The sequence below is a fragment of the Pseudomonas sp. JDS28PS106 genome (genome assembly GCF_036706555.1).
Lineage (GTDB): Bacteria > Pseudomonadota > Gammaproteobacteria > Pseudomonadales > Pseudomonadaceae > Aquipseudomonas.
In genome coordinates, this window is the sequence record NZ_JBAJGT010000003.1 from 1 (window position 1) to 440,073 (window position 440,073).

The following is a 440,073-nucleotide window of genomic DNA, read 5'->3' on the forward strand; positions in this document are numbered from 1 at the left end:
GGTACAATTTCGAACACAGGCGATGAATTTTTAACGTTTCTCGTCCAACTTTTGGGGGTCAGTCCAGCCATTGCTCCTGGCTTGGCCCTTCGGGTTCCCTCACTCCGGCGACGCTCCACCGGGCCGCGCCCTGATGTGGATTGAGGGTGGCGTCCATGCCCCATCGGCGCTGGCTCGGCGTCCTGCCTCGCTCCCCGGCTCCGCGTCGCCTGCGTTCGGCCTGCGCCCAAGTCGCGTTCGGCGGCGTCTGTGAGTCGTGCGTAAAAAGATCAAGATCAAGATCAAGATCAAGAGCTTTGCCTTGCGTGCTTTGCTTGATTTGCTTTTTTCCACGATGGTGCAGACGCCGCCGAACGCGACGTTGGCGCAGGCCGAGTGGAGGCGTTGCGCAGGGGGGAACGAGGCAGGAGCCGAGTTAGCGCCGCAGGCCATGGATGGCCGTTCGGCGCGACCCCCGGAGCAACGCCGGAGGGAGGGAACCCCGCAGGGGCCAAGCCCGGAGCAATGCCTTTGCCTACTTTGGGCGAAACCAAAGTAGGCCGGCCGTAAGGGCCGGAACCAGAAGGTCCAGCGCATGCGGTAACGGATATGCCCCCAGAGCCACGTCTCGCCACCTTAACGATATCTGCATTGCCGCCATTGCGGGCAAATGCGATCCCCATGTTTGCTGCGGGACAGCGCGGCGCCAGAGCGGCGGGTGGTCTCCTACAGGGGCGGGACACAGGAGACAAAAAAGGCCGCTCGAAGAGCGGCCTTTTTCGTAGCGGAATCGAGACTCAGAACTTCTCGATCTTCGCCTTGCTTTCCAGCTCTGCGCGGTAGGCAGCGAAGTCCTGCTGACCGGCACGCGACGCGAGGAAGCGGCGGTACTGGGTCTTCTCGGCATCGGTCGGCGCAGAGGCCTCGTTGACACCGTTCAGGCGCACGATCACGTAGCTGCCGTCGGCTGCGGTCACGCTGGCGAACTCCGGCTTGTCCTTGCCATCAGGCTTGGGCATGCGGAACAGCGTCTGCAGCACGGTCGGCTCGACGCCATCCTGGTTACGGGTGACCGCCTCCAGCGTTTTCCATGCCTGACCTTCCTGGCTGGCGGCCAACGGAATCTTGCCGTCACGCAGACCGGCCAGCAGCGCTTCGCCCTTGGCCTTCACCGCGGCACTGGCGTGTTCTTTGACCAGCTGCGTACGGATCGCCCCGGCAACCTGCTCCAGCGGCAGCTGCTGCGGTTGCAGATGCTCCTTGGAACGCACGACCACAACGGTTTCCGGGTCCAGTTCCAAGGTGTTGCTGTTAGAACCTTCTTCGAGGACTTCCGGGCTGAACGCCGCCTGGATGATCGCGCGGTTGGCAGTCAGGCCTTCGCCGCCTTCACGACCGAACGGCGCGGTGGTCTGGACTTTCAGGCCCAGGTCCTGTGCCGGCTGGGCCAGGTCGGACGATTCGAAAGCCGAGTCTTCCAGTTGCTTGGTCGCTTCCACGAACTTCTGCTCGACCTGCTGCGACTTGAGGTCGTTGGTCAGCTTGTCCTTCAGGCTGGCGAAAGTCGGCACCGACGGTGCCTCGACACCCAGCAGCTTGATCAGGTGGAAGCCGAAGCTGGTACGCACCGGTTGCGACACCTGATCCTTGTCCAGCGCATACAGCGCATCTTCGAACGCCGGGTCATAGACGCCCTTGCCCGCATAGCCCAGATCGCCGCCCTTGTTCGCCGAACCCGGGTCCTGCGAGAACTGTTTGGCCAATGCCGCGAAGTCTTCACCCTTGGCCAGACGCGCCTCGATTTCCTGAGCCTTGGCCTGAGCCTGGGCTTCATTCATCTTGTCGTTGACTTCGATCAGGATGTGGGCAGCGCGACGCTGCTCGGAAAGGTTGGCGATCTCCTGCTGGTAAGCAGCCTGCAGATCTTCATCCTTGACCTGAACCTTGTCGAAGAACGACGACTTCTTGAGCTCGACGTACTCCAGCACGACCTGCTCGGGGCTCATGAACTCCTTGGCATGCTCCTCATAGTGCGCCTTGATTTCATCGTCGGTCACTTTGACCGCGGCCGGATTGGCCGGCAGCGTCAGCGTAGCGAAGTCGCGGGTCTGCTTTTCCAGGCGGGCGAATGCGTCGACCTGCGCGTCGGTCACGAAGGCACTGCCCGCGACGCCCGCGCGAACCTGACCGATCAGCATTTCCTGGCCCAGCATCTGGCGGAACTGCATGCGACTGTAGCCCAGCTGACGGATCACCTGATCGAAGCGGTCGGCATTGAATTTGCCGTCGACCTGGAATTCAGGCGTCTGCAACAGTTGCTGGTCCAGCGCAGCATCGGAGAAACCGAACTTCGCATCGGCCGCGCCTTGCAGCAGCAGCTTGCGATCGATCAGCCCCTTCAGGGCCGATTCACGCAGCAGCTTCTCGTCGAGCATGGCGGGATCGAAGTCCTTGCCCAGCTGCTGGGACAACTGCTGCGCGAGCTGACGGCGCTGCATGTCCACGGCCTGGCTCAGCTCGTTCTGAGAGATGTCTTCACCGTTGACCTCGGCCGCGTTCTGCTTGTTGCTGCTCGCGGTGAACAGCGCTTCGATGCCGGTGAAGGCCATCAGCGCGATGATGATCCCGATGATTGTCTTGGCAATCCAGCCTTGTGAATTGTCCCTGATGTTCTGCAGCATTGCGTCCCCCAAAACGGTTGAACTGACTAACCAACCGCGGAGCGTGGGTAGAAAGCGGATAGAAGAAAGGCGCATCCGAGGATGCGCCTTCTCGTAACTGACGGAGCGGAAGGGCTCGATCCCTTCGACAACACGATATGCGTCGCTGCTCCGCGACCGGCCCGAACCTCGTCCGGCCCGGCGGGCAAAGGCTTGCGGAAGCTTAGTTTACGGCTTCTTTCAGAGCTTTACCGGCCTTGAAACCTGGTTTCTTGGCAGCAGCGATTTCCAGAGTCTTGCCGGTCTGCGGGTTGCGACCAACGCGAGCAGGACGATCGGTAACAGAGAACGTACCAAAGCCAACCAATACAACAGAGTCGCCAGCCTTCAGAGCGCCAGTGACGGATTCGATCACTGCGTCCAGCGCGCGGCCAGCAGCAGCTTTCGGGATATCAGCAGATGCAGCGATAGCATCAATCAGTTCCGACTTGTTCACTCTAAGTCCCCTTATCTCTATATTGAGTATGTTTCTAAGTTTTAGGTGTTAAGCAAAACGAGCGCTGGGAGGCTTGCAGGTGCTTGCTTGAAAGAGCCGCTTTATATCAAGGGCTCTAAAAAGCTGTCAAGGAAGCCTCACACAGACTTAATGCGTGCTAATTCTTTCCTTAGAGTCAGACTCGCGTTTTTCGTCCTTTGCAACCATATCGGGAGCTGCATCAGGCAAGGGCTCCGGGGCGTATTGCAGCGCAATTTGCAGGACTTCGTCAATCCATTTGACCGGTTTGATTTCAAGATCCTGCTTGATATTGTCCGGAATTTCTTTCAAATCACGAACGTTTTCATCCGGGATGATCACCGTCTTGATTCCGCCCCGATGCGCGGCGAGAAGTTTTTCCTTCAGACCGCCAATCGCCAATACCTGACCACGCAGGGTAATTTCCCCGGTCATCGCGACATCCGCGCGCACCGGAATCTGCGTCAAGGCCGATACCAGTGCCGTGCACATGCCGACACCTGCGCTCGGACCATCCTTGGGCGTCGCCCCTTCCGGCATGTGGATATGAGTGTCGCGCTTCTCGTGGAAATCCGGGCCGATGCCCAGGCTCTTGGCGCGGCTGCGCACCACTGTCTGCGCGGCGGTGATCGACTCAACCATCACGTCGCCTAGCGAGCCGGTCTTGATCAGGTTGCCTTTGCCCGGAACAACGGCCGCTTCGATGGTCAGCAACTCGCCGCCTACCTGGGTCCATGCGAGGCCGGTGACCTGACCGATCTGGTCCTGCTGCTCCGCCAGACCATAGCGGAATTTGCGCACGCCGAGGAAGTGTTCGAGCATGTCGGCCGTGACACGAATTGCAAAACGTTTTTCCAGCGCATGCTCTTTGACCGCCTTGCGGCAGACCTTGGCAATCTGCCGTTCCAGACCACGCACGCCCGCTTCTCGGGTGTAGTAGCGGATGATGTCGCGGATCGCCTCTTCGTCGAACTCGATCTCGCCCTTCTTCATGCCGTTGGCCTGAATCTGCTTGGGCGACAGGTACTTGACCGCGATGTTGATCTTTTCGGCTTCGGTATAGCCCGGCAGACGAATGACTTCCATACGATCGAGCAGCGCTGGCGGAATGTTCATCGAGTTGGACGTGCACAGGAACATGACGTCCGACAGGTCGTAGTCGACCTCCAGATAATGGTCGTTGAAATTGTGGTTCTGCTCGGGATCGAGCACCTCCAGCAACGCCGACGCCGGGTCGCCGCGCATGTCGCTGCCCATTTTGTCGATTTCATCGAGCAGGAACAGCGGGTTGCGGACGCCCACCTTGGTCATTTTCTGTATCAATCTTCCCGGCATCGAACCGATGTAGGTCCGACGGTGGCCGCGAATTTCCGCTTCGTCGCGAACGCCGCCGAGCGCCATGCGCACGAATTTGCGGTTGGTCGCGTTGGCGATCGACTCGGCCAGCGAGGTCTTGCCCACGCCTGGTGGTCCGACCAGGCACAGCACCGGGCCTCGAATCTTCTTCACACGCTTCTGCACGGCGAGATATTCAAGGATACGTTCCTTGACCTCGTCGAGCCCGTAATGGTCGGCATCCAGGATCGCTTCAGCGCGCGCCAGATCCAGACGCACCTTGCTTTGCGCCTTCCACGGCACCAGAACCAGCCAGTCGATGTAGGAGCGCACCACGGTCGCTTCGGCGGACATGGGCGACATCTGCTTGAGCTTGTTCAGCTCGGCGGTGGCCTTGGCCAGCGCGTCCTTCGGCAGGCCAGCGGCATCGATGCGCTTCTTCAGCTCTTCGATTTCGTTGTGGCCTTCGTCGCCGTCGCCCAGTTCTTTCTGAATGGCCTTCATCTGCTCATTCAGGTAGTACTCGCGCTGGCTGCGCTCCATCTGCTTCTTGACCCGGCCACGGATACGCTTCTCAACCTGTAGCAGGTCGATTTCCGCATCCAGCAGGGCCAGGACGTGTTCGACCCGCGACGGCAGATCGACGATTTCCAGGATGTCCTGCTTCTGCTCGATTTTCAGCGCCATGTGCGCCGCCATGGTGTCCACCAGACGACCAGGCTCATCGATGCTGTTCAGCGAGGACAGGACTTCAGCCGGGACCTTCTTGCCCAGCTGGACGTACTGCTCGAACTGCGCGAGCAGGCTACGCACGAAGACTTCGGATTCACGATCCGGAGCATCGACTTCATCGATCAGGGCAACTTCGGCACGGTAATGACCGTCGACTTCGATGAACCGCTCGACGGAGCCGCGCTGCTCGCCTTCGACCAGCACCTTGACAGTGCCATCGGGCAGCTTGAGCAGTTGCAGGACAGTGGCGACAGTGCCAACGCTGTACAGGGCCTTTTCGCCTGGATCATCGTCGGCGGGATTTCTCTGCGCGAGCAACAGGATCTGTTTGTCTCCCGTCATCGCCGCCTCAAGGGCTTCGATAGACTTCTCGCGCCCCACGAACAGCGGGATAACCATGTGCGGATAAACCACAACATCACGCAATGGCAAAAGAGGCAATTCGATGGTGGTCTTCATGATTTCGCCTCTACGGCGGCCAATCGGCCGTGGACAAATGGAAAATAGCTTGAAGCCAAGATGGGGGCAGTATTCGAAAAAAACAAGCCTTGACGTCCGGTCTCTTGAATAACTGTGCTGCAAAGCGATTCAGGTATCGTTTGCGAAATGCAAAAAGGGGCCCGTGGGCCCCCTTCTGTTTGTCCTGCACGGTAACACGGCGAACCGGTTACGCGTCGGGAGCGACTTTGGCAGGCGGCTCGCTGTTTTCATAGATCAACAGCGGCTTGGACGATCCATCGATCACGCTCTCGTCGATCACCACCTTGCTCACGTCGGTCTGCGACGGGATCTCGTACATGGTGTCGAGCAATACGCCTTCGAGGATGGAACGCAGGCCACGGGCACCGGTCTTGCGCTCCAGCGCGCGACGGGCAACCGACTTCAGCGCGTCAGTGCGGAACTCCAGGTCCACGCCTTCCATTTCGAACAGCTTGGCGTACTGCTTGGTCAGCGCGTTCTTCGGCTCGGTCAGAATCTGCATCAGGGCAGCTTCATCCAGCTCGTCCAGCGTTGCCAGTACCGGCAAGCGACCGACGAATTCAGGGATCAGACCGAACTTGACCAGATCGTCAGGCTCGACTTCACGCAGGGATTCGCCCACCTTCTTGCCCTCTTCCTTGCTGCGGACCTCGGCGTTGAAGCCGATGCCGCCGCGGGTCGAACGGTTCTGGATGACTTTTTCCAGCCCCGAGAACGCACCGCCGCAGATGAAGAGAATGTTACGTGTGTCCACCTGCAGGAATTCCTGCTGGGGATGCTTGCGACCACCTTGCGGCGGCACGGAAGCCACGGTTCCTTCGATGAGTTTCAGCAGCGCCTGCTGGACCCCTTCTCCGGACACGTCACGGGTGATCGAAGGGTTGTCGGATTTGCGCGAGATCTTGTCGATCTCATCAATGTAGACGATACCCATCTGGGCCTTGTCGACATCGTAATCACATTTCTGCAACAGCTTCTGAATAATGTTTTCCACGTCCTCACCCACGTAACCGGCTTCGGTCAGGGTGGTGGCGTCGGCGATGGTGAACGGCACATTGAGCAGGCGCGCCAGGGTTTCGGCGAGCAGGGTCTTGCCGGAGCCCGTAGGGCCTATCAGCAGGATGTTGCTCTTGCCGAGCTCAACTTCGTCGTTCTTCTTGTCGCGCTGATTCAAACGCTTGTAGTGGTTGTACACCGCTACTGCGAGAACCTTCTTGGCACGCTCCTGACCAATGACGTACTGATCAAGGATGCCGCTGATTTCTTTGGGCGAAGGCAATTTATGCGCACTGCTTTCGGCCTGGGCTTCCTGCACCTCCTCGCGGATGATGTCATTGCACAGGTCGACGCACTCGTCGCAGATAAAGACCGAGGGGCCGGCAATCAATTTGCGCACTTCATGCTGGCTTTTGCCACAGAAGGAGCAATAGAGCAGTTTGCCGTTGTCCTCGCCGTTGCGGGTGTCAGTCATTCGATCGATCCAAATCCGATAGGCTTGCGACACAAGATGAAGGCTATCGCGGGCTTTTTCAAGTCCGCGGGCGGCAGCTTATGCCGTCGCCCACATTTTTGTGCCGCTTAAGCAGGCATCTGACGCTTGTTGATCACCGAGTCGATGAGGCCGTATTCCGCCGCACGCTCAGCGCTCATGAAATTGTCACGCTCGGTATCGCGCTCGATGGTTTCGAGGCTCTGACCGGTGTGATGCGCCAGCAAAGAGTTGAGGCGGTGACGAATATGCAGGATTTCCTTGGCATGGATGTCGATATCCGACGCCTGCCCCTGGAAACCGCCCAACGGCTGGTGAATCATCATCCGCGAGTTCGGCAGGCAGTGACGCTTGCCTTCCGCGCCGCCAGCCAGCAGGAACGCGCCCATGCTGCAGGCCTGGCCGATACAGATGGTGGACACGTCCGGCTTGATGAACTGCATGGTGTCGTAGATCGACATGCCGGCAGTGACCGAGCCGCCTGGGGAGTTGATGTAGAGATGGATATCCTTGTCCGGGTTTTCCGCTTCCAGGAACAGCAATTGCGCCGCAATGAGGTTGGCCATGTAGTCTTCGACCGGCCCGACCATGAAGATCACACGCTCCTTGAGCAGGCGCGAGTAGATGTCATAGGCGCGCTCGCCACGGGCGGACTGCTCGATAACCATCGGGACCAGGCCGCCGGCGGCCTGGATGTCAGAGTTCTGCTGAATATAAGAATTGCGGGACATGTCCTGCATTCACTCCCAAATAGTCGAGTCTTGAATACGCACAAGCCAGCGCGAACGCTGGCTTGTGGGTGTTTTCGAACGAAAGGAGAAATCAGTCGGCTTTTGGAGCTTCCACCGGCTTGACCGCTTCTTCGTAGGAGACCGATTTGTCGGTCACGCTAGCTTTCTGCAAAACAGTATCTACAACTTGCTCTTCGAGCACAACCGAACGCACTTCGTTCATTTGCTGCTCGTTCTTGTAGTACCAGGCCACGACCTGCTCTGGCTCCTGGTAGGCCGAAGCCATTTCCTGGATCAGATCGCGAACGCGAGCGTCATCCGGCTTGAGTTCGAACTGCTTGACCACTTCGGCAACGATCAGGCCCAGCTCGACGCGGCGCTTGGCCTGTTCTTCGAACAGCTCGGCCGGCAGCTGGTCAGGCTTGATGTTGCCGCCGAACTGCTGAACAGCCTGGACGCGCAGACGGTTGACTTCGTTTTCCAGCAGCGCCTTCGGCACTTCGATCGGGTTGGCAGCCAGCAGACCGTCCATGACCTGGTTCTTGGTCTTGGTCTTGATGGCCTGACGCAGCTCGCGCTCCATGTTCTTGCGAACTTCGGCGCGGAAGCCGTCTACGCCGGATTCGTTGATGCCGAACTGCTTGAAGAATTCTTCGTTCAGCTCAGGCAGCTTGGGCTCGGCAACGGTGTTGACGGTGACGGTGAACTCGGCGGCCTTGCCGGCCAGCTCCAGGTTCTGGTAGTCCTCGGGGAAGGTCACGTTCAGAACGCGCTCTTCACCGGCCTTGGCGCCGACCAGACCCGATTCGAAACCAGGGATCATGCGGCCCGAACCCAGAACCAGCTGGGTGCCGGTGGCGGAACCGCCGGCGAAGGCTTCGCCGTCGACCTTGCCCACGAAGTCGATGTTGACCTGATCGTCGTTCTGCGCGGCACGGTCGGTTTCTTCGAAACGAACGTTCTGCTTGCGCAGTACTTCGAGCATGTTGTCCACGTCGCTTTCGGCGACTTCAGCGGACAGACGCTCAACGGAGATGGATTCGAAACCTGCAACGGTGAACTCAGGGAACACTTCGAAGGTGGCGACGTATTCCAGATCCTTGCCCTTCTCGAAGGACTTTGGCTCTACGGAGGGTGCGCCAGCCGGGTTCAGCTTCTGCTCGACGACGGCCTCGTAGAAAGTCGCCTGGATCAGATCGCCCAGCGCTTCCTGACGCGCGCCGTCTTCATAACGCTGGCGGATCACGCTCATAGGCACCTTGCCTGGGCGGAAGCCCGGGATCTTGGCTTTACGCGCGGTCTGCTGCAGACGCTTGTTGACTTCAGTCTCGATGCGTTCGGCGGGCACGCCAATGGTCATGCGGCGCTCAAGAGCGGAAGTGTTTTCAACAGAAACTTGCATGGATATTCCTCGTTGCACAGACGTTAGCCGGCCGTTTTCCGACCCCAGAATCAAGGGCATGCATTCTAGTGGGTCGAACTCAAGAAGTCACCCTACTGAAAAAGGGCACGTTAAGAGGATGGAACCGGGACGCGAGCCCCGATGAGCCAAGTGCGGTTCGAGGTGTCTGGCACGGCTGTATATAAGGAAGCATCCGCGCCGGACCACGACCAGCTCCATCCACGTAGCACGCCCCGCTCGACTGCCGACCGAAGGCCGACCAGCCTGGCGGGACGATGAAAAACCAATACCGTGAAACAAAAAAAGCCGCACTAGGCGGCTTTTCTGCATAGCGGAAGTATTCTTTCGCTACTTGTATCTTGGTGCGGAAGGAGAGACTCGAACTCTCACGCCTTGCGGCGCTGGAACCTAAATCCAGTGTGTCTACCAATTCCACCACTTCCGCGTCACAAGCTTTTTAAAGCAAAGGCGCCAGATCATGAACCTGGCGCCTTTCTGAATATGGGGTGGACGATGGGGATCGAACCCACGACAACAGGAGTCACAATCCTGTGCTCTACCAACTGAGCTACGCCCACCATATTGCATTGCAACGTTTACATCTACTTGCTGTGCCAAAGCTGCCTTGAGTGGCGCACCCGGCAGGACTCGAACCTGCGACCATCCGCTTAGAAGGCGGATGCTCTATCCAGCTGAGCTACGGGCACTTATATAATCTGCTTTCAAACGATCACAAATTAAAAGGCTTTCAATCACACCGAGCCGATTTGCAACTCTGCCTGACCTAATCAACCAGTGCTAGCTTAACCAGTGCTGGGCTCTGCCCGGCAAGTGCGACGAATCTTATAGACGACCCCGAAGGTCGTCAACTCTTTTTTGAAAAAAATTCAGGCAGATAAAGGAGTTAGCTGTTTATGCGGGCCAAGCGCCTTTGCCCTCGCCTCAGGTCATGCGAGAATGCGCGCTCACTTTATTTCCTCTCGATGGTTAATTACGCGTCATGACTGCACAACTTATCGACGGCAAAGCGATCGCCGCCAGCCTGCGCCAGCAGATCGCCCGACGTGTCGCCGAACGTCGCGAGCAAGGCCTGCGCACGCCGGGCCTCGCGGTGATTCTGGTGGGCAGCGACCCCGCCTCTCAGGTCTACGTTTCTCACAAGCGCAAGGACTGCGAGGAAGTCGGCTTCATTTCCGAAGCCCATGACCTGCCGGCCGAGACCAGCCAGGCCGAGCTGACCGCCCTGATCGACCGCCTGAACGACGACGCCGGGATCGATGGCATCCTGCTGCAGTTGCCGTTGCCGGCACACCTGGACGCGTCGCTGCTGCTGGAGCGCATTCGCCCCGACAAGGACGTGGACGGTTTCCACCCTTATAACGTCGGTCGTCTGGCACAGCGCATTCCTCTGCTGCGGCCGTGCACGCCCAAGGGCATCATGACCCTGCTGGAAAGTACCGGCGCCGACCTGTACGGCATGGACGCAGTGGTGGTAGGCGCGTCCAACATCGTAGGCCGCCCCATGGCGATGGAGCTGCTGCTGGCTGGCTGCACCGTCACAGTGACCCATCGTTTCACCAAAGACCTGGCCGGTCACGTCGGTCGCGCGGACCTGGTCGTGGTCGCGGCCGGCAAACCCGGTCTGGTCAAGGGCGAGTGGATCAAACCAGGCGCCATCGTCATCGACGTAGGCATCAACCGCCAGGACGACGGCAAGCTGGTCGGTGACGTGGTGTACGAAACCGCACTGCCGCGCGCCGGCTGGATCACGCCGGTACCCGGTGGCGTCGGCCCAATGACCCGCGCCTGCCTGCTGGAGAACACGCTGTACGCGGCGGAAACCCTGCACGGCTGATCCCTGCTGCTGCGCACATGAAAACGGCACCCTCGGGTGCCGTTTTGCGTCATGGCCTTGCGTTATTTGCGTGCCGCCTCCCAGCTTTTGAGCAGTTCGGCATAGCCCACGGTTTCGCCCTTGGGTTTTTCGTTGGCCAGTTTGCGCTGCGGCGCGGCCCAGCCATCGGCGGTGGCTTCGCCCTTCTTGTACCACTCCTCCGCCGTGGTTTCAGGATTGAGCTTGGGCGCGCAACCGCTCTTCTCCTGCGCCTTGGAGCGCTCCAGCCGCATCAGGATCGCATCCTGATCCTTCGCCAGCCCGTCCAGCGCCTGCTGCGCGGTCTTCTCGCCGGTTACCGCTTCCGCGACGTGACTCCACCAGAGCTGAGCCAGCTTCGGATAGTCAGGCACGTTGGTGCCGGTCGGCGACCATTGCACCCGCGCCGGACTGCGGTAGAACTCCACCAGACCGCCCAGCTTGGGCGCCAGCTCGGTCATTTCCTTGGAATTGATATCCGACTCGCGAATCGGCGTCAGGCCGACGATGGTCTTTTTCAGCGACACGGTCTTGGATGTCACGAACTGCGCGTACAGCCAGGCCGCCAGGCGCTGTTTCTCCGGCGTTGAGTAGAGGAAGGTCCACGACCCCACATCCTGATAGCCGAGTTTCATGCCGTCTTTCCAGTACGGGCCCTTGGGCGACGGTGCCATCCGCCATTTCGGTGTGCCGTCGCCGTTCATGACCGGCAGGCCCGGCTTGGTCATGTCGGCAGTAAACGCGGTGTACCAGAAAATCTGCTGCGCCACGTTGCCTTGGGATGGCACCGGACCAGACTCGGAGAAGGTCATGCCCGCCGCTTCCGGTGGCGCGTAGGCCTTGAGCCAGTCGATGTATTTCTGGGTCGCGAACACGGCCGCAGGACCGTTGGTGTCGCCGCCACGGGTGATGCTCGAACCCACCGGATGACAATTCTCGGCGCGGATGCCCCACTCGTCCACCGGCAACCCATTGGGCAGCCCCTTGTCGCCACCGCCCGCCATGGAGAACCAGGCATCGGTGAAGCGCCAGCCCAGCGACGGGTCTTTCTTGCCGTAGTCCATGTGACCATAAACACGCTTGCCGTCGATTTCCTTGACGTCCTCACTGAAGAACTTCGCTATGTCTTCGTAGGCCGACCAGTTCACCGGCACGCCCAGCTCGTAACCGTACTTCGCCTTGAATTTCTCCTTGAGATCGGCACGCTCGAACCAGTCGGCGCGGAACCAGTAGAGGTTGGCGAACTGCTGGTCAGGCAGTTGATAGACCTTGCCATCGGGCGCCGTGGTGAAGGACAGGCCGATGAAGTCCTTGAGGTCAAGCGTCGGCGACGTGACCTTCTTGCCGCTCTCGCTTTCCATCAGTTCGGTCAGCGATTGCGCCTTGCCGTAGCGGAAGTGAGTACCGATAAGGTCGGAATCGTTCACCCAGCCGTCGTAGATATTCTTGTCCGACTGCATCTGGGTCTGGATCTTCTCGATCACATCGCCCTCCTGCACCAGGTCATGGGTAAGCTTGATCCCGGTGATTTCGGAGAATGCCTTCGCCAGCGTCTTGGACTCGTACTCGTGGGTGGTCAGCGTTTCGGACACCACCTTGATGTTCATGCCCCGGAACGGCTCGGCGGCCTTGATGAACCATTGCAGTTCGGCCATCTGCTGCTCGGGGCTCAGAGTCGAAGGCTTGAACTCCGCGTCGATCCATTTTTTCGCGGCGTCCTGATAGGCATCCGCCCACGCCGTCACGCTCAACCCACTGCATGCCAGCATCGATGCCAGCGCCACGCTATGTCTCAGCTTGTTGTTTTTGTAGAACATAGACACCTCCAGATGATTGTTACGTCGCCCTTTCCTATCCTTTCGTATCCCGTCCGGCAGGCCTTGCATGCCGCCGGCTACCCCCAACGCATCACCACCAGCAGCCAGACCAGCGACACCAGCGAGGCGATCCAGAGATTCCAGTCGGTCAGGCCGATGACCAGCAAATGCAGGTAAGCGCTGACCAACAGCCCGATGAACAGACGATCGCCGCGGGTCGTGGCGATCGGCAGAAAGCCGCGCCGCTCGACACACGCAGCGCTCAGTTCCCAGATCGTCATGCCGGCCAGCAACAGCGCCACCGCACCGAAGAAGCCCGCCGTGATCGGCGTCCACGCCATCCATTCCATCTTGCGCCCTCCTCAGACACGACCAAGAGCGAAGCCCTTGACCACATGGTTGCGAACGAACCAGATCACCAGCATCCCGGGCAGGATGGTCAGCACGCCCGCAGCCGCCAGTACGCCCCAGTCGATGCCCGACGCCGACACCGTCCGGGTCATCACCGCCGCGATGGGCTTGGCGTTGACCGACGTCAGAGTGCGCGCCAGCAGCAACTCGACCCAGGAGAACATGAAGCAGAAAAAAGCCGTGACGCCGATGCCCGAACCAATCAGCGGCACGAAAATCTTCACGAAAAACCGTGGAAAGCTATACCCGTCGATATAGGCCGTCTCGTCGATCTCTTTCGGCACACCGGACATGAAGCCTTCCAGAATCCACACCGCCAGGGGCACGTTGAACAGGCAGTGCGCCAGCGCCACGGCGATGTGGGTGTCGAACAGCCCGATGGACGAATACAGCTGGAAAAACGGCAGCAGGAACACCGCCGGCGGCGCCATTCGGTTGGTCAGCAGCCAGAAGAACAGGTGCTTGTCGCCCAGGAAACGATAGCGGGAGAACGCATAGGCTGCAGGCAGCGCCACGGCCAGCGAAATCACCGTATTGAGACACACGTAGTACAGCGAGTTGATGTAGCCGCTGTACCAGCTCGGGTCGGTGAAGATCACCCGGTAGTTGGCCAGGGTGAAGTTTTCCGGCCACAGGGTCAGACTGCCGAGAATCTCGGTGTTGCTCTTGAACGACATGTTCAGCAGCCAGTAGATCGGCACCAGCAGAAACAGAATGTAGAGCAGCAGCGGGATCGCCTTGCGTGCGTTCATGGTCGATCCTCACTTGTTTTCGTTATGGGTCATGGCGGTGTAGAACAGCCATGACACCAGCAGGATGATCAGGAAGTAGACCAGCGAGAAAGCTGCCGCCGGCCCCAGGTCGAATTGCCCGACCGCCATCTGGGTCAGTGTCTGGCTGAGGAACGTGGTCGCGTTGCCCGGCCCGCCCCCGGTCAGGACGAAAGGCTCGGTGTAGATCATGAAGCTGTCCATGAAGCGCAGCATCACGGCGATCAGCAACACGCTTTTCATCTTCGGCAACTGGATATGCCGGAACACGGCCCAGGCCGAAGCCCGGTCGATGCGCGCCGCCTGGTAATAGACGTCGGGGATCGCCCGCAGCCCGGAATAGCACAGCAGCGCCACCAGCGATGTCCAGTGCCACACGTCCATCACCAATACGGTCACCCAGGCATCCATGGTGTTGGCCGCGTAGTTGTAGCTGATGCCCAGACTGTTGAGCGCCCAGCCCAAGAGCCCAATGTCGGCCCGCCCGAAGATCTGCCAGATGGTGCCCACCACGTTCCAGGGAATCAGCAAGGGCAAGGTCATGATGATCAGGCACAGCGACGACCAGCGACCTTTGGTCGGCATGGTCAGGGCAATCGCAATCCCCAGCGGAATCTCGATCAGCAGCACGCAGCCGGAGTAGATGAACTGGCGCAGCAGCGAGTCATGCAGGCGCGGGTCCTGCAGCACCTGGCGGTACCAGTCGGCACCGACGAAATAACGGTTGGACTGGTCGAAGATGTCCTGCACCGAATAATTGACCACCGTCATCATCGGCACAATGGCGCTGAACGCCACCAGCAGGAACACCGGCAGCACCAGCCACCAGGCCTTGTTGTTCTGGACCTTGTTCATGCTTCACCTCCTTCATGTCCCGGTTCGAGCAGGAAGTCGTCGGCATAGACCATCAGCCACTGGCCGGGGAAGCTGATCCAGGCCTGATCCTTCGGCACCGGCTTGTCTTCGGGCAGCCGTACCTTGAGCGGCTGTCCGGCCAGTGAAAGCGTCAGGATCTTGTAGGTGCCAAGATCTTCGACGTGGGTGACATCGGCGCGCATGGCCTCTTCGTAAGGGCCGTCCCAGACGTGCACGAACTCCGGACGAATGCCGATCTTGAGGCTCTGGCATGGCGTGCGGGCAATAAGCTGGCGCATCACGCTGGACAGCGGCACCTGCACCTCGCCAAACCCGACGCCATCGCCCTGCGGCTTGACCTCGATCAGGTTCATGCCGGGGCTGCCGATGAAATAGCCGACAAAGGTGTGCCGGGGCTTTTCGAACAGCTCGCGCGGTGTGCCGAACTGCACGATCTGCCCGCCATACATAACCGCGATCTTGTCGGCGAAGGTCGAGGCCTCCAGCTGGTCGTGGGTGACGTAGACCATGGTGATATTGAACTGCTCATGGATCTGCTTGAGCTTGCGGCGCAGCTTCCACTTCAGATGCGGGTCGATCACCGTCAACGGCTCGTCGAACAGGATGGCCGACACGTCATCGCGAACCAGCCCCCGGCCCATGGACACTTTCTGCTTTTCGTCCGCAGTCAGATTGCGGGCTTTTTTAGTCAGCAGATGCTGCAGATCCAGCACCTCGGCGATTTCCTGAACCTTGGCGCGAATCCGCCCTTCGTCCATGCCCTGGTTGCGCAGGGGAAAGGCCAGGTTGTCGAAAACCGTCATGGTGTCGTAGACCACCGGGAACTGAAAAACCTGCGCAATGTTGCGCCGCTCCGGGCTCAGCTCGTTGACCACTCGGGCATCGAACAGCACCTGGCCTTGAGAAGGGTTCAACAGGCCGGAAATGATATTGAGCAGGGTCGACTTGCCGCACCCCGAAGGCCCCAGCAATGCATAGGCGCCGCCCTGCTCCCAGACGTGGCTCATCTCCCGGATGGCGTAATCGTCCGGTCCGGGATTGGCGCTGTAACTGTGGGCCAGGTTCTGTAAACGGATCTCGGCCATCAGGCGACCCTCGCGATGCGTACGCCGGGCGCCTGGATCAGCCTTCCCGACAAGTCGAAGACAAACAGTTTGTGGGTCGGGATATACACCCGGATCGCCGCATCGACGTCGTAGCCGTGAACACCGGGCAAGTGCAGCACCAGCGAAAACAATTCGTTGCGCACGTGCAGAAAGGTTTCCGAGCCGCTGATCTCCGCCAGCTCGACCGTAACCGCCAGTTCCAGGTCATCGTCGTTGGAGGGCAGCAGACTGATATGGCTGGGCCGCACGCCGAAACGGTAATCCCCATCGCCGACGGCACGCAGATCGGCATTGAGGCGAAAGTGCACGAAGTTGGCGAAGCTGACTTCATTGCCGTCGATACGCCCCGGTATCAAGTTGATCGGCGGCTCGGAAAACAGCTCGGCCGCCAGCACAGTGGCCGGACGGTGATAGACCTCCGCGGTCTTGCCGCTCTGAACCACCCGGCCTTCATGCAGGACGGTGGTCGTGCCGCCCAGCGCCAGCGCTTCGTTGGGCTCGGTGGTGGCATAGACGGCGATGGTATGCCGTGCCGCGAACAGCGTGCGCATCTCCTGGCGCAGTTCTTCGCGCAGCTTGTAATCCAGGTTGACCAGCGGCTCGTCGAACAAAATCAGCTCGGCATCCTTGACCAGCGCGCGCGCCATCGCCGTGCGCTGTTGCTGGCCCCCGGAAAGCTCCAGCGGATACCGCTGCAGGAATTTTTCGATCCGCAGCATCCTGGCCGTTTCCTGCACACGGCTGTGGATCTGTTCCTTGTCCATGCCGGCCTGACGCAGCGGCGAGGCGATATTCTCGAAGACCGTCATGCTCGGATAGTTGATGAACTGCTGGTAGACCATCGAGACGTTGCGCAGCCGGACCGGGCGCTGAGTGACGTCCACGCCGTTCATCAGCACCCGACCGCTGTCGGGCTTGTCGAGTCCCGCCATCAGCCGCATCAGGCTGGTCTTGCCGGACAGCGTCCGGCCCAGCAGAACATTGAAAGAGCCGGGTTCGAAGCTCAGGGAGGCGTCGTCGATCCAGGTTTGGCCGTCGACCGTACGGCTGACGTGTTCCAGCGTTAGAGACATGGCGTGCCCTTTGTCATTTTTATTCGGGTTGCTCGCCATGGCTGTTAGCGACAAACGTGCCAATTCATTGCGCCTTTCCACAACCCTTGGGCCAGAGCGGCGCGCGCGGCTCAGGCAGAGGGCGCACCTTCACAGCTGAACAAAAATGAACAACAAACGCTGCACACTTGAACACTCTGAACATTGACTTTGAACAATTGTGAACGACACTCAATGGGCGTTTGCGGGCAGGGATGGCTACGCATTCGAGACTTAAAACAATAACAACATGTCACTCCGGGCATCCTTATGGCACCTTCCAGCGCTTCGCTCGCTCACGACCTTCTCATTCGGGACTCCTGGACTCGCTGCCGCGATTTCGGCCTGAATCATCAGAGTCCGCCCTCCTTCGGCCACCTGCCAGGCGCGGAGGTGTCGCAACTGCTGGAGCGCCATCAGGCGCTGGTGCAGACCACCCACCAGCAAGTCCTGCCGTATTACGAAAACATACTCAGCAATTCCAACTGCCTGATCCTGCTGGCCGACCAGCAGGGCCAACTGCTCAAATCCTGGGGCGCTCAGCGCTTTGTCGACCCCGCGCAGACCGCGGGTTTCACGGCCGGCGCCAACTGGAACGAACGGGGAACCGGGACCAACGCCATCGGCACCGCGCTTGCCTGCGAGCAGGCGATCCATATCGAGCCCGACGAGCATTTCCTCAAGGCCAACCGGTTCATGACCGGCTCGGCCTCGCCTATCTTCGACGCCGGGCGCAGGCTGATCGCGGTGCTGGACGTGTCCAGCGACAGCTTCCTGCCGCCCTCCCATACCCTGGGCATGGTCAAGATGATGAGCCAGTCGGTGGAGAACCGGCTGATCCTCGATCAGTTCGGCGACAGTCATTTCCAGCTGGTTTTCAACACCGGGCTGAACAATCTCGACAGCCAGTGGGCGGGGCTGCTGCTTTTCGATGAAAGCGGCCACATCCACTGCGCCAATCGGCGGGCGGACAATCTGCTGGGCGTCAGTCCCTGCGCAAGCAATATCGAACTGCTGTTTCGCTGCCCGCTCCCGCACTTGCTCAACGAAGCGGAAGGCAGGCCCTTCGCGCTTCATGCCCAAGGCAACAACCGGTTCCAGTGCCTGCTCAAACGCCCGCGCCGCAAAGCGCCGACCGGACCCGCGCTACAGCGGACGGCCCGGCCTTCGAACGATGCATTCGCGGACATCGACCTGGGCGATCCGCAGGTCGCCAAGGCCGTGCTTCAGGCGCGTCGCCTGGTGGAAAAGGACATTCCATTGCTGATTCACGGGGAAACCGGGGTCGGCAAGGATGTCTTCGTCAAGGCACTGCATCGATCCAGCTCACGCGCCGGCCAGCCGCTGATCGCGGTCAACTGCGCCGCCATTCCGGGAGAGCTGGTTGAATCGGAGCTGTTCGGCTATGCCCGAGGCGCCTTCACCGGCGCCCATCAGAAAGGCAGTATCGGGCTGATCCGCAAAGCCGATGGCGGTACGCTGTTTCTCGACGAGATCGGCGACATGCCCCTGCCAGTGCAGGCCCGGCTGCTCCGGGTACTTCAGGAGCGCTGCGTGCAACCGCTAGGCAGCAGCGAGCAGTATCCGGTCGATATCCGGGTGGTTTCCGCGACCAATCGCTGCCTGCGCGAAGAGGTTCGCGCCGGGCGCTTTCGTCAGGATCTTTACTACCGCGTCAGCGGCCTGAACGTCGAGCTACCACCGCTGCGGGATCGTACCGACAAGGTTGCGCTGATTCGACGTCTGCATGAGCGCCACAAGGATGCTCAGCAGCGTGGCGGCTTTCTGCCGGAGGTGATGGCGTTGTTCACCCGGCACCCGTGGCCGGGTAATCTGCGCCAGCTCAACAGCGTGATCCAGGTAGCCCTGGCGCTGGCGGACGACCAGCCGGTTGGTATTGAACATATGCCGGAGGATTTTCTGCTGGATTTACCAGAGCGTGATATTCATCTCGCGTCGGTGACTGCGATTCATCCGGAAAGCGAGGATCTGAGTAGATTGCTACAGGCGGCAGGCGGGAATATCTCGCAACTGGCAAAGCGGCTCGGGGTGAGCCGCAATACCTTGTACAAGCGGTTGCGGGAGCAGCAGAGACCCTGAGTATCGCCAGCAAGCTGGCTCCTACGACCAGTAACCTGTAGGAGCCAGCTTGCTGGCGATAGGCAGGAAATCAATCCGCCAACCGCCAGGTCGTGCCGCCCTTGCCGTCTTCCAGCACGACACCCATGGCCGTTATCCGGTCACGGATGCGGTCCGACTCCGCCCAGTCTTTGGCGGCGCGGGCCGCGAGACGGGCCTGAATCAAGGCTTCGACCTCGGCGGCGTCCACACGCCCATCGGCGCCGGCGCGCAGGAACTCGTCGGCTTGGAGCTGCAACACGCCCAGCACGCTTGCCAACTGCTTCAAGCGCGCCGCGAGACCCGCTGCAGCCAGCGGATCAGACTCGCGCAGCCGGTTGATTTCCCGCACCATCTCGAACAGCACTGCGCAGGCTTCCGGCGTGCCGAAGTCGTCGTCCATCGCGGCTGTGAAACGCTCGACGAACGCCTCGCCACCCGCCGGCTCGACGTCCGGCAGGCCTTTGAGCGCATGATAGAAACGCTCCAGCGCCGCCTTAGATTCGCGCAGGCTGTCCTCGGAGTAATTGATCGCGCTGCGATAGTGGCTGGACACCAGCAGATAACGCACCACTTCCGGATGATATTTTTCCAGCACGTCGCGGATGGTGAAGAAGTTGTTCAAGGACTTGGACATCTTCTCGCCATTGATGCGGATCATGCCGCAATGCATCCAGGCGTTGGCGTAGGTCTTGCCGGTGGCCGCCTCGCTCTGGGCGATCTCGTTCTCGTGATGCGGGAACTCCAGGTCGCTGCCGCCGCCATGGATGTCGAAGGTTTCGCCCAGGCAGCAGGTGGACATCACCGAGCATTCGATATGCCAGCCCGGACGGCCCGGACCCCACGGCGATTCCCAGCTCGGCTCGCCCGGCTTGACGCCTTTCCAGAGTACGAAATCCAGCGGGTCGTCCTTGGACTCGTCCACTTCGATCCGCGCGCCGATGCGCAGGTCTTCGATCTTCTTGCGCGACAGCTTGCCGTAGCCCATGAACTTGCCGACGCGGTAATACACGTCGCCGTTGCCCGGCGCGTAGGCGTAGCCCTTGTCGATCAGGGTCTGGATCATCGCGTGCATGCCGGCGATATGGTCGGTCGCGCGCGGTTCCATGTCCGGCTTGAGGATATTCAGCCGGGCCTCGTCTTCGTGCATGGCATCGATCATGCGCGCGGTCAGGGCGTCGAACGACTCGCCGTTGTCGCGGGCACGATTGATGATCTTGTCGTCGATGTCAGTGATGTTGCGCACGTACGTCAGGTCATACCCGCTGAAACGCAGCCAGCGAGTCACCAGGTCGAACGCCACCATGCTGCGGCCGTGGCCCAGGTGGCAGTAGTCGTACACGGTCATGCCGCAGACATACATGCGCACCTTGTTGCCATCCAGCGGCTTGAAGACTTCTTTGCTCTTGGTGAGCGTGTTGTAGATCGAAAGCACGTGCGCCCCTTAAGTCCACGAATCGCGCAATGTCACGGTGCGGTTGAACACCGGACGACCGGGTTTGCTGTCCTTGATGTCCGCGCAGAAATAACCTTCGCGCTCGAACTGGAAACGGTCTTCCGGCTGCGCCTGGGCCAGCGACGGCTCGGCGCGGCAACCGGTCAGCACTTGCAGCGAGTCCGGGTTGATGTTTTCCAGGAAGCTGGCGCCGTCAGCGGCCTTGTCCGGCGTCGCGGAACGGAACAGACGATCGTACAGACGCACTTCGCACTCGACGCTGGCTTCAGCCGGTACCCAGTGGATCACGCCCTTGACCTTGCGGCCTTCCGGGTTCTTGCCCAGGGTGTCCGGGTCGTAGGAGCAGCGCAGTTCGACGATATTGCCATCGGCGTCTTTGATCGCCTCGTCGGCACGGATCACATAGCTGCCGCGCAGACGCACTTCGCCGTTCGGCTCCAGACGCTTGTAGCCCTTGGGCGGCTCTTCCATGTAATCGTCGCGGTCGATGTACAGCTCGCGAGCGAACGGCAGTTCGCGCACGCCCAGGTCTTCCTTCGGATGACGGGGCAGCTCCAGTTTCTCGACCTGGCCTTCCGGATAGTTGGTGATCACCACCTTGAGCGGACGCAGCACGCACATGGCACGCGGCGCGTTGCGGTCCAGATCGTCACGGATGCTGAACTCGAGCATGCCGAAGTCGACCACGCCGTCGGAACGGTTGGTGCCGACCATTTCGCAGAAGTTGCGGATTGATGCCGGGGTGTAGCCACGACGGCGGAAACCGGACAGGGTCGACATGCGCGGATCGTCCCAACCGCTGACGTGCTTCTCGTCGACCAGTTGTTTCAGCTTGCGCTTGCTGGTCACGGTATAGCTCAGGTTCAGTCGCGAGAACTCGTACTGACGCGGCTTGCACGGCACCGGCAGGTTGTCCAGGAACCAGTCATAGAGCGGACGATGGCCTTCGAATTCCAGGGTGCAGATCGAATGGGTAATGCCTTCGATGGCGTCCGACTGACCGTGGGTGAAGTCATAGTTGGGGTAGATGCACCACTTGTCGCTGGTCTGGTGGTGATGCGCGTGGCGGATGCGGTACAGGATCGGATCGCGCATGTTCATGTTCGGCGAGGCCATGTCGATCTTCGCGCGCAGCACGCGAGCGCCGTCCTCGAACTCACCGGCCTTCATGCGGGCGAACAGGTCCAGGTTTTCCTCGACGCCCCGGTCGCGGAACGGGCTGTTCTTGCCCGGCTCGGTGAGCGTGCCGCGGTATTCGCGAGCCTGCTCGGGCGTCAGGTCGTCGACATACGCCTTGCCGGCCTTGATCAGCTCCACCGCCCAGTCGTGCAACTGGTCGAAATACTGCGAGGCGTAGCGCACTTCGCCGGCCCACTCGAAGCCCAGCCACTTGACATCGCTCATGATGGCGTCGATGTATTCCTGGTCTTCCTTGGCCGGGTTGGTGTCGTCGAAGCGCAGGTGCGTGGCGCCGCCGAACTCCTTGGCCAGCCCGAAGTTCACGCAGATCGATTTGGCATGACCGATGTGCAGGTAGCCGTTGGGCTCCGGCGGAAAGCGGGTCACGATCCTGGCATGCTTGCCCGAATCCAGGTCAGCCTGCACGATCGGGCGCAGGAAGTTGGTAGGGACGACAGGGCCTGCCTTTGAATTCGCAGCGGGTTCTGGAGTGGGCTTGCTCATAGGATCCTTGGACATACAAGTGCGCGGCCAGGGTAGGCCGACTAAATCAAAGCGCTTATCATAGCCGAAGCTGTCAAGCCCCTGACAACAGAGTGCGCGTTCGAGGCTATAAAAGCCGCAAAAACCATGAAAAATGTAACTTGCCCTGTAGACTGCGCGTCAGGGTGATACCGCGCCCCTTCATGTATGCCATAAGAGCGACTTCGATATGTCCAAAGTAAAACTGACCACCAACCACGGCGACATCGTTCTGCAACTGAACGCTGAAAAGGCGCCGCTGACCGTAGCCAACTTCATCGAATACGTTAACGCCGGCCACTACGAAAACACCGTTTTCCACCGCGTCATCGGCAACTTCATGATCCAGGGCGGCGGTTTCGAGCCGGGCATGAAGGAAAAGAAAGACAAGCGCCCGAGCATCCAGAACGAAGCCGACAACGGCCTGCCAAACAAGAAGTACAGCATCGCGATGGCACGCACCATGGAGCCGCATTCGGCTTCCGCGCAGTTCTTCATCAACGTGGCCGACAACAGCTTCCTGAACCACACCGGCAAGACCACTCAGGGCTGGGGCTATGCCGTGTTCGGTGAAGTCATTGAAGGCACCGACGTGGTCGACAAGATCAAGGGCGTTTCCACCGGCAGCAAGGCCGGCCACCAGGACGTGCCGACCGAAGACGTGATCATCGAGAAAGCCGAGATCGTTGAGTGATATTGCTGATCTCCGACCTGCATCTTGAGGAGGGACGCCCGGACATTACCCGGGCGTTCCTGGATCTACTCCGCAGCCGTGCCCGCTCGGCCGAAGCGCTGTATATCCTCGGGGACTTCTTCGAAGTCTGGATCGGCGACGACGCCATGTCGCCGTTCCAGGCCTCGATCTGCCAAGCCCTGCGCGAATTGAGCGACAGCGGCACACGAATTTTCCTGATGCACGGCAACCGTGACTTCATGATCGGCAAGCGGTTCTGCAAGGCCGCGGGCTGCACCCTGCTGGCTGATCCCAGCGTCGTGGAACTCAATGGCGAGCCGGTGCTGCTGATGCACGGCGACAGTCTGTGCACCCGCGACGAGGGTTATATCCGGATGCGTCGCTATCTTCGCAACCCGGTCACCCTCTGGGTGCTGCGTCACCTGCCCCTGAGCACCCGCCACAAGCTGGCCCGTAAACTGCGCAATGAAAGTCGCGCGCAAACCCGCATGAAGGCCAACGACATCGTCGACGTGACTCCCGACGAGGTGCCGCGCATCATGCAGGCATTCGGCGTTCGTACGCTGGTGCACGGGCACACCCACCGCCCGGCGATCCACAAACTGCAACTGGGCGATCACGCCGGCCGACGCATCGTCCTCGGCGACTGGGATCGCCAGGGTTGGGCGTTGCAGGTGGACGAGCATGGTTTTTCGCTGGGTGCTTTCGATCTGGCGGCGGAGCCGGTCAGGCTTTTGAGCTGACATTTATCGCCAGCAAGCTGGCTCCTACGGGGGGTATGTAGGAGCCAGCTTGCTGGCGATCCGTATTGCGGCGATCCGCCGATCAATGCCCACCCCCGCCCGGCGGCGCGGCCTTGGCGACGAACGGCGGCCTGGCGAGCCAGACCAGCAGAATCAACCCCATGAACACCCACCCCAGCATGTGGAAATAATCCACCGTGGACATCATGTACGCCTGGCCGTTGAGGATTTGCTCCAGCTGGGCATAGGCCTGCGGGCCGGCGCCGCCCAGCGTGTCCAGCGCATCGCGGGTCGCGGGTTCAAAGGTGCTGATGTTTTCGCTCAGATAGGCGTGATGCTGGTCTGCTCGACGAATCCAGATCCAGGTCGTCAGCGAAGCCGCGAAGCTGCCGCCCAGGGTGCGCAGGAAGGTCGCCAGTCCCGAGCCGTCGGCGATCTGGTCCGGCGGCAGGTCTGACAGCAGAATGCTTAAAGTCGGCATGAAGAACAGCGCCACGCCGATCCCCATGAACAGCTGCACCATGGCCACATGCTGGAAATCCACCGCGTTGGTGAATTCGGCGCGCATGAAACAACTCAGGCCCATGGCCAGGAACGCCAGCCCGGCGAGAATGCGCAGGTCGAACTTGTGGGCGTACTTGCCGACGAAGGGCGACATCAACACCGGTAGGATGCCGATGGGCGCGACTGCCAGCCCGGCCCAGGTCGCGGTATAGCCCATCTGGGTCTGCAACCATTGCGGCAACAGGAGGTTAATGCCGAAGAACCCCGAATAACCGCCAATCAGCACCAGGGTGCCGACCCGGAAGTTGCGAAAGGCGAACAGGCGCAGGTTGACGATGGGATGGCGGTCGGTCAGCTCCCAGATCACGAAGAACACCAAGGCCACCAGTGAGATCACCGAGCCGATCACGATAAACTGCGACTCGAACCAGTCCATGTCGTTGCCCTTGTCGAGCACGACCTGCAAGGCACCGACCCCGACGATCAGCGCCAGCAGTCCGATGTAGTCCATCGGCTGACGGCTGGTCTTCACCGGGCGCTTGGCCAGTTGCGTACGCACCACCAAGGCCGCGAACAGACCGATCGGAATATTGATGAAAAAGATCCACGGCCAGCTGTAGCTGTCGGTGATCCAGCCACCGAGGATCGGCCCGGCGATTGGCGCCACTACCGTGACCATCGCCAGCAAGGCCAGCGCCATCCCCCGTTTCGCGGGAGGATAGATGGCGATCAGCAGCGTCTGGGTCATCGGATACAGCGGCCCGGCGACCACTCCTTGCAGAACGCGGAAGCCCACCAGCTCCGGCATCGACTGCGAGATGCCGCAGAGAAACGACGCCAGCACGAAAAGCAGCGTGGCCCAGAGGAACAGCTTGACCTCGCCAAAGCGCCGGCTGAGCCAGCCGGTCAGCGGCAAGGCAATGGCGTTGCTGACGGCGAAGGAGGTGATGACCCAGGTGCCCTGCTCCGAACTGACCCCCAGATTGCCGGAGATCGTCGGCAACGCAACGTTGGCGATGGTGGTGTCGAGCACCTGCATGAAGGTCGCCAGCGACAGCCCGATGGTGCTGAGCAGCAGGCTCGGCGGCGTGAAGGAAGCGGGGGCGTTGTTGCTCATCGCGAATCATGACCCTTGAGTGAGTGCCGGGCATTGCCGGCACCTGACGATGCCCCGGCGCAGGGCCCGGGGCATGCGGATAACTGTCAGCGCCTGGCCGTGGCCTTGGCCCCGAGCGCGCTGTTGTCATGAATCAGGCGCGCGATGAGCGCGTCGGCTTCGGCCAGTTGATTGGCATAGATGTCGGTGCTGAACGGTGGCTGACGCGGCGGCTGCTGGGCGAGCACCGGACCGCTCTGGTCGTGCAGGTCGACATCGACCGTGGTCGACAGGCCAATGCGCAGCGGATGATCGGCCAGTTCCTGGGCATTGATGTGCACCCGCACCGGTACCCGCTGGACGATCTTGATCCAGTTGCCGGTGGCGTTCTGCGCCGGCAACAGTGCAAAGGCGCTGCCGGTGCCGGCGCCCAGGCTGTCCACGGTGCCGCTGTACTTCACATCGCCACCGTACAGGTCGGCGACAATTTCCACCGGCTGGCCGATGCGCATCTTGCCCAGCTGGGTTTCCTTGAAGTTGGCATCGATCCACAGCTGGTCCAGCGGAATCACCGCCATGGTGGCGGTTCCAGGCTGCACGCGCTGGCCCAGTTGCACGGTGCGCTTGGCGACATAACCGGTTACCGGCGCGCGCAGGGTGGTGCGAGCATTGGCAAGATACGCCTGACGCAACTGAGCCGCGGCAGCTTTCACATCCGGATGCGACGCCACTTCGGTGTCGTCCACCAGCGCGACGCTGGTCGCCAGTTGCTGCTGGATATGTGCCAGCGCACTCTGTGCGCTGGTCAAATCGTCCTTCGCGTGGGACAGCTCTTCCTGGGAAATGGCCCCGCCCGCAGCGAGATTGCGACGGCGGTTGTAGTTGTCCTGGGCTTTCTGAAGTTCGGCGCGCTGGGCGGCCAACTGCGCCTTGATGCCGTCGACATTGCTGTACAGACCGCGCACCTGACGCACCACCTTGCCCAGATTGGCCTCGGCGCTCTGCAAGCCGACCTCGGCGTCGCTGGGGTCGAACCTGAGCAGTTCCTGGCCCTCACGGACCAGGTCGCCATCATCCGCCGCAATACTGATCACCGTGCCTGTAGTCAGCGGCGTGATTTCCACCACATTGCCGTTGACGTAGGCATCGTCCGTGCTCTCGCTCCAGCGACCATAGAGTTCATGCCAGGCCCACGCGGCCAGGCCACAGACAATCACGATCAGGGCCAGCCCGATCAGCAGGGTCTTGCGTTTGCCCGAGCGCGGATTGTTCTGATCCTGATCGGGAGGGGTTTGCGCAGCGGCAGTGGCCATGGACGTTTACCTTGGGGTCAGCGATCGAATCGCATTCATTTCGTATTTTTGGGCGTGAAGCTCAAGCGCGTCAGGGTGATGTGGTCATCGGCGGCCACCAGCACCTTGGTGAGGATGCGCTGCAGGGTCTGCACTTCCTCCGGTTCCAGTGCCGCGAAGGTATCGTTCATGGCGTCCGCGCCGATCTGCGGCAACAGACCGGCGAGCGTGCGCCCCTGCTCGGTCAACGCCAGTTGCACCTGACGCCGGTCAGTCTCCGAACGGGTGCGCACCACCAGCCCCTTCTGCTCAAGCCGGTCGAGCATGCGGGTCATCGAACCGCTGTCCAGCGACAGGTGCCTGCACAATTCCACCGGCGTATCGGCGCAGAACTGGGCAACGATGATCAGCACCTTGAACTGCGCCGCGGTGACGTCGTACGGCTCCAGATACTTGTCGAGCATCCGGTCCTTGAGGCCGTTGGTGCGACCGACCAACAGCCCGATGAGACTGGAGTCGTAGTTGTCAGGACTGAAATGTTTCAAAGACTCACCTGTAAAGCTGCCTAGGCAGTGATTTCAAAATATTACTGCTTAGGCAGCGAAAGTCAAAGCCTTTGTATACCGCAGCGCTGGCTTAGCAACCGTAGGAGCCAGCTCGCTGGCGATGCGGAGCCTCCGTACAACTTGGCGCGCAAAAAAAACGACCGTCATGCGGTCGTTTTTAGTACGGCTGCAGCCCCCTGTTTACGCGGCGGCCGGCACACCACTATGAAACCGGAAATCCTCATCCGGGCTTTCGATCAGCTCGCGCTCGGCCTGGCGGATCTCTTCGATCTTGGTGTCTACATCGACCTTGTCGCCATAGGTGTAGGCCAGTTTCAGATAGTCCTGGAAATGGCGCGACTCGGACTTGAGCAACCCGCCATAGAATTTGGCGAGTTCTTCGTCCAGATGAGGCACCAACGCGGCGAAACGCTCGCAGGAACGAGCCTCGACGATGGCGCCGACGATCAGCGCGTCGGTCAGCCGGTAAGGATTGTGATTGCGCACCAGTTTGCGCAGCGAGCCGGCGTAGCGCGCCGAACTGATATTGGCCATGGGAATCTGGCGCTTCTTGATGATGCACAGCACCTGTTCGAAATGACGCAGTTCTTCACGCGCCAGACGCGACATCTTGCTGATCAGGTCGAACTTGTCGTTGTACTGGAACATGAACTGAAACGCCGCGCCGGCCGCTTTCTTTTCGTTGTTCGCATGGTCGATCAGCAGAATGTCCAGATTGCGCAGCGCGGCCTGCACCCAACTGTCGGGCGTGCGGCAAAGCAGGAAAGCTTCGATTTCGGGGATCGGGTACATAGGCTCACACGGGATCGGGGCAAAGCGCGGCATTATACGAGCGCATGCGGGCGGCCGCGACCCTAACGCTCATCTGGAAACCCGGCATCCTCACGGACCGCGACTATAGTGAAGGCAGGCCCTTATTTAGCGAAGCGCAGCCATGCAGTCGATTCGCAGCATTCTGGTCGTCATCGAGCCCGATCGTCCCGACAATCTGGCGCTCAAGCGTGCGCACCTGATCGCCAGCGCGACCGGCGCGCAACTTCATCTGCTGATCTGCACCGCCGATCCGATTCCCGAACTGCTGATCGACGACCTGCGCTCCGAGCTGGCGCAGGACGGTATCGACGCGACCGTCGAGCAGGACTGGTTCCAGTCGGTGCATCAGACCGTCATCAAGGCGCAGCAGACCCGCAATTGCGATCTGGTCATCAAACAGCATCTGCCCGACAACCCGCTGAAAAAGGCACTGCTCACCCCGGATGACTGGAAACTGCTGCGTTACTGCCCAAGTCCGGTGTTGATGGTCAAGACGGCCCGCCCGTGGGCGGGCGGTGTGATCCTGGCGGCGGTGGATGCGGGCAATTCCGACGGCGAGCACAAGGCGCTGCATTACGAACTGGTGCAGCATGGCTACGGCATTGCGTCCCTGGCCCGGGGACATTTGCATGTCATTACCGCCTACCCTTCGCCCATGCTTTCGGCGGCCAACCCGGTGTACCAGCTTCGAGAGAGCATCCAGGCCCGCTATCGGGAACAGTGCCAGGCGTTTCAGGACGAATTCGGCGTCGACGATCACCATTTGCATATCGCTGAAGGTCCGGCCGATGTGCTGATTCCGCATACGGCGCATCATCTGGACGCGGTGGTCACCATCATTGGCACGGTGGCCCGTACCGGACTGTCAGGCGCCTTGATCGGCAATACCGCCGAAGCCGTGCTGGATGCGCTGGAAAGCGATGTGCTGGTGCTCAAGACCGAAGAGATCATCGCGCATCTGCGCGCTACCGGTTGATCCCATCGCCAGCAAGCTCGCTCCCACGACGGGGCGCAATTCCTGCGATCTGGACGACGTTCTCCACGTAGGAGCCACCTTGGTGGCGATTGGAGGCGACGCCGTTAGACAGAATCGCCAGCAAGACGGATCGCCGCCCGCTGGCTCCTACAACGAGATTCCGGGCGTAGGAGCCACCTTGGTGGCGATTTGGGGTGTTACGGGCTGTCGAGCGCGTCTTTCAGGAATCCCGGCGCGATGTAGCGCTGGTAATGGGCCTCGGACAGCAGGAAAAACTCTCGATCAATGGCGTCGCGCAATTCAGGCAGGGTCCAGTCGCGAAATTCCGGCAGCAGCGCGAAGCCATACGCCTCGACCTGGGTAATCATCCGGGCGCCGCGGGCGATCAGCTGGTACGCCCAGCAATATTCAGACTGATGAGGCACGAAGCGGATCTGCCGCTGGGTCAGTTGCAGGCGCAGCTTGTCGGCGTCAAAGACTTCCAGCTTGGCGGTCATTACCTGAACCAGCAGTTTTTCCAGTCGCAGCCAGACGGCGCGCTTCTCTGCTTCGTTGTAACCGTTCCAGTGGATCACTTCGTGGTGGAAACGCTTGCAGCCACGGCACACCAGGTCCCCGTAAACAGTGGAACAGAGGCCGACGCAGGGGGTTTTGATGAGTTGATCAGGCATGGCTGGGCGGACAACGGCAGGCGAAACGAGCCGCCATGTTAGCCCTTTGTCTAACGAGGGTCACCCCCGAAGGTCGCTGCTTCAACTTACCTTTGGCCGAGAATTGCCGTAGAATCAGCGAGCCTTTTAAGGCGCCAATGTCCGTTAGAAGCTGTTTTCAAAGCGTCACGAGCACAGTCAGGTTAATCCCGCAGTACGGCGCCGACAGGCCATTCCCTCATCACGAATGGCAGTGTCGGCCGGCCCTCCCCCCGTCCTGCAGGCGTAAAACTTTGAAAACAGCTTCGTAAGGAATGGCCGATACCCAATCGACAACGCCTCATAAGCCTTGCGCGGGTACGAGCGATTCCTGGATGAGCGTCCCGGACACCCATTTGGGACCACTGATGAGGGTAATACTGTGCTTGAAGCCTACCGTAAACACATCGAAGAGCGTGCCGCCCAGGGCATCGTGCCCCAGCCGCTTAACGCCGAACAAACCGCTGGCCTGATCGAGCTGCTGAAGAATCCTCCAGCCGGCGAAGAAGCTTTCCTGGTCGACCTGATCACCAACCGCGTTCCGCCAGGGGTCGATGAAGCCGCCTACGTCAAGGCCGGTTTCCTGTCCGCCGTCGCCAAGGGCGAAGTCGCCTCCCCGCTGATCGACAAGAAGCGCGCCACCGAACTGCTGGGCACCATGCAGGGCGGCTACAACATCGTGACCCTGGTCGAGTTGCTCGACGATGCCGAGCTGGCGCCGGTTGCCGCCGAGCAGCTCAAGCACACCCTGCTGATGTTCGACGCCTTCCATGACGTGTCGGAAAAGGTCAAGAACGGCAACGCTCATGCCAAAGCCGTGATGCAGTCCTGGGCTGACGGCGAGTGGTTCAAGAAGCGTCCGATGCTGGCCGAGAAGATCAGCCTGCGCGTTTTCAAGGTTACCGGCGAAACCAACACCGACGACCTCTCCCCGGCGCCCGACGCCTGGTCGCGTCCCGACATCCCGCTGCACGCCCTGGCCATGCTGAAAATGGCTCGCGAAGGCATCGTTCCGGATGTACAGGGCTCCATCGGTCCGATGAAGCAGATCGAAGAAATGCGCGGCCAGGGCTTCCCGATCGCCTACGTCGGTGACGTGGTCGGTACCGGTTCCTCGCGTAAATCGGCCACCAACTCGGTGCTGTGGTTCTTCGGCGACGACATTCCCAACGTGCCGAACAAGCGCGCTGGCGGCTTCTGTTTCGGCAGCAAGATCGCGCCGATTTTCTACAACACCATGGAAGACGCCGGCGCACTGCCGATCGAGTTCGACGTGTCGAACATCAACATGGGCGACGTGATCGACGTTTATCCGTATGCCGGCAAGGTCTGCAAGCACGACAGCGATGAAGTCATCACCACCTTCGAACTCAAGACTCCGGTCCTGCTGGACGAAGTACGTGCCGGTGGCCGTATTCCCCTGATCGTCGGCCGTGGTCTGACCGGCAAGGCACGCGCCGAGCTGGGCCTGCCGCCGTCGGACCTGTTCAAGACTCCCGAGCAGCCGGCTGAAAGCGACAAGGGCTACACCCTGGCGCAGAAGATGGTCGGCAAGGCTTGCGGCGTCGAAGGTATTCGTCCGGGCACTTACTGCGAGCCGAAGATGACCACCGTCGGTTCCCAGGACACCACCGGCCCGATGACTCGCGACGAGCTGAAAGACCTGGCCTGCCTGGGCTTCTCCGCCGATCTGGTCATGCAGTCGTTCTGCCACACCGCGGCTTATCCGAAGCCGATCGACGTCAAGACCCACCACACGCTGCCTGACTTCATCATGACCCGTGGCGGCGTCTCCCTGCGTCCGGGCGACGGCATCATCCACAGCTGGCTGAACCGCATGCTGCTGCCTGACACCGTCGGCACCGGCGGCGACTCGCACACCCGCTTCCCGATCGGCATCTCCTTCCCGGCCGGCTCCGGTCTGGTTGCGTTCGCCGCGGCCACCGGCGTCATGCCGCTGGACATGCCCGAGTCGATCCTGGTTCGCTTCAAGGGCAAGCTGCAGCCTGGCATCACCCTGCGCGACCTGGTTCATGCGATTCCGTACGTCGCCATCCAGAAAGGTCTGCTGACCGTCGAGAAGAAAGGCAAGAAGAACGCCTTCTCCGGCCGTATCCTGGAAATCGAAGGTCTGGAAACCCTGACCGTCGAGCAGGCTTTCGAACTGTCCGACGCCTCGGCGGAACGTTCGGCCGCGGGTTGCACCATCAAGCTGTCCAAAGAGTCGATCGCCGAATACCTGACCTCGAACATCACCCTGCTGCGCTGGATGATCGAACAGGGCTATGGCGATCCACGCACCCTGGAGCGTCGTGCTCAGGCGATGGAAGCCTGGATCGCCAATCCGGAGCTGATGGAAGCCGACAAGGACGCCGAGTACGCCGAAATCATCGAAATCGATCTGGCCGATATCAACGAGCCGGTGCTGTGCGCGCCTAACGACCCGGACGACGCGCGTCTGCTGTCGTCTGTTCAGGGCGAGAAGATCGACGAAGTGTTCATCGGTTCGTGCATGACCAACATCGGCCACTTCCGCGCCGCGGGCAAGCTGCTCGATCAGGTCAAAGGCCAGCTGCCGACCCGTCTGTGGCTGTCGCCGCCGACCAAGATGGACGCTCACCAGCTCACCGAGGAAGGCTACTACGGCATCTACGGCAAGGCCGGCGCGCGTATGGAAATGCCGGGCTGCTCGCTGTGCATGGGTAACCAGGCACGCGTCGAGCCGAACGCCACCGTGGTTTCGACCTCGACCCGTAACTTCCCGAACCGTCTGGGCGACGGCGCGAACGTCTACCTGGCCTCGGCCGAGCTGGCGTCCGTCGCTTCGATCCTGGGTCGCCTGCCGACCGTCGAGGAGTACATGGGCTACGCGAACCAGATCGACACCATGGCGGCGGACGTGTACCGCTACCTGAGCTTCGATCAGATCGCCGAGTTCCGTGAAGCCGCCGCGAATGCCAACATTCCGGTGGTTCAAGCGTAACTGCGAGCCTTCGCAACAAAAGAACCCCGCCTTGTGCGGGGTTTTTTATTGCGAGGATTTACCTGCTTGACACGAACTTGCGCACCCTGTCACTTCCATCAGTAGACAGGCCATGGACGGCAACCTTCAATTGCAACGCAGGCTGCCTGCGCCGCAACCGGTGGGCCACGACGCTCATCCATTACCGCAAGGAGCGAAAGATCATGAAGAAAATGACGCTGACGGCAGCGCTGGGCGTTCTGTTGCTGATGACGTCCTTATCCGGGCATGCCTTGAACGGATCCAGGCTGGCCGAACAGTTAAATAATCGATATCGACACATTACCGCCCAATGCGCCGACCAGGCACCCGCTTACCAGTGCAGCGGCCTGTTGATTCGCGGATTCGAACAGGAGCGATCCCTTCCATTCTGGTTGCATGATGCAACCGCCATGAGACTTGGCGCCGAGTCCTTCCTATTCTTGCGCGCGGACATCGGCACTCGAAAACTGCCATTCTCGAACGGCGTGGTTTTCATTCAGCCAGACATCACAAACACGCAACAGCCGGAACTCGGTCTACTCTGCGTTTATCCATTCGATGTCGATCCCGGCATCGACTGGCTTGGATATGGCTGCAGCGCGCCCGTTCATGCTCAGCCTGATGAAACGGAACCCGGTTCCTGTCCGTCAACGATTGTCGATGTCGCAGGCTGGATCGAACACTTCAGGCGCCAGCAAAATGATAGAACGCGACAGTGTTCGCTTAATGCGAAGAGCACGCACCTGTTCAACGTCAGCCTCCAGGCACACGAAGGGGTCGACGCCGAATGGGCGAAGCTATCCAACCGAATCATGGTAAAGAACTGGACCTATGCCGCTCCTGACGCTTTGCCGTTGCTGGCTATCGTTTATGAAAAGAACGTAAAGCAGGCCTTGTCCGGCGCGCATAGGGATCAGCAGGACTACTACAAAGCGACCGGTAAGTGGCTACCCATCGTGCAGATGGATCTTGCCGACCCGAGACGGGCCCCGTTTTCATTCCGCGAAGAGGACCAGCTCAGCGTTGGATATCAAGTGGCGTCGAAACTCAATGCCCGCTACATGGACACTCAGCCTGTGTGCAAGGACGGGCGAGCGGCGTATTACTGCAACGGAATACTGCTAAGAGGTGTCTGGGCCTCTCCGAATTACGAGTCGTGGGATCCGAGTCCAGGTTCGATCATCAATAACGGCGTGTCATTTTCATTTCTGCGAAGAGACCTGCACATCGGCGTGATGTTCGGATATGTGGGATTGATCTTCAAAGAATCAGGCGCACCGGCGGATGTTCCGATCACCCTGCGTTGCGCCTATCCGTTCGAGGCTGGCACCAGTGAATCGCCGGACCCCTGCACGTTTCAAGGCGTATGCGAGCTGATGGGGATCGATAGCGTACAGGCTTGGCGACGAAGCGATCGCCAGTGCGCATTCACCAACAGTGCCGTGCAGTTCAAAGTGTCGACCGATATTCGCCATTCGCCTGTGGTCCGCGGCTATAACGAGATCATGATTGCTGCCTGGCAACCCGGCATGCCGAGTCTGATCCCTATGGAAGCGTTGGTGCACAGAGCGGATCTGCCCGACTCCGCCAGCCTTCGACAAGCGCAATACATCCAGCGTCGATTTCTTCTGCACACAGGACGCTTTCTGCCGCTCCTGAGCATGGACCAGACAGATCCTGGGCAACCGATATTTTCGTATGACCCGGCGTTGCAAAATCAACCGGGCAGTCCTGACATGCGAACCATGAGAGATGGCATTCCCATTCAGTTGAATAGGCAGGAAAAAGCCGACCGCGAGCGCATGAACGATCAGAGCGTGTCGACACGGTAAGCGGGAAACCACAAGAAAGAATCCGCGATTCAAGAACCCGCCGCTTGCAGGGCAGATCTTCAAGCACAGTGGATGATCGCCAGCAAGCTGGCTCCTACAGGAACGCGATCGGTGTAGGAGCCAGCTTGTACTGGCGGTGCAGGCGACGGCGTGTAGCTGACGCATCGCGTAACGCCCGTCGCGACCAAGGTCCCTCCCACGGTCCATTCGTTCAAACATTGTGATCATCGCCAGCAAGCTGGCTCCTACAGGTACGCAGTCGGTGTAGGAGCCAGCTCGCTGGCGATGCAGGCACCGCGGTGTGGCTGAACCACCGCGTAACGGCTGTCGCGACCAAGGCCCCTCCCACAGCCCTGAGCACGATCCGGAAAAACAAAAAACCCCGCCTCTTTCCAGGCGGGGTTTCTGTTTTCAGCTCAACACGTCAGACGGTAATGGCCTGCCCGCTCATCGCCAGGTCGAGCAGTTCGCGGTTGGCTACAGCGTACATCGCGTAGTCGGTGCCGCTTGCCGCCCGCAGCTCGACCAGCATGGCGCGCCAGCGTTCGACCATCAGCGCGTGCTGTTCCAGCCACACCGCCAGACGCGCTTCGACGTCGGACGGGCCGTCCGGCATCTGCAAGACCGAGACGGTGATAGCCCGCTGCTGCCAGTCGATGTCGTCGCGGAAGGCTTCGCGAGCCAGCGCCTGCCAGTTGTTTTCCACCGGCAGAGCGCTGATCTGTTGCAGATACCAGGTCAGGTCCAGCGCACTGCCCACCGCGAAATACACCTTGGCCACGTCGGCGGCGTTCTGGCCGGTGACGTCGGAGGCCTCGATGATTGGCAGCAGGGTGTAGAGATGACTGGTCCCGGCGACCATGCGTGCCAGCAGCTCCGGCACACCCGCTTCCACGTACGCCTGGTAACGCGCTTGCCAGACTTCACGAGTCTGCCCTTCCAACAGCTCGTCGAGCTTGAGCCCCAGCGCCGCGATATGCGGACCGAAGTGCGCGACGTCGCGACCGGCGTCCAGCTCGTTGCGGCGACTGCGCAGGAACCAGCGGGTCGCGCGGCGTCCAAGGCGCATCAGCTCATCCATCAGTGACAACTGGATTTCGGCCGGAACCTTGTAATCCAGTGCCTCGATCTGGCGGAACCAGTGCGGCAGGTGGAAGATATCGCGCACGATCACGTAGGCACCGGCGACACTGGCCGCGCTCATGCCGGTCGACTCCTTGAGCCGCTGCACGAAGGTGATGCCCATGTGGTTTACCAGATCGTTGGCGATCTGGGTGCTGACGATTTCGCGCTTGAGGCGATGGTCGCGCATGGTCCTGGAGAACTTGGCCCCCAGCGACGGCGGGAAGGCGGTTTCCATGTCCCGAGCCAGATAATCGTCATCCGGCACGCGCGACTCCAGCAGCGCTTCGTTGAGGTCGATCTTGCTGTAAGAGATCAGCACCGACAGCTCGGCGCGACTCAAACCACGCCCGTCGGCCGTGCGCTCGGCCAGTTGCTCTTCTGTCGGCAGGAACTCGATCGCCCGGTCCAGCTTGCCCCGTGCTTCCAGATCGTTCATCAGCCGCTTGTACTCGGCGATCCGCTCGTAGGCCCGGCGCGCCGCCAGCGACAACGCCTGAGTCTGTTTGTAGTTGTTGCCCAGCACCAGATTGCCCACTTCGTCGGTCATGCTTTCCAGCAACTGGTTACGTTGCTTTTCAGTCATGTCGCCGGCCTGTACCACGCCGTTGAGCAGAATCTTGATGTTGACCTCATGGTCGGAGCAGTCAACGCCCGCCGCGTTATCGATGAAGTCGGTGTTGGTCGCGCCGCCCAGCAGGCCGAATTCCACGCGACCCAGCTGGGTCATGCCCAGGTTGCCGCCCTCGCCCACCACTTTGCAGCGCAATTCGTTGCCGTTGACCCGATGCGCGTCGTTGGCCTTGTCGCCGACGTCGGCGTGGCTTTCACGGCTGGACTTGACGTAGGTGCCGATGCCGCCGTTCCACAGCAGGTCCACCGGCGCCTTGAGCAACGCGTTGAGCAGCTCGGTCGGCGTCAGCTTGTCGGCCTTGATGTCGAAACGCTCTTTCATCGCCGGACTGATGGCAATGCTTTTGGCACTGCGCGGGAAGATCCCGCCGCCAGCCGACATGATGCTGGTGTCGTAATCGGTCCAGGCCGAACGCGGCAGGTTGAACAGCCGCTGGCGCTCGGCGAAGCTGGTGGCCGGGTCCGGATTGGGGTCGATAAAGATGTGCAGGTGGTTGAAGGCCGCCACCAGTTGCAGCTTGTCGGACATCAGCATGCCGTTGCCGAACACGTCGCCCGCCATGTCGCCGATGCCGACTACGGTAATGCTGTCCTGCTGGACGTTGATTTCGCGCTCGCGGAAGTGCCGCTGCACGCCGACCCAGGCGCCCTTGGCGGTGATGCCCATCTTCTTGTGGTCATAGCCGGCCGAACCGCCCGAAGCGAACGCATCTCCCAGCCAGAAGCCATAATCGATGGCGATGCTGTTGGCGATGTCGGAGAAGGTCGCGGTGCCCTTGTCGGCCGCTACCACCAGATAGGGATCGTCGTCATCGTGACGCACCACATTGGTCGGCGGCACGAGCACGCCTTCCTTGAGATTGTCAGTGATGTCCAGCAGCCCGGAAATGAAGATGCGGTAGCAGGCAACGCCCTCGGCATGGATATCGTCGCGGCTGCCGCCCAGCGGCAGGCGACGCGGCAGGAATCCGCCTTTGGCGCCCACCGGCACGATCACCGAGTTCTTCACATGCTGCGCCTTCACCAGGCCCAGCACTTCGGTGCGATAGTCTTCCTCGCGGTCCGACCAGCGCAGGCCGCCGCGAGCGACGTTGCCGAAGCGCAGGTGCACGCCTTCGACGCGCGGCGAGTAGACGAAGATTTCGAACTTGGGCACCGGCTTCGGCAGCTCGGGGATCAAGCGTGGATTGAACTTGAAGCTGAAGTAGCTCTTGTTCTGGCCGTTGGCGTCGAGCTGGTAGAAGTTGGTGCGCAGGGTCGCCTTGATCAGGTCCAGGTAGCGACGCAGGATGCGGTCTTCGTTCAGCACCTGAACGTCGTCCAGCGCGGTCAGGATCGCCTGTTCCAGACGCAGTTGCTTGTCGTCCAGATCGTCCGAACCCAGCTTGCGCGCCAGATAGAACCGGGTCTTGAAGAGGCGCGTCAGTTCGCGGGCGATATCGGTGTGGTTGTTCAGCGTGCTGGCGATGTAACCCAGGTCGAAGCCCAGACGGATCTGCTTGAGGTAACGCGCATAGGCACGCAGCAGCGCCACATCGCGCCACGGCAGGCCCGCGGTCAGCACCAGACGGTTGAACGCATCGTTTTCGGCATCGCCGCTGACGATGTGCACGAACGCATCCTGCAAAGTGTCGTTGAGCTGCTGGATGTCGAGATTCAGGCCCTCGCCATAGGAAAAGGCGAAATCGTGAATCCAGAACTCGCGCCCGCTGGCATGGTGCAGACGATAAGGGAACTCGCCCAGCACGCGCAGGCCGAGGTTTTCCAGAATCGGCAAGACATCGGACAGCGCCAGCGGTGTGTCGGCGTGGTAAAGCTTGCAATGCAACTGCTGGCGATCGCCGGTCAGGGGCTGGTAGAAGCTCATGACCAGCGGATTACTGTCGCTCAGGCTCAGCAGGTGCTGAAGATCGACCACGGCCGAGTGCGCCGCGAAGCGTTCGCGATAGCCGGCGGGAAAGCCTTTCGGGAAATCCGCCAGCACATTGGTGCCGTGGGCTTCGCCGAAGCTTTCGACCACCAGGCTGGAGTAGTCGTCCTTCCAGGAGCGGCAGGCCTGCACCACTTCCTTTTCCAGCTGCTGTGGGTCGATTTCCAGGTTGACCTTGGGGTCGACGCGCAGAATCAATTGCACCCGCGCCAGTACCGACTCCGAGAAGAAGGTCCAGAATTCGCAGTCGCTTGCCCTGAGGCGCTCCATCAGCACCTGCTGGATCTTCTGGCGGACTTCGGTGGAATAGACGTCACGCGGCACGTAGGCCAGGCAGTAGCAAAAGCGGCCGTACGGGTCCTTGCGCAGGAACACGCGAATCTTGTTGCGCTCCTGGATCTGCACGATCGACATCACGGTGCTGAACAGCTCGTCCACCGGAGTCTGGAACAGATCGTCGCGGGGCAAGACTTCCAGGACCTGGGCCAGCTCCTTGCCCAGGTGCGCCTTGGCGTCGAAGCCCGAGCGACGCTCGATTTCCTCAACCTTGCGGCGGATGTACGGAATCTGACGCACGCTTTCGCCGTACACCGACGAGGTGTACAGACCCATGAAACGGCATTCCTTGACGACATTGCCGGAAGCGTCGAGCTGGCGGATCGAGACGAAGTCCGGATAGGCCGGACGATGCACGCGGCTGGGTTGCGCCGCCTTGGCGAACGACAGCAGCTTGGGTTCCTTGAGGTAATTGACCGCGTAATCTTCGATGTGCAGTTCTTCGCGGGTCAGCCCCGGACGCAGCAACTTGGCAAGACCGAGCAGCGAAGCCGGGTCGTAGACCATCTGGCCGCCATCGGCGTCGCTCTGGACCTGAAATTCCTCGTAACCGAGGAAGGTGAAATGGTTGTCCACCAGCCACTGCAAAAAGGTCTGGATCTCGGCCTTTTCCTCGGCATTCCCTGCGAATTCGCTGGCATCGATGCTCGCCAGCAGCTCACGCAGCCGCGCTTTCATCGGCTCGAAATCCTCGACCGCGGCGCGTACCTCGCCCAGCACCTGTTGCAGCTCGCGGGCCAACACACTCATCTCGGTCGCATTGGCGCAACGGTCGATCTCCAGGTACATCAGAGATTCCTGCAGGATACCTTCGCCGACCGTCCCCTTGGGCAGCAGTTCTTCGAGCTGGCCGCCGGCGCCACGGCGTACGCTCAGTACTGTGGTCTGCAGGGTGTGGATGCTGTAGCCGCGACGGTTCAGCTCGGTGCGGACGGAGTCCACCAGAAACGGCAAATCATGATGCAGCACTTCGACGGCGGTATGAGTCGATTGCCATCCATGACGCTCGTAGTCGGGGTTGTAGACGCGAACCTGGGGGCTTGCGTGCTCGAAGCGCTCCAGCAGACGCCAGGCCGACAGGGTGCAGCCTGCCAGGTCCGAGAGCCTGCGCTGGGTCAGTTCGTCCATAGAGATGATGCCGAAGAATTGCTCGGCGAACAGCGCCACTTGTGGCAGTGCCTGTTCGCTGATGTGCTGAGCCAGGGCCGCTTGCAGTTGGTGCTGGAAGTCGGATTTGCTGGCTGCGGTGAAGAACGCCATCTGTGGTACTCCGCTTTGGCTTTTATTGGAGAGGCTTGGAGCAGGTGCCTCGACCGGAACGCGCCGTAGATTCTCTGGCGCTGTGTGCTGGCCGATCGAGTGTATAACTGAAAAACCGGTGACCGTTGTGTCCAGGTCGTCAGAATCGGATTCCGGTATGACCGCGGGAAGGCGCAAGACGCTCCAGACCCTCGACGAATGACCGTTCATCCGCTGCCCAGCTTAACGACAGCGGGGCCGTCACGCCTTACGAGGCTGCGACATATTCGGTCATCGGCTTGCGGCACGGCGCGGCGACAAGCGTCGAAATCTCCGACAACGGGCTCCGGGAGTGGCAGAATCCCTGTCTGCCCACTGCCCTGGACCTTCACCATGCAAATCAAGACCGCCCTGCTGCTCGCCAATCCCTGCGACGACGAAAACGACGACATGGCGTTGCTTTGCTGCCATGACCAGAACAACGAACTGTTTTCCCTGGCGCGTTTTCCGGATGAGGACGAGGTGGAGATCACGGTGTGCGACGACACGGTGTACCTGTCCAGCCTGAACGTCAGCTTGAGCGAGGGAAAGCTGGTGGTGGACATCCCGGCCGAAGATGCGAAAGCGCTGGGCGGCGACACTCGGTATGAGATCCTGCACAGCACCTCGGGCGAAGATCTGGCTGAAGTTCGGGAAACCCTGCGCATCCTTCTCGATAACGTGGGTACGTTCACGTCCCAGGTCAACTGACCAGCCGACCGAGGCCATCCCGACCCGGAGCTTGCCATGCTTCCCATCTTCGATGCCCATTGCCACATCATCGACCCCGGCTTCCCGCTGATACCCAATGACGGTTACCTGCCCGAGCCCTTCACGGTCACGGATTACCTGGCGCAGGCCACGCCCCTGGGCGTCGTCGGCGGCGCCGTGGTGTCGGGTTCGTTTCAGGGGTTCGATCAGAGCTATCTGCTCGATGCGCTGCATCGATTGGGGCCTGCATTCGTCGGCGTGACCCAGCTGCCGGCCAGCGTGACCGACCTGGAACTCCAGGCGCTCGACGCCGCCGGTGTCCGGGGGCTGCGCTTCAACCTGCGGCGGGGAGGCTCTGAACAGCTGGATCAACTGGAATTTCTTGCCAAACGAGTGCATGAGCAGGTCGGCTGGCATGCCGAGTTCTACATTGACTCGAGGGCATTGCCGCAGATCGAGAGCCGACTGCTGCAACTGCCCGCCATCAGCATCGATCATCTGGGGCTGAGCGCGGAGGGTCTGCCGGCGGTGCTGCGTCTGGCGGAGCGCGGCGTGCGCATCAAAGCCTGCGGCTTTGGACGAGTCGACTTTCCCGTGGCACAAGCGCTGCGCAGTATCGATGCCGCCAATCCGGCGGCGCTGATGTTCGGCACCGACTTGCCTTCGACCCGAGCACCACGCCCGTTCGACGCGCAGGATATCGTGCTGCTGACCGATGCTCTGGGGGAAGCCGGCGCCCGGCGCGCGTTATGGGACAACGCCGCTCGCTTTTATCGACTCGCCTGAGCGGACGGCTGGAAGCGCCGGATCATTCTTCCTACAAAGAATCTACAAAACTTGTCGGACAATTCCCAAAATTCCGCGATACAGGTCCTGAAAATCCACAAAATCACCCGGAGTCATTAGTGGATCGTACGCGGATGGATTAAAGTATCGCCCCCAGCCGAGCAGTCGTCCGACTCGCCTGATTACCTGCCAGGAACCGTTATCGATGGAACATCGTGAAGCGTTGATCGCGCTGCGAACATTTCTCTCAACGCAAATCCTCGGCCAGGAAAAGCTGATCGAACGTCTTCTGATCGCACTGCTTGCCGACGGCCACATGCTGGTGGAAGGCGCGCCCGGCCTGGCCAAGACCAAGGCCATCAAGGAACTGGCCGAAGGCATCGAGGCCCAGTTCCACCGTATCCAGTTCACCCCCGACCTGCTGCCGGCTGACATCACCGGTACCGAGATCTACCGTCCGGAAACCGGTAGTTTCGTATTCCAGCAGGGCCCGATTTTCCACAACCTGGTACTGGCGGACGAAATCAACCGCGCGCCGGCCAAGGTGCAGTCCGCTCTGCTGGAGGCCATGGCCGAGCGTCAGGTCAGCGTCGGGCGCAGTACCTATGACCTCTCGCCGCTGTTCCTGGTGATGGCGACCCAGAACCCGATCGAGCAGGAAGGCACCTATCCGCTGCCCGAAGCGCAGTTGGACCGCTTCCTGATGCACGTCAAGATCGGTTTTCCGGATGCCGCCGTCGAGCGCAAGATTCTCCAGCAGGCTCGCGGCGAGGCGCTGAACGGCGAGGCCAAGCCGGAGCGCCGCGTCAGTCAGCAGGCGATCTTCGCCGCGCGCAAGGAAATCCTCGGTCTGTACATGGCCGACGCAGTAGAGGAATACCTGGTGCAACTGGTCATGGCGACCCGCACTCCGGCCAAGTTCGATCCCGAGCTGGCGGAATGGATCGGGTACGGCGCAAGTCCTCGCGGTTCCATCTCCCTGGACCGCTGCGCCCGCGCCCATGCCTGGCTGGCCGGACGCGACTTCGTCAGCCCCGAGGACATTCAGGCCGTGCTGTTCGATGTACTGCGGCACCGGATCATCCTGTCGTTCGAAGCCGAGGCGGCCGGGATCGACCAGGACCGCGTGGTCCAGCGTATTCTCGACGTCGTCGCCGTCGCCTGACACCATGCAGCCCTACCTGATTTCCCAGCCTGGCATCCGCGTCAGCCTCGCCGAGCTGATCGAAATGCGCCATCGCGTGCGCGAGGTGCAGCTGTTTTCGTCGCCCGGCAGGCGCAGCCCGCTGATCGGCCTGCATCATTCCAAACTGCGCGGCCGGGGTGTGGATTTCGATCAGGTGCGGGTCTATCAGGCTGGCGACGATGTGCGCAACATCGACTGGCGGGTGACCGCGCGGACTCAGGAGCCGCATACCAAACTCTTTCATGAAGAGCGCGAGCGACCGATCTTCATCCTCGTGGAGCAGAGCCGACGCCTGTTCTTCGGTTCGGGCGAGCTGTTCAAGTCGGTGCTCGCCGCGCACGCGGCCGCGCTGATCGGCTGGGCCGCGCTGGAGCATAACGACCGGGTCGGCGGGCTGGTCTTCGGCGACAACGAGCACTACGAAATCAAGCCACGGCGCAGCAAGCAGAGCCTGTTGCAACTGCTCAACCGTCTGGTGCGGGTCAACCAGTCTCTGCACGCCGACACGCCCGCCGACAGTGAAGCCTTCGGCACTGCGTTGCGGCGGGCACGCGAGGTCCTGCGTCCCGGCAGTCTGGTCATAGTATTGTGTGACGAGCGAGCGCTCAGCGATGCGGCCGAACAGCAACTCAGCCTGTTGTCCAAGCATTGCGATCTGCTGTTGCTGCCACTGTCCGATCCGCTGGATCGCGCGCTGCCCGCCGCGGGCCTGCTGCGGTTCGCTGAACAGGGCGCGCAGCTGGAGCTCGACACACTGGATCCGGAACTGCGCCGACAATACCGCGCCCTGGGCGAAGCACGCAGCGCGCGCTGGGAGCTGCTGGCCCAGAAGCTGCGGGTGCTGCTGATGCCACTCGATACCCGCTCAGGTCTGGTGGACCAGCTGCGCGACTATCTCAACGCCCAGCGTCCGGTGCGAGCGCGATGAACCCGCTCGACCAGCTGCAACCGCTGATCCAGCCTGCTCCCGTCGATTGGTGGCCGCTGGCGCCAGGCTGGTGGCTGTTGCTGGCGCTGCTGCCGCTGCTTGGATATGGCGTATGCCGCCTGCGCCGTTTGCTGCCGACCCGAACCCGCCAGCCCCGCGCCGAACAGCCGCTCGACGGCGTCCGGATCGCGGCGCTGGCGGAACTGGCCAGCCTGCCCAAGCCCTACGACGGCGCTCCGGCCGGTGCCTGGTTGCAGCAGATCAATGCCCTGCTCAAGCGCCTGTGTCGCAATCACTACCCCTATAGCCAGAGCCATACCCTCAACGGCCGCAAATGGCTGGCGTTTCTTGACAACCGTTGCCCCGCAGCCGGCCTGACCCGCTGGATGGTGCTAGTCGAAGGCGCCTACAAGCCCGAATGCAAGCTCGATGACAAGGCGATCACCGGCCTCACCCAGGCGGTGGAAACCTGGATTCGCAAACATGTTTGAGTTCGTCTGGCCTTGGGTATTCGCCCTGCTGCCGCTGCCGTGGCTGATGCGTCTCATACTGCCGCCGGCGGACAGCGGCGAAGCGGCGCTCAAGGTCAGTTTCCTTGGCGAGCTGGAAGGTCTGAGCGGGCGCCGCGCCCGGGCGCACTTGCCGGTGTGGCGCCAGCGCGCGCCGTTGTTGCTGCTCTGGCTGCTGCTGTTGATGGCCGCCGCGCGTCCGCAATGGCTGGGCGAACCCCTGCCCGTCGCCGCCAGCGGTCGCGACCTGCTGGTCGCGGTGGACGTCTCCGGGTCGATGGACTATCCGGACATGCAATGGAACAACGATGAAGTCAGCCGCCTGTCGCTGGTCCAGCACCTGCTGGGGGACTTTCTGGAATCCCGCGAAGGTGACCGGGTCGGACTGATCCTGTTCGGCAGCCAGGCCTTCGTCCAGGCGCCGTTGACCTTTGACCGGCGCACCGTGCGTGTCTGGCTGGACGAAGCGAAAATCGGCATCGCCGGGAAGAACACCGCCATCGGCGACGCCATAGGGCTTGCGCTCAAACGGCTGCGACTGCGTCCGGCCCAGAGCCGCGTGCTGGTGCTGATCACCGACGGCGCCAACAACGGCGGCCAGATCGACCCTATCACCGCCGCCCGACTGGCGGCCGAGGAAGGCGTGCGCATCTACACAGTCGGCATCGGCTCGGACCCTCAAGACAACGGCCTGCAAACCTTGCTGGGACTCAACCCCAGCCTGGATCTGGATGAACCGACCCTCAGGCAGATTGCCGAACTGAGCGGCGGACGCTACTTCCGCGCCCGCAACGGTGACCAGCTGGAGCAGATTCGGACCACGCTCGATGCCCTGGAGCCGGTCGCCCAGCAACCGACCCAGGCCCGTCCGGCCATCGCGCTCTACCACGCGCCGCTGACGGCTGCCCTGTTGCTGAGCGTGCTGCTGGTGCTGCGCGAGCTGTGGCCTGGGCATGTCCTGCAGCGCATGACCAGCCGCCTGCGCGGTTTGAGGTGGCAAGCGGCGCTGCAACGCTGGTGGAGGCGCAAATGATCGCGTTATGGCCTCATTGGTTTCGCCCCTGGTGGTTACTGGCAGTGCCCTTGCTGGCGATTCTGCTCTGGCGTCTGTGGCACCGGCGCAAACGCACCGGGCGCTGGCAGTTGATCCTGCCTGCGGCTTTCCATTCGGTGCTGCTCGATGGCGGCCGTGGCGGGTCGAGCAAATTGCCCTGGGTAGTGCTGGGCCTCGGCTGGACCCTGGCCGTGCTGGCCTTGCTCGGGCCGGGCTGGCAGCGCGTGGAGCAGATCAGCCAGAAGCCGGTCGACCCGCTGGTGGTGATTCTGGAATTGACTCCGCAAATGCTGGCCGCCGATACACCCCCTACCCGGCTGGAACAGGCGCGGCGCAAACTGATGGATCTGCTGCGCGTGCGCAGCGATTCCCAGACGGCGATCATCGTCTACGCCGGCAGCGCCCATACGCTAGTGCCGCTGTCGGACGACCTGGTCACCAGCAGCAACCTGCTGGAGGCCGTCAAACCCTCGATCATGCCGCTCGCTGGGCAGCGCGCCGATCTGGCCGTGGGCAAGGCGCTGACGCTGCTCGAACAGGCGGACCTGGGTCGCGGTCGCATCCTGCTGATCGCGTCAGCGCTCAGCGAGCAGGAACGCATCGGGATCCGCCAGCAGTTGCGGGGCGACTCGCCGCCCCTGTCGATACTGGGTATTGGCACTGCCGAAGGCGCGCCAGTGACCGAAGAGAACGGCAGTCTGCTCAAGGACGGACAAGGCGCGATTCTGGTGCCGCGCCTGGACAGCGCCAGCCTCGAGGGTTTCGCCGGGCAGATCGGCGGCCGTTATCAACAGGCGGGCGGCGACGATGACGACCTGCGGCGTCTGGGCCTGCTGGCGGGGCCGCAACAGGTGCGCAACGATGGTCAACGGGTGCGCCTGGATACCTGGGCCGATCAAGGCCACTGGTTACTGCTGCCGCTGCTGCTGGTCGCAGCCTGTGCCGGGCGGCGCGGCTGGCTGCTGTGCCTGCCGCTGCTGATGCTGGCTGGGATACCGCAGCGCAGCGAGGCGTTCGAGTTTCGGGATCTGTGGCTGCGTCCTGATCAGCAAGGCCAGCGCCTGCTGGAGCAGCGGCGCCCGGCCGAAGCGGCGCTGCGCTTCGAAGACCCGCATTGGAAAGGTGTCGCGCTTTACGAAGCCGGTGACTATGCTGGCGCTGCGCAGCAATTCGCCGCGGGCGACAGCGCTGCCGATCACTACAACCGCGCCACCGCGCTGGCACGGGCCGGCGAGCTGGCAGCAGCCCTGGATGCTTACGATCAGGCGCTGGAGCGTCAGCCTGATTTTCCCGCCGCGCAGTACAACCGCGAACTGATCCAGGCAGTGCTGGAAGAGCAGACGGACCCCGATGGCGACGAACCCGAGCCGCCTCCGCCGGAGGACGACGACGAGTCGGATCAGCCCCCGGCCAGCCAGACCCAGTCCTCGCCCGACGGCGATCCGCAGGAATCCGAAACCGGCGAGCAGGCGTCCAGCGATGCCCCGCCCACCGAGACCTCCGGGCAGACCGCGATCGATACCGGGGAGGATGACGAGCAGACCACCCGGCCGCCGATCCGCCCCGCCGACACGCAATTGACCGGCGAGCGGCGCCAGGAACTGGAGCAGTGGCTGAGAAAGATCCCTGACGATCCGGGCGAGTTGTTGCGGCGCAAGTTTCGTTACGAACAGCAATACCAGGAAAACACTCCATGACTCGCGTCTACCTCTTGATAATCGGCCTGCTGGCGAGCCTGCTCGCCGTGTCGAGCCACGCGGCGGATCTGACCGCCAGCGTGGATCGCACGCGCCTGCTGGTCGGCGAGACCGTGGAGCTGACACTGGAAACCACTGATTTCACCCAATTCGGCAAACCCGATCTGAGCGTTCTGGACGCCGACTTCGAGGTCCGCGACTCCAGGCAACTCAACCGCCTGACCACACTGGACGGCACGACCGAAGCCACTACCCGCTGGATCATCACACTCTTGCCACGACGCACTGGCAGCGTAGTCATCCCGGTGCTGCAACTGGGCGAACTCAAGAGCCAGCCGGTCACGCTGCAAGTCGTCCAGGGCGACAGCCAGGAGCCCGCCACGGAGCTGGCGCCGGTGTTCATCGAAGCGACGCTGGACCAGGATTCCACCTACGTGCAGGCGCAAGCGGTGCTGACGCTGCGCATTTACCATTCGGTCTCGCTGTTCGATGACAGCAGCATGACGCCGCTGCAGATACCCGAGGCCCGGATCGAAAAACTGGGCGACTCGCGCACCTATGAAAAGCTGATCAACGGCGTGCGACACGGCGTGATCGAAATGCGCTACGCCATCTATCCGCAGCAGAGCGGCGTGCTGATCATCCCGCCCCAGGTGTTCACCGCCACGCTGGTCCAGACCCCGGGCGAGAATCCCCAGCAGAATGCCAACCCCTTCGGGCCGCAACCCGGCCGGCTGGTGCGGGTCAGTTCGGCGCAGGTCCCGTTGACCGTCAAGCCCAAGCCCGCGGACTATCCCGCCAATGTGCCCTGGCTGCCCGCGCGCAGCCTGACCCTGGAGGAGCGCTGGAGCCCGGAACCCGGCAACAGTCAGGTGGGCGACTCCTTGACCCGCACGCTGGTGCTCAAGGCCGAAGGTCAGGCCGGCTCGCAATTGCCGCCGCTGCCAGCCACCGACGTCGCGGGTCTGCGTCGCTACCCTGACCAGCCGCAGCTGAACAATCTGGCGAGCGAGCGCGGCCTGATCGGTACCCGCGAGGAACGCGAGGCGCTGGTGCCCGGCCGCGCCGGCGCGATCGAACTGCCCGCGGTGGACATTACCTGGTGGAACACCCATGAGGACCATCTGGAACACACCAGCCTGCCGGCCCGCACCTTGCAGGTCGCGGCCAATCCCGGTCTTGCGGTGGATGCACCGGTCGACGGCGACGCGACCCAGGCTCTTAATGGCGCGCCGGTCTGGCCCTGGCAAATGAGCACGCTGTTCTTCGCCTTCCTGGCACTGGTATTTTCGATCCTCTGGTGGCGTGCCCGTGGCCTGCCCGCCGTGGCGCGCACCGCACAGGCCGGTCCCAGCCCGCGCACCGTGCTGGACGACCTCAAGCGGGCGTGCCTGGCCAACGACCCGCAGGCCACCCGGCAGGCGCTGGACGCCTGGGCCCGCCAGCAACCCGAAACCCTGGCCGACATGGCCGCCCGCTTCGTCCCGCTGTCCGATGCACTGGACGGCCTGAACGGCGCGCTGTACAGCGAGACCGGCCAGCTGTGGCTGGGCGAGGACCTCTGGCGCGCCATTCGCACGCTGCCGGCGGCCGAACATATTCAGGATCAGACCGGCGACAGCAGTCTACCGCCCCTGTATCCAAAGTGAGGCCGCTGCGTCGCATCAGCGCCGCCCCGGCTCATCCATGACAAGGTATCTCAATGCGTTTGTTTCACACCTCTGACTGGCATCTGGGTCAGAACCTTCACGGCCAGGAGCGGGATTTCGAGCACGCGTGCTTCCTGACCTGGCTGCTCGCCCGCCTCGCCACTCGGCAACCGGACGTGCTGCTGATCGCCGGCGATATCTTCGACACGGTCAATCCCCCGGTCAAAGCCCAGGAGCGGCTGTACGACTTCATCGTTCAGGCCCACGAACAACAACCCGCGCTGACCATCGTGATGATCGCCGGCAACCACGATTCCGGCTCGCGCATCGAGCTGCCGGCTCCGCTGATGCGTCGACTGCGCACGCATGCCCTGGGCCGGGTCCTGTGGCTGGACGACGGTACGCTGGATGCCGAGCGTCTGTTGCTGCCGCTGCCCGACGCCAAGGGTGACGTGCGCGCCTGGTGCCTGGCGCTGCCGTTCCTGCGCCCGGCCGAAGTCACCGGCATGACCCAGGGCGACGATTACTTGCGCGGCATTGGCAAGGTCCACGAACTGCTGATCGAAGCGGCCAACCGCAAGCGTCAGCCAGGACAGGCGCTGATCGCGGTCAGCCATGCCCACATGGCCGGCGGTTCGGTGTCCGAGGACTCCGAGCGCAGCCTGATCATCGGCAATGCCGAGGCGCTGCCCGCCAGTCTGTTCGGCCCCGATATCACCTATGTCGCGCTGGGCCATCTGCACAAACCGCAAAAAGTGAACGGCGAAGAACGCATCCGTTACAGCGGCTCGCCGATTCCGCTGTCGTTCTCGGAAATCGGCTATCAGCACCAGATTCTGGAAATCAACTGCGACGGCGAACAACTGGTCAGCGTCGAACCCTGCCTGATCCCGCGCGCAGTGAACTTGCAGCGCCTGGGGCCGGCTCCCTTGGCCGAACTCTTGGTGCAGCTCAAGGAGCTGCCAGATATCGATCTCCTGGCGGACCCGGATCGCCAGCCTTGGCTCGAAGTGCGGGTGCGGCTGGACGAGCCACAACCGGACTTGCGCAACCAGATCGAAACCGCCCTGCAGGGCAAGGCGGTACGGCTGGTGCGCATCGGCGCCGAATACGCCGGCCGGGGCGCAAGCGGCGATGCCGACGCGGAACAGGCGCTGATCGAACTGGACCAGCTCACTCCGCAGGAGCTGTTCAGCCGCGCCTGGCTGGACAGCTTCGGCAGCGAAGTGGACGAACAGACGCTCAACGATTTCGCAACGCTGTTGCGTGATGTCCAGCAGGAGCAGGAACAGCCATGAAAATCCTGGCCATTCGCCTCAAGAACCTGGCCTCGCTGGCCGGCCCGTTCGAGCTGGATTTCACCGCCGAGCCGCTGGCCAGCGCCGGCCTGTTCGCCATCACCGGACCGACCGGCGCGGGCAAGAGCACCTTGCTGGACGCCTTGTGCCTGGCGTTGTTCGGCGCCATTCCACGCCTGAGCAATATCGGCCAATCGAAAGTCCCGGACGTTGACGGCGAGATCACCACCAGCGACCCGCGTACCCTGTTGCGCCGGGGCACCGGCAGCGGTTACGCCGAAGTGGACTTCGTCGGCGTCGATCAGCGTCGCTATCGAGCGCGTTGGGAAACCAATCGTGCGCGCGACAATGCCGCCAAGAAACTCCAGGCCAGCCGCCAGACGCTGACCGACCTGGACAGCGAACAGATTCTCAGCAATCAGAGCAAGCGCGAGTTCGAGCACCTGATCGAAGCGCGGCTGGGTCTGAATTTCGAACAGTTCACTCGGGCGGTGATGCTGGCGCAAAGCGAATTCAGCGCGTTCCTCAAAGCCGACGACAAAGAACGCAGCGAACTGCTGGAAAAGCTTACCAACACCGCGATTTACAGCCAGCTCGGGCGTCGCGCCTACAGCAAGAGCAAGGAAGCGGAGGAAGCGTTGCGTGCGCTGACGGATCAGGCCGGCAATTTCGTGCCCCTCGACCCCGAACAGCGCACCGCGCTGGAAGCCTCGCTGGACGCCGCCGCGCAGCAGCTCAAAGTGCAGCAGGCCGGGCAGCGCCAGCTGGAGCAGCGCCGGCAGTGGCTGGTCGAACTGCAACGCTTGCAGGATGAACGACAGAGTGCCGAAGAGAGCCTCGACCGGGCCCGACAGGACTGGGAACAACGGGCCGGGGACCGTCAGACTCAGGCGTTGCTCGACAGACTGGGCACGCATCGCCACCGCTTCGAACGCCGTCTGGTGCTGCGCGCCCAACTGACTCCGCTGGCCGAGCAGATCCTGCTCCATCAGCGCCAGCAGGCAGAGCTGGCGGCCGAACGACAGCGCCTGGAGACAGCGCGGGCCGATGCCGCGACCGCCCTGCTCGATGCCCAGCGCCATCACACCGATGCCAGACCCGCGTTGCAGCAGGCGTTCGATATCCAGGCCAACGTGATTCGTCTCGAACAGGAACTGGCCAAGCACAGCGCCCTGCACTGTGAAGCCGGGCAACAGGCCGAACAAGGCCACCAACGCGTGCAGACGTTGCTCGACCAGCAACAGCACGTGGAGCGGCGCCTGGAAGGTATTGCGCAACAGCTAACGCGCAGCGATGACCTGGTGGATCTCGCGCAAAGCTGGAACGCCTGGCGGGATCGCCTGAAGTCCTTGAACCTGACGGCCAGCCGCCTCAAGACCGGCGAAAGCGAACTGCCGGGTCTGGAGCGTCGGGCGGCCGAGGCGAGTCTTGAGCTGGATCGCGAGCGCGAGGCGCTGGAGCTGCTCTATCGCGAGGCGGACTGCGAAGTCGAAGCCGTGACCGAACAGTTGCAGATCCTCGGCAGCCTGTTGCAGGACAATCGTAAACAGCAGCGCGCTGTCGAGGAGCTGGCGCGGCTGTGGACCGGCGTGCGGGATGTCGATCGGCAACTCGAAGAACTCGCCCGGCAGCAGGATAGCGCTCGACAAGAGCGCGAGACGCTGAATGCCGAAGGGATCCGGGTCAGCCACGAACTCAAGGTCGCCGAACAGACCCTGACCGTCACCCGCGAACTGCTCGAACGCCAGCGACTGGCACGCAACGTCAGCGCCGAGCAACTGCGTGCCCAGCTGCAGAACGATCAGCCCTGCCCGGTCTGCGGCAGCGTCGAACACCCTTGGCACAAACCCGAGGCACTCCTCGAGAGCCTGAGCCGCCACGATGAAGACGAGCAGGCCCGCGCGCTACAAGCCGTGCAAACATTGCAGGAACAGCGGACTCAGTTGCGCGAACAGGTCGGCGGCGTTATCGCGCGTCAGAAAGAGCTGCTGCGTCAGCAGGAACAACTCACCCATCAGCGTCAGATGCTGACTCCCGAACTGGACGCCAACCCGCACGCCGCGCAGTTGCTGGACCGCGAGCCCACCAAACGCGACGCCTGGCTGCAACATCGGCTGGCGCAGCTGGCGGACGTCATCGGTGCTGACGAGCAGCGCCAGGAAGCCTTGCTGCGCTTGCAGAAAGACGCCGCGCGTCTGCAACAACAGGTACAGATCGCGGCGCAGGCCAGCCAGACGGCTGCCGCGCAGGTAACCGAGCAGCTCAAGCAGATCGCCGGCGATCGCGAGCGCGTAGACGAAGAACTGGCCGCCTTCGCGCCGCTGGTCTCGCCCGGAACGCTGGACAGTTTGCGCAACGAAGGTTCATCGGCGCTCATGCAACTCGAACAGCGGGTGACCGAACGTCTGGATCTCCTGACCCAGCAGACCGAAGAACAGCTCGAACAGCGTGAACGACAGCCGAAGATCGAACGCGAGCAACTCGAACAGCAAGTGCGGCTCAAGCTCCAGGCCGATCTCCAACAGCAGGTGTCGGCGCTGGACGAGCAACAGCAGGCCAGCCGTCGCACGTTGACCGAACTGTTGGGGGCCCATGTCGATGCCGGGCACTGGCAACAAGCGCTGGAGCAGGCCATCGAGCAGGCGCGGAATAACGAAGCTGCGGCGGGCGCAGCGTTGCAGGACGTGCAGACCCAGTCGATCCAGCTCGCGGCTGAACTGAAGTCCGCCGAACAGCAACAGCAGGCGTTGCAACGGGAACAGAACGATCTGGAACGCCAGATCAGCGAATGGCGCAGCGGCCATCCGGAACTGGACGACACTACGCTGGAAACCTTGCTGGGCTACGACGACGCCAGCGCCGGGCAGCTCCGCGAGCAGTTGCAGGCCTGCGAAAAGGCGCTGGAACAGGCCAAGGTGCGGGTTCACGAGCGCCAGCAGCGGTTGCAGCAACATCAAGCGCAGCACACCGACGAGATCGACCTGGTCGGGCTCGAGGCCGCGCTCGCCGAAGCCGAGCAGCAGCTGGTCGCCAGCGAACAGCAGTGCGCCGACCTGCGCGCGCAATTGAGCGAAGACCAACGCCGACGCGATGCCAGCAGTCAATTGCAGGCCAGGATCAGCCAGGCGCAAGCCGACTACCAGCGCTGGGCACGGCTGGCGGCCCTGATCGGTTCGGCCGAAGGCGACAAATTCCGCAAGATCGCCCAGGCCTACAACCTCGACCTGCTGGTGCATCACGCCAACGCCCAGCTCAGGCAACTGGTGCGCCGTTACCGGCTCAAGCGCGGCGGCAGCATGCTGGGCCTGCTGGTGCTGGACACCGAAATGGGCGACGAACTGCGTTCGGTGCATTCGCTGTCCGGCGGTGAAACCTTTCTCGTGTCGCTGGCCCTTGCGCTGGGGCTGGCGTCCATGGCATCGAGCACCTTGCGCATCGAGTCGCTGTTCATCGACGAAGGTTTCGGCAGCCTCGACCCCGAGTCGCTGCAACTGGCGATGGACGCGCTGGACGGCCTGCAGGCGCAAGGGCGAAAAGTGGGCGTCATCTCCCATGTCCAGGAAATGCACGAGCGGATACCGGTGCAGATCAAGGTTCGCCGACAAGGCAACGGGTTGAGCGTGATCGAAGTCCAGTAGGAGCCAGCGGGCGGCGATCCGTCTTGCTGGCGATCCGTCTTGCTGGCGATGCGTCACGTCAGACGGATCACATCGCCAGCAAGCTGGCTCCTACGGGGGGGTGCGATTGGGCCGAATCAGGTTCTATGCCGCTTCGATCAGCTTCCCGCACGGCGGGCTGACGACGGCCATCCGCTCCGAGCGGGCGCGTTCGATGGCGTGGGCGATGCCATGGAGGCACTCGATGCTGCGGGCCACGGCACCGGCCGAGTTCTGGCCGATGCCCAGCAGTGAACTGCCGTTGATCATCATTGCCAGGCCGGCGGTGACCCAGATTCCCGCGCCGCTCATGACGCACGCTCTGGCGCGACGTTTGCCGGCGCTGGAAGCTCGACCAGCGTCGCGCCTGTCATGCGAAAGGCAGGATCCTTGAATTGTGGATTCATGCTGGTGATAGTGACCACTGCGATGAAAACGACATAGAGGGCAATTGCGATATACGCGCCCTGTTTGATGGAATGAAGAATGGCAGCGGCCATGATGTTGACTCCGCAACAATGTATCGTGGCGGCAATGATGCGCGAAGTCGAAACATCAGGGAAAACATCAATCCATATAGCAACTATCAGTTTATTTAATAGACTGCGCGACCTGAGTGATCTGAAAGTTCATATGGAACACAAAAAAAACTCCGCCACGCGCAAGCGGCAGAGTTTCGGCAGTCAGCACTTTCGCGAACAGGCTCGCTGACAGAAGATGCCTGGTCTGCCACGCATTGGGCAGTGGTCGCATCGACCTGAGCGGGCGAACATGTTCGCGAAAGCATTGACCCAGAGCCGTTCCTGAATCCATTCCCCGGAAGCGTAGGGTTCGATGACGGGGAATGGATTCAGTGTCGGTCAATGCTGTACTTTGTGGTCCAGAGCGGCATAAAAGTTGGCGCTTTGCTGAAGGTACTTGGAAGTGTAACTTTGCGCCCTGCTGGCCCGACGCCCCGAAAGTTCGACGCTGGCGGCAGTAGGCAAAGCGACGCTGGCGGAAATGGCTGAAGCGGCGATGGTAGAGAATACATTCAGGTTCATGGCGGTCACCTCTCGGTAGTTGCTGTAGCGGGTGAAAGTCGGGGGCCGTTGTGGCCGTGACTCAAACTTACGCCCGGTGACCGATTCGCAGAAATCTTTTGTAGCACTAACTCATATCGACTGCATTGATAGTACCCGCAGCCCGCGTATGACGCGGGCTGTGGGTACTGCGCTCAGTCTTCGGCGAAGAAGTACAGGTGAGATGGAGACTCCAGATCGAACTTCTGAACAGTGTCGCCCAGCAGGCCGCTTTGCGGATCGCGGCGGACCGTGACGATCTGATGGCTCTTCTGATTGGCGAACAACATGAAGTTGCCACTCGGGTCGAAGCTGAATTCCCGAGGTTCCTTGCCTTCGACGGAGCGACGCTGGATTTCTTCCAGCATCCCGGTGGTGGGGTCTATGCGAAAGACCAGTATCTGGTTGGCATCGCCACGGTTGGCGACATAGAGGAAACGACCATCCGGCGAGACGTGCAGACCTCCCCCGCCGTTCTTCTGTTGAACGCCGGCGTTCTTGAGGTCAACCTTCTGAGTCTGCTTGAACTCGCCATCCTGGTATTCGAATGCCACCACTTCGGCAGACATCTCCAACACCAGCCAGGCATGTTTGCCGGCGCGGCTGAACAACAGATGCCGCGGCCCGCTGCCGCCGGGCAGTTGCACAGTCGGGACTTTGGCCGGCTGCAGCGGCTTGGCGCGATCCTGGTCGTAATCGAACACGAACAGCTTGTCGGCACCCAGGTCGGCCGCGACCAGGTATTTGCCGTCCGGCGTCGGAACCGCCGAGTGGACATGCGACGAGACCTGACGCTCGGCATTGACCTTGCTGCCTGGCCCTAGCGGCAGCGTCTGCACGGGCTCGGACAGCTTGCCGTCCCTAGCGACAGGAACGACCGCCAGCACACCGCCCGGGTCCGGGTTGACCGCATAGTTGGCGACGAACAGATAGCGGCCGTCCGGGCTCAGGTTCGAGTGGGTCGGTTCGTCGCCGTGGCTCTTCACCTGATTGATCGGAGTGAATTCGCGGGTCTTGGGGTCGATGCTGAAACTGCTCGCCTTGCCGACCGGATCGCTCTGGCCCGGTCCGTTCTCGTTCACAGCGAACACGAAACGTTCGTCTTCGGAATAAGTCAGCCAGGACGGGTTTTCCGACTTGATCAGTTGACGAGGCGTCGCGTCGATACGGCCCGTTTCGCGATTGAAGGCGAAGCGATAAATGCCCTCGCTCTTGCCCTGGGTATACGTACCTACCACTAAATCGATATCGGTCATGGGTTCAGCCTGGAGTGGGGCTGCACTGATGACGGCGGCCAGCGCCAGCCATCGCAGCGATACAGGGGACATAGGAGGCTTTCCTTTTGTTCAAATTGTGGGCGCCGACTATTCGACAGTCAGGCCTTGGACACTTTGCGGGCTCGGGTAGTTTTGCCGCATTCCGCAGAGCAGGCGCCGTCTATCCCTCGGTTTCGGGCAGCGGAGCCTGGACAGCGATCTGCTGGCTATCAGCCTCGGGGCCAGGCGAAAGGTCTAGACTGGGTATGAGCCTGGACAGAAAAGCCTGGTAGTGCGGCACTATTTGCCTGATCTGGTTCACCGGATCGACCGAGATACCCGCCAGCAGCACCGCGATCATCAGTCCGGTAATGGACAGATGGCGACGCAACGGCCTGAGCCCTCGTCGCGCCATTGGCAGCAACAGCACCACTCCGATCAGGAACCAGACGAACAGACGCGGCATCAGTTCCTGCCGGTCGAGTCCTACTTCCCAGAGCGCCCACACCGTACAGATCAGCAACAGCAGGGTGAACAGCCACACCGCGAAGCGCAATCCCATGACCAGCAGAACCCCGATGGCCGCGAATCCGAAACCGCAGAGCATGTAATAGAACGAGCCGCCCAGGCTTGCCAGCTTGGAGCCGCCGATCAACATGACGACGCCCAGTACCAGCAACAGGACACCTATGAAGGTCGGCAACAGGCGTGCACGACTCAACGCACCTTGAGTAGACATTGGATCTCCCTATCTTTCTTGTTTTGCTCGAATCCGTGAGCAGAGAACTGGCTCGGCCAGTAAAAAAATGACACGTCGTTATGCCCGACCTCCAAGGGTCAGGCACAAGAAAAGGCAAGCACGTCCGAGCAAGCGCAGTCACAGGGAGGCCCCTGCAACCCGCGCGCGAACACCCTACCACCCGATGCCGGCGGCTACGTGAACGCGACCGACAGGTAAAAACGAATCTAGCGCGTTGCGCGCTCGAAAACCTTGATCTGGATCAATCCTGGTCCGATTCGTCGTCTTCGGAAGGCTTGAAGGCATCCAGACAGACGATGCGGTGGTCCGCCGCACCGTCGTTGATGACCCAGCTTTGCAGCGACGAGTCGAACACCGCCGCATCGAGCTGGGCCGCGCTGAAACGCCAGACCTTGCGCTCGCGGCCGTCCATGCATTCGATGTACAAGCCCTCGTCCAGGGAAAACTCCCAGGCATGCAGGCCGTCGATTTCCAGCATGGTCGTCGACTGCAGGGCCGCAAGAAGAGTATCGGAAGTAGTGGTCATGAGCTTTTTGCCGTCTGGAGAAAAAGCCGCATGATACATCACAGCCGCCCGATCCCTCCCGGCTGGAACACCGCCTCGCCTGGCTTCAGGCCGTTGACCAGCGCTCGCCCGAATTCGGGCTGGCTGACTTCGAACCGGTCACCCGGCTGGGTGCGGATCCCGTCGGCGAACGACAGGGTCGCCGTGCCGAAGAAGTGCACGTGCGCATCGCCCGGCCGCAGGAACTGCGCGTACTTGAAGTGGTGATACTCGAGATTTTCCAGGCTGTGGCACATATTGGCCTCGCCGCTGAGGAATTCTTTCTCCCACAGCAGCTGTCCATCGCGCCAGATACGGCTGGTGCCCGCCAGGTTCTGCGGCAGATCGCCGACGCGCAGCTCGGGACCGAACGAGCAGGCGCGCAGCTTGGAATGCGCCAGGTACAGGTAGTTGCGCCGCTCCATGATGTGGTCGGAATACTCATTGCCCACCGCAAAGCCCAGGCGGTAAGGCTTGCGATCCGGCCCGATGACGTACAGGCCGCTCATCTCCGGCTCCTCGCCACCGTCCTCAGCGAATGGCGGTAATTCGAAGGCTGCGCCGGGACGGACCACGATGCTGCCGTCCCCTTTGTAAAACCATTCAGGCTGCACGCCGGTTTGTCCCGCGCCCGGCTTGCCACCCTCCACACCCCATTTGAAGATGCGCATGGTGTCGGTCATGGCCGCCTCGTCGCCGGCCTGCTGGTGCATTTTGTCCCGCGCCGAAGCGCTGCCCAGGTGAGTCAGGCCAGTGCCACTGACCAGCAGGTGCGCGGGGTCCGGGTGATCCAGCGGCGGCAGCACGCGCAGCTCTTCGAGCAACTGCGAGTAATCATGGCTGGCACCCTCGCCCTGCCCTTCCACCTGCCGGACCAGCCCGATGCCCGCCTCCACGGCGGCCAGCGCCAGTTCGCGAACGCTTTGGGCGCCCTGCACTTCCCTGATCCGGTCACCATCGACCACGCCCACGCGGCGCTCGCCATTGTTCAGTTCGAATTGTATGAGTCGCATGATCAGCTCCTGTGTATGTGTGCGGCTTTTTCAGCGAGCCTTGGCGCTGGCGGAGAAATCAGCCGGTGCCAGGGCATGTCGGCGTTCGAGCCGGTGATAGACGATGCCGGTAAGCAACAGGCCGAACACCATCACCCCGGACAGGAAGTACAGCCCCGACGCCAGGCTGCCGGTGGACTCTTTCAGAGCGCCGATGACGAACGGGCCCAGGTAGCCGCCGAGGTTGCCGACCGAGTTGATCAGAGCGATGCCGGCCGCCGCGCTGGCACCGGCGAAGAACCGTCCCGGCAGGGTCCAGAAGACCGCGGTACAGGAAAACAGCGCGAAGGCCACCAGGCACAACGCCGCCAGTTGCGCGACCGGAAGGCTCAGCCAGGCGCTGCCGAACAGGCCAATGGCGCCCAGTACATAGAGAACGGCCAGATGCCCGTAGCGATCGTTGAGACGGTCGGAGCTGCGCGGGATGATCAGCAGGCCGATGATGCCGAAGATATAAGGCACCGACGACACGAAACCGGTGGTCAGATCGCTTCCGCCAAACTGTTTGATCAGCGTCGGCAACCACAGCCCCAGGCCATAGATGCTCAGGGTCACCGGCAGGTAATACAACGCCAGCAACAACACGCGCTTGTCCTTCAAGGCATGCAGAGGATTGCCATGCCGGGTCTGGCCATATTCCTGCAGATCTTTCTGAAGCTCGCCGCTCAGCCAGTCCTTCTCTTGCTGGCTCATCCAGGTCACTTGCCGCGGGCCGTCCGGCAGCCAGCGCAGAACCGGCCAGGTCAGCAGGATCGCCGGAGTGCCGATGACGATGAACAACCATTGCCAGCCGTGCAGCCCCAGCACGCCGTCCATGCCCAGCAGACCGCCGGAGACGGGGCCGGTGATCATCATGGCGATGGGTTGCGAAAGGATGAAGAAACCGAGGATCTTGCCGCGATGGCGGACCGGGAACCACTGGGTGATGTAGTACAGCACGCCAGGAAAGAATCCGGCCTCCGCCGCGCCCAGCAAAAAGCGCATCACGTAGAAGCTGTAAGGCCCCTGGACGAACGCCATGCCGATGGTGATCGCGCCCCAGGTGATCATGATCCGGGCGAACCAGCGACGGGCGCCGAAACGTTCGAGCATCAGGTTACTGGGGATTTCCAGGAGGAAATAGCCGATGAAGAACAGTCCCGCGCCCAGACCATAGGCAGCGTCGCCAATGCCGATGTCCGCGCCCATGTGCAGCTTGGCGAAGCCCACGGCGGAACGATCCACATAGGCGATCAGGTACAGCAGGATCAGGAAGGGAATGAGTTTCAGGGTGATGCGACGTATAAGCCGCAATTCGTGGCTCATGAAGGCGGTCTCCAATTGTTTTTGTTATGGAACCTTGAGTGATCGCCGCAGGACTGCTCACCTCGGTCGCCGCTCAGTGAACACGACTATATAGTAATACTATTCGAGATCACAACTCTTCCAATCTTGAATTTTTAGGCTTACCTTAGCCGTCAGATGCGCGATTAAGTCTTACAATAAGAGAGCCGATCATGTCTGATAACGATAAGAAACCGACCCTGCGTTCCGCTCAATGGTTTGGCACCGCCGACAAGAACGGCTTTATGTATCGCAGCTGGATGAAAAATCAGGGCATTGCCGATCATCAGTTTCACGGCAAGCCGATCATCGGCATCTGCAATACCTGGTCGGAGCTGACGCCCTGCAACGCCCATTTCCGACAAATCGCCGAGCACGTCAAACGCGGTGTTATCGAAGCCGGCGGCTGGCCTGTGGAATTTCCGGTGTTCTCCAACGGCGAGTCCAACCTGCGCCCCACCGCCATGTTCACCCGCAATCTGGCGAGCATGGATGTCGAAGAGGCGATTCGCGGCAACCCGATCGACGGCGTGGTGCTGCTGACCGGCTGCGACAAGACCACGCCGGCGCTGTTGATGGGCGCGGCCAGCTGCGACATACCCGCCATCGTGGTCACCGGCGGGCCGATGCTCAACGGCAAGCACGCCGGCAAGGATATTGGTGCCGGCACCATCGTCTGGCAGATGCACGAATCCTATAAAGCCGGGCTGATCAGCCTCGACGAATTCCTCTCCGCCGAAGCTGGCATGTCCCGCTCGGCGGGCACCTGCAACACCATGGGCACGGCTTCGACCATGGCGTGTATGGCCGAAGCGCTGGGCACCTCGCTGCCGCACAACGCGGCGATTCCGGCGGTGGATTCGCGCCGCTACGTGCTGGCGCACATGTCGGGAATGCGCGCGGTGGACATGGTGCGTGAAGATTTGCGCCTGTCGAAGATCCTCACCAAGGCGGCGTTCGAGAACGCGATCCGCGTCAACGCGGCCATCGGCGGCTCCACCAACGCGGTCATCCACCTGAAAGCGATCGCCGGCCGGATCGGCGTGGACCTGGAGCTGGACGACTGGACGCGCGTCGGTCGCGGCATGCCCACCATCGTCGACCTGCAACCTTCGGGACGCTTTCTGATGGAAGAGTTCTACTACGCCGGTGGTCTGCCGGCAGTACTGCGGCGCATGAACGAGGCGGGCCTGCTGCCCAACCCGGATGCACTGACCGCCAACGGCAAAAGCCTGGGCGAAAACGTCTCCGCCGCCCCGATCTACGGTGAAGATCAGGTCATACGCGCGCTGGACAACCCGATTCGCGCCGACGGCGGGATCTGCGTATTGCGCGGCAACCTGGCGCCGCTGGGCGCGGTGCTCAAGCCATCGGCGGCCACCCCCGCGCTGATGCAACACCGAGGCCGGGCGGTGGTCTTCGAGAACTTCGAAATGTACAAGGCGCGGATCAACGATCCGGATCTGGACGTCGACGCAAATTCGATCATGGTCATGAAGAACTGCGGCCCCAAGGGTTACCCCGGCATGGCTGAAGTCGGCAACATGGGCCTGCCCGCCAAATTGCTGGCCCAGGGCGTGACCGACATGGTGCGGATTTCCGATGCGCGCATGAGCGGTACCGCCTACGGCACCGTGGTTCTGCACGTCGCGCCGGAAGCGGCGGCGGGCGGCCCGCTGGCGGTGGTGCGCGAGGGCGACTGGATCGAACTGGATTGCATCGAGGGACGTCTGCATCTGGACATTCCCGAAGCCGAACTGGCCGCCCGCCTCGCCGACTGGCAGCCGCCCCAGCCGCAGTTCATCGCCGGCGGTTACCGCCAGATGTACATTGACCACGTCATGCAGGCCGATCAAGGCTGCGATTTCGATTTTCTGGTCGGCTGCCGCGGCGCCGAGGTGCCCCGCCACTCGCACTGATCGATTCGGGCGGGCGTCGGTATCCCGGCGCCCGCCGCACGAGCCGCGCGATGGTATGATGCGCGGCATTCATCGCCAGGATCGACTCGCGACCCCATGGATTATCGAAAGCCTTCCGACCGAAAGAGCATGCATGCGCGGATTGTCCAGGAACTGGGCATGCAGATCGTTTCCGGCCGCTTCAAACCCGACGAAAAACTCCCCGCCGAGGCCCTGTTGTGCGAAGAGTACGCGGTCAGCCGGCCGGTCCTGCGCGAGGCCACCCGCGTGCTGGTCGCCAAGGGGCTGGTGTATTCCAGGCCGCGGGTCGGCACCGTGGTCAAGGCGCGGCGCGAATGGCACCTGCTGGACCCGGACGTCCTGCACTGGGTCATGCAGAGTTCGCCGCAGAACGAATTCTTCAACCTGCTGACCAGCGTACGCGCGGTGATCGAACCGGCGGTGGCGGCACTGGCTGCGCAGCATGCGACCGACGAAGAAATCGAATCCATTGACGAGGCTTACCAGCGCATGGAGGCGGCGCAGACGGCCGAAGCCTGGCTGCAGCCGGACCTGGATTTCCATAGCCGCATCGCCGACGCGACCCATAACGACCTGCTGGCGCACCTGTGCAACATGCTGTCGCTGGCGCTGCGTGAAGCACTCAAGCATTCCAACCAGCGGCCCAATCTGCACGAACTGGCGTTGCCGCGTCATAAAGCGATCCTGACCGCCATCCAGAACCGCGACGCACTGGGCGCGCGGCACGCGACCCTGGTGCAGCTGGACGACGCGCGTAATGCCCTGACCGTGGTGCTGGGCGGCGGGTGATTGCATCCCCCGTATCCGTAGGAGCCAGCTCGCTGGCGATAACAGGCAAACCGTGTTGTTTGCATCGCCAGCAAGCTGGCTCCTACAGTAGATTGCTTTACTCAATGGGAAAACAGCGAATGGCCGACCTTGCCGGCCATTTTTTCCGGTTTGATCAGGAACCGCGCCAGCGCCGGCAGCAGCCAGAGGGCGCCGAACATGTTCCAGAGCAGCATGAATGTCAGCATCAGCCCCATGTCGGCCTGGAACTTGATGGCTGAAAAGATCCAGGTGCAGACGCCGATCGCCAGGCACAACCCGGTGAACAACACGGCCTTGCCAGTGGATTTCAGCGTTTCGTAGTACGCCTCCTGTAACGGCAATCCGGCGCGAAGGAAGCTTTCCAGACGGCTGTAGATGTAGATCCCGTAATCCACGCCAATCCCGACGCCAAGCGCCACCACTGGCAGTGTCGCGACCTTGACGCCGATGCCCAGGAACGCCATCAGTGCGTTACCCAGCACCGACGTCAGCACTAGCGGCAATACGATGCACAGTGTCGCGGCCCAGGAGCGGAAGGTGATCATGCACATCGCCGCCACGCAGATATACACCAGCACCAGGATGGTCAGCTCCGAACGTTTGATGACCTCGTTGGTGGCCGCCTCGATCCCGGCGTTGCCCGCCGCCAGCAGAAATTGCAGCTCGGGCGTGCTGTTCTCGGCGGCGAAGTCCTGCACCACCTTGACGGCCCGATCGAGCGTCTCGGCCTTGTGATCGTTGAGAAACACCAGCAGCGGGGCCAGCGAGCAGTCATTGTTGTAAAGCCCGTCGGCCCGGGCGATGGAGCTGTTGAGCACGTCCTTGTTGCGCGACAGGGTTTCCCACTTCAGGCTGCCCTCGTTCATGCCCTTGATCACTTGCTTGGAAACCGTCACCAGGGAGATGGCCGACTGCACGCCGGACGTGTTATCCAGCTTCCAGGCCAGCTCGTTGATGGCCGACATGGTCGGCCACGCCGAACAGCCTTCTCGCGGGGTCTTGACCATCACTACCAGCACATCCGAGCTGGTGGAGTAATGCTCGATGATGAAGGCGTTATCCTGGTTGTATCGCGAATCAGGACGCAGTTCCGGGGCACCCTGATCCAGATCGCCGATTTTCAGGTTCTGGCTGTACCAGAGCCCGCCGGCGAAGGCCAGCAGTGCAAGAACCACCGACACCGGTGCGACCCGAGGGCTGGCGAAGTTCGACAGCAAACGCCAGAAAGGATGATCCGACACCGCGTCCTGCTTGCTGCGCACCACTGCCCGCTTGCTGATCCCGGCGTAGGAAATAGCCACCGGGAGCAGGATCAGGTTGGTGAACACGATCACCGCGACACCGATGGACGCGCCGATGGCCAGTTCGCGAATCACCCCGATGTCGATGATCAGCAAGGTGATGAACCCCACGGCATCGGCAAGGATGGCGATCATCCCCGGCAGGAACAGCTGGCGGAACGTGCGGCGCGCAGCCGTCAGTGCATTCTCGGCGTCGCTGGATTGCAGCGCGATGCCGTTGATTTTCTGCACCCCGTGGGAAATTCCGATGGCAAAGATCAGAAACGGGACCAGCATCGAGTAAGGATCGATGCCGAAACCCACTACGTGCATCAGCCCCAGCTGCCAGATCACGGCGATCAGCGTGGTGCTCAGCACGGCGATGGTGCTGCGGATGCAACGGGTGAACCACAGCAGCAGGACCAGCGTGATGACGAAGGCGACCCCGAAAAACATCACGACCATCAGCAGGCCGTCGATCAGATCGCCGACCTTTTTCGCAAAGCCGATGATGTGCACCCTGACATTGGGGTTCTGCGCCTGATACTTGTCGCGGATCTTTTCTTCGAGCTGGTGGGAAAATTGCTGGTAGTCCAGCTTGATCAATTTGCCCTGGTCCGCCGGGTCGGGGTAGGACTCGAGCAGCGGCACGTCGAGGATGCTCGAACGGAAATCGTTGGCGACCAGCCGGCCGATCTGCCCGGACTTGAGCACATTGTTGCGCAGCTGTTCCAGGCTCTGCTCCGAGCCGTCGTAGCTTTGCGGGATGACCTCGCCGCCGGCGAAACCTTCTTCGGTCACTTCCGTCCAGCGCACGCTGGGGCTCCATAGTGACTTGAGACCCGACCGGTCCACGCCCGGGATGTAGAACACCTCGTCGTGAACTTCTCGCAAGGTATCCATATAGGCCTTGGAGAAGATATCGCCATCAAGCGCTTCTACCGAAATCCTTACCGTATTGCCGAGGTTCGCCAGATCATGACGGTGGTCCATCATGTTCTGGATGAACGGATGATCCAGCGGGATCATTTTTTCGAAACTGGTGGAGGGCCTGACCTGAGTCGCCTGCCAGAACAGGAAAACGCTGGTCAGCAGGCAGAGCAGGATAACCGCGGGCCTGTTGTTGAAGATCAGGCGTTCCAGCAGACTGGCCTTGTCGCCGTGATGCCGGGTGTGTCGAAGGTTGGTCATGGCAGAGTCCGTCCTGGAATGCTATCGGGATGTCAGCTCGGCGCCGGTCGGCGTACTCAGATGGACGCCCCCCTGCCCGACCAGCACCAGATTGCCTTGATCGTTGACAGTGACGCCGGCCAGCGAGATACGGTCTGGACGGTTGAACACCATGAAGCTGCGACCATCATCGCTGCTGCGCAGCACGCTGCCGCCGTTACCGACCAGCACCAGTGAACCGTCGCCCATCAACGCGGCATTGGCAAGGCTGAAGTCCAGCGGTCCGCGTGCCGCGACCAGATCTATCTGTGTCCAGCTGTCACCGAAATCCGTGGAGCGAAACAGGTTGCCGCGCAGCCCGTAGACCAGCAGCGTGGAGGCTTGCGCCGTGCCGGTCACGCCGAACAACGACCCCTGATAGGGACCTTCAAGCTTCTCCCAGTTGAGGCCATCGTCCGTGGAACGAAACATGCTGCCGGCCTCGCCCACGATGAACAGACCCGCATCCTTCACCCAGGCGATGCCGTTGAGGTGGTATTGATCTTCGTTATCGAGGCGTTCGCCGATGTCCTGCCAAGTGCGCCCGCCGTCCTGGGTGGCTAGCAGCATACCGTAGGCACCCACGGCGAAACCGTTACGGGCGTCCTTGAACCAGACATCGAGCAGCGGCGCCTCGCGTTGCGGATCTTCGAACTGCGTCTGCCAGGTCTGTCCGCCGTCTTCGCTCGCCAGAATCAAGGCGTCGTGCCCGACCGCCCAGCCATGCCGGGCGTCTACAAAATGCACGGCGGTCAGCAACTGGCGGGCAGGCACCTGCGCCTGCACCCAGTTTTTTCCTTGATCGTCGGAATACAGGATATGCCCGCGATCGCCGACGACCACCAGCCGGGAACCGGCGTGGGCGATCTCCAGCAGCAGGCTGCGCGCGGCCTTGTCCGATTGCACGGCCTGCACCGCTGCCGCCTGGGCAGGTGCGGCCAGGTCGGCGGCGTCCAGCGTGCTCGCCGCCGTCAGGCTCAGCGCCATGGCCAGAATCCGGCTTGCGTAGCCGGCGCCGCGTGATCCGGTCGCCGGGCAAATGCGCCACATGGAAGGCTCACTCATGAACTTCTCCCTTTCTTATTGTTATCGAGCCGATTGCCGCCCGCCGGAAGCCGGACCATCCTAGGCAATTTTGCAAATGCCTGACAATCGACAGGCCTTCAACTTTGCCCCATCGGCCTTGCCGTGATTGACGAGCCATCATTGCGCCTGATGATCCTGCCATTCGCTCTGCTCCGCTCCGGCCCTCGGACCAACGCGGGAGCGAAGTGCTTCAGCGGGTTCCCCTGCGCCGCAACGCCGCCGGAGTGAACTCGCTGATGTCCGGAACCGGTTGAGAAAAGTCCAGGGTATTGGGTTCCTCGTTATCCAGGTTCTGCACGTTGTATCGGCGAGCCTGCAGATCATGGAACACATCCAGCGCCGACCAGATCGCGGGCAATTCGTAAAAGTTCTTCAGGTAAGCCAGGGAAGCCCGCCACAACTCCCCTCGCACGTCATAAAGATCGGCCGCCGCGATCTGCCAGCTGTCCTCGTCCAGGTAAAGCGTGCGTCGTGAATACACATGGCGCGCGGAGGGCTTGAGCGTCCCTTCCACCACCCAGACCCTGTGCAGTTCATACCGCGTGTAGGCCGGGTTGAGATGGCCGGGTTGCAGCAGTTGACGGTAGCTGACATCGGGACTCGACAGCCGGTAATTGTTATACGGAATGTAGATTTCCCGCTTGCCGACCAGCTTCCAGTCATAGCGATCGGGTGAGCCGTTGAACATGTCCGTATCGTCGGCGGTGCGCAATCCATCGGCGTTGGGGATCGGCGTGTCATACGCCAGGCTCGGCGCGCGGCGCACCCGGCGCTGGCCCGCGCTGTAGGCCCAGGCCTGACGCGGCTCCTGAAGCTGGTCGAGGGTTTCATGCACCAGGACCGCCGAGCCGGCCAGACGGGCGGGACTGCGGGTGAAGGACAAGTAATAGAACAGGATGTTGTCCAGACCCGCGTAACTGCCTTTGGGATCGTAGAACCTGAACAGGGCTTCCTGTTGGGACGTGATAGGGCTGTAGCTGCCGTTGCGTTGCACCGCCACTTCCGAGGCACGCCGGATCACGTAGGTCCCACGATATCGGGCAATATGGTTCCACACCGCCTCGATCCCGCTCTTGGGTATCGGAAACGGAATGCCTCCGTAGGCATCGACGAATCCGCTGCCATCCGCGACCAGTCTGGCCTTGCCGGCATTGGCGCGGGTGTTGTCGTATACCCATTGCGGAGCGGCGGCGGACCGGCGCGTCACGTAGACCGGTATCGAATAAGTGTCGGGGTAGGTCTGCAGCAAAGCAATCTGGCCAGCGGTGAGGTGCTCCCGAAACGGTCTCATATTGGCCTTGGTGATGGTGAACAGCGGCTTGTCGCCGGCGTAAGGGTCGACATGTCGCGAACCGGGTCCGGCATAGTCGGCGGGCGGTCGAGTGATGCCGCCACTCCAGGCGGGGATGGTTCCGGCCGCGTTGCCCGCGCGCTCGCCGCCCAGCGGTGTGAGACGTGCGCCCAGCTGCGTGGCATCCGTGGCGCCGGCCGTATTAATTGCCAGCACCAGCGCGGTGATTCCTTTCAGGTACTTCATCAGCATGATGGGTCTCCTTGCATCAGGCGGGCTAGAACGAGTACTTGACGTTCAGGCCGACATTGTCCCGGTCGCGAACTGCGTTGTTCCTGCCGCCGCCGTAGAACGCCGTGTACTGCAACTCGGTCTCCAGGCGATTCTGATAGCCGGTTTTCAGCCCGAGCGTATGCGCCTTGCGGCCCTCCACGAAGTTGCCGGTCTGGTGGGAGTTGCCTGCGAAGTCGTGCTTGAAGACCGCAAACGGAGACAGGTTGACGCCGGCGTAGATATCGTTCCAGACGCCCTGCAGCATCAGGGTGTAGCCATAAGCGTTGCGGTTGACCATATCGTCGCGGCCGAAGCCGGAGAGGTAGGAGTTATTGCCTCGTCCCGCGTAATAGCGGGTCGTGCCGTCCCAGGCGGTGTACTTGAGGCTGCTGCCGCGCAGATGTTCGGAAGACAGTTCGGCAACCATCGTCAGGCCGTCGAATGACACCCGCGGTCCGAAGTTGTAGAGCGTGCCCAGGGAAGCGTTGAACATCTCCACCCGCTCGGCGTTGCGGATTTTCTCCCCGGTCGTGACCTGATACCCGCCGATATTGACCGGCCTGCCTGCGGCAAGCTGGGGCGCCTGGCTCAACAGATCGCCCAGCAGATCGCTGGTCGACGCCTGCCCAATGGGCATGTTGGGGCGGTAGGCCAGCTCGCCAAACACCGACGCTTGCCCTACGTGGGTGTTGAAACTCATGCCTAGCATGCGAATGTCTTCGGCATATTCCCGGCGACCACGTACCTGACCGGCAACGTCCAGCGTCGCGACCCCATCGGTCGCCGAACCCAAAGCACTGCGGTAGGCCTGGGCCAGCGGCCCGTTCGGACTGGCAGCCATGAGTTGCTGCAATTGCTGGACGCTCAGCCCTGCTTGCGCCGCGATCCGCCGCTGTATCTCGGGAGCGAGCGCGGCGCTGATCTCGGCCAGATTCAGACCTGCAAAGCTGCCCAGATCCGCATGGATCGTCGGCTCCTTGGCATGGTAGTTGACGAAGTAGAAGCCGAACTCGGTGGCATTAAGCTGTTCGGCCATGTACCGCAAGGCAACGCCATACTGACCGTCATCACGGGCGTTGATATCGGGGCCGATACTCGCCACCTTGAGATTGCCGGCGGGGTCGATGCGTCCGCCGCCCTGCAGGCCACCCGCGCCCGCTGAACTCAGCCCCTGATACAGGCCGGCCAAGGGCGTCAGCGCCGGCACGGGTGCGTACGCGGTATTGCCGCCTTCGGCAAACAGATCGGTTTCCGAAAAATAGGTGCCCACCGGATCGACCTGGGTTTCCTTCCAGTTGAACTGGTAGAAGGATTCGAGCGAAAGGTCGTCGCCCAGCCCCAGATTGAAGCTCAGCGCCTCGACCGGAACGAGCACTTCCTTGAGTTCCGAGCCCGGCAGGCGAAAGCTCGCCGCGTCGATGGGGTTGGTGGTGTTGATGCCTCCCCGGTAGAACACCCCTTCGCCCCAGTTGAATACCTGCCGACCCAGCCGCGCGTCCAGAGGCGCCCCGGCAATATCCCAGTTGCCGCGTACGTAGGCGTCGAGAATATCGATGTCATGCCCAGCGTTGCGGCGCGTATCACGGGTGAACGCGGTATTGTTCGGCGCGTTCTGGCTGGCCTGGAAAGGTAGAGGGCGATCCTGGAAGTTATTTCGCTTATCCATGATCTGAGTGTCATAAAAGGCTGAACCACGCACGAATAATCCGTAGTTCATGTAGGAAAGTTCTAATTCACTTGTAAGCTTGAATACTTCAGAAACCAGTCCCGTATCGAAGTTACGATTGCCGTCATTCGTATTGACATCATCATTGCGTTTGTCCTGCCCCTGAACTCGCCACAACTGGCCATAAGACAGCGTAGTATCCAGCGACCCACTGATCTGCTGGTCGTCCAGAGCGAACTCGATACCATACGCGGGCCCCGCCACGCAAGGCAGCACCCCTGCCATCACCAGCCCCGCAGCCATGGGACGCCAGCGCAACGAAGCACTCTTCGATGCTGTTTTCATGTTGTCAGCTCCTTGCTATTGTTATTGTTTCCCCGGCCCTTACTTGAAGTAAGAATAATCTGTAGGACCTGAAGCGTAACGCTGTAGGAATCCCAGAAGTTGACCCTCCAATCAAATTCCGGACACAGCATTACAGCCAGCAGGCAGACTATATAACCGAGGAAGGCTCAGTATAACGACAAGTTCCTCGCCAACAAGTATCAATATCGAATATCGAATTCCAGGTCTGAACAGCCTGCAAAGGTCACTTACATGTGAAGCATGGAATCAGGTCGGATCAGGGTCGCAGGAGCGAAACAGGATACATCCGGCAAACGACTCGCAGCCATTGCCGCTCGCCGAGGGCACGTCGCAGGACTGTCAGTCAGCGGCCCTGGCATCGAAGATGCGACTGGCCGCGCTTATCTGACTTCGTCAGTCCAGAACGACATGCGGCAGGAAACGGCTGCTGTCCTTGGTGATCAGGCTGTCGTCTTCCCGAATGCCTATTCCCGACGCCACATCGCCGATCACCCAGGAACCGATCAGGGTGTAGCTGTCGCCAAAACGCGGCAAGGGAGAGTACTCCTGAAGGATATAGGGCGCGTCGGTATAGGGCCCGTCCACGGCGATCAACTGGTCGCCCGGCGTGCGCAGTTCGATGTTGGCGCCCTCGCGGGAGAAGTACGGCTTGCGCACCCAGCCCCGGGGCAGCGGCATGCGCGGGTCCGGGTCGACGCGGGCGGGCAGCAGATTCGGATGGCCTTCGTTGAACTGCCACAACAGGGGCAGGATCCCCTTGTTGCTGAGAATCGCCTTCCAGGCAGGCTCCATGAACCGGGTCCCGCTGGCCGCGACATGCCTGCCGAAATCCTCATGGAAGATATGCTCCCAGGCGTGCAATTTGAACAGACGCTCGATCCCCCGACCTTCCAGATCGACGAAGCGCCCTTCGGCGTCCAGGCCGATATCCTCGATGTCGATATGCCGGGCGTCGATGCCCACATGCGCAGCCATGCGCCGCATGAAATCGGTCGTTCCCCGGTCCTCGGCGGAGCCTGACATTGCCGAAAAGTAGAAGGGGCCGGTGCCGGGCAAGGCCGCGAAAGCGCGCACCAGATCCTCGGCGATGGAGTTGAACTGAGTGGCGTGCCCGGGCAGCACGCCTCGCTCGATCTGCTCTTCGAGCCACAACAACTGGAATGCCCCGGCTTCCATCAGGCTGGTCGGCGTATCCGCGTTGATCTCGTACATCTTGGCCGGCCCGCTGCCGTCGTAGGCAAAGTCGAATCGTGCATACAGATGGGGCTCGCCCTGTTTCCAGGACGCGCGAACCAGATCGAAGAACGCTTCGGGAATCGCCAGCCGAGCCAGCAGTTCCTCGCTTTCCACGACCCGGGCGACCATATCCAGGCACATCTGGTGCAGTTCCTGGGTCGGCGCTTCGAGGTCGCGGGCTACCTGCTCTTCGGTGAACAGGTAGTAACCGCGCTCGTCCCAGTAGCGCTCGCCGTCAATGGTGTGGAAATTGAAGCCTTCCCGTTCCGCGGTTGCCCGCCAGTCCGGGCGTTCTTCGACAAGGATCTTCTTCATGGCTGGCTCCGCTGGCGTCTCAACCGCCGAAGCTCGAACTGCTGCTCTTGCCACCCCAGCCGCTGCGCGCCGCAGCCTGACTGCCGAAGCCTCCGCGCGAAATAGTGGAGGACACTGACGAGCGCGACCCTGAAGCGCCCAGATTACGGCCCAGCGTACTCTGGGTATAACGGCTGTCCGAACTGGAGCGGGCCTGAGTGGAGCGGCTGAAGGTCTTGCCCCGGCTCATCTGACCCGGCAGCGACGAGCTGTAGTAGCCGCCACGGTCGTCGCGGGTCTGATAGATCGGCTGGGAATAATAGCGATTGCCGCCAAAACCATTGCTCATCAGATTGCCGATCAGCAGGCCGGTGAGCAGCCCCTGCGTCCCGGTGAAACCGCTTTGCTGGACCTCCGCGCGTGCCTTGTCCAGTGCTTCCTTAGGTACGTTGCCCTCAAAACCCAGCTCGAAGCCGCCGAGTCGAGGCATGTACTTGCCCTCCGAGGTGACTTGGCAATAGTCGGGCACGAAGTCGGCTTCACAAGACGCCTTGTCGTCATATGTGGGCGCGATGCGACGGTGATCGGACATCGCCTGCATGTAGGCGTCGGAACAGGTGTCGACCGGCACCTTGGCTTCAACGCATTCCTGAACCGATTTGAAATTGGCCTGGGCGGTGAAATTCGGTGTCTCTTCGGACGGACCGCACGCCGACAGCGCGAGCGGCAAGGTGCTGGCGAGCACGAGTTTTGCGGGACTGCGTCTCATGGTGATCTCCTTGATCGGGCAGGCTCAGACCGTCGGGGTCATGCAGGCGGCATTGAGCAGGCCGACGCTGACCGCGACGCTGGCGGCGTAGATCGCTGCCGCCATCTCGCCCTTGGCGATACGCGCCGACAGTCCTTTGAGCACCAGACTGGTCACGCTGAACGCGAGCAATTGAACGGCGGCGGCGATCAGCGCCCAGACGATCACGTCCAGTATCCCGATGCTGTAGGCGATGATATTGCTGGCCGGCAGCGCGAAGCCGATCAGTGAGCCACCCAGCGCCAGCGCCGCTGCACTGTTGTTGTCGCGAATCAGCGCGAATTCCTTGTGCGGCGTGATCCGGCTGTAGATGAACTGAAACAGCGCGAACAGCAGCGCCGCGACCAGAATGTACAGCACGAAGCCGAAGACGGCAGTGGCATTGAGCGACATACGCAGCGCGTCGATCATGGAGAATTCCTTGTCAGATTACGTTGATATCGGTGGATTGCAGGGTCACGCCGACAGCTGTGGTCAGAGTGATGGCGCCCTCTTCGTCTTGCTCGACTGAAAACAGCAGGAACTCCCTACGGTTGATCAGACCGGTCTCGCGCGCGTACAGCATGCTGAGATGGTTCACGCGATAGCTGCTTTCCGGGCTCAGGACGTCCTCGTCCAGCGGAGTCAGCTCGGTCTGCCCGTCCTCGGTGCCCCACTGGCGAACGTACTCCTCGCCTTCATGCTCGTAGGTCGGCAGGCCGATGGGTGATTGCGGGCCGGTCAGACGCAGCAGTTCGTCCCGGCTGGTGATGGGTACGGCGCTGTGGTAACCGAACAGGATGATGTCCTGCACGTCTTCCGCAGCGGGGCCGTTGCTGAGCACCTGGACGAAATAGTCTTCGTTGTCGAGGTAGAAGCGATGCAGACTCATGGACTGCCCCAGCTCGATCCGCCCCACGGCCCAGACCTTCTCGTCGCCCGGCACCACCACGTGGGAATGCCCCTCCAGCAGCAGCTTCAGGGATGAGTCCAGGCACAGCATGCGCCCCGAACCCAGCCCCAGCGGACTGCCGGAGACGACCGACCCGGTGCCGCGACCCGACGGCTTGGGCGCTTCCAGTCCCAATGCTCGTTTGAACCAACTCATGACGCCTCTCCTTGCAAATGGCTGGACGCTCTGTCGCTGAATCTCCACCCTGCGAGGGAGTGGTTGTTGAAGGATGAACTGACCGTTCAATGGCCCAGCAGTTTATCCGAATGCATCAGGCAAGCGACGCAAATACCCGACAACGCTCCGGCCAGATGCGATTCGAACGAAATGCCCGGCGCCGGAATGAACCCATAGATCAGGCCGCCGTACCCGGCCAGCGCGATCAGCGCCAGCAGCAGGCTGGAAAAACTGCGCTTGTACCAGGCGCGCGCCAACAGGTACGTCCACAGGCCGAAGATCAGCCCGCTGGCGCCTACATGCACGCGGGCACGTCCGAGCAGCCAGACCAGCAATCCGCTTTGCAGCATGATCAACCCGCACACCCAGAGATAGCGTTTGACCCCTTCGGTCACGACCATCCAGCTCAGCATCGCGAACGGCAACAGATTGCTCATCAAGTGCGCGGACGAACCATGGATAAAAGGTGCCAGCGCGATGCCGCGCAGCCCCTGCAGCGTACGCGGGACGATGCCGAATGATACCAGTCCCGATCCCGTCATCGTGTTGACCAGCTGAACCGCGACCAGCGATGCCGCCAGTCCTGACACGACTTTCAGCCGTCTTGAAAAACCCATGAACCATCCTTGAAGCGTTCGCGGACAGACGACGCCGGTCGCCTGTCCGCCCTGCGTTTACTGAGCGGGCGTCTGGCGGGCCTTGAGCCGCGCCAGCACATCGTCGGCGCCGCCGGTTTTGGCGCCGATGCCCGCTTCTTGCAAGCGACGCTCAAGGTCGTTGCCGCTGGACTGGTTGGCAAGCTCTTCGGCTGCCTCCAGCTTGGCGTCCTGTTCATCCTGACGCTGCTTGAGACGCGCCAGCGAACCCACCGCGGTTTCCACGGCACCACTGGCTCCGCCGGTGGCATTGGCGGTCGCGACGCGGGCACGCTGCACGGTTTCACGAGCGCGGGCCATTTCCACCTGCTGCTTGAGACCCTTGATCCGGGATTCGGCCTTGACCACTTGCTCCTGAAGCAGGCTGACCTGCTTGGCGAACTGATCGGCCAACGCTTGCTCCTGATCGCGCTGGGCTTCGATCTCGGCGATCTTGCCGGCGCATTCCGCCGCCAGCGCCTCTTCGCCCTTGTTCAGGGCCTGCATGGCGCGGCCTTCCCAGTTGGCGATGCTGGTGGCGTGCTCTTCCAGACGCTGCGCCGACAACTTGTGCTTGGCCTTGATGGTGATCAGACCATCACGCGCCTTGACCAGCGCGCTGTCCGCGTCACGGATTTCCTGATCCAGGATTCGCAAGGCGTTGGCGTCGACGATCGACTCGCCGACTTCGGAAGCGCCGCCACGTACGGCGGTTACCAGCTTTTTCCAGATACTTGTCATGGTTCTATCCTTTTTTGGACGGCAATGCTCTGACGAGACGAAAAGTGATCAGCGAACGAAATGGTCGTCGAAGGCTTCGGCGGCGCGGATCACGTTGTCGGCCAGCGTGAGGATTTCCTGCACGATCACCGTCAGGCTGGACGCGGCGCTCAGGGAACCGAACAGGCAGTACACGTCCTGACCGTCGGCCAGGCGTTCGATGCCGACCGAGGACAGCGGGAAAAGGTCGCGGCTGCGCAGAACGGCCTCGTTGAAAGCCACGGTATCCTTGATGCGGCTCACCTCGATGAGCGTGGTGTCGGCCAGGATCTGGTCGCCCGCCACCGCGATGTAGACCGGCAGATCGCCGAACTCCTTCAGGGTCAGGCGGATGCCCGCTTCGGTGCCGTCGGTCACAGCCAGTTCGATGTCGCCGTTGACCACTGCATCCAGTCCAGCGAGGGATTTGTGCAGGGTGCTGACGGTCCAGTTGGTGTTCTCGGTCATGAAATCCTCCAGTTTGATTCTCTGGCCCAGAAAGGGCTGGCGCAGGGCTTTTTCGATGCCTCGCAAGGCGTCGACGTTCTCAGGGCGGATCCAGAACTCTCGTTTGACCAGCCCGGCTTCCTTGAGTCGCAACCGCATTTCACGCATGTAATCGGTGGAGCTTTTCGACGGCTTGGCCATTGCAACATTCTCATCTCACCGCGATACCAGAGGCACGCTAACAGATGAATCGAGCAATTGAAATATCTCACATGTGAGATTTTCTTCCGTAGGAGCCAGCGGGCGGCGATCCGTCTTGCTGGCGATGCGGCCAAAAGAGATTGCGAGATACCGAGCATTTCGTATCACCGTTCATCGCCAGCAAGCTGGCTCCCACGAAAATCGTTTGGACGCATTTCTGTGTGTTCATCAAACCCAACAAAAAAAGCGCTGCCCGCTCGCACGGATAGCGCCTTTCAGTACACGACCGATTTACTCGGCCAAGCTCTTGCTCACGACTTCGAACACGTCGGCCGAGAGATTGCCTGAGGCCAGGATGCGTTCCAGCTCGGCTTTCATCAGCGCCTGACGAGCGCTGTCGTATTTTCTCCAGCGGGTCAGCGGTGCCAGTTGCCGCGAGGCGATCTGCGGGTTGAAGCCGTTCAGTTCGATCACCAGATCCGCCAGGAAGCGATAACCCGAACCATCCGCCGCATGGAAGTTGATCAGGTTCTGTCCGGCGAAGGCACCGATCAGCGCTCGCACCTTGTTCGGGTTCTTGATGTTGAACGCCGGATGCTGCATCAGCGCCTTGACCCGATCCAGGCCACCCGGCAGCGGGCTGCCGGCCTGGACGCTGAACCACTGATCCATGACCAGCGCGTTGTCCTTGAAGTTCTCGGCGAACACCGCCAGCGCCTTGTCCCGCGCTTCGGTGAATGGCGAATTGACCAGTACAGCGAGGGCGGTCAGGCGCTCGGTCATGTTGTCGCTGGTGTCGAACTGTTCGATGGTCGCTTCCAGCACCTGCGGCCGCGCGGTGAGCATCAGGTAGGACAGCGCGATGTTCTGCAAGGCCCGACGGGCGAAGTGTTCGGCTTCGGCGACGTAAGGCGTATCACGGGATACGCCGCGGTTGGCCTGGTAACGCTCCCATAGCGCATCGAACAATTGCTCGGCGATCTGCCGGCGAGCGAATTCACGCGCGTTGTGAATGGCCTCGACGTCAGCCACTTCGCTGATTTCGGTCAGGTAGGCTTCGCTAGGCAGTGAGAGCATTTCCGCGACCATGGCCTGATCGAGGCTCTCGTCGGCCAGAACCGTACCCAGCGCGGTGACCAGTCGCTGATCCATGACCAGCGCCTGCCCTTGCTGATGCTGGCCGATCATTTCCTGCAGCACCTGCACCGACAGTTGCTGACCTGCGTCCCAGCGATTGAATCCGTCGGTGTCGTGCTGCATGAGGAACATCAGCTGGTCACGGTCATACGGGAAGCTCAGTTTGACCGGCGCCGAGAAGCCGCGCAGCAGCGAAGGCAAAGGCCGTTCGGTGATGTCGACGAAAGTGAACGTCTGCTCAGCTTCGGTCACCGACAGTACGCGGCTGGTGCCCATGGCCTGTTCTTCGCCAGCCAGACGCAGCGGAATTTCGCCGCCCTGTCTGTCCAGCAAGCCCAGCTCCACGGGAATCACGAACGGCAGTTTTTCCTGCTTGTCCGGGGTGATCGGGCAGCTCTGGCGGAAGGTCAGGCTGTAAGTGCCGGCCGCGCGGTCGTAGGCCTCGCTCACCGCCAGTCGAGGGGTGCCCGCCTGGCTGTACCAGCGCTTGAACTGGGTCAGGTCGACGCCGTTGGCGTCTTCCATCGCCTTGACGAAATCGTCACAGGTCACGGCCTGGCCGTCGTGGCGCTCGAAGTACAGGTCGCTACCCTTGCGGAAGCCTTGGGCACCGAGCAGCGTGTGCAGCATGCCGACCACTTCCGAACCCTTTTCGTACACGGTCAGGGTGTAGAAGTTGGAGATCTCGATAAAGCTGTCGGGGCGCACGGCGTGGGCCATCGGGCCTGCGTCTTCGGCGAACTGGTGGGTGCGCAGGTAGGCGACGTCCTGAATGCGCTTGACCGTGGCCGAGTTCATGTCGGCTGAGAAGCCGGCGTCGCGGAATACGGTAAAGCCTTCCTTGAGCGACAGCTGGAACCAGTCGCGGCAAGTCACGCGATTGCCCGACCAGTTGTGGAAATACTCGTGGGCGACGATGGCCTCGACCCGCTGGTGAGCGGCATCGGTGGCGGTTTCAGCGCGGGCCAGCACGGCGCTGGAGTTGAAGATATTGAGCCCCTTGTTCTCCATCGCGCCCATATTGAAGTCGTTGACCGCCACGATCATGAAGATATCCAGGTCGTACTCGCGACCATAGACTTCTTCGTCCCAGCGCATGGACTTCTTGAGGCTGGTCATAGCGTGCTGGCACTTGTCGATGTTCTCCGGCTCAACATAGATGCGCAGGGTCACTTCCCGCTCGCTCATGGTGGTGAAGGTGTCTTCGATGCACCACAGATCACCCGCAACCAGCGCGAACAGATAGGCAGGCTTCTTGAACGGATCTTCCCAAGTGGCCCAGTGGCGACCGTCGTCTTCCTGGCCGCTGGCGACCGGGTTGCCGTTGGACAGCAGGATCGGGAACTGCTGTTTGTCGGCGCTCACGGTCGTGGTGAAGCTGCTCATCACGTCAGGACGATCGAGATACCAGGTGATCTTGCGAAAGCCTTCGGCCTCGCACTGAGTGCAGAACATGCCGCCGGACTTGTACAGGCCTTCCAGTGCAGTGTTGGTTTCCGGGTGGATGCGGACCGTGCTGTCCACGGTAAAGCACTCTGCCACGGGTTGCAGGGTCAGGCTGTCGGCAGTCAGCTGATAGTCGCCAGCGCCCAGTTCGGTGTCGTCCAGTTGCAGCGAGACCAGCTCCAGCTGCTGACCGTCCAGCACCAGCGGCGGCAGGCCCGCGCCCCGCTCGGGGTTGCGGCGCATGACCAGCTGCGCGTGCACCAGCGAATGGTCGTCGAACAGTTCGAAGGTCAGGTGCGTTTCGTCGATGAGGTACTCGGGCGCCTGGTAGTCCTTGAGGTAGATCATTTTCGGTTGTTCAGTGCGCATGCTCGAATCCTTACTGATGCACGGCCAGTTGATAGGCCGTGTACTTGCGAATGTTGATCACGCCGGTGTCGAAAATCAGGTACTGGCCCTTGATGCCCAGCAGCGTGCCTTCGGCGATCGGGTTCTTGTCCAGGTTGAAGCTGACGATCTTGGTCGGATACGCCTCGACCGGATAACGGAATTCCAGCGGCTCGGCGTCGTGCAAGAGCTGGATGGCCTGCAGGCCGAACCGCTCCTGCAACCCGAGCAGGCCCGCGCCGCAACTGTCGAACAGTTCCTGGCGGATGGCCTTGAGATCCACCGGCTGCGCGTCGCCCTTGAGCAGCGCGCGCCAGTTGGTGCGGTCGGCGACCTGGCTGCGCAACAGGTCTTCGACGAAGCCCGATTGCTGTCGGGTCGCGACCCGCAGGATCGGTAACGCCTGGCTGGCACCCTGGTCCAGCCAGCGGGTGGGCAACTGCGTGGCGCGGGTGATGCCGACCTTCACGCCCGAAGAGTTGGCCAGGTACACGATGTGGTCGGTCATGCAGAACTGCTCGCCCCAGCCCGGGTCACGGCAGGTTCCGTGCTCGTGGTGGCATTTCTCCGGGCTCATGATGCACACATCGCATTGCGCCAGCTTGAGCATGCAAGGGTAGCAGTAACCCTGACTGTAGCTGGACTTGGTCTTGCGACCGCAGTGGGAACAGTGGATCGCCCCCAGAAACTCCAGGCGCACGGTCTTGCCGATCAGCGGGTTGACCGGGATTTCCGTATCGCCGAGGCGAAACGCGTATTGCACGAAGGACGCGTCGTCATGACGCGCCAACATTTTGTTGACTGATCCGCGACCGAGTTCGATCAATGAATGGCATCCGATTTGAACAGAATATTAGGCACCGGCTCCGACTTGGACGCGCATTCCTGCGGGCCCATATAGCCGATACGCTGGTCTTCGGGCAGGTTCTGCGCTTCCCAGGCGATCAGCGCCTGCAGCGACAGCTCACGCTGCTCCTGGGTCAACTTGCGACCGTCGGCCCATTTGCCGATTTCCACGGCCAGCTTGAGGCTTTCGTAGATATCGGGGGTGATGTTTTCAATCATTTCGACAAAAGACGACATGGCGCACTCCAGAAAATGGCGGGCAGAATTCTAGCGTCTTCCGCGAGCCAGAACACCGCCCGCAAGACCCGTGACACAACCAATGATCAGCCCGCCGACGTGAGCGCCGTTGGCGATGTCGCCGAAGCCGAGCATGCTGACCACGCCGAACAGGCACAGCAGCAACCAGACCAGCATCATCACCAGCACGCCGCGCGGCAGGTGGTAGACCGGATTGGGCGCCAGCAGCTGGTAGATCCAGCAATGCCCGAGCAGCCCGTACAGCACGCCGGACAGCCCGCCGAACAGGCTCGGGCCGCCGAACGCGTATTGAATGTAATTGGACACGGCGGCGAACAGCAGGGTCAGCGCCAGCAATTGCCAACTGCCCTGACGGGATTCGATGCGCCGCCCCAGCTCCCAGTACCACATGCCGTTCATGGCCAGATGCAGCACGCCGAAGTGGATCAGCATGGGCGAAACGATACGCCACCACTGGCCTGACGCGAGGGTTGCTTCCAGCGGAACGAACGTGGCGTAGTCGCCATGCACGCGAAAATCCAGGAACGTCAGCCAGCGCACCGCATCGAGATTGTCGCCCAGCAGCGTCAACCCGGCGACGATCAGGCTCGCCAGCAGTACCAGCGCCGTTATCGGGCTGGCGCGAAGCTGCTGTACGAAGCCCGGACGGCTGGTCGCGGCCGCCTTGCCACCAGGCAACTGATAAGTGTCGTCGCCCTCGGGATAGCGCTGGTACAACTCGCGTACTTCATCAGGCAACTGGCCGGCATCCGGCACCCAGAGCACTTGCTCGCCTACTTCCTCGCTGACGCGGTGAGGCACCTGCAAACGGTGCAAAAGGCTGACGAATCCGCTCAGGTCAGTGCTAAGCGGCAAACGCAGTACAGCAACAGGGGTCATTGCGAAACCTCGGGGCGCTGAACGTCGACCCATACGAATTTGTCCGGATCTATCCGGGTTTCCTGATCCAGCCGGTACGCGACCAGCTTGCCGAACAGCACAGCGCTGTAGTCCAGGCAGGCCAGGTTCGGGCGGATCGGCGCGGGATTGCCGCTGCGCCAGTAGTGGCCGACGAACAGCAGGGGCTCATCGACGCCATAGCGCAACAGCGCATTCTTTTCACTGGTGGACAGCGGCGTCTTCGCCACGCCCTCGGGCAGCGGGTCCGGCTGGAAAACGATATCGCCATAGGTCTGCGGGTCGTCTTCCCAGAATTTGGTCCGGAAGTATGCGCGGGTCAGACCGTCGCCACCGGTCAGGGTCAGCCCATGGGGCAGACGCATATCGGTGCCGCGCAGCAGACGATTGAACACATTGCTGGCGAAACTGCCCGGCACCGCCGAGGCCTGGACGAAATGCCGGTCGATACGGCCATCGCCATGCAGACCGCGCAGAGGCTCGATCAGGGTCGGGTCCCAGCAGGCGTGGACAGCGCGAAAACGCCCGGCATCGAGGAACAACGGCAACTCGTAGAACCAGTCGACGAACGCCTGCCACTCATCCGGATAGCGCTCGAACTGCGCCAGCGTCTCGCTGATCAGGCCCGCATGACGCTTGCTGTGCTCACGCACGAATTGCTGGCCGCTTTCGGGCAGTGCCGGCGTCATCCAGCCCAGAGCGTTGAACTCATGATTGCCCATGAGGCACCAGGCCTGCCCGGCCTCGACCATGTCCCGCACGATATGCAGCGCTTCACGGATCTTCGGCCCGCGGTCGATGATATCGCCCAGGAAAATCGCCAGGCGCTGGGGGTGACGCCAGACACCTCGCTGCAGACGGTAGCCGAGCCTTTCCAACAGGTGCTCCAGGGTATGGGCGCACCCGTGCACGTCACCGATCAGATCGAAGCCACGCGCCGGATCCAGCATCAGTCGCTCCCGGCGCCGAGCCTGCTGCCCCAGCCGAGCTTGGTACGGCAGACTTCGTAGTAGTTGTGGTCCAGCGGGTGAATCAGTCGCAATTTCTGCGGCTTCTTGCTCACCGTGACGGTATCGCCGGGCGCGCAGGTGAAGTGATTCTGGCCGTCGCAGGAGACTTGCGGATAAATCGTCATGTCCTTGGAGACAACGATCTTCAGCTCACTGTTCCCGTCGACCACGATCGGCCTGCCGGACAGCGTATGCGGATACATCGGGACGATAACGATGGCATCGAGCTTGGGATGCATGATCGGCCCGCCCGCGGACAGCGCGTAGGCGGTCGAACCCGTGGGGGTGGATACGATCAGGCCATCGGCCTTCTGGCTGCACACGAACTGGCCGTCGATATGAATTTCGAACTCGATCATCCGCGTGGATTTGCCCGGATGCAGCACCACGTCGTTGAGCGCATCGCCCTGGCCGATGGCCTCGCCATGACGACGAACCTCGGCCTGGAGCAGGAAACGGTTTTCCACCAGGTAGTGTCCGTCGAGCACCTCGGCGCACTTGACCTCCAGCTCGTCGGGCCGGATATCGGTCAGAAAGCCCAGGCTGCCACGGTTGATCCCCAGCACCGGCACGTTATGGCGCGCCAGCGCGCGAGCGGCGCCCAGCAGGCTGCCGTCCCCACCGACCACGATCACCAGGTCGCAGACCTCGCCGAGCATCTTGCGCGAAGACGTCTGCAGACCATGACCGGGCAATACCTCGGCGATGGTTTCTTCGAGAATCACGTGCAGGTGGCGATCCAACAGAAATCGCTTGAGTCGGCGAACGGTATCGAGCACCTGGACACTGCCCAGGCGGCCAATGATGCCGATATTGCGAAATTGCTCCATGGGACTCCTGCTGCGGGTGCGATACGGCTTAAAGAGGGAGATTATGGGCGAAACAGCGGGGTAGCGGCAAACCGGGGCGGCGTCTGCACTACCACTTTACTCCTCGTAGGAGCCACCTTGGTGGCGATCTGCCGGAGACGTCAGGCACATCGCGTGATCGTTCATCGTCGGATTGCCGCCCACAGCAAGCTGGCTCTCATCAAACAACATCTATCTTATTGATTTTGCACGGCGGAAAAAACGCACGCACTGTGGGAGGGAGCTTGCTCGCGACGGCTTTTACGGCACTGGCACTGTGGGCTTTGGACATATCCATTATCGCGATGGCTGGTCTGTCTAGTTTCGGCCTTTACGGCCGACCCCCTTTTGTTTCGGCAAAAGGGGGAAAAACCATTGCTCCTGGCTTGGCCCTTCGGGTTCCCTCACTCCGGCGACGCTCCACCGGGCCGCGCCCTGATGTGGATTGAGGGTGGCGTCCATGAGCCATTGGCGCCAGCCGGCGTCCTGCCTCGCTCCCCGGCTCCGCGTCGCCTGCGTTCGGCCTGCGCCCAAGTCGCGTTCGGCGGCGTCTGTGAGTTTTGCGTAGAAGATCAAGAGCAAATCAAGAGCTTTGTCTTTGGTATTGCTTTTACCGCGATGGTGCCGACGCCGCCAATCGCGACGTTGGTGCAGGCCGAGTGGAGGCGTTGCGCAGGGGGGAACGAGGCAGGAGCCGAGTTAGCGCCGCAGGCCATGGATGGCCGTTCGGCGCGACCCCCGGAGCAACGCCGGAGGGAGGGAACCCCGCAGGGGCCCAGCCCGGAGCAATGGCTTTGGTTACTTTCCCCGAAAGGAAAGTGACCCGGCCGTAAGGGCCGGAACCAGAAGGTCCAGCATACGCGGTAATGGATATGCTCAAAGCCGACAGTGCCACCGCGGTAAAAGCCGTCGCGAGCAAGCTCCCTCCCACAACGAGCGCATCCTATCGGCCATAGAAATCAACAAGATAGATTTTGTTTGATGAGAGCCAGCTTGCCATGGCCGGCAACCGACGATGAATGATGACGCGATGTGCCCGATGTCGCGGCAGATCGCCAGCAAGCTGGCTCCTACGGGGCCGGGTGTGATCGGGCATCTGCGTGGTTGTGGCACAACGCCCGCCAACTCGGGCTATCCTGCGAACATGAGCCTATTCCCGAGCCTGACCGACCTCCCCCGCCGCCTGCGCCATCCCGAAGTGCGGGACCTGGCGTGGGTGATCCTCGCTCCGCCGATGATGGCCCACACGCCCTGGCCACAGCGCCATCCGCTGACCGGCAGCGACTGGGTTCGGCACCCCGACCAGCTCAAGGACTTTCTCACACGACTCGACCACGACAACCGAGAACTCGAACACTGGCTCGCCCAGGCCACGACCCGGCGTCTCGGGCTGTATTACGAGCGCCTCTGGCAATTTGCGCTGCATCACGCGCCCGGTGTGGAGATCGTCGCCGCCAATCTGCCGATTCGCCAGGGTGGCCACACACTCGGTGAGCTGGACGTGCTGCTGCGCGACCGTGACGGCGTGCATCATGTGGAACTGGCGATCAAGCTCTATCTCGGACCACAGGACGGTGACGGCAACGACGCAGCGCAATGGCTGGGGCCGGGTAGTCACGACCGGCTGGATCGCAAGCTGACCCATCTGAGTCATCACCAGCTGCCGATGTCCGCCCGGCCTGAAAGCCGCCTGATCCTCAACGCCCTGGGCATCGACACCTTCAGCGCTGAACTGTGGCTCGGCGGTTATCTGTTATATCCCTGGCCCGGCCAGGCGCAACCGCCACAGGGCGCGCATGCCGGTCATCTGAGAGGTCGCTGGCTGCATCAGCGCGACTGGCCGGCATTTATCGCGCAAAGCGATCCGGGCCGCTGGCAGCCGCTGCCGCGTCATGCCTGGCTGGCACCCGCCAGTTACGAAGACGCCTGGTCCGAAGCGCAAATGGCGCAGTGGCTCGACGAACTCGATCCGCTGGCCCCGGCGCAGTTGCTGGTGCGCCTGTGCCCGGACGGCAGCGGCAGATGGGTAGAGGCCGAAAGGCTGTTTCTGGTGTCGGACATGTGGCCGAACCTCGCCGATACCAGCTCGCGCCTCAACGCAGTCGAAGTGCCAGCGCCGCCAGCGTGATCAGCAGCACCGGCACGGTCAGCACTATCCCGACTCTGAAGTAGTAGCCCCAGCCGATGCGAATGCCCTTGCGTTGCAGCACATGCAGCCAGAGCAGCGTCGCGAGGCTGCCGATGGGCGTGATCTTGGGACCCAGGTCGCTACCGATGACGTTGGCGTACACCATCGCCTCCTGCACCGGGCCGGTAGCCTGGCTGGCATCGATAGAGAGCAGGCCGATCAGCACGGTCGGCAGGTTGTTCATCACCGACGCCAACAGGGCAGTCAGCACGCCAGTACCAAGTGCCGCGCCCCAGATACCGCCGCTGGCGAAGACATCAAGCAGCCGCGCGAGATAATCCGTCAATCCGGCGTTGCGCAAGCCGTAGACCACCAGATACATGCCCAGCGAAAACACGACGATCTGCCAAGGTGCTTCCTTCAGCACTTTGCGGGTGGAAATCCGGTGCCCTCTTCCGGCCACGGCGAGCAGCAAAACGGCGCATGCCGTCATGATGGCGCTGATCGGTATCCCCAACGGTTCGAGCGCGAAGCAACCCAGCAGCAGAATGCCCAAGACCCACCAGCCGGCGATGAAAGTGGCCCGGTCGTGAATCGCACGGCGTGGATCGTCCAGTTGCCCGGGGTCGAAGCGCGCCGGAATGTCTTGGCGGAAATACCACAGCAACACGCCGAGCGTGGCCGCGACGCTGACCAGATTGACGGGCACCATGACAGCCGCGTAACGGCTGAAACCGATCTCGAAATAGTCCGCCGAGACGATATTGACCAGATTGGATACCACCAACGGCAGACTCGCAGTGTCGGAAATGAACCCCGCCGCCATGACGAAAGCCAGGGTCGACGCGGCAGAAAAGCGCAGCGCCAGCATCATGGCGATGACGATAGGGGTCAGGATCAGCACCGCGCCGTCGTTGGCGAACAGCGCCGATACCAGCGCCCCGAAAAACACGAACGATACGAACAGCCAGCGCCCTCTGCCACGGCCCCAGCGCGCTACATGTAACGCCGCCCAGGCGAAAAACCCCGCTTCGTCGAGCAGCAGGGTAATCACCACCAGCCCGATGAAGGTCGCGGTCGCATTCCAGATGATCCCCCAGACCACCAGCACGTCCGCTGGCTGAACGACGCCGGCGATCAGCGCCAGCCCGGCGCCAATCGTGGCGCTCCAGCCGACGCCTAGCCCCTTGGGCTGCCAGATCACCAGCGTCAGGGTGACCAGGAAAATCAGCCCGGCCGCCAGGATCATTTGGTGCGCGGCAACAGGATCGCCAGGATGCCCAGCAGCGGCAGGTACGAGCACAGGTTGTAGACGAACAGGATGCCGTGGCTGTCGGCCAGATAGCCGAGCAATGCCGCGCCGATGCCGCCGAAGCCGAACATCAGGCCGAAGAAGATCCCGGCGATCATGCCGACGTTGCCCGGCACCAGTTCCTGGGCGTAGACAACGATGGCCGAGAAGGCCGACGCCAGCACGAAGCCAATGATGACGCTCAGCACGCTGGTCCAGAACAGATCCGCATAGGGCAACGCCAGGGTGAAAGGCGCGGCGCCCAGAATCGAGAACCATATCACCGCCTTGCGGCCGATCTTGTCGCCAATCGGACCACCAAAGAAGGTCCCCGCCGCCACCGCGCCCAGGAACAAGAACAGGTGCAGCTGCGAACTCGCTACCGACAGGTCGAACTTCTCGATCAGGTAGAACGTGAAGTAGCTGGTCAGGCTGGTCATGTAAAAGAACTTGGAGAACACCAGGAACGCCAGCACCGCCAGAGACAGAATCACCCGCTGGCGCGACAGACCGTGGGTCGCGGCCTGCCCGGCCTTGAGCTTGAACAGGTTCAGGTGGGCGCTGTACCAGCGGCTGATGGCCCACAGCAGCACCAGCGCACAGGCCGCGATCAGGCCGATCCAGGCCACGTTACCCTGGCCGAACGGGATGATGATGGCCGCCGCCAGCAAGGGGCCGATGGCCGAACCGGTGTTACCGCCAACCTGGAACGTGGACTGGGCCAGACCGAAGCGCCCGCCCGAAGCCAGACGCGCAATTCGCGAAGCCTCGGGGTGGAAGGTCGAGGAGCCGATTCCAATCAGCGCGGATGCCAGCAGAATCATCGGAAAGCTGCCCACCATCGACATCATCACGATGCCGACCAGCGTGCAGACCGAGCCAAGCGGCAGCACCAGCGGATTGGGATGTCGATCCGTGTAGTAACCGACCCATGGCTGCAACAGCGATGCGGTGATCTGGAATGTCAGGGTGATCAGGCCGATCTGCGTGAAACTCAGGTCGTAGCTGGCCTTGAGCATGGGGTAGATCGACGGCAGGATTGCCTGGATCAGGTCGTTGATCAGATGCGCCAGCGCCACTGCGCCAATGATGCGCATGACCAGCGGGCTGGATGAGGGAGTCGTCGAGGCCGCTGCCGCAGCGGGCGGAGCACTGGTCGCCATGAATGTTTATCCGTCAGAAGGTTTGCAGAGGCTTCCTGGACGAATGATTTACAAGATGTGTCATGCGTACCAGGGCGCGCCAATGTGCCATTTTTTGGGGCGCCCTTGCTACGTTTTGTTGCCTTGCTTGAGACTTGAAGCGCTCAACCCAGCGTCGCAGGCCGCGACGCGCCTGTCGCCTTTGCCGATTTGGCGCCTCTTCTGTCAGGAACGTCGTGCAGGGAAATCCGCGAGGTTTCCGGCAGCGCCAACCCGCCGACCAGCGCCATGACCGAGATGCCAATCAGATACCAGGCAGGCGACAGATTGCTGCCCGTGGTGCTGATGAGCCAGGTTGCCACCAGCGGCGCAGTCCCGCCGAACAAGGTGTAGGCCATGTTGTAGGTAATGGCCGAGGCGGTATAACGGGTGCGGGTCGGGAAGGTTTCCGACAACAGCGCCGCCGTCACGACCCCGCACAGCACCGCACCCACCGCCAGTAACATCACGCCGAGAATCGAGGCCGCGAAGGAGCCTGAGCTGGCCATCAGGAATGACGGGAACACCACGACGATCAGCAGCACGCCGGCTGTCGCAACCGTCATCCGCCGTCCGACCCGATCGGAAAACGCGCCGGCCAGCGGGCAGATGGCGGCGGCGAACAACAGCGCGATCAGCGACACCAATAGCGCCGCCGCCCGGCTCAGGCCTCCCGCCACTTGCAGATAGGTCGCGAAATAGGTGGTGAACATGTAGAAGGACAAGGCCGTCAGCGACACGAACGCGCCCAGGCAGCAGATCGCGCCACCCTGGTGGCGCAGGGTTTCCTTGAGCGGCGAGTGCGCCACGGCGTGCTCTTCGGCGACCGCCTGGAACGCCGGGGTTTCGTCCAGCTTCCAGCGCAGATAGAGGCCGACCAGCCCCAGTGGCGCGGCAATCAGGAACGGCAGACGCCAGCCCCAGCTCGCCATTGCCTCGGTCGACAATGAAGCCTCAAGCGCATACGCCACCACTGCTGCCGCCGCGAACGCGGAAAAGGTCGACACCGGAATGAAGCTGCCGTACCAGGCGCGCTTGTCGTTGGGCGCGTGCTCCATCAGGTAAGCGCACGCGCCGGCGTATTCGCCGCCCGCCGAAAAACCTTGGGCGCAGCGGATGATCGTCAGCAGGATCGGCGCCGCGACGCCGATGGCCGCGTAAGTGGGCAACAGACCGATCAGCGTCGTGGCAGCGGCCATCAGCAGAATGGTCATTGCCAGGGTGCGTTTGCGACCGATGCGATCGCCAAGCATGCCGAACACGATGCCGCCCAGCGGCCGAAACGCAAAGGCCACGGCGAACACGGCAAAGGTCTTGAGCAGGGCCGCGCTCGCGTCGCCACTGGGGAAGAACTGCAAGGCGATGGTGGTGGCAAGAAATCCATAGACGGCGAAGTCGAACCATTCGACGAAATTGCCGATGGCGGCTGCGACAATGACTTTTCTCAGCGTGGCGGGATCGACTGGCGCTGCGGCGGGGTTTGTCATGCTGACCTCGGCATCCGGTTCGGGAAAGCACCGATTATCGAGACAGCGGCAGGCAGGCCTTGATCCAGAACAGTCATCCACGTAGTCAGGGCCGACATCGACGTTCCCCACAGCGCACGACTTGTGCGAGAGCGTCTATGTAGCGGGTCAGAGCCCCATCGCCCGCCTACCTTGCAGCCCGCCGGTATGGATGAAGATCAGTCGCGTACCCTTCGCGATCTGCCCGGCGACAACCTGATCGTGCAGCGCAAGCAACGCCTTGCCGGTATATATCGGTTCGAGAGGCAGATCGGAATCAGTTTCAGCTCTGGCGGTAAACTCCAGCAAGTCAGCATCGGTTCTGGCAAAACCGCCACGGCTGGCTGGATGGAGCCGGAAAGCGGAGGCTTCCCGGCCGACCTGCCCGAAGATAGCCGCAACGTTCTGCGCCACCCCATGATCGTCCGGCACCGCCAGCGCCCCGTGTACCGGATGCGCGCCCTGCTCCGCCAGCACCAGTCCCGCCAGCGTGGTACCGGTGCCCGCCGCCAGCCACCAGCCGTCATGGCGGTCCCAGCCGATGTCGCTCAACTGGCAACGGACCATGTCCGGTATCGCGCCACAACCCAGCGCACCCGCCAGGCCACCGCCGCCCTCGGGGACGCAGTGCAGGTGCGGATAGCGGGTTCGCCACGGCGTCCAGAAATCGGGCTGATGTCGAGCGCGATAGCCGCCATATCCCAGCCAGTGCAGCTCCATGCCCAGTGCTTGCAGATCCCGCGTGGTCGGCGTCTGCTGCTCATGGCCGCGCAGCAGGCCGACCGTGGCGAAGCCAAAACGCTGCCCTGCCGCCGCCAGTGCATGCAGATGATTGGAATGCGCACCCCCGAGGCTGATCACGCCCTGCCCGCCCGCCTCGATCGCCAACCGCAGATGCCCGGTGAGCTTGAACCACTTGTTGCCGCTGATCAGCGGATCGATGAGATCCAGCCGCAACACCGCGACCTCGACCCCGGCCAGTCGCAACCAGGGGAGGTTCAGCGGTTCGAGAGGCGCGGTGGGCTGCCAGGTCAGGGTGTGCGAAAGCATCGGTGTCGCCGGGAAACAGGTCGGGGCGGCAGTCTACCACCCCGCATCCATCCCGCTGTGCACACCTCAGAGCTGCGCCGCCAGCCGCGAGCCCTGGTTGATCGCACGCTTGGCATCCAGCTCGGCCGCCACATCCGCGCCGCCGATCAGGTGAACGCTCTGGCCTGCCTGGACCAGTTCGTCATACAGCTCGCGCTGCGGATCCTGGCCGGCGCAGATGACGACGTTGTCCACCGGCAACAGCTTTTCCTCGCCTTCGCCGATACGGATATGCAGGCCTTCATCGTCGATCTTCAGGTACTGGACGCTGTTGAGCATCTGCACCTGTTTGTTCTTGAGACCAGTACGGTGGATCCAGCCGGTGGTCTTGCCCAGTCCATCACCCACCTTGCTGTCCTTGCGTTGCAGCAGGAACACCTGACGCGCCGGCGCATGCACCTGCGGGGCGATGCCCGCAACACCGCCCCGGGCCTGCAAGGCGGTATCGATGCCCCACTCCCTCCAGAACGCGTCGCGATCCAGGCTGGTGGCGACGCCTTGATGAACCAGAAACTCCGAGACGTCGAAGCCGATGCCGCCGGCGCCGATGACGGCGACGCTGCGCCCGACCGGCTTGTGCTGTTGGATCACTTCCAGATAAGTGAGCACCTTGGGATGCTCGATACCGGGGATGGCCGGAATACGCGGAGCGATACCGGTCGCCAGGATGACCTCGTCGTAGCGGTCGGCCAGCAGATCGCTGGCGGCCACGCGGGTTTGCAGGTGGACTTCGACACCGGTGCGCTTAAGATGATGTTCGAAATAGCGCAGTGTTTCGAAAAACTCTTCCTTGCCGGGGATTCGCTTGGCGATGTTGAACTGGCCGCCGATTTCGCCTGCGGCGTCGAACAGCGTCACCTGATGACCGCGCTGGGCCGCGACCGTGGCGGCTGCGAGGCCGGCGGGTCCGGCGCCGACCACCGCAATTTTCTTGATGTGGGTGGCCGGCAGATAATTGAGCTCGGTCTCATGGCAAGCACGCGGGTTGACCAGGCAACTGGTCAGCTTGCCGCTGAAGGTATGGTCGAGACAGGCCTGATTGCAGCCGATGCAGGTGTTTATCTCCTGCGCGCGTCCTTCGGACGCCTTGTTGACGAACTCTGGATCGGCGAGAAACGGTCGCGCCATCGACACCATGTCGGCGTCCCCTTCGGCGAGAATCTGTTCGGCGACTTCAGGGGTGTTGATGCGGTTGGTGGTGATCAGCGGAATGCTCACCGATCCACGCAGTTTGGCGGTCACTCGGCTGAACGCGCCGCGCGGCACTTTGGTGGCGATGGTCGGAATACGCGCTTCGTGCCAGCCGATGCCGGTGTTGATCAGCGTCGCGCCGGCGCCCTCGACGGCCTGGGCCAATTGCACGATTTCTTCCCAACTGCTGCCGCCCTCCACCAGGTCCAGCATCGATAACCGGAAAATGATGATGAAGCGCGGGCCCACCGCCTCGCGCACACGGCTGACGATTTCGATTGCCAGGCGCATGCGGTTTTCGTAACTGCCGCCCCAGCGGTCGGTGCGATGGTTGGTGTGGGCGACCAGGAACTGATTGATGAAGTAGCCTTCCGACCCCATGATTTCGACGCCGTCGTACCCGGCGGTCTGCGCCAGGCGAGCGCAGTTGACGAAATCGTGGATCTGCTTCTGGATCCCGTCCTCGTCCAGCTCGTGGGGCGTGAACGGGTTGATCGGTGCGCGTATCGCGCTGGGCGCCACCTGTTGCTTGCTGTAAGCGTAGCGGCCCGCGTGCAGGATTTGCAGGCAGATCTTGCCGCCAGCGTCATGCACGGCCTGGGTCACGATTCGATGCGCCTGCGCCTCTTCATCGCAGGTCAGTTTGGCGGCGCCGTCATAGACGCCGCCCTCCACGTTCGGCGCGATGCCGCCGGTAACCATCAGGCCGACGCCCCCGCGAGCGCGCTCGGCGAAATACGCCGCCATGCGCTCGAAACCGCCGGGCCGTTCTTCCAGACCGGTGTGCATCGACCCCATCAGGGTGCGATTGCGCAGGGTCGTGAAACCCAGGTCCAGCGGGGCCAGCAAGTGCGGATAAGGGGCAGCGGTCATGGCGAAGCTCCATCGGTTCTCATCGGTCGGTCATGATTACGGGCGATTGCCCGAGAGCCTCTGCGGACCCTCTTGAAACGCGGTCGGATGGCACGGCGGCCTGGCATCACAGTAAAGAGCGCAAAGACCTCGCTCAATGATCGAAAGTGACAAGTTATTGATCCAAATGCGCAGCCACCCTTGGCAAGCGCTTCGCCGGCCCCTAACCTGAGGGGCATTCATCAAAGGTTGTTGCTGCCCTTTATGCGCAAAGTTCTGATTGCCTGTCTGCTGCTGATCAGCGTAGCGGTCCTGGTCATTTATGGCCTGTGGACCGGACAACGGCCAATGGGCCATTACCTTTCCGACCTGCGCGCTCAGGTCGTCATCGACGAGGGCCGGCCGGGTGCTCGGGGCAACCTGCTGGGCATCGAGCCGGATCTGTTTCCCAGCGACTATCAGGATCTGGGCCGCTTGCATCGCAAGCTGGCAGCCTATCTGCAACAGGCACGGGACAAGGGTCTGATCAGCAGCAAGACCGTGGCCGTGCTGCCCGAGCATGTCGGCACCTGGCTGTTCGCGACCCACGAGAAGAATCAGTTCTACCGCGCCGAAAGCCAGGACGAAGCCATGGACTGGCTGGCCTGGAGCAATCCTCTGAAATTCATCATGGCGTTGCCACGCACCCAGGGTGATAACCGGCTGGACGACGCCCGCATGCGCCTCAAGGCCCGGTCCATGGCCGAGGACTACCAGAGGTTGTTCGGCGGCCTCGCCCGTGAGTTCGGTATCACGCTGGTAGCGGGCTCCATCATCCTGCCCGACCCGCAACTGGTGGACGGTCAACTTAATCCCGGAAACGGCGCGCTGTATAACGTCAGCCTGACATTTGGCAGCGACGGCCGGCCGCTGGCCCCGCCACAGCGGCAGATCTATCCCAGTCATCACCGGCGCCGCTATGTCAGCGCCGCGAGCGATGCGCCGCTGCAAGTCGTCGATACACCTGCCGGACGCCTTGCAGTCCTGATCGGCAGCGACAGCTGGTATCCGGCCGCCTATGCACGGCTCAGCGAAAGCGGCGCCGAGTTGATCGCCATACCGGCGTCCGTGAACGGCAACTCGGGCTGGTCCGACCGCTGGCGCGGACATCGCGACCAGAGCGCACGCGCCAACATCGATGTGCAAGGCGCGCAGCTGACCGAAGAACAGGCCTGGCACCGCCTGACCTTGACCGGCCGCGCCGGACACAGCACCGCGCACGCCAGCGTGAGCGTGTTCATGCATGGCCAGTTCTGGGACCAGCGCAGCGTCGGACAGAGCTTCGTCAGCCATGACGGTGGCATCGTCCCCCAGCCCCCCGCGCAACAGCCGTCGACAAGCGGCGCGCGGCTGATCAACGTCTGGTTGTGAACGTGTCGGGTTCAAGCCTGAGGCTTGGCGATCTGTCGGTCGGTTTCGTGCAGAACCTGGCCGATGCGGTACGCAGTCATGGGCACGATCCCGACCCGCTGCTGACGCAGTACGGACTTGACACGCCGCGTCTGGCCGAAGCCGGCGGGCGCCTGTCCATTCCTCGTTACATGCGACTGGGCCACGCAGCCATCCAACTGACCGGTCAGCCAGGCCTGGGACTGCGCATGGGACAACTGAGCCGACTGGCCCAGGCAGGATTGGCGGGCGTCACGGCCGCCCAGGCGCCGAACGTACGCGAGGCGGCGCGTGCCCTGACCCGTTTCGAACCCTTGTATGGCACGAATTATCGCGGGCAATCGAGCCTGCATGAAGACGCCGGCGGGGCATGGCTGCGGTTTTACTCGATCAGCCCTTATAACGCTTACAACCGGTTCGTGGTGGACTCGATCCTGTCAGGCTGGGTCGTACAGTTGAGCAGTCTGGCGCAACGTCCACTACAGGCGCAGCGGATCGAAATCGAGTTCGCCCCGCCTGAGTACGTCGCCGATTACACAGGCCTCAGCGAGCAGCCGCCCGCATTCGGCACCGGCACCAATCAGCTCAGGCTGGATCAGGCCACCTTGGCACTGCGCAACCCCGAACATTGCCCGAGCACCTGGAAGCATCTGCAGGAACTGTGCGAAGCAGAACTGGAGCGACTGACCCGTACCCGCAGCTTGCGCGAACGCGTGATCCGGCTGCTGGGACCGCTGTTGAGCGGCGGCGCGGAGCCGGAACTCGAAGACATAGCGACCCGGCTCAAACTGCCGACCTGGACACTGCGTCGCAAGCTGGCCGAGGAAGGTACACAATACCGCGCCGTCCTCAACGACACCCGCCGCGACCTGGCGATGACCTACATCCGCGACACCGAGCTTGCGTTCGGAGAAATCGCCTACCTGCTGGGGTTCGCATCGGCCGAAGCCTTCCAGCGTGCGTTCAAGCGCTGGAGCGGGCAGACGCCGGGAGAGTTCAGGCGTGTTCAGCGCCGCGGGCTGTGATCCTCAAAGCTCGGTGGCGTCGTCGGCCGGCTCCAGCGGGTCTTGTTCGAGCGCGCGGTATTCGAGCCATTCTTCCTGATAATCGTCCATGCATATGCCCTCTTGGCGTGGTGTGAAGTCGATGAAAGATACAAAACTACATTAAAGCGCAGACGTGAAGGAAATAAGTCGCGGCTTGACTTCGCGCCCTCCCTCGCCATACGCTCCAGCCCATGCACACCTCCAAGCGTTATTTCGGCCAGATTATTATTACCGTCATTCCAGTCATGGCGGGTTAGCCGACGCTTGCAGAAAACCCGCCCAGGAGGCGGGTTTTTTACTGTCTCCGGGGCCATGAAAACCAGGAGACAGCCATGATCGCCAGCCTTTACTTCATCGTCCGTTCCGTTGCCCGTCAGACCGCCTCGCCAACCGAGCACGGGGCGACGGGACGATGAGCGACCTGCTGAACCACTACGCACGCAAGATCCTCACCTCCCGCGTCTACGACGTCGCCGTGGAAACCCCGCTGCATGGCGCCCGCCAGCTGTCCGAGCGGCTTGGCAACCAAGTGCTGCTCAAGCGCGAGGATTTGCAGCCGGTGTTTTCCTTCAAGATCCGCGGCGCCTACAACAAGCTGGCCCAGCTCTCGGCCGAAGAACTGGCGCGCGGCGTGGTCACCGCCTCGGCCGGTAACCATGCCCAGGGCCTGGCACTGGCCGCCCGCCAATTGGGCATCGCCGCCACCATCGTGATGCCCAAGACCACGCCCGAGATCAAGGTCGAAGGCGTGCGCTCGCGCGGGGCGCAGGTGCTGTTGCATGGCGATTCCTTTCCCGAGGCGCTGGCCCACTCGCTGAAACTGGTCGACGAGCAGGGCATGGTCTACATCCACCCCTATGACGATCCCGACACCATCGCCGGTCAAGGCACCGTCGCCATGGAAATCCTGCGCCAGCAACCCGGCGCGCTGGACGCGATCTTCGTGCCGGTGGGCGGCGGCGGGCTGATCGCCGGCATTGCCGCCTACGTGAAGTACCTGCGCCCGGAGATCAAGGTCATCGGCGTCGAGCCGGATGACTCCAACTGCCTGCAGGCGGCGATGGCGGCCGGCGAGCGCGTGGTGCTCAACCAGGTCGGACTGTTCGCCGACGGCGTGGCGGTGGCGCAGATCGGCCAGCATACCTTCGAAGTCTGCCGTCAGTACGTGGACGAAGTGATCACCGTCAGCACCGACGAGATCTGCGCGGCGATCAAGGACATCTACGACGACACCCGCTCGATCACCGAGCCGGCCGGCGCGCTGGCAGTGGCCGGAATCAAGAAGTACGTCGAACAGACGGGTGTCAGCGGCCAGACCCTGGTGGCCATCGAGTCGGGCGCCAACGTCAACTTCGACCGCCTGCGCCACGTCGCCGAGCGCGCCGAACTGGGCGAAGGCCGCGAAGCCATCATCGCCGTGACCATTCCCGAACAGCCGGGCAGTTTCAAGGCATTCTGCCAGGCCATCGGCAAGCGGCAGATCACCGAATTCAACTACCGCTACCATACCGACCGCGAGGCGCACATCTTTGTCGGCGTGCAGACCCATCCGGTCAACGACCCGCGCCACGCGCTGATCGCCAGCCTGACCGGGCAGGGTTTCCCGGTGCTGGACCTGACCGACAACGAACTGGCCAAGCTGCACATCCGCCACATGGTCGGCGGGCATGCCGAGCGGGTGAACGACGAAGTGGTGCTGCGTTTCGAGTTCCCCGAGCGGCCCGGCGCGCTGTTCAACTTCCTCGACAAGCTGGGCGGGCGCTGGACCATTACGATGTTCCACTACCGCAATCACGGCGCGGCCGACGGCCGGGTGGTAGCGGCGCTGGTGGTGCCCGAGGAAGAACGCCATCTGCTGGGCCAGGCGCTGGACGAGATCGGCTATCCATACTGGGACGAAAGCCAGAACCCGGCGTATCGTTTGTTCTTGGGGTGATGCGATTCTGTAGGAGCCAGCTTGCTGGCGATAAAACCGACACCGGCTGCCTGATACACCGCATGCTGCCGCTTCGCGCCAGATCGCCAGCAAGCTGGCTCCTGCCAGAAAATCCAGGCATGCCGCGAAGTCACGCGTTCATGCTTATTCATCACTCTGGGGCCTGGACGCTTTCAGGCTCTGCGGCCGTTGGCTCGGCTGGCGCTTCCTGGGTCTGCACGTCGAACGAACCGGCCTCCGCAGGCGCCGCCAGAGGTTCGCTGGCTCCGATAGGCGCAGCGGGCTGAGGTACGGGTTCGGCCACTGGAGCCGGCTCGGCAGGCGCAGGCGCGACAGGTTCAACGGGTTTTGGCTCCGGCGCCTTGGGTGCAAGAGCAGCAGGCGCGGCTTCAGGCTCACCCAGTTCCGCCTTGGGCTTCTCGACGATATGCGCAGCCTTCTTCACCTCCGGGGGCAGGAAGTTCTCCACCAGCGCGAAAAACCGGTCATAGAATTTTGCCGACGCCACAGTCTCGCTCGCCACTTTGACCATGGAGTCGTCGGTAGAGCCGATGGGCATCGACAACGAACCTAGCACCCCTACCCCGAGGCTTGCCGAGGTATTGGTCTTCTTGAGCGCGTAACGGTCTTGCAGAGCGTTGGCGAACATGGTCGAGGTGCCGCCCGTGGCGTCGGCCGCGCATACCAGGTTGAAGCTGATTTCGATGTGGGTGTCGCCGGTCTGCTGAAAGCTCTTGCGCCCGCTGATCATCTTCGGGTCGCTGCTGGTGATGATGTAGCCCTGACTGAGCAATGCCCGACGTCCAGCCTCGCAGGACGCCAGGTCCGCTGCCGGGTAACTGCGGGAGAAGGTGCCCGCGTCATCGAAATGCTCATGATCGTAGACGGCCTGCTTGGAAGACGAACAGCCCGCGGCGAGCATCATCGCGGAGATCAGGCAGGCAGTGCTAACGCTCATTGACTTAAACATCGAAAACCCTGGCTAGGAAGAGACTGCGAGGAGAACGCAGCGGGCCGAAAAAACGGCTTCAAGTCTGCAACATGGCTGGCAATGGATCAACGCACAATTGGCAAAGTTCGTGACACAAACCGCCCTGCGCGGCATCAAACGGCGGGCAACAAAAAAGCGACCCTGAGGTCGCTTTCCTGTTCGTTCCAGGGAGTTCAAGGGCCCTGGAACTTGATATGGCGCAGCGGACGGGACTCGAACCCGCGACCCCCGGCGTGACAGGCCGGTATTCTAACCGACTGAACTACCGCTGCGTATCGCTTGTACAACTCTGCATCGGATCGAACTGCTTGTGCATTTCGATCCAGGACCCGGCGAACCCGATCCTTGAAATATGGCGCAGCGGACGGGACTCGAACCCGCGACCCCCGGCGTGACAGGCCGGTATTCTAACCGACTGAACTACCGCTGCGCATGGTGGACTTCCGTCCTGGTGTTACATTTGAAAGCCCTCGTGTATCAGCCTTCAAACTCAACGATGGTGGGTGATGACGGGATCGAACCGCCGACCCGCTGCTTGTAAGGCAGCTGCTCTCCCAGCTGAGCTAATCACCCTTTGCTTCGTTGAGGCCGCGAAATTTACGCACCTGATGAACCTAAGTCAATACCCTGATTGAAGTTTTTTTCAAAACGCTTCAATCCGTCCTGATCGCGCTGCCCGCCGAAGCGGCGGTTGCACCCTGCGCGACTCAGGCGCAAGCGCATGACCCGCAGCCTTTCTTACTCGGCGTAGACCATCTTTTTGGTCATTCCGCCATCGACCACGAACTCCTGCCCTGTAACGAAGCTGGCGTTCCGGGACAGCAACCAGGCAACCATGGCCGCTACGTCTTCCACAGTCCCTACCCTGCCCGCCGGATGCTGGGCATGGTCGCTTTCCGACAGCGGTTCGGCGCGGCGAACGGAGGGGTCGCGCGCGTCGATCCAGCCAGGACTCACCGCGTTGACGCGAATCTCCGGCCCCAGACTGATAGCCAGTGCATGCGTCAGCGCCAGCAACCCGCCCTTGCTCGCGGCGTAGGCTTCGGTATCAGGCTCCGATTGCCGCGCTCGCGTGGAAGTCAGATTAACGATGCTGCCGCAATGGGCGCGCAGGTAAGGCGCACAATGTTTGGCCAGCAGCATGGGGCCGGCGAGATTGACGGCCAGAACCTTGTTCCAGTGAGCCAGCGGCAGACTTTCCAGCGTGCCGTTGTGCGGATCCGCCACCGCGGCATTGCACACCAGCGCATCTAGCCGGCCGAAGCGCCGGAGCACCTCGGCCACCGCGCCGACGACCTGATCTTCCACGGACACGTCCATGGTGATGAACAACGCATTGTCGCCCAGCGCCTGCGCCACCTTGTGGCCCCGATCACGGTCCAGATCGGTCAGCACCACCTGCCAGCCCTCCGTGATCAGCCAGGCAGAGATGCCCAGGCCGATCCCGCGCGCTGCGCCAGTCACCAGCGCGACACGCCCGTTGTTGGCGCTGGAGAACTGCATCGACCAGTCGCTCACAAGGCCGCCAGACCGCGCGCCAGGTCAGCCTGCAGGTCGGCGACGTCTTCCAGCCCCACGGCGATCCGGATCAGGCTGTCGCGAATGCCGGCCGCTTCACGCTCCTGTGGCGCCAGACGCCCGTGGGACGTGGTGCTCGGATGAGTGATGGTGGTCTTGCTGTCGCCCAGGTTGGCGGTGATCGAAATCAGCCGGGTAGCGTCGATGAAGCGCCAGGCGCCCTCCTTGCCACCCTTGACCTCGAAACTGACCACCGCGCCGAAGCCCTTCTGCTGGCGCTGCGCCAGCTCATGCTGCGGATGACTCTTGAGACCGGCGTAATGAACCTTCTCGATGCCGTCCTGCTGCTCCAGCCACTCGGCGAGTGCCTGAGCATTGGCGCAGTGAGCACGCATGCGCAGGTTCAGGGTTTCCAGACCCTTGAGGAATACCCAGGCATTGAACGGGCTGAGCGTCGGCCCTGCGGTGCGCAGGAAGCCGACCACTTCCTTCATCTGCTCGCTGCGTCCGGCGACGACACCGCCCATGCAACGACCCTGGCCGTCGATGAACTTGGTCGCCGAATGCACGACGATGTCCGCACCCAGCAGCAATGGCTGTTGCAGTGCCGGGGTGCAGAAGCAGTTGTCGACGATCAGCATGGCGCCCTTGGCATGGGCGATTTCGGCCAGTGCGGCGATATCGACCAGCTCGGCCAGAGGATTGGAAGGCGACTCGACGAACAGCATCCGGGTATTGGGCTTGATCGCCGCGTCCCAGCCGCCCAGCTCCGCCAGCGGCACGTAGTCCACTTCGATGCCGAAACGCTTGAAGTACTTGTCGAACAGGCTGATGGTGGAACCGAACACGCTGCGCGACACCAGCACGTGGTCGCCGGCGCTGCACAGGCTCATGACCACAGCAAGCGTGGCGGCCATGCCGGTCGAGGTCGCTACCGCCTGTTCCGCGCCTTCGAGCGCAGCAATGCGCTCTTCGAACGAGCGCACGGTCGGGTTCGTGTAGCGGGAATAGACGTTGCCAGGCACTTCGCCGGCGAACCGCGCGGCCGCGTCGGCGGCCGTGCGGAAGACATAGCTGGAAGTGAAGAACATGGGATCGCCATGCTCTCCTTCAGGTGTGCGGTGCTGCCCGGCACGTACGGCGAGGGTATCGAAACCCACGCCTTCGAGGTCGCTGTCCAGCCGACCGGCATCCCATTCCTGAGTCATGCCGCCCTCTCCTTGTCCAAATCAGTTGTTGTACAGATCGATGATCGCGCTCACTGCCTGGCTCTTGACCTTGGAAGCATCGTTGCGCGCCTGCTCGATCCTGTTCAGATAATGCTCGTCGATATCGCCGGTCACGTACTTGCCGTCGAATACCGAGCAATCGAAGTTGTCGATCTTGATTTTCTTGCTCCCGCTGACCGCCTCGATCAGGTCGTTAAGATCCTGGTAGACCAGCCAGTCGGCACCGATGAGGTCGGCCACGTCCTGGGTGGAACGGTTGTGAGCGATCAGCTCGTGAGCACTCGGCATGTCGATGCCGTAGACGTTGGGGTAACGCACCGCCGGCGCCGCCGAACAGAAATAGACGTTCTTGGCGCCGGCTTCGCGGGCCATCTGGATGATCTGCTTGCAGGTGGTGCCGCGCACGATGGAGTCATCCACCAGCATGACGTTCTTGCCGCGGAATTCCAGCTCGATGGCGTTGAGCTTCTGGCGCACCGACTTCTTGCGCGCGGCCTGGCCGGGCATGATGAAGGTACGACCGATGTAACGGTTCTTGACGAAGCCTTCGCGGAATTTGACGCCCAGACGGTTCGCCAGCTCCAGGGCAGCGGTGCGGCTGGTGTCGGGAATCGGGATCACCACGTCGATGTCGTGATCCGGACGCTCGCGCAGGATCTTGTCGGCCAGCTTCTCGCCCATGCGCAGACGCGCCTTGTAGACCGAGATGCCGTCGATGATCGAGTCCGGACGGGCCAGGTATACGTGTTCGAAGATGCAGGGTGCGTACTTGGGGTTCGGCGCGCACTGGCGGGTATGCAGCTTGCCGTCTTCGGTGATGTATACCGCTTCGCCCGGCGCCAGGTCGCGGATCAGGGTAAAGCCCAGCACGTCCAGCGAAACGCTTTCGGAGGCGATCATGTATTCGACGCCTTCGTCGGTATGCCGCTGGCCGAACACGATAGGACGAATGGCGTCCGGATCGCGGAAGCCGACGATGCCGTAGCCGGTGATCATCGCCACGACCGCATAGCCGCCACGGCAGCGTTTGTGGACGTCGGTGACCGCCGCGAAAATGTCTTCCTCGGAAGGCTGCAGCTTGCCGCGCACCGCCAGTTCATGGGCGAACACGTTGAGCAACACTTCAGAGTCGGAGCTGGTGTTCACATGGCGCAGATCGGATTCATAGATCTCTTTCGCCAGCTGCTCGACGTTGGTCAGGTTGCCGTTGTGCGCCAGGGTGATGCCGTAAGGCGAGTTGACGTAGAACGGCTGGGCCTCGGCCGAAGTCGAGCTGCCCGCAGTGGGATAACGCACATGGCCGATACCCATGTGGCCGACCAGGCGTTGCATATGACGTTGATGAAACACGTCGCGCACAAGACCATTGTCCTTGCGCAGGAATAACCGGCCATCATGGCTGGTAACGATACCGGCAGCGTCCTGGCCGCGGTGCTGGAGGACGGTGAGCGCGTCATACAGCGCCTGATTGACGTTCGACTTTCCAACGATACCGACGATGCCACACATGCGACACAACCCCTACTTAGTGGTACTGGATTTACCGAGCACTTCCTGCGGCAACGCAGCCGGCAGAATCTGCTCCTTGAACGGCAACTCAGCAGGTACGCTGATGCCGCTGGCGAGCCATTGACTGGACATCCCGAGAATCAGGTTCTTGGACCAGTCAGCGACCATGAGAAACTGGGGAAGCAGCCTCGATTGCTGCCACCATTGATCCTGTTGCACGGGGCCCAGGCTCAGCAGCCCGACCGCGATGACGACCAGCAGGCCCCCGCGCGCCGCGCCGAAGACCATGCCGAGAAACCGGTCCGTCCCGGAAAGCCCGGTGACGCGAATCAGTTCGCCCAGAAGAAAATTGACCATGGCGCCAACCAGCAGGGTGGCGACGAAAAGAATGGTACAGCTCGCGATGACCCGAGCCGACGGAGTCTGAATGTAATCGACCAGGTACAGCGACAGGCCCGCACCGAACATCCAGGCAACGACGCCTGCAATGATCCAGGTCATCAACGACAGGGCTTCCTTGACGAAGCCGCGTTTCAGACTGATCAAAGCGGAAATGACGACGATTCCGAGAATCGCCCAGTCAACCGGAGTAAATGCCACGTTGCAGCCTACAAACCGTTAAGGCGGCGCATTTTAGCAGAGCGGCCGCCCGTGGGTAAGCAGCGATTATCGGCGGGATGCATTTTCCTGCGATGCATCCCGCCGAAGCGTCGCGCTCAGCCTCGTTCGGGCTGGAAGCGCACGACGATTCCCTTGAGCTTCTGCTGCTTGTCCAGCTGATCACGCAGACGATCGGCTTCGGCACGCTCGATCAGGGGACCGACGAATACCCGGTTCACGCCGTTGGCGGTCCGGATATAAGCGTTGTAACCCTGGGCACGCAGCGTCTTCTGCAGATTGTCGGCGTTGGCGCGGTTGGACATGCTCGCCAGTTGCACCGACCAGCTGACCGACAGGCCGTTGGCATCGACACCCGCAGGTGCGGCGGGTTTTGCGGCAGCCTGCGCGGGAGCGGGAGCGGGAGCTGCGGCCGGTGCCGTCGCCGGGGCTGGCTTGGGAGCCGGCTTGGGCGCGGCGGGCGCGCTCGCAACCGGTGGCGGAGTCTGCGCGGCAGGCGCAGGCGCGATCGGCATCGACGGAGGCTGGGCTGACGGAGCGGCCTGATCCTCGACCACCGGCTCCTCGGGCAGCATCTGCTGCTCGGGCACCGCTACCGGCTCCACTTGCGTCTGCGGCACGGCCGGTGCCTGCGGCGCGGCAGGCGCTTCCACCTGCACCTGACGGGACTCATCCTGCCGGGTGAACAGCATGGGCAGGAAGATGACCGCTACGGCGATCAGCACCAGAGCGCCGACCATCCGCTGTTTGAATACGTTATCCAGCAAAGCCATTTGCAGCTTCCTCTAGGAGGCCTCTCAGGTGGGGCCGGCCAGCCATTCCAGAGCCTCGGCCACACAGTAAAAAGATCCGAACAGCAGAATTTCGTCATCGGCCGTTGCGAGCGCGCATTGCGCCTCGAGCGCCAACGCAACGCTCTGATAGGACGTCACTCGTGCGCCAAGGTTCTGCAACACGGATTGCAACTGCTCGGCCGGTCGAGTCCGGGAGGTCGGCAAGGCAGTCACGGCCCATTCGTCGATGACCGACGTCAGCTCCGCGACCACGCCTTCAAGATCCTTGTCGGCCAGCAGTCCGAAGACTGCTCGACGCTTGCCCCCTGCCGGCCGGCGCGCAAGACACTGGGCAAGAAACTGCGCCGCATGTGGATTATGGCCTACATCCAGCAGCAGGTTCAGTTTCTTGCCCTGCCAATGGACCACCCGGCGATCCAGCCGACCGGCGAGCCGTGTGCCGGCCAGTGCGCGCCCGACCGCAACGGCCTCCAACGGATAGCCCATCTGCGCGAAGGCCTGAATGGCCAGCGCGGCGTTGGGCATCGGCAGTTCCAGGAGCGGCAGGCCGCGCAGCTCCTGCGGACGGCCGTCGACGACCCCACGCCAGTCCCAGCTGTGCTCGCCAATCGACAGATCGAAACCCACCCCTCGCACCAGCAACGGGCAACCCAGTTCGCGCGCCTTGTCGATCAAGGGTTCGGGCGGCTGGGTATCACCGCACAGCGCCGGGCAGCCGGGGCGGAAAATGCCGGCTTTTTCAAAAGCCACCGATTCGCGGGTATCACCCAGCCAGTCCGCATGATCGACACCGATGCTGGTCACCAGAGCAAGGTCGGCGTCGATCAGGTTGACGGCATCCAGACGACCACCCAACCCGACTTCCAGCACCACGGCATCGAGCTGTGCCTGCTCGAACAACCAGAATGCGGCCAGGGTGCCCATTTCAAAGTAGGTCAGGCTTACAGTACCCCGAGCCGCTTCGACGGCGGCGAAGGCCGCGCAGAGCTCAGAATCGGTTGCCTCGACGCCCTGTACCCTGACCCGCTCGTTATAGCGCAGCAGATGCGGAGAACTGTAGACGCCTACTTTGAGACCCTGGGATTGCAGCAGCGCCGCGACGAACGCGCAGGTCGAGCCCTTGCCGTTCGTACCCGTTACCGTGACCACTCGCGGCGCGGGACGGCCAAGCCCCAACTGCCGGGCCACCTGACGCGAGCGATCAAGCCCCATGTCGATGGCTGACGGATGGAGCTGTTCCAGGTAGGCGAGCCACTCGCCCAGGGTCTTGGGGGTCATACGGTAGCCGGAGCCGGTGGAACGATGACAGGCTCGATCACCGGCGCCACGAAGGTCGGGGTCGGCAGATTCATCATCTGGGCCACCAGATTACCCAGACGCGGACGCAGCTCGCTGCGGGAAACGATCAGGTCGATGGCCCCGTGATCCAGCAGGAACTCGCTGCGCTGGAAACCTTCCGGCAGTTTTTCGCGTACGGTCTGCTCGATGACGCGCGGGCCGGCGAAACCGATCAGCGCTTTCGGCTCGGCGACGATCACGTCACCCAGCATCGCCAGACTCGCCGATACACCGCCGTAAACAGGGTCGGTGAGCACGGAAATGAAGGGCAGGCCTTCTTCGCGCATCCGCGCCAGTACCGCGGAGGTCTTGGCCATTTGCATCAGGGAGATCAGCGCTTCCTGCATCCGCGCACCACCGGAGGCCGCGAAGCAGACCATGGGGCAGCGGTTTTCCAGCGCGTAGTTGGCAGCGCGCACGAAACGCTCGCCCACCACCGCGCCCATCGAACCACCCATGAACGAGAACTCGAACGCCGATGCCACGATCGGCATGCCCAGCAAGGTGCCGCTCATGGAAATCAGCGCATCCTTTTCACCGGTCTGCTTCTGCGCAGCGGTCAGGCGGTCCTTGTACTTCTTGCCGTCGCGGAATTTGAGACGGTCCACCGGCTCCATTTCCGCACCCAGCTCGGCACGGCCATCCGCATCCAGGAAGATGTCCAGGCGTGCGCGTGCGTCGATGCGCATGTGATGGTTGCACTTGGGGCAGACGTCGAGGGTCTTTTCCAGTTCAGGGCGATACAGCACCGCTTCGCAGGACGGGCATTTGTGCCAGAGGCCCTCGGGGACCGAGCTTTTCTTCACCTCGGAACGCATGATCGAAGGGATCAGTTTGTCTACCAACCAGTTGCTCATGCTTTCTTTCTCCAGTACCGGTTCGGCTCGAACGCGTGACGCTTGCGCGTCACACGCATGCCCTAACTCAATTCGTTGATGTAGCGATAGCGCAAGCAGCGGTCGGCATCGGCCGGACCTGCATGCTTGCGCATTCCGATTTGTTTCCTGGCGGGGCGACGGACATAAACCTCGCCCACTTGATTCGACCTGCAAGACTCATGACTAATGGCAGGAACAGGCTTATGGACGGCGGCTGACCTTCAGCCGTCACATCAGGCGCCCTGGACCGCGCTCATGAACGCGAGAATCTTTTCACGGTCCTTGATGCCCTTGCTCTTCTCGACGCCGCCACTGACATCGACCGCATAGGGGCGGACCTGCGCGATGGCCTGCGCGACATTGGCCGAGGTCAGCCCGCCGGCAAGGATGATCGGTTTCTCCAGCTCACTGGGGATCAAAGTCCAGTCGAAGGTCTCACCCGTACCACCGGGCACGCCTTCGACGTAGGCATCGAGCAGGATTCCCCGTGCATTGCGGTAACTGCGGCAGGCTTCGGCAATCTGGTCGCCCGCCTTGACGCGCAACGCCTTGATGTAGGGTCGGTAATGCCCTTCGCACTGCTCCGGCGTTTCGTCGCCGTGGAACTGCAGAAGATCCAGAGGCACCGCGTCCAGCGTTTCGTTGACTTCACAGCGGCTGGCGTTGACGAACAGCCCCACGGTCGTGATGAAGGGCGGCAAGGCGGCGATGATCGCTCGCGCCTGCTGCACGTTCACGGCCCTGGGACTTTTTGCGTAGAACACCAGACCGATGGCATCCGCACCCGCCTCGACCGCTGCCAGGGCGTCTTCTATGCGGGTAATGCCGCAGATCTTGCTACGAACGGCTGACATGTAGTTAAACCTCAAGCCTTCCGGAAAGCTCTGAATGTTAGCAAAAGGTTGCCGAATCGTCAGCCGCCAAGTTCATTGAAGCCTGTAAGAAAATGCGGTCCTATGTAGCGATCCGGTAAAGGGAACTCGTCGTGATATTCGACCTGGACCAGATACAGGCCGAACGGATGGGCCGTCACCCCGCCCGTGCGACGCACACGGCTTTCCAGCACATCCCGCGCCCATTCGACCGGCCGCTCGCCGGCGCCGATGGTCATCAGCACGCCTGCGATGTTGCGCACCATGTGATGCAGGAACGCGTTGGCGCGCACGTCGATGACGATCATCTTGCCGTGCCGGGTCACCCGCAAATGGTGCAGTTGCTTGACCGGCGACTTGGCTTGGCACTGCCCTGCCCGGAACGCACTGAAATCATGAGTACCGACCAGATACTGCGCGGCTTCGGCCATGCGTTCGACGTCCAGCGGCCGGTGATTCCAGGTGATTTCCTGCCCCAGATGCGCGGGACGGATCTGGTCGTTGTAGATCACATAGCGGTAGCGACGCGCGATGGCCTTGAACCGGGCATGGAAATTCGCCGGCATGACCTTGGCCCAGGTGACGCTGACGTCATGGGGCAGATTGATGTTGGCGCCCATGACCCAGGCTTTCATGGTGCGCTCGGCCTGGGTATCGAAATGCACCACCTGCCCGCAGGCATGCACGCCGGCATCGGTACGCCCGGCGCACATCAGCGACACCGGAGAATCGGCGACCTTCGACAAGGCGTCTTCCAGGGTCTCCTGCACCGTGAGCACGCCGGAGGCCTGTCGCTGCCAGCCGCAATAACGCGAGCCTTTGTATTCCACACCCAGCGCAATGCGGGAAAAACCCTCGGCCGCCATCTCCGCGGCCGGGTTGTCTATGTTCGCCAAGGTCTACAGCCTGTGGGGTTGCGAAAAAAGTCGGCCATTATACGGCCGCGAAAAAAAGACGCCAGCGGCCCGCCGCGCAAAAACGAACGGCCGCAAGCGCGGCCGTTGTTCATGGGCGAAACAGGATCAGGCAAGGCGTGACAGCATTTCCCGGGCCTCGCTCTTCTGACCGTCATCACCTTCGACGACGACTTCATCGAGAATGTCGCGGGCGCCGTCGGCGTCGCCCATGTCGATGTAGGCCCGCGCCAGATCCAGCTTGGTCGCCGCTTCGTCGCCGCCCGCCAGGAAGTCGAATTCAGGCTCGTCATCCAGCGCCGCGGCGTCCTGCTCGGTGAAGGTCGGTTCGCCGAGGTCAGGCTGTTGCAGGTTCTGGGACAGGCGATCCAGCTCGGCGTTGACGTCATCGATCTCCGAGGCGAAGGCCGCGGAGGCCTGATCGTTTTCCATCTCGTCCGCCAGGGACAGATCGAAGTCTTCCGGCAGCTCCAGGTCCTCGCTTTCAGGCTCGGGCTCGGTCGCACCCAGATCCAGCGGGTCGTCACCCAGAACCAGCGGCTCACTGGCCGGATCCAGCGAATCCTTGTCCAGATCCAGCAGGAACTCATCCTCGGTCTTGAGGGCCGGATCCTCTTCCGACAGATCCAGATCGAAATCCGCCAGATCGTCGGGTTCGGCAGGCTGGGCGCTTGCAGCGGTCTGCTCCTGCAACACGGATTCGAAGCTCGGCGTCGGCTCAACGGCAGGCGCGACAGGCTGGTCCAGCAGCAGCTCATCCAGGTCGTCGACCGTGTTGACTTGCGGCGTGGAATCCTGCTCGAACTGCTCCAGGCTCAGATCGAAATCGTCCTCGGGCGCAGGCGCAGGCTCATCGGCGTCATCAGCAAGCAGATCCTCGACATACTTGGCCTTGAGCTCAGCCGCCAACGCAGCGGCTGAAGCGGCCGCTGCGGCAGTCGTGGCCACCGCTGCCGCCGACCCGGTCGATTCGGATGAGGCCGGTGCTGCGACAGGGGCTGCGGGCTCGGCCTGTTTTTCCAGAACCGGCGTTGCCACCGGCGCGGAGTTCATGGTCGGGTATCGATCTTTTAGCTGCTCGACCTCAGCTTCACGCTTTCCCGCAGCCACCAGCTTCCTTTCATGTGCCGCGAACGCCTTGTTGTTGCCTTGCTCGGCGTAGATCTCCATGAGTTTCAGACGAATATCGTCACGCTCCGGATCTTCCTTGACGGCCTCCTCCAGAAGCTCGATAGCCTGATTCATGCGCCCGTAGGCAATGTGGATCTCGGCCTGGACCAATGGGTCCGCCGGGCGCTCGCGCGCTGCCGTGACGCCGGCTGCCGCAGCTGCAGCCGCACCGGCCGCCGCGCCCATGCGGACGTTCGGCGATTGCACATCAAGGCCGTCAAAGCTGGTGGGTGGGCTATTCATGTCCATGTCGGCGTTGAATTGCGACTCTTCCGCCAGGGCACGGGCCATACGCTTATGTTTCTCGGCCTCTGCGCGAGCGTTGCGACGGCGTGCCAGGAACAGCAGCAGCAATGCCAGAAGCAGTACCGCCGCCCCGCCGATCAGGCCAAGCAGGATTGGATTGTTCAGCACGCTTTGCAGAGGGTCTTCCTGCTCCTGCGGCGCCACAGGCTCGACCTGCAGCGGCTGCTCGGCATTCGGAGCGGTGATCTGGGCGGCGCCGGGCGGCAAGGCGTCTTCCGGCGCCACCTCGCCCTCGGGCTTGACCGGCGCACCGTTGGCATCCACCAGCGCGGCGGGTAGCGCGGGATTGACCGCCGGGTCCGCCGGGGCGCCGACAGCGCCTGGGGCGGCGGCCGCCGGCGCATTGGCCTCAGGCGTGGCACCGGCGGCCTGCATGCGGGCTAGCTGGCCGTTCTTGAGCTCGATGATACGTTGCAGCTTGTCGAGCTGACTCTGCAGGTCGCTCATGCGGCTTTGCAGTTCGGCGTTGTCACGACGCGAAGTGTCGAGCGCCTCCTGGGTCGTCGCCAGTTTGTTGCTCAGGTCGCCGTCTCCGGCCGCACCCTGAGCACCTGGCTGTCCTGTCGCCGAGACCAGACTCAGATTGTCCCCGGTCTCGACCTGGGCCGGTGCGGCGCCCGGACGCGCACGACGAGTAGCATCCACCTGACGCGCACCAGCTGCCGGCAAGCGGCGGCCTTCACGCCATGCGCGGTATTGCTGGGAGACTTCTGCCACGGCCTGGGCCTGGGGCAGCGCGGTCGATTGCTGCGGCGTCGGCAAGCGCAGAACTTCGCCTTTCTTCAAGCGGTTGATGTTGCCGCCAATGAAAGCGCTGGGGTTCAGGGCCTGGATCGCCAGCATGGTCTGCTGGACGGTGCCGCCATTGCGGACCCGTTCGGCGATCTCCCACAACGTGTCGTTATTGACGGTGACGTATTGAGCGGGTGCCTGCGCGGCGGGCGCAGGCGGCTGCGTTGCGGCATCCGGTGCCTGGGCAGGCGCCGGAGCAGCAGGCGCGGTGGCCTCGGGCGTCGGCGCGCTGGCCGGCAACTGGGCCGGAGCGGCAGGCGCGGCGGCGGGTGCGGCCGGTTGCTGCGCAGCTGCCGCCGCGGCGGCTGCTTCCGGCGAAAACTTGGGCGGATCGAGCAGCAGGCTGTACTCACGCAACAACCGACCGTTCGGCCAGAGCACCTGAACCAGGAATTTGACGTAAGGTTCGAGCACCGGCTTGCTGGAGGTGATACGCAGCACGCTGCGGCCATTCTCGTTGATGACAGGCGTAAACGTCAGATCGCTGAGGAAAGCCGGGCGCGTGACGCCGGCCTGAGCGAAATCGGCGGTAGTAGCCAGGCTTGGAACCACCTGCGCGGCGTTGAGCCCCTGTGCATCGGTCAATTCGATCTCGGCCACCAGCGGCTGATTCAAGGTCGATTTGACCGACAACTCACCGAGCCCCAGCGCGTGGGCCATTCCGGAAGACAGCGCGGAAGCCGCGGCGATAGCTAATACCAGTTTACGAACCTGAACCATAGCCCATCCCTTGTTTAAAAATTCCCCGGCGACCGGAGAGGTAATCCTGCATTTGGGTGTAAGGCATATCGCCGCTATTCAATACGTCTTAAAACTGTTGCAAGTATCTTTTACACATAATCTTTTATCAACAATTCGGCGACCTGCACAGCATTGAGCGCGGCACCTTTTCGAACATTGTCGCAAGTTAGCCAAAGATCGAGTTGTCGATCATCGTCGATGCCAAGACGCACACGCCCGACGTAGACGGCGTCCTGGCCGACTGCGTCGCCCACCGGCGTTGGATAGTCTCCGGCTTCCACGAGTTCGACGCCCGTCGCTTTTTCGAGTGCCGAGTTCACAGTGGCCAGATCGATCCGGCTCGCGGCCTGAACCGAAACGGTAAAACTGTCACCGAAGAAAACCGGCACCTGAATACAACTGGCTGAAACTTTCAGCCCGGGAATTTCCAGCAACTGTTGAACTTCAGCGACCATTCGCCGTTCCAGCGGCAAGTGCCCTGACTCATCGGGCGTGCCGACCTGAGCCAACAGATTGAATGCCATCTGACGATCATAGAAACCGGTTTCCAGCGGACGAACGTTGAGCAGGTCGGCGGTCTGACGGGCCAGGTCGGACACCGCCTCGCGCCCCTGAGCCGACACCGCCAGACAGGCGGTGACCGTTACCCGCTGGATATCGAGCAGACCGCACAACGGCGCCAGCGCCATGGCAACGGCGGTCGCACAGGCACCGGGGCTGGCGATCAGACGCGTTTGGGCCGGGTCGGCACTGATGACTTCGGGGTTGATTTCCGGAATGACCAGAGGGGCCTGCGAACCGGGGAAGGCTCCCGACAAGTCGATGACCGAACATCCGGCGGCGGTGGCCCGCGTCACGACATTGCGGGATACGGCCGGGCCAGCGGCGAGGAAAGCCAGACGTACCTGGCTGAAATCGAAGCTGTCCACTTCACGCACCCGCAGGTTCTTGCCCTTGAACGGCACCGACTGCCCCGCCGATTCACTGCTGGCGAGCAGGTGCAGCGCACCCACAGGAAAATCGCGCTCTTCGAGAATCTGGACGATGGTTTCGCCAACCGTACCGGTGGCGCCGACCACGGCGATGTCGAAGGACTGGCTCATGCGAAAACCTCAGCAAAATCAGGGAGCGGCACTTTAACTTCTGCACTTCCTACAGGCAATTGAGCCGGTCCGCTCTCGCCCACGCTCATGGCTCCAGCCCGATGGGAAAAAATTCACCGTGACTCCAGACGCCGAGCCAGCGTTGTCCATCGACAGTGCGCGACACGGCCAGCTCGACCAACTGGTAGAACACGTTGCGATTGATCAAGGCTTCGAGATTGGCACGCACATGCACGTACGGCGAAGGCTCTTGAGTCCGCGGATCGATCACGACCCGCAGCGGATGCTCTGGGCCGGCTTCGACCTCGTCCTCGACGTTGGTGATAAATCGCAGGACTTGCCGCTCGCCTTCGCCTTGCACATCGAGCCGGACCGCCACGAACGGCGCGTCGTCGACCTTGATGCCAACCTTCTCCACCGGAGTGACGAGCAAATAGTCGTCGCCGTCCCGGCGCAGAATGGTGGAAAACAGGCGCACCATCGGCTTGCGACCGATGGGCGTGCCCTGATAGAACCAGGTGCCATCCCGCGCGATACGCATGTCGATATCGCCACAGAACGCCGGGTTCCAGAGATGAACAGGCGGCAACCCCTTGGATTTCGGGACCTGTGCGAATAGATCGCCCGCCTTGCCTGAGTCAGTCATGCCTTGCTCCTAGCGTGGTACACCCAAGAGCATACGAGCGTAGTCCTCTAGGGGTGGGCCGAGCAAATCCTCCGGACTCTTGTCGTAAAGCGTCAGCAAACCGCCGCGACTGCGAATGCGTGCGCTGTCGATCAGGTAACGGGTATTGGTCTCGATCAGCATCAGCTGGATGACCCCTGTGTCCACGCCCAGGCGGTCCACGGCTTCCTGATCCGCCCACTGGTCGCCGTTGCCGATGCGATCATCGGCCTTGGCGAAGCGGGTGTAGAGCAGATAATGCGCACCGGCGCTGCGCGCCTCGATCATCGCTTCGTTCAACCCCAGCGGCGCCGGCGCGCGACGCACCATCGGGAAATACTCGACGAACCCCTTGAACGCCTCCTCGGCCACGACATTGGGACGTGGATAGGCATTGCCGGGCGGCACGAACGCGCCCTGCGCAATGTAAATGAAAGAGTCGGGCTGGACACGCCAGTTGGATATGCGACGGGTGTCGCTGTGGTCGAGCAGACCGGCATCGCTGAATTGCTCGCGAACGCCCTCGCCCATGTCACTGACTTTCATGCAACCGCTCAACGCCAGCAGCGTCAGCAGTAGAACCAGACTACGCATCCTTCCCTCCAGAAACCGGTGACGGAAAACCGGCGAATGGCCTTGGGATGCAGCTTCCGCGCCAGCTCTATCGCAAAGACTGGCGAAGCGCTGTAAATCTAGCCTTTGGCAGGCTCGGAGCGACCTTCAGCCGGACTGGTGTGAGCGGACGCATCGGTATCGCGCTTGCGCTTGTTGCCCATGCGCACGCCGATATCCATCAGGAAGTGGAAGAAGCCTTCCTGATCTTCCAGCACGTTGCTCCAGAACGGCGAGTGGTACAGCGCTACGGCGCCGTGCACCAGCGCCCAGGCCGCGCAATAGTGATAGTACGGCGGCACGTCTTCGAGCTTGCCTTCGGAAATGCGCCCCTTGATCAGCAGCGTCAGGTGCTCGAAATTCGACGCGCGTATCTTGTGCAGTTCTTCGACCAGCTCGGGCACCTGATTGCCCTTGACCACCTTTTCTTCCAGACGGTCAAACAAGCGATAGCGCTGAGGATCGCGCATGCGGAATTCGAAGTAGGCGCGGGACAGCGCTTCCTTGTCCTTGTCCACATCGGCCGAGTGCAACAGTTCGTTCAGATCACGCTCGTAGTCGAGCATCAGCCGCAGATAGATCTCGGCCTTGGATTTGAAGTGCTTGTAGATGGTGCCTTTGCCTATGCCCACGGCATCCGCGATCATCTCGACGGTAACGCTGTCTTCACCCTGCTCCAGGAACAGCTTGAGCGCGGTATCGAGAATTTCCTGTTCGCGACGGCGAAACTCGCGGACTTTACGAGGTTCTTTCTGCATAAGAAGGTCTGTAAGGCTCGAAATCGAAGTCGCGTATTATGCCCAAGTTGCGCCGGATTGCACGGATCATCCGACTATCACGTCGCATCTCGACATCAGCGACAGTGCTCGGGTCAGTGCTCCGAAACATCGACCGCCTGCCCGGCGACGAATTCCATGTAGCCGCTGATGACCACGTAGACCGTGAACCAGGCGAAGATGGCTGCCGAAGCGATGTAAGCCCAGCGCAACATGCGCTCGCCCATGAATCGTCCACCTTGATGCGCCAACGCGCAGAGGGCGACCGACCAAAGGATGCCCGCCGCCAGGAATCCGCTCAGAAAAACCGAAGCACTTTCCGTACTGTATCCTTGCCGGGCAATAAGCGCTCCACCTACGGCGGCGAACCAGAGAATGGCGCTCGGAGAGGACATGGCGAGGAAGATGCCGCGCAAAAACAGCGCCAGGCCGGTCTTGCCCCACTGCCCAGGCTGGGCGTCTATGCCTGCGCTCACCGTCGCGGCGCTCATGATCATCCTGAAACAGAACCAGGCCAACACTGCAGTCCCGCCAAGCCACAGCACGTAGCGCACCGCTTCGTATTGCAACAGCACCGCCATGCCCAGCATCGCCAGTACCGCATAGGCAAGATCCCCCACACAGGTTCCGAGCCCGAGCAGCAGCCCTTGGGTAAAGCCGCGCTGCATCGACAGGGTGATCATCGCGATATTGGCCAGCCCGATATCCAGGCACAGCGACAGACTCAAGAGAAAACCGTTGGAAAATTCCATTATCCAGCCTGATGACGATTGAGAACCACGGCCCGGAGTGCAGAGCTACTTTCAAGCACTGAGCGACAGGACCGCTATTCCAAAATTGTTTAAAAAATAACCAAAAGCGACTGGACGCCCGGAAATCCTGAACGATACTTCAATCGTTGGCGACCCATCTCCCCCAAGTGGCGCGCCAGTAAAGGCGCCAATGGACACCGTGCCTTTGTTTTACTCCTAATGGTCTTGACCCGGCTTCACCCCCCAGAATCCGGGTTTTTTTTGCGCGGGATTTGACGGTCAGCGAACGTGGGCCAATGGAAACAGGCGCTTGAAATTCGCTGTCGTCTGCTCGGCAAACCGTTCGAAAGGCTCACCCCGCAGCATCGCCAGAAACTCCGCGACATCCCTGACATATTCCGGCAGATTCGGCTTGCCGCGATGAGGAATGGGCGCAAGATAAGGCGAGTCGGTTTCCACCAGCAAGCGGTCGGCGGGAACCTGACGAGCGACGTCGCGCAGTGCGTCCGCGTTGCGGAAGGTCACGATTCCGGACAGGGAGATGTAGAAACCCAGATCGAGCGCGGCCTTGGCCATTTCCCAGTCTTCAGTGAAGCAGTGCAGCACGCCTGCTTGCGGCAACGCCGCGTCGCCCAGTAACGCCAGAGTGTCGGCGCGGGCGCCGCGGGTATGCACGATCACCGGTTTACCGGTGCTTCGGGCCGCTTGCAGATGCAGACGAAACGAGGCCTGCTGCAACTCCGCCGCTTCCGGCTCGTAATGATAATCCAGCCCGGTTTCGCCGATCGCCACCACGCGCGGGTGGTCCAGCTCGGTCAGCAACCAGTCCAGTGCCGGCGCTTCGCCCGGCTTGAGATCCAGCGGATGCACGCCTACCGAGCAGTCGACATCTTCGTAACGGTCAGCCAGCGCCTTTACGGCCCCGGCGTTGTCGGCACTGACACCGATGCACAGGAAATGGCCGACGCCCCGGCCGCGGGCGGCATCAAGGGCGGCATCCAGTGAGCCCTGATGCTGGGCGAGATCGAGTCGGTCGAGGTGGCAATGGGAATCTACAAGCATGAGGCAACTACATGGTGTGAGTGGGACGGTCGGATTTGAGCGCGCCGACCAGATAGGTTTCGATCAGGTTGCGGGCGGTGTTGTCGCCATCGTTGAACTGCACGCCGATACCGGCGGTGCGATTGCCCTGGGCGCCTTTGGGGGTGACCCAGGTGACCTTGCCGGCGACCGGGACTTTCTCGGGCTCGTCCATGAGGCTCAGCAGCATGAACACTTCGTCGCCCTGCCGGTAACTCTTGGTGGTCGGGATGAACAGGCCGCCGTTCTTGATGAACGGCATGTAGGCCGCATACAGCACGGCCTTGTCCTTGATAGTCAGTGACAGGATGCCGTTACGTGGGCCAGTGTTGAGCGGCAGGTTCATTGCGATGTCTCCCAGGGTTCCAACTGACAGCTCCGAAAACAGAGTCTACGCCTGTCCGGGCAGCCCTGCCCACTGCACCAGCAGTGCTTCAAGCAGCAATACCCGATTGAGGTTAGCCTTGGACAGCACTTTCTGGCGCTGCGCCAGCACCCACTCCTGCAACTCGAGCACCTTGCCCCGCGTGGATTTCTGCGCGAGGTATTGCACCACCTTCTGCATGTCGGTCAGCCCCAGCCCTTGCTCGTCCTGAGTGAGCTGGTAGCGCAGGATCAATTGCGACCAGTCGCAGAACCAGTCGAACAATTGCAACAGCGGCACGTCTTTCCAGCCTTCCGCCAGCTGCGTGGGAGACTGCTCGCGCTTGAGCAGTTTCTTGACGCCGTCCACCACCTGGGCCCGCTGGGCACGCACGCCCTGCCCGTGCAGCTTGACCGCGGCCAGCGGCGAGCCGGCCGCCAGGCTCAGCAACTCGGCGCGTTCCTGGTCGGAACAGTCCGGCAGCGCGCCGCCCAGCCAGTCCAGACTCATCTGCGGACCGGGCAACGGACAGGCCTGTTGCACGCAGCGGCTCTTCACCGTCGGCAGCAACCGGCTTGGCTGATGACTGATCAGCAACAGGATGGTATCGCCCGACGGCTCTTCGAGACTTTTCAACAAAGCGTTGGCCGCATTGATGTTCATCGACTCGACCGGCTCGATCAGCACCACCTTGCGGCCGCCCATTTGCGAGGTCTGGACCACGAAACTTACCAGATCGCGGACCTGATCGACCTTGATCGGCTTGTCCGCCTCCTCGGGTTCGAGAATGTAGTTGTCAGGATGACTGCCGGCCGCCAGCAGCAGGCAGGATTTGCACTGCGTACAGGCTTCCAGCCCGTTGCGGCTCTGGCACAGCAGGCTGGCCATCAGACGCTCGGCCAAAGCACGCTTGCCGATCCCGATGGGGCCGTGCAGCAGATAGGCGTGGGAATGCCGGGCGCGGCCCGCCATTTGCTGCCACAGCGACGCCTGCCACGGATAGGCCTCAGCCACGATGGCGCTCCAGCACTTGCGGCAACCAGCCGTCCAGCGCCTGCTGCACTTCATTCAGTGGCCGGGATGCGTCGATCAGCCGATAACGCGCAGGATCTGCCTCGGCGCGCGCAAGGTAAGTGCCGCGCACTGCTTCGAAGAATGCGCGCCCTTCCTGCTCGAACCGGTCCAGACGCCCGCGCGCCGCCGCGCGCGCCAGCCCGACTTCGACCGGCAGATCGAACACCAGCGTCATATCCGGACGCAGGTCGCCCTGTACGAAGCTTTCGAGCACCGCGATACGGTCGTGGGACAAGCCCCGGCCGCCGCCCTGATAGGCGTAGGTCGCATCGGTGAAACGGTCGCACAGGACCACTTCGCCGCGCGCCAGCGCCGGCCGGATCACCTGCGCCAGATGTTGCGCGCGTGCAGCGAATACCAGCAGCAGTTCGGCATCGGCGCACATGGGTTCGTCGCTGGGTGCCAAGAGCAGCTCGCGGATCTGCTCGGCCAGGGGCGTGCCGCCCGGCTCGCGGGTCAGCAGAACCTCGACACCTCGGGCGCGCAGTTGCGCGGCAAGATAATCGCGATTGGTGCTCTTGCCGGCGCCTTCCGGGCCTTCCAGAGTGATAAACAAGCCAGTCACAGGTGGTCCTTAGAAATAGTCAGTTCGAGCCCGCTTCGCTCGGCGGCGGAGTGGGCGCGGCAGAAGCATCAGGCTGTGGAGAAAGGGTTTGCGAGGCTGGCGCCGGGCTGGAGCGGTAGTCCGCGCGTCGCTTGAGCTGGTATTCGCGTACGGCGGCATTGTGCGCGTCCAGGTCATTGGAGAACACGTGACTGCCGTCACCCTTGGCAACGAAATACAGGCTGTCGCCGGGTGCAGGATTGAGCGCCGCGCGGATCGCTTCACGTCCGGCCAGCGCAATCGGCGTCGGCGGCAGCCCGGCGTTGACATAGGTGTTGTAAGGCGTCGGCTCGCGCAGGTCGGCGCGGGTCAGCTTGCCGTTGTAACGCTCGCCCATGCCGTAGATCACGGTCGGGTCGGTCTGCAGCAACATTCCCTGCTGCAGGCGACGTACGAAAACCCCGGCGATCTGGCCCCGTTCATGAGGAACGCCGGTTTCTCTTTCCACCAGCGACGCCATGATCAGCGCCTGATAAGGATCGACGTAAGCCACGTCAGGCGCGCGTTTCTGCCACTCTTCATCGAGCACGTCCTGAAGCCGGGCGTAGGCCTGCTTGAGCAGTTCAGCATCGGTCATGCCTCGCACATAACGGTAGGTGTCAGGGAAGAAACGCCCCTCGGGGAACACATCCGGATGACCGATCTTCGCCATCAGCTCGCTGTCGCTCAAGCCTGTCAGGGTCTGCCCCAGCTTGGGCTGCGCCGCCAGCGCCGCCCGTACCTGACGGAAGTTCCAGCCCTCGACCAGGGTCAGGTTGTACTGAACGACTTCCTTGCGCTTCCACACCTCGAACAGCGATTGCACGTCCATGCCCGGCGTCATGCGGTACTCGCCGCTGTGCAGAGACTGGTCGGCAAGGTTGAAACGCCAGTACAGGCGCAACCAGAACGCGTCGCGAATCACGCCATCGCTCTGCAAACGGTTCAGGACCCCGGACGGCGTGGAGCCGGCGGGAACGTCCAGCAGCTGTTCCTGAGGAACGTTCAAAGACTGATTCAGGGCTGAATGCTGCTTCCAGACGACGAAGCCCAGCAGCAGGACTGCCAGGACCACGACGGTTTCCAGCAACAGCAGAAATTTTCGGATCACGTATCAGATATCCAGAAGCGTGCGGGCAATGCCCTGCAGTTTACGGGTGAGCGGACCAATCGACCAGTTCAGCCGTTCGAAGCCGTGCACCGGCCAGACGCCATACAGACTGTTGCAGACAAACACTTCGTTGGCCTGCTCCAGATCATCCAGGGACAGGTCGCAAATATCGGTATCGATCCGCAGCCGATCGGCCTGGTCGAGCAGCTCCGCGCGCATGACCCCGGCCACGCCGCAGCGGCTCAGGTCGGGCGTCAACAACCGCCCTTCGCGAACCAGGAACAGATTACTGTAGACGCCTTCGATCAGCCGTCCGGACGTATCGCGCATCAACCCTTCGGCATGCTCGCTGTCGTGCCATTCGGCGCGGGCGAGGACTTGTTCGAGACGGTTGAGATGCTTGAGGCCGGCCAGCAATGGCTGCTCCGCCAGACGCGTGGTGCATGGGTACAGGCGCACGCCCTGTTCCGCGTGACGTACGGGCCAGGCCGGTGCCGGTCCGGCTTGCAGGATGCGCCGGGGCTGGCAGTCCGGCGCGGGGGCGTAGCCGCGCTGCCCGTCGCCGCGGGTCAGAATCAGTTTCATGACACCGCTGTCCAGCTGGGCGGCGAAACGCATCATTTCCAACCGCAGCGATGCCGTGTCCAGCGGGATCGCCAGACGCAGACAGGATTGCTCCAGGCGGTGCAGGTGCCGGTCCAGCAATACCGGCGCGCCCGCTTTGACGGCGATAGTCTCGAACAGACCATCGCCATAGGCCAACCCGCGGTCCTTGAGCGGCAACGCTTCGGCAGGACAGCCGTCGACCCAGCTGAACATCACTCGCTGAACCGACGGAACACCAGTGAGCCGTTGGTGCCGCCGAATCCGAACGAGTTCGAGATCACTGCGTCGATCGGCGTCTGCCGCGCTTCGTGCGGCACGAAGTCCAGGTCGCAGCCTTCACTCGGCTCGTCGAGGTTGATGGTCGGCGGAGCAACCTGATCATGGATCGCCAGGACACTGAAGATCGCTTCGACCGCGCCCGCGGCACCCAGCAGGTGGCCGGTCATCGACTTGGTGGAGCTGACCGCCAGTTTGTAGGCATGATCGCCGAATACTGACTTGATCGCCATGGCTTCCGCCAGGTCGCCGGCCATGGTCGAGGTACCATGGGCGTTGATGTACTGCACCTGCTCCGGGTTCAGCCTGGCGTCGCGCAGGGCGTTGGTAATGCAGCGCGCCGCGCCTGCTCCGTCGTCCGGCGGCGAGGTCATGTGGTAGGCATCACCGCTCATGCCGAAGCCGACCAGCTCGGCATAGATGGTCGCGCCGCGAGCCCTGGCGTGTTCCAGCTCTTCGAGGACCATGGCGCCGGCACCGTCGGACAACACGAAACCGTCGCGATCCTTGTCCCACGGACGGCTTGCGCGCGCCGGCTCGTCATTGCGGGTCGACAGCGCCCGCGCCGCGCCGAAACCGCCGAGACCCAGGCCACAGGCCGCCATTTCCGCGCCGCCGGCGATCATAACGTCGGCCTCGTCATAGGCGATATTGCGCGCCGCCATGCCGATGCAGTGCGTGGCCGTGGTGCAGGCGGTGGCGATTGCATAGTTGGGACCCTGTGCACCCAAGTGGATGGACAGGAATCCGGAAATCATGTTGATGATCGAACCTGGTACGAAAAACGGCGAAATCCGCCCCGGACCCTGTTCGTGCAGCAGACGGCTGCTGTTCTCGATATTGGTGAGGCCGCCGATACCCGAACCCATGGCGACGCCTACACGGTCGCGGTTCGCATCGGTCACTTCGAGGCCTGCATTACGCACTGCCTGGAAGCTGGCCGCCAGACCGTACTGGATGAAGAGATCGAGCCGACGAGCTTCCTTGGGCGCGAGGTATTCCTCGACGTTGAAGCTCTTGACCGAACCGCCGAAGCGGGTGGTGAAAGCCGAAAGGTCCGTGTGCTCGATAAGGCCAATGCCACTGCGGCTTTCCAGAATGCCTTGCCAGCTGCTCGGCACATCATTGCCCAATGGCGAAAGCATGCCCATCCCGGTGACCACGACGCGTCTACGCGACACAGGACTCTCCTTCTCTCTTGTTAACGAAACATCACATCGTTTTTAAAGAAAAAACCGCACGCCGGCAGGCAGTGCGGTTTTTCCCATGACAGCTAGCAACAACGCTTGCAGGGTATTACGCCTGGTGGCTGTTGACGTAGTCGATAGCCAGCTGAACGGTGGTGATCTTCTCTGCTTCTTCGTCAGGGATTTCGGTCTCGAATTCCTCTTCCAGAGCCATTACCAGCTCAACGGTGTCCAGAGAGTCCGCGCCCAGGTCTTCAACGAAAGAAGCACTGTTGGTGACTTCTTCTTCCTTGACGCCAAGTTGCTCAGCAACGATTTTCTTGACGCGCTCTTCGATGGTGCTCATACCTAGTTTTAACTCCTAGTGGAAATAGTCAGGCATCTGGCCGGTGGGTAAGTGTATAGAAGAGGTTTTGCGAATATCAAGCTAAACGCTCCGCTCTTGCACCCTGACGGCCCGACGCCCGTTGAGAATTTGCAGCTTTATAACGGATTTTACGGACGGCTGGTATGACATTTTCACGATGTCATGAGTCACATCAGCTCATGTACATGCCGCCGTTGACCGGGATTGTAGCTCCGGTCACGTATCCTGCGCCCTCTGAGGCGAGAAATGCGACGACGTGTGCGATTTCCTGCGCCTGGCCGAGACGACCCAGCGGAATCTGGGTCAGCAGCGATTCGCGCTGTGCCTCAGGCAATTCACGTGTCATGTCGGTATCGATGAAGCCTGGCGCTACTGCGTTCACGGTCACCGCGCGCGAACCCACTTCACGAGCCAGAGCGCGACTGAAGCCTTCCAGCCCCGCCTTCGCCGAAGCATAGTTTACCTGACCGGCGTTGCCCATGGCACCGACAACTGAACCGATGCTGATGATGCGACCCCAGCGTGCCTTGGTCATGCCGCGCAGCACGCCCTTGGACAGGCGGAACAGACTGTTGAGGTTCGTATCGACGACGTCATGCCACTCGTCATCTTTCATGCGCATCATCAGGTTATCGCGTGTGATACCGGCGTTATTGACCAGGATCAGGGGCGCGCCGACGCGCTCCTGGATAGTGGCGAGCACCGATTCAACCGACTGGGCGCTGCAGACGTCCAGCATCAGGCCGAAACCTTCGATGCCCGCTTCCTTGAACGCCGCGCTGATGCGCTCGGCGCCAGACTCGGATGTCGCCGTGCCGACGACGACGGCACCATTGCGACCCAGTTCCAGGGCAATGGCTTGACCAATACCGCGACTGGCGCCGGTGACCAGTGCAACTTTACCTTGCAGGCTCATGCAGGCTTCTCCTAATCAGGCCAATGCCGCACGCGCGGCGGCAAAGGCGTCTGGGGTATCCAGGTTGTAGGTAGTCACGCCTTCGGCGCAACGCTTGTTCAGACCTGCCAGCACCTTGCCGGGGCCGCACTCGACCAGCTGAGTCGCGCCGCGACCGGCCAGGCACTGAATGGATTCGACCCAGCGAACCGGCTTGTACAACTGTTCCAGCAGATCGCGCTTGAGGGTCGGCAGATCGCTGACCGCCGCCGCGCTGACGTTCTGCACCAGGGCGATTTCAGGCGCCTGCCATTCGATCGCCTCGATGGACTCGGCGAAACGCTCGGCGGCCGGACGCATCAGTTCGCAATGGGACGGCACGCTGACCGGCAACGGCAGGGCACGCTTGGCGCCACGCGCCTTGCAGATTTCCATGGCGCGTTTGACCGCCTCGGCGGCGCCGGCAATCACGACCTGACCTGGCGAGTTGAAATTCACCGCGCTGACCACTTCACCCTGCGCCGCCTCGGCACAGGCCTCGATCACGACGGCATCGTCGAGACCGAGAATGGCCGCCATGCCGCCCTGCCCGGCCGGGACGGCTTCCTGCATCAGCTGACCACGACGCTCGACCAGCTTGACCGCGTCGGCCAGGGTCAGGCTTTGGGCCGCGACCAGCGCGCTGTACTCACCCAGGCTGTGACCGGCGACGAATGCGGGGATTGCTCCTCCTTCCGCCAGCCAGACATGCCACAAGGCGACCGAAGCGGTCAGGATCGCGGGCTGGGTCTTGTCGGTCTGATTGAGCAGCTCGGCCGGACCCTGCTGGGTCAGCGCCCAGAGGTCATAGCCCAGCGCGTCGGACGCTTGCTCGAATGTATCGAGGATCAAAGGATGCTGAGCGGCCTGCTCGGCGAGCATGCCGAGCGATTGCGATCCTTGACCCGGAAAGACGAATGCGAGGGATGCAGACATTTAACAAGCCTCTGAATGATTGTCGCCAAAATGAGCGCTCGAAACGGTTCGAGCGCCGGAATTCAAAATTGCATGACTGCCCGGTTGGATGACTGGCCGGTCAGATGCGTCACATGTTTCACTCGCCACCACCGCCAAGCAGGGTTTCCAGACGGCCGCGCAGACGTCGCGGGAGATTCTCGCGTACCTCCACCATCGCTCGCTGAATAGCGCTCTGGAACGCTTCGACGCCGGCCGAACCGTGACTCTTTATCACGATTCCCTGCAGCCCGAGCAGGCTGGCCCCGTTGTGCCGCGCCGGCGCCATGTCGGCCTGCAGGCGCCTGAGCACCGGCATGGCCACCACGCCCGCGGCGCGGCTCAGCAGATTGCGGCTGAACAGCGCCTCCATGCGCGCGGCGATCATGGTCGCCAGCCCTTCGCTGGACTTGAGCAGGACATTGCCGACGAAGCCGTCGCACACCACGACATCCGCCTCGCCTCGATACAACCCGTCACCTTCGATGTAGCCGACGTAGTTGAGACCCGGGGCCTCCTGGAGCAACTGCGCGGCCTGCTTGACCTGCTGATTGCCCTTGATGTCCTCGGTGCCGACATTGAGCAGCGCCACCCGCGGCCTGGACACGCCCAGCGTCTCGGCCGCTACCGCGCCCATCACGGCGAACTGATAAAGCGCCTCAGCGCTGCAATCGACATTCGCGCCCAGATCCAGCAACTGACAATAGCCGTTGCGCGTGGGAATTGCCGCCACCATGGCAGGCCGGTCGATGCCGGGCAGCGTCTTGAGCATGAAGCGCGACAGCGCCATCAGCGCGCCGGTATTGCCGGCGCTTACGCACGCCTGCGCCTGCCCCTGCGCCACCATATCCAGCGCCACGCGCATCGATGAATCGGGCTTGCCACGCAATGCCTGTGAGGGGCGCTCGTCCATCGTGATGATCTCGCCGGCCTGGACGACACGCAGGCGCGAACGATCCACACCATGACCACGAACGTGATGGTGGGCGATGAGATCTTCGATAAGGGAGGTTTGGCCGACAAGAGCCAGGTGCAGCGAAGGTGTAGCGGTCAGGCACGCAAGGCTGGCCTGGACAATGTTGCGGGGACCGAAGTCCCCGCCCATTGCGTCGATCGCGATGATCGGAGCGGACAAGAAATTACTCGTCAGCGCCCTTGTCGATCACTTTACGACCACGGTATACGCCTTCTGGCGATACGTGGTGACGCAGGTGAACTTCACCAGTGGTCTTTTCTACCGACAGAGTGCTTGCCTCAAGAGCGTCGTGTGAACGACGCATGTCACGGGCAGAGCGGGATTTTTTGTTCTGCTGAACAGCCATAATTGATTAACTCCTAAACGTTTGGGTCACGCTTTAACTGCGCCAATACACTGAACGGGTTGGACCGCGTTACCTCGTCCACGCTCGGTTCGGGCTCATCGAGACCCGCCGGTTGCTGGCATTCTTCCGGATGATGAGCAGGCACAATCGGCAAGGCGAGCAGAAGCTCTTCCTCGATCAATGCCAGCAGATCCAAAGGATCTTCGCCCAGTTCCAGCACGTCATAACCTTTCGGTAACGACTGGGTATTCGCACCCTCCTTCACCACAACGTAAGTGCATTCGCTGTGGATCGGCAGGGTGACCAGCTCAAGACAACGCTGGCAAACCATCTTGACCGGGACGTCGATCGAACTGTGGAAAATCACAGAACGGCGCTCGTCACGGTCGAAGACGAATTTCGCCTGCACCGTACCGACGTCGTCGGCAAGCGGGTCGCAGAGTCTCTCCAAATCGGCCAGCGGCACTTTACCCTCGAGGGTAGCGCCACGATCAGCCAATTTGCGCGGGTCAACGTGAGATGGAATCGGGTCATTCAACATAGGCGCAGCATTCTAGGGATGCCCCCTTGGCATGTCAAAGGAAATTCAGGCCTGTTCGCTACTCCGGCCACTGATTAAAATCGCCGCTCAGTCAACGGAGAACCGTATGCCTTCCCTGCTCCTCGCTTCCAGCTCCCCGTACCGCCGCGAATTGCTGTCGCGCCTGCGGTTGCCGTTCATCTGCCAGTCGCCGGACATCGACGAAAGCCGCCACCCGCAAGAGACCGCCGTCAGCCTGGTACAGCGGCTGGCACGGGAAAAAGCCAGGGCACTGGCCGACGCCCATCCAGGACACCTGATCATCGGTTCCGATCAGGTGGCGGTGCTCGACGGAGAGATACTCGGCAAGCCTCACACCTTCGATCGCGCTTTCGCGCAACTCAGCGCGGCAAGCGGCAATAGCGTCACCTTCCTGACCGGGCTGGCGCTGCTCAACAGCGACACCGGAATCTGCCAGATCGATCATGTGCCATTCACCGTGCACATGCGCCAGCTGTCTGCAGACAGCATAGAACGCTATCTGCGCGCCGAACAGCCTTTCGATTGCGCGGGCAGTTTCAAGGCCGAGGGTCTGGGCGTAAGCCTGTTTCGCGCCACGGAAGGCAGCGACGCCACCAGCCTGGTCGGCCTGCCGCTGATCCGACTGGTGGACATGCTTATAAAGGAAGGCGTTTGCGTTCCTTGAACCACAGAAACACTTGTGGGAGAGAGCGAGATTTGCGACAGGCTTTAACCGCGTCGCGACCTCCCTCCCACATGGCTGACACATACGATCAGCGCAGGACCGGCCCGTTGAACCCGGCCCACATTGCGAGGCGCTCGGCAACACTTGCGCCCAGTTTCTTGGAGAAACGATCGAACGGCGATTCCTGCACGGTGTAGTCGACGATGTTCTTCTCGCCGATCACATCCCGCGCTACGTAGCTGGCGCTGCCCAGCCCGTCCACCAGACCAAGGCCGACAGCCTGCTCACCGGTCCAGACCAGCCCGGAGAACAGCTCCGGATGATCCTTGTCCTTGAGGCGCTCGCCACGGCCTTGCTTGACGCTGGCGATGAACTGGCGATGAGTCGTATCCAGCACGCCCTGCCAGAACTTCGTCTCGTCGGCTTTCTGCGGCTGGAACGGATCGAGAAATGCCTTGTGCTCGCCGGAGGTGTAAGTGCGGCGATCAACACCCAGCTTCTCCATGGTGCCGACAAAGCCGATTCCGGCTGCGGTCACACCAATGGACCCCACCAGGCTCGCCTTGTCCGCGTAGATCTGATCCGCGGCACTGGCGATGTAGTAAGCCCCCGAGGCACCCAGATCGGTGATCACCGCATAGACCTTGATCGCCGGCTTTTCAGCACGCAGACGGCGGATTTCGTCGTAGACGTAGCCCGACTGCACCGGACTGCCGCCCGGACTGTTGATGCGCAGGATCACACCCTTGGTGCTGCTGTCCTCGAACGCCTTGCGCAGGCTGGTCACGATGTTGTCGGCGCTGGCGGCTTCCTTGTCGGCAATCATGCCTTCGATTTCGATCAGCGCCGTATGACTACCGGAGGTGGAAGCGCCCTTTTCAAAATCCATCAGAGGCGTGAACAACAGCAATGCCCCAAACAGATAGGCAAAAGTGAGGAATTTGAAAAAGATGCCCCAGCGACGTGAACGGCGCTGCTCCTGAATACCGGCCAGCAGCGTCTTTTCCAGCAGCTTCCAGCTCTTGGCGTCCTCTTTGCCATCCAGCGTATCGCTCGCCCGTGGCGAAGCCGGCGCTTTCCATTCGTCAGACATGTTTCGCTCACTCCACTTTTGAATCAGATGCCGCGCTCACCCAGCCAGGCGCGCAATTCGGAAAAGCCCTCAATCGCCAGGCGCGGCTCGTAGGCACGCAGCGAATCGAGAGACTGCGCGCCGTAGCCGACCGCTACCGAATCCATGCCCGCGTTGCGTGCCATCAACAGATCGAACGATGAATCGCCGATCATCAATGACCGCTCGGGCGGCACGTCGCAATGCGCCATGATCTCGTGCAGCATCAACGGGTCGGGCTTGCTGGCCGTTTCGTCCGCCGCGCGCGTGATGTCGAACCAGTCCAGCCAGCCATTGGCCTTGAGCACCCGATCCAGACCGCGACGCGCCTTGCCGGTCGCCACCGCAAGGTGGTAGCCCTGCTCGCGAAAAGCCTGCAACGAGTCCAGGACGCCTTCGAACAGAGGCGAAGGCACGTTATCCATCGCCATGTAGCAATCAGCATAACGCTGCCGGAACTCGATCAGCTCATTTGCCGTAATCCGCGGATACAGAGTGCGGATCGCTTCGGGCAGCCCGAGACCGATGATGCCCTTGATCGAGGCATCGTCGCGCACTTCCATATCGCTCTGGATCGCCGCCATGCGCATGGCCTCGACGATACGACCGATGGAATCGGCCAGCGTGCCATCCCAGTCGAAAATCAGCAGGTCATAGTGACGGTCAGAATTACGGCGCACTCAATCGCTCCACGGTAGCGGCCCACATGTCATCGACCGGCGCCTTGAGCTCCAGCTTGCCGCCATCAGGCAGTGGCACGGTCAGCATATAAGCGTGCAGGAACAGGCGTTTGCCGCCCAGGTCGCGTATTTCGCGACTGAAATCCTCGTCGCCGTACTTGCTGTCCCCGGCGATGGCGTGACCGGCGTGCAGGGTATGCACCCGAATCTGATGGGTACGACCGGTCACCGGCTTGGCTTCGACCATGGTCGCGAAGTCACCGAAGCGGCGCAGCACCTTGAAAACCGTCAGCGCGTCCTTGCCTTCGTCATTGACCTCGACCATTCGCTCGCCGGAGCGCAGATTGCTCTTGAGCAACGGCGCGCGCACCTGCTTGACCGAGGTCGGCCAGTTGCCACGCACCAGCGCCATGTAGCGCTTGTCCACGCCGTCGCCGCGCAGCGCTTCGTGCAGATGACGCAACATGCTGCGCTTCTTGGCGATCATCAGAAGCCCCGAGGTGTCCCGGTCGAGGCGATGCACCAGCTCCAGCTCCTTGGCATCGGGACGCAGCTGACGGAAGGCTTCGATCACACCGAAGCTCAGGCCGCTGCCGCCATGCACGGCGATCCCGGCGGGCTTGTTGAGCACGATCAGCGCCTTGTCCTCGTAGACGATCGCAGCTTCCAGGCGCTGCAACAGGCCCTGGGCAACCGGCACCGGCTCGTCGCGCTCGGGCACGCGGACCGGCGGGATGCGCACGACATCGCCGGCCTGCAGCTTGTACTCGGGCTTGATCCGACCCTTGTTCACGCGCACTTCGCCTTTGCGCAGGATGCGGTAGACCAGGGTCTTGGGCACGCCCTTGAGGTAAGTGATCAGAAAGTTATCGATGCGTTGACCGGCAAGTTCCGGCGCAACCTCAACCAGCTGTACGCCGGGGGTTGGAGGGGCAATATTCGTCATGCCACGGATGATAACAATTTTTTATGGATTTGAAGCACTTAATGATTGCTGCTATAGTCGCGAACGCCGCCAAAAGCGGCCGGCCAGCGGACAAACGGTTGACAACCGGCCCTGACCAACGCAATTCATGAGGACGGGAGGCCGTCCTACGAGGCATTCGGTGACAACGGAGCATGCTGGAAACGTAACGAGCGCAGGTGACATGAGGCCGGAAACACGCCCGATCGCAGAGTGAATCACTCGCCTTCAGTGCGCACCCCCACGGCCAGTTCACAAAGTGCAGTCGCTTCCTGACGCTGCGAGCGAACGTCTCGGGAACAACGCCTCAAGCCATGATGCGCGACCTCCCCTGTCGGAGATCGCGGTAAATGCCAACCCGCTGCGGATTCTGCGCGCGGCAGCACCCGAATTATCAGGGATACGTGTAGGGTGGAGACGCACAACCATCGGACTGTGTAGCACAAGGCTTGTTTCAGACGCTTCATCTCGTCCGCTACCGATGGTTGATTCCTCCTCCTGACAAAGCTTTTGCTGACAGGGTGTCATATGTCACCACAGCAAGCAGGAAACGTCGTCGCGACTCTCCGGCCCCTCTGGTCGGGAATCTCGCTAGACACTGGAGCGGCAAACCGCTCCTGACGCGCCCTGACACCGACCATGAGAAGTCGTGTGTGCCGAACGCCGTTTCCGGCAGCCCGGAAACCGACGGTACTACATGAAAAGAATGCTGATTAACGCAACTCAACCCGAAGAGTTGCGTGTTGCACTGGTAGACGGCCAGCGCCTATACGATCTGGACATCGAGTCCGGAGCACGCGAGCAGAAGAAGGCCAACATCTACAAAGGCCGTATCACTCGCATCGAACCGAGCCTGGAGGCCGCTTTCGTCGATTTCGGCTCCGAGCGCCACGGCTTCCTGCCCCTCAAGGAAATCTCCCGCGAGTACTTCAAGAAGACCCCCGAAGGCCGCGTCAACATCAAGGACGTCCTGAGCGAAGGCCAGGAAGTCATCGTTCAGGTCGAGAAGGAAGAGCGCGGCAACAAGGGCGCTGCCCTGACCACGTTCATCAGCCTCGCGGGCCGCTATCTGGTCCTGATGCCGAACAACCCCCGCGCCGGCGGCATCTCGCGCCGCATCGAAGGCGAAGAGCGCAATGAACTGCGCGAAGCCCTGAACGGCCTGATCGCTCCCGCCGACATGGGCCTGATCGTGCGCACTGCCGGCCTTGGCCGCAGCAGCGAAGAAATGCAGTGGGACCTCGACTACCTGCTGCAGCTGTGGACCGCCATCAAGGAGGCGTCCCTCGACCGCTCCGCACCGTTCCTGATCTACCAGGAAAGCAACGTCATCATCCGCGCGATCCGCGACTATCTGCGCCAGGACATCGGCGAAGTACTGATCGACAGCGTCGAAGCCCAGGAAGAAGCCCTGACCTTCATCCGCCAGGTGATGCCGCAGTACGCCAGCAAGATCAAGCTCTACGAAGACAGCGTTCCACTGTTCAACCGCTTCCAGATCGAAAGCCAGATCGAAACCGCCTTCCAGCGCGTGGTCGAACTGCCTTCCGGCGGTTCCATCGTCATCGATCCGACCGAAGCGCTGGTGTCCATCGACATCAACTCGGCGCGCGCCACCAAAGGCAGCGACATCGAAGAAACCGCCCTGCAGACCAACCTTGAAGCGGCCGAGGAAATCGCCCGTCAACTGCGTCTGCGCGACATCGGCGGCCTGATCGTTATCGACTTCATCGACATGACGCCGGCCAAGAACCAGCGCGCTGTGGAAGAGAAAGTCCGCGAAAGCCTGGAAGCCGACCGCGCCCGTGTTCAGGTCGGTCGCATCTCCCGTTTCGGCCTGCTGGAAATGTCCCGTCAGCGCCTGCGCCCATCGCTGGGCGAGAGCAGCGGCATCGTCTGCCCGCGCTGCAACGGCACCGGTATCATCCGCGACGTGGAATCCCTGTCGCTGGCGATCCTGCGCCTGATCGAAGAAGAAGCCCTGAAGGACCGTACCGCCGAGGTGCGTGCCCAGGTGCCGATCCCGGTCGCCGCCTTCCTGCTCAACGAGAAGCGCAACTCGATCACCAAGATCGAACTGCGTACCCGCGCCCGCATCGTGATTCTGCCGAACGATCACCTCGAAACGCCGCACTTCGAAGTGCAGCGCCTGCGTGACGACAGCCCGGAAGCCAACAGCAGCCAGACCAGCTACGAAATCGCGGCCGCTGCCGCCGAAGTCGAAGAAATGGCACCACAGGCCGCTGCTACCCGCACCCTGGTCCGCCAGGAAGCCGCGGTCAAGACCGCTCCGGCCCGCGCCAACGCTCCAATGCCAGCCGAGCCGGCAGCCCCGGTCGCGGCGCCTGTCGCCCATGAGCCGAGTCTGTTCAAAGGCCTGGTCAAATCGCTGGTCAGCCTGTTCGCGTCCAAGGAAGAGCCAGCTGCTCCGGCCGTGGTCGAGAAACCGGTCGCCGAGCGTCCTGCGCGCAACGAAGAGCGCCGCAACGGTCGTCAGCAGAGCCGCGGCCGCAACAACCGTCGTGATGAAGATCGCAAACCTCGCGAAGAACGCGCACCGCGTGAAGAGCGTGCCGAGCGCGCGCCGCGTGAAGCCCGCGAAGAACGCGCCCCTCGGGAAGAACGTGCACCACGTGAAGAGCGCGCGCCACGTGAGCCACGTGAAGCCCGCGACAACAGCTCCCCGCGTGAAGAACGCCCTGCCCGTGCACCGCGTGATCGCAAGTCCCGCGAAGACCGTCCGGTCCGCGAACTGCGCGAGCCATTGGATGCCGCACCGGCCGTAGCCGCCGTTCGCGAGGAACGCCCGGAACGCGCGCCACGTGAAGAGCGCCAGCCACGCGCCCCTCGCGAAGCCCGCGAAGAGCGTCAGCCACGCGCCGAGCAGGCCGCCGCCGCAGCCAGCGAAGCGGAAGAAATCCTGCTGAACGAAGAACAGGCGCAGGACGACAACCAGGAAGGCAGCGAAGGCGACCGCCCTCGTCGTCGCTCCCGTGGCCAGCGTCGTCGCAGCAACCGTCGCGAGCGTCAGCGCGATGCGAACGGTGAAGCCATCGAAGGCGCCGACGAAAACGGCAACGAAGAGAGCAGCGCTGCTGCCCAGGCCGCCACGGCGACCGCAGTTGCCGGTGTAATCAGCGCATCGGCCGAAGCCGAAGCTCATCAGCAGGCCGAACGCGCTAACGACGCAGCACAGGCGCCCGCCGCCAGCGAGCCGGTCGTGGTTGCCGAGCAGGCTGAAGCCGCGCAAGCGCCATTGGCACAAGAGAAGCCGAACGACATGCCAGTCGTGGAAGCTCCGGTCGTCGAAGCCCCCGCGGCTGAGGCAGTCGAGAACGACAAGCCTGCAGCTCAGGCGCCAGCGGTCGAGACCCCTGTGGCAGAAGCTCATGCTGTCGAAGCTGCGCCAGTCGAAGCTGTAGAGGCTGAACACGCCGTGGTCGAGACGCCTGCCGTGGAAGCGCCTGTCGTTGCGACAGCTCCGCAAGTCGATGCCACGCCTGACGTTGAAGTCGAGCCAGCCCGTGTCGAAGCGCCTGCACTGGCGGCACCTGCCGAGCAGCCTGAAGCACCGCATGCCGAGCGCGTGACGCCGTTCTCGCCGTCTGTCGACAGCGTTGAGAAGCAAGCCGCCGAGCCAGCGGTCGAGCCACAAGCGGTCGAAGAGGCGCCAGCGCCCTACGTGCCGGTCAAGCTCGAAGCCGAAGCCCCGGAGGTAAAAGCCCCTGAAGTCGAAGCTCCTGCTCCAGCCGAAGCGCCGGCGCTGCCGATGAGCAGCAACGGTCGCGCGCCGAACGATCCTCGTGAAGTGCGTCGTCGCAAGCGTGAGGAAGAAGCTCGTCGTCTGGCAGAGGCTCAACAGGCAAGCGCAGAACCCGCTCCGGCCGCTGCCGAAGCAGAACCTGCGGTAGCCGAGAAGGCGGTGACACTGCCACAGGCCGAGGAAGAGACCGAGACCAAACCTCTCGTCTGATCCCCGCCCATGAAAAAAGCCCTACCTGTGTGAGCAGGTAGGGCTTTTTTTATGCCATCGCGACGCTGAATCGGCGGAGCGCAGGCCTGGATCAGGCTGCTCGAAGCTGCCCCGTCTCAGTACAGGTTCGGTTCCATTTCCAGCCGGACGCCGAAGCGCTCGGCGATATCGCTCTGGATGCGCCGGGCCAGATTCAGCAACTGCTCGCCGCTGGCCTGGCCGTGATTGACCAGCACCAGCGACTGCAAGGCGTGCACGCCAGCGTCACCTTCACGATAGCCTTTCCAGCCTGCCGCTTCGATCAGCCAGCCCGCTGCGACTTTCACGCCGCCATCCGCCTGCGGATAGCCGACCGCGGCCGGATGATCGGCCTTGATGCCGGCAAAAACCCCGGCATCCACGACAGGGTTCTTGAAGAAGCTGCCTGCGTTGCCCAGCACCGCCGGGTCAGGAAGTTTTTCGGCGCGAATGGCGCAGATGGCCCGACTGACGTGCAGCGGCGTGGGCTGCTGCACGCCCATGTCGGCAAGCCGCTGCCTCACGGGTCCGTATTCGAGATGAAGTCCGGCATTGCGGCTGAGCCTGAAACGCACCCGCAGAATCACCCAACGACCCGGCTGCTGTTTGAACAGGCTGTCACGGTAACCGAAGGCGCATTCATCGAGATCGAACGACCGAATTTCGCCGGTCTGTCGATCCAGTGCGTCCAGGCTGTGAAACACGTCCTTGATCTCGACGCCGTAAGCACCGACGTTCTGCATCGGCGCGGCGCCGACCGTGCCGGGGATCAGGCTGAGGTTTTCCAGCCCGCCCAGCCCCAGCTCCAGGCAGGACTGGACAAAGGGATGCCACGGCTCGCCCGCCTCTGCCTCGACGATAGCGTCCTGGCAGTCCTCGCGCAGGATACGTATGCCACGACTGGCCATACGCAGCACCAGGGCTTGCACATCACCGGTCAGCAACAGATTGCTGCCACCGCCGATGACCAGCACCGGCAGATCGTGCTGACGCGCATAAGCGAGCGCTTCGCGCACATCGTCATCGCTGTGCGCCTGCGCGAACAGCGACGCCTGGACATCCACGCCGAACGTATTGAAAGGTTTGAGCGACACCCCGCGCTGAATATCGAGCGTCATTCCGTCACCTCTGCGACTGCCAATGATGGAGGCATCAGCTCTCCAGCAGGCGCTTCACGCGCTCCAGGTCTTCGGGAGTATCTACGCCCGCGGGCGGCGCTTCGAGCGCGTCGGCGACATGAATGCGCACGCCGTTCCAGAGAGCCCGCAGCTGCTCCAGGCTTTCGGTGTTCTCCAGCCAGCAAGGGCCCCAGCTGACGAAGTCGTGCAGAAAGCCCACGCGGTAGGCGTAGATGCCGATATGACGGCGATAAGGGACGCCCACAGGCAGCTCGTCGCGGTTTCTGGCCAGAGCATCACGCGCCCAGGGCAGCGGCGCGCGACTGAAAGTCAACGCCAGGCCGTTTACATCGCTGACGACCTTGACGACATTGGGATTGAACAGCGCCGCCACATCATCGATGGGCTCGGCCAGGGTCGCGATACTCGCTTCAGGGTGGGCCGCCAGATTGGAGGCGACCTGATCGATAACCGCCGGTGGAATCATCGGTTCGTCACCCTGAACGTTGACGACGATCGCATCAGCCGCCAGCTCAAGCTTCGTCGCCACTTCGGCGAGCCGGTCGGTGCCGGAATTGTGATCCTCGCGTGTCATTACCACTTCGGCGCCGAAAGCCTCGCACGCTTGTACGATCCGTGCATCATCAGTGGCGACCACGACGCGCTGGGCGCCGCTTTTGCACGATTGCTCCCAGACATGCTGGATCATGGGTTTGCCGGCGATGTCCGCCAGCGGCTTGCCCGGAAAGCGGCTGGAGCCATAACGTGCAGGAATGACGACGACGAAGTCAGCGCTCATTTCTCCAGGCGCTCCTCGGCGGACAGGGTGCGCGCTTCGCTTTCAAGCATGACCGGAATTCCGTCGCGGATCGGGTATGCCAGGCCCGCGCCCTTACTGATCAGTTCGGTCTTGTCGGCACTGAGCCTCAAGGGCCCCTTGCTGATCGGACAGGCGAGGATATCGAGTAATTTGGTGTCCATAAAAAGTCCTGAAGCCATCAAGAGGAGAAACGGAGTAGCTGCTCGTCGAACCAGCGGACAAAGGCAGCCGAAGGTACGGCGTCCACCGCCAGATACCACCAGTCGTGCGCCGCGAATGCGCGGCATTTCACCGCGTCTTTTTCGGTCATGACCAGCGGTAACGGAGGCGTGAACGTCAGCGCATCAAGGCTGTACTGGGCGTGGTCGGCGTACGCGTGGGTAACCGGTTGCCAGTCTAATCCTTCGAGCGTTTTGAAGAAACGCCGCGGGTTGCCGATCCCGGCCACTGCGTGCACCTGCTGGCCCTTGGCGAAATGATCGAGCGGTCGCCGCTCGCCCGTGCACAGATTGACCAGCGCTGAAGGTTCCAGGGTAAAGGCATAGCCGTCGTCACGGTCGCAGGTGGCGCCGTTGTACAGCACGGCGTCGACGCTGCTCAGGCGCTCGACCGGCTCGCGCAGAGGGCCGCCGGGCAGACAGCGGCGGTTGCCCAGGCCACGCGCGGCATCGATCAGCACGAGCTCCAGATCCCGTGCCAGACGGTAATGCTGCAGACCGTCGTCGCTGAGAATCAAGTCCAGGGATTCGGCGGCCAGCAACGCCCGCACGGCACGACTACGGTCCGGATCGATCATCAGGGGGACACCGCTGCGCTGCACGATGAGCAGCGGCTCGTCGCCCGCCTGAGCGGCATCCTGGTTGGCGTGCACTCGCCATGGCAGGCTGGGCGGCCGGGCGCCGTAGCCGCGACTGACCACCCCGACCTTCAGCCCTCTGGCGCGGCAGTGTTCGATCATCCACAGGATCAGCGGCGTCTTGCCCGTACCGCCGACCGTGATATTGCCCACCACCAGCACCGGCACCGGCGCCCGGTAAATGTCGCCCTCGCCGGCCAGAAACCGCTCGCGCTTGCCATTCACGACACGACGATAAAGTGATTCCAGAGGACGCAGTAATGCCAGCGCCGGATGGCCGGTGTACCAGGCGTCGAGTAAACGGTCGGTCAGTGCCATCAGTTAGCCGGCGCGGCCTCGACAGTGGTCATGCGCAGATGGCTGAAACCCAGCTTGCCGGCCGCATCCATGGCGATGATGACCGATTGATGCGGCGTCTTGCCGTCAGCGCTGATCGACAGCGGCAGGCTGGTGTCTCCCGCCGACTCGCGCTGCAAGGCGTCGATCAACGTACTCAGATCGTTCTTGGGCAGCAGCTGGTTATTCAGGGAAAACTGTCCGTCGGCATTGATCGCGATGTCGAGTTGCTTTTCACTCACGTCATCGGCCGAGGCGCCGGTCACCGCCTGAGGCAAGTCGACGCGCAACTGGGTTTCACGCGTGAACGTGGTGGTGACAATGAAGAACAGCAGCAGGATGAACACCACGTCGATCAAGGCAACCAGATTGACGTCGATGGTTTCCCGCGGCCTGCGGCGACGGAATTTCACTTCTTCTTGCCTCCAGCGCCAGCGCGGGCCAGCGCCTTGAGGTCGACCTTGGCATTGATCAGATCGACTTCACGATCGCCCTGCACCACCTCGACCAGCCGGATGGCCTGTTGCTCCATGCCGACGACCAGTTCATCGACGCGGCTTTGCAGAAAACGATGAAAGAAGATGGCCGGAATCGCCACGCACAGACCCGACGCCGTACAGATCAGCGCCTTGGAGATACCGCCGGCCAGCACGCCGGCATTGGCGGTCGCTCCGGAGCTGCTGAACGAGCCAAAAATGTCGATCATCCCCAGCACCGTACCGAGCAGACCGAGCAGCGGCGCCATCGAGGCTATCGAGCCCAGCGCGCTCAGGTAGCGCTCCAGGTCATGAATGACGCGCGCGGCGGCTTCCTCGATGCATTCTTTCATGATCTCGCGACCATGTTTGGAATTGGCCAGGCCCGCGGCAAGGATTTCACCCAGCGGCGAATCGGCGCGCAGGGCCTTGAGCTTCTCGCCGTCCAGCTTGTTGTCCTGAATCCACTGCCACACCTGCCCCAGCAGATGGGGCGGCGTGATGCGGCTGGCACGCAGGGTCCAGAGCCGCTCGATGATGATGCCGGCAGCGGCGATGGAACTCAGAATGATCGGCAGCATCATCCAGCCACCGGATTTGACCAGCTCCCACACAGCAACGCCCCCCGCAAAAAATTGGCGCCACTCTAACATAGCGTCGACGACAGTCCGAAGCCCCAGTGCAACATCCGTTGCGCGGGTGACGGAAAGGCGCTTTTTCTGGCCGGATGCCAGTATTTGCAGCGGTTCGCTGCGTTCAGTCTCGCCAGAATCTTCTTTCGTCATGCAGGGAGCGGGGTTGCGCGAATGTGCCCAGGCGCAGCGTGATCGCGCCGAGTTCCGCGCTGTCGTAGGTCGCGATGCCAAACCATCGGTAACGAGACATGACCAACGGATGCGGATGGCCGAACGCATTGTTGCGCCCTCGGGAAATCAATACACCGACCGGCGCGACGGCGCGCAACAAGGCGGCCGACGACGAGGAACGACTGCCATGATGTGGTGCCTGTAACCAGTGGGCGCGTAGGTCGAAACCGCTGGCGATGGCTGCCCGCTCGGCATCCATATCGACGTCACCGCTCAACAGCAGGCGCTCGCCCCCGGCATCGACGCTGAGCATGCAGGAGGACGGATTGCCCTCTGGAGCCTGCGTCCACTGCCAAGTGGCAAAGCGCACGCCGTCCCATTCCCAGGATTCTTCCGTGTTGCAAGGTTGCGCGCCAAGCGAGGCCCACAGCTTGTCCGGCTCGCCACTGAGCACTCGCGTCACAGGAAATGCCTCTTTCACGGCGCCTGCGCCACCCGCGTGGTCGGCGTCGGCATGACTGAGCAGCATAAGATCCAGGCGGCGCACGCCGGCCTTGCGCAAGACCGGGACCACGACCCTGTCGCCGAGATCGAATTCGCCGAAACGCGGGCCCGCGTCGTACAACAACGAGTGATTGCGGGTTCGCAGCAAGATCGCCAGGCCCTGCCCGACATCCAGTTGCAGCACTTCGACCTGGCTTGGCGGAATCTGCCTGAGCGGGGGAAAGACGCACAGCAACAGCAGCGGCCAGCCCAGCGGACGTATCGGCAGACCGGCAGGCATCAGGATCAGCAACGCGCCCAGCACGCTCAGGGCCCAGGCCCATCCCGGCACGGCCGCAGGTAGCCAGGGCGGGATGTCACTGGCGATCCAGCCGAGCGCCCCGAACAGCGCCTCCAGCGCGCCGCCCGCCAGCCATAGCAAGCCCGATCCCAAGAACGGGATCGCCAGCAGCAAAGTGCCGAGCAGCGCCAGCGGCAGGACGACGAGACTCACCCAAGGCACGGCGAACAAGTTGGCGAACGGGCCGCTGATACTGACCGGAAGATTCAGCGCCAGCAGGATCGGCAGGAGCCCTGTAGCGATCAGCCACTGAGCGCGGGTCCAGCTTTGCCACCAGGACCAGGCCCCCAGACGCGCGCCAAAGATCAGCATCAGGATGGCGACCGCGCCAAACGACAGCCAAAAGCCGGGTTGCAGGCTGACCAGCGGCTCTAAAATCAGCACGACATTGAGTGAGACCAGAAACGGCCAGAGCAGCCCGAGCTGACGAAAGCGCAGCCGCCAGAGCAGGACCATCGCGACCATCACGCAGGCGCGCCGCACCGGTACATCGAACCCGGCCAGCAAGCCATAACCCACGGCCGCCGTCAGCGCCAGACCGCAAGCCCAGGGCAGCCACGGCAGACCGGGCGGCCACCAGCCGCGTCGCGCCAGGCCGCCGACCAGCAAATAGACCGCGCCCGCCAGCAGACCGATGTGCTGGCCGGAAATGACCAACAGGTGCACGGTTCCGGTGTTCTGCAGCACCTGCCAGTCCGCCCGCGACAAGCCCGCGCCGTCACCGAGCACCAGCGCCGCGAGGCCGCCTTCCCGGCCTTGCGCATCCACCGCCAGCAGCCGCTGCCGAATGCCGTCACGCCAGGCACCGGCCGCCGGCTCAAGACGCCGGCCGTCCACGACACTGCCGGTGGCGCCGATGCGCTGCGCCAGCAGCCAGGCCTGATAATCGAACGCATGGGGATTGAGCAGACCCGCGGGCCGTTTGAGCTTGACTGCCAATTGCCAGCGCTCGCCGCTGCGAACCGGCGGCCCGCCGTACCAGGCGATGCGTATCAGGGAAGGCAATCGAGCGCGCCGCGACTCGGCGTCCGCGAGTTCGAAACGCACCACGCCCTCGCTCTCGCTCGGCAGCCCCACGACCTGCCCCTGCAACCACAGCGTTTGCCCGTCAAGATCAGGTGACAGCCGATCATCCAGCGCTCGCTGCGCTGAAAAGCAGGCCCAGGTGAAACCGAACAGAAACAAGGCCAGCGGATAGCTGCGAAACGGCAGCAGCGCCAACCCCACGACTGGCAGGACGAGCAGCAGCCACCCCGGCGGCAAAGCCGGCAGCAGGCGTAAAGACAGCAGACCCAAGGCCAGCGCGATCATCCCTGTGCGCATGGACATCCCTCGAAGCGGTGAGCTTTAAGGATTAGCGCATGGGTTGGATTTCAGGGTAATTCGAGTATTTCAGGGTTTGAAGCGATGATCGCCAGCGAGCTGGCTCCTACGACGGTACAACCCGTAGGAGCCAGCTTGCTGGCGATGGCGTTACTGCCTCATCCCCCGCCCGCTGACCAGCAGCCGGGCGCAGCTGAAATACAGCACCACGGTCGCGACCACCATGAACGCCATTGCAATGCTGATACGGATGTCGGAAACGCCCAGAATCCCGAAGCGGAAGGCGTTGACCATGTGCAGGACCGGGTTGGCCAGCGAGACGGTCTGCCAGAACGGCGGCAGCAGGTTGATCGAGTAGAAGACCCCGCCCAGGTAAGTCAGCGGTGTCAGGACGAAGGTCGGGATGATCGAGATGTCGTCGAAGTTGCGCGCGAATACCGCGTTGATGAAGCCCAACAGCGAGAAGATGGTCGCTGTCAGGACCACGACCACGACGGTCACGCCCAGATGGTGAACCTGCAGGTCGGTAAAAAACATCGACAGCAGCGTCACGATACAGCCCACCGCCAGGCCGCGCAGGACGCCGCCCAGGGTGTAGCCTACCAGAATGGTGTGCGGCGACACCGGCGAGACCATCAGCTCTTCGATGGAGTGCTGGAACTTGGCGCCGAAGAAGCTCGACACCACGTTGCCGTACGAGTTGGTGATCACCGACATCATGATCAGGCCCGGCACGATGTACTGCATGTAACTGAAGCCGCCCATATCGCCGATCTGGCGGCCGATCAGGTTACCGAAGATCACGAAGTACAAAACCATGGTGATCGCGGGCGGCAGCAAGGTTTGCGGCCAGATCCGCATGAACCGGCGCACCTCGCGGTAGACGATGGTCTGCAGCGCAATCAGGTTGGGGCGCAGTTCGCCCGTGTGAGCCGTCATAGAGCCACCTTCGCCAGATTTTTTTCCACCAGTGACACGAACAACTCCTCTAGGCGATTGGATTTATTGCGCAGGCTCAACACTTCGATGTTCTGCAAAGCCAGTTGGGTGAACAGCGCGGTGATACCGATGCTCTTGTCGACCTGGACTTCCAGCGTATGGCTGTCCAGCAGTTTGCACGGATAGCCCGGCAGGTTCGGCGCGGTCTGATGGGCGTTTTTGAGGTCCAGTACGAAGGTTTCCACGGTCAGGGTGCTGAGCAGCTGCTTCATGCCGGTGTTCTGCACGATGGTCCCGTGGTCGATGATGCCGATGTTGCGGCACAACTGTTCGGCTTCTTCCAGGTAATGGGTGGTGAGGATGATGGTGATGCCCTTCTGGTTCAGCTCGGTGAGAAAGGTCCACATCGAGCGACGCAGTTCGATGTCCACGCCTGCGGTGGGTTCGTCGAGGATGAGCAGTCGCGGCTCGTGGATCAGCGCACGGGCAATCATCAGCCGGCGCTTCATGCCGCCCGACAGCGAGCGCGAGGGTACGTCGCGTTTGTCCCACAACCCCAACTGGGTCAGGTACTGCTCGGCGCGTTCCTTGGCGACCTTCGCCGGGATGCCGTAGTAACCGGCCTGGGTCACGACGATATCGAAGGTTTTCTCGAACTGGTTGAAATTGAACTCCTGGGGCACTACGCCGATGCTGCGCTTGAGCGCGGCGGGCTCGCGGTCCAGATCATGGCCGAAAATGTTCACCGTCCCGCTGGTCTTGTTGACCAGTGTGGAGATGATGCCGATGGTGGTGGATTTGCCGGCGCCGTTCGGGCCGAGCAAGGCGAAGAAGTCACCTTCGGCGACGTCCAGATCGATGCCATTCAGGGCCTGGAAACCGTTGCCGTAGGTTTTGGTGAGCTGCCGGATGGACAGAGCGGAAGACATATCGGGAAAAGTACCAAATCAGAAAATAGAAGATCGAACGAGCCGCCGCAGGCGACTGGCATGAGAGATCAGGCCGCCAATGTTGATCGGGCTGCTCTCTCAAGTACAGACACATCTATTAATAGTAATTATCAAGCGGCGGGACGAAAGGTCGAAAACCCTGCTCAGGTTAGAGGCGTCATCACCGCCTTGCGATAAGCCGGGCGCTCTTTCAGGCGCTCGTACCAGGCTTGGAGATGAGGCAACGGAGGACGCTCGATCGGCATTTCGAACCAGGCGTAGGCGAAGCTGCCTAGTGGAATGTCGCCCATGCCGAAGGCGTCGCCCGACAGCCAGGGTTGCCGGGCCAGGGCAGCATCGGCGACAGCCAGCAACCCGTGCAGCGTCTGTACGCCCTGCCCGATCGCCGTCCAGTCCTGCTCTGCCGCGGGCGTGCGCAAGACACCCCAGAACACCGGGATGAAAGGCGTCGCGATGGTCGATGTGGTCCAGTCCATCCATTTGTCCGCTTCTGCCCGGACCTTGGGATCGGTCGGATAGAAACCCGACTCGCTGCCATACTGGGCCGCCAGATAACGCACGATCGCGTTGGATTCCCAGAGCACCAGGTCACCGTCTTCCAGCGTCGGAATCCGGCCGTTGGGGTTCAACGCCCGATACTCGGGCTCGTTCACCACTCCGAATGCACCGCCGGCGTCCCGGGTTTCATAGGGCAGACCGAGCTCTTCGGCGACCCACAGTGCCTTGCGCACGTTGCTGGAATTCTTGCGTCCCCAGATTCTGAGCATTGCGTTCCTCTCGCGGGCTTCGTGATAAATGATCGGCAAACAGTCTACTCCGATACGCGCGCAACTTCCTTGGTCACGCAGGGTCACTATCGAGTCACCCTCGCCCTGGGTCTGATCGCGACCCGTTCCGCGTTCATCACGGAGGATTGCTTATGCTGCTGTTGTGGATTCTGGTACTGATCATCGGCATCGCCTGGCTGGCGCATCGGCGGATCGAACCGCTGCCCGCCCTGGGAATCATCGCGGTCTACCTCTTGGCGATGGGCATATTCAGCTACGCGCCGGGCTGGCTGCTGACGATTTTCTGGGTGCTGTGGCTGGCTGTGCTGGTGCCTCTGGTGCTGCCTGACCTGCGCCGCCGGTATTTCACCGCGCCGATGTTCAACTGGCTCAAGAAAGTATTGCCGCCCATGTCGGCGACCGAGCGCGATGCCATCGACGCGGGTACCGTCTGGTGGGACGGCGAGCTGTTCAGTGGTCGCCCGAACTGGGACAAGTTGCTGGCCTATCCGAAAGTGCAGCTGAGTGCCGAAGAACAGGCCTTCATCGACGGCCCGACCGAAGAGCTGTGCGCGATGGTCAGCGACTGGGAAATCGGCCAGGCCATGGACCTGCCACCTGAGGCCTGGACGCATATCAAGGAGCACGGTTTCTTTGCCCTGATCATCCCCAAGGAGTACGGCGGCAAAGGGTTTTCGGCCTACGCCCACTCACAGGTGGCAATGAAACTGGCAACCCGCAGCGGCGATCTGGCCTCAACCGTGATGGTCCCCAACTCCCTGGGCCCCGCCGAGTTGCTGCTGCATTACGGCACTGAAGAACAGCGTAACCATTATCTGCCGCGTCTGGCACGTGGCGAGGATATCCCGTGCTTCGCGCTGACCGGCCCCCACGCCGGGTCGGATGCGGGTGCGATGCCCGACACCGGCATCGTGTGCAAAGGTCAGTGGCAAGGCGAGGAAGTCATCGGTCTGCGCCTGACCTGGGATAAGCGCTACATCACCCTGGGCCCGGTCGCCACTCTGCTGGGCCTGGCGTTCAAGGCATACGATCCGGACCATCTGCTGGGTGACGAAACGGATCTGGGGATCAGCCTGGCGCTGATCCCGACGGACACCCCCGGCGTGAATATCGGACGTCGGCATGCGCCATTGGGTGCCGCGTTCATGAACGGTCCGAATTCGGGCAAGGACGTGTTCGTGCCCCTGAGCTATCTGATCGGCGGCCAGCAGATGCTTGGCAAGGGCTGGATGATGCTCATGAACTGCCTGTCCGTGGGCCGTTCGATTTCGCTGCCCGCGGTCGGCACCGGCGCAGCCAAGTACACCAGCCTGGTGACCGGCCAGTACGCGCAGGTCCGCGAGCAGTTCAACGTGCCGCTGGCAGCGTTCGAAGGCATCCAGGAATCCCTGGCGCGTATCGGCGGCAATGCCTGGCTGATGGACAGCGCGCGGATGCTGACCGCCAACGCGGTGGATCTCGGAGAGAAGCCTTCGGTGCTGTCCGCCATCCTCAAGTACCACCTGACCGAGCGTGGCCGGGAATGTATCCGCCACGCCATGGACGTGCATGGCGGCAAGGCCATCATCATGGGGCCCAACAATTACCTGGCCCGCAACTGGCAGAGCGCGCCGATCTTCATCACCGTCGAAGGCGCGAACATCTTGTCGCGCAACCTGATGATCTTCGGCCAGGGCGCGATTCGCTGTCATCCGTTCGTGCTCAAGGAAATGGCGCTGGCCGCGCGCAGCGACCGTGACAACGCGCTGGTCGAGTTCGATACGCTGCTGCTCAAACACATCGGCTTTGCGGTAAGCAACGCGGCCAGTACGCTGGTGCTGAACCTGGGCTTCGGGCATTTCGAGCATGCCCCGGGTGACAGCTTGAGCAAGGGTTACTTCCGTGCGCTCAATCGTCAGGCCGCAGCGTTCGCGCTGTTGGCAGACCTGAGCATGATGCTGCTGGGCGGCGAGCTGAAACGTCGCGAGCGACTCTCGGCGCGGCTCGGGGATGCACTGAGCTACCTGTATCTCTCTTCGGCAGCACTCAAGCGTTATCACGACATGGGATCGCCCGATCATGTGCGTCCGTTGTTCCAGTGGGCGATGGAGGAAAGCCTCGGTCAAGGTGAATGCGCGCTGGACGAGTTGCTGGCCAACTTCCCCAACCGGGTGTTGGGAGCGCTGCTGCGGGCTGTGGTATTCCCGCTGGGGCGCCGGCATAAAGGTCCTTCCGACCGGCTGGATGCCGAGGTGGCGCAGGTGCTTGGACGTGCCAAGGGCGATCCGACGCTGGAAGAGTTGCTGGTCGGCTGCTACCGCCCGCAATCGCCGGACGACGCAGTGGGTGCGCTGCAACATGCCAGTGACCTGTTGAACACGGCTCACCCAATCCGCAAAAAACTGCTGATGGCGGTCAAGAGCGGCCAATTGCAGGTGGTGGCCGGCGAGCCGCTGATCGATGCCGCACTGCGCGACGGCGTCCTGCAATTGGGCGAAGCCGAGACCTTGCGAGCCGCGGAGGCGGCTCGACTCAAGGTCATCGATGTGGATGATTTTGACCCGCAGGCCATGACGGCGACGCCCGGCAAAGTCCGATAACCGTCGGCAGGTCACCACAGCAGGCGCGCAGAGCTTTATACTCTCGCGCCTGTTTTTGCATTTGAGGATCATATCATGGCCGACGCCATTCTCGACCACCATCTCAGCCTGCTGACGCACCTGCGCAGCATCCTGGTCGCGCTGGGCGAGGCCGACCAGGTTCCCGAGGAAAGCCACGGGCTGTTCATGGAGCGCTTCGACGAACTGATCGAGCTGCTGCCGCAAGACCCGATCGAGAGCCAGTACCTGGGCCAGGACATCCTCTGCCAGGTCATCCAGCGCTACCCGCAGATCGCGCACCTGGTCCCTCGTGACCTGCTGTGGTTCTTCGGCGGCGACTGTCTGCACTTCATGCCCGACGAAGAAATCGACATGTACACCGCTCTGGAAGAACGTCGTTACGAGGCCGAGCAGAACGACGAGCCGTTCGACTGGAACCAGGAAAAACAGTTGATGGCCCTGTCCGCGCAGGACAGCAAGCATTGATGGGCTTGATCGCGGCTAAAGCCGCTCCTACGTAGGAGCGGCTTTAGCCGCGATCTGCCGCAAAGCGGCAGCAAAACTGGATGACGCGCCGCGTCATGTATCGCCAGCAAGCTGGCTCCCACGGACAGCGCGACCTGCAGGAGCGGTCGGGCGGCGCCTCAGCTGATGCTTGCCAACATCTCCGTCGCCATCTGCCGATGCTGCTCGTCGGACTCTTCGACCACCTTGTTGAGAATGTCACGGGCTGCCTCGAAGTCGCCTTCGTCGATCAGCATCTGCGCCTGGTTGATCTGGGTCAGCGGGGCTTCGTCGAGTTCGAGCAAATCGAATTCGGAATCGTCGCCCATGAAGCTGTCGAGGAATTCGTCACTCAGGGGGTCGTCATCCAGCTGCAGGACGGGATCGGCGATTTCGTCCTGTACCGCCACCGGTTCCGGCTCGTCGAAATCACTGAGAAACTGCTCGTCCGACAGCTCGAAAACTTCCGGCAGCTCATTCAGGTTTGAAGAAAATGCCGGATCCACGTCTGGCGCCGCCGGGGTCGCCACGGGCTTGGCCCGAGTCGGCGGCGGTTCGAACGGGTCGACCAAGTCCCAGTCGGCGTCCATGGACAGGTCGTCGAGGTTCAGGTGGAACTCGTCTGCCGGTTCCGGATTCAGCGCGGCGGCCGTAGTTTCGTCCAGTTGCAGATCCATCTCCGCAGCGGTGACCGCTGCCGCTGCGGGGATCGCAACCGGCGCCACCACCGCTGCCGCCTTGGGCGCTTCGGTGGGCCTGAGCTGCGGATAACGCCGACGGATCTCTTCGATCTTGTCTGGCTCGACGCCGTGATCCAGCGCGTCCTGCTCTTCACGGGCGAAGCCGTTGACGTCGCCCTGCTCCGCCAGTAGCTCCAGAATTCTGATGCGGATGTCTTCGCGTTCCGGCTCGGCTTCCATGGCGTTGCGCAAAATACCCAGCGCCTCGTTGAAACGGCCGTAAGCGATGTAGATGCTCACGCCATCCAGGGCGTCCGGAGCGCCTCCCGCTGGCCGGGTCGGGCGAGTTGCGGCTTGCGGCGGCTGGATCTGCGGCGCGGGCTGAGGCGTGACTGCAGCTATTTCCTGGACCGGCAAGGTCGGCGCCTGAGCCGGCTTGAGCAGGTGTTCATCGTGAGCCATGGCCGGCGCTTCGGGCAGCGGCCGTGCTTGACGGCGCTTGCTGAGGGCGTAGGCGATCAGCAAGACAATCAGCGCGCCGATAGCCAGCAACAGCGGAATACTCAGAAACGGCTCGGGCTGGCTTGCTGGCACCGGGGCAGCCGTCACTGGCATTGCGGTCTCAAGAGCGGAGGCCGGCGCCGCCGGCGCGGCGCTGACCGGAACCACGGCAGCCGGCGGCGCAGCGGGTGCCTGGACCTGAGCCAGGTCGGCGCGCAACGCGGTGATTTCCTTGTCCTTGCCGGCCATTTCCTCTTGCAATGCCACGGCCCGCGCCGTCAGCGCTTCGAGCTCTCTGGCCAGCCGCTGACTTTCCTGGGTAGAAGCAGCGAGTTGCTCGGTGGCTCGCTGTAGCTCCGCGGCCTGGGCAGCTGGAGCGGAGGCCGTCGCCGGGCGAGGCTTGTTCTGGTTCGCCGCCGGCGGCGCGACCGGCAGACGGGACTGCGCCTCGCTTGCCGCGATGCTCTGCGATTGCCTGCTACGGGTCGCGGCAAGACCTTGGGGCGAAGTGGCAGGATCGAGCAGCAGCGTGTACTCGTGCAGCAGATCGCCGTTGGGACGCGACAACTGCACCAGGAAATTCAGGTAGGGCTCGGTGACGGCCTTGCTGGACACCACGCGCACGACGCCGCGATTGCCCTGCACCTGTGGGGTGAAACGCAGGTCATTGAGGAAGAACACCCGCTCGATATCGGCCTTGGCGAAGGCTTCGGGTGAAGCCAGCCGCACGACGATGTCATCCGCGTTCAGGCCATTAGTTTCCAGCAGCTGGATTTCGGCATTCAACGGCTGATTCAAAGCCGAATGCAGGGTGATCTCCCCCAGCCCCAATGCCGCGGCCCAGGCGGACCAGCCCAGCGTCGAGACGGCCAGAGCGACCGTCGCCAACTGCCGGGCGGCCAGATATACGAAGCTGCGTCGCCGCGTACCGCGCTCGGGGACGTCTTGACGGTTGACACTGCGCACCTGGGCGGCTGCGCTCTCGAAAACGATCTGAGAACTTTTCAGCATGCGAACCCTTATGGAAACCACGACAGGCTTCTCACGTAATCAAATGGAAATCGGCCCCCTGAGTATGGGCGAGAACGCGCCGGGCCGTCTCAGCTTCTTTCCAGATTGCCGAGGATTCGCGCATGCACCCGCATGCACACCTTGAGATCGGCGTCGTCCACGCCTTCAAACAGCTCGGCGCGCAACGCGTTGGCAATGGTTTCGATCTTTTCGATCAGGGGCAGCGCCGTATCACTGAGCAGAATCTTCTTGGCGCGCCGGTCTTCCGGGACGGCCTGGCGCTGCACCAGCCCGCCGCTTTCCAGGCTGTCGAGCAGGCGCGCCAGGGTCGGCCCCTCGACGCCGACGCTCTGCGCCAGTTCACGTTGGGTAGGCGGCTCCTCGAAGCGGGCCAGATGCAGCAGCACCAGCCAGCGGGCCTGGGACAGACCGAGGTCGGCGAGACGCCGGTCCAGCTCGGCGCGCCAGCCACGGGAAATATGTGCAAGTTGCATCCCGAAACGATGTTCGTCGGTCAAAGGCATAGATAACTCGTCATTGAAACTAATTATTAGCGAGCTAAGCATGCTCTCCGCGAACAGGCAAGGGCGCGCCTGTGGTGTTTCGTCGCGTGGTCAGAGTTCGAATTCCGACTGTAGCGCAGCCCGCACGCAATACAGCACGCCTTCGGGGACCCGGCCGGTGAATTGTTCGGCTATCGAGGCCACCGACGGCAGCTCGCCCTCCCCGTCGAGAAAGGCGTCCTGAATTTCGCCCATCAGGTCCTCCGGGAGATCCAGCGCCTGCTCCACCGACACCTGTTGTTTGCCGATGGCTTCGGCCAGCAAGGTGTAGACGTTCTTCTCGGAGCATTGCAGCTGACCGGCGATCTGCGCGGGCGTCATGCCGGCGCGGGCCAGACTGATCAGCTCATGACGCACGTCGGTGACCACCCGTGGCGCGTCGGCCTTGCCACTGAGCACTTCGAGGAACGCCTCGCCGTAACGCTCCAGCTTGCGCGCGCCGACTCCGCTGACGCGGCCCATTTCGGCCATCGAACCGGGCTTGCTGCGCAACATTTCCAGCAGCGTCGAGTCGGGAAAGATGACGTAGGGCGGCACCGCGTGCTCTTCAGCCAGCTTGCGCCGCAAGGTCCGCAGCGCCTCCCACTGCTCGCGCTCCTCGCCACGCACCAGCTGGCTCGCCGGGCTGCCGGAACTGCTGCGGGCAGCGACCTGGGGCTTGAGATCGCGGCGCAGTTCCAGCGTCACTTCGCCGCGCAACAGCGGGCGGCAGCTATCGGACAGGCGCAGTCCGCCGTAGCCTTCCAGATCGATGTCGGCCAGCCCCCGGGCGACCAGCTGGCGGAACAACGAACGCCACTCTCCCTCCGAACGATCCTTGCCGACGCCGAACACCGACAGACGCTGGTGGCCGAGGCTCTCGATCTTTTCCGTCGATTTGCCCAGCAGCACGTCCACCAGATGGCCGACGCCATAACGCTGGCCGGTGCGATAGATGGCCGACAAGGCCTGGCGCGCGGGCTCGGTAGCGTCCCAGGTCTGTACCCCATCGACACAGTTGTCGCAGTGGCCGCATGGCTGGGGCATGTCTTCATCGAAATAGGCCAGCAGGGTCTGGCGCCGGCACCGGGTTTCTTCGCAGAGCGCCAGCATGGCATCGAGCTTGTGGTGTTCCAGGCGCTTGTGGCGCTCGTCGCCCTCGGAATTCTGCAGCATCTGCTTGAGCATCAGCACGTCCTGCAGGCCGTAGGCCATCCAGGCATCGGCCGGCAACCCGTCACGACCCGCGCGACCGGTTTCCTGGTAATAAGCTTCCAGCGACTTGGGCAGATCCATATGCGCGACGAAACGCACGTTGGGTTTGTCGATGCCCATGCCGAACGCGATGGTCGCCACCATGATCAGCCCTTCCTCATTCAGGAAACGCTTCTGGTTGGCGGCCCGGGTTTCCGCCGGCAGGCCGGCGTGGTACGGCAGCGCGGGGTAGCCGTTGTCGCTGAGGAACACCGCGACCTCGTCGACCTTCTTGCGCGACAGGCAATAGACGATCCCGGCGTCGGAGCGTCGCTGCGAAAGGAAACTCAGCAACTGCTTGCGCGGCTGCTCCTTGGGCACGATGCGATAAAAAATATTGGGGCGGTCGAAACTGGACAGGAACCGCTCGGCGTTCTGCAGATGCAGACGCGTGACGATTTCCTCGCGGGTACGCTTGTCGGCCGTGGCGGTCAGCGCGATCCGCGGCACATCCGGAAACATTTCCGCCAACTGCCCCAATTGCAGGTATTCGGGACGGAAGTCGTGGCCCCATTGGGATACGCAATGAGCTTCATCGATCGCGAACAGTGCGATCTTGAGGTTTTGCAGAAACGCCAGCATGCGTGGCTGGACCAGACGTTCCGGCGCCAGATAGAGCATCTTGACCTGGCCCTGGCGAATCCGGTTGGCCAGATCCCGCTGCTGCTCGGGACTCAGGGTAGAGTTCAACGACGCCGCCGCCACGCCCAGTTCATCGAGGGTCGCGACCTGATCGTCCATCAGGGCGATCAAGGGCGAAACCACCACACACAGCCCGTCACGCAGCAGGCCTGGGACCTGGAAGCACAGGGACTTGCCGCCCCCGGTCGGCATCAGCACCAGCGCATCACCGCCCGAAGCCACGCGCTCGATAATGGCACCCTGGCGACCGCGAAAGCTGTCGTAGCCGAAGATGTCTTTAAGTACGCGTTGAGCCTGTTCGAGCATAGAAACCCCGGATTGTCCTGCTGCACTGCAAAGCGCGCCAGTATACCCGAGCAACCGGGGCCGAGGGTCGGCTGCGACATGAGCGGTCGAAATTCAGCGCATTCGGTATCCGCGCTGGCGCCCCGCTCGCTCAGCGCCTAGAATTCAGCATCGTTTATTTCCAAGGTAGTCCGTCCATGTCCTTCGCTGAGCAACTTACCCGCCTGCAAGTCTTTCTCGATGCAGATGAACTGCACGAAGAAGCACTGGACTACGTGGCCGCCCATGGCTACCTGACCGCCTTGTCGATCTGCGCCGAGCCTGTGCCGGAGCGCGAATGGATCGATGCGCTGTTCTCCGAGCCGCCGCATTACAGCAGCGACGCCCAGCGCGAGGAAATCGAAACCACACTGGTCCTGCTGCAGGCGCACATCGCGCGTCAGCTGGCGTCCGACGAAGAGTTCGAACTGCCTTGCGACCTTGACCTGGGCGACGATCCGGACGATTCCGACCTGCGTGGCTGGTGCATCGGCTTCATGGAAGGCGTCTTCCTGCGCGAGAACGCCTGGTTCGAAAGCGCCGAGGAAGAAGTCAGCGAAATGCTGCTGCCGATCATGGTCGGTTCGGGCCTGTTCGACGAACAGCCCGAATTCTCCGACATCGCTCAGGATGCGAACCTGATGGACGACATGATCGTGCAGATCCCGGAAGCGCTGACCGCCCTGTACCTGCTGTGCCAGGCGCCCGACGAGAAGCCCGCCATTCTCAAGCCACGCCACCACTGAGTCGGCGCCTATGGCGCAAGACATGCCGCGCACCAGTCGTCATCGATCGGTGCGCTATCTGCTACTGGGCGCCGCATGGCTCAGCGTGACGCTCGGCGTCATCGGTATATTCCTGCCGGTTCTGCCCACCACGCCCTTTCTGCTGCTGGCCGCCGCCTGCTTCGCCCGCAGTTCGCCACGCTTCTACCAGTGGCTGATCCAGCATAAGCGCTTCGGCCCGTTGATCCGGGACTACCTGGAAGGCAGAGGCATGCCGGTCAAAGCCAAGGTGTACGCCATCGCTACCATGTGGCTGAGCATTGGCGTCTCCTGCTATCTCATCCCGCTGCCCTGGGTGCGGGTGTTCATGCTGATCAGCGCTGTGCTGGTGACGCTGTATATCCTCAGGCAGAAGACGGCGCGGAAATAAGCCTGCGCCAAGGGTTAGGGTCCGCGTCGTCTGTGTCGCGACCAAGGTCCCTCCCACGATGTCCGTGCCCCTTCGCTTGTTCTGCTTGGCTCGGGTGAGCAATCTTTTGCGCTGGTGCGCAACGCCTTGCGCAATCCTCAGGGCGAGTGGACGCTAAATAAACAAGCAAGCTCCTGATTTAAAAGACAAATACTCACCTGGCACGCCTCTTGTAATCCGTTCTGCTTTTAGCCCATCGCCACGGAGGCTCGGCATGGCCGATAAGAACGGCACCCTGCAAGAGCGGCGCGCCACATCGTTTCCCCGCACTGTCGCCAGCGCCATCAGTTCCTGCCCTTTCAAAGGACCGGACATCGCCATCGTGCCGGTGCGCTACGCACTGGACCGGTCGCGCTTCGATATCGATGGCGAAGCCCTCAAGCCCTTGCCCAAAGACGGGGTCTGGGCACAGCTGCCGGCGCTGCATACGCGCGGTTATACCCTTCGCCAGTTGTACGAGGGCTTTGTATACGTATTCGACGAGACCGCCGATACCTTTCATGAATACGCGGTCAGCGGCGCGGATGCGACGCTCACGCCCATCGCCCGAGCCGGGGCCTCGCCCGCAGCGGACATGCCCCCGCCCCGGTCTTATCTCTCTTACCCCCGCACCCATCGGCTGCGCCTTGGCTTTTCATCCCGGCCGTGGAGCCCACGACTGTGCGAACAGATGCGCGCCAGTCCCGAGCATCGCGCCCGCTGGATGACCGCTCTGGATCTGTCGAGCTACAGCCAGACCATGGCCGAACCCGGCACCCTGCCGCTGCGCCGGATCGCCGAAGCGGTGGCCGATATCGATACGCAGAATGTGGCCCACGACGGTCGCTTCGACGATTCGTGCGTGCCGACTACCGAGGGCGCTGCCGACGAGCCACTGTGTTCGCCCGCCGGCCTCGACGCGCGCTGGCTGGGCTGCGTGCCGGATCAGGACAGCGCCCTGCTTATCGCTCTGGACGACCCGCTGGCGGTGCTCACCGACCTGGGTCTGCAACTGGCCGCCGATCAGGCAGCGTTACAGGCATGGCAGGAGTCGCACGCGCACAAGACGCAGATGGCCCAAGTGGTCACCAACCTGTGCGCCAGCAGCGACAAAGCTGACCACCTGCCCTTTATGGTCAGAAACGATGTAGCCCGGACCCAGGCCTACCTTGGCGAGCGGGACGCGGTGCTCGATCAGCGGTTCATGGAAGAGAAAGAGTCCTTGGCAAGTTCAGTTCGTGGCGACGCACTGGTGACGCCCGTTGTCCTGCACAGCCGGGAGATGGAAGCCGCGTTCGAAGCCAGATATTGCACGCCCATTTCCGCCGAGGACCATGCTTCGTGGAGCCGCCGTGCCAAATGGCGGAGAGAAGTCGATGTAGAAGGCGCGCGCGCCTATATCACCGAGCACAAGCCGACCGGCGATCAACTGGAGCATGACCTGCGCGATACCCAGGCCGATTTCACCCTGTGGGCCGAGCACATCGGGATCGACCCCGGCGCATTGTTCCTCGACACCACCGACCCGGACAGCCTGCTGTATCTGCAAGGCATCATGAGCGAGCTGTTGGCGATCTTCGCTCAGGACCTCAAGACCCATGCCTGGCTGCTGGCTCAGGACGACAAGGCCACCACCCTGTTCGGCACGCTGCGCTACGGCTTTTCGCCAGGCCTCAAGCATGCGCTGGACCAGGAAGCGGATCGGTTGCTCAACGGGCTTGGCGACTACGCCAACCTCGCCACTCGGGTAGGTGAGCTGAATGCCGTGCTCAACCATCCGAAGGTCGCCAACTCAAGCTGGATGAAGCTGCTCAAGGATGGCGCGCGTGAAACGCTGGAAGCCATGAGTGCCTTGGCGGCGGGTAAAGGCCGAGCGCTCGCCGAAACACTTCTTACGGCCTGGGTACCGGTGGACAGTCTGCGAGTCAAGGGCGGCGAACGCAGCCTGCCGGCATTGATTCGCAGCCTGATGATCGGTCAGGTCCTGGCTGACTCCCCGCAGCGTCTTGCCATCGATGTCGAGGTGCGCAGCCGGCTCAGGTCCTGGACGCAACGTATGCAACTGCTCGACAAGCAGATTCTTGAACTGCGCCGCCAATGGCAGCACGCCAATATTCACGGCCCCAGCCGGCGCAGCCTGTCGCACCAATTGCAACAACTTGACCACGCGCGGCAGCGGCACCTTTTGCAGATCCCGGCGCTGCTCGACTTCGAGGACCGGCAGTACGCGAAATTGGTGCATCAAGAGGTTCTGGCATTCTTTGACTCCGGTGAGCCGCTGGAAAAATGGCAGGCCCGCGCCAACCGCTGGCTCGGACATCAGGTCGGTCATCTCGCAACCGCCGTGACCTGGGGCGTAGTCATGATCAACTTTATCAGCACCGCCTTTCTCTACGCCGACCTTACCCGCGACGGCAATGTCAGCGAGCGGGATCTGGTCAAGGTGGGTTATGGCCTGGCTTATACCGGAAATTTGCTAATGGGGGTTTATGTGGCGGCGCCTTGGGCGATTGTGCAGGCGGCGCAGCCGGTACTGATCGAGAGAGATACAGTGAGCATTCTGCAGCGTTCGGCTTCGTACTGGGCGGCTCGAGGCAATCTGGCTTGGGCTGATGCGATTCGGGGGTTTCGTAAAGGCATGATAGCGATGGGGGCCTTGGGGGTGCTTGGGGCAGTCTTGGAATTGAACGATCTTTCTTCGGAAATAGAAAACGCGACCATGTCCGAAGATCGTTTCCTACTGTATTCCAAGGGGGTCGCCGTATTGATCATGGGCGCCATACCTTTGATTCAACTGGCCGCAGGCATTTTTCGTGCAGGTATTTTTGCGGCCCTCGCAGCGCACCCAGCTTCGATCATCATCGCGTTCATCGCAGGAGCCATTTACTTTATTATTTCCATGCTCCTGTATAGCCTAAAGCAGGATAGCATCGGCTTTTGGCTGCGCAGATGCTGCTGGTCAATATCAACAGAAAACCTCTATCCGCGCACTACGGAAGGAGCTTTTGAAGAACAGCGCCGCTTTATAGAAATTGCATTAAGCCCTCTGATCATGGTCAGGCAAACTTTCCATTACGAGAACCAGCCAGATTTTGAATTCGGGGAAGTACCGGTAAAAGTCCAGGACGGGGCCTGGATCCAGATTCTTTTGCCTGACAGGCTGCGTGGCCGCTCAATTGAATTCAATATTATCAGCAGCGAACGCCCCTTGGGTGGCTGGTCAGTTGAAAAAATCAAGAACCCTGTCATTGACTCATTTCTCAATCAAGGCTTCTTCAAACCCGCCGCATCCTTTGGCTCCGTAACGACTCAAAAGCCTGAAAAATCAAACGATCGGTTTTTTCCACCCGTTCCGCGTCAGGGTGAGCATGCGGTATGGCATACCTGGATCCCGCTTGACACCAAAGCAGACTTTGTCGAACTTCAGATATGGTATCCCTCGGATATTGTACGGCCAGGCTCGGAAGATATTGGGTATCTATACCAGATCGAGCTAAGCGATAAAGGTCAAGCCGCCACGGACGGCCTACTCGCCGTCGAACTAGCAGTTAAAGCCCTGACTCGCCCAATGAGCACCGCACACAAATTGGAAATCCCCGAATGACCAATTTATCTCACCGAATTAAAACCCCAGCCAGACACAATAACAATGATAATGCAACCAAGGGCACCGGCCCAATCGTAGGCCGCCTGTTGAAATGGTCCATAAAATCAATGTCTGGTAGCCCTCGAGACAGAATAATTCTGCAGGCGGTAGCAGGCTCATCGATTGCGATTATGTACATGATATTTTCAGTCATATTCTGGAAACACCTAAAGAACAACAATCTTTTTTTTATAACATCAGGCAGCATCTCCCTATTCGTCGGCTGTTGCCTTGTCGCGGCTGCCCGACAAAAAACCATATACCGATACTCGATCTATCAAAGCCGAGCCCGATTAGTGCATCAAGTCTACTATTCGAAATTCGCAAAATACACGATCAAGACGATAGTGTCCGTCATGATGTTCTTTCTTGCATTAGCGGGTCTGATGAGCGGCTCCGTGCTAGTGATAATCTTCCTTATTGGCAATTATCTAATGACTGCCTTATTCCTCTTCAACTTGCAATACCCCGTCAAACGCTACACCAGTTACCCCTGGCACGAATACAACTTCGTCACCATCGACCGCAAACACCGGTTCATCATCACGCACAAGACCGACCCCACAGTAGGCTTCGAAGCCCGCCTGCCCAACGACGAGCTGTTCGAGCAGTACCTCGCCTTCCTGCGCACCGTACTGCCCGCTCATGTGACCTATACCGAAAAACGATGGAAGTGGTCGCTCATTTGAGACGATACGACTTGAAGACCGCATCGCCCCGGTCGCGACCAAGGTCCCTCCCACAGGTTATGGCCGGTGTCACACCACATCCGCTTTCAACGAGTGATCCCCCAGCATTCCGTTGATGATGGTTGCGGTGTCGGTGCCGCTGGCGATCCAGCCGTTGGCGCCCGGCGTGACGCCGTACTGGGCGGCGAGGTCGACGCCTGTCAGATCGATGGACTGTCCCGAATGGGCGGCGCCATGGCCGACTTCGATGGTCGACACCGCTTCCGCGCCCGCGCCGCTCACCCGGAAACGCAGAATATCGTCCAGCGTCTCGCCGCCTTGCCCTGCCCCCTCCAGCAACTGCGAGAGGTCCAGAGTATCCACGCCTGGGGCGAAATCGGTGATGCGATCGTGGCCGGTGTCGCCTGCCAGCCACATGAAGCGGTCGTGGCCTTCGCCGCCGGTCATGACGTCATTGCCCTTGCCGCCGATCAGTACGTCATTGCCGGCGCCGCCATACAGACAATCGCCGCCCGATCCGGCCAGCAGCACGTCATCGCCGTCAGTGCCGATCAGGGTCGGGCCATGCTGATAATCGATACTGACCGCCGCCGTATCGCTGCCGCCCTGGAGATCGTAGGCGGTATAGATGTCATGGTGGGTGGGCGTGGTATCGATCGCGCTGTAGTCGATGGAAAAGCCGAGCTGATAATCCACTCCTCGATTGGCAACGTCAGCGTCCGGCTGATGGTTCAACAGCACGTGATACACATTGTCCTCGGTCGCCGTAAAGGAGGTTTTGGCGCCCAGCCAGTGAAATTCGCCGTCGTTCACCTGCCAGGCCAGACCGACCTGATCGGAGAGGTGACGGGTGTCGATTGTCAGCGTTTCGCCAGCCTTGAGTTCGACGCTGTAGAGGTCCTGATGATTGTAGGTATCGCCCTGCCAGGCCCCCAGATAGCCGTTGACCAGGACCATCGCGGTGGCCGCGCCGGTGACGTGGAAGTCGGCGCGTTGCAGGTCTTTGTACTGGTTGGCCGGCGTGTCGCGATGGCCGTTGAAAATGAGCGGGTGCAGGGTCGGCGCGATAAAGTCGCGTCCGGCGTCGGTCCAGCCTGTCTCGAACGTCGTGGGCGCGGCAACCGCCCCTTCGGCGTGAATATCATTGGCGAGCAGCGCAGCCGCCGGGACATGGATCACCGGGGCGAGCTGGTTGGTGATGATGTAATCATCCAGTGCCTGAAGGCACGGCTGCGGCGCCGGGGTGGCGTTGGGCTGCACGTCGATCACCAGTGTCGCCCCGGCGCGGTCGCCATCGTTGTCGCTGAGTACATAGCCGATGCGTTCGGTCGCCGAAGTTTCCAGCCTGCCTGGCGTGTAGGTGAACGCGCCATCGAGCAGGTTGACGACCAGCGTACCGCCCAACGCCGTGGTAATGGTCAGCGTGTGCTGGACGGCGTCGTACTGCTCCGCCCCCTTGCCGCCGGTCACCGGCTGCGCGGATTCGGGGTCGTAGTGGTAGGTAACGCCATCCACGCTGATCGACTGGACGAACCCGCCATCCGCGCCAAAGGTCCCGCCCGCCAGCAGACTGCCGTTGATCCCGCCTTGAACCGTGCCCTCCAGCACCGCCTTGAGTTGCCCGAGATCAGTGACGATCAACGCCTGGCTGTCGCGACCCTGGGCGCCATCCCAGGCAACCGGATCGAGGTAGATGGAATCGACGTCAGTCCCCAGTCCGACCGCGATGGATTTGATGCCATGGCTGTCGAGAAAGGCTTTCCACGCTGCTTCTTCGGCCGGATCGATGCCGTCGCCCTGGGCCGGGTTCGGCTGGTGATTGGGCTGCGTGTGTTCGGGAGACAGGGTCGGGTATCCGTCCGACAGGAAGTACGCCAGGTTCTGACCGTTCGCCAGTTTTCCGCCCTGCTCGAAGGCACGCTGGGCGGCTGCCAGCGCAGCGTCGTAGTCCGTGCCATTGCCGGCGCCCAGCGCGTCGATGATGCTTCTAGCCGTAGCGACGTCGACCCAGACTGGCGTGGTGATGACAGCCTGGACGTTGAACGTGACGATCTGCACTCGCACGTCACCCAGCGCTTCGTACTGGCTCAGTAGCTGATTGAGCGCCTGTTTGGCGAGGTCCAGACGCGAAAGCCCGTCGACCCCGGAGGCCAGCTTCATGCTGTCCGAGTTGTCGATGACCAGCAGCAGATTGGTGTTGACCGCCGCAGGGGTGACGCCGACGTGTATATCGCCGGCTGTCGGCACGTCATCGACGATGACGATCTCCAGCTCCGTCGAGCCGCGATCGCCGTCCTTGTCAATAGCCACGACTTCGATCGTTTCTCCCAGACTGTTGGCCCCTTCGCCTGCGGGATGCGTGAGCGGGTCGCCCAGGGTATAGCTGTAGCTGACCTGTCCGGTGGCGGGGTCATAACCGAGGATGCTCAGGCTGTTACCCAGCGATGTGAGGCCCGATAACGGAAGGTCCGCGACCACGCCGGCCTTGATCACTTCGATACCGCCCACCACAAGACTTTGCAGGCCGTCGGGCGCACTGACCGTGAAGCTGCCGATCCGGGTCAGTTGGCCTGCATCCGGAGCCGATCCCTGGGGCAGATGGGCCTCATGCAGCGTCAGTCCTTCCCCGCGGACGCTTACCCCATGATCGACCGGCGGCTCAGGCTCGCAGGGTGGTTCGACAGGTGGCTCCGGTTCACAGGGCGGCTCCACCGGAGGTTCTACCGGCGGTTCTACTGGCGGCTCTGTTACCGGCGGTTCCGTAACCGGAGGCTCCGGCACAGGTGGCTGGATCACCGGCGGCTCTGGAACCGGTGGCACCGTCACCGGAGGTTGCGGCGGAACGACTGTCACGGGCGGCGTGCCTTGCGGACTGGCACCGGAAGCGCCTTCCCAGCCACTCGGAAAGATCGGCGTCATGGTCAGCCCTTCGGTCGGGAAACCAATGACCGGCGTCACTTCGCCCCCTGTTTCGCTCAGCACAACCGCACTATGGCCACCGCCCTCGCTCAAGGGACCTGGTTCGGCGCGGGTCGGCTCAGCGGGCGGTTCTTCGGCCTGCGCCACCGCCAGTGTCGGGGTCAAGGGGTCCAGCGTTTCCACATGACCGGCGCGGCCCTGGAGAATCGCCTCGTCCAGCAACACGCGGCTGTAGCGTCCGAGGGTCATTTCGCCGCCCTTGATCAGCCGCACCGCAATCGCGCCGCTGGTCCCGGTCTGCAAATACTCGCCTGCGTAAACCTGATCCCCGGCCTGCAGCAATCGCTGGTTTCCGCTTGCGGAAACGGCCATGACCTCGCCCATTACCTGTCGCACCGTGCCAATCAGCCTTGCCATTATTGCCCTCCACGTCTGCCTGAACGACCGATAGCCGTTCCCCGAGCGCGACGACAATTTGCAAAATCCTGACAGCGACAAAATATCGACGGCCGATCAATTCATTGTTTTTACATGTAAAAGCGCTGGATCTCGGGTGTCACGATTACGTCGAGAAATCGCAAAACAGTTAATCAGCGCAAGCAAACCTCTGATTTATCTGGCTTAGATGCTCCTTACCTTCGCTCGAATTCCAAAAAGCGCATAAGTTTTTTTCGGCATAAGGCTTATGAAAAAAACATCTGAGGTTTCTCAAAAGTTGTTCTTAGCTGTGTTGTTACGAGCCTGAAACGGCCGATAGCTTGATTTAGTCATTTTTTTGGCGACCAAGAACACACTCAGGGAATGTACGTATGCGCGATCTGACTCCGCTTTACAGTGCCGTAGTGCTGGCCGTGGCCTGCGCCCAGGCGCAAGCCATCACCTTGACCGAAGCCATCCAGCACACCATCGACCACCATCCGGAACTACAGGCCGACAAGAACGAACGTCTGTCCGCAGGCGAGGAACTCAACGTCGCCAAGGGCGGCTATCTGCCGACGCTGGATCTGGTTGCAGGCTACGGCCGGCAACAGAGCGACAACCCCAGCACCCGCGCGATCTATGGACACGAAAAAAGGACCTTGAATTACACCCAGTCCGAGCTGCGTCTGCGCCAACTGCTGTTCGATGGTTTCAATACCCCGAACGAAGTCGGCCGTACCAAGGCGGTGGTCAATTCTCGCGCCTATTACGTGCAGGGTACGTCCCAGAGCTTGGCGCTGCGGGCTATCGAGGTCTATCTGGAAGTACTCAAGTGTCGCGAGCTGCTGACCCTGGCGCGCAACAACCTGCAGGCGCACATGCGCATCAACGATCAGATCGGTCTGCGCAGCGAGCGGGGTGTGGGCAGTGCCGCCGACCGTGACCAGTCGCTGGCCCGTCGCGCCCTGGCGCAGAACAACTATCAGACCGCGCAGGTGAACCTGGCCGACGCCGAAGCCGCTTTCGCCAGTGCCGTCGGCCGCCTACCCGACGAGCTGGAAACGCCGCCGTCGATCCGCGGCGAAGTGCCGCTGACCCTCAGCGATGCCCAGACCAGCATGCTGCTCAATAACCCGTATCTGAAATCCGCCCAGGCGGACGTTCAGGCGGCCGAGAAACAATACGAGATCGCCAAGGCGCCCTTCTATCCACGCTTCGACGCGGAACTGGCCGTCGGCGCGAACGATAACCTGCAAGGCGAAGAAGGCCACGACAATCAATGGCGAGCGGGCGTGGTGATGAACTACAACCTGTTCAACGGCAACCGCGACAAGTCGCGCATGCGTTCCAACGCCTACCAGACCGGCCAGGCCATGGACATTCGCAACAACGCGTTGCGCATGCTCAACGAAAACATGTCGCTGGCCTGGAATGCCATGGCCAACGCTCGCATGCAGACGCCGGTGGCGCGGGAATATGTCGAGACCACCACAAGGGTGCGCGCCGCCTACCAGGACCAGTTCGGGCTGGGCCAGCGCACCCTGCTCGATCTGCTGGACAGTGAAAACGAGCTGTACAACGCCGGGCGTCGCTACACCGAGGTCCGCTACACCGAGGAGCTGGCGATGTATCGCGTGCTGGCCAGCGAAGGCGAGTTGTTGCGCAAACAGCGCATCGTATTGCCGGCCGAGTCGGTCGCGCTGAGCGGAGTCGAGAACGAAGCCCGTCTTCCCACCTTGAAATAGCCCGCCTCGGGGACTACTGCCATGAACAGTCTGCAACTGCGCGCGCCTGTCGATCCGGTGGGCAGCGTCGATGATCCGTTGCTCGACGGCCTGATGATTCTCTGTGCCCTGCACGGACGGGAGGCGAGCCGCGCCGGCCTCACGGCCGGGCTGCCGCTTCCCGGCCAGTGCCTGAGCGAGGCCCTGTTGCCCCGAGCCGCCGCAAGGGCGGGTCTGCAGGCGCGCTGGCTGGCCCGCGAACTGGGCGACATCGATCAACTCAAGCTGCCGGTGCTGCTGACACTCAAGGATCGCAGTTGCGCCGTGCTCAGCCGCTGGGGCGAAGACGGCCGCGCGCTGATTCTGCCGTCGGAAAGCCAGGGCGGCGAACAGTGGGTGGAGCGCGAAGATCTCGCGCAGCGTTATACCGGCCGTGCCCTTTATGCGCGACCGCTGCATGAGCTCGAAGAGTTGCATACGCCGCTGGTGCCAAGGGTCAAGGCGTGGTTTCGCGACACACTGCAACGCTCGCGTTCGCTGTACACCGACGCGGTGCTCGCCAGTCTGCTGGTCAACGTGCTGGGGCTGATGGTGCCGCTGTTCGTCATGCAGACCTACGACCGGGTCGTGCCCAACCAGGCGACAGCCACTTTATGGGTGCTGGCCGCGGGTCTGTTGCTCGGCACGCTGTTCGAACTCGGCCTGCGTCTGGTGCGCGCACGCTTGCTGGACCAGGCCGGCAGCACCACCGACCTGATTCTGTCCGCCACGCTGTTCGAACGGATACTGGGCATGGACCTCAAGGCGCGACCCGCCAGCGTGGGCGGTTTCGCCCAGAGCATTCACGATTTCCAGGGGCTGCGCGAGTTCCTGACCTCCGTCACCCTGACCAGCCTGATCGACCTGCCCTTCGCTCTGCTGATGCTGGCGGTCATCGGCTTGCTCGGCGGCTGGCTGGTGCTGATTCCGTTGCTGGCGTTTCCTTTGACCGTGCTGTTCGCCTGGGTCATTCAGGTCCGGCTGCGCGAGACGGTGCAGAAAAGCCTGAGCCTGGGCGCGGCGCGTCAGGCGCTGCTGGTCGAGACCCTGGGCGGGCTGGAAACCCTCAAGGCCTGCAATGCCGAGAGCGAGCGCCAGCATCAATGGGAGACCACCCATGGCGCTGTGGCTCGTCTGGACAATCATGCGCGGCGCCTAGCGGCGCTCGCCAGCAACGGGACGCTGTTCGTCCAGCAGATGTGCGGCATGGCGACTCTCGTGGCCGGCGTCTACGCCATCATCGACGGCAACCTGAGCGTCGGCGCGCTGGTCGCGACCTACATGCTCGGCAGCCGGGTGCTGGCGCCGCTGGGGCAGATCGTCGGGCTCATCACCCGCTACCAGCAAGCGCGGGTAACCATGACCGGTACCGATGCACTCATGGCATTGCCCCAGGAGCGCGATCCCCAGGCCCGCCCCGTTCACTCCGCGCCGCTGACCGGTGCGCTGAAGGTCAGCGAGGTCAGCTTTCGCTACGAAGCCAAGGGCGCGGCGGCGCTGGAAGGCCTGAATTTCAGTCTTGAGCCCGGCGAGCGTGTCGGCATCATCGGCCGCAGCGGTTCCGGCAAGAGCACGCTGGCCCGGCTGCTGATGGGCTTCAACAACCCCGAACAAGGTCAGGTGCTTTACGACGGCCTTGACCTGCGTCAACTGGAGCTGGCCGACGTCCGGCGCCAGACGGGCTATGTCGCCCACGATCTGCCGCTGTTGGCCGGCAGCTTGCGCGACAACCTGACCCTCGGCGCCCGTCAGATCAGCGATACGCGCATGCTGGAAGTCGCGCGCATTACCGGGGTCGACGAGCTGGCACTGCGTCACCCGCGTGGCTTCGACCGGCCGGTGGGCGAACGCGGGCAACTGCTTTCCGGGGGACAGCGCCAGGCGGTGCTGCTGGCCCGCGCGCTGCTGCTCGCTCCGCCGATCCTGCTGCTGGACGAACCGACCAGCCACATGGACAACGCCAGCGAAGACACCCTGCGGCACCACCTGCATCGCCTGGTGCCCGGCACGACCTTGTTGCTGATCACCCATCGCATGTCGATGTTGTCGCTGGTCGACCGCCTGCTGGTGCTGGACAACGGCCGGCTGGTGGCCGATGGCCCCAAGGACGCTGTGATCGATGCGCTGCGCAAAGGCCAGGCCGACCCTTTCACCGTCGAACGCCCGAGCGCGGGCCATCGCCACTAGGAGCAACCTCATGTCAGCGACTCGCGGTCTGCGTCGACGCTTCGTTCCCCGCTTGCGGGATGATGCCGATTTTTCCCCTTACCGGGCCCAGGCCATGAACCATGACTCGCCCCAGGCGATGCGCGTCACCGTCTGGCTGGCGGCGGGCCTGCTGCTGGCGGCGCTGGCCTGGGCGAGCCTGGCCATTCTCCAGGAGGTCACCACCGGGCAGGGCAAGGCCATTCCGTCCAGCAAGGTGCAGGTCATCCAGAACCTGGAAGGTGGCATCGTCACTGAAATCTTCGTGCGCGAGGGCCAGACGGTCGCCAAGGGCGATACCTTGCTGCGCCTGGACGACACGCGCTTTCTGTCCAACCGTGGCGAAAGCGAAGTGGATCGACTGGCGCTCACCGCACAGGTCGAGCGCCTGGCCGCCGAAGCCGAGAACCGGCCCATGGCTCTGCCGGACGAGGTGACCCAGAATGCCCCGCAGATCGCGGCCGACGAACTGGCGTTGTACGACTCGCGACAGCGCCGCCTGAGCAGCGAACAGACCACCCTCAACGAGCAATTGCGCCAGAAGACCCAGGAAGTCGCCGAATTCCGCGCCAAGCAGGATCAGTTTCGCAACAGCCTCTCGCTCGTTCAGCAGGAACTGAACATGTCCGAGCCACTGGTAAAGTCAGGGGCGGTATCGCCGGTGGAAATCCTGCGCCTCAAACGCAACGCCGTGGAAATCCGCGGTTCGATGAATGCGAACACCCTGGCGATCCCTCGCGCCGAAGCGGCGATCAACGAAATCCGCAGCCGGATTCGCGAATCGGAGCTGGCGTTTCGCAGCGATGCATCGCGCGAACTCAACGAGAAGCGCAGCGAACTGGCGCGCCTGGGCGCGACCCGCATCGCCATCGACGACCGGATGAGCCGCACCACAGTGGTATCCCCGGTGCGCGGCATCGTCAAGACGCTCAAGGTCAACACCATCGGTGGCGTGGTTCAACCGGGCAGCGACCTGGTGGAAATCGTGCCGCTGGAGGATAACCTGCTGATCGAAGCGCGGGTTCGTCCCCAGGATGTCGCCTTCCTGCATCCGGGCCAGAAGGCGATGGTCAAGTTCAGCGCCTATGACTACACCCTGTATGGCGGACTGACCGCGCGGCTGGAACTGATCGGCGCCGACACCGTGAGCGACGACAAGGGCGAAAGCTACTACCTGATTCAGGTGCGGACCGAGCGCAACCATCTGGGCGACGACGCCCGCCCCTTGCAGATCATCCCCGGCATGATCGCCACGGTCGACATCATCACCGGCGAAAAAAGCGTGATGGATTACCTGCTCAAACCGGTCCTCAAGGCGCGTTCAGAAGCCATGCGCGAAAGATAATTCGCGACCGCGACGCGCTTGCCGGAGGGCGCGCGGCCTTCTAGTCTGGCTGCTCGTATTCGCCAGACCGATGCCATGCCGCCCAACGACAAGCGACACACCCTGTCCATCTTTCTGATTTTTCTGCGCCTGGGTTTGACCAGTTTCGGCGGCCCCGTCGCTCATCTGGCTTTCTTTCGCGATGAGTTCGTGGTGCGACGCAGCTGGCTGAGCGAGAGCAGCTACGCCGAGCTGGTCGCGCTGTGCCAGTTCCTGCCCGGCCCCGCGAGCAGCCAGGTCGGCATGGCGCTGGGCATGTCGCGCGGCGGCTACCGCGGCGCTTTGGCCGCCTGGGCAGGCTTCACGCTGCCCTCGGCGATCATCCTGACGCTGCTCGCCCTGGGCATGACGTCGAACACCCTGCCCCAGACCGAGGGCATCGTCAAAGCCCTGAAGCTGATGACGGTAGCCGTGGTTGTCCAGGCCGTCTACGGCATGGCGCGGCAGCACTGCGCCAGTTTCAGCCGCGCGGTGCTGATGCTGATCGCTTGCGGCTGGGTCATCTCGTTGCCGCAGACCTGGGCGCAGGTAGCCGTGATGATCGGCGCGGCGCTCGCGGGAATATGGCTGTTCAAGCCGACACCGATACAGCCCGCCGAATCGCTGCCCATTCCGCTGAGCACCCAGGCCGGAGCGCGATGGCTTGGCGTCTTCTTTCTGCTGCTGATCGGGCTGCCCTTGCTCGGTGCGGCCTGCACGGAGTTGTTCAGCCCCGGCTCGCTCTGGGCGCAGATAGAAGTTTTTTACCGGGTCGGCGCGCTGGTTTTCGGCGGCGGCCATGTGGTGCTGCCCCTGTTGCAAGGCGAAGTCGTCGACAGCGGCTGGATCGCTTCGGACAGTTTCGTGGCAGGCTACGGGGCGGCCCAGGCCATGCCGGGGCCGCTGTTCTCCTTTGCGGCATTTGTTGGCGCCGCCATGAACGCCGACGCAGGCACGGGCTGGGGCTGGGCCGGGGCGCTGATTTGTCTGTCGGCCATGTTCGCGCCGTCGTTCCTGCTGATCGCGGGCGTTCTGCCGTTCTGGGCGAACCTGCGGGTGAACCCGACCGTGCGCGCCGCGTTGATTGGCGTCAACGCGGCGGTGGTCGGCCTGCTGCTCGCTGCCCTTTATCGTCCGGTGTGGGCCAGCGCCGTCGACGGCCTGATCGACGTCGCCTTCGTGCTTCTGGGCCTGATCGCCCTGATAGTGTGGAAGCGACCACCCTGGCAGGTGGTACTCGCAAGCGTCGTGGTCGGATGGTTCGCCGGCTGAACGCTGATCAGGCCTTTGCCAGGCAGTCCAGCGAGCGGTCGACCATGGCTTTGGCCAGTTGCGCCAGATGCACGACCGAGAGGGTCAGGTCGCGACTTACGCCCTGAGTGCACTCGCAGGATTCCTCGGCCGTCGCGATGATACAGCGCAGCAGGTCGGAAGCATGGTTCAGCGCATCCTGCGGGCCTACGCTCTCGTGGATGGAAAACAGGCTGGATGGTGCTATGGGAGGGTTGGGCATGCGAGTCATCTCCGAGCAACTCAAATGGGGATCGCCCTGCCTGCGGCGGCCAGGCAACGACCGGCGCAGAGTATTGAGCGGCCCGGCGGGATACAAGGCACCCGCAGGATCTCGGAAATTTCTTTCAATAGTTTGGGACGCATCTCGCTAGCTCTTCGCGGATGAATCCGCTCCCACGGATCCGTGATCGATATCGTGGGAGCGGATTTATCCGCGATGGGCCGGACGCTCCTGCGCGGGGCGGCTTTCAGTGACGCAGCGGATCGTCCCAGAACGGCCGCTGTGATTCTTCCACGGTGTCGGCGCGGCTGAGGCCCAGATCCTTGAGCCCCTCGTCGCTCAACTGTGCCAGCAATTCACGCTGTCGGTGTAGCTCGGCCCAGCGCCGCAGCGTGGCGCCAATTCGCCTCAGCAGGCCAATGCCGACCGGTGCGGAGAACTCATCACTCGTCAGTACATACCCTTTTTGACCTTTCATCATCTTGCCCTCCAAATGGGGATGACGACAGTCTCCCGCTGGGCGTAGGATCAATCCAACGAATGTTTCTTATGTCTTCCATCTGGGAGATTGATGGATTGGCGAACTACCCGAGCATAGACACCGAGCTGCTGCGCACTTTCGTGGCCATCGCTGACCACGGTGGCTTCACCCGAGCCGGCGAAGTCGTGAACCGCACACAGTCAGCGGTCAGCATGCAGATGAAGCGCCTCGAAGAAGACGTGGTGCGGCGTCCGCTGTTCCAGCGCGACGGCCGCGTTCTGAACCTGACGGCCGAAGGCCAGGTGCTGCTCGGCTACGCGCGGCGCATCCTGAAGCTGCACAGTGAGGTGTTCAACACGCTGCGCGAGCCTCACATGGTCGGCGTGGTAAAAATCGGCTCTCCCGATGACTACGTGATGCGTTTCCTGCCCGGCATCCTGTCCCAGTTCGCCCGCGCCTATCCACTGATCCAGGTGGAGGTGCATTGCGAACCGTCCGAGCAACTATTGCTGCGCCAGGATCTGGACCTGACCATTGTCACGCGACGGCCGGGTACCGAGATTGGTCAGTTGCTGCGTCAGGAACGGCTGGTATGGACCGAAGCCATCGGTTTTGCGCCCCACGACCAGAATCCAATGCCGCTGGCGATGTTCAACACCCACTGCTTCTGCCGCGATTGGGCGTGCAATGCGCTGGACGCCGTGGAACGGGATTATCGAATTGCCTACAGCAGCGCCAGCATGGCGGCGATCATGGCGGTCGTCAGCGCGGGACTAGCCGTGACCGCGCAGCTGCAGAGCCTGATCACTCCCGAGCTGCGCATTCTTGGCGAAGCGGAACGTCTACCGGAGTTGCCCACTGCCAGCATCGTGCTGCTGCGCAACCCCAAGACACCCTCGCCCATTACCGAATGCATGGCCGAGTACATCGTCGAAGGATTCCGGCTCTGAATCAGATCTTGAACGCCAGGATCGCCGCGCAGAAGATCAAAAATACACAGAACCAGGCCCGCAGCGTGCGTTCGCGCAGCGAGTGGGCCAGTTTCACGCCCCAGCTGATGCTCGCCAGGCCGCCAATCGCCAGCGGGATACCCATGGCCCAATTGACGTGATTGTGAAGCGCATAGGTCAGCAGCGTGATACCGGTGCTGGGCGCCGCGAGCGCCAAGGCCAGGCCTTGGGCGACGACCTGTGTCGCGCCAAACACGCTGGTGAGAATGGGTGTCGCGACTACGCCGCCACCGACGCCGAACATTCCCCCGGTGATGCCGGAAACGACACCCAGCAGCCACAACCATCTGCCATAGCGCAACCCGGTGCCGGAGGGCGTCTTGCGCCAGTACATCTGCGCGAGGTTGAACAGCGTCAGCACGATCAGGAAACCTACGAACCCCAGGCGCATGGCCTGCGGATCGAGGCGTACGGCCCATAACGAGGTCAGCCAGGCAAAGGCGAAACTGGGTACGATCAGCATCAGTGCATTGCGCAGCGACACGCGATTGCGCTGGTTGTAGCGCCATAGCGCCAGCAATACGTTGGGCAGCACCATCAGCAGCGCGGTGCCTTGCGCCAGTTGTTGCTCCAGACCGAACAGAACGCCCAGCGCCGGGATCGCCACCAGCCCGCCACCGATGCCGAACAGTCCGCCCAGCGTGCCCATCGCGGCACCCAACACCAAGTACATCAATACATCGATCACACTGCGCCCCTGTCCGTCGTTTGGCGCAAATCCTACTCAGTCTGGCGCAAGAGGCAAACTGTTACTTGGTATGACGATCCCATCGCGGGCATACCGCAAAGCGGCGTTTAACGGGATTTGTCTGGCGCATTCATCAGGCTGACACTAAATTAGGCTCTTTCCCTCGCACAAGGCCCCTCCATTGAACGCCGAAGACCGCCCTGCTTCCGATGCTTCTGCCAGTTGCGACGAGCTGTTACTGGACAACCAACTCTGCTTCGCCCTGTACTCCACTTCCTTGATGATGACCAAGGTTTACAAGCCCCTGCTGCAGGCGCTCGGGCTCACCTACCCGCAGTACCTGGCGATGATGGTGTTGTGGGAGCAGGATGGCCTGACCGTTGGCGAGGTCAGCACCCGGCTGCTGACCGATCCGGGTTCGCTCACGCCCCTGCTCAAACGTCTCGAAGGTGAAGGCCTCATCAGTCGCACCCGGAGCAAGGACGACGAGCGCGTGGTGCTACTGCATCTCACCGAACAGGGTCGGAACCTGCAGCGCAAGGCGCTCACAGTGCCAGGCTGTATCCTGTCGGCCAGCGGCCTGGAGCTGCCTCGCCTCAAGGAGCTTCAGGACGAACTGGTCAAGCTGCGCGCCTCGTTGCACGACAGCTTGTAGCCGCGAATTTTTCCGGGCAAATCCGGGCCGGACAGATTTTTCGAAAATTTATCTTGCGCACTAAATATATTGCGCGTAGATTCGACCTCGTATTAGTTAGCGCGCAATATTTTAGCGCAATAGCCCAACACTGAATGAGGTGAATTCCATGAAAGCGCTCTATACCGCTGTTGCAACCGCTACCGGTGGCCGTGATGGTCGTGCCGTTTCCAGCGACAAGATTCTCGACGTCAAGCTGGCCACTCCGAAGGAACTGGGCGGTGCGGGTGGTGAAGCCACCAACCCCGAGCAATTGTTTGCCGCCGGCTACTCCGCCTGCTTCATCGGCGCGTTGAAGTTCGTCGCCGGTCAGAGCAAGCGCAGCATTCCGGCAGACGCCTCGATCACTGCCCATGTCGGCATCGGTCAGATTCCAGGCGGTTTCGGTCTGGACATCGATCTGCACATCAGCCTGCCGGGCCTGGGGCAGACCGATGCACAGCAACTGGTCGACGCCGCGCATCAGGTCTGCCCTTACTCCAACGCGACCCGCGGTAATGTCGACGTACGCCTGCATGTGACCGTCTGAGCCCGTTCGCTCGACCCACAGGCACAAAAAAGCCCGCATGAATGCGGGCTTTTTTGCGTAGCCGGTTACAAAAACGTGCTTATTTCGCACGACCTTTGTAGGAACCGCCTTCACGGGTATCGATCTCGATCATGTCGCCGATTTCGATGAAGTCAGCAACGCTCAGCTCGGTGCCGTTCTTCAGTTTGGCAGGCTTCATGACCTTGCCGGAAGTGTCGCCACGCGCCGAACCTTCGGTGTAGTCGACCTGACGCACGATGGTGGTCGGCAGTTCTACGGAAACCAGGCGGCCTTCGAAGAAGACAGCTTCGCACACGTCGGTCATGCCTTCTTCGACGAATGGCAGGACGGACTCGATGTCCTCTGCGTTCAGTTCGTACATGGTGTAGTCAGTGGTGTCCATGAACGTGTAGGAGTCACCGCTGATGAAAGACAGGGTGGCTTCCTTGCGATCCAGGATCACGTCGTCCAGCTTGTCGTCGGCACTGTAGACGGTTTCGGTTTTGTAGCCGGTCAGCAGGTTCTTCAGCTTGGTCTTCATGATCGCGCTGTTACGACCCGACTTGGTGAATTCAGCCTTCTGAACCAGCCAAGGATCGTTGTCGATACGGATCACGGTACCGGGTTTAAGCTCTTTACCAGTTTTCATTGCATATATCCGAATTTGGATGGGATAAACCAAAGGCTCTGTACGAGAAATAGCCTGCGCAGGCACTTTTCGTACAGAGCCTGACATGAAGGCCGCGTATCATAGCGAATTTCGGCAAAACTGTACCAGCGCCGTCGCGAGATCGGGTTGCGCAGCCTGGGCGGCGCACCAGCCCTGCGCGTGGGCCACGAGTTCCGGCCAGTGGGCTTCGAACGCTCGCCACTCCGCGCCCAGGTCTTGCCCCTGGTTCCACGCGTGCCAGAAACCTCGTATAGCGTCGGCCGCCGCGCGGGAAAGCCCGGCCACGTAAAGGTCCAGGAAAGCTTCGAGCTTGGGCAGGTGCGCCTCGTCTTCCTGCTGATAGATGTGCCAGAGCATGGGCCGTGCCGCCCACTGCGCGCGCACGAATGAATCTTCGCCGCGCACCACGTTGAAATCGCAACTCCACAGCAAGGTGTCGTACTGTTCTTGCCTGACGAACGGCAAGGCTTGCACGGTCAGCGCCCCGCGCACGTGAAGAACGCCCGCATCCAATGTCGGCACTCGCAGCCACTGCTGGACATCGCCCGATACACGTCCTTGCGGCACCAGCAGATGCGTGCCCCTTTCGCCGTCGGCAAGCGCGTCGAGCCAGCTGCCCAGACCGGGATTTTCATAAGCGAACAGAGAAATCAGACGCGCATCGCTGGCCGGTTCGACGCCCAATGCCTGAAGCGCCTGGCGTCGCTCGGCAGGGTCTCGTTGCAGGGCCTCGCGCCGTTCGAGGAGGTCCCGCTCGCGCAGCAAGCCGCCTGTTGCGGGCTCGAAGCCGGGGAAGAAGAAGATTTTCTTCAGGCCGTTCGACTGCATCGACGGCAACCCATGACAACCCGACACCCAATCCTCGGCACTGAGATAGTCCAGATTCAGCCAGACGGGGCGCGGCGCACGCTCAAGCATCGCTTCGGTGTATGCCGTCGGCAGCCGGCAGGCGAAAGCCTCCAGCACCACATCAGGCAACGGCGTCGGCTGCCATTCTGTCGGCCAAAGGCAGATCTCGACACCCGATTGCCACTGCCGGTCGGCAAGGGGATCGGCTGCCGGGCAAAGACGCGCGAACGCCGCCAGATCGTCGATCCAGAGTCGAACGTCGAGGCCGTGCTCGGCGACCAGCTGTCTTGCCAGTCGCCAGGTCACGCCGACATCGCCATAGTTGTCGACGACGTTGCAAAAAATATCCCAGTGCTGTCGGGTAGGAATGGCGGTCATGGTCTGGATTGCATCACGGCTTGCATACTGGGGTTCCGGCGAGTCCTTGAAAAATGCGATTGTCCGTCAGAAGCCCGGTATCCACCAGCCCGGCCATGGCTGCGTAGCCCTCCCCAGGCATGGCACAATCCCAGCCGTCGCTCATGCCAGGAATCTAGCCATGTCCTCCAGCCCCCGTCGTCACGAATTCCGTGTGTCCCTCAAGCTGATCCTGTGCATTGCCGCAGGCATCTGGCTGGGCATGATCGCCGTTGCCCTGACGGGATGGCTGTTCTACAAGAGCCTGCCGCAAGCCCAGACCCAGACGCTGGAACGGGCGGCTACGCAGCTTGCAACCCCAGCGCCCGTCGCTCCGGTTGAAGAGCCGGATACGGCGATGTTCCACAAATACGAACAAAGCCTGCGCGAGAGCGAGGCGCGGCAAGCCCAGGAACAGCTTCAGGAACAGCGTCAGCGCACCTACAGCCGCTCGAAATGCGACTTCTGGATGCAACAGGACCGCACCGCGCCGAGTGAAAAAAGCCGGGCCAGCATTAACCTCTACTGTGGCTGACATGAATAAACAGCAACTTGTGCATCTGATTGTCGATCGGCTTGAAGCGGATCTGGACGTCGCCGAACGCGCCGCGCGAACCGCCTACGAGGCTGCGACCCACGAAGAAAACATCGCCGAGAACAAGTACGACACTTTGGGACTGGAAGCGTCCTACCTGGCAGCCGGACAAGCCCGACGGGTCGAGGAAATCCGTCAGTCGCTGGCGCAGTACCGCAAGTGGTCCGTAAGGCCTTTCGATGAGGCTCGCGGCATCCAGATCGGTGACCTGATCGCCTTGCATCCAGCCCAAGGCCCGCTTCAGCATTTCTTTCTCGGGCCGGACGGCGCCGGACTCAAGCTCGCGACGCCGGATGGCGTGGTGACGGTGATCACCACGCGCGCTCCGTTGGGTCAGACTCTGTTGGGCAAGCTCGCAGGCGAAGAAGTGGAAATCCTGGTCAATGGCACGCGGCAATGGTTCGAGATCGCCCAGGCCTCGTAACGCGTCCGTCAGATGCAGGGTTGCCCGGGCAAAGCCTTTGTGGGTAAGGTGAGACGTCGCTAGAGGAATCGCAACCGGGGCCGCACCGTCATCCCAGGGCTCAATTCAAGGAGATATTTCATGACGAACGTCATCGCTTTTCCTGACGCCCATGAACGCGATCGCCTGAGGTCCAGCGCCGATCCGAGTCTGAGGTATCTGAACCATAAAGAACGCATGCTCATCGACCAGCTACGCGCGACTAGCCACGCCGGCCGCCAGTATATCTACGACTACGCCAGCATCATGCACCTGTCACGCCCTCTTCATCCCCAGCCGGCAGACGATTGACGGGCGGAGTCAGCACGCTCCAGCGGCTACAAAAAAGCCGGCGCGCAGGCCGGCTTTTTTGCGTACGGCGAATCAGGGCAGCAGGGAGTAGACCCGCGCACTGATCGCCACCAGCCCGGCCATTACCACGAAGATATTGGACAGCTTGCCGGCATACTGGCGCATGGCGGGTACTTTGTGGATGGCGTACATCGGCATCAGGAACAGCAATGCCGCGATCACCGGGCCGCCCCAGTTCTCGATCATGCCGAGAATACTGGGGTTGAGCGTCGCCACCGCCCAGCACACGACCAGCATCACAGCGCCCGTGATGACGTTGAGTTTGCGCGGACCGGGAGCATAGCCAGACTTCAGAACCAGCCCTTTGAGACCTTCGCTGGCACCCAGGTAGTGGCCCAGGAAGGATTTTGCGATCGCCACGAAAGCGATCAGCGGCGCGACGAAAGCAATGATCGGATTATTGAAATGGTTCGCCAGGTACGACAACACCGACACGTTCTGGGCCTTGGCTTCGGCCAGCTGCGCGGGGGAAAGCGTCAGCACGCAGCTGAAGACGAAGAACAGCACCATGACCACCATCAGCAGGTGAGCACGTGCCAGGATCTGCGAACTGCGCTGCTCGGCGTCTGCTCCGTACAGTCGCTTCTGGTCGACGGCAAACGCTGAAATGATCGGCGAGTGGTTGAACGAGAACACCATCACCGGAATCGCCAGCCACAGCGTGGGTCCGAAACTCGACAGTTCCGGAAAGGTCCCGGCTGTCTCCAGAATGCCACCAGTCCAGTGGGGGATCAGGAACAGTGCCAGCAGCAGCAAGGCAACGATGAACGGGTAGACCAGCAGGCTCATGGCCTTGACGATCAGTCGCTCGCCCAGACTGACCACCACCATCAGCCCGAAAATGAGTACGAACGCCAGCAGGGCGCGAGGCGGCGCCTCCACATGCAACTGATGTTCAAGGAAGCTGGTCACCGTGTTGGTCAGTGCCACGCTGTAAATCAGCAGAATCGGGAAGATCGCGAAGAAATACAGGAGCGTGATCATGGCCCCCGCGCCCTTGCCGAAGTGTTCTTCCACGACTTCGGTGATATCACCGCCGTTACGTCCCGACAGCACGAAACGGGTCAGTCCCCGGTGTGCGTAGAAGGTCATGGGAAATGCCAGCAGCGCCAGCGCCAGCAGCGGCCAGAAACCACCAATGCCGGCATTGATGGGCAAGAACAGGGTACCTGCGCCGATCGCCGTGCCGAACAGCCCGAGCATCCAGGTAGTGTCGTTACGATTCCACGAGGCAAGGCTCGCGGGAGCTGCATCCAGACGTTCTACGACGCCATTGGCCTGATCATTCATCCGGTCTGGTCTCCGTGCCGGGTTACTTCAAGGAAAGACGGGCGCATCGGGAAAACGCGGCAGTTCAGCGCCCCTCCAAAAACGGGGGCGCATTGTCGGGGATTGCGCAAGGAAATCAAAGAGATATCGGACCGGCTGGCGACGCGGGGTCTGATGGCGTTTGCGTAACGCCTTGTTTGAAGCAGCTGACTTCGTGCCTGAAACGGCGCGAAAGAACAACGAAAGCAGGTGTGGGGAATCAGGGGCGCTGCATGAAAAGAACGACGGGCGTCGCGCCTTTCATGCAGTAGACGGGCGGTGTTATTCGACTACGAGTCGGTCACGGTTCTTGTCGAGAATGGCTTTACCGATGCCCTTGACCTCGATGAGTTCATCCACCGAGGTGAACTGTCCGTTCGCTTCACGATAAGCAACTATGGCATCGGCTTTGTTCTTGCCGATACCAATCAACTCTTTCTGTAAGGTAGCGGCGTCGGCGGCATTCAGGTTGATCGCAGCCACGGCGTCCTGACCGGCTCTGGAAGCGGAAGCCGGCGCCGTCTCCATGGTCACGCCAGACTGGCTCGAAGCCGGAGTTGTGGCATTCGCGGCAGGGATTGTGCCCAGCAGCGATACGCTGGTCAGCAGGGCAAACATCATTGAGGAAAAACGGGTTACTCGCATGGTTAACGCTCCTTGAAGTTTTCGAGCGGCATTCCAGGTGCCGCCCATGAAAACTAACTCAGTGCGAGCAAGTGTCAATGAACACTAGCGTGTCCAAATATTTAGTAAGCGCAAGTTATTTCTGTACGTAACTTACAGACTGAATTATCCGAGACTTCATGACCCGAAACTTGACGGATCACGGCTCATGACGACGCTCTTGATACATCCAGTCGACAATATCGCCTTCCGGCGAATAGCCATTGATCGTTTCCCGCAATACCTGACGCACAGCGGTGTAGTCATCCCGCTCCACGGCTTCCAGCAATCTGCTCAGGCACGGTTTGAGGTCTTCCCACTGCAGGTAGTCCTCCTGAGCGCTCATGATCATCGGATGCTCGGTAGCCACGACGTTGTCGCCGATCAGCAACTCCTCGTAAAGCTTTTCTCCGGGCCGCAGCCCGGTGAACTCGATGGAGATGTCGCCATGGGGATTCTTCTCGGAGCGGATACTCAAGCCGGACAGATGAATCATCTTTTCCGCCAGCTCGCTGATCTTCACCGGCTCACCCATGTCCAGCACGAACACATCGCCGCCCTGCCCCATGGAGCCTGCCTGAATGACTAGCTGGGCAGCCTCCGGAATGGTCATGAAATAGCGGGTGATATTGGGGTGGGTGACCGTAAGCGGGCCGCCGGACTGGATCTGCTTGTGGAACAGCGGAATGACCGAGCCCGATGAACCGAGCACATTGCCGAAGCGGACCATGATAAAGCGGGTCTTGTTGACCTGGTAAACGTTGGGCTTGTCGCCGAAGATCACGGGCGCGGCTTCGCGGCTCAGTGCCTGCAGGATCAGCTCGGCGAATCGCTTGGTGCTGCCCATCACATTGGTGGGCCTGACGGCCTTGTCCGTGGAGACCAGCACGAAGTTGGCCACGCCGGCCTGCAAAGCCGCCTGGGCCGTATGCAAAGTGCCAACCACGTTATTGATCACACCCTCGGCGATGTTGTGTTCGACCATGGGCACATGCTTGTAGGCCGCCGCGTGATACACGGTGTCGACCTTCCAGGTTTTCATGATCGTCAGCAATTTGGGGTGATTGCGCACCGACCCGAGGATCGGCAGTAGCTTCACGGACAAGGCTTCCCGCGCCGCGCAGTGCTCCAGTTCGGACAGGATGCTGTAGAGATTGAACTCACTGTGGTCGAGCAGCAGAAGCTGGGTCGGTCTGAGCATCAGGATCTGCCGACACAGTTCGGAGCCGATGGAGCCGCCGGCGCCGGTCACCAGAACGGTCTGCCCCGTGATGCAATGCTCCAGCAGGTTTTCCCGGGCAGGCACCGAATCGCGTCCCAGGAGGTCGGCGATGTCGACTTCCTGAAGGTCGTCGACCTTGACTCTGCCCGCCGCGAGATCCATGAACCCGGGGACGCTGCGTACGTGCAGCGGGAAGCCTTCCAGAAAGCCGAGAATTTCCCGTCGCCGGCCACGCGATGAAGATGGAATGGCAAGCAGGATTTCCTGAGCGCCGGTAACATCGATCATCTGCTGGATATGCTTGGGCTTGTAGACCTGCAGCCCGGATATCACTCGATTGGAGATGGACGCATCGTCATCGATGAAGGCGACCGGTCGCATCAGGCGCCCCATGCGCAACGCGGCTACCAGCTGATTACCCGCGGCGCCGGCACCGTAGATCGCCACCTTGGGCAGCCCGTCATCCCGGTTTGCGAAGGGCACGTGGCGCGCGGCGGTGAACCAGTCGCCGAGAAAGTACTGGCGCATCGCCAAGCGCAGGCCGCCGATCATGACCATGCTCAACCACCAGTAGTTGAACATGACAGAGCGAGGCACCACTTGCTGGTGGTTGCTGTAGGCATAGACCATGCAACCGAGAATCAGCGCGGAGATCGTGACCGCCTTGATGATGGCGATCAGCGCGTCGTTGCCGAAATAGCGCATCACCGCCCGATACATGCCGAAACGAATGAACAACGGAATAGCAGCGATCGGGGCGCAGATGAACAGCCAGGTATGCGCTTCCACCGGGTTGATCATGTCCTCGATACCGAGGCGGACGATGAACGCCAGCCACAGCGCGATCCAGACCAGCACTACGTCCGCGCCTACCTGCAGTATTCGTTTCTGCCGGCGTGGCAACGCCAGCAGCGCGGTTCGTAATCTGCTCATCACTCGGTAAGAACTCCTGCCCCGCTCCGCTGAACGCGGCTGCATCCAATCTCAGTCTGTGCAAAAGACAAACAATGTTTCAATCTATATGAAAAATGCCGAGCCCGCGCAGTCAATTACGCTCCAGCGCGCCTGCATTGAACTTCAAGGCGAGCAGGAACAGGGGCAGCCAGGCGATGAGCAGGCCCGTCAGGCCGTCTCCGTCCAGCAGTGCAACCCAGGCTGCGACTGGCAAAAGCCACAGCAGATTGATCGCGCCGACCGTCAACGTGACCGGCAAATGCCGCCCGAATCGACGCGAGGCGAATTGATAAGCGTGACTGCGGTGAGCTTCGTAGACCTTGTCGCCGCGCAGCAACCGGCGCAACAAAGTTACAGTGGCGTCCACCACGAACACCCCCAGCAGCACCAGCCAGGCCCAGAATAGCTGCGGCGCGACCCACGCCGCCTGCAATGACAGCAGGCCCAGTATGATGCCCAGAAAGCCACTTCCCGCGTCGCCCATGAAGATACGCGCGGGGGGAAAGTTCCAGATCAGGAATCCCAGGGTCGCCGCTGCCAGCAGCAGCGGCCCCCAGAACAGCTGCGAATGGCCGCCCAGCAGGTAGATCAGGCTCATGCCCCCGCAGACGGTCACGGCCTCGACGCTGGCAATACCGTCGATCCCGTCCATGAAGTTATAGAGATTGAGCATCCACACCAGATAGAAGACTGCCAGGACATGCCCGAGCATGCCCAGATCGATGCTCAGACCGAAAGCAGACAAGGGCGGCAGACCGCCCAGCCAGATCAGCACCCAGAGCGCGGCAAGAAAATGCCCCAGCAACCGCCATCGGGCTGCAATGTGCCCGTGATCGTCCATGAAGCCGATGACGGCGACCAGCGCTCCTGCTCCCAACGCCCCGGCCAGTTCGGCCGTTTCTACATGGCCCTGCCACCAGAACCCTGTAAGCGCCGTCAGGAAGACCGCCACGATGGATACCCCGCCGCCGCGCGGAGTCGGGATGGAATGCGAGCTGCGCGCGTTGGGGATATCGAGAAGACTCTTGCTCAGCGCATAGCGCCGCAGACAGGCCGTGAGCGCCCAGGACAGCGCCGCGATGACGATGATCGAAAGCCACTCAAGCATCGTGCTGGTGTTCCTGGAAATACCGGGCTGTCTGAAGCATTGCGTCCTCCACGGTTGTCGGCGGTACCCAGCCGAGCAGATTGCGGGTTTTAGAAATATCGACCTGCAGGGAGCCGCAGAGCCGCTGTGAAATGTTTCTCCTGCCCAGTCCGGTGGCGAGCCCTTCGAGTATCCACACCGGGACCGGCAGCAGGCGCGCCGGCTTGCCCAGCGCCTTGCCGATCTGACGCAGCAGTTCGGTAGTCGACAGGTCATGGTCGTCGCTTACCAGAAAGGTCTGGTTGGCCGCCGCGGGATGCGCCAGGCAGGTCGCGATCAGATCGACCAGGTTGTCCAGCGCCACCAGGCTACGTTTGTTGTGCAAAGCACCCAAGGGTAAAGGCACTCCCTTGTTCAACCAGCGCATCATGTTCAGGAAGTTGGCCTTGACTCCGGGACCATATACGAGCACTGGTCGAATGATCACCACCTCCATTCCGGTCCGGCGCGCCAGTTCTCGCAGGCCCTGCTCGGCTTCCATCTTGGAGACGCCATAAGGGTCCAGGGGACGCGGCGGAGCGTCGGCTTCGAAGGCGCTGCCTGGAGCCGTGGCCTCCCCGTTGACCTTGATCGAACTGATGAAGATGAAGCGCTTCACGCCCGCCGCCGCTGCCTGCTCGGCCAGGTTCAGCGTACCCAGTACATTGGCTCTGTGATATTCCGACGACGGATCGCTGTGGGTCTCGGCCAGGACGTGGACACGCGCCGCGCAGTGCACGATGACCTCGACTCCTGTCACGAACTCGGTCCAGCAGTTATCGGGGCTCAGGGCCTGTGTGCCGACCACCTGCAGCCGCGGAGCATTGTCCACACGGTCATTGCGGACCGCGATCCTCAGGGAGCAGGCGCTGGTGGCCAGCAGGTGCGTTACGAGTGCTTTTCCCACGAAACCCGTCGCGCCTGTTACGCCAATCAAACCTGTCTGACCGATCACGTCCTGAGGTCCTGCCCAAATGAGCGTGGATATTACGTAAGCAACAGCTTTAAGCAACCGAATTTTGCCGTCCGGCGGCGATAACTTCCGTTACTGGAGCAGTGAGATCCCGCCTGCGACCAGGAAGTTCATTAACACGCTGATCATTGCCGACCGTGTATTTTATGGAATCAGCAACTTCAACTCGCGGCGCGCCAAAGAATATTTGCGTTGCAGGACTTGCCCCAGAACTTTCTTGGCTCGTGCTTCTCCATGCACCAATCTTATTTCCGCTGGCCACTCACTCATCCCGGTCACGAAATTCACCAGACCATTCTGATCGGCGTGCGCGGAATAACCCGATGCACTTTCAACGCCGGCGCGAATGTCATAACGCTGACGGTCAAGTTCGACATAACCTCCCACCGGTCCGTACTTCTGTATCGCGGCACCGGGCGTTCCTGCGGCCTGATAGCCGACGAAGACTACGTTGTGACGAGGATCGCCCAGCATCGCCTTGAGGTAATTGACGATCCTGCCTCCGGCGCACATGCCGTTGCCCGCCACGACGACGGCCGGCCGACGGGTGCTGGCCAGATAATTGACCGTCATCAGGTGCTGCTCATGGCTGTCGATCGTGATGAGCTGACTGAAACCCAGCGGCGCCCTGTCGGCCTCTAGACGTTGCCGGGCTTCGTCGTCCCAATAGTCCGCAAACGATCGATAGACCTGCGTGAACCGCTCGGCCAGGGGTGAATCCAGAATGATCGGCAAGCGCGGCCAGTCGACCACGGAAGGCTCGCCATTCGCGACCGCCGGGCGCTCCTCAAGAAGATGCTTGCGCTGCAGAATATCTTCCAGTTCGTACAGCAGTTCTTGCGTCCGCCCGATACTGAACGCCGGGATCAATACGGTGCCCTGATCTTCGAGGGCCTGCTCGATGATCTGTTCGAGGCGCTGCTGACGGGTGCTGCGATCCTCGTGGTGCCGGTTGCCGTAGGTGCTTTCGAGCACCAGGACGTCAGCCTGGCTCGGAGACTCGACGTCGGGCAGCATCGGCGCGTCTCCACCGCCCAGATCGCCGGAGAAGACGATTCGCTCGTTTCTTTCCTGCTGCGGGTAACGCAGATCACACTCCACGTATGCGGACCCGAGGATGTGACCCGCTCGCCGCAACCGGACTTTGCAGACAAGCGTAGCGCTGTCGACCAGCGTGAACCAGTGACCGAACGGCAGCGCAATGATTCTGGCGCGAATGGCCTCCAAAGTCCTCGCGGCTCGTTGGGGATCACGGGACAGCTCGTGCTTGAGGTTGTCTTCGATTGCCAGCGGCAGCATTTGCGCCGATGGCTCGCTGCACAGGATCGGCCCCTTGTAACCGGCTGCGAGAAGCTCGGGCAGGCGTCCGGCATGGTCATGGTGGACGTGTGTGAGGATGACGGCCTTGATTTCCGACGGGGTGAAGCCGAATGGCGTGGACTTGTCACCCACCGACTCCTCCAGACGAGCACCACAATCGATCAACAGGTTGTTTATGGCATCCATGCACAGCTGATGGCACGAACCTGTGACGCTTTCGACGGCTCCGTGGTGGATAATCTCAGGGTACTGCATGTGTCATTCTCTCTGATCGGGCAGCCGCGAAGTGCCTGAACCTGAAGTGCCAGGCAGGCCATATAGACGCGAGCATTCTGCATGCACGATGCCGAGTTTCAAGCGAGGCCCAAAGCCATTATTTATGTAGCGAATCAGCTCTCGCGAACCAGAGGAGGCGGAAATACGGGCCTGAAATCGATACTTTCTAATTACCTACTTAGAAGCGAGACTTTTCAGCCTGATAACAGGAAGTTTCCTACAATAAATGCAGAAAATTATTTGAGAGAAGTTGAGATTAGCTACGCAGCTTACTTCTGATGTCTTACAGGCCTTACCTGACGTTCGAACAGGGTAACGCGGCCGGACATTTATCCGGCGTGCGTGCAATGACGCGCTCAGACAGCGCGGCGGGGCTTGCGGCGTAGCGTAATGATCCAGGCGAAAACCGGACCGATGGCCAGGCCGAGTAACAGCGCCAGCAGAACGGGAACGGCAACGGCTATCTCGGGCGCCGCCCAGCCCATGAAGTTCAAGGCGACAGGCTGACGGTTCTCCAGCATGAAGACGATGATTACTGCCATCACTGCCAGCGCCAGTAGGGCCACCAGGATTCGTTTGAACATACGCATCTGCTTTTTTCCTTGGCAAGGCGCTTACACGCCCTCTTCCTCTTCGTTCACCCGATCACGCAGCTCTTTGCCCGGCTTGAAGTGAGGGACGAACTTACCGTCGAGGCTGACCGACTGGCCTGTTTTCGGATTGCGGCCGACCCGAGGGGCGCGGTAATGCAGCGAGAAGCTGCCGAAACCCCGTATCTCGATACGGTCGCCTGTGGCCAGGCATTGAGACATCTGTTCGAGCATGGTCTTGATGGCCAGCTCGACATCCTTGGATGAGAGTAGCCCTTGATGGGTGACAATTCGTTCGATCAACTCCGACTTCGTCATATTTTTCCCTTCTTTTTCAAGCAGCTAGGTCAGCGCTTCGAAGGTTGTAGCATGGTCGGAAGATTTTGAACAGCCCATCCCTTGACTTATGTGAAGTTGTATTGATGGCCCGTACCCTGTCATCGGTCAGCCAGGCAGCCCCGCGAACAAATCGCAGACACAAAAAAGGGCGACCGAAGTCGCCCTTTCTGGATCAGACAGAACTTAGTTCTGCTTTTCCATCTGCGCACGCAGCAGGTCACCGATAGTGGTCGGGCCAGTGCTTTCAGCAGCTTCAGGCTTGCTACGCAGGCTCTGGATAGCTTCTTTTTCGTCCTCGACGTCTTTCGACTTGATGGACAGGCTGATTACGCGGCTCTTGCGGTCGACGCTGATGATCTTCGCTTCGATCTCTTCGCCTTCCTTCAGAACGTTACGCGCGTCTTCAACGCGGTCACGGCTGATTTCGGAAGCCTTGAGGGTAGCTTCGATGTCGTCTGCCAGAGTGATGATGGCGCCTTTGGCGTCAACTTCCTTGACGGTACCGCGAACGACTGCGCCCTTGTCATTGACAGTGACGTACTCGGAGAACGGATCGCTTTCCAGCTGCTTGATACCCAGCGAGATGCGCTCACGCTCTGGATCAACCGACAGGATCACGGTGTCAAGCTCGTCGCCCTTCTTGAAACGACGCACGGCTTCTTCGCCCACTTCGTTCCAGGAGATGTCGGACAGGTGAACCAGACCGTCGATGCCGCCGTCCAGGCCGATGAAGATACCGAAATCGGTGATCGACTTGATGGTGCCGGAGATCTTGTCGCCCTTGTTGAACTGGCCGGAGAAATCTTCCCACGGGTTCGACTTGCACTGCTTGATGCCCAGGGAGATACGACGACGCTCTTCGTCGATGTCCAGAACCATGACTTCCACTTCATCGCCAACCTGAACGACTTTGGATGGGTGGATGTTCTTGTTGGTCCAGTCCATTTCGGAAACGTGTACCAGGCCTTCCACGCCTTCTTCCAGCTCTGCGAAGCAGCCGTAGTCGGTCAGGTTGGTGACGCGCGCGGTTACGCGAGTGCCTTCCGGGTAACGAGCCTTGATAGCAACCCATGGGTCTTCGCCCAGTTGCTTGAGGCCCAGGGACACACGATTGCGCTCGCGATCGTACTTCAGAACCTTTACATCGATCTCATCGCCAACATTGACGATTTCCGATGGATGCTTGATGCGCTTCCAGGCCATGTCGGTGATGTGCAGCAGGCCATCGACGCCACCCAGATCGACGAATGCGCCGTAATCGGTGAGGTTCTTGACGATACCCTTGACTTGCTGGCCTTCCTGCAGGGACTCGAGCAGAGCTTCGCGCTCGGCGCTGTTCTCGGCTTCCAGGACACTGCGACGGGAAACGACAACGTTGTTGCGCTTCTGGTCCAGCTTGATGACCTTGAACTCGAGCTCTTTGCCTTCCAGGTGAGTGGTGTCGCGCACTGGGCGAACGTCAACCAGAGAACCAGGCAGGAACGCACGGATGCCGTTAACGTCGACAGTGAAGCCGCCCTTAACCTTACCGTTGATAACGCCCTTGACCACTTCTTCTGCTGCGAAAGCCGCTTCCAGAACAATCCAGCACTCGGCGCGCTTGGCTTTCTCACGGGACAGCTTGGTTTCACCAAAGCCATCTTCAACCGCGTCCAGCGCAACGTGCACTTCGTCACCGACCTTGATGGTCAGCTCGCCAGCGTCGTTGTAGAACTGCTCGAGTGGGATGACGCCTTCGGACTTCAGACCGGCGTGGACGGTAACCCAGTCGCCGTCGATGTCGACAACGATACCGGTGATGATTGCGCCCGGCTGAAGATTCAGGGTTTTCAGGCTTTCTTCAAAAAGTTCTGCAAAGCTTTCGCTCATTTTAATTCCTGTTGATCAAGGGCGAAGAATACGCCCATCTGCCACGCTCCAGACAACGTGGGTTTCGTTCATGTTGAAGGCCGGATGCAGGACTGTGTCTGGTCTCCTGCAACCGCCTTGATCATCCGGCGATATCGCGCAGAGCGACTTCGCTCAGGATGCGTTCCAGCACCTGCTCGATGGACAATTCGGTGGAATCCAGCTGTATGGCGTCGTGCGCCGGCCTGAGCGGGGCTACCGCTCGCTGGGTGTCGCGCTCATCACGCGCACTTATCTCATCTAGCAGACTCGACAGACTAACATCATCGCCCTTGGCCTTCAACTGCAAGTAACGCCGGCGAGCTCGCTCCTCGGCGCTGGCAGTCAGGAATATCTTCAGCGGCGCGTCGGGGAATACCACGGTTCCCATGTCGCGCCCGTCGGCGATGAGGCCCGGTTCTTCCTGGAAAGCCCGCTGACGTTGCAGCAAGGCATCGCGTACCGCCGGCAGAGAGGCGACCTGGGAGGCGCCGCTGCCGATCTGTTCGTTGCGGATCGCGTGGGTCACGTCCTCACCTTCGAGAATGATGCGCTGCCCCTGCCCCGCCGGTGCGGTCTCGAATTGCACGTCGAGGTGCGCGGCCAACAGTTTGAGCGCCTCTTCATTGGTCAGGTCGACGCCGTGGTTGCGGGCGGCGAATGCCAGCAGCCGATAGAGCGCGCCGGAGTCCAGCAGACACCAGCCCAGGTTACGGGCAAGAAGGCCCGCGACGGTGCCCTTGCCCGAGCCGCTTGGTCCGTCGATGGTTATTACGGGTGCTTTGATCTTCACTTTTGGACCTCTTGCGCGATACGCATGCCGACTTGAGCGCACAGCGCCAGGAAATTGGGAAACGATGTCGCTACGTTCGCACAATCACGAATATGAATCGGGCCGCCGGCTTGCAGACCGGCAACTCCGAACGCCATGGCGATACGATGATCGCCACGCGCATCGATCTCGCCGCCGCCGAGGACGCCACCGTCAATGACGACGCCGCCTGCCGCGCGAGAGACCTCGATACCCAGTGCATTCAGGCCATCGGTCATCGCCTGGATGCGATCCAGCTCCTTGGCCCGCAATGCCTGCGCGCCTTGCACCATGGTACGCCCCTTGGCGCAGGCCGCCGCAATAAACAACACGGGCAACTCATCGAGCGCCAGCAATACCAGCGACTCGGGTATCTCGACACCGCGCAGCGGCGCATAACGCACATGCAGGTCCGCGACCGGCTCGCCGCCCGCCTCGCGGAGGTTGTGCACAGTGATGTCAGCGCCCATCAATCGCAGGATGTCGATGATGCCGGTGCGCGTCGGGTTGATGCCCACCTGTTCGATGCGCAGCTCGGCGCCTTCGGTGATGGCCGCCGCCACCAGGAAAAAGGCCGCGGAAGAAAGGTCGCCCGGCACTTGAATGCGGGTAGCGGCCAGCGCATGCCCACCTTCCAGCGACACGCTCCGGTCCTGGATATCCAGTTCACAGCCAAAACCGCGAAGCATGCGCTCGGTATGATCGCGGGTGACCGCCGATTCGCTCACCAGGGTACGGCCTTCGGCGTACAGGCCCGCCAGCAGCAGCGCCGACTTGACCTGTGCGCTTGCGACCGGCGCGCTGCATGTCCGGCCGACGAGACGCTTGCCGCCGCGAATGACCAGCGGCGGACGTCCGTCGGCCGCGGTTTCGATGACCGCGCCCATTTCGCGCAACGGCGCAACGACCCGCTCCATCGACCGCCGCGACAACGAAGCACTGCCGGTCAGGGTCGTGTCGAAGCTCTGCCCCGCCAGCAGGCCGGCCAGCAAGCGCATCGAGGTACCTGAGTTGCCCAGGTAAATCGCGCCCGGCGCGGATTTGAGGCCATGCAACCCTACGCCATGGATGACCACGCGACCCTGAGTCGGGCCTTCGATCACCACGCCCATGTCGCGAAACGCCTGCAGGGTCGCCAGCGCATCTTCGCCTTCCAGGAAGCCTTCGATCTCGGTCGTGCCCAGCGCCAGGGAACCGAGCATGACTGCCCGATGGGATATTGACTTGTCTCCCGGCACTCGGATGCAACCAGCGACGTGGCCGCCGGGCAATGCCTCGAAACTCACCTGCTCGGTGTCAGGCGTTTCCACATAGGCTCGCCGCGCGAGGATCTTGCCGAAATGTTCGCGCGCCGCGCGAGCGCGGGTGAACACGCCCAGCATCTGGCGACCGTCCTGTTCGACTATTGCGTCGCGCAAGGCGTCCAGATCGGTCTGGAAGGTATCGAGCGTGCGCAACACCGCGTCCCGATTGGCGAGAAAAATGTCGTGCCACATTACCGGATCGCTGCCGGCAATTCGGGTGAAGTCTCTGAAGCCGCCTGCCGCATATCTGAAAATCTCCCGATTCTCGTTGCGCTTCGCCAGCGAATCCACCAGACCGAACGCCAGCAAGTGCGGCAGATGGCTCGTCGCAGCCAGCACCTCGTCATGACGCTCGACCTGCATATGCTCGACGTCGGCACCCAGCTGCGACCAGAGCCGGCTGACCAGCGCCAGCGCCTGCGGATCGGTATCGTCCAAGGGAGTCAGTATCACCTTGTGACGACGAAACAGCTCTGCGTTCGAGGCCTCGACGCCGCTCTGTTCGGAGCCGGCAATCGGGTGTCCCGGCACGAAGCGGCGCGGCATGTGACCGAACGACCGACACGCTGCGCGTACCACATTGCCTTTGGCGCTACCAACATCGGTCAGCACCGCATCGCCCAGCTCCAGCGGCGCGAGCAACGCCAGCATTCGCTCCATTGCGAGGATCGGCACCGCCAGCTGAATGACATCGGCGCCCTGACACGCGGCCGCCAGATCGTCGCAGCGGTCGACGACGCCCAGCTCGACGGCCAGCCGGCAGGAACGCTCATTGAGATCCACGCCGACCACTTCGCGAAACAGCCCGCTCTGGCGGATGCCCTTGCCGAAAGAACCACCGATCAGGCCGAGGCCGACGACCACCAGGCGACCCATCATAGGGCTGCCTGGTTGCACCGGTGTGACATTCTCCGCCACGACTTCAACCACGAGCCAGAACCCGCTTCAACGCTTCCAGAAAGCGCGCGTTTTCCTGCGACTGACCGATGCTGACCCGCAGGTGCTCGGGCATACCGTAACCCGCGACCGGACGCACGATGACGCCCTCACGCAACAGCGCTTCGTAAACCGGCGCGGCGTTCATGCCCAGGTCGACGGCGATGAAGTTGGCGCGCGACGGAATCCAGCCAAGCCCAAGCTCGCGTAGCCCCTCTTCGAGCTGCCGCATACCGGCTTCGTTGAGCTGGCGGCTGCGCTCCAGATATTCAGCGTCATCGAGCGCGGCGCAGGCCGCGGCCAGCGCCAGGCTGTTGACGTTGAAGGGCTGTCGAACCCGGTTGAGCACGTCAGCGACCGTCGGCGACGAGAGCGCATAGCCCACGCGCAGCGATGCCAGGCCATAGGCCTTGGAAAAGGTGCGTGACACCAGCAGGTTCGGGTAAGTCGCCAGATAATTCAGCCCGTCGGGCAACTGCTCCCCTTCGGCATACTCGATATAAGCCTCATCCAGCACCACCAGTACGTCCTGGGGCACAGCATCGAGAAACTCGACCAGCGCCTGCGGACCGAACCAGGTGCCGGTCGGATTGTTGGGGTTGGCGATGAAAACCACGCGGGTCTGGCTGTCGATGGCCTTGAGCATCGCCGGCAGATCGTGCCCCCACTCCCGGGCGGGCGTCACGCGCGCCTGCGCACCCACTGCCTGGGTGACGATCGGGTAGACGGCGAACGCAAACTCGCTGAACACGGCGTTCGAACCCGGACCCAGCCAGGCACGCGCCACCATTTCGAGGATATCGTTGGAGCCGTTGCCAAGGGTGACCTGCTCGGGCTGCACCCTGCAGCGCTCGGCCAGTCGCTGCTTGAGGGCGAAGCCGTTGCCGTCCGGATAACGGGTCAGCTCCTCGAACTCCTCGCGAATGGCCGCCAGCGCCCTGGGGCTGGCGCCAAGCGGATTTTCATTGCTCGCCAGCTTGACGATGCTTGCCGGATCGAGATCGAACTCGCGCGCCAGTTCGTCCACAGGCTTGCCTGGAACGTACGGCGACAGTTTCTGCACGCCCGGCAACGCCCGGGCGAGAAAATCGCTGCTCATGAATCGCCTCTTCAAAGAACCGCTTTCGGGTAGGAGCCCAGCACCTTGAGCGCTACCGCTTCGTGACTGATCTTCTCCAGCACGGCCTTGACCAGCGGGTCCTGGTGATGGCCGACGAAATCGATGAAGAACACATAGGTCCACTTGCCGCTGCGCGAAGGCCGGGTCTCGATCCGGGTCAGGTCCAGACCGTTCTCGTGGAACGGTACCAGCAGCTCGTGCAGGGCGCCGGGCTTGTTGCTCATGGACACGATGATCGACGTCTTGTCGTCGCCGGTAGGCGGCACTTCCTGGTTGCCGATGATCAGGAACCGGGTGGAGTTGTCCGGACGATCCTCGATCTTTTCCGCCAGGCGGGTCAGGCCGTAAAGCCCGGCTGCCATGTCGCCGGCAATGGCGGCGGAGTTCCACTCGCCCTTGACCCGCTTGGCGGCCTCAGCATTGCTGCCCACCGCGATGCGCTCGACATTGGGGTAGTGAGCGTCCAGCCATTTGCGGCACTGGGCCAGGGACTGGGCGTGGGAGTAAATGCGGCTGATGCTTTCGGTCTTGGTGTTCTCGCCCACCAGCAAATGATGGTGAATGCGCAACTCGACTTCGCCGCAGATGACCATGTCATGTTCGAGGAAGCTGTCGAGGGTGTGATTGACCGCGCCTTCAGTGGAATTCTCCACCGGTACCACGCCGAAATTCACCGCCCCGGCGACCACTTCGCGAAACACTTCATCGATGGCCGCCATCGGCAGGCTGATCACCGCATGGCCGAAATGCTTCATGGCTGCGGCCTGGGTGAAAGTCCCCTCGGGACCCAGGTACGCCACTTTCAGCGGCTGTTCCAGCGCCAGGCACGAAGACATGATTTCGCGAAACAGACGCGCCATCTCTTCGTTGCTCAACGGCCCGCGATTGCGCTCCATGACGCGCTTGAGCACCTGGGCTTCGCGTTCGGGGCGGTAGAACACCGGCGCTTCGCCCTCGGCGAGCGACGCCATCTTGACCCGCGCCACTTCCTGGGCGCAGCGGGCGCGCTCGCTGATCAGTTCCAGGACCTTTTCGTCCAGGCTGTCGATACGGACGCGAAGCGCCTTGAGTTCCTGCTCGGACATCAGCCGTGCTCCTTCTCGAAATCCTTCATGTAGGCGACCAGCGCATTGACGGCATCGAGGTCGACCGCGTTGTAGATGGATGCGCGCATTCCACCGACCGAACGGTGACCCTTGAGGTTGAGCAGGCCACGGGCGTCGGCGCCGGCCAGGAACGGCTTGTCCAGACGATCATCTGCGAGACGGAACGGGACGTTCATCCAGGAGCGGTCCGGCTTGTTGATCGGGTTGCTGTACAGGCTGCTGGAGTCGATGAAGTCGTAGAGCGTGCGCTGCTTGATTTCATTGCGCTTGCCGATGGCCTCGACGCCGCCCTGCTCCTTGAGCCATTCGAACACCAGACCCGACAGATACCAGGCCAGGGTCGGCGGAGTGTTGTACATCGAGCCGTTGTCGGCGGCCACCTGGTAGTTGAGCATGGTCGGGCACATGGCCCGCGCGCGGCCCAGCAGGTCTTCACGAATGATGACGACCACGATGCCGCTGGGGCCGATGTTCTTCTGCGCGCCGGCGTAGATCATGCCGAAGCGGGAGATGTCGACAGGCCGCGACAGGATGTCCGAGGACATGTCGGCCACCAGCGGGACGTCGCCGGTTTCCGGAATCCAGTTGAATTCCAGGCCACCGATGGTCTCGTTGGGAGCGTAATGCACGTAAGCGGCATCCGGGCTCAACTGCCACTCGTTCTGACCGGGAATGGCGAAATAATCGTAGGCCTTGGCGCTGGCGGCGACGTTGACGGTGCCGTAGCGCGAAGCCTCATCGATGGCCTTGTGCGACCAGATGCCGGTATCGATGTAGTCGGCCTTGCCCTGCTCAGGCAGCAGGTTCAGCGGAATCTGAGCGAATTGCTGGCTGGCGCCGCCTTGCAGGAACAGGACTTTGTAGTTGGAAGGAATGGACAGCAGGTCGCGAAAATCCTGCTCGGCCTTGGTGGCGATGGAAACGAACTCATCGCTGCGGTGGCTCATTTCCATGACCGACAGGCCCTTGCCATGCCAGTCCAGCAACTCCGCCTGCGCGCGCAGCAGAACAGCTTCAGGGAGCGCGGCAGGACCTGCGCAGAAGTTAAAGGCTCGCTTGCTCATATCCACTCTCTTCAAATGCGTTGGGTCGCTGCGTTTTCGTCAGGGCCGCTCGGCCCTGTATTCAGGAATCCGGCAATCCGGAAGGCCGAACGTCACAAGGGCTGCACCCGCTTGCAATGCCTGATGCACTTTCAAACGAGCCAGCCCCTGCGAGATTCAGCGTACCACTCAGCCCTGCGACTCGTCCTCGGCGGACGCATCCGCCTGGAGTTCGTCGCCAGCATCGTCGGTAACAGTCACGTCATCGGCCACTTCGCCTTCCAGCGCTTCGCCTTCCAGCTCCTCGCCTTCCACTTCCGAAGGTTCCTGCACCCGCTCCAGGCCGACCAGTTTCTCGTCGGCCGCCAGCTTGATCAGGGTCACACCTTGGGTGTTTCGACCCAGGCTGGACACTTCGTCAACGCGCGTGCGAACCAGCGTGCCCTGGTCGGAAATCAGCATGATTTCCTCACCGTCCTGGACCTGCACCGCACCGACCAGACGACCGTTGCGCTCGTTGCTGACCATGGCGATGACGCCCTGGCCGCCACGCTTGTACTCGGGGAACTCGGAAATGGCGGTGCGCTTGCCGTAGCCGCGCTCCGAAGCGGTAAGGATCTGGCTGCCCTCTTCCGGAATCAGCATGGAGATCAGCTTCTGGCCTTCCGGCAGACGCATGCCTCGTACGCCGCGCGCGGTACGACCCATCGCACGAACGTCGGATTCCTTGAAGCGGGTCACCTTGCCACCGTCGGAGAACAGCATGATTTCCTGCTCGCCATCGGTGATCGCGGCGGAAATCAGGATGTCGCCCTCGTCCAGCTCAAGCGCGATCAGGCCGACGCTGCGCTGACGGCTGAACGCGGCCAGCGGGGTCTTCTTGACCGTACCGTTGGCGGTGGACATGAAGATGAACGGGGCCTTCTTCTTGTCCGCGGCCTTGATGCGGGCCTTGCGCTCTTCTTCGCTTTCGTCGCCATTCACGTCGTCCGCTTCGGCATCGACAGCGTCGACGTCTTCTTCCTCGGCCTGACGCTTCATGGCTTCGAGGTCGACCGGCAGCATGGTGGTGATGTATTCGCCTTCGCTCAACGGCAGCAGGTTGACCAGCGGACGCCCGCGGGCGGCGCGGGAGGCCTCCGGAATTTCATAGGTCTTGAGCCAGTACACCTTGCCCTTGCTGGAGAACATCAGCAGCGTGGTATGGCTGTTGGCGACCAGTAGGTGGGCGATGTAGTCCTCATCCTTGATACCGGTCGCCGACTTGCCCTTGCCGCCGCGACGCTGGGCCTGATAAACGGCCAGCGGCTGGGTCTTGGCATAGCCGCCGTGGGAAATGGTCACCACACGATCTTCTTCGGTGATCAGGTCGCCCAGGGTCAGGTCCAGACGCGCATCGAGGATCTCGGTGCGGCGCGCGTCGCCGTATTCGGCGCGGATGACTTCCAGCTCTTCGCGGATCACTTCCATCAGGCGCGTGGCGCTGTTGAGGATGCGGATCAGCTCGCCGATCTGGTTGAGGATGTCCTGATACTCGCCCAGCAGCTTCTCGTGTTCGAGGCCGGTGAGGCGGTGCAGACGCAGGTCGAGGATCGCCTGGGCTTGTTCGGGAGACAGGTAGTATTTGCCGTCGCGCAGACCGTACTGCGGATCGAGGTTTTCCGGGCGGCAGGAATCGGCGCCGGCACGTTCGACCATGTCCACCACGGCACTGGATTCCCAGGCGGTGCTGACCAGCCCTTCCTTGGCTTCGGCCGGCGACGGCGAAGCCTTGATCAGCGCGATCACCGGATCGATGTTGGACAGCGCGACCGCCTGGCCTTCCAGGATGTGCCCGCGTTCACGTGCCTTGCGCAGTTCGAACACGGTACGACGGGTGACCACTTCACGGCGATGGCGGACGAACGCTTCGAGCAGATCCTTGAGGTTGAGGATCCGCGGACGACCGTCGATCAGCGCAACGATGTTGATGCCGAACACGCTCTGCAACTGGGTCTGGGCGTAGAGGTTGTTGAGAATGACCTCGGGCACCTCGCCACGACGCAGCTCGATCACTACGCGCATCCCGTCCTTGTCGGACTCGTCGCGCAGCTCGGTGATGCCTTCGAGCTTCTTCTCCTTGACCAGCTCGGCGATCTTTTCGATCAGGCGGGCCTTGTTCAGCTGGTACGGCAGCTCGGTGACCACGATCTGCTGGCGGCCACCAACCTTGTCGATATCCTCGACGATCGAACGGGCGCGCATGTAGATGCGACCACGGCCGGTGCGATAGGCCTCGATGATGCCGGCGCGACCGTTGATCACGCCCGCAGTCGGGAAGTCCGGGCCGGGGATGTACTGCATCAGTTCGTCGACCGACAACTCGGGGTTATCGATCAGTGCCAGGCAGCCGTCGATGACCTCGCCCAGGTTGTGCGGCGGAATGTTGGTCGCCATGCCGACGGCGATACCGCTGGAACCGTTGACCAGCAGGTTGGGAATACGGGTCGGCATGACCGCCGGGATCTGCTCGGTGCCGTCGTAGTTGGGCACCCAGTCCACGGTTTCCTTGTGCAGGTCGGCCAGCAGCTCGTGGGCCAGCTTGGTCATGCGCACTTCGGTGTATCGCATGGCCGCGGCGTTGTCGCCGTCGACCGAACCGAAGTTGCCCTGGCCGTCCACCAGCAGGTAGCGCAGCGAGAATGGCTGAGCCATCCGCACGATGGTGTCATAGACCGCGGTGTCGCCGTGCGGGTGATACTTACCGATCACGTCACCAACCACACGGGCGGATTTCTTGTACGGCTTGTTCCAGTCGTTGCCCAGCTCGCTCATCGCGTACAGCACACGCCGGTGCACGGGCTTCAAGCCATCGCGCGCATCCGGCAGCGCCCGCCCGACGATGACGCTCATCGCGTAGTCGAGATAGGACTGTTTCAGCTCGTCTTCGATATTGACCGGGAGGATTTCTTTGGCCAGTTCGCCCATGAGAAGCCTGATTCCTTTTTCTGGTGAAACCTCGTGCATTCGCTCGGGAATGGACGAGGCTTGTCGCCGCCGGCGTCTGCCAGGCAACGACGTACGACAAATCAACGAGTTATGACATGGATCTGCGCAGTAAGGGGAACGGCAAATAGCGCCCCTGGAAACCGCCGGATGTTACCACAATCGCCGCCACGCTCACATCCTTTGCGAGCGCTGAAAACGAGCCGGTCGAGCCTGATTCGCCCGAGAGAGGCTCACAGGGCCGCGCAGACGCATGGCGCCGTTACGCTGCGCCGGCACCACTTAAGATCAGTGCAGGTGCTTGCGACTCATCAACTGGGCCATCCTGGCGCTGTCGGGACGTTCGACAATGCCTTTTTCGGTGACGATCACATCGATCAGATCGGCCGGCGTCACATCGAACACCGGGTTCACGGCATCGACCCGCGCGCCGATGCGTTGCCCGCCCGCCTCCAGCAACTCGTCGGCGTCGCGCTCTTCGATGAGGATGTCCTCACCGGTTTCAGTCTGCATGTCGATGGTCGAACTGGCGGCCACCACCATGAACCGCACGCCGTGATGCATGGCGGCGACCGCCAGCTGGTAAGTGCCGATCTTGCTGGCGATATCGCCGTTGGCGGTGACTCGCTCCGCGCCGACGATGACCCAGGTAATACCCTTGGTGCGCATGAGGTGCGCGGCTGCGGCATCGGCATTGAGGGTCGTCGGCAGTTCGTCGCCGGCCAGCTCCCACGCAGTCAGTCGCGAGCCCTGGAACCCGGGACGGCTTTCATTGACGTAGACCCGTTCCACCATGCCCTCCAGATGCGCGGCGCGGATCACGCCCAGCGCGGTACCGAACCCGCCGGTCGCCAGCGCGCCCGCGTTGCCGTGGGTGAGCAATGTCTGCAGATTGCCCTGCTGCTTGCGGATCAGCTCGGCGCCAAGCTGGGCCATGGTCAGGTTGGCTTCCCGGTCGCTGGAATGGATGGCCCGCGCCTCGGCTTCCAGCGCGCTCAGAGGATCTTCGCCGGGTTTCAGACGGGAAAGCCGGTCGCGCATGCGACCCAGTGCCCACGCCAGATGAAAAGCGCCGGGCCGTGTCTCGGTCAGCAAGGCGAAGTCCTGCTCCAGCGCCTTGCGCCAGTCACCGCCCGCCGCTGCCCTGGCGCGAGCGCCCAGCACGATCGCGTAAGCCGCGCTGATACCCACGGCCGAGGCACCGCGCACGACCCGATCCCCGATCGCCTTTGCCACGCTGGCGAGGCTTTCACAGGCCACCCACGTCTCGGTAAATGGCAGCACCCGCTGATCCAGGAGATAAAGAGCGTCACCCCGCCAATCGATGGCCTTCACTTTTTCCGCAGCCAACAATCGATCGCGCATCGCCCACTCCATTTCCGAAATCCAAAGCCCGGCATCAAAAGCGGCCGATTATAGCGAGCCTACGGGCCGGACGCTCGGGTATACTTCGCCCTCACCGCCTATCCCTGGACGCTCCGCCATGCCCAAAGCCGCCGCTCCGCTCGACCTGCTGCTCCTGCCCACCTGGCTGGTGCCGGTCGAACCCGCTGGCGTCGTACTCAAGGATCATGGCCTGGGCATCCGCGACGGTTTCATCGTCTATATGGGCCCGCGTACCGAAGCGCTCCGGCAGACCGCCCACGAGGTGCGGGAACTGCCCGGCATGCTGCTCGCTCCCGGACTGATCAATGCCCATGGCCATGCGGCCATGACCCTGTTTCGCGGCCTGGCCGACGATCTGCCGCTGATGACCTGGCTGCAGGATCACATCTGGCCGGCTGAAGGCAAATGGGTGAGTGAAGATTTTGTGCGCGATGGCACGGATCTCGCCATCGCCGAGCAGCTCAAGGGCGGCATCACCTGTTTCGCCGACATGTATTTCTACCCCAAGATCGCGGCCGACCGGGTTCACGAGAGCGGCATGCGCGCGCAGATCACCGTACCGGTGCTGGACTTCGCGATCCCGGGGGCGCGCACCACCGACGAGGCACTGCATAACGGCGTCGAGCTTTTCAACGACCTGATCCATCATCCCCGCATCACTATCGCCTTCGGTCCCCATGCGCCTTACACCGTCAGTGATGAAAACCTGGAGCAGGTACGGGTCGTCGCCGACGAACTGGATGCCATGATCCAGATGCACGTGCATGAAACCGCATTCGAAGTTCAACAGTCTCTGGAAACCCGCAAGGAGCGCCCCCTGGCTCGCCTCGACAGGCTCGGCCTGCTAGGCCCGCGTTTTCAGGCGGTGCACATGACGCAGATCAGCGACGAAGACCTTGCGCTGCTGGTGGAAAGCAATTCCAGCGTGATTCATTGCCCTGAATCCAATCTCAAGCTGGCGAGCGGCTTCTGCCCGGTCGAGCGTCTCTGGCAGGCCGGCGTCAACGTGGCCGTGGGAACTGACGGCGCGGCGAGCAACAACGATCTGGACCTGCTGGGCGAAACCCGCACTGCCGCACTGCTGGCCAAGGCGGTCGCCGGCTCGGCCTCGGCCCTGGATGCACATCGGGCGCTGCGCATGGCGACGCTCAACGGCGCGCGGGCACTGGGCATCCAGTCCTGCACAGGTTCTCTGGAGCTGGGCAAGGCCGCGGACATGGTCGCATTCGACCTGTCCGGACTGGCCCAGCAGCCTGTCTACGACCCCGTATCGCAACTCATCTACGCCAGCGGCCGCGATTGTGTGACCCACGTCTGGGTCGCGGGCACACAGCTGCTCGACGACCGCCGGCTGACCAGCATGGACGAGCAGGCGCTGCGTACCACGGCGATCGCCTGGGGACGCCGAATTGCCGGCGAGCCTGAAGCGGCGTTCGCGACCGATACGCAATAAACCGAATATTCACCGGTGTGGCTGGTCGATAGCCATTCCGGACACACCGAATTCTGATTCAAGAGGGACACCCATGAGCAACGTCGACCGTGCTGAAATCGCCAAATTCGAGGCCCTAGCTCACCGCTGGTGGGACCGGGAGAGCGAGTTCAAGCCGCTGCACGAGATCAACCCGCTGCGCGTCAACTGGATCGACGAGCGCGTCAGTCTGGCCGGCAAGAAAGTGCTCGACGTAGGCTGTGGTGGCGGCATTCTGAGTGAGGCCATGGCGCTGCGTGGCGCGACCGTCACCGGCATCGACATGGGCGAAGCTCCACTGGCCGTCGCCCAGTTGCACCAGCTCGAATCCGGCGTCAACGTCGAATACCGGCAGATCACCGCCGAAGACATGGCCGAAGAAATGCCGGAGCAGTTCGACGTGGTGACCTGCCTGGAAATGCTCGAACACGTGCCTGATCCCTCCTCCGTGATCCGCGCGTGCTACCGCATGGTCAAGCCCGGCGGGCAAGTGTTCTTTTCCACCATCAACCGCAACCCCAAGGCGTACCTGTTTGCCATCGTCGGCGCCGAATACATCCTGGGGCTGCTGCCGCGCGGAACTCACGATTTCAAGAAATTCATCCGTCCCTCGGAGCTGGGTGCGTGGAGCCGCGAAGCCGGTCTGCAGGTCAAGGACGTCACTGGCCTGACCTACAACCCGCTGACCAAGCACTACAAACTGTCCTCGGATGTCGACGTCAACTACATGATCCAGACGCTGCGGGAGGCGTGATCCATGCGTTTGAGAGCGGTTTTATTCGATATGGACGGCACCCTGCTCGATACCGCGCCGGATTTCATTGCCATCGCCCAGGCCATGCTGGCCGACCGGGGCTTCCCGGCAATCGACGACAAGCTGATCCGTGACGAGATATCCGGCGGCGCCAAGGCCATGGTCGCCGCGACTTTCGCCATGTCGCCCAACGAACCCGAATTCGAAGCGCTGCGCCTGGAGTTTCTCGAGCGCTATCAGCGCGGGTGCGCGGTCCATAGCCGCCTGTTCGACGGCATGGAAGCGCTGCTGGCCGACATCGAGAAGTCGGGACTGATCTGGGGTGTGGTCACCAACAAGCCGGTGCGCTTTGCCGAGCCGATCATGCAACAGCTGGGGCTCGCCGAGCGTTCGGCGCTGCTGATCTGCCCCGACCATGTGACGCGCAGCAAACCGGACCCTGAGCCTCTGATTCTTGCGTGCAGCAAGCTGGGCCTGGACCCCGCGAGCGTGCTGTTCGTCGGCGACGACCTGCGCGACATCGAATCGGGTCGCGATGCTGGCACCCGCACCGCCGCCGTGCGCTACGGCTACATCCACCCCAACGACAACCCCGATCACTGGGGCGCCGATGTGGTGGTCGATCATCCGCTGGAGTTGCGCAAGGTGCTGGACAACGCACTGTGCAGCTGCTGAGTTCCGCAGAAATCGAGGTTACCGATGTTCGATTATTCCGCTCGCCCCGGCCTGCTCGACGGTCGCATCGTCCTGGTCACGGGTGCCGGTCGTGGTATCGGCGCCGCGGCGGCTAAAATCTACGCCGCCCATGGCGCCACCGTCCTGCTGCTGGGCAAGACTGAAGCCAACCTGAGCCAGGTCTACGATGAAATCGAGGCGGCCGGCCATCCGAAACCCGCCGTGATTCCCTTCAATCTGGAAACGGCCCTGCCTCATCAATACGATGAACTGGCCGCGATGATCGAGCAGGAGTTCGGCCGTCTCGACGGTTTGCTGCACAATGCCTCGATCATCGGCCCGCGCACGCCGCTGGACCAACTGAGCGGCGAAAACTTCATGCGGGTCATGCACGTCAACGTCAACGCAATGTTCATGCTGACCCAGACACTGTTGCCGCTGCTGAAACTGTCTAGCGACGCTTCGGTGGTATTCACCTCCAGCAGCGTTGGTCGCAAGGGACGCGCCTACTGGGGCGCCTACGGCATTTCCAAGTTCGCCACCGAAGGTCTGATGCAGACCTTGGCGGACGAGCTGGAAGGCGTGTCCACGGTGCGTTCCAACAGCGTCAACCCCGGCGGTACCCGGACCAGCATGCGCGCTCAGGCTTACCCTGCCGAGAACCCGCAGGACGTTCCGACACCCGAAGAAATCATGCCGGTCTACCTGTACCTGATGGGGCCGGACAGCCAGGGCGTCAACGGCCAGGCGTTCAACGCCCAGTGAGGTTTAAGGGCATGTCGCGACGGGCCCCGAGCTCGTCGGCGGCAAGCCGCCAGGGCTTGCGCAGAGCCTTGGCCGCCCCGGCAAGATGTTTAAATTTAGGTAAATATTGAACCCGACTGCGTTTATTCCGCTCTAACCCTGCCATGTCAGCGGTGATCCGCCAGGAGCGAAATGATGAGTTGCCCGCCCCATGTCCAAGCCATAGATTTTGATGCCGCCAAGTTGCAGCGCCTGGGTTTTCAGAATCGGCCCGACGTGGTGCCGCGCCCTATGGAGCTGCCCGAGCTGATCCAGCAGCTGAGCCTGCAATTGCAGACCAGTCTGGAAACCGATCGCATCCTGGAGCTGTTCTTTCACGGCGTGCAGCGGTTGTTGCCCCTCAAGGGTCTGATTTTCCGCCACCAGGACAGCGACCTGCTGTTGCATCTGGGCAATAGCGGCTCGCACAGCGTCAGTTTCGAGCTGCGTCATGAAGGCGAAAACCTTGGGGAACTGCATTTCGAACGCGACCTGCCGTTCAGTGCCCCGGAACTGGAAAAACTGGAAGCCTTGCTCCCCTGCCTGCTGTTTCCGCTGCGCAACGCGTTGTTGTATCGGGTAGCGACCCAGAGCGCGCTGCGCGACCCGCTCACCGGAACGGGCAACCGCATCGCCATGGAGCAGAGCATGGCGCGGGAAATCGAAATCTGCCGACGCAACCAACGGGCGTTGTCGGTATTGATGCTCGACGTCGATCACTTCAAACAGGTCAATGACGAGTTCGGCCACTACACCGGCGACGAGGTCTTGCGCGCCATCGCCCATGTGGTCAAAGCTCAACTGCGCAACTTTGACCGGGTGTTTCGCTACGGCGGAGAAGAGTTTCTGGTGTTGCTGACCGACACCGACAGCGATGCCGCCGCGCAGATCGGCGAGCGGCTGCGCTCAGCGGTGCTGGGGCTGGCATTCGCGCATCTTGCCCCATCCCTGAAAATATCCATCAGCCTGGGATGCTCGACCCTGGTTGCCGGCGAGTCCGCCGACAGCCTGACCCGACGGGCAGACGACGCGCTGTACAGGGCCAAACGCGAAGGTCGCAACCGATTGGCCCTGGCCAGCTGATCAAACTCGTCAGACCTGCGCTGGCGCTGCGCGCTCGCGAGCCGGCCTGGCTTTGTCCTGACTACCCTGCGCATCCGGCTCCAGCTGCATGCAGCGCTCCAGAAACAGATACATGTAGTCGTAACTCTTGGTGATCGCCTGACGCAGTTCGGTCTGCACCCCGACATCAGGATCGTTGCCCACCAGCGTACAAATGATTTCCAGCGCCTCCCATGGATGCGCGTCGTCATACTGCGCATGCATCTTGAGCCACTTCATTGCGCGCTTGCGCGTCTCCTCGGGAAAGCCTGACGCGTAGACATCGGACGAACAGACCACTGCCGCCCATTCGCCGGTTGCGCCCTCGATGGCGTAGTTGGTCGCTGCCATCGCCACCGCCAGCGAATCGCTTGAGCTGGTCTGCCAGCACCAATGACTCAAGGCATGCAGCTCGGGGGCTACCTGTTGCGCCTGAAGATCCTCCAGCGTCACACCATGCGCTTCGCACCAGTTGAGCCAGTAATCGGCATGGTTGAGTTCGACGCGAATGTTGCGCATCAACCAGCGACGCGCCATGTCCTCGCCCGGATGCCGGCCGAAGCGGGTCTTGGTGAGGTTCTTTGCCATGTATACAGCGAACTGTTCGACGACTGGCCAGCCGCCAGTCAGGTAATGACGCATCACCACGGGACTCAATTTGGCGTCCCGCATGTTCCGATAGAGCGAGTGCTCGACTACTCGTGACTTCGCGGCGCTGCAATCCTTGATCAGTTGCTGTGCCCAGGCCGGATAACTGCTGGCCTCCATAAGCGGACCGGTTCTCTGGAAAGTGTCGATCACTGTGTTGCTCCTTGCTTGGTTATCGATTGGCGTTGTTTACATCAAAGTCCCTGACGCACTGCTGCGTCGTAAATGTGTATGGGCCGGCGGGGTATGCAGACTTTCGCACGTCAGCGGCTCGGGCCGGCCGATCAGGTAGCCCTGAGCGTAATCGACGCCGATTTCCTTGAGTACCCCTTCGATAGACTCGGTTTCCACGAATTCGGCAATAGTGCGCTTGCCCATGACGTGTCCGATATTGTTGATGACCTGGACCATCGCCCGATTGACAGGATTGTCCAGCATGTCCTTGACGAAACTGCCATCGATCTTGAGGTAGTCCACCGGCAGGTGCTTGAGATAAGCGAAGGACGACATCCCGGAGCAGAAATCGTCCAGAGAGAAGCGGCAGCCCAGCGCCTTGAGCTCCTCGATGAAGCGAATCGCGCTGTCGAGGTCGGCAATGGCGCTGGTTTCGGTGATCTCGAAACAGATCAGTTCAGGCGCCACAGCGAACGTGCGGAACTGCAACTTGAGATATTCGAGAAAGGCATCGTCGCCGATACTGGTGCCCGACAGGTTGATGGCGCACAGTGCTTGCGGATGCTCCGGATGGCCGTCGATGGCACACTGGGCGATGAGCTTGAAAACGTTTCTCACCACCCAGCGGTCCAGCGTGGTCATCAGCCCGTAGCGCTCCGCGGCGGGGATGAAACTATCCGGCGAAATCATCCGGCCGTTCTCGTCACGCAGACGCAGCAGAATCTCGATATGGCGCAGACCCTCACGCCCAGTGGACTTCAGCGGCGCAATTTCCTGGGCGTACAGGCAGAAGCGGTTTTCTTCCAGCGCCACGTGCAGGCGCTGGATCCAGGCCATTTCGCCTGACCGGGTAGACAGTTCGGAATCGTCGGGATGGTAGACCTGCAGGCGGTTGCGCCCCTTTTCCTTGGCCATGTAGCACGCCATGTCCGCAGCCCGCAGTGAGGCCTCCAGCGTGAGCGGGGTCGATCCCAGGTGCACCAGGCCGAGACTGACGGTCGTCACGAACGGCCGGCCCTGCCAGACAAAATGCAGGCCCTGAACCGATTGCCGCAATGCTTCGGCGATGGCGTGGGCTTCGGTCGCCGGGCAGTCCACCAGAAGAATACCGAACTCATCGCCGCCCAGCCGCGCCAGCGTATCGCCGTCGCGCAATGCTTCGGGCAGTACCCGGCACAAGTCGCGCAACAGCTGGTCGCCGGCCGCATGGCCACTGGTGTCGTTGACCAGTTTGAACTGATCGACGTCGAGGAAGATCAGGCAGTGATTACCCGCAGGCGCGTCGTTGGCATCGAGCAGACCTGACAGACGCAGTTCGAACTCGCTGCGATTGACCAGACCGGTCAGCGGGTCATGGGCAGCCTGCCAGGACAGATTGGCGAGGTATTGCCGCTCCTGGGTCATGTCGTGCAGCACCAGCACCGCGCCGCTGATCACGCCGTCGGTACGGATCGGCGTCCCGACCAGATTGACCGACACCGTGCTGCCGTCCAGTCGCTGAATCAGTTTGTTGCTGGCGGTGCCACCGGCGAGCCTGCCACTGAGGATGTGTTCGATGAGCGCGGAGCTGTCCCGGCGATCTTCTTCATCGAGCAGATTGAACAGCGCGGCCAGCGGCAATCCGCTGGCCTGACCGGTCTTCCAGTGCGTGAGCCCCTCCGCGGCGGGGTTCATGTAAACGATGGCGCCTTCCACATCCGTGGTAATCACCCCGTCGCCGATGGACTCCAGAGTGATCTGCGCGCGCTCGCGTTCGACTTTCAAGGCCCGGGCATAGACGCGTCGCTGGGCCAGCAGCATGTGTACCCGCAGCCAGGCCAGCAGGATCAACACGACGGCGGTCAGCAGGTTGATGACGACCAGCAGGTGAAGGATGGAACGCGAGCCCTCGCCCAGAGCGTCGCTGAAGGACCGGGCCGCCGGGGTGACGGCTTCATTGATGACATTGATCTCGTTGCGCCATGCCTGTATTTCTTCGCTCGCAGGGTCGCCGGCGACCACCCGCGCATGGATCCGCGAGGCGAGCCGGTCGAGCTGCTCCAGGTAGCCGTCGCCGACCGCCCACCAGTAGATCGCGTTGCGCATATAGCCCAGATCGCGGAAGTTGCGATACATCCAGATGATCCCGGACACATCATCGGGGTGGTTGCCGCCCTGCAGGATGGCCTCGCGCGCACGCTCCGTCGAAGGCTCGGGGCGCTCCAGCTCTTCACGGAAATCGTGCCCGCCCTGCGGAATGGCAATAGCCTGCTGGTACTTGAGGTAATCGGCTTCCTGGCGGTCTATCGCATACAACATCAGATAATGAATGGCATCCTTCTGGCCCTTGGACCAGAGGCTTTCGCCCGCGACATAGCTGCGCACAACCGACAGCGCGTAAAGGCTGACACACCCAAGCAGCGCCTGAAACAGCGCCACGGCGATGAAAGGCCAAACGATGCCCAGAAGCCGACGCTTGGGAAGAGACCGCGATTGCTTCATGGATTCATGTCACCAGATGCCTTACTAATCGTCCTGAGCAGAGACTAGGCTATAACCATCGAACAGGGTGGCCGATTTTCTCTTATTTGATACAAACGACTGCGAAAAGCCGGTACAACGCTCGTCAATTCTGCTGCAGGTGCCCGTACAGCTTCGCATACAGACCGCCTTCCGCGATCAATTGCTGGTGATCGCCGTCTTCGGCAATGCTGCCGCCATCGAACACCAGCACGCGATCGGCCTGCTTCACGGCCGAGAGCCGGTGCGCAATGATCAGCGTGGTCCGGCTGCGCAGGAATTGGGACAGTGCCCGATGCAGATTGTATTCGGTCGCGGCGTCCAGCGCGGAGGTGGCCTCGTCGAGGATAACGACTCTTGGGTCGGCCAGCACCATCCGGGCAATCGCCAGGCGTTGGCGCTGCCCACCGGAAAGGCGAACACCAGCGCGCCCGACGATACTGTCCAGCCCGTCCGGCATTTCCCGCACCGTTGTATCGAGCTGAGCGACCTGCAATGCCCGCCAGCAGGCATCGTCACTGCATTCGCGCCCCATGGTCAGGTTAGCGCGCACGCTGTCGTTGAATAACGCCGGATGTTGCAACACCACTGCCACATGCTCGCGCACGCATTCCAGACCGATTTCCTCCAGGCTGGCGCCGCCATAGCGAATGACCCCGGTCTGCGCGGTGTACAGCCCCAGCAGCAGCTGCACCAGGGTACTCTTGCCACCACCGCTGGCGCCGACGATGGCCACTTTCTCCCCCGGCGCGATGGACAGGTTGAGCTGATCCAGCACCTTGTCCTCGCCATAGCCGAACGTCAGGCCACGGACTTCGATGCCCACTGTTTGCTGGCCCTCGAACGGGTTGATGGTTCCCGGCCAGGAAGGCTCATCGTCCCGCGCCAGCAGCTCGTTGAGACGACTCAGGGCACCGCCCGCCGCGTAATAGGCGTATTGCAGGTTCAGCAGGGTTTCCACGGGCGCCATCATGAACCACAGGTAACTGAACACCGCCAGCATCTGGCCGATGCTGAGATCGGAAAACAGTACGGTCAACATGGCGGCAGCGCGAAAGATGTCGATGCCGAACTGGAACAGCAGACCGCTGGCGCGACCTGAGGCGTCGCTTTTCCACTGCGAATTGATCGAGTAATCCCGGACCTCGCGGGCGCGCAGGCCCAGCCGCCCCAGGAAGTAGCCTTGACGATTGCCGGCCCGGACCTCCTGGATCGCGTCCAGTGTCTCGCCCAGCGCCTGCGTGAAGCGCGAGGTGCTGTCGTTTTCCAGCTTCTTGAGATGCTTGACCCGCTTGCCCAGCTTGACGGTGGCGAAGATCACCAGCGGGTTGAAGAGCATGATCAGCAGGGCCAGCTTCCAGTGCATCCAGAACAGCACCGCGGCGGTCCCGGCGATGGTGAGGCTTGCGACCAGAAAGCGACTGAGGGTTTCGCCGACGAACTTGTCCAGGGTTTCCAGATCGGTGACCAGATGCGTGGTCACCATGCCGCTGCCCAGACTTTCATACTCGCCCAGGGAGATACGCTTGAGCCGTTCGATAAGACGCAGGCGGATGCGGTAGACGATGTCCTTGGCGAGACGCGCAAACAGGCGCGCCTGCAATACATTGAACAGCAGAGCTCCGGCGCGCAGCAGCAGGGTCAGTACCAGCATCAGGCCGATATAGCCCGCAGCCTGTTGCAGGCCGGTGGGCAGCAGGTGGTTCATGAAGCGGAGCGCCCCGTCACCCCGTCCCAGCAGCACTTCGTCTACCAGCAACGGCAACAGCAGCGGGATAGGCACACTGCACAGAGTCGCAAGGACCGCAACGCCGTTGGCGATCCACAGAGACTTCTTGTGACGCAGTGCCAGACGACGGATTTCGGCCCAGCTCAAGGTATCGGCGCGTGGCTGGCCCGAGTGTCGCGAGTGGCCGGTTACCTCGTCACGCACTGGCAGCTCGCTCCAGCCAGCGACCCAGCAAGGGCGCGAGCGCTTCCAGTGGCTGATAGCCGTTGGTCAACAACGCCAGCTGGCCGTTGCGCTCGGCAAGCAATGTCGGGAAACCCGCGATGCCCAGCCCTTGTGCCCAGGCGAAGTCAGCCGCGGTTGCCGCGCTCAGCTCGTCACTGTCGAATGCCCGGGCGAACGCGGCGCGCTCGATTCCAGCCTGCTCGGCCAGCTCCGCCAGCAACGAAGGCCGGGTCACGTCCCGCCCTTCGCAATAGAAAGCCTGCTGGATGAGTTTGACCAGCTCCCAGGCCCGATCCGGGTCCAGACTACGCGCCGACGCCACGGCCCGACAGGCCGGCGTGGTGTCGTAGACAAAACCGTTGGGCAACGCGCCTTCGAACCTGAAGCACTGGCCGGTGGCCGTTTCCACTGCCTGCCAGTGTTCGAGAATGTACCCGCGGGTGGCGCTCTCAAGCGCCGAGCCGCCCGCGCGCAGCCCGCCCATCACCAGATGCATGGGCACGCCCTGCTCCCGCGCCTGCCGGGCCAGTGCATCGGCGACTGGCGCAAAGCCCCAGCACCAGGAACACATGGGGTCCATGACATAGATCAGGCGCGGGGACATGCGTCAGGCCTCGGTCTGCAGGCGGTAGTTGCGGCCAATCGGGTGCGGCTGATTGCGGGCCTTGGCCAGTTCGATCTGCTTCTGACGGTCGATGGCGCTACGACGGGTCTTCTCGCTCAGCGAATCCCAGCAATGCGGGCAACTGATGCCGGGCATGTAGTGTTCGCTGCTGCGGTCATCGGCGCTGATCGGTGTGCGGCAGGCATGACATTGATCGTAGTCGCCTTCCGTGAGGTCGTGGCGAACCGTGACGCGATTATCGAAAACGAAGCACTCGCCCTGCCAGCGGCTCTGCTCCTGCGGTACTTCTTCGAGGTACTTCAGAATGCCGCCCTTGAGGTGGTAGACCTCTTCGAAACCTTCGCCGAGCATGTAGCTGGAAGCCTTTTCACAGCGAATGCCGCCGGTGCAGAACATGGCGACCTTCTTGTGCACGGCCGGATCGAAGTGGCGCTTGATGTACTCGGGGAATTCGCGAAATGAGGTGGTCTTGGGGTCGACCGCGCCTTCGAAGGTGCCGATCGACACCTCGTAATCGTTGCGAGTATCGATCAACAGCACTTCCGGATCGGCGATCAGATCGTTCCAGTCCTTGGGTTCTACGTAGGTACCGACGCTCTTGTTGGGGTCCACGCCCTCCACGCCCAGGGTCACGATCTCTTTCTTGAGCTTGACCTTGGTGCGGTAGAACGGCTGCTCGTCGCAGTACGACTCCTTGTGATCGATGTCGACCAGTCGTGGGTCGTTGCGCAACCAGGCGAGCAGGCCGTCGATGCCCTCGCGGCTGCCGGAAACGGTGCCGTTGATGCCTTCTTCGGCGATCAGCAAGGTGCCTTTGATACCGTTGGCAAGCATGGCCTGCAACAGCGGTTCGCGCAGCGCGACGTAGTCGCTCAGGGTGACGAATTTGTATAGCGCGGCTACGACGATCGGCTGAGTCATCGGCGTTTGAGTCATGAATCTCTCCAGGTGGCGACCCTCGCAAAGGGCCTACCGGACTAAAAATGCGGATAAAAAACGCACCGGCCAGGCGGCGCGGTGCGGATTCTAGCAAAAAGCAGCAGGGTGCAGGCATAGCCGGTCATTGATCCGGATCAATTGGCGCTCCGGATCGACCGATGCCGCGAGCCGGTCAGTGACCGCCCGCGCAGGTCGGCGAAGCGGGTGCCGCGCCGGTTCTGGCCCATTCCTCGGGCGTATAGGTGTGCAGCGCCAGTGCATGGAACTCGCCCATCAGGCCGCCGAGAATGCCGTAGACCTTCTGGTGGCGCTTGACCGAATTCAGGCCCTCGAACTGCTCACTGACCAGAATGGCCTTGTAGTGGGTCTGCTCGCCGCGGCTGTGCATATGACTTTCATCGAGTACCTGCAGATGCTCGGGTTGCAACAGTGCAAGCGCCGACTCGATTCGTTGTTGCATGCTCATGGAGGGCTCCGCCTGTCAGGGCTTCTTGGCCGGGGCCGCGGCTTTGGCAGGCTCCAGCTCGGCCGTCATGTCGGCCAGCAGCTTGTTGACCACCGGCACCGCGCTTTCCAGTTTGCCCTGGGTCAGCTGGGCGGACTGTTGAGCCAGTTCAGGCATCTTGGTCATGACTTTCTTGCCCAGCGGCGACTGATAGAACACCACCAGTTCCTTGAGCTCGGCTTCGGTGAAGTTCGAGGTGTAGAGCTTGACCATGTCCGGCTTGAGCTTGTTCCAGCCGATGGCCTGGTCCAGCGCCGTGTTGGCCTTGGCCTGGTAGGTTTCCAGCAGCGCCTTCTTGGAGGCCGGAGCCTTGGTTTCGGCGAAGCGCTGGGCGAACATCTGCTGGACCTGCGCGTAAACAGGAGCGCCCAGCCGGTCAGCGTTGGCAAGCTTGAGGAAGGTTTCGGCACTCGCGTTGTGACTGGCGGTGTCGGCAAGCGCCTGACCACTGGCGCAAACCAGTGCGACCGCAGTACAGATGGCACGAAGACGGGTCATCGAGTTTCCTTATCTGGCTGGCGAGGCAATACCTCTGGACCGACCATTCTGCGCCCATGAACGGCGCGGGCTCAACCCCTGGCTCGCCGAGCGGTTAAAAACCAATCGACGGGAACCCTGCTTCGATCCGGGCACCTAAACTTGCTCTGCCCGCCCGCAACGTTCTTGAAGGAGTAAGTCCAGTGACCCGCACAGAAACCGACAGCATCGGCCCGATCGAAGTCCCCGAGGACGCTTACTGGGGTGCCCAGACTCAGCGATCGCTGATCAACTTCGCGATTGGCGAACAGCGTATGCCGCTGCCGGTGCTGCACGCCCTGACCCTGGTCAAGAAAGCGGCGGCGCGGGTCAACAATCGCAATGGCGACCTGCCAGCGGACGTCGCGCGCCTGATCGAGCAGGCCGCCGACGAGGTGCTCGAAGGTCAGCACGACGCGCAGTTTCCGCTGGTGGTATGGCAGACCGGCAGCGGCACCCAAAGCAACATGAACGTCAACGAAGTCATCGCCGGCCGTGCCAACGAACTGGCCGGTCAGGGCCGTGGCGGCAAGACGCCTGTGCACCCCAACGATCACGTCAACCGCTCGCAGAGTTCGAACGACTGCTTCCCGACCGCCATGCACATTGCGACCGCTCAGGCGGTCAAGGAGCAATTGCTGCCGGCCATCGCCGAGCTTTCCAACGGCCTGGCCGAGCAGTCGGCACGGCACATGAAGCTGGTCAAGACCGGTCGCACCCATATGATGGACGCGACTCCCATCACCTTCGGCCAGGAGCTGTCGGGCTTCGTCGCCCAGCTCGACTACGCCGAGAAGGCCATCCGCGCGGCGCTGCCGGCGGTCTATGAACTTGCTCAGGGCGGCACTGCGGTGGGTACCGGGCTCAACTCGCCCAATGGTTTCGCCGAAGCGGTCGCCGCGGAACTGGCGGCGCTGTCAGGCCTGCCCTTCGTCACCGCGCCGAACAAATTCGCCGCACTGGCGGGGCACGAACCGCTGACGGCGCTCTCGGGTGCCCTGAAGACACTCGCCGTGGCCTTGATGAAGATCGCCAACGACTTGCGCTTGCTGGGTTCCGGACCCCGCGCTGGTCTGGCTGAAGTCCGTCTGCCGGCCAACGAGCCGGGCAGTTCGATCATGCCCGGCAAGGTCAACCCGACCCAGTGCGAAGCGCTGTCGATGCTCGCCTGCGAGGTGCTGGGCAACGATGCGACCATCGGCTTTGCCGCCAGTCAGGGCCACTTGCAGCTCAACGTCTACAAACCAGTGATCATCCATAACGTGCTGGAATCGATCCGCCTGCTGGCCGACGGGTGCCGCAATTTCAACGAACATTGCGTAGTGGGCATGGAGCCGGACGCCGGCAAGATGGCCGAGCATCTGGAGCGTGGCCTGATGCTGGTGACAGCGCTCAATCCGCACATCGGCTACGACAAGGCCGCGCAGATCGCCAAGAAAGCCTACGGCGAGGGTCTGACATTGCGGGAGGCCGCCCTGGCGCTGGGCTATCTGACCGACGAACAGTTCGATGCCTGGGTTCGCCCCGAGAAAATGCTCGAGGCGGGCAGCAATGGCTGACGGCAAGAGCGGCGCGACGCCGCTGGAAGGCAGCGGCAAGCGCATCCTGCTGATCTACGGCACGCCCAAGGCATTGAGCTTCTGCCATGCGCTGGCCGAAGCTTATGCACAGGGCGCGCGGGGTGAGGGTCATGTGGTGCGCACCCTGAAACTGGGCGAGCTGGATTTCGATCCGGTCCTGCATCATGGCTATGAACAGAGCCAGCCGCTGGAGCAGGACATTCTCGAAGCCCAGCGCCAGATTCACTGGGCGGAGCATCTGGTGCTGGTCTATCCGGTCTGGTGGGGTGGCGTTCCGGCGATCCTGAGCGGCTTTTTCGACCGGGTGCTGATGCCCGGATTCGCCTTCAAGACCCACGGTCGCAGGCATCCGTCCAACGAGCTGCTGCGCGGACGGACCGCCGAGCTGCTGGCGACCATGGACACCACGCCCGGCTATTTCCGATGGGTTTACGGCGCGCCCGCGCATCGTCAGGTGGCGCGCAACGTCTTGCGTTTCTGCGGAATCAAGGTCAGGCGCCTGACCGAATTCGCGCCGGTGCGTACCTCCACCGAGGAACAACGCCAGCAGTGGTTGCACAAGGCCGAGGCACTGGGCAGGCGCTGAGCGATGGCTCAGACCTGAGCCAGACGACGTGCCTTGCGCGCCTTGAGGCCGGCGACCAGCGAGGGTCCCAACGCGATCAGCGCCGAGCCGACGACGACCAGCACCGCGCCGCCATAACCCAGCCCGTTGATCTGCTCGGGCATGACGTGCTCCGGCCAGACCCAGGAACAGACCGCGACTGTGGCCAGCGTCACCAGAGGCGTCAGGGCCAGGGTCGCGCTCACCCGCGATGCCTCCCAGTGCACAAGGGCTTCGGCGAAGGCGCCGTAGGCCACCAGGGTATTGAGGCAGCAGGCCAATAGCAGCCAGCCTTGCGCAGGGGTCAGTTGCAACGCCTGCTGGGGGTGCGCCCAAGGCGTGATCAGCAGCGCGCAGAACAGATAGATCACCATCATGACCTGCTGGGAATTCCAGACAGTGAGCAGCTGTTTCTGGCTCAGGCCATAGAAGGTCCAGACCAGCGAGGCCAGCAACACGATCAGCACGCCAGCCGTGTAATCGCCCAGTGAGGTAAACAGTTCGACCAGACGCTCGTTGAAGAACAGCGCGAAACCGAACAGCAAGACCGCCAGGCCGATGCCCTGCCCCAGACTGAAGCGCTCCTTGAACAGGAAAATGCTGCTGACCAGCAGCATGACCGGCCCGGTCTGGATCATCAGCTGGGTAGTCCCCGGACTCAACAGCCGCAGCCCGATCAGATACAACACGTAGTTGCCGACCAGCCCCAGCACCGCGAGCGCCACCAGCCCTTTGCCCTTGACGCCGAGCGTCCTGAAACTCGGCAACCGTTTCATGGCCGCCAGCCATATGAAAAGCAGCGAACCGGACACCGCCAGCCTGAACCAGGTAACCGTCACCGGGTCCATCGCCTGCAAGACCTGCTTGAGTTTGACGGGCAGAATGCCCCAGAGCAGCGCCGTCAACAGCGCAAGGCAAAGTCCGTAGACCCAGCGCCCCGATGAAATATGCATTGCAAGTCCCTGAGCGGATAAATCGAACGCCCATTCTAGAAAGACTTGATCGCGCGGCACAGTTACAGCTGGACACACATTACAGGCACAATTGTTCCGCTGCCCGACGAAGTCGCAAATCGTCGTCCAAGCGCTCACCCTCCGCCGTGGTTACGCTGGAAAGTCTCGCTGCCCATCGCCTGGATCTGCCCTTCGATCAAGGCCTCGAAGGGTTTGAGCAGCGCGGCGTAGGAAGCAGGCGACTCCAGGATCTCCAACGCATGAACCACAGCCTCCAGCGTCGAAAGCGCCTCGGCCGACGGCGCCTTGCGCAACCGGTAGCGGGACACCGGCGCATCGCTCAAGGTAACCCGCGGCAGCGCCGCCAACGCCGGATTGAGATGCAGCAGTTTGCGCGCCTTGCGCCACGTGCCGTCCGGCACCACCAGCAGCGTCGGCGCCCCCTCCCCGTCCTGCACGCCCAGCGGCCTGGCACCCTCGCCGGGAAACAGCAGGCGCGGTGTAAAGCCAGGCGGATGCAGCAACCGCTCCAGATCCTCGAACACCTCCCCGATCAGCAGCTGCGCGTTAGTCAACCCCAAAGCCGCCAGTCGGGCCGTATTGAGCGCGTGACCGGCCTCGCTCGGGTGCTGGAGCAGCAGCACCCGGGTGCGACTGTCCAGACGCGGAATCAGTGCGCACAGACAATGCGCGTCCGGGCGCAGGCAGCGTTCACAACGTGGGCGGGACATCGGATTCCTCGCAGGACTCGAAACCGCGCATTCTAGCGGAACCCGACGCTGAGTCTCGAATCGCAGCACGCTCATAGCCAAATGCTCTGATTCGCCGGGCCGCTTTGCCGAGCAAGCGGCCATTATGAGCTAGCCTGAATGAACAGGGCTGGCGCCATGTAGACCCCCTGCTGAATCTTAAAGACCGAGCCAGGGGTTCATCATGAATCGCGAGGGGATCAAACAACGAGTACTGGATGCGCTGGGCGTTATCCTGGTGGACAAGGATGCGATTCAGGAAGAGGCGACATTCAAGGACCTGGTGCTGGACGACGAAGACGTCGATGAGTTGTTCAACGCACTGGGCACCGAGTTTGGGTTCGAATTTCCGGAGTTCATCCGGCAGCGGGCGATCAATAAACCCGAACATCTGTCGCTACCCATGATCGTGGATCTGGTGCTGTTGATGCAGCAGGAGCTGAACGCTCCCGAAGTCAACGACAACGCGGCCGACGCGCGCAAGCACAAACCCGGGAAACCTGACGACGGAAGGGGGACGCTTTGACCGCGCCCCTTGAAGTCCGCGGCCGCTCGGCTGCGAGCGACCCTGCGCTGATTCGGGTGCGGGAAATTACCGCCGTGGACGGCGTCGATCGTCGTCGGTGCGCACCGGGATCGGCACCGGTTTGGGCCGTTCGATCAGCCCCAGAGCCACGCCAACGTCATGGAGCCATTCTTGCAGTTTGCTGTTCATAAGAGCCCCCTTGAGGGAAAAACCATGGCGACCAACCACTGCTGGTCGCTCATGAGAAATCATAGAACCAAGTTACAGCTTAGCTGAGCGACTCGGAAACATTTTCCTGTTACAGGCAATGTGACATCCGCCGAACCATGAAAACCACCCGGCGCGACAAACGGCCCGGTGAGCCGTCGTTCAGTCAGGTTATCGGCTAGTCCGGCAGGCGCATGAGGCCGTCTTCGTCGGTCATCGCCCGCTCTAGCAGATCGGCCGGCAACTGCTTGCTGGCGCGCGCTCCGAGCAATTTGAGTTGCTCGCTGCGACTGATCAGATTGCCGCGCCCCTCGGTCAGTTTGTTACGCGCAGCCGCATAAGCCTTGTCCAGCTGCTGCAGGCGGTTGCCCACTTCGTCCAGGTCCTGGATGAACAGCACGAACTTGTCGTACAGCCAGCCTGCCCGCTCGGCGATTTCCCGGGCGTTCTGACTCTGGCGCTCCTGCTTCCACAAACTGTCGATGACCCGCAGCGTCGCCAGCAAGGTCGTGGGGCTGACGATCACGATACTGCGATCGAACGCTTCCTGAAACAAATTCGGCTCGGCCTGCAAGGCTGCCGAGAACGCCGCTTCGATCGGGACGAAAAGCAGCACGAAATCCAGACTGTGCAGACCTTCCAGTCGTTTATAGTCCTTGCCGGACAGGCCTTTGACATGATTGCGCAGCGACAGCACGTGTTGCCTGAGGGCCGCCTGGCCGATGACATCGTCTGCGGCGGACACATATTGCTGGTAGGCCGTCAGGCTGACCTTGGCGTCGACCACTACTTGCTTGTCGCCGGGGAGCATGATCAGCACATCGGGCTGGAAGCGCTCGCCGTCCGGCCCCTTGAGACTGACCTGCGTCTGGTACTCGCGGCCCTTCTCCAGTCCGGCATGCTCCAGCACCCGTTCCAGAATCAGCTCGCCCCAATTGCCTTGGGTCTTCTGGCCCTTGAGGGCTTGCGTCAGGTTGGTCGCTTCATCGCTCAGGCGCACGTTCAACTGTTGCAGCCGCTCCAGTTCCTTGCTCAGCGAGAAGCGCTCGCGGGCTTCGTTCTGGTAGCTTTCTTCCACGCGCTTTTCGAACGACTGAATGCGCTCCTTGAGCGGATCGAGCAGCTTGCCCAGCTGCTGCTGGCTGGTTTCCGCGAAGCGCTGCTCACGCTCGTCGAAGATCCGCCCCGCCAGTTCGGCGAACTGCGCGCGCAGCTCGTCGCGAGAGCCCTGCAAGTCGGCCAGTCGCTGCTGATGGCTCTCCTGCTGTTCGCGCAACTCGGCGCTCAGCGAGGCGCACTGAGCATCCAGACGTCTGAGTTCCGCTTCCCTGGAAGCCCGCTCCTGATTCCAGCCCAGCGCCGCATCGCGCGCATTGTCACACTCCTGGCGCAGCAGCTCGACTTCCCGACGCAGCGCAGCGAGGTCCGCCAGACGTACGGCGTTCGCCTGGCTCAGGTCGCTGATCTCGTCGCGACTGGCGTCAAGCTGGGCATTCAGTCCGTCTTGAGCCATTTGCGCGGTGCTCAGCCGTTCATCCTGCAATGCAGCGTCCGCCTGCACGCGGGCGAGGCGACGGTGCAGATGCCAGGCGAGCCCGAGCAGCGGCAATCCCGCCAGGGCAAGACCCATCAATAGGCTGTTCAGCTCAAACGGCATAACGACTCCATGCAATGCTGCAAACGCCCGAAGCATAATGCGACGCAAGGTCCGAAAGCGCCATGACTCGATACCTCAGGGCTTGAGTACGAGATACGGCAACTATTTCGCGGAAGGAAAAATCAGGGGGGCCGATACTCTACTCTCATTCGGTGTCAGGATCACGTCGAAAATGCGATGAGAACGTCTCGGGACAATCCACAGAAGCTGTGGATAACTCAGTGGACAACGCCCCCTGATCTCTCGCAAACGCAGGTAGAATGGGGCCTGCGCTCAAACTGACGATTTTTTCACCAGTGAAAAAAGTTGATGTTTTTCATTGACTTAATAATTCGTCGCGGTAAATCAAACCCTTAGCCGGGTATGTGACAGTGATGTGGCAGCTTGCGACGCTAATGTGAAAAAACGTGAAAAAGCGCTCTATTTGGCTGTATCAGCCGCGTTACAGCCGTCAGGGTGAGGAACGGATTGCCGCGCTGGCGACCTGAAATCAGTGCCCCTGCCCGACTCCTGCAAACGCGGTGCGTTGGCCGAATCCCGGCGCGGAAAAAATTATCTAACGCAGCGCTTGCAAACAAAAAACGATACGGATATCATCGCCGCCGTTAGTACCAAGCTGAAAATCAATTCGGTCACACACCTTCCGGTCACGCTCATCATCCATGGAGCGCTGTCACGGCTAAGGAACGGACCAGTCCCTGGTTACAGGAACGTATCGCCTGGCGCATCACCCTATGTGCGCAGTCATCCGGCTCTCCTTGAATCAACCAGCCTGCAATTGATCAGGATCTTCACCTCGAGCATCGAACCTTAGCTCCCGTTGTGTTGCCTGCCCTCCTAAGTACCTACCTGTCAGTCCAGCGCCATTTGATGAAGCGCGCTTTCGCTGACTGCCTTGTTCCAGTCAGGTTCTTCGCCCACCCAGGTCTCGTCCATCGAGCCAACGCGCGTTACTGGAACCATTTTTTATACGCGGCCCCAAGCCGTGTCGATTCCGGAAACACCGATATGAACACTCAGATCCAGACCCAGGATGCCATCCGCACCCTCACCAACGCCTTCGCCCCGATGAACTGCCTGATCATGGCGTCCCGCAAAGGCTCTTTCAGCTTCACGCTGGTCAACGAACACGGCATCGCCCGTCATAGCGAACGCCTGTACCCGGACCAGTACGCCACCGCAGAGCCACTGCAGGCGGTCATTGACCGTACGCGTCAGGCCCTGGCCGCATGACCGGTTGCGATGGACGGCAGCCATGCCTCGGGCATCGCTGCTGCTCAGGTGATTCGACGCTGAGCTAATCGCCAACCGATCTATGCAACTGCCTCGATCACCGAAAATGATGTAGTAACAGCCCTTTACATTCCATATATGAGACTACACTTCAACTCGAGCGATGTGCAGTCGCTTCCGGCGGGCCCTCTTCGACTTACCGCTGCCGCGCGCCAGGGCCCGCCGGTCACTTTCCGCGAGTAGAGCGTAATCATGGGCATTGCAGCTATAGAGTTATGCCGGCACGTCATTCGCCCCACCCTCGTCTACCTTGACCGCCAGAACCCGTGTGCCGAACTGTTATTGCTTGGCATAGCCGCCAGTCAGTCGGCGCTGGGCGCCGAGCTGGACAGCTGCCACGGTCATGGCCTGTACAGTATTCCCGAGCTCCGTCATCGTCATATCTGGGACAACTACCTTGCCCTCGACCCTGACCTGGCCAGTCGCGTACGCGGCCTTGCTAGCCAGCATGCCTTTCTCAGCTCGCCGCATCTGGAACTGACCGTCAACCTGCGCTACTCCACGGCCATCGCCTGGCTGATGATCGAGGCTCACCGCCTGTCGCTGCCGACCGAGGACGACCCCTGGGCCATGGCCCAGATCTGGCAAACCGTCTTCCAGCCCCAAGGGCAGATCAAAGACTTCATCGACGCCTGGAATACTTGTGTCGCCCCCCTTCACTCCCCGGCTTGAACATTTGCTCCGACAAATGGGCTCAAGAAATTTCCTGCCCGGCCGTTGAGATTGTCCTACAAGAATAGCTCTAGATCGGGCTGTTCAGCCTATAGCGCGGCGTCGAAATTGTTGGTAATTTCCGCCCGTGACCAACAGGAGTTCCAATAATGAGAATAATGACAAAAGTAATGCACAGGACCACCCTCGGCCTGGCGATTGGATTGGCCTCTACCCAACTGTTCGCTTCCGGCTTCGCGCTCAACGAGCAGAGCATTTCCGGCATGGGCCTGGGTTTCGCGGGTCGTTCCTCTTCGGCGGAAGACGCCAGCACCGTATTCGGCAACCCGGCGGGCATGTCCAAACTCAAACGACAGGAAGTCAGCGTCGGCGCGGCGGCCGTGATCGCCAAGACCGATATCGATAATGGTCGCGGCACCTTTGGCGGCAGCAACGATGGCGACATGGTGCCAGTGGTGGGCGTACCCATGGGCTACTACGTCAAACCCCTTGATGATCACTGGGCGGTCGGCATGGGCGTCTACGTCCCGTTCGGTCTGTCCACCGACTATGAAAGCGGCTTCGCTGGCCGCTACTGGGCCGACAAGAGCCACGTTCAGGTCGTGACCTTTCAGCCCACCGTCAGCTATGCGTTCAACGACAAGATTTCCATCGGCTTCGGCCCGACGTTCAACCGGATCGACGGCGAACTGACTTCCGCGGCGCTGGTGGCCGCGACCCCGGGCCGCAACGACGGCAAGGTGAAGATCAAGGGCGACGATACCGCGATCGGCTTCAACGCCGGCATCCTGGTGCAGGCCACCGACGCCACCCGTCTGGGTGTCACCTATCACTCCAAGGTCAAGTACAAGCTCGACGGCGACACCAAGATCGAAGGCGTGGGTTTTGGCGCCGCCAACGGCCGCAAGTTCGACGCCTCGCTGGACCTGACCACGCCTGAGTCGGTCGACATGTCCGTCACCCACAAGCTGGATGACCAATGGACGCTCTACGCGGGCAGCACCTGGACCCGCTGGAGCCGCCTGGAAGACATCACCGTGAACAACGAAGGCGTGCCGGCGCTGCTGGGCGGTTCCGCAGGCCCAATCGGCACCATCACCGAAGAGCAGAACTGGCATGACACCTGGGCCCATGCCATCGGTGCTTCGTTCAAGGTCAACCGTGAGTGGACGCTGCGCACCGGTTTCACCATCGATCAGTCGCCGACCAACAACGTCAACCGTTCGCCCCGCATTCCGACCGGCGATCGCAAGATCATCAGCTTCGGCGCCGGCTGGAGCCCGAGCGAGGATCTGACCATCGATGTGGCCTACTCCTACCTGCGCGAAGACGAAGCGAAGATCCGCAACTCCAGCGCGACCAAGGGTTCGTACAGCGCCGACTACCGCAACACGGCACATGGTCTGGGTACTTCGGTCACCTACCGCTTCTGATACACCCATGAAAAAGCCGGCTTGAACGCCGGCTTATCCTGAAAACCCGCTTACCGATAGCGGGTTTTTTCTTTCTCGGCTTCGGTCTGTTCCGGCTCGGAAGCGATGGCCCGTTCCACCGCCGCGATGAAGTCAGGATCATCCGGCTTGGTCATGCTGGAAAAATTGGCGATGACCCGGCCCTTGCGGTCCACCACGTATTTGTAGAAGTTCCAGCGCGGCGGACTGCTCTGCTCGGCCAGCCCCTTGAACAGCGGAATCGCATAGTCGCCCCGCACGGCTTGGGGCTCGGTCATGGTGAAGGTTACGCCGTAATTGACGTAACACACCTTGGCGGTTTCCTCCGCATTTCCTGATTCCTGCTTAAAGTCGTTGGACGGCACGCCCAGCACTTCGAGCCCTTCGCCCTTGTATCGCTTGTTAAGCGCTTCCAGCCCTTTGAACTGGGGCGCGAAACCGCAAAAGCTGGCGGTATTGACCACCACCAGCGGCTTGCCTGCATAACGCTTGCATAGGTCGATGGTTTCCTTGCTGCGCAACTTGGGCACCTCGCCTTCCAGCAACGACGGACATTCAGTGGCCAGCACCGCGCTGCTCATGCTCAGCAGCAGGACCGGCGTCAGAATCAGGGGGATTTTCATCGAGGCATACCTGGCGATAGAGTTCATAGCTCAAACGCTAGCCTACCCGGCACGTTATGCCTAGCAGGCAACACCCAACTGCAGCGCGGCAAGCCCTGTCTGCTGCCATGCCCACCAGATCAGCGCCAACACCGAGGCACCCGCGATACCGCCGATGAGCCAGGGCCAGACCCGGATCACGCCAGGTCCGCCTGCGGCTGCAGCCTCGCCACGGGACGCTCGCGCACCGGCCAGTTCAGCGCCGCCGCCATGAGACTCAACAGGATGGACAGTTGCCATATCAGATCGTAACTCCCGGTACGGTCGTACACGAGTCCGCCCAGCCAGCCTCCAAGGAAGGCTCCGAGCTGGTGGAACAGGAAGACGATACCACCGAGCATCGACAGATTGCGCACTCCGAACAGGGTCGCGACCGTACCGTTGGTCAGCGGTACGGTGGACAGCCACAGCAGCCCCATCGCCACGCCGAACAGGTAGGCTGTGGTCTGGGTCACCGGCGCCCAGAGAAACAGGACGATGGCTACGGCCCGGAGCAGGTAAAGCGCGCTGAGCAGGCGCGGCTTGGACATCTTTCCGCCCAGCCAGCCGGCCGTGTAGGTCCCGAAGATATTGAACAGACCGATCAGGGCCAGCACGGTCGTGCCGACCCGGGCCGGCAAGTGCTGGTCGACCAGATACGCCGGCAGGTGCACGCCGATGAACACGACCTGAAAGCCGCAGACGAAGAACCCCAGCGCCAGCAGCCAGAAGCCCGAGTGACTGCATGCCTCGCGCAATGCCTCGCCGAGGGTCTGTTCATTGCCGGTGCTGGCAGCCGGCTTGTCCTTGAGCATGCCCACCAGCGGCAGGATCATCGCCACCAGAACCGCCAGCACCAGCAAGGCGCCGGACCAGCCGAGCCAGGTGATCAGGCCCAGCGTACCTGGCAACATCGCGAACTGCCCGAACGACCCGGCGGCGCTGGCGATGCCCATGCCCATGCTGCGCTTCTCGGCCGGCAACGCCCGCCCTACCACACCCAGAATCACGGAAAAAGAGGTGCCGGACAGGCCGATGCCGATCAATAGTCCGGCGCTCAGCGACAGGCTCGCCGGCGAATCGGCCAGGCTCATCATGGCAAGGCCGGCGGCATAGAGTACGCCTCCTGCAAAGACGACCTTCGCGGCGCCGAACCGATCCGCCAGCGCGCCGGCGAAAGGCTGCGCCAGCCCCCACAGCAGATTCTGCAAGGCGATGGCGAACGCGAAGACTTCACGCCCCCAACCGAACTCGGCGCTCATGGGTGCCAGGAACAGGCCGAAGCCGTGCCGGGTGCCCAGCGACAGCGCGAGTATCAGCGCGCTGCCCAGAAGAATCCAGCCGCTGGTCCGCCAGATCGATGTCATTGTTATTGTGCTCCCGGATGCAACGCTGTCTGGAGAAGAGAAGCCGCGAAGCTACGCCCGGCCTTGTCAGCCTGTCAATTGGGCGTTCATGGATCCTGAAAAACCGCGTGATCGTTCATCGCCAGCAAGCTGGCTCCTACAGGCTGCCGTAGGAGCCAGCTTGCTGGCGATCCGGCGATCACAGCAGGGCCAGGGTCACCAACACCAACAGCTCCAGCAACTCCAGCATCGCGCCCGCCGTATCCCCGGTCGTGCCACCCAGCCGACGCAGCATCAGCCCGCGTAGCCAGAAGAACCCCGCTACGCAGATCAGCACTGCCCAGACCCCGACGCCACCTCCCAGTAGAACGCATGCCGCCCCGCTGAGCAGCAAAACCCGCCACGCCGCGCGCCGCGGCAGATGATCGGCCAGGGCTTGCCCCAACCCGCCTGCTCGCACGTACGGCGTACGAAGAAACAGCGCCAGCATTGCCGCGCGTGCCAGCATCGGCGCAAGCAACAGACCAGAGGTGTTCTGGGCTTCGACCAAAGCCAGAATCGCCGTGAACTTCAGCAGCAACACCAATACCAGGGTCACCACGGCAATCGGACCGCTGCGCGGGTCCTTCATGATGGTGAGGGTGCGTTCCCGGTCGCCGAAACCGCCCAGCCAGGCGTCGGCGCTGTCGGCCAGTCCGTCCAGATGCAGTCCGCCGCTCAACAACACCCAGGCGCCAAGCAGCAGCGCGGCGTGCAGCATGACTGGCGTGCCGTCCAGCAAAGCATTCAAAGCCATCAATAGCAGGCCGAACAGCCCGCCGACCACAGGGTAGAACAGCAGCGATCGACCCAGCTCCGCAGGCTGCGGCATCCCGGGCAGCCGAATCGGCAGACTGCTGAGAAACTGCAACGCAATCCAGAACGGCAACATTTCAGGACTCCGTCAGGCTGCCGTCGGCAGCGATCTGCATCGAAAATAGCGCGCCGTGACCCACGAGCACTTCCAGCAGTCGCTCCCGAGGCAGACCTCGCGCCTGTGCCAGCAACAGGCGCATGACCCCGCCATGGGAGACCAGCAAGACGCGCTCGCCCGCAAAGGTGCGTTGCAGGCGCTGCACGGCGCCGAGCACCCGTGTGGCGAACTGAATCACCGGCTCGCCGTTGGGCGGAGTGAAGCGGAAGGGATCGTTCCAGAAAGCCCCCAGCCCGTCAGCGTCGGTTTCCATGATCTGGGCGGCACTGCGGCCCTCCCAGTCGCCGAAGTGCAGTTCTCGCAGATCCGCCTCCAGATGCAGCGGCACGCCAAGCCGGGCGGACAGCTCTTCGGAAAACCGCGCGCAGCGCTGCAAGGGCGAGCTGACGATACGCTGCCAAGGGCCGGCCTCGGCGACCGCTGCGCGCATCTGTTCCCAGCCCGGACCAGTCAGCGCATCGTCGAGGCTGCCGCGCAGTCCACCGCCCTGCTCGGTCTCGCCATGTCGCAACAGATCCAGATACAGCTTCATGCCGGACGGTCCGCCACCGCTGCTTCGGCGAAAGTCGCCATGCCGTTGTGCAACTCGCAAGCCATCCGCACCAGCGGTACTGCCAATGCCGCGCCGCTGCCTTCGCCGAGACGCAGCCCCAGGTCCAGCAACGGCTCGGCCTGCAGCGTTTCCAGGAGATGGCGATGACCCGGCTCGGCGCCGCGATGACCGAACAGCAGCCAGTCTCGGCACGAGGGATTCAGGCGCACGGCGACCAGCGCCGCCACGCTGCAGATGAAGCCGTCCACCAGCACGACGATGCCTTCCTGCGCACAGGCCAGGTAAGCCCCTACAAGAGCTGCAATCTCGAAGCCGCCCAGGCAGAACAGACTCTGCAACGGGTCGCCGGCATGGTCGGCATGCAGCGCCAGGCCGCGCTCGATCACCCGGGTCTTGTGCAGGATGCCGTCGGCGTTCAGCCCGGTGCCCGGTCCGACTAGCAATTGCGCCGGGCATTCGAGCAGCGAACAGGCGACCGCGCTGGCCGCCGTGGTGTTGCCGATGCCCATTTCACCGCCGACGAACAATTCACTGCCAACGGCCTTGGCGCGGCGAACGCTGTCACGCCCCGCTTCCAGCGCCGCTCGTCCCTGTTCGGCGGTCATGGCCGGCGCCTGCACGAAATTCGCGGTGCCCGCGCCGATACGCAGGTGCCGGGCGCCCGGCAGGTCGAGCGGCGCAACGGTGCCAAGGTCGACGACGTCAAGCTGAGCCGCCAATTGCCGGGCCAATACACTGATCGCCGCGCCGCCGTTGACGAAATTGCGCAGCATCTGTCCGGTCACTTCCTGCGGATAGGCCGAGACGCCCTCGCTCACCACGCCGTGGTCGCCAGCAAAAATCGCGATCCATAGCCGGTCGGCAGCAGGCTTTTCACGACCTTGCAGACCGGCCAGGCGAACGGCCAGCCGCTCCAGCTGCGCCAACGAGCCGGCAGGTTTGGTCAGTTGCTGCTGTCGGGCCAGAGCCGCTTCGCGCATGGGGACGTTCATCGCCTGAGCAGGCTTGAGCCACCAGGAATCATTCATACCGCGGTTCCTTTCAAGGTCAGGGGCAGACCGGCGACGGTCAATATCACGCGCTGGCAGCGCTCGGCGAGCGCCTGATGCAGCAGGCCCGCTTCGTCGACATAACGACGGGTGAGCTCACCCATGGGCACCACGCCCAGCCCGGTTTCGTTACTCACGAACAGCACGCGCCCCGGTAGTCTTTCGACGGCATCGAGCAGCGCCTCGCGCTCATCGCTCAGGCGTTGCGGGTCGTCGAGCATCAGCAGATTGGTCAGCCAGAGTGTCAGGCAATCCACCAGCAGGCAGCGGTCGGGGGCGGCCTGTTCGCGCAGTACACGGGCCAGCTCCAGCGGTTCTTCCACCAGCCCCCAGCTGTCCGGACGGCGCTCGCGATGAACCGCGACCCGCGCGTTCAGCTCGCCGTCTACCGGCTGGCTGGTAGCGATATAAACGACATGCAGCCCGGACTCGCTGGCCAGCCTTTCGGCCAGCCGGCTTTTCCCGGAACGTGCACCACCCAGAATCAGTTGCAACATGTCAGCCAGCCTCCAGACCGCAGAGTTCGCGCAACAGTCGACCGTTGAGATGCTGCTCCACCAGATCGGCCAGACGCTCGATGTCGCGCTCGCGAAGGGCGTGGTAATCCACCCGTTCCACATGCTCCAGCCCCGTCCAGCGCAGCAACGCGCCGCAGGCCTCGGGATTTTCGAACAGCCCATGCAGGTAGGTGCCGAACACCTGGCCGTCGGCGCTCCAGGCGCCGTCGGCGCGGCCGTCTTCCAGGCGCACCGCTGGGCGTTGCAGCGCGGGCCCGGTGGTTACGCCCGCATGAATCTCGTAACCGCTGACCGGAACCTGCTCCAGCGCCAGCGTACCTCGTACATTGCGCAACTGCTTCTCGGCTTCCAGCACCGTGCTCATGTCCAGCAGGCCCAGGCCGGGGCTCGACCCGGCCGCGCCTTCGAGACCGAGCGGGTCGTGAAGCTGCTCGCCCAGCATCTGCAAGCCGCCGCAAATGCCCAGCAGTTTGCCGCCGTAGCGCAAATGTCGCGCAATGGCCTGCTCCCAACCGTTGGCGCGCAGATGCGCCAGATCGCTGCGCACGCTCTTGGAGCCGGGCAGGATGATCAGGTCGGCCGGCGGAATCGGCTGGCCGGGGCCGATGAACTGCAAGTTCACCTGCGGATGCAGGCGCAGCGGATCGAAATCGGTGTGGTTGCTGATGCGCGGCAGAATGGGCACGACCACGTTGAGGACCTGCTCGACCTTGTCTGTCTGGCGCTGGTCCAGACCGTCCTCGGCTTCCAGGTGCAGATTCATCACATAGGGCAATACGCCCACGACTGGCTTGCCGGTGCGTGCTTCGAGCCAGTCCAGCCCCGGTTGCAGCAAGGCGATGTCGCCGCGAAAACGGTTGATGATGAAACCCTTGACCCGCGCCTGTTCGCTCGGCGACAACAGTTCCAGCGTACCTACCAGATGCGCGAACACCCCGCCACGGTTGATATCGGCGATCAACAGCACCGGACAGTCGACCGCTTCGGCGAAGCCCATGTTGGCGATATCGTTGGCGCGCAGATTGATTTCCGCCGGCGATCCCGCGCCTTCGACCATCACCACTGGAAACGCGGCGCTCAGACGCTGATGCGAGGCGAGCACCGCCTGCATGGCGATTTCCTTGTAGCCGTGGTAAGCCACGGCGTTCATGGTGGTCACGGCGCGGCCGTGGATGATGACCTGGGCGCCGGTGTCGCTGTTGGGCTTGAGCAACACCGGATTCATGTCGGTGTGCGGTTCCAGACCGCAGGCCTGCGCCTGAACCGCCTGCGCCCGGCCGATCTCGCCGCCGTCGGCGGTCACGGCGCTGTTGAGCGCCATGTTCTGCGGCTTGAACGGCACCACGCCGGTGCCCTGGCGCTTGAGCCAGCGACACAGCGCGGTCACCAGCGTGCTCTTGCCCGCGTCGGACGTGGTGCCTTGCACCATTAAGGTAGTCATGTGCCCTGCACCATCAAGGTAGTCATGCGCCTTGCACCATCAAGGTTGTCATGGATGCTCCGTAGCGTAATCATTGAGCGCGTTTTCCAGCCTCTGCCAGTCCGCTTCTTCACAAGGCAGACCGAAGCGCAGGCTGCCGGTCTGCGCACTGTCGCCCGAGAACAGTCGCAAGAGGATGCCGCGCCGGGCGCAGAACTCATGAAGCGAATGGGCTCTGGGCGTCACCAGCCACTGAAACAGTGCGCAGCCGCCCTGTGGCGTCAGGCCGTGCCGGTCGAGCAGCGCCACCAGCCGGTCGCGGGCCTGCTCGGTACGTTGCCGTTGCACGGCATGACCCGCCACGTCGCTCAGACACGCCTGGCCGAGAATCCGGGTCGGCCCGCTGACCGACCACGGGCCGATTTCCTGGGCCAGCGTCTTGAGCAGCGAAGGCTCGGCCAGCACGAAGCCGAGTCGCACACCGGCAAGGCCGAAGAACTTGCCGAACGAACGCAGCACCACGAGGCCCGTCCGCGAGCTGCGCGGTGCCAGACTCGATTGCGGGGTGCTGTCCATGAAGGCTTCGTCGACCACCAGCCAGCCGCCGCGCTCGGCCAGTCGCGAATGCCATTCCAGCAAGCGCTCGCAGGGCAGGTGCAGGCCAGTGGGATTGTTTGGATTGACCACCACCAGTACATCGAGGCTGTCGAGGAAGTAGTCCACTTCATGCTCACGCACTTCACGCACCAGAAACCCGCTCTTGCGCCAGGCATGGGCATGTTCGGCGTAACAGGGCGACAGCACACCGACCTTGCCCCGCGCGCGGATGCGCGGCAGTGCCTGGATCGCTGCCTGAGAGCCGGCAACCGGCAGCAGGTGCGGAGCCTGATAGTAGGCGCGCGCCGCGGTTTCCAGTCCGTCGTCGGTTTCCGGCAAGCGCGCCCAGGCTTGCGCGGGAATGTCCGGGATCGCCCAGGACCAAGGCGCAATGCCGGTGGACAGGTCCAGCCAGTCGGCGCGCCCGATGCCATAGCGCAACGCCGCCGCGCGCAGACGTCCGCCATGTTCAAGCATAGAAAGAAGCTCCCGCGCACATCAGGAGAAGCCACAGCCAGACGCCGCGCTGCACCAGTTGCCAGCCTCGATCGATCGACCCGGCGTCCGCCGGAGCGCCCTCGCCCAATTGTGGACGCTCATGCACTTCGCCGTGATAGATCGCCGCGCCGCCCAGCTCGACGCCAAGGGCCCCTGCCCCCGCAGCCATCACCGGACCGGCGTTGGGGCTGTCCCAGGTCGGCCCTTGTGTGCGCCAGCAACGCAGCGCAAGGCGAGTCTTGCCCAAGACCGCGTAGGTCAAGGCCACCAGTCGCGCGGGAATGTAGTTCAACAAATCGTCGATCTTCGCCGCGGCCCAGCCGAAGCGCTCGAAACGCTGATTGCGATAGCCCCACATGGCGTCCAAGGTATTGCTGAGGCGGTACAGCACCACGCCCGGCGCGCCGGCCACTGCGAACCAGAACAGCGCGGCGAATACCGCATCGCTACCGTTTTCCAGTACCGATTCGGTCGCGGCGCGGGCGACTTCGGTGGAATCCAGCTCCGAGGTCTGGCGGCTGACCAGATAGCCGACCCGGCGCCGCGCTTCATCCAGATCGTCGCTGCGCAAGGCCTGGGCCACCGGCTCTACATGCTCGCCCAGGCTACGCAGGCCCAAGGCGCAGTACAGCGCGAGAATGTCCACGATCCAGCCAATCCAGGGCAGCCAGCTCAAAGCCGTCGCCAGCACGGTCAGCGGCACCACGGCCAGCACCCACGCGGTGACTCCATGGCTGCGCCAGCCGCGGCCGCCCGAGTTGAAACGCTGCTCGATACGGTCGGCCAAGCGCCCGAAAGCCACCAGCGGATGGTTGCGTTTCGGCTCGCCAAGCAGCGCGTCCAGCGCCACCCCGGCGACGCTCAGCAGCGCCACGCTCATTGATTCACTCCCCATTGATTCTCGTACAGCAGTTCCCGCAGCGGCCGCGCTTGCGCCCAGCCTTCCAGCACCAGCATGGGCGCCGGGTAGAATTGCGCGACAGGCCCCAGACACAAAATTGCCATGGGCTTGGCGCCTTCCGGCATCCCCAGCAGCACGGCCAGTGCCGCAGGGTCGAACAGCGATACCCAGCCCATGCCCAGCCCTTCGGCGCGCGAGGCCAGCCACAGGTTCTGGATCGCGCAGGACAGCGAGGCGATATCCATCTCCGGCAAGGTGCGGCGACCGAAGATATGTTGCTCGCGCCCTTCCATCAGCGCGGCCACCAGCACTTCGGCGCATTCGCTGATGCCTTCGACCTTGAGCTTCATGAACTCGTCGGTCCGCTCGCCCAGCGCTTCGGCGGTACGAATTCGCTCCTGCTCCACCTGATCCTGAATTCGTGCCCGCAGCGTGGCATCGGTGATGCGGATGAAACGCCACGGCTGCATCAGGCCGACGCTGGGCGCCTGATGCGCCGCTTCCAGCAGACGCGCCAGCACTTCGGGCGCGACGCTCCCGCCGCTGAAGTGGCGCATGTCGCGGCGCTCGGCGATCGCCCGATAAACGGCGGCGCGCTCGTCTGGGCTGTAGGCCTGGTCGCTCATGGTCTGAACAGCGCCGCCATCGCCTGTGGGTTGGAAGGAAAATAAAAGTGCACGTAGGAAGCGGTCAGCCGCCCGTCACGATAAACCGCTTCAGCGCCGCGCCCGCCATTGGGGCTCACGCCCCTGGCGATCGGCTGGATTTCGGTGCTGGTCAGCGAATGATGATAGGTGTGCCCGCGCAGCAGACCTTCGGGCAGTTCGACGGCTTGCAAGGCCAGCGCCGCCAGGCGTTTCTGCATCACTGCTTCACCGCGCAGCAAACCGACCAGTTCGGCGCGCTCGCCTTCCACATCGGTGAGGGCGTCGAGCAGATACAGCATCCCGCCGCATTCGGCGAGTATCGGCTTGCCGGCCCGGTGGTGCTCGCGGATCGCGAGCAGCATGGAACTGTTTTCCGCCAGCGCGCGATGGTGCAGCTCGGGATAGCCACCGGGCAGATACAGGCTGTCGGCCGGCGGCAAGGCCTCGTCACGGATCGGCGAGAAGAAACACAGCTCGGCGCCCATGGCGCGCAACAGATCGAGGCTGGCGCCGTAAGTGAAGGCGAAGGCTTCGTCATGGGCAACCGCAATGCGTACCCCGGCCAGCAATGACTCGACGGACGATGCGTCAGGCGCAGCGAAGGTGACGGCTGGAGGCAGCGCCACTTCACAGGTCTCCGCCAGCGCGGCCGCAGCGGCATCAAGCCGCAAGTCGAGATCGGTCAGTTCGCTCGCCTGCACCAGACCGAGATGGCGGCTCGGCAGCTCGATATCTGTCTCACGTGACAGCGCGCCGTACCAGCGCAAACCTTCGGTCAGGCTGCCTTCCAGCAGTTGGGCGTGGCGCACCGTGCCGACGCGGTTGGCCAGCACCCCGGCGAACGGCAGGTCCGGTTGATAACGCGCCAGCCCCAGCGCCAGTGCGCCGAAGGTCTGGGCCATCGCCTTGCCGTCGATCACGCCCAATACAGGAACACCGAAATGCCGCGCCAGATCGGCGCTGGACGGCGTGCCGTCGAACAGCCCCATGACCCCTTCGATCAGAATCAGATCAGCCTCGCCGGCCGCTTCCCACAACAGGCGACGGCTTTCCTGGGCGCCGACCATCCAGAGGTCGAGCTGGTACACCGGCGCTCCACTGGCGCGTTCGAGAATCATCGGATCGAGGAAATCCGGGCCGCACTTGAAGACGCGAACCTTGCGGCCCTGGTTGCGATGCAAGCGGGCCAGCGCCGCAGTGACGGTGGTCTTGCCCTGCCCCGAGGCAGGCGCGGCGATCAGCACCGCCGGACATTGGCGCGGCTCACTCATGAAGGTCACTCACAACTCGATGCCTTTCTGGGCACGAATGCCGGCCTGGAACGCGTGCTTGACCACGCCAATGTCGGAAACCGTGTCAGCCAGCTCGATCAGCTCCGGCTTGGCGCCGCGACCGGTCACCACCACGTGCTGCATGGGCGGACGCGCCTGCAGGTCAGCCATGACCTGATCGAGGTCGAGATAGCCATGCTTCAAGGCAATGTTCAGTTCGTCGAGGATCACCAGACCGACATTCGGGTCGCGCAGCATCTCGCAGGACACCGCCCAAGCCGCCTCGGCAGCCGCGATATCGCGTTGGCGATCCTGGGTTTCCCAGGTAAAGCCCTCGCCCATCACGTGGTAGCGCACCTGCTCGGGAAAGCGGCGGAAGAACAATTCCTCGCCGGTGCTGTTGCGCCCTTTGATGAACTGCACCACACCGCACTGCATGCCATGGCCCATGGCGCGGGCGAGCATGCCGAACGCCGAGCTGCTCTTGCCCTTGCCGTTGCCGGTCAGGATCAGCAACAGGCCGCATTCGTCGGGGGAATTGGCGATACGCTCATCCATTACGGCTTTCTTGCGCTGCATGCGCGCCAGATGGCGTTCGTCGCGTTCGGGGGATTCGTTCATCTCAGCTCTCCGCTCGAGGACACGCGAAAGCAGACGGAAGGACAGCACTGAACAGCAGAGAGCAATACCCTGCGCAGAGCACCACCCTCCGTGGTGCTGTTGGACTGGATCAGGCCGGTCTCCGGGCTCATGAGCGGGCATTCCCGACCGCGCGCCTTCCCGTGTCAGACACAGTGGCCTTGTGCGCAGCCTTGACTCATCTACCGTTGCGGGGGCAGCGCCGGGATCGAATCTGTCGATACTGACCGGCTTCCCTGTTTCACTCCGCCAATCGGCGATTGCGGAGCACCTGAAACAAACCGCGAAGGGTAGAGGGTTGCACCGGGAGCGTCAATGAACACGTCCAGCCAATCAACCCTCAGAGCCTGTCGGCAGACTGGGCTGGACGATCATGAAAACCTATCGGTTGGTTCGTCGGCGCGTTCCTGACGCGCCTTGAAATTGCTCCAGATCTCGTCTTCGAACCGGCTCATCGACACGATGTTTTTCTGCGAGAGAACGATTGTGAATCCGACGTTCCGTCCCTTGAGCAACATTTCTTCAACTACAGCGGAGTAATCCGTGGTGTAGGTAACCTTCAAAGTATCCTTGTCTCTGTAACCGCTCATGGTAGGGACGATCTGAAAGTCCTCGTCCATACCACCGGCCTCATGCAGATCACCGATGTCGGATACCCGCCCGACATACCCCTTGCGATCTTCCATGGAGAACATGTACTGGTTGTTCTTGTCCCGCATTGACTCCATAAGCTGCCTCGTCAACGGACGGGTGGGCACTTTGGAAGCAAGGATCAAACCTTTGATGGAAGCCGCCGAGGCTTGATGGCGCAGCATCAGCAAACCGGTGAAGATACGGGGCAAGGACCACGCCAGAACAAATGACAGGACTGATGCCTGCGCCAGAAACGCCCACACAGACGCCTTTTCTGCAGTGGTGATTTCGTGATGGGTGAGAAAATCTTTGACGTATTCGATGTAGTCGCCGTAGGGAGCGAATTCAGCAAGAAGAGAAACAAAAATGCCGTGCTTGCTCGCAACCATCAGGCCGAAGCTCATGGCGCAGGCCACTGCAAAGATCAGAACGCCCGTTTTAGCGATGAGCATGTACAGCAGCTGCCCATCGTAGCGGCTCATGGTCGCCTGGCGGTAGATGCTTCCATTGCAATACAGATAGCCGCTAACCAGAATCGGCAGGATGAGAAGGAGCCCCATCAGCCATTTGCCACAATTTTCTTGGCCTTCTTGCTCGCTTCGATAAAACGCTCACTCATCAGGATTTCCTGAGAGTCGATCGACATCCCGCCACGATCACTGACACGCAGTGTGCGTAGCTCACGCAACGAGTCGAGAATTTCCTTCTCCCGCTTACTTGCCTTGAATAGCAGTCCCAGCATAAACGTTCTCCAGACTGACCTGCGCGGTACCGTATGCATACGGTCCGATTGTGCTCAACCCGACGCGAATTTTATCACAGAACGCCTTTGATACTGCTTTACAACCGCCGCTCAGCCGGTCGTGACCGTCACTGCATGTGACGGCACTGTTGCGCTGCTCGCATATTGCGGACTCCGTCGTCGAGTCGGATTGAACCTGCCGCCCCTTCCCGGCTCAATCATGACAACGCCCGATCTTCTGGAGATTGCCCCGTGTTCCGACTCAGCCCGCATTACGCTCTCATGCTTCTGGTGGCCTGCGGCCTTGCAGGTTGCGGCGAGTCCGCGGGCCTGCAGGTGGCCGACGGCACAGGTCCCCGCCCGCAGCTTCCCGAGCCCAACAAGACCCTGCTGCCGACGGTGAATATTGCGCCGGCCATCGGCTGGCCGCAGGGCAGAAAACCGACCTCCGCACCCGGTACTCAAGTGGGCGCATTTGCCGAGGGTCTGGACCATCCACGCTGGCTGTACGTGCTGCCCAATGGCGATGTACTGGTGGCCGAATCCAACGCGCCAGAAAAGGGCAAGCCCGCCAAGGGGCTGCGCGACTGGGTGTCGCGCAAAGTCATGAGTCGCGCGGGCGCCGGTGTGCCGAGTGCCAACCGGATCTCACTGCTGCGTGACAGCGACAAGGATGGCGTGGCCGAAACCCGCACCGATTTTCTGACCCACCTCAATTCGCCTTTCGGTATCACGTTGGTCGGCGACACCTTGTACGTCGCCGACACCGACCGGCTGATCAGCTTTCCCTATCGCGAGGGACAGACCTCGATCACTACCCAGCCCGTTCTGGTTACTGATCTGCCGGGCGGTGAACTGAATCATCACTGGACCAAGAACGTCATCGCCAGCAAGGACGGCAGCAAGCTGTATGTGACCGTCGGCTCCAACAGCAATGTGGGCGAAAACGGCATGGATCAGGAAGAGGGTCGAGCCGCGATCTGGGAAGTGGATCGCGCCAGCGGCCAGAAACGGATCTTCGCCTCTGGCCTGCGCAACCCGAACGGCATGGATTGGGAACCGGTGACTGGCAAGCTGTGGACGGCGGTCAACGAGCGCGACGAGATCGGCAGCGATCTGGTACCCGATTACGTGACGTCGGTACAGGACGGCGGTTTCTACGGCTGGCCTTACAGCTACTATGGCAAGCATGTGGACCAGCGTGTGGAGTCGCAGAAACCCGAGCTGGTCGCCAAGGCCCTGGTGCCCGACTACGCCGTCGGCCCTCACACCGCGTCACTGGGTTTGGTATTCGCTGACGGCAAGACGCTGTCCGCTCCGTTCAATGAAGGCCTGTTCATTGGCCAGCACGGCTCATGGAACCGCAAGCCCTTGAGCGGCTACAAAGTGGTGTTCATACCCTTCAGGAACGGCCAGCCCGACGGGGCGCCGGTGGACGTGCTCACTGGGTTCCTGGATGCGGATGAAAACGCCATGGGCCGTCCGGTCGGCGTCGTCAATGATGGACGCGGCGGGCTGCTGGTCGCGGATGATGTGGGGAACAAGGTGTGGCGGGTGACGTCGGGGCGGTGAAATCGATGCTTCGTGTCGTTGCAATCGCCAGCAAGCTGGCTCCTACGTGCGTCGTGGGAGCCAGCTTGCTGGCGATGGGGGCATCAATGCGCGTTCTGCGCCAGATTCGCAGGCTGGATCACGCGCTTGGCGTTGAGATAGGCCTTCTGCCAATAGGGCTTGTTCAGGCTGTCGAGCTTAACAGTTCCGCCTGTCGCCGGGGCGTGCACGAAGCGCCCTTCGCCGACATAGATCCCGGCATGCGAAACATGCGAGCCACCTGCCGTGGCGAAGAACACCAGGTCACCCGACTGCAACTGCTCCAGACGTACGTCCGGGGCGCCGATGGTGATCATGTCGCGGGTCGAGCGTGGCAGTGAGATGCCGGCCGCGTCGCGGTAGACATAGCCGATCAGACCACTGCAATCGAAGCCTGAATCGGGCGTGTTGCCGCCCCAGCGGTACGGCGTGCCGACCAGCCCGAGCGCGCGAAACAGCACATCTTCGGCGGCCTGGGACAAAACTTGCGGGGGAGCTGTGACCACCGGGCGGTAGACCACCTGGGGCTGGAGAGGAGGTGCGCTGGCGCAGGCGCCAAGCAGTACGGCAAACGAAACGACTGTCAGGCGTAACCTAATCGACATAACCCACAACGTCCTGGTCCGGATGCGGCTTACGCTGCCGAAAAGCCCAAAACGCAGACAGACCTCAAGTCTGTCTGCGCATCGCATTATTTATGGCGTTTTACTGCGGTCTTCACTTTAGTCGAGGTCATCGCGGTCGTCTGCACCGCCGGGCGGGCTTTCGCCACACCGGCGGCCGGCGCCATGGCCAGAGCGCGCTTGGCTTCGATGAATGTCTTGCTCCAGTAGGCATCGTCGAGACTGTCGATGCGAACGCCACCGCTACGACGGCTGCTGGAGTGGATGAACCGATCGTCGCCCAGGTAGATGGCGGCGTGGCTGACCCGACCGCGGCCGCGGGTGCTGAAGAACAGCAGATCGCCCGGCTCCAGGTCATTGCGCGACACCAGTGGCGCATCGACGTTGATCATTTCACGCGTGGAGCGCGGCAGGTTCATGCCCGCTTCTTCGCGGAACAGGTAACCGATGAAACCGCTGCAATCGAAGCCCGACTTGGTCGAAGAGCCCCCGAAGCGGTAGCGGGTACCGATCAGCGACTTGCCACGCTCCAGGATGCTGTCGGCCAGAACCGGCAGCTGGTAAGGCTTGTTGTCGGCGAAACGGGCCAGCTCGGCTTCGGTGGCCAGTTCGTCTTGCAGATCCGCTACGTCGGCGCGCTTGGCGGCGGACTGAGCGGCATTGGCATGCTGGTACTGCGCTTGCTGCTGAGCGGGTTGTGTCTGTTCCGAAACCGGTAAATTGGCGGAGCAACCGAACAGCAATGTAACGAGTGCGAGGGGCACGAGGGGTGCGAAGCGAACAACTTGCATGGGCACGACCGTGGCTGAACTACTGAGAAGGCGCGACTATGCCCGCTATGAAGCTGATTTGCAAATTCAATCGAACTAAATGTGACTTACGAGCTGCGGCATGACATGTGCCGCCCGCTCCTTCAGAAACGCGTCCATTCCCGAGCTGTGATCGGTGCTGACCGGATTGATCTCGGCGGTGAACCCTCCGCAAATACGGGCGCGCAGCACCGGCTCATGGATATAGGCGAAGCTGGCGGTGGTGCCAATGCTCAGTACCGCGTCGAAACCCAGGGCCATCTGTTCGTGCAGTGTTTGCAGGGCCTGCTCGGGAAGCATTTCCTGAAACAAAACGACGGACGGTCGCAATATGCCACTACAGATCCGGCACAGCGGCGGTAGCGGTCGCTGCAAATGCGCGCTGAGCTCCGGGTCTTCGGCGCCACAGCTCTGGCAGTACAAGGGCGAGATCTGGCCGTGAATCTCGATCAGACGTTCCGGCGGACTGCCCGCCGCCCGATGGTAACGGTCAACGTTCTGGGTCAGGACCCAGCAGTCGGGCTTCATGCGCTGCAGCTGAGCGATGGCGTAATGCGCGTCGTTGGGCTGGCCGCCCAGGCACGCCTTGCCCAGTTCCGCAATGTACTTCCAGCACAGTGCCGGGTCGCGACGCAGCATCGGGCCGGACAGGGCCATCTCGATGGGCAAGCCATCGTCGGTCATGCCGTTGTACAGCCCGCCGACGCCACGATAGGTCGGCAGACCCGAATCCGCCGACAGCCCGGCGCCAGTGATGATCAGGATTCGCTGTGCATGGCGCAACGCGGCGGCCGTCTGCAACAGCGCGGCCTGATCTACCATCCCAGGGTCTCTTTGAGGAAGGGAATGGTCAGCTTGCGCTTTTCCTGCAGCGAGGCCTGATCCAGCCGCTCCAGCAGCTCGAACAGCGCGCTCATGCTGCGCGTGCCGCGCGTGAGGATGAAATGCCCGACTTCGTCGGTGAGGTGCAGGCCGCGTCTGGAAGCTCGCAGTTGCAGGGCGCGCAGCTTGTCTTCGTCGGACAGGCCGCGCATCTGGAAGACCAGTGCCATGGTCAACCGCGACTTGAGGTCCGGCAGCTTGACCGGCAGCTCGCGCGGCGATTTGGACGCGGCGATCAGCAGTCGGCGGCCGCTGTCGCGCAGCCGGTTGAACAGGTGGAACAGCGCCTCTTCCCAATCCGGCTTGCCGACCACCGCTTGCAGGTCGTCCAGGCAAACCAGTTCGTACTGTTCCAGGTGATCGAACAGTTCGACGCCTTCATCGATGACTTCAGCCAGAGGCAGGTAGACCGCGGGCTCGCCCATCTGCTCGAAACGCAGACAGGCGGCCTGCAACAGATGCGTGCGCCCTACCCCATCCTTGCCCCACAAGTAGATGAGGCTTTCCGTCCAGCCGGCATCGGCTTCGCACAGGCGCTCGACGTAGCCGAGTGCAGCGGCATTCGCGCCTGGGTAGTAATTGATGAAAGTGGCGTCGTCACGCAGACGCACACTCAGGGGCAGCTGAATCGGTTTCATGCTGTCTGAGCGGTTCAAGCGAACCGCCAAGGGCCTCTGTGTAAAGTGTGCAAAGTCTATACCCGTGGGGCAGGTCGCACAATGCGCCTGCAAAATCAAAGGCTTGCGGATCAGAGGTCGGGGTCTTCCGCGCCACCGTAGATTTCCGAATCCTTGTACAAGTCGTGGGCGTGACGAACCAGGACCATGATCACCGCCGCCACCGGCAGCGCCAGCAGGATCCCGGTGAAGCCGAACAGCTCGCCGCCGGCCAGAATCGCGAAGATTACCGCGACCGGGTGCAGGCCGATCCGGTCGCCCACCAGCAGCGGCGTCAGCACCATGCCTTCGAGTGCCTGTCCGACCATGAACACCGCGACGATACCCAGCATCGGGTACAGGTCGCCGCCGAACTGGAACAATCCGGCGATCAGTGCCGCGCCGATGCCGATCACGAAGCCCATATAAGGCACGATCGCCGCCAGTCCCGCGATTACCCCGATCAGCAGTCCCAGCTCCAGCCCGACCAGCATCAGCCCCGCGGCATAGATCACACCCAGGCCGACCATCACCAGCAACTGCCCGCGAATAAAGGCGCCCAGCACTTCGTGACATTCGCCCGCCAGCTTGACCACCTGACCCTCGCGCTGACGCGGCAGCAAGCCGCGGATCTTGCCCATCATCAGGTCCCAGTCGCGCAGCAGGTAGAAACACACCACCGGAATCAGCACCAGGTTGGTCAGCCAGCCGATCAGCGCCAGACTCGAAGCGGTCGCGCGGGCCACTACGATGCCGACGATATCCCCCGCCTGCCCCATGTGCGAGGAGATGGCCGCTTTGACCCGGTCGAAGCGCCAGAAACCTTCAGACAAGCCGAACTTGGCCTGCACCCACGGCAGCGCGGTATGTTGCAGCCAGTCGAGGATCTGCGGCGCGAGCTCATAAAGACGCATCAGCTGTTTGGCCAGCATCGGCACCAGCACCAGCAGCAGCGCCATCAGCACCAGGGTGAACAGGCCGAATACCGCGACCACGCTCAAGGTCCGCGAAAGCCCGAGCTTTTCCAGGCGGTCGACGATCGGGTCGCCCATGTAAGCCAGCAGCAGCGCCACCAGGAACGGCATCAGAATCGGGTGCAGCAACAAAATGAAACCGACCAGCAGGGCAACCCCGCCGAGCCAGAACCAGCGCCGTGAATCAGTCATCGATGTCTCTCATTACAAAGGAACAGGCAGTTTTACCAACGGAAATACAGTTGCGGCGCGGCCGCCGGAACGATAGCCGGACCGGAGCTGGCCGGAACCGGCGCCTGGCCCTGCTGCGTTGGCACAACCGCCTGCTCGGCCGGGATCTCTTGCAGCTTGCCCAGCGCCAGTTGCGCGCGGACCTGCTCGGCGCTGCCGGCCACTTCGAAATCGAGGCGGTCGCCCTGTACAGCCTTGAGGCGTCCACCGAAAGGTTCCAGCAAACGCAGCATTTCGGCGTAACGCTCCAGCGTCATGTCCTGAACCTGCAACACCAGCGCCGTCGAGGCGCCTGGCTTGGCAACGAAGCGAGGCGCCAGTCGCTGGCTCACCGCCAGCAGCACCGCGTCGGCCAGCGCTTCGGAGCTGGCGCCGGTCGCGGTGCCCTGCTCGCGCTGATCGCCCAGCCACAAGCGCCATTTGCCTTGCCACTGCCCCGCGTCTTCCTTGGCGTGGACAGCCAGGATCGCGTCGGCGCCGTAACGCTCGGAGGCTTCCTTGAGCGAGGTCGCGTCATTGCTTTCCAGGGTTTGCGCGGTGCCGACGCTCTGCTCGCTCAGATCAGCCAGCGGCAGGCGCAACGGCAGGCCGCGATGCTGGGCGGCGCGGCGCAGAGGTTCGGCAGAGCCTTGGCCGTCACCGACCAGATTGGTGTTCTCAACCGATTCGTTCAGCCACCAGCCAAGGATCGACGGACGATTACTGCCCCAGATCGGCAAGCCGGCCTGGCGCAGGGCGCGGTCGGTGGTCGCGGGATCGAAATCCACCAGCAGCGTTTCCGGAGGACCGGCTTCGTAGCCGTACTGACTGATCACTTGTTGCGGGTCCTTGCGCAATGAGGCGAGCGCGGAGCCCTGCGCGGCCTTGGCATCGCCGGTCAGGCGCAGCACCAGCGTTTCCAGCGCGGCCTGGGTGGCGCGGGTGCGCTCGTCGGGAGACTGGCTGCTGACCGGCTCGCGGACCTGGTAGAGATTGGCGACGGTTTCAGCGAGGCCGGGCAGGCTGAACACTGACAGGCAGCCGGCGAGAAGGTAACTGGAAAAACGCATGAAGATATCCCGAACGGAAGAAGAAACGCCGCGGCATGCGGCTTCAGGAGGTTGAGCGAGCCTAGGACAGCACATCCTCTCGAATCATTCACCTTAAAAGTACAGCTTAACAGCGCGAACGAACCTGACGCGCTCGCACGCACCGGTTATTTTGCGCGACTGCGGCCCTGCCGTCGGCCCAAGGATGGCCCCTGCGGTGCAAGCCTGATAAAATCGCGCGCCTTCGCAGACCGGCGATAGCGGCGGCTTACACCGCGTGATGCACAAGCGTCGCGCAGGGCCCTGCTGCTGCGGTCGATCCCTCCGAATCCCCCCTAAAGGCCTGGATTTTTATGAGCAAGCAACCCTCCCTGAGCTACAAAGACGCCGGTGTGGACATCGACGCCGGTGAAGCATTGGTCGAACGCATCAAGAGCGTCGCCAAGCGCACCAAGCGTCCTGAAGTCATGGGCGGCCTGGGAGGCTTCGGCGCCCTCTGCGAAATCCCGGCCGGCTACAAGCAGCCAGTGCTGGTATCCGGCACCGACGGCGTCGGCACCAAGCTGCGTCTGGCCCTGAATCTGAACAAGCACGACAGCATCGGCATCGATCTGGTCGCCATGTGCGTCAACGACCTGGTGGTGTGCGGCGCGGAGCCGCTGTTCTTCCTGGACTACTACGCCACCGGCAAGCTGAACGTTGACACCGCCGCCCAGGTCGTGACCGGCATCGGCGCGGGCTGCGAACTGGCGGGCTGCTCGCTGGTGGGCGGCGAAACCGCCGAAATGCCCGGCATGTACGAAGGCGAAGACTATGACCTGGCCGGTTTCTGCGTGGGCGTGGTCGAGAAAGCCGACATCATCGACGGTTCCAAAGTGGCCGCGGGCGATGCCCTGCTGGCACTGCCGTCCTCCGGCCCGCATTCCAACGGCTATTCGCTGATCCGCAAGATCATCGAAGTGGCCGGTGCCGACATCGAGAACATCCAGCTGGACGGTAAGCCTCTGACCGACCTGCTGATGGCCCCGACCCGCATCTACGTCAAGCAGCTGCTCAAGCTGATCAAGGACACTGGTGCGGTCAAGGCCATGGCGCATATCACCGGCGGCGGCCTGCTGGACAACATTCCTCGCGTGCTTCCAGAAGGCGCCCAGGCAGTCGTCGACGTCGCCAGCTGGCAGCGTCCCGCGGTATTCGACTGGCTGCAGCAGCAGGGCAACGTCGATGAGCACGAAATGCACCGCGTGCTGAACTGCGGCGTGGGCATGGTGATCTGCGTGGCTCAGGAGCACGTGGAAGCGGCCCTGAACGTTCTGCGCGAAGCCGGCGAACAGCCTTGGGTCATCGGCCAGATCGCCACTGCCTCCGAAGGCGCCGCGCAAGTCGAGCTGAAAAACCTCAAGGCGCATTGATGTCAGCCACCTGTAACGTCGTGGTGCTGCTCTCCGGCACCGGCGGCAACCTGCAGGCCATGATCGACAGCTTCAAGGACGGGACCACTCCCGTCCGGATTCGCGCGGTCATATCCAACCGGAACGACGCGTTCGGCCTGCAGCGCGCCAGGGACGCGGGCATAGATGCCTGCGTCCTGGACCACAAGGCCTATGAAGGCCGCGAGGCGTTCGATGCCGCGATGATCGAGCTGATTGATACCTTCGATCCGCAGCTGGTCGTGCTCGCGGGCTTCATGCGTATCCTCAGCGGCGACTTCGTGCGCCACTATCATGGCCGGCTGCTCAACATCCATCCTTCCCTGCTGCCGCTCTACAAAGGGCTGCACACTCATCAACGGGCCCTGGATGCCGGCGACAAGGAACATGGCTGCAGCGTGCACTTCGTCACCGAGGAACTCGATGGCGGCCCTCTGGTCGTACAGGCAGTTGTTTCGGTACAGTTGCAGGACTCGCCCGCGACCCTTGCGCAGCGGGTTCATCTTCAGGAGCACCGCATTTATCCGCTGGCAATTCGCTGGTTTGCCGAAGGCCGGTTGTGCCTCGGCGAGCATGGAGCCTTATTGGACGGCCAGCCTCTGCCGGCCAGCGGCCATTTGATTCGAAACTAGGAGACACCATGCGACGCGCCTTGCTCTTCGCTTTCGCTCTGTTCGCCCTGCCTGCGGCCCATGCAGCAGACCTTCAACCCTTCTCCGCCAGCTACACCGCCGACTGGAAGCAGCTGCCCATGAGCGGCACCGCCGAGCGCAGCCTCGAAGCGGGCGCCAACGGTGTCTGGACGCTCAACTTCAAAGCCTCGATGATGATCGCCAGCCTGACCGAAGTCAGCACGCTGAAGATGGAAAACGACGCGATCCTGCCGCAGTCCTACAGCTTCGAGCGCAGCGGCCTGGGCAAATCCAAGAAAGTCGACCTGTCGTTCGACTGGGCGAACAAGTTCGTCACCGGCTCCGACCGTGGCGATGCCGTCAAACTGCCGCTTAACCGTGGCATGCTCGACAAGTCCAGCTACCAGCTGGCGTTGCAACACGACGTGGCGGCCGGCAAGAAGAGCATGAGCTACCAGGTCGTCGACGGCGACGAAGTGGACACCTACGATTTCCGCGTGCTGGGCTCCGAGAAAGTGTCCACGAAGGCTGGTCAGGTCGATGCGATCAAGGTCGAGCGCGTTCGCGATCCGACGCAGAGCAAGCGCATCACCGTGCTGTGGTTCGCCAAGGACTGGGACTACCTGCTGGTCCGCCTGCAACAGGTCGAAACCGATGGCAAGGAATACAACATCATGCTGCTGGACGGCACGGTGAACGGCAAAGCTGTGAAAGGCAGCTGATCCGAGACCGCAATACCGAAGCCCCGCCTTGCGCGGGGTTTTTTATTGCCGCTATCGCCAGCAAGCTGGCTCCTACCCCTGCCCGTAGGAGCCAGCTTGCTGGCGATAGCGTTCATGAAGAAAGCTTCATGAACGGCCAGACCCTCCAAAACCCTTGATCTAGAGCCTTCCCAGCGTTTCAAGAATACAACCGCCGCAGCCACTCCACTCCCGACTGTTTACTTAGCAAGCTAACCAAAACTATAAATAAAACCTGCGACGCATTGTCGCAGCATCCAGAGTCAGGAGCCTATCGATATGACCGTAAAAGTGACTGAACGCGACGACGCCCACCTCTCCCATGAAGCCGTAGGCCACGGCATCCATATCTGGGACGTGCACCAGCAGGACCAGCTGGTCGGCATGTTCCATGACGAGTCCGAGGCGCATCGGTACAAGGAAGAGCTGGAGGCTCTGGAGAGTCGGCGGGGTCAGTGAACATCGCCAGCAAGCTGGCTCCTACGCAATACGCTGCTGTAGGAGCCAGCTTGCTGGCGATAGGCCTTACCACATCAAGTCGTCAGGCACCTGATACGCGGCATACGGATCATCGGCATCCGGCGCTTCCGTCGGGGTGTTGAGCAGCACTACGCGACGCGGGTCGCGTTCCTGGATCTTCAGCGCCGCCTCGCGCGGGATGATCTCGTAACCACCGCCGTGATGGACGATCGCCAGCGAGCCGCTGCTCAGTTTGTTGCGCATCAGCGCATTGACCGAGATCCGCTTGACCTTCTTGTCGTCGACGAAGTTGTAGTAGTCCTCGGTGGTGAGCTTGGGCAGGCGCGAGACTTCGATCAATTGCTTGATCTGCGCGGCGCGGGCTTTCTGCTCGGCCTTTTCCTGCTGCTGGCGGTTCAGCTCCTGGTCGCGCTTGACCTTCTCGGCCATCGCTTCCTCGGCGGCGCGCTTCTGGGAGTCGTCGGCCTTGGCCTGCCCTTTGTGCACCAGACGCTGTTCTTTCTGCTTTTCTTTGCTGACCTGCTTGGCCTGCTTTTGGTTGACCAGACCTGCCTTGAGCAATTGGTCGCGAAGGGAAAGGCTCATCTGTTTACTCACTTATGCCGTTGCAGCGCGCTCAGCCACAGCTGGGCGCGTTCTTTTCCTGACGTTTGGCTTCACCCCAGAGGGCGTCCATTTCTTCGAGTGTGCAATCTTCAATCGGACGCCCACTGTCGCGCAATGCCTGTTCTATGAATCGGAAGCGTCTGTCGAACTTGCCGTTGGCCGAGCGCAACGCGGTTTCGGGGTCGACCTTGAGGTGTCTGGCGAGATTGACCACCACGAACAGCAGGTCACCGATCTCTTCGGCCACCGCTGCGGTGTCGTTTTCCGACATCGCTTCCAGCACTTCGTCGAGCTCTTCCCGCACCTTGTCGACCACCGGCAGCGCTTCCGGCCAGTCGAACCCGACCTCGGCCGCGCGCTTTTGCAGCTTGGCGGCGCGACTCAACGCCGGCAGCGCGACAGGCACGTCATCCAGCAAGGACAATTGCTGAGGAACGTCGGCCTTTTCAGCACGTTCCTCGGCCTTGATCTCATCCCAGCGCCGATTGATCTCTTCCTCGCTCAGACGCGGCGCTTCCAGCGGCGCATACAGATCTCCGGTCGGAAAGACGTGGGGATGGCGGCGCACCAGCTTGCGGGTGATCCCGTCGATGACGCCGTCGAATTCGAAGCGCCCTTCTTCCTTCGCCAACTGCGCGTAGTACACGACCTGAAACAGCAGATCGCCCAGCTCGCCCTGAAGATGCTCGAAATCGCCGCGCTCGATGGTATCGGCCACTTCATAGGCCTCTTCCAGCGTGTGCGGCACGATGCTCGCGTAGGTCTGCTTCAGATCCCACGGACAGCCATGCCGAGGATCGCGCAGCCGGGCCATGAGATGCAGCAGGTCTTCAAGTTTGTACATGTTCATTCTTCCTCACGCGCCTTGTAGGAGCGGATTCATCCGCGAATCAGTCGCCCAGCCGACAAGCATGTTGCGTCTGTACGATCTATCGCGGATGAATCCGCTCCCACAGATGGGGCAGCGGCACTCATGGCGTCCGGTTGCGCCGCGTTTCGATGATGTTCGGCAACTGCGAGATACGCCCCAACAGGCGGCCCAGCGCATCCAGCCCGGGAATCTCGATGGTCAGCGACATCAGCGCTGTGTTGTCGTCCTTGTTCGAGCGGGTGTTCACCGCGAGCACGTTGATCCGCTCGTTGAGCAGCACCTGGGTGACGTCACGCAGCAAGCCGGAGCGATCGTAGGCGCGGATGATGATGTCTACCGGATAGGTGAGCACCGGCGCCGGCCCCCAGCTGACCTGGATGATCCGTTCCGGCTCGCGACCGGCCAGTTGCAGCACCGATGCGCAGTCCTGGCGGTGGATGGTGACCCCGCGCCCTTGCGTGATATAGCCGACGATCGCATCGCCCGGCAGCGGCTGGCAGCATCCGGCGATCTGGGTCATGAGATTGCCCACGCCCTGAATCTGGATGTCGCCGCGTTTGCCCGGCTTGTAACCGGTGGCCTTGCGAGGGATCAGCTCGATGTCGTTGAGACGATCCGGTTCGACCTGCTGCTGGGCGAGGTTCACCAGCTGGGTCAGGCGCAGATCGCCGGCGCCCAGCGCGGCGAACATGTCTTCGGCTGTCTTGTAGTTGGCCTTGTCCGCCAGTTTTTCGAAGTCCACCTGGGGCAGCGCAACGCGCGACAGTTCGCGCTCCAGCAGGCTCTTGCCCGCCGCCACGTTCTGATCGCGAGCCTGGAGTTTGAACCAGTGAACGATCTTGGCCCGCGCCCGGGACGTGGTGATGTAGCCCAGGTTGGAGTTCAGCCAGTCGCGGCTGGGGGTGCCCTGCTTGCTGGTGATGATCTCGACCTGCTCGCCGGTCTGCAGGCTGTAGTTGAGCGGCACGATGCGCCCGTTGATCTTGGCCCCCCGGCAGTTGTGGCCGATTTCGGTATGGACCCGGTACGCGAAGTCCAGCGGCGTCGCGCCCTTGGGCAGGTCGATGGCATGGCCGTCGGGGGTGAACACGTAGACCCGGTCCGGCTCGATGTCGACCCGAAGCTGCTCGGCCAGCCCGCCAATGTCGCCCAGTTCCTCGTGCCATTCCAGAACCTGACGCAGCCAGGAGATCTTCTCTTCGTAATGGTTGGAGCTGGATTTGACGTCGGTGCCCTTGTAGCGCCAGTGCGCGCAGACGCCCAGTTCGGCTTCCTCATGCATGGCGTGGGTGCGGATCTGCACTTCCAGCACCTTGCCTTCCGGCCCGATGACCGCGGTGTGCAGCGAGCGATAGCCGTTTTCCTTGGGGTTGGCGATGTAGTCGTCGAACTCCTTGGGAATATGTCGCCACAAGGTGTGTACGATCCCCAGCGCGGTGTAGCAGTCGCGCATTTCCGGGACCAGCACCCGCACCGCGCGCACGTCGTAGATCTGGCTGAAGGCCAGGCCCTTGCGCTGCATTTTTCGCCAGATCGAATAGATATGTTTGGCGCGCCCGCTGATGTCCGCCGTGACACCAGTGGCCTGCAACTCGTTATCGAGCTGGGACATGACATCGCTGATGAAGCGTTCGCGATCCAGACGCCGCTCGTGGAGCAGCTTGGCGATCTGCTTGTACTGCTCAGGCTCGAGATAGCGGAAGGACAGGTCCTCCAGCTCCCATTTGATATGGCCGATGCCGAGGCGATGCGCCAGCGGTGCATAGATGTCGAACACCTCGCGGGCGACGCGGTTGCGTTTTTCATCGTCGGCGTTTTTCACGGCGCGGATCGCGCAGGTCCGTTCGGCCAGCTTGATCAGCGCGACGCGCACGTCGTCAACCATCGCCACCAGCATCTTGCGCAGGTTTTCCACCTGCGCCTGACTGCCCAGCACCATCGACTGGCGTGGACTGAGGCTGGCGCTGATCGCCGCCATGCGCAACACGCCGTCGATCAGCTTGGCGACGGTGGCGCCGAAACGCTGTTCGACGTCGGCCAGGGCGATCCGCCCCTCGCGCACGCCGCGGTAGATGACCGCGGCAATCAGCGAATCCTGGTCCAGCTTCAGGTCGGCGAGGATTTCCGCGATTTCCAGACCCGTCTGGAAGCAGGAGGTCCCCTCGGCCCAGTGACTCTTGCCCGCGTTGTCCTTCTGCTCGGCTTGCCGGGCGAACTCGCAGGCTTCTTTCATGGCTTCCCGGTCCAGGACCAGGTCGACGCTGACGATATGATCGAGCCAGGCATCGAGATTGATACTGCCGTCGGTGTTGATCGGCTGGTGTGCTCTCACCTGTACCATGTTGCTTACCTTCCCTACGGCGCGATAAATAGCGCCATCAGTCGCCGGCCTTCTCAGGCTCTGTACGAAATGTCTTCTCACTCGCCCATACTGGGTTGAAATGGGGCTCGGAACGCTCATGTACTCCAGTACACTCCGCTTCCTCACCCCATTTCGCCTTGTCTGGCCTTCGCGCGAAAATATTTCGTACGGAGCCTGACGAATGCCACTTGCCGGGCCAGCAAGAACCGGCATTCGCGGGCCAGTCGGATTAAATGAGACTCCTTGTCAGCTGCGATTCGATCCCATGAACCGCCACTCACTTACTCATTTCAAATAAAGCCATCGCCTCGACATGCGCCGTCTGAGGAAACATGTCGAGAATTCCGGCGCGTTTTAATCGATAGCCCTGATTGACCAATTCGACCGTGTCGCGAGCCAAAGTTGCCGGGTTGCATGAAACATAAAGCAGCCGTCCGGCGCCTGATTTCCCGATCTGGCGCACCACTTCGAACGCTCCGTCACGTGGCGGGTCCAGGAGTACCGCGTTGAAGCCTTCAATTGCCCAGTCCGCTTTCGTCAGCGGCTGGGACAGATCCGCCTGATGAAACCGCACATTGTGCAGATCATTGCCGATTGCATTGGCCGCCGCACGCTCGACCATAGTCGAAACGCCTTCAACGGCTACCACTTCCTTTGCCCGCCGCGCCAGCGGCAAGGCGAAATTGCCAAGGCCGCAGAACAGGTCCATGACCCGCTCCTTGGCCGTGGGCGCCAGCCATTCCAGGGCCTGCGCGATCATCGCGTCGTTAACCGCCGCGTTGACCTGAATGAAATCTCCCGGCCGCCAGGCCAGTTCCAGATCCCAGGCTTCGAGGCGATAGCCCAGGGTCTGACCGGCCTCTGCCGGTTGCGGCTCGCCTTCGCCATGCAGCCAGAGCTGCGCGTCGTGCGCCCGGCAGAAGGCTTCGAGCGAGGCCAGATCCGCCTCGGCCAGCGGCGCGGTATGACGCAACAGCACGGCAATCGAGGTGCCGCTGAACAGCTCGACGTGTCCCAGCGCCTGAGGTCGGGCGAAACCCTTCAGCAGGCCGGGCAGCGCCGTCATGATCGGTTGCAAGGGCTGTACCAGCACCGGACATTGTTCGATGGCGACGATGTCCTGACTGGCGATGGCGCGGAAGCCCACCTCCAGCTGTTTCGCCTTCGCGTCCCAGCGCACCGCGATGCGCGCCCGGCGGCGATAGCCCAGCTCGGGACCGGTCAACGGCGCTGCCCACTCTTCGGGTTCGACGTTTGCCACCCGCAGCAATTGTTCGGCGAGCATGCGCTGTTTGAGGGCAAGCTGTTCGTCATGGGGCATGTGTTGCACGCTGCAGCCGCCGCAGCGGCCGAAATGCACGCAAGGTGCCGGCCTGCGCATGGCGCTGGCGTGCAGGATACGTTCGGCGCGGGCTTCCACCACTTTGCCACGGGCATTGAGCACCCGGGCCTCGACTTCTTCGCCCGCCAGAGCGCCGGTCACGAACCAGGTCTTGCCTTCGAAAAAGGCAATGCCACGGCCATCACCGGACAACCGCTCGATAATCAGGCGCTGCTTCTTGCCAGTCGGAATCTGTGCGGCCTTGACACCGCCGGCAGGCTGGAAGCGCAGCCCTCTTGCTTGTTTGCTCATCAGTTGGGTGCGTCGTAGATACCGGTGGACAGATAACGGTCGCCCCGGTCACAGATGATTGCAACGATCACGGCATTTTCCAGCTCGCGAGACAGGCGCAACATGCCCGCCACCGAACCGCCCGACGATACGCCGCAGAAAATACCTTCCTCCCGCGCCAGCCGGCGCATGGTGTCCTCGGCTTCGTCCTGGCCCATGTCCAGAATGCGATCCACACGATCGGCCTGGTAGATACGCGGCAGGTATTCTTCCGGCCAGCGACGAATGCCGGGAATCGAAGCGCCTTCCATGGGTTGCAGACCGACGATCTGAATGTCGGGGTTCTGCTCTTTCAGATAGCGCGAAGTGCCCATGATGGTGCCGGTGGTGCCCATCGAACTGACGAAATGAGTGATGGTGCCAGCGGTCTGCTGCCAGATTTCCGGGCCGGTCGAGGTGTAGTGAGCCTGGGGATTGTCGCCGTTGGCGAACTGGTCGAGCACCTTGCCGCGACCTTCGGCCTGCATGCGCTCGGCCAGATCGCGAGCGCCTTCCATGCCTTCTTCCTTGCTGACCAGAATCAGCTCGGCGCCATAGGCAGTCATCGCCGCCTTGCGCTCGGCGCTGGAGTTGTCCGGCATGATCAGGATCATCCGGTAACCCTTGATCGCCGCGACCATCGCCAGCGCGATGCCGGTGTTGCCGGAGGTGGCTTCGATGAGAGTGTCGCCCGGATGGATCTGGCCGCGCGCTTCGGCACGCAGGATCATCGACAAGGCAGGACGATCTTTTACCGAGCCAGCCGGGTTGTTACCTTCGAGCTTGAGCAGGAGGGTATTGCTGGTATTGCCCCCCATGCGCTGCAGGCGCACGAGCGGGGTATTGCCGATGCAATCGGCGATAGTCGGATACTGCAGGGTCATGGCGTTATTCGCGGTCCAGTCTGCGGGGGCGACTATCATACCGGCAAACGCCTCCAGCCCATATCACGCAAAGTGCGCACCTTATGCCCAAAGAGCATAAGGCGCGCTGATGTCCCGTTGTCGTTCAGGAATGGCTACACTGCGGCCTGCTCCGACGCGGTCAGACGGCATAAGCGCGCGGCCCATGATGTTTGAAGCTTGGGCCCAGGTTGCCGGAGCGGGTTGCCAAAGACAGGTTGCTGGAGACAAAGGGTGCTGAACAAGCTGGGTATAAAGGGCCGCGTACTGCTGCTGACCATTCTGCCGGCCAGCCTGATGGCGCTGGTGCTGGGCAGCTATTTCACCTGGATGCAGTTGTCGGAACTGCAAGGCCAGTTGCTGCAGCGCGGCGAAATGATCGCGCAGGAGTTGGGTCCGCTCTCGGCATCCGCCCTGGGCAAAAAGGACAAAGTCCTGTTGCGCCGGATCGCCGCGCAGACGCTGGAGCAGGCGGACGTGCGCGCGGTGTCGTTTCTGGACATCGACCGCAGCACCCTCGCCCACGCCGGCCCCAGCATGATCAGTCCGTCGCCGATCGGCAGCGGCTCGCAGCTGCTCAGCAGTCCCGGAAACGACGCCACCCGCTACCTGCTGCCAGTGTTCGGCCAGCAACGGCATCTCACCGGACCGATCATCCCGGACGAGGCCAATGTGCTGCTCGGCTGGGTAGATCTGGAAATTTCCCACAACGGCACCCTGCTGCGCGGTTACCGCAGCCTGTTCGCCAGTTTGCTGCTGATCGCCACCGGTCTCGCGTTCACCGCGATCCTGGCGGTGCGCATGAGCCGTACCATCAACGAGCCACTGAGTCGCATCCGTCAGGCGGTCTCGCAACTCAAGGATGGCAACCTGGAAACCCGCCTGCCGCCGTTGGGCAGCCGCGAACTGGACGATCTGGCCTCGGGCATCAACCGGATGGCCGCCACGTTGCAGAATGCCCAGGAAGAACTGCAGCAAAGCATCGATCAGGCGACCGAAGACGTGCGGCAAAATCTGGAAACCATCGAGATCCAGAACATCGAGCTGGACATGGCGCGCAAGGAGGCGCTGGAAGCCAGCCGCATCAAATCGGAATTCCTCGCCAACATGAGCCACGAGATCCGCACGCCGCTCAACGGCATCCTGGGTTTCACGCACCTGCTGCAGAAAAGCGAACTGACCCCGCGCCAGCACGATTACCTGGGCACCATCGAAAAATCCGCCGACAGCCTGCTGAGCATCATCAACGAAATTCTCGATTTCTCGAAGATCGAGGCCGGCAAGCTGGTGCTGGACAGCATTCCCTTCAACCTGCGCGACCTGTTGCAGGACACCCTGACCATTCTCGCCCCGGCCGCCCACGCCAAGCACCTGGAACTGGTCAGTCTGGTCTACCGCGACACCCCGCTGGCGCTGACCGGCGACCCGCTGCGCCTCAAGCAGATCCTGACCAATCTGGTCAGCAATGCGATCAAGTTCACCCGTCACGGCACCATCGTCGCGCGAGCCATGCTGGAAGACGAAACCAAGGACTACGCGCAACTGCGCATCAGCGTGCAGGACACTGGCATCGGCTTGTCCAGCCAGGACGTGCGCGCGCTGTTTCAGGCGTTCAGCCAGGCGGACAACTCGCTGTCGCGCCAGCCGGGAGGCACGGGGCTGGGGCTGGTAATCTCCAAGCGGCTGATCGAACAGATGGGCGGCGAGATCGGCGTGGACAGCACGCCGGGCCAAGGCTCGGAGTTCTGGATCAGCCTCAATCTGCCCAAGGCTCACGACGAAAGCGAAGACGAGGTCAACCTGCCGCTGGAAGGCATGCGGGTCGCCGTGCTGGAACAGCATGACCTGGCGCGGCAGGCGCTCGAACACCAGCTGGAAGATTGCGGGCTGGAAACCATCGTCTTCAACAACCTGGAAAACCTGCTCAACGGGGTGACCGCCGCGCACCAGACCCCTACTGCCATTGATCTGGCGGTGCTGGGCGTCACGGCCAGCGAGATACCGCCGGAGCGTCTGCGCCAGCACATCTGGGACCTGGAAAATCTCGCCTGCAAAGTCCTGGTGCTGTGCCCGACCACCGAGCAGGCGCTGTTCCAGCTGTCGGTGCCCGACGTTTATACCCAGTTGCAAGCCAAGCCAGCCTGCACCCGCAAGCTGCACGCAGCCCTGAACGAACTGATCGCGCCCCGCTCGACCCGCAATGGCCTGCATCAACCCTTGTCCAGCCGACCGCCACGGGTCCTGTGCGTAGACGACAACCCCGCCAACCTGCTGCTGGTGCAGACCCTGCTCGAAGACATGGGCGCCGAGGTCATGGCGGTGGACGGCGGTCGCGCGGCAATCATGGCAGTCCAGCAGAATGTCTTCGATCTGGTGCTGATGGATGTGCAGATGCCGGACATGGACGGCCGCCAGGCCACGGAAGCGATCCGCAGCTGGGAAGACAAGCGCCACAGCATGCCGCTGCCCATCGTCGCCCTGACCGCTCACGCCATGGCAAATGAAAAACGCTCGCTGCTGCAAAGCGGCATGGATGACTACCTGACCAAGCCCATCAGCGAACGGCAATTGGCCCAGGTCGTACTCAAATGGACGGGCCTGGCGCTGCGCACGCCGAATCCGGAACGGGCGTCGGAGGCCGCCGGCGCGCAGGTGGGGCCGGTGGTGCTCGACCATGAGGAAGGCCTGCGCCTGGCCGCGGGCAAGCCGGATCTGGCCGCGGATATGCTGGCCATGTTGCTCGCTTCGCTGGAATCGGATCGCGAAGCCATCCGAGTGGCGCGGGGCATCAGCGATAGCCAGGGGCTTATCGAGCGGGTGCACCGCCTGCACGGCGCAACACGCTACTGCGGCGTGCCGCAACTGCGCGCCGCCTGCCAGCGCGCCGAAACCCTGCTCAAACAGAATGCCCCTCAGGCCGAAGACGCGCTGGAAGACCTCGACAAAGCCATCCTGCGCCTCGCCGCCGAAGCGCGCGTGACCGCCTGAAACCACCTCACACTACGTTGTAGGAGCCAGCGGGCGGCGATCCGTCTTGCTGGCGATGAAGACACCGCCGCAGCTGCCATGACGACGCAGTCGCGAGCAAGCTCCCTCCCACAGTGTCTGCGCCGCTCCTGCTGGAGGAGACTTGACTCAAACCTGTGGGAGAAGAGCTTGCTCGCCACGATCCTGACGCAGTGCATCTGACACAGCGCGCATCGACGCCTGACGTCCGGACGCTGCATCGCCGCCGCTGCTGGTGTTAGGATGCGCGCACTTCTGGAGGACCCATGGTCGAACACGATTTCCGCTACAGCATGCTCAACCCGCAACACACCCTGACCGAGTGCCGCACCCTTGCCCCCGGCCGCTATCAGGTCACCGGCAACGGCGGCTCGATCCACAACGACGACCAGTTGCTGGTCACCATCAAGGGCAGCAAGAGCCTGTACATGCGCCTTTACGTGGAGAAGGTTCGTCACCTGATCAACCCGCCCGGCCAATGGGTCGCCGTGGCGAAAGGTCCGGTGTTCGACGAACTGGCGATCCACAATTGGCAGGTGCATTGCGACAGCTGCGCCGCCGAGCTGAACTTCGAGTTCATGCTAGAGAGCAAGCTGGGCGTCAAGGCGCAGAAACCGGCAGCCACTGCGCGCATCGCGGAGCTGGGCTGGAAAACCGAGGGCGAAAAGCACTTCTGCAAGAAGTGCCAAGGACAGGCGGCATGAAATATCTGGCTTTAACCGGCCTGCTGGCGACGGCTTTGCTGGCCGGCTGTGCATCTCAGGCCCCGGCGCTGCGTCAGGATCAGGGCTATGTGCTGGAGTGGATCGGCGAACGGCCGTTGATCGACAACAGCCATTTGACCATGACCCTGGGCGCCGATGGTCGTGCCTATGGCAATGCCGGCTGCAACCACTGGTTCGCGCCCTACACCCTGGACGGGCAGACGATCACCTTCGGCCACGTCGGAAAAACCCGCAAGATGTGCGCACCGGCACTGATGGAGCAGGAACAGCGCTTCCTGGAAGCTTTGCCAGGCGTGCAGCGCTGGGACATTTCCCCCATCGAGCAACTGCGTCTGTGGCCGGCCCAAGGCAAGCCGCTGCGGTTCTGGGCGGAAGAAGATTGAATCGCCAGCAAGCTGGCTCCTACAAATCCGTGTAGGAGCCAGCTTGCTGGCGATCGGGGCAGCGATCAATCATTGTGTGGGGGGCTCACCCCTTCCCGCGCAACGCCTCCAGCTTGCTCTTCACGCTTTCAATGGTCTGCTCGCCCAGCAGCTGTTCGCGCACTTTGCCTTTGTCGTCGATGATGTAGGTCACCGGCAGGGCCTCGGACGGCGGCAGGTTGTAATGCTCGGCAGGGTCCTGAGCCAACACGGTGAACTTGATGCCCAGTGCATCGGAAGCCTTTTTCAGCTCCTCGCCCTGCAGGTTGTCGAAATTGACGCCCAGCACCGTGACCTGCCGGTCCTTGAGCTGTTCGGCCAAGGTGTTGAATTGCGGGATTTCCACCCGGCACGGGCCGCACCATTCGGCCCAGTAATTGACGACCAGCCAATGGCCGTCGATGCGTTCGCTGGCGACTTTCCGACCGTCCTGGTCAACGCCCAGGTCCGTGCCACAACCGCTGAGCAGAAGACTGCCGATCAGTGCCGCTGCCGCTGCCATTCGCCTCACCATGTGTGCTTCCTTCCTCGCTTTCGTTGGCGGTCGGTTAGACCGATGCTGCGACTAATGACCACCCTATATGTCGAATGGTGCGGTCACGCGGGTAGAATACGCGCCACCCCAGGCAAGAGCGACCCGCAAATGACCGACCTGACTCTTTATCACAACCCGCGCTGTTCCAAATCCCGCGCCGCGCTGGAATTGCTGCAGAGCCGAGGCCTTGCGCCCGACGTGATGCTGTATCTGGAAACCCCGCCGGACGCCGCGCAACTGCGCGATCTGCTGGGCAAGCTCGGCATCGGCCCCCGCCAGTTGCTGCGCAAGGGCGAGGAGGCTTACAAGGAACTCAACCTGGCCGATCCCGACCTGAACGACGAGCAACTGATCGCGGCGATGGTCGCCCACCCCAAACTGATCGAACGCCCTGTTCTGGTCGCCGGCGACAAAGCCGTCATCGGCCGCCCACCGGAAAACATCCTGGAGCTGCTGCCATGAGCACACCTTACATTCTGGTCCTGTATTACAGCCGTAATGGCTCCACCAGTGAAATGGCCCGGCAGATCGCCCGCGGCATCGAGCTGGGCGGTATGGAGGCGCGGCTGCGTACCGTGCCGGCGGTGTCGGCCGATTGCGAGGCCACCGCGCCGTCCATCCCGGAGAATGGCGCGCTCTATGCCAGCCTCGACGACCTGAAAAACTGCGCAGGTCTGGCGCTGGGCAGCCCGACCCGGTTCGGCAACATGGCCGCGCCGCTCAAGTATTTCCTGGATGGCACCAGCAATCTGTGGCTGACCGGCGATCTGGTCGGCAAGCCGGCGTGCGTGTTCACCTCCACCGCCAGCCTGCACGGCGGCCAGGAAACCACGCTCATGTCGATGCTGCTGCCGCTGCTGCACCACGGCATGCTGATCATGGGCCTGCCCTACAGCGAAGGCGCGTTGCTGGAAACTACCGGCGGCGGGACGCCATACGGTGCCAGCCACCATGCCGGGGCCGATGGCAAGCGTCCGCTGGACCGTCACGAAACCGAGCTGTGCCGCGCACTGGGCCAGCGCCTGGCGAAAACCGCGCGGCAGCTGGAGTCCGGCCGTGGCTAGAAAGCCCAAGGCGTTGCCGCCAAGGGAATGGCTGGAGCCTCGGGTACGCATCGGCCGGGTCGCAAGCCTGGCGTGCTTCTTTGGCATGATCGCCTTTCTGTCGGTGTACTACCTGGCGATCGCCAATCTGCATGGCGCCCGCCCGGGCGTCATCCTCGCCATCGAGTTGTTGCCGTTGCTGCTTCTGGCACCCGGCGTGGTGCGCGGCCGTCCGCGCGGCCTGTCCTGGGTGTGCTTTGTGATCAATCTGTATTTCATCAAAGGCGCCCTGGCCGCATTCGATCCGAACCGATGGCTGTTCGGCGTACTCGAAATGCTTGCCAGCGTAGCCGTCTTCACCAGCGCGCTGCTTTATGTCCGCTGGCGCTCGCAGCTGGATCGCACTCCTGCCAGCCCACTGCCTCAACCCACGGAGACCTGATGCACGACTACAAATGGCTGAACGAGTATTGCCTCAACCGTTTCGGCTCCGCCCAAGCCCTGGAAGCTCGCCTCCCCACCCCGAAAAGCCCCGACCAGCTGCGCAACATCAGTGCCGACCGTTACCTGTCGACCATGGCGCTGCGGGTCTTTCGGGCCGGTCTCAAGCACAGTCTGGTGGACGCCAAGTGGCCGGCGTTCGAGGAAGTGTTCTTTCGTTTCGACCCGGAAAAGGTGGTGCTGATGGGCGCCGACCACCTGGAACGACTGATGCAGGACACCCGCATCATTCGTCACCTGGGCAAGCTCAAGAGCGTGCCGCGCAATGCGCAGCTGATTCTCGACATCGAGCACGAACACGGCAGTTTCGGCAACTTCATCGCCGATTGGCCGGTGCAGGACATCACCGGCTTGTGGCAGTACATCGCCAAGCATGGCAACCAGATGGGCGGGCTGTCCGCGCCGCGCTTCCTGCGCATGATCGGCAAGGACACCTTCATTCCGACCTGGGACGTGGTCGCCGCGCTCAACGCCCAGGACATCGTCGACCGGGTGCCGAGCAGCAAGCGCGATCAGGCCATTGTCCAGGAAGCGTTCAATCAGTGGCAGGCGGAGAGCGGTCGACCGCTGTGTCAGATTTCAGCAATGCTGGCATTCACGGTCAATCATTAGTCAAAGATTCACCACATTGACAAACCGCGAAGCCGCGGTTTCGTCGATGCGCAGGCTGGTGAAGTCGAACAGGTTGCGGTCGGCCAGTTGCGACGGCACGACGTTCTGCAAGGCGCGGAAGATGCTCTCGGTGCGACCCGGCGTCTTGCGTTCCCACTCGTGGAGCATCTCCTTGACCACCTGGCGCTGCAGGTTTTCCTGCGAGCCGCACAGGTTGCACGGAATGATCGGGAAGCCCTTGAAGTCCGAATAGGCCTGAATGTCCTTCTCGTGGCAGTAAGCCAGCGGACGGATCACCACGTTGCGGCCGTCGTCGGCGCGCAACTTCGGCGGCATGGCCTTGAGCGAGCCGTTGAAGAACATGTTGAGGAAGAAGGTCTCGACGATATCGTCACGATGGTGACCGAGCGCCATCTTGGTTGCGCCGATTTCGTCGGCGAAGGTGTAGAGCGTGCCGCGACGCAGACGTGAACACAGCGAGCAGGTGGTCTTGCCTTCCGGGATCAGTTCCTTGACGACCGAATAGGTGTCCTTTTCGACGATGTGGTATTCGATGCCCAGGGTTTCCAGGTAGGCAGGCAGCACGTGCTCGGGGAAGCCGGGCTGCTTCTGGTCCATGTTCACCGCAACGATGTCGAACTTGATCGGCGCCACCTTCTGCAAGTGCGTCAGCACGTCGAGCATGGTGTAGCTGTCCTTGCCGCCGGAGAGGCAAACCATGACCTTGTCGCCGTCCTCGATCATGTTGTAATCGGTAACCGCTTCGCCGGCCAACCGACGCAGGCGTTTTTGCAGTTTGTTCTGGTTGACTGACAAGGTGCCCATGGTGCTGGTGGTATCCAAATGACGTGACTGCGGGAAAGGGCGACTATTTTACGCACAACCGGCGCTGCATTGAACATCCCGCCGAGGCCTGCGGTCGCTCGATCTGCTATTACCCGCGCGCGGCAAATCGCCAAACGCTCTAAGCCCGCGAGTTTGCGCAGGGTGGAGCTTCCTATACTGCTTCATGAGGTCGCACGCGACAGACACTTTCAGGCTTGTGGCCTTGGGCGCCGGTTAGTTCCGGGCGCATGGGTATCCACGAGTCGAAGGAGTACGCGCATGATTCACCATGTCTGGGGGCTGTTCACCCATCCCGATAGGGAATGGAAGCAGATACGTGGCGAAGAAGAAACGATCCGCCATATGTACTTTACCCACACGCTGATCCTGGCCGCCGTGCCGGCCGTTTCGGCCTACATCGGCACCACGCAGGTGGGCTGGGTGATTGCCGACCGGGCGCCGGTCATGCTGACCCAGGGCAGCGCCCTGTGGATGACAGTCATGTCTTATCTGTCGATGCTGGCGGGCGTTGCGGTCATGGGCAGCTTCATCAACTGGATGGCCCGCACCTATGACGCCACGCCCACGCTGGCGCAATGCATCGCCTTCGCCACCTACACCGCGACGCCGTTGTTCATTGGCGGCCTCGCGGCGCTCTACCCGCACCTGTGGCTGGGCATGCTGGTCGGCACCGCGGCGGTCTGCTACACCGTCTACCTGCTTTACGTGGGGCTGCCGACGTTCATGAACATTCCTTCCGAGGAAGGCTTCATGTTTTCCAGTTCGGTGCTCGCGGTCGGGCTGGTAGTACTGGTCGCGATCATGGCGTTTACCGTGGTGCTCTGGGGCATCGGCGTCGGACCGGAATACACTGGCTGAGCGTGACGCTCCGGGGCGGTGAACGACCGGCGGGCGGTTGAGGTTTTCAGCCGCCCGGCGCGTTGCGGCATACTGCGCGCATCTGGAGAGCCCCACAGCATGCCCGAGCAACTCAATACCCGCGTCGAAACCTGTTACCAGCAAGCCGAAGCCTTTTTCAAACGTTCCTTCAAACGTCCCGTGGTCAGCTTGAAACTGCGCGGCCAGAAGGCCGGCGTTGCGCACCTTTACGAAAACCTGTTGCGTTTCAATCCGCAGCTGTACCGGGAAAACACCGAAGACTTCCTGCGCCAGACCGTTCCCCACGAAGTCGCCCACCTGATTGCGCACCAGCTGTTCGGCGGCAGCATTCAGCCCCATGGCGAAGAGTGGCAGTTGATCATGCGGGGCGTGTATGAACTGCCACCCAACCGCTGCCACAACTACGAGGTCAAGCGCCGCAGCGTGATGCGCTACATCTACCGGTGCCCCTGCCCCGACAGCGACTTCCCCTTCACCGCCCAGCGCCACGGCATGGTCCGCAAAGGCCGGCGCTACCTGTGCAAGCGCTGTCGCCAGACGCTGGTGTTCAGCGGTGAAACACGAGTGGAATAATGCCGGGGCATAAAAAAACCCATCCGAAGATGGGTTTTTTTCATCGCTTGTCGCTTATCAGACCGACTTGCCAGTGCTCACTGGAGCCGGGCCTTCAGCCACGCCGAGGTCGTCTTCGTGACGGGTTTCGACGATCGCGGTGCCACCGGAAGCCAGCTCGCTCTGCAGTTGGTTGGTGTCCAGCTCGCCTACCCACTTGGCAACGACGACGGTCGCTACGGCGTTACCGACCAGGTTGGTCAGCGCGCGGGCTTCGGACATGAAGCGGTCGATACCCAGGATCAGCGCCAGACCGGCAACCGGCAGGTGGCCGACAGCCGACAGGGTCGCGGCCAGAACGATGAAGCCCGAACCGGTGACGCCGGCCGCGCCCTTGGAGGACAGCAGCAGAACCAGCAGCAGGGTGATCTGGTGAGTGATGTCCATGTGGGTGTTGGTCGCCTGAGCGATGAACACGGCCGCCATGGTCAGGTAGATCGAAGTACCGTCCAGGTTGAAGGAGTAACCGGTCGGGATGACCAGACCGACGACCGACTTCTGCGCGCCCAGACGCTCCATCTTGATCAGCATGCGTGGCAGTGCCGATTCCGAAGAGGAAGTACCCAGTACGATCAGCAGCTCTTCACGGATGTAGCGAACCAGCTTGAAGACGCTGAAACCGTGCGCGCGGCAGATGGCGCCCAGAACCAGAATCACGAACAGGAAGCAAGTGATGTAGAAGCAGATCATCAGCTGGCCAAGTTGCACCAGCGAGCTCACGCCGTACGCGCCGATGGTGAAGGCCATGGCACCGAAGGCGCCGATGGGGGCCAGCTTCATGATCATGTTGATGATGTTGAACATCACATGGGCGAAGCGATCGATGAAGTCCAGCACCGGACGGCCGTAGGCGCCCAGACGGTGCAGGGCAAAGCCGAAGATCACCGAGAACATCAGCACTTGCAGGATGTCGCCGTTGGCGAAGGCGCCGACGATGGTGTTCGGGATCACGTTGAGGATGAAGCCGACAACGCTCTGATCCTTACTGGCAGTCACATAGGCCGCAATCTTGGAAGCGTCCAGGGTGCTGACGTCGATGTTCATGCCGGCACCCGGCTGAACGACGTTGACCACGATCAGACCGATCAACAGCGCGATGGTCGAAACGATCTCGAAATACAGCAGCGCGTAGCCACCGGTCTTGCCGACCGACTTCATGTTCTGCATGCCGGCGATACCGCTGACGACCGTACAGAAGATGATGGGGGCGATGACCATCTTGATCAGTTTGATGAACCCGTCGCCCAGCGGCTTCAGGGCCTTGCCGGTATCGGGGTAGAAGTGACCGATCAGGATACCGATCACGATAGCGACGATGACCTGGAAGTACAGAGTTTTGTAGAAGGGCTGACGAGTCGTCATTGCAGTTATCCTCAAGGGCGTCGTCGGCATCTCACCTGATGCACGCGAGCCTATAAAGCGCTAACCCTCCTGCACTGGAGGGATTTGTTGTGTCGAGCTGCGCGAGGCAGACCTCTTTCACGTTTAGCAATAGGCGTGCCACGATCCCGGCGTTCAATGAAATCGCGACCTACATGGCGTACAGCCTTCACCTGAGGCCGGCAAAGGTCAAGAGGATGGCGGAAATCCGCCTAATAAACCGAAAAACCGGAAGACAGTGGCGGGTATCCGCCGTGTCGAGCCGTAGGAGCCAGCTTGCTGGCGATCCGTCTCGCTGTCGATTTCCATGACAAGAGAAATCGCCAGCAAGCTGGCTCCTACAGGGGCGTTGTTTTCAGTGCAGCGGAAAATGAATCCTGAACGCCGCGCCGCCCAACGGCGATTCCCCCAGGGTCAGGCGCGCGGCGTAGCTTTCGATGATGTCCTTGACCACCGCCAGCCCGATGCCCTGCCCGGGATTCTGCCGGTCCAGCCGCTCGCCCCGCTCCAGCACCCGTGCCCGCTGCGACTGCGGCACGCCGGGGCCGTCGTCTTCGACACACAGCTCGTCGCCCAGCGGCGACTCCAGAAAACTCACTTTCACTTCTCCCAGGCACAGCCGGTAGGCGTTTTCCAGCAGATTGCCGAGCATTTCCAGTAAAGCGCCCTCTTCCATCGCCACCTGACACTGCTCCGGCAGATCCAGCGTCACCTTGACCTGCTTGTCGCGATACACCTTATCAAGGGTGTTGCACAGGCTTTCGACCACGGGCCGCAACTGCACGTGGTGACGTACGAGACCGCTCTTGCGCAGGCTGGCGCGTTGCAGCTGGTAGCCGATCTGCTGACTCATGCGTTCGATCTGGGTTTGTAATACGCGTGCCTGCTCCAGGTCTTCCGGGCGCTTGGCGATGTTCTCGCTCACGCCCTGCAACACCGCCAGCGGGGTTTTCAGACTGTGCGCCAGGTCATCGAGCGAGTCGCGATAGCGGATGCGCTGCTCCCGCTCGCTGCGCAACAGGCGGTTGAGCGAGTCGGTCAGGCGCAGCAGCTCGCTGGGATGTTTCTCGCTGAGACTGTCCCGCGCCCCGGCTTCCACCTGATCCAGTTCGTGACTGATTCCGCGCAAGGCCCGCAACCCCCAGGTGAGCCCCAGCCACAGCAGCCCGAGCAACACCAGCAGCGCGACGCCGAAGCCCACGTAAAGCTTGTGGCGCAGGTCGTCGATGGTCTGCTGGTAGCCGCGCAGAGGTTGCAGCGCCACGATACTGAACGCCGCGTTACGCCCGCCGAGCAGTTTGATTTCTACGTCATAGACAAAATACTCGTCCCCCGTGACTTCACGGACGCGAGCGAACTGGCTGCCCTGCCCATCGTAATGGGGGTGGTATTGAATATCCTGATCTTCGGTGGCGAGAGACCGCCACACCAACTGGCCCTGGCGGTTATAGATGTAGCCGAGCAGACGGCTGCCGGGCAGATTGAACTGCTCGCCGGGCAGCAGCGACGGCATCAGCAGCCGACCGTCCTCGACCCGCGCGGCGGAAATCATGGTGGTAACGTCGGAGGCCAGGCGCTGCTCGATGGCGCCGCGCAGCGCCAGGCTGAAAGCGCCCTGCAGCGCGGGCAGCATCAACAACATGAAGATGACGGCGAGCGTCGCGGCGCCCAGCATCAGGCGCAGGCGCAGCGAACGGATCATGTACAGCGCTCGGTGAACAGATAACCCATGCCACGCACGGTCTCGATGGGCTTGAACCCCTGGTCGCCATCGAGCTTGCGGCGCAGACGGCCTACCAGGACCTCAATGACGTTCGGATCACGCTCGTCATCGTCAGGATAAAGCTGCTCCATCAGGCGCTCTTTGGCGACCACCTGCTGATGATGGAGCATCAGGTATTCGAGGATGCGATATTCGTAGGCCGTCAGCGCCAGCGGCTGTTCGCTCAAGGTCGCCTGCTTGCGGTTGAGGTCCAGCAGCAGAGGCCCTGCCGTAATCGCGGACTGAATGAAGCCGCTGGAGCGTCGCAGCAGTGCGTTGAGACGCGCCTCCAGTTCCTCGAACTGAAAGGGCTTGACCACGTAGTCGTCGGCACCGGCGGCCAAGCCCTCGACCTTGTCCTGCCAGTTGCCGCGTGCGGTCAGGATCAGAATCGGGAACGCCTTGCCCAGCGTGCGCAGCTGACGAATCAGGTCCAGTCCGCCGATACCCGGCAGGCCCAGATCGATCACTGCCAGATCGTGATTGAACTGCCCGACCTGATACAGCGCTTCTTCAGCGTTGGCGACGGCCTCCACCACGTGGCCTGCTTCAGTCAGGCGCGTACGCAAGTGATGACGCAACAGCGCCTCGTCCTCCACCACCAACAACTTCATGCAGCTCTCCCAGGCGCGTTCAGCCTCAAGATTCAATCATAACGTCTGCGACCGCTCAGCGTTCAAGCGCCTGCCATTCAAGAAGCCTACACAGTAACCGCGCGGCGCTGAACTGGCACTGAACGCGCCTCGCGCCTGTGGGCGGCGGTAGAATCGGCTAGGCTGTGGCTTCCGCCCCCCTTTCTATATGTGAACAAGGAGTCGAACATGCGTGTGTGGACCGGACTTTTCCTGATGGCCTGCGCCGGGCTGGCCCAGGCGGCGATCAAGACCGAGCAGCTTGATTACCAGAGCGCCGACGGCACCCGACTGGTCGGCTACTACGCCTACGACGACGCGATAAAAGGCCAGCGCCCCGGCGTGCTGGTGGTCCATGAATGGTGGGGCCTGAACGACTACGCCAAGCGCCGCGCCCGCGACCTGGCCGCACTGGGTTACAGCGCCATGGCCATCGACATGTACGGCGAAGGCAAGAACACCGAACATCCCAAGGACGCCATGGCATTCATGCAGGCGGCCCTCAAGGACAGCGCGACTGCGGACAAGCGCTTCGACGCGGGCCGTGAACAGCTCAAGAAACAGCCGCAGACCAACCCGGCGAAAATCGCAGCCATCGGCTACTGCTTCGGCGGCAAGATCGTGCTTGACGCGGCCCGTCGCGGCGAACCCCTGGCCGGCGTGGTGAGCTTCCATGGCGCGCTGGTGACCAATACACCGGCCCAATCGGGGATCAAGGTGCCGATGCTGGTCGAACACGGCGCCCAGGACAGCATGGTGACGGCGGAAAACGTCGCGGCCTTCAAGAGCGAGATGGACAAGGCGGGCGCCGACTACAAGTTCGTCAGCCTGGAAGGCGCCAAACACGGCTTCACCAACCCCGACGCCGACCGCCTCGGCCACGGCGATCACGGCGGCCCCGACATCGGCTACAACAAAGCCGCCGATCAGGCGTCGTGGGCGGATATGCAGGCGTTTTTCAAGAAGATATTTGGATAAGCCTGCGATCCCTGCTGTGCGCATCTTCGCGACCTGCCTGACAGACCGGGTCGTACATGTCGCGAGCAAGCTCCCTCCCACATTAACCGCGCTTCATACCCGACAGCGTGGTCATCCTGGAGAGAGCTTACTCCCAGATGCACTGCATTTTGGACCTGACAACACAATCATTGTGGGAGGGAGCTTGCTCGCGACAGGCGATCTTGAGGGCAAACGAACAGAACAACCAGTCCGCGCAACATTCGGCCAACCATAATTTTTCAGCTCCCTCGGGCCGGACCTTATATTCCGGGTCTTTCAAAAGCCAGAGGACAATGGAATGTCCAGTCATAGCCACTCCCGAGCTTTACGCAGAGGCCGGTATTCCTGCGCGCACCATATATATCTCGTAACCACCTCGACTTTCGACCGAACGCCCGTCTTCACCAGCTTGGCGCTGGGCCGCTTGCTGGTCGATGAACTGCGGCTCGCTCAAGAGCAAGATCTTGCCCACTCCCTAGCCTGGGTGGTAATGCCCGATCATTTACATTGGCTGTTTGAGCTACGGGCCGAATCCCTGTCAGGCCTGATTCAACGGGTAAAGTCCAAAAGCGCCGCTGCGGTAAACAGGGCGAGAGGAGCTTCGGGACAGCTCTGGCAAGATGGTTTTCATGACAGAGCCATCAGAGACGAACGTGATCTGGTCAATTTCGCTCGATACATCGTCGCCAATCCGGTGCGGGCCGGCCTGGTGCCCAGCATCCGCGAGTATTCGTTGTGGGACGCGATCTGGATCTGAGTAAGTGGGTTGAGGATCAAATGATCCGGCCTGGATCAGCGCGGTCTTTGTGGGAGGGAGCTTGCTCGCGACAACCGCAACGCGACAAATCGACATGCACGCTCACGCCTCGACTTCCCACCCCGCCCATCCCCCGGCACAATGCCGCGCATGATCATCACGCCCCCACTCCCCGCTTGCTGCCCGGCTCTGACCCGTCACTGGCCCCTTCCGCTTGCCGTCCCTGGCGCGGTGCTGGTGAGTGGCGTATTCGAGCCGTCGCATCTGGCCGAGGGCGATTTTTCGCGGTGTGGCATCGAGCAGCCGCCCAGCATCGTTCGGTCGGTCGCGAAGCGGCAGGCGGAGTTTCTCGCCGGGCGATTGTGCGCGCGGCAGGCGATGCAAGAACTGGACGGGCGGGTTCATGTGCCGGTGATTGGCGGGGATCGAGCGCCGGTCTGGCCTGAGGACGTCTGCGGATCGATCACCCACGGCACCGGCTGGGCCGCTGCTGTCGTGGGGCACAAAGCACAGTGGCGCGGTCTGGGACTGGACACCGAGCACGTGCTCAGCCACGAGCGCGCCTCCCGACTGGCCGGGGAGATTCTTACCGCCAGCGAGCTGGCTGACATGGCCGCCGCCACGCAGGATCAGGTCGCGTTGCGCGTGACCCTGACCTTCTCCATAAAGGAAGCGCTGTTCAAGGCCCTCTACCCCATCGTGCAGAAGCGCTTCTATTTCGAGGACGCCCAACTGCTGGGCTGGCAACAGGACGGCAGTGTCCGCCTGCGACTGTTGACCGATCTCTCGGCCGAATGGCATCGCGGCAAGGAGCTCGACGGCCAGTTCGATGTTCATGACAACCGCCTGCTGAGCCTGGTTGCGATCGCCGCCTGATCCTCCTGCGGCGTCCTGACGCATCGATTGGCGCTTGTGCGCGAAATCCGTTGACCGCTCGACAAGCCTGTAAAAATCCGTGACAAACGGTCGGGTCCAGTAGTTATGCGGCCTACAAGCGCGACGCCTTCGTCATACACAAACTACACACAGCGTTATCCACAGGTCGTGCGTTGCAATTGGTGTCGCAAACGCATTATCTTGTAGCCCAACCTCTGGCGACACCCTACATGTAGGGTTTTACGCCGAAAGGCCAGCACAACTCAATCGTGAATTTCAAGCGTTTTTTCTTGCTTCCGAGGGTTGAATTTCTCACGAATCGCTGGTCAAACCGCCCGCATTCTCATGCGTCCCGAGCGGTATGGATTGCAACACCGGCAACACACAATTCGACAGATTTCGCGGGATCGGCCCAGCCGACCCTTTTGGCTTCAAAGCCGGGATGCGCCCAGCGCGTCCTGATCCGTTTGAGGCCTTTTGCAGTTGCCCGCGCGCGGGCGACCGATTTGCCATATGACGGAACGGTGGGCAGCGATGCCCGAACATATTTTCAGACGTGGAGACACCCATGCAAACCGACACAACTCGCGAGAATTCGCCGACCGCTGCGCCAAAGGCCGGCCAGGCCTCACAGGACCTGTCCGCCACCGCACCCGGTCAACTGCGAGTGATCAAACGTAACGGCACCGTCGTGCCTTACACCGATGACAAGATCACTGTCGCGATCACCAAGGCGTTTCTCGCAGTTGAAGGCGGTACCGCCGCCGCTTCGTCGCGTATCCACGACACCGTTGCGCGCCTGACCGAGCAGGTCACCGCGACCTTCAAGCGTCGCATGCCTTCGGGCGGCACCATCCACATCGAAGAAATCCAGGACCAGGTCGAACTGGCCCTGATGCGTGCCGGCGAGCAGAAAGTCGCTCGCGACTACGTGATCTACCGTGACTCCCGCGCCCGCGAGCGCGCCGGTCGTGCCGGTGAAGCGCCGGTCCAGGCCCACCCGTCCATTCGCATCGCCCTGGCTGACGGCAGCCTGGCGCCGCTGGACATGGGTCGTCTGCACACCATCATCAGCGAAGCATGCGAAGGTCTGGCCGAAGTCGATGCCAGCCTGATCCAGAACGAAACCCTGAAGAACCTGTACGATGGCGTTGCGCTGAAAGACGTGAATACCGCGCTGGTGATGACCGCGCGTACCCTGGTCGAGCGCGAGCCGAACTACTCGTTCGTCACTGCCCGCCTGCTGATGGACACCCTGCGCGCCGAAGCCCTGGGCTTCCTGGACGTCGCCGAGAGCGCCACCCACCACGAAATGGCCGACCTGTACGCCAAGGCGCTGCCAGCCTACGTCGCCACCGGTATCAAGTACGAACTGCTCAACCCTGTCCTGGCCGAATTCGACCTGGAAAAACTGGGCAAGGCAATCAACCACGAGCGTGATCAGCAATTCACTTACCTCGGCCTGCAGACCCTGTACGACCGTTACTTCATCCACAAGGACGGCGTGCGTTTCGAACTGCCGCAGGTGTTCTTCATGCGCGTGGCCATGGGCCTGGCCATCGAAGAGAAAGCCCGCGAAGACCGCGCCATCGAGTTCTACAACCTGCTGTCTTCGTTCGACTACATGGCCTCGACCCCGACGCTGTTCAACGCCGGTACTCTGCGTCCACAGCTGTCGAGCTGCTACCTGACCACCGTTCCGGACGATCTGTCGGGCATTTACCACGCGATCCACGACAACGCCATGCTGTCCAAATTCGCCGGCGGCCTGGGCAACGACTGGACTCCGGTGCGCGCGCTGGGCTCCTACATCAAGGGCACCAACGGCAAATCCCAGGGCGTCGTGCCGTTCCTCAAAGTGGTCAACGACACCGCCGTCGCGGTCAACCAGGGTGGCAAGCGCAAGGGCGCTGTCTGTGCCTACCTGGAAACCTGGCACATGGACATCGAAGAGTTCATCGAGCTGCGCAAGAACACCGGTGATGACCGTCGTCGTACCCACGACATGAACACTGCCAACTGGATCCCTGACCTGTTCATGAAGCGCGTCTTCGACGATGGCAAGTGGACCCTGTTCTCGCCGTCCGAAGTGCCGGACCTGCACGACCTGACCGGCAAGGCGTTCGAAGAGCGTTACGAATACTACGAAGCGCTGACCGAATACCCAGGCAAGATCAAGCTGTTCAAGACCATCCAGGCCAAGGACCTGTGGCGCAAGATGCTCTCGATGCTGTTCGAGACCGGCCACCCATGGCTGACCTTCAAGGACCCGTGCAACCTGCGCAGCCCGCAGCAGCACGTGGGCGTAGTCCACAGCTCGAACCTGTGCACCGAGATCACCCTGAACACCAACAAGGACGAGATCGCGGTCTGCAACCTGGGCTCGATCAACCTGCCGAACCACATCGTCAACGGCAAGCTGGACACCGACAAGCTCAAGCGCACCGTCGACGTAGCCGTTCGCATGCTCGATAACGTCATCGACATCAACTACTACTCCGTGCCGCAGGCCCGCAACTCCAACCTGCGTCACCGTCCGGTCGGCCTGGGCATCATGGGCTTCCAGGACGCGCTGTACCTGCAGCACATCGCCTACGGTTCCGATGCAGCCGTGCAGTTCGCCGACACTTCCATGGAAGCGGTCAGCTACTATGCGATCCAGGCTTCCTGCGACCTGGCCGACGAGCGCGGCGCCTACGAGACGTTCGACGGCTCGCTGTGGTCCAAGGGCATCCTGCCGCTCGACTCGCAGCAGATCCTGATCGAGCAGCGTGGCGAGAAGTACATCGACGTCGACCTCAAGGAAACCCTGGACTGGGCGCCGGTTCGTGCCCGCGTGCAGAAAGGTATCCGTAACTCGAACATCATGGCCATCGCGCCGACCGCGACCATCGCCAACATCACCGGCGTATCGCAGTCGATCGAACCGACCTACCAGAACCTGTACGTGAAATCGAACCTGTCGGGCGAATTCACCGTGATCAACCCGTACCTGGTTCGCGACCTCAAGGCCCGCGATCTGTGGGACTCGGTCATGATCAACGACCTCAAGTACTACGACGGTTCGGTTCAGCAGATCGAGCGCATCCCGCAGGAACTCAAGGACCTGTACGCCACCGCGTTCGAAGTGGAAACCAAGTGGATCGTCGACGCCGCCAGCCGTCGCCAGAAGTGGATCGACCAGGCTCAGTCGCTGAACCTGTACATCGCCGGCGCATCGGGCAAGAAACTGGACGTGACCTACCGCATGGCGTGGTACCGCGGTCTGAAGACCACCTACTACCTCCGTGCCCTGGCCGCGACCAGCACCGAGAAGTCGACCATCAACACCGGCAAGCTCAACGCCGTATCGAGCGGTGGCCACGGCCCGGACGACTCCGCCCTGACCGCCCCTCGCCCAAGCGAAGCCGCCCCGGCCGGCCCGGCGCCAGTGCCAAAGGCCTGCGCGATCGACGAGCCGGATTGTGAGGCTTGTCAGTAGGGTTCATAAGTTTTAAAACGTATACATTCTAGAAGTTATATCCCTCTAACCCCAATGGAACTAAGGGGTTAGAGGGTTTACTTGTCGTATACCGCTACCTATACTCCCCGGCCAAACTAGCTCACAGGTCGGAAGCGTATACTTTGGTCAGCTATTCCCTCAGATCTTTCACCGCGTCAGACGACCTACCCATGGCAGTGCTCGTTGACCACGAAGGTCGTCCTCCCTTCCTTCCAAATGTGTATGCCACTCTCCGATATCGAGATGTGGGCTTCGCCGTAACCACCATTGAAAAAGTGCTCCGTACCCTGGGCATGGCGTACCTGTGGGCGACTACCTGGAAACTTGACCTTGACGCAGCGTTGCGCTCAGAAACGTTCCTCTCGGTCGAGCAATGCGAAGATCTAGCTTTCTTCCTTCGTATGGATCGGGGCGCGCAAGACCAACTGGTAGCAGAGTCTCTGCAAACTCGGCCTCGTAAAATTGTGCGACTGGAACAGGTACGCAGCGGGGGTGCCCCGAACGCACCCAGAACATTGATTTCCGCAGTGGAGGGTGGATACAGAATCCGCACAGTGGCGAACTTTCTGGAGTTCAATCATGAGCGCATTAACCCAAAGGCATCCGAGAAGCCAAGGAAAGACCTTTCAAAAGCACGAGAAAGGGCCATTGCCGCGTTGCGAGCTCAAGAGCCAAGGGCTGTGCCATCAGACGAGGGAGACGCTCCGGAAGGGCTTTTGGAAGAGCTTATGGATGCCATCGATGCCGCCTTCGAGCCGGGATCCGAGACCAACCCCTTTCAGTCGGACTTTCACCAATACCGAAATCACCTGATATACCGAATCTTCAACGATACGGCGATCAGACGCAGTGAGCTTCGGTACATCAGGGTGGAAGACATCAACCATGCTACCCGCCGCGTGAAAGTGCGGGTATCAAAAACCATTGCGAGAACGCTGCCAATAACCGAGCAGACAGCATACGAATTCCATCAATTCGTCATGAACCACTGGGCGAAAATCCCGGCGAAAGCGCGAAAACATGGCTACCTCTTCACGACCAGCAAAGGCGATCACCTTTCTGTAGAAGCAATTAACTTGGCGTTCAGAGAGCTCCGCCGCAAAAACAGCTTGCCCACAAGTATTGCTCCACATGCATTACGCCGGACTTGGAATGATCGTCTGAGCAGAAAGATTGACAGCCTTCCTCCTGAAGAGCGGATGAAGCCAGAAGAAGAAAAACAGGTCAGGAACCGCCTCAATGGCTGGTCGAAAAAGTCCAAAATGGAAGAGCGTTATGCCCGAAGGCACATCCGTGAAAAAGCGGACAAAATTGCCGAAGACTTGGCTAACGATCTGAATAAAAAGAAAGAAGATTCCTCTAAATGACCTACGCAAACAACGCCATTAATAATCAACCAGCATCGCCAAGTGCAAAAAATGGCAGAGTCGTTCTATTGGACGGTCGTATAATTGAAATTCAAATGGGCCAAATCCTGCGAATCAATGACCGCGACGGCAACTCGAATCCTATGCGCCTTGACAGTTTAAGGCCCGGCAACATATTGCACGAAAGCATATATGCCTCAATTAAAACGACCTTATCTACTCATAGCCTTTCTTACAATAGAACGATCCTGTATGCCATTAGAAATTGGTTCGAACTGCCAGAAATGGCTTCCAAAGATTATATTGATATCTCAGAAATAAATTCTCTAAACAAAGTCCCATTAAGTTATAGGGCCTTTGTAATACCTTTGCTTCGCCGTATTTCAGATCTTAGCTTGCCAGGATTGTCAGATTCGGTTCTCGACTTTCTTGAACATCCATATAAGTGGGAAGAAAAGAGCACCGGCGCCTACTTTGGTTTAATTACCAATGACCCCGAAAAGGGTGCGCTTACCGAGCAGGAAATCCACAACGTTCATCATGAGCTCAATCGGGCGTATTCAAACGGGACAATCAGTCAAGCCGACTACACCATTTGTTGGTTCTTTATTGGAACAGGCGTTAGGCCGTCTCAAGCCCATAGGATGAACAAGAAAGATGTCATCATCCACAGCAAGAGCGGTATGGAGGTGACACTAAAGGTTCCATTAGCCAAAGGAGAAATGACTGCGTCTCTAGAACATTGGTTGCGTCGAGCACCTACGGTGCTCGCGGAGTGTTTGATTAGCTACCTAGACAAGCATCCGCCAGCGAACCTGGCTGGCATTGACGATCCGTTATTCGATGAGCTTTCCTCTCAAGCTCTGGGGCATCGTATGAGCTCAGTTATTCGAAAGCTGGATACATACTCAGAGCGCCTCGGAACCAAGATCGCAATCACCCCATATCGCTTTAGGTACACCCTTGCCACCAGGGCTCTGGCCCAAGGGGCTTCGGACTATGAAGTGGCGCGTTTGCTCACCCACCGAAGTACCTCATGTATCCAATACTACCGGGCATCCATGCCTGAGCTCCAAATGCCTATCCGAGAGGCGCTGGGCAAAGAAATGGGATACTTCGCACGGGCATTTCAAGGCAAGCCTATTTCAGGGCTGCACGAAGCGACCAGGGCCGGGGATCCTGACGCCGTTATCACGGACTTCATGAGGCTGATGGGAATGCCTGTTGGTGCATGTGGAACCCGCGCCGAATGCCACCAGAACGCTCCCGTCGCCTGCCTAGCTGGGTGCGCCCATTTCGAGCCTTTGCTGAGTGCACCCTGGGAAACCTTGATGTCATCTCTGGTAGCGGATCAAGAGGTCGAAACGGAGCCGAGGATCCGCCAGATCAATCACAGTGCAATGTCTGCGATTCAACAAATCATCACGATCCGCGACACATCAGAAGAAGTAATTTAAATGGGCGAAATCGTACATTTTGTTGGCAGAGACGCACTGAGTTCCCGAGAGAATCTGGAGCTATTCATTTCGCACGCCAAAGCAAACTTTCCTTTTACTAATATCGATTGGGAAAGTAATAGCTGGGACATCACTACTTTTAACATTGGGAGAGCGCAGGGAAAACTGAAGAAAGTTGCGCACTTCAAGTCAATGCGAGACGAATCTAGAAGCCGGTCAATCGTTCAAGTTCCTTTTGAAAAGGACTTCCTGTGCTTTGCAAAGGCGACATTCAGTGAGGTGATGCGCCGATTGCGTCTCGCTGAATTCAAACGGCACCTATACGCGCTCCAAGCCATTGAACAGGCACTGATTGACTCCAAACTCAGACCATGCGTTACCCAGCTAACTCCTTTCGTACTTGATAAGGCCTGTGATTTATTGACAGCTAGGTTCACTGACTCTTGGACTACGGCAAGGGTTCTGGAAAGGATCGTGACAGAGGTGGTTAACCCCGCACGACTTACACCAAGTCTATTGGAGTGGCGAAGCCCGATCCAATACAAGGCCCCGGTCAGAAACGACAGGATTGCTACCAAAGAATCCGATAAAGCTGTGGCAAGACTTCCGTCTCTAGAATCGATCCTGGCACTGGCAGAAATCCATCACACCAGCACCAACGTGTCAGATAAGCTGACAACTGCTTTTGTGTCTCTTGCCATGTATGCCCCGAGCCGGTCAGCTGAAATTTTAAGCCTTCCAGTAGACTGTCTCCGTTCAGCAGATACAAAAGACGGCCCTATTATGGGCATTGCATGGGCTCCAGCAAAAGGCGCAGGGGCGATGACCAAGTTCGCTGCCTCCGATGAGTTTGAGGCTGTGGTGAAAGAGACCGTCAGATACTTGATTGAACTTGGAGCTCCAGCACGCACCGCCGCAGCCTGGTATGCAAAAAACCCTAACGACATCTACCTTCCGCCTGACCTAGAGCACCTTCGTGGGCTGCCGATAACATTACTTGAGGCAGCAAAAATCCTCGGAAAAGAAACGGCTATCCATAGCAGCAAGGCAAAGAATTATGGACTCATAAAGACGGGCGAGATAACCCATGACCAGTCGCGATTGGAAGAAGGACTCAAATCTGGAAGTGCACCACTCTACGAGTTCAAATCGTTGGAAAAGTTTGCGCTCGGAAAGCTCCCTGCCGCCTTTCCGATCCTTGATGGGCATACCGGGCTAAAGTGGCACGAAGCACTATTCATGTTTCCAGAGAACATCCTCAGGCCAAACGCTGAGCCGCTGCTGTACGTCCCCTCATCGTTGTCGACCAATCAGTTCAATAATCAGCTAGGAGCCAATCCTGGCGGCGTTACGACGTTCAGTCGGAATAACAAGGTGAACCCCGACGGGAGCACTATCAGCATTACCACGCACGACTTCCGCCACTTGCTGAATACCCTCGCCCAAAGCAAGCACCTCAGTGAGTCTCTCATTGCTTTTTGGTCTGGTCGCAAAAACGTAAAACAGAACGAATGGTACGACCACCTGCCTCAAGAGGCCTTCATTGAGGCCTATCTGAAGCTTGGGGCCAAACAGCGGCCACTCCAGGTCGAGGGGCATCTGGAAGCCAAAGTGAATTCGATTGCAATTGCTCACGGCCTCACCCGAGAGCAGGCGCTTAAGCTGGAGCTAGGAGCGACTCACCGCACCCGCTACGGCATTTGCCGTCATGATCACGCACTCACCCCATGCCCCAAGGATAAGGACTGCGTGAGCTGTGGAGAGCACACGTTTGTGAAGGGCGACAAACGCCATCACGACGAGGCCGAGTTCCAATTCAAGCTCCACGAAAAAGCTGTCGCGGATGCTGAAGCGGCTTACGAACGTGGTGAGCCAGGCGCATCAAGGTGGCTGAAGCTTCACCAGCCTAAACTCGAACGATGGCGCCTTGTTCTGACCAAGCTGAACGATCCAACCATTGCTGATGGAACGTTTATCACATTGCCACCTCCTGACAACTCGCAGTCAAAGGCTGGGCTGGCCCAAGCCGTGAGGATCGTTAATCTAGACGCAAAAGCGCCAAAGAAATCTGAGGCAGAAGTCGATGACGATGTGGACGCCGACGAGAAGTTGCTACTGGACATGGGGTTTTTCTAAATGGGTGCGCCAAAGCTAAATGACGCCGGGATCGACAAGGCTGTACGCCTGCTGGACGGCTGGGTCGGGCTACTTACTTGGGATCGCTATCTAGCCATGCTAGAGGTAGAAATCGGCCACAAGTACACCAAGGCTGCGATGCTCCGGCAGCCACGCATCAAATCTGCCTGGGATCATGCCAAAGAGCACGCCAAGGATGACAACGGCGTAGTAAGGGTTTCTCGAAGCGCGGTTGAGACGGATAAGGCCCTGGAACGCGTCAGGCTTCTAGAGGCCCGCGTAGAGCGCCTGACACGTGAAAACAATGCTCTTCTGGAGCAGTTTGTTCGGTGGAGCCACAACGCTGTCAGGGGAGGTCTCACCTTGGATGACCTCGACCGCCCGTTGCCATATGCCAAGCCAAAAGAAATCCGGTAGACAGCAGGATGGCGTGTCGGAGCTACACCTCTAGAATGATGGTGGGCCCTAACGGTTCTACCGAAGCATTGATTTGGACGACGACGTCGAATGACGCGTCGTTGTCGGCCAGAACCCTTCTGAACACGCCCTGAATGTGCGCTTTAATCTCATCACGCTTGGCCGCAGCGTCTTGCCCGTTTACCTCTAAACTCACAGAAAAAGATGAGGTAGTCGGATCGGGCATACGCCACCCATCGACCGAAAGATCAAGGAGCTTCAATCTGACACTCGCCGCAAGGGAAACGGCGGCCTCGCTTCCATCCACTGGTCGGATCTTGTAGGCAAGGTGAAAGCGTTGGGTTGTCATAGTCTCGTCGCTACTCTTTGATTTGCATCGTGAGCTTACCCCAAACCTCTATGCCCCCAATGCCCCCCAATGCCCCCAATGCCCTTGGTTAACGATAGATTGGCTCTGCTGGCAAGAGAGAATTCGGAAAGATCAGCCTGAATGATGAAAATTTTCGAGGTCATAATCTGAATTTTTTAGCGTATACTTTCGCCACCAAAAGCAGCTCAAAAACTGCAAATGTATACGTTTTCACGATTGAGCAATGGCAAAAAATCTGCAAAACCCTTATGAGTACGGCGCGAAACCGATGTATACGCTCCCATACATAACGCTTTTGCCAGTAAGCGTTATTGAAGCCAGGCAGTCCGTGTAAGCAAAAAGCCCCTCCATGAGGGGCTTTTTGTTGCTTGCTATAGAAGAGTCGAACCGCTTCTCAAGCCATTACTTGTACGGAATGAGCTTGTCTTTCTCGATGTCCACCATCAACTCATCCAGCATTTGTCGCTTGGCTTCTACATAAGGGACCGGGACATACCAGGTGAAAACGCTCCAGCCCTCTCGTGCATAGCGATAAGACTTGAGCGGCTGGCCATCTTTGTAAACCGTACCTTGCAAGCTGTGCCCATATTTATAGGGAGCGGGAAACGTGAAAACGGTAGCGGAGTTAAGTAAGACGACGAGGTACATCACGCTGGGGTCGGTCGTATTGATACTGGTCAGCGTCAGGCTGTAACCGTCCCTGCCGAAACCGTCATTGAGCACCGAGAAAGCACCGGTATCGCGCAATGCCCTGGTAGTGTCCATGTACTGTCGCCGGTCTGTCGGGCTATTACTGTTTCTGCTGCCTTCGTTGATTGCCAGCGTTACAGGCACGTAGGGCTTTTCAGCTTTATAGTCCAAAGGCTTCATCACCGTGGCGCAGCCGCCGAGCAAGGTGAAAGTCAGCCCCAGAACCATCGCATGTCGAATATTCACTGCCCGCCCCCCACGCTGGGAAGCAAGCGGTCATGCCTGACATCCTGAGCGAATGCTCTGGCGATACGGGTGAAGTTCTGCCCCTGCATTTCACCGCCCTGATCCAGCAGGAACGTGTATTTGTGGGTATTGTTGCTGTAGCTGTATTGCTTCAAGGATTTCCCATCCTGCAGCACCGTGAATTGGGCCTGAGTCACCACTTCCTTCGATAGCGGCAGCATGAAAAGCGTCGCACAGCTGAGTAGTACCACGGGAAATGGCGGCAACTCGGTCTTCGTCTGGAATTTGACCCAGACGGTGAAATCACCCGCCTTGCCAACGCCAGGCTCGACCGCACTGAACACTCCGGTCTCACGCAGGTGGTTGCGCATTTGAGAGGCGTTGAGGGGGTCATCCACCAGCACGTGGATCGGCGCCAGGTAAGCCTGCCCGTCTGCGAGCGTCCTTTCAGGCAACGTATTGGTCGCTGTACAGCCAGCCAAAAACAGAGCAGTGGTAGCGCAAATGATTTTATTCATGGCTGTCCGCCTGTCCGCGCCGCAGACTCGACCGATTTGGAGGCCGTGTCATCCATGATGAAGGAGGCGGCGGCCTTCATATCGAGGTGAAGCAGCTCAGGCGCAGGCATTTCGGGATGCTGACGTTTGGCGATCACACCATCGCGAGCCATCTCATCACGCCACAGGAACATGCATTTCCCCTGCTGGATGCACGTAGACCGAAACTCTCCCAGGTAATACGCCTTACCGGCCTCGAGCCGCATAGGCATATTGAATTTTTCCCTCGCCTGACGGGACGTCACGATCGTGCCAAGCCCAGGCTGATAAGTGCTGGAGTAGAACTGGAAATCGTAAAATTCGTAGTCGCCGGGCTTGAGAGGAAGGACGAAGACGCTGGCTGTGCCATCCGCGTCCCTGACATCTTCGGATGTCGGGTAAGTACCGCTCATCCACACACCCGCCGCGCCGTACTGAGAGCCACGCTTGCGGAACAACAGCCGCTGATTTTCAGCCGTAGACAGGGCCAGGTATTTAGGCCCGATGGAGCCGACCAGATAGGCCGCAGGCTCGCTGGCCAGAGGCTGCAATGGTTCGCTGACCATGGATGCGTTCTGGCTGCAGCCGACGAGACCGGCCAGCAGGCCAGCCAACAGTGAGGTTTTGAAAGTATGAAACATGTACATCCTTGATCGAACTGATTTCTGCGAACAGGAAGCAGCATTTTTTGTAAGCCGCTCCCTGGCATTATCGGCGGCGCGCATTCAGGGTGCCTGAGCACTCCCGGTCGCCAGACCGGGCGATGCCACCCCTCCGTTCATCGGCTGCCGACCATTTTTCTGAAGCGAGTTCGATAGAGACAAACCGCATGCAGTGTCATCCAAAGCACGGGTTCTCCGGCCTGCGGCGCTGGAAATAAAGGGGAAGTGAACAGTGACACCGATCAGCAATGAACCTGACGGGTCGCTGCATACTCTCGAATGCCCGCGCCAGACGGCAAAGCCGGATTGTGAAGGACGAGAAAAAACTATATCTTGTGCCCATCAGTCAGAGCGACCACTATATGAACGATAGGCTTTATCTGGCAGAGCAATTTGTGCTGGGCATTGTGGTAACGCTAGCGTGCTCTGTTCTGACTGATACCTGGCAGTAAACGATCAGCGTAGAGCGAAAATCTGTATAATCCCGCGCTTGATTCAGGACGCTTTCGATGACCCATTTCAAAGGCATGAAAGTCACCCTCAGCAATCCGGATGGAAGTCTTGCGAAGCGCAGCCTTCCACCTCCTGCCAGTTTGCCCTTTCACGGGCGTCAGGATTGGCAATTGCAAAACCCGAGAGCACAGCTCACTCATTCACGCTGCCAGCGCATGTGATCGCTGCATTGGCGGCTTATATTCAAAAATTCAACCGGGCGTCGACTGGCACCCGTCAACAGGAGCCTCATCACCATGCTGAGCTGGGACGAATTCGATAAGGAAGACGGCGAAGCCACCGCCGCCAAGCCCAATCAGGCCACACAAGCCCCCGAAGCGGCCATGGATCGCCTTGACAGCGCCGGCGGTGCCGCAGCTCAGGAAGCACGCGCTGTTACAGCTGCCGACTCCGCCGCGCTGATCCGCGCCAAGAAAGCGCTCGATGCACTGGACGTTGCTGAAGGTCTGGCTGAACTGGAAGGCGCATCGGCCCGTGTCGCGGTCGACGAGAAGCGCATGATCAACTGCCGCGCCGACCTCAACCAGCTGGTGCCTTTCAAGTACGACTGGGCCTGGCAGAAGTACCTGGACGGCTGCGCAAACCACTGGATGCCGCAAGAAGTCAACATGACCGCCGACATCGCCCTCTGGAAGAATCCAGAAGGCCTGACCGACGACGAGCGCCGCATCGTGATGCGCAACCTGGGCTTCTTCTCCACCGCCGACTCCCTGGTTGCCAACAACCTCGTGCTGGCCGTGTACCGCCTGATCACCAACCCGGAGTGCCGCCAGTACATCCTGCGCCAGGCCTTCGAGGAAGCGATTCACACCCACGCCTACCAGTACTGCATCGAATCGCTGGCCATGGATGAAGGCGAGATCTTCAACATGTACCACGAGATTCCATCGGTCGCCAAAAAGGCAGCCTGGGGCCTGAAGTACACCCGTTCGATCTCCGATCCGAAGTTCGAAACCGGCACCGTCGAAACCGACAAGGAACTGCTGCGCAACCTGATCGCCTACTACTGCGTTCTGGAAGGCATCTTCTTCTACTGCGGCTTCACCCAGATCCTGTCCATGGGCCGCCGCAACAAGATGACCGGCGTCGCCGAGCAGTTCCAGTACATCCTGCGCGACGAATCCATGCACCTGAACTTCGGCATCGACGTGATCAACCAGATCAAGATCGAAAACCCGCACCTGTGGGACGCCGAAATGAAGGAAGAAGCCTCGCAGATGATCCTGCAAGGCACCCAGCTGGAAATCGAATACGCACGCGACACCATGCCGCGCGGCGTACTGGGCATGAACGCCGCGATGATGGAGGACTACCTCAAATTCATCGCCAACCGTCGCCTGTCGCAGATCGGTTTGAAGGAAGAATACCCAGGCACCACCAACCCGTTCCCATGGATGAGCGAAATCATGGACTTGAAGAAAGAGAAGAACTTCTTCGAGACGCGGGTGATTGAGTATCAGACTGGTGGGGCGTTGAGCTGGGATTGATTGGCTCGGGGTTTTATTGGTTGTGATGAAAAAGCCAGGCGCGAGAGCGGCCTGGCTTTTTTGTGGGTGATGGGTATATGTAGGGGCGAGCTTGCTCGCGATGTCTAACGCTCAGATTACGCATGCTTCCGAGCCGTCCACGCTAGCGAGAACCTGGCGCCCTTTATTCGGGACAGTACCCTTTATTTAGAGGCGAGCCTTCGCATACCGATTACGATTGAGTACCAGATCAATTCCTGTGATCCACGCCATGATGTAAACGAACCAGAAATCTTCATGGGCCAAGGGCAGTAAAAAAGTTGCGACCAGACTCCCTGCAATCAGCAGAACACCCAGCCACGACCTCAACCGCACAGGACGTACAGCGTAAGAAATCAGCAGTCCAAGAGTGAGCGGAATACCTAGAGTCACCAAGTCGTTCACTCCTGCCCTCCTCTAGCCGTCATGAGCAGCGTTCTAGAGCTGTGTTGAGGGCCAATACCGCCTTGGACCTTTGCGTCGACGGCCACAATGACATCCCCAGCATGGCGAGCATCCAGCTGACTCCTCACAAATGCCCCTGCCGCAGGGCCCGCAGGTGCCCCATACAGACCTAACGGCTTCGCTGCCAAACCGATAGCTCCCGCCACCACGCCAGCAATTTTTAGACTCTGCTGATTGAATAAGTCAGCCTGCTCTCGCGTCAGCGGAACAGATATCGCAACCACCATGTTGCATGGCCGCTGACCGGCGATCATCCTGTCGTACATATCGACGATCAGATCGCTGACCTTGTGGCATTGCGCCCCAAGCTCGCAGAAAAAGATCTGACGCAGTGCGGGACGGTCGGATGGAGCCACTGTGAAAGAGGTGACGTTGAAAACGACTCCGAAGTGTCCTTGGTATCTGTAGTTCTTTCTGTCCAATCCACTACCCTTGACGTATGTCGTGCCTTGAGAGTCAGCACGCAGCCTATCGCCTGCTGGAGGTGGTCAGAGGCTCGAGCTCGAGACAGCTGGTCGGGCAAGTACGATATAAAGGCCGGATGGTTCTGACAGAATGTGGCGAGCGCATCGAACGCGTTATAGCTCGGTCACAGCAGTGTCGGCGTGCCATCCGACGACTCGTGAACATGAGAGGAGCAAGACGATGGAATATGACGAAAAATTGATTGAAGATGCTGTGCTCGCCCTGTTAACGACTTTTAGCTCCACGCATGGAAACACGTGGAAGGGCTTTGATTTCGGAGTCATGAATCGATTGCATGAACAGGGTCTTATAGAAAACCCAGTGGGCAAACAGAAATCCGTTTGGTTGACGGCAGAAGGCATGGAGCGAGGGCGGGAGATAGCAGATCAGCTGTTCACTGTGAAGAAACTAGCTCAAAACGAAGGCCTATCCGATTGAGTAAGACAGCTTTGAATACCGGCGTAGTTAAGCCTTAGCCAGGCAAGCTAGCGGGCTGTTCTGTCAGCGCACCTTTCTCTAAGTCGAAAGGCACGACCCATAGCCTTAACCCCTTCGTAAATTCAAAAACCGGTAGGGCTTCTCGGAACGCGTGCCATCGAGGATAGATCAACATAAGGTCGCCCCGCCCCTCGAGGTATTTGTGACCGTACGCAAATAGCTGATAAAAATCCGTCTGGCCTAACCCGTAGTTTTTACTGCCTGCATCAGAATCCAAGCGTTTCCATTTTGTATCCAAAATCCAGCTTTTACCCCCTTGACTGATCATCAGGTCGGGCCGTAGCTGGAAAACTCTTTTGCCTTGATGTTCGCAAAGGAATTCGCTTCTACGCTCGACGTGTAGGGTTGCGTCCTTGGGTAAAGCTTCTCGCAAACATGCAGCAACATAGCGCTCAAATAGTTTTTCCATGGGAAACAGCAGGCTCATCCCCTGCCACTCGCCGGCAATAGCCAGCGGCGTTTGTCGCTGGATGATCAACTCACACCACGGTTTGACTGGTTGATAGTGGGCCATCAACCGATCATTGCGCCAATGCCTGAAGTCTTCGGCAGTATCGCGACTGCTCGGGATCTCCTGTAGCACAGAGCGCAATTCGTGAGATAGACGCCAATTGCCTGGGTCTTGAGTATTTTTGCAAACGACGTCCAACGCGGTTTTCAGCAGACGATTTTCAGGCCGGTCAGCGAGAAATATGTCGTGGCGAATTTGAAAATGATGCTGTCGCCCGGGCGGCTGGCGCATCTGCCGGGCAACGTTGAGCTGGCCGCGCAAATAGCGCTGCTCATCCTCCACTCGCTGGTACTCAAAACGCAGACCACGTTTGACTAAATGATCGAGTGCGTCAAGGAAACTGCCCATTACCCATTCGCTCAATGGAGCATCGAAACGCTGCAACGCAGTAGCGCCTACCTCGCGGGTCGGAAGATTCAACGACTTTTGAATCATTCGCCTGAGCAGCGCGCGGCTCTCTTGAATACAATCTCCTTCCTCAAAGTGCTTGGGCAGGATCTCGATACGGGTGCCGCATGGGGTTTCCAGCACGCCAACGTAGTTGTCGAGCTTAAGCCAGCGGCGATCTTCTAGCTGGATCAGCGCTGCGCCAGCTTTACTGAATCTCGAGCTCATTTCGCAGAGCCAATCGAAGGCCGATGCTGAAATTTGAGCTTTGTCGAGACCAGGGTTGGGGACTTCGCTGGTCGTCAGGCGGGCATACTCACGAACCGTCAGAGTCACGTTCACCCTGGCTGCTCACTCAAACACTGGACTACTTTGCGTCCCAGCGAACGTGTGTTCATTCGCCCCCCGTTCTTGGACTCCGTTGAGATACCTAGCCTTTTAGCCAGCTCTCGAAGAACAGGTTTGGTGGGTTTCTCTACAAAGCCGTTGCGCAGGACTTCAATCGCGCCGGAGCCTGTCTGACGCACCACCCTATCTTCATATCGGACTTCTTTTATCTCGTAACGCGCAGTTATCGAGGCCGACGTTACGGTGTGATCGATGATCCCCAGATATGCATCAACGTTAGTGAACGCAGCGGGGTTCAGCTCCCAACGCTCATTGTTCTGGCTAACCGTCACGGAATCGCCAAATAGGCTGCCTAGATCCTGGCTCGGTTGGAGCAGGAACTGATTTTCAACGGGCTTGCGCTGATCGTTTAGCACCCACTGAATACGCTGCCAGTCCTCGAAGAAATACTCCTGAAGCAAAGGCAAAATCTGCTGACGGAATATTCCCCCCAAGCGCTCTAGCGTGGGCTCGTCTTTGAGAGGCATAAAGTAGGCGTGACCAAGACAGTGGTCACGATCTAACAACACTGCAATCCGCTGGTTCATTACATCGAGCAGTTCATCGATCGCGATGCCGTCAACCACCACCTCATCGAGTAAAGCCGGCTCTGGCGGTATTTCGATGAATGTGAAACGTCGGCGCAGCGCAATATCTAGAGCAGCTAGCGAGCGATCAGCGGTGTTCATTGTGCCGATTAGGTGGACAGTGCTGGGGATGCTAAACCGTTCCTTGGAATAAGGTAACGTCACCTCTAACGCTTCGGACGCGCCAGTACGTTTGGACGGTTCGATCAGGGTGATGAGTTCGCCAAAGATGCGGGAAATGTTGCCGCGATTGATCTCATCGATAATCAGCACCTTGGGGCTGTTTTGGTTAGAAAGCTTAGGCTCAAACGACAGCTTTCCGGATCCACGATCCGTCTCTCCAACGATCTGGGCCACCAACGACGGGATGAGGTTTTTGTAACCGTTGACCAGATAGGGTTCGAGCGTCAAACCAGTCGCTTTTTTATCCCACTCACCATTTCGGAGATCATCAATCGTAAACGTGCCGGCTTTTACATGATCAGCAAGACCGTTAAGAAGACTCATGCCAATTGGCAGATGTTTGCCCTGAGGCTTCTCAATCTCGACCACATCGGCAGTGGAGCGCACGACCTTATAGCCAGTGCCGTATCTGTCGCCTACTTTAAAGGGGCCGCTTTTATCTGACTGCTGAGTACACAGGCTCTTGAAAACCCCTGGAACGACGCTGTAGCGCAGTTGACCATCTTCACCACTTTCGGCTCGCAGGCCTTCTACGAAATCTTCATAGCTAAAACTTTGGTGAAACGTGACGAAAAGAACGCTTCCTGAATCAGCGAGTTCATCAAATCGTTTTTTCAACAAAGCACGCTGATGGTCCCCTTGATGAGCAGCCAGAAAATCCGGATCAAGAATTTCCAGAGTCGCTTCAATGGTTGCGTAGGTTTTCCCGGTCCCAGGCGGGCCGAAGAAAATTTGATTGAGCGGAGGCATCTGGGAAACGTCCTTGTAGGAAGATTCCGACACCATAGCCAGATGGCCAGTATGGGTAAAGCGAAAACCAATTCTGGTTCTGCGCCCGAGGCCTTGCGCCGCCTGATCGGCCGGTCGAGCGCACGATTCGCGACCTGGACTCTGTTTAGCATCGCGTGATAACGCTCGTTTACTTGTCCGTGCCGCATCTGAGTTAACGGTGTTGCAATGGCCGGGGCTGTCAGTGAGTTTGTTGCATTGGCAAAGCGAACCGTGGATTCGGCTCCGGGACATGCCGACGATGTTGCCGCATTCGCAGGTGCAGGCTGAATCTGGGGCTCGGCGGGCTGGCAGGCCTTGGTGGCAGGCGGCGTGTGAGAGGCTGCGGTTGAGCTGAATGGTTGGAGGTGGCCGCTCGGTGCGGCCATCGGTTGCAGGTTATTCGGGATCGCGCTGTGCCTGGCTCTGTTCTTTCTTGCGTTCGATGGCCAGTTCGGTCAGGGCGATGATGCGGTCGTAGCGCACCATCGTCATTTGGGACTGGCAGCACATGAGGTAGAAAATCCCGGCGGCCGCCACGACGAAGCCCCAGTGCCAGGGTGAGGTGGTGATGCCGGCATCGGTGAGGAATTTGTAGACGGCGGTCAGGCCCGCGAACATGGCGAGAGTGCCCGGAAAGATGCCGAGTTTTTCCAGCGAGCCGGTTACAAGGTGGGTGCGTTTTTCCAGGCCGCTGCGTTCGTTCTTGAGTTCGACGATGCCGAGTTTCAATGTCTCGGTGGAGAGCGTTATCAGTTGCGGCAGGTAGTGGGCGTCCACTTGCATGACGGTTTTGACGTTTGCCTTCAACTGGCTGATGAAGGGGTCGGAGACCAGCCGTTTGAGTTCGTGTCTGGAAAGCCAGAGACGCACAAGCGGGTAGATGAAGAGCGTCAGGTAAGAGACGGCGATCAGTCCCCACGACACTGTGAAGATCCATTCCATCGAGTCGATAAGGCCGGCCGGTGCCAGCAGTACGGCGAGGATCGAAGGCCCTATAAGGCCGAACCAGAAGACGCGGTGGTCGATTCGGGAGGCGCGGCTGGATCGGCGTTGCGCCCGGCTTTCTCCGACAGCGTTTTTGTAGGCGTTTTCGATGTCGGCGGTGATTTGCAGGTATTGGTCTACTTCAGTGTTCATGCGGATCTCTGGCGGCTGGGCGTGCCGGGGTAGCGCGCTTGGGGAGATATATGAACGGTTGATGGGGTGGGGAATTCATTGGCTGGTGATTTGGGGTGTGGGATGGGTCTGATTGTGTGGTGGGCGGGTTCTGACCTGGGGGTTGGGGTGGGGGTTGTCGCGAGCAAGCTCCTTCCCACAGGTTTTGCGGTGTGCAGGATAGTTTTAGTGTTCTGGAGACACATATCGCCAGCAAGCTGGCTCCTACGCGGTCCGTGTGACGCGGTTGCAGGGGCGGCGTGATAGGAGTAGGAGCCAGCTTGCTGGCGATGGGCGATAGCGCACACTGCGTCATTGCTATCGCCAGCAAGCTGGCTCCTACGCGGGTTAGTGTGACGCAACCTCTCAACCAGTCAGGTGCAGGAAGTGCATGTAGCGCTCGTACTGGTCGAGGATGTCGCCGATGACGTCTTCCTTGGACCAGCCCATGATGTCGTGGTCTTGACCGCCTTCGCGCAGGTGGACTTGGGCTCGGAAGTATTTGCGTTCTTCACTGTCTTTCTCGCCCATGACGAAGCTGGGCATCGAGTAGGCGTGGGGGCGGACCTGGTAGACGAATTCGGTCTTGTCCTGTGCGCCGACGATCAGGCGCACGCCGCCGTCTTCGCCGTCTTCGACCACGCATTCATAACCTTGGCGACGCCATTCTTCGGCCACCGAGACGCAAGCGGGCTTGGCGGTTTCGCTGATGAAGCGCACTACGTGGGCGCGGCGCGGGAACATTGCCATGGTGCGCAGGCGACGCTGCCAGCTGCCGGGCGTGCGCGCGGTAGGTGGCGAGATGGACTGGTAGCGCAGGCCGCGTTTGGTGGCGTCCAGTTTGAGGGCCTTGAGCAGGCCGCGCATGCTGAACAGCAGCGCGATGGTGAATGGCAGCGCGCTGGCGATGGTCGCGGTCTGCAGGGATTTCAGGCCGCCGGCCAGCAGTAGCGCGATGGCAACCAGGCCCATGCTCGATGCCCAGAACACGCGCTGTTTGATCGGCGTGTTGTCCTGTCCGCCGGACGCCAGCATGTCGACAACCATGGCGCCGGAGTCGGCGGAGGTGACGAAGAACACCACTACCATGATCACTGCCAGCAGCGAAATCACCGTGGAGAACGGGAAGTGCTGGAGAAAGGCGAACAGCGCCAGCGCAGTGTCCTTGTCGATAGCGGTGGCCAGATCGGTGACGCCTTCAGTGAGGATCATGTGTATGGCGGTGTTGCCGAACACGGTCATCCACAACAGGGTGAACGCGGTGGGCACCAGCAGCACGCCGGTCACGAATTCGCGAATGGTGCGGCCGCGCGAGATGCGGGCGATGAACAGGCCCACGAACGGCGACCAGGCCAGCCACCAGCCCCAGTAGAACAGTGTCCAGCCGCCGATCCAGTCAGTGGGTTGATAGGCGTAGAGATTCAAGGTCCGGCTGACGATTTCCGTCAGGTAGCCACCGGTGTTCTGAACAAAGGTCTGGAAGATCAGGACGGTCGGACCCAGCAGCATGACCATCAGCAACAGCAACACGGCCAGGCCGAGGTTGAGTTCGGACAGTCGGCGAACGCCCTTGTCCAGGCCACTGACCACAGAAAGAGTCGCCAGCCCGGTAGTGCCAATGATGAGGATGATTTGCACCGGGATGGAAATAGGTACACCGAACAGCGCGTTCAGCCCGGTATTGATTTGGGAAACGCCAAAACCCAGGGACGTCGCGACGCCCAGCACCGTGCCGATGATGGCGAAAATATCCACCGCATGGCCGATCGGGCCGTAGATCCGGTCGCCAATCAGCGGGTACAGCGCGGAACGCAGTGTAAGCGGCAAACCGTGCCGGTAGCTGAAGTAGGCGAGGATCAGCGCCACAATGGCGTAGATCGCCCAGGCATGCAGGCCCCAGTGAAAGAAGGTGATCTTCATGGCCTCGCGCGCGGCTTCGACGGTATGGCCTTCGCCGATGGGCGGGTTGAGGAAGTGCATCACCGGTTCCGCCACGCCGAAGAACATCAGGCCGATGCCCATGCCCGCCGAAAACAGCATCGCGAACCAAGTGCCATTGCTGTAATCGGGGGTGCTGTGGTCCGGGCCGAGTTTGATGTCGCCGTAACGGCTGATGCCGAGGAAGATCACCGTACCCAGGATGATCGCCACTGACAGGATGTAGACCCAGCTGACGTTGGTGATGATCCAGTCCTGAATGGCCGAGAACACCACTTGGGCGTTCTCCTGAAAGACGCTGGCGTAAATCACCAGAACGAGCAGGAGCAGAGCCGAGGTCCAGAAAACCGGACGATTGATGGTTGACGTCTTGGCGGTTTCGCCTGTGGGGGCCATGTGAAGCGTTCTCCTTAGTCTGGCGCGCGATTGCGCTGGACACTTCAAAGGGTGGGCTTGGTATGGACCCCCGCCCGGCGTCATCGTTTCGCGAGTCGGGCGAGGTGGCGTTGCGAGGTATGGGCGGGTCGGTCGTGGTGAGTTGTATCGTAGTAGGACGGATCGCCAGCAAGCTGGCTCCTACAGGTGCATGTGTAGGAGCCAGCTTGCTGGCGATCCGCCCTGCTGGCGATCAGCGATTGAACCGCTCCGCCAGGCTGTGCAGGTACTCCGCCATTTCCTCCAGTTCGCGACTGATGCTGGAGCCTTGTTGTGCCTGGTCAGCGCTCTGGTCGCAGAGTTGGGCGATGCGGGTGATCTGCTGGCTGAGGTTTTCCGCGACGTGGGTCTGCTCTTCGGACGCGCTCGCCATTTGCTGGCTCATGCCGGTGATGCGGGTCACGGCGTGGCTGATGCCGTCGAGGGCCTGTTGCACGGCTTCGACGCTGGCGACGCTTTCCTGGGAAATCTCCTCGCCGCGGTTGGCGGTCGCCACTGCGCGGTCGGCGCCGTCACGCAGGGAGGTGATGATCTGCTGAATCTGCTCGGTCGAGGCCTGGGTCCGTGAGGCCAGCGAGCGGACTTCATCAGCGACCACGGCGAACCCGCGCCCCTGCTCGCCCGCGCGAGCGGCTTCGATGGCGGCGTTCAAGGCCAGCAGGTTGGTCTGCTGGGCAATGGCGGTGATCACGTCGACGACGCTGCCAATGGACTGGGTCGCGCCGGCAAGCTCGCCCACTGCATGACCGATCTCGGTGACCGAGTTGGCCATGTGCCGGATGGCCAGCAGGCTGTCGTCGGCCAGACCACGACCTTGTTGCGCCAGCTTGTCGGCCTCTTCCGCCGCGTGCGCGGTGCTCTGGACGTTGTGGGTCACTTCCTGAATGGTCGCCGCCATCTGGTTGATGGCAGTGGCCGACTGGTCGGTTTCACTGCGCTGTTGTTCCAGCGACTGGGCCTGGCGATGGGACAACTGCGCCGATTGCCCGGCGTGCTGGCGAACGCTTTCGCCGGTGTCGACCAGACGGGTCAGCGCGGTTTGCAGGCGTGCTTCCTCGCTGAGCATCGCCAAGTCCAGCTGCGCCTGAGGGCCGCGGTTATCGCTGTAGGTCAACGCGACCAGTTCACTGGTGAAGGCTTTGGGATGTTCGTCCAGGGTCTTGCGAATGGTGTTGCGCTGACGGATTTCCAGAAACGCGCCCAGCGCCAGCAGCACGATGAGGGTCGCGGCGAACGACGCATTGTCGTCCAGCAGATAGTTGCTGGCCGCCAGCAGCAGTGCGCAAATGATCATCGGCAACTGGCGCAGCAGATGGTAAGCGGCGCTGGCGACTGGTGAAACGGCGGACTTGCCGGCACGCAACCGCGCGTACAGAGCCTCGGCGCGGCGCACCTGATCTCGGGTCGGCACCGAGCGTACCGATTCGTAGCCAACGATGCGACCATTCTCGTATACCGCTGTCACATAGGCGCTGACCCAGTAATAATCGCCCTGTTTGGAGCGGTTCTTGACCACGCCCATCCAGGGTTTGCCCTGCTTGATGGTTTCCCACATGTGGGCAAACACCGAGGGCGGCATATCGGGGTGACGAACCAGGTTATGAGGCTGGCCCAGCAACTCTTCGCGGGTGAAACCGCTGAGCGACACGAACGCGTCGTTGCAGTAGGTGATGCGACTGTCGAGGTCGGTGGTGGAAATTAAACGTTCAGACGCCGGAAAGGTTCTTTCTGTCTGGGTTACCGGCATATTCACACGCATTGACGAGACCTCTCCCTGATAAACACACAATATCCCGGGCACGCAGTGAAGGTTTAGCACAGCATGACAAGGGCACAAGCAGCCCTGCGCATTCCTTGTATCGACGCTGACGCTCCCGCCTTGAACCGCGTCCGACAGAATGTGACAACTTGATGTAGATGAGCGTGGCTTCAACCGGCTGACCAGCCAGTGAATACAGGGCTTTAAACATACCTGCGCGACGACATGACGCAGTCCGCCGCTGTTACGATTTTCATGAGGAAACACGATGTTCCGGTTCGATTTAAAAGCAGTCATCGCCTGTCTCGCCTTGCTGAGCGCGGTGGCGCCCGTCGGTGTTCAGGCCGAGACGAAGGCCAAATCCTCCAGCCAGGCGACCGTGGAAAAGGTGTCGGTGCTCGACGGCAAACTGAGCTTCACGCTCCCCGCGGGTTTCAAAAAAGATCCGATGCCCGAGATCGACGCCAAGGCTGTGGCCCAGGGCGTAACCGGCTCGCTCTATACCCACCAGGCGGAAAAGCGCGTGCTGATCATCACTGAAATGCCCATTCCCATGGGCGTGGAAGCCACCGACAACGACGCCGAGGTTCTGGACGGCTTGCTGGTCGGGCAGCAGGCGCATCAAAGCGGCAGCTATAAGGACTTCAAGAAGCTGGCCGAAAAGAAAATCGTCAAGAAAAACGGACTGGGCGTAGGTCAGCTCGATACGTCCGTGACCATGAGCGGCGCGCCCGTGCTGAGCACCACGCTGGTCGCCGCTTCCGGCAAGCGCGCGGCGATTCTCAATGTGGTGTCCCGGGCGGCCAATGCCGAGCAGCACAAGGCTATGGTCAAGACCGTGATCGGGGAGTAGGCCGGTTTTTGCGAGCGCTTCGCACTCGGTCGCGAGCAAGCTCCTCCCACAAGGTTTGCGCTAGCCCCTGGGAGGGAGCTTGCTCGCGACGAAAGCGACACGGTCTATCGGCTAGAATCGCCAGCAAGCTGGCTCCTACACGAGGTCTGTCCCCAGCTCAATCCACCCGCAGGTTCTGCGACAGCAGCTCGACCAGCGTGTGAACCTTGGGCAGGGCTTGGCGGCTGCGGGGCCAGGCGAGGTGCAGGGTCAGGCCCTGGGTGGTGAGGTCGGGAAGGATCTGCACCAGTTCGCCGCTTTCCAGCTTGTCCTTGATCAGCCAGGTCGCCAGTTGCGCAATGCCGGCACCTCGGGTCACCGCCGCGATCTGGCCCTCGCCGTTGCCGATCACCAGCCTGGGTTCCACCAGACGGGTTTCCACTTGCCCGTGCTCGTCGGTGAAAAGCCAGGGGCTTACCCGACCATCTCCCCTTCCGTAGGAAATGCAGGCGTGTCCGGCCAGCTCCTCGAAACTGCGCGGTTCCCCGTGCCGGGCCAGGTAGCCGGGCGATGCGCAGAACACCAGGCGCTCGGCACCCAGCGATCGATGCGCCAACCCCGCGGGCCAGACCTGCGAGCCGCCAATGCGCACGGCTAAATCTATGCCCTCCTCCAGGATGTCGGCGAACCGGTCCGTAAAGGTCACGCGTGCCCGGACTTTGGGATAGTGGTCGGCGAAGTCGAGTATCAAGGGCAGTACATGCAAGCGTCCGAACGTCGCCGGCAGGTCGATGCGCAATTGTCCGGCCGGCTCCGCGCGCTGGGCGGCCAGCGCAGTCTCGGCGTCTTCCAGATCAGCCAGAATCCGCAGGCATACGCCATGATAGGCCTTGCCCTCCTCGGTCAATGAAAGGCTGCGCGTCGTGCGTTCGAACAGTCGCATGCCCAGCCGGGCCTCCAGCCGCGCCACACTTTTACTGACCGCCGAGTTGGTAACGTTCAGACGCTCTGCCGCTGCAGTAAAGCTGCCTGCGCCGGCCACCGCGACAAAAGTGGCGATGCCTTTCAAACGATCGGATGACATGACACAACTCATTAATGAACTTATTTCCATAATGCATGGAAAAATCGCCAAAGATAAGAAATCATTTCTGCAATAAAGTAGCCGACTATTTTGTTCTGAGTTGAGAGTCATGTCGTCTCTGGATACTTCCGCTTCAGTCGCCAGCCCTGGCGAACGCTCGACAGGCGCGGGCCTGGCGATCGCCATTCTGGCGTTTGCCGGCTTCGTGATCGTAACCACCGAATTTCTGATCATTGGTCTCTTGCCGGCGATGGCCCGGGATCTGGGCATTTCAATTTCCACCGCCGGATTGCTGGTGACGCTGTTCGCGTTCACGGTCATGCTGTTCGGGCCGCCGCTGACGGCGATGCTCTCGCACCTGGATCGCAAGCGCACCTTCATTGCGATTCTGATGATCTTCGCCGCGTCCAATGCGCTGGCGGCGGTGTCGAGCAATATCTGGGTGTTGGCGCTGGCGCGCTTCATTCCCGCGCTGGCGCTGCCGGTGTTCTGGGGCACCGCCAGCGAGACCGCAAGTCTGCTGGCCGGTCCTGAACAGTCCGGTAAAGCCGTCGCCCAGGTCTATCTGGGCATTTCCGCTGCCATGCTGTTCGGGATTCCACTGGGAACGGTGTTCGCCGACGCAGTGGGCTGGCGCGGCGCGTTCTGGGCACTGACCGCTTTGTGCGCAACCATGGCGCTGCTGTTGGCGGTATTCATGCCGCACCTGAACCCCACCGCCAAGGTCGGGCTGGCGCAACAAGCGAGAATCCTCCGCGATCCGAACTTCCTGCTCAATCTGGCGCTGTCGATTCTGCTGTTCACAGCCATGTTCGGCGCCTACACGTACTTGGCTGACACGCTGGAGCGCGTCGCCGGCGTGGCTTCCGCTCAGGTGGGCTGGTGGCTGATGGGCTTCGGCGCGGTCGGACTGATCGGTAACGGTTTGGGCGGACGCTACGTGGACCGCAGCCCGCTCGGGTCGACCCTGGTCTTTGCGCTGTTGCTGGCGCTGGGCATGACCGCCAGCGTGCCGGCAGCGCGTTCGTTGCCGTTGCTCGCGGCGGTGCTCGCGGTCTGGGGCATCGCGCACACGGCTCTGTTCCCTATCTGCCAGATCCGAGTCATGAAAGCCGCGCCCCATGCGCAGGCGCTGGCCGGGACGTTGAACGTCTCAGCCGCAAACGCCGGCATTGGTCTGGGCTCGATTATCGGCGGAGTCACCATCGAGCATTGGGGGCTGGGCGCGGTGGGCTATGTGGCAGCTGGTGTTGCCGTCCTGTCCATCGTCCTGGCGTGGGTGATCATGGCTCAGGGACGCAAGCCGCAAGACTGATCGCAGCAGACTTCTGCGCGCTGGCGCACGCGAACGGGTAGCGGAGTGTGTTCCGCTGCCCGTTTTTGCATGGCGCTGGGGTAGAGACCACAGCGCCCGTACGGATTAATGGCAAAATGCTCTTCCCAATTGCATAGACGAAAGGTAAAACTCTTGCCTTTCGGTCAAGCTCTGGGATGTCTGACCGGTCGAAGGCTCTAGCCGGTACTCGCTATGAATCTATCACCCGGCAAAGGCCGGTCATTTGCCAAGCGGATTTATGCGCCGCGCACGGTCGGGGTGGGCCTGGGATTCTTCACCATCGCCGTATCCCTGCATCAGCTGGACGCTGCTGCCTGGATATGGCCGATTGTGGTCTTCAATGCCGTGTTCTGGCCGCATCTGGCGTATCAGTGGGCCAAGCGCTCCCGGCATCCCTACCGCGCGGAATGGCGCAATATTCTCATCGATTCGCTGCTGGGCGGTTTCTGGATGGGCGCCATTGGTTTCAGCGCCATGCCGAGCATGACGGTGATCGCCATGATGGCGATGCACAATATCGCGGCCGGCGGAGCGCGCCTGATGATCCAGGGCTTCATTGCGCAGGCACTGGGCTCGCTGCTGGCCTGGCTGGTCGTACGTCAGGCCATCGATTTCTACAGTTCTCCCTTGCAAATGTATGCCTGCCTGCCCGTGCTGGTGATCTACCCGATCTTCGTGGGCTGGATGAGCCATCAGGTCACCCTCAAGCTGTGGGAGCATCGCAATATCCTGAGCACGCTCAGTCGCACCGACAGCCTGACCGGGCTGACCAACCACGGCGCCTGGAAAGACCAACTCGCCATGTCCTTCATCATCAGCCAGAACTCGCTGCGTCCCAGCACCCTGGCGCTGATCGACGTCGATCACTTCAAGAGCATCAACGACACGCATGGCCACATGGTCGGAGACAATGTGCTGCGTGAAATCAGCAGGATTCTGACCGCGAATCTGCGCACCACGGACCTGGCGGGCCGCTACGGCGGCGATGAGTTCTGCGTGATCCTGCCGGATACCGGTCCCGTGCATGCCACGCAGATCCTCGAAAGACTGCGCACTGCGGTCGAGACGCTTCACGACCCGCGCAATCCGGCGCTCAAGCTCACGCTGAGCATCGGCGTGGCCACCCGCACACCCGACCTCACCGATGCCGACATGTGGTTGAACGAGGCGGACAAGGCGCTCTACGCCGCCAAGCATAACGGGCGCAACCGGGTGGTCGTCGCCCGCCAGCGCCACTCGGAGCTCGCTACGGTCTGAAACGACCCCGCCCGACCAGACTGTCCCAGAGGCCGGAAAGACTTCGCACGCCCAGCGCTTTCATCGCCGCGCCCATGCGCGCGAATCTGAGACTTTCCAGCGTCATGGGTTGACGGGATGCGCCCTCATTGCCGGAATCCGTCGCGCCAACGCCGGATGCTGGCTTGCCGTCGGCCGCAAAGACCGCGCCCAGCGTCTGCGCCCTGCCCCCGTCGACAGAAAAACGGTTGACGACCTTTTCCATGAAGTCCAGCTGCAATGACGATCCCCCGTTGCGCGTCCGTTCGCCCATGTGGCGAATGAAGCCAGGGTCCAGTCGCGTGCCTGCCAGAGCACCGCTGTCCAGAAGTCGCTTGATGGTAGCGTTCTCGGCCGAAGCCGCCCGGGCGACGGGTGCCTGTGCCGCCTCCGACGGCCGCTCGGACTTGCCGCGGCTGGCGCTCTGCGAATCGACCCGGTACTTCGCCAGCTCCCGACCCAGGGTGTCGACATGCTTGAGATCGGCGCCCTGCTCCGACGCCCAGACGTAGACATCGCTCAACAATTGCTGATCGGCAGCAGTCAGTGCGTGTCTGCCCGCCTGCGTCACGCCTGGTCGGGCGGGCCCGGACGACAGGACGTCGGACAATCGCTGCTTGAGCAACGCGCCACCGCTGATGCTGACCGGTTGCCGTTGCGCGTCGTCCGCCCCGGCCGCCGACGGCATCTTGGAGGCTGGCAGGCCGGCGGCGTTGCGTGCAGACAACTTGTCTATCAGTGCCTTGCGCGCGACGAATGACTGCACGGGTGCATCGCTGGGTACTCTCATGACGTATCTCCTTGTGTAGAGCCGGATGTACGCAGGCAGCCGAACTCGCGCAGATCCATGGCAAGCAGGGTTTTCATCACCCGGTGTCGGGCTACCAGCGGGATCGGTCCAGTGGCGCGCTCAGTGGGTAATCTCCCTCGCGCGACAGATGTGGGTCAGTACCCAGTCGGTGCTGTGCCGGGCGAGCAACTCTCTGACCGGGTACTCCAATACCAGCTTTCCGTAGGTGCGCTCTTCACTGTCCAGATAGCTTTTCTGGGCGGCGCGGTAATTGACCGGATAGATGCTGCGCTCTACCGGCAGCAATCCGTCGAAGTGTTCGAGCAGCCCGAGAAAAACGATCCGGCGCTCCACTGTGTCGCGGGTCGTTGCAATGAGGCGGGCAAAATACTCGCAATCGTTCTGGCGCAGGGCCGCGCTGGCCGCGTAACGTTCCACAAGGGTGTAAGGCGTCTGTTCGTCGAACACGACGCAGCAGAGGAACTCTCGTTGCAGACCGGCATAAGGGTTGTCAGTGGGTTCTCTGCGCCAATGCAGGCCAAGCGCGAATTGCAGGGCCTGTTCGGCCAGCGCGTGACGTTCGCAACTTTCATCGAGGCTGGCGAGATCGGCCAGCACCGGAGCCTGGCGCCCCTGCTCACCCAACTGCCGCGTCAACCGGGAAAAAAGTCCAACCGGCCCCATGAGACGCGATTGCAGGTCGCAGAGTTGCTCCACGGTCTGCATGGCCTGTCGCGCCGACAGTTGCCGAAATTGCTCCAGCGTTTCATCGGCATCTGGCGCCTGCCAGGAGATACCGTCGGATAGAACAGGCTTTCGACTTACGCAAGCGGTCATGTATTGCTCCCTGATTACACTTGTTGTTATAGGGTCGTTGCGTGCGCTCACGCTGGACATGTTCAAAGTGCTGCGCGGCCGAAAAGAATCGGTCAGCGACACGTACTGGTGTACATGCGCTGAAGTCCAGCGACAGCCCGGCTGGTTGAACTCGACAAATTCACAATACGCACGCAACAACCCGGACAGTTCATGAGCGAACTGCCGCACTTCCCTTTTTTAGATCTGATCCGACCCGACGAACAGCCATGAGGCCACGCCTGAATCCCTCTGTTTTCTTATTCTTGATTCAAGCGATCAGTCGCCGTCCTGCTCTTCAAGTTTATCGTGACGGGTCATGAACTATTATCGATGAATATTATCTCCACACAATCCGACAGATGTAGGGGATGGCACCCATGCGTGCGAAGTCGGCCGCGACACGCAGCGCGCCAGGAGCTCGAGGCGGGTCCTGGCTTCATTCTTGCGAAGCAGCGAAGACACATGATCCCGCACCGTGTAACCACTGATATCGAGCTGCAGCGCGATTTCCTTGTTCGTGCAGCCTTGCAGCAGCAGGTCCAGCACCTGCTGTTCCCTTGACGTCGCCCACATCGTATTTTCTCTAGTCATCACTCTTGCTCACCCTGAACATGTAGGAGGTGTCTGACACCACGTTTTCCTTAACTGTAGGAAAGCCTGCTTCGATAATATCGGCCCACGCCAGCTTCAGGTAACCGACACCCTGAAAACATCGACTGCCAAACCGAAAACTGTAGTTGTAAATTAGATATGAAGAAGTTTCCTACAACTTCTACAGAGCATTCCCAGTTAGATCGCTCAACTACCGACGTCCCGGCCGGACTTTATCGTTTCAACAATGGAAATGCAGATAACATGAGGCCCTGTGTTTAGACACGCGCAAGATAAACACGCACCCTGACAATTACAATCAGTTGTTACAAATGTCCTGCGACCGGGCAGCGGATATAGCGACACGACCGGCCGCCCTCCCCGAGCGGCCGTACAGGTATGACGTTACGCCTGCGGCTGGCGGAACATCTCTTCGGCGCGGACCCTGATCTGCTCGGGCGTCAGGTCCTCAACATGGGTAGCCATGAACCACAACTGGCCGAAGGGGTCCTTCAGGGTGCCGGTGCGATCGCCGTAGAACTGGTTGCTCACCGGATTGACCACCGTGGCACCGGCGTCCACGGCTTGTTGAAAACGGGCGTCGACGTCTTCGACGTACAAGTGCAAGCCGAAGGGCGGCAAGCTGTCGGGCTGCAAGGTGCCCAGGGGTCCTTGGGAACAGGGCTGGGAAAGCATCAGCCGGGTGTCGCCGATTCGCAGTTCGGCATGCGCGACCATGCCGCCGGGCCCATCGAGGCGCGACTCCTCGACGGCATCGAACGCTCGGCGATAGAAATCGATGGCCTGGGCGGCTTCGGCGATGCTCAGGTAAATGGTCAGGCTGTGGTAGCCCTCGGGTATGGCTTTGACCGTCATCATGGTTCTCCTGACAAACGAGCGCACCGGCTCATGGATCGAGGTTGAACAGCGCCTTGCCGCTTTCCATGTCGAACGGCGCCGAGAAATGTTCGTGAATCGCCTTCCAGCCCTCGGCGGTCAACAGATAGCCAGCGCTGCCGCGCATCCACGAGCCTTTCATTTCGCCATGCTCGTCTTCTGCGCCGCAGTGATTCAGCCAATGCGCGAACGCCACTTCGCCCGCTGCATGGATGACCAGTTCCTGCTGCTGGAAGAGCATCGGCCCTTCGCACATGCCCAGGCAGTATTCCCAGTGCGCGCGATAGGCGTCCTGTCCCTTGAACTGCAGTGCAACGATGGCATCGTAGGCCACGATGTCCGGGTGGTAATAAGCCATGATGGCCGGCAGATCCTTGTCGCGAACGGCAGCGGACCAGCGCTCCAGCGCCGAACGTATCTGCGCCTCGGCATCGGGATTGGCGGTGATGGCGTTTTCGGATCGGGTACTCATGGGTGACCTCCTGATTGAAAAGAGCAGCGTGCTACCCGCCCGCCGCATGAGGCGCGGCCTGCAGATCGAGCGTCCGAACCGGACGCACTTCAATGGAACCGACCCGCGCGACCGGGATCTGCGCCGCCACCTGCAAGGCCTCGTTCAGATCCCGGGCGCGAATCAGATAAAAGCCGGTCAGCTGCTCCTTGGTTTCGGCGAACGGCCCGTCGGTGATCGTCACCTTGCCGTTGCGAACCCGTACCGTCGTGGCGGTCTGGACCGACTCCAGCGGCTCTGAGGCGATCATTCGCCCACTAGCCTCGATGGCGCGGGCGCACTCGAAACACTCGTCGTCCCTGGGGCTGTCCAGGTTGGAATGCAGCGTCTGTTCGTCGCTGTAGATCAGGCACAGGTATTTCATGATCGGGCTCCTTGCGTGGTGCGGACCTCGCTATGAACTGGTCGACCCAGGGCGCTGGCAATCGACCGGCAAGCAGGGAATATCTAGCTGTGCGACAAACGGCGGTCGTCAATGCGAGCTGTCGAGTTCTGTCAGGCAGCGCTGCAGAAACCGCCGCTCGGTCACCTGCTCGGTCAGCTCGATGGCGCGGGTGTAGGCGGCACGCGCTTCGGCGACCCGTCCAGCACGTCGACACAGATCGGCTCTGGCGGTCCAGATCAGGTGATAGTCGTCGAGCGTGCCCCCGGCGAGCAGCGCGTCGATCAATTCGATGCCTGCGGCGGGACCGCGCTGCATGCCTACGGCGACGGCCCGATTGAGTGCGACCACGGCCGATCCGGTCAGTCCGAGCAGCAGATCGTACAGACCCACGATCCGCGTCCAGTCCGTATCGGTGGCGCTGGGCGCCTGGGCATGCACTGCGGCAATCGCGGCCTGGATGCTGTAGGCCGAGCCTTGTCCGGAATCCAGCGCCAACGCGAGTAGCTGCTGGCCTTCAGCGATCAGCCCGCTCTGCCACAAGCGTCGATCCTGAATGTCGAGCGGGATCGGTTCGCCGGCATTCGACAGCCGCGCCGGGCGGCGCGCTTCGGTCAACAGCATCAGCGCCAGCAGGCCCGCGACTTCCGGCTCGGGGAGCAGATCCAGCAACAGGCGGCCCAGGCGAATCGCCTCGGCGGACAGGTCCGGGCGCATCAGATGCTCACCCGAGGATGCGAAGTACCCCTCGTTGAATACCAGATAGATCACCCGCAACACGCTGTCGAGTCGTTCGGGCAATTCGGCAAGCGCGGGGACTTCATACGGAATATGCGCATCGCGGATCTTGCTCTTGGCGCGCACGATGCGTTGTGCCACCGACGAGGGTTTGATCAGATAGGCCCGCGCGATCTGCTCGGTCGTCAGGTCGCAGACTTCCCGAAGGGTCAGCGCGACACGGGCGTCCTCGGTCAGGGCCGGATGGCAGCAGGTGAAAATCAACCGCAAACGGTCATCGTCGACACTGTCCGGATCGGACAAGGCGGACTGCATTTGGTCGTCGAGTTGCTGGGCGATGTGGCGCAGCGACGCGTCGAACCGCGCCCGACGCCGCAGGCTGTCGATGGCCTTGAACCGGCCGGCAGAGATCAGCCATGCCCGAGGATTACCGGGCATGCCGGTTTGCGGCCATTGCTCGACCGCGGCGATAAACGCTTCCTGCAAGGCTTCTTCGGCCAGCTCGAAGCTGCCCAGCAAGCGGATTAGCGTGGCCAGCACCCGACGCGACTGCTGACGGAAAATGTCCTCGATCTCGACATGCATCGAGGACGCGGGAGGATGGCGTCCGGATGGATCAGTCATGTCTCGGCCTCACGGGAGATCGAGAAAGCTTAGCCGCTCGACGCTCCCGCGAGACTTCGAGCCGTCAACCGGCGCCGTTCAGGGCGGCGTCGTCTACCGCCAGGCCGCGCCGCAGACCAAAGACCACCGCGGTCATCAGGCCGACGGTACCCATCACGGCGCAGAAAATCACGCAGACCCAGGCACTGACCGGCATCAGCGCAACCAGCATCAACGGCGTGAAACTGGCCCAGCCCGCGTAGGCAATGTTGTAGGTGAAGGAAATGCCCGATACCCGGATATCGGCGGGAAACAGACCGACCATGACCGAGGGCACGACGCCGACGATGCCGCAGGCCAGCCCGGCGATGGCGTAAGCGACGCCCGGCGCCAGCCATTGCTCGACCAGACTGGCGTAGAGCACCGCGATACCCACCGGCAGCAGCAGGCTGTAGATCATCACTGCGCGCCAGGCACCCATGCGATCGACCAGCATGCCAGCCAGCACGCAGCCCAGGTTGAGAAACACGATGCCCACCGCGCTCAGGGCGAAGGTATGGCTGGCCGACATGCCGAAACGCTGCTGCATGACGGTCGGGGTCACCACCACCAGCACCACCACGGCCGAGGTCAATACGAAGGTCAGCAAGGCCGCCGGCAGCAGCGACCGACGGTGGTCGCGCAGCACCTGGCTCAACGGCAGGCCCTGCATGTCCTGGCGCTGGGCGTGCAGCGCCATGAACACCGGCGTTTCGCTCAACCAGCGGCGCAGCCATACGCCCACCACGCCGAACACGCCACCCAGCAGAAACGGAATGCGCCAGGCGTAGTCGAGGATTTCGGCGGGCGTGAAGACTCGCGCCAGCCAGGTGGCGGTCAGCGCACCGAGCAGGTAGCCGAAGGTCAGCCCGGCCTGCAGCACTCCCAGCGCGTAGCCGCGATGCCCGGCGGGCGCGTGTTCGGCGACGAACACCCAGGCGCTGGGCACTTCGCCGCCCACTGCGGCGCCTTGCATGATCCGCAGCGCCAGCAATACCAGCGGCGCCCAGTAGCCGATCTGCTCGTAGGTGGGCATCACCCCGATCAGCAGGCATGGCAGGGCCATCATCAGGATGCTGAGACTGAACACCCGTTTGCGGCCCAGCCGGTCGGCGAAGTGCGCCATCAGGATCCCGCCCAGAGGACGCGCCAGATAGCCGGTCACGAAGATCCCGAAGCTCTGCAACAGGCGCAGCCACTCGGGCATTTCCGGTGGAAAGAACAGCTGGCTGAGGGTCAGCGCGAAGAACACGAAAATGATGAAGTCATAGATTTCCAGCGCCCCGCCCAGAGCGGCGAGGCTCAGGGTCTTGTAGTCAGCCCTGGAAAAAGGCTGGGGGCGCGGTCGAACGATGGCCGTCATAAGGAACCCGGATGTTGGCTTGAACATGTGGCGTCTTGCCGCAGGCAGCGGACGCAGGGCGCGAAGGATAGCAAAGGTTAGGATCAGCCGCGCGGTTGGACAAACAGTGAGTAGGAGCCAGCTTGCTGGCGATAATGACGCTGCGCACTATCCTGATACACCGCATCGCCTGAGTTGCTGCCGCTTTGCGGCATCGCCAGCAAGCTGGCTCCTACACGAGGGAAATGGGTTAGAAATTGACCGTTGCCGAAAGCCTTGCGGTGCGTGGCGCGCCGGGGAACAGGTAGTCGTCGCCCAGGTATTCGCCGGCATCCCGCCAATAGCGCTTGTCAAACAGGTTGTCGACTGTCAGGCGCAGCACGGTGTCGTAATCACCGATCCGCGTGCTGTAGCGACCGCCGGCGTTGAACAGGGCGTAGTCGTTGACCTTCACCGAGCCCTCGCGATCGGCATACTTGCTGGAGCTGTACTGCACGCCGCCCAGCAAGGCCAGACCGGGGAACGGCAGGCTGTAATCCGCCTGAAGACTGCCCCGCAAGCGCGGAACGTTCAGCGCCTGGTGTCCTTCGTAGGCCGCAGTGCCGCTGCCTTCGACCCGCGAGCGGATCGCCGCCGCGCTGGCCGAGACTTGCAGCCGCTCGGTCACCCAGCCATTGAGGCCCAGCTCCAGGCCGGTGTTCTTTTGCTGGCCCTGCTGCACGTAGGTGAAGCTGCCATCGTCTTCGGGACGGGAATACTGGTACGCCTGACGCGCCTGGAACAGTGCGGCGGTGAAGCTCATGCGCCGCCAGTCGTACTTGAGACCCGCTTCGATTTGCCGCGAAACCGTCGGCGCCAGGATCTGGCTGGCGTTGTTGGCGAACCAGGCCGCTGTCCCGCCGGGCGCCAGGCCCTTGCTGTAGCTGGTGTAGAGCGACAGGTCTTCCACAGGCTTGTAGATCAGCGCGACTTGCGGCAGGAAAATCGAGCGTTGGGTGTGGCGCGCGTCGCTGCCGTCTTCGTTGTAGGCTTTTTCATCGAGGCGCACCTGACGTCCGCCGAGCACCGTCTGCCACTGGTCGTTGAACGTGATCCGGTCGGTGACGAACAGCCCGTATTGCCGGCTGTCCAGGCGCCGTTCGGTATGCGGCAAAGGCAGGTCCGACGGCGCCACCGCTTCCGGCGCTTCGTTGATGTTGCCCGAGCCGACGAACTCGTTGAAGGTGGCGCGGCTGTCTACCGTGCGACGCAGCGCGCTGGTGCCGAAGGTCAGTTCGTGTGCGAGCCATCCGGTCTGGAACGCGCCGCTCATGGCCGCTTCGACCTCGTCGTTGCGGCGCGTGTCGTCAGGGCTGCGGAAATCGTAGATATCGTAGCCCCCCTCGGGGCTGAAATGATTGGGCACTGCTTCGCTCGCGCAACTGGCGGATCCGTAGCAACCCCAGGCGAAGGCGCTGTAGTCATCGATTACCACCCGGCTGCGGGATGCGCTGAAGCTGCCCTTCCAGGCGTCATTGAAGCGATATTCGAACCGGCCGTTGAGGTTGAGCGAATCGATCCCGACCGGGTTCGACCATGCCTGACGGCCCAGCAGCTTGCGTGGCGACGCATCGTGGGGCAGCGTCGTGCCGCCCAGCAACTGATAGCCCGGCACCGAGCGCTGCTCTTTGGTCTGGTACTCGAGATCCAGTTGCAGCAGCGCCCGATCACTGATGTTCCAGTCGAAGGCCATGGACGCGAAATCGCGCTGTCCATCGGCGTGTTCGACATAGGAACGGATGTCCTCGTGGGCCAGGTTGACCCGCAGACCGAACTGCCGCTCGCCGCCGAACCAGCCGCCGACATCGGTCGCCAGGTAACGCTCGCCATGCTCGTTGGTGGAAACCGTCACCGAGCGCACGTCGGCCGCGCGTTTGGTCTGGTAGTTGATCACCCCGCCCGGCGCCGCTACACCGCTGCGCAGCCCGGACAGCCCCTTGAGCAGTTCGACCTGCTGCTTGTTTTCCAGCGCGACGTTCTGCTCGCCGGCTATCGTGCGACCGTTGATGCGATAGCTGTTGGCTGCATTGAGGGAAAAACCGCGCACGATAAAGTTTTCGTAGTAGCCCACAGGCGCATAGCCGTCGCCGACCGAGGCGTCATTGCGCAGCACTTCGCTGAGCAGCTTCGCCTGCCGGTCCTTGAGCAGCGCTTCGGTGAACACCGACACCGATGCCGGCGTGTCGATCAAGGCGGCCTCGTCGAAACCGGAGACCGCAGCCCGTACGGCCTGATAATCGATCGCCGGCGCCTGATCGCTTACGCCCGATACGTTCACCGCGCCCAGGGTCACAGGATCGGCGGCAAACGACGGTATGGCGACCGCCATGCCCAGAGGCAGCAGACGCGTAGCGGTTTTCAACGGCTTGTACATAGATCGGCTCCACGAAAGGCAGGCCCGGGCGCGAGCGGCACGGCAGCGGGGCATCCTTTTACGTTCACCGCAGCGTTTTGACAACTGTGGATCGGACGATGGAGGCAATCGGAAGGGGGTAAAGGCTTATCCAGAACATATCCCCGATTAAGCCTGAATTAAGTAACCGTGGTTAATCTGGCTTCAACAAAACGGTTGAACTCATCAACCCTGCAACTCTCCATATAGACTGAAACCGTCAGAAGGAAAATAACCATGAAACTTGCTTCTACTTTGTTCGCTGCCATTGCCCTGACAACTGCCGCTGGTGTCGCCCAGGCCGATATCGGTCCCGATGAAGTGATCCGTCTGCAAAAAGCCGGCACGGTCGGTGACTTCGAACAGTTCAACAAGCAGGCGCTGGCCAAGCATCCCGGTTTCCAGATCCATGACACCGAGCTGGAAAAAGAAGCTGGCCGTTATGTGTACCAGATCGAACTGAAGGACGCCAAGGGCGCCGAATGGGACTATGACGTGGACGCCAAGACCGGCGAAGTACTGCGCGACGCGGAAGATCGCTGAGTCTTGAAGCCACAACCCGCGCCGGATAATCGTCCGGCGCGGTCTGCGGGAAAGATCGAAAACCGATGCGGTTACTGATCCAGGCCAACTTTCAGAAGTTGGCCTTTTTCGCTGTCGGTCAGAAGGTACAAGTAACCATCCGGCCCTTGGCGCACATCGCGAATACGCTGTTTCATATCCGTCAGTAACCGTTCTTCATGAACGATCTTGTCGCCTTCGAACTGCAAGCGGATCAATTCTTCAGTCGCCAGTGCACCCATGAACAAGTTATGGTCCCAGGCCTTGAAACGTCCATCGTCATAAAACGTCATGCCGCTGATGCCTGGCGAAACTTCCCAGACATGAAATGGCGGCTTGGTGCCCTCGACGAACTTACCCTTGGCTTCGGGTATCGGCTGCCCTGAATAGTTGACGCCATGAGTCGCCAGCGGCCAGCCATAGTTCTGGCCGCGCTCGATAATGTTCACCTCGTCACCGCCCTTGGCGCCGTGCTCGTTGGTCCACAAGGTACCGGACCAGGGGTTGAGTGCCGCGCCCTGCTGGTTGCGATGGCCGTAGGACCAGATTTCCGGACGCACGTTGTTCTGCCCCACGAAAGGGTTGTCCTTGGGTACGTTCCCATCCGGGAAGATACGCACGATCTTGCCTTGCAGTTTGTCGAGGTCCTGCGCGGTCGGGCGGTTGTTGTTCTCGCCCAGCGCGATGAACAGATAACCATCGCGGTCGAAGACCATGCGCGAACCGAAGTGGTTGCCCACCGACAATTTGGGTTGCTGGCGGAAGATCACCGTGAAGTCTTCCAGACGCGTCATGTCGGCGGAAAGTCGGCCGCGCCCGGCCGCAGTGCCGGCGGTCTCGCCTTCGGCCGGCGTCTTGCCGCTGCCTTCCGAGTAGGTCAGGTAAACCATCCGGTCCTTGGCGAAATCGGGGGAAAGTACCACGTCCAGCAACCCGCCCTGCCCTTTGGCCCAGACCTGCGGGACGCCGGAGATCGGTGCCGACAGCTTGCCGTCCGGGGAAACACGACGCAGATCGCCCGAGCGCTCGGTCACCAGAATGCCCTGATTGTTCGGCAGAAAGGCCAGCGCCCAGGGGTGGTCGAGACCTTCGGCTACCGTATCGACGCTGACCGAGCCCAGCTCGGTCTTGAAGTGTTCGGTCGCCGCGCTTGCGTTGAACGACAAGCCCAGAGCGGTGGCACAGAGTGTCGCGATCAGGGTTTTTCTAAACATGAGCGATTCCTTATGCATGGAGAAGATAAGCCAGACAGGCCGGGCTTGAAGACATCAACGGGACTGCGAGTTGGTACGGGGGGCGCTTTCACTGGACGGACGCGGTGTTTCGCGGGCCGGATAGCCGTTGCGGATACCACCGTTTTCCAGCGTCGGAGCGCGCAATATCGGCGGCGTGACGGGGCTTCGTCCCGGCGGCGTTACCGGTTGGGTGCCTTGTCGGCTGTTGGGATTGGCCCGGTGCAGCGGACTGTTGTAGGGGTCGTTGTTCGCGCCGCTGCCCGGCCTGGTATTCGGCAGATTCTGCGCCTGGACCGCTGTCATGGCGCAGAGCGCGATTGCGGCACCCAGCGCGATATTTCGTACGGATCTGTTCATCACATACCTGCCTGGAGAACGGAATAGACTCACGCCTTTGATGGCGAGCGCGTCCTCAGGTTCGGTCGTGGGGCAAGGATGAGCAAGTTGCGTAGGGCGGGAACTTGTAACAAGGATGGTCCGGAGGTGTTGCCGGTGGCCGCTTTGCGGCCTGTCGCGAGCAAGCTCCCTCCCACATCAATTGCGTCCGGGGCCAATGCCATCGCCAGCAAGCTGGCTCCTACACCACGCCCCGTAGGAGCCAGCTTGCTGGCGATGCAGGCGACGCGGACCTCAGGTTGTTACTCGCCGATATCTTCGTTCCACAACTCGGGCTTGCTGGCGATGAAGTCACGCATCATGTGTTCACAGGTGGCGTCGGCCAGTACGTCAACCTGCACGCCACGCGAGCGCAGCAATTCTTCTTCGCCCATGAACGTCTGGTTTTCGCCGACGATGACCTGACGGATGCCATAGAGCAGAATCGCGCCGCTGCACATGGCGCACGGCGAAAGCGTGGTGTAGAGCACGGCGTCGCGGTACACGCTGGCTGGTTGACGACCGGCGTTTTCCAGGGCGTCCATCTCGCCATGCTTGATCGCGCTGCCTTCCTGGACGCGACGGTTGTGGCCGCGGCCAATGATCCGGCCGTCATGGACGATGACCGAACCAATCGGAATCCCGCCTTCCGCGAGTCCCTGTTGCGCTTCGTCGATTGCCGCCTGCATGAATGGGTCCATGGTGTTTCCTTGAAAGTCGATGAAAGAATCAGTGTTGCAAAGACTGCGTTGCATTATTTAGCGCCTTGGACACGAAGTCGCTCAACAGGTCGGCAGAGCGGGCCTTCATGTCTGCGCCAACGTCGTTGTTGCGTGCCCGGAATTTGTTTGCCAGGTCAGGTGAGTCATCGCCGTCATTCAGCGAACGCAACTCCTGCGCGGTGAAGGCATGGGCATAAGCGGCAGCGAGATTGCGATCCCATTGCGCCTGGAATTCGGGTTGCAGGCGTTGCAGTTCGTTCTGCACCAGCTCCTGAGCCTGGGTCTTGCCCAATTGCTCCACGAGGTTGGCGAACGTGACAGTGTGCGAGGCGACCTGGTAACCCAACCAGCCGAGGCTATCTCCCAGGTGCCTCTCGCGAACCAGGGTCAGCGCGGTGTCTTCGGCCTCGTCAGCCTGTGCCGGACGCGGGACATCCTGCATCAGGCAGACAATCAGTGCCAACAGGGTATTGAGAATGACGAGCGGTCTCGCCTTGCGATCAGTCATGGCCTCCCTCGCGCCCGTTCCGCCTATCCTGCGAACTTAACAGCAATTGTGGCCTTTGCCACGACACCGGTCGCACAGAACGCAATTTCTGCCGTTATCAGCAATGCCGTTCCCGCCACTGGGCTCCGCTCATGCGATAGATGCGCACGCCGAGGCGGTGATACTGGCTATGGATGTAGTGCCGGAAACCGTTCTTGTGCAGCACTTTCACCGAGGCGACGTTGTCCGGCTGGACGATCGCAATGATCGAGTCGATTGCCAGAGTCTCGAAACCATACCCAAGCACGGCCCGCACCGCTTCGGTCGCCAGCCCCCGGCCCCAGCACACGGTATCCAGCCGGTAGCCGATTTCGACCTCGCGAGCGCCGTCGACCTGCTCGGCGTTCAGTCCGCAGAAGCCGATCAGATTCCCGCTGGCGCTGTCGATCACGGCCATCGGACCGAATCCGTCGGCGTGGTAGCACTCGATGCAGTTATGGACGAACTCGCCGACCGCGCGCTCGTCCATGACGCCGCGCACCGAGTAGCGCATGACCTGCGCGTCGCCAAGGATTCGCGCAAGCGCCGGCACGTCGGTGTCCTGAAAATGGCGGATGACCAGTCGCGGGGTCATCAGCGCCAGAGGCTCGCTGTTCATGATGTGATCACAGGCTGGTGCTGACCTTTTCGGCCACGTCGGCGGGAAGCCAGCTCTTCCAGACCTCAGGATGATCCTTGAGAAAGCTTTGCGCAACGGCCTTGGGATCCTGCCGCTTCTCGCTCATGCGGCCCAGGGTCTGGTTCAGCAGATCGATGGGCAGATCGACTTTTCTGAAGAAGGTCACCAGTTCGGGATATTGCTTGTCGAACGCAGCGGATACGCCGATGGACAGGTTGGCCGCCAGCGAAGCACTGCCACGCGGGTTGGGATTGCTCGCATCGGTCAGGGTTTTCCAGGCCTCGGCATCGAACGGCGGCTCTTGCAGACGGATCAGTTTGTGGCGACCGAGCAAGGGCGTCGGTGACCAGTAGTAGAACAAGACCGGACGACCGCGACGGATCGCCGAATCGATCTCGGCGTCCAGCGCCGCGCCCGAGCCGGTGCGGAAGTTCACGAAACTGTCGTTCAGGCCGTAGGCCTTGAGCTTCTGGGTGTTGACGATTTCCGACGTCCAGCCGCTCGGGCTATTGAGGAAGCGCCCTTTGTCCGGCGACTCGGGGTCCTTGAACACCGCCTTGTAGCGGCTCAGGTCGGAAACCGCCTTGAGATCGGGCGCCATCGGCTCGATGCCCTTCGCCGGATCGCCTTTGATGACGTACTCGGGCACCCACCAGCCTTCGGTGGCACCTTTGACGATATCTCCCAGCCCCAGCACTTTGCCTTCGGCCTCGGCCTTGACCCACACCGGACTGCGGCCGGTCCACTCCTCGCCTATCACCTGGATATCATTCCTCGCCAGCGCGGTCTCCAGGCTGACGGTACTGCCCGGCAGTGTATCGGTCCTGTAGCCGTAGCCCTTCTCGACGATGGTTCGCAGCACTTCGGTGATCAGGCTGCCACTCTCCCAGGTCAGATCGCCAAAGATGATCGGCTTGCCCTGATCGGCCGCGGCCGCCGGTTGGCTGAGCAGGCCCAGCGCCAGCAAGGACGAAGCCAGGAGTGTTGTTATTGATTTCATGATGACCTCGTGATGGCCCGGGGATCGGAGATGTCCGAATTTATCGACAGCACCGGCGGCGAATTAGTTGTCGCGGCCGGCGACTTTGTTACCGATGTATCATGCGCGCCTGTCGCCGCTGACAGGTGCCCGCCCAGAAGGTCATTCCTGAACCATGTCGGAAATTGAAATAGGTCCCCTGCCCGATCTGTCATGGCCGTTGCTCAACAAGTTCTATCGTGAGCATCGGTCCCCCAAGCGCGCGGCAAAGGACAGCCAGGCGTGGGTCGCCAGGCAGCCCGAGTTGCTGGCAGCCCTGTCGCTTGGCGAAGTGGAGGATGGCTACTGGCTGACGGGATTGTTCGTTGCGCCCGAGCGCCGGGGCCAGGGCCTCGCTCGACGCCTGATCGAAGCAGCTTTGTTCTCGGTGCACGGGCCGACCTGGCTGTTCTGTCACCCGCAGCTGCTGGCGTTCTATCAGCCGATGGGCTTTGAACCCGCGCAACGCCTGCCGCGAACGCTGGGTGAGCGGCTGATGCGCTACAGCCGCAGTAAACCGCTGATCGCGCTATGCAGGATGCCGAGCGTCACGACGCCAGTTCTGGAAACAACACTTCGGTAAAGCCAAAGGTGCTGAAGTCCGTGATGCGCGAAGGATACAGCCGGCCGACCAGGTGGTCGCATTCGTGCTGCACGACCCGGGCATGGAAACCATGGGCCAGCCGGTCGATTGGCTGGCCATCGGGGTCCAGCCCTTCGTAACGGATGCTCATGAAACGATCCACCTTGCCGCGCAGACCGGGCACCGACAAGCACCCTTCCCAGCCGGACTCCACGGCGGGATGCAACGGCGTGATCACCGGATTGAGCATGATGGTGCGCGGAACGGCTTCGGCATCCGGGTAGCGCTCGCTGCGCTCGAAACCGAAGATCACCAGCTGCAGGTCAACACCGATCTGCGGCGCCGCCAGACCGACGCCTCCCACGCTTTCCATGGTCTCGAACATGTCGGCGATCAGCGCCTTGAGCTCGGCGCTGCCGATCAGTTTCTGCGGTACAGGCGGGGCGACCCGCAGCAAGCGCGGGTCGCCCATCTTCAAGATTTCACGGATCATGATTGCAGGCGTCCTGGTAAACGAAAGCCTTATCCTCGCACAGCCGGATCAGCGTCCTCGGATTTTTCGGAAGCGGGCCTGGAATGATCGCGGCCCAGACCTGAGACATGACGCTTCTCACTGGCCGGCTGTTCGCCGTCGCCTTCTTCCTTCTCGCCCTTGTCCTTGCCTTCAGCCGACATGTGCTCGATCACCGCGTTCATTTCCGCACCCAGCAACAGGACTGCCGACGAGATATAGAAATACAGCAAGAGCACAATAATCGCACCGATACTGCCATACATGGCGTTGTAATCAGCGAAGGTCTTCACGTAATAGGCAAAACCCAGCGACGCGATGATCCAGACCACGACAGCCAGCACCGACCCAGGCGTGATGAATCGGAAATCCTGCTTCACGTCTGGCATCACGTAATAGATGAGCGCGACCGCCACCATGAGCAGAATAATGATCGCCGGCCAGCGCAGGATGGTCCAAAGAGTCACGATGAAATCTTCAAGGCCCACCTGTGAGGCGATCCAGGTCATGACTTGCGGACCCAGAATCATCAGAGCAGCGGCGATCAGCAGCATGCCGGCAATGCCGACGGTATAGAGCACCGACAGCGGCAGACGTTTCCACAGCGGACGTTCTTCGACAACGTCATAAGCAGCATTCATCGCGCTCATCAACAGCCGCACACCGGCGGACGCCGTCCACAAAGCGACGAGAATACCGATGGAAAGCAGGCCGCCTTTCGATTGCTGCAGTTGATCGATGACGGGATTGACTTGATCCATCGCTTCAGGAGGCAGCAGCACTGCCGTCTGCTCGCGCATCCAGGAAAAGAAATCGGGGAGATGCAGAAAGCCGATCAGGGCTATCAGAAACAACAGGAAGGGAAACAGGGAAAACAGCATCTGGTAAGCCAGAGCCGAGGCGTAGGTGGGCATCTCATCGTTAATGAATTCATTAACGGTGCGCACCATCACTTTGCCCATTGGCAGTTGACGCAATGTGGGAAAAATCATGGCGGTTCCTTTCGCTCCGTAACTGCCAAACCATAGTTCTTGAAACCGATGCGCATCGTCATCTCGGGCAACTGGATGACGAACAGTATTGCGACGGTGCCAAATGGACTGAACGGGCCGTAAAAGGTTTCAGTTCACAGGCTGACAGCATAACGGCCATCTTGAGCTGGAGATGGCCGTTATGCCGGGGTCCTTGCCCCCGACATCAGGTCGGGACGGACTTATCAGGCCTTGTCGACGCCTCTCTTCAGCGTGTCCTTGGCATCCCCCTTGATCTGCTGGCCTTCGCCCTTGATTTCCTGGGCCTTGCCTTCGCCTTGCAGACGGGAATTGTCGGTCGCTTTGCCAACGCCTTGCTTGACGTTGCCGACTGCTTCGTTGGCCATACCTTTGATCTTGTCGCTTGTGCTACTCATGAGAAATCTCCTGACTATGGATGATCATGTTGCACCGACTCGTCGTGAGCCTGACATAAAGATGGACCGGAGACGCTTGCCAAGAGTTTCATGTTTTTTTGCTCAGGCGTTGCGCTTCCCCCACGCCCGGCTCCCTGACGGCCCGCACACATGCGAGAATGCGCGACGCGCTGGCCGGCATCGTCCGGCACGCTGGACAACCCGATTCACAGGAACGCTATGAAACTCGATAAAAAGCTCGCCATCGCACGCAGAAACCAGAACCTGGGCGGTGCCGTGCTCGGCGTCAACAACACCCACTTCGCCGTGCTGGATCACAAACGCAACATCTGGTGGTTCGACCTGCCGGTCACGCGCATCCAGGTGGGCCAGTACGAATGGATGCACTTGCTGCTGCACACGCCCGCCAACGATCAATTGCTGCACCTGAAGGTGACGACCGTGTTCCTGCGCGACCACATCGAAGGCCTGGAAGTGCGCAATGCCGGCAAACGCAAATCCACCATCAGCCTGGAGCTGAGCGCCGACAAGGATTCCTTCCTCAAGGACATGCGTCCGCGCGGCAGCAACCTGAGCTTTGCGGGTTTTTTGCAGAAGTGATTGGGTGATAATCCATCTTTCGCACCCTGCCGGGCAGAATGCGTTTTCGTTTATCGCCAGCAAGCTGGCTCCTACAGGTGTGCGTGTAGGAGCCAGCTTGCTGGCGATGAATGCAACGCAGATCCGACCGTTTCTCCAGTCGACCGCACTTTTCCAGGGCTCCGTCAGTCAGTGGTAATTGGCGGTTACGGAGTTACTGGAAATGAACATCGATGGACCTTTCAAGCTCGACGTCTGGAGCGACTACGTCTGCCCGTTCTGCTATCTGCAACTGCCGATTCTCGACCAGCTTCGGCAAGCCTATGGGCAGCGCATGGAAGTGAACTGGCATGCTTTCGAACTGCGTCCCGAACCGGTTTCGGCGCTGGATCCGAACGCGGATTTCCTGCGGGCCATGTGGTCGCGCGCCGTGCTGCCGCTGGCGGAAAAGCGCAACGTCGTGATGAAGATGCCCACTGTGCAGCCGCGCAGTCGCAAGGTGCTGGAGGCAGCCGCCTTCGCGCGGTCGGCAGGGGGCTTCGACGCGTTTCACAAGCGGGTGTATGAAGCCTACTTCGAACAAGGCCATGACATCGGCCACGTTCCGACCCTGATCGAACTTGGCGGCGCGGCCGGGCTGGATGCAGACGCCTTGCAGCAGGCGCTGGACGGCAACCTGCATGCCGAAGAAGTCAGCGCCGATCAGCGGCTGGCGGCGAGCCTGGGACTGCGGGCCGTGCCCGTGCTCCTGCTGCGCAAGCCCGAGCAATCGCTGGAACAGGCCAAGGTTTTCCACGGGACCCTGCCCTTCGAACGTGTCCAGCAGGAGGTCGAACGCCTCATTCGCTAAAGCCTGGCGACCTCGCTCTCACAGCCTAAAGGAATTTCAGACCAGCTCGATGCGATCCGGATGGATGAGGATCCGGCCCTGCTTGTACAACCCGCCGATTGCCTTCTTGAAGTTGCCTTTGCTGACGCCGAACAGACCGCTGATGACTTGCGGATCGCTCTTGTCGCTGACAGGCAGGCTGCCGCCATTCTCGCGCAGTCTGGCGAGAATCTTGGTGCTGAGTTCGTCGGCCGCTTCAGCGCCGACTGGTTGCAGGCTCAGCGCGATGTTGCCGTCCGCGCGCAGCTCCTTGATGAACCCGCGCTCTTGCTTGCCCGGCCGGAGGAACTTGAAGACCTCGTTCTTGTGAATCAGGCCCCAGTGTTTGTTCTCGATGATTGCCTTGAAACCCATCGCGGTTTCCTCGGCGACCAGCAGGTCAACCTCTTGACCAACGCGATAGCTGGCGGGCGTCTTGTCCAGATAACGGTCCAGACGCGCGGTGGCGGTGATACGGCGGGTGTGCTTGTCGAGGTAGACATGCACCACGCAATAGTCGCCGGCCTGCAGATTGCGTTTCTCTTCCGAGAACGGCAGCAGCAGATCCTTGGGCAAACCCCAATCCAGGAAAATGCCGATGCTGTTGACTTCCACCACCTTGAGGCTGGCGAACTGACCGACCTGCACCTTGGGCTTTTCAGTGGTCGCGAGCAGCTTGTCTTCACTGTCCAGGTAGACGAACACGTTCAGCCAGTCTTCATCTTCGGTCGGGACATCTTTGGGGACATAGCGATTGGGCAGCAGGATTTCGCCGTCCGGCCCGCCATCCAGATACAGCCCGAAGTGAGTGTGCTTGACGATCTGCAAGCTGTTGTAGCGCCCGACTAAAGCCATTTTTCGATTACCCTGTTTGCAAGGCCGGCATTCTAACCGACTTTGCCGAGCCGTTCTCGGCGTGTGGTCGGCAACCGGCCGCTCGTCAGGTAGCCAACCAGGGCGGCGGACTTGCCCGCCAAGGTGGCAGGCCTGAAACGTCCAGTCAAAACAGGCAGTTAGCGACAGCCATCTCGCCACACGGCGGTCAGCGATGCCACAGGCCAAAGAAAACGCGAATAACCGACCAAGCGAGGCGCCCGCCTTTACTGTACGATGGCTGGCCGTATTACGTTTTTTGAAGGTAAATGGCAGCCATGCGTATCAAAGCTTCTCACTCCAAGCCCAAGCCAGCTCCAGCCGTTGAAACCAGCGACTCGATCAACGAGCAGATCGCGGCGTTCCTGAAGTCTGGCGGTGAAATCCAGCAGATCGCCAAGGGCGTGAGCGGCCAGACCTTCGCCCCTTCCAAGCACATCAATCTCGGCAAGAAGTAAGCCTTCACGCTTCTTCGCTCTCCATGCGCCCTGACCGGGGCGCTGGACCGATACCTCTCCCGCGCTGGAAATTGCGCCAGCCCCGCTGCTACTCTCTCCTCATCCTTTGCGATCATCCCGGCAGGAAGACGCCCGGAACGTTGTCTCATTTGCGGAATACACGAATGAAGAACTGGATGCTTTTCGTCGCACTGTTGTCTCTGGGCGGCTGCGCCTCGCAGCGTTGCGCCAATCAAATGCCCGACAACGAGACGCCCGGCAGTGCGTGCATGGATCAATACGTGCTGTACCGCAACGACATGCTGCAGGCCAAGCTTCTGGTCAGCCAGGGCGACCCTGCCCGATACGAGCTGGCCCATGCACTGCTGCGCCGCGCCGCGGTCGACGACAGCTCCGGCGAGGCCGACTTCTACCAGGCGGTGCTGCTGATTCGCGAGCAGGGTGACCGTCAGCAGATCATCGATCTGCTGAAAGACGCCGCCAGCCACGAACACCCGCTGGCGATCGCGCTGCTGTCCCAGCAATTGACCCTCACCGATCCGAAACAGGCCGAGCATTACAAGGCCCGGTACGCGGAACTGGACGTGGCCAAGAGCGGCTACCCCTCGTTCGAGCAGGCGCTGGTCGTGATCCGCAACCTGGTCATCCCGCCCGCCGGCCACGGCTCCGCGACCAATTGACGCCCCGCTTATCGACGAACGGCGTTTCCCTGCGCCGTTTCGCCGGTATGCTTGCAGCGCTCTAGCTCGCGGCTTGTGTCGGGCTCTCATGCCGCTTTCGATACGCCATTCCTGATCACCACTCCTCGACACACCAGGGAGTGAGCCATGCTCGGTTTTCGTTTATTCGCGCTTGCTTCAAGCGTCCTGTTGTTCAGCCATCCGGTTTCCGCCCAGATCATGGAGCGGGAGTTGGGAGACTTCGCCCTGAAACTGGGGACCACGCCCAGTCGCAGCATGGCCCAGGGCCTGGTGACCCCCACCGGTGGATCGGGGTCGTTTCACGGCGGGCTGGACCTGACGCACGACAGCGGCTTCTACATGGGCCAGTGGGCGCCGAACATGGGCGTGGCCGACGGGACCACCCTTGAAGTGGACTCCTACATGGGCTTCAAGAAGCCTTTCGACAATACCCTGGGTTATGAACTGGGGATGATCCGCTACAGCTATCCCGAAACGGATCAGGTCGATAGCCACGAGTTCTATGCCGGCCTGAGGGTATTGAACAGTCGCGTCGGCGCGGCATTCAGCAACGATGTCGGCCGACGGGACAGCACGGTGTTTGTCGATCTGGGTGCCATCGAACGCCTGGGGCTGGGGGTGCGCATGCAGTATGCGACCCATCAGTTCGACACGCCACAGACTGCCGGCGACGGCGCGCTGATCAGCGGTTTCAACGACTGGTCCCTCAACCTGACGCGCCCCTGGCTGGGCATCGACATGAACCTGATCTACAGCGATTCGAGCCTGAGCGGCGACGGCTGCACGGTCTACAGCGGGCATAACGCACGTTGCGAGCAGACCTTCACGCTCAAAGCGGTGCGTTCGTTCTTCTAGCCTGCCGATCCGGTTGAACTGCCGGCCTCGCCGCTTCTCTACAGTACGTGCCTCACCTGCCCGTTCGTCGAGGAGTCGTCATGCAGTCCCTGCTCAAAGCCTTCTTCACGCTATCGATGACCCTTGCGCTGCTGGCCGGCTGCAGCCAGGTCGGCGTCGCGTATCGCAACCTGGACGTCATCATTCCATGGACGCTGAACGACTATCTGGACATGAATTCGGAGCAGAAGAGCTGGCTGGATGAGCGTCTCAAGCAGCACTTGAGCTGGCATTGCAGCACCCAGTTGCCGGGATATCTGACCTGGCTGGACCGTCTTGAAGAAATGGTCAGGGCCGACAAGGTTGATTATCAAGGCCTGGAAGCCCGCACCGCTGAAGCGAAGGATGCCATCGGCACCATTTCCCGCCAGATCACGCCTTCGGCAGTGGAGCTGCTGTCGCGCTTCGACGACAAGCAGGTCGAGGAGATGCGTATCGCTTTCGCCAAGGACCAACGCAAACGCGAAAATCGTTACGTCAACGAGCCGCTTGAACGGCAGATCGCCGAGCGGGCTGACCGCATGGACAAGCGCTTGAGCCCTTGGTTGGGCAAGCTGACACAGGCACAGAAGGAACGTATCCACGCCTGGTCGACATCTCTGGGCGAACAGAACAAGGCCTGGATCGATAACCGCGTGCATTGGCAGTCGCTGTTCTTGAAGACGGTCCAGGATCGCCAGGCTGCGGACTTCCCTCAGCGTATCGCCGCGCTGCTACAGGACCGCGAAACGTTCTGGACGCCCGAATACCGGGAGGCTTATAACCGGACCGAGGACGCGGCGATTGCAATGATCGTGGACATCTACGCCATGAGCACGCCGGAACAGCGCCAGCGGCTGCTGGCCCGGATTGCCGACATGCGCAAGGATTTCTCGGATCTCGACTGCCTCAAAGCGGCGCGACAGGGCAACTGATTCACCTGCCGCGCCGCCACGGTCAGGCGACTTGAGCCTTGGAGGCGACTTCGTCGAAGGTGACAGGATCGAGGGCATCCGGCTGCTCGTCCAGCACCTGACGCGGATGATCGTTACCTGGAATGCTGCTGTCGATCATTGCCAGCAGGCTTGAGCCGCGCGGGGTCAGGGAAAAATTCGATCCGGTGCCACCGTCCTCCGTGGCGCGCGGCTCGATGTAGTGATGCTTGACCAACAGCGCTTCCAGGTCCGCCGCCTGCTGTTTCAGGTGATCCAGATCGCCGATGGCCTCGCCTTCCGCCGCCTTGGCTGCGGCGTGTTCTTCGGCATACTTGCGTGGAGCGAACGAAGTGCCGGCGCTGTTCTGGACTTCGTGCAGCAATCGTTCGATCAGGTCCCAGTCATAAGTCATTGTGTTAAACCTCCGTCCAGCATGGATGAAAGGCCCATGACATCCACTCACGGGCGTGTGACTCAAGATTGTGACCTTCCTCGATACCGGCCGTTCAGCGGGGCAGTGCTGAACTTTGGAGGCTTGAGAAGGCTCCACCTTTCAGCCACCTGACCATCCGAGGTCGCCATGAAAACCGCCGTGAGTATCGTCGTCACCGCTACCTTGTCATTTGCCATGCCTGTCTGGGCATGTACGCCCGAAGAGGCCACGATCAAACGTGAACAACTGGCTGAGAAGGTCAGGAGCCTGACCCAGCAGAATCCGCAGAAAGCGAAAGAGATCAACCAGGAGCTGGAAGACATGCACCTGGAAACCGCCGCGCAGGACCTGCCGGACAAGTGCCAGTTGATCGATCAGCGCTTGAAGGAGCTGGACGCCGCGGCGCAGAAAGCGGATGGGTGACCGTAGGAGCCAGCTTGCTGTGGGCGGCATTCCGACGATCTGCCGCACAGCGGCAGCAAAATTATCCACCACCGCGAACCAGCCAGACCGCGTCATCGTTCATCGCCAGCAAGCTGGCTCCTACATCGCACCTATGATGTGCCGCGGTTTATTCCGCTGCGGGTGACGGTGTAGTGCGCTTTTTCAGCGGCGCCATACCGTCTTTGCTCACCAGCGAATCGGACTTGGGACGATTCGCAGTCTTGCGCTTGGTCGGGCCCTTGGCAGCCACTTTTTTCTTGTCACCCTTGCTGTCGGTCTTTTTCTTCTTGGTGCCGACGGCCTTGCCCGAGGCCTTGACCTTTTTCGGTCCACCGTAGGTGCCTTTGACTTCCTTGATGATCCGGCGCTCGAAGCTCTGCTTGAGATAGCGCTCAATGCTGGACATCAGGTTCCAGTCGCCGTGGCAGATCAAAGAGATCGCCAGCCCGTCGCTGCCCGCGCGGCCGGTGCGGCCTACACGGTGCACATAGTCGTCACCGCTGCGCGGCATGTCGAAGTTGATGACCAGATCCAGACCTTCCACATCCAGGCCGCGAGCCGCCACGTCCGTTGCGACCATGATCTTGGCGCCGCCCTGCTTCAGGCGATCAATGGCCGCCTTGCGGTCCTTCTGATCCTTGTCGCCGTGCAGCACGAACGCCTTGTATTCCTGAGCCACCAGACGGCCGTACAAACGGTCAGCCATCGCCTTGGTGTTGGTGAAGATGATCGCCTTCTGATACGTCTCGTTGGCCAGCAGCCAGTTGAGGATCTGCTCTTTATGGACGTTATGGTCAGCGGTGAGAATCTGGTGACGCGTGCCGGACGCCAGTTCGCTGACGTTATTGAGCTGCAGGTGCTGAGGGTCCTTGAGCACCTTGCGAATCATTTCCCGCAGACCGGCGCCGCCGGTGGTCGCCGAGAACAGCATGGTCTGCTCGCGCTGGGCACACTCGGCGGCCAGGCGTTCCACGTCCTCCGAGAAGCCCATGTCCAGCATGCGGTCGGCTTCGTCGAGCACCATCACTTCAACGTTCTTGAGGTCCAGATTGCCCGCGTTGAGATGTTCCAGCAGGCGACCCGGCGTGCCGATCAGTATATCCGGCACCTTGCGCAGCATGGCGGCCTGGACCTTGAAATCCTCGCCGCCGGTGATCAGCCCCGACTTGACGAAGGTGAACTGCGAGAAGCGCTCGACTTCCTTGAGGGTCTGCTGCGCCAGCTCACGGGTCGGCAGAAGGATCACCGCACGGATGTCGACCCGCACCTTGGCCGGGCCGATCAGGCGATTGAGGATCGGTAATACGAATGCAGCCGTCTTGCCGCTGCCGGTCTGCGCCGTCACCCGCAGGTCGCGCCCTTGCAATGCCAATGGAATGGCGGCGGCCTGCACAGGCGTAGGCTCGACGAAATTAAGCTCGGCCACGGCTTTAAGCAGGCGTTCGTGCAGGGCGAATTCGGAAAACACGGGTGTTACCTCGACGAAAAACATAGATACAGCTGCATAGCCTAACGGTTTCGCGCCCCGAGGCCGAGTTTCTTTACCACTCGCTGCCTTTTTTTGTTACGGAATCTGCTATCACTGCCTCTGGCCGGACAGTAATGGTCTAATCGCGCCCCTCCTCCGCTCAACGACTCGCAAGGTTTTATGGACGTACTACATCATTCAGGAAGGGCTATCACCGGAGAAGCGCGCCGGAATACGCAAATGCGATGATGGTTACTTCATCCTGAGTTAGCGACGTCCATCTGACCATGATCATGACCGCCGGCAGCAAAGTGTTAAGAAAATCGATCTCAGGGAGTGAAGAATAGCTTCCAACACCCCGCCTACCGTCCGTGACCCGCTGATCCGGCAACCTCATCAGCGCAGAGATCAAGGGTCAGTCAGCGCTGTGAAATACGCACATACTTTGTTGCGGTCGGAGTCTCTGATGTCGAATAACCGGTGCTCACGATCCAAGGCGCTATAAGCGGCGAGTTGAAATGAGGCAATCTAGCTTTCTACAGGGTTTCGGCGCGAGGCTGACGATAGATGGAGTGCTCCTTCGCACATCAGCAAGCCGACTGCGGCCCATATCGGTATAAATGTCATCCATTCATCCCTCTGGATCTGCTCTCCAAGTATAAGCGCCACCCCGACCATCAAGACAGGTTCAACATAGCCAAGGAGCCCGAAGAGGCCAAAAGGCAAGAGCCTGCTGGCTACTGTATAGCAGATGAAGCCGGCTGCACTGATGATAGCCAGTAGAGGCAACAGCAAATACAAGCGAGGAGCCTCGGCGACAGCTTGCATCCCTGCGCCATGAGCGAAAGCGAAGTATGTTGCGATCGGATAAGTGAGGAGGATATCGAACCAGAGCCCTCCGGTATGCGCAGACGCCAAACGACGGCGCAACAGGAAATAAAGCGGAAATCCTAGCGCGACCAGTAATGTAGGCCACGCGATACCGCCAACCCTGTATATCTCGTTCGCTACTCCGGCCGCAGCACACAAGGCCGCGAGCTTCTGAGGGCTGCTAAGACGCTCACCATAAGCAAGGCGCCCAACCAATAGCATTACGAGTGGCAGCAGGAAATATCCCAGAGAAACGTCCAGTCCATGACCATTGATTGGAGCCCACATGAACAGCCACTGCTGAGTTCCCAAAAGCGCGCTGCTCAGACAGAGCAAGGGAAATATGGCTGGTACGGAACGGATGCGCTTACAAAGATCAGTGACGTTTCCCCAATCCTTGGACAAGATTAAAAACACGGTAATGGCCGGAAGCATCAGCAGCATTCGCCACCCGAATATGGCCTGCCCGTCTAAGGGGTGTAGAAGCGTGGCGTAAAAATACAGGCCTGCAAAAATCGCAGACGACGCCACAGATAAAGCAACACCTTTCAACAAAAGGCCTCCAAAAAAACAGGTAACTAGATGATTAACGGTGTTAAGCGCCCCACGGCGACGTGCCCGCGAATTTGGACTCAATCCAGGCTTTGAATGCCAGGACGGTCGCCGATGGAAACTTCGACGATGGCCTGACCAAGTACACCCCGCCTGTGGCGTCCAGCCTCCACTGAGGGAGCACCCGCACTAGATGTCCAGACGCGATCTGACGGCTCATCAGCCACTCGCCAGCGCCCAAAATCCCGTGGCCGGATAGTGCTGCAGAAAGAAGCGTCTCGCTGTCGTTAGAGGTCAGCGTGCCCGTGGTCATCACCGTTTCCTGACGCTCTCCTTGATGGAGTCTCCACTCCGGAAAAGAACGCAATCCGCTGAACCGTAGACAGTTATGCTCAATGAGATCTGCCGGTGTCAGGGGCATGCCAAACCGCTCGATGTAACTGGGTGACGCGCAGAGGATTCGCTGGTGGTCACAGAGTTTGTTTGCGATCAGCCTGCTGTCATTGAGCTCGCCTATTCGAAGAGCAGCGTCATAGCCCTGCTCGATGATATCGACGACATGCTCGCTGTAGTCTGCAACCACGCACACATGAGGGTGTGAGCTTAGAAACTCGGGCAGCATTGGCCCAAGCCACAAACGCCCCATAGCAGCGGGCAACGTCAACCGTAATAGGCCGCGAACCTCTGCAGCGCCTGAAATGGCCTGCTGTTCAGCTTCAGCGATCAGCCCTAGCGCAGATCTCAACTGCTGCTCCAGCTTCGCACCCACTTCGGTGATCCGAACCTGCCGCGTGGAGCGCTCCAGCAGACGCACGCCCAGCCTTTTTTCCATCGCAGCCAGGCGCTTGGAGATTACGGTCGGATGGCGCTGGAGCTGTTTCCCAGCGGCCACAAATGAGCCCTGACCAGCTACCGCCAGAAACGCCGCTATCTCATCACTATGCTGACTATCGAGAAAGCCATGACTCATGGTTTAAGGACAATCGCTCCTGATGATTTTCCTGACTCAAGCGCCTCGTGCGCTAGAGCCGCCTCCTCCAGCGGGTAGGTCTTCCAGATCCTAGGTGTGATAATTCCCGCTTCAACTGCCGCAAGTACATCGGCCGCGCGTTCTTGGTATTCCGCCACGGACGACGTGTGCGCCGCAATTGAAGGGCGAGTAAGAAACAGGGAGCCTTTGGAATTCAAAGTTGCCAATTCGACTGCCGAGGGCGCGCCCGATGAGGCGCCAAACGATACCATCACTCCTCTCGGTCTCAGACTGTCGAGAGATGCCTCGAAGGTGGCCCGTCCAATGGGATCGAAGACGACATCTACCTTACGACCTTCAGTAATATTCGCGACATCCGAAGCGAGGGTATGAGGGTTGAACACCACCACTTCATCGCACCCGACGGACTTCGCCCGCTCGATGCTCTCAGGCTTGGAAACAACGCCGATGACAAATGCGCCTAAATGCTTGGCCCATTGTCCCATTATCTGGCCGAGCCCACCGGCTACCCCATATAGCAGCACGGTCGAGCCAGGGCCGACAGGATAGGTGGTTTTAAGAAGATACTGAGCGGTAATTCCCTTGAACAACACCGCCGCGGCTTGCTCAAACGCTACCCCATCAGGAAGCTTCACCAATCGCTCGGCGGGATAAAGACGTTCGGTCGCGTACCCGCCAAGGGGGCCAGTAGCATAAGCCACTCGATCTCCAGACCGAACATTCATGACATCAGCCCCTACCGACAGCACGGTACCTGCGCCCTCAAGTCCCAAGCCCGAAGGAAGCGGAACCTTTACAGCGCCGTTGCGCTGCGTGACATCCAGATAATTGACCCCGATGGCCTCTTGCTTGAGCAGGATCTCACCGGCGCCCGGTGTCAGGTCGGGCCAGACCTCACGAGCCAGTACAGACGATTCACCAGGGTGAGCGAAGCGGATCACTTCGGCCATGCATTTGCTCCAGTCAGTGTGGATTCTGAATCAGTATGCGAACACAGCGCGCTGTGCACAAGACCGGCTAATTGCAGCCCATAGCTGCAACAGATGCAGCAATAGTGCATCGCGTTTCTTCTGTCCGAGCCTACCTGTCCTACCTTTTTACAGGAGGCTCACAAAGCCAAAGGGAGCCTGCCGGTTCATACTTGGCGGACAAACCGATCAGGAGGCCAGCAGGCAGCCCATTCGTGGTTCTCGCAGAGTGTTGACTGCTCTGCGCCATCACCGTCTCACCTGATCGAGCTATGAGATGTAATCACTCACGAGCCTCAATCACCTGTTCGTCCTTCTTCTCAACCGTTCGGGTTCTCGTCGCAGCCCAGCAAACGAGGGAACCGACCGTCACCAGAAATGCCCCCTGCCAAAACTGGATTGTAAGCGCGGCTCCGAGCCACAAAGCTGCGAATGCGGACGTGAGCACTGGGGCCGAATAAGATGCGGTTGCGAGTAAGGTCAAATTGCCACGCAAGATCCCCATGTTCCACAGTGCGTATCCTCCGGCCATCGCGCCCCCCGCGGCCAGAATCTCCAGCCCACCGCCCCATGTCATTTCAGGAAGGACTTCGTTGCTGAATGCATATTTTGTCCATAAGACACCTGCTGTCAGTACGAAGAACAGAGCCACAGCATTTCCGCCGCCGGCATAGCGGCGAGTTACGTTGCAGTACAGAGCGAAAGTGAACGCGCAGCTCAATGCCAGGCCATAGCACAGAGGATTGGAGATGACGTTAGCGACAACACCTTCCCCTGAAAGGCCTTCTCCGCTTACCGCCCGAAGCACGCCGAAAAGGGCCAAGGCAGTACCGGGAACAATGCTCCACCTAGCTCGTTGACCATTCATAACGATGGCTAAAAGTATGGTGAGAGACGGCCAAAGGTAATTGACCAAGACAACTTCGATCGCTTGAGTGCTGCTCGCCGCATATCCAACGGCAAGCGAGAGACATACCTCGTAGGCTACAAATAACGAAGTTCCAACGACTAGGTAAACCTTCGAAAATTTCCGGATTCGAGGCCTACCAAGGAATATCAGCAGAAGCACAGCCCCAACTGAATACAAAATCGCCGTGCCACCCAGGGGGCCAAACACCTGGGTCACGCTTCGAATCAAGGCGGTGGACGTGCTCCATAAACCAATCGCAGCCAGACCACATAGTGTGGCGCTGCGCTCATTACTGACAAGCATTTCATTTCTCTTAGGGGGAACGACTGATCGGCGAGACGGCAAAGCCACGTTTCGTTTCTAAGCCGGCTGACACTGCAATTCGTCTTGGGGGATCGGTGCCTCCTCTCGAATGAGACGACACATCTGGAGAGCACGCCAAAACTCGATCGGAATGACCGCATTCAAGGTCTCGATGTTCTCGTACAGTTGCTTCACGCTTCGACAGCCCGGGATGACAGTCTTGATAACCGGGTGAGCAAGGATGAATTGAAGAGCTGCGGCTTTGAGCGGAACGCCAAACTCCATACAAAGACTTTCTATCCTGCGGACTCGATTCAGCATGGCGTCATCCGCAGGGGCGTAGTTGTACATTGCCCCCGCCACTGAACCAGTAGCCAGGATACCGCTGTTGTACCCACCACCAACGATGACTGATACCTGTCGCTCGTGGCACAGCGGGAGAAAATCGTCCAGGGGGTACTGCTCCAGCAAGGTGTAACGGCCTGCCAACAACACGCAATCAAAGTCGACTCGGCGAATTGATGCGAGAGCTACATCGGATTCGTTCACGCCTACCCCGATAGCCCTCACTACCCCTTGATCACGCAAATCCAGAAGCGCCTTCGCCGCTCCGTTCATGGCTTCATTGAAAACGTCAGGCTGCTTATTTCCATGGGTTACTGCATCGACCTCGTGAATCAGAGCGACATCGATGCGTGCAAGACCGGTGCGCCGCAAACTGTCTTCAATTGAACGCATGGCACCATCGTAGGTGTAATCAAAGTGCCGGTCGAAAGGCAAGCCGTTCACCCAAGGGGTAAAGTCAATCTCGGCTTTGGCTTTAGGCGAGAGCAATCGGCCGACTTTGGTCGATAACACGTAATCGTCACGCGGCTTACAGCCTAAAGCATGCCCAAGGCGAACCTCGCTCAAGCCGTGACCATAACTTGGCGCTGTATCGTAAAACCGGACGCCAGCTTCCCATGAAGCTTCAATCAGCGCCTGCGCATCGAACTCGCTCATTTCCCGTTTGAAATTACCCAACTGAGCCGCTCCAAACCCGAGGGCGGTTGGGGTCAGGCTCGACCTGGGCCATTCTTCTCTCTTTGTAGCGTTCATGCGGTTAATCCCGTTACAAACCATCCAGCGCAAAATCTTGGACATGCCAGTATTGAGGTCTGCCGTTGGCAGCTCTAGAAAATGTTATTGAGCATCGACGCGCGAAACCGTGGTCAGCCCCATATGTCGCCAACCGTGAAGCCTTCAGGAAACGGATCGTCGTGATCCAATACGAGCGTGTTAATACCAGATATCCAACTGGTTCCACTGATCTCGGGAATCACAGCGGCATAGGCTCCGACGGTGGTGGTTTCCACGAGCTTGCCGGTATAGACGATCCCGAGAATACCTTCGTGACGAAATGCTTGATGGGGTTGCAGCAACCCTTTTGCATAAAGCACTGCCATTTTGGCGCAGGTGCCGGTGCCACTGGGGCAACGATCCAGCGCCCCTGTCCAGGTAGCCGGGTTCTCCCAGTCAAAACTGCCTGTCGCCATGGTTACCACGTTCTTCCAGTCGGCGCGAGAGCCATCAGCGGGGCCAGATAGCTGCGATACGGTGATGCCGACGCCAGGGTAATCCGGATGGGCAACCGGCAACTGCTCAATAGCAGCTTGGCAGATCATTGCACTGATACGAGCGATCTCACGACCATGCTCTGGACTCAAGCGGAGGTGTGGGAATTGACGTATGTCCGTAATCACGTAGAACATGCCGCCCCAGGCCACGTCCACCGTCACTTCGCCCAAATAAGGCACGTTGATAACCGCGTCCAAATGGACAGCGAAGGCCGGCACATTTCTGAACGTAACGCTTTTGACTTTGCCGTTCCTGCATTCGGCTCTACACGAATTAGCCCGGCGGGCGCTTCCAGAGTCAACTCAGTAAACGGCTCTGCCATGGGAAGCATGCCCATTTCCAACAGCACGGTCGCGACCGAGATCGTATTGCCGCCGGACATCAGTGGATACTCGATCTGCTCCAGGATGATGTAGCCGGCATCCGCCTCGGGATGGCACGGCGGAACAATCACATTGCAGCAATGCGGGGGATAACCACGGGGCTCGCGCAACGCCAACTTTCGTAGCTGGTCATCGTTCTTCTCAAGCCACTTCATTTTCTCGTAGACGGAGCTCCCTGGAATATGGGGCACCCCGCCGGTGACCACCCGCATTGGGATGCCCGAATGAGTATCCACCGCGTGCAACGTCCTTTTGAAACCCATGTCCTGATGTCCTGTTTTGAGTGAACAGCATCGAATACCGATGGAGCGGCTGCGTCATAGCAGCATGTCATTCCTAAGGATCGACAGGTCTTACAGAGCAGGATTTATGCCAATGAAAACCAGGCGCAGATAGCAGGCCCAGCCGCCCCGCCACGCCCTAAATCACTGAATTGATTGAATTAAGCGATCGTTCGTCACTACGTAGTGCGTGCCAGAATGACGCGGTTGTGGACTGTCGATAGTCGAGAACTGTTATACCGCTGATATAATGTGTCAGGACGGCACAATTATTCCTTCGCAAAAAGATATATGAGCCATTTTGCGACGTAGTAGTTAAGTGCGATATCGGTTCTCTCCCCGCCTTGGGCGCATGATCTGACCTTGCATGCTTTGCACAATCGCGCGTGGAAGATGCTGACTATCGCTGACTTTACCTGATGGCTCCGGCCTGCCCCGGTAGCGCATGCTACCTTCCAGTTTCTCGCTGGCATCAAACCCTACCAGCCGCTCAGATGCTCAGTCCGGGACATAGCCATGCCGTGCATAAAACCTGTCCATCTCTTTCGGAAGCGGTTCCTGCTGAGTAAGCACCCTGACGTACTCGGGCAGGCGTTTCATGCGCACATCACGATCCTCATTGGTTTGCATCGTGATGTAACCGATCTGGATCAAGTAGATAGCTCGCGAGCAGACATCCGCAGTCAGATCGCTGACGCCGAAGCGAATGAACATCTCACAAATGGCGGACATCCGTTGCGCATCTGCGGCTTCGATCTCTGCAGCAATGTCGGCTGACTGCAGGGCCCAGCTGCGCATGGCGAACTCTAGCCTGGCATCGAAAATCGCCTGATCGAACCAACAGTCAGTGACGTTCAGCATTGCCTCCGGAAGGCTCTCGGCATAGGCGCCGGCCTGCCGCACCACGCTTCCAGTATTTTTTTCGCGCCAGCGGGTGACCAAGGCCTCAAGTAATGCCTCTCGATCCTGGAAGAACCAGTAGAAACTTGTGCGGGACTGACCCAGTTTTTTTGCCAAGGGAAGGATTCGTACCGAATCGATACCCGAGTCCAGAAGCAGCTCGAAAGCCCCGTCCAGCCAGATATCGGCTGTGCCTCGCACAGCGCTGTCCAGGTCATTTTTTTTTTTGCGAACTGTCATTGACGCCTCAAATCATATCGTTGGGTCATGCTTTACCATATCGGCCTGAAAACCCGGAGTCTGGCGAAATCAGGGCCCGCCGAGATTGAGCAGAGGATACACCCGTCAAACGAAGGCACGCACACGGCCGCCTCGAGCCGCCAAGATTTTAATACCAACAAAGCAGATCGGCGCACGAGTAAGACCGATTCCCGATGCCAGGCTGCAAGTGAAGTCGCGCCTCCCTCTGCACTACCGCCAGCGCCCTATTGCTCAGGTTAGCGGACGACATCTTTGACCTGAGACCCGCCGGTGTCGCTGTCTAGTTTGCTCGCGGGGCTCTTGCCATACACGAGCATCCCGCTCGCGAAAATGAGCAGCATGCCCACGCCTGTTGAAAGCATCGGGGCCGCATCAAAAAGTACGATCCCGTAGAGCGTAGCGAAAGCGATTTGCAGATATCCCAAGGGCGCCAGTGTTGCAGACGATGCATAGGTGTAGGACTTAGCTATCAGGTAATGGGCACATAACCCCAGGCATCCTAGTATCAGCAGCATCACCCACTGGGCCGTACTCGGTTGAACCCAGAAGAAAGGAACGGCGACGCTTAACATACCTGCGCTGAATATGCCCACATAAAAGCTGCAGGCCGCTGGGCTGTCCTGTTCCCCCGCGAGCTGGGTCAACATCAGGTACAAGGCGAAGAAGAAGGCCGTTGCCAAAGGGAACAGCATATACAGCGAGAACGAGTCGCTCGCTGGATTGATAACCATCAATACCCCAATAAACCCGACAATCACCGACAACCACTGAGCTCTGCCGGATCTGACTCGAAAAAGAAATGGCGACAGCAAGGTGACGAAGGCTGGCGCTAGAAAGACGATCGCGGTGGACTCTCCCAAGGGGACATGCGTGAGCCCATACATGAATGTCAGACTGTCGATCAGTAGAACCACGGCCCGTAGCAGGTGTAGCCATGGTCGTTTCGTTTTGAAGTGATGGCCCCCGCCTCGGGCGGCCATCACGCTGCTAACCAAGACCGCATGGACAACATAGCGAACCCAGGCGACGAAGATCACTGGAAGGCTCAGCATCAGTGTTTTTGAAATGGCGTCGTGACTGGCGAACACAAAGGCCACGCTCGCCATCAGCCACATACCTATGATTTGAGATCGAGGGCGATGCATATCACTCCTTAAAAAGTTGAGGTGCGATCGCCCTCTTCACCGTGACGCTGCGGCTGCTCAGGGTACCGCCTATTCGAGTGGTGGCCGACAACTCAACGGCTATGACAGCCGTTTTTCTTGACAAGAAACAAACCAACGTTCGTTTCAACATCCTTGTGCCTCCCTAGGCAAGCCCCCGGATGTCGCATGGAAATATTTTACGAAGGTAATCAGGTAGTTAAAAAAACCCTGACGACATAACTGTACATCAGTCTTGACACATATGTCTAGATGATCCAGCCTCTGGTCATCGAGGCGCGAACACAGATCGACCCGATTGGCTTCCATGAAGAAACGAGAAAGCCTCGCCAGTTGAACGGCCGGCCGTACCTGACAAAAAAGAGGGTAACAATATGGGCAGCAATGCAAATCGCAGCTTGGAAAGTAAAACCACTTCATTCCACGAGATTCCGGTTGTCGACCTGGCGCCCCTGCTGGACGGTAGCGACCCGCAGAAGGTATCCAGGGAAATTGGCTATATCTGTGAAAACATCGGGTTCCTGTACATCAAGAACCACGGGGTACCTAAAAGCCTGATTCAGGATGCTTACAAGCTGACGGCGGAGCTGTTCGCTTTGCCATATGAAGACAAGGAAAAGCTCAGCATCGTCAACTACGGCGAGATCTTCCGCGGCTACATCCCGATGTACACCGAGAATGCTGACCCCAAAAACACAAAGGATTTCAAAGAGTGTTTTGACTTGGGCAAGCACTACGATGAGGTTTCACCTTTCTTTGGCCCTAATCCGATCCCAGAGAAAATCCCGCGCTTCCGGGAAGTGTTTGAGCAGTACCATGACGAAATGATGCGTCTTTCGCGCAAACTCATCGGGGCGATAGCGTTGAGTCTGGATTTGCCTGAGGACTACTTCGAGAAATTACAGCGCAAGCCAATCACTATTCATCGCTTGAACTACTACCCGCCGCAGACCGGCCAGATCTCAGTGGGCGAAATCGGCACAGGCGCACACACTGATTATGGCTTCCTGACCATTCTGTCCCAGGACAGCAACGGCGGCCTTCAGGTTCAGAACCGTGAGGGTGAATGGGTAAGTGCTCCGCCCGTCGAAGATACGTTCGTAGTGAATATCGGCGATTTGGTTCAGACGTTCACCAACGACCGCTATCCTGCTACGCTCCACCGCGTAATCAATACCAGCGGAAAAGCCCGATACTCCATTCCGTTCTTTATCGATCTGGACTACGACGCCGTCGTCGAGGTCGTTCCCACATGCGTGTCGCCATCGAACCCCGCCAAATACAAGCCGTATACTTGTGGCAAATACAAATACGATAAGTTTTTGTCGACTTACACACACCTGCAGAAGGCACAAGAGCGCGGCTGATTACTGCGACAGACCCTAGTTGGGACTTGGCTACGAGATCAGGGGCCCGAAGCATGTGAGCTTCGGGTTCTCCTGATTGAAGTGGCTTCGTTAGTCCAGAGGCACCCAGATATAGGCCATTTCACCGTCAGCTTCAATGCGATATGTGACAGCTCTGGCACACCCCTTGGGTGCGTTGAATGCAGCACCTGTCACTAGATCGAATTCAGCGAAATGAAGCGGGCAAACAATGCGTCCGTTTTCCAGGAAGCCTTCCGCCAACGATGCGCTGGCATGGGGGCACTGCTCTTGTATGCCGAAATACCCGTCACCTACACGCGCTATCACAATCTGGCCTATACCGACCACAGTGACCTGCTTCAAATCCCCCGAGGAGATATCACCTATCGACCCTATCAGCTGCCTTACTGTCTGCCGCGGGGCTGTGTCGCTCGGACGGCTGTCTACATCCAGTGGCCGCTGAGCCTCTCCCCCTGCGAGCCTCGCCGCAAAACGGTGCACATCCATTGGCCGGTTGATGCCGACGGCAAAGGTTTCGAACTGCCAGAAGGGCGCGGTGGTACTGTCACAGGAAACTGGCCGAGCACCCGGGTCGGGTGAACCTGCTACCTGGATGGAGAGGTCATATTGATCTGACCAGAATCGCTGAACGTATGGCGGCGGCCGCTCCAAGCCCAAAATCGCCATAGCTGCCCTCCCCGCCTGCTCGGTTGCATTCTGCCAGCTCTCGATCCGCATGCCTCGCAGGCATTGGGCTGACCGTTGGCGGGAGACGTCTCCCACGGCGAAAACGTCCGGATCGCTGGTGGCGCCATCTTCATCTGTGAGTACACCGTCCTCGCAGTCCAGGCCAGCATGCTTGGCAAGATGATCATTAGCCGCCATTCCAATAGCCACGATTAGAAGATCGGCTGTTTCCACAGCCCCATCGAAATGGGCCTCGATCCTATCTGGATACTCGTGAAACACTGGTTCGCAGCCCAGATGAAGTTTCACCCCATGGCGTATATGTTCTTGAGCGATGTAGTCAGCTACGGCTTCTGGAAGCACCCGGGAACACAACCTGGCTTGGCGGGCGAACAGTTCGACATCGATGGAAATCTTCCTGGCAGCGCTGGCTATTTCCAGGCCCAGCCAGCCACCCCCTAAGACAAATACTTTTTGGGCGCCCTCGAACGCCCTTTGCAAATGCTCCGCATCAAGGACTGTCCGGATGCTATGGGTTCGACCGTACCCCCGACTCACCATCGGCATCCGACGTGCAGAACCGCCTGTGGCGATCACTAGATGCCCATAGGGATATGAAGCTCCATGCGCAGTCTCGACGACCTTGGTTTGCCGATCAATGTGTACGGCACGCTCGCTGAGCCTAAGCTCTATGCCCAATTGGTCAGCATCCGTAAAAGACAGCACATGGGTTAAAGGGGGAGTCCCGGGCGCTGGCAGAACAAAAGTTTTCGATAGCGGAGGCCGCTCGTAGGGAGCGTGACCCTCTTCACCCAAGATCGTAATAGGGCCTGTGTGACCATATTCTCGGAGCATCCGGGCCGCCGTGGCACCTGCCTGCCCTCCCCCTATGACTACTACCGGCGATCGGTAGCTTGCAGCCTGATCGAGGACAACGGAATCACCTTGCTCCACCCAGCCATCCTCAACGACATCGCAATAAATTCCAAAATCTTTGTCAAAGTGGGATATCAGCGCTCGCAACACCGATCGGTCTTCGGGGATATCGAACTGCTTCAAGGTTGTGAAGCTGCAGCGACCACATGGTTTAACGCCGCGCAGACGGAGACTGCCCAGCTGAAACTCCTGCCCTATCAGTTGGTATTCCGGTGGAGCATTTCTCTGAGAATTCGGTAGATCCACGACAATATTGGGTCGAAACCGCCGCACATCCACCAGGCTCTCGGGGATAAGCGACTGGAGCTTCGCGAGCGACTGGCGGCTTAGTAGATGAATCGGACTTAGCTTGTAGCGGTGAGCCAGGACTTTACCCGAAACGTTTGCCCCGTACGGACGGACGCAGACTTGGCGCTGATACAACTCGCACAGAGCCTCCCTAAATTGAGGGTCGTCATGAGATAGCCACTGACGACTGTCAACCGACATTTCCAGCTGACCGCCTTTACCCAGTCTGGCAAGAAGTCGAGGGACGGCGTGCCACTCTCTTTTAGCCGGATCTGCTGGCTCAAGTGTTTCGTCATCAAAGACAGCATAAGACCTGTCTCCACTGAGCCCGGCCTGTACTGCGTAAGCCCGCGGAACTCTTTCACCACCTGCCGAGCTAACAGGGTATCTCCAGATCGCGTCTACAGCGCCTATGGGGGTAGCCGTCATGGTCAAGACATTCCGCTCCATTCGATCAGGGTTGATAAGGTCAAGCTAAAGTTGAAGGCAGAAAAAAACTGCGAGCCGGCTTGATAGTCGGTTCGCAGTCTCAGGAGGATCAATTCAGGGATTTGGATAAGTAGACTTGTGGGATCGCGTTACGGAAAACTCTATCCATAATGATTGCGACTGCCACAATCGCGAGACTGGCCCGAACACCGAGACCAAAATCCAGCCGGGTAAGACCGCGTGTGACCTCCGCCCCCAGGCCTCCGGCGCCGACCAGGCCGGCCAGCACGACCATCGCCAGTGACAACAGGATGCACTGGTTGACCCCAACCAATAAGGTCGGCATCGCTGATGGCAGCTCAATTTTCTTCAGGAGGCCGAATTTGGTGACACCCATCGCTCGACCCAGCTCCATTCGCTCTTGCGGGATCTGAGACATCGCCAAAATGGTTAGCCGTACCATGGGGGCAATGCCATACACGATAGTGGAGATCAACGCAGGAACAGAGCCCAGCCCAAACAGGATGACCGCCGGAACGAGGTATACCCAAGGCGGTAAGGTCTGCATGATGTCGAGCACGGGCCTGACCGCTGACTGAAGCGCTCTGGATCTTGAGACCAGAATGCCGATGGGGATCCCGATAGAGATGGAAATCAATACCGCGAATATGACAAGAGCGATTGTTTGCGTCGTCGCCTCCCACATCCCCATCAACAGGCAAACCGCGAGCCCCAATGCCGTCAGCAACCCCATTCGCCAGCCGGACAAAGCCAGCGCGCCAAGCGCCAGCACTCCAATAACATAGGGTGCCGGTGCATAGGTCAGTACTGACACGATCCCGGAAACGCCAGTGTTGAAAACGGACGCAATGCCGGCGAACACATGGTGGTAATTGACGTTGAGCCAGGAGAGAGCCGGGCCGACAACGGAGCCGGGAGAAATTTGAATGCTATCCACGACTACCTCCAAGCCTGACAGAACCAAGCCGCTGAGAAAAGCGATCCAGGACGATGCTCAAAACCACAATAGCGATGCCCGCGTTGATGGCCTGATCGATCTGGAGCGTGCGAACCGCGTCGTAAACTGACTGCCCCAGACCGCCTGAACCTACGATTCCGGCGATAACGACCATCCCGAAGGCGAGCATCAGGCTTTGGTTGATTCCGGCCATGATGGACGGGAAAGCAAAAGGGATAAGGATTGCAAACACCACGCGGCCGGGTTTCATACCGACCGCCTGCCCCAGTTCACGGAACTGGTTCGGCGTCATCTTGATTCCGTGCGCCGTCAATCGCAGGGCTGGCGGAATCGCCACCAGGCTCGTAGCACACATTGCTGTGGTAGGGCCGTAACCCAACAACGCAATGCCCGGCAGCAAGTAGATGTATGCGGGCATGGTCTGGATAAAATCCAGTATGACGTCGCTGGCCTTGAGCAGCCCCGAAGTAAGCCCCACGAAAATGCCCGCCGGGATTGCGATGATCAACGCGATGAGCGTCGAACTGAGCACCAAGGTGAGTGTGCTCATGGTCTCAGACCACAAGCCCATCATGAAGCAGAGCCACAGGCCGACAGCCGCTACTATCGCGAACGTCCGCCCGATAAGGAACCAGCCCGCTACCAAGGCTACCCCGATCACAACCCAGTAAGGTGGCATAGCGAAAACCCAGTTAACGGACTTGAAAACCGCATCAAGGGTGCCCCTGATCGCATCGAACAGGGTATTCGCGTTGTCGCTCACCCACATAAGGGCATCGTTGACGTATAAATCGAATGAATCTGTAAAGTCTGACATATGACTCCTTGACGCTAGGTGGTGTTAAGCCCCAATCAGTTACAGTCGACTCCTCGAACTGCTTTCAGCAGATCTTCGCGGGTGATTGTGCCTACCACCTGGCTGCGATCCATTATCAAAATCTCATTGGCGTTATGTTTGAGGCTAAGATCAATCAGGGTCTGCAGGTCGTCGTCAAGCCGAGCGCTCGGAGCCGTGGCTGAGCCAGGGTCTGAAAGCCGTAGAGGCGAGATGAGAGAGTGAGCCTTGACTAGATGCAGGCGAGAAATGCCTTCGACGAAATCGGCAACGTAGTCATCGGCCGGGTGCAACACGATGTCTTCAGGCGTACCTATCTGGATGATCCGCCCTTCCTTCATGATCGCAATACGGTCGCCAATCCGGATCGCCTCTTCCAGATCATGCGTAATAAAGATCGATGTTTTGTTGAGCTGGGTAGAAAGCTGCTTGAACTCGATCTGCAGCTGACGGCGAATGAGCGGATCCAGCGCGCTAAAGGGCTCGTCCATCAGCAAGATTTCCGGGTCGGCGGCAAGCGCCCGTGCGATTCCCACTCGCTGTTGCATCCCCCCGGACAACTCTCCAGGGTAACGATCCATCCAGTTGCCCAATCCCACTGTCTCCAGCGCCTTGCGGCTCGTCTCCAGCCGCTGGGCTTTGGAGAGTTCCTGTACCTCCAAAGGGAGCGCGACGTTCTCAAGCACCGTACGGTATGGAAGCAGTGCGACGTTCTGGAACACCATCCCGATGTGTTTAGATCGGAGCATTCGCAAGGACTTGTCATCCAGTTTGCAAACGTCCACGCCGCGGACGATTACCTCACCAACACTGGGCTCGATCAGCCGATTGAAGTGGCGAATCAGCGTAGACTTGCCGCTTCCGGAAAGCCCCATGATGCAGAAGGTTTCGCCCTGATATACCTCAAAAGAAGCATCGGCGACCGCGACCACACAACCAAACTCTTTAAGCAGCTGATCCTTGTCCCGAGTGCCGCTTTTCGCGGCTTCTATTGCTGCAGGCCCGCTGTTGCCAAAGAACTTCCAGACTGATCGGCATTCAATAGCCAGGGGGCGCTGGTTGATCTCTATCTCAGGAGTAGCTTTTAATATATTCATGACACACCGTCGACTCATCAGACTGGAAAGGCGCTCGACCGAGCCGAGCACCTATAACGAACTTTACCTGGGCGACATCACCGACCACTTGTCGACAAGCTTCTGGTTCTTGTCCCACCAGGCATCGACAGCCTGATTTATCGTTTTCCCGTTATTCATATCACCAGCGATGGCAGTAATGTCATCCTTGGGGATATACACAGTCGCAACCGACTCACGCGCCCTCGGGTTTTTTTCAGACCAGCCTTTCTGACCGATCCAATAGTAGCCTTGGGACGGAGCAAAAGCGCCTTTGGGATCCGCGAGAAACTTCACGTCAAACTTCTGCATCATCCAGGAAGGCTCCCAGAGCGTTACAACGATTGGCTGCTTGCGCTCTAAGGAAGATTGGAGTTGGGCGACCATCGCCGCGGTACTGCCGTCGATGATTTGATACTTCAGGTCATATTTCTTGAGAGCATCAGCTGCCTCACGCATCAGGCCTGAGCCCGGCTCAATGCCGATGATCTTTGCACTCACCTGGTCAGAAACAGTGTTCAGCTGATCAACTGAATCGATGTTCATGTAGGTAGGGACAACCAGCCCTTGGCGGACGCCGTAAGATGCGACTGAGATTTTTTCAAGCCTGTTTTTGTATTTGGCCCAATAATCAGATGTCACATAGTCGATGCTAGACAGCAGGATGTCGATATCGCCATGTTGCAGCGCACCGAAAGCAATTCCCCATTCGGAGAATTTAGTAAACTCAACCTTGAACCCCTGTTTTTCCAAAAACTTGACAGTCGGCTGAGAAATCGCCATCTGATCTTCCCACGCAAGACTGCCGACCTTGACAATTCCGCTCTCCGCGTGCGCGGACAACGCATACATCATGGTCAGTACAAGTGCAGCACATAACTTAACAAGGGCTTTCATGTTATTTCCTCTTATGGTCAAAGTCGGCAGCAAGCATAGTTGTTGTGATGAACAGAGCTGTTGTAACCAATCCTTCTGTGGGACATGTACCAAATAGTCGTGCAGGTACCATGCCAAAGCCAGAAATGCAGCATAGAGACCCTATCAACGGCGGTGTGGCTGGGGCTGCCTCCTTGGGACGTGCAGCGACAACTTCCTCTAATGGCAGCAAAAGCGTTCCACCCTGAAACAGAATTGTAAGAAGTATGGAGGATGCTGGCGGATGACGCGCATACGGACGTTCCAGAATGAGACGATCGTAAGAATCGCTTGTCTTAACGTATCATTCTGGAACAGAAACGACCGATATCGGCGCATTTACGTAGCCAAGTGGCGTTTCGTCGCCTGCCCCCTTCCGACCACGATCCATCCCTGGATACGCGTTCGCCTAGCAACATTTCTTCTGCTGCCTGCGCATCACCTCCCGTTTTTCGTTTCAAATTGAAACGATGCCCTGATCGCCTGAACAGCCCGTTCCAAAATGAGACGTTTTCCGCTTGTCATTGCGATTGTTTGCGAAGTGAATTTTGAACTGCGTTCCATATTGAGACACCGTGAAGGGCATGCACATCTAAGTTAATTCAACAAAATCAAGCACTTATAATTCTAACAGCAGATGCAGCACGCCATTGCGGTGCTTTTCTAGCTGGCACAGAAGCTGCTTAGAGTCCAGCACGGCAGGTGAAGCTTGGTATCACTTGTCAGTAACGATCTGACCGGCGGGCTGGGTTCACATCGAATAAACGGTGTCTTGAGGCCAGCCCAAGCGCAACTATGGAAGTCGCACATGCAAGCTCAACTTATCGTAATGCTGACCCACAACGATCTGACCGTTGAAAACTCCTTGGAGCTGTTCAACCAGTGCAAGGATTTGCCAGTGAGTTTCTGGGGTTTCAAGAACGTTGGTATCCCGGACGCGGCGATGCGTGAGCTCATCGCTGCCATGAAAAAAGAAGAGAAGGTCACCTTTCTAGAGGTAGTAACCTTTACCGAGGAGGAATGCCTTGAAAGCGCTAAGCTGGCAGTCGATCTTGGGTTCGATTACTTGACGGGTACCCGCTGGTTCCCGTCAGTCGCAGAGTATCTGAAAGATAAACCGATTCGTTACTATCCATTTGTTGGTGACGTCGGAGGGAGCCCGGTCTGGTTAAAAGGCACGATTGAGGAAATCCTGGAGGACGGTAATCGCCTCGAGCAGGCCGGGGTTCACGGACTGGACCTCGTAGCTTATAGGTATGTCGACGGAGATCCTGTCTTGCTTGCTCAACGCTTGGTCGAAAGAGCAACTTCGGAAGTCATCATCGCCGGCAGCATCGCGAGCGAAGAACGTATCCAGATCATGAATGCGATCAATCCATTTGCTTTCACAATGGGTGGCGCATTGTTTGAAGAACGCTTTGTACCCGGTGGCGACTTTCGCGCCAACCTGGAGCGCGTAGTCGACATTATGGATTCATTAGCCTAAACCTTTATAGTCTGACGAGGATCAATAAATGGATACCGAACTGAAAAAACCCGCCCAAACCAAGATCTGGATGGAAGGGGACGAAATCGTTCGCCTGTATTTCAAAACAAACCAAATCACTTTTGGCTCCTCCCAGCTTCACCCAGGACAGACTGGCGCCGTTGACCCCGGTCACCCTGACTCCCATGAAGTATTTTTCTGCGCGCGTGGGAATGTGCTCTTGCGCGTAGGCGATGTCTTCCATGATATGCACGAAGGCGATGCGGTATTGGTTCCGCCCACCATTCCGCATCAGCTTACAAATATCGGCGATGAACGCGCGCTGATTACCTGGAGTCTGGCCCCGAGTGAACTGTAAGTCCTCGGTTATGCCTTTTCGCCTTCGAAGGTTGATCTATGAACTATGTATTGGGCATTGATATCGGCACTACCGCTATAAAGGCGGCTGTCTTTGATGAATCCGGCCGGGATGTGGGTAGCCACACCTGTGAATACACGTTGTTGACTCCCTCCCCTGTCCAGGTCGAGCTTGATGCGCGCACCTACGTCAACGCGTTCAAGACGGCGCTTTCCAATGCCGTAGGCAAAGCGAAAATTGCCCGCACCGAAATTGTGTCTTTGGGCATCTCGGCTCAGGGGGAGACGCTGTTCTGCCTCGATGAACAGGCAGAGGTCTTACGTCCGGCCATCGTGTGGATGGACAACCGGGCTACGGAAGAAGCCAGTTGGATTGAGGACAAGCTCGGTCGCGAATTAATTCATCAGACCACGGGCCAGGTCGGGATGTCAGCAACATGGCCAGCTTCGAAAATCCTCTGGATCAGGAATAACGAACCGGAGATTTTTGCAAAGACTTCAAAATTTTTGCTGATCGAAGACTACTTCATCTATCTGCTTACAGGCCAGTTTGCCTCGGAAGATTCTCTGCTCTGTTCGACGATGTATTGGGACATCACCACCCGAGAATACTGGCCGGCGATGCTTGATTTGTTAGGCGTGTCGCAGTCCCAGTTGCCCGAGATCTATCATCCAGGGTCTGCGATCAGCAAGATCAGCGCCCAGGCTGCCAACGAATTTGGGCTGGGGGCCAATACGCTGATCTGTCTCGGCGCGCTGGATCAGGCATGTGGCGCGATCGGAGTGGGTAACATACGGCCGGGCATATTTTCAGAAAGTACAGGTGCAGCGCTTGCCTCAGTCGCGATGACTGATCGACCCGTGATCGATCCGGCTGGGCAGATGCCGTGCTTTGCCAGTGGTATCCCCGGCATTTATATGGTTCACGCTTATTCAACCGGAGGTATGGCCATCAGGTGGTTCAGAGATGCATTCTGCGCCTCGGAAATGGATGTTGAACGCTCAAGCGGCCTCAATGCATACGCCCTCATCGATTGCCAGGTAGAAAGTGTTGAGCCGGGCAGCGCGGGCCTGCGTGTCCTGCCGCATCTCCAGGGTTCAGGCCCACCGGACACTGATTGCCTTGCCAAAGGGGTGTTCCTGAACGTGACGCTCGCACATTCCAAAGCTCATTTTGCGCGCGGAATCATGGAGGGAGTTTCCATGGTCTTGCTCAGGATGCTTGAGGCAACTCGCTCGTTGGGGGTGGAGGTCGAGGAGATCCGTTCGCTGAGCGGTGGCGCCAAGAGTCGTGCATGGTGTCAGATCAAGGCTAACGCCTCGGGACTGCCGGTACGCACCATGAAAACAACTGACGTGGCGGCCAGCCTGGGCGCAGCCATACTCGCTGGCGTCGCTGCGGGGGTGTGGTCTTCAGTAGCCGATACGGCTTCTCGTTTCGCCGAGTACGACCTGGAGTACACCCCAGACCCTCGGCACAAGCCCTTGTATACCGAAATGCTCGGTGAATACAAACTGTTGATGCGAGAACTCGCACCCTCTTTCAAACGCTAACCCCCCCCCCCCGCATTTGCTTCCCCCTTCATCCTCTTGACCAAGAGAGGATGAGGCGGGGAAATTGCCGCATAAGACCTCCGAAAACCAGCTTGTTGGCGAGCGAATAAGGCTGATCACAGACGCCAGAGGTGGCTAATTAGCGCTTGTAGGCTGGCCGGGGATTACAAAATCTCGCGGCGCCTGATATGACATTGAAAAAGGCCCTTTCTTCATCGGCCGACGCTCGTAGAAGGCGCGAAATGTCTAACACAGGCCTCCAATCGCTTTAGCGATGGCGCCTAATCAAGCACCCTGTAGGGATTCCAAAGACATAATCGGCCGCGCTAAAGGACAGACCTTACTACCAGCCCGGTCTACCAGGGCGATTGCTATAAGACTCGAGCACAATACTGGCAACAGCTGTTCCATTCCGTAGGTGCATTCGAGTGGCCCTGTTGACAGCATCGCGACTGCACGTGTTACACCACCTACGATGGAAAACCACGCGAGAAACGGTCAGCGCTGGAGCTCTAGACCAACAGAGTGAAAGCCCCCTGCAGCAAGCTGATGACAGGCAAGCGGGCAAATTGAAGATTCTTGGACTGGGTATCGAGCCCCACGCTAAGTGCATACAGGAGTGCGCGACCGTCAAGACCAGTCAGTCAGTCAGCCGGTCGCTAGCGACCGGCTGACTGACTGACTGACTGACTGACTGACTGACTGACTGTCTCAGTTAACGGGCTCTGCTTAGAAGAGGCGAATCTTCACGAACCGAAGAGCCTTTGGATTCCTTCATCTCATCGGGTGTAAGCGACGCCGCATCGCTGAGATTCTTTGAACGCGTTTCCGGGGCAAGAAACCAGGATACGGCCAACCCCAGGAACGTTATCGCAGCGGCAAAATACATCGTGTTTCCGATACCTGCGTTCAGAATTGAGATCGGGATCAGGTAGGTGCCCACGACCGCCCCGATTCGCGACATTGAGGTTCCGAAACCGACAGCCGCAGCGCGAATCTCAGTAGGGAAAATCTCGTTGGGATAAACCAACTGCAGGACTTGTGCGCCACCGACGAGCAGCGCATACGCTCCAAACATGACCAGAATCATCAGTGAGGGGGCGTCTGGAAAGAGACCCAACAGCAGCAGTGCTACCCCTGACCACAACAAGCTGTGGATGAGCAAGCTGCGGCGGCCCATGGCATTGACGAGCCATGTCGCGATGCTACAACCCACAACAAACAACGTGGTGATTGCGATAGAGCCATAAGTAGCCCATGCCCCACTCAGATGCAACGCTTCAAGCACTTTGGGCGCGAAGGCATATACGGCGAAAACCGGGATAACTGAGCAAGTCCAGAACATGCTGACGAAGAACATACGCTTGCCGTATCCCGACCGCAGAAGATCGACAAAGGATAGCTTGAGGGCCCGAGGTTGTTCCGGGAGGTTCTGCAGGCCGAACGCGTTGCCAAAAACTTGTTTGATGATCAGCGCCGCCTCATCTGGCCGCCCTTTACTAAGTAGCCAGCGAGGAGACTCCGGGGTACCAAGTCGGACTGCAAACAGTAGAGTGCTGATGATCGCTGTGCTAGCCAGAGCGTAGCGCCAGCCATTCTCGATCCCCGACTGCAAGATGGCGCCGCCGGCAACATAAGCTACCGCCGCACCTGCGAACCAGCAGATCGTCAGGCCGGCCAAACGTGGCCCCCGATATTTCTTGGGTAGAAACTCTACGAGAAATGCAGTAGCGACCGGGTACTCAATGCCCACCCCGATCCCTATGATGAATCTTAGAACGAACAGAGTCGTTTCAGACTGCACCCACAATTGGAGCACAGAACAGAGCGTGAACAGAATTGGGCCAATGAAGTAGATCATCTTTCGACCGAATCGGTCGGTCAGGTTGCCGCCGAAAAAGCCCCCTACAAAGATGCCAAGGAGGGCCGAGATGGCAAGCATGCTTTCGCCAAGGCTTGTCAGCCCCATGGCCGGAACCAGGCTGGGCATTACAATACCAATGATGCTGAGAACGTAGCCGTCTACGAACGAGCCTCCCCCGGAGCGCAGTGTCAAAAGTCGATGGAAGCGGTTGAGGGGTACATCTTCAATGGAGACGTTGCTAGACATCTTTACACCTTTATTTTCTGAATTGTGAATGACCGAGCCTTTCGGGTGATGCGTGACTGGCAGGGTGTTCAGCAATTGAGGGCAAACCCGCGAAGGGCATGCCTATTCTTGTTTTAGAGGTTTCGGATTGCAGGTACGGCCGATGGAAATGCGGGCTCATGACTCTGTGCCGGCTGACACCGAGTCGAGTGATGCGACCCCCAGGAAGAATTCAGATCTCTCCTCCAGCGTGGGACTCTTCGTACATAAGTTTCGCTGTCGCGCCCAGAGTCAGGAAAGGTTCAGGGGGACACCAGCCTGGGGAGTTCGTATTGGAGAGATAGCGAAGCTCCTCGCTGTCTCTATCGCAGACGAGGTCAGCCAGGTAGAGTCCCAGCATGCTGCTCCTGGTGATTCCTAGACCGTCGCCCACGGTGCCCGCAAACACATTCTGCCCTACGCTGCCAAACAGTGACTGCGTGTTGGCTGTCAGTGGGATCATGCCGCCGTGCACGTACTCGAAGTTGACGTGTTTGAGATTTGGAAAACGGGATTCGAACGCTTGGCGCAGCTTTTTTCTGGAGCGCTGTACCCGCTCTGGTGAGGAGGTCTGGTGGGTAGAGAACGACAAGCCATTGCGGACAAAAATCCTGTTGGTACTGGTAAAGCGAACTGTTGTCCCCGCTGGGTGAGCTGCCGTACATCCCCAAGGCTCGATACCTCTGAACTGTTCGAGTTCGTCGGGGGTGAGTTGGCGCGTTAACGCTCCAAAGCTATTGATGCCAAACAAGCGACCTGATTCCTTGATACCAAAGTGGTTAACAAAGGCACTGACCGTCAGAATGATTTTCCCGGCGCGAACCGATTTGCCATTTAACAGGCGAACCGTCGGCGTAGCGCCTTCAATGACTTCCAGAACAGCTGTCTTCTCGAAAACCTGGACATTCTTAGGAAGCGTGGTCGCCAGTCCCCTGACCACTTCGGAGGGGTTGATCAGGATTGTTCCAGGGGTGAACAGGGATTTGATGTAGTAGCTGGTACCTAATGCCGAGGCTGTCTGCTCACGACTTAGCATCTTGCTCTCGCCGCCAATGGTTTCGAGGAACCTTGCAAGATTATCCAGAGCGGGCAGGCAGCGCTCCTCACGCGCCGCCAGGTATTTCCCGGACTCGCGCCAATCACATTGCAGGTTGTGTTCGTCCTTGATCGAGCGCAGCCGGTCAATGACTATATTGTTTAAACGCAGACGCCATTTGTGATGGTCAACGTCTGACTTGGGATCACCTACGGTGACGTGGGGAACATCAATCATGAAGCCGGCATTTCGGCCACTGTCGCCCATCCCTATCTGCACCGCATCAAAGACTGCGATCGACGCTCCAGGTCGGTTTTCAGCCAGCCGAGAAGCCGCATTGATCCCTGCAAATCCTCCGCCTACGATGACGTAGTCGTAATCCTTGGCGATATCTTCAGGATTCGCGAACGAGTGGGACTTGTTATTGGCGGTCAGGAACCAGCCTAGCTCACCAGAGGGCGCCGGGAAGCGCTTGACTTCTTTCATATCAGTTTCTTAACGCCTGTTAGAAGTACATGGCCGAAGCGCCAGAGGCGCCTCGGCAGATGCGATCTTAGTACAGCTTTACATCACGCAGGATGACATCGATTTCCGCCTTTTCAGCTGGCGACAGAGGCAGGCGCGGACGGCGGCTGTAGCCGCCCGTCAGACCGATGGTATCCATCACGTATTTGGTGGCCTGAATGAATTTGGATGTGCTCTCGAAGTAGCGGGCCAGAGGACGGTATGTGCGGGACAGTTCCCGTGCCTGCTCGATATTGCCCGCCTCGACAAGCTCAAGCAGGTCGCGAACCAGCTTCGGCGCGATGTTGCCCCCCAAGCAGACCCAGCCCCTGGCCCCTGCGCTGAACGCTTCAAAGTACATGTCTTCGTAACCGCAAACGGGGGTGAGCGCTCCCTTCAACTCATCAGCGATACGCGTAATGCGCTTGACATCGTTGGAGGACTCCTTGATCGCGACGATACGCGGGTGCTCACTCAGTTCCTTGACCAGATCGAACTGCATGTCGATGCCGTTGCTCCCCGGGTTGTTGTAAAGCATGATGTCGACCGCAGTCGCATCTGCAACCTCGCGGTAGTAGGTGGAAAGCTCATCGGGGCGCAGCCCCAGGCCCGGGTGGGACAGCAGCAATACGCCCTCGCCACCGTTATCACCAACATGCTTGGTCAGCTCGATCACTTGCTTTGTGGTAGTTGCGATAGTGCCGGCCATCAACGGAGCACGACCGTCCAGACGCTTCGCCGCAAACTCAAACACTTGCTTGCGCTCCTCGGGCGTCATCGCGCTGTACTCACCCAGGGTTCCGGCTACGCAGACGCCATAGCCGCCCTGCTCCACGAAATAATCCAGATTATTACCGAAGCCGTCGAAGTCGATCGCACCGTCCTCTTTGAACGGGGTTGCAACCACTGTAAATACGCCGCGAAGTTGACTCATGATTCGGTCGATCCTTTCAGATTGTTATACGGTTAGGACGCCACCACAGCGGGTAGCCTGCAACACGTATTGCAGCCTCCGTGCCAACCGGATCTTCGCGCAGCTCAATATGCACTTATCGTTAACTTACTGATTTAACTGAAATTATTAATCTGAGCGCCCACTCGGCGGGGCTATCTATGTATCATTATGAGACATTTATCCGCCTCGAATTTTTTAAGCTCTTTCTTCGCTTACCTTTTTTTTGTTTCATTTTGAACCATTACCAATGACAAATCGCCAAAGCGTGTCACAATGCGACAAAGTGGCTCTGGACGGGAATGTTTCGCTGTGACGCTGACGCCGATCATTCGGATCGGCTGACCTCCACGCCGAGCGGACGACTGCCTGCGTGCCGGTACGACAACCACGGTGATTCACAAATAAGACCAACGCTACCGGCCCTCAGGCTGCTGAGGTATCGGGGCATCGCTGGAGGGTTTTTTTATGATGTTGGGCGATTTTCGAACAGTGCACACGCGCCAGCTTTGGGAGCAGTTCATTTCGGGCGACGTGATCAATCCGGAGTCATTACCTGACTACGTCTACGGTGCTTGGCAATCCTGCAAACAAAACGGCGTGGATCCCCACAGCACTCTGAAGATACTCAACCTGCCCAAAGCCGACCTTGAACGTCTGCTGGGTGAATACTCCGAGTTGATCGAAATATCCAAACCTGTGCTGGACATGATCTTGTTCTCCACCAGCGGCACTCAATTCATCGTGATGCTGACCTCCGCACAGGGTGTGATTCTGCATGTGACGGGCGCCCTGGAAACTTTGAGTACTCAGGAAAATTACTACAACAAGCCTGGCGTCTATTGCGATCGCAATCAGTCCAGTGCACGGGCAACGACCCTGTGTCTGCAAGAGCGGAGGCCGGTCGCCCTGTGCGGCAGTGAGCATTTTCTGGAGGTTTTCCACAATTCCCTTTGCTATGCCGCTCCGGTGTACGACCATCTTGGAAATGTAGTCGCATGTGTTTCCCTGGCGTCGGCGCTACAGAATCAAAATCAAAAGACCCTCTCCATGGTCTCCGCCGCGGCTGAGAACATCAGCGCCCAGCTCCAACGGCGATATCTTTATGAAACCAAGAATTATCTGAGCTCTATGGTCTATTCGATCTGTGGTGCTTTGCCCGATGCCATTATCGCGCTGAACACCGAGAACAAGATCACCTACACCAACCCCGCGGGCGAGGAGCTTCTCAAAGCCTCCTCAGCTGAATTGCTGAATCGCGATATCAACGAGTTCTTTGACGACGCAAGCCTGCAGGAACTCGTGTACCTGACGGACACCAACAAGAAAAACAGCATCTCGCTGTCCTTGAAACACAACACTGAAAGCAAATGGCTATGTAGAGCCCATTCGCTATCCGACGCGGAAAATGCCCCTATGGGTATGGCACTGTTCCTCGCATCCGACAAGCAGATCATGCAAGGCCTCACCCAAGTGGGAGGCAACAGAGCCTACTACTCCCTGGACGACATTCAGGGCCGGTCTCCTCAGCTAAAGAGATGCGTCCAGCTCGCAAAGCAGTTGGCGAAGAAAGCCACGCGAATATTGATCAACGGCGAAAGCGGAACGGGCAAGGAACTGTTTGCGCAAGGCATTCACAATGCCGGGCCTAGACGAGCCCAGCCGTTCGTGGCGATATCCTGCGCCTCAATCCCCAGAGAGCTGATCGAGGCCGAGCTGTTCGGCTACGTGTCGGGATCGTTCACCGGCGCAAACAAAAACGGTGCGATCGGCAAATTCGAGCTAGCCCAGAACGGAACCCTGTTTCTTGACGAAATCGGCAGCTTGCCTCTTGAAGCTCAGGGCAAATTGCTCAGGGCACTGCAGCAGAACGAAATTACACGGATCGGGGGCAAGGTGCCGATCCCGGTAAACGTCAGTGTGATTTCCGCCAACAACATGGATCTCCATGAACTGGTGAGGACGCGAATGTTCCGGGAGGATCTTTTGTACCGACTCAATACGGTCGAGATATCCATACCTCCCCTGCGTGAACGGGTGGGAGACACCGAGGTGCTGATTCAGTATTTCATCTCGACCTTTGCAAAGGCTCAGAAGCGCCAGGTAAAGATTTCCCCGGGCTGGATGGAGGCGATGGTCAAACACAAATGGCGCGGTAACGTGCGGGAGCTGGAACACGCGTGTGAAGCGGCGTTGATTCTCTGTGATGACCAATTGTTAACCCGGCATCATCTTCCGCCTTCTGTGGAGGGCGGCATGGCCGAGGACGTCTTGAACGTTTCTGCAGGCCCGGTCGAGTCGCTTCAAGAGAGCTTCCACCGTTGGCTTCTTCAAGCTATTGAAATCTGCGACGGCAATCTGACGACGGTTGCCAGCAAGCATGGCTTGTCTCGCAGCACGTTGTATCGGAAGGTCAAGGAATACGGTATCGACGTGAATGGCTTCAGGTCGCGGCGCAGCCCTTCAAAACCTGCGCGAAAAGTCAAAGAGTAGTGAATATCACGCTTATCTACCCGCTGACATCGGTAGGTAAGCGGAGATTACAGCGGGCTCCCTGCTGAACGAGGCTTTCCCGCAGAGACCAAAAGCCCCGACATGCAAGGCGTGCCATGGCCTTCGGTCTCGCTGAGTTGATAACCTGAACACAGGGTGCGTAAGCGCCCTGGTTCCACGTCGCCCCTTACCCTTGTGATCAAACGCAATGCGAGTGGATGACTCAGTGATTATATGCCCGCTCGTTATGCTCACCCAGGTCGAGACCCATTTCTTCTACCGAGGCATGGGCGCGTAAACCAACTACGGCCTTGATTACCTTGAGAATGATCCAACTCGCCGCGAAGCAGTAAACACTGGTGAACACCACGCCCTTGATCTGCGAAATGAGCTGGTCGCCTAGTGTTACGCCTTCCACCAAACCGCCCAGCGACGGCACACAGAACACTCCGGTCAATACTGCGCCGATCATGCCACCAACGCCATGAAGGCCGAACACATCGAGACTGTCGTCATAACCGAAGCGCTTCTTCAACACAGTGACGCTCAGGTAGCAGAACACCCCGCACAGCAGACCAATCGCCAAAGCACCGCCTACCCCGACATATGCACACGCAGGGGTAATGCCCACCAGACCGGCTAAAGCGCCGCTTGCCAGCCCCAGCGCGCTAGGCTTGCCGACCTTGAACCATTCGATGAACATCCAGCCCAGGATGCCAGCGCACGCTCCCAGTTGGGTGTTGAGCATGACAATCCCGGACAAACCGTTCAGGCCGCCACCAGAGCCAATGTTGAAGCCAAACCAGCCTACCCAGAGCATTGCCGCGCCGACCATGGTCAGACTCAGGTTATGTGCGGGCATCGGCGCATTCTCATAGCCTTTGCGCTTGCCCAACATCAGACACGCCGCCAAGGCTGCCACGCCCGCATTTATATGCACTGCAGTGCCACCAGCGAAGTCCAGGACGCCCCAGTTATGCATCAACGCGCCCGCGCCACCCCAGACCATATGCGCCACCGGGGCGTAAACCAGAGTGAACCAGACCGCCATGAACAACAGAGCCGCCGAAAACTTCATCCTTTCGGCGAAGGCGCCAGCGATCAGCGCCGGCGTGATGATCGCAAAAGTCATTTGAAAGACTACGTAAACCCCCTCGGGGATACTGCCAACAAGGCTGTCAGGCGTCATGCCCGCAAGAAATGCACGACTCAAGCCGCCGACAAAACTATTGAAGCTGACCTGCCCCTCGACCATGTCCGTCGTGTCGACCACCAGGCTGTAGCCGTACATCACCCACAGCACGCCGACAAGGCCGGCGATGCCGAAGCACTGAGTAAACAGCGAGAGCATGTTTTTGGCCCGAACCAGGCCACCATAAAACAGCGCAAGCCCCGGAAGGCACATAAACAGCACCAGCACAGCCGCAGTGACCATCCAGGCCGTGCTGCCGGTATCGAGTGCCGTAGCGTCTGCCGCATGGGCCAAAGGAATACATGCGGTGAGCGCCGGTAACGCAAGAAGACATTTGCTGTGGAGACGGTTAACCATTTTCGTAGCTCCTGCATGGAATAGAAAAAATGTCGGGCAGAAAGCAAGGGAGATGGGATGGGCCTTTGCGGCCTCTTCTAGGTCGTCCAGAGAAATTGCATGATCGGCGAAAGCTGACTTGCCCACGACGGGGTCTTGTCACAGCAGTGGCTGCAGACAATGTCCGATCGCGGGCAAGCTCGCTCGATGCGAGGTTACTGTCTCAGTACTGCTGACCCGGGATCCATGAAGTACCAGCCAAAGGCACCCGTGCCATCGCTGCCGACTCTACGGTCAGGGCCACCAGATCTTCAGGATCGAGGTTATGCAGATGCGACTTGCCGCAGGCACGCGCCATGGTTTGCGCTTCCAGGACGAGCACACGCAGGTAGTTGGCCAACCGACGGCCTCCCTCTACAGGATCCAGACGTTTTGCCAGCTCTGGATCCTGAGTAGTGATACCCGCCGGGTCACGACCGTTCTGCCAGTCATCGTAGAAGCCTGCAGCAGAACCGATCTTCTTCAGTTCCTCATCCAGACGTGGATGGTTGTCGCCCAAAGCGATCAGCGCTGCCGTCCCAATGGCTACAGCATCCGCCCCCAGCGCCATGGCCTTGGCGACGTCGGCACCATTGCGGATACCGCCGGAGACGATGAGTTGTACCTTGCGATGCATGCCCATTTCCTGCAGCGCCTGAACAGCCTGAGGTATCGCCGGCAGGATCGGGATACCGACGTGCTCGATGAACACCTCTTGGGTCGCCGCGGTGCCGCCCTGCATGCCATCGAGCACGATAACGTCAGCACCGGCCTTCACAGCCAGCTTGACGTCGTAGTACGGACGGCTTGCACCGATCTTGACGTAGATCGGCTTTTCCCAATCGGTAATTTCACGAATCTCGGCGATCTTGATAGCCAGGTCGTCCGGGCCAGTCCAGTCCGGGTGGCGACAGGCAGAGCGCTGATCTACGCCAATTGGCAGCGTGCGCATACCGGCCACACGCTCGGTAACTTTCATGCCCAGGAGCATACCGCCGCCGCCTGGTTTGGCGCCCTGCCCCAGCACGATCTCGATGGCGTCAGCCTTGCGCAAGTCATCAGGGTTCATACCATAGCGCGACGGGAGATATTGGTAGACCAGGTGTTGAGACTGACCACGTTCTTCGGGCGTCATGCCGCCGTCACCGGTAGTGGTACTGGTTCCCGCGATAGTAGCGCCTCGCCCCAACGCTTCTTTGGCGTTGGCCGACAATGCACCGAAACTCATGCCAGCGATGGTGACCGGAATCTTCAGGTGAATAGGCTTTTTGGCGTAGCGGTTGCCAAGAATCACATCGGTGCCGCACTTCTCCCGATACCCTTCCAACGGATAGCGGGAAACACTCGCGCCAAGCAGTAGCAGATCATCGAAATGCGGCAGCTTGCGCTTAGTGCCACCGCCACGAATGTCATAGATGCCTGTTTCAGCGGCACGCTGAATTTCCTGAATCGTCAGGCGGTCGAAGGTAGCCGACTCGCGCAGTACCGGGGCTTTTGGAGTAGTGGAATCGCTCATGGTCTTGCTCCTGATCAGTACGCGGAGGCGTTGTCGACTTTGAAGTTGTACAGCTGGCGAGCTGAGCCGTAGCGCTTGAAATCCGATGCCTTCTCGTTGAACCCGGCGCGGTTCAGCAACTCTTGCAGCTCTTCGATGTGCTCGGCGCGCATTTCTTTCTCGATGCAATCCGACCCCAGTGACTCGACTTTGCCCTTAACGAATATCTTGGTTTCGTAGAGGGAATCCCCCAGCGCATCACCAGCGTCGCCGCAAACCACCAGCCGTCCCGCCTGACCCATGAAGCAGCTCATATGGCCGATGCTGCCGCCGACCACGATATCGATGCCTTTCATGGAGATACCACAGCGGGCACCCGCGTCGCCTTCGATCACCAGCAGCCCGCCATGAGCAGTGGCACCGGCAGCTTGGGAGGCGCTACCTTTGACGCGAACATAGCCCGACATCATGTTCTCAGCACAGCCCACGCCGACATTGCCGTGCACGGTAACCGAAGCCTTCTGGTTCATTCCCGCGCAGTAGTAACCAGCGTGCCCATGAATATCCACGGAAACCGCTTCATTAACGCCGACAGCCAGGTTATGGGCGCCATCCGGGTGGGTAACGACCCACTCACGCTCGTCGAGATTTTTGACTTGATCATGCAGGGCCTGATTCAGGTCACGCACGCTTGAGTTGGAAAGATCAATAGTTTTCATCTGCGTGCTCCTTAAGCCGACTCGCGTTCCCAGATGTACATGGTGGCGGGAACGGGTTCCCAGACTTTGGCATGTTCGATTCCCGGCAGGCTTGAAAGCGCCTGATATTCCGAAGCCATCGCGACGTAGTCGTCGGTCTCGGCGAGGATGGCCGGTTTACAGGCAATAGGGTCTCGGATCACGGCAAAGCCGTTGCGCGTGCCAATGGCAAAGGTGAAGAAGCCATCCAGTGCTTCCAGCGAGCTGTCCAGCGCGGTCTTGAGGGAGTCCCCCTGTTGCAGACGCCAGGCAAGATAGCCGGCGGCGACTTCGGTGTCGTTTTCGGTATCAAAGTTGATGCCTTCGCGGCGCAGCTCCTGACGCAGACGAAAATGGTTGGACAATGACCCGTTATGCACCAAGCACAGGTCGGCCCCGGTAGAGAATGGATGGCTGCCTTCCATGGTTACGGCGCTCTCGGTGGCCATACGGGTGTGACCGATGATGTGGCTGCCTTTCATGCTGCCCAACCCGAAACGCTCGGAAATCTCCTTGGGCAGACCCATGCCCTTGAGGATCTCGATGCTCTTTCCGGCACTCATGATGCGCACGCTTGGCGCCAGTTCGCCCAGCGCGGCACGTACGACGGCTTCTTCTGCTTTGACCTTCAGCACCACGGCGCTCGCGTTTTGAAACCAGTCAAGCGAGGCTCCAAGCTTGCCTTCCAGCGCTCCGATCAGGGCTTTGAAATCATACTCTTCGGTCGTTGCTTGCAAGGTCAGCTTGACCCAACCGTCACCTACTTCGTCGCCGTAGATAGCAAAGCCGGCACTGTCAGGCCCCCGGTCGGTCATGGCTTCGAGCATTGGCTCGAATAGCTTGCCAAGCCGGGATTCCAGCGCGGGATTTTTCAGGTATAGCCCCACAATTCCACACATATTCATAACTCCTGGGCAGAAGATACCCAACCCACCGGCCGGGCATCAGAAACAACGGGTTAAACGAGAGGGTTAGAAGAATTCGGTGTAGCGATTCACTTCCCAGTCCGAAACGTGCCGGCTGTACTCGACCCACTCCATGCGCTTGAGCTTGATGAACTCACCGACGATTTCCTTGCCCATAACCTCGGCAAACAAAGGATCGGCTTCCAGTGCATCACAAGCTTCCTTGAGCGACTGCGGAAGTGTCTTGATGCCCTTCGCTGCAATGGCATCCAGGCCCAGGCTGTAGAGGTTTTCGTTGCAAATCTGGTCGGGCATCAGTTGCCGCTCGATACCATCCAGGCCAGCCGCGATGATTGCGGCACTGACCAGATAGGGATTGCAGCCCGCGTCCGGCAGACGGAACTCCAATCGCCCGTAAGGCACACGTACCATTGCCGAGCGGTTGTTGGCACCGAAGGCAACGAAGGCTGGTGCCCAGGTGGCGCCGGACAATGAATTACCGACCACCAGACGCTTGTACGAGTTGACGGTCGGCGCCGCGAACGCACAGAGCGCTGGGCCATGTGCAAGGAGGCCGGCGGCAAAGTGATAGGCCAACTTCGACAGTCCCATGCCGTTCTTGTCTGATGCATCAAAAAACAGGTTTTTGCTCTCAGCGCTGGCGATCGAGAGGTGGAAGTGCATGCCGTTGCCGGCGCGCTTCGGGTCTGGCTTGGGCATGAACGAACAAATCATGCCCAGATCGTTGGCGATCTCCCCCGCCGCCATCCGAAAGAAGGTAAAGCGGTCAGCCGACTCCATGGCCTCGCTATAGGTGTAATTGATTTCAAACTGGCCGTTGGCGTCTTCGTGGTCGATTTGATAAATATCGAAGCCGACTGGCTGCAGCGCTTCGGTGAGTTTTTCCAGAAACTCACGAGAGCGCGATAGACCCTTGTAGTCGTAGCAAGGTTTGTCCAAGGTATCGCTTGCATCGACCAACTGAAGCTTGCCGCTTGCATCGCGACGCATCAGATTGAATTCTGGCTCGAGGCCCGTGTTCAATGTCCAGCCCTTGGTTTTGAGACGCTCGACCTGCTGCTGCAGAACGTAGCGACTGTCATAAGGCCAAGGCTCACCGTTGACGTGGCCGATGCAGACAACACGCCCGTAGCCCGGCTGCCATGGCACCGGCGTCAGTGTCGAGAGGTCACCCTTCGCCATAAAATCGGGGCCGTGGGGCTCCATGCCCATGCCGCTGATTGCAAAACCGGCGAAACCCGCTCCCTCTTCCGCGACCATCGATAATCCCGTAATGGGCACCGACTTGGTCTTCGCCGAGCCATGGATATCCACGAACTGCGCAAGCACGTACTTGATACCGTGTTGTTCGATCAGGCGCTGGGTGTCTGCTGGTAACATCGTATTCATGCTCCATATTCCGAAGAGGAATTTAACTTTCCCATAAGGAATGCAAGCTCCTTGCCAACAAACCGACCCGCCCCATGCGTACCCCTCGCACAAGCTTTTTTTCTGTTTATATGGGAATATTGGTTTCTTGACAGGAATAAGGGCTCTAGCGCTCTGTACGGCAGTCTCGCTTTTGCACATTCCTGGGGCGAAATATTTTTTATTGATCTGAAACAGTGCGCGGGTAGTGAGTATGCAATCCAATACACAGCCGAAATTGAAGCTCGAGCAGTATCTGGGAATCCAGATCAAGCGGCAGCGGCAGGCGCAGGATTTGAAGCTTGCAGACGTCGCAAGGATTGCAGGCATCAGCCAAGGCATGCTTAGCAAGATCGAAAACGCTCAAGTGTCGACAAGCCTCGATAATCTCAGCCGTCTTTGCGACGTGCTGGGCATGCCCATGTCCAAATTGTTTAGTCAATATGACCAGCCAGGCAGCAGTGCCATTCTGGTAAAGCGCGACGAAGGCCTGGAAGTCGTGCGCCGCGGTACCGAAAAAGGTCATACCTATCACCTCCTCAACCATACGCGCGGGCCCAAAAAGAGTTTCGAGGCATACATGGTGAGCATGGACGATGCGAGCGAGGAGTTTCCAACCTTCTCTCATCCTGGCACGGAGTTCCTACACCTGCTGGAAGGTGAATTGGTGTACCGGCACGGCAATCAGCTGTACCACATGGAGGCGGGGGACAGCCTGACGTTCGATGGGGATGTCCCCCATGGGCCTGAGGAACTGGTTCGAGTACCCATCAAGTTGCTGTCTATCATGAATTACGGCACCCACACCGAGTAGCCGTAGCCACGTCCAGCTCCCCTTGGGCTGGACGCTTCCCCCGCAAACCGCCTCAGAGCCCTCCCCCCTTTTAATTCCTGCTAGTTAAAAAAGTTTCCAGATAGGTATGGACTCAGCGATCCCTTTCGCCTATAAATCCTCATAAGGAATATTTAATTCCCAATAAGAAATTTTATTCGCCTACAAAATTAGTTTTTGTCCTTGAATTTCGCCTCGTACCGAGCTGCCTCCACATTCAGAGGAAACGTGATGCAACACGAAAAAAACCATTTCATCCTTAAGATCAGCTGCCCGGCGACCTCCGGCATCGTTGCAGCGGTCACCTCTTACCTCGCGGGTAACGCCTGCTACATTGGGGAAATGGCGCAGTTCGACGACGAAATCAGTGGCAAGTTCTTCATGCGGGCCGTATTCCGTTTCAACGACGGTCACAGCGGAAACATTGCCGACCTGAAGGCGGGGTTCGAAGACGTGGCCCAGTCCTTTGATATGAGCTGGGAACTGCATGACACCCGCAAACCAATGCGCGTGCTGCTTATGGTGAGCAAGTTCGACCACTGCCTGACTGACCTCCTCTATCGGTACCACAAAGGCGAGATGGATATGACCATCACCGCCATCGTGTCGAATCACTTAGATCTGCGGCCTATGGCCGAGCGAGAGGGCATCCGTTTCATTTACCTGCCCGTGGCCAAGGAGACGAAAGCGCAGCAGGAGGCTGCGCTGATGAAAGTGGTTGATGAGACCGAGACTGACCTGGTTGTGCTCGCGCGCTATATGCAGATCCTGTCAGACGATCTTTGCAAACAGATCTCCGGCCGTGCGATCAACATCCATCACTCCTTCCTACCGGGGTTCAAAGGTGCCAAGCCCTATCACCAGGCTTATGAACGTGGCGTGAAACTGATCGGTGCGACCGCCCATTACGTTACGAGCGATCTGGATGAGGGCCCGATCATCGAGCAGGAAGTCCAGCGGGTTGATCATGCCTTTCTGCCTGAGGATCTGGTCGCCATCGGCCGAGACACAGAGACGGTAGCTCTATCCAAAGCGGTGAAATATCACCTGGAACACCGTGTATTCCTGAATCAGGACAGAACGGTGATCTTCCGATGAACACAACCAAATTGATTGATGGCAAAGCAGCTGCCAACAGGGTGATGAAGCAGGTAAGAGGCGATGTGGATCGGCTGAGAGCCGAGGGCATCTGCCCTGCCCTGGCGGTCATTCTGGTAGGGCAAGACCCTGCGAGCCAAGTTTATGTTCGAAACAAGATCCTTCGCGCCCAAGAGGCCGGTATCCAGTCACTGGAGTACCGGTTGAGCGCTGACACTTCACAAACCGAATTGCTCAAACTCATTGCCGACCTGAATGCGGACGAAGCGGTCAACGGTATTTTGCTGCAGCTTCCCTTACCCGAACACATTGAAGAACCTTTGGTACTTCAGGCTATTGCGCCGGGGAAAGACGTGGACGGGTTTCACAGTGAAAACGTTGGCGGTTTGAGCCAAGGTCGCAATGTACTGACGCCGTGTACGCCGAGCGGCTGCATGCAATTGCTTGAAGAGGCGTGCGGTGAACTGGCCGGCAAGCATGCAGTGGTCATAGGCCGCTCGAACATTGTCGGCAAGCCCATGGCTGCACTCCTGCTCAAGGCGCACTGCTCGGTGACCGTAGTGCACTCACGCAGTGTCGACGCCAAAGCGCTGTGCCGCCAGGCCGATATCGTGGTGGTGGCCGTCGGTCGCCCTCGGATGATCGACGCCAGTTGGCTCAAGCCCGGCGCAGTGGTCATCGACGTCGGCATCAATCGCATAGAAGAAGGCGGTCGCAGCCGTCTTGTCGGCGACGTCGACCTGGAGAGTGCACTGCCCCAGGTTTCTGCCATCACGCCCGTGCCAGGCGGCGTAGGCCCGATGACCATCGCATACCTGATGAAAAATACCGTTATCGCTGCCGTTCAACAGTTCCAGGCGAAACGCAGCCAATCGGAGGCCGTATGCCTTTCAATCTCCTGAAGTACGGGTTCAGCTCGGAGTATCCGGTAGAGGTCGACTTGCCGGCACCCAAAGAACTCAAGTCATCTTATGACGTGGTGATCATCGGCGGCGGCGGGCATGGTCTGGCTACAGCCTATTACCTGTCCAGATACCACGGGGTCACTAACATCGCGGTACTGGAAAAAGGTTATCTGGGCGGGGGCAACACGGCACGCAACACCGCCGTAATTCGCTCCAACTATCTGACCAGCGAAGGCGTGAAGTTCTACGCAGAATCAGTGCGGATGTTTGAGGGGCTGTCCAATGAATTCGACTTCAACATCATGTACTCCCATCGCGGCCAGCTGACGCTGGCACACACTGACGCCACCGTGCGCTCGTTCCGCCAGCGTGCTGAGGTGAACAAGCATTTTGGCGGTCGTACCGAGATGATCGACCGTCAGCAGATTCGTGAACTGGTGCCGACTCTAAACCTCGACCCTGGGCATATTCCGGTGCTTGCAGGGCTTTGGCACATCGATGGCGCTACCGCGCGCCACGACGCCGTGGCCTGGGGATACGCCAAACAAGCCGCCAAACGCGGTGTAGAGATCCACCAGCTCACGGAAGTGCAGGAGCTTGTCATCGAAAACGGAACCATAACCGCCCTCAAAACCAACCGCGGTACCGTCAAGTGCGGGTGCGCGGTTCAGGCTGTAGCGGGAATGAGCTCACAGCTGATGAAAAAAGCTGGCATCCGCTCGCCGATCCAGACTTTTCCCCTGCAGGCTATGGTCACCCAGCCGTTCAAGCCGTTCCTCGACCCGCTGGTCAGCTCGTCCGCACTGCACTGCTATGTGCAGCAAACCAGCCGGGGTGAGGTGGTATTCGGCGGCGGTTCTGATCCATACCCGCTGTTCAACACCCGCTCAACGCTGGATCTCAAGGAAAGCCTGTTGGCGCATGCCATTGAAATGTTCCCCTTCCTGGCCAACGCGAAGCTGATGCGCCAGTGGGCGGGAATAACCGACATGACCCCCGACTACAGTCCGATCATGGGCCTCTCACCAGTAAAGAATTACTACCTCGACGCAGGCTGGGGCACATGGGGCTTCAAGGCGACGCCTATTTGCGGCAAAACCATGGCCGAACTCGTGGCCAGCGGCGGCAAGACGCCGGAACTGATCAAGCCATTTGGTCTGGAGCGGTTTTCCACCTTCCGGCAAGTCAACGAAATGGGCGCTACTGCGGCCAGCCATTAACGGAGAGCGTCCAATGAAAGTCATGACTTGCCCGCTCAACGGGCCGCGCAACATCAGTGAATTCACCTACGGCGGCGAGTTCAAGCAGATGCCTGATGCGCGGACCTGCACCGACGCCGAATGGGCCGATTACGTGTTTAACAGCGAGGATACGCTGGGAGTTGTGCTCGAGTGGTGGATGCACACTCCCTCCAGCTACTGGTTCCTGGCTGAACGTCACACCGGCAGCGATGAAATCATACGCACCTTCGATCCCAAGGAAATTTTCAATACCCGGGTCGATTTCCAGGCCGCAGCCCTCAAGGAGACCGCGCGATGAGCCGCTTGCCCGCACCTATGGGGTTGCTGATCAACCGCAATCAGCCCCTGGTTTTCAATTTTGACGGCAAGCCGTATCACGGCTTCGAGGGCGACAGCATCGCCAGCGCTCTGCTTGCCAATGGCCGATTCCTTTTATCCCGATCGTTCAAGTACCACCGCCCACGCGGGCCGCTCAGCATGGCCGGGCAAGACGCCAACACCCTCGTGCAGCTGCCGAGTGAGCCCAATGTGCTGGCTGACAGTCACCCGTTGGAAGACGGTGCACAGGTCACTGGACAGAACTTCAACGGCTCGCTGGATAACGACAAAGACGCCTATCTCGGTAAATTCTCCAAGTTCATGCCGGTGGGCTTTTACTACCGCTCTTTCTACAAACCCAAAGGCGCGTGGAAAGTCTGGGAGCCGGTCATCCGCAAGAAAGCGGGTCTGGGGGTGCTCGATCTGAAGTTCCAGCCAGAGTATTACGATAAAGCGTATCTGTTCGCTGACCTGGCGGTGATCGGCGCGGGCCCCGCCGGCATGCAAGCGGCGCTGAGCGCTGCCAACGCCGGTGCCAAGGTGCTGCTGATCGAACAACAACCGATTCTGGGCGGCTCGCTGACCTACGCCCGCTTCGACCTGGATGGCAAACGAGCCGAGACACTGCGACACGAGCTGGTAGAGGCGGTTGAAGGCCACGCCAATATCCGCGTGCTCAAAAAAGCCACTTGTAACGCCTGGTTCACCGACAACTATTTACCGGTGATCCAAGGCAAGCGCATGTATAAGGTGCGCGCGACTCAATGTCTGATCGCCAGCGGCTCGTTCGATCAACCGGTCATCTTTCGTAATAACGACCTGCCTGGCGTGATGCTGACAAGTGCTGCCCAGCGACTGATGAAGCTTTACGCCGTCAAGCCCGGCAAGCGCGCGGTGGTGCTCACAGGGAATGACGATGGTTACCTGGCTGCTCTGGATCTGCATGAACAGGGCGTCCAGGTGGCCGCGTTGGTCGACATGCGCGCCAATCCCGCAGACCGCGCCTTGCTATTGGCGCTGGAAAAGCGGGGTATCATTTGCCACCTCGGCAGCACGGTGTTCGAGGCGCTGCACGAGAAAGGGATGCGACATGTCAGCGGTGCCGACATTCGCAAGATAACCGGCCAAGGCCAGGTTGCAGGCAGTGGCGCCATAGTAAGTTGCGATCTGCTCTGCATGTCTGGCGGCTACATGCCGGTCTACCAGCTCCTGTGCCAGGCTGGCGGCAAGCTCGCTTATGACGATCAGATCGCAGAGTTCACCCTCAGCGGCTTGCCAAAACGGCTTAGTGTTGCAGGTTCTGTGCACGGCTTTCACAAGCTGGATAATGTGCTGGCAGATGCCGTCCGCGTGGCTGCGGACATCGTTACCGCACTCAGCCTCACGCCGGAAACTGCTCCTTCGCCCTCAGCACCATCCGCTGAAGCTCAGGTCAATTTTCCATGGCCCATTTTTCCCCATCCCAAGGGCAAGGATTTCGTCGACTTCGATGAAGACCTGCAGGTACGAGACATCATCAACGCTACAAAGATCGGGTATCGCGACGTCCAACTGGTCAAGCGTTATTCCACGGTCGGTATGGGCCCATCCCAAGGACGCCACTCAGCGCTGCCGACAGCACGCTTGGTCGCGTCGTCGACCCAGCGCAGCATCAGCGAAACCGGTGTTACCACGGCGCGCCCGCCTTTTGAGGCCGAGAAGCTTGCCCACGTCGCCGGGCGCGCCTTCGACCCTTACCGGCAAACACCGATGCACCGCCGCCATGTCGATGCGGGAGCCAAGATGATGCCCGCGGGGATCTGGCAGCGCCCGGCCTATTACGGCAAAGCCAGCGAGCGCGACAAGTGCATGCAGGCCGAAGCCATGCACGTGCGCAACAAGGTCGGAATCATCGACGTTTCGACCCTGGGCGGACTGGACGTGCGCGGCCCGGATGCCGCCGAGCTGCTCAATCGAATGTACACCTTTGCTTTTTTGAAGCAGCCCATCGGTCGCTCGCGTTATGCACTGATGACCAACGAGCATGGCGTGGTGATTGATGACGGTGTCTGCGCGCGTTTCGGTGAAAACCATTTTTACGTTACCGCGACAACCAGCGGCGTGGATCGAATCTATCAGCAGATGCTCAAGTGGAATGCCCAATGGCGTCTGAACGTCGACATCGCCAACGTCACTGCAGCGATTTCAGCGGTCAATGTCGCCGGGCCGGATTCGCGCAGGGTTCTGGAAAAGGTCTGCCAGGATCTGGATCTTTCGCCAGAGGGCTTTCCCTATTTAGCAGTACGTCAAGGGACGGTGGCCGGGATCAAGGCACGTTTGTTGCGGGTCGGTTTCGTTGGCGAACTGGGCTATGAGATTCATGTGCCAGCCCGCCACGCGCTCAAACTGTGGGATGCGGTGATGCAAGCTGGCGCGGCCTTCGACATCCGCCCTTTCGGCGTTGAATCCCAGCGCTTGCTGCGGCTGGAAAAAGGCCACGTGATTATCAGCCAAGACACCGACGGTATGACCCATCCGGCTGAAATCGATATGGGTTGGGCGGTCAGTCGTAACAAACCATTCTTCGTTGGGCGTCGGTCGGTGGACATTCTTGAAGCCCAGCCGCAGACACGCAAGCTGGTCGGCTTCACGCTGCCTAAAGCAAGTCCGCAACCGCTGGAGGGTCATCTTGTGCTCAAGGGTACGGACATCAGCGGCAATGTTACTTCGTGCGAGTACTCACAGTCCCTGGGCAAGATCATTGGCCTTGCCTATGCCGCCTTTGATCAAAGCGAGCCGGGACAACAGATTCCGATTCGCGTCGAGGGAGGCGTCACCGTCCATGCCACCGTCGTGAAACTGCCTTTTTTCGATCCTGAAAACCAACGCCAGGAGCTCTGACATGACCAACCTCAATGCTAGCGGGCTCGGCCCGCTCCAACGATGTGCATTGATAGACCTCACCGAGATACCCAGGGTTGGCTTTCGTGGGCCCCAAACTGCCGAGTACTTGAAAGCTCGCGGCTTCAGCCTTCCCGATGCTCCAAACCGCGCATTGGTACAACCTGATGGAAGTCAGGTCGCGCGCCTGTCGCAAACGGAGTATCTCATTCTCGGAGGAATGCTTGACCGGGGGATGCGAGTTGCCGACGAAGAGGCCCGTTGGGAGCAGGATCATATGGCCAACTACCTGCTGCCTCGCGAGGACAGTCATGCATGGATCCAGCTGAGTGGAGTCTACACAGCAGATGTGATGGCAAAGCTGTGCGGGGTCGACCTGCGAAGCGATGCTTTTCCAAAAGGCGCTGTGGCCCAGACGTCCGCCGCGCGCATCAACGTGATCGTGGTCAATACGAGCACTGAGGCAAATCCATGCTTCCAGCTCCTGTGCGATCGTGCATCAGCCGAATATTTCAAGGGTGCTCTGGTCGATGCGATGGCGGAGTTCGATGGGCGGGAGTTGGATGTTTCGAGCATCCACTGAATAGCCGAAGCATCGTCCATCTGGCGCGGAGCCGCAAAGTCTCACGGTTAGGGAACCCACCCGGCTTTCGAAGCCGGCAGCAAATGCCCCCCAGCCCCTGGATGTCAGGTGTTTGGGGGGGCGATCTGGATCGGCCTCACTGGGCCTTGGTCACCGCCTTGTGGAGATCTAACTGCTGGTACATAGGGCGCTGCTCGCACGGAACTTCTGCTCAAAAACCTTCCTTACATTACTCAAAGGAGTATCGGGCCATGGTCGAGATAGCTGCGAGAGATACTGATTACAGCGTGCCCGCATTGGCCCGCGGGCTCACGGTGCTGAGTCTGTTCAACGCAGGCACTCGCAGTTTAAGCGTCCAGGACATTGCCGATCGGTTGGAGGTCACCAGCTCTGCCATCTACCGGATCCTGTTTACCCTCACAGACATGGGCTATCTGAAGAAACATGGGACTCAGTACGAACTGGGAGCGAGCGTCATCAGCAACGGCTTTAGCTATCTGGCCAGCCGCGATATCGTCGATGTGGCCATGCCATACCTTAACGAACTTCGGGATCGCACATCGCTTTCATGCCACCTGAGTGTTCGGGAACATACTGAAAGCCTGTACTTGTACCGCGCCTTTGCCGCACAACGACTGTCTGTAAATATTCCGATTGGTACGCGCATTGCTTGTCATTGCACGGCAATCGGCCGAATGCTCTTGACGGGACTCACGCAGACCGAACTGGCATTGCTCTATCAACACATCCGTCTCGACGACTATGCCCCCCCGGCACCTCGAACACAGCCTGAACTTCAGGAAATGATCCAGGCGGACAGAGAGAGGGGCTGGGTAATTCATCGCTCCGATTACTCTACAGCCATCGCGACGTCGATCAAGAATCATAGGAATCAGGTCGTCGCAGCGATCAATCTTTCGGGGCCAGATGCAGTCATGGATCCTGAGGGTGCCAAGGAAACCTTTGAGGCTTTGTTACGCGACTGCGCTTTCAAAATCAGCCGGGATCTTGGCTACGTTCCACCTGAGCATGAGCGTGGGCCGTCAGCACTCCAAAAGCGGCACGTTGGATAAATCCTGTTGGTCTCAGGATCTCGTCCTGAACGTCAGTACCAGCTGACAGAAAATTCGGACGATTTGATGGCTGGGCCTTGAATAGGCTCAGTCTTTTTTTTGCGCAGCAGATCGACTGCCTCGACTAAGGCACCCTGCACTGGCCGACGAATGTCAAAAACACCGGTTACTGTGGCGAGTATTTTTTCTGGCTGAAACTTGCGTTGAGACTCAACGGCCCTGCTGCTCAGCATCATCCGGAGCCAATACCGGTTGCAGGCAGAGAGTCGTGGGAATAAGCGGCGCATTGTCGCTTATACAGATTTAAAGGTACCTGACCCTATCGTGCGGTCTGCTAACATGCTGCCGACTGACCGCTGGCCGTTTCACTGGTCACAGGCGCTGGGCAGCCCTGTTTCGATGCTCCGGTCTGTAGCGCCTGAAAATCTAACCACGCCTGATAGGCCTTGCCCCTGAACACCCGGGTTTAAGCTATCACGCTGATCCCCGCTTTTGATCAGACCACCTTCGATGACGCTCTTCTACCTCAAGTTGCTCATAACCCCTGCACTCATGCTGAGCATTTCAATGGCGGCCAAGCGTTGGGGCATACGCATAGGAGGACTTCTATCCGGACTTCCCGTCACGTCAGCGCTGGTCATGCTGTTTCTCGCTCTGGAGCAAGGGGAAGCCTTTGCGTCGGTGGCCATACCTGGCGCTTTGGCAGGCCTGACAGCGATTCAAGCCACGTATTTGTTCTACTTCTGGGTTACGCGAAGAATCTCAGTGCTGTCGGGATGTATCGCAGCCCTTGGCTGCTATGGTGTAACTGCCTTTATGATGAGCCGTCTGGATTCGCTCACTTTATGCGTCGTGACGACGCTGCTGCTCATCGCATTGATCATCCGTGCGACGTCCGGGGAGCCGCAGATACACGCTACCATGTATGCACCGTTGCCTCGCTGGGTCATACCAATGAGGATGTCGACGGCAACCCTTTTGCTAATCGCAGTGACAGCAAGCGCGAACTGGCTAGGGCCTGTTATCAGCGGGTTGCTGGCACCGATTCCGGTGATAGCCTGGCCCCTTGCAGTGTTCGTCCATGTTCAAAGCGGGCGTCATGAACTAAGTGCAATAATACGAGGCAACGCGATCGGAGCCGTCGGCGTGGTAGGTTTCTACCTGACTCTCAAAGCGTCCTTAGTTCTTTGGGGCGCCCTGTTGGCAATCACGACCGCCGTGGCATTGGCAGTCGTGACAACCTACATGTTGGCAACGTTGCTTGATCCACGTTGACCAAGCGCGCAACGCCAAGCGGCCCTTCCGCCCTTAAACTCGGTCACGTGGATGAACCGCTGATTTCCTGCCGGTACGGCGGAGTAGAGCTTCCAATGCTTGTCGCCCTATCTCAAAATGCAGGACTTCGCTTCGTTCAGAGCCCACTGACGCCAACGTTTGAGGTCTTCATCGCGAAGTAGATTGAGTGCTGCGCTCGAAATGTTGCAGGCTTTTCCCAGGGTGCGATTGCATCGATCAGTCGAGCTCGTATTGGACGGACAGCTGTTCCTTTTTTTGTTTCACTCGCACGATACGGATGTTACCGACTTCCTGGGTTGACTGAACGTGCGTACCTCCGCACGCAGTTGCGCTCAGCTCGCCCCAGGTAACCGTACGCCGTCCCTCGCTGCTAGCGATTTCGCGAGGCAAGTCCCGGGCTATCAACGAGACTATATCGGCTCGTAATATGTCCTCTGTCATAGGCTGGGCCTGACCAGTCAGCTCGAAGACGACTCGACCTTCACCTGGACGATGGTTGCCCTTGAGGGCACGCCAACCATATTTCTCTCCAACAGAGGCTATCAAGTGCCCGGCCGAATGGTAGCGGGAGTGTAAAGCACGAGTCTCGCTGTCCACTTTTAAGATAACCGGCCCTAACTCCAGAGGCGTGTCCGTAACGTGAATAACGCCGTCGTCACCCTGCACGGCCTGGAGCATGCTTGCGGAACCAATCAAGCCCGTGTCGGAGGGCTGGCCCCCTCCTTGGGGATGAAACAGCGTAGCGGCAAGCACAACGTGATAATGGCCGTCCTCATGTAGTGAACAGCCAAGTACGGTCGTGGCCAGTTCGAGCTCATCGTTATTGAAATAAATTCTTTCAGTCATTGATCTTGCCTAGGGCGTTAGCACTATTGAGTGACGAACCCGGACAGGTCTGGACTCCAGGGCCTGTCCGACTCCATGAAGACGGCCGGGATTCCTTTCCATGGTACAGGTAGCATCCGTTATGACCGCGCCTTTTTTGGCGGACGTCAGGTCGACAAGCTTCTGCGCAAGATGCACTTCACCCCTCACGAGGTGTGCGAGCTTGATGAGCTCGAAGCCATCGTGACGCTGGTTGCTCACGGTGTTGGCGCAGCGCTCGTGCCCGAAACGTTGGGGCAAGGCCTGGCCTGCAGGCATGCGCGCCTTGGATCTGGGAGAACACACCTTTTATCGAGACATCGGCCTGGTTCATCACTCCAACCGCAACATGAACGAGCCCGTCATGATCCTGGCTAGGCTGCTCGAAGAGCTTGCTCGAAAAATAGCTCCCGGCAATTAACGATGCAGCTTCTCCCACGCGGGCTGTTATGGTCATCAGTGCCTCTAACGCTGATTTAATGGGAGTTCGAATTTGTCACCCCTCCTCTAGGAGGTTAGAGATTCATTTCCCCGCGCCAGGTATTTTTCAACGCATCAACCAGCTCGATCGCCACTTTACCAATGCCCTATATCGCTGCCCTGGATCTGTCTCGTTTGGCAGTGGCGACGATCATTCCAGCTGCAAACAATGCCACGGCTGTTGCGCAGATCAACCCATTTGTCTGCGCACCCGGCACGAACTGCATGAACGATGAGAAAAACTGCCCTGCGAATATCGCCACGGAGAGCCAAGCTAGATTGCGGCCTCGACGGACGGTATGACTAAGTTCAATAGTCATGTGGTTAAGCAATGGAACAGTGAGCCCAAATCCCAGGCCTAAGCACAGTCCCCCCTCAATCATTAGCGTCAAGGCATCGGCATTTACGAACGCTAAATGCCCCAAAACGTAGAACAAGAAGCCAAAAATCAGCGTCCCGTGCTCACCCAGTTTGCGTGCTGCGCTCGGCATAACAGCGGCCGCGCCCACTGCAACCAAGGAAACATAGGAAAGAAAATACCCGACCTGGGCTTCATCGAGGTCAAGCTCATGCAGGCGGAGTGGGAGCACCACGATCGCTGTAAAAAATACAATCATGGAAAGCGCGGCTGAAATGAAAACAACCTTAAGAGCACCTGATAGTGCCAAAGTACTTTCGCCGGGTTCGGAAGAATACTTGGCGGTGGAAGGCTGAGGCACGCAAACCAGCACTACTGCAAGCAGCCCCCAGGCAAGGAGGTACAGCGTAAACGGCCACTGCCATCCTAAGTTGGCCAGCAGTCCGGCCATGAACAGGAAGATTACGCCCCCGAACTCAATAGCCATGCCCTGCTTGGCAATCATTTTCAGACGAGCTTTGCCTTCATAGAACTCCGAAATCAGCCCTGTTCCGGCTGCCATGATCATGGCAGTAGCGCCACCCAAAAAAAGCCTGTCGACAAACACCAACGGGCTTTGAAACAAGAAACCTGCGATTCCAAGCAGTCCATAGACGAAGAGACCCAGGCACAGGGATTTGTAGAGTCCTATCCGATCGATAAGTTTGCCCGCCATTGGCCCAAAGACAATCACCCCTAGCGATGGGATGGTGACCAGCCAACTAGCTGATTCCTCGGCTCCCAGATGCCGAGCAATGTTGGGCAAGCCAGGCACGATGACGCACCCCACCATGATGGTCAGTGAGGCGACCGCCAGCAGAGCGAAAGAGCCAAAGCGCGTTAGCTGTGGATGCAGCGCTTTATCCGACATGTGGAACACCTATCCGTTTAACGGAACGAAGCATCTTGGGATATTCTGTCAATGTCAATGAGAGGGCCGACGAATGGCCGAGGGGGTAATCGTGGTATCCGAAGTGGACGGTGGTGGAAAGCAAGTCATCGCACGAGCTGCGGCAGTACTCAAGACACTGGAAAATCAGCGCGAAGGCTTGAGCCTAAGCCAGGTAGCCAAGGCGTGCGGACTACCGCGTACAACAGTGCATCGGATCGTCACTGCGCTCGAAGCTCAGCAGCTGGTGATCACCGGCAGCTCGGGAGTTCGTCTAGGCCCTGCACTTGTCAGACTTGCGGCGTCTGCTCACACAGACCTTGTGGCGATTGCCCGGCCTTATGTTGAGAACCTCGGACGGCGTACGCGCGAGACGGTAGATGTCTCCGTTTACCGTGGGCTTCACGCCATCTCTGTTGATCAATATCCGTCGGATCAGGAATTGCGTGTCGTTTCTCCAGTCGGCACTGCATTTCCCATCCACTGCACTGCTCACGGCAAGGCGCTCCTAGGGATGTTTCCGGACGAGCTTTTAAGCCTAATGTTGGCTGAGCCACTTGAACGTCGAACTTCGGCAACTCTTGTCTCGAAAATGAGGCTAATCAAGGACATTTGTATCAGCAGGGAGCAGGGATGGGCCATTGACCAGGAGGAACACGCGCCAGGAGTTTGCGGCATTGGTGTAAATATCCGCAGCGGGCTGTCCGAACACTACGCGATTTCACTGGCAGTCCCAACGCTACGTTTTCACGACAATCTCGAAGTACTTAAAGCCGCTCTGCTTCAATGCAAAGCAGAGGTTGAAGCGGTAATCGGGGTGTGAACACTATGGATATTGCCGAGAAAGCCCTGCGAGTCCCCATAAGCAGCTCACTCGGTTTACCCTAGCTACACTTTCCGTTCCTTCACCACAGCGCCCAGTAATCCGCCAAGAGCGGAGCCTGACATGCCTGCGATAGTGGTGCCCCCCACGTCCCTAGATCTTGAATGACCAGCCCCTAGCCGATCTCGAAAGTTGCCTTCCTCCTCTACCATCACATTATCGGTTAGCTGAGCGTCGCAACCTGAAAGATGAAGTAGTAGCCGTCGTGCATATGCGCCAGCCTTTGGACTGACCTCGGCCAAGTATTGAACCGCAGCGAGTTAAAGGCACTGCTCAGTCAAGGCCGGGGTGCATGAACCGTCCCGGTCAACCTCATCGCTGATTCCTGCCTTCAATACATCGCTCAGCGGGATTCATTGGGCGCATTCTCTAACGCGCTCCACAGCTTATCTGAGGCATTACGGAACCGGAGATCTTCCCTCGAATCGCCAGAGGCTACCTAGATGGCTCGTGGGGACTACGGTTGGACATAGGGTTATGGGCGGCGAGCGTTTCGGAGATGGTGGGAGTAAAGGCTGTCCATCATTTCGAAAAAAATGGACAATGGACAAGAAATTTTTAACCTACTGATTTATATGGATTTACTTTGTCCATTTGGGTCTTTAGTTCACGCGTACAGAACTTCGACAAGACCATCGTCTCGATCCCGACCTGGCGCCTGATGTCCGAGTCCTTCCGTAACTGGCGCGGCATGCAGCAATCGGGTGGACGCCGCATCAAGCGCAGTCTGTTCATCGATGCCAGCGGCGTCCGTTTCGTGCGCGACGACGAAGAACAGCGCCTCAGCCAGGTCCGCCTGCTGACCGACTACATCGGTCGCAAACAGGCCGAGCTGCTAGCCTGGAACCAGGCCCAGGGTAACGTCGCCGAGATGTCCGCCAACCGCCGACGCATGACCAACATCGGCACCTTCCGCGCCTACGCCCTGGCCTACCTGAAAAGCCATCCCGGCGTACACCCGGACATGACCTGCATGGTGCGCCAGCTGCAACCGACCGGCCAGGGCATTCCGCTGGAAATCTACTGCTTCACCAACACCACCGTCTGGGCCGACTACGAACGGATTCAGGGCGACATTTTCGACTACCTGCTGGCAGTAATGCCGGAGTTCGGGCTCGGGCTGTATCAGGAGCCGAGCGGGACGGATATGCGGGTGGGGTTCGGTAATCGGTAAGCGCCGCGTTCCACCTTGACCGCTGAAAAATTGTAACGGCAACCTGCTGTGGATTGACCGTAATGTCGGTTGCCCATAGGATTGCCGCAACCACAACCTCCACGCCTCGGGCGGGCTTCGGCCTGAACTGCGCACCAGGGGGTTTCTTTTTGCCTGTAATAAAGAGAGCAGGATGCTCTGATGGCGACGCGCATACCCTTTACAAAGCCTGCCAGGACCACCTCAGAACTGCTTTGTCACCTGTTAACGAAAGCACTCACCATCCGGGATGAGTAGAACGCGCTGCACGCACTCAGCCTGATCGGTTATTACCGACTGCTGATCTACATGCGTCCACTCCAGAACTCGCGGCCCAGACCCCCTCGGCAGGGCCGCAGTTTTATCTCGACGCCCGCCATTTCACCAGCACGCGCGGGCATGCTTCATTCATGCGTGCGGTCTGCGATCCCAACACCCTGAAGCATCAGCCTGTTGTTCATTACCACAAAACCTATGACGACCCGGCGCATGCTCCGATATGGGCCTTACTCGAAGCTGTGACCTTCGGATCGCTCTCCCATCTGTTCGCCAGCCTTCATCTTCCCCACAGAAAGTCTGTAGCCAGGGTTTTCGGCTTTGATGAAAAAGTCTTGGCCAACTGGTTCAGAAGCATCAACCTTCTTCGCAATGTATGCGCCCATCACGCCCGCCTTTGGAATAAAAACAATCTGGTGAACGTGCCCATCATGGCGAAAAGCCTGAAGAGCGAATTTCCTGCCCAGGCAGATCAGGGGCCAAGATGGTATAGAGAAAGCACCATCGCTTGTAAAACACTGACACATAGCCTTCATGACCATCCGTCGCTCTGATGGCACCGCTCCGTCATGGGGAAGCCGAATCAATGGAAGTCATAAAAGGAGTTTCACCATGAAAATGATTCGTCCTCATCAACTGGCTCTTGCGTTGTGCCTGGGTGCCATCGTTCCTCTGAGTTTCGCCGGCAGCAGTACCGGCGGAGCGTTGCCGCCGGGACAGGGTCCGAGTTCCACCGTGACCCCTGGCGGGACCCACAGCGGTGGCAATAGCGCTACCGACAACGCCAACGATGCCGGCAGCGCAGGCCCGGGCGGCGCGAGCGGTACCGGTGGTTCCATGAATGGCAATGGTGGCGGTGCCGACGGCGGCACAGGTGGCGCGGGCAGCGGTGCCAGTGGCGGTGGCGGCGGTGCCGGAAGCGCTGCGGGCGGCGCCGGTGGTGGCGGCGGGTCTGATGGCGGCGGCGGTACCGGCGGCGGCGCGGGCAGCGGCGGTGGCGGCGCAGGCGGCGGCGGCGGCGGCGGCGGCGGAAGCTGATCCGTCAGGCCAGAACACAAACGGCACCGCATCGGTGCCGTTTTTATTGCGATCACTACGCTGACTCAGCGCGCCAGCCGGGCCTGGCCCTGGCGGCTGATCCAGACCGACGCCACGATCACACCACCGCCAACCAGCAGGCGCGTGAAGTCCTCATGCTGGTTCCAGATCAACAGGTTGATCAGCAGTCCCAATGGCACATGCAGGTTGTTCATCACCGCCAGGGTTCCGCCGTTAACCATGCACGCGCCCTTGTTCCACCAGTACATGCCCAGCGCTGTCGAGCACAGTCCCAGGAACAGCAACACACTCCATTGCAAGGAGTCCTGCGGAAGATGCTGCGCATTGCCGAACAGCAGGAATGCCGGCAGGACGATGATCAACGCACCCAGGTAGAAGTAGCCGAAGCGGCGATAATGCGGCAGGTCGCTGGGGTGCCGCGCCACCAGATGCTTGTACAGCACCTGTCCGGCGGCGTAGGTGAAGTTGGCAAGCTGCAGCAGCAGGAATCCGCCCAGGAAATCGCCGTCCAGCCCGTCGTAGCGAATGACGCCCGCGCCCAGCACCGCGACCAGCGCGGCCACCAGCGCCCAGGGATTGAAACGCCGATTGAGCGCGTCCTCGATCAAGGTGACGTGCAACGGCGTGAGGATCGTGAACAGCAAGACTTCCGGCACCGTCAGCACCCGGAAACTCAGGTACAGGCACACGTAAGTGATGCCGAACTGCAAAGCGCCGATCAGCAACATGCCGCGCATGAACGGCGCCTCGACCTGACGCCAGCGCGTCAACGGGATGAACACCAGCCCCGCCAGCACCACCCGGATCAGCACCGCGAAGTAACTGTCGACGTGGCCTGCCAGATAGACGCCGATCAGGCTGAAGGAAAACGCCTGGATCAGCGTAACGATAAGTAGATAGCCCATGCTTGCCCCTTTTTTGAAGGCGGCGACCTTAGCGGGTCCCGTGTCGGCCTGTCCATTCAAAATCGGTGACGGATTGCCGCGCATGAAAAAGACCCGATGACCGCCACCGGTTTGAGCCGGCGGGGTCTATCGGGTCATGCACCCAGGAGCGGGAGGTGCCAAAGAAATTGCGGTGAAGCCTGATCAGGCCAGCTGGACCATTTGCGCACGGGCCTGGGTCAGGCCCTTGGTGCCGAAGTCGCCGCCCATGTTCAGGCCTTCTGCGTGAACGAAGCTCACGTCATGGATACCGACGAAGCCCAGCACCTGACGCAGGTAAGGTTCCTGATGGTCCATGGGGCTGCCGGTGTAGATGCCACCGCGAGCGGTGAGCACGAAAGCACGCTTGCCGGTCAGCAGACCCTGCGGGCCGGTCTCGCCGTATTTGAAGGTCACGCCGGCACGCAGCACGTGGTCGAACCAGGCCTTGAGCGTGCTGGGAATGGCGAAGTTGTACATGGGCGCGGCCAGTACAACGACGTCGGCGGCGATCAGTTCATCGGTCAGCAGGTTGGAGCGCTCCAGCGCGGCCTGCTCGGTTTCGCTGCGCTGATCGGCGGGCTTCATCCAGCCGCCCAGCAGGGTCGAATCCAGATGCGGAACAGGCCTTGTGGCCAGATCGCGTACGGTGATTTCGTCGGCAGGATGCGCCGCTTTCCACTGGCTGATGAATTCCTGCGTCAATTGGCGGGACACGGAATCCTGTTGGCGGGCGCTGCTTTCGATGATCAGTACGCGGGACATGTTTGGGATCTCCATCGGATAAGTGGGGTAAGTCGATGGAGCGAAGATTAAAGATCAACCTATCGATTAAAAAGCGCAAATATCTGCTGCGATTCATCGAATAATTTGTTTTATAGAAGTTGGCGCTCTACTCTCAGCGCATTTCAAACCGGCTCGCAATTGAGCTTGATGCGCAGCTTGATAATGCTGCGATTGAAATGCGAGGTGACGTCGACGCTCTTGCCCGCTTCCACCTGTACGCGCCGGGTGCGCGGCGCCTCGGGACCGTTGCGGAAAACCACCGAGCAGCGGGCGTCCACCGTGCCGTAATTGTTGATGGATATCGAGCCGACGTCGTGGAATACGTCATGGGCGTTGTAGTCCACCTGCACGCCGTCGATCTGCTTTTCCACTTCGATCGGATAGGCCATCGCGGAGAGCGGCAATAGGGTCAGCACTGCACAGCACAGACGATTCATTCGGCAATTCCTGAACAGGGATATCTGTTCGATACAGTAAACAGGAAAAGAGGAAAGACACAATGAAAGCGCCCCGCGTGACGCTCGATCAATGGCGCACTTTGCAGGCTGTGGTCGACCATGGTGGTTTTGCCCAGGCCGCCGAAGCCCTGCACCGATCCCAATCGTCCGTGAGCTATACCGTGGCCCGCATGCAGGATCAGCTTGGCGTGCCGCTGCTGCGCATCGACGGTCGCAAGGCCGTGCTCACCGAAGCCGGCGGCGTGCTGCTGCGCCGTTCCCGCCAACTGGTCAAGCAGGCCAGCCAGCTTGAAGATCTGGCCCACCATATGGAACAAGGCTGGGAGGCCGAGGTGCGTCTGGTGGTCGACGCCGCCTACCCCACTGCCCGACTGGTGCGAGCACTGCAGGCGTTCATGCCGCAAAGCCGTGGGTGCCGGGTGCGTCTGCGTGAGGAGGTGCTTTCGGGCGTGGAAGAGGTGCTGCTCGAAGGCGTCGCGGACCTGGCGATCAGCGGCTTCAGCATCCCCGGCTACCTGGGTACGGAAATGAGCACTGTGGAGTTCGTGGCCGTCGCGCATCCCGAGCATGCCTTGCATCAGGCCAGCCGTGAGCTGAATTTTCAGGATCTGGAAACCCAGTTGCAGGTGGTGATCCGCGATTCGGGACGCCAGCAGCCGCGCGATGTCGGCTGGCTGGGCGCGGAACATCGCTGGACGGTCGGCAGCCTGGGTACCGCGACCACGTTCGTGAGCAACGGTCTGGGCTTCGCCTGGCTGCCCCGGCACATGATCGAGCGCGAGTTGCGCGAGGGCGTGCTCAAGGTGCTGCCGCTCGATAAAGGTGGCAGTCGCAATCCTGCGTTCTATCTTTACTCCAGCAAGGACAAACCGCTCGGCCCGGCGACACAGATTCTGGTCGAGCTGATTCGCACTTTCGACACAGCGCCCCTTACAGCGGCTTTCGCGGCGCCTCAACAAGCCTGACAGGAGTGGGCCAATGGCATTCTTCGAGCATGACGACTGTTCACTGCACTATGAAGAATATGGTCAAGGCGAGCCGGTGTTGCTGTTGCACGGGCTCGGTTCCAGTTGCCTGGACTGGGAGTTTCAGATTCCCGCGCTGGCTGCCCGTTACCGGGTGATCGCCATGGATATGCGCGGTCATGGCCGCTCGGACAAGCCCGACCAGCGCTACACCATTGCCGGATTCAGCGCCGACGTCGAAGCCCTCATCGAACATCTGCGCCTGGGACCAGTGCATGTGATCGGCTTGTCGATGGGCGGCATGATCGGCTTCCAGCTGGCGGTCGATCAGCCGGATCTGCTCAAAAGTCTGTGCATCGTCAACAGCGCTCCGCAGGTCAAGGTTCGCGGTTTCAGCGATCTGTGGCAGCTGACCCGGCGCTGGACCCTGGCGCGCTTCATCAGCATGCGGGCGATGGGCATCGCACTGGGCAAGATGCTGTTTCCCAAGCCGGAGCAGGCCGAACTGCGCCGCAGGGTGAGCGCGCGCTGGGCGCGCAACGACAAACGCGCCTATCTGGCCAGCATGGACGCGATCATCGGCTGGGGCGTGCTGCACAAGATCAGGCGCATCACCTGCCCGACCCTGGTGGTCGCCGCCGAACACGATTACACCCCGGTCGCGCTCAAACAGGCCTACGTGAAGCTGATGCGCGATGCCCGCCTTGTGGTGATCAAGGATTCCCGGCACGCCACGCCGCTGGACCAGCCGGAGGAATTCAATCGAATCGCGCTTGAATTCATCGGGTCAGCGACGGTCTAGACCAGCGTGCAGTCTGTTTTGGCACCCTTCGATCGCGCTGGCAAACAGACCCGAACGTGGGTACCTTGCCGACACAGTCGATCCACCACTGAAGGACCTGATGCATGTTGAAGAAAATTGCCCTCGCCGCCTGCTCCGTGATGTTCGCCGCCAATCTCATGGCCGCGCCGGACAAGGCTACCCATGTAATGCTCGACACCAGCTTCGGCCAGATCGAGATCGAACTGGCGGACGAGAAGGCTCCGGTCAGCACCCAGAATTTCCTGAGTTATGTAGACAGCGGCTTCTACAACAACACCATTTTCCACCGCGTCATCCCGGGCTTCATGGTCCAGGGCGGCGGCTTCACCCAGTACCTGGTGCAGAAACCGACCAAAGACCCGATCAAGAACGAAGCACAGAACGGCCTGCACAACGTGCGCGGCACCATTGCCATGGCCCGTACCTCTGCGGTGAACTCGGCGACCAGCCAGTTCTTCATCAACACCAACGACAACGCCATGCTCGACAACGGCGTGCGTGACTTCGGTTACGCGGTGTTCGGCAAAGTGGTCAAGGGCATGGACGTGGTCGACCAGATCGTCAACGCCCAGACCAGCAACCAGAAAGGCATGCAGAACGTGCCTGTCGACCCGATCCTGATCAAGTCGGCCAAGCGCATCGACTGATCCGGCCGCGCGAGCGCATGAGGCCGCGGGCTTCATGCCCTCGGTCCGGGAGAGTTTCATCCATCAAGGAGAGCCCGCTGCCGGTGGGCGTCACAGCCAATGCTTTATCGTCGTTTTGAACAGCTGATTGATACTTTCCGAGACGCTCCCACCGCCTCACCGCCCAACACCGTTTTCGCCTTCTATCTCTATTACCTGCGCCAGGTATGGCCAAGTTTCACCGCCCTGCTGGTGGTGGGCCTGATCGCCTCGCTGATCGAAGTCGCGCTGTTCAGTTACCTGAGCCGGATCATCGATCTGACCCAGACCACGCCGGCCAAGGATTTTTTCAGCGTGCATGCCGGCGAGCTGATCTGGATGGTGATCGTCACCGTGATCCTGCGACCGATCTTCGTCGGCCTGCACGACCTGCTGGTGCATCAGACCATCGCGCCCGGCATGACCAACCTGATTCGCTGGCAGAATCACAACTACGTGCTCAAGCAGAGCATCAACTTTTTCCAGAACGACTTCGCCGGGCGCATCGCCCAGCGCATCATGCAGACCGGCAACTCCCTGCGCGACTCTGCGGTGCAGGCGGTCGACGCCCTTTGGCATGTACTGATCTATTCGGTCAGCGCGCTGGTGCTGTTCGCCGAAGCAGACTGGCGGCTGATGATTCCGCTGGCGGTCTGGATCGTCGCCTACATCCTGTCCCTGGTGTACTTCGTGCCCAGGGTCAAGCAGCGCTCGGTGGTGTCGTCGGACGCCCGCTCCAAGCTGATGGGCCGTATCGTCGACGGCTACACCAACATCACCACTCTCAAGCTGTTCGCCCATAACGACTACGAAGAGCGCTACGCCCGCGAGGCCATGCACGACAGCACCGTCAAATCCCAGCTGGCCGGTCGGGTCGTGACCTCGATGGACACCGTGATCACCTCCATGAACGGCGTCCTGATCGTCACCACCACCGGGCTGGCGCTCTGGCTATGGACCCAGTCGCTGATCTCGCTGGGCGCCATTGCGCTGGCGACCGGCCTGGCGGTACGCATCGTCAACATGTCCGGCTGGATCATGTGGGTGGTCAACGGCATCTTCGAAAACATCGGCACCGTGCAGGACGGCCTGGAAAGCATCGCCCAGCCGGTGAGCATCACCGACAAGCCCGGCGCGCCGGCGCTCAGGATCGACAAGGGCGGCGTGCGCTTTGACCATGTGGATTTCGGTTACGGCAGTGGCAAAGGGATCATCCACGACTTGAATCTGGATATCCGGCCCGGAGAAAAAATCGGCCTGATCGGGCCATCGGGCGCGGGCAAGTCCACCCTGGTCAATCTCCTGCTGCGCATGTACGACGTGCAGGCCGGACGCATCGTGATCGACGGGCAGGACATTTCCCAAGTGACCCAGGAAAGCCTGCGGGCCCAGATCGGCATGATCACTCAGGACACTTCGCTGTTGCACCGTTCGATCCGCGACAACCTGCTATACGGCAATCCCGGCGCCACCGACGAACAACTCTGGGACGCCGTACACAAGGCACGCGCCGAGGAGTTCATCCCCTTGCTATCGGACTCCGAGGGCCGTACCGGCTTCGACGCCCATGTGGGCGAGCGTGGCGTCAAGCTCTCCGGCGGCCAGCGCCAGCGCATCGCGATCACCCGCGTACTGCTCAAGGACGCGCCCATTCTGATCATGGACGAAGCGACCTCGGCGCTGGACTCCGAAGTCGAAGCGGCGATTCAGGAGAGTCTGGAGACCCTGATGCAGGGCAAGACTGTGATTGCCATCGCCCACCGCCTGTCCACCATCGCCAAAATGGATCGACTGGTGGTGCTGGAAAAAGGCCGCATCGCGGAAATGGGCACCCATGCCGAACTGCTGGCGCATGGCGGTTTGTACGCCAGGTTGTGGCAGCATCAGACCGGCGGGTTTGTCGGGGTGGACTGATCACCGCCACAACTCATACTGTAGGAGCCAGCTTGCTGGCGATGAACGATAACGCGTTTTGCCTGACAGACCTCGTGATCGTTCATCGCCAGCAAGCTGGCTCCTACAGCCACTAAATTTGCCGATACGGTAACGCCAGCCGCGCTTCCTCGGCATACGCCAGCACCCCGACCCGCTCCTGATCGAGGAAATCGCTGACCGCATCCTTCAGCCCGGGATGGGTCAGGTAATGCCATGACCGGGTGATCTGCGGTTCAAAGCCGCGGATCAGTTTGTGTTCGCCCTGGGCGCCCGCGTCGAATCGCTGCAGCCCATGGGCGATGGCGTACTCCATACCCTGGTAGAAACAGGTCTCAAAGTGCAGTCGGTCGAACTCGGCCAGGCAGCCCCAATAGCGCCCATAGAAACTGCCGCCACCCACCAGACTGAATGCCATCGCCACCGGGCGCGTTCCCTGACGAGCCAGCACCACGCGAATCGATTCGGGCATCCGCTCGCCCAGCAGACTGAAGAATTCGCGGGTCAGGTAAGGCGCCTGCCCACGGATCTCGTAGGTGTTGGAATAGCAGGCGTAGACGAAGTCCCACACCACTTCGGTCATCTGCCCGCCTTCCAGCCATTCGAATTCGAAGCCTTGGCCGGCGACCTGCTCACGCTCCTTGCGCATCTGCTTGCGTTTGCGCGAACTCAGCGCGTCGAGAAAATCCTGAAAATCCCGATAGCCGCGATTGTGCCAGTGGAACTGGCAGCCGATGCGTTGCAACCAGCCCTGCTGCCCGGCCAGCAGCGCATCGGCGGCGGCATCGGTGAAGTTGACGTGGGCGCTCGACAGACCCTGGGCATGCAGATAACCCGGCAGCCCTTCCAGCAGCTGTACCGCGTGTTCAGGCGCTTGCGCCAGCACCCGCGCGCCGCTGACCGGGCTGAACGGCACCGCGACCAGCAGTTTGGGGTAGTAGGCGATTCCGGCCCGGCGGCAGGCATCGGCCCAGGCATGGTCGAACACGTATTCGCCATAGGAATGCCACTTGCGATAGGCCGGCAGCGCCGCGACCGCCTGCTCGCCGTCGAACAGCACGGCATGTTCCGCCCGCCATCCGGAGCGAGGTCCGAGGCTGCCGCTGTCTTCGAGCGAGGACAAAAACGCGTGGCGCAGAAAGGGCTGGGCGTCCGGTGCGAGGGCATCCCATCGAGCGGCCGCAATGTCGCTCAACTGATCGACGATCTGGACAGACATCGGTTTTTCCACTGTAGGAAAGGGTTGGCCGAGTATCACCCATCGCGCATGAGACTTCACTGCTTTATATGGCCGACCGCTCTAGTCCGAGGGTATTGAGCGGATACGCATTGTCATCGACATGACATTACTTTGCCACTTCGCTGTCATCAGCGGCCGCAATACTGGCGCCTGTTTTTGAACGGGGGGCCATTTGGCTCCTCGATGGGGTGTCCTGATGAGGGACAAATTTGCCGGGTGGCGACAGCCCACCCGCCATGTAATGGAGATTGATATGCGTCCTGTCTATACCCGTACTGCAGCCGCCCTGTGTGGTGGTCTGGCTCTGGCCATGAGTCTTCCGGCCAGCGCCGCAGTCGACGCAAAACTGTTGGAGATGCTCCGGGCCAACGGTTCCATCAACCAGGCTCAATACGCTGAGCTGCAGACCGAGCTGGCGAAAGATCAGCAGGCCGCCGCCGCAGCGCAGAGCGCCAAATCCCAGACCATGAGCGAGTTCGAGAAGAAGATCGCCTGGGCCGCCAAGACTCAGATCAAGGGTGACGTTCGCCTGCGTCAGGAAAATATCGACGTTCAGGGCGAGCCAGACAACGGCGGCGTGGACAAGAACCGTCAGCGTATTCGCGCGCGCCTGGGCGCCTACTCCGAGATCAACCCTCAGGTTGATGCAGGCATCCGTATCGCCAGCGGAAGCAGCGCCGATGCGCGCTCCACCAACCAGGACATGAACAACTACTTCAACAAGAAGTCGCTGTGGCTGGACCTGGCGTACATCGATTACCACCCGGACGCCATCGAAAACCTGCACATCATCGGCGGCAAGATGAACCAGCCGTGGGTGAACATGGGCGACGTGATCTGGGACGGCGACATCAACCCGGAAGGTCTGGCCCTGACCTACAAGCTGCCGCTGGGCGGCAAGACCGAACTGTTCGGCAGCGTCGGTCACTACACCCTGGAAGACAACGTCGACGGCGAAGGCGTGGAATTCAAGAACGACCTGCGCCTGTACTCCGGTCAACTGGGTGCCAAGTTCGCAGCCACTGACAACCTGAAGTTCACCCTGGGCGGTAGCGTCTACGGTTACGACAACGACACCGAAAGCGACGCACTGTCCGTGAACGGCAACACCACTACCGAATTCCGTCTGTATGAAGGCTTCGGTCAGATCGACATCGGCGGCCTGCCAATGCCGTTGTCGCTGTACGGCCAGTACGTGGTCAACGACGAGTCTACCGACGATCAGGACACCGCCTGGCTGGCAGGTCTGAAGACCGGTTTCTACGGCGTGAAGCTGGATTACAACTACCGCGACGTACAGCGTAATGCAGTGGTCGGTGCGTTCACCGACTCCGACTTCGCGCTGGGCACCACCGGTTCGCGCGGTCACAAGATCAAGCTCGGTTACGACATCGACAAGAACTTCTCCATTGGCGCGACCTACTTCATGGCCAACGCCGACTACGTGACCGATGCTCGTCGGGACGCAGACGCCGACGTCCTGCAACTGGACGCCGAAGTGAAGTTCTAAGCCTCACCGCTACACCGCTGCACACCCGGCCCGGTGCCGGCCTGTCGGATCCCCATCATCCGTTTCGACAGGCCTGCACCGGGTTTTTTCGTAATACCGACCGCGCATCGTTCATCGCCAGCGAGCTGGCTCCTACAAATTTCATCGGCGACACCGACCGCGTAGGAGCCAGCTTGCTGTCGATCTGCCTGGCCGTTAGCGCTTGCGCAGAATCACGCTGCCAATCGAATAACCCGCTCCGAACGAACTCAGCACGCCCAACGCGCCGCTGGGCAAATCGTCCTGGTAGCTGTGGAAGGCAATCACCGAGCCCGCCGAACTGGTGTTGGCGTAGGTATCTAGAATCACCGGGGCTTCTTCGACCGAGGCTTCGCGGCCCAGCAGTTTCTTGACGATCAGGTGGTTCATGCTCAGGTTCGCCTGATGCAGCCAGAAGCGCTGCACGTCGCTCACATTCAGTCCGGTCTCCGCCAGATGGGCGGCAATCAGCTCCGCGACCATCGGGCAGACTTCGCGGAACACCTTGCGGCCTTCCTGGACGAACAGCTTGTCGGGCGCGTCCTGACCATCATCCGAAGTACGGTTGAGGAAGCCGAAATTGTTGCGGATGTTGTTGGAGAACTGGGTGAGCGTCTTGGTGCCCAGTATCTCGAATTGGTGCCCGGACGTCGCCAGATCGGCGCGCTCGACGACCACCGCGGTCGCGCCGTCGCCGAAGATGAAATGGCTGTCGCGGTCGCGGAAGTTGAGGTGAGCCGTGCAGATCTCCGGGCTGATGACCAGCATGGCGCGGGCCTGGCCGAGCTGCACGCTGTTGCAGGCCATCTGGATGCCGAAGGTCGCCGACGAGCACGCCACGTTCATATCGAAGCCATAACCCTGGATGCCAAGAGCATCCTGGATTTCGATGGAGATGGCGGGATAGGCACGCTGCAGGTTGGAACAGGCGACGATCACGCCGTCGATGTCGGCGGCAGTACGGCCTGCGCGCTCCAGTGCCTGGCGCGCCGCCGCGACCCCCATCTCGCACAGGATCGACCACTGATCATTGGTTCTTTCCGGCAGATTGGGCTTCATGCGCTGCGGATCGAGAATCCCCGCCTTGTCCATCACGAAGCGGCTCTTGATCCCGGAAGCTTTCTCGATGAACGCGGCGCTGGATTCGGCCAGCGCCTCGACCTCGCCACGTTCGATGGCGTCGGCGTTGTCGCTGTTGAATCGGGTCACCCAAGTGTTGAAGGACTGCACCAGTTCTTCGTTGGAGATGCTTTCGGCCGGGGTAAACAGGCCTGTGCCGCTGATGACGACGTTGTGCACGGTCGTTCCTCTCTTATTGATCGTTGCAGGTTCGGACCTGCCCTGAAACGGTACATGGCGATCACAACGCTCTGGGACCAAGGTACCAATCTACACGTAAAAACAGCCTGGCTATGCGGGGCCAGGCCTGCGACGTCTGAATGCGAGCGCGGAGTGTGCCACAGGCCCCGGTTTTCATGCTATGCAGTGCATTCGCGCCCGGCTGTCAGTTACCGAAAAGCTTAGTCATCAGCCTTCGACCAGGCCCCACTGCTTGCTCAGCCGCTTGTCGGACACCGGCATGCGCGTGCCCAGCTGTTGTGCGAACAGCGATACGCGATACTCCTCCAGCCACCAGCGATAATTCGCCAGCTCGGCATCGCGCTTGCCTTCCTGAGCGTGCTTGTCGGCTCGAGCCTGATACTGTGCCCACAACTCGCCCAGTTCGATGCTCCACACGCGATCTCTCTGGACCTGGCCGGGTAACTTCTCGAGGCGCATTTCAATGGCCTTGAGGTAGCGTGGCATTTCCTTGAGCCACTGCGCCGGCGTTTCACGAACAAAACCCGGATAAACCAGCTTGCTCAACTGCGCCTTGATATCGTTCAAGGCCACCGCCTGCGCCAGATCGATCTTGCCCTTGAAGCGCTTCTGCAAGCCATGCCAGAGCTTGAGGATCTCCAGTGTCAGGCGTGCCAGGCGTTCGGCGTGCTCGGTCCAGCCGCCGCGCTTGCGCTCGGCGAGCGACAGCAGACCCGCGCCGTCACGCGGCAATGAGTCCTCCCCTTCCAGCACGCAACTGTCCAGGCTGGCCAGGAGAATGTCTTCGATCAGCGCATCGATGCGCCCCAGCTCGCGATACAGCAAGGCCAACTCGGTCTGTCCCGGCAGTTTGCCGCGCAGATACTTGGCCGGTTCGGCCAGCTGTTGCAGCAGCAGGCGCTGCAAGGCTCGACGGTGCTGGTAAGCGGCTTCGGCCTCGGTGGAGAAACGCCCTTCCTTGACCACCCCGCCCTCTTCCACCAGCGCGGGGTATACGGTCATGGACAGCCCGGCGATCTTTTGCTGGGTCTTCTGCGCCACCGGGGCGAACACCTTGGCCTCCACCGGCTGCTGGGCTTTCGCGCTTTGCGGCACGGCGAGCGCGGCCTGACTGGCTTGCGCGAACCGCGCGGTCAGCTCATCCAGGTCGCGGCCTTCGCCAAGGAACTTGCCATCGGCGTCGACCACTTCCAGGTTCATGCGCAAATGGCCTTCCAGCTGGCGAGCGGCATCGGCCCAGGCCTCATCGCTCACCCGCGCGCCGGTCATGCGCAGCAGCTCACGGCCCAGCGCCTGTGACAGGGAGCCGTCGCCGAAGGTCATGCGCTGCAAAGCCGCACGGACAAAATCGGGCACCGGCACGAAGTTCTTGCGCACCGCCTTGGGCAGGTTGCGAACCAGTCCGATGCACTTGGCTTCCAGCAATCCCGGCACCAGCCATTCGAGCCGTTCGGCGGGCAACGACGGCAGAAGCGGCGCGGGCACTCGCAAGGTCACGCCGTCCCGAGGGTGACCCGGCTCGAAGTGGTAGGTCAGCGCCAGACTGAGTTCACCCAGGCGCAGCGTATCCGGATACTGCGCGGCCGTGACCTCCTTGGCCTCGCGGGCCAGCACGTCCTCTTCGCGCATGATCAGCAGTTGCGGGTTCTTCTGGCTTTCGGTCTTGTACCAGCTGTCGAACGTCGCGGTCTGGTGGATGTTGGACGGCACGCCGGCTTCGTAGAAGCTGTAGAGCGTGTCTTCATCGGCCAGAATGTCGCGTCGACGCGCCTTGGCTTCCAGTTCGTCTAGTTGCTCCAGCAGTCGGGTATTGGCGCTCAGGCATCTGGCCCTGGACTGAATATCCCCGCGCACCAGACCTTCCCGAATGAAAAGTTCGCGAGACGCCACCGGATCGACCGGCCCGAAGTGCACCGGACGACGGCCGACCACGATCAGTCCGAACAGGGTGATCTGCTCGAAAGCCACGACCTGTCCGCGCTTTTTCTCCCAGTGCGGCTCGAAGTGATTCTTTTTGATCAAATGCCCGGCCAGCGGCTCGATCCAGTCGGCGTCGATCCGCGCCACCATGCGCGCGTACAACTTGGTGGTTTCCACCAGCTCGGCGGCCATCAGCCATTGCGGACGTTTCTTGCCCAGTCCGGAAGACGGGTGTATCCAGAAGCGCCGCTGACGCGCGCCGAGGTAGTCGCCTTCTTCGGTCTTCTGGCCGATCTGGCTGAGCAGGCCGGACAGGATCGCCTTGTGGAACTTTGGATAATCGGCCGGTTCCTTGTTGACGGTCAGTTGCAGATCGCGACAGATCAGACTCAGCTGGCGATGGGCGTCGCGCCATTCGCGCAACCGCAAGTAGTTGAGGAAGTTGCGGCGACACCAGTTACGCAGCGGACTGGAGGTCAGCGCCTGGCGTTGTTCTTCGAATCCTCGCCACAGGTTCACCAATCCGGCGAAGTCTGAATCCGCGTCTTTCCACTGCGCATGGGCCTGATCGGCAGCCTGCTGGCGCTCCGGTGGACGCTCGCGCACGTCCTGCACCGACATGGCGCTGGCGACGATCAGCACTTCCTGAAGGCTGCCCTGTTTCGCGGCTTCCAGCAGCATGCGCCCCATGCGCGGGTCCACCGGCAGGCGCGCCAGCTGGCGGCCCAACGGGGTGAGCTGGTTTTCCCGATTGACCGCCGACAGCTCCTGCAACAGGTTGAAGCCGTCGCTGATGGCCTTGCCGTCCGGCGGCTCGATGAACGGGAACGCGGTGATTTCGCCCAGACGCAAGTGCAGCATCTGCAGGATGACCGCCGCCAGGTTGGTGCGCAGGATTTCCGGATCGGTGAACTCCGGCCGGCTCAGAAAATCTTCTTCGCTATACAGACGCACGCACAAACCCGGCTCGACCCGCCCGCAGCGACCCTTGCGCTGATTGGCGCTGGCCTGGGAAATTGCCTCGATCGGCAGGCGCTGGACCTTGGCTCGATAACTGTAGCGACTGATGCGCGCGGTGCCGGTATCGATCACATAACGAATGCCCGGCACAGTGAGCGACGTTTCCGCCACGTTGGTCGCCAGCACCACGCGTCGCCCTGGATGGGACTGGAATATCCGCTGTTGTTCGGCGGGCGTGAGCCGCGCATACAGCGGCAGGATTTCGGTGTGTTTAAGCTGGGCCTTGCGCAGCACCTCGGCCGCGTCGCGAATTTCCCGCTCGCCGGGCAGGAACACCAGCACGTCGCCCGGCGTCTTGCGCTCGCTGCGTTCGAGCGCGCCCAGTTCATCCAGCGTGGCGAGAATCGCCTGATCTACCGTCAGGTCTTCTTCGACGCTGTTGCCCTCCTCGTCCTGCTCACTGGTGAGCGGCCGGTACCAGGTGTCCACCGGGAAGGTGCGGCCCGATACTTCGATGATCGGCGCGTCGTTGAAGTGCTTCGAGAAGCGCTCGAGATCGATAGTCGCCGAGGTGATGATCACCTTGAGGTCCGGTCGGCGCGGCAACAGGGTCTTGAGAAAACCCAGCAGGAAATCGATGTTGAGGCTGCGTTCGTGGGCTTCGTCGACGATGATGGTGTCGTAGCGTTCGAGAAAGCGGTCGTGCTGGGTTTCGGCGAGCAGGATGCCGTCGGTCATCAGTTTGATCAGTGTGTTGCTGTCACTCTGGTCTTCGAAGCGCACCTGGTAGCCGACCAGGCCACCCAATGGCGTGCCCAGTTCTTCGGCGACGCGACTGGCCACGCTGCGCGCAGCGATCCTGCGTGGCTGGGTATGGCCGATCAGACCATGCTGGCCGCGGCCGATTTCCAGACAGATCTTGGGCAGCTGCGTGGTCTTGCCGGAACCGGTCTCGCCCGCGATGACCAGCACCTGATGCTTGAGCAGCGCTTGCTTGATTTCGTCCCGCTTGGCGGCGATGGGCAGATTGTCGTCGTAGCGCACCACCGGCAGGCTCTCACGCCGGGCCTGGACCTGCGCGCAGGACGCCTGGACCCGCGCCACCCATTGCGCCAGCTTCGCCTCGTCGGGTTTCTTGCGCAGTTCATGCAACTGGCGACGCAGGCGGTGCCGGTCGCCGATCATGGCGTGGTCGAGGTTTTTCAGAAGCTGGTCGATGGAAGGCGATTCGTCGGTCATCAGGCGCGTAAAGTCTTTTTAAATGGCAAGCGCCGATTGTCGCAGATTGCGGCAAGCGCGGCCACGCGACACCTGTAGGAGCGGCTTCAGCCGCGAAAGGCCGGGACAGCCGACACACTGCCTGCGTCTGGTAGATTTCTCGCGGCTGAAGCCGCTCCTACGGGACGGGGGCTGTTGTGTGTCAGGCCTGTTTCTTCAGTTCCTGATCGCGCAGTTCACGGCGCAGGATCTTGCCGACGTTGGTGGTAGGCAGCGAGTCGCGGAATTCGACACTGCGCGGCACTTTGTAACCGGTCAGGTTGGCGCGCATGTGCTGCATGACCTGATCCTTGTTCAATGTAACGCCCGGCTTGGGCACCACGAAGATCTTGATCGCTTCCCCGGATTTTTCATCCGGCACGCCGATGGCCGCGCATTGCAGCACGCCAGGCAGCGTAGCCAGTACGTCCTCCAGCTCATTGGGATACACGTTGAAGCCCGAGATCAGGATCATGTCCTTCTTGCGGTCGACGATCCGGATATAGCCATCAGGCTGGATGATCGCGATATCGCCGGTCTTGAGCCAGCCGTCGCCATCGAGGATTTCGTTGGTCGCATCCTGGCGCTGCCAGTAGCCTTTCATGACTTGCGGGCCTTTCACGCACAGCTCGCCCACTTCGCCGAACGGCAGCTCTTCGCCCGCGTCGTTGATGACTTTGCACAGCGTCGACGGCACCGGAATGCCGATGGTGCCCATCTGCGCGTGCTGGGCCGGATTGACCGTCGCGACCGGACTGGTTTCGGTCATGCCGTAGCCTTCGCAGATCTGGCAGCCGGTCACTTGCTTCCAGCGTTCGGCGGCGGATTGCTGCAACGCCATGCCTCCGGACAAGGTCAACTTGAGCGCCGAGAAGTCCAGCTTGCGAAAGGTCTCGTTGTTGCACAGCGCCACGAACAGGGTATTGAGGCCGACGAAGCCGCTGAACTTCCACCTGGAGAGTTCCTTGACCATGGCCGGCAGGTCGCGGGGGTTGCTGATCAGGACGTTGTGGTTGCCGATCAGCATCATCGCCATGCAGTGAAAGGTGAAGGCGTAGATGTGGTACAGCGGCAATGGCGTGATCAGGATCTCGCAGCCCTCGCCGAGATTGGAACCCATCAACTCCCTGCACTGCAGCATGTTGGCGATCAGGTTGCGATGCGTGAGCATGGCACCTTTGGCAACGCCGGTGGTGCCGCCGGTGTACTGCAGCACGGCGACGTCGTCGCTCGCCGGGGAAACCTCGGCAACCGGCAGGCCGCGGCCCTTGGCAAGAATGTCGTTGAAGCGGATTGCTTTAGGCAGATGGTAGGCCGGGACCATCTTCTTCACGTATTTGATGACGCTGTTGACCAGCAGGCGTTTGATCGGGGGCAGCAGGTCAGCCACTTCGGTGACGATCACATGCCTGACCTGGGTCTTGGGTACGACCTTCTCGGCCAGGTGAGCCATGTTCGCCAGACAGACCAGCGCCTTGGCCCCGGAGTCCTTGAACTGGTGCTCCATTTCCCGCGCCGTGTACAGCGGGTTGGTGTTGACCACGATCAGCCCGGCGCGAATGGCGCCGAACACCGCGACCGGGTACTGCAACACGTTGGGCAGCTGGACCGCGATGCGGTCGCCAGGCTGCAGGTCGGTATGCTGCTGGAGCCAGGCGGCGAACGCGCCGGACAGCTCGTACAGCTCGCCATAGGTCAGGGTCTTGCCCAGATTGCTGAAAGCGGGTTTGTTCGCGAAACGCTGGCAGGACTGCTTCAATACCGCCTGGACGTTGGGGTACTCGTCAGGATCGATATCGGCCGCGATACCGGACGGGTATTTATCCTTCCAGAAGTTTTCGATCATGCAAGCCGGCTCCGTAGCGACAGCGAATTCTTCACACCGCTGTAGGCGATGAATTTCTTGTGTTTTTGGAATGCAATAGACGCTTCTGTCGTTGATGACAGGTCGAAAAGCGGGCCGAGATTAGCAGCTTTGCCAGAGACCGACTAGGGGCAAGCCAGGTCCGCACGGTCACTTTCGTGACTCAGGATCAACTCCTGGTCACGAACAGTACGACGGCCTTATTTGTCACGAATCCGCCCGATACGGCGACGCCAGACGCCTCAGGCGTGATCCCGCAGCTCGCGACGAAGTATCTTGCCGACTGGAGTCATCGGCAGCGACTCGCGCAATACGATGTGCTTGGGGACCTTGTAGCCGGTAAAGTTCTCTTTGCAGAACGCCTTGAGTTCTTCCACCGTCACGCCGGCTTCCCGCGGAACCACGAACAGCTTGACCGCCTCGCCGGAGCGCTCGTCCGGCACGCCAATGCACGCGCAGCTGGCGACTTTCGGATGCCCCATGACCACGTCTTCGATTTCGTTGGGGTACACGTTGAAGCCCGACACGATGATCATGTCCTTCTTGCGGTCGACGATGCGCACGAACCCGTCGGGATCGATCACCGCGATGTCGCCGGTCTTGAACCAGCCTTCGGCATCCAGCACCTCGGCGGTCGCTTCCGGACGGTTCCAGTAGCCCTTCATGACCTGCGGGCCTTTCACGCACAACTCGCCTCGCTCACCAGCGGCAAGCTCGACGCCATTATCATCGATGACCTTCATACCGGTGCCCGGCACGGGAAGCCCTACCGACCCGATCCGGGCCTGCTCCCCATAAGGGTTGGCACTTGCCACCGGGGAGGTTTCGGTCAGGCCGTAACCCTCTACGATCCGGCAGCCGGTGAGCTGTTCCCAGCGCTCGGCAGTCGCCTTGACCAGCGCGGTGCCGCCCGAATTGGTCGACTTGAGGCTTGAGAAGTCCAGTGTCCTGAACTGCGGATGGTTCATCAGTGCCACGAACAGCGTGTTGAGGCCGATCATCGCGGTGAACCGCCACTTGCCCAGTTCCTTGATGAAGCCGCCGATGTCTCGCGGGTTGGTGATCAGCACGTTATGGTTGCCGCTGATCATCATGCACATGCAGTTCGCCGTGAAGGCATAGATATGATAGAGCGGCAGCGGCGCGACCATCACTTCCTTGCCCTCCTCGAACCAGGTGCCGCCGTCGGGCCGCTGTTGCAACATGCATCCGTACACCTGCTGCATGTTGGCGACCAGATTGCCGTGGGTCAGCATCGCGCCCTTCGCGAGACCCGTGGTGCCGCCGGTGTATTGCAAAACGGCAATATCGTCCAGCGTACGCGGAATCGCCCGGGGCGTGTGCGACGCGCCGAGTTTTAGCACGCTCTTGAATCCGACCGCCTGGGGCAGATGGTAATCGGGAACCATCTTCTTGACCTTGGCGACCACAGTGTTGATGAGCCAGCCCTTGAGGGCCGGCTGCATGTCACCCATGCGCACTTCGATCAGGTATTGCAGGTCCGTGTCGGGCAACACTTCCTGTACATGTTTGCCGAACATGTTCAGGTAGACCAGCGCGCGGGCGCCCGAGTCCTTGAACTGGTGGCGCATTTCGCGAGCGGTGTACAGGGGGTTGGTGTTGACCACGATCAGGCCGGCACGCATCGCGCCGAACACCACGATGGGGTATTGCAGGAGATTGGGCATCTGCACCGCGATGCGGTCGCCCGGCACCAGCTCGGTGTGCTGTTGCAGGTAGGCGGCGAACGCCGCTGAATGACGCTCCAGCTCGGCGTAGCTCAGGGTGACGCCCATGTTGCTGTAGGCCGGCCGGTCGGCGAACTTCTTGCAGCAACGTTCGAACACCTCGACCACGGAAGCGTAGGCCTGGAGGTCCACATCCCCGGAAACGCCCGCCGGACGTTTGTCGTTCCAGAAATCGGATTGCATTGTCGTTGTCCTCTTCCCTGATGTGCCTGACCGTTTCGTATTGGAATCTGCCGACGTTAGCAGTTAAAACGGACAAGGCAAACTCCCCGCGAGCGCGCATCATCGACGTGAATCTCGCGGCTGGGCGACTCGTCATCGGCCATCGGCTATACACTGCATCGACCCTTGGTTTCACCGTTGCGGCGCGGGCCCGTGGTTGCGGGCGAGAACGGCAAATGTGATGCGGCAAGCCGCAGCAAGCGTCTGATGGTTCTTGCCCGACACCGGGCGTTACAACTTCAGGCCAGCCCGACCCGGACAGTACGTCCCGACGGCGATCGGCCTTTCCTCCACCTCTTTCAGGACAGCGACATGACCCAGATTACCAATACGCCTTACGAAGCCCTTGAAGTCGGCCAGACAGCCAGCTACAGCAAGACGGTTCACGAGCGCGATATCCAGTTGTTTGCCGCCATGTCCGGAGATCACAACCCCGTTCACCTCGACGAAGCCTACGCGTCGCGTACCATGTTCAAGGAGCGCATCGCCCACGGCATGTTCAGCGGCGCACTGATCAGCGCCGCGGTGGCCTGCGAGCTGCCTGGGCCGGGCACCATTTATATCGGCCAGCAGATGAGCTTCCAGAAGCCGGTGAAACTGGGCGACACCCTGACCGTACGCCTGGAAATCCTGGAAAAGCTGCCGAAGTTTCGCGTGCGTATCGCCACCCGCGTGTTCAACCAGAACGACGAGCTGGTGGTTGACGGCGAAGCCGAGATCCTCGCCCCTCGCAAGCAGCAGACCGTGGAACTGACCGAGCTGCCGGAAATTAGCTTCGGTTAAGCCCCACCGCCGTCTGTAGGAGCGAGCTTGCTCGCGATCTGCCGCACAGCGGCAGCAAAACCGGACCACGCGGGGCGTCAGACACACCGCGTTATCGTTCATCGCCAGCAAGCTGGCTCCTACAGGTTCGCGTCGATACTGGGATTTTCAGGCAAAAAAACGGGCAACCTAAGTTGCCCTAAATGCCTTGCGTGCTCTTGTTGTGGAAGGCTTGAGCCTTACTTGCGTTTGTGCGAGTCCTTCCAGATGAATAGTCCGAACACCGCTCGTTCGATGAAGCAAGACTAACGGGATTGGCGGCGGGGAGAATTGATCTGGGTCAGCTCATTCCGAACATGACGAAGCCGTCCGGACGTCCGCGATCCAGATCAATGAATGCGAGGAGGAGAAATCAGCGCTTTTTCGGTTTGCCCTTGGGCTTTTTCTTGCGGGCCAGCGGCATCGCCTGCTCGAAAGCGTTGCGCACTTCGTTGAGGCGTTTGTCGTTGAGGTCGTGAATGCGCCGGGCGCGCTCGGCGCCGAAGTCGATCAATTTTCCATCTTCACTCATGACTGCCGCTCTCGACGCTGGGGAATCTGCGCCAATAATGCGCAAAGCCGCAGGGAATGACCAGCGCGAGTGAATGCGCGGGTCTGGCTTCAGACCTCGATATCAACCCACATGCCCTGGCGCGGCTCGTCGTCGATCAGCGCAGCCACCGGAACCGTGTTGTCGGCGTTCAGGTACTGGCCTTGCAGTTCGACGGTGTCTTCAGCGTTTTCCTGATGTGCATGCTGTTGCTGCTGACGCTGCTGTTCTTCTCGCAGCATCAGCGCGCCGCGTTCTGCGTCTTCGTGACGAAGATCGATGTTGCTGTCGCTGGAACCGGGCTGGACCGGTGCGACCGGCGGAATGTCCGGCACGCGCTTGGCGGGGTCCATCTGCGACGTGACCGGCACCACGCTCAAGGGAAGCATTGGCTGCAGCATGATTGAGGTCTCCTGTTATCGGGCTTTCGGCAGCCGTTTCGTCGACTTGAAGCCTTTTGTGCGAAACTCTTCGACTATGTTTGAGGCATTTGGTGCCCAAAGCAGCAGTATGCCCCGAATGCAGGGCTTGCGACGGTGTTTTTCGATTCCGCCTTTGGTCTTCGGAGCGCGTTCCGTTAACATAGTCGGCTTTTTCAAAGCGGGGAGACAGGCAGCATGGCGCAGCAGTATCAACCGGGGCAACGCTGGATCAGTGACAGCGAAGCCGAGTTGGGTTTGGGCACCGTTCTGGCGCAAGACGGCCGCTTGTTGACCGTCCTCTATCCTGCCACCGGCGAAACGCGTCAATACGCCTTGCGCAATGCTCCACTGACCCGCGTGCGCTTCTCGCCAGGCGACATGATCACCCACTTCGAAAACTGGAAGATGACGGTTCGCGAAGTCGAGGACGTCGACGGACTGCTGGTCTACCACGGTTTCAACGCCCAGAACGAACTGGTCACCCTGCCGGAAACCCAGCTGTCGAACTTCATCCAGTTCCGTCTCGCCACTGACCGGCTGTTCGCCGGCCAGATCGACCCGCTGGCCTGGTTCTCGCTGCGCTACAACACCCTGGAACACACCAGCCGCCAGCTGCAATCCTCGCTGTGGGGCCTGGGCGGCGTGCGCGCGCAACCCATCGCGCACCAGCTGCACATCGCTCGCGAAGTCGCTGACCGCATCGCCCCCCGGGTCCTGCTGGCCGATGAAGTAGGCCTGGGCAAGACCATCGAAGCCGGTCTGGTGATCCACCGTCAGCTGTTGTCCGGGCGCGCCAGCCGCATCCTGATCCTGGTTCCGGAAAACCTGCAGCACCAATGGCTGGTGGAAATGCGCCGCCGCTTCAACCTGCAGGTCGCGCTGTTCGATGCCGAACGCTTCATGGAAAGCGATGCCAGCAACCCCTTCGAGGACACCCAGCTCGCGCTGGTCGCGCTCGAATGGCTGGTCGACGATGAAAAAGCCCAGGACGCGCTGTTCGCCGCCGGCTGGGACCTGATGGTCGTCGACGAGGCTCACCATCTGGTCTGGCACGAAGACCGGGTCAGCCCCGAGTACGCGCTGGTCGAGCAACTGGCCGAGGTGATTCCCGGCGTGCTGCTGCTGACCGCAACGCCGGAACAGCTGGGCCAGGACAGTCACTTCGCGCGTCTGCGCCTGCTGGACCCCAACCGTTTCCATGACCTGAAAGCATTCCGCGCGGAAAGCGAAAACTACCGCCCTGTCGCCGAAGCCGTTCAGGAGCTGTTGGACAAGGGCGTGCTTTCAGACGCCGCGAACAAGACCATTCAGGGCCTGCTCGGCGCCGAGGGTGAAACCCTGGTGTCGGCGGTCAACGCGGGCGATGAAGAAGCCAAGGCGCGCCTGGTCCGCGAGCTGCTGGATCGCCACGGCACCGGTCGCGTGCTGTTCCGCAACACGCGTGCCGCGGTTCAGGGTTTCCCCGAGCGTCAACTGCATCAATACCCACTGCCCTGCCCCGATGAATACATGGAGCTGCCGGTGGGCGAGCATGCCGACCTGTACCCGGAAGTCAGCTTCCAGGCCCAGGGCGAGCCTGATGAGCAGGAGCGCTGGTGGCGTTTCGATCCGCGTATCGACTGGCTGATCGACACCCTCAAGATGCTCAAGCGCGTCAAGGTGCTGGTCATCTGCGCCCATGCTGAAACCGCGATGGACCTGGAAGACGCGCTGCGGGTGCGCTCCGGGATTCCGGCCACGGTCTTTCATGAAGGCATGAACATTCTGGAGCGCGACCGTGCCGCAGCCTACTTCGCCGACGAAGAGTTCGGCGCCCAGGTGCTGATCTGCTCGGAAATCGGCAGCGAGGGCCGCAACTTCCAGTTCGCTCACCATCTGGTGCTGTTCGACCTGCCATCGCATCCGGACCTGCTGGAACAGCGTATCGGCCGTCTGGACCGTATCGGTCAGAAGCACACCATCGAGCTGCACGTACCATTCCTGGAAACCAGCCCGCAGGCCCGGTTGTTCCAGTGGTACCACGAGGCGCTCAACGCTTTCCTCAACACCTGCCCGACCGGCAACGCGCTGCAGCACCAGTACGGCCCGCGCCTGTTGCCGCTGCTGGAAGGCGGCGATGACGATGAGTGGCAGCAGTTGATCGACGAGGCCCGCTCCGAGCGCGAGCGCCTGGAACAGGAACTGCACACCGGTCGCGACCGCCTGCTTGAGCTCAATTCCGGTGGCGCCGGTGAAGGCGAAGCGCTGGTGGAGGCCATTCTTGAACAGGACGACCAGTTCTCGCTGCCGATCTACATGGAAACCCTGTTCGACGCGTTCGGCATCGACAGCGAGGACCATTCGGAAAACGCGCTGATCCTCAAGCCAAGCGAGAAAATGCTCGATGCCAGTTTCCCCCTGGGCGACGACGAAGGCGTGACCATCACCTACGACCGCAACCAGGCGCTGTCTCGCGAGGACATGCAGTTCATCACCTGGGAACACCCGATGGTTCAGGGCGGCATGGACCTGGTGCTGTCCGGCTCGATGGGCAACACCTCGGTGGCGCTGATCAAGAACAAGGCACTCAAGCCTGGCACGGTGCTGCTGGAGCTGATCTACGTCAGCGAAGTGGTGGCGCCGCGCTCCCTGCAGCTGGGTCGCTATCTGCCGCCGGCCGCCCTGCGTTGCCTGCTGGATGCCAACGGCAACGATCTGTCGAGCCGCGTCTCGTTCAATACCCTCAACGACCAGCTGGAAAGCGTACCGCGGGCCAGCGCCAACAAGTTCATCCAGGCCCAGCGCGATGTGCTGACGCCGAAGATCAACGCCGGCGAACAGAAGGTCGAGCCTAAACACGTCGAGCGCGTGGCCGAAGCCCAGCGTCGGCTGTCCGCCGACACCGAGGAAGAACTGGCGCGCCTGACTGCTTTGCAGGCGGTCAACCCGACCGTGCGCGACAGCGAGCTCGAAGCGCTGCGCAACCTGCGCGAGCAGGGCCTGGCAATGCTCGACAAGGCCGCGCTGCGCCTGGAAGCGATTCGGGTGCTCGTCGCGGGCTGACCTGCAAACCCATCGCCAGCAAGCTGGCTCCTACACGAGGTGACCTGTAGGAGCTAGCTTGCTAGCGATCTGCCGCACAGCGGCAGCCTCCCCCTGCTACTCGTCGCCTGCCCCGAGCGCATGAAGGCATTTTGCTTCTATACTCGGTTCAAGCGCCGGCGATCTCGTCCCGGCGTCCCTGGCGGTGAACATATGGGGGCTCGCTAATGGAATGGCTGAGTGTGAACCTGTTCGTCGATTTTCCGGCGAACGGGCAAGTGCTGATCAACTGCAACCACAGCCTTTTTCTCGTGGCGCTGGCGTTTGGCGTCGCCTGCGCGGCGAGTTTCGCCACGCTGGACATCGCCGAGCGCGCCATGCAAGCCGAAGCGGTGCGCAGTCGAAGGGTCTGGAAAGCTTTATGTGCGCTCTGCCTTGCGGGTGGAATCTGGGCCATGCACTTCATCAGCATGCTGGCCTTTCAGACGCCCCTGACCATCGAGTATGACCTGACGATCACCCTCGCCTCGCTGCTGATCGTGCTGCTGGCGTGCTGGCTGGGCGTCGGCGCATTGACCGCCGCGACGCTCACCCTCCCGCGCGCCCTGCTCACATCACTGGGCATGGGGCTGGGGATCAGCGTCATGCATTACGTGGGCATGTCGGCCATGCGTTCCCAGGCCGTGCAGTATTACGATCCCAGACTGGTCGGCCTGTCGGTGCTCGTTGCGATCCTGTCCAGCCTCACCTTGCTCATTCTGTCTCGTCATATACGCCGCACCGGCGGCATGTTCGACGAGATGTATCGTTACGGCGCGAGCCTGCTGGTGGGCACCGGCCTGCTCACCTTGCACTTGACTGGCATGCGGGCGCTGCATCTGGTCCTGCCTGAAGGCACAGAGTTGCAAGCCGCCCAGGCCGGAAACAGTCTCCAATTGGCACTCACCATTGCCGCGATCACGCTGCTGATCATGGCCGGCAGCGTGAGCGCCGCCATGGCCGACAAAAAGCTGCAAAGCAAGGACCGCGATCTCAGGCGCGTCAACCGCCTGCTGACCCAGCTCGATCAGGCGCGGGCGTCTCTCCAGCAAGTCGCTCATTACGACCCGCTCACCAACCTGATCAACCGGCGCGGCTTCGATCAGCTGTTCGCCGAAAAGCTGCTGGAGCACAGCACCGGCGACGGCCTGCTGGCCGTGATGTTTCTCGACATCGATCATTTCAAACGCATCAACGACAGCCTAGGCCACGACGCTGGTGACGAACTGCTCAGGATCATCGCCGAACGCCTGCGCAGCGCTACTCGCGCCCAGGACGTGGTGGCCCGCTTCGGCGGCGACGAGTTCTGCATTCTCATCAGCATTCCGACTCAGGAGGAAGCGCGACGGCTGGCCAACCGGGTCATGCGCAAAATGAAGGAACCGGTCACCCTGGCGACACGGCGCATGGTGATGACCACCAGCATCGGCATTGCGATTTACCCGCGCGACGGCGCCAGCGCCGAGGAGTTGCTCAAGAACGCCGATCTGGCGCTTTATCAATCCAAGGGCAGCGGGCGCAATCGCGTGAGTTTCTTCAGCGCCGCGCTCAAGACCCGCGCGAACCTGGAGCTGCATCTGGAAGAAGAACTTCGCACCGCACTACGCGAACGCACCGGGCTGGAGGTTCATTATCAGCCCGTCGTGGACCTGCGGACCGGGCATGTCGCCAGGCTTGAAGCACTGATTCGCTGGCAACATCCCGAGCAGGGCCTGCTGGTGCCCGAGCGCTTCCTGGGTATCGCCGAAGGCAACGGGCTGATCGCCGAGCTGGACAACTTCGTGCTGCACAGTGCCTGCCGCGATCTGGGAACCCTGCGGGAGAACGGTCTGGCCAGGCTGGTCATCTCTGTCAATTGCTCCGCGCTCAATCTGGCCCGTGACGAGCTTGCCGACGAGTTCGCACAGGCCATGCAACAGCACGGCGTCGACCCCGGCCGGCTTGAGCTGGAGATCACGGAAAATGCCTTGATGGGCAACATTGGCAAGAGCGTGCAGGTGCTCAAGCAGATCCGGCAGCTGGGCGTGTCGCTTTCCATCGACGATTTCGGCACCGGCTATTCATCGCTGGCCTACCTGAGGCGCTTGCCGCTGGACACCATCAAGCTCGATCGATCGTTCATCGCCGACGTGCCCAGGGCGCCCCATGACGTCGAGCTGGTTCACGCGCTGATAGTCATGGCGCACACCCTCCGTCTGCGGGTGGTCTGCGAAGGTGTCGAAACCCCCGAGCAACTGGAAATGATCAGCCAGCTCGGCACCGACTATGCGCAAGGCTATCTGCTGGGACGGCCCCAGCCCTTGACCAGCCTGTTGCCGATGATCGAACAGAGGAACAGTCGGCCTGCGGAAAGTCCCTGGCCGGCGTCGCTGCTGCTGGAGCCCGCTTCCATGCCTGTCATGGAACTGGCGATGGACGCGTACGCGCTCGACGAGCCATTCGGCCCCCGGAGCACGCGCAGCCGCAGGTCGGATTGAGAGTGCCCTGCTGAGCGGCACGGCGAGGGAATGTAGCTTTTCGCTACCGCCTCGCCGCCGAGGTTACCGTCCCACCCATTTTGGCGCTCTCGATAGCACCATAAAGGTGCGCAGTGATTCAGGATGCCCTGTCCTGGACCAGAACCCAAGGTGCCACTACGACCGCCCAGAGGGTCGGATCACGCTCAACCAGCTCCATTGCCTTGGCTTCAGACACCTTCCCGAGCTGTCCGGAGCTCAACCACGCCGAAACCCGTGGAGCCGCGTTTTCCGCGACCGCTTCGGCCACTTCGATCAGATCCAGGGATTCGTCGACCCACAACAGGGCACCCCTGGCAAAGAATGGTTGCAATTCTTTCCAGGTAATCGAAGCGGTTTCGCCAAGCAGTTTGGCATAGAGGGTGCTAGGTTCTTGCGTCATGGGGTTTCACCAGAAAGAAAATCGGCGCAATGATAGCGCCGCCTCTTGCCTGGACAAACCCGCAAACAGACGATCGATAGCCCAAAGGCAGCGGCCCGACCGTTCGGGCATGGTGCATTGCGGCTGTTTTACTTGATCAGGTGACAGGCAGCGGCTCGCTTTCGAGCATCCGGCTTTCCAAGTCAGCGACCGGCATTCTAGACTGTGCCAGTACAGCTGGCCGAGCGGGGAAGCGACCGGTGCCCAATCCGGTCCTGAAGCCTAGGCCATCGGGATTATAAAAACGACAAAGCAAGAGTGGAGCATCATGACTAAGGGTACCAACACGCTTTCCAAGCTGTTTGCCGCGCTGGTGATGGCAGGGGTCGCCAGCCATTCGTTCGCAGCCGATACCATCAAGATCGGTATCGCCGGTCCCAAGACCGGTCCGGTTGCCGAATACGGCACCATGCAGTTCAACGGAGCCAAGATGGCGATCGAGCAGATCAACGCCAAGGGTGGCGTCGATGGCAAGAAGCTCGAAGCCGTCGAGTACGACGACGTCTGCGAACCCAAGCAGGCCGTTGCCGTGGCAAACAAGGTGGTCAACGACGGCGTGAAATACGTCATCGGCCACCTGTGCTCCAGCTCCGCTCAACCGGCTTCCGACGTCTATGAAGACGAAGGCATCATCATGGTGACTCCGGCTGCCACCAGCCCGGACATCACCAATCGCGGCTACAAGCTGGTGTTCCGCACCATCGGTCTGGACAGCGCCCAGGGTCCGGCCGCCGGCAACTATATCGCCGACGTCGCCAAGCCCAAGACCGTTGCCGTCATTCACGACAAGCAACAGTACGGCGAAGGCATCGCTTCCGCGGTCAAGAGCACGCTGGAAGGCAAAGGCATCAAGGTTGCCCTGTTCGAAGGTATCAACCCGGGCGACAAGGACTTCTCCTCGCTGATCGCCAAGCTCAAGCAGGCCAATGTCGACTTCGTCTACTACGGCGGCTACCACCCGGAGCTGGGCCAGATCCTGCGCCAGTCCAAGGAAAAAGGTCTGAAAGCCCGCTTCATGGGTCCTGAGGGCGTCGGCAACGACTCCATCTCGCAGATCGCTGGCGATGCATCCGAAGGCCTGCTGGTCACCCTGCCGAAATCCTTCGACCAGGACCCTGCCAACCAGGCGCTGACCAAGGCGTTCAAAGACAAGAATCAGGACCCTAGCGGCCCGTTCGTCTATCCGTCGTACTCCGCTGTGCAGGTGATCGCCGATGGCATCGCCGCCGCCAAGTCCGAAGACACCGACAAGGTGGCAGCTGCCATCCACGCCGGCACCTTCAAGACCCCTATGGGCGAGCTGAGCTATGACGACAAGGGCGACCTGAAGAACTTCCAGTTCGTGGTCTACGAATGGCACTTCGGCAAGCCCAAGACCGAAGCCGCCAAGTAAGCTGCTTGCGTTGACTATCGAAGCCCACTGCACTCGCAGTGGGCTTTGTTTTACGAATCAAGGTTTCGCTTGCCGTGATCCGGATAGCGAGGCCCCCTGAAAATCTTAAAACCGTTACCAGCGGTTCGCTGGCGGCACCACCCGGCAACGCATCGCGAGAATGCGAACCGGCGCCAGCCAGAGAAATGCAGAGCAGGTTTTTAGGAGCGCGGTAAATGCCCGAGTTATTCCACTATATGCAGCAGCTGGTCAATGGCCTGACCATTGGCAGTACGTATGCATTGATCGCCATCGGCTACACGATGGTGTACGGCATCATCGGAATGATCAACTTCGCCCATGGCGAGGTGTACATGATCGGTTCCTACGTTGCCTTCATGGCCCTGGCCGGACTGGCCATGATGGGCATCCACAGCCTGCCGCTGTTGATGATCGCCGGTTTCGCCGCTTCGATCATCGTCACCAGTGCCTACGGGTACAGCATCGAGCGGGTTGCCTACCGCCCGCTGCGCAACAGCAATCGCCTGATTCCATTGATTTCCGCGATCGGCATGTCGATCTTCCTGCAGAACGCGGTGCAGCTTTCCCAGGGTTCCGGCAACTTCGCTATTCCCAACCTGCTTCCGGGCAGCCTGTCCTTCGGACCGGGCGGCGCCGAGGAAGTGTTGATTTCCTACATGCAGATCGTGGTATTCGTCGTCACCTTGCTGGCAATGACCGGCCTGACCCTGTTCATTTCCCGCTCGCGCATGGGTCGTGCCTGCCGCGCCTGCGCCGAAGACATGAAAATGGCCAACCTGCTGGGCATCAATACCAACGCCATCATTGCCCTGACCTTTGTCGTCGGCGCGGCGCTGGCAGCTGTCGCGGCCATGCTGCTGAGCATGCAATATGGCGTGATCAACCCCAACGCGGGCTTCCTGGTAGGCCTCAAGGCGTTCACCGCCGCGGTACTGGGCGGCATCGGCTCGATTCCCGGCGCCATGCTCGGTGGTCTGGTGCTGGGCGTCGCTGAAGCCTTCGGCGCTGATATTTTTGGTGATCAGTACAAGGATGTCGTGGCCTTCGGCCTGCTGGTCCTGGTTCTGCTGTTCCGGCCGACCGGCATCCTGGGCCGTCCGGAGGTTGAGAAAGTATGAGCAAGTCTCTCAAACAGGCGCTGTTCAGCGCCGCGCTGGTGTGGGCCGTGGCCTACCCGGTGCTGGGCCTGAAACTGGCCTTTTCCGGCGTGACCCTGCAAGTGCAGAATGCCAGCCCCATGACCCTGGTGATCATCGCCATCTGTTCGGTGCTGATGTTCCTGCGGGTGCTGTTCGCCCAGCAGATCAGCGGCCTGCGCCAAGGCTCGGGCAAACCGCTGATCCCGGCGAAAACCAGTGATTTCCTGACTCAGCCCAAAACCCAGCGCTGGGGCCTGGCGGCATTGATCGTGCTGGCATTCGTCTGGCCGTTCTTCGGCTCGCGCGGCGCGGTGGATATTGCCACGCTGATCCTGATCTATGTGATGCTGGGCCTGGGCCTGAACATCGTGGTCGGCCTGGCCGGCCTGCTCGACCTGGGCTACGTCGGCTTCTACGCGGTCGGCGCCTACGGCTATGCGCTGCTGTCGCACTACTTCGGCCTGAGCTTCTGGGAATGCCTGCCACTGGCAGGTCTGCTGGCGGCGCTGTTCGGTTTCCTGCTGGGCTTCCCGGTACTGCGACTACGAGGCGACTACCTGGCCATCGTGACGCTGGGCTTTGGCGAGATCATCCGCATCTTCCTGCGTAACCTCACCGAAATCACCGGCGGTCCGAACGGCATCAGCAACATCGAGAAGCCGACCTTCTTCGGCCTGAGCTTCGATCGTCGGGCGGCGGAAGGCGCGCAGACATTCCACGAGTTCTTCGGCCTGACCTACAGCCCGATCAGCAAGGTGATCTATCTGTACCTGATCGCCCTGCTGCTGGCCCTGGTCGCATTGTTCGTGATCAACCGCCTGTTGCGCATGCCGATCGGCCGCGCCTGGGAAGCCTTGCGTGAAGACGAAATCGCCTGCCGCGCGCTGGGCCTGAACCCGACCGTGATCAAACTCTCGGCCTTTACCCTGGGCGCGGCGTTCGCCGGTTTCGCTGGCAGCTTCTTTGCCGCGCGCCAGGGACTGGTCACGCCCGAATCCTTCACCTTCATCGAATCGGCGATCATTCTCGCCATCGTGGTGCTGGGCGGCATGGGCTCGCAACTGGGCGTGATCCTGGCTGCGATCGTGATGATCCTGCTGCCTGAACTGATGCGTGAATTCAGCGATTACCGCATGTTGATGTTCGGCGCCATGATGGTGCTGATGATGATCTGGCGTCCTCAGGGCTTCCTGCCGATGCAACGCCCACACATGGAGTTGCGCAAATGAGCCGCCCTCTTCTGCAGGCCACAGGCCTGAGCATGCGCTTTGGCGGTTTGCTGGCCGTCAACGGCGTGGCCCTGACCGTCAATGAGAAACAGGTCGTCTCGATGATCGGCCCCAACGGCGCCGGCAAGACCACCGTCTTCAACTGCCTGACCGGCTTCTACAAGCCCACCGGCGGCACCATCGTGCTCGACGGCGAGGAAATCCAGGGGCTGGCAGGGCACCAGATCGCCCGCAAGGGCGTGGTGCGGACCTTCCAGAACGTGCGTCTGTTCAAGGAAATGACCGCGGTCGAGAACCTGTTGGTCGCCCAACACCGCCACCTGAACACCAACTTCCTGTCGGGCCTGTTCAAGACCCCGGCGTTTCGTCGCAGCGAACGCGAAGCAATGGAATACGCGGCTTTCTGGCTGGAAGCGGTGAACCTCAAGGAATTCGCCAACCGCCCTGCCGGAACCCTGGCCTACGGTCAGCAGCGACGCCTGGAAATCGCCCGCTGCATGATGACGCGCCCGCGCATCCTCATGCTCGACGAGCCCGCGGCGGGCCTCAACCCTCGCGAAACCGATGACCTCAAGGCACTGATCGGCGTGTTGCGCAACGAGCACAACGCGACCGTCCTGTTGATCGAGCATGACATGAAGCTGGTGATGAGCATTTCCGACCATATCGTGGTGATCAACCAGGGCACGCCTCTGGCTGACGGCACGCCGGAGCAGATTCGCGACAATCCCGATGTGATCAAAGCCTATCTGGGGGAAGCGTAAATGCTGCAGTTCGAAAACGTTTCTACCTTCTACGGCAAGATCCAGGCACTGCACAGCGTCAACGTCGATGTGCGCCAAGGCGAGATCGTCACACTGATCGGCGCCAACGGCGCGGGCAAGTCGACTCTGCTCATGACCCTGTGCGGATCGCCCCGCGCCCACAGTGGCAGCATTCGTTACATGGGCGAGGAACTGGTCGGGCTGGAATCCTCGATCATCATGCGCAAGAGCATTGCGGTGGTGCCCGAGGGCCGGCGCGTGTTCGCACGCCTGACCGTCGAGGAAAACCTGGCGATGGGCGGTTTCTTCACCGGGAAAGGTGACTACCAGGAACAGATGGACAAGGTGCTGGAACTGTTCCCGCGTCTCAAGGAACGCTTCACCCAGCGCGGCGGCACCATGTCCGGCGGCGAACAGCAAATGCTTGCCATCGGCCGGGCGCTGATGAGCAAACCCAAGCTTTTGTTGCTGGACGAGCCTTCCCTGGGTCTGGCGCCGATCATCATTCAGCAGATCTTCGAGATCGTCGAGCAACTGCGGCGTGACGGCGTCACGGTGTTCCTGGTCGAACAGAACGCCAACCAGGCTCTGAAAATCGCTGACCGTGCCTACGTGCTGGAAAACGGTCGAGTGGTGATGCAGGGTACCGGGGAGGAGCTGCTGGTCGATCCGAAAGTGAGGGATGCCTACCTCGGCGGTTGATGGCCGTCCCGCTCCTACGGCCCCGCTGGCCCTTGTAGGAGCGGCTTCAGCCGCGAAAGATCCGTCAGGCGCAGGCGATGCGTCGGCTGCACCGGCCTCTCGCGGCTAAAGCCGCTCCTACGAACAGCGCGAATGCTAACCGCCGGATATTGCTCTCTGAAACCACGCCATCAGGTAGTCCGCCAGCACCTGCACGCGTCTGGGCACTTCGCTTTCATAGGGGTGCACCAGAAACAGCGGTGCGCTGGCGGTCCGCCAGTCCTGCAACAACCAGCACAGGCGCCCGTCGCTGATCTCTTCATGCACCATGTAGGACGGCAGCCGTGCGATACCGGCAGCGGACAGCGCGGCCTTTTTCAACAGACTGTAGTGATTGCTTGCGAACCGGCCGTCGATCGGGACGCGAGTCAGCTCGTGATCGCGGTGATACAGCCACTGGCCTGGCTCTGCGGACCGGCTGTGCAGCAGGCATCTGTGCGCCGCCAGTTGATCCGGGCTTTGCGGCCAGCCGAAGTGTTCCAGATAGGCGGGGCTGGCGCAGGTCAGTTCCTGCATCAGTAACAACGGCCGCGCCACCAGTCGCTCGTCGGTATCGACCCGGCCTCGTATCGCAAGGTCGAAGCCATCCCGGCGCAGATCGCGCATGGCGTTCTCCAGCTCCAGCTCGATACGCACCTGCGGATGCTCGTCCGCGAAGCCTGCGAAAATCCCTTCGAAAAACGTCTCGCCCAGTGACACCGGCACTGTAATGCGAATTCGCCCCGCTATTTCATCGCGCATCGACGCAACGATATCCCGCGCGCGTTGCGCATGGGTCAACAGCAAGCGAGCCTCGGGCAACAGCGCCTGACCAGCAGACGTCAGGCTCAGACTGCGCGTGGTGCGATGCAGCAACTGCACCGAGTAACTTCTTTCCAGTTGGGAAATCCGCTTGGACAGCCGCCCCTTGCTGCAACCCAGACGCGCCGCCGCCAGGGTAAAGCTCCCCGCCTCCATCAGCACGGCAAACGCCGCCAGGTCTTCGATATCAGTCACGATTGTTTCCCATACAGAACCAAAGGTTTCCCATTAGCGCCTTTATCGCAATGACGACAGCTTACTAGACTGGCCGCTCATTCGTTCACTGCGGAGAAAACCATGAAAATCCTTCTGATCGGCGCCAGCGGAACCGTAGGGTCGGCCGTCGAACGCGAGCTGGCACCGCGTCACGAGATCATTCGAATCGGCCGCACCAGCGGCGATGAGCAGGTGGACATCAGCGACAGCGCGTCGATACGCCGTCTGTTCGAGCGCACCGGCCCTTTCGATGCGCTGGTGTGCGCGGCCGGCAATGTCAGGTTCGTGCCGCTGAAAGACATGACCGAAGCGGACTTCGACCTGGGCTTGCGGGACAAACTGATGGGCCAGGTCAATCTGCTGCTGATCGGCCAGCACTACGCCAACGACGGCGCTTCATTCACGCTGACTTCCGGCATCCTGAGCGACGAGCCCATTCTGTCCGGTGTCTCGGCGAGCCTGGTCAACGGCGGCATCGACGCATTCGTGCGCGCCGCTGCCATCGAGCTGCCGCGTGGCATGCGGGTCAATTCGATCAGCGCCAACGTGCTGGTGGAAGCGATGGACGAGTATGCGCCGTACTTCCGAGGTTCCAAACCCGTTCCGGCTGCCGATGTGGCACTGGCCTACGCGCGCAGCGTCGAAGGGCTGCACACCGGCCGGACTTATCGGGTCTTGTGATAGGGCGGCAGTCTGCGTAACGTGGCGGCACTTGTCTGGAGACCCACTCATGTCCGCTGCTCGCTGTGCCTTGCTGTTCGCCCTTGTTCCACTGTTCGCCGGTTGCCAGTTGCTCGGGCTGTCGGCCGATGCGCCGAAAGTCTCCACCGCCGGCATGCTGCGCATGCAAGGCAACCTGACGGGCGATGGCGGCCAGTTGCTGTTCCAGCCGTGCAGCGAGCAGCGCCGGTACGTGGTGAAGGATCGGGGCAACACCGGGATTCTTCAGGAGGCCACCAATCTTGCCGACAGCAGCGGTCGGGTGTTCGCCGACCTGCGCGGCAGATTCGCGGCGAGCAAGGCGGCCAATAGTGACGGTCAGCTGGATCTGCATCAGGTGTATCGTGTCGAGCGCCCGGCGCAAGCCTGTGAAGATGCGAACTTCAAGCGCCTGACCCTGCATGTCAGCGGCAATGCGCCGGCCTGGAACGTCAATGTCAGCGGCAAGGGCATGGTCATCGAGCGCGAGGGACAACCGCCGCTGGCCTTGCCATACGTCGAAGAGCAGATGCCGGACGGGCGTTTCAGTATCAGCAGCGAAGCCGACAACCAGCGAATCGAGGTCTGGGTTGCTCCGCAGCGCTGCGTGGATCCGGTCAACGGCTCGGTACAGCACCTGAGCGCCGAGCTGCGCATCAACGGTCAGACCCAGCGCGGCTGCGGTTATTACGGCGGCGCCCGGGAAGACTGATCCCCGGCGAGGCGACCGCCGGGCACCGCAACTTGTCCGGCCTCGCCCCGCGAGGGGTTCAGCGCTTATAATCGCCGGTTCTCGTAGTGCTGTCGGGCTGACTCTGCAGCCCGAAAACTGGACCCCTCAATGTTACGAATCACCGAACTCAAGCTGCCGCTCGATCACCCGGACGAAGACTTGCGCGTCGCGCTCTTGCAGCGCCTGGGCATCGACAGCAGCGATCTGCTGGACTTCACCCTCTTCAAGCGCAGTTACGATGCGCGCAAGAAGTCCTCGGAGCTGCAATTCATCTACACCCTGGATTTCGAAGTCCGTGACGAAGCGGCCGTGCTGCGCCGGTTCGCCGATGACCGCAATATCGGCCCGGCGCCGGATGTCCGCTACAAGTTCGTCGGCCAGGCGCCGGCCGGACTGAGCGAACGACCCGTAGTGGTCGGTTTCGGTCCATGCGGAATCTTCGCGGGCTTGCTGCTGGCGCAGATGGGCTTCAAGCCGATCGTGCTCGAACGAGGCAAGGAAGTACGCCAGCGCACCAAGGACACTTGGGGCCTGTGGCGCAAAAGCGTACTCAACCCCGAATCCAACGTGCAGTTCGGCGAAGGCGGCGCCGGGACTTTCTCCGACGGCAAGCTCTACAGCCAGATCAAGGACCCGCAGTTCCACGGTCGCAAGGTGCTGCAGGAGTTCGTGAAGGCCGGCGCTCCGGAGGAAATCCTCTACGTCAGCAAGCCACACATCGGCACCTTCCGCCTGACCGGTGTCGTGGAAAACATGCGCGAACAGATCAAGGCGCTCGGTGGCGAGGTGCGTTTCGAGCAGCGGGTCGCCGACCTGCTGATCGAAGACGGACAGGTTCATGGCGTGGCGCTCGAAGGCGGCGAGGTGATCGAGTCCCGGCACGTGATCATGGCCCTGGGTCACAGCGCGCGGGATACGTTCCGCATGCTTCACGGTCGTGGCGTCTATATGGAAGCCAAGCCGTTCTCGGTGGGTTTCCGCATCGAGCACCCCCAATCGCTGATCGACAAGGCCCGTCTGGGCAAATACGCCGGACACCCCAAGCTGGGCGCCGCCGACTACAAACTGGTACACCACGCCAGCAACGGTCGCTCGGTCTACAGCTTCTGCATGTGCCCGGGTGGTACGGTGGTGGCAGCCACGTCCGAGCCCAACCGTGTCGTCACCAACGGCATGAGTCAGTACTCGCGCAACGAGCGTAATGCCAACTCCGGCATCGTGGTCGGCATCACCCCCGAGCAGGATTATCCGGGCAGCCCGCTGGCCGGTATCGAACTGCAGGAGCGTCTGGAGTCCCATGCGTTCGTCATGGGCGGCGGGACCTACGAGGCGCCTGCGCAACTGGTCGGCGACTTTATCGCCGGCAAGGCGTCCACCGCGCTGGGAAGCGTCGAGCCGTCGTACAAGCCCGGCGTGAAGCTGGTGGACCTGGCAGACGCCCTGCCCGCTTTCGCCATCGAGGCCATTCGTGAAGCGCTGCCCGCGTTCGACAAGCAGATCAAGGGCTTCTCGCTGCATGACGCCGTACTGACCGGCATCGAGACACGAACTTCGGCCCCGGTACGCATCACCCGGGGCGCGGACATGCAGAGCCTCAACGTCAAAGGCCTGTATCCGGCCGGTGAAGGCGCTGGTTATGCCGGCGGCATTCTTTCCGCGGGCGTGGACGGCATCCGCATCGCCGAAGCGCTGGCGAAGAACATGCTGGGCCTGGAATAAATGTTGGTCGAGCGCGGCTCGCCACGCTCGACTTTCAGAAACGTCCTACAAGCGAAACAGACGTGCCGCAGCTTCGCGGCATGGCTCAGTTGCTAGGATTCGTCGACTCGCGGGCCGGATATACACCGGCCCGCGCTTTCGCGGAATCCAACTGAGTAGCCAGACCCATGAGACATACCATCGTCCGGTTTTTCCAGCTCGAAGCGGCCGGAGGAATGCTGCTGATCGCCGCTGCGGCCCTCGCGCTGCTGATCAACAACTCCCCGCTTTCCTGGCTGTACGAGGCGTTTCTACAGACGCCGGTGGTCGCCCGGATCGGCGCGCTGAGCATCGACAAACCTCTGCTTCTCTGGATCAACGACGGTCTGATGGCGCTGTTCTTCCTGGTCATTGGCCTGGAAGTCAAACGCGAGGTGCTTGAAGGCCATCTCTCGAAACCCTCCCAGATCATCCTGCCGGGAGCGGCAGCGATTGGCGGAATGCTCGTTCCGGCGCTGCTCTACGTGGCCTTGAACCGGGGAAACGACGCCGCGCTGGCTGGCTGGGCCATTCCCATGGCGACCGATATCGCGTTCGCGCTCGGCGTGCTTGCGCTGCTGAGCAGGCGCGTACCGGTCTCGCTCAAACTGTTCCTGATGACCTTGGCGATCATCGATGACCTGGGGGCGATCATCGTGATCGCACTGGTGTACTCCGGTGAACTGTCGATGCTGTCGCTGGCGCTGGCAGCCGTCGCCCTGCTCGTACTGATTGCGATGAACCGGCTGGGCGTGGGCAGGCTGGCGCCGTATCTGCTGGTCGGCGCGGTGCTGTGGATCTGCGTCCTCAAGAGCGGTATTCATGCAACGCTGGCAGGCGTTGTGCTCGCATTCTGCATCCCGCTGCGCGTCAATGGCCGCAAGCAGTCGGCGCTGTTGACGCTGGAGCACGCGCTTCACCCGTGGGTGGCCTACGCGATTCTGCCGCTATTCGCGTTTGCCAATGCGGGCGTATCGCTGGCCGGGGTCACTTGGCAAAGCCTGACACTGCCGGTTCCGCTGGGCATCGCTTCAGGGCTGCTGGTCGGCAAGACGCTGGGTGTATTCGGTCTGACCTGGCTGACCGTCAGGCTGCGCCTTGCCGCGCTGCCTCATAATGCCGGTTGGGGCCAGGTGCTGGGGGTCTCGGTGCTGTGCGGCATAGGGTTCACCATGAGCCTGTTCGTCGGCTCGCTGGCCTTCGAACCCGGCATCAGCGACTACGCGGGTATCGACCGGATAGGCATCCTGAGCGGTTCGTTACTGGCGGCCCTGATCGGCTACGTCATCATGTGGGCAACCTGCCGCGGCCACTCCGAGCGAAACTGACAGGCATAAAAAACCCCGGCACGCGCCGGGGTTTTGCTTGCAGCGCGAGCCCGTCAGTGAGTGACGCGACTGGTGCCATTGACGGTCATGATGCGGACACGCTCGCCAACCCGGAAAATCTCGTTCTCCTGAACCTGCTGCACGTAGGCGCGCATGCTGCCGTCGTCTTCACGAACGGTGATTTCCACGCCCTGGGTGCGGGTCAGGCCTTCTTCGGTCATGGAGCCCAGCAGACCACCGGCTACGGCACCGATCACCGCTGCCACGACGCTACCACGCCCGCCGCCAATGGCGCTACCGCCTACACCGCCGACCACAGCGCCCGCTCCCGCACCGATAGGGGTCTTGGTGCCTTCGATCTTGACCGGACGCAGTGACTCGACGGTCCCCAGGCGCACTGTCTGTACGGTCCGGGCTTCATCACGGGAGTAGGAGTCGCCGGTGAGGTTGGAAGTACAGCCGCCCAGCGTCAACGCCATAGCAGTGAACGAGGCGACCAGAAGAGCAGACTTGCGCATAACGGGTATCTCCAAGGGGAACAGTAGCCATTAGACGTGGCGGCATCGATGCTGTCACGGCCCCTGCACCTGCAAATTGAGTTCTATTCAGGCGTTATACAGCGACCGCCTTCGTAACGATTAAGACGGCGGCGCCGGTCATTAATTCAATCAGGGTGCCAGGCGTTCGCGTATCCACTGTCCATCCGCAATGCGATAGTTCAGGCGGTCATGAAGCCGGCTGGAGCGCCCTTGCCAGAACTCGATGCGATCGGGTAGCAAGCGATAACCGCCCCAATGCTCGGGGCAATGTGGCTGGGAGTCGAGGAAGCGCTGTTCGGTCTGTTTCAGCAGCCCTTCAAGTTCGGCGCGGTCGGCGATCACCCGACTCTGCGGCGAGGCCCAGGCGCCCAGGCGACTGCCCAGCGGACGGATCTGGAAGTAAGCGTCGGATTCTTCTGGCGAGACTTTCTCCATCCGTCCTTCGATGCGAACCTGCCGCTCGAGCGCGGGCCAGAAGAACGTCATGGCCGCGAACGGCTGCGCCGCCAGTTGCTGTCCCTTGGCGCTGTCGTAGTTGGTGAAAAAAGTGAAACCGTGTGTGTCGAGCCCCTTGAGCAACAGGACCCGGCAGTGAGGACGTCCCTGCTCATCGACGGTCGCCAGGGTCATTGCATTGGCTTCCACGGGGGCCTGTTCGGTCTGCCGCGCTTCGTTGAACCACTTCTGGAAAAGTGCGAACGGCTCATCGGGAGCCTGGGCTTCGGTCAACCCATCGCGCGTGTAGTCACGGCGCATGTCGGCCAGGGAATCTGTCATCGCGTTTCTCCGTCGAGGTGAAAGCGACATTGTTCTGCGCAACGCTGTCGCGAGCAAGCGGCACTTGCTCGCGACAGGTGAACCACTCGATCAGTTGCTGGCTTGATCGTTGGTTTTCTTGGCGGGAGCCTTGGCCGGGGCCTTGGCGGTAGCAGGCTTTTTCGCGGCGGCTTTGGCCGGCGCTTTTTTCGCGGTGGTCTTGGCCGCGGCTTTCTTGGCGGTTGCCTTTTTCACGGGCGCGGCCTTCTTCGCAGGCGCGGGTGCCGCCGCGGCCGGTTTGACGTCCTGGACAGCGACCATGGTCGGCGCGGTTGGCGGCACGACGTAGCGGCTCATCAAGGCCACCATGGTGTCTTCCGGAGTCACCAGGATTTCCACGCGACGGTTCAGGGCGCGACCCTGAGCGCTGTCATTGGCGGCGCGCGGCATGACCGCGCCCATGCCGCGCAGGCTCAGACGATTACGCTCCAGACCGCTGAGACGGAAGATCGCGGCAACCGACTGCGCCCGCTGCTGGCTGATCTTCTGGTTGGTCTCGGTCGCGCCAGTGGTGTCCGCATGGCCCAGCACCAGCACCGCGGTCTTCTGGTCAGTCTCGAGCAGTTTGGCGAGCCGGGTGATCGGGCCGAGGGTCACAGGCAGCAGCATGGCCGGACGGTCGGGGTTGAAAGAGCTGTCGACAGGTGCGGTGATCGCCAGCAGGTCGTCGCGGCGTTCCAGTTCGAACGGGCTGTCCTTGATCGCGGCACGCAGGCGCGGTTCGTATTCGTCCAGCCAAGCCTTTGTGACTTTGGGATCAGGCATCGGCGCAGCCTTGGGCTCGTCCTTCTTGTCGCTACCGAAAGGCCACCACCACTTACTGTCGGTCTCGGACTTGGCGACCAGCGCAGGCGCCGGCTTGTCAGCGGCCTTGCCCGCCGCCGCATCGGGCTTGGCGTCGGCTTTGGCCTGCGTCTTGTCGTCCGATCCGAACGGCCAATACCAAGGGCTGTTGCTGTCGGACCGGGCATCTTTCGCCGGCTCGGCCTTGGCAACCGGCGCTGCTTTCGCGGCATCGGCGGCAGGCGCGTTGACGGCCTGGGCATCGCTACCCTTGTCGGAACCGAACTGCCACCAATGGCTTCCGGTATCGGCGCTGTCGGTTTGAGGATTCTGGGCGCAGCCGGTGGCGGCCAGGCAGAGGGCAAGAACGAGGCTTTTATTGGATAACATGAATGACCCACAACAGTTTGTTCGGACAAGGGAACGAAGCTGCGTCGACAAGGCTATGTCAACAAAGCACCGTCCGTATAACACGCATGAAGATACAGATGGAAAAGGAAACCGTCGTACGGTTCCTGTTACAGCCGATTACCTGACAGTCGGTATGAAACAAGCACTTACCACGGATACTTATTGCAAACACTCACGCAGCGTACGCACCAGCTTTTGTGCTCGGGGATCCATCAACACATAAGGCCCCAGGGTATTGGTGACGAACCCGAAGGCGACGTCGTATTCGGGATCCGCAAACCCCACCGAGCCCCCGGCGCCGGGATGGCCGAACGCTTTTGGTCCCAGGCCGTAGGTGGCGTTGGCCAGCGCCGGCTGATCGAGCATGCAGCCGAGGCCGAATCGCGTCGACGTCAGCAAGGTTTTGTCCTGGCCCAGGCTGTGTTCGCGCGTCAGCTCATTGAGCAACTCGGCTTCGAGCAGGCTGCCATCGAGCAACGCCGCGTAGAAAGCGGCCAGGCTGCGGGCATTGCCATGACCATTGGCGGCGGGCTGCTGCATGCGCCGCCACTCGGGCTTGTTGGTGCTGGTCATGATCGACGGCGGATTGGTGAACGCGCGGGCCGTCATCGATCCTGGTTCACGCAAGGTCGTCTGTAGCAGGCGCTGCGCGGCCTCGTCACCGGCATTGCCCTTGCCGCGGGCAATGTGAGCAACGCGATGAAATTCGGCATCGTCGAGGCCGACGTGAAAATCCAGTCCCAGCGGTCGCGCAACGCGCGCGGCGATAGCCTCTCCCGGTCCGCGACCATCGGCTCGACGCAGCATTTCGCCCACCAACCAGCCATAGGTGATGGCCGCATAACCATGACCTTGCCCCGGCGTCCACCACGGCTGTTCAGCGGCCAGCGCGCCGGTCATGGCCGACCAGTCGTAAAGGGCTTCGGCCGGCAGCATATCGCGCAATGCCGGCAGGCCGGCCTGATGGCAGAGCAACTGACGCAGGGTGATCGTGGCCTTGCCGGCCTCACTGAACTCCGGCCAGAGCTTGGCGACAGGTTCGTCGAGACGCAGCTTGCCCTCGTCGACCAGTTGCAGCGCGGTGACCGCGGCAAAGGGTTTGGTGCAAGAGAACAGGTTGGCGATGGTGTCGCTGTGCCAGGCCTCGGCGCCGTCCTTGTCGGAAGTGCCGGCCCAGAGGTCGACGACGGTTTCGCCACCGACCTGAATGCACAATGCCGCGCCGCGCTCCTGAGGATCTTCGAACAGAGCAGCGAAGGCTTCACGCACCGCTTCGAATTTAAGCTCGAAATGACCCTGAATCTGCACCCGCTGCCTCCGCCTGACCGATCTGGAAAAAGGCGTGCATTGTTTCAGCGATTGGGCGGTTTGGGAACAGCACCGGTGCGCTTATCGCCAGCAAGAAGGATCGCCGGCAAGCAGGATCGCCAGCAAGCTGGCTCCTACTGCTCGCGGTCGGGTTCAGGAAATTTCGCGATGAAACGGCGGCAGCGCATTGAGGATCGCCTTGCCATAGCGCTGGGTCACCACGCGGCGGTCCAGCAGCGTGATGGTGCCGCGGTCCTGTTCGGTTCGCAGCAGGCGTCCGCATGCCTGGACCAGACGCAACGATGCGTCCGGCACGGCGATTTCCATGAACGGGTTGCCGCCGCGCGCTTCGATCCATTCGGCCAGCGCCGCTTCGACCGGATCGTCAGGAACGGCGAATGGAATCTTGGCAATTACCACGTGCTCGCAATAAGCGCCAGGCAAGTCCACGCCTTCGGCGAAGCTCGCCAGACCGAACAGCACGCTCGAATCGCCGCCATCCACCCGCGCCTTGTGCTTGTTCAGAGTCTCCTGTTTCGACAGGTTGCCCTGAATGAATACCTGTTTGCGCCAGTCACGGTCCAGACCGTCGAACACGTCCTGCATCTGTTTACGCGACGAGAACAGCACCAGGGTGCCGCGCGAACCCTCTACCAGCTCCGGCAATTCGCGGATGATCGCGGCGGTATGCGCCACGGCATCGCGCGGGTCGGCCTTGAGATCGGGAACCCGCAGTACTCCCGCGTCGGCATGATGGAAAGGACTGGGCACCACGGCGGTCACGGCGGCCTTCGGCAGCCCGGCGCGCATCCGATAGCGGTCGAATTTGCCCAGCGCGGTGAGCGTTGCCGAAGTCACCAGCGCGCCGTAGGCGACGTTCCACAGATTGCGACGCAGCATTTCGGCGGCGAGGATCGGACTGGCGTTGACCTCGATGTCGAACAGCGCGCCGCTGTCGGCCAGCGTCAGCCAGCGCGCCATGGGCGGGCTGTCTTCCGGGTCCTCGGCGGTGAATGCGGTCCACAGCTCCCAGTTGCCATGGGCACGGGCTAACAGGCTGCCGAACAGCGGGTACCACTCTTCGGCCTGATGGCTGGCGATGCCGATGTTGACCTCGCCGTCCATGCCTTCCTTGAGCAGTTCGGTCAGGCGCGTGAACAGATCGTCCAGGCGCGCGAAGCCTTTCTTGAGCTCGATGCCCATTTCCCGGATGTGTTCGGGAATGACCCCGCCGACGAAACGGTGGCGAGGCCGCTCGCGGCCCTGCATATCTTCACCGGCGCGGAAATCGGCCAGTTGCTCGCAGGCACCGAACATGAACTGCTGATGCCCCTTGATTTCCCGGGCCAGTTCCGGGACCTGTTCAATCAGCTTGCCCAGGTCGCCGGGCAGCGGATGCTGGGCCAGCAGTTTGGACAGGTTCTTGGCGGTCTGCTCCAGCCAGTCGGCGGTGGAACGCAGGCGCGTGTAATGCGCGAAATGTCCGATGGCCTTATCGGGCAGGTGATGGCCCTCGTCGAACACGTACAGAGTGTCACGCGGGTCCGGCAGGACCGCGCCGCCGCCCAGGGCGAGATCGGCGAGGACCATGTCGTGGTTGGTCACGATCACATCGACCTTGCCCATTCCCTCGCGAGCCTTATAGAACGCGCATTGCTGGAAGTTGGGGCAGTGCCGGTTGGTGCACTGGCTGTGATCGGTGGTCAGGCGCGCCCAGTCCTGATCAGGCAGTTCCTGAGGCCAGCTGTCCCGGTCGCCGTCCCATTTGTTGCCCGCCAGTTTCTGCAGCATGCTGGTGAACAGCTTCTGGCTGGCTTCGTCTACCTCGATCTTGAAGCCTTCTTCTTCGAACAACTGTGCCGTGGCATTGGTCGCATCGCTTTCCTGCAACAGCATGTCCAGCTTGGACAAACACATGTAGCGACCGCGTCCTTTGGCGAGGGCGAAGCTGAAATTGAGACCACTGTTACGCATCAGATCGGGCAGGTCCTTGTGGACGATCTGCTCCTGCAAGGCCACGGTCGCGGTGGCGATTACCAGCCGCTTGCCCGCAGCCTTGGCGGTCGGAATGGACGCGATGGCATAGGCCACGGTCTTGCCAGTACCGGTCCCCGCTTCCACGGCGACCACCGCCGGGTCGCCCGAGCGGCGGCCTTCGTCGTCGGTCTCCACCGCGCCCAGCACCTTGGCGACTTCGGCGATCATCAGACGCTGTCCGTAGCGCGGCTTGAGGCTTTTGGCTTCGAGGAAACGCGAATAGGCGCCCTGGATCTGGGATTTGAGTTCGGTACTGATCATTGGCTCGGTGTTCGGCGTACGTCTTCTGGAGGCGCTGGCAGACAGGTCTGCAAACACCCTTCAAAAGGCTGGATAAATTTTCAGTGGTTCGAAGTGGGCGCTATCATACCGCGCTAAATCCATCCGCGCAGAACGGAGTGTCCGATGACCACTTTCGCCCCCGTCTACACCTTGCATGTCCTTGCCGCCCTTGTGTGGGTAGGCGGCATGTTTTTCGCGTGGATGATCCTGCGCCCGTCCCTCATTTCAGCACTGGAAGGGCCGGCGCGCCTGAAAGTGTGGGTCGAGGTATTTCCAAGGTTCTTCGTCTGGGTGTGGGCCGCGATTGTGGTGTTGCCAATCACGGGTATCGGCATGATCCAGTTGCACTTCACCAGTTTCGAGACGGCGCCGCGTTATGTGCAGGTCATGATGGGACTGTACGTGGTAATGGTCGCGCTGTTCCTGCGCATCCAGTCGCTGCAGCTGCCCGAGTTGCGCCACGCGGTCGAAGGTTCACAGTGGGCAGAAGCCGCCGCCGCGCTGGGGCGCATCCGACGACTGGTAGGCATCAATCTGATCGTCGGCCTGGCGGTAGTCGCAATCGCCGCCGCCAGACCGACGTTCTGAGGCTGACCGGGCGCTAGAACCGCTGTACGGTCACGCTCCCTACCGGCCCCGCCGCACCGGGCTGGCCGGCCTGACCCGGCTTGCCCGGCTTACCGCCGTCGGCGCGATAGACCAGACACCCTTTGGAGGCGCCACCTTTGCCCGGCTGCCCACCCGCGCCGCCCTGACCGGGCGCGCCACCGTCCACGTTGACCTGAATACGCTCGGCCGCGAAGGTCACCGGCAGTTCCAGGCGCACTTGTCCGCCAGCCGCTCCGTCGCGTCCGTTGCCGCCGGCGTCCCCGTCATGTCCACGCCCCGCTCGGCCCCATGTGCAGCCGGGTGCCTCACCGTTGCCACCGTCCAGCCCCACGTAACCCGGTCCGCCCGCCCCGCCTCGGGCATCCACCGACAGTCGCTCGGCATCCAGGCGTTGCAGCCGCAAGGTGAAAGTGCGCCCCGGCACGGCCTCACGCTCGAAAGTGCCAGGGGCGCCCCGCGCGGTGATCTGGCTGCCGGTTCCCAGTCGACCCTGCTCGACAACCATGCTGATCGGCTGGGCGCTGGGGACGATAGCGATTCGCGCTTCATGTCCCAGCACCAGATCGCCGACCCGCAGCTCGGTCACATTACCGGGCACCAGCAGCGTGCCGTAGTCGGCCACTTCCAGCCGCTCGATCCGAACCTGGTCATGGCTGGCCGGCAGACGCATGAGGGAGTGGGAATCGACGATGATGGCCTCGGCTTGCGCCATAGGAGTGAACAAGGCTGCCAGCAGCAGGAATTTACGCATGACTACGCTCCGCCGTCGCACGGCCGATGGATTGAATGTGGAAAATGCCGAACAGCACGATCTTGCCCCGGTCACGCCAGGGATGCCTGCGCCCGCGAAGACTGCCATTGAACAGAATCAGCTCCAGCAGGTGCGTGAGCAGCAACGCGCCGGCGGCCATGTCAATCAGGCCGCCGAACGGTCGCGGCACTTCCATGAACGCACTGGCGATCACAACAACCCAGAACGCCACCATCAACAATTTGCCCAATCCCCATAACAGCTTCATAGCTTGCCCCTGGTCCAATGCCCTGGCGCCTGTCGGCGGCTCCGTTTTTTGCGCACAGTAGACGTGCTGCCTGCGGAATATGCCAGCGATACATGCAAAAACCTGAATCTGCCGAACATTATCGACCGCCACACCCGTGCGCCCCGCCCGGCGTGCTTTGCAGCGCTTGCCCGGCAGGCTAGTCTTGCAGATCAACATGAGGAGCTTCGATGACCCAGGGCCTATCCACCCGCACACCACAGCAAGCGCTGGCCGCCCTGCTTGACCGCTATGCGCCCGCGCGTCTGCTGTTGATCGGCGAGCAGCAATTCCCCGCGCTCCAGGCCTTTCGCGAGGCTCATCCCGAGACCGAACTGGCCTGGGCGACACCTGGTCCGCTCCCGGTCGAGCTTGCCGCCCGACGTTTCGACCTGGCTCTGGTGGTCGATTGCCTGGAGCATCTGCCCAAGCGCGCGGGGCTGGAGCTGCTGGGCGGCATTCGCAACCTCAACGCCAGCCGGATCGCCGTGCTGGCCGACTTGCAGGCCTGCGGCTGGCAGGAAACCGACTTTTATTCGCTGGCCCTGCAAGCCAGTGAGCGCTTCGCTCGTGACGAGCAGGTCCTGACGCTGTTCACTTATGATCTGCGCGAGTACAAGCAGGTCCCCGACTGGCTGAACGCCCGGTTCTGGGCCAACCCGGAAAACTTCGGCAAATTCTGGTGGTGATTCATGAGTAGTGCTATTTGCCCCTGCGGCAGCGGAGATCTGTTGCTGGCCTGCTGCGGCCACTATCACGCAGGCCAGCCGGCGCCCTGCGCGGAAAAGCTGATGCGTTCGCGCTACAGCGCCTACGTCCTGGGACTGATCGATTACCTGCTGGACACCACCCTGCCCGCGCAGCAGGCGGGGCTGGACCGCCAGGCCATTGCGCAATGGAGCGCGCAAAGCACCTGGCTGGGACTGGAGGTGGAAAGCGCGGAAGTGTTCGGCGGCAAGCCAGAACACGCGCTGGTGACCTTTACTGCCCGCTGGCACGACGGCAGCGGCGAGCACAGTCATCGGGAACGCTCCGGCTTCGTTCAGAATCAGGGCCGCTGGTATTTCATCGATCCGACCGTGCCACTCGCCGCTGGCCGCAACGACGCGTGCCCCTGCGGCAGCGAGCAGAAATTCAAGAAATGCTGCGCAGGCTTCGTGGGCTGAGCGTTACCCCGCCATCAGACCATCTTCAAATGCGATGTGTCAGGCACCCGGGCTTCCTTGGGCCTGCTCATCTGTCCCATGTCGCTGCCTGCGGGAGCGACGCTCAGGCCAGACAGGTCCAGTCGCGGCGCGACCGGTTCGGGCCTCGGATCCTGCAGATCGCTGCCGGCACGCGCCAGCGTGAAATCGGGTGCGACGACGTCTACGAAGGCAGCCGCATACACATCTCTCGGCGCCGATTTGTCGGCTGTGGCGTCCACGATCGGGGCAGCCGCCGCAGTCCGGCGCGTCCAGGTCGGTTCGTCCGGAGGAGGCGCCAGCTCCACTTCCTCCATGGGATGTTCCTCGACCGGCGCCATGGCCACGACCTTGACCCGTGCCCCCGCACGCTCCATGGTGGCCCGATATTTTTCGGCAGTCTGGGCATCGAGATTGTTTTTCAGCACCAGCCGTCGGCCGGACATCAGCATCTGAAGCCGCTGGGCATCGGCCTGGAACAGCTTGCCCAGGTTGGCCTGGACCCGTTCAGGCTGGGCTCCTTCGACCAGCTCACCGGCGAATACGATTTCAAACAGAGGCATTGCAGGTCCCCCTATTGCACACGTCTGGAGTATGGCGCAGCGTCGGCGAGTCGGCCAAGACGCTTGCCAGTTGCTAAACTCTGACCTCATTCGGAGCAAGTCGATGCATATTCGGACGCCTATCATCAGGGCCCTTGGTCTGGCCGGGTTGATCCTGAACCTCAGCGGGTGCTCTCTCTGGAGCACTTCGTCCTATCGAGAACCGAACCTCCATCTGGTCAAGGTGCAGGTGGTCAAAGCCAAACTGGTGCAACAGGACTTCAATCTGCTGTTCCGGGTCGAAAACGACAATGACTCGCGGATACTGGTCCGCGGGCTGCGCTACAAGATCATGCTCAATGACATCATGCTGGCCGATGACAAGTCCAGCGAGTGGTTCTTCGTGCCCGCTCACGGACAGAAAACCTTCTCGGTGCCGGTCAGAACCAACTTGTGGAAGCATCTCAAACCCATTTCCCGCATGCTTAAAAAGCCCGATCAGGTGATCCGTTACCGCCTGGAAGGCAAGCTCAAGACCGGCCTGGTGTTCAGGGACACGGTCGCGGTGGGGCGCAGCGGCGAACTCACCCCAGGCGCCTTTATCCAGGACCATTGAAACGCGCATCCTCAGCGGCCATCGAAACGGCTGCGCACCAGCTCGGTAAGAAACTTCCAGATGTCGGCCGCCAGCAGCGCCCGATTGATCGCGGCCATCGCAGCGCCACCAAACGACCCGAGCAAAAACCCCACCCCCGCGATATTGCGCGGGTCAGCGACGCCCATGTAATTGCTCGCGATACCGGTCAGATAGACCGAGCACGCGGCGCCTGTGATCACAAAGATGATCCGAGAACGCCAGTTCATCAGCTCGCTCTTGTGCCACCAGCCAGAGATGACCGCGCCAAGGGACCCTGCGATCAGCCATTCGCTTCTTTCCAGCAACTCGCCCAACCATTCCATGAGCCTGACTCCATTAACGGGACAAGGAGGACCGTTGTGAGCCGGAAGCATCGTTATCGTCACTGAAATGCTGCGGGCGCTGCCAACGTCTGGGATCGCCGAATGCCTCGGGATGAAAATGTCCTTAGCGATGCGAGCCAGGCACTAAATTTAAGCATTCTTAAAATATGAGTCAAGTTTGCTGAAATATTTTTAGGGAGCGTTTGTTTGCATGAGCCTAGAACTGAGTGTCGATGAAGCGCTGCCAGCCGATCCGCACGGTTCCATCCGCAAACCGCTCAAGCTGGATACCCTCGGTTTCCTCGATTTCCTGAAGCACTCTGTCCCAGCCTTCCACGGGTTCGTCGTCATGCCGGTTGACGATGATCCACTGCACTTTCTGGACCTTGGGCGCCGCGACCAGACGCTGAATGCGCCTGCCAATAGCTTCATAGTCCGATGTTGCACGCACTCCGGCCGCTTGGTGTTGCACCATGGCTTACTCCTGAAATAACTGTACACGCATACAGTATTTCAGCTCGCCAGATTCTTCAAGCTCTGTGGTGCCGCGGATCAGAGTCTGGCCGTCATCCGGACGGCAACGCCAATGATCCGGCAGTCAGGCCCGCACTCGATCATCTTGTAGGCAGGGTTGAGCGGCTTGAGATAGCGCACGCCGCCGTCCTCCACCAGCTTCTTGAAAGTCGCCTCGTTGCTGGCCGGAAGCTTGGCGATGACCAGCTTGCCCGGCTGCACTTCGGCCTCGGTATCGACCAGAATCATCATGCCCTCGGGCACACTCAGGCCGCTGGGCGCGGTCATCGAATCGCCTTTGACTTCCAGCCAGAAGGCCGGCCCCTTGGCGTTGTAATCGGAAATCTCGTAGCGGTCGGAAAACCCTTCAGGATAGGGTTCGACAGCCTCTTCCCATGAGCCTGCGGAAACCCAGCTGATCACTGGATACCGGTAGGACATGCGAGGCTGGTCGACGCCTGCGACATTGGCGTCCGCATAAGCCTCGCGTTGCGGGCCCTCGCCGATGGCCAGCCATTCGGCGCGAAAACCGGTCGCCCTCGCCAGGGCATAAAGGTTTTCCGGGCGCAGACTCTTGCTCTCCCCGGTGATCCACTGAGTAACGGCGGAATTGGCGACGCCGCACAAGGTGGCGATTTCACTCTTTTTCAGGCCGCTGGCCTTGATGGCGCGAGCAATACGTTCGTGTCTGTTCATGGCGCAAGATCGAAAGTGGAAGGAAGCGGCGCCCGGACACGCCATGCTAAGCATGCTGAAATATTATCAGGTTTACTGAAAAAAACACGCAGTTACTGCCTGACCCGATTTGCGGGATAATGCCCGCCAATCTTTTCCCTGTTTCCGGAGTTGACTCGATGAACCAGCACGCCCACGTCCATGGCCCCGACTGCAACCATGATCATGACCACGATCATCATCACGGCCACGTTCACGGCCCTCATTGCAACCACGCCCCTCAGGAGCCGGTACGCAATACCCTGAAAGATGTCGGCCGCAATGACCCCTGCCCGTGCGGCAGCGAGAAGAAATTCAAGAAGTGCCACGGTGCCTGATGTACCGAGCGTTTTGCCGACGGCCTGCCATGCAGGCCGTTTTTATTTGTGCGGGGTACGACCGAGGGAGTAAAACAGGGGGCTTCGCTCACCCGCATGGAGTTTTCGATGATCGACCTTCATTACTGGACCACGCCCAACGGCCACAAGATCACGCTGTTCCTGGAAGAATCGGGCCTCCCCTATCGCCTATTCCCCGTCAATATCGGCAAGGACGAGCAGTTCAAGCCTGAGTTTCTGAAGATCGCGCCCAACAACCGTATTCCGGCGATCGTCGATCATGAACCTGTCGACGGCGGAGAGCCGCTGAGCCTGTTCGAGTCCGGCGCGATCCTGCTGTATCTGGCCGAGAAGACCGGGCGCTTCATTCCCCAGGATCTGCGCGGCCGACAGGAAACGTTGCAGTGGCTGTTCTGGCAAATGGGTGGACTGGGCCCGATGGCCGGGCAGAATCATCACTTCAATCGCTTCGCCCAGGAAAAGATCCCCTACGCGATCGAGCGCTACGTCAAGGAGACGGCCCGTCTTTATGGCGTGCTCGACAAGCGCCTGGCGGACCGGGCATTCGTGGCGGGCGACGAGTACAGCATTGCCGATATGGCGATTTACCCCTGGATCGTGCCGCATACCTATCAGGAGCAGGACCTCAACGACTTCCCTGCCCTGCAGCGCTGGTTCGAAAGCATCGCCAGCCGCGAAGCGACGCAGCGTGCGTACGCGCTGGTCGATGAGATCAATCCGCCGAAGGCGTGAGCATCGCCAGCAAGCTGGCTCCTACACCAACTGTAGGAGCCAGCTTGCTGGCGATCAGGCAGCAAAATCCTGAAATAAAGACGCCCCGCTGTCTTGCGTGGCGTCGGTCCGCTCACTAACGTAGCGGCTTTTGCATGTCATTCCTTGCAGGAGCTCGCCATGGCCTCGCCCGCCTTCTCACGTTTTCTTCCTCGATTGGGCGCTGCTGCCGCCGCGACGGGCTTTCTGAGCCTTGCCGGCTGCCAGTTGGGGGCCGGTGATCAGGATTCGGTGCTGCCCAATACGGGCACCGTTGCGGTCAAAGGTCTGGCGCAGAACGTATCGGTGCGTCGCAACATGCAGGGCATGCCGCTGATCGAAAGCAGCTCTTACCATGACGCGCTCTTTACCCTGGGCTACGTGCATGCCGGTGATCGTATCACCCAGATGCTCGGGATGCGCCTGCTCGCCCAGGGTCGCCTCAGCGAAATGGCTGGCCCCGATGCGCTGGAGGTCGACCGCCTGATGCGTGCGGCCGGCCTCAAGCAGAGCGCCGGCGAGTTGTACAACGTTGCCTCGCCCCGCCTCAAGCGGTTCTTCGACGTGTACGCGCGTGGCGTCAACGCCTATCTGTTCCGCTATCGCGACAAGCTGCCGGCGGACCTGGCCGGCTCCGGCTACCGCCCCGAGTACTGGAAGCCGGAAGACTCGGCGCTGATCTTCGCCCTGCTCGATTTCAGCCTGTCGGTGAATCTGCAACAGGAATTGTCCTCGCTGGCGCTGGCGCAGAAAGTCGGGGTCGACAAGCTCGCCTGGCTGCTGCCGACCTATCCGGACGAGCTGTTGCCGTTCGCCGAGGCCGACAAGCTCAAGGGTGTGCCGTTGACCCAGGTGTCGTCCTTGCAGGACCTTGAGCGCGTCGCTTCGCAGTTGACCGACCTGAACATGCTGGGCGCCGCCGTCTCCAGCAACTGGGCGATCGCGCCGCAGCGCAGCCGCAACGGCAAGAGCCTGCTGGCCGCCGACATGCAGCTGCCTTCGGGCGAAAACTCGGCCTGGAGCCTGGTGCAGATTCGCGCGCCCAAGTATCAGGTCTCCGGCGTGACCCTTGCCGGACTCCCGCTGGTGCTCAGCGGCTTCAACGGCAAGCTGGCCTGGAGCATGGGTAACGTCAAGGGCGACAACCAGGATCTGTTTCTGGAAAAGCTCAAACGCGAGAACAATCGTCTGCTGTACATGGCCGATGGCAAATGGTTGCCGGCCACGGCCCACGAAGAAACATTCCTCGTCAAAGGCGCTCGTCCGGTGCGCGAGACGGTCTACGCGACGCGTCACGGCATGTTGCTCAACGCCACCGCCACAGCCCTGGGCAATGGTCTGGGTCTGGCGCTGCAAACCCCGGACTTCAAGGACGACAAAAGTCTGGACGCGTTCTTCGATCTGTCGCGCGCGCCCAAAGTGGACAGGGCTTTCGACACCAGTCGCGAAATACGCGCCATGACCTTGAACATGGTGTTTGCCGATGCGACCAATATCGGCTGGCAAGTCACCGGTCGCTTCCCCAACCGTCGCGACGGCCTGGGTCTGGTGCCTTCGCCGGGCTGGGACGCTCAATATGACTGGGACGGCTTCGCCGACCCGATGCTGCATCCTTACGATCAGGACCCTCGACAGGGCTGGCTGGCGACCGCCAACCAGCGCACCGTTCCCAAGGGCTACGGCATGCAGCTGTCCAATTCCTGGGGCGCGCCGGAGCGGGCCGAGCGGATCGCCGAGCTTGCCAACGGTGCGAAACAGGACACCCGCAGCACCATCGCCATGCAGTACGACCAGACCACCACTTTTGCCGCGAAGCTCAAGGCCATGTTCCAGGCGCCAGGCATGGCCAGGCCGCTGGCGCAGGCCATCGACGCCCTGCCGGAGGCCGAGCGCGGCAAAGCTCGCGAAGCCTACGCACGCCTGATGGCGTTCGACGGCCGACTCAGCGCAGGCTCATCGGACGCGGCGATTTATGAACTGTTCTTGCAGGAAAGCGCCCGGCAGACATTTCTCGATGAGCTTGGCGCGCAGACCGGCCCGGCCTGGCAGGCTCTGGTGAGCAACGCCGGGTCGTCCTGGTCGGCCCAGGCCGATCACCTGCTGGGCCGCGACGACAGTCCGTTCTGGGATGACATCACCACCGCGCGCCAGGAAGACAAACCGACCATCCTCGCCCGCAGTCTCGCGGCCTCGATCAGCCGCGGCGAGAGCCTGTTGGGCAGCAACCACAAGAGCTGGCAGTGGGGCGCGCTGCATCGGCCGTCCAATGCGGCGCAGGCGTCGCCGCTGGCAAAATGGCTGGGTGGCGCGGCGCTTCCTGCTTCAAACACAGCGATGGGTGGCGACCACAGCACGCTGGACGTTTCGGGACATGCCTGGGGTGACTCGTTCGATGCGCGCTCGGCGCCGGCGCTGCGCATGATCGTCGACTTCAGCCTGGTCGAGCCGATGCTGGGTGTGATGAGCACCGGACAATCCGGAAACCCCGCCAGCCCCTATTTCGCCAGCAGCGTCGACGCGTGGCGCAAGGCGCAGTACATGTCGATCCCGCTGCAACAGCAGAACTACGAAAAAGGCTACGGCAAACAGCGCCTGACGCTGACGCCGGGTAAATAAGCGGGCAAGGTCACTCCCACGGAAATGCACGATTCCTGTGGGAGGGACCTTGGTCGCGACAGCCATCACGCGGCGCACCTGATACAGCGCGTCGTCTGGGTCGCGAGCAAGCTCCCTCCCACACCGACCGCACTGGTCACTCTGCACAGAGTTCTCGAACTTCCCCCACCGCTCCGGCTCATAGCTAACAAGCCCATCCATACGGTTGCCCCATGGATCTTGTCATTGCTCGACCCGAAGGTTTGTACTGCCCACCCGGCGACTTCTATATCGACCCCTGGCGCCCGGTCGAGCGATCGGTCATTACCCATGGCCATGGCGACCATGCCCGGACCGGCAACACGCACTATCTGGCGACGGCCAGCAGTGAAGGCATTCTGCGCTCGCGTCTGGGTCAGGACATTCGCCTGCAGACCCTCGAATATGGCGAGTCCATTACCCATCACGGCGTGAAACTCAGCCTGCATCCGGCCGGTCACGTGCTGGGTTCGGCGCAGGTGCGCCTGGAATACGAGGGCGAGGTCTGGGTCGCGTCCGGTGACTACAAGGTCGAGCCGGACGGCACTTGCGCGCCTTTCGAACCGGTGCGCTGCCATACCTTTATTACCGAGTCGACGTTCGGCCTGCCGATCTATCGCTGGGAACCTCAGGCACGAATTTTCTCGGGCATCAATGACTGGTGGCGGGACAACGCGGCTCAGGGCAAGGCTAGCGTGCTGTTCGCTTATTCATTCGGCAAGGCGCAGCGGATCCTGCACGGCATTGATTCCGACATAGGCCCGATCCTGGTGCATGGGGCGGTAGAGCCGCTGAACCGGGTCTATCGCGAAGGCGGTATCCGCATCCCCGAAACCCAGTATGCCGGTGACTTCAAGAAAACCGACCCGGCGTTGCGTAATGCGTTGATCCTGGCACCGCCATCGGCCGGCGGGAGCACCTGGATGAAGCGCTTCGGCGACTACAGCGATGCCTTCGCCAGCGGTTGGATGATGTTGCGCGGCACGCGTCGGCGGCGCGGCGTGGACCGGGGGTTCGTGCTGTCGGACCATGCCGACTGGCCGGGCCTGTTGTGGGCCATCGAACAGACCGGCGCCGAACGTGTGATGGTGACCCACGGATCGGTGGCCGTGCTGGTCCGTTATCTGCGCGATATCGGTCTGGACGCCCAGGGCTTCACGACCGAATACGGCGATGAAGATGAGGTGACCGGTGCCGGCGGCGACGCAGCGGCTCACGAAGAAGAGGCGCGGTCATGAAAGCCTTCGCCGAACTCTACGCCCGGCTGGACGCCACCACGTCGAGCAATGCCAAACTGGCGGCCATGCGCGAATATTTCGCCCAGGCCGAACCTCAGGATGCGGCCTGGGCCGTGTATTTCCTGTCCGGCGGCAGGCCGCGACAGCTGGTGCCGACCAAGGTCCTGCGCGAGCAGGCCATCACGCTTGCCCAGCTGCCGGAATGGTTGTTCGAGGAAAGCTACCAGGCGGTCGGCGATCTCGCCGAAACTCTGGCGCTGCTGTTGCCGCAGGCCGACCACAGCAACGACGAAGGCCTGGCGCTGTGGATGGAAGAAAAGCTTTTGCCGTTGCGTGGCTTGCCGCCAGAGGAACTGGCCGAACGGCTGCCCGGTTTCTGGTCGCAACTGGATCGCAACAGCCTGATGGTGTGCATCAAGCTGATCACCGGAAGCTTCCGGGTTGGCGTATCGAAACTGCTGGTCACTCGCGCTCTCGCCGCGCTGGCGGATCTGGACAGCAAACGCGTTGCGCAACGACTGGTGGGCTATACCGACCTGTCACACCGTCCCAGCGCCGAAGGCTACCTGAAACTGATCGCCGCCGAATCGGCCGATGAACATGCCCAGCGCGGCGGCCAGCCTTATCCGTTTTTCCTTGCCCATGCTCTGCAACAACCGGCGGAGCAGTTCGAAGCCTTGCTGGGGCCGGTCGAGCAATGGCAGGTGGAATGGAAGTGGGACGGCATTCGCGCACAACTGGTCAAGCGCGACGGACGACTGTGGATCTGGTCGCGCGGCGAGGACCTGGTCACTGACCGTTTTCCGGAATTGCACAGCCTTGCCCAGTGTTTGCCGGACGGAACCGTGATCGACGGCGAGATCGTGGTCTGGAAGGCGCCCGAGCCGAGCCCGGACCAAGCGGCCGCGTTCGAACTCGATGACCCGTCGAATCAGCCCGCACCTTCGGTGCAGCCCTTCGCCCTGTTGCAGCAACGGATCGGGCGCAAGACGCTGGGCAAGAAGATCCTGGCCGACGTGCCGGTGATCATGCTGGCCTACGATCTTCTCGAATGGCAGGGCCACGACTGGCGCAGCCGCCCGCAACATGAGCGGCGCGCCCAGTTGGAGCAAGTCATCAGTGACGCTCAAAGCCCGGTGCTGCTGCCCTCTCCATTGCTTGAGGCCAAAGACTGGCTGGACATGGCCACCCAGCGCGAGGCCTCACGGAGTCTGGGCGTCGAAGGCATGATGCTCAAGGCCCGGGACTCGCTGTATGGCGTGGGCCGGACCAAAGACATGGGCGTCTGGTGGAAATGGAAGATCGACCCGTTCAGCGTCGACGCCGTGCTGATCTACGCCCAGCGCGGTCACGGGCGCAGGGCCAGTCTGTACAGCGACTACACCTTTGCCGTCTGGGACGGACCGCCGGACTCCAGCGAAAGAACGCTGGTGCCCTTTGCCAAAGCCTATTCTGGGCTCACCGACGAGGAAATGCGTAAGGTCGACGCCATCATCCGCAAGACCACGGTCGAAAAATTCGGCCCGGTTCGCAGCGTGACGCCGACCCTGGTGTTCGAGCTGGGCTTCGAAGGTATCGCACTGTCAAAACGGCACAAGAGCGGCATCGCCGTTCGCTTCCCGCGCATGCTGCGCTGGCGGCATGACAAGCCGGTGGCGGAGGCGGATAGTCTGGCGACATTGCAGGACCTCCTGAGCTGACGCACCAGATCAGTGCGCAATGCGCACCATGTAGGAGCTAGCTTGCTGGCGATACCCCAGATCGCCAGCAAGCTGGCTCCTACAGGGGAGATGGCAGAGCATCAGAAATGCGACAGAACCGTACGTTTCAAACGCACGTTTGCGCCATTGGTTCAAAATTTGCTACATGATGCCAATCTGGCACCTGCCGGTAGCAATTCTCGCGGTTCCCCATACCCCCATCAGGTTTCAAGGACTCAACGATGAAAAAAGCATGGCTGACTCTCTCCGCCCTGGCTCTGTGTGTCGCGGCTGGCAGCGCAATGGCAAAGGAATACAAGGAACTGCGTTTCGGCGTCGACCCTTCGTACGCTCCGTTTGAATCCAAGGCCGCCGACGGCAGTCTGGTCGGCTTCGACATCGATCTGGGCAACGCCATCTGCAAAGAGTTGAACGTGACCTGCAAATGGGTCGAAAGCGATTTCGACGGCATGATCCCCGGCCTCAAGGCTCGCAAGTTCGACGGCGTCATCTCCTCGATGACCGTGACCCCGGCCCGCGAGAAAGTCATCGACTTCTCCAACGAACTGTTCTCCGGCCCAACTGCGCTGGTCTTCAAGAAAGGCGCCGGTTTCACCGCCGACCCAGCCAGCCTCAAGGGCAAGACCGTAGGCTATGAGCAAGGCACCATTCAGGAAGCCTACGCCAAGGCCGTGCTGGACAAGGCCGGCGTGACTACCAAGGCATACCAGAACCAGGATCAGGTCTACGCCGACCTGACTTCCGGCCGTCTCGACGCCTCGATCCAGGACATGCTGCAGGCTGAACTGGGCTTTATGAAGTCGCCGGCCGGCGCTGACTACCAAGTGAGCGAGCCTGTCGACAGTCCGTTACTGCCATCCAAGACCGCAGTCGGTATTGCCAAAGGTAACAAAGAGCTCAAGGCACTGTTGGACAAAGGTATCAAAGCGTTACACGACGACGGTACCTACGCGGAAATCCAGAAGAAGCACTTCGGCGACCTGAATCTGTACAGCGGTAAATAACACCCCGACGCCCATCGACATCGGCGATCATGCGCCGCTCCTTCGATGGGCGGCGCACTTGCCGGTCGATGGACGTTTTCGTTTGTTGACCGCGCAAGGCTTTACCCATGCTCGACGCACTCATGCAAAACCTGGGACTTTCGGCATTCAGCCTCAAGGGCTTCGGCCCGCTGCTGATGCAGGGAACCTGGATGACCATCAAATTATCGCTGCTGTCGCTGGCCTTGAGCATTGTGCTCGGTCTGCTCGGCGCCAGCGCCAAACTGTCCGGCTCTGCCCTGCTGCGGGTGCCCGCGCAGCTGTACACCACGCTGATCCGCGGCGTGCCCGATCTGGTGCTGATGCTGCTGATCTTCTACAGCCTGCAGACCTGGCTCACCAGCCTGACCGACGCGATGGAATGGGAGTACATCGAAATCGATCCATTCACCGCCGGGGTCATCACCCTGGGCTTCATTTATGGCGCGTATTTCACTGAAACCTTTCGCGGCGCGATTCTCTCAGTGCCGCGCGGTCAGGTCGAAGCCGCCATCGCCTATGGCCTCAGGCGCGGCCAGCGCTTTCGCTACGTGGTCTTCCCGCAGATGATGCGCTTTGCGTTGCCGGGCATCGGCAACAACTGGCAAGTGCTGCTCAAGGCCACCGCGCTGGTCTCGATCATCGGCCTCGCCGATCTGGTCAAGGCTTCCCAGGACGCCGGCAAGAGCACCTATCAGCTGTTCTACTTCCTGGTCCTGGCGGCGCTGATCTACCTGGTCATCACCAGCGCCTCGAATTTCGCCCTGCGCTGGGCTGAGCGGCATTACGCCGTGGGCAGCCGGGAGGCGCAGCGATGATCGAACTGCTCGAAGAGTACTGGAAACCCTTCCTTTATACCGATGGGGTGAACATCACCGGTCTGGCCATGACCATGTGGTTGCTCAGCGCATCCATCGCACTCGGCTTCTGTCTGTCCATTCCGCTGTCCATCGCCCGCGTTTCGAAAAAGCGCTGGCTGCGCTGGCCGGTGCAGTTCTACACCTACGTGTTTCGCGGCACGCCGCTGTATATCCAGCTGCTGATTTGCTACACGGGGATCTACAGCATCGCAGCAGTCCGCGAGCAGCCGTTGCTCGATGCATTTTTTCGCGACGCCATGAACTGCACCATCCTGGCCTTCACGCTCAACACCTGCGCCTACACCACGGAAATATTCGCCGGTTCGATCCGCAGCATGGCGCACGGCGAGATCGAAGCGGCCAAGGCCTACGGTCTGACCGGCTGGAAGCTCTACGCCTACGTGATCATGCCTTCGGTGCTGCGCCGGTCGCTGCCTTACTACAGCAACGAAGTGATCCTGATGCTGCATTCGACCACCGTCGCGTTCACCGCGACCGTGCCGGACATCCTCAAGGTAGCCCGCGACGCCAACTCGGCCACCTTCATGACCTTCCAGTCGTTCGGCATCGCGGCGCTCCTGTACTTGACCGTCACCTTCATTCTGGTGGGCCTGTTCCGCCTCGCTGAACGCCGCTGGCTGGCCTTCCTCGGCCCCGCCCACTAGTCCCAGGAAACGATGATGCGCCATCACACCCACGATCTCTTGTCGCCGGTGCCGGGCACCGCGCGGCAGATCCACAGTTTTCACTACGGGCCGTCCCAGGGCGACCGCAAGATCTACATCCAGGCCTCGCTGCACGCAGACGAGCTGCCGGGCATGCTGGTCGCCTGGTACCTCAAGCAGCGCCTCGCCGAACTGGAAAGCGCCGGGCGCCTGCTGGGGGAAATCGTCGTGGTACCGGTCGCCAACCCCATCGGTCTGGAGCAGGTCCTGATGGACACGCCGCTGGGCCGCTATGAGCTGGAAAGCGGCGAGAACTTCAATCGCTGGTTCAGCGATGTCGCCGAGCGCGTCGGTAACGAGGTCGAAGCCCGGCTGGGCGATGATGCCGAGCGAAACCAGGCACTGATCCGCGCATGCCTGCACGAAGTACTGCACGGGCAAAGCGCCGGCAGCCAATTGCAGTCGCTGCGACTGACGCTGCAACGTCTGGCCTGCGATGCCGACATGGTGCTGGATCTGCATTGTGATTTCGAATCGGTGGAACATTTGTACACCACGCCGGAAGCCTGGCCGAAGGTCGAGCCGCTGTCGCGCTATCTTGGCGCTCAGGCCAGCATGCTGGCGACCGACTCGGGCGGTCATTCGTTCGACGAGTGCTTCACCCTGGTCTGGTGGAAGCTGCAGCAGCGTTTCGCGGGGCGTTTCCCCATCCCGATGGGCAGTTTCTCGGTGACGGTCGAGCTGCGCGGCCAGGGCGACGTCAGTCACGCGCTCGCGACCCGCGACTGTCAGGCGATCATCAATTACCTGATCGATTTCGGCGTCATCGACGGCGAGGCCGCGCCAGCACCCGAGCTTCTCTACCCCGCTACTCCGCTGGCGGCCGTCGAACCGGTCACCACACCCGTCGGCGGGCTGCTGGTGTTCTGCGCCATGCCCGGCGAGTACGTCGAGGCAGGGCAATTGATCGCCGACGTCATCGACCCGGTCAGTGATGCCGTCACGCCGGTGCACGCGACCCGTGCCGGCCTGCTCTATGCCCGCTCGCTGCGACGCATGGCAACGGCAGGCATGGCCGTCGCCCATGTCGCCGGCACCGAGCCTTATCGCAGTGGCTACCTTCTTTCTCCTTGAGGACCTGACATGTACAAACTGACCATCGAGGGTCTGCACAAAAGCTACGGCGACAACGAGGTGCTCAAAGGGGTATCGCTCAAGGCCAACAGCGGCGATGTCATCTGCCTGATCGGCGCCAGCGGTTCGGGCAAAAGCACCTTTCTGCGCTGCATCAACTTTCTCGAGCAGCCCAATGACGGCGCCATGAGTCTGGACGGCCAGCCGGTGCGTATGGTCAGCGACAAGGACGGCATGCGCGTGGCCGATCCAGAGGAATTGCAACGCCTGCGCACGCGTCTGGCGATGGTCTTCCAGCATTTCAACCTGTGGGCGCACATGACCGTTCTGGAGAACGTGACCATGGCGCCGCGTCGGGTGCTCGGCATCTCCAAAGCAGAAGCGGAGAAACGCGCGCGGTTGTACCTGGACAAGGTTGGCCTGCCGGAGCGCGTGGCCGAGCAGTATCCGGCGTTTCTTTCCGGCGGCCAGCAGCAACGCGTAGCCATTGCCCGTGCACTGGCGATGGAGCCGGAAATCATGTTGTTCGACGAACCGACCTCAGCGCTCGACCCCGAGCTGGTGGGCGAGGTGCTGAAGGTCATCCAGGGGCTGGCCGAGGAAGGCCGCACCATGATTCTGGTCACCCACGAAATGGGCTTCGCCCGCAAGGTCGCCAATCAGGTGGTGTTCCTGCACAAAGGCCAGATCGAAGAATCCGGGCATCCGGATGAAGTGCTCAACAATCCGAAGAGCGAGCGGTTGCAGCAGTTTCTGAGCGGGAACCTGAAGTAAATCGCCAGCAAGCTGGCTCCTACGCGGGAGGGCGCGTAGGAGCCAGCTTGCTGGCGATCCAGACACCACAGAATATCCATTTAAAACTAACCCCCTCCCACCGCTGTCTCTGAGTTATCTCCCCTCAGAGCACCCTCGACCGCATGAGCAGACCCACCGATTTCGCTCAGCGCTGGTTTTCGGCAAAAGGCTGGAAGCCGTTTCCCTTTCAGAAAGAAGTCTGGGCGGCGGTGAAAAAAGGCGAGTCAGGATTGCTCCATGCCAGCACTGGCTCGGGCAAGACCTACGCCGTCTGGTTCGCCGCGCTCAACCGCTTCGCCCGTGCCGCTCCACCCACTACCGATGACAAACCCCGCAAGCGCAAACCGCCGGCCGAGCCTTTGAGCGTGATGTGGATCACGCCGATGCGCGCCCTGGCGGCGGACACTGCGCGGGCGCTGGAAGCACCGTTGGGCGATCTGGATATTCCCTGGACCGTGGGCCTGCGCACCGGAGACACCAGCAGCAGCGAGCGCGCTCGACAGGGTCGCCGCCTGCCTTCGGCGCTGATCACCACGCCCGAAAGCCTGACATTGCTGCTCACTCGCGCCGATGCACAGGCGACGCTCTCCACGTTGAAGGTCGTGGTGGTGGATGAGTGGCATGAACTGATCGGCAATAAGCGTGGCGTGCAGTTGCAACTGGCACTCGCACGCCTGCGTCGATGGAACCCACAACTGATCGTGTGGGGTATTTCCGCAACGCTGGGCAACCAGGCTCATGCTCAGCAGGTTTTACTCGGCGACGGCGGGGTCAGCGTCCAGGGCAAGATCGTCAAGCATTTGCAGGTCGACACCCTGCTGCCGCCCTCCATCGAGCGTTTTCCCTGGGCTGGCCATATGGGGCTGCGCATGTTGCCTCAGGTGGTGGCCGAAGTGGACAGCAGCGCCAGCTGCCTGGTGTTCACCAATACGCGCTCGCAGTCGGAGATCTGGTATCAGGCTTTGCTGGAAGCGCGACCGGACTGGGCCGGGCTGATCGCCTTGCACCATGGCTCGCTGGCGCGTGAGGTGCGCGACTGGGTAGAGCGCGCGCTCAAGGAGGGCCAGCTCAAGGCGGTGGTCTGTACGTCGAGCCTGGACCTGGGCGTGGACTTTCTTCCCGTGGAGCGCGTCTTGCAGATCGGCTCGCCCAAGGGAGTCGCGCGCCTGATGCAGCGCGCCGGGCGCTCCGGTCACGCGCCGGGCCGTCCGTCCCGCGTGACGCTGGTGCCGACCCACAGCCTGGAACTGGTGGAGGCCGCAGCCGCCTGCACCGCGGTCGCGGCGCGGATGATCGAACCTCGGGAGTCACCCCACCTGCCGCTGGACGTGCTGGTCCAGCATCTGGTCAGCATGGCTCTGGGCGGAGGCTTTCAACCCGACGAATTGCTCGCCGAAGTACGCACGGCCTGGGCCTATCGCGACCTGACCGACGAGCAGTGGCAATGGGCGCTGGCGTTCGTACGCAACGGCGGCCATTCGCTGACCGCCTACCCCGATTACCGCCGCGCAGAGCCTGATGAACAGGGCGTATGGTGGGTTCCGGATGCGCGCCTGGCACGTCGACATCGCATGAGCGTGGGGACCATTGTCAGCGATGCGACCATCCTCCTCAAATACTGGAAGAAAGGCGGCGGCGGAGGATCGCTGGGCAGCGTGGAGGAAGGCTTCATCGCGCGGTTGCGTCCAGGCGACGGCTTCCTGTTCGCCGGCCGGGTGCTGGAACTGGTCCGCGTGGAAAACATGACCGCCTACGTCAAGCGCGCCACCGGCAAGAAAGCCGCGACACCCCGCTGGAATGGCGGTCGCATGCCGCTGTCCAGCGAGCTGGCCGAAGCGGTGGTGGAGAAGTTCGACGCTGCCGCGCGAGGCGAATTCGCCAGCCCCGAGATGCAGGCCGTGCGACCGCTGCTCGAAGTGCAGCAACACTGGTCGGGGTTGCCGCGGCGCGACACCCTGTTGGCGGAAACCTTGAAGTCCCGCGAAGGCTGGCACTTGTTTCTGTACCCGTTCGCCGGCCGTCATGTGCATCTGGGTCTGGCGAGCCTGCTGGCGTGGCGCCTGAGCCGCAACGCGCCGCTGACGTTCTCGATTGCCGTCAATGATTACGGCCTGGAGTTGCTCTGCGCCAGCGAGGTGGACTGGCGCCAGGAGTGGCAGGATGGTCTGTTCAGCCAGAGCGATCTGCTGAGCGACATCATCGCCAGCCTCAATGCCGGCGAACTGGCCCTGCGCCGCTTCAGGGAAATCGCCCGGATTTCGGGACTGGTGTTCTCCGGCTACCCCGGCGCCTCCAAGAGCAACCGTCAGCTTCAGGCGTCGAGCGGGCTGTTCTTCGAGGTGTTCAAACGCTATGACGCCGGCAACATGCTGTTGACCCAGGCGGAGGAGGAAGTCTTGCGTCAGGAGCTGGATCTGGAGCGTCTCGAACACACACTCGATCAGATCAACCGGCGAACGCTGGACATGCATGCGATCAAGCGGGCCACCCCCCTGGCGTTTCCCTTGCTGGTCGAACGCTTTCGCGAAAGCCTCAGCTCGGAAAAACTGGCCGACCGGATTGCGCGCATGGTACGCGATCTGGAGAAAGCCGCGGGTCCGGAGGTCAGCCGTTGAGTCCTCATCAGATCGTCACACTAGCTGGCGCGGAAATCTGGCTGCTGGCCGACAAAGCCATCTACTACCCCGAACACAAGGCCCTGCTGATCGCCGACATACACTTCGGCAAGGCAGCCGCCTACCGCAGGCTGGGCCAGCCTGTGCCACATGGCACTACGCAGGTCAATCTGGAACGGCTCGACCGTCTGCTGGAAAACCATGCGACCGAACAGCTGGTTTTCCTCGGGGATTTCCTGCACGCACCCGAATCCCATGCCAGCGGCACGCTGGCCGCTTTGGACGCCTGGCGCGCGCGGCATGCGGATCTGCGCGTTGTGCTGATACGCGGCAACCACGACAAGCGCGCCGGCGACCCCCCCGCCAACCTGCGTTTTGAAGTCGTGGAAGAGCCGCTGGTGATGGGGCCGTTCGCCCTGCAACACGAACCCGATATTCATCCCACGCTGCACGTGCTGGCCGGCCACGTTCACCCCGTCTACCGGCTGCGCGGCAGAGGGCGGCAAAGCTTGCGCCTGGCCTGCTTTTACCTGGGTGAAAAAGTCAGTCTGATGCCGGCTTTTGGCGAGTTTACCGGCGGGTATGCAATCCAGCCGACCGACGATAGTCGGGTCTTCGTCATGGGAGACGGAGCGGTCTGGCCGATTGGCTGATTGCTTGAACAGCGAGAACTGAAACGCTTCAGTTAAGGAAAAAGTCTTGATCGTTCGCGAACGACCTTGCGCCTGTCCATAGGCCGGGGCCGTCCGCCAACGCGGACAAGCTCAGTGAAATCAGGATAGGGTCAGGCAACCGGAGCCGGTGGTGGCTCGTCAGGAATGGTAGGCTCGCCAGGTTCGCTGGGTTCCTGGAATGGAATGTCCGGGTCCGGCTGGCCCGGAATGCCAGCGCCGACCATGTTCAGGTGCGCGGGGAAATTCGAATGTGCCAGCAACGACCAGGCCAACAGCCCGATCTCGTTGGGCGCAGGAGACGATTCCCGGTCAGATGTTTTGTAGTCGGTCTTCATAGGGCACTCCCGTCAGTGGTCCCGCACGCAACGTGCCTGCGGGAACATGTCAGCCAATAGAGTGCGCAAACCGGTATTAATTCAATTTGCGTCTGACGAAACGGGCTGTCAGGTACGCGGCAGGGTCACGCCGCGCTGCCCCTGATACTTGCCGCCACGGTCTTTGTACGAGACTTCGCACTCTTCGTCCGACTCCAGGAACAGCATCTGCGCCACGCCTTCGTTGGCGTAGATCTTCGCCGGCAATGTCGTCGTGTTGGAGAACTCGAGAGTCACATGGCCTTCCCATTCCGGTTCGAGCGGCGTGACGTTGACGATGATGCCGCAACGGGCATAGGTGCTCTTGCCCAGGCAGATGGTCAGCACGTTGCGCGGAATGCGGAAGTACTCGACGGTCCGGGCCAGGGCGAAGGAGTTGGGCGGAATGATGCAGACATCGCTCTTGATGTCGACGAAGCTCTTCTCATCGAAGTTTTTCGGATCGACGGTCGCCGAGTTGATGTTGGTGAACACCTTGAATTCGTCTGCGCAGCGCACATCGTAGCCGTAGCTGGAAACGCCGAAGGAGATCAGGCGGTCGGCGCCCTCGCCACGCATCTGGCGCTCGACGAAGGGTTCGATCATGCCGTGTTCTTGCGCCATGCGGCGAATCCACTTGTCCGATTTGATGCTCATGGCGGTGTCCTGAATAGCGAGGTAAAGAAAGATGCCGGGCATCTTACCGGGCCGGGGCGCCGTGTTCAAAGGCCTTCGGACGGTGGCCGGCGGCACGGAGGCCGCAGTTTTCGCGGCCTTGCAAATAATCACGCGAGACCATTGGCACGTCTCCCAAAAAGGGTTAAGGTGGCGCCACTGTGTTGCTTGTGTCACTGAGAATCTCTACACGATGTTGAATTTCGATCCAACCATCTCCATGAATTTTCCAGCTCTTTGCACTCAGTCTCGGCCAGGGCTTTTCCTGAACCGCAGTTAACTTTGTCCAAGGAGATACATCATGTCCAATCGCCAAACCGGTACCGTTAAGTGGTTCAACGATGAGAAAGGCTTCGGCTTCATCACTCCACAATCCGGTGACGACCTGTTCGTGCACTTCAAAGCTATCCAGTCCGACGGCTTCAAGAGCCTGAAAGAAGGCCAGCAGGTTTCTTTCATCGCTACTCGCGGTCAGAAAGGCATGCAGGCTGAGGAAGTACAAGTTATCTAACTTGTGCTGATCGCTTGAAAAAACCCCGCTCTCAACAGCGGGGTTTTTTTATGCCTGCGAAAACACACCGGTGGGAGCGGCCCGCCGTCAGGCCGCTCGCACAGCGTCATCCTCGGATCAGTCGTCGCTCACCGAGATGCTCGGCATGGCAGGGGTCGCGGCTTCCTGCAAGACAATACGGGCACCAACGTGACGAGCCAGCTCCTGGTAGACCATGGCGATCTGGCTCTCGGGCTCGGCAATGACCGTCGGCTTGCCGCCATCGGCCTGCTCGCGAATCAGCATGGACAGCGGCAGAGAGGCAAGCAGCTCGACGCCGTACTGGGTCGCCAGTTTCTCGCCGCCGCCCTCGCCAAACAGATGCTCGGCATGGCCGCAATTGGAGCAGATGTGCACGGCCATGTTCTCCACGACGCCCAGCACCGGAATGTTCACCTTGCGGAACATTTCCACGCCTTTCTTCGCATCGAGAAGCGCGAGGTCCTGCGGCGTGGTCACGATCACCGCGCCGGCCACCGGTACTTTCTGCGCCAGCGTCAACTGGATGTCACCGGTGCCTGGCGGCATGTCGATGACCAGATAATCGAGGTCGTTCCAGGCCGTCTGAGTCACCAGCTGCAGCAACGCTCCGGACACCATGGGGCCGCGCCACACCATGGGCGTGTTGTCGTCGGTCAGAAAGGCCATGGACATGACGTCGATCCCGTGCGCCTGAAGCGGCACGAACCATTTCTGATCCTTGATCCTCGGCCGCGTGCCTTCCGCAATGCCGAACATAACGCCCTGGCTGGGGCCGTAGATGTCCGCGTCGAGAATGCCCACCCGCGCGCCTTCCCGGGACAGCGCCAGCGCGAGGTTGGCGGCCGTGGTGGACTTGCCCACCCCGCCCTTTCCAGAAGCGACCGCGATGATGTTCTTGACGCTGGCGAGCCCCGGAATCTGGCTCTGGGCCTTGTGCGCCGCGATCACCGTGGTGATCTCGACCCGCGCTGCCGTCACGCCATCCAGCCCCTGGAGCGCGGTTTCCAGCACTTGCGCCCAGCCGTTGCGAAACAGGTCGGCGGCATAGCCGAGTTCCAGCCGCACGGTGACCTGCCCGCCCTGGATATCGATGGCCCGAACGCAACCGGCGCTGACCGGGTCCTGGTTCATATAAGGGTCGGTGTATTGGCGAAGAATCGTCTCCACCGTTGCGCGATCGAGTGCGCTCATGGGCTCGCTCCGAAAAGACTGACTGAAACAGGCGGCTATCCTAACTGTTCTCGGCGCCCGCGACATGGTTTCGCTGCGTCAGAAGGATGATTCCCACAACGCGGCGGGATGAAAAAAAACTCCCGGACCTTTATAGTGGCCGACCTCCGTTTCACTTCAAGTAGCCGAGCCCATGTCCGAGCCACGCCAGATTCTCGTTACCAGCGCCCTCCCCTATGCCAACGGTTCCATTCACCTTGGCCACATGCTCGAGTACATCCAGACCGACATGTGGGTGCGGTTCCAGAAGCATCGCGGCAATCAGTGCACTTACGTCTGCGCCGATGACGCCCATGGCTCGGCGATCATGCTGCGCGCCGAACGTGAAGGCATCACGCCCGAACAGCTCATCGACTACGTGAAGGCCGAACACAGCGCTGATTTCGCCGATTTCCTGGTGGATTTCGACAACTTCCACTCGACCCACTCGGACGAGAACCGGGAACTGTCGAGCATGATCTACAAGCGTCTTCGCGACGCGGGCCACATCGCGACCCGTTCGATCACCCAGTACTTCGACCCGGACAAGCAAATGTTCCTGGCCGACCGGTTCATCAAGGGCACCTGCCCCAAGTGCGGCACCGAAGACCAGTATGGCGACAACTGCGAGAAATGCGGCGCCACCTACGCTCCGACCGATCTGAAGGACCCCAAGTCCGCGATCTCCGGTGCAACGCCGGTGCTCAAGGAATCCAAGCACTTCTTCTTCGACCTGCCGGCCTTCGACGCCATGCTCAAGAGCTGGACCCGCAGCGGAGCCTTGCAGGACGCGGTTGCCAACAAGATCGCCGAATGGCTGGATGCCGGGCTGCAGCAGTGGGACATTTCCCGCGACGCCCCTTACTTCGGTTTCGAGATTCCGGACGAACCGGGCAAGTACTTCTACGTCTGGCTCGACGCGCCTATCGGTTACATGGCGAGCTTCAAGAACCTCTGCGCCCGCCGTCCTGACCTGGATTTCGACGCCTACTGGAACAAGGACTCGACGACCGAGCTGTACCACTTCATCGGCAAGGACATCGTCAACTTCCACGCCCTGTTCTGGCCCGCAATGCTGGAAGGCGCCGGCCTGCGCAAGCCTACCGCGGTCAATGTGCATGGCTACATCACGGTCAACGGCCAGAAAATGTCCAAGTCGCGAGGCACCTTCATCAAGGCCCGCACCTACCTGGATCATCTGTCGCCCGAGTACCTGCGTTATTACTACGCGTCCAAGCTAGGCCGCGGGGTGGACGACCTGGACCTCAACCTCGAGGACTTCGTGCAGAAGGTCAATTCCGACCTGATCGGCAAGGTCGTGAACATCGCCAGTCGTTGCGCGGGCTTCATCCACAAGGGCAATGCCGGTGTGATGGTTGAGGGCAACGCTGCGCCTGAGCTGACCGACGCGTTCCTCGCGGCTGCGCCGAGCATCGCCGACGCCTACGAAACCCGTGATTTCGCCCGTGCCATGCGCGAAATCATGGCGCTGGCGGACCGCGCCAACGCGTTCATCGCCGACAAGGCCCCTTGGGCACTGGCAAAGCAGGAAGGCAAGCAGGACGAGGTGCAGGCGATCTGCGCACTGGGCGTGAACCTGTTCCGCCAACTCGTGATCTTCCTGAAACCGGTTCTGCCGGCGCTCGCTGCCGACGCCGAGAAATTTCTCAATGTCGCGCCCCTGACCTGGGACGGCCACCTGACACTGCTCGGCAACCATCAGCTGAACCCCTTCACAGCGCTGATGACCCGTATCGATCCGGCCAAGATCGAAGCCATGACCGCGGCATCCCGCGAAGATCTGGTTGACGCGAGCGCGGACGCAGCGCCCAAGGGCAACGGAGAACTGGCCAAGGATCCGCTGTCGCCCGAGATCGACTTCGATACCTTTGCGGCTGTGGACCTGCGCGTGGCGCTGATCCTCAAGGCCGAGCATGTCGAGGGCGCCGACAAGCTGCTGCGCCTGACCCTGGATATCGGCGACGAGCAACGCAACGTGTTCTCCGGCATCAAGAGCGCGTACCCGAACCCGTCCGAACTGGAAGGCCGTCTGACGATGATGATCGCCAACCTCAAGCCGAGAAAGATGCGCTTCGGCATCTCTGAAGGCATGGTAATGGCGGCGGGCCCCGGCGGAGAGGAAATCTACCTGCTCAGCCCGGACAGCGGCGCCAAGCCCGGCCAGCGCATCAAGTAAGGTCCAGCGGCTCCGAGCGCATCGACCGAATGCGCTCGGGTGTCCGCGACAGTTTCTCGCGTCTACGCTTGCATAAAACGCTCCCTGCGAACATCCGTCATTCCCCATGCGATCATGATCGACGTAACCCCCACGCTTGTCCGCGCCAGACCCGCTGACCTCATCGAACAGATCGATGCGCTGTTGCCGCAGACCCAGTGCGGCAAGTGCGGGCATGCCGGCTGCAGACCTTACGCTGAAGGCATCGCGACTGGCGAGCCGATTAACCGATGCCCGCCCGGTGGTACGGAGACCATCGCCCGGCTTGGCAAACTGCTCAAGGTTCCGACCTTGCCTGTCGATGCCGAACGAGGCGAAGGCCATGCCCAGGTCGCGCACATACGTGAGGCCGAGTGCATCGGCTGTACCAAATGCATCCAGGCCTGTCCGGTCGATGCCATCATCGGCGCGGCGAAGCAGATGCACACGGTTCTTCGCGACGAGTGCACGGGTTGTGATCTGTGCGTAGCGCCCTGCCCGGTGGACTGTATCGAAATGCACCCGGTGCAGCGCTATCAGCTTGTTCCGCTCGTCGGCGGACTCGCGGTGTCCCCGCAGGACTTTGCGGCGCGTGATGCCAAGCGTGAGCACGCCCGGCAGCGCTTCGAAGCCCGTAACGCCAGACTGCAACGGGAACGTTCGCGCGCGAGCCGTGAGCGGCCGCCGGGCCTCCCCCAGGCCACGACTATTGCTGACACCCCGGTCAAACCGGCCGTCAGCGCAAACGACGAATTCATCAAGAAGGCCCGTATCGCGGTAGCCATGAGTCGGGCGCAATTGACCAAGTCTTTGAAAGCCTTCGGCCACCCGCCGGTTGCCGAGCAGGCCGCGCAATTGCGGGTGTTGCAGCAGGCATACGAGACAACCGAGCGAGAGCTGGAACGACTGCTCGGCGGCGCTGCGCCGCAGCCCCACGCTACCCCCGATGCCGCCGCGATCAAGCGGGCCAAGCTTCGTGTAGCCATGGCACGTGCGGCTGTCGCCAAAGCCGGCGGTGGCACTGCGACAGGCGAGCAGTTTGCCGCGTTGCAGGATGAACTCCAGCAAGCCGAGCAGGCCTTGTCACAAGCCCAGCAAGGCGCAGGCAGCCAGATGCCCGCCTGATGCAACGTCAAACGCAAGCAGTGCTCAGGTTTGGCGATTGAGAGCACCCGTGGCAAATTACCTGATCATCTTGCGCCGGACTTCTGGCCCGCCGCGCCCCTCAAGGAATCACTTCGCTCATGAACGCCGCCAAACGCCTGGAGATCTTTCGCAGGCTGCACGAGGATAACCCCGACCCCAAGACCGAACTGGCCTACACCACGCCTTTCGAACTGCTGATTGCGGTCATCCTGTCGGCGCAGGCTACCGACGTCGGGGTCAACAAGGCGACCGCACGCTTGTACCCGGTTGCCAACACCCCCCAGGCCATTTACGAACTGGGGGTCGACGGACTGTCGGAATACATTCGCACCATCGGTCTGTACAACAGCAAGGCCAAAAACGTGATCGAAACCTGCCGGCTGTTGCTGGAGCGACACGGCGGGGAGGTGCCGCAGACGCGCGAGGCGCTGGAAGCTCTGCCGGGGGTCGGTCGCAAGACTGCCAACGTGGTGCTGAATACGGCGTTCCGACAGGTTGCGATGGCCGTCGACACCCATATTTTCCGGGTCAGCAATCGAACCCGGATTGCCCCCGGCAAAACCGTGCTGGAAGTCGAGAAGCAGCTGATGAAGTTCGTGCCCAAGGACTACCTGCTCGATGCGCATCACTGGCTGATCCTGCATGGCCGCTATGTCTGTCAGGCGCGCAAACCTCGATGCGGAAGCTGTCGAATCGAGGATCTGTGCGAGTACCAGCACAAGACCTCGGATGATTGATTGATAGCGTTCAGGCGGACATATCGATTAAAAAAATCTTTTTTACCCGTTCGGAGAATGCCGTTATAAGGTGCGCCATGACAGCCCAAGCCTGGAGTTGACTTATGAGCACTGGCAAAGAGCAACTGGACGTCGACGACGATTTCATCGCTGTCGATGCCGACGACAGCGAGCAGGTGGCCGCCGAGCCGGCCAAGACCAATTTGAGCAAACGGCGGACCATCGACAACATGCTTGAAGAACGACGGCTGCAAAAGCAGCTCGCCGATTACGATTTCGATCTTTGAAGCCTGATAGCGCACCTGTCATGCAGGGCCCTTGCGCCAGCATCAAAGCCTCGATTCGGAGGCTTTGAACGCCCCCCAGCGCTCCCGGGATGCGTGCCCCGCCTTCGCTCAGACCAAGCCGTTGCGCTGAGCCAGTTCGATGAGATCCACCAGGGAATGAGCATTGAGCTTGAGCAATAGCCGCGTCTTGTAGGTGCTGACGGTCTTGTTGCTCAGAAACATACTGTCAGCGATCTCCTTGTTGGTCTTGCCGCGGGCCAGTTGCTGCAGAACCATCATTTCCCGCCCGGACAGCCGGTCGACCATATCGGCCTCGCTCGCGTTGCCCATGCTCGACCTGACGGTGTGCAAAGCCTGATTCGGAAAGTAGCTGTAGCCGGAGAGCACCGCTTTAATAGCGCTCAGCAGCTCCGTCAGGTCTTGCTGCTTGCAGACATATCCGGCAGCCCCGGCCTGCATGCAGCGCATGGAGAAGTGGCCTGGTGCCTGGGAAGTCAGGATCAGGATCTTGAATGGGAGGGTCATCGCGGAAAGCCTGGCGATGACCTCCAGTCCGTCCAGCTTGGGGATGCCGATGTCGAGGATGACTATATCGGGCAGGTGCTCGCGCGCCAGCTGCAAAGCGTCCACGCCATTGTCAGTCTCCGCGATGACTTCGTAGCCATGACGCTCCATCAGCATGCGCACAGCGAGGCGAATGACAGGATGATCATCCACGATCAGCACTTTATTCATGGGGCAGTCCAGTTTCGATATTCGATTTTTTAGAGTCGGCACAATAGCTTAGTCGTTTAGTGCTTTGCATGACGCTTACCCCTTCGGACAGATAGCCAAAGACCATTCCCACGAATACAACAGAAGATTCCTACAAAACTGGACACTAATGAATTGTTTTCCATGACCATCATACGCTTCCCTATTGAAATCTCTGTAGTTGTTGCGCTCAGGAATCGCCAACGATGAGCCGCTGCCCGTGACGACGCTGGCTGTGAAGGCCAACTAAAATGTCTTCCTGCCCTGACCTTCGACATGCCGGGCTTTCCGGCTCAACACCGCACTCACGCCTGCTTGCAATAGCCGACTGACCCGCGAATTCCGGCAAATTTACAACCTGACTCCAGAATAAGCCCAATCCTCGAATGTGCCACACGGCGAGGTCATAAAGTATTGCCGTCCGGTCGCGCGCTGTCGCTGACAGTTCACTCAAGCGTTGAAAACTACACACTTGCCGGTATCAATTTCATACATATATGTATTCAGAGAAGAAACTTACTTTATATACAGAAATTTCCCACAAAGAGACATCGATCATTTCGCCCGAAAACGTCAAACCGTCGCATTCGCCTGACCGCTCGAACCGCGCTATCTAATGGCTTACCGCCACCCTTCACCGACACACGATCAGGGTTGGTCGAACCCGTGTTTTCGGTCTGGAGCTCCTTCGACATGCAGGTAATACTATCTATTTCAGGGAATCCATAGCTCTACCATTAATTAAGAAAGGTACTACAAAACTAACAGACATTGGTATTATCGGCGTAAGACATATCCGGCCCAGCAAAAACGATCCCTATTTTCCACCCCTTTTTTACTTGCAAATTCTATTACCAGTCGTTACTTTTTTAAGAACAATCATTATCTCGCCAACAAACACCCGTTCATAATAGATGTCAAAACTTGTGAGGCGGTGCCACTACAGGCTAAACGATAGTGACCACAAGGACTCGACCTACTGAAGTAACCGGAAGGATCCGGACAACATGAACACGGCCAACCCACAGTATTCCGCCAGTGACCGTTTTCTGAATGGCATGATCAGGCTTACTAGTTGGCCGTGTGTGTAACCATGTTCAAAAAGGGATATACCATGAACAGCAAGTCTTCTTGCTCCACAGTAAAAGATTCGACCGCCTTGTCGTTGTCGGCGGCGGTTGAAGAGTTTGTTTCCAGAGGAGGTGTCATATCGGTTATTCCAGACGGCGGAGTAGCTGAAAGCCCTGGCACTTACAACGTGGAACTTCCCGCCGACCCGGACAACGATGCCGAGGATGGCAAGCTGGAACTGCTCAAGGAACTCGTCGCAAAGGGCGCCGGCGTCTCCGCATTGCAGTATTCCCTACGCATGAACAAGAAAGAAATTCGCCAGATGGCGACTAGCAACGGCGTGAAGATCAGCTACAGCCGTCCCGTGAAGCAGATCAAGCGCGAAGCATTGTCGCAGGCGTGTGGTCTGGACGACGTGATCGCCGGACATGCCATGCACTACTCCAGTCTTGGCTACACGGCCGTGGAAATCGCCCAGATGCTGGGGCTGACGATTCGTCAGGTCTGGGACATCGGCAAAGCCTATCGATTCGAGTTCCGGCAGAACCGCGACGGTGAAAGACCATGAGCCGCTCTGCGCACAGCCATGCACAGAAGGAACGCTGACATGAATTCTCGAATGCGCCTCCTTGATCCCATCGGTGTCATTGCACTGTTCGCCGGTTTGTCCGAGGCATCGGCGGCAACTGTATTGCCTTATCTGGACAATGAAAACCGGCAGGCCTACATATGGTTTCTCATCATTTTCCCGTCCTTTCTCGTTCTCCTGTTCTTCCTGACGCTCAACTTCAACCCGACGGCGCTTTATCCGCCATCTACCCTCTGCCCGGCGGACGATGAACCGTCGACCTGCAATTGCTGGATGAATTCGCCCCGACAAGATCGGGATCCGTCATTTTTCCATGACGGGGTAACAACTAGACAGCATCAGAACAATGCCTGCGAGGAACAGCAAAACCTGTAGGAAATCACGACACAGATTGCCGTTCTCTCCTTTTACCAGACGAGAAAACCAACCATGCTCAAAGAATACTGGACCGGTCACACGCGTAACGAAAGGCGCCCTCGTGGCTTATACATTGCCTGCATCGCAGCGATGCCAAATCGGGACTAACCTTCAAGAACCAGGCATTTCAGGACCGATGCATGAGGGTTATCCAACTTCGGTCGACGGCCGAGCTTCATGAACACTGATCATTCGATGGAACAATCATGTCGAAATTAAGGGAATACCGCGAAATCGAACGGACACTGCAGGTCTATCAGGACAAGTTGAAAGCCATGGAAGCCAATGATCAACTTACCCGGTTTCTGGAATTCGAAAAGAAACTGAGTGCCTTGATGAAACGCTACAACATGGGGATTGCCGACCTGGTGGATTTTCTCAACCTGCCGTTGAGGCACGCTGGCCTGACGGTACATGAGCTACCGGGACAATACAGACAACTGCAAAAGAACAGGCGCAAGAGCTTCAAGTAATGCGCTCCAGCGGAGGACAACGAGGATGCAGCCGGTGCGGCTGCATCCTCATGCGGATCAGAAGAACTTGCGTCCCTTGTTGGCCGCGATGCGCATGCGCAGGGCATTGAGCTTGATGAACCCGGCTGCGTCAGCCTGGTTGTAGGCGCCGCCGTCTTCTTCGAAAGTCGCGATGTTGGCATCGAACAGCGAGTCGTCGGACTTGCGACCGGTGACGATCACGTTACCCTTGTAGAGTTTCAGGCGCACCACGCCGTTGACGTTCACCTGGGAGGCATCGATCATCTGCTGGAGCATCAGACGCTCAGGGCTCCACCAGTAACCGGTGTAGATGAGGCTGGCATATTTGGCCATCAGCTCATCCTTGAGGTGGGCGACTTCACGGTCCAGAGTGATGGACTCCATGGCCCGGTGAGCGCGCAGCATGATGGTGCCGCCAGGCGTCTCGTAGCAGCCGCGGGACTTCATGCCCACGTAGCGGTTCTCGACGATATCCAGACGGCCGATACCGTTTTCGCCACCGATGCGGTTCAGGGTTGCCAGAACGGTCGCTGGCGTCATTTCAACACCATCCAGCGCAACGATATCGCCGTTGCGGTAGGTCAGCTCAAGGTAGGTGGGTACGTTCGGCGCGTCTTCCGGCGACTTGGTCCAACGCCACATGTCTTCTTCATGCTCGGTCCAGGTGTCTTCCAGCACGCCGCCCTCATAGGAGATGTGCAGCAGGTTGGCATCCATGGAATAAGGCGATTTCTTCTTGCCGTGACGCTCGATCGGAATGGCGTGCTTCTCGGCGTAGTCCATCAGCTTTTCGCGCGACAGCAGATCCCATTCACGCCACGGAGCGATGACCTTCACGCCCGGTTTCAGCGCGTAGGCGCCCAGTTCGAAACGGACCTGGTCGTTGCCTTTGCCGGTGGCACCATGGGAAATGGCATCCGCCCCGGTTTCATTGGCGATTTCGATCAGACGCTTGGCAATCAGCGGACGAGCGATGGAAGTACCCAGCAGGTACTCGCCTTCGTAGACGGTGTTGGCGCGGAACATGGGGTAGACGAAATCACGCACGAATTCTTCGCGCAGGTCGTCGATGTAGATTTCCTTGACGCCCATGGCCTGGGCCTTGGCGCGTGCCGGCTCGACCTCTTCGCCCTGCCCCAGGTCAGCGGTGAAGGTCACCACTTCGCAGTTGTACGTATCCTGCAGCCATTTGAGGATTACCGAAGTATCCAGGCCCCCGGAATACGCGAGAACCACCTTGTTTACGTCCGCCATGCCATCACTCCACCGGGTTGTACGGAAAACCAGCGATTCTACCGTTCCAGCCGGAAAATTTACAGAGGCGCGACAGCTTCTGACGACGAGGCGACGTTAGGGCCGCCGATGCCCATAGGCTCAGGAAGTGGCGGCTGCACTGGCAGTGGATGCGACGGGCGCGGGACGCTCGTCGGGCGCTACTCGTTCCAGATGCACATTCACCCGGCGATTGCGCGCGCGGTTGGCGTTACTGGTATTGGGCACCAGCGGGTAGCGCTCGCCATGAAAGCGCAGCGTGATCTGCTCTTCCGGGATACCCTGCGCCTTGAAATAGTCCATGACTGCCAGCGCCCGGCGGCGCGACAGATCGCGGTTGGTCAGCCGGTTGCCGCTATTGTCCGAGTGTCCATCGAGCTCGATGTGATTGACCGTGGGATCGGCCTTCAGGTACGCAACCATGGTATCCAGACGGGCCTTGGCCTTGGCATCCAATTCGATTCCGCCACCGGGGAAGCCGACCTCCGACTGCTTGACCTGATCGAAATTCATCGGCAGCAGCTTTGCGGTACAGGCCTGGTAGTCCGCGAAGGCCTTGCTGAACTTGACCGGCAGCAGGCGGACTTCCAGGGTGCCACCATCCCTTGAATGGTGGCGAATGAGCGGAGTGCGGCCTTCCATCAGGCCATTGATCAGCCGTCCGGCCTGCGCCTGCGAAGTATTGAACGGAATCTCGCCGTTGCCGACCCGCACCGATCCCAGATTGATGTCGCCCCGACCGGGTTGCCACGGCGCCGCTGCGGCGAGCAGCGTCGCCGAACCGCTACCAAGCGCCGCATAGGAAGCCTTGAGGCGGAACGTCGCCTGTTCGCCGGCACGGCGCACGAACTCGCCGGCACCGAAATCGGTGATCGGCTGGCTCAGGCGGCACTCGAACTGGTCCCCTTCGACTTTCCACTCGATGCTCTCCAGACGCGTCTGGAAACTGATCGCCATCGCCGGGACGCTGACAAACACACTGAGCAGGGCTACATATAGCTGGCGCACGGGGGGCTCCACTTGAAAATGACGCGAAACAAAATTGCTTCCTACAACGGGCTATCGGTTACTTCCTACAAAACTTGATAGCGAGTGCCTGAGGGAGTCTTTTCCGGTAGCATTCCCAGCGAGTTTGACCCGCCTGGAATTCCCAATGTCCGACCGCCTGACCCTCTTGCGCCCCGACGACTGGCATATCCATCTACGCGATGGAGCTGTCTTGCCTAATACCGTTGCTGATGTAGCCCGTACATTCGGCCGTGCCATCATCATGCCTAACCTGGTTCCGCCCGTGCGCAACGCGCAGCAGGCAGACGCGTATCGCCAGCGAATCCTCGCCGCGCGTCCGACCGGCAGCCGCTTCGAACCGCTGATGGTGCTGTACCTCACAGATCAGACCACCGCCGAAGACATCCGCGTCGCCAAGGCCAGCGGTTTCGTCCACGCCGCCAAGCTGTACCCGGCCGGGGCCACGACCAACTCGGACTCCGGCGTAACGGCCATCGACAAGATCTTCCCGGCGCTCGAAGCCATGGCTGAAGTCGGCATGCTGCTGCTGGTGCACGGCGAAGTCACCCGCGGCGAGATCGACGTGTTCGACCGCGAAAAGGTGTTCATCGACGAGCACCTGCGCCGGGTCGTCGAGCGATTCCCGACATTGAAAGTCGTGTTCGAACACATCACCACCGCCGACGCGGTGCAGTTCGTGAACGACGCTTCGGCCAACGTGGCGGCGACCATTACCGCGCATCACCTGCTTTATAACCGCAATCACATGCTGGTCGGCGGTATTCGTCCGCATTTCTACTGTCTGCCGATTCTCAAACGCAACACGCATCAAGTCTCGTTGCTGGACGCCGCCACCGGCGGCAGCGGCAAGTTCTTCCTGGGCACCGACTCCGCGCCCCATGCCCAGCATGCAAAGGAAAACGCCTGCGGCTGCGCCGGCTGCTACACCGCCTACGCCGCTATCGAGCTGTACGCCGAGGCCTTCGAACAGCGCAATGCGCTCGACAAGCTCGAGGGCTTCGCCAGCTTGCATGGCCCGGCCTTCTACGGTCTGCCGGCCAACCAGGACACCATTACTCTGGTCCGTGAAGAATGGACCGCCCCCGCCAGCCTGCCTTTCGGCGAGCTGACCGTCATCCCGCTGCGCGCCGGAGAGAAGTTGCGCTGGCGTCTGCTGGAGGAACATGTGTGAGTGAAGATCATTTCGACGACGACCTGGACGGTCAGAGCGGTGGCGGACCACGCCATCCGATGGCCGCTCGTTTTCGCGGTTATCTGCCCGTCGTCGTCGACGTAGAAACCGGTGGCTTCAACTCGGCGACCGACGCCCTGCTGGAGATCGCGGCGGTCACCATCGGCATGGATGAAAAAGGCTTCGTGTTTCCCGAGCACACCTATTTCTTCCGCGTGGAGCCGTTCGAAGGAGCCAACGTCGAACCCGCAGCGCTGGAGTTCACCGGGATCAAGCTCGATCATCCGCTGCGCATGGCCGTCAGCGAAGAAACCGCGCTGACCGACATCTTCCGTGGCGTGCGCAAGGCGCTCAAGGCCAACGGTTGCAAGCGTGCGGTGCTGGTCGGCCACAACGCCAGTTTTGACCTGGGCTTTCTCAACGCGGCAGTGGCTCGTATGGACATGAAGCGCAACCCGTTTCATCCGTTCTCCAGCTTCGATACCGCGACCCTCGCCGGTCTGGCATACGGTCAGACCGTGCTAGCGAAAGCCTGCCAGGCGGCTGGCATCGATTTCGACGGTCGCGAGGCTCATTCGGCCCGTTACGACACGGAGAAGACCGCCGAGCTGTTCTGCGGCATCGTCAACCGCTGGAAGGAAATGGGCGGCTGGCACGATTTCGACGATTGAGCCTTCGCTCCTGAAAAAACCGGCCTTGTGCCGGTTTTTTTATGCATCGAACGCGCCTGTTCTTTAATGATCAAGCGGCGCCAGGCGACCACTCATCGGAGTCAGTCAAGAACAGTTTTGACAAGCATTCTCATTACCATTAGTCTCCTCGGCACCAGGCAATCACTAGCGACGGTTCCCCACTTATGTATGTATGTCTCTGCCAAGGTGTTACTGACGGTCAAATCCGGGACGCGATTCTGGACGGCTGCTGCAGCTACCGGGAAGTACGCGAGGCAACCGGCGTTGCCAGCAAGTGTGGGAAATGTGCGTGTCTGGCGAAGGAAGTGGTGCGTGACACCCTGACCGAGCTGCAGAGCAGCCATGCGGCTCTGGCTTATCCGGCAAAATTTTCTGCCGCCTGATTTACCCTCTTTCAGAGAACCGGACCCAGTGTCCGGTTTTTTTATGCCTGTAATTCAATCGCTTAGCACCAAGATGCGGAACTCAAACATTCTTATTTCTATTTAATTTCACTTAGTATTCAATAACTTAGGTTTGACAGACTTTTAAGCGCGGATCAAACTCGCGGTCTATCTACACAAGCCATTGGCAGGACCCCGGACATGAAAGGCGACATTACAGTCATCCAGCATCTCAACAAGATCCTCGGAAACGAGCTCGTCGCGATCAATCAGTATTTTCTCCATGCCCGCATGTATGAAGACTGGGGTCTGAACAAGCTCGGTGCCCATGAGTACCACGAGTCCATCGACGAGATGAAACACGCGGACAAGCTCATCAAGCGCATCCTCTTCCTTGAAGGCCTGCCCAACCTTCAGGACCTGGGCAAGATCCTGATCGGTGAGCACACCCGCGAAATGCTCGAGTGCGATCTGAAGATTGAGCAAAAAGGTCTGGCCGATCTGAAAGCCGCCATCGCTCACTGCGAGACCGTTGGCGATTTCGGCAGCCGCGAAATGCTTGAAGACATTCTCGAATCCGAAGAAGAGCACATCGATTGGCTGGAAACGCAACTCGGCCTGATCGACAAGATCGGCATTGAAAACTACCTGCAGTCGCAAATGGGCGAGTAATCACCGCCTTTGACCTGCAGCCATGAAAAAGCCCCGCCTCATGCGAGAGCGGGGCTTTTTCTTGTCTGTCTGCCGAGCAATGGTGAACCTGAATACTGGGCAATGCCTTGCGCAGGTGCGCATATCAATGCGCAGCTTATCTGCTCATTCGCCGCTGGATCTCCAACCCAAACCCTATAACTAATTGATTTATAGGGTAAATCTTGTACTGGCACGCCTTTTGTAATCCGTTCTGCTTTTAGCCCATCGCCAAGGAGGCTCGGCATGGCTCAAAAGGACGGCACCGTGCCACAGCGGCGCGCCACCTGTTTTCCCCGCACCGCGGCCAGCGCCATCAGTTCCTGTCCTTTCAAGGGGCCGGACATCGCCATCGTGCCGGTGCGCTACGCACTCGACCGCTCGCGCTTCGATGTCGATGGCGAAGCCCTTAAACCGCTGCCCAGGGACGGCGTCTGGGCACAGCTGCCGGCGCTGCATACGCGTGGTTATACCCTTCGCCAGTTGTACGACGGCTTTGTGTACGTGTTCGACGAAACCGCCGACACCTTCCACGAGTACGCGGTCAGCGGCGCGGATGCGACGCTCACGCTCATCAGCCGAGCCGACGTATCGCCCGCTGCGGACATGCCCCCGCCCCGGTCTTATCTCTCTTACCCACGCACTCACCAGCTGCGCCTGGCGTTTTCCTCCCGGCCCTGGAGCCCACGACTGTGCGAACAAATGCGCGCCAGCCCCGAACATCGCGCCCGGTGGATGACGGCTCTGGATCTGTCGCGCTACAGCC

Annotated in this window: 395 protein-coding genes, 6 tRNA genes, 6 pseudogenes and 1 riboswitch; of the genes and pseudogenes, 156 read left to right on the forward strand and 251 right to left on the reverse strand. The window is 60.9% G+C overall.

Features of this window, described 5'->3' with window-relative positions; translation table 11 throughout:
* Positions 1-776: 776 nt before the first annotated feature.
* The 9 genes from TRP66_RS05325 to TRP66_RS05365 all read right to left on the reverse strand — a co-directional run bounded on the left by TRP66_RS05325 (position 777) and on the right by TRP66_RS05365 (position 10,029).
* Positions 777-2,660, reverse strand: coding sequence for a SurA N-terminal domain-containing protein (locus TRP66_RS05325; protein WP_333400339.1), 1,884 nt, complete (start codon positions 2,658-2,660; stop codon positions 777-779).
* Between the two features lie 202 nt (positions 2,661-2,862).
* Positions 2,863-3,135, reverse strand: coding sequence for an HU family DNA-binding protein (locus tag TRP66_RS05330; protein ID WP_096822334.1), 273 nt, complete (start codon positions 3,133-3,135; stop codon positions 2,863-2,865).
* A 147-nt stretch (positions 3,136-3,282) separates the two neighbouring features.
* The gene (lon, locus tag TRP66_RS05335; protein WP_333400340.1) at positions 3,283-5,679 is read right to left on the reverse strand and encodes an endopeptidase La; all 2,397 of its coding nucleotides are present in this window, start codon (positions 5,677-5,679) and stop codon (positions 3,283-3,285) included.
* 208 nt (positions 5,680-5,887) lie between these two features.
* Positions 5,888-7,171, reverse strand: coding sequence for an ATP-dependent Clp protease ATP-binding subunit ClpX (gene clpX / locus TRP66_RS05340; protein WP_333400341.1), 1,284 nt, complete (start codon positions 7,169-7,171; stop codon positions 5,888-5,890).
* A gap of 107 nt (positions 7,172-7,278) precedes the next feature.
* Positions 7,279-7,920: an ATP-dependent Clp endopeptidase proteolytic subunit ClpP gene (gene clpP, locus TRP66_RS05345; RefSeq protein ID WP_002552734.1), complete on the reverse strand. Its 642-nt coding sequence runs from the start codon at positions 7,918-7,920 to the stop codon at positions 7,279-7,281.
* A 91-nt stretch (positions 7,921-8,011) separates the two neighbouring features.
* Positions 8,012-9,322, reverse strand: a complete 1,311-nt coding sequence (gene tig, locus TRP66_RS05350) for a trigger factor (protein WP_333400342.1) — start codon at positions 9,320-9,322, stop codon at positions 8,012-8,014.
* A gap of 360 nt (positions 9,323-9,682) precedes the next feature.
* Positions 9,683-9,767, reverse strand: a tRNA-Leu gene (locus tag TRP66_RS05355).
* A 57-nt stretch (positions 9,768-9,824) separates the two neighbouring features.
* Positions 9,825-9,900 (reverse strand) — tRNA-His (locus tag TRP66_RS05360).
* 52 nt (positions 9,901-9,952) lie between these two features.
* A tRNA-Arg gene (locus TRP66_RS05365) sits at positions 9,953-10,029 on the reverse strand.
* A gap of 293 nt (positions 10,030-10,322) precedes the next feature.
* On the opposite strand from TRP66_RS05365, the gene folD (TRP66_RS05370) reads away from it, so the two are divergent.
* Entirely contained in the window at positions 10,323-11,177 is an 855-nt protein-coding gene (folD, locus tag TRP66_RS05370; protein WP_333400343.1) for a bifunctional methylenetetrahydrofolate dehydrogenase/methenyltetrahydrofolate cyclohydrolase FolD, read from the forward strand.
* Positions 11,178-11,239: 62 nt separating this feature from the next.
* On the opposite strand, the gene TRP66_RS05375 is transcribed toward folD (TRP66_RS05370), so the two are convergent.
* From TRP66_RS05375 to TRP66_RS05400, 6 genes are all read right to left on the reverse strand, one after another.
* Complete coding sequence (locus tag TRP66_RS05375) at positions 11,240-13,012, reverse strand: ABC transporter substrate-binding protein (RefSeq protein WP_333400344.1); 1,773 nt, start codon at positions 13,010-13,012, stop codon at positions 11,240-11,242.
* 77 nt (positions 13,013-13,089) lie between these two features.
* Entirely contained in the window at positions 13,090-13,362 is a 273-nt protein-coding gene (locus tag TRP66_RS05380; RefSeq protein WP_333400345.1) for a DUF2160 domain-containing protein, read from the reverse strand.
* Between the two features lie 12 nt (positions 13,363-13,374).
* Positions 13,375-14,175 (reverse strand): carbohydrate ABC transporter permease, encoded by an 801-nt coding sequence (locus tag TRP66_RS05385; protein WP_333400346.1) that lies wholly within the window; start codon positions 14,173-14,175, stop codon positions 13,375-13,377.
* 9 nt (positions 14,176-14,184) lie between these two features.
* Positions 14,185-15,048 (reverse strand): carbohydrate ABC transporter permease, encoded by an 864-nt coding sequence (locus TRP66_RS05390; protein WP_333400347.1) that lies wholly within the window; start codon positions 15,046-15,048, stop codon positions 14,185-14,187.
* Positions 15,045-16,154, reverse strand: a complete 1,110-nt coding sequence (locus tag TRP66_RS05395; RefSeq protein WP_333400348.1) for an ABC transporter ATP-binding protein — start codon at positions 16,152-16,154, stop codon at positions 15,045-15,047. The genes TRP66_RS05390 and TRP66_RS05395 overlap by 4 nt, the downstream gene beginning before the upstream one ends.
* Positions 16,154-17,248, reverse strand: coding sequence for an ABC transporter ATP-binding protein (locus tag TRP66_RS05400; protein WP_333400349.1), 1,095 nt, complete (start codon positions 17,246-17,248; stop codon positions 16,154-16,156). Before TRP66_RS05400 ends, TRP66_RS05395 begins: the two co-directional genes overlap by 1 nt.
* Positions 17,249-17,536: 288 nt before the next feature.
* On the opposite strand from TRP66_RS05400, the gene TRP66_RS05405 reads away from it, so the two are divergent.
* Positions 17,537-19,366, forward strand: coding sequence for a sigma-54-dependent Fis family transcriptional regulator (locus tag TRP66_RS05405; protein WP_333400350.1), 1,830 nt, complete (start codon positions 17,537-17,539; stop codon positions 19,364-19,366).
* A gap of 70 nt (positions 19,367-19,436) precedes the next feature.
* Here TRP66_RS05405 and cysS read toward each other — a convergent pair whose 3' ends face one another.
* Positions 19,437-20,819, reverse strand: coding sequence for a cysteine--tRNA ligase (cysS, locus tag TRP66_RS05410; protein WP_333400351.1), 1,383 nt, complete (start codon positions 20,817-20,819; stop codon positions 19,437-19,439).
* Between the two features lie 9 nt (positions 20,820-20,828).
* Complete coding sequence (locus TRP66_RS05415; protein ID WP_333400352.1) at positions 20,829-22,523, reverse strand: glutamine--tRNA ligase/YqeY domain fusion protein; 1,695 nt, start codon at positions 22,521-22,523, stop codon at positions 20,829-20,831.
* A gap of 208 nt (positions 22,524-22,731) precedes the next feature.
* Here TRP66_RS05415 and TRP66_RS05420 point away from each other — a divergent pair, with 208 nt between their 5' ends.
* Positions 22,732-23,235 carry a peptidylprolyl isomerase gene (locus TRP66_RS05420; RefSeq protein ID WP_333400353.1) on the forward strand — a complete coding sequence of 168 codons (504 nt, stop codon included), beginning with the start codon at positions 22,732-22,734 and terminating at the stop codon, positions 23,233-23,235.
* Positions 23,232-23,978: a UDP-2,3-diacylglucosamine diphosphatase gene (lpxH, locus tag TRP66_RS05425; RefSeq protein WP_333400354.1), complete on the forward strand. Its 747-nt coding sequence runs from the start codon at positions 23,232-23,234 to the stop codon at positions 23,976-23,978. The genes TRP66_RS05420 and lpxH overlap by 4 nt, the downstream gene beginning before the upstream one ends.
* Positions 23,979-24,060: 82 nt before the next feature.
* Here lpxH and TRP66_RS05430 read toward each other — a convergent pair whose 3' ends face one another.
* The 4 genes from TRP66_RS05430 to TRP66_RS05445 all read right to left on the reverse strand — a co-directional run bounded on the left by TRP66_RS05430 (position 24,061) and on the right by TRP66_RS05445 (position 28,228).
* Positions 24,061-25,599: a DHA2 family efflux MFS transporter permease subunit gene (locus TRP66_RS05430; RefSeq protein ID WP_333400355.1), complete on the reverse strand. Its 1,539-nt coding sequence runs from the start codon at positions 25,597-25,599 to the stop codon at positions 24,061-24,063.
* A gap of 86 nt (positions 25,600-25,685) precedes the next feature.
* The gene (locus TRP66_RS05435) at positions 25,686-26,891 is read right to left on the reverse strand and encodes an HlyD family secretion protein (RefSeq protein ID WP_333400356.1); all 1,206 of its coding nucleotides are present in this window, start codon (positions 26,889-26,891) and stop codon (positions 25,686-25,688) included.
* A 35-nt stretch (positions 26,892-26,926) separates the two neighbouring features.
* Complete coding sequence (locus tag TRP66_RS05440) at positions 26,927-27,415, reverse strand: MarR family winged helix-turn-helix transcriptional regulator (RefSeq protein ID WP_333400357.1); 489 nt, start codon at positions 27,413-27,415, stop codon at positions 26,927-26,929.
* 201 nt (positions 27,416-27,616) lie between these two features.
* On the reverse strand, positions 27,617-28,228 hold the full coding sequence (locus TRP66_RS05445) for a tRNA-(ms[2]io[6]A)-hydroxylase (RefSeq protein WP_333400358.1): 612 nt from the start codon (positions 28,226-28,228) through the stop codon (positions 27,617-27,619).
* A gap of 142 nt (positions 28,229-28,370) precedes the next feature.
* Here TRP66_RS05445 and TRP66_RS05450 point away from each other — a divergent pair, with 142 nt between their 5' ends.
* The gene (locus TRP66_RS05450) at positions 28,371-29,225 is read left to right on the forward strand and encodes a universal stress protein (protein ID WP_333400359.1); all 855 of its coding nucleotides are present in this window, start codon (positions 28,371-28,373) and stop codon (positions 29,223-29,225) included.
* A 197-nt stretch (positions 29,226-29,422) separates the two neighbouring features.
* Here TRP66_RS05450 and TRP66_RS05455 read toward each other — a convergent pair whose 3' ends face one another.
* Positions 29,423-29,896 carry a DUF1289 domain-containing protein gene (locus TRP66_RS05455; protein WP_333400360.1) on the reverse strand — a complete coding sequence of 158 codons (474 nt, stop codon included), beginning with the start codon at positions 29,894-29,896 and terminating at the stop codon, positions 29,423-29,425.
* Between the two features lie 400 nt (positions 29,897-30,296).
* On the opposite strand from TRP66_RS05455, the gene acnB reads away from it, so the two are divergent.
* Together acnB and TRP66_RS05465 are read left to right on the forward strand one after the other, a co-directional pair.
* Positions 30,297-32,897, forward strand: coding sequence for a bifunctional aconitate hydratase 2/2-methylisocitrate dehydratase (acnB, locus tag TRP66_RS05460; protein WP_333400361.1), 2,601 nt, complete (start codon positions 30,297-30,299; stop codon positions 32,895-32,897).
* Between the two features lie 203 nt (positions 32,898-33,100).
* Positions 33,101-34,750 carry a hypothetical protein gene (locus TRP66_RS05465; protein WP_333400362.1) on the forward strand — a complete coding sequence of 550 codons (1,650 nt, stop codon included), beginning with the start codon at positions 33,101-33,103 and terminating at the stop codon, positions 34,748-34,750.
* A gap of 424 nt (positions 34,751-35,174) precedes the next feature.
* On the opposite strand, the gene TRP66_RS05470 is transcribed toward TRP66_RS05465, so the two are convergent.
* Positions 35,175-40,031, reverse strand: a complete 4,857-nt coding sequence (locus tag TRP66_RS05470) for an NAD-glutamate dehydrogenase (protein WP_333400363.1) — start codon at positions 40,029-40,031, stop codon at positions 35,175-35,177.
* Between the two features lie 372 nt (positions 40,032-40,403).
* Between TRP66_RS05470 and TRP66_RS05475 the strand changes: the two genes are divergently transcribed.
* The 10 genes from TRP66_RS05475 to TRP66_RS05520 all read left to right on the forward strand — a co-directional run bounded on the left by TRP66_RS05475 (position 40,404) and on the right by TRP66_RS05520 (position 53,505).
* A complete protein-coding gene (locus TRP66_RS05475) occupies positions 40,404-40,760 on the forward strand; it encodes a hypothetical protein (RefSeq protein WP_333400364.1) in 357 nt (118 codons plus the stop codon).
* A 36-nt stretch (positions 40,761-40,796) separates the two neighbouring features.
* Complete coding sequence (locus TRP66_RS05480) at positions 40,797-41,546, forward strand: amidohydrolase family protein (protein ID WP_333400365.1); 750 nt, start codon at positions 40,797-40,799, stop codon at positions 41,544-41,546.
* A 205-nt stretch (positions 41,547-41,751) separates the two neighbouring features.
* The gene (locus tag TRP66_RS05485; RefSeq protein WP_333400366.1) at positions 41,752-42,711 is read left to right on the forward strand and encodes an AAA family ATPase; all 960 of its coding nucleotides are present in this window, start codon (positions 41,752-41,754) and stop codon (positions 42,709-42,711) included.
* A 4-nt stretch (positions 42,712-42,715) separates the two neighbouring features.
* Positions 42,716-43,660, forward strand: coding sequence for a DUF58 domain-containing protein (locus tag TRP66_RS05490; protein ID WP_333400367.1), 945 nt, complete (start codon positions 42,716-42,718; stop codon positions 43,658-43,660).
* Positions 43,657-44,151, forward strand: coding sequence for a DUF4381 domain-containing protein (locus tag TRP66_RS05495; protein WP_333400368.1), 495 nt, complete (start codon positions 43,657-43,659; stop codon positions 44,149-44,151). Before TRP66_RS05490 ends, TRP66_RS05495 begins: the two co-directional genes overlap by 4 nt.
* Complete coding sequence (locus TRP66_RS05500) at positions 44,144-45,202, forward strand: vWA domain-containing protein (RefSeq protein WP_333400369.1); 1,059 nt, start codon at positions 44,144-44,146, stop codon at positions 45,200-45,202. Before TRP66_RS05495 ends, TRP66_RS05500 begins: the two co-directional genes overlap by 8 nt.
* Entirely contained in the window at positions 45,199-46,920 is a 1,722-nt protein-coding gene (locus TRP66_RS05505; protein WP_333400370.1) for a VWA domain-containing protein, read from the forward strand. Before TRP66_RS05500 ends, TRP66_RS05505 begins: the two co-directional genes overlap by 4 nt.
* Entirely contained in the window at positions 46,917-48,569 is a 1,653-nt protein-coding gene (locus TRP66_RS05510) for a BatD family protein (RefSeq protein WP_333400371.1), read from the forward strand. Before TRP66_RS05505 ends, TRP66_RS05510 begins: the two co-directional genes overlap by 4 nt.
* A 53-nt stretch (positions 48,570-48,622) precedes the next feature.
* Complete coding sequence (locus TRP66_RS05515) at positions 48,623-49,867, forward strand: exonuclease SbcCD subunit D C-terminal domain-containing protein (protein WP_333400372.1); 1,245 nt, start codon at positions 48,623-48,625, stop codon at positions 49,865-49,867.
* Positions 49,864-53,505, forward strand: a complete 3,642-nt coding sequence (locus TRP66_RS05520; protein ID WP_333400373.1) for an AAA family ATPase — start codon at positions 49,864-49,866, stop codon at positions 53,503-53,505. The genes TRP66_RS05515 and TRP66_RS05520 overlap by 4 nt, the downstream gene beginning before the upstream one ends.
* Before the next feature lie 123 nt (positions 53,506-53,628).
* Here the strand turns inward: TRP66_RS05520 and TRP66_RS05525 are convergent, their stop codons facing one another.
* Positions 53,629-53,835 carry a hypothetical protein gene (locus tag TRP66_RS05525; protein WP_333400374.1) on the reverse strand — a complete coding sequence of 69 codons (207 nt, stop codon included), beginning with the start codon at positions 53,833-53,835 and terminating at the stop codon, positions 53,629-53,631.
* On the reverse strand, positions 53,832-54,023 hold the full coding sequence (locus TRP66_RS05530; RefSeq protein WP_333400375.1) for a hypothetical protein: 192 nt from the start codon (positions 54,021-54,023) through the stop codon (positions 53,832-53,834). The genes TRP66_RS05525 and TRP66_RS05530 overlap by 4 nt, the downstream gene beginning before the upstream one ends.
* On the opposite strand from TRP66_RS05530, the gene TRP66_RS05535 reads away from it, so the two are divergent.
* Positions 54,010-54,234 carry a hypothetical protein gene (locus TRP66_RS05535; RefSeq protein ID WP_333400376.1) on the forward strand — a complete coding sequence of 75 codons (225 nt, stop codon included), beginning with the start codon at positions 54,010-54,012 and terminating at the stop codon, positions 54,232-54,234. The two genes, TRP66_RS05530 and TRP66_RS05535, sit on opposite strands and share 14 nt — an antisense overlap.
* 149 nt (positions 54,235-54,383) lie before the next feature.
* Here TRP66_RS05535 and TRP66_RS05540 read toward each other — a convergent pair whose 3' ends face one another.
* From TRP66_RS05540 to TRP66_RS05565, 6 genes are all read right to left on the reverse strand, one after another.
* On the reverse strand, positions 54,384-54,566 hold the full coding sequence (locus TRP66_RS05540; RefSeq protein ID WP_333400377.1) for a hypothetical protein: 183 nt from the start codon (positions 54,564-54,566) through the stop codon (positions 54,384-54,386).
* A gap of 173 nt (positions 54,567-54,739) precedes the next feature.
* Positions 54,740-55,912, reverse strand: a complete 1,173-nt coding sequence (locus TRP66_RS05545) for a lactonase family protein (RefSeq protein WP_333400378.1) — start codon at positions 55,910-55,912, stop codon at positions 54,740-54,742.
* Between the two features lie 109 nt (positions 55,913-56,021).
* The gene (locus tag TRP66_RS05550; protein WP_333400379.1) at positions 56,022-56,579 is read right to left on the reverse strand and encodes a hypothetical protein; all 558 of its coding nucleotides are present in this window, start codon (positions 56,577-56,579) and stop codon (positions 56,022-56,024) included.
* 262 nt (positions 56,580-56,841) lie between these two features.
* Positions 56,842-57,126, reverse strand: a complete 285-nt coding sequence (locus TRP66_RS05555; protein WP_333400380.1) for a DUF5629 family protein — start codon at positions 57,124-57,126, stop codon at positions 56,842-56,844.
* Positions 57,127-57,164: 38 nt separating this feature from the next.
* Positions 57,165-58,157: an AraD1 family protein gene (gene araD1 / locus TRP66_RS05560; RefSeq protein WP_333400381.1), complete on the reverse strand. Its 993-nt coding sequence runs from the start codon at positions 58,155-58,157 to the stop codon at positions 57,165-57,167.
* 30 nt (positions 58,158-58,187) lie between these two features.
* Positions 58,188-59,501: an MFS transporter gene (locus TRP66_RS05565; protein WP_333400382.1), complete on the reverse strand. Its 1,314-nt coding sequence runs from the start codon at positions 59,499-59,501 to the stop codon at positions 58,188-58,190.
* Between the two features lie 191 nt (positions 59,502-59,692).
* Between TRP66_RS05565 and TRP66_RS05570 the strand changes: the two genes are divergently transcribed.
* Both TRP66_RS05570 and TRP66_RS05575 read left to right on the forward strand, forming a co-directional pair.
* The gene (locus tag TRP66_RS05570) at positions 59,693-61,438 is read left to right on the forward strand and encodes an IlvD/Edd family dehydratase (protein ID WP_333400383.1); all 1,746 of its coding nucleotides are present in this window, start codon (positions 59,693-59,695) and stop codon (positions 61,436-61,438) included.
* Positions 61,439-61,534: 96 nt separating this feature from the next.
* Positions 61,535-62,248, forward strand: a complete 714-nt coding sequence (locus TRP66_RS05575) for a FadR/GntR family transcriptional regulator (protein WP_333400384.1) — start codon at positions 61,535-61,537, stop codon at positions 62,246-62,248.
* A 101-nt stretch (positions 62,249-62,349) separates the two neighbouring features.
* On the opposite strand, the gene TRP66_RS05580 is transcribed toward TRP66_RS05575, so the two are convergent.
* The 17 genes from TRP66_RS05580 to TRP66_RS05660 all read right to left on the reverse strand — a co-directional run bounded on the left by TRP66_RS05580 (position 62,350) and on the right by TRP66_RS05660 (position 81,739).
* Positions 62,350-64,740 (reverse strand): efflux RND transporter permease subunit, encoded by a 2,391-nt coding sequence (locus TRP66_RS05580; RefSeq protein WP_333400385.1) that lies wholly within the window; start codon positions 64,738-64,740, stop codon positions 62,350-62,352.
* A gap of 21 nt (positions 64,741-64,761) precedes the next feature.
* Complete coding sequence (locus TRP66_RS05585; RefSeq protein WP_442965171.1) at positions 64,762-65,823, reverse strand: WD40/YVTN/BNR-like repeat-containing protein; 1,062 nt, start codon at positions 65,821-65,823, stop codon at positions 64,762-64,764.
* Positions 65,824-66,034: 211 nt separating this feature from the next.
* A complete protein-coding gene (locus TRP66_RS05590; RefSeq protein ID WP_333400386.1) occupies positions 66,035-67,387 on the reverse strand; it encodes a DUF1329 domain-containing protein in 1,353 nt (450 codons plus the stop codon).
* Positions 67,388-67,412: 25 nt separating this feature from the next.
* Positions 67,413-69,419, reverse strand: coding sequence for a DUF1302 domain-containing protein (locus TRP66_RS05595; RefSeq protein WP_333400387.1), 2,007 nt, complete (start codon positions 69,417-69,419; stop codon positions 67,413-67,415).
* A gap of 414 nt (positions 69,420-69,833) precedes the next feature.
* The gene (locus TRP66_RS05600; RefSeq protein ID WP_333400388.1) at positions 69,834-70,991 is read right to left on the reverse strand and encodes a glutathionylspermidine synthase family protein; all 1,158 of its coding nucleotides are present in this window, start codon (positions 70,989-70,991) and stop codon (positions 69,834-69,836) included.
* Between the two features lie 19 nt (positions 70,992-71,010).
* A complete protein-coding gene (locus TRP66_RS05605) occupies positions 71,011-71,739 on the reverse strand; it encodes a DUF1190 domain-containing protein (protein ID WP_333400389.1) in 729 nt (242 codons plus the stop codon).
* A gap of 24 nt (positions 71,740-71,763) precedes the next feature.
* Positions 71,764-72,189, reverse strand: a complete 426-nt coding sequence (locus tag TRP66_RS05610) for a DUF350 domain-containing protein (RefSeq protein WP_333400390.1) — start codon at positions 72,187-72,189, stop codon at positions 71,764-71,766.
* A 13-nt stretch (positions 72,190-72,202) separates the two neighbouring features.
* The gene (locus TRP66_RS05615) at positions 72,203-72,865 is read right to left on the reverse strand and encodes a DUF2491 family protein (RefSeq protein ID WP_333400391.1); all 663 of its coding nucleotides are present in this window, start codon (positions 72,863-72,865) and stop codon (positions 72,203-72,205) included.
* An 86-nt stretch (positions 72,866-72,951) separates the two neighbouring features.
* Positions 72,952-73,503 (reverse strand): rhomboid family intramembrane serine protease, encoded by a 552-nt coding sequence (locus tag TRP66_RS05620; protein ID WP_333400392.1) that lies wholly within the window; start codon positions 73,501-73,503, stop codon positions 72,952-72,954.
* Positions 73,504-73,560: 57 nt separating this feature from the next.
* Positions 73,561-74,262: a PspA/IM30 family protein gene (locus TRP66_RS05625; RefSeq protein WP_333400393.1), complete on the reverse strand. Its 702-nt coding sequence runs from the start codon at positions 74,260-74,262 to the stop codon at positions 73,561-73,563.
* A 48-nt stretch (positions 74,263-74,310) separates the two neighbouring features.
* The gene (locus tag TRP66_RS05630; RefSeq protein ID WP_333400394.1) at positions 74,311-74,928 is read right to left on the reverse strand and encodes a YjfI family protein; all 618 of its coding nucleotides are present in this window, start codon (positions 74,926-74,928) and stop codon (positions 74,311-74,313) included.
* A 291-nt stretch (positions 74,929-75,219) separates the two neighbouring features.
* Positions 75,220-77,880: an aminopeptidase N gene (gene pepN / locus TRP66_RS05635; protein WP_333400395.1), complete on the reverse strand. Its 2,661-nt coding sequence runs from the start codon at positions 77,878-77,880 to the stop codon at positions 75,220-75,222.
* A 10-nt stretch (positions 77,881-77,890) separates the two neighbouring features.
* The gene (locus tag TRP66_RS05640) at positions 77,891-78,724 is read right to left on the reverse strand and encodes a DUF2797 domain-containing protein (protein WP_333400396.1); all 834 of its coding nucleotides are present in this window, start codon (positions 78,722-78,724) and stop codon (positions 77,891-77,893) included.
* On the reverse strand, positions 78,721-78,981 hold the full coding sequence (locus tag TRP66_RS05645; RefSeq protein WP_333400397.1) for a YeaC family protein: 261 nt from the start codon (positions 78,979-78,981) through the stop codon (positions 78,721-78,723). The genes TRP66_RS05640 and TRP66_RS05645 overlap by 4 nt, the downstream gene beginning before the upstream one ends.
* A gap of 30 nt (positions 78,982-79,011) precedes the next feature.
* Positions 79,012-79,881: a rhomboid family intramembrane serine protease gene (locus TRP66_RS05650; protein ID WP_333400398.1), complete on the reverse strand. Its 870-nt coding sequence runs from the start codon at positions 79,879-79,881 to the stop codon at positions 79,012-79,014.
* Positions 79,878-80,849: a metallophosphoesterase gene (locus TRP66_RS05655; protein WP_333400399.1), complete on the reverse strand. Its 972-nt coding sequence runs from the start codon at positions 80,847-80,849 to the stop codon at positions 79,878-79,880. Before TRP66_RS05655 ends, TRP66_RS05650 begins: the two co-directional genes overlap by 4 nt.
* The gene (locus tag TRP66_RS05660; RefSeq protein WP_333400400.1) at positions 80,849-81,739 is read right to left on the reverse strand and encodes an NAD(+) kinase; all 891 of its coding nucleotides are present in this window, start codon (positions 81,737-81,739) and stop codon (positions 80,849-80,851) included. Before TRP66_RS05660 ends, TRP66_RS05655 begins: the two co-directional genes overlap by 1 nt.
* 1,162 nt (positions 81,740-82,901) lie before the next feature.
* Here TRP66_RS05660 and TRP66_RS05665 point away from each other — a divergent pair.
* Positions 82,902-83,885, forward strand: coding sequence for a DUF1853 family protein (locus TRP66_RS05665; RefSeq protein WP_333400803.1), 984 nt, complete (start codon positions 82,902-82,904; stop codon positions 83,883-83,885).
* On the opposite strand, the gene TRP66_RS05670 is transcribed toward TRP66_RS05665, so the two are convergent.
* From TRP66_RS05670 to TRP66_RS05690, 5 genes are all read right to left on the reverse strand, one after another.
* Complete coding sequence (locus TRP66_RS05670) at positions 83,851-85,131, reverse strand: arsenic transporter (RefSeq protein ID WP_333400804.1); 1,281 nt, start codon at positions 85,129-85,131, stop codon at positions 83,851-83,853. The two genes, TRP66_RS05665 and TRP66_RS05670, sit on opposite strands and share 35 nt — an antisense overlap.
* The gene (locus TRP66_RS05675) at positions 85,131-86,339 is read right to left on the reverse strand and encodes an MFS transporter (RefSeq protein ID WP_333400401.1); all 1,209 of its coding nucleotides are present in this window, start codon (positions 86,337-86,339) and stop codon (positions 85,131-85,133) included. The genes TRP66_RS05670 and TRP66_RS05675 overlap by 1 nt, the downstream gene beginning before the upstream one ends.
* A 143-nt stretch (positions 86,340-86,482) precedes the next feature.
* The gene (locus TRP66_RS05680; RefSeq protein WP_333400402.1) at positions 86,483-87,844 is read right to left on the reverse strand and encodes an MFS transporter; all 1,362 of its coding nucleotides are present in this window, start codon (positions 87,842-87,844) and stop codon (positions 86,483-86,485) included.
* A 147-nt stretch (positions 87,845-87,991) separates the two neighbouring features.
* Positions 87,992-88,912 (reverse strand): 1-aminocyclopropane-1-carboxylate deaminase/D-cysteine desulfhydrase, encoded by a 921-nt coding sequence (locus TRP66_RS05685; RefSeq protein WP_333400403.1) that lies wholly within the window; start codon positions 88,910-88,912, stop codon positions 87,992-87,994.
* A 66-nt stretch (positions 88,913-88,978) separates the two neighbouring features.
* Entirely contained in the window at positions 88,979-91,015 is a 2,037-nt protein-coding gene (locus tag TRP66_RS05690; protein WP_333400404.1) for an NADPH-dependent 2,4-dienoyl-CoA reductase, read from the reverse strand.
* Positions 91,016-91,258: 243 nt separating this feature from the next.
* Between TRP66_RS05690 and TRP66_RS05695 the strand changes: the two genes are divergently transcribed.
* The 3 genes from TRP66_RS05695 to ilvA all read left to right on the forward strand — a co-directional run bounded on the left by TRP66_RS05695 (position 91,259) and on the right by ilvA (position 95,404).
* On the forward strand, positions 91,259-92,404 hold the full coding sequence (locus TRP66_RS05695; protein ID WP_333400405.1) for a carbon-nitrogen hydrolase family protein: 1,146 nt from the start codon (positions 91,259-91,261) through the stop codon (positions 92,402-92,404).
* Positions 92,405-92,406: 2 nt separating this feature from the next.
* Positions 92,407-93,447 (forward strand): AraC family transcriptional regulator, encoded by a 1,041-nt coding sequence (locus TRP66_RS05700; protein WP_333400406.1) that lies wholly within the window; start codon positions 92,407-92,409, stop codon positions 93,445-93,447.
* A 433-nt stretch (positions 93,448-93,880) separates the two neighbouring features.
* Positions 93,881-95,404, forward strand: coding sequence for a threonine ammonia-lyase, biosynthetic (gene ilvA / locus TRP66_RS05705; protein WP_333400407.1), 1,524 nt, complete (start codon positions 93,881-93,883; stop codon positions 95,402-95,404).
* A 151-nt stretch (positions 95,405-95,555) separates the two neighbouring features.
* Here ilvA and TRP66_RS05710 read toward each other — a convergent pair whose 3' ends face one another.
* From TRP66_RS05710 to TRP66_RS05870, 33 genes and pseudogenes are all read right to left on the reverse strand, one after another.
* Positions 95,556-96,374, reverse strand: a complete 819-nt coding sequence (locus tag TRP66_RS05710) for a DUF2242 domain-containing protein (RefSeq protein ID WP_333400408.1) — start codon at positions 96,372-96,374, stop codon at positions 95,556-95,558.
* A 216-nt stretch (positions 96,375-96,590) separates the two neighbouring features.
* Positions 96,591-96,667, reverse strand: a tRNA-Asp gene (locus TRP66_RS05715).
* An 81-nt stretch (positions 96,668-96,748) separates the two neighbouring features.
* Positions 96,749-96,825, reverse strand: a tRNA-Asp gene (locus tag TRP66_RS05720).
* Positions 96,826-96,892: 67 nt separating this feature from the next.
* Positions 96,893-96,968, reverse strand: a tRNA-Val gene (locus tag TRP66_RS05725).
* A gap of 24 nt (positions 96,969-96,992) precedes the next feature.
* Complete coding sequence (locus tag TRP66_RS05730) at positions 96,993-97,118, reverse strand: hypothetical protein (RefSeq protein ID WP_333400409.1); 126 nt, start codon at positions 97,116-97,118, stop codon at positions 96,993-96,995.
* Between the two features lie 15 nt (positions 97,119-97,133).
* On the reverse strand, positions 97,134-97,898 hold the full coding sequence (locus TRP66_RS05735) for an SDR family oxidoreductase (protein ID WP_333400806.1): 765 nt from the start codon (positions 97,896-97,898) through the stop codon (positions 97,134-97,136).
* Between the two features lie 11 nt (positions 97,899-97,909).
* A complete protein-coding gene (locus tag TRP66_RS05740) occupies positions 97,910-99,121 on the reverse strand; it encodes an O-succinylhomoserine sulfhydrylase (RefSeq protein WP_333400410.1) in 1,212 nt (403 codons plus the stop codon).
* Between the two features lie 21 nt (positions 99,122-99,142).
* Positions 99,143-100,651, reverse strand: coding sequence for an amidophosphoribosyltransferase (purF, locus tag TRP66_RS05745; protein ID WP_333400411.1), 1,509 nt, complete (start codon positions 100,649-100,651; stop codon positions 99,143-99,145).
* A gap of 12 nt (positions 100,652-100,663) precedes the next feature.
* Positions 100,664-101,251 carry a CvpA family protein gene (locus TRP66_RS05750; RefSeq protein ID WP_333400412.1) on the reverse strand — a complete coding sequence of 196 codons (588 nt, stop codon included), beginning with the start codon at positions 101,249-101,251 and terminating at the stop codon, positions 100,664-100,666.
* Between the two features lie 116 nt (positions 101,252-101,367).
* Positions 101,368-102,042: an SPOR domain-containing protein gene (locus TRP66_RS05755; protein ID WP_333400413.1), complete on the reverse strand. Its 675-nt coding sequence runs from the start codon at positions 102,040-102,042 to the stop codon at positions 101,368-101,370.
* A pseudogene (gene folC, locus TRP66_RS05760) lies at positions 102,026-103,341 on the reverse strand (bifunctional tetrahydrofolate synthase/dihydrofolate synthase). The gene TRP66_RS05755 and the pseudogene folC overlap by 17 nt, the downstream one beginning before the upstream one ends.
* Positions 103,338-104,258 (reverse strand): acetyl-CoA carboxylase, carboxyltransferase subunit beta, encoded by a 921-nt coding sequence (accD, locus tag TRP66_RS05765; protein ID WP_333400414.1) that lies wholly within the window; start codon positions 104,256-104,258, stop codon positions 103,338-103,340. Before accD ends, folC begins: the two are co-directional and overlap by 4 nt.
* A gap of 254 nt (positions 104,259-104,512) precedes the next feature.
* Positions 104,513-105,133, reverse strand: coding sequence for a phosphoribosylanthranilate isomerase (locus TRP66_RS05770; RefSeq protein WP_333400415.1), 621 nt, complete (start codon positions 105,131-105,133; stop codon positions 104,513-104,515).
* Between the two features lie 59 nt (positions 105,134-105,192).
* Entirely contained in the window at positions 105,193-106,017 is an 825-nt protein-coding gene (truA, locus tag TRP66_RS05775) for a tRNA pseudouridine(38-40) synthase TruA (RefSeq protein ID WP_333400807.1), read from the reverse strand.
* A 156-nt stretch (positions 106,018-106,173) separates the two neighbouring features.
* Complete coding sequence (locus TRP66_RS05780) at positions 106,174-109,053, reverse strand: FimV/HubP family polar landmark protein (RefSeq protein WP_333400416.1); 2,880 nt, start codon at positions 109,051-109,053, stop codon at positions 106,174-106,176.
* A gap of 110 nt (positions 109,054-109,163) precedes the next feature.
* Positions 109,164-110,177, reverse strand: a complete 1,014-nt coding sequence (locus TRP66_RS05785) for an aspartate-semialdehyde dehydrogenase (protein WP_333400417.1) — start codon at positions 110,175-110,177, stop codon at positions 109,164-109,166.
* Positions 110,178-110,262: 85 nt separating this feature from the next.
* A complete protein-coding gene (locus TRP66_RS05790) occupies positions 110,263-110,823 on the reverse strand; it encodes a DUF1285 domain-containing protein (RefSeq protein WP_333400418.1) in 561 nt (186 codons plus the stop codon).
* A gap of 9 nt (positions 110,824-110,832) precedes the next feature.
* On the reverse strand, positions 110,833-111,435 hold the full coding sequence (locus TRP66_RS05795; RefSeq protein WP_333400419.1) for a DUF4823 domain-containing protein: 603 nt from the start codon (positions 111,433-111,435) through the stop codon (positions 110,833-110,835).
* Between the two features lie 98 nt (positions 111,436-111,533).
* Positions 111,534-112,211 (reverse strand): TetR/AcrR family transcriptional regulator, encoded by a 678-nt coding sequence (locus TRP66_RS05800; protein ID WP_333400420.1) that lies wholly within the window; start codon positions 112,209-112,211, stop codon positions 111,534-111,536.
* Positions 112,212-112,324: 113 nt separating this feature from the next.
* Positions 112,325-112,981: a LysE family translocator gene (locus TRP66_RS05805; RefSeq protein ID WP_333400421.1), complete on the reverse strand. Its 657-nt coding sequence runs from the start codon at positions 112,979-112,981 to the stop codon at positions 112,325-112,327.
* A gap of 279 nt (positions 112,982-113,260) precedes the next feature.
* Positions 113,261-114,043: a TatD family hydrolase gene (locus tag TRP66_RS05810; RefSeq protein WP_333400422.1), complete on the reverse strand. Its 783-nt coding sequence runs from the start codon at positions 114,041-114,043 to the stop codon at positions 113,261-113,263.
* Positions 114,044-114,050: 7 nt separating this feature from the next.
* Entirely contained in the window at positions 114,051-114,407 is a 357-nt protein-coding gene (locus TRP66_RS05815) for a PilZ domain-containing protein (RefSeq protein ID WP_333400423.1), read from the reverse strand.
* A 45-nt stretch (positions 114,408-114,452) separates the two neighbouring features.
* Entirely contained in the window at positions 114,453-115,439 is a 987-nt protein-coding gene (locus TRP66_RS05820) for a DNA polymerase III subunit delta' (RefSeq protein ID WP_333400424.1), read from the reverse strand.
* Positions 115,432-116,064 (reverse strand): dTMP kinase, encoded by a 633-nt coding sequence (gene tmk / locus TRP66_RS05825; protein ID WP_333400425.1) that lies wholly within the window; start codon positions 116,062-116,064, stop codon positions 115,432-115,434. The genes TRP66_RS05820 and tmk overlap by 8 nt, the downstream gene beginning before the upstream one ends.
* A gap of 19 nt (positions 116,065-116,083) precedes the next feature.
* Complete coding sequence (gene mltG, locus TRP66_RS05830; RefSeq protein WP_333400426.1) at positions 116,084-117,193, reverse strand: endolytic transglycosylase MltG; 1,110 nt, start codon at positions 117,191-117,193, stop codon at positions 116,084-116,086.
* 3 nt (positions 117,194-117,196) lie between these two features.
* Complete coding sequence (gene pabC, locus TRP66_RS05835; protein WP_333400427.1) at positions 117,197-118,012, reverse strand: aminodeoxychorismate lyase; 816 nt, start codon at positions 118,010-118,012, stop codon at positions 117,197-117,199.
* Complete coding sequence (gene fabF / locus TRP66_RS05840; RefSeq protein ID WP_333400428.1) at positions 118,012-119,256, reverse strand: beta-ketoacyl-ACP synthase II; 1,245 nt, start codon at positions 119,254-119,256, stop codon at positions 118,012-118,014. The genes pabC and fabF overlap by 1 nt, the downstream gene beginning before the upstream one ends.
* A gap of 115 nt (positions 119,257-119,371) precedes the next feature.
* Positions 119,372-119,608, reverse strand: coding sequence for an acyl carrier protein (gene acpP / locus TRP66_RS05845; RefSeq protein ID WP_333400429.1), 237 nt, complete (start codon positions 119,606-119,608; stop codon positions 119,372-119,374).
* Positions 119,609-119,801: 193 nt separating this feature from the next.
* Complete coding sequence (gene fabG, locus TRP66_RS05850; RefSeq protein ID WP_333400430.1) at positions 119,802-120,545, reverse strand: 3-oxoacyl-ACP reductase FabG; 744 nt, start codon at positions 120,543-120,545, stop codon at positions 119,802-119,804.
* A gap of 15 nt (positions 120,546-120,560) precedes the next feature.
* Positions 120,561-121,499 carry an ACP S-malonyltransferase gene (gene fabD / locus TRP66_RS05855; RefSeq protein WP_333400431.1) on the reverse strand — a complete coding sequence of 313 codons (939 nt, stop codon included), beginning with the start codon at positions 121,497-121,499 and terminating at the stop codon, positions 120,561-120,563.
* A 118-nt stretch (positions 121,500-121,617) separates the two neighbouring features.
* A complete protein-coding gene (gene plsX, locus TRP66_RS05860; RefSeq protein WP_333400432.1) occupies positions 121,618-122,652 on the reverse strand; it encodes a phosphate acyltransferase PlsX in 1,035 nt (344 codons plus the stop codon).
* Between the two features lie 4 nt (positions 122,653-122,656).
* Positions 122,657-122,839 carry a 50S ribosomal protein L32 gene (gene rpmF, locus TRP66_RS05865; protein WP_003179396.1) on the reverse strand — a complete coding sequence of 61 codons (183 nt, stop codon included), beginning with the start codon at positions 122,837-122,839 and terminating at the stop codon, positions 122,657-122,659.
* Between the two features lie 13 nt (positions 122,840-122,852).
* Positions 122,853-123,380, reverse strand: a complete 528-nt coding sequence (locus TRP66_RS05870) for a YceD family protein (RefSeq protein WP_333400433.1) — start codon at positions 123,378-123,380, stop codon at positions 122,853-122,855.
* 106 nt (positions 123,381-123,486) lie between these two features.
* Between TRP66_RS05870 and TRP66_RS05875 the strand changes: the two genes are divergently transcribed.
* Positions 123,487-124,065, forward strand: coding sequence for a Maf family protein (locus TRP66_RS05875; protein ID WP_333400434.1), 579 nt, complete (start codon positions 123,487-123,489; stop codon positions 124,063-124,065).
* A gap of 88 nt (positions 124,066-124,153) precedes the next feature.
* Here TRP66_RS05875 and sppA read toward each other — a convergent pair whose 3' ends face one another.
* From sppA to rluC, 3 genes are read right to left on the reverse strand one after another with little or no spacing between them, the layout of a single operon-like run.
* Positions 124,154-125,158, reverse strand: a complete 1,005-nt coding sequence (gene sppA / locus TRP66_RS05880) for a signal peptide peptidase SppA (protein WP_333400435.1) — start codon at positions 125,156-125,158, stop codon at positions 124,154-124,156.
* 23 nt (positions 125,159-125,181) lie between these two features.
* Positions 125,182-125,856, reverse strand: a complete 675-nt coding sequence (locus TRP66_RS05885; RefSeq protein WP_333400436.1) for an HAD-IA family hydrolase — start codon at positions 125,854-125,856, stop codon at positions 125,182-125,184.
* A complete protein-coding gene (gene rluC / locus TRP66_RS05890) occupies positions 125,846-126,802 on the reverse strand; it encodes a 23S rRNA pseudouridine(955/2504/2580) synthase RluC (protein ID WP_333400437.1) in 957 nt (318 codons plus the stop codon). Before rluC ends, TRP66_RS05885 begins: the two co-directional genes overlap by 11 nt.
* 715 nt (positions 126,803-127,517) lie before the next feature.
* On the opposite strand from rluC, the gene rne reads away from it, so the two are divergent.
* Entirely contained in the window at positions 127,518-130,793 is a 3,276-nt protein-coding gene (gene rne, locus TRP66_RS05895) for a ribonuclease E (protein WP_442965172.1), read from the forward strand.
* Positions 130,794-130,909: 116 nt separating this feature from the next.
* Here rne and murB read toward each other — a convergent pair whose 3' ends face one another.
* From murB to TRP66_RS05945, 10 genes are all read right to left on the reverse strand, one after another.
* Positions 130,910-131,929 carry a UDP-N-acetylmuramate dehydrogenase gene (murB, locus tag TRP66_RS05900; protein WP_333400439.1) on the reverse strand — a complete coding sequence of 340 codons (1,020 nt, stop codon included), beginning with the start codon at positions 131,927-131,929 and terminating at the stop codon, positions 130,910-130,912.
* 34 nt (positions 131,930-131,963) lie between these two features.
* Complete coding sequence (gene kdsB / locus TRP66_RS05905) at positions 131,964-132,728, reverse strand: 3-deoxy-manno-octulosonate cytidylyltransferase (protein ID WP_333400440.1); 765 nt, start codon at positions 132,726-132,728, stop codon at positions 131,964-131,966.
* Positions 132,725-132,910 carry a Trm112 family protein gene (locus TRP66_RS05910; RefSeq protein WP_333400441.1) on the reverse strand — a complete coding sequence of 62 codons (186 nt, stop codon included), beginning with the start codon at positions 132,908-132,910 and terminating at the stop codon, positions 132,725-132,727. Before TRP66_RS05910 ends, kdsB begins: the two co-directional genes overlap by 4 nt.
* A gap of 17 nt (positions 132,911-132,927) precedes the next feature.
* Positions 132,928-133,923 carry a tetraacyldisaccharide 4'-kinase gene (gene lpxK / locus TRP66_RS05915; RefSeq protein ID WP_333400442.1) on the reverse strand — a complete coding sequence of 332 codons (996 nt, stop codon included), beginning with the start codon at positions 133,921-133,923 and terminating at the stop codon, positions 132,928-132,930.
* Positions 133,923-134,354 carry an ExbD/TolR family protein gene (locus TRP66_RS05920; RefSeq protein ID WP_333400443.1) on the reverse strand — a complete coding sequence of 144 codons (432 nt, stop codon included), beginning with the start codon at positions 134,352-134,354 and terminating at the stop codon, positions 133,923-133,925. Before TRP66_RS05920 ends, lpxK begins: the two co-directional genes overlap by 1 nt.
* Positions 134,351-135,031, reverse strand: coding sequence for a MotA/TolQ/ExbB proton channel family protein (locus TRP66_RS05925; protein WP_442965173.1), 681 nt, complete (start codon positions 135,029-135,031; stop codon positions 134,351-134,353). Before TRP66_RS05925 ends, TRP66_RS05920 begins: the two co-directional genes overlap by 4 nt.
* 142 nt (positions 135,032-135,173) lie before the next feature.
* Positions 135,174-137,390 carry a DNA internalization-related competence protein ComEC/Rec2 gene (locus TRP66_RS05930; RefSeq protein ID WP_333400445.1) on the reverse strand — a complete coding sequence of 739 codons (2,217 nt, stop codon included), beginning with the start codon at positions 137,388-137,390 and terminating at the stop codon, positions 135,174-135,176.
* 150 nt (positions 137,391-137,540) lie between these two features.
* Positions 137,541-138,329: an ABC transporter permease gene (locus tag TRP66_RS05935; RefSeq protein WP_333400446.1), complete on the reverse strand. Its 789-nt coding sequence runs from the start codon at positions 138,327-138,329 to the stop codon at positions 137,541-137,543.
* Positions 138,326-139,258, reverse strand: coding sequence for an ABC transporter ATP-binding protein (locus tag TRP66_RS05940; RefSeq protein WP_333400447.1), 933 nt, complete (start codon positions 139,256-139,258; stop codon positions 138,326-138,328). Before TRP66_RS05940 ends, TRP66_RS05935 begins: the two co-directional genes overlap by 4 nt.
* A gap of 164 nt (positions 139,259-139,422) precedes the next feature.
* The gene (locus tag TRP66_RS05945; protein WP_333400448.1) at positions 139,423-140,046 is read right to left on the reverse strand and encodes a glutathione S-transferase family protein; all 624 of its coding nucleotides are present in this window, start codon (positions 140,044-140,046) and stop codon (positions 139,423-139,425) included.
* Positions 140,047-140,198: 152 nt separating this feature from the next.
* Here TRP66_RS05945 and TRP66_RS05950 point away from each other — a divergent pair, with 152 nt between their 5' ends.
* Positions 140,199-142,646 carry an acyl-CoA dehydrogenase gene (locus TRP66_RS05950; RefSeq protein WP_333400449.1) on the forward strand — a complete coding sequence of 816 codons (2,448 nt, stop codon included), beginning with the start codon at positions 140,199-140,201 and terminating at the stop codon, positions 142,644-142,646.
* Positions 142,647-142,721: 75 nt separating this feature from the next.
* A complete protein-coding gene (locus TRP66_RS05955) occupies positions 142,722-143,132 on the forward strand; it encodes a PA2817 family protein (RefSeq protein WP_333400450.1) in 411 nt (136 codons plus the stop codon).
* Positions 143,133-143,290: 158 nt separating this feature from the next.
* Here TRP66_RS05955 and TRP66_RS05960 read toward each other — a convergent pair whose 3' ends face one another.
* From TRP66_RS05960 to recQ, 3 genes are all read right to left on the reverse strand, one after another.
* Complete coding sequence (locus TRP66_RS05960) at positions 143,291-145,342, reverse strand: type IV pilus assembly protein FimV (protein WP_333400451.1); 2,052 nt, start codon at positions 145,340-145,342, stop codon at positions 143,291-143,293.
* Positions 145,343-145,431: 89 nt separating this feature from the next.
* The gene (locus TRP66_RS05965; protein WP_333400452.1) at positions 145,432-145,866 is read right to left on the reverse strand and encodes a MarR family transcriptional regulator; all 435 of its coding nucleotides are present in this window, start codon (positions 145,864-145,866) and stop codon (positions 145,432-145,434) included.
* Positions 145,867-145,956: 90 nt separating this feature from the next.
* Positions 145,957-148,086, reverse strand: coding sequence for a DNA helicase RecQ (gene recQ, locus TRP66_RS05970; protein ID WP_333400453.1), 2,130 nt, complete (start codon positions 148,084-148,086; stop codon positions 145,957-145,959).
* 176 nt (positions 148,087-148,262) lie between these two features.
* Between recQ and TRP66_RS05975 the strand changes: the two genes are divergently transcribed.
* The 4 genes from TRP66_RS05975 (at position 148,263) to TRP66_RS05990 (ending at position 153,612) form a co-directional block, all read left to right on the forward strand.
* The gene (locus tag TRP66_RS05975) at positions 148,263-148,850 is read left to right on the forward strand and encodes a YecA family protein (protein WP_333400454.1); all 588 of its coding nucleotides are present in this window, start codon (positions 148,263-148,265) and stop codon (positions 148,848-148,850) included.
* Positions 148,851-148,860: 10 nt separating this feature from the next.
* A complete protein-coding gene (locus TRP66_RS05980) occupies positions 148,861-149,259 on the forward strand; it encodes a YbaN family protein (protein ID WP_333400455.1) in 399 nt (132 codons plus the stop codon).
* A 253-nt stretch (positions 149,260-149,512) separates the two neighbouring features.
* Positions 149,513-152,881, forward strand: a complete 3,369-nt coding sequence (locus tag TRP66_RS05985; protein ID WP_333400456.1) for a toxin VasX — start codon at positions 149,513-149,515, stop codon at positions 152,879-152,881.
* Positions 152,882-153,357: 476 nt separating this feature from the next.
* Positions 153,358-153,612, forward strand: a complete 255-nt coding sequence (locus TRP66_RS05990; RefSeq protein ID WP_333400457.1) for an MFS transporter — start codon at positions 153,358-153,360, stop codon at positions 153,610-153,612.
* Positions 153,613-153,681: 69 nt separating this feature from the next.
* Here the strand turns inward: TRP66_RS05990 and TRP66_RS05995 are convergent, their stop codons facing one another.
* Positions 153,682-156,948, reverse strand: a complete 3,267-nt coding sequence (locus TRP66_RS05995) for a retention module-containing protein (RefSeq protein WP_333400458.1) — start codon at positions 156,946-156,948, stop codon at positions 153,682-153,684.
* A 392-nt stretch (positions 156,949-157,340) separates the two neighbouring features.
* Here TRP66_RS05995 and TRP66_RS06000 point away from each other — a divergent pair, with 392 nt between their 5' ends.
* The 4 genes from TRP66_RS06000 to chrA all read left to right on the forward strand — a co-directional run bounded on the left by TRP66_RS06000 (position 157,341) and on the right by chrA (position 163,554).
* Positions 157,341-158,696 carry a TolC family outer membrane protein gene (locus TRP66_RS06000; RefSeq protein ID WP_333400459.1) on the forward strand — a complete coding sequence of 452 codons (1,356 nt, stop codon included), beginning with the start codon at positions 157,341-157,343 and terminating at the stop codon, positions 158,694-158,696.
* A gap of 21 nt (positions 158,697-158,717) precedes the next feature.
* Entirely contained in the window at positions 158,718-160,901 is a 2,184-nt protein-coding gene (locus TRP66_RS06005) for a type I secretion system permease/ATPase (RefSeq protein ID WP_333400460.1), read from the forward strand.
* 10 nt (positions 160,902-160,911) lie between these two features.
* Positions 160,912-162,264 carry an HlyD family type I secretion periplasmic adaptor subunit gene (locus tag TRP66_RS06010; protein ID WP_333400461.1) on the forward strand — a complete coding sequence of 451 codons (1,353 nt, stop codon included), beginning with the start codon at positions 160,912-160,914 and terminating at the stop codon, positions 162,262-162,264.
* A gap of 75 nt (positions 162,265-162,339) precedes the next feature.
* Positions 162,340-163,554 (forward strand): chromate efflux transporter, encoded by a 1,215-nt coding sequence (chrA, locus tag TRP66_RS06015; protein WP_333400462.1) that lies wholly within the window; start codon positions 162,340-162,342, stop codon positions 163,552-163,554.
* 7 nt (positions 163,555-163,561) lie between these two features.
* Here the strand turns inward: chrA and TRP66_RS06020 are convergent, their stop codons facing one another.
* Positions 163,562-163,795: a DUF6124 family protein gene (locus TRP66_RS06020; protein WP_333400463.1), complete on the reverse strand. Its 234-nt coding sequence runs from the start codon at positions 163,793-163,795 to the stop codon at positions 163,562-163,564.
* Between the two features lie 247 nt (positions 163,796-164,042).
* The gene (locus TRP66_RS06025; RefSeq protein ID WP_442965179.1) at positions 164,043-164,273 is read right to left on the reverse strand and encodes a DUF1127 domain-containing protein; all 231 of its coding nucleotides are present in this window, start codon (positions 164,271-164,273) and stop codon (positions 164,043-164,045) included.
* 71 nt (positions 164,274-164,344) lie between these two features.
* On the opposite strand from TRP66_RS06025, the gene TRP66_RS06030 reads away from it, so the two are divergent.
* Positions 164,345-165,226 carry a LysR substrate-binding domain-containing protein gene (locus tag TRP66_RS06030; protein WP_442965174.1) on the forward strand — a complete coding sequence of 294 codons (882 nt, stop codon included), beginning with the start codon at positions 164,345-164,347 and terminating at the stop codon, positions 165,224-165,226.
* Position 165,227: 1 nt separating this feature from the next.
* Here TRP66_RS06030 and TRP66_RS06035 read toward each other — a convergent pair whose 3' ends face one another.
* Positions 165,228-165,959: a sulfite exporter TauE/SafE family protein gene (locus TRP66_RS06035; protein ID WP_442965180.1), complete on the reverse strand. Its 732-nt coding sequence runs from the start codon at positions 165,957-165,959 to the stop codon at positions 165,228-165,230.
* Positions 165,960-166,155: 196 nt separating this feature from the next.
* Here TRP66_RS06035 and TRP66_RS06040 point away from each other — a divergent pair, with 196 nt between their 5' ends.
* On the forward strand, positions 166,156-166,629 hold the full coding sequence (locus TRP66_RS06040; RefSeq protein WP_333400466.1) for a MarR family winged helix-turn-helix transcriptional regulator: 474 nt from the start codon (positions 166,156-166,158) through the stop codon (positions 166,627-166,629).
* A gap of 139 nt (positions 166,630-166,768) precedes the next feature.
* Entirely contained in the window at positions 166,769-167,197 is a 429-nt protein-coding gene (locus tag TRP66_RS06045) for an organic hydroperoxide resistance protein (protein ID WP_333400467.1), read from the forward strand.
* Positions 167,198-167,276: 79 nt separating this feature from the next.
* On the opposite strand, the gene TRP66_RS06050 is transcribed toward TRP66_RS06045, so the two are convergent.
* Together TRP66_RS06050 and earP are read right to left on the reverse strand one after the other, a co-directional pair.
* The gene (locus tag TRP66_RS06050; protein ID WP_027977430.1) at positions 167,277-167,846 is read right to left on the reverse strand and encodes an elongation factor P; all 570 of its coding nucleotides are present in this window, start codon (positions 167,844-167,846) and stop codon (positions 167,277-167,279) included.
* A 99-nt stretch (positions 167,847-167,945) separates the two neighbouring features.
* A complete protein-coding gene (earP, locus tag TRP66_RS06055) occupies positions 167,946-169,094 on the reverse strand; it encodes an elongation factor P maturation arginine rhamnosyltransferase EarP (RefSeq protein WP_333400468.1) in 1,149 nt (382 codons plus the stop codon).
* A 160-nt stretch (positions 169,095-169,254) separates the two neighbouring features.
* On the opposite strand from earP, the gene TRP66_RS06060 reads away from it, so the two are divergent.
* The 3 genes from TRP66_RS06060 (at position 169,255) to TRP66_RS06070 (ending at position 170,461) form a co-directional block, all read left to right on the forward strand.
* Positions 169,255-169,647 (forward strand): hypothetical protein, encoded by a 393-nt coding sequence (locus tag TRP66_RS06060; protein ID WP_333400469.1) that lies wholly within the window; start codon positions 169,255-169,257, stop codon positions 169,645-169,647.
* A gap of 1 nt (position 169,648) precedes the next feature.
* Complete coding sequence (locus TRP66_RS06065) at positions 169,649-170,131, forward strand: GreA/GreB family elongation factor (protein WP_333400470.1); 483 nt, start codon at positions 169,649-169,651, stop codon at positions 170,129-170,131.
* Positions 170,132-170,251: 120 nt separating this feature from the next.
* Positions 170,252-170,461 carry a hypothetical protein gene (locus tag TRP66_RS06070; protein WP_333400471.1) on the forward strand — a complete coding sequence of 70 codons (210 nt, stop codon included), beginning with the start codon at positions 170,252-170,254 and terminating at the stop codon, positions 170,459-170,461.
* Between the two features lie 72 nt (positions 170,462-170,533).
* Here the strand turns inward: TRP66_RS06070 and TRP66_RS06075 are convergent, their stop codons facing one another.
* From TRP66_RS06075 to mtnA, 16 genes are all read right to left on the reverse strand, one after another.
* The gene (locus tag TRP66_RS06075; protein ID WP_333400472.1) at positions 170,534-171,811 is read right to left on the reverse strand and encodes an aromatic amino acid transport family protein; all 1,278 of its coding nucleotides are present in this window, start codon (positions 171,809-171,811) and stop codon (positions 170,534-170,536) included.
* 300 nt (positions 171,812-172,111) lie between these two features.
* Positions 172,112-172,474 (reverse strand): ComEA family DNA-binding protein, encoded by a 363-nt coding sequence (locus TRP66_RS06080; protein ID WP_333400809.1) that lies wholly within the window; start codon positions 172,472-172,474, stop codon positions 172,112-172,114.
* A gap of 178 nt (positions 172,475-172,652) precedes the next feature.
* Positions 172,653-174,647, reverse strand: coding sequence for a polysaccharide biosynthesis protein (locus TRP66_RS06085; protein ID WP_442965175.1), 1,995 nt, complete (start codon positions 174,645-174,647; stop codon positions 172,653-172,655).
* A gap of 112 nt (positions 174,648-174,759) precedes the next feature.
* Entirely contained in the window at positions 174,760-175,776 is a 1,017-nt protein-coding gene (locus TRP66_RS06090; RefSeq protein ID WP_333400474.1) for an MraY family glycosyltransferase, read from the reverse strand.
* Positions 175,769-176,749 carry a UDP-glucose 4-epimerase family protein gene (locus TRP66_RS06095; RefSeq protein ID WP_333400475.1) on the reverse strand — a complete coding sequence of 327 codons (981 nt, stop codon included), beginning with the start codon at positions 176,747-176,749 and terminating at the stop codon, positions 175,769-175,771. The genes TRP66_RS06090 and TRP66_RS06095 overlap by 8 nt, the downstream gene beginning before the upstream one ends.
* A 162-nt stretch (positions 176,750-176,911) precedes the next feature.
* The gene (locus TRP66_RS06100; RefSeq protein WP_333400476.1) at positions 176,912-178,342 is read right to left on the reverse strand and encodes an MBL fold metallo-hydrolase; all 1,431 of its coding nucleotides are present in this window, start codon (positions 178,340-178,342) and stop codon (positions 176,912-176,914) included.
* A gap of 377 nt (positions 178,343-178,719) precedes the next feature.
* Positions 178,720-178,953 (reverse strand): lipopolysaccharide assembly protein LapA domain-containing protein, encoded by a 234-nt coding sequence (locus TRP66_RS06105; RefSeq protein ID WP_333400477.1) that lies wholly within the window; start codon positions 178,951-178,953, stop codon positions 178,720-178,722.
* Between the two features lie 24 nt (positions 178,954-178,977).
* Positions 178,978-179,271, reverse strand: a complete 294-nt coding sequence (gene ihfB, locus TRP66_RS06110) for an integration host factor subunit beta (protein ID WP_025805547.1) — start codon at positions 179,269-179,271, stop codon at positions 178,978-178,980.
* 204 nt (positions 179,272-179,475) lie between these two features.
* Positions 179,476-181,161 carry a 30S ribosomal protein S1 gene (rpsA, locus tag TRP66_RS06115; RefSeq protein WP_333400478.1) on the reverse strand — a complete coding sequence of 562 codons (1,686 nt, stop codon included), beginning with the start codon at positions 181,159-181,161 and terminating at the stop codon, positions 179,476-179,478.
* 121 nt (positions 181,162-181,282) lie between these two features.
* A complete protein-coding gene (gene cmk / locus TRP66_RS06120; RefSeq protein ID WP_333400479.1) occupies positions 181,283-181,972 on the reverse strand; it encodes a (d)CMP kinase in 690 nt (229 codons plus the stop codon).
* A complete protein-coding gene (locus TRP66_RS06125) occupies positions 181,969-184,173 on the reverse strand; it encodes a bifunctional prephenate dehydrogenase/3-phosphoshikimate 1-carboxyvinyltransferase (protein ID WP_333400480.1) in 2,205 nt (734 codons plus the stop codon). The genes cmk and TRP66_RS06125 overlap by 4 nt, the downstream gene beginning before the upstream one ends.
* A 43-nt stretch (positions 184,174-184,216) precedes the next feature.
* Positions 184,217-185,329, reverse strand: a complete 1,113-nt coding sequence (gene hisC, locus TRP66_RS06130; RefSeq protein ID WP_333400481.1) for a histidinol-phosphate transaminase — start codon at positions 185,327-185,329, stop codon at positions 184,217-184,219.
* 11 nt (positions 185,330-185,340) lie between these two features.
* The gene (gene pheA, locus TRP66_RS06135) at positions 185,341-186,435 is read right to left on the reverse strand and encodes a prephenate dehydratase (RefSeq protein ID WP_333400482.1); all 1,095 of its coding nucleotides are present in this window, start codon (positions 186,433-186,435) and stop codon (positions 185,341-185,343) included.
* Positions 186,435-187,520: a 3-phosphoserine/phosphohydroxythreonine transaminase gene (serC, locus tag TRP66_RS06140; protein WP_333400483.1), complete on the reverse strand. Its 1,086-nt coding sequence runs from the start codon at positions 187,518-187,520 to the stop codon at positions 186,435-186,437. Before serC ends, pheA begins: the two co-directional genes overlap by 1 nt.
* 168 nt (positions 187,521-187,688) lie before the next feature.
* A complete protein-coding gene (gyrA, locus tag TRP66_RS06145; RefSeq protein WP_333400484.1) occupies positions 187,689-190,466 on the reverse strand; it encodes a DNA gyrase subunit A in 2,778 nt (925 codons plus the stop codon).
* A 306-nt stretch (positions 190,467-190,772) separates the two neighbouring features.
* Positions 190,773-191,849: an S-methyl-5-thioribose-1-phosphate isomerase gene (gene mtnA / locus TRP66_RS06150; protein ID WP_333400485.1), complete on the reverse strand. Its 1,077-nt coding sequence runs from the start codon at positions 191,847-191,849 to the stop codon at positions 190,773-190,775.
* Between the two features lie 118 nt (positions 191,850-191,967).
* On the opposite strand from mtnA, the gene TRP66_RS06155 reads away from it, so the two are divergent.
* The 5 genes from TRP66_RS06155 to TRP66_RS06175 all read left to right on the forward strand — a co-directional run bounded on the left by TRP66_RS06155 (position 191,968) and on the right by TRP66_RS06175 (position 196,636).
* Complete coding sequence (locus tag TRP66_RS06155; RefSeq protein ID WP_333400486.1) at positions 191,968-193,323, forward strand: TRZ/ATZ family hydrolase; 1,356 nt, start codon at positions 191,968-191,970, stop codon at positions 193,321-193,323.
* 73 nt (positions 193,324-193,396) lie between these two features.
* Positions 193,397-194,095: a bifunctional 2-polyprenyl-6-hydroxyphenol methylase/3-demethylubiquinol 3-O-methyltransferase UbiG gene (gene ubiG, locus TRP66_RS06160; RefSeq protein ID WP_333400487.1), complete on the forward strand. Its 699-nt coding sequence runs from the start codon at positions 193,397-193,399 to the stop codon at positions 194,093-194,095.
* A gap of 3 nt (positions 194,096-194,098) precedes the next feature.
* Positions 194,099-194,770: an N-acetylmuramic acid 6-phosphate phosphatase MupP gene (mupP, locus tag TRP66_RS06165; protein WP_333400488.1), complete on the forward strand. Its 672-nt coding sequence runs from the start codon at positions 194,099-194,101 to the stop codon at positions 194,768-194,770.
* Between the two features lie 24 nt (positions 194,771-194,794).
* The gene (locus tag TRP66_RS06170; RefSeq protein WP_333400489.1) at positions 194,795-195,535 is read left to right on the forward strand and encodes a YciK family oxidoreductase; all 741 of its coding nucleotides are present in this window, start codon (positions 194,795-194,797) and stop codon (positions 195,533-195,535) included.
* Positions 195,536-195,709: 174 nt separating this feature from the next.
* Positions 195,710-196,636, forward strand: coding sequence for a GGDEF domain-containing protein (locus tag TRP66_RS06175; RefSeq protein ID WP_333400490.1), 927 nt, complete (start codon positions 195,710-195,712; stop codon positions 196,634-196,636).
* Positions 196,637-196,645: 9 nt separating this feature from the next.
* Here TRP66_RS06175 and TRP66_RS06180 read toward each other — a convergent pair whose 3' ends face one another.
* From TRP66_RS06180 to TRP66_RS06210, 7 genes are all read right to left on the reverse strand, one after another.
* The gene (locus TRP66_RS06180; protein ID WP_333400491.1) at positions 196,646-197,455 is read right to left on the reverse strand and encodes a TenA family transcriptional regulator; all 810 of its coding nucleotides are present in this window, start codon (positions 197,453-197,455) and stop codon (positions 196,646-196,648) included.
* Between the two features lie 36 nt (positions 197,456-197,491).
* A complete protein-coding gene (locus TRP66_RS06185) occupies positions 197,492-199,957 on the reverse strand; it encodes an EAL domain-containing protein (RefSeq protein ID WP_333400492.1) in 2,466 nt (821 codons plus the stop codon).
* 124 nt (positions 199,958-200,081) lie between these two features.
* Complete coding sequence (locus tag TRP66_RS06190) at positions 200,082-201,908, reverse strand: ABC transporter ATP-binding protein (protein WP_442965176.1); 1,827 nt, start codon at positions 201,906-201,908, stop codon at positions 200,082-200,084.
* On the reverse strand, positions 201,901-202,533 hold the full coding sequence (locus TRP66_RS06195) for a DsbA family protein (protein WP_333400493.1): 633 nt from the start codon (positions 202,531-202,533) through the stop codon (positions 201,901-201,903). The genes TRP66_RS06190 and TRP66_RS06195 overlap by 8 nt, the downstream gene beginning before the upstream one ends.
* 3 nt (positions 202,534-202,536) lie before the next feature.
* Positions 202,537-203,475 (reverse strand): oxygen-dependent tRNA uridine(34) hydroxylase TrhO, encoded by a 939-nt coding sequence (gene trhO / locus TRP66_RS06200; RefSeq protein WP_333400811.1) that lies wholly within the window; start codon positions 203,473-203,475, stop codon positions 202,537-202,539.
* Between the two features lie 190 nt (positions 203,476-203,665).
* Positions 203,666-203,959, reverse strand: coding sequence for a BolA family protein (locus TRP66_RS06205; RefSeq protein WP_333400494.1), 294 nt, complete (start codon positions 203,957-203,959; stop codon positions 203,666-203,668).
* Positions 203,960-203,974: 15 nt separating this feature from the next.
* Entirely contained in the window at positions 203,975-204,496 is a 522-nt protein-coding gene (locus TRP66_RS06210; protein WP_333400495.1) for a DUF2059 domain-containing protein, read from the reverse strand.
* Positions 204,497-204,678: 182 nt separating this feature from the next.
* On the opposite strand from TRP66_RS06210, the gene TRP66_RS06215 reads away from it, so the two are divergent.
* Together TRP66_RS06215 and TRP66_RS06220 are read left to right on the forward strand one after the other, a co-directional pair.
* Positions 204,679-206,073 carry a class II fumarate hydratase gene (locus TRP66_RS06215; protein WP_333400496.1) on the forward strand — a complete coding sequence of 465 codons (1,395 nt, stop codon included), beginning with the start codon at positions 204,679-204,681 and terminating at the stop codon, positions 206,071-206,073.
* Positions 206,066-206,680 (forward strand): NAD(P)H-dependent oxidoreductase, encoded by a 615-nt coding sequence (locus TRP66_RS06220; RefSeq protein ID WP_333400497.1) that lies wholly within the window; start codon positions 206,066-206,068, stop codon positions 206,678-206,680. Before TRP66_RS06215 ends, TRP66_RS06220 begins: the two co-directional genes overlap by 8 nt.
* Positions 206,681-206,688: 8 nt before the next feature.
* Here the strand turns inward: TRP66_RS06220 and TRP66_RS06225 are convergent, their stop codons facing one another.
* Both TRP66_RS06225 and TRP66_RS06230 read right to left on the reverse strand, forming a co-directional pair.
* On the reverse strand, positions 206,689-207,651 hold the full coding sequence (locus TRP66_RS06225) for a DMT family transporter (RefSeq protein WP_333400498.1): 963 nt from the start codon (positions 207,649-207,651) through the stop codon (positions 206,689-206,691).
* Between the two features lie 134 nt (positions 207,652-207,785).
* Positions 207,786-208,382 (reverse strand): tRNA-uridine aminocarboxypropyltransferase, encoded by a 597-nt coding sequence (locus TRP66_RS06230; RefSeq protein ID WP_333400499.1) that lies wholly within the window; start codon positions 208,380-208,382, stop codon positions 207,786-207,788.
* A 202-nt stretch (positions 208,383-208,584) separates the two neighbouring features.
* On the opposite strand from TRP66_RS06230, the gene TRP66_RS06235 reads away from it, so the two are divergent.
* Positions 208,585-208,926: a hypothetical protein gene (locus TRP66_RS06235; RefSeq protein WP_333400500.1), complete on the forward strand. Its 342-nt coding sequence runs from the start codon at positions 208,585-208,587 to the stop codon at positions 208,924-208,926.
* Positions 208,927-208,992: 66 nt separating this feature from the next.
* On the opposite strand, the gene TRP66_RS06240 is transcribed toward TRP66_RS06235, so the two are convergent.
* A complete protein-coding gene (locus TRP66_RS06240; protein WP_333400501.1) occupies positions 208,993-209,115 on the reverse strand; it encodes a PA1414 family protein in 123 nt (40 codons plus the stop codon).
* 196 nt (positions 209,116-209,311) lie between these two features.
* A complete protein-coding gene (gene rmuC / locus TRP66_RS06245) occupies positions 209,312-210,676 on the reverse strand; it encodes a DNA recombination protein RmuC (RefSeq protein ID WP_333400812.1) in 1,365 nt (454 codons plus the stop codon).
* Between the two features lie 1,122 nt (positions 210,677-211,798).
* Between rmuC and TRP66_RS06250 the strand changes: the two genes are divergently transcribed.
* From TRP66_RS06250 to TRP66_RS06260, 4 genes are all read left to right on the forward strand, one after another.
* Entirely contained in the window at positions 211,799-212,023 is a 225-nt protein-coding gene (locus TRP66_RS06250) for a hypothetical protein (RefSeq protein ID WP_333400502.1), read from the forward strand.
* On the forward strand, positions 211,992-212,075 hold the full coding sequence (locus TRP66_RS23535) for a hypothetical protein (RefSeq protein WP_442965181.1): 84 nt from the start codon (positions 211,992-211,994) through the stop codon (positions 212,073-212,075). The genes TRP66_RS06250 and TRP66_RS23535 overlap by 32 nt, the downstream gene beginning before the upstream one ends.
* Positions 212,076-212,275: 200 nt before the next feature.
* The gene (locus TRP66_RS06255) at positions 212,276-212,755 is read left to right on the forward strand and encodes a hypothetical protein (protein WP_333400503.1); all 480 of its coding nucleotides are present in this window, start codon (positions 212,276-212,278) and stop codon (positions 212,753-212,755) included.
* Between the two features lie 158 nt (positions 212,756-212,913).
* Positions 212,914-214,188: an OmpP1/FadL family transporter gene (locus TRP66_RS06260; protein ID WP_333400814.1), complete on the forward strand. Its 1,275-nt coding sequence runs from the start codon at positions 212,914-212,916 to the stop codon at positions 214,186-214,188.
* Positions 214,189-214,238: 50 nt separating this feature from the next.
* Here the strand turns inward: TRP66_RS06260 and TRP66_RS06265 are convergent, their stop codons facing one another.
* The 14 genes from TRP66_RS06265 to TRP66_RS06330 all read right to left on the reverse strand — a co-directional run bounded on the left by TRP66_RS06265 (position 214,239) and on the right by TRP66_RS06330 (position 226,634).
* Positions 214,239-214,829 carry a glutathione peroxidase gene (locus TRP66_RS06265; protein WP_333400504.1) on the reverse strand — a complete coding sequence of 197 codons (591 nt, stop codon included), beginning with the start codon at positions 214,827-214,829 and terminating at the stop codon, positions 214,239-214,241.
* Between the two features lie 176 nt (positions 214,830-215,005).
* A complete protein-coding gene (locus TRP66_RS06270; RefSeq protein WP_442965177.1) occupies positions 215,006-216,214 on the reverse strand; it encodes an MFS transporter in 1,209 nt (402 codons plus the stop codon).
* 178 nt (positions 216,215-216,392) lie between these two features.
* Entirely contained in the window at positions 216,393-217,124 is a 732-nt protein-coding gene (locus TRP66_RS06275; protein WP_333400505.1) for an adenosylcobinamide-GDP ribazoletransferase, read from the reverse strand.
* 1 nt (position 217,125) lies between these two features.
* Positions 217,126-217,698 carry an alpha-ribazole phosphatase family protein gene (cobC, locus tag TRP66_RS06280; protein WP_333400506.1) on the reverse strand — a complete coding sequence of 191 codons (573 nt, stop codon included), beginning with the start codon at positions 217,696-217,698 and terminating at the stop codon, positions 217,126-217,128.
* Positions 217,695-218,747: a nicotinate-nucleotide--dimethylbenzimidazole phosphoribosyltransferase gene (gene cobT / locus TRP66_RS06285; protein ID WP_333400507.1), complete on the reverse strand. Its 1,053-nt coding sequence runs from the start codon at positions 218,745-218,747 to the stop codon at positions 217,695-217,697. The genes cobC and cobT overlap by 4 nt, the downstream gene beginning before the upstream one ends.
* On the reverse strand, positions 218,744-219,265 hold the full coding sequence (cobU, locus tag TRP66_RS06290; RefSeq protein WP_333400508.1) for a bifunctional adenosylcobinamide kinase/adenosylcobinamide-phosphate guanylyltransferase: 522 nt from the start codon (positions 219,263-219,265) through the stop codon (positions 218,744-218,746). Before cobU ends, cobT begins: the two co-directional genes overlap by 4 nt.
* A gap of 1 nt (position 219,266) precedes the next feature.
* Positions 219,267-220,727: a cobyric acid synthase gene (locus TRP66_RS06295; RefSeq protein WP_333400509.1), complete on the reverse strand. Its 1,461-nt coding sequence runs from the start codon at positions 220,725-220,727 to the stop codon at positions 219,267-219,269.
* Positions 220,728-220,775: 48 nt separating this feature from the next.
* The gene (cobD, locus tag TRP66_RS06300) at positions 220,776-221,780 is read right to left on the reverse strand and encodes a threonine-phosphate decarboxylase CobD (RefSeq protein WP_333400510.1); all 1,005 of its coding nucleotides are present in this window, start codon (positions 221,778-221,780) and stop codon (positions 220,776-220,778) included.
* Positions 221,773-222,681: an adenosylcobinamide-phosphate synthase CbiB gene (gene cbiB, locus TRP66_RS06305; RefSeq protein WP_333400511.1), complete on the reverse strand. Its 909-nt coding sequence runs from the start codon at positions 222,679-222,681 to the stop codon at positions 221,773-221,775. The genes cobD and cbiB overlap by 8 nt, the downstream gene beginning before the upstream one ends.
* Entirely contained in the window at positions 222,678-223,328 is a 651-nt protein-coding gene (gene bluB / locus TRP66_RS06310) for a 5,6-dimethylbenzimidazole synthase (protein ID WP_333400512.1), read from the reverse strand. The genes cbiB and bluB overlap by 4 nt, the downstream gene beginning before the upstream one ends.
* Positions 223,325-224,620 carry a cobyrinate a,c-diamide synthase gene (locus tag TRP66_RS06315; RefSeq protein ID WP_333400513.1) on the reverse strand — a complete coding sequence of 432 codons (1,296 nt, stop codon included), beginning with the start codon at positions 224,618-224,620 and terminating at the stop codon, positions 223,325-223,327. The genes bluB and TRP66_RS06315 overlap by 4 nt, the downstream gene beginning before the upstream one ends.
* Before the next feature lie 9 nt (positions 224,621-224,629).
* Positions 224,630-225,241: a cob(I)yrinic acid a,c-diamide adenosyltransferase gene (gene cobO, locus TRP66_RS06320; protein WP_333400514.1), complete on the reverse strand. Its 612-nt coding sequence runs from the start codon at positions 225,239-225,241 to the stop codon at positions 224,630-224,632.
* 95 nt (positions 225,242-225,336) lie between these two features.
* Positions 225,337-225,549: riboswitch (cobalamin riboswitch) on the reverse strand.
* A gap of 81 nt (positions 225,550-225,630) precedes the next feature.
* Positions 225,631-226,452: a hypothetical protein gene (locus TRP66_RS06325; protein WP_333400515.1), complete on the reverse strand. Its 822-nt coding sequence runs from the start codon at positions 226,450-226,452 to the stop codon at positions 225,631-225,633.
* Positions 226,452-226,634 (reverse strand): hypothetical protein, encoded by a 183-nt coding sequence (locus TRP66_RS06330; RefSeq protein ID WP_333400516.1) that lies wholly within the window; start codon positions 226,632-226,634, stop codon positions 226,452-226,454. Before TRP66_RS06330 ends, TRP66_RS06325 begins: the two co-directional genes overlap by 1 nt.
* A 252-nt stretch (positions 226,635-226,886) precedes the next feature.
* Here TRP66_RS06330 and TRP66_RS06335 point away from each other — a divergent pair, with 252 nt between their 5' ends.
* Positions 226,887-228,206, forward strand: coding sequence for a PQQ-dependent sugar dehydrogenase (locus tag TRP66_RS06335; RefSeq protein ID WP_333400517.1), 1,320 nt, complete (start codon positions 226,887-226,889; stop codon positions 228,204-228,206).
* 83 nt (positions 228,207-228,289) lie between these two features.
* Here the strand turns inward: TRP66_RS06335 and TRP66_RS06340 are convergent, their stop codons facing one another.
* The 6 genes from TRP66_RS06340 to TRP66_RS06365 form a co-directional block, all read right to left on the reverse strand.
* A complete protein-coding gene (locus TRP66_RS06340) occupies positions 228,290-228,829 on the reverse strand; it encodes a C40 family peptidase (protein WP_333400518.1) in 540 nt (179 codons plus the stop codon).
* An 86-nt stretch (positions 228,830-228,915) separates the two neighbouring features.
* Positions 228,916-229,638: a C40 family peptidase gene (locus TRP66_RS06345; protein WP_333400519.1), complete on the reverse strand. Its 723-nt coding sequence runs from the start codon at positions 229,636-229,638 to the stop codon at positions 228,916-228,918.
* A gap of 75 nt (positions 229,639-229,713) precedes the next feature.
* The gene (locus tag TRP66_RS06350; RefSeq protein ID WP_333400520.1) at positions 229,714-230,478 is read right to left on the reverse strand and encodes an NAD-dependent protein deacylase; all 765 of its coding nucleotides are present in this window, start codon (positions 230,476-230,478) and stop codon (positions 229,714-229,716) included.
* On the reverse strand, positions 230,472-231,176 hold the full coding sequence (hda, locus tag TRP66_RS06355) for a DnaA regulatory inactivator Hda (RefSeq protein ID WP_333400521.1): 705 nt from the start codon (positions 231,174-231,176) through the stop codon (positions 230,472-230,474). Before hda ends, TRP66_RS06350 begins: the two co-directional genes overlap by 7 nt.
* A 110-nt stretch (positions 231,177-231,286) precedes the next feature.
* Positions 231,287-232,360: an AI-2E family transporter gene (locus tag TRP66_RS06360; protein WP_333400522.1), complete on the reverse strand. Its 1,074-nt coding sequence runs from the start codon at positions 232,358-232,360 to the stop codon at positions 231,287-231,289.
* 32 nt (positions 232,361-232,392) lie between these two features.
* On the reverse strand, positions 232,393-233,448 hold the full coding sequence (locus tag TRP66_RS06365; protein WP_333400523.1) for a DUF2066 domain-containing protein: 1,056 nt from the start codon (positions 233,446-233,448) through the stop codon (positions 232,393-232,395).
* Positions 233,449-233,780: 332 nt separating this feature from the next.
* On the opposite strand from TRP66_RS06365, the gene purM reads away from it, so the two are divergent.
* From purM to TRP66_RS06385, 4 genes are all read left to right on the forward strand, one after another.
* Positions 233,781-234,839 carry a phosphoribosylformylglycinamidine cyclo-ligase gene (gene purM / locus TRP66_RS06370; RefSeq protein WP_333400524.1) on the forward strand — a complete coding sequence of 353 codons (1,059 nt, stop codon included), beginning with the start codon at positions 233,781-233,783 and terminating at the stop codon, positions 234,837-234,839.
* On the forward strand, positions 234,839-235,489 hold the full coding sequence (gene purN, locus TRP66_RS06375; RefSeq protein WP_333400525.1) for a phosphoribosylglycinamide formyltransferase: 651 nt from the start codon (positions 234,839-234,841) through the stop codon (positions 235,487-235,489). The genes purM and purN overlap by 1 nt, the downstream gene beginning before the upstream one ends.
* Positions 235,490-235,497: 8 nt before the next feature.
* A complete protein-coding gene (locus tag TRP66_RS06380) occupies positions 235,498-236,211 on the forward strand; it encodes a DUF3108 domain-containing protein (RefSeq protein ID WP_333400526.1) in 714 nt (237 codons plus the stop codon).
* A gap of 297 nt (positions 236,212-236,508) precedes the next feature.
* Positions 236,509-236,688 (forward strand): hypothetical protein, encoded by a 180-nt coding sequence (locus tag TRP66_RS06385; protein WP_333400527.1) that lies wholly within the window; start codon positions 236,509-236,511, stop codon positions 236,686-236,688.
* A gap of 66 nt (positions 236,689-236,754) precedes the next feature.
* On the opposite strand, the gene TRP66_RS06390 is transcribed toward TRP66_RS06385, so the two are convergent.
* The 5 genes from TRP66_RS06390 to cysM form a co-directional block, all read right to left on the reverse strand.
* Complete coding sequence (locus TRP66_RS06390; protein ID WP_333400528.1) at positions 236,755-237,294, reverse strand: DUF2058 domain-containing protein; 540 nt, start codon at positions 237,292-237,294, stop codon at positions 236,755-236,757.
* Between the two features lie 31 nt (positions 237,295-237,325).
* Positions 237,326-238,159 carry a nucleoside triphosphate pyrophosphohydrolase gene (gene mazG / locus TRP66_RS06395; protein WP_333400529.1) on the reverse strand — a complete coding sequence of 278 codons (834 nt, stop codon included), beginning with the start codon at positions 238,157-238,159 and terminating at the stop codon, positions 237,326-237,328.
* Positions 238,160-238,286: 127 nt separating this feature from the next.
* A complete protein-coding gene (relA, locus tag TRP66_RS06400; RefSeq protein ID WP_333400530.1) occupies positions 238,287-240,527 on the reverse strand; it encodes a GTP diphosphokinase in 2,241 nt (746 codons plus the stop codon).
* Between the two features lie 298 nt (positions 240,528-240,825).
* Positions 240,826-242,181, reverse strand: coding sequence for a 23S rRNA (uracil(1939)-C(5))-methyltransferase RlmD (gene rlmD, locus TRP66_RS06405; protein WP_333400531.1), 1,356 nt, complete (start codon positions 242,179-242,181; stop codon positions 240,826-240,828).
* Positions 242,181-243,083, reverse strand: a complete 903-nt coding sequence (cysM, locus tag TRP66_RS06410) for a cysteine synthase CysM (protein WP_333400817.1) — start codon at positions 243,081-243,083, stop codon at positions 242,181-242,183. Before cysM ends, rlmD begins: the two co-directional genes overlap by 1 nt.
* Positions 243,084-243,335: 252 nt before the next feature.
* On the opposite strand from cysM, the gene TRP66_RS06415 reads away from it, so the two are divergent.
* The 3 genes from TRP66_RS06415 to TRP66_RS06425 all read left to right on the forward strand — a co-directional run bounded on the left by TRP66_RS06415 (position 243,336) and on the right by TRP66_RS06425 (position 247,215).
* On the forward strand, positions 243,336-246,089 hold the full coding sequence (locus tag TRP66_RS06415; RefSeq protein ID WP_333400532.1) for an ATP-binding protein: 2,754 nt from the start codon (positions 243,336-243,338) through the stop codon (positions 246,087-246,089).
* Positions 246,090-246,373: 284 nt separating this feature from the next.
* Positions 246,374-246,811, forward strand: coding sequence for a hypothetical protein (locus TRP66_RS06420; RefSeq protein WP_333400533.1), 438 nt, complete (start codon positions 246,374-246,376; stop codon positions 246,809-246,811).
* Entirely contained in the window at positions 246,808-247,215 is a 408-nt protein-coding gene (locus tag TRP66_RS06425) for an META domain-containing protein (protein WP_333400534.1), read from the forward strand. The genes TRP66_RS06420 and TRP66_RS06425 overlap by 4 nt, the downstream gene beginning before the upstream one ends.
* 85 nt (positions 247,216-247,300) lie before the next feature.
* On the opposite strand, the gene TRP66_RS06430 is transcribed toward TRP66_RS06425, so the two are convergent.
* On the reverse strand, positions 247,301-247,768 hold the full coding sequence (locus tag TRP66_RS06430) for a TlpA family protein disulfide reductase (protein ID WP_333400535.1): 468 nt from the start codon (positions 247,766-247,768) through the stop codon (positions 247,301-247,303).
* Between the two features lie 129 nt (positions 247,769-247,897).
* On the opposite strand from TRP66_RS06430, the gene arsC reads away from it, so the two are divergent.
* The 4 genes from arsC to TRP66_RS06450 are packed head-to-tail and all read left to right on the forward strand — an operon-like array spanning position 247,898 to position 249,945.
* On the forward strand, positions 247,898-248,251 hold the full coding sequence (gene arsC / locus TRP66_RS06435) for an arsenate reductase (glutaredoxin) (protein ID WP_333400536.1): 354 nt from the start codon (positions 247,898-247,900) through the stop codon (positions 248,249-248,251).
* A complete protein-coding gene (gene wrbA, locus TRP66_RS06440) occupies positions 248,248-248,853 on the forward strand; it encodes an NAD(P)H:quinone oxidoreductase (protein WP_333400537.1) in 606 nt (201 codons plus the stop codon). The genes arsC and wrbA overlap by 4 nt, the downstream gene beginning before the upstream one ends.
* A complete protein-coding gene (locus tag TRP66_RS06445; protein ID WP_333400538.1) occupies positions 248,846-249,274 on the forward strand; it encodes a DUF2069 domain-containing protein in 429 nt (142 codons plus the stop codon). Before wrbA ends, TRP66_RS06445 begins: the two co-directional genes overlap by 8 nt.
* Positions 249,274-249,945 (forward strand): DNA-3-methyladenine glycosylase I, encoded by a 672-nt coding sequence (locus TRP66_RS06450; protein WP_333400539.1) that lies wholly within the window; start codon positions 249,274-249,276, stop codon positions 249,943-249,945. The genes TRP66_RS06445 and TRP66_RS06450 overlap by 1 nt, the downstream gene beginning before the upstream one ends.
* Here TRP66_RS06450 and ttcA read toward each other — a convergent pair whose 3' ends face one another.
* Entirely contained in the window at positions 249,946-250,770 is an 825-nt protein-coding gene (gene ttcA, locus TRP66_RS06455; protein ID WP_333400540.1) for a tRNA 2-thiocytidine(32) synthetase TtcA, read from the reverse strand. It lies immediately after the preceding gene.
* A gap of 279 nt (positions 250,771-251,049) precedes the next feature.
* Between ttcA and TRP66_RS06460 the strand changes: the two genes are divergently transcribed.
* Together TRP66_RS06460 and TRP66_RS06465 are read left to right on the forward strand one after the other, a co-directional pair.
* Positions 251,050-251,649 carry a Yip1 family protein gene (locus TRP66_RS06460; protein WP_333400541.1) on the forward strand — a complete coding sequence of 200 codons (600 nt, stop codon included), beginning with the start codon at positions 251,050-251,052 and terminating at the stop codon, positions 251,647-251,649.
* Between the two features lie 99 nt (positions 251,650-251,748).
* Positions 251,749-252,243, forward strand: a complete 495-nt coding sequence (locus tag TRP66_RS06465; RefSeq protein WP_333400542.1) for a SprT family zinc-dependent metalloprotease — start codon at positions 251,749-251,751, stop codon at positions 252,241-252,243.
* A 57-nt stretch (positions 252,244-252,300) separates the two neighbouring features.
* Here the strand turns inward: TRP66_RS06465 and TRP66_RS06470 are convergent, their stop codons facing one another.
* From TRP66_RS06470 to TRP66_RS06480, 3 genes are all read right to left on the reverse strand, one after another.
* Complete coding sequence (locus TRP66_RS06470) at positions 252,301-253,644, reverse strand: dicarboxylate/amino acid:cation symporter (RefSeq protein ID WP_333400543.1); 1,344 nt, start codon at positions 253,642-253,644, stop codon at positions 252,301-252,303.
* A 373-nt stretch (positions 253,645-254,017) separates the two neighbouring features.
* Positions 254,018-255,364: an ATP-binding protein gene (locus TRP66_RS06475; RefSeq protein WP_333400544.1), complete on the reverse strand. Its 1,347-nt coding sequence runs from the start codon at positions 255,362-255,364 to the stop codon at positions 254,018-254,020.
* The gene (locus TRP66_RS06480; protein ID WP_333400545.1) at positions 255,361-256,038 is read right to left on the reverse strand and encodes a response regulator; all 678 of its coding nucleotides are present in this window, start codon (positions 256,036-256,038) and stop codon (positions 255,361-255,363) included. The genes TRP66_RS06475 and TRP66_RS06480 overlap by 4 nt, the downstream gene beginning before the upstream one ends.
* Before the next feature lie 207 nt (positions 256,039-256,245).
* Between TRP66_RS06480 and TRP66_RS06485 the strand changes: the two genes are divergently transcribed.
* The 8 genes from TRP66_RS06485 to TRP66_RS06520 all read left to right on the forward strand — a co-directional run bounded on the left by TRP66_RS06485 (position 256,246) and on the right by TRP66_RS06520 (position 267,567).
* Positions 256,246-257,034 (forward strand): dienelactone hydrolase family protein, encoded by a 789-nt coding sequence (locus tag TRP66_RS06485; protein WP_333400546.1) that lies wholly within the window; start codon positions 256,246-256,248, stop codon positions 257,032-257,034.
* A 319-nt stretch (positions 257,035-257,353) separates the two neighbouring features.
* Positions 257,354-257,812 carry an REP-associated tyrosine transposase gene (locus TRP66_RS06490; RefSeq protein ID WP_333400547.1) on the forward strand — a complete coding sequence of 153 codons (459 nt, stop codon included), beginning with the start codon at positions 257,354-257,356 and terminating at the stop codon, positions 257,810-257,812.
* A 150-nt stretch (positions 257,813-257,962) separates the two neighbouring features.
* Positions 257,963-258,688, forward strand: a complete 726-nt coding sequence (locus TRP66_RS06495; protein WP_333400548.1) for a 4'-phosphopantetheinyl transferase family protein — start codon at positions 257,963-257,965, stop codon at positions 258,686-258,688.
* 568 nt (positions 258,689-259,256) lie between these two features.
* The gene (locus TRP66_RS06500; RefSeq protein WP_333400549.1) at positions 259,257-262,169 is read left to right on the forward strand and encodes a ribonucleoside-diphosphate reductase subunit alpha; all 2,913 of its coding nucleotides are present in this window, start codon (positions 259,257-259,259) and stop codon (positions 262,167-262,169) included.
* A gap of 191 nt (positions 262,170-262,360) precedes the next feature.
* Positions 262,361-263,557 carry a tyrosine-type recombinase/integrase gene (locus tag TRP66_RS06505; RefSeq protein ID WP_236454051.1) on the forward strand — a complete coding sequence of 399 codons (1,197 nt, stop codon included), beginning with the start codon at positions 262,361-262,363 and terminating at the stop codon, positions 263,555-263,557.
* Entirely contained in the window at positions 263,554-265,014 is a 1,461-nt protein-coding gene (locus TRP66_RS06510) for a site-specific integrase (protein ID WP_131672224.1), read from the forward strand. The genes TRP66_RS06505 and TRP66_RS06510 overlap by 4 nt, the downstream gene beginning before the upstream one ends.
* Positions 265,015-267,150, forward strand: a complete 2,136-nt coding sequence (locus tag TRP66_RS06515; protein ID WP_131672225.1) for a hypothetical protein — start codon at positions 265,015-265,017, stop codon at positions 267,148-267,150.
* A complete protein-coding gene (locus TRP66_RS06520; RefSeq protein ID WP_131672226.1) occupies positions 267,151-267,567 on the forward strand; it encodes a hypothetical protein in 417 nt (138 codons plus the stop codon).
* Positions 267,568-267,589: 22 nt separating this feature from the next.
* Here TRP66_RS06520 and TRP66_RS06525 read toward each other — a convergent pair whose 3' ends face one another.
* The 4 genes from TRP66_RS06525 to TRP66_RS06540 form a co-directional block, all read right to left on the reverse strand.
* On the reverse strand, positions 267,590-267,916 hold the full coding sequence (locus TRP66_RS06525) for a hypothetical protein (RefSeq protein WP_131672227.1): 327 nt from the start codon (positions 267,914-267,916) through the stop codon (positions 267,590-267,592).
* A 423-nt stretch (positions 267,917-268,339) separates the two neighbouring features.
* A complete protein-coding gene (locus TRP66_RS06530; RefSeq protein ID WP_333400550.1) occupies positions 268,340-268,873 on the reverse strand; it encodes a hypothetical protein in 534 nt (177 codons plus the stop codon).
* Positions 268,870-269,391, reverse strand: a complete 522-nt coding sequence (locus tag TRP66_RS06535; protein WP_333400551.1) for a hypothetical protein — start codon at positions 269,389-269,391, stop codon at positions 268,870-268,872. The genes TRP66_RS06530 and TRP66_RS06535 overlap by 4 nt, the downstream gene beginning before the upstream one ends.
* Positions 269,388-270,050 (reverse strand): hypothetical protein, encoded by a 663-nt coding sequence (locus TRP66_RS06540; protein WP_333400552.1) that lies wholly within the window; start codon positions 270,048-270,050, stop codon positions 269,388-269,390. Before TRP66_RS06540 ends, TRP66_RS06535 begins: the two co-directional genes overlap by 4 nt.
* A 530-nt stretch (positions 270,051-270,580) precedes the next feature.
* Between TRP66_RS06540 and TRP66_RS06545 the strand changes: the two genes are divergently transcribed.
* The gene (locus TRP66_RS06545) at positions 270,581-270,745 is read left to right on the forward strand and encodes a hypothetical protein (protein WP_333400553.1); all 165 of its coding nucleotides are present in this window, start codon (positions 270,581-270,583) and stop codon (positions 270,743-270,745) included.
* Between the two features lie 75 nt (positions 270,746-270,820).
* Positions 270,821-272,071: a ribonucleotide-diphosphate reductase subunit beta gene (locus tag TRP66_RS06550; protein WP_333400554.1), complete on the forward strand. Its 1,251-nt coding sequence runs from the start codon at positions 270,821-270,823 to the stop codon at positions 272,069-272,071.
* 186 nt (positions 272,072-272,257) lie between these two features.
* Here TRP66_RS06550 and TRP66_RS06555 read toward each other — a convergent pair whose 3' ends face one another.
* Together TRP66_RS06555 and TRP66_RS06560 are read right to left on the reverse strand one after the other, a co-directional pair.
* Complete coding sequence (locus TRP66_RS06555; protein WP_333400555.1) at positions 272,258-272,494, reverse strand: hypothetical protein; 237 nt, start codon at positions 272,492-272,494, stop codon at positions 272,258-272,260.
* Positions 272,491-272,976, reverse strand: a complete 486-nt coding sequence (locus tag TRP66_RS06560; protein ID WP_333400556.1) for a hypothetical protein — start codon at positions 272,974-272,976, stop codon at positions 272,491-272,493. The genes TRP66_RS06555 and TRP66_RS06560 overlap by 4 nt, the downstream gene beginning before the upstream one ends.
* A 223-nt stretch (positions 272,977-273,199) precedes the next feature.
* On the opposite strand from TRP66_RS06560, the gene TRP66_RS06565 reads away from it, so the two are divergent.
* The gene (locus tag TRP66_RS06565) at positions 273,200-273,457 is read left to right on the forward strand and encodes a DUF6429 family protein (RefSeq protein WP_333400557.1); all 258 of its coding nucleotides are present in this window, start codon (positions 273,200-273,202) and stop codon (positions 273,455-273,457) included.
* Positions 273,458-273,491: 34 nt separating this feature from the next.
* Here TRP66_RS06565 and TRP66_RS06570 read toward each other — a convergent pair whose 3' ends face one another.
* The 6 genes and pseudogenes from TRP66_RS06570 to TRP66_RS23540 all read right to left on the reverse strand — a co-directional run.
* Complete coding sequence (locus tag TRP66_RS06570) at positions 273,492-274,757, reverse strand: McrC family protein (protein ID WP_333400558.1); 1,266 nt, start codon at positions 274,755-274,757, stop codon at positions 273,492-273,494.
* On the reverse strand, positions 274,754-276,322 hold the full coding sequence (locus TRP66_RS06575; protein ID WP_333400559.1) for an McrB family protein: 1,569 nt from the start codon (positions 276,320-276,322) through the stop codon (positions 274,754-274,756). The genes TRP66_RS06570 and TRP66_RS06575 overlap by 4 nt, the downstream gene beginning before the upstream one ends.
* A gap of 417 nt (positions 276,323-276,739) precedes the next feature.
* Positions 276,740-277,480: a hypothetical protein gene (locus tag TRP66_RS06585; RefSeq protein ID WP_333400560.1), complete on the reverse strand. Its 741-nt coding sequence runs from the start codon at positions 277,478-277,480 to the stop codon at positions 276,740-276,742.
* A gap of 384 nt (positions 277,481-277,864) precedes the next feature.
* Positions 277,865-279,832 carry a BCCT family transporter gene (locus TRP66_RS06590; protein WP_333400561.1) on the reverse strand — a complete coding sequence of 656 codons (1,968 nt, stop codon included), beginning with the start codon at positions 279,830-279,832 and terminating at the stop codon, positions 277,865-277,867.
* A 232-nt stretch (positions 279,833-280,064) separates the two neighbouring features.
* A complete protein-coding gene (locus TRP66_RS06595; RefSeq protein WP_442965182.1) occupies positions 280,065-281,090 on the reverse strand; it encodes a methyl-accepting chemotaxis protein in 1,026 nt (341 codons plus the stop codon).
* Positions 281,091-281,348: 258 nt separating this feature from the next.
* Positions 281,349-281,927 (reverse strand): annotated as a pseudogene (locus tag TRP66_RS23540) (PAS domain-containing protein); the annotation flags it as partial.
* On the opposite strand from TRP66_RS23540, the gene TRP66_RS06600 reads away from it, so the two are divergent.
* The gene (locus TRP66_RS06600) at positions 281,899-282,483 is read left to right on the forward strand and encodes a polyribonucleotide nucleotidyltransferase (RefSeq protein WP_333400563.1); all 585 of its coding nucleotides are present in this window, start codon (positions 281,899-281,901) and stop codon (positions 282,481-282,483) included. The pseudogene TRP66_RS23540 and the gene TRP66_RS06600 sit on opposite strands and share 29 nt — an antisense overlap.
* A 157-nt stretch (positions 282,484-282,640) precedes the next feature.
* Here the strand turns inward: TRP66_RS06600 and TRP66_RS06605 are convergent, their stop codons facing one another.
* Positions 282,641-283,558 (reverse strand): LysR family transcriptional regulator, encoded by a 918-nt coding sequence (locus TRP66_RS06605; RefSeq protein WP_333400564.1) that lies wholly within the window; start codon positions 283,556-283,558, stop codon positions 282,641-282,643.
* Positions 283,559-283,655: 97 nt separating this feature from the next.
* Between TRP66_RS06605 and TRP66_RS06610 the strand changes: the two genes are divergently transcribed.
* Complete coding sequence (locus tag TRP66_RS06610) at positions 283,656-284,861, forward strand: MFS transporter (protein ID WP_333400565.1); 1,206 nt, start codon at positions 283,656-283,658, stop codon at positions 284,859-284,861.
* A 213-nt stretch (positions 284,862-285,074) separates the two neighbouring features.
* Entirely contained in the window at positions 285,075-286,139 is a 1,065-nt protein-coding gene (locus tag TRP66_RS06615) for a diguanylate cyclase (RefSeq protein WP_333400566.1), read from the forward strand.
* On the opposite strand, the gene TRP66_RS06620 is transcribed toward TRP66_RS06615, so the two are convergent.
* The 9 genes from TRP66_RS06620 to TRP66_RS06660 form a co-directional block, all read right to left on the reverse strand.
* The gene (locus TRP66_RS06620; RefSeq protein ID WP_333400567.1) at positions 286,129-286,947 is read right to left on the reverse strand and encodes a hypothetical protein; all 819 of its coding nucleotides are present in this window, start codon (positions 286,945-286,947) and stop codon (positions 286,129-286,131) included. The genes TRP66_RS06615 and TRP66_RS06620 overlap by 11 nt on opposite strands.
* A 120-nt stretch (positions 286,948-287,067) precedes the next feature.
* On the reverse strand, positions 287,068-287,784 hold the full coding sequence (locus TRP66_RS06625) for a hypothetical protein (RefSeq protein ID WP_333400568.1): 717 nt from the start codon (positions 287,782-287,784) through the stop codon (positions 287,068-287,070).
* Between the two features lie 345 nt (positions 287,785-288,129).
* Positions 288,130-288,378: a helix-turn-helix transcriptional regulator gene (locus TRP66_RS06630; RefSeq protein WP_333400818.1), complete on the reverse strand. Its 249-nt coding sequence runs from the start codon at positions 288,376-288,378 to the stop codon at positions 288,130-288,132.
* Positions 288,379-288,801: 423 nt separating this feature from the next.
* Positions 288,802-289,272, reverse strand: a complete 471-nt coding sequence (locus TRP66_RS06635) for a VOC family protein (protein WP_333400819.1) — start codon at positions 289,270-289,272, stop codon at positions 288,802-288,804.
* 31 nt (positions 289,273-289,303) lie between these two features.
* A complete protein-coding gene (locus TRP66_RS06640) occupies positions 289,304-289,765 on the reverse strand; it encodes a YybH family protein (protein WP_333400569.1) in 462 nt (153 codons plus the stop codon).
* A 31-nt stretch (positions 289,766-289,796) separates the two neighbouring features.
* Positions 289,797-290,168 (reverse strand): YciI family protein, encoded by a 372-nt coding sequence (locus TRP66_RS06645; RefSeq protein WP_333400570.1) that lies wholly within the window; start codon positions 290,166-290,168, stop codon positions 289,797-289,799.
* A 108-nt stretch (positions 290,169-290,276) separates the two neighbouring features.
* Positions 290,277-291,509 (reverse strand): RNA polymerase sigma factor, encoded by a 1,233-nt coding sequence (locus TRP66_RS06650; protein WP_333400820.1) that lies wholly within the window; start codon positions 291,507-291,509, stop codon positions 290,277-290,279.
* A gap of 103 nt (positions 291,510-291,612) precedes the next feature.
* Complete coding sequence (locus TRP66_RS06655; RefSeq protein WP_333400821.1) at positions 291,613-292,929, reverse strand: MFS transporter; 1,317 nt, start codon at positions 292,927-292,929, stop codon at positions 291,613-291,615.
* Between the two features lie 229 nt (positions 292,930-293,158).
* Entirely contained in the window at positions 293,159-295,276 is a 2,118-nt protein-coding gene (locus TRP66_RS06660) for a TonB-dependent siderophore receptor (RefSeq protein ID WP_333400822.1), read from the reverse strand.
* 300 nt (positions 295,277-295,576) lie between these two features.
* On the opposite strand from TRP66_RS06660, the gene TRP66_RS06665 reads away from it, so the two are divergent.
* On the forward strand, positions 295,577-295,882 hold the full coding sequence (locus TRP66_RS06665; protein WP_333400571.1) for a PepSY domain-containing protein: 306 nt from the start codon (positions 295,577-295,579) through the stop codon (positions 295,880-295,882).
* 71 nt (positions 295,883-295,953) lie between these two features.
* On the opposite strand, the gene TRP66_RS06670 is transcribed toward TRP66_RS06665, so the two are convergent.
* From TRP66_RS06670 to TRP66_RS06695, 6 genes are all read right to left on the reverse strand, one after another.
* Positions 295,954-297,114 carry a PQQ-dependent sugar dehydrogenase gene (locus tag TRP66_RS06670; protein ID WP_333400572.1) on the reverse strand — a complete coding sequence of 387 codons (1,161 nt, stop codon included), beginning with the start codon at positions 297,112-297,114 and terminating at the stop codon, positions 295,954-295,956.
* 54 nt (positions 297,115-297,168) lie between these two features.
* Positions 297,169-297,492, reverse strand: a complete 324-nt coding sequence (locus TRP66_RS06675) for a hypothetical protein (RefSeq protein ID WP_333400573.1) — start codon at positions 297,490-297,492, stop codon at positions 297,169-297,171.
* A 281-nt stretch (positions 297,493-297,773) separates the two neighbouring features.
* Positions 297,774-298,211, reverse strand: a complete 438-nt coding sequence (locus TRP66_RS06680) for a nucleoside deaminase (RefSeq protein ID WP_333400574.1) — start codon at positions 298,209-298,211, stop codon at positions 297,774-297,776.
* Positions 298,212-298,239: 28 nt separating this feature from the next.
* Positions 298,240-298,740 carry a hypothetical protein gene (locus TRP66_RS06685; RefSeq protein WP_333400575.1) on the reverse strand — a complete coding sequence of 167 codons (501 nt, stop codon included), beginning with the start codon at positions 298,738-298,740 and terminating at the stop codon, positions 298,240-298,242.
* 97 nt (positions 298,741-298,837) lie between these two features.
* Complete coding sequence (locus TRP66_RS06690) at positions 298,838-299,377, reverse strand: GNAT family N-acetyltransferase (protein ID WP_333400576.1); 540 nt, start codon at positions 299,375-299,377, stop codon at positions 298,838-298,840.
* Positions 299,378-299,384: 7 nt separating this feature from the next.
* Positions 299,385-300,398 (reverse strand): ABC transporter substrate-binding protein, encoded by a 1,014-nt coding sequence (locus TRP66_RS06695; RefSeq protein WP_333400577.1) that lies wholly within the window; start codon positions 300,396-300,398, stop codon positions 299,385-299,387.
* Between the two features lie 154 nt (positions 300,399-300,552).
* Here TRP66_RS06695 and TRP66_RS06700 point away from each other — a divergent pair, with 154 nt between their 5' ends.
* The gene (locus tag TRP66_RS06700; RefSeq protein WP_333400578.1) at positions 300,553-300,999 is read left to right on the forward strand and encodes a GNAT family N-acetyltransferase; all 447 of its coding nucleotides are present in this window, start codon (positions 300,553-300,555) and stop codon (positions 300,997-300,999) included.
* Here TRP66_RS06700 and def read toward each other — a convergent pair.
* The 3 genes from def to TRP66_RS06715 all read right to left on the reverse strand — a co-directional run bounded on the left by def (position 300,965) and on the right by TRP66_RS06715 (position 302,918).
* Positions 300,965-301,492 (reverse strand): peptide deformylase, encoded by a 528-nt coding sequence (gene def / locus TRP66_RS06705; RefSeq protein ID WP_333400579.1) that lies wholly within the window; start codon positions 301,490-301,492, stop codon positions 300,965-300,967. The two genes, TRP66_RS06700 and def, sit on opposite strands and share 35 nt — an antisense overlap.
* Positions 301,493-301,521: 29 nt before the next feature.
* Complete coding sequence (locus TRP66_RS06710) at positions 301,522-302,502, reverse strand: YihY/virulence factor BrkB family protein (protein ID WP_333400580.1); 981 nt, start codon at positions 302,500-302,502, stop codon at positions 301,522-301,524.
* A gap of 224 nt (positions 302,503-302,726) precedes the next feature.
* Positions 302,727-302,918 (reverse strand): CsbD family protein, encoded by a 192-nt coding sequence (locus tag TRP66_RS06715; RefSeq protein WP_333400581.1) that lies wholly within the window; start codon positions 302,916-302,918, stop codon positions 302,727-302,729.
* Positions 302,919-303,137: 219 nt separating this feature from the next.
* Between TRP66_RS06715 and TRP66_RS06720 the strand changes: the two genes are divergently transcribed.
* The gene (locus tag TRP66_RS06720) at positions 303,138-303,518 is read left to right on the forward strand and encodes a hypothetical protein (RefSeq protein WP_333400582.1); all 381 of its coding nucleotides are present in this window, start codon (positions 303,138-303,140) and stop codon (positions 303,516-303,518) included.
* A 202-nt stretch (positions 303,519-303,720) separates the two neighbouring features.
* Positions 303,721-304,347, forward strand: a complete 627-nt coding sequence (locus TRP66_RS06725) for a DsbA family oxidoreductase (protein WP_333400583.1) — start codon at positions 303,721-303,723, stop codon at positions 304,345-304,347.
* Positions 304,348-304,383: 36 nt separating this feature from the next.
* Here TRP66_RS06725 and TRP66_RS06730 read toward each other — a convergent pair whose 3' ends face one another.
* Positions 304,384-305,220: a CvfB family protein gene (locus TRP66_RS06730; protein ID WP_333400584.1), complete on the reverse strand. Its 837-nt coding sequence runs from the start codon at positions 305,218-305,220 to the stop codon at positions 304,384-304,386.
* Between the two features lie 287 nt (positions 305,221-305,507).
* Here TRP66_RS06730 and TRP66_RS06735 point away from each other — a divergent pair, with 287 nt between their 5' ends.
* The 4 genes from TRP66_RS06735 to TRP66_RS06750 all read left to right on the forward strand — a co-directional run bounded on the left by TRP66_RS06735 (position 305,508) and on the right by TRP66_RS06750 (position 308,205).
* Positions 305,508-305,696 (forward strand): hypothetical protein, encoded by a 189-nt coding sequence (locus TRP66_RS06735; protein ID WP_333400585.1) that lies wholly within the window; start codon positions 305,508-305,510, stop codon positions 305,694-305,696.
* Between the two features lie 164 nt (positions 305,697-305,860).
* Positions 305,861-306,376: a hypothetical protein gene (locus TRP66_RS06740; protein ID WP_333400587.1), complete on the forward strand. Its 516-nt coding sequence runs from the start codon at positions 305,861-305,863 to the stop codon at positions 306,374-306,376.
* A gap of 147 nt (positions 306,377-306,523) precedes the next feature.
* On the forward strand, positions 306,524-307,252 hold the full coding sequence (locus TRP66_RS06745) for a TorF family putative porin (protein WP_333400588.1): 729 nt from the start codon (positions 306,524-306,526) through the stop codon (positions 307,250-307,252).
* A gap of 80 nt (positions 307,253-307,332) precedes the next feature.
* Entirely contained in the window at positions 307,333-308,205 is an 873-nt protein-coding gene (locus TRP66_RS06750; RefSeq protein ID WP_333400589.1) for a DUF6279 family lipoprotein, read from the forward strand.
* A 22-nt stretch (positions 308,206-308,227) separates the two neighbouring features.
* On the opposite strand, the gene TRP66_RS06755 is transcribed toward TRP66_RS06750, so the two are convergent.
* The gene (locus TRP66_RS06755; protein WP_333400590.1) at positions 308,228-308,617 is read right to left on the reverse strand and encodes a transcriptional regulator; all 390 of its coding nucleotides are present in this window, start codon (positions 308,615-308,617) and stop codon (positions 308,228-308,230) included.
* Between the two features lie 168 nt (positions 308,618-308,785).
* On the opposite strand from TRP66_RS06755, the gene TRP66_RS06760 reads away from it, so the two are divergent.
* Positions 308,786-309,061, forward strand: coding sequence for a hypothetical protein (locus tag TRP66_RS06760; RefSeq protein WP_333400591.1), 276 nt, complete (start codon positions 308,786-308,788; stop codon positions 309,059-309,061).
* Positions 309,062-309,209: 148 nt separating this feature from the next.
* On the opposite strand, the gene TRP66_RS06765 is transcribed toward TRP66_RS06760, so the two are convergent.
* The 9 genes and pseudogenes from TRP66_RS06765 to TRP66_RS06810 all read right to left on the reverse strand — a co-directional run bounded on the left by TRP66_RS06765 (position 309,210) and on the right by TRP66_RS06810 (position 319,731).
* Positions 309,210-310,550, reverse strand: a complete 1,341-nt coding sequence (locus TRP66_RS06765; protein ID WP_333400592.1) for a DEAD/DEAH box helicase — start codon at positions 310,548-310,550, stop codon at positions 309,210-309,212.
* A gap of 528 nt (positions 310,551-311,078) precedes the next feature.
* Entirely contained in the window at positions 311,079-311,975 is an 897-nt protein-coding gene (gene rarD, locus TRP66_RS06770; protein WP_333400594.1) for an EamA family transporter RarD, read from the reverse strand.
* 40 nt (positions 311,976-312,015) lie between these two features.
* The gene (locus TRP66_RS06775; protein WP_333400595.1) at positions 312,016-312,942 is read right to left on the reverse strand and encodes a LysR family transcriptional regulator; all 927 of its coding nucleotides are present in this window, start codon (positions 312,940-312,942) and stop codon (positions 312,016-312,018) included.
* The gene (locus TRP66_RS06780; protein WP_333400596.1) at positions 312,939-313,913 is read right to left on the reverse strand and encodes a quinone oxidoreductase family protein; all 975 of its coding nucleotides are present in this window, start codon (positions 313,911-313,913) and stop codon (positions 312,939-312,941) included. The genes TRP66_RS06775 and TRP66_RS06780 overlap by 4 nt, the downstream gene beginning before the upstream one ends.
* Positions 313,914-314,214: 301 nt before the next feature.
* Positions 314,215-315,144 (reverse strand): aromatic amino acid DMT transporter YddG, encoded by a 930-nt coding sequence (gene yddG, locus TRP66_RS06785; protein WP_333400597.1) that lies wholly within the window; start codon positions 315,142-315,144, stop codon positions 314,215-314,217.
* Positions 315,145-315,201: 57 nt separating this feature from the next.
* Positions 315,202-316,287 (reverse strand): aldo/keto reductase, encoded by a 1,086-nt coding sequence (locus tag TRP66_RS06790; protein WP_333400599.1) that lies wholly within the window; start codon positions 316,285-316,287, stop codon positions 315,202-315,204.
* A 68-nt stretch (positions 316,288-316,355) separates the two neighbouring features.
* Positions 316,356-317,407: pseudogene (locus TRP66_RS23545) on the reverse strand (proline racemase family protein).
* Positions 317,408-317,923: 516 nt separating this feature from the next.
* Positions 317,924-318,565, reverse strand: a complete 642-nt coding sequence (locus TRP66_RS06805) for a TetR/AcrR family transcriptional regulator (protein WP_333400602.1) — start codon at positions 318,563-318,565, stop codon at positions 317,924-317,926.
* A 257-nt stretch (positions 318,566-318,822) separates the two neighbouring features.
* Positions 318,823-319,731 carry a DMT family transporter gene (locus TRP66_RS06810; protein ID WP_333400603.1) on the reverse strand — a complete coding sequence of 303 codons (909 nt, stop codon included), beginning with the start codon at positions 319,729-319,731 and terminating at the stop codon, positions 318,823-318,825.
* A gap of 392 nt (positions 319,732-320,123) precedes the next feature.
* On the opposite strand from TRP66_RS06810, the gene TRP66_RS06815 reads away from it, so the two are divergent.
* On the forward strand, positions 320,124-321,116 hold the full coding sequence (locus TRP66_RS06815) for an isopenicillin N synthase family dioxygenase (RefSeq protein ID WP_333400604.1): 993 nt from the start codon (positions 320,124-320,126) through the stop codon (positions 321,114-321,116).
* A 90-nt stretch (positions 321,117-321,206) separates the two neighbouring features.
* On the opposite strand, the gene TRP66_RS06820 is transcribed toward TRP66_RS06815, so the two are convergent.
* From TRP66_RS06820 to TRP66_RS06840, 5 genes are all read right to left on the reverse strand, one after another.
* Positions 321,207-323,477: an FAD-dependent oxidoreductase gene (locus tag TRP66_RS06820; protein WP_333400606.1), complete on the reverse strand. Its 2,271-nt coding sequence runs from the start codon at positions 323,475-323,477 to the stop codon at positions 321,207-321,209.
* A gap of 88 nt (positions 323,478-323,565) precedes the next feature.
* Positions 323,566-324,414, reverse strand: a complete 849-nt coding sequence (locus TRP66_RS06825; protein WP_333400608.1) for an ABC transporter permease — start codon at positions 324,412-324,414, stop codon at positions 323,566-323,568.
* On the reverse strand, positions 324,407-325,252 hold the full coding sequence (locus tag TRP66_RS06830) for an ABC transporter permease (RefSeq protein ID WP_333400610.1): 846 nt from the start codon (positions 325,250-325,252) through the stop codon (positions 324,407-324,409). Before TRP66_RS06830 ends, TRP66_RS06825 begins: the two co-directional genes overlap by 8 nt.
* 35 nt (positions 325,253-325,287) lie before the next feature.
* Positions 325,288-326,367 (reverse strand): quaternary amine ABC transporter ATP-binding protein, encoded by a 1,080-nt coding sequence (locus TRP66_RS06835; RefSeq protein ID WP_333400611.1) that lies wholly within the window; start codon positions 326,365-326,367, stop codon positions 325,288-325,290.
* A gap of 63 nt (positions 326,368-326,430) precedes the next feature.
* A complete protein-coding gene (locus tag TRP66_RS06840; protein WP_333400612.1) occupies positions 326,431-327,282 on the reverse strand; it encodes a glycine betaine ABC transporter substrate-binding protein in 852 nt (283 codons plus the stop codon).
* Between the two features lie 826 nt (positions 327,283-328,108).
* Between TRP66_RS06840 and TRP66_RS06845 the strand changes: the two genes are divergently transcribed.
* The 3 genes from TRP66_RS06845 to TRP66_RS06855 are packed head-to-tail and all read left to right on the forward strand — an operon-like array spanning position 328,109 to position 330,697.
* Positions 328,109-328,786 carry a hypothetical protein gene (locus TRP66_RS06845; protein WP_333400613.1) on the forward strand — a complete coding sequence of 226 codons (678 nt, stop codon included), beginning with the start codon at positions 328,109-328,111 and terminating at the stop codon, positions 328,784-328,786.
* 28 nt (positions 328,787-328,814) lie between these two features.
* Complete coding sequence (locus tag TRP66_RS06850; protein ID WP_333400614.1) at positions 328,815-329,144, forward strand: cupin domain-containing protein; 330 nt, start codon at positions 328,815-328,817, stop codon at positions 329,142-329,144.
* 38 nt (positions 329,145-329,182) lie between these two features.
* Positions 329,183-330,697 (forward strand): xylulokinase, encoded by a 1,515-nt coding sequence (locus tag TRP66_RS06855; RefSeq protein ID WP_333400615.1) that lies wholly within the window; start codon positions 329,183-329,185, stop codon positions 330,695-330,697.
* A 715-nt stretch (positions 330,698-331,412) separates the two neighbouring features.
* On the opposite strand, the gene TRP66_RS06860 is transcribed toward TRP66_RS06855, so the two are convergent.
* From TRP66_RS06860 to TRP66_RS06870, 3 genes are all read right to left on the reverse strand, one after another.
* The gene (locus tag TRP66_RS06860) at positions 331,413-332,807 is read right to left on the reverse strand and encodes an MFS transporter (RefSeq protein WP_333400617.1); all 1,395 of its coding nucleotides are present in this window, start codon (positions 332,805-332,807) and stop codon (positions 331,413-331,415) included.
* 211 nt (positions 332,808-333,018) lie between these two features.
* Entirely contained in the window at positions 333,019-334,347 is a 1,329-nt protein-coding gene (locus TRP66_RS06865; RefSeq protein ID WP_333400618.1) for an NAD(P)/FAD-dependent oxidoreductase, read from the reverse strand.
* 67 nt (positions 334,348-334,414) lie between these two features.
* Positions 334,415-335,299 (reverse strand): dihydrodipicolinate synthase family protein, encoded by an 885-nt coding sequence (locus TRP66_RS06870; RefSeq protein ID WP_333400619.1) that lies wholly within the window; start codon positions 335,297-335,299, stop codon positions 334,415-334,417.
* A gap of 486 nt (positions 335,300-335,785) precedes the next feature.
* On the opposite strand from TRP66_RS06870, the gene TRP66_RS06875 reads away from it, so the two are divergent.
* Positions 335,786-337,810 carry a sigma-54-dependent Fis family transcriptional regulator gene (locus TRP66_RS06875; protein WP_333400620.1) on the forward strand — a complete coding sequence of 675 codons (2,025 nt, stop codon included), beginning with the start codon at positions 335,786-335,788 and terminating at the stop codon, positions 337,808-337,810.
* 223 nt (positions 337,811-338,033) lie between these two features.
* On the opposite strand, the gene TRP66_RS06880 is transcribed toward TRP66_RS06875, so the two are convergent.
* The 5 genes from TRP66_RS06880 to glnT all read right to left on the reverse strand — a co-directional run bounded on the left by TRP66_RS06880 (position 338,034) and on the right by glnT (position 343,915).
* Positions 338,034-339,359 (reverse strand): ammonium transporter, encoded by a 1,326-nt coding sequence (locus TRP66_RS06880; protein ID WP_333400823.1) that lies wholly within the window; start codon positions 339,357-339,359, stop codon positions 338,034-338,036.
* Between the two features lie 202 nt (positions 339,360-339,561).
* Entirely contained in the window at positions 339,562-340,893 is a 1,332-nt protein-coding gene (locus TRP66_RS06885) for an FMN-binding glutamate synthase family protein (protein ID WP_333400621.1), read from the reverse strand.
* A 14-nt stretch (positions 340,894-340,907) separates the two neighbouring features.
* Positions 340,908-341,591, reverse strand: coding sequence for a protein glxC (locus tag TRP66_RS06890; protein ID WP_333400622.1), 684 nt, complete (start codon positions 341,589-341,591; stop codon positions 340,908-340,910).
* A gap of 11 nt (positions 341,592-341,602) precedes the next feature.
* Entirely contained in the window at positions 341,603-342,508 is a 906-nt protein-coding gene (locus TRP66_RS06895; protein WP_333400623.1) for a class II glutamine amidotransferase, read from the reverse strand.
* 72 nt (positions 342,509-342,580) lie between these two features.
* Entirely contained in the window at positions 342,581-343,915 is a 1,335-nt protein-coding gene (gene glnT / locus TRP66_RS06900) for a type III glutamate--ammonia ligase (RefSeq protein ID WP_333400825.1), read from the reverse strand.
* Between the two features lie 241 nt (positions 343,916-344,156).
* Here glnT and TRP66_RS06905 point away from each other — a divergent pair, with 241 nt between their 5' ends.
* The 9 genes from TRP66_RS06905 (at position 344,157) to TRP66_RS06945 (ending at position 354,147) form a co-directional block, all read left to right on the forward strand.
* Positions 344,157-344,756, forward strand: a complete 600-nt coding sequence (locus tag TRP66_RS06905; RefSeq protein WP_442965178.1) for a helix-turn-helix domain-containing protein — start codon at positions 344,157-344,159, stop codon at positions 344,754-344,756.
* Positions 344,757-345,005: 249 nt separating this feature from the next.
* Entirely contained in the window at positions 345,006-345,872 is an 867-nt protein-coding gene (gene purU, locus TRP66_RS06910) for a formyltetrahydrofolate deformylase (protein ID WP_333400625.1), read from the forward strand.
* Positions 345,869-346,774 carry a bifunctional methylenetetrahydrofolate dehydrogenase/methenyltetrahydrofolate cyclohydrolase FolD gene (gene folD / locus TRP66_RS06915; protein WP_333400626.1) on the forward strand — a complete coding sequence of 302 codons (906 nt, stop codon included), beginning with the start codon at positions 345,869-345,871 and terminating at the stop codon, positions 346,772-346,774. The genes purU and folD (TRP66_RS06915) overlap by 4 nt, the downstream gene beginning before the upstream one ends.
* A complete protein-coding gene (locus TRP66_RS06920) occupies positions 346,756-347,997 on the forward strand; it encodes an FAD-dependent oxidoreductase (RefSeq protein ID WP_333400627.1) in 1,242 nt (413 codons plus the stop codon). The genes folD (TRP66_RS06915) and TRP66_RS06920 overlap by 19 nt, the downstream gene beginning before the upstream one ends.
* 13 nt (positions 347,998-348,010) lie before the next feature.
* Complete coding sequence (locus TRP66_RS06925; protein ID WP_333400628.1) at positions 348,011-348,316, forward strand: sarcosine oxidase subunit delta; 306 nt, start codon at positions 348,011-348,013, stop codon at positions 348,314-348,316.
* A complete protein-coding gene (locus TRP66_RS06930; protein WP_333400629.1) occupies positions 348,313-351,216 on the forward strand; it encodes a 2Fe-2S iron-sulfur cluster-binding protein in 2,904 nt (967 codons plus the stop codon). The genes TRP66_RS06925 and TRP66_RS06930 overlap by 4 nt, the downstream gene beginning before the upstream one ends.
* A 1-nt stretch (position 351,217) precedes the next feature.
* Positions 351,218-351,799, forward strand: coding sequence for a sarcosine oxidase subunit gamma (locus TRP66_RS06935; protein ID WP_333400630.1), 582 nt, complete (start codon positions 351,218-351,220; stop codon positions 351,797-351,799).
* A gap of 251 nt (positions 351,800-352,050) precedes the next feature.
* Positions 352,051-352,872 carry an IclR family transcriptional regulator gene (locus tag TRP66_RS06940; RefSeq protein ID WP_333400631.1) on the forward strand — a complete coding sequence of 274 codons (822 nt, stop codon included), beginning with the start codon at positions 352,051-352,053 and terminating at the stop codon, positions 352,870-352,872.
* Positions 352,873-353,382: 510 nt separating this feature from the next.
* The gene (locus TRP66_RS06945) at positions 353,383-354,147 is read left to right on the forward strand and encodes a hypothetical protein (RefSeq protein ID WP_333400632.1); all 765 of its coding nucleotides are present in this window, start codon (positions 353,383-353,385) and stop codon (positions 354,145-354,147) included.
* Positions 354,148-354,384: 237 nt separating this feature from the next.
* On the opposite strand, the gene TRP66_RS06950 is transcribed toward TRP66_RS06945, so the two are convergent.
* The gene (locus TRP66_RS06950) at positions 354,385-355,014 is read right to left on the reverse strand and encodes an alanyl-tRNA editing protein (RefSeq protein WP_333400633.1); all 630 of its coding nucleotides are present in this window, start codon (positions 355,012-355,014) and stop codon (positions 354,385-354,387) included.
* A gap of 114 nt (positions 355,015-355,128) precedes the next feature.
* Between TRP66_RS06950 and TRP66_RS06955 the strand changes: the two are divergent.
* A pseudogene (locus tag TRP66_RS06955) lies at positions 355,129-355,453 on the forward strand (LysR substrate-binding domain-containing protein); the annotation flags it as partial.
* 166 nt (positions 355,454-355,619) lie between these two features.
* On the opposite strand, the gene TRP66_RS06960 reads toward TRP66_RS06955, so the two are convergent.
* On the reverse strand, positions 355,620-356,780 hold the full coding sequence (locus TRP66_RS06960) for an MFS transporter (protein ID WP_333400634.1): 1,161 nt from the start codon (positions 356,778-356,780) through the stop codon (positions 355,620-355,622).
* Between the two features lie 73 nt (positions 356,781-356,853).
* Here TRP66_RS06960 and TRP66_RS06965 point away from each other — a divergent pair, with 73 nt between their 5' ends.
* The 4 genes and pseudogenes from TRP66_RS06965 to TRP66_RS06980 all read left to right on the forward strand — a co-directional run bounded on the left by TRP66_RS06965 (position 356,854) and on the right by TRP66_RS06980 (position 360,187).
* Positions 356,854-357,621, forward strand: a complete 768-nt coding sequence (locus tag TRP66_RS06965) for an IclR family transcriptional regulator (RefSeq protein ID WP_333400636.1) — start codon at positions 356,854-356,856, stop codon at positions 357,619-357,621.
* A 670-nt stretch (positions 357,622-358,291) separates the two neighbouring features.
* Positions 358,292-358,855: pseudogene (locus TRP66_RS06970) on the forward strand (mechanosensitive ion channel family protein); the annotation flags it as partial.
* A gap of 425 nt (positions 358,856-359,280) precedes the next feature.
* Positions 359,281-359,703: pseudogene (locus tag TRP66_RS06975) on the forward strand (Abi family protein); the annotation flags it as partial.
* Positions 359,704-359,761: 58 nt separating this feature from the next.
* Positions 359,762-360,187 (forward strand): hypothetical protein, encoded by a 426-nt coding sequence (locus TRP66_RS06980; RefSeq protein ID WP_333400637.1) that lies wholly within the window; start codon positions 359,762-359,764, stop codon positions 360,185-360,187.
* A gap of 65 nt (positions 360,188-360,252) precedes the next feature.
* On the opposite strand, the gene TRP66_RS06985 is transcribed toward TRP66_RS06980, so the two are convergent.
* The 3 genes from TRP66_RS06985 to TRP66_RS06995 all read right to left on the reverse strand — a co-directional run bounded on the left by TRP66_RS06985 (position 360,253) and on the right by TRP66_RS06995 (position 362,354).
* Positions 360,253-361,113: a carboxylate/amino acid/amine transporter gene (locus tag TRP66_RS06985; RefSeq protein ID WP_333400638.1), complete on the reverse strand. Its 861-nt coding sequence runs from the start codon at positions 361,111-361,113 to the stop codon at positions 360,253-360,255.
* 183 nt (positions 361,114-361,296) lie between these two features.
* Complete coding sequence (locus TRP66_RS06990; protein WP_333400639.1) at positions 361,297-361,896, reverse strand: FMN-dependent NADH-azoreductase; 600 nt, start codon at positions 361,894-361,896, stop codon at positions 361,297-361,299.
* 143 nt (positions 361,897-362,039) lie between these two features.
* Positions 362,040-362,354 (reverse strand): 3-phosphoglycerate kinase, encoded by a 315-nt coding sequence (locus TRP66_RS06995; protein ID WP_333400641.1) that lies wholly within the window; start codon positions 362,352-362,354, stop codon positions 362,040-362,042.
* Between the two features lie 62 nt (positions 362,355-362,416).
* Between TRP66_RS06995 and TRP66_RS07000 the strand changes: the two genes are divergently transcribed.
* From TRP66_RS07000 to TRP66_RS07015, 4 genes are all read left to right on the forward strand, one after another.
* Positions 362,417-363,340, forward strand: coding sequence for a LysR family transcriptional regulator (locus TRP66_RS07000; RefSeq protein ID WP_333400642.1), 924 nt, complete (start codon positions 362,417-362,419; stop codon positions 363,338-363,340).
* A 13-nt stretch (positions 363,341-363,353) separates the two neighbouring features.
* On the forward strand, positions 363,354-364,142 hold the full coding sequence (locus tag TRP66_RS07005) for an alpha/beta fold hydrolase (protein ID WP_333400643.1): 789 nt from the start codon (positions 363,354-363,356) through the stop codon (positions 364,140-364,142).
* A gap of 104 nt (positions 364,143-364,246) precedes the next feature.
* A complete protein-coding gene (locus TRP66_RS07010; protein WP_333400644.1) occupies positions 364,247-364,810 on the forward strand; it encodes a peptidylprolyl isomerase in 564 nt (187 codons plus the stop codon).
* A 99-nt stretch (positions 364,811-364,909) separates the two neighbouring features.
* A complete protein-coding gene (locus TRP66_RS07015; RefSeq protein WP_333400645.1) occupies positions 364,910-366,742 on the forward strand; it encodes an ABC transporter ATP-binding protein in 1,833 nt (610 codons plus the stop codon).
* Between the two features lie 112 nt (positions 366,743-366,854).
* Here TRP66_RS07015 and TRP66_RS07020 read toward each other — a convergent pair whose 3' ends face one another.
* Entirely contained in the window at positions 366,855-367,979 is a 1,125-nt protein-coding gene (locus tag TRP66_RS07020) for a GNAT family N-acetyltransferase (protein ID WP_333400646.1), read from the reverse strand.
* A gap of 274 nt (positions 367,980-368,253) precedes the next feature.
* Here TRP66_RS07020 and TRP66_RS07025 point away from each other — a divergent pair, with 274 nt between their 5' ends.
* On the forward strand, positions 368,254-369,510 hold the full coding sequence (locus tag TRP66_RS07025) for a putative porin (protein ID WP_333400647.1): 1,257 nt from the start codon (positions 368,254-368,256) through the stop codon (positions 369,508-369,510).
* Positions 369,511-369,705: 195 nt separating this feature from the next.
* Here the strand turns inward: TRP66_RS07025 and TRP66_RS07030 are convergent, their stop codons facing one another.
* The 4 genes from TRP66_RS07030 to fadD2 form a co-directional block, all read right to left on the reverse strand.
* Positions 369,706-370,827: a beta-ketoacyl-ACP synthase III gene (locus tag TRP66_RS07030; RefSeq protein ID WP_333400648.1), complete on the reverse strand. Its 1,122-nt coding sequence runs from the start codon at positions 370,825-370,827 to the stop codon at positions 369,706-369,708.
* Between the two features lie 228 nt (positions 370,828-371,055).
* Positions 371,056-374,967 (reverse strand): ATP-dependent RNA helicase HrpA, encoded by a 3,912-nt coding sequence (gene hrpA / locus TRP66_RS07035; RefSeq protein ID WP_333400649.1) that lies wholly within the window; start codon positions 374,965-374,967, stop codon positions 371,056-371,058.
* 181 nt (positions 374,968-375,148) lie between these two features.
* Positions 375,149-376,831, reverse strand: a complete 1,683-nt coding sequence (fadD1, locus tag TRP66_RS07040; RefSeq protein WP_333400650.1) for a long-chain-fatty-acid--CoA ligase FadD1 — start codon at positions 376,829-376,831, stop codon at positions 375,149-375,151.
* 260 nt (positions 376,832-377,091) lie between these two features.
* Entirely contained in the window at positions 377,092-378,780 is a 1,689-nt protein-coding gene (fadD2, locus tag TRP66_RS07045; RefSeq protein ID WP_333400652.1) for a long-chain-fatty-acid--CoA ligase FadD2, read from the reverse strand.
* A gap of 351 nt (positions 378,781-379,131) precedes the next feature.
* Between fadD2 and TRP66_RS07050 the strand changes: the two genes are divergently transcribed.
* On the forward strand, positions 379,132-379,602 hold the full coding sequence (locus tag TRP66_RS07050; protein ID WP_333400653.1) for a MaoC family dehydratase: 471 nt from the start codon (positions 379,132-379,134) through the stop codon (positions 379,600-379,602).
* A 391-nt stretch (positions 379,603-379,993) separates the two neighbouring features.
* Here TRP66_RS07050 and TRP66_RS07055 read toward each other — a convergent pair whose 3' ends face one another.
* Positions 379,994-380,152, reverse strand: a complete 159-nt coding sequence (locus tag TRP66_RS07055; protein WP_333400655.1) for a hypothetical protein — start codon at positions 380,150-380,152, stop codon at positions 379,994-379,996.
* An 89-nt stretch (positions 380,153-380,241) separates the two neighbouring features.
* Positions 380,242-380,571 (reverse strand): aspartate-semialdehyde dehydrogenase, encoded by a 330-nt coding sequence (locus TRP66_RS07060; protein WP_333400657.1) that lies wholly within the window; start codon positions 380,569-380,571, stop codon positions 380,242-380,244.
* A 216-nt stretch (positions 380,572-380,787) separates the two neighbouring features.
* Between TRP66_RS07060 and rapA the strand changes: the two genes are divergently transcribed.
* On the forward strand, positions 380,788-383,634 hold the full coding sequence (rapA, locus tag TRP66_RS07065; protein WP_333400658.1) for an RNA polymerase-associated protein RapA: 2,847 nt from the start codon (positions 380,788-380,790) through the stop codon (positions 383,632-383,634).
* A gap of 206 nt (positions 383,635-383,840) precedes the next feature.
* Positions 383,841-386,129, forward strand: a complete 2,289-nt coding sequence (locus TRP66_RS07070) for a putative bifunctional diguanylate cyclase/phosphodiesterase (RefSeq protein WP_333400659.1) — start codon at positions 383,841-383,843, stop codon at positions 386,127-386,129.
* 118 nt (positions 386,130-386,247) lie between these two features.
* On the opposite strand, the gene TRP66_RS07075 is transcribed toward TRP66_RS07070, so the two are convergent.
* A complete protein-coding gene (locus TRP66_RS07075; protein WP_333400661.1) occupies positions 386,248-386,550 on the reverse strand; it encodes a DUF2288 domain-containing protein in 303 nt (100 codons plus the stop codon).
* Between the two features lie 307 nt (positions 386,551-386,857).
* Here TRP66_RS07075 and TRP66_RS07080 point away from each other — a divergent pair, with 307 nt between their 5' ends.
* From TRP66_RS07080 to TRP66_RS07100, 5 genes are all read left to right on the forward strand, one after another.
* The gene (locus TRP66_RS07080; protein ID WP_333400662.1) at positions 386,858-387,982 is read left to right on the forward strand and encodes a branched-chain amino acid ABC transporter substrate-binding protein; all 1,125 of its coding nucleotides are present in this window, start codon (positions 386,858-386,860) and stop codon (positions 387,980-387,982) included.
* 215 nt (positions 387,983-388,197) lie between these two features.
* A complete protein-coding gene (gene livH / locus TRP66_RS07085; RefSeq protein WP_333400663.1) occupies positions 388,198-389,121 on the forward strand; it encodes a high-affinity branched-chain amino acid ABC transporter permease LivH in 924 nt (307 codons plus the stop codon).
* Entirely contained in the window at positions 389,118-390,371 is a 1,254-nt protein-coding gene (locus tag TRP66_RS07090) for a high-affinity branched-chain amino acid ABC transporter permease LivM (protein WP_333400664.1), read from the forward strand. The genes livH and TRP66_RS07090 overlap by 4 nt, the downstream gene beginning before the upstream one ends.
* The gene (livG, locus tag TRP66_RS07095; protein ID WP_333400665.1) at positions 390,368-391,135 is read left to right on the forward strand and encodes a high-affinity branched-chain amino acid ABC transporter ATP-binding protein LivG; all 768 of its coding nucleotides are present in this window, start codon (positions 390,368-390,370) and stop codon (positions 391,133-391,135) included. The genes TRP66_RS07090 and livG overlap by 4 nt, the downstream gene beginning before the upstream one ends.
* The gene (locus TRP66_RS07100; RefSeq protein WP_333400666.1) at positions 391,136-391,837 is read left to right on the forward strand and encodes an ABC transporter ATP-binding protein; all 702 of its coding nucleotides are present in this window, start codon (positions 391,136-391,138) and stop codon (positions 391,835-391,837) included.
* 135 nt (positions 391,838-391,972) lie between these two features.
* Here the strand turns inward: TRP66_RS07100 and TRP66_RS07105 are convergent, their stop codons facing one another.
* The gene (locus TRP66_RS07105; RefSeq protein ID WP_333400667.1) at positions 391,973-392,872 is read right to left on the reverse strand and encodes a LysR family transcriptional regulator; all 900 of its coding nucleotides are present in this window, start codon (positions 392,870-392,872) and stop codon (positions 391,973-391,975) included.
* 102 nt (positions 392,873-392,974) lie between these two features.
* Here TRP66_RS07105 and TRP66_RS07110 point away from each other — a divergent pair, with 102 nt between their 5' ends.
* The 4 genes from TRP66_RS07110 to nhaA all read left to right on the forward strand — a co-directional run bounded on the left by TRP66_RS07110 (position 392,975) and on the right by nhaA (position 397,390).
* Positions 392,975-393,574, forward strand: coding sequence for a short chain dehydrogenase (locus TRP66_RS07110; protein ID WP_333400668.1), 600 nt, complete (start codon positions 392,975-392,977; stop codon positions 393,572-393,574).
* A gap of 49 nt (positions 393,575-393,623) precedes the next feature.
* Positions 393,624-394,304 carry a COG3650 family protein gene (locus TRP66_RS07115; protein ID WP_333400669.1) on the forward strand — a complete coding sequence of 227 codons (681 nt, stop codon included), beginning with the start codon at positions 393,624-393,626 and terminating at the stop codon, positions 394,302-394,304.
* A 129-nt stretch (positions 394,305-394,433) separates the two neighbouring features.
* Complete coding sequence (locus tag TRP66_RS07120; RefSeq protein WP_333400670.1) at positions 394,434-396,044, forward strand: NAD(P)/FAD-dependent oxidoreductase; 1,611 nt, start codon at positions 394,434-394,436, stop codon at positions 396,042-396,044.
* A 167-nt stretch (positions 396,045-396,211) separates the two neighbouring features.
* Entirely contained in the window at positions 396,212-397,390 is a 1,179-nt protein-coding gene (gene nhaA / locus TRP66_RS07125) for a Na+/H+ antiporter NhaA (RefSeq protein WP_333400671.1), read from the forward strand.
* 53 nt (positions 397,391-397,443) lie between these two features.
* On the opposite strand, the gene TRP66_RS07130 is transcribed toward nhaA, so the two are convergent.
* The 5 genes from TRP66_RS07130 to dinG all read right to left on the reverse strand — a co-directional run bounded on the left by TRP66_RS07130 (position 397,444) and on the right by dinG (position 403,545).
* The gene (locus TRP66_RS07130) at positions 397,444-397,908 is read right to left on the reverse strand and encodes a glycine zipper 2TM domain-containing protein (RefSeq protein WP_333400673.1); all 465 of its coding nucleotides are present in this window, start codon (positions 397,906-397,908) and stop codon (positions 397,444-397,446) included.
* A gap of 150 nt (positions 397,909-398,058) precedes the next feature.
* Positions 398,059-398,706: a pyridoxamine 5'-phosphate oxidase gene (gene pdxH / locus TRP66_RS07135; protein ID WP_333400674.1), complete on the reverse strand. Its 648-nt coding sequence runs from the start codon at positions 398,704-398,706 to the stop codon at positions 398,059-398,061.
* A 90-nt stretch (positions 398,707-398,796) separates the two neighbouring features.
* Entirely contained in the window at positions 398,797-399,918 is a 1,122-nt protein-coding gene (locus TRP66_RS07140) for an OmpA family protein (protein WP_333400676.1), read from the reverse strand.
* 180 nt (positions 399,919-400,098) lie between these two features.
* Positions 400,099-401,247, reverse strand: a complete 1,149-nt coding sequence (locus tag TRP66_RS07145; protein WP_333400677.1) for a serine hydrolase domain-containing protein — start codon at positions 401,245-401,247, stop codon at positions 400,099-400,101.
* 153 nt (positions 401,248-401,400) lie between these two features.
* Positions 401,401-403,545 (reverse strand): ATP-dependent DNA helicase DinG, encoded by a 2,145-nt coding sequence (gene dinG, locus TRP66_RS07150; protein ID WP_333400678.1) that lies wholly within the window; start codon positions 403,543-403,545, stop codon positions 401,401-401,403.
* Between the two features lie 144 nt (positions 403,546-403,689).
* Between dinG and TRP66_RS07155 the strand changes: the two genes are divergently transcribed.
* A complete protein-coding gene (locus TRP66_RS07155) occupies positions 403,690-404,154 on the forward strand; it encodes a CopD family protein (RefSeq protein WP_333400679.1) in 465 nt (154 codons plus the stop codon).
* Between the two features lie 13 nt (positions 404,155-404,167).
* Here TRP66_RS07155 and TRP66_RS07160 read toward each other — a convergent pair whose 3' ends face one another.
* The gene (locus tag TRP66_RS07160) at positions 404,168-404,926 is read right to left on the reverse strand and encodes a collagen-like protein (RefSeq protein ID WP_333400680.1); all 759 of its coding nucleotides are present in this window, start codon (positions 404,924-404,926) and stop codon (positions 404,168-404,170) included.
* Positions 404,919-405,194, reverse strand: coding sequence for a DUF1145 domain-containing protein (locus tag TRP66_RS07165; protein ID WP_333400827.1), 276 nt, complete (start codon positions 405,192-405,194; stop codon positions 404,919-404,921). The genes TRP66_RS07160 and TRP66_RS07165 overlap by 8 nt, the downstream gene beginning before the upstream one ends.
* A gap of 209 nt (positions 405,195-405,403) precedes the next feature.
* Here TRP66_RS07165 and TRP66_RS07170 point away from each other — a divergent pair, with 209 nt between their 5' ends.
* Entirely contained in the window at positions 405,404-405,901 is a 498-nt protein-coding gene (locus TRP66_RS07170; RefSeq protein WP_333400681.1) for a DUF6231 family protein, read from the forward strand.
* 3 nt (positions 405,902-405,904) lie between these two features.
* Positions 405,905-406,378, forward strand: coding sequence for a YchJ family protein (locus TRP66_RS07175; protein ID WP_333400682.1), 474 nt, complete (start codon positions 405,905-405,907; stop codon positions 406,376-406,378).
* A 14-nt stretch (positions 406,379-406,392) separates the two neighbouring features.
* Here the strand turns inward: TRP66_RS07175 and TRP66_RS07180 are convergent, their stop codons facing one another.
* On the reverse strand, positions 406,393-406,959 hold the full coding sequence (locus tag TRP66_RS07180; RefSeq protein ID WP_333400683.1) for a hypothetical protein: 567 nt from the start codon (positions 406,957-406,959) through the stop codon (positions 406,393-406,395).
* Positions 406,960-407,062: 103 nt separating this feature from the next.
* Here TRP66_RS07180 and TRP66_RS07185 point away from each other — a divergent pair, with 103 nt between their 5' ends.
* Entirely contained in the window at positions 407,063-407,554 is a 492-nt protein-coding gene (locus TRP66_RS07185; RefSeq protein WP_333400684.1) for an LEA type 2 family protein, read from the forward strand.
* A gap of 11 nt (positions 407,555-407,565) precedes the next feature.
* Here the strand turns inward: TRP66_RS07185 and TRP66_RS07190 are convergent, their stop codons facing one another.
* The 3 genes from TRP66_RS07190 to TRP66_RS07200 all read right to left on the reverse strand — a co-directional run bounded on the left by TRP66_RS07190 (position 407,566) and on the right by TRP66_RS07200 (position 409,107).
* Positions 407,566-407,898, reverse strand: coding sequence for an MFS transporter (locus TRP66_RS07190; protein ID WP_333400685.1), 333 nt, complete (start codon positions 407,896-407,898; stop codon positions 407,566-407,568).
* Positions 407,899-408,115: 217 nt separating this feature from the next.
* Complete coding sequence (locus TRP66_RS07195; RefSeq protein ID WP_333400686.1) at positions 408,116-408,373, reverse strand: DUF1654 domain-containing protein; 258 nt, start codon at positions 408,371-408,373, stop codon at positions 408,116-408,118.
* A 77-nt stretch (positions 408,374-408,450) separates the two neighbouring features.
* Complete coding sequence (locus TRP66_RS07200; RefSeq protein WP_333400687.1) at positions 408,451-409,107, reverse strand: LexA family protein; 657 nt, start codon at positions 409,105-409,107, stop codon at positions 408,451-408,453.
* 158 nt (positions 409,108-409,265) lie between these two features.
* On the opposite strand from TRP66_RS07200, the gene TRP66_RS07205 reads away from it, so the two are divergent.
* From TRP66_RS07205 to pdeM, 12 genes are all read left to right on the forward strand, one after another.
* Positions 409,266-409,463, forward strand: coding sequence for an SEC-C metal-binding domain-containing protein (locus TRP66_RS07205; RefSeq protein WP_333400688.1), 198 nt, complete (start codon positions 409,266-409,268; stop codon positions 409,461-409,463).
* A 108-nt stretch (positions 409,464-409,571) separates the two neighbouring features.
* Entirely contained in the window at positions 409,572-410,216 is a 645-nt protein-coding gene (locus tag TRP66_RS07210; protein WP_333400689.1) for a glutathione binding-like protein, read from the forward strand.
* Between the two features lie 159 nt (positions 410,217-410,375).
* On the forward strand, positions 410,376-412,850 hold the full coding sequence (locus TRP66_RS07215; protein WP_333400690.1) for a penicillin acylase family protein: 2,475 nt from the start codon (positions 410,376-410,378) through the stop codon (positions 412,848-412,850).
* A gap of 212 nt (positions 412,851-413,062) precedes the next feature.
* On the forward strand, positions 413,063-414,106 hold the full coding sequence (locus TRP66_RS07220) for a ligase-associated DNA damage response exonuclease (protein ID WP_333400691.1): 1,044 nt from the start codon (positions 413,063-413,065) through the stop codon (positions 414,104-414,106).
* Positions 414,103-415,806: an ATP-dependent DNA ligase gene (locus tag TRP66_RS07225; protein ID WP_333400692.1), complete on the forward strand. Its 1,704-nt coding sequence runs from the start codon at positions 414,103-414,105 to the stop codon at positions 415,804-415,806. Before TRP66_RS07220 ends, TRP66_RS07225 begins: the two co-directional genes overlap by 4 nt.
* Before the next feature lie 242 nt (positions 415,807-416,048).
* Positions 416,049-416,831, forward strand: a complete 783-nt coding sequence (locus TRP66_RS07230; RefSeq protein ID WP_333400694.1) for a transporter substrate-binding domain-containing protein — start codon at positions 416,049-416,051, stop codon at positions 416,829-416,831.
* A 107-nt stretch (positions 416,832-416,938) separates the two neighbouring features.
* On the forward strand, positions 416,939-417,667 hold the full coding sequence (locus tag TRP66_RS07235) for an ABC transporter permease (RefSeq protein ID WP_333400695.1): 729 nt from the start codon (positions 416,939-416,941) through the stop codon (positions 417,665-417,667).
* Positions 417,664-418,374 (forward strand): ABC transporter permease, encoded by a 711-nt coding sequence (locus TRP66_RS07240; protein ID WP_333400696.1) that lies wholly within the window; start codon positions 417,664-417,666, stop codon positions 418,372-418,374. The genes TRP66_RS07235 and TRP66_RS07240 overlap by 4 nt, the downstream gene beginning before the upstream one ends.
* Before the next feature lie 15 nt (positions 418,375-418,389).
* Positions 418,390-419,508 carry a succinylglutamate desuccinylase/aspartoacylase family protein gene (locus tag TRP66_RS07245; protein WP_333400697.1) on the forward strand — a complete coding sequence of 373 codons (1,119 nt, stop codon included), beginning with the start codon at positions 418,390-418,392 and terminating at the stop codon, positions 419,506-419,508.
* Between the two features lie 9 nt (positions 419,509-419,517).
* A complete protein-coding gene (locus TRP66_RS07250; protein WP_333400698.1) occupies positions 419,518-420,282 on the forward strand; it encodes an ABC transporter ATP-binding protein in 765 nt (254 codons plus the stop codon).
* Between the two features lie 143 nt (positions 420,283-420,425).
* Positions 420,426-422,918, forward strand: a complete 2,493-nt coding sequence (locus TRP66_RS07255) for a ligase-associated DNA damage response DEXH box helicase (protein WP_333400699.1) — start codon at positions 420,426-420,428, stop codon at positions 422,916-422,918.
* On the forward strand, positions 422,915-423,571 hold the full coding sequence (pdeM, locus tag TRP66_RS07260) for a ligase-associated DNA damage response endonuclease PdeM (RefSeq protein WP_333400700.1): 657 nt from the start codon (positions 422,915-422,917) through the stop codon (positions 423,569-423,571). Before TRP66_RS07255 ends, pdeM begins: the two co-directional genes overlap by 4 nt.
* Positions 423,572-423,702: 131 nt before the next feature.
* On the opposite strand, the gene TRP66_RS07265 is transcribed toward pdeM, so the two are convergent.
* Positions 423,703-423,927, reverse strand: a complete 225-nt coding sequence (locus TRP66_RS07265) for a hypothetical protein (protein ID WP_333400701.1) — start codon at positions 423,925-423,927, stop codon at positions 423,703-423,705.
* 108 nt (positions 423,928-424,035) lie between these two features.
* Complete coding sequence (dcd, locus tag TRP66_RS07270; protein WP_017126297.1) at positions 424,036-424,602, reverse strand: dCTP deaminase; 567 nt, start codon at positions 424,600-424,602, stop codon at positions 424,036-424,038.
* A 319-nt stretch (positions 424,603-424,921) separates the two neighbouring features.
* On the opposite strand from dcd, the gene TRP66_RS07275 reads away from it, so the two are divergent.
* Positions 424,922-425,131 carry a cold-shock protein gene (locus tag TRP66_RS07275; protein WP_002554837.1) on the forward strand — a complete coding sequence of 70 codons (210 nt, stop codon included), beginning with the start codon at positions 424,922-424,924 and terminating at the stop codon, positions 425,129-425,131.
* 117 nt (positions 425,132-425,248) lie between these two features.
* Here the strand turns inward: TRP66_RS07275 and apbC are convergent, their stop codons facing one another.
* Complete coding sequence (gene apbC / locus TRP66_RS07280; RefSeq protein ID WP_333400782.1) at positions 425,249-426,343, reverse strand: iron-sulfur cluster carrier protein ApbC; 1,095 nt, start codon at positions 426,341-426,343, stop codon at positions 425,249-425,251.
* Positions 426,344-426,515: 172 nt separating this feature from the next.
* Here apbC and metG point away from each other — a divergent pair, with 172 nt between their 5' ends.
* The 4 genes from metG (at position 426,516) to TRP66_RS07300 (ending at position 430,746) form a co-directional block, all read left to right on the forward strand.
* The gene (gene metG / locus TRP66_RS07285) at positions 426,516-428,558 is read left to right on the forward strand and encodes a methionine--tRNA ligase (RefSeq protein ID WP_333400784.1); all 2,043 of its coding nucleotides are present in this window, start codon (positions 426,516-426,518) and stop codon (positions 428,556-428,558) included.
* 114 nt (positions 428,559-428,672) lie between these two features.
* Positions 428,673-429,701: an electron transport complex subunit RsxB gene (gene rsxB, locus TRP66_RS07290; protein ID WP_333400785.1), complete on the forward strand. Its 1,029-nt coding sequence runs from the start codon at positions 428,673-428,675 to the stop codon at positions 429,699-429,701.
* Positions 429,702-429,820: 119 nt separating this feature from the next.
* On the forward strand, positions 429,821-430,459 hold the full coding sequence (nth, locus tag TRP66_RS07295; RefSeq protein ID WP_333400786.1) for an endonuclease III: 639 nt from the start codon (positions 429,821-429,823) through the stop codon (positions 430,457-430,459).
* 104 nt (positions 430,460-430,563) lie between these two features.
* Entirely contained in the window at positions 430,564-430,746 is a 183-nt protein-coding gene (locus TRP66_RS07300) for a PA3496 family putative envelope integrity protein (RefSeq protein ID WP_333400787.1), read from the forward strand.
* A 108-nt stretch (positions 430,747-430,854) separates the two neighbouring features.
* On the opposite strand, the gene TRP66_RS07305 is transcribed toward TRP66_RS07300, so the two are convergent.
* Entirely contained in the window at positions 430,855-431,481 is a 627-nt protein-coding gene (locus tag TRP66_RS07305; protein ID WP_125831275.1) for a response regulator transcription factor, read from the reverse strand.
* A gap of 1,132 nt (positions 431,482-432,613) precedes the next feature.
* On the opposite strand from TRP66_RS07305, the gene TRP66_RS07310 reads away from it, so the two are divergent.
* The 3 genes from TRP66_RS07310 to TRP66_RS07320 all read left to right on the forward strand — a co-directional run bounded on the left by TRP66_RS07310 (position 432,614) and on the right by TRP66_RS07320 (position 434,049).
* Positions 432,614-433,138: a hypothetical protein gene (locus TRP66_RS07310; protein ID WP_333400788.1), complete on the forward strand. Its 525-nt coding sequence runs from the start codon at positions 432,614-432,616 to the stop codon at positions 433,136-433,138.
* Between the two features lie 39 nt (positions 433,139-433,177).
* On the forward strand, positions 433,178-433,534 hold the full coding sequence (locus TRP66_RS07315; protein WP_333400789.1) for a hypothetical protein: 357 nt from the start codon (positions 433,178-433,180) through the stop codon (positions 433,532-433,534).
* Positions 433,535-433,782: 248 nt separating this feature from the next.
* A complete protein-coding gene (locus TRP66_RS07320; RefSeq protein WP_333400790.1) occupies positions 433,783-434,049 on the forward strand; it encodes a hypothetical protein in 267 nt (88 codons plus the stop codon).
* Between the two features lie 57 nt (positions 434,050-434,106).
* Here the strand turns inward: TRP66_RS07320 and TRP66_RS07325 are convergent, their stop codons facing one another.
* Both TRP66_RS07325 and TRP66_RS07330 read right to left on the reverse strand, forming a co-directional pair.
* Positions 434,107-435,324: an argininosuccinate synthase gene (locus TRP66_RS07325; RefSeq protein WP_333400792.1), complete on the reverse strand. Its 1,218-nt coding sequence runs from the start codon at positions 435,322-435,324 to the stop codon at positions 434,107-434,109.
* Between the two features lie 120 nt (positions 435,325-435,444).
* Positions 435,445-436,350 carry a flagellar protein MotY gene (locus TRP66_RS07330; protein ID WP_333400793.1) on the reverse strand — a complete coding sequence of 302 codons (906 nt, stop codon included), beginning with the start codon at positions 436,348-436,350 and terminating at the stop codon, positions 435,445-435,447.
* A 145-nt stretch (positions 436,351-436,495) separates the two neighbouring features.
* Between TRP66_RS07330 and pyrC the strand changes: the two genes are divergently transcribed.
* The 5 genes from pyrC to TRP66_RS07355 all read left to right on the forward strand — a co-directional run.
* Positions 436,496-437,542 (forward strand): dihydroorotase, encoded by a 1,047-nt coding sequence (gene pyrC / locus TRP66_RS07335; protein WP_333400795.1) that lies wholly within the window; start codon positions 436,496-436,498, stop codon positions 437,540-437,542.
* Positions 437,539-438,213 (forward strand): ribonuclease T, encoded by a 675-nt coding sequence (gene rnt, locus TRP66_RS07340; RefSeq protein ID WP_333400797.1) that lies wholly within the window; start codon positions 437,539-437,541, stop codon positions 438,211-438,213. Before pyrC ends, rnt begins: the two co-directional genes overlap by 4 nt.
* A 185-nt stretch (positions 438,214-438,398) precedes the next feature.
* Complete coding sequence (locus TRP66_RS07345) at positions 438,399-438,617, forward strand: bacterioferritin-associated ferredoxin (RefSeq protein WP_333400798.1); 219 nt, start codon at positions 438,399-438,401, stop codon at positions 438,615-438,617.
* 201 nt (positions 438,618-438,818) lie between these two features.
* Positions 438,819-439,289 carry a bacterioferritin gene (bfr, locus tag TRP66_RS07350; RefSeq protein ID WP_333400800.1) on the forward strand — a complete coding sequence of 157 codons (471 nt, stop codon included), beginning with the start codon at positions 438,819-438,821 and terminating at the stop codon, positions 439,287-439,289.
* Between the two features lie 264 nt (positions 439,290-439,553).
* On the forward strand, positions 439,554-440,073 hold a 520-nt coding region (locus TRP66_RS07355), incomplete at its 3' end, for a toxin VasX (protein ID WP_333400801.1).

Bases quoted from the DNA above. Each gene is read 5' to 3' on its own strand.
- TRP66_RS05325 (WP_333400339.1), bottom strand. From the start codon at position 2,660: ATGCTGCAGAACATCAGGGACAATTCACAAGGCTGGATTGCCAAGACA.
- lon (WP_333400340.1), bottom strand. From the start codon at position 5,679: ATGAAGACCACCATCGAATTGCCTCTTTTGCCATTGCGTGATGTTGTG.
- clpX (WP_333400341.1), bottom strand. From the start codon at position 7,171: ATGACTGACACCCGCAACGGCGAGGACAACGGCAAACTGCTCTATTGC.
- clpP (WP_002552734.1), bottom strand. From the start codon at position 7,920: ATGTCCCGCAATTCTTATATTCAGCAGAACTCTGACATCCAGGCCGCC.
- tig (WP_333400342.1), bottom strand. From the start codon at position 9,322: ATGCAAGTTTCTGTTGAAAACACTTCCGCTCTTGAGCGCCGCATGACC.
- folD (WP_333400343.1), top strand. From the start codon at position 10,323: ATGACTGCACAACTTATCGACGGCAAAGCGATCGCCGCCAGCCTGCGC.
- TRP66_RS05375 (WP_333400344.1), bottom strand. From the start codon at position 13,012: ATGTTCTACAAAAACAACAAGCTGAGACATAGCGTGGCGCTGGCATCG.
- TRP66_RS05380 (WP_333400345.1), bottom strand. From the start codon at position 13,362: ATGGAATGGATGGCGTGGACGCCGATCACGGCGGGCTTCTTCGGTGCG.
- TRP66_RS05385 (WP_333400346.1), bottom strand. From the start codon at position 14,175: ATGAACGCACGCAAGGCGATCCCGCTGCTGCTCTACATTCTGTTTCTG.
- TRP66_RS05390 (WP_333400347.1), bottom strand. From the start codon at position 15,048: ATGAACAAGGTCCAGAACAACAAGGCCTGGTGGCTGGTGCTGCCGGTG.
- TRP66_RS05395 (WP_333400348.1), bottom strand. From the start codon at position 16,154: ATGGCCGAGATCCGTTTACAGAACCTGGCCCACAGTTACAGCGCCAAT.
- TRP66_RS05400 (WP_333400349.1), bottom strand. From the start codon at position 17,248: ATGTCTCTAACGCTGGAACACGTCAGCCGTACGGTCGACGGCCAAACC.
- TRP66_RS05405 (WP_333400350.1), top strand. From the start codon at position 17,537: ATGGCACCTTCCAGCGCTTCGCTCGCTCACGACCTTCTCATTCGGGAC.
- TRP66_RS05415 (WP_333400352.1), bottom strand. From the start codon at position 22,523: ATGAGCAAGCCCACTCCAGAACCCGCTGCGAATTCAAAGGCAGGCCCT.
- TRP66_RS05420 (WP_333400353.1), top strand. From the start codon at position 22,732: ATGTCCAAAGTAAAACTGACCACCAACCACGGCGACATCGTTCTGCAA.
- TRP66_RS05430 (WP_333400355.1), bottom strand. From the start codon at position 25,599: ATGAGCAACAACGCCCCCGCTTCCTTCACGCCGCCGAGCCTGCTGCTC.
- TRP66_RS05435 (WP_333400356.1), bottom strand. From the start codon at position 26,891: ATGGCCACTGCCGCTGCGCAAACCCCTCCCGATCAGGATCAGAACAAT.
- TRP66_RS05445 (WP_333400358.1), bottom strand. From the start codon at position 28,228: ATGTACCCGATCCCCGAAATCGAAGCTTTCCTGCTTTGCCGCACGCCC.
- TRP66_RS05450 (WP_333400359.1), top strand. From the start codon at position 28,371: ATGCAGTCGATTCGCAGCATTCTGGTCGTCATCGAGCCCGATCGTCCC.
- TRP66_RS05455 (WP_333400360.1), bottom strand. From the start codon at position 29,896: ATGCCTGATCAACTCATCAAAACCCCCTGCGTCGGCCTCTGTTCCACT.
- TRP66_RS05465 (WP_333400362.1), top strand. From the start codon at position 33,101: ATGAAGAAAATGACGCTGACGGCAGCGCTGGGCGTTCTGTTGCTGATG.
- TRP66_RS05470 (WP_333400363.1), bottom strand. From the start codon at position 40,031: ATGGCGTTCTTCACCGCAGCCAGCAAATCCGACTTCCAGCACCAACTG.
- TRP66_RS05475 (WP_333400364.1), top strand. From the start codon at position 40,404: ATGCAAATCAAGACCGCCCTGCTGCTCGCCAATCCCTGCGACGACGAA.
- TRP66_RS05480 (WP_333400365.1), top strand. From the start codon at position 40,797: ATGCTTCCCATCTTCGATGCCCATTGCCACATCATCGACCCCGGCTTC.
- TRP66_RS05485 (WP_333400366.1), top strand. From the start codon at position 41,752: ATGGAACATCGTGAAGCGTTGATCGCGCTGCGAACATTTCTCTCAACG.
- TRP66_RS05490 (WP_333400367.1), top strand. From the start codon at position 42,716: ATGCAGCCCTACCTGATTTCCCAGCCTGGCATCCGCGTCAGCCTCGCC.
- TRP66_RS05495 (WP_333400368.1), top strand. From the start codon at position 43,657: ATGAACCCGCTCGACCAGCTGCAACCGCTGATCCAGCCTGCTCCCGTC.
- TRP66_RS05500 (WP_333400369.1), top strand. From the start codon at position 44,144: ATGTTTGAGTTCGTCTGGCCTTGGGTATTCGCCCTGCTGCCGCTGCCG.
- TRP66_RS05505 (WP_333400370.1), top strand. From the start codon at position 45,199: ATGATCGCGTTATGGCCTCATTGGTTTCGCCCCTGGTGGTTACTGGCA.
- TRP66_RS05510 (WP_333400371.1), top strand. From the start codon at position 46,917: ATGACTCGCGTCTACCTCTTGATAATCGGCCTGCTGGCGAGCCTGCTC.
- TRP66_RS05515 (WP_333400372.1), top strand. From the start codon at position 48,623: ATGCGTTTGTTTCACACCTCTGACTGGCATCTGGGTCAGAACCTTCAC.
- TRP66_RS05520 (WP_333400373.1), top strand. From the start codon at position 49,864: ATGAAAATCCTGGCCATTCGCCTCAAGAACCTGGCCTCGCTGGCCGGC.
- TRP66_RS05525 (WP_333400374.1), bottom strand. From the start codon at position 53,835: ATGAGCGGCGCGGGAATCTGGGTCACCGCCGGCCTGGCAATGATGATC.
- TRP66_RS05535 (WP_333400376.1), top strand. From the start codon at position 54,010: ATGGCAGCGGCCATGATGTTGACTCCGCAACAATGTATCGTGGCGGCA.
- TRP66_RS05530 (WP_333400375.1), bottom strand. From the start codon at position 54,023: ATGGCCGCTGCCATTCTTCATTCCATCAAACAGGGCGCGTATATCGCA.
- TRP66_RS05540 (WP_333400377.1), bottom strand. From the start codon at position 54,566: ATGAACCTGAATGTATTCTCTACCATCGCCGCTTCAGCCATTTCCGCC.
- TRP66_RS05545 (WP_333400378.1), bottom strand. From the start codon at position 55,912: ATGTCCCCTGTATCGCTGCGATGGCTGGCGCTGGCCGCCGTCATCAGT.
- TRP66_RS05550 (WP_333400379.1), bottom strand. From the start codon at position 56,579: ATGTCTACTCAAGGTGCGTTGAGTCGTGCACGCCTGTTGCCGACCTTC.
- TRP66_RS05555 (WP_333400380.1), bottom strand. From the start codon at position 57,126: ATGACCACTACTTCCGATACTCTTCTTGCGGCCCTGCAGTCGACGACC.
- araD1 (WP_333400381.1), bottom strand. From the start codon at position 58,157: ATGCGACTCATACAATTCGAACTGAACAATGGCGAGCGCCGCGTGGGC.
- TRP66_RS05565 (WP_333400382.1), bottom strand. From the start codon at position 59,501: ATGAGCCACGAATTGCGGCTTATACGTCGCATCACCCTGAAACTCATT.
- TRP66_RS05570 (WP_333400383.1), top strand. From the start codon at position 59,693: ATGTCTGATAACGATAAGAAACCGACCCTGCGTTCCGCTCAATGGTTT.
- TRP66_RS05575 (WP_333400384.1), top strand. From the start codon at position 61,535: ATGGATTATCGAAAGCCTTCCGACCGAAAGAGCATGCATGCGCGGATT.
- TRP66_RS05580 (WP_333400385.1), bottom strand. From the start codon at position 64,740: ATGACCAACCTTCGACACACCCGGCATCACGGCGACAAGGCCAGTCTG.
- TRP66_RS05585 (WP_442965171.1), bottom strand. From the start codon at position 65,823: ATGAGTGAGCCTTCCATGTGGCGCATTTGCCCGGCGACCGGATCACGC.
- TRP66_RS05590 (WP_333400386.1), bottom strand. From the start codon at position 67,387: ATGCTGATGAAGTACCTGAAAGGAATCACCGCGCTGGTGCTGGCAATT.
- TRP66_RS05595 (WP_333400387.1), bottom strand. From the start codon at position 69,419: ATGAAAACAGCATCGAAGAGTGCTTCGTTGCGCTGGCGTCCCATGGCT.
- TRP66_RS05600 (WP_333400388.1), bottom strand. From the start codon at position 70,991: ATGAAGAAGATCCTTGTCGAAGAACGCCCGGACTGGCGGGCAACCGCG.
- TRP66_RS05605 (WP_333400389.1), bottom strand. From the start codon at position 71,739: ATGAGACGCAGTCCCGCAAAACTCGTGCTCGCCAGCACCTTGCCGCTC.
- TRP66_RS05610 (WP_333400390.1), bottom strand. From the start codon at position 72,189: ATGATCGACGCGCTGCGTATGTCGCTCAATGCCACTGCCGTCTTCGGC.
- TRP66_RS05615 (WP_333400391.1), bottom strand. From the start codon at position 72,865: ATGAGTTGGTTCAAACGAGCATTGGGACTGGAAGCGCCCAAGCCGTCG.
- TRP66_RS05620 (WP_333400392.1), bottom strand. From the start codon at position 73,503: ATGGGTTTTTCAAGACGGCTGAAAGTCGTGTCAGGACTGGCGGCATCG.
- TRP66_RS05625 (WP_333400393.1), bottom strand. From the start codon at position 74,262: ATGACAAGTATCTGGAAAAAGCTGGTAACCGCCGTACGTGGCGGCGCT.
- TRP66_RS05630 (WP_333400394.1), bottom strand. From the start codon at position 74,928: ATGGCCAAGCCGTCGAAAAGCTCCACCGATTACATGCGTGAAATGCGG.
- pepN (WP_333400395.1), bottom strand. From the start codon at position 77,880: ATGCGCACTGAACAACCGAAAATGATCTACCTCAAGGACTACCAGGCG.
- TRP66_RS05645 (WP_333400397.1), bottom strand. From the start codon at position 78,981: ATGTCGTCTTTTGTCGAAATGATTGAAAACATCACCCCCGATATCTAC.
- TRP66_RS05650 (WP_333400398.1), bottom strand. From the start codon at position 79,881: ATGACCCCTGTTGCTGTACTGCGTTTGCCGCTTAGCACTGACCTGAGC.
- TRP66_RS05655 (WP_333400399.1), bottom strand. From the start codon at position 80,849: ATGCTGGATCCGGCGCGTGGCTTCGATCTGATCGGTGACGTGCACGGG.
- TRP66_RS05660 (WP_333400400.1), bottom strand. From the start codon at position 81,739: ATGGAGCAATTTCGCAATATCGGCATCATTGGCCGCCTGGGCAGTGTC.
- TRP66_RS05665 (WP_333400803.1), top strand. From the start codon at position 82,902: ATGAGCCTATTCCCGAGCCTGACCGACCTCCCCCGCCGCCTGCGCCAT.
- TRP66_RS05675 (WP_333400401.1), bottom strand. From the start codon at position 86,339: ATGGCGACCAGTGCTCCGCCCGCTGCGGCAGCGGCCTCGACGACTCCC.
- TRP66_RS05680 (WP_333400402.1), bottom strand. From the start codon at position 87,844: ATGACAAACCCCGCCGCAGCGCCAGTCGATCCCGCCACGCTGAGAAAA.
- TRP66_RS05685 (WP_333400403.1), bottom strand. From the start codon at position 88,912: ATGCTTTCGCACACCCTGACCTGGCAGCCCACCGCGCCTCTCGAACCG.
- TRP66_RS05690 (WP_333400404.1), bottom strand. From the start codon at position 91,015: ATGACCGCTGCCCCTTATCCGCACTTGCTGGCCCCGCTGGACCTGGGT.
- TRP66_RS05695 (WP_333400405.1), top strand. From the start codon at position 91,259: ATGCGCAAAGTTCTGATTGCCTGTCTGCTGCTGATCAGCGTAGCGGTC.
- ilvA (WP_333400407.1), top strand. From the start codon at position 93,881: ATGAGCGACCTGCTGAACCACTACGCACGCAAGATCCTCACCTCCCGC.
- TRP66_RS05710 (WP_333400408.1), bottom strand. From the start codon at position 96,374: ATGTTTAAGTCAATGAGCGTTAGCACTGCCTGCCTGATCTCCGCGATG.
- TRP66_RS05730 (WP_333400409.1), bottom strand. From the start codon at position 97,118: ATGCGCTTGCGCCTGAGTCGCGCAGGGTGCAACCGCCGCTTCGGCGGG.
- TRP66_RS05735 (WP_333400806.1), bottom strand. From the start codon at position 97,898: ATGCAGTTCTCCAGCGCCAACAACGGGCGTGTCGCGCTGGTGACTGGC.
- TRP66_RS05740 (WP_333400410.1), bottom strand. From the start codon at position 99,121: ATGACTCAGGAATGGGATGCCGGTCGGCTGGACAGCGACCTCGAAGGC.
- purF (WP_333400411.1), bottom strand. From the start codon at position 100,651: ATGTGTGGCATCGTCGGTATCGTTGGAAAGTCGAACGTCAATCAGGCG.
- TRP66_RS05755 (WP_333400413.1), bottom strand. From the start codon at position 102,042: ATGGCTTTGCTGGATAACGTATTCAAACAGCGGATGGTCGGCGCTCTG.
- accD (WP_333400414.1), bottom strand. From the start codon at position 104,258: ATGAGCAACTGGTTGGTAGACAAACTGATCCCTTCGATCATGCGTTCC.
- TRP66_RS05770 (WP_333400415.1), bottom strand. From the start codon at position 105,133: ATGTCAGCCGTTCGTAGCAAGATCTGCGGCATTACCCGCATAGAAGAC.
- truA (WP_333400807.1), bottom strand. From the start codon at position 106,017: ATGGCGGCCGAGGGTTTTTCCCGCATTGCGCTGGGTGTGGAATACAAA.
- TRP66_RS05780 (WP_333400416.1), bottom strand. From the start codon at position 109,053: ATGGTTCAGGTTCGTAAACTGGTATTAGCTATCGCCGCGGCTTCCGCG.
- TRP66_RS05785 (WP_333400417.1), bottom strand. From the start codon at position 110,177: ATGAGCCAGTCCTTCGACATCGCCGTGGTCGGCGCCACCGGTACGGTT.
- TRP66_RS05790 (WP_333400418.1), bottom strand. From the start codon at position 110,823: ATGACTGACTCAGGCAAGGCGGGCGATCTATTCGCACAGGTCCCGAAA.
- TRP66_RS05795 (WP_333400419.1), bottom strand. From the start codon at position 111,435: ATGCGTAGTCTGGTTCTACTGCTGACGCTGCTGGCGTTGAGCGGTTGC.
- TRP66_RS05800 (WP_333400420.1), bottom strand. From the start codon at position 112,211: ATGCAGAAAGAACCTCGTAAAGTCCGCGAGTTTCGCCGTCGCGAACAG.
- TRP66_RS05805 (WP_333400421.1), bottom strand. From the start codon at position 112,981: ATGGAATTTTCCAACGGTTTTCTCTTGAGTCTGTCGCTGTGCCTGGAT.
- TRP66_RS05810 (WP_333400422.1), bottom strand. From the start codon at position 114,043: ATGCTTGTAGATTCCCATTGCCACCTCGACCGACTCGATCTCGCCCAG.
- TRP66_RS05815 (WP_333400423.1), bottom strand. From the start codon at position 114,407: ATGAACCTGCCGCTCAACACTGGCCCACGTAACGGCATCCTGTCACTG.
- pabC (WP_333400427.1), bottom strand. From the start codon at position 118,012: ATGTTCAGCTGGGTCGACGGCTGTCCTGCCGAAGCGTTGCCGCTCAAG.
- acpP (WP_333400429.1), bottom strand. From the start codon at position 119,608: ATGAGCACCATCGAAGAGCGCGTCAAGAAAATCGTTGCTGAGCAACTT.
- fabG (WP_333400430.1), bottom strand. From the start codon at position 120,545: ATGAGCCTGCAAGGTAAAGTTGCACTGGTCACCGGCGCCAGTCGCGGT.
- fabD (WP_333400431.1), bottom strand. From the start codon at position 121,499: ATGTCTGCATCCCTCGCATTCGTCTTTCCGGGTCAAGGATCGCAATCG.
- rpmF (WP_003179396.1), bottom strand. From the start codon at position 122,839: ATGGCTGTTCAGCAGAACAAAAAATCCCGCTCTGCCCGTGACATGCGT.
- TRP66_RS05870 (WP_333400433.1), bottom strand. From the start codon at position 123,380: ATGTTGAATGACCCGATTCCATCTCACGTTGACCCGCGCAAATTGGCT.
- TRP66_RS05875 (WP_333400434.1), top strand. From the start codon at position 123,487: ATGCCTTCCCTGCTCCTCGCTTCCAGCTCCCCGTACCGCCGCGAATTG.
- sppA (WP_333400435.1), bottom strand. From the start codon at position 125,158: ATGTCTGACGAATGGAAAGCGCCGGCTTCGCCACGGGCGAGCGATACG.
- rluC (WP_333400437.1), bottom strand. From the start codon at position 126,802: ATGACGAATATTGCCCCTCCAACCCCCGGCGTACAGCTGGTTGAGGTT.
- rne (WP_442965172.1), top strand. From the start codon at position 127,518: ATGAAAAGAATGCTGATTAACGCAACTCAACCCGAAGAGTTGCGTGTT.
- murB (WP_333400439.1), bottom strand. From the start codon at position 131,929: ATGACGCTCGATATTCAGCGCGGGGTGTCGCTCAAACCTTTCAATACG.
- kdsB (WP_333400440.1), bottom strand. From the start codon at position 132,728: ATGAGCGCTGACTTCGTCGTCGTCATTCCTGCACGTTATGGCTCCAGC.
- TRP66_RS05910 (WP_333400441.1), bottom strand. From the start codon at position 132,910: ATGGACACCAAATTACTCGATATCCTCGCCTGTCCGATCAGCAAGGGG.
- lpxK (WP_333400442.1), bottom strand. From the start codon at position 133,923: ATGGCACTGACCGACCGTTTACTCGACGCCTGGTACACCGGCCATCCG.
- TRP66_RS05930 (WP_333400445.1), bottom strand. From the start codon at position 137,390: ATGCGCACAGGGATGATCGCGCTGGCCTTGGGTCTGCTGTCTTTACGC.
- TRP66_RS05935 (WP_333400446.1), bottom strand. From the start codon at position 138,329: ATGACGGCTCACACGGGCGAACTGCGCCCCAACCTGATTGCGCTGCAG.
- TRP66_RS05940 (WP_333400447.1), bottom strand. From the start codon at position 139,258: ATGTCTTCCGCTCTGTCCATCCGGCAGCTCACCAAAACCTACGGCAAC.
- TRP66_RS05945 (WP_333400448.1), bottom strand. From the start codon at position 140,046: ATGCTCAGAATCTGGGGACGCAAGAATTCCAGCAACGTGCGCAAGGCA.
- TRP66_RS05950 (WP_333400449.1), top strand. From the start codon at position 140,199: ATGCTGCTGTTGTGGATTCTGGTACTGATCATCGGCATCGCCTGGCTG.
- TRP66_RS05955 (WP_333400450.1), top strand. From the start codon at position 142,722: ATGGCCGACGCCATTCTCGACCACCATCTCAGCCTGCTGACGCACCTG.
- TRP66_RS05960 (WP_333400451.1), bottom strand. From the start codon at position 145,342: ATGCTGAAAAGTTCTCAGATCGTTTTCGAGAGCGCAGCCGCCCAGGTG.
- TRP66_RS05965 (WP_333400452.1), bottom strand. From the start codon at position 145,866: ATGCCTTTGACCGACGAACATCGTTTCGGGATGCAACTTGCACATATT.
- recQ (WP_333400453.1), bottom strand. From the start codon at position 148,086: ATGCTCGAACAGGCTCAACGCGTACTTAAAGACATCTTCGGCTACGAC.
- TRP66_RS05975 (WP_333400454.1), top strand. From the start codon at position 148,263: ATGTCCTTCGCTGAGCAACTTACCCGCCTGCAAGTCTTTCTCGATGCA.
- TRP66_RS05980 (WP_333400455.1), top strand. From the start codon at position 148,861: ATGGCGCAAGACATGCCGCGCACCAGTCGTCATCGATCGGTGCGCTAT.
- TRP66_RS05985 (WP_333400456.1), top strand. From the start codon at position 149,513: ATGGCCGATAAGAACGGCACCCTGCAAGAGCGGCGCGCCACATCGTTT.
- TRP66_RS05990 (WP_333400457.1), top strand. From the start codon at position 153,358: ATGACTGCCTTATTCCTCTTCAACTTGCAATACCCCGTCAAACGCTAC.
- TRP66_RS05995 (WP_333400458.1), bottom strand. From the start codon at position 156,948: ATGGCAAGGCTGATTGGCACGGTGCGACAGGTAATGGGCGAGGTCATG.
- TRP66_RS06000 (WP_333400459.1), top strand. From the start codon at position 157,341: ATGCGCGATCTGACTCCGCTTTACAGTGCCGTAGTGCTGGCCGTGGCC.
- TRP66_RS06005 (WP_333400460.1), top strand. From the start codon at position 158,718: ATGAACAGTCTGCAACTGCGCGCGCCTGTCGATCCGGTGGGCAGCGTC.
- TRP66_RS06010 (WP_333400461.1), top strand. From the start codon at position 160,912: ATGTCAGCGACTCGCGGTCTGCGTCGACGCTTCGTTCCCCGCTTGCGG.
- chrA (WP_333400462.1), top strand. From the start codon at position 162,340: ATGCCGCCCAACGACAAGCGACACACCCTGTCCATCTTTCTGATTTTT.
- TRP66_RS06020 (WP_333400463.1), bottom strand. From the start codon at position 163,795: ATGCCCAACCCTCCCATAGCACCATCCAGCCTGTTTTCCATCCACGAG.
- TRP66_RS06025 (WP_442965179.1), bottom strand. From the start codon at position 164,273: ATGAAAGGTCAAAAAGGGTATGTACTGACGAGTGATGAGTTCTCCGCA.
- TRP66_RS06030 (WP_442965174.1), top strand. From the start codon at position 164,345: ATGTCTTCCATCTGGGAGATTGATGGATTGGCGAACTACCCGAGCATA.
- TRP66_RS06035 (WP_442965180.1), bottom strand. From the start codon at position 165,959: ATGTACTTGGTGTTGGGTGCCGCGATGGGCACGCTGGGCGGACTGTTC.
- TRP66_RS06050 (WP_027977430.1), bottom strand. From the start codon at position 167,846: ATGAAAACTGGTAAAGAGCTTAAACCCGGTACCGTGATCCGTATCGAC.
- earP (WP_333400468.1), bottom strand. From the start codon at position 169,094: ATGACCGCCATTCCTACCCGACAGCACTGGGATATTTTTTGCAACGTC.
- TRP66_RS06060 (WP_333400469.1), top strand. From the start codon at position 169,255: ATGTCCTCCAGCCCCCGTCGTCACGAATTCCGTGTGTCCCTCAAGCTG.
- TRP66_RS06065 (WP_333400470.1), top strand. From the start codon at position 169,649: ATGAATAAACAGCAACTTGTGCATCTGATTGTCGATCGGCTTGAAGCG.
- TRP66_RS06070 (WP_333400471.1), top strand. From the start codon at position 170,252: ATGACGAACGTCATCGCTTTTCCTGACGCCCATGAACGCGATCGCCTG.
- TRP66_RS06075 (WP_333400472.1), bottom strand. From the start codon at position 171,811: ATGAATGATCAGGCCAATGGCGTCGTAGAACGTCTGGATGCAGCTCCC.
- TRP66_RS06080 (WP_333400809.1), bottom strand. From the start codon at position 172,474: ATGCGAGTAACCCGTTTTTCCTCAATGATGTTTGCCCTGCTGACCAGC.
- TRP66_RS06085 (WP_442965175.1), bottom strand. From the start codon at position 174,647: ATGAGCAGATTACGAACCGCGCTGCTGGCGTTGCCACGCCGGCAGAAA.
- TRP66_RS06090 (WP_333400474.1), bottom strand. From the start codon at position 175,776: ATGCTTGAGTGGCTTTCGATCATCGTCATCGCGGCGCTGTCCTGGGCG.
- TRP66_RS06100 (WP_333400476.1), bottom strand. From the start codon at position 178,342: ATGCAGTACCCTGAGATTATCCACCACGGAGCCGTCGAAAGCGTCACA.
- TRP66_RS06105 (WP_333400477.1), bottom strand. From the start codon at position 178,953: ATGCGTATGTTCAAACGAATCCTGGTGGCCCTACTGGCGCTGGCAGTG.
- ihfB (WP_025805547.1), bottom strand. From the start codon at position 179,271: ATGACGAAGTCGGAGTTGATCGAACGAATTGTCACCCATCAAGGGCTA.
- rpsA (WP_333400478.1), bottom strand. From the start codon at position 181,161: ATGAGCGAAAGCTTTGCAGAACTTTTTGAAGAAAGCCTGAAAACCCTG.
- TRP66_RS06125 (WP_333400480.1), bottom strand. From the start codon at position 184,173: ATGATGGGTCGCCTGGTGGTCGTCGGCCTCGGCCTGATCGGTGGTTCT.
- hisC (WP_333400481.1), bottom strand. From the start codon at position 185,329: ATGAGCAGCGATTTTCTCGCCCGGGCGTTGCCGGGCGTGCAGAAACTG.
- pheA (WP_333400482.1), bottom strand. From the start codon at position 186,435: ATGTCCGAGCAGGAACTCAAGGCGCTTCGCGTCCGTATCGACAGCCTG.
- serC (WP_333400483.1), bottom strand. From the start codon at position 187,520: ATGAGCAAGCGAGCCTTTAACTTCTGCGCAGGTCCTGCCGCGCTCCCT.
- gyrA (WP_333400484.1), bottom strand. From the start codon at position 190,466: ATGGGCGAACTGGCCAAAGAAATCCTCCCGGTCAATATCGAAGACGAG.
- mtnA (WP_333400485.1), bottom strand. From the start codon at position 191,849: ATGCGCGATCGATTGTTGGCTGCGGAAAAAGTGAAGGCCATCGATTGG.
- TRP66_RS06155 (WP_333400486.1), top strand. From the start codon at position 191,968: ATGCCCAAAGCCGCCGCTCCGCTCGACCTGCTGCTCCTGCCCACCTGG.
- ubiG (WP_333400487.1), top strand. From the start codon at position 193,397: ATGAGCAACGTCGACCGTGCTGAAATCGCCAAATTCGAGGCCCTAGCT.
- mupP (WP_333400488.1), top strand. From the start codon at position 194,099: ATGCGTTTGAGAGCGGTTTTATTCGATATGGACGGCACCCTGCTCGAT.
- TRP66_RS06170 (WP_333400489.1), top strand. From the start codon at position 194,795: ATGTTCGATTATTCCGCTCGCCCCGGCCTGCTCGACGGTCGCATCGTC.
- TRP66_RS06175 (WP_333400490.1), top strand. From the start codon at position 195,710: ATGAGTTGCCCGCCCCATGTCCAAGCCATAGATTTTGATGCCGCCAAG.
- TRP66_RS06185 (WP_333400492.1), bottom strand. From the start codon at position 199,957: ATGAAGCAATCGCGGTCTCTTCCCAAGCGTCGGCTTCTGGGCATCGTT.
- TRP66_RS06195 (WP_333400493.1), bottom strand. From the start codon at position 202,533: ATGTCCCCGCGCCTGATCTATGTCATGGACCCCATGTGTTCCTGGTGC.
- trhO (WP_333400811.1), bottom strand. From the start codon at position 203,475: ATGACTCAGCCGATCGTCGTAGCCGCGCTATACAAATTCGTCACCCTG.
- TRP66_RS06205 (WP_333400494.1), bottom strand. From the start codon at position 203,959: ATGAGCATGCAACAACGAATCGAGTCGGCGCTTGCACTGTTGCAACCC.
- TRP66_RS06210 (WP_333400495.1), bottom strand. From the start codon at position 204,496: ATGACCCGTCTTCGTGCCATCTGTACTGCGGTCGCACTGGTTTGCGCC.
- TRP66_RS06220 (WP_333400497.1), top strand. From the start codon at position 206,066: ATGGCTGACGGCAAGAGCGGCGCGACGCCGCTGGAAGGCAGCGGCAAG.
- TRP66_RS06225 (WP_333400498.1), bottom strand. From the start codon at position 207,651: ATGCATATTTCATCGGGGCGCTGGGTCTACGGACTTTGCCTTGCGCTG.
- TRP66_RS06230 (WP_333400499.1), bottom strand. From the start codon at position 208,382: ATGTCCCGCCCACGTTGTGAACGCTGCCTGCGCCCGGACGCGCATTGT.
- TRP66_RS06235 (WP_333400500.1), top strand. From the start codon at position 208,585: ATGAATCGCGAGGGGATCAAACAACGAGTACTGGATGCGCTGGGCGTT.
- TRP66_RS06240 (WP_333400501.1), bottom strand. From the start codon at position 209,115: ATGAACAGCAAACTGCAAGAATGGCTCCATGACGTTGGCGTGGCTCTG.
- TRP66_RS06250 (WP_333400502.1), top strand. From the start codon at position 211,799: ATGAACACTCAGATCCAGACCCAGGATGCCATCCGCACCCTCACCAAC.
- TRP66_RS06255 (WP_333400503.1), top strand. From the start codon at position 212,276: ATGGGCATTGCAGCTATAGAGTTATGCCGGCACGTCATTCGCCCCACC.
- TRP66_RS06260 (WP_333400814.1), top strand. From the start codon at position 212,914: ATGACAAAAGTAATGCACAGGACCACCCTCGGCCTGGCGATTGGATTG.
- TRP66_RS06265 (WP_333400504.1), bottom strand. From the start codon at position 214,829: ATGAAAATCCCCCTGATTCTGACGCCGGTCCTGCTGCTGAGCATGAGC.
- TRP66_RS06270 (WP_442965177.1), bottom strand. From the start codon at position 216,214: ATGACATCGATCTGGCGGACCAGCGGCTGGATTCTTCTGGGCAGCGCG.
- TRP66_RS06275 (WP_333400505.1), bottom strand. From the start codon at position 217,124: ATGTTGCCGTTCTGGATTGCGTTGCAGTTTCTCAGCAGTCTGCCGATT.
- cobC (WP_333400506.1), bottom strand. From the start codon at position 217,698: ATGAAGCTGTATCTGGATCTGTTGCGACATGGCGAGACCGAGCAGGGC.
- cobT (WP_333400507.1), bottom strand. From the start codon at position 218,747: ATGAATGATTCCTGGTGGCTCAAGCCTGCTCAGGCGATGAACGTCCCC.
- cobU (WP_333400508.1), bottom strand. From the start codon at position 219,265: ATGTTGCAACTGATTCTGGGTGGTGCACGTTCCGGGAAAAGCCGGCTG.
- TRP66_RS06295 (WP_333400509.1), bottom strand. From the start codon at position 220,727: ATGACTACCTTAATGGTGCAAGGCACCACGTCCGACGCGGGCAAGAGC.
- cobD (WP_333400510.1), bottom strand. From the start codon at position 221,780: ATGCTTGAACATGGCGGACGTCTGCGCGCGGCGGCGTTGCGCTATGGC.
- cbiB (WP_333400511.1), bottom strand. From the start codon at position 222,681: ATGAGCGTGGCGCTGCTGAGCGTCGCCGGGGTGGCGCTGGACGCGCTG.
- bluB (WP_333400512.1), bottom strand. From the start codon at position 223,328: ATGAGCGACCAGGCCTACAGCCCAGACGAGCGCGCCGCCGTTTATCGG.
- TRP66_RS06315 (WP_333400513.1), bottom strand. From the start codon at position 224,620: ATGAGTGAGCCGCGCCAATGTCCGGCGGTGCTGATCGCCGCGCCTGCC.
- cobO (WP_333400514.1), bottom strand. From the start codon at position 225,241: ATGAACGAATCCCCCGAACGCGACGAACGCCATCTGGCGCGCATGCAG.
- TRP66_RS06325 (WP_333400515.1), bottom strand. From the start codon at position 226,452: ATGGGGCTCCTTCTCATCCTGCCGATTCTGGTTAGCGGCTATCTGTAT.
- TRP66_RS06330 (WP_333400516.1), bottom strand. From the start codon at position 226,634: ATGCTGGGACTGCTATTCAAGGCAAGTAAGCGGGAGAAGGAAATTCTC.
- TRP66_RS06340 (WP_333400518.1), bottom strand. From the start codon at position 228,829: ATGTCGATTAGGTTACGCCTGACAGTCGTTTCGTTTGCCGTACTGCTT.
- TRP66_RS06345 (WP_333400519.1), bottom strand. From the start codon at position 229,638: ATGCAAGTTGTTCGCTTCGCACCCCTCGTGCCCCTCGCACTCGTTACA.
- TRP66_RS06350 (WP_333400520.1), bottom strand. From the start codon at position 230,478: ATGGTAGATCAGGCCGCGCTGTTGCAGACGGCCGCCGCGTTGCGCCAT.
- hda (WP_333400521.1), bottom strand. From the start codon at position 231,176: ATGAAACCGATTCAGCTGCCCCTGAGTGTGCGTCTGCGTGACGACGCC.
- TRP66_RS06360 (WP_333400522.1), bottom strand. From the start codon at position 232,360: ATGACTGATTCACGGCGCTGGTTCTGGCTCGGCGGGGTTGCCCTGCTG.
- TRP66_RS06365 (WP_333400523.1), bottom strand. From the start codon at position 233,448: ATGCGTTTTTCCAGTTACCTTCTCGCCGGCTGCCTGTCAGTGTTCAGC.
- purM (WP_333400524.1), top strand. From the start codon at position 233,781: ATGAGCAAGCAACCCTCCCTGAGCTACAAAGACGCCGGTGTGGACATC.
- purN (WP_333400525.1), top strand. From the start codon at position 234,839: ATGTCAGCCACCTGTAACGTCGTGGTGCTGCTCTCCGGCACCGGCGGC.
- TRP66_RS06380 (WP_333400526.1), top strand. From the start codon at position 235,498: ATGCGACGCGCCTTGCTCTTCGCTTTCGCTCTGTTCGCCCTGCCTGCG.
- TRP66_RS06385 (WP_333400527.1), top strand. From the start codon at position 236,509: ATGACCGTAAAAGTGACTGAACGCGACGACGCCCACCTCTCCCATGAA.
- TRP66_RS06390 (WP_333400528.1), bottom strand. From the start codon at position 237,294: ATGAGCCTTTCCCTTCGCGACCAATTGCTCAAGGCAGGTCTGGTCAAC.
- mazG (WP_333400529.1), bottom strand. From the start codon at position 238,159: ATGTACAAACTTGAAGACCTGCTGCATCTCATGGCCCGGCTGCGCGAT.
- relA (WP_333400530.1), bottom strand. From the start codon at position 240,527: ATGGTACAGGTGAGAGCACACCAGCCGATCAACACCGACGGCAGTATC.
- rlmD (WP_333400531.1), bottom strand. From the start codon at position 242,181: ATGAGCAAACAAGCAAGAGGGCTGCGCTTCCAGCCTGCCGGCGGTGTC.
- cysM (WP_333400817.1), bottom strand. From the start codon at position 243,083: ATGACCCTGCAGTATCCGACTATCGCCGATTGCATCGGCAATACCCCG.
- TRP66_RS06420 (WP_333400533.1), top strand. From the start codon at position 246,374: ATGGTCGAACACGATTTCCGCTACAGCATGCTCAACCCGCAACACACC.
- TRP66_RS06425 (WP_333400534.1), top strand. From the start codon at position 246,808: ATGAAATATCTGGCTTTAACCGGCCTGCTGGCGACGGCTTTGCTGGCC.
- TRP66_RS06430 (WP_333400535.1), bottom strand. From the start codon at position 247,768: ATGGTGAGGCGAATGGCAGCGGCAGCGGCACTGATCGGCAGTCTTCTG.
- arsC (WP_333400536.1), top strand. From the start codon at position 247,898: ATGACCGACCTGACTCTTTATCACAACCCGCGCTGTTCCAAATCCCGC.
- wrbA (WP_333400537.1), top strand. From the start codon at position 248,248: ATGAGCACACCTTACATTCTGGTCCTGTATTACAGCCGTAATGGCTCC.
- TRP66_RS06450 (WP_333400539.1), top strand. From the start codon at position 249,274: ATGCACGACTACAAATGGCTGAACGAGTATTGCCTCAACCGTTTCGGC.
- ttcA (WP_333400540.1), bottom strand. From the start codon at position 250,770: ATGGGCACCTTGTCAGTCAACCAGAACAAACTGCAAAAACGCCTGCGT.
- TRP66_RS06460 (WP_333400541.1), top strand. From the start codon at position 251,050: ATGATTCACCATGTCTGGGGGCTGTTCACCCATCCCGATAGGGAATGG.
- TRP66_RS06465 (WP_333400542.1), top strand. From the start codon at position 251,749: ATGCCCGAGCAACTCAATACCCGCGTCGAAACCTGTTACCAGCAAGCC.
- TRP66_RS06470 (WP_333400543.1), bottom strand. From the start codon at position 253,644: ATGACGACTCGTCAGCCCTTCTACAAAACTCTGTACTTCCAGGTCATC.
- TRP66_RS06475 (WP_333400544.1), bottom strand. From the start codon at position 255,364: ATGATCCGTTCGCTGCGCCTGCGCCTGATGCTGGGCGCCGCGACGCTC.
- TRP66_RS06480 (WP_333400545.1), bottom strand. From the start codon at position 256,038: ATGAAGTTGTTGGTGGTGGAGGACGAGGCGCTGTTGCGTCATCACTTG.
- TRP66_RS06485 (WP_333400546.1), top strand. From the start codon at position 256,246: ATGCGTGTGTGGACCGGACTTTTCCTGATGGCCTGCGCCGGGCTGGCC.
- TRP66_RS06490 (WP_333400547.1), top strand. From the start codon at position 257,354: ATGTCCAGTCATAGCCACTCCCGAGCTTTACGCAGAGGCCGGTATTCC.
- TRP66_RS06495 (WP_333400548.1), top strand. From the start codon at position 257,963: ATGATCATCACGCCCCCACTCCCCGCTTGCTGCCCGGCTCTGACCCGT.
- TRP66_RS06500 (WP_333400549.1), top strand. From the start codon at position 259,257: ATGCAAACCGACACAACTCGCGAGAATTCGCCGACCGCTGCGCCAAAG.
- TRP66_RS06505 (WP_236454051.1), top strand. From the start codon at position 262,361: ATGGCAGTGCTCGTTGACCACGAAGGTCGTCCTCCCTTCCTTCCAAAT.
- TRP66_RS06510 (WP_131672224.1), top strand. From the start codon at position 263,554: ATGACCTACGCAAACAACGCCATTAATAATCAACCAGCATCGCCAAGT.
- TRP66_RS06515 (WP_131672225.1), top strand. From the start codon at position 265,015: ATGGGCGAAATCGTACATTTTGTTGGCAGAGACGCACTGAGTTCCCGA.
- TRP66_RS06520 (WP_131672226.1), top strand. From the start codon at position 267,151: ATGGGTGCGCCAAAGCTAAATGACGCCGGGATCGACAAGGCTGTACGC.
- TRP66_RS06525 (WP_131672227.1), bottom strand. From the start codon at position 267,916: ATGACAACCCAACGCTTTCACCTTGCCTACAAGATCCGACCAGTGGAT.
- TRP66_RS06535 (WP_333400551.1), bottom strand. From the start codon at position 269,391: ATGAATAAAATCATTTGCGCTACCACTGCTCTGTTTTTGGCTGGCTGT.
- TRP66_RS06540 (WP_333400552.1), bottom strand. From the start codon at position 270,050: ATGTTTCATACTTTCAAAACCTCACTGTTGGCTGGCCTGCTGGCCGGT.
- TRP66_RS06545 (WP_333400553.1), top strand. From the start codon at position 270,581: ATGACCCATTTCAAAGGCATGAAAGTCACCCTCAGCAATCCGGATGGA.
- TRP66_RS06550 (WP_333400554.1), top strand. From the start codon at position 270,821: ATGCTGAGCTGGGACGAATTCGATAAGGAAGACGGCGAAGCCACCGCC.
- TRP66_RS06565 (WP_333400557.1), top strand. From the start codon at position 273,200: ATGGAATATGACGAAAAATTGATTGAAGATGCTGTGCTCGCCCTGTTA.
- TRP66_RS06575 (WP_333400559.1), bottom strand. From the start codon at position 276,322: ATGCCTCCGCTCAATCAAATTTTCTTCGGCCCGCCTGGGACCGGGAAA.
- TRP66_RS06585 (WP_333400560.1), bottom strand. From the start codon at position 277,480: ATGAACACTGAAGTAGACCAATACCTGCAAATCACCGCCGACATCGAA.
- TRP66_RS06590 (WP_333400561.1), bottom strand. From the start codon at position 279,832: ATGGCCCCCACAGGCGAAACCGCCAAGACGTCAACCATCAATCGTCCG.
- TRP66_RS06600 (WP_333400563.1), top strand. From the start codon at position 281,899: ATGTTCCGGTTCGATTTAAAAGCAGTCATCGCCTGTCTCGCCTTGCTG.
- TRP66_RS06605 (WP_333400564.1), bottom strand. From the start codon at position 283,558: ATGAGTTGTGTCATGTCATCCGATCGTTTGAAAGGCATCGCCACTTTT.
- TRP66_RS06610 (WP_333400565.1), top strand. From the start codon at position 283,656: ATGTCGTCTCTGGATACTTCCGCTTCAGTCGCCAGCCCTGGCGAACGC.
- TRP66_RS06615 (WP_333400566.1), top strand. From the start codon at position 285,075: ATGAATCTATCACCCGGCAAAGGCCGGTCATTTGCCAAGCGGATTTAT.
- TRP66_RS06620 (WP_333400567.1), bottom strand. From the start codon at position 286,947: ATGAGAGTACCCAGCGATGCACCCGTGCAGTCATTCGTCGCGCGCAAG.
- TRP66_RS06625 (WP_333400568.1), bottom strand. From the start codon at position 287,784: ATGACCGCTTGCGTAAGTCGAAAGCCTGTTCTATCCGACGGTATCTCC.
- TRP66_RS06630 (WP_333400818.1), bottom strand. From the start codon at position 288,378: ATGTGGGCGACGTCAAGGGAACAGCAGGTGCTGGACCTGCTGCTGCAA.
- TRP66_RS06635 (WP_333400819.1), bottom strand. From the start codon at position 289,272: ATGACGGTCAAAGCCATACCCGAGGGCTACCACAGCCTGACCATTTAC.
- TRP66_RS06640 (WP_333400569.1), bottom strand. From the start codon at position 289,765: ATGAGTACCCGATCCGAAAACGCCATCACCGCCAATCCCGATGCCGAG.
- TRP66_RS06645 (WP_333400570.1), bottom strand. From the start codon at position 290,168: ATGAAATACCTGTGCCTGATCTACAGCGACGAACAGACGCTGCATTCC.
- TRP66_RS06650 (WP_333400820.1), bottom strand. From the start codon at position 291,509: ATGCATGTCGAGATCGAGGACATTTTCCGTCAGCAGTCGCGTCGGGTG.
- TRP66_RS06655 (WP_333400821.1), bottom strand. From the start codon at position 292,929: ATGACGGCCATCGTTCGACCGCGCCCCCAGCCTTTTTCCAGGGCTGAC.
- TRP66_RS06660 (WP_333400822.1), bottom strand. From the start codon at position 295,276: ATGGCGGTCGCCATACCGTCGTTTGCCGCCGATCCTGTGACCCTGGGC.
- TRP66_RS06665 (WP_333400571.1), top strand. From the start codon at position 295,577: ATGAAACTTGCTTCTACTTTGTTCGCTGCCATTGCCCTGACAACTGCC.
- TRP66_RS06670 (WP_333400572.1), bottom strand. From the start codon at position 297,114: ATGTTTAGAAAAACCCTGATCGCGACACTCTGTGCCACCGCTCTGGGC.
- TRP66_RS06675 (WP_333400573.1), bottom strand. From the start codon at position 297,492: ATGAACAGATCCGTACGAAATATCGCGCTGGGTGCCGCAATCGCGCTC.
- TRP66_RS06680 (WP_333400574.1), bottom strand. From the start codon at position 298,211: ATGGACCCATTCATGCAGGCGGCAATCGACGAAGCGCAACAGGGACTC.
- TRP66_RS06685 (WP_333400575.1), bottom strand. From the start codon at position 298,740: ATGACTGATCGCAAGGCGAGACCGCTCGTCATTCTCAATACCCTGTTG.
- TRP66_RS06690 (WP_333400576.1), bottom strand. From the start codon at position 299,377: ATGAACAGCGAGCCTCTGGCGCTGATGACCCCGCGACTGGTCATCCGC.
- TRP66_RS06695 (WP_333400577.1), bottom strand. From the start codon at position 300,398: ATGAAATCAATAACAACACTCCTGGCTTCGTCCTTGCTGGCGCTGGGC.
- TRP66_RS06700 (WP_333400578.1), top strand. From the start codon at position 300,553: ATGTCGGAAATTGAAATAGGTCCCCTGCCCGATCTGTCATGGCCGTTG.
- def (WP_333400579.1), bottom strand. From the start codon at position 301,492: ATGATCCGTGAAATCTTGAAGATGGGCGACCCGCGCTTGCTGCGGGTC.
- TRP66_RS06710 (WP_333400580.1), bottom strand. From the start codon at position 302,502: ATGATTTTTCCCACATTGCGTCAACTGCCAATGGGCAAAGTGATGGTG.
- TRP66_RS06715 (WP_333400581.1), bottom strand. From the start codon at position 302,918: ATGAGTAGCACAAGCGACAAGATCAAAGGTATGGCCAACGAAGCAGTC.
- TRP66_RS06720 (WP_333400582.1), top strand. From the start codon at position 303,138: ATGAAACTCGATAAAAAGCTCGCCATCGCACGCAGAAACCAGAACCTG.
- TRP66_RS06725 (WP_333400583.1), top strand. From the start codon at position 303,721: ATGAACATCGATGGACCTTTCAAGCTCGACGTCTGGAGCGACTACGTC.
- TRP66_RS06730 (WP_333400584.1), bottom strand. From the start codon at position 305,220: ATGGCTTTAGTCGGGCGCTACAACAGCTTGCAGATCGTCAAGCACACT.
- TRP66_RS06735 (WP_333400585.1), top strand. From the start codon at position 305,508: ATGGCAGCCATGCGTATCAAAGCTTCTCACTCCAAGCCCAAGCCAGCT.
- TRP66_RS06740 (WP_333400587.1), top strand. From the start codon at position 305,861: ATGAAGAACTGGATGCTTTTCGTCGCACTGTTGTCTCTGGGCGGCTGC.
- TRP66_RS06745 (WP_333400588.1), top strand. From the start codon at position 306,524: ATGCTCGGTTTTCGTTTATTCGCGCTTGCTTCAAGCGTCCTGTTGTTC.
- TRP66_RS06750 (WP_333400589.1), top strand. From the start codon at position 307,333: ATGCAGTCCCTGCTCAAAGCCTTCTTCACGCTATCGATGACCCTTGCG.
- TRP66_RS06755 (WP_333400590.1), bottom strand. From the start codon at position 308,617: ATGACTTATGACTGGGACCTGATCGAACGATTGCTGCACGAAGTCCAG.
- TRP66_RS06760 (WP_333400591.1), top strand. From the start codon at position 308,786: ATGAAAACCGCCGTGAGTATCGTCGTCACCGCTACCTTGTCATTTGCC.
- TRP66_RS06775 (WP_333400595.1), bottom strand. From the start codon at position 312,942: ATGAGTCATGGCTTTCTCGATAGTCAGCATAGTGATGAGATAGCGGCG.
- TRP66_RS06780 (WP_333400596.1), bottom strand. From the start codon at position 313,913: ATGGCCGAAGTGATCCGCTTCGCTCACCCTGGTGAATCGTCTGTACTG.
- yddG (WP_333400597.1), bottom strand. From the start codon at position 315,144: ATGCTTGTCAGTAATGAGCGCAGCGCCACACTATGTGGTCTGGCTGCG.
- TRP66_RS06790 (WP_333400599.1), bottom strand. From the start codon at position 316,287: ATGTCCAAGATTTTGCGCTGGATGGTTTGTAACGGGATTAACCGCATG.
- TRP66_RS06805 (WP_333400602.1), bottom strand. From the start codon at position 318,565: ATGACAGTTCGCAAAAAAAAAAATGACCTGGACAGCGCTGTGCGAGGC.
- TRP66_RS06810 (WP_333400603.1), bottom strand. From the start codon at position 319,731: ATGCATCGCCCTCGATCTCAAATCATAGGTATGTGGCTGATGGCGAGC.
- TRP66_RS06815 (WP_333400604.1), top strand. From the start codon at position 320,124: ATGGGCAGCAATGCAAATCGCAGCTTGGAAAGTAAAACCACTTCATTC.
- TRP66_RS06820 (WP_333400606.1), bottom strand. From the start codon at position 323,477: ATGGAGCGGAATGTCTTGACCATGACGGCTACCCCCATAGGCGCTGTA.
- TRP66_RS06830 (WP_333400610.1), bottom strand. From the start codon at position 325,252: ATGTCAGACTTTACAGATTCATTCGATTTATACGTCAACGATGCCCTT.
- TRP66_RS06835 (WP_333400611.1), bottom strand. From the start codon at position 326,367: ATGAATATATTAAAAGCTACTCCTGAGATAGAGATCAACCAGCGCCCC.
- TRP66_RS06840 (WP_333400612.1), bottom strand. From the start codon at position 327,282: ATGAAAGCCCTTGTTAAGTTATGTGCTGCACTTGTACTGACCATGATG.
- TRP66_RS06845 (WP_333400613.1), top strand. From the start codon at position 328,109: ATGCAAGCTCAACTTATCGTAATGCTGACCCACAACGATCTGACCGTT.
- TRP66_RS06850 (WP_333400614.1), top strand. From the start codon at position 328,815: ATGGATACCGAACTGAAAAAACCCGCCCAAACCAAGATCTGGATGGAA.
- TRP66_RS06855 (WP_333400615.1), top strand. From the start codon at position 329,183: ATGAACTATGTATTGGGCATTGATATCGGCACTACCGCTATAAAGGCG.
- TRP66_RS06860 (WP_333400617.1), bottom strand. From the start codon at position 332,807: ATGTCTAGCAACGTCTCCATTGAAGATGTACCCCTCAACCGCTTCCAT.
- TRP66_RS06865 (WP_333400618.1), bottom strand. From the start codon at position 334,347: ATGAAAGAAGTCAAGCGCTTCCCGGCGCCCTCTGGTGAGCTAGGCTGG.
- TRP66_RS06870 (WP_333400619.1), bottom strand. From the start codon at position 335,299: ATGAGTCAACTTCGCGGCGTATTTACAGTGGTTGCAACCCCGTTCAAA.
- TRP66_RS06875 (WP_333400620.1), top strand. From the start codon at position 335,786: ATGATGTTGGGCGATTTTCGAACAGTGCACACGCGCCAGCTTTGGGAG.
- TRP66_RS06880 (WP_333400823.1), bottom strand. From the start codon at position 339,359: ATGGTTAACCGTCTCCACAGCAAATGTCTTCTTGCGTTACCGGCGCTC.
- TRP66_RS06885 (WP_333400621.1), bottom strand. From the start codon at position 340,893: ATGAGCGATTCCACTACTCCAAAAGCCCCGGTACTGCGCGAGTCGGCT.
- TRP66_RS06890 (WP_333400622.1), bottom strand. From the start codon at position 341,591: ATGAAAACTATTGATCTTTCCAACTCAAGCGTGCGTGACCTGAATCAG.
- TRP66_RS06895 (WP_333400623.1), bottom strand. From the start codon at position 342,508: ATGTGTGGAATTGTGGGGCTATACCTGAAAAATCCCGCGCTGGAATCC.
- glnT (WP_333400825.1), bottom strand. From the start codon at position 343,915: ATGTTACCAGCAGACACCCAGCGCCTGATCGAACAACACGGTATCAAG.
- TRP66_RS06905 (WP_442965178.1), top strand. From the start codon at position 344,157: ATGCAATCCAATACACAGCCGAAATTGAAGCTCGAGCAGTATCTGGGA.
- purU (WP_333400625.1), top strand. From the start codon at position 345,006: ATGCAACACGAAAAAAACCATTTCATCCTTAAGATCAGCTGCCCGGCG.
- folD (WP_333400626.1), top strand. From the start codon at position 345,869: ATGAACACAACCAAATTGATTGATGGCAAAGCAGCTGCCAACAGGGTG.
- TRP66_RS06920 (WP_333400627.1), top strand. From the start codon at position 346,756: ATGCCTTTCAATCTCCTGAAGTACGGGTTCAGCTCGGAGTATCCGGTA.
- TRP66_RS06925 (WP_333400628.1), top strand. From the start codon at position 348,011: ATGAAAGTCATGACTTGCCCGCTCAACGGGCCGCGCAACATCAGTGAA.
- TRP66_RS06930 (WP_333400629.1), top strand. From the start codon at position 348,313: ATGAGCCGCTTGCCCGCACCTATGGGGTTGCTGATCAACCGCAATCAG.
- TRP66_RS06935 (WP_333400630.1), top strand. From the start codon at position 351,218: ATGACCAACCTCAATGCTAGCGGGCTCGGCCCGCTCCAACGATGTGCA.
- TRP66_RS06940 (WP_333400631.1), top strand. From the start codon at position 352,051: ATGGTCGAGATAGCTGCGAGAGATACTGATTACAGCGTGCCCGCATTG.
- TRP66_RS06945 (WP_333400632.1), top strand. From the start codon at position 353,383: ATGACGCTCTTCTACCTCAAGTTGCTCATAACCCCTGCACTCATGCTG.
- TRP66_RS06950 (WP_333400633.1), bottom strand. From the start codon at position 355,014: ATGACTGAAAGAATTTATTTCAATAACGATGAGCTCGAACTGGCCACG.
- TRP66_RS06960 (WP_333400634.1), bottom strand. From the start codon at position 356,780: ATGTCGGATAAAGCGCTGCATCCACAGCTAACGCGCTTTGGCTCTTTC.
- TRP66_RS06965 (WP_333400636.1), top strand. From the start codon at position 356,854: ATGGCCGAGGGGGTAATCGTGGTATCCGAAGTGGACGGTGGTGGAAAG.
- TRP66_RS06980 (WP_333400637.1), top strand. From the start codon at position 359,762: ATGAAAATGATTCGTCCTCATCAACTGGCTCTTGCGTTGTGCCTGGGT.
- TRP66_RS06985 (WP_333400638.1), bottom strand. From the start codon at position 361,113: ATGGGCTATCTACTTATCGTTACGCTGATCCAGGCGTTTTCCTTCAGC.
- TRP66_RS06990 (WP_333400639.1), bottom strand. From the start codon at position 361,896: ATGTCCCGCGTACTGATCATCGAAAGCAGCGCCCGCCAACAGGATTCC.
- TRP66_RS06995 (WP_333400641.1), bottom strand. From the start codon at position 362,354: ATGAATCGTCTGTGCTGTGCAGTGCTGACCCTATTGCCGCTCTCCGCG.
- TRP66_RS07000 (WP_333400642.1), top strand. From the start codon at position 362,417: ATGAAAGCGCCCCGCGTGACGCTCGATCAATGGCGCACTTTGCAGGCT.
- TRP66_RS07005 (WP_333400643.1), top strand. From the start codon at position 363,354: ATGGCATTCTTCGAGCATGACGACTGTTCACTGCACTATGAAGAATAT.
- TRP66_RS07010 (WP_333400644.1), top strand. From the start codon at position 364,247: ATGTTGAAGAAAATTGCCCTCGCCGCCTGCTCCGTGATGTTCGCCGCC.
- TRP66_RS07015 (WP_333400645.1), top strand. From the start codon at position 364,910: ATGCTTTATCGTCGTTTTGAACAGCTGATTGATACTTTCCGAGACGCT.
- TRP66_RS07020 (WP_333400646.1), bottom strand. From the start codon at position 367,979: ATGTCTGTCCAGATCGTCGATCAGTTGAGCGACATTGCGGCCGCTCGA.
- TRP66_RS07025 (WP_333400647.1), top strand. From the start codon at position 368,254: ATGCGTCCTGTCTATACCCGTACTGCAGCCGCCCTGTGTGGTGGTCTG.
- hrpA (WP_333400649.1), bottom strand. From the start codon at position 374,967: ATGACCGACGAATCGCCTTCCATCGACCAGCTTCTGAAAAACCTCGAC.
- fadD1 (WP_333400650.1), bottom strand. From the start codon at position 376,831: ATGATCGAAAACTTCTGGAAGGATAAATACCCGTCCGGTATCGCGGCC.
- fadD2 (WP_333400652.1), bottom strand. From the start codon at position 378,780: ATGCAATCCGATTTCTGGAACGACAAACGTCCGGCGGGCGTTTCCGGG.
- TRP66_RS07050 (WP_333400653.1), top strand. From the start codon at position 379,132: ATGACCCAGATTACCAATACGCCTTACGAAGCCCTTGAAGTCGGCCAG.
- TRP66_RS07055 (WP_333400655.1), bottom strand. From the start codon at position 380,152: ATGAGTGAAGATGGAAAATTGATCGACTTCGGCGCCGAGCGCGCCCGG.
- TRP66_RS07060 (WP_333400657.1), bottom strand. From the start codon at position 380,571: ATGCTGCAGCCAATGCTTCCCTTGAGCGTGGTGCCGGTCACGTCGCAG.
- rapA (WP_333400658.1), top strand. From the start codon at position 380,788: ATGGCGCAGCAGTATCAACCGGGGCAACGCTGGATCAGTGACAGCGAA.
- TRP66_RS07070 (WP_333400659.1), top strand. From the start codon at position 383,841: ATGGAATGGCTGAGTGTGAACCTGTTCGTCGATTTTCCGGCGAACGGG.
- TRP66_RS07075 (WP_333400661.1), bottom strand. From the start codon at position 386,550: ATGACGCAAGAACCTAGCACCCTCTATGCCAAACTGCTTGGCGAAACC.
- TRP66_RS07080 (WP_333400662.1), top strand. From the start codon at position 386,858: ATGACTAAGGGTACCAACACGCTTTCCAAGCTGTTTGCCGCGCTGGTG.
- livH (WP_333400663.1), top strand. From the start codon at position 388,198: ATGCCCGAGTTATTCCACTATATGCAGCAGCTGGTCAATGGCCTGACC.
- TRP66_RS07090 (WP_333400664.1), top strand. From the start codon at position 389,118: ATGAGCAAGTCTCTCAAACAGGCGCTGTTCAGCGCCGCGCTGGTGTGG.
- livG (WP_333400665.1), top strand. From the start codon at position 390,368: ATGAGCCGCCCTCTTCTGCAGGCCACAGGCCTGAGCATGCGCTTTGGC.
- TRP66_RS07100 (WP_333400666.1), top strand. From the start codon at position 391,136: ATGCTGCAGTTCGAAAACGTTTCTACCTTCTACGGCAAGATCCAGGCA.
- TRP66_RS07110 (WP_333400668.1), top strand. From the start codon at position 392,975: ATGAAAATCCTTCTGATCGGCGCCAGCGGAACCGTAGGGTCGGCCGTC.
- TRP66_RS07115 (WP_333400669.1), top strand. From the start codon at position 393,624: ATGTCCGCTGCTCGCTGTGCCTTGCTGTTCGCCCTTGTTCCACTGTTC.
- TRP66_RS07120 (WP_333400670.1), top strand. From the start codon at position 394,434: ATGTTACGAATCACCGAACTCAAGCTGCCGCTCGATCACCCGGACGAA.
- nhaA (WP_333400671.1), top strand. From the start codon at position 396,212: ATGAGACATACCATCGTCCGGTTTTTCCAGCTCGAAGCGGCCGGAGGA.
- TRP66_RS07130 (WP_333400673.1), bottom strand. From the start codon at position 397,908: ATGCGCAAGTCTGCTCTTCTGGTCGCCTCGTTCACTGCTATGGCGTTG.
- pdxH (WP_333400674.1), bottom strand. From the start codon at position 398,706: ATGACAGATTCCCTGGCCGACATGCGCCGTGACTACACGCGCGATGGG.
- TRP66_RS07140 (WP_333400676.1), bottom strand. From the start codon at position 399,918: ATGTTATCCAATAAAAGCCTCGTTCTTGCCCTCTGCCTGGCCGCCACC.
- dinG (WP_333400678.1), bottom strand. From the start codon at position 403,545: ATGATCAGTACCGAACTCAAATCCCAGATCCAGGGCGCCTATTCGCGT.
- TRP66_RS07155 (WP_333400679.1), top strand. From the start codon at position 403,690: ATGACCACTTTCGCCCCCGTCTACACCTTGCATGTCCTTGCCGCCCTT.
- TRP66_RS07160 (WP_333400680.1), bottom strand. From the start codon at position 404,926: ATGCGTAAATTCCTGCTGCTGGCAGCCTTGTTCACTCCTATGGCGCAA.
- TRP66_RS07165 (WP_333400827.1), bottom strand. From the start codon at position 405,194: ATGAAGCTGTTATGGGGATTGGGCAAATTGTTGATGGTGGCGTTCTGG.
- TRP66_RS07170 (WP_333400681.1), top strand. From the start codon at position 405,404: ATGACCCAGGGCCTATCCACCCGCACACCACAGCAAGCGCTGGCCGCC.
- TRP66_RS07175 (WP_333400682.1), top strand. From the start codon at position 405,905: ATGAGTAGTGCTATTTGCCCCTGCGGCAGCGGAGATCTGTTGCTGGCC.
- TRP66_RS07180 (WP_333400683.1), bottom strand. From the start codon at position 406,959: ATGCCTCTGTTTGAAATCGTATTCGCCGGTGAGCTGGTCGAAGGAGCC.
- TRP66_RS07185 (WP_333400684.1), top strand. From the start codon at position 407,063: ATGCATATTCGGACGCCTATCATCAGGGCCCTTGGTCTGGCCGGGTTG.
- TRP66_RS07190 (WP_333400685.1), bottom strand. From the start codon at position 407,898: ATGGAATGGTTGGGCGAGTTGCTGGAAAGAAGCGAATGGCTGATCGCA.
- TRP66_RS07195 (WP_333400686.1), bottom strand. From the start codon at position 408,373: ATGGTGCAACACCAAGCGGCCGGAGTGCGTGCAACATCGGACTATGAA.
- TRP66_RS07200 (WP_333400687.1), bottom strand. From the start codon at position 409,107: ATGAACAGACACGAACGTATTGCTCGCGCCATCAAGGCCAGCGGCCTG.
- TRP66_RS07205 (WP_333400688.1), top strand. From the start codon at position 409,266: ATGAACCAGCACGCCCACGTCCATGGCCCCGACTGCAACCATGATCAT.
- TRP66_RS07210 (WP_333400689.1), top strand. From the start codon at position 409,572: ATGATCGACCTTCATTACTGGACCACGCCCAACGGCCACAAGATCACG.
- TRP66_RS07215 (WP_333400690.1), top strand. From the start codon at position 410,376: ATGGCCTCGCCCGCCTTCTCACGTTTTCTTCCTCGATTGGGCGCTGCT.
- TRP66_RS07220 (WP_333400691.1), top strand. From the start codon at position 413,063: ATGGATCTTGTCATTGCTCGACCCGAAGGTTTGTACTGCCCACCCGGC.
- TRP66_RS07225 (WP_333400692.1), top strand. From the start codon at position 414,103: ATGAAAGCCTTCGCCGAACTCTACGCCCGGCTGGACGCCACCACGTCG.
- TRP66_RS07230 (WP_333400694.1), top strand. From the start codon at position 416,049: ATGAAAAAAGCATGGCTGACTCTCTCCGCCCTGGCTCTGTGTGTCGCG.
- TRP66_RS07235 (WP_333400695.1), top strand. From the start codon at position 416,939: ATGCTCGACGCACTCATGCAAAACCTGGGACTTTCGGCATTCAGCCTC.
- TRP66_RS07240 (WP_333400696.1), top strand. From the start codon at position 417,664: ATGATCGAACTGCTCGAAGAGTACTGGAAACCCTTCCTTTATACCGAT.
- TRP66_RS07245 (WP_333400697.1), top strand. From the start codon at position 418,390: ATGCGCCATCACACCCACGATCTCTTGTCGCCGGTGCCGGGCACCGCG.
- TRP66_RS07250 (WP_333400698.1), top strand. From the start codon at position 419,518: ATGTACAAACTGACCATCGAGGGTCTGCACAAAAGCTACGGCGACAAC.
- TRP66_RS07255 (WP_333400699.1), top strand. From the start codon at position 420,426: ATGAGCAGACCCACCGATTTCGCTCAGCGCTGGTTTTCGGCAAAAGGC.
- TRP66_RS07265 (WP_333400701.1), bottom strand. From the start codon at position 423,927: ATGAAGACCGACTACAAAACATCTGACCGGGAATCGTCTCCTGCGCCC.
- dcd (WP_017126297.1), bottom strand. From the start codon at position 424,602: ATGAGCATCAAATCGGACAAGTGGATTCGCCGCATGGCGCAAGAACAC.
- TRP66_RS07275 (WP_002554837.1), top strand. From the start codon at position 424,922: ATGTCCAATCGCCAAACCGGTACCGTTAAGTGGTTCAACGATGAGAAA.
- apbC (WP_333400782.1), bottom strand. From the start codon at position 426,343: ATGAGCGCACTCGATCGCGCAACGGTGGAGACGATTCTTCGCCAATAC.
- metG (WP_333400784.1), top strand. From the start codon at position 426,516: ATGTCCGAGCCACGCCAGATTCTCGTTACCAGCGCCCTCCCCTATGCC.
- rsxB (WP_333400785.1), top strand. From the start codon at position 428,673: ATGATCGACGTAACCCCCACGCTTGTCCGCGCCAGACCCGCTGACCTC.
- nth (WP_333400786.1), top strand. From the start codon at position 429,821: ATGAACGCCGCCAAACGCCTGGAGATCTTTCGCAGGCTGCACGAGGAT.
- TRP66_RS07300 (WP_333400787.1), top strand. From the start codon at position 430,564: ATGAGCACTGGCAAAGAGCAACTGGACGTCGACGACGATTTCATCGCT.
- TRP66_RS07305 (WP_125831275.1), bottom strand. From the start codon at position 431,481: ATGAATAAAGTGCTGATCGTGGATGATCATCCTGTCATTCGCCTCGCT.
- TRP66_RS07310 (WP_333400788.1), top strand. From the start codon at position 432,614: ATGAACAGCAAGTCTTCTTGCTCCACAGTAAAAGATTCGACCGCCTTG.
- TRP66_RS07315 (WP_333400789.1), top strand. From the start codon at position 433,178: ATGAATTCTCGAATGCGCCTCCTTGATCCCATCGGTGTCATTGCACTG.
- TRP66_RS07320 (WP_333400790.1), top strand. From the start codon at position 433,783: ATGTCGAAATTAAGGGAATACCGCGAAATCGAACGGACACTGCAGGTC.
- TRP66_RS07325 (WP_333400792.1), bottom strand. From the start codon at position 435,324: ATGGCGGACGTAAACAAGGTGGTTCTCGCGTATTCCGGGGGCCTGGAT.
- pyrC (WP_333400795.1), top strand. From the start codon at position 436,496: ATGTCCGACCGCCTGACCCTCTTGCGCCCCGACGACTGGCATATCCAT.
- TRP66_RS07345 (WP_333400798.1), top strand. From the start codon at position 438,399: ATGTATGTATGTCTCTGCCAAGGTGTTACTGACGGTCAAATCCGGGAC.
- bfr (WP_333400800.1), top strand. From the start codon at position 438,819: ATGAAAGGCGACATTACAGTCATCCAGCATCTCAACAAGATCCTCGGA.